At 60.2% G+C, this 455,535-nt stretch carries 435 protein-coding genes and 6 tRNA genes (1 of these 441 only partly in view); 282 read left to right on the top strand and 159 right to left on the bottom strand.

The window, feature by feature from the left end; all coding sequences use genetic code 11:
• The 9 genes from KI611_RS12505 to KI611_RS12465 all read right to left on the bottom strand — a co-directional run.
• Positions 1–638 carry the 5' portion of an XrtA system polysaccharide deacetylase gene (locus KI611_RS12505; protein WP_226415827.1) on the bottom strand. The gene continues 202 nt to the left of window position 1, outside the view, so 638 of the gene's 840 nt are visible here — the first part of the coding sequence; its start codon is at positions 636–638; its stop codon lies beyond the left edge, outside the window.
• Between the two features lie 14 nt (positions 639–652).
• Positions 653–1,819: a non-hydrolyzing UDP-N-acetylglucosamine 2-epimerase gene (wecB, locus tag KI611_RS12500; protein ID WP_226415825.1), complete on the bottom strand. Its 1,167-nt coding sequence runs from the start codon at positions 1,817–1,819 to the stop codon at positions 653–655.
• Positions 1,812–2,912: an XrtA/PEP-CTERM system-associated ATPase gene (locus KI611_RS12495; RefSeq protein ID WP_226415823.1), complete on the bottom strand. Its 1,101-nt coding sequence runs from the start codon at positions 2,910–2,912 to the stop codon at positions 1,812–1,814. Before KI611_RS12495 ends, wecB begins: the two co-directional genes overlap by 8 nt.
• 4 nt (positions 2,913–2,916) lie before the next feature.
• Positions 2,917–4,503 carry a TIGR03016 family PEP-CTERM system-associated outer membrane protein gene (locus tag KI611_RS12490; RefSeq protein WP_226415821.1) on the bottom strand — a complete coding sequence of 529 codons (1,587 nt, stop codon included), beginning with the start codon at positions 4,501–4,503 and terminating at the stop codon, positions 2,917–2,919.
• Complete coding sequence (locus tag KI611_RS12485) at positions 4,493–5,452, bottom strand: XrtA-associated tyrosine autokinase (protein WP_226415818.1); 960 nt, start codon at positions 5,450–5,452, stop codon at positions 4,493–4,495. The genes KI611_RS12490 and KI611_RS12485 overlap by 11 nt, the downstream gene beginning before the upstream one ends.
• Before the next feature lie 9 nt (positions 5,453–5,461).
• The gene (locus tag KI611_RS12480) at positions 5,462–7,021 is read right to left on the bottom strand and encodes an XrtA system polysaccharide chain length determinant (RefSeq protein WP_226415816.1); all 1,560 of its coding nucleotides are present in this window, start codon (positions 7,019–7,021) and stop codon (positions 5,462–5,464) included.
• A 65-nt stretch (positions 7,022–7,086) separates the two neighbouring features.
• A complete protein-coding gene (locus tag KI611_RS12475) occupies positions 7,087–7,707 on the bottom strand; it encodes an XrtA/PEP-CTERM system exopolysaccharide export protein (protein ID WP_226415814.1) in 621 nt (206 codons plus the stop codon).
• Between the two features lie 130 nt (positions 7,708–7,837).
• On the bottom strand, positions 7,838–9,064 hold the full coding sequence (locus KI611_RS12470; RefSeq protein WP_226415802.1) for an ABC transporter permease: 1,227 nt from the start codon (positions 9,062–9,064) through the stop codon (positions 7,838–7,840).
• Positions 9,065–10,294: an ABC transporter permease gene (locus KI611_RS12465; protein WP_226415788.1), complete on the bottom strand. Its 1,230-nt coding sequence runs from the start codon at positions 10,292–10,294 to the stop codon at positions 9,065–9,067.
• Between the two features lie 74 nt (positions 10,295–10,368).
• On the opposite strand from KI611_RS12465, the gene KI611_RS12460 reads away from it, so the two are divergent.
• Together KI611_RS12460 and KI611_RS12455 are read left to right on the top strand one after the other, a co-directional pair.
• Positions 10,369–11,235 carry a ThiF family adenylyltransferase gene (locus KI611_RS12460; protein WP_226415786.1) on the top strand — a complete coding sequence of 289 codons (867 nt, stop codon included), beginning with the start codon at positions 10,369–10,371 and terminating at the stop codon, positions 11,233–11,235.
• Positions 11,236–11,261: 26 nt separating this feature from the next.
• Positions 11,262–12,329, top strand: a complete 1,068-nt coding sequence (locus KI611_RS12455) for a nitroreductase family protein (protein ID WP_226415783.1) — start codon at positions 11,262–11,264, stop codon at positions 12,327–12,329.
• Between the two features lie 306 nt (positions 12,330–12,635).
• Here KI611_RS12455 and pepA read toward each other — a convergent pair whose 3' ends face one another.
• The 3 genes from pepA to KI611_RS12440 all read right to left on the bottom strand — a co-directional run bounded on the left by pepA (position 12,636) and on the right by KI611_RS12440 (position 15,788).
• Positions 12,636–13,472 (bottom strand): flocculation-associated PEP-CTERM protein PepA, encoded by an 837-nt coding sequence (gene pepA / locus KI611_RS12450; protein WP_226415781.1) that lies wholly within the window; start codon positions 13,470–13,472, stop codon positions 12,636–12,638.
• Positions 13,473–13,659: 187 nt separating this feature from the next.
• Positions 13,660–15,006 (bottom strand): DUF1302 family protein, encoded by a 1,347-nt coding sequence (locus tag KI611_RS12445; RefSeq protein ID WP_226415779.1) that lies wholly within the window; start codon positions 15,004–15,006, stop codon positions 13,660–13,662.
• A 20-nt stretch (positions 15,007–15,026) separates the two neighbouring features.
• Positions 15,027–15,788: an ABC transporter ATP-binding protein gene (locus KI611_RS12440; RefSeq protein WP_226415777.1), complete on the bottom strand. Its 762-nt coding sequence runs from the start codon at positions 15,786–15,788 to the stop codon at positions 15,027–15,029.
• A 54-nt stretch (positions 15,789–15,842) separates the two neighbouring features.
• Here KI611_RS12440 and KI611_RS12435 point away from each other — a divergent pair, with 54 nt between their 5' ends.
• Both KI611_RS12435 and KI611_RS12430 read left to right on the top strand, forming a co-directional pair.
• Complete coding sequence (locus KI611_RS12435) at positions 15,843–16,637, top strand: outer membrane lipoprotein-sorting protein (RefSeq protein ID WP_226415774.1); 795 nt, start codon at positions 15,843–15,845, stop codon at positions 16,635–16,637.
• A gap of 96 nt (positions 16,638–16,733) precedes the next feature.
• Entirely contained in the window at positions 16,734–18,173 is a 1,440-nt protein-coding gene (locus KI611_RS12430; RefSeq protein WP_226415772.1) for a mannose-1-phosphate guanylyltransferase/mannose-6-phosphate isomerase, read from the top strand.
• Here the strand turns inward: KI611_RS12430 and KI611_RS12425 are convergent, their stop codons facing one another.
• Complete coding sequence (locus KI611_RS12425; protein ID WP_226415770.1) at positions 18,174–18,545, bottom strand: Mth938-like domain-containing protein; 372 nt, start codon at positions 18,543–18,545, stop codon at positions 18,174–18,176. It abuts the gene before it with no gap.
• 124 nt (positions 18,546–18,669) lie between these two features.
• Here KI611_RS12425 and KI611_RS12420 point away from each other — a divergent pair, with 124 nt between their 5' ends.
• Entirely contained in the window at positions 18,670–19,926 is a 1,257-nt protein-coding gene (locus tag KI611_RS12420) for a pyridoxal phosphate-dependent aminotransferase (RefSeq protein ID WP_226415768.1), read from the top strand.
• Between the two features lie 9 nt (positions 19,927–19,935).
• Complete coding sequence (locus KI611_RS12415) at positions 19,936–21,246, top strand: homoserine dehydrogenase (protein WP_226415766.1); 1,311 nt, start codon at positions 19,936–19,938, stop codon at positions 21,244–21,246.
• Positions 21,247–21,324: 78 nt separating this feature from the next.
• Here the strand turns inward: KI611_RS12415 and KI611_RS12410 are convergent, their stop codons facing one another.
• On the bottom strand, positions 21,325–22,770 hold the full coding sequence (locus KI611_RS12410; RefSeq protein WP_226415764.1) for a PLP-dependent aminotransferase family protein: 1,446 nt from the start codon (positions 22,768–22,770) through the stop codon (positions 21,325–21,327).
• A 187-nt stretch (positions 22,771–22,957) separates the two neighbouring features.
• On the opposite strand from KI611_RS12410, the gene KI611_RS12405 reads away from it, so the two are divergent.
• The 5 genes from KI611_RS12405 to KI611_RS12385 all read left to right on the top strand — a co-directional run bounded on the left by KI611_RS12405 (position 22,958) and on the right by KI611_RS12385 (position 26,911).
• Positions 22,958–23,296: a hypothetical protein gene (locus KI611_RS12405; protein WP_226415762.1), complete on the top strand. Its 339-nt coding sequence runs from the start codon at positions 22,958–22,960 to the stop codon at positions 23,294–23,296.
• 143 nt (positions 23,297–23,439) lie between these two features.
• The gene (locus tag KI611_RS12400; protein WP_226415759.1) at positions 23,440–23,709 is read left to right on the top strand and encodes a DUF2249 domain-containing protein; all 270 of its coding nucleotides are present in this window, start codon (positions 23,440–23,442) and stop codon (positions 23,707–23,709) included.
• Positions 23,710–24,834: a hypothetical protein gene (locus KI611_RS12395; RefSeq protein ID WP_226415757.1), complete on the top strand. Its 1,125-nt coding sequence runs from the start codon at positions 23,710–23,712 to the stop codon at positions 24,832–24,834.
• Positions 24,835–24,866: 32 nt separating this feature from the next.
• Positions 24,867–26,294 carry a threonine synthase gene (gene thrC, locus KI611_RS12390; protein WP_226415755.1) on the top strand — a complete coding sequence of 476 codons (1,428 nt, stop codon included), beginning with the start codon at positions 24,867–24,869 and terminating at the stop codon, positions 26,292–26,294.
• Positions 26,291–26,911: an SAM-dependent methyltransferase gene (locus KI611_RS12385; protein ID WP_226415753.1), complete on the top strand. Its 621-nt coding sequence runs from the start codon at positions 26,291–26,293 to the stop codon at positions 26,909–26,911. The genes thrC and KI611_RS12385 overlap by 4 nt, the downstream gene beginning before the upstream one ends.
• Here KI611_RS12385 and KI611_RS12380 read toward each other — a convergent pair.
• The 15 genes from KI611_RS12380 to KI611_RS12310 all read right to left on the bottom strand — a co-directional run bounded on the left by KI611_RS12380 (position 26,908) and on the right by KI611_RS12310 (position 41,815).
• The gene (locus tag KI611_RS12380; RefSeq protein WP_226415751.1) at positions 26,908–27,045 is read right to left on the bottom strand and encodes a hypothetical protein; all 138 of its coding nucleotides are present in this window, start codon (positions 27,043–27,045) and stop codon (positions 26,908–26,910) included. The genes KI611_RS12385 and KI611_RS12380 overlap by 4 nt on opposite strands.
• 68 nt (positions 27,046–27,113) lie before the next feature.
• Positions 27,114–27,977 (bottom strand): carboxylating nicotinate-nucleotide diphosphorylase, encoded by an 864-nt coding sequence (nadC, locus tag KI611_RS12375; RefSeq protein WP_226415738.1) that lies wholly within the window; start codon positions 27,975–27,977, stop codon positions 27,114–27,116.
• A gap of 64 nt (positions 27,978–28,041) precedes the next feature.
• The gene (locus tag KI611_RS12370; RefSeq protein ID WP_226415736.1) at positions 28,042–29,529 is read right to left on the bottom strand and encodes an NAD(P)H-hydrate dehydratase; all 1,488 of its coding nucleotides are present in this window, start codon (positions 29,527–29,529) and stop codon (positions 28,042–28,044) included.
• Positions 29,526–32,252 carry an ATP-binding protein gene (locus KI611_RS12365; RefSeq protein ID WP_226415733.1) on the bottom strand — a complete coding sequence of 909 codons (2,727 nt, stop codon included), beginning with the start codon at positions 32,250–32,252 and terminating at the stop codon, positions 29,526–29,528. Before KI611_RS12365 ends, KI611_RS12370 begins: the two co-directional genes overlap by 4 nt.
• Before the next feature lie 100 nt (positions 32,253–32,352).
• On the bottom strand, positions 32,353–33,273 hold the full coding sequence (locus tag KI611_RS12360; protein WP_226415731.1) for a histone deacetylase: 921 nt from the start codon (positions 33,271–33,273) through the stop codon (positions 32,353–32,355).
• Positions 33,274–33,296: 23 nt separating this feature from the next.
• Positions 33,297–34,154 (bottom strand): tetratricopeptide repeat protein, encoded by an 858-nt coding sequence (locus KI611_RS12355; RefSeq protein ID WP_226415728.1) that lies wholly within the window; start codon positions 34,152–34,154, stop codon positions 33,297–33,299.
• 17 nt (positions 34,155–34,171) lie between these two features.
• A complete protein-coding gene (locus tag KI611_RS12350) occupies positions 34,172–34,846 on the bottom strand; it encodes a hypothetical protein (protein WP_226415726.1) in 675 nt (224 codons plus the stop codon).
• Positions 34,843–35,925, bottom strand: a complete 1,083-nt coding sequence (locus KI611_RS12345; protein WP_226415724.1) for a beta-ketoacyl synthase N-terminal-like domain-containing protein — start codon at positions 35,923–35,925, stop codon at positions 34,843–34,845. The genes KI611_RS12350 and KI611_RS12345 overlap by 4 nt, the downstream gene beginning before the upstream one ends.
• Positions 35,922–36,191, bottom strand: coding sequence for a phosphopantetheine-binding protein (locus KI611_RS12340; RefSeq protein WP_226415721.1), 270 nt, complete (start codon positions 36,189–36,191; stop codon positions 35,922–35,924). The genes KI611_RS12345 and KI611_RS12340 overlap by 4 nt, the downstream gene beginning before the upstream one ends.
• Positions 36,188–37,420 carry an ABC transporter permease gene (locus KI611_RS12335; RefSeq protein WP_226415718.1) on the bottom strand — a complete coding sequence of 411 codons (1,233 nt, stop codon included), beginning with the start codon at positions 37,418–37,420 and terminating at the stop codon, positions 36,188–36,190. Before KI611_RS12335 ends, KI611_RS12340 begins: the two co-directional genes overlap by 4 nt.
• Positions 37,421–37,423: 3 nt before the next feature.
• Entirely contained in the window at positions 37,424–38,350 is a 927-nt protein-coding gene (locus KI611_RS12330) for an ABC transporter ATP-binding protein (RefSeq protein WP_226415716.1), read from the bottom strand.
• Positions 38,350–39,345: a BtrH N-terminal domain-containing protein gene (locus tag KI611_RS12325; protein WP_226415714.1), complete on the bottom strand. Its 996-nt coding sequence runs from the start codon at positions 39,343–39,345 to the stop codon at positions 38,350–38,352. Before KI611_RS12325 ends, KI611_RS12330 begins: the two co-directional genes overlap by 1 nt.
• A complete protein-coding gene (locus KI611_RS12320; protein ID WP_226415712.1) occupies positions 39,342–39,737 on the bottom strand; it encodes a hypothetical protein in 396 nt (131 codons plus the stop codon). The genes KI611_RS12325 and KI611_RS12320 overlap by 4 nt, the downstream gene beginning before the upstream one ends.
• Positions 39,730–40,881, bottom strand: a complete 1,152-nt coding sequence (locus KI611_RS12315; protein WP_226415710.1) for a beta-ketoacyl-ACP synthase III — start codon at positions 40,879–40,881, stop codon at positions 39,730–39,732. The genes KI611_RS12320 and KI611_RS12315 overlap by 8 nt, the downstream gene beginning before the upstream one ends.
• Positions 40,874–41,815 carry a dialkylrecorsinol condensing enzyme gene (locus tag KI611_RS12310; RefSeq protein ID WP_226415707.1) on the bottom strand — a complete coding sequence of 314 codons (942 nt, stop codon included), beginning with the start codon at positions 41,813–41,815 and terminating at the stop codon, positions 40,874–40,876. Before KI611_RS12310 ends, KI611_RS12315 begins: the two co-directional genes overlap by 8 nt.
• Positions 41,816–41,972: 157 nt before the next feature.
• On the opposite strand from KI611_RS12310, the gene KI611_RS12305 reads away from it, so the two are divergent.
• The 7 genes from KI611_RS12305 to KI611_RS12275 all read left to right on the top strand — a co-directional run bounded on the left by KI611_RS12305 (position 41,973) and on the right by KI611_RS12275 (position 47,529).
• Complete coding sequence (locus KI611_RS12305) at positions 41,973–43,613, top strand: CTP synthase (RefSeq protein WP_226415704.1); 1,641 nt, start codon at positions 41,973–41,975, stop codon at positions 43,611–43,613.
• Positions 43,610–44,446: a 3-deoxy-8-phosphooctulonate synthase gene (gene kdsA, locus KI611_RS12300; RefSeq protein WP_226415702.1), complete on the top strand. Its 837-nt coding sequence runs from the start codon at positions 43,610–43,612 to the stop codon at positions 44,444–44,446. The genes KI611_RS12305 and kdsA overlap by 4 nt, the downstream gene beginning before the upstream one ends.
• An 89-nt stretch (positions 44,447–44,535) precedes the next feature.
• Positions 44,536–45,819: a phosphopyruvate hydratase gene (gene eno / locus KI611_RS12295; protein WP_226415688.1), complete on the top strand. Its 1,284-nt coding sequence runs from the start codon at positions 44,536–44,538 to the stop codon at positions 45,817–45,819.
• A gap of 5 nt (positions 45,820–45,824) precedes the next feature.
• Positions 45,825–46,109 (top strand): cell division protein FtsB, encoded by a 285-nt coding sequence (gene ftsB / locus KI611_RS12290; protein WP_226415685.1) that lies wholly within the window; start codon positions 45,825–45,827, stop codon positions 46,107–46,109.
• Positions 46,110–46,198: 89 nt separating this feature from the next.
• Positions 46,199–46,669: a peroxiredoxin gene (locus tag KI611_RS12285; RefSeq protein WP_226419905.1), complete on the top strand. Its 471-nt coding sequence runs from the start codon at positions 46,199–46,201 to the stop codon at positions 46,667–46,669.
• 2 nt (positions 46,670–46,671) lie between these two features.
• Complete coding sequence (locus KI611_RS12280; protein WP_413463949.1) at positions 46,672–47,166, top strand: FKBP-type peptidyl-prolyl cis-trans isomerase; 495 nt, start codon at positions 46,672–46,674, stop codon at positions 47,164–47,166.
• A gap of 192 nt (positions 47,167–47,358) precedes the next feature.
• Positions 47,359–47,529, top strand: coding sequence for a hypothetical protein (locus KI611_RS12275; protein ID WP_226415669.1), 171 nt, complete (start codon positions 47,359–47,361; stop codon positions 47,527–47,529).
• Between the two features lie 4 nt (positions 47,530–47,533).
• Here the strand turns inward: KI611_RS12275 and KI611_RS12270 are convergent, their stop codons facing one another.
• The 5 genes from KI611_RS12270 to menD all read right to left on the bottom strand — a co-directional run bounded on the left by KI611_RS12270 (position 47,534) and on the right by menD (position 53,796).
• Entirely contained in the window at positions 47,534–48,217 is a 684-nt protein-coding gene (locus KI611_RS12270) for a hypothetical protein (protein ID WP_226415667.1), read from the bottom strand.
• Positions 48,214–48,537: a thioredoxin family protein gene (locus KI611_RS12265; RefSeq protein WP_226415665.1), complete on the bottom strand. Its 324-nt coding sequence runs from the start codon at positions 48,535–48,537 to the stop codon at positions 48,214–48,216. The genes KI611_RS12270 and KI611_RS12265 overlap by 4 nt, the downstream gene beginning before the upstream one ends.
• 10 nt (positions 48,538–48,547) lie before the next feature.
• Complete coding sequence (locus KI611_RS12260) at positions 48,548–49,468, bottom strand: metallophosphoesterase (RefSeq protein ID WP_226415663.1); 921 nt, start codon at positions 49,466–49,468, stop codon at positions 48,548–48,550.
• Positions 49,465–52,032, bottom strand: coding sequence for a DNA mismatch repair protein MutS (gene mutS, locus KI611_RS12255; RefSeq protein WP_226419904.1), 2,568 nt, complete (start codon positions 52,030–52,032; stop codon positions 49,465–49,467). The genes KI611_RS12260 and mutS overlap by 4 nt, the downstream gene beginning before the upstream one ends.
• A 150-nt stretch (positions 52,033–52,182) precedes the next feature.
• Positions 52,183–53,796 carry a 2-succinyl-5-enolpyruvyl-6-hydroxy-3-cyclohexene-1-carboxylic-acid synthase gene (gene menD / locus KI611_RS12250; protein ID WP_226415649.1) on the bottom strand — a complete coding sequence of 538 codons (1,614 nt, stop codon included), beginning with the start codon at positions 53,794–53,796 and terminating at the stop codon, positions 52,183–52,185.
• A 121-nt stretch (positions 53,797–53,917) separates the two neighbouring features.
• Here menD and KI611_RS12245 point away from each other — a divergent pair.
• From KI611_RS12245 to KI611_RS12230, 4 genes are all read left to right on the top strand, one after another.
• A tRNA-Asp gene (locus KI611_RS12245) sits at positions 53,918–53,994 on the top strand.
• A 366-nt stretch (positions 53,995–54,360) separates the two neighbouring features.
• Complete coding sequence (locus KI611_RS12240; RefSeq protein ID WP_226415636.1) at positions 54,361–54,942, top strand: PIN domain-containing protein; 582 nt, start codon at positions 54,361–54,363, stop codon at positions 54,940–54,942.
• Between the two features lie 100 nt (positions 54,943–55,042).
• Positions 55,043–55,432: a TIR domain-containing protein gene (locus tag KI611_RS12235; protein WP_226415633.1), complete on the top strand. Its 390-nt coding sequence runs from the start codon at positions 55,043–55,045 to the stop codon at positions 55,430–55,432.
• Positions 55,433–55,978 carry a hypothetical protein gene (locus KI611_RS12230; protein ID WP_226415631.1) on the top strand — a complete coding sequence of 182 codons (546 nt, stop codon included), beginning with the start codon at positions 55,433–55,435 and terminating at the stop codon, positions 55,976–55,978.
• Positions 55,979–56,000: 22 nt separating this feature from the next.
• Here KI611_RS12230 and KI611_RS12225 read toward each other — a convergent pair whose 3' ends face one another.
• The 10 genes from KI611_RS12225 to KI611_RS12180 all read right to left on the bottom strand — a co-directional run bounded on the left by KI611_RS12225 (position 56,001) and on the right by KI611_RS12180 (position 61,455).
• Positions 56,001–56,330 carry a hypothetical protein gene (locus KI611_RS12225; protein WP_226415629.1) on the bottom strand — a complete coding sequence of 110 codons (330 nt, stop codon included), beginning with the start codon at positions 56,328–56,330 and terminating at the stop codon, positions 56,001–56,003.
• Positions 56,331–56,456: 126 nt separating this feature from the next.
• Positions 56,457–57,452: a hypothetical protein gene (locus tag KI611_RS12220; RefSeq protein ID WP_226415627.1), complete on the bottom strand. Its 996-nt coding sequence runs from the start codon at positions 57,450–57,452 to the stop codon at positions 56,457–56,459.
• A 35-nt stretch (positions 57,453–57,487) separates the two neighbouring features.
• Positions 57,488–57,928: a hypothetical protein gene (locus tag KI611_RS12215; RefSeq protein ID WP_226415625.1), complete on the bottom strand. Its 441-nt coding sequence runs from the start codon at positions 57,926–57,928 to the stop codon at positions 57,488–57,490.
• Positions 57,929–57,954: 26 nt separating this feature from the next.
• The gene (locus KI611_RS12210) at positions 57,955–58,161 is read right to left on the bottom strand and encodes a hypothetical protein (protein WP_226415623.1); all 207 of its coding nucleotides are present in this window, start codon (positions 58,159–58,161) and stop codon (positions 57,955–57,957) included.
• A 5-nt stretch (positions 58,162–58,166) separates the two neighbouring features.
• Entirely contained in the window at positions 58,167–58,838 is a 672-nt protein-coding gene (locus tag KI611_RS12205) for a hypothetical protein (protein ID WP_226415621.1), read from the bottom strand.
• Between the two features lie 416 nt (positions 58,839–59,254).
• Positions 59,255–59,635 (bottom strand): DUF1376 domain-containing protein, encoded by a 381-nt coding sequence (locus KI611_RS12200; protein WP_226415619.1) that lies wholly within the window; start codon positions 59,633–59,635, stop codon positions 59,255–59,257.
• The gene (locus KI611_RS12195) at positions 59,632–59,847 is read right to left on the bottom strand and encodes a hypothetical protein (protein WP_226415617.1); all 216 of its coding nucleotides are present in this window, start codon (positions 59,845–59,847) and stop codon (positions 59,632–59,634) included. The genes KI611_RS12200 and KI611_RS12195 overlap by 4 nt, the downstream gene beginning before the upstream one ends.
• A 168-nt stretch (positions 59,848–60,015) precedes the next feature.
• Positions 60,016–60,303 (bottom strand): hypothetical protein, encoded by a 288-nt coding sequence (locus tag KI611_RS12190; protein WP_226415615.1) that lies wholly within the window; start codon positions 60,301–60,303, stop codon positions 60,016–60,018.
• The gene (locus KI611_RS12185) at positions 60,296–60,685 is read right to left on the bottom strand and encodes a hypothetical protein (protein ID WP_226415613.1); all 390 of its coding nucleotides are present in this window, start codon (positions 60,683–60,685) and stop codon (positions 60,296–60,298) included. The genes KI611_RS12190 and KI611_RS12185 overlap by 8 nt, the downstream gene beginning before the upstream one ends.
• 107 nt (positions 60,686–60,792) lie before the next feature.
• On the bottom strand, positions 60,793–61,455 hold the full coding sequence (locus KI611_RS12180) for a recombinase family protein (RefSeq protein ID WP_226415611.1): 663 nt from the start codon (positions 61,453–61,455) through the stop codon (positions 60,793–60,795).
• A gap of 624 nt (positions 61,456–62,079) precedes the next feature.
• On the opposite strand from KI611_RS12180, the gene KI611_RS12175 reads away from it, so the two are divergent.
• The gene (locus KI611_RS12175; RefSeq protein ID WP_226415609.1) at positions 62,080–63,000 is read left to right on the top strand and encodes a Bpu10I family restriction endonuclease; all 921 of its coding nucleotides are present in this window, start codon (positions 62,080–62,082) and stop codon (positions 62,998–63,000) included.
• On the top strand, positions 63,000–64,709 hold the full coding sequence (locus tag KI611_RS12170; RefSeq protein WP_226415606.1) for a DNA cytosine methyltransferase: 1,710 nt from the start codon (positions 63,000–63,002) through the stop codon (positions 64,707–64,709). The genes KI611_RS12175 and KI611_RS12170 overlap by 1 nt, the downstream gene beginning before the upstream one ends.
• Positions 64,710–64,771: 62 nt before the next feature.
• On the opposite strand, the gene KI611_RS12165 is transcribed toward KI611_RS12170, so the two are convergent.
• Both KI611_RS12165 and KI611_RS12160 read right to left on the bottom strand, forming a co-directional pair.
• Positions 64,772–64,969 carry a hypothetical protein gene (locus KI611_RS12165; protein ID WP_226415604.1) on the bottom strand — a complete coding sequence of 66 codons (198 nt, stop codon included), beginning with the start codon at positions 64,967–64,969 and terminating at the stop codon, positions 64,772–64,774.
• Entirely contained in the window at positions 64,962–66,275 is a 1,314-nt protein-coding gene (locus tag KI611_RS12160; protein WP_226415602.1) for a tyrosine-type recombinase/integrase, read from the bottom strand. The genes KI611_RS12165 and KI611_RS12160 overlap by 8 nt, the downstream gene beginning before the upstream one ends.
• A gap of 324 nt (positions 66,276–66,599) precedes the next feature.
• On the opposite strand from KI611_RS12160, the gene KI611_RS12155 reads away from it, so the two are divergent.
• From KI611_RS12155 to KI611_RS12130, 6 genes are all read left to right on the top strand, one after another.
• The gene (locus tag KI611_RS12155; RefSeq protein ID WP_226415599.1) at positions 66,600–67,892 is read left to right on the top strand and encodes an HD domain-containing phosphohydrolase; all 1,293 of its coding nucleotides are present in this window, start codon (positions 66,600–66,602) and stop codon (positions 67,890–67,892) included.
• Complete coding sequence (locus tag KI611_RS12150; RefSeq protein ID WP_226415597.1) at positions 67,889–68,443, top strand: response regulator; 555 nt, start codon at positions 67,889–67,891, stop codon at positions 68,441–68,443. The genes KI611_RS12155 and KI611_RS12150 overlap by 4 nt, the downstream gene beginning before the upstream one ends.
• A 12-nt stretch (positions 68,444–68,455) precedes the next feature.
• Positions 68,456–69,109: a GTP-binding protein gene (locus KI611_RS12145; protein WP_226415594.1), complete on the top strand. Its 654-nt coding sequence runs from the start codon at positions 68,456–68,458 to the stop codon at positions 69,107–69,109.
• Entirely contained in the window at positions 69,106–70,308 is a 1,203-nt protein-coding gene (locus KI611_RS12140; protein ID WP_226415592.1) for a sensor histidine kinase, read from the top strand. The genes KI611_RS12145 and KI611_RS12140 overlap by 4 nt, the downstream gene beginning before the upstream one ends.
• The gene (locus KI611_RS12135) at positions 70,305–72,545 is read left to right on the top strand and encodes an ATPase, T2SS/T4P/T4SS family (protein WP_226415590.1); all 2,241 of its coding nucleotides are present in this window, start codon (positions 70,305–70,307) and stop codon (positions 72,543–72,545) included. Before KI611_RS12140 ends, KI611_RS12135 begins: the two co-directional genes overlap by 4 nt.
• A 110-nt stretch (positions 72,546–72,655) precedes the next feature.
• On the top strand, positions 72,656–73,075 hold the full coding sequence (locus KI611_RS12130; RefSeq protein ID WP_226415576.1) for an Hpt domain-containing protein: 420 nt from the start codon (positions 72,656–72,658) through the stop codon (positions 73,073–73,075).
• 17 nt (positions 73,076–73,092) lie between these two features.
• Here KI611_RS12130 and KI611_RS12125 read toward each other — a convergent pair whose 3' ends face one another.
• The 5 genes from KI611_RS12125 to smpB all read right to left on the bottom strand — a co-directional run bounded on the left by KI611_RS12125 (position 73,093) and on the right by smpB (position 76,706).
• Positions 73,093–73,728 (bottom strand): response regulator, encoded by a 636-nt coding sequence (locus KI611_RS12125; RefSeq protein WP_226415574.1) that lies wholly within the window; start codon positions 73,726–73,728, stop codon positions 73,093–73,095.
• 99 nt (positions 73,729–73,827) lie between these two features.
• Positions 73,828–74,919 carry an MBL fold metallo-hydrolase gene (locus KI611_RS12120; protein ID WP_226415560.1) on the bottom strand — a complete coding sequence of 364 codons (1,092 nt, stop codon included), beginning with the start codon at positions 74,917–74,919 and terminating at the stop codon, positions 73,828–73,830.
• A complete protein-coding gene (locus KI611_RS12115; protein ID WP_226415558.1) occupies positions 74,919–75,563 on the bottom strand; it encodes a DsbA family oxidoreductase in 645 nt (214 codons plus the stop codon). The genes KI611_RS12120 and KI611_RS12115 overlap by 1 nt, the downstream gene beginning before the upstream one ends.
• 65 nt (positions 75,564–75,628) lie before the next feature.
• On the bottom strand, positions 75,629–76,249 hold the full coding sequence (locus tag KI611_RS12110; protein ID WP_226415556.1) for a trimeric intracellular cation channel family protein: 621 nt from the start codon (positions 76,247–76,249) through the stop codon (positions 75,629–75,631).
• 7 nt (positions 76,250–76,256) lie between these two features.
• Positions 76,257–76,706, bottom strand: coding sequence for an SsrA-binding protein SmpB (smpB, locus tag KI611_RS12105; RefSeq protein WP_226415554.1), 450 nt, complete (start codon positions 76,704–76,706; stop codon positions 76,257–76,259).
• Positions 76,707–76,763: 57 nt separating this feature from the next.
• Between smpB and KI611_RS12100 the strand changes: the two genes are divergently transcribed.
• Together KI611_RS12100 and KI611_RS12095 are read left to right on the top strand one after the other, a co-directional pair.
• Complete coding sequence (locus KI611_RS12100) at positions 76,764–77,207, top strand: type II toxin-antitoxin system RatA family toxin (RefSeq protein WP_226415551.1); 444 nt, start codon at positions 76,764–76,766, stop codon at positions 77,205–77,207.
• Positions 77,200–77,526 carry an RnfH family protein gene (locus KI611_RS12095; protein WP_226415549.1) on the top strand — a complete coding sequence of 109 codons (327 nt, stop codon included), beginning with the start codon at positions 77,200–77,202 and terminating at the stop codon, positions 77,524–77,526. The genes KI611_RS12100 and KI611_RS12095 overlap by 8 nt, the downstream gene beginning before the upstream one ends.
• Before the next feature lie 16 nt (positions 77,527–77,542).
• On the opposite strand, the gene KI611_RS12090 is transcribed toward KI611_RS12095, so the two are convergent.
• Positions 77,543–78,088, bottom strand: coding sequence for a DUF4124 domain-containing protein (locus tag KI611_RS12090; RefSeq protein WP_226415547.1), 546 nt, complete (start codon positions 78,086–78,088; stop codon positions 77,543–77,545).
• Between KI611_RS12090 and guaB the strand changes: the two genes are divergently transcribed.
• From guaB to KI611_RS12055, 7 genes are all read left to right on the top strand, one after another.
• Positions 78,088–79,551 (top strand): IMP dehydrogenase, encoded by a 1,464-nt coding sequence (guaB, locus tag KI611_RS12085; protein WP_226415544.1) that lies wholly within the window; start codon positions 78,088–78,090, stop codon positions 79,549–79,551. The two genes, KI611_RS12090 and guaB, sit on opposite strands and share 1 nt — an antisense overlap.
• Positions 79,552–79,610: 59 nt before the next feature.
• Complete coding sequence (gene guaA / locus KI611_RS12080; protein ID WP_226415542.1) at positions 79,611–81,245, top strand: glutamine-hydrolyzing GMP synthase; 1,635 nt, start codon at positions 79,611–79,613, stop codon at positions 81,243–81,245.
• A gap of 338 nt (positions 81,246–81,583) precedes the next feature.
• The gene (locus tag KI611_RS12075) at positions 81,584–82,810 is read left to right on the top strand and encodes a tyrosine-type recombinase/integrase (RefSeq protein ID WP_226415518.1); all 1,227 of its coding nucleotides are present in this window, start codon (positions 81,584–81,586) and stop codon (positions 82,808–82,810) included.
• Positions 82,811–83,043: 233 nt separating this feature from the next.
• A complete protein-coding gene (locus KI611_RS12070; protein ID WP_226415515.1) occupies positions 83,044–83,307 on the top strand; it encodes a helix-turn-helix domain-containing protein in 264 nt (87 codons plus the stop codon).
• Positions 83,308–83,679: 372 nt separating this feature from the next.
• Complete coding sequence (locus tag KI611_RS22190) at positions 83,680–84,132, top strand: helix-turn-helix transcriptional regulator (protein WP_226415512.1); 453 nt, start codon at positions 83,680–83,682, stop codon at positions 84,130–84,132.
• Positions 84,066–84,434, top strand: a complete 369-nt coding sequence (locus KI611_RS12060) for a hypothetical protein (protein WP_226419967.1) — start codon at positions 84,066–84,068, stop codon at positions 84,432–84,434. Before KI611_RS22190 ends, KI611_RS12060 begins: the two co-directional genes overlap by 67 nt.
• 141 nt (positions 84,435–84,575) lie before the next feature.
• On the top strand, positions 84,576–86,129 hold the full coding sequence (locus KI611_RS12055) for a Fic family protein (protein WP_226415509.1): 1,554 nt from the start codon (positions 84,576–84,578) through the stop codon (positions 86,127–86,129).
• Between the two features lie 184 nt (positions 86,130–86,313).
• On the opposite strand, the gene KI611_RS12050 is transcribed toward KI611_RS12055, so the two are convergent.
• Entirely contained in the window at positions 86,314–87,417 is a 1,104-nt protein-coding gene (locus KI611_RS12050) for a hypothetical protein (protein ID WP_226415504.1), read from the bottom strand.
• Between the two features lie 268 nt (positions 87,418–87,685).
• A complete protein-coding gene (locus KI611_RS12045) occupies positions 87,686–88,087 on the bottom strand; it encodes a 3'-5' exonuclease (protein ID WP_226415501.1) in 402 nt (133 codons plus the stop codon).
• A 358-nt stretch (positions 88,088–88,445) separates the two neighbouring features.
• On the opposite strand from KI611_RS12045, the gene KI611_RS12040 reads away from it, so the two are divergent.
• From KI611_RS12040 to KI611_RS12030, 3 genes are all read left to right on the top strand, one after another.
• On the top strand, positions 88,446–88,637 hold the full coding sequence (locus tag KI611_RS12040; protein WP_226415476.1) for a hypothetical protein: 192 nt from the start codon (positions 88,446–88,448) through the stop codon (positions 88,635–88,637).
• A gap of 906 nt (positions 88,638–89,543) precedes the next feature.
• Positions 89,544–90,005: a tRNA adenosine(34) deaminase TadA gene (gene tadA, locus KI611_RS12035; RefSeq protein ID WP_226415473.1), complete on the top strand. Its 462-nt coding sequence runs from the start codon at positions 89,544–89,546 to the stop codon at positions 90,003–90,005.
• Positions 90,002–90,484 carry a L,D-transpeptidase gene (locus tag KI611_RS12030; protein WP_226415453.1) on the top strand — a complete coding sequence of 161 codons (483 nt, stop codon included), beginning with the start codon at positions 90,002–90,004 and terminating at the stop codon, positions 90,482–90,484. The genes tadA and KI611_RS12030 overlap by 4 nt, the downstream gene beginning before the upstream one ends.
• Here the strand turns inward: KI611_RS12030 and KI611_RS12025 are convergent.
• Together KI611_RS12025 and KI611_RS12020 are read right to left on the bottom strand one after the other, a co-directional pair.
• Positions 90,454–91,203 (bottom strand): NRDE family protein, encoded by a 750-nt coding sequence (locus tag KI611_RS12025; protein WP_226415449.1) that lies wholly within the window; start codon positions 91,201–91,203, stop codon positions 90,454–90,456. The two genes, KI611_RS12030 and KI611_RS12025, sit on opposite strands and share 31 nt — an antisense overlap.
• A 9-nt stretch (positions 91,204–91,212) precedes the next feature.
• Positions 91,213–92,232: a YgfZ/GcvT domain-containing protein gene (locus tag KI611_RS12020; protein ID WP_226415385.1), complete on the bottom strand. Its 1,020-nt coding sequence runs from the start codon at positions 92,230–92,232 to the stop codon at positions 91,213–91,215.
• Positions 92,233–92,322: 90 nt separating this feature from the next.
• Between KI611_RS12020 and mltG the strand changes: the two genes are divergently transcribed.
• From mltG to KI611_RS11985, 7 genes are all read left to right on the top strand, one after another.
• Complete coding sequence (gene mltG / locus KI611_RS12015) at positions 92,323–93,318, top strand: endolytic transglycosylase MltG (protein WP_226415361.1); 996 nt, start codon at positions 92,323–92,325, stop codon at positions 93,316–93,318.
• Positions 93,315–93,929 (top strand): dTMP kinase, encoded by a 615-nt coding sequence (tmk, locus tag KI611_RS12010; RefSeq protein WP_226415358.1) that lies wholly within the window; start codon positions 93,315–93,317, stop codon positions 93,927–93,929. The genes mltG and tmk overlap by 4 nt, the downstream gene beginning before the upstream one ends.
• Positions 93,926–94,945, top strand: a complete 1,020-nt coding sequence (gene holB, locus KI611_RS12005) for a DNA polymerase III subunit delta' (RefSeq protein ID WP_226415355.1) — start codon at positions 93,926–93,928, stop codon at positions 94,943–94,945. The genes tmk and holB overlap by 4 nt, the downstream gene beginning before the upstream one ends.
• A gap of 6 nt (positions 94,946–94,951) precedes the next feature.
• Positions 94,952–95,314: a PilZ domain-containing protein gene (locus KI611_RS12000; protein WP_226415352.1), complete on the top strand. Its 363-nt coding sequence runs from the start codon at positions 94,952–94,954 to the stop codon at positions 95,312–95,314.
• Positions 95,315–95,323: 9 nt separating this feature from the next.
• A complete protein-coding gene (locus KI611_RS11995) occupies positions 95,324–96,097 on the top strand; it encodes a TatD family hydrolase (protein ID WP_226415348.1) in 774 nt (257 codons plus the stop codon).
• Positions 96,098–96,102: 5 nt separating this feature from the next.
• Entirely contained in the window at positions 96,103–96,762 is a 660-nt protein-coding gene (locus tag KI611_RS11990) for an ankyrin repeat domain-containing protein (protein ID WP_226415345.1), read from the top strand.
• A gap of 132 nt (positions 96,763–96,894) precedes the next feature.
• Entirely contained in the window at positions 96,895–97,344 is a 450-nt protein-coding gene (locus tag KI611_RS11985; RefSeq protein WP_226415342.1) for a bacteriohemerythrin, read from the top strand.
• Here the strand turns inward: KI611_RS11985 and KI611_RS11980 are convergent.
• The 8 genes from KI611_RS11980 to KI611_RS11945 form a co-directional block, all read right to left on the bottom strand.
• Positions 97,341–98,117, bottom strand: coding sequence for a hypothetical protein (locus tag KI611_RS11980; protein ID WP_226415318.1), 777 nt, complete (start codon positions 98,115–98,117; stop codon positions 97,341–97,343). The genes KI611_RS11985 and KI611_RS11980 overlap by 4 nt on opposite strands.
• A 23-nt stretch (positions 98,118–98,140) precedes the next feature.
• On the bottom strand, positions 98,141–99,373 hold the full coding sequence (locus KI611_RS11975) for a uracil-xanthine permease family protein (protein ID WP_226415293.1): 1,233 nt from the start codon (positions 99,371–99,373) through the stop codon (positions 98,141–98,143).
• A complete protein-coding gene (upp, locus tag KI611_RS11970; RefSeq protein WP_226415290.1) occupies positions 99,370–100,002 on the bottom strand; it encodes a uracil phosphoribosyltransferase in 633 nt (210 codons plus the stop codon). Before upp ends, KI611_RS11975 begins: the two co-directional genes overlap by 4 nt.
• Positions 100,003–100,123: 121 nt before the next feature.
• Positions 100,124–100,723: a hypothetical protein gene (locus tag KI611_RS11965; protein ID WP_226415287.1), complete on the bottom strand. Its 600-nt coding sequence runs from the start codon at positions 100,721–100,723 to the stop codon at positions 100,124–100,126.
• Between the two features lie 4 nt (positions 100,724–100,727).
• Positions 100,728–101,831, bottom strand: a complete 1,104-nt coding sequence (gene amrS, locus KI611_RS11960) for an AmmeMemoRadiSam system radical SAM enzyme (protein WP_226415284.1) — start codon at positions 101,829–101,831, stop codon at positions 100,728–100,730.
• The gene (amrA, locus tag KI611_RS11955; protein WP_226415281.1) at positions 101,828–102,376 is read right to left on the bottom strand and encodes an AmmeMemoRadiSam system protein A; all 549 of its coding nucleotides are present in this window, start codon (positions 102,374–102,376) and stop codon (positions 101,828–101,830) included. Before amrA ends, amrS begins: the two co-directional genes overlap by 4 nt.
• Positions 102,369–103,166 (bottom strand): AmmeMemoRadiSam system protein B, encoded by a 798-nt coding sequence (amrB, locus tag KI611_RS11950; protein ID WP_226415278.1) that lies wholly within the window; start codon positions 103,164–103,166, stop codon positions 102,369–102,371. Before amrB ends, amrA begins: the two co-directional genes overlap by 8 nt.
• Positions 103,167–103,174: 8 nt before the next feature.
• The gene (locus KI611_RS11945) at positions 103,175–104,431 is read right to left on the bottom strand and encodes an MgtC/SapB family protein (protein WP_226415275.1); all 1,257 of its coding nucleotides are present in this window, start codon (positions 104,429–104,431) and stop codon (positions 103,175–103,177) included.
• A 41-nt stretch (positions 104,432–104,472) separates the two neighbouring features.
• On the opposite strand from KI611_RS11945, the gene ispD reads away from it, so the two are divergent.
• From ispD to KI611_RS11915, 6 genes are all read left to right on the top strand, one after another.
• Positions 104,473–105,159, top strand: a complete 687-nt coding sequence (gene ispD / locus KI611_RS11940) for a 2-C-methyl-D-erythritol 4-phosphate cytidylyltransferase (protein WP_226415249.1) — start codon at positions 104,473–104,475, stop codon at positions 105,157–105,159.
• Entirely contained in the window at positions 105,156–105,638 is a 483-nt protein-coding gene (gene ispF / locus KI611_RS11935) for a 2-C-methyl-D-erythritol 2,4-cyclodiphosphate synthase (protein WP_226415245.1), read from the top strand. The genes ispD and ispF overlap by 4 nt, the downstream gene beginning before the upstream one ends.
• Positions 105,628–106,188 carry an RNA 2',3'-cyclic phosphodiesterase gene (gene thpR, locus KI611_RS11930; RefSeq protein ID WP_226415241.1) on the top strand — a complete coding sequence of 187 codons (561 nt, stop codon included), beginning with the start codon at positions 105,628–105,630 and terminating at the stop codon, positions 106,186–106,188. The genes ispF and thpR overlap by 11 nt, the downstream gene beginning before the upstream one ends.
• A gap of 179 nt (positions 106,189–106,367) precedes the next feature.
• A complete protein-coding gene (locus tag KI611_RS11925; protein WP_226415238.1) occupies positions 106,368–109,310 on the top strand; it encodes a putative bifunctional diguanylate cyclase/phosphodiesterase in 2,943 nt (980 codons plus the stop codon).
• Entirely contained in the window at positions 109,307–109,627 is a 321-nt protein-coding gene (locus KI611_RS11920) for a hypothetical protein (protein WP_226415235.1), read from the top strand. The genes KI611_RS11925 and KI611_RS11920 overlap by 4 nt, the downstream gene beginning before the upstream one ends.
• A complete protein-coding gene (locus tag KI611_RS11915) occupies positions 109,624–110,466 on the top strand; it encodes an HDOD domain-containing protein (protein ID WP_226415231.1) in 843 nt (280 codons plus the stop codon). The genes KI611_RS11920 and KI611_RS11915 overlap by 4 nt, the downstream gene beginning before the upstream one ends.
• On the opposite strand, the gene KI611_RS11910 is transcribed toward KI611_RS11915, so the two are convergent.
• The gene (locus KI611_RS11910; RefSeq protein ID WP_226415227.1) at positions 110,456–111,760 is read right to left on the bottom strand and encodes an ATP-binding protein; all 1,305 of its coding nucleotides are present in this window, start codon (positions 111,758–111,760) and stop codon (positions 110,456–110,458) included. The genes KI611_RS11915 and KI611_RS11910 overlap by 11 nt on opposite strands.
• On the bottom strand, positions 111,757–112,485 hold the full coding sequence (gene ompR, locus KI611_RS11905; protein WP_226415223.1) for a two-component system response regulator OmpR: 729 nt from the start codon (positions 112,483–112,485) through the stop codon (positions 111,757–111,759). The genes KI611_RS11910 and ompR overlap by 4 nt, the downstream gene beginning before the upstream one ends.
• Before the next feature lie 159 nt (positions 112,486–112,644).
• Between ompR and KI611_RS11900 the strand changes: the two genes are divergently transcribed.
• From KI611_RS11900 to KI611_RS11885, 4 genes are read left to right on the top strand one after another with little or no spacing between them, the layout of a single operon-like run.
• Complete coding sequence (locus tag KI611_RS11900) at positions 112,645–112,941, top strand: hypothetical protein (RefSeq protein WP_226415198.1); 297 nt, start codon at positions 112,645–112,647, stop codon at positions 112,939–112,941.
• Between the two features lie 39 nt (positions 112,942–112,980).
• The gene (tsaB, locus tag KI611_RS11895; protein WP_226415194.1) at positions 112,981–113,670 is read left to right on the top strand and encodes a tRNA (adenosine(37)-N6)-threonylcarbamoyltransferase complex dimerization subunit type 1 TsaB; all 690 of its coding nucleotides are present in this window, start codon (positions 112,981–112,983) and stop codon (positions 113,668–113,670) included.
• On the top strand, positions 113,667–114,128 hold the full coding sequence (gene rimI, locus KI611_RS11890) for a ribosomal protein S18-alanine N-acetyltransferase (RefSeq protein ID WP_226415172.1): 462 nt from the start codon (positions 113,667–113,669) through the stop codon (positions 114,126–114,128). Before tsaB ends, rimI begins: the two co-directional genes overlap by 4 nt.
• Entirely contained in the window at positions 114,125–114,895 is a 771-nt protein-coding gene (locus tag KI611_RS11885; RefSeq protein ID WP_226415147.1) for a uracil-DNA glycosylase, read from the top strand. Before rimI ends, KI611_RS11885 begins: the two co-directional genes overlap by 4 nt.
• Positions 114,896–114,901: 6 nt before the next feature.
• Here KI611_RS11885 and lplT read toward each other — a convergent pair whose 3' ends face one another.
• Positions 114,902–116,167 (bottom strand): lysophospholipid transporter LplT, encoded by a 1,266-nt coding sequence (gene lplT, locus KI611_RS11880; protein WP_226415144.1) that lies wholly within the window; start codon positions 116,165–116,167, stop codon positions 114,902–114,904.
• A 280-nt stretch (positions 116,168–116,447) separates the two neighbouring features.
• On the opposite strand from lplT, the gene KI611_RS11875 reads away from it, so the two are divergent.
• The 10 genes from KI611_RS11875 to typA all read left to right on the top strand — a co-directional run bounded on the left by KI611_RS11875 (position 116,448) and on the right by typA (position 130,330).
• Positions 116,448–117,350, top strand: a complete 903-nt coding sequence (locus tag KI611_RS11875) for a LysR family transcriptional regulator (RefSeq protein ID WP_226415141.1) — start codon at positions 116,448–116,450, stop codon at positions 117,348–117,350.
• Positions 117,347–118,441, top strand: a complete 1,095-nt coding sequence (gene alr, locus KI611_RS11870; protein ID WP_226415138.1) for an alanine racemase — start codon at positions 117,347–117,349, stop codon at positions 118,439–118,441. Before KI611_RS11875 ends, alr begins: the two co-directional genes overlap by 4 nt.
• Positions 118,442–119,800 carry a DNA repair protein RadA gene (radA, locus tag KI611_RS11865; RefSeq protein WP_226415134.1) on the top strand — a complete coding sequence of 453 codons (1,359 nt, stop codon included), beginning with the start codon at positions 118,442–118,444 and terminating at the stop codon, positions 119,798–119,800.
• Between the two features lie 27 nt (positions 119,801–119,827).
• Positions 119,828–121,915: a putative bifunctional diguanylate cyclase/phosphodiesterase gene (locus KI611_RS11860; RefSeq protein WP_226415130.1), complete on the top strand. Its 2,088-nt coding sequence runs from the start codon at positions 119,828–119,830 to the stop codon at positions 121,913–121,915.
• Entirely contained in the window at positions 121,912–124,398 is a 2,487-nt protein-coding gene (locus KI611_RS11855; RefSeq protein WP_226415127.1) for an ABC transporter permease, read from the top strand. The genes KI611_RS11860 and KI611_RS11855 overlap by 4 nt, the downstream gene beginning before the upstream one ends.
• Positions 124,399–124,522: 124 nt before the next feature.
• Positions 124,523–124,981 (top strand): FecR domain-containing protein, encoded by a 459-nt coding sequence (locus tag KI611_RS11850; protein ID WP_226415123.1) that lies wholly within the window; start codon positions 124,523–124,525, stop codon positions 124,979–124,981.
• Positions 124,974–125,561, top strand: coding sequence for an OmpA family protein (locus KI611_RS11845; protein ID WP_226415118.1), 588 nt, complete (start codon positions 124,974–124,976; stop codon positions 125,559–125,561). The genes KI611_RS11850 and KI611_RS11845 overlap by 8 nt, the downstream gene beginning before the upstream one ends.
• Before the next feature lie 331 nt (positions 125,562–125,892).
• A complete protein-coding gene (locus tag KI611_RS11840) occupies positions 125,893–127,995 on the top strand; it encodes a YgiQ family radical SAM protein (RefSeq protein ID WP_226419903.1) in 2,103 nt (700 codons plus the stop codon).
• 39 nt (positions 127,996–128,034) lie between these two features.
• On the top strand, positions 128,035–128,421 hold the full coding sequence (locus tag KI611_RS11835) for a group II truncated hemoglobin (RefSeq protein WP_226415115.1): 387 nt from the start codon (positions 128,035–128,037) through the stop codon (positions 128,419–128,421).
• A 70-nt stretch (positions 128,422–128,491) separates the two neighbouring features.
• Positions 128,492–130,330 (top strand): translational GTPase TypA, encoded by a 1,839-nt coding sequence (gene typA, locus KI611_RS11830; RefSeq protein ID WP_226415111.1) that lies wholly within the window; start codon positions 128,492–128,494, stop codon positions 130,328–130,330.
• Between the two features lie 146 nt (positions 130,331–130,476).
• Here the strand turns inward: typA and KI611_RS11825 are convergent, their stop codons facing one another.
• The 6 genes from KI611_RS11825 to KI611_RS11800 form a co-directional block, all read right to left on the bottom strand.
• Positions 130,477–132,300, bottom strand: a complete 1,824-nt coding sequence (locus KI611_RS11825; RefSeq protein ID WP_226415107.1) for a putative bifunctional diguanylate cyclase/phosphodiesterase — start codon at positions 132,298–132,300, stop codon at positions 130,477–130,479.
• 117 nt (positions 132,301–132,417) lie between these two features.
• A complete protein-coding gene (gene moaA / locus KI611_RS11820) occupies positions 132,418–133,437 on the bottom strand; it encodes a GTP 3',8-cyclase MoaA (RefSeq protein WP_226415103.1) in 1,020 nt (339 codons plus the stop codon).
• 181 nt (positions 133,438–133,618) lie between these two features.
• Entirely contained in the window at positions 133,619–134,767 is a 1,149-nt protein-coding gene (locus tag KI611_RS11815) for a GNAT family N-acetyltransferase (protein WP_226415100.1), read from the bottom strand.
• Between the two features lie 81 nt (positions 134,768–134,848).
• Entirely contained in the window at positions 134,849–135,493 is a 645-nt protein-coding gene (locus tag KI611_RS11810) for a HugZ family protein (RefSeq protein ID WP_226415097.1), read from the bottom strand.
• 1 nt (position 135,494) lies between these two features.
• Entirely contained in the window at positions 135,495–135,776 is a 282-nt protein-coding gene (locus KI611_RS11805) for a GIY-YIG nuclease family protein (RefSeq protein ID WP_226415094.1), read from the bottom strand.
• 64 nt (positions 135,777–135,840) lie between these two features.
• Complete coding sequence (locus KI611_RS11800) at positions 135,841–136,698, bottom strand: LysR substrate-binding domain-containing protein (RefSeq protein WP_226415090.1); 858 nt, start codon at positions 136,696–136,698, stop codon at positions 135,841–135,843.
• 99 nt (positions 136,699–136,797) lie between these two features.
• Here KI611_RS11800 and KI611_RS11795 point away from each other — a divergent pair, with 99 nt between their 5' ends.
• The 6 genes from KI611_RS11795 (at position 136,798) to KI611_RS11770 (ending at position 145,219) form a co-directional block, all read left to right on the top strand.
• Complete coding sequence (locus tag KI611_RS11795; protein ID WP_226415087.1) at positions 136,798–138,036, top strand: YbfB/YjiJ family MFS transporter; 1,239 nt, start codon at positions 136,798–136,800, stop codon at positions 138,034–138,036.
• Positions 138,033–138,386, top strand: a complete 354-nt coding sequence (locus KI611_RS11790) for a YkgJ family cysteine cluster protein (protein ID WP_226415084.1) — start codon at positions 138,033–138,035, stop codon at positions 138,384–138,386. The genes KI611_RS11795 and KI611_RS11790 overlap by 4 nt, the downstream gene beginning before the upstream one ends.
• Positions 138,387–138,475: 89 nt before the next feature.
• On the top strand, positions 138,476–139,006 hold the full coding sequence (gene def / locus KI611_RS11785) for a peptide deformylase (protein ID WP_226415081.1): 531 nt from the start codon (positions 138,476–138,478) through the stop codon (positions 139,004–139,006).
• Positions 139,007–139,218: 212 nt separating this feature from the next.
• A complete protein-coding gene (locus KI611_RS11780) occupies positions 139,219–140,700 on the top strand; it encodes an ABC transporter substrate-binding protein (RefSeq protein WP_226415077.1) in 1,482 nt (493 codons plus the stop codon).
• On the top strand, positions 140,700–144,101 hold the full coding sequence (locus KI611_RS11775) for a response regulator (RefSeq protein ID WP_226415074.1): 3,402 nt from the start codon (positions 140,700–140,702) through the stop codon (positions 144,099–144,101). Before KI611_RS11780 ends, KI611_RS11775 begins: the two co-directional genes overlap by 1 nt.
• A complete protein-coding gene (locus tag KI611_RS11770) occupies positions 144,098–145,219 on the top strand; it encodes an HD-GYP domain-containing protein (protein ID WP_226415070.1) in 1,122 nt (373 codons plus the stop codon). Before KI611_RS11775 ends, KI611_RS11770 begins: the two co-directional genes overlap by 4 nt.
• Positions 145,220–145,427: 208 nt before the next feature.
• Here the strand turns inward: KI611_RS11770 and KI611_RS11765 are convergent.
• Positions 145,428–145,503 (bottom strand) — tRNA-Asn (locus KI611_RS11765).
• A gap of 76 nt (positions 145,504–145,579) precedes the next feature.
• Between KI611_RS11765 and KI611_RS11760 the strand changes: the two genes are divergently transcribed.
• Positions 145,580–147,265 carry an AsmA family protein gene (locus KI611_RS11760; protein WP_226415066.1) on the top strand — a complete coding sequence of 562 codons (1,686 nt, stop codon included), beginning with the start codon at positions 145,580–145,582 and terminating at the stop codon, positions 147,263–147,265.
• A gap of 48 nt (positions 147,266–147,313) precedes the next feature.
• Here KI611_RS11760 and KI611_RS11755 read toward each other — a convergent pair whose 3' ends face one another.
• Positions 147,314–148,522, bottom strand: coding sequence for an amino acid aminotransferase (locus KI611_RS11755; RefSeq protein WP_226415062.1), 1,209 nt, complete (start codon positions 148,520–148,522; stop codon positions 147,314–147,316).
• A gap of 75 nt (positions 148,523–148,597) precedes the next feature.
• Here KI611_RS11755 and uvrB point away from each other — a divergent pair, with 75 nt between their 5' ends.
• Both uvrB and KI611_RS11745 read left to right on the top strand, forming a co-directional pair.
• Positions 148,598–150,670 carry an excinuclease ABC subunit UvrB gene (gene uvrB, locus KI611_RS11750; protein WP_226415058.1) on the top strand — a complete coding sequence of 691 codons (2,073 nt, stop codon included), beginning with the start codon at positions 148,598–148,600 and terminating at the stop codon, positions 150,668–150,670.
• Complete coding sequence (locus KI611_RS11745; protein ID WP_226415054.1) at positions 150,667–151,149, top strand: low molecular weight protein-tyrosine-phosphatase; 483 nt, start codon at positions 150,667–150,669, stop codon at positions 151,147–151,149. Before uvrB ends, KI611_RS11745 begins: the two co-directional genes overlap by 4 nt.
• 67 nt (positions 151,150–151,216) lie before the next feature.
• On the opposite strand, the gene KI611_RS11740 is transcribed toward KI611_RS11745, so the two are convergent.
• Positions 151,217–153,904 carry an Rne/Rng family ribonuclease gene (locus KI611_RS11740; protein WP_226415051.1) on the bottom strand — a complete coding sequence of 896 codons (2,688 nt, stop codon included), beginning with the start codon at positions 153,902–153,904 and terminating at the stop codon, positions 151,217–151,219.
• A gap of 397 nt (positions 153,905–154,301) precedes the next feature.
• Here KI611_RS11740 and KI611_RS11735 point away from each other — a divergent pair, with 397 nt between their 5' ends.
• From KI611_RS11735 to KI611_RS11720, 4 genes are read left to right on the top strand one after another with little or no spacing between them, the layout of a single operon-like run.
• The gene (locus KI611_RS11735) at positions 154,302–155,309 is read left to right on the top strand and encodes an RluA family pseudouridine synthase (protein WP_226415047.1); all 1,008 of its coding nucleotides are present in this window, start codon (positions 154,302–154,304) and stop codon (positions 155,307–155,309) included.
• Between the two features lie 5 nt (positions 155,310–155,314).
• Positions 155,315–155,965 carry an HAD-IA family hydrolase gene (locus KI611_RS11730; RefSeq protein WP_226415021.1) on the top strand — a complete coding sequence of 217 codons (651 nt, stop codon included), beginning with the start codon at positions 155,315–155,317 and terminating at the stop codon, positions 155,963–155,965.
• Positions 155,944–156,303, top strand: a complete 360-nt coding sequence (locus KI611_RS11725; RefSeq protein ID WP_226415016.1) for a Rieske (2Fe-2S) protein — start codon at positions 155,944–155,946, stop codon at positions 156,301–156,303. The genes KI611_RS11730 and KI611_RS11725 overlap by 22 nt, the downstream gene beginning before the upstream one ends.
• Entirely contained in the window at positions 156,296–157,258 is a 963-nt protein-coding gene (locus KI611_RS11720) for a S49 family peptidase (protein ID WP_226415012.1), read from the top strand. Before KI611_RS11725 ends, KI611_RS11720 begins: the two co-directional genes overlap by 8 nt.
• Positions 157,259–157,262: 4 nt before the next feature.
• On the opposite strand, the gene KI611_RS11715 is transcribed toward KI611_RS11720, so the two are convergent.
• Both KI611_RS11715 and KI611_RS11710 read right to left on the bottom strand, forming a co-directional pair.
• Positions 157,263–157,970 carry an SAM-dependent methyltransferase gene (locus KI611_RS11715; protein WP_226415008.1) on the bottom strand — a complete coding sequence of 236 codons (708 nt, stop codon included), beginning with the start codon at positions 157,968–157,970 and terminating at the stop codon, positions 157,263–157,265.
• Positions 157,970–158,551 (bottom strand): Maf family nucleotide pyrophosphatase, encoded by a 582-nt coding sequence (locus KI611_RS11710; RefSeq protein WP_226415005.1) that lies wholly within the window; start codon positions 158,549–158,551, stop codon positions 157,970–157,972. Before KI611_RS11710 ends, KI611_RS11715 begins: the two co-directional genes overlap by 1 nt.
• A gap of 273 nt (positions 158,552–158,824) precedes the next feature.
• On the opposite strand from KI611_RS11710, the gene KI611_RS11705 reads away from it, so the two are divergent.
• The 9 genes from KI611_RS11705 to KI611_RS11665 all read left to right on the top strand — a co-directional run bounded on the left by KI611_RS11705 (position 158,825) and on the right by KI611_RS11665 (position 165,160).
• Entirely contained in the window at positions 158,825–159,151 is a 327-nt protein-coding gene (locus KI611_RS11705; protein ID WP_226415001.1) for a YceD family protein, read from the top strand.
• A gap of 18 nt (positions 159,152–159,169) precedes the next feature.
• On the top strand, positions 159,170–159,349 hold the full coding sequence (rpmF, locus tag KI611_RS11700) for a 50S ribosomal protein L32 (protein WP_203466559.1): 180 nt from the start codon (positions 159,170–159,172) through the stop codon (positions 159,347–159,349).
• 55 nt (positions 159,350–159,404) lie between these two features.
• On the top strand, positions 159,405–160,433 hold the full coding sequence (gene plsX / locus KI611_RS11695) for a phosphate acyltransferase PlsX (protein ID WP_226414997.1): 1,029 nt from the start codon (positions 159,405–159,407) through the stop codon (positions 160,431–160,433).
• Positions 160,434–161,393: a beta-ketoacyl-ACP synthase III gene (locus tag KI611_RS11690; RefSeq protein WP_226414994.1), complete on the top strand. Its 960-nt coding sequence runs from the start codon at positions 160,434–160,436 to the stop codon at positions 161,391–161,393. It begins immediately after the preceding gene.
• Positions 161,394–161,411: 18 nt separating this feature from the next.
• The gene (gene fabD / locus KI611_RS11685) at positions 161,412–162,338 is read left to right on the top strand and encodes an ACP S-malonyltransferase (RefSeq protein WP_226414990.1); all 927 of its coding nucleotides are present in this window, start codon (positions 161,412–161,414) and stop codon (positions 162,336–162,338) included.
• A 3-nt stretch (positions 162,339–162,341) separates the two neighbouring features.
• Positions 162,342–163,082: a 3-oxoacyl-ACP reductase FabG gene (gene fabG, locus KI611_RS11680; RefSeq protein ID WP_226414986.1), complete on the top strand. Its 741-nt coding sequence runs from the start codon at positions 162,342–162,344 to the stop codon at positions 163,080–163,082.
• A gap of 73 nt (positions 163,083–163,155) precedes the next feature.
• Positions 163,156–163,392, top strand: coding sequence for an acyl carrier protein (acpP, locus tag KI611_RS11675; RefSeq protein WP_066883607.1), 237 nt, complete (start codon positions 163,156–163,158; stop codon positions 163,390–163,392).
• Between the two features lie 72 nt (positions 163,393–163,464).
• Positions 163,465–164,700: a beta-ketoacyl-ACP synthase II gene (fabF, locus tag KI611_RS11670; RefSeq protein WP_226414983.1), complete on the top strand. Its 1,236-nt coding sequence runs from the start codon at positions 163,465–163,467 to the stop codon at positions 164,698–164,700.
• A 22-nt stretch (positions 164,701–164,722) separates the two neighbouring features.
• Positions 164,723–165,160 carry a protein YgfX gene (locus tag KI611_RS11665; protein WP_226414979.1) on the top strand — a complete coding sequence of 146 codons (438 nt, stop codon included), beginning with the start codon at positions 164,723–164,725 and terminating at the stop codon, positions 165,158–165,160.
• Here KI611_RS11665 and nadB read toward each other — a convergent pair.
• Positions 165,135–166,712, bottom strand: a complete 1,578-nt coding sequence (gene nadB / locus KI611_RS11660; RefSeq protein WP_226414975.1) for an L-aspartate oxidase — start codon at positions 166,710–166,712, stop codon at positions 165,135–165,137. The two genes, KI611_RS11665 and nadB, sit on opposite strands and share 26 nt — an antisense overlap.
• 171 nt (positions 166,713–166,883) lie before the next feature.
• Here nadB and rpoE point away from each other — a divergent pair, with 171 nt between their 5' ends.
• From rpoE to nagZ, 13 genes are read left to right on the top strand one after another with little or no spacing between them, the layout of a single operon-like run.
• Positions 166,884–167,483, top strand: coding sequence for an RNA polymerase sigma factor RpoE (gene rpoE / locus KI611_RS11655; RefSeq protein ID WP_226414972.1), 600 nt, complete (start codon positions 166,884–166,886; stop codon positions 167,481–167,483).
• Positions 167,484–167,486: 3 nt separating this feature from the next.
• Positions 167,487–167,921, top strand: a complete 435-nt coding sequence (locus tag KI611_RS11650; protein ID WP_226414969.1) for a SoxR reducing system RseC family protein — start codon at positions 167,487–167,489, stop codon at positions 167,919–167,921.
• A gap of 23 nt (positions 167,922–167,944) precedes the next feature.
• Positions 167,945–169,369, top strand: coding sequence for a DegQ family serine endoprotease (locus tag KI611_RS11645; protein WP_226414966.1), 1,425 nt, complete (start codon positions 167,945–167,947; stop codon positions 169,367–169,369).
• Positions 169,359–169,604: a glutaredoxin family protein gene (locus KI611_RS11640; RefSeq protein WP_226414962.1), complete on the top strand. Its 246-nt coding sequence runs from the start codon at positions 169,359–169,361 to the stop codon at positions 169,602–169,604. The genes KI611_RS11645 and KI611_RS11640 overlap by 11 nt, the downstream gene beginning before the upstream one ends.
• A 60-nt stretch (positions 169,605–169,664) precedes the next feature.
• The gene (lepA, locus tag KI611_RS11635) at positions 169,665–171,455 is read left to right on the top strand and encodes a translation elongation factor 4 (protein WP_226414958.1); all 1,791 of its coding nucleotides are present in this window, start codon (positions 169,665–169,667) and stop codon (positions 171,453–171,455) included.
• 8 nt (positions 171,456–171,463) lie between these two features.
• Positions 171,464–172,252: a signal peptidase I gene (gene lepB, locus KI611_RS11630; protein ID WP_226414930.1), complete on the top strand. Its 789-nt coding sequence runs from the start codon at positions 171,464–171,466 to the stop codon at positions 172,250–172,252.
• 10 nt (positions 172,253–172,262) lie between these two features.
• Complete coding sequence (locus KI611_RS11625) at positions 172,263–172,613, top strand: DUF4845 domain-containing protein (protein WP_226414927.1); 351 nt, start codon at positions 172,263–172,265, stop codon at positions 172,611–172,613.
• A 6-nt stretch (positions 172,614–172,619) separates the two neighbouring features.
• Positions 172,620–173,288, top strand: a complete 669-nt coding sequence (gene rnc, locus KI611_RS11620) for a ribonuclease III (RefSeq protein WP_226414924.1) — start codon at positions 172,620–172,622, stop codon at positions 173,286–173,288.
• On the top strand, positions 173,285–174,169 hold the full coding sequence (gene era / locus KI611_RS11615) for a GTPase Era (protein WP_226414921.1): 885 nt from the start codon (positions 173,285–173,287) through the stop codon (positions 174,167–174,169). The genes rnc and era overlap by 4 nt, the downstream gene beginning before the upstream one ends.
• Positions 174,166–174,894, top strand: coding sequence for a DNA repair protein RecO (gene recO / locus KI611_RS11610; protein WP_226414918.1), 729 nt, complete (start codon positions 174,166–174,168; stop codon positions 174,892–174,894). The genes era and recO overlap by 4 nt, the downstream gene beginning before the upstream one ends.
• Complete coding sequence (locus KI611_RS11605) at positions 174,891–175,646, top strand: pyridoxine 5'-phosphate synthase (protein WP_226414893.1); 756 nt, start codon at positions 174,891–174,893, stop codon at positions 175,644–175,646. The genes recO and KI611_RS11605 overlap by 4 nt, the downstream gene beginning before the upstream one ends.
• On the top strand, positions 175,643–176,020 hold the full coding sequence (gene acpS, locus KI611_RS11600; protein WP_226414890.1) for a holo-ACP synthase: 378 nt from the start codon (positions 175,643–175,645) through the stop codon (positions 176,018–176,020). The genes KI611_RS11605 and acpS overlap by 4 nt, the downstream gene beginning before the upstream one ends.
• Positions 176,017–177,036, top strand: coding sequence for a beta-N-acetylhexosaminidase (nagZ, locus tag KI611_RS11595; RefSeq protein WP_226414887.1), 1,020 nt, complete (start codon positions 176,017–176,019; stop codon positions 177,034–177,036). Before acpS ends, nagZ begins: the two co-directional genes overlap by 4 nt.
• Before the next feature lie 52 nt (positions 177,037–177,088).
• Here nagZ and efp read toward each other — a convergent pair whose 3' ends face one another.
• Positions 177,089–177,646 (bottom strand): elongation factor P, encoded by a 558-nt coding sequence (gene efp / locus KI611_RS11590; protein WP_226414841.1) that lies wholly within the window; start codon positions 177,644–177,646, stop codon positions 177,089–177,091.
• A 37-nt stretch (positions 177,647–177,683) separates the two neighbouring features.
• The gene (earP, locus tag KI611_RS11585) at positions 177,684–178,766 is read right to left on the bottom strand and encodes an elongation factor P maturation arginine rhamnosyltransferase EarP (RefSeq protein ID WP_226414837.1); all 1,083 of its coding nucleotides are present in this window, start codon (positions 178,764–178,766) and stop codon (positions 177,684–177,686) included.
• On the opposite strand from earP, the gene KI611_RS11580 reads away from it, so the two are divergent.
• From KI611_RS11580 to KI611_RS11440, 29 genes are all read left to right on the top strand, one after another.
• On the top strand, positions 178,662–179,438 hold the full coding sequence (locus KI611_RS11580) for a uracil-DNA glycosylase (protein WP_319002287.1): 777 nt from the start codon (positions 178,662–178,664) through the stop codon (positions 179,436–179,438). The genes earP and KI611_RS11580 overlap by 105 nt on opposite strands.
• Before the next feature lie 12 nt (positions 179,439–179,450).
• Positions 179,451–181,262 (top strand): excinuclease ABC subunit UvrC, encoded by a 1,812-nt coding sequence (gene uvrC / locus KI611_RS11575; protein ID WP_226414808.1) that lies wholly within the window; start codon positions 179,451–179,453, stop codon positions 181,260–181,262.
• A 3-nt stretch (positions 181,263–181,265) separates the two neighbouring features.
• Positions 181,266–181,847: a CDP-diacylglycerol--glycerol-3-phosphate 3-phosphatidyltransferase gene (gene pgsA / locus KI611_RS11570; protein ID WP_226414805.1), complete on the top strand. Its 582-nt coding sequence runs from the start codon at positions 181,266–181,268 to the stop codon at positions 181,845–181,847.
• Positions 181,848–181,897: 50 nt separating this feature from the next.
• Positions 181,898–181,973, top strand: a tRNA-Gly gene (locus KI611_RS11565).
• Positions 181,974–182,030: 57 nt separating this feature from the next.
• Positions 182,031–182,104 (top strand) — tRNA-Cys (locus tag KI611_RS11560).
• 7 nt (positions 182,105–182,111) lie between these two features.
• Positions 182,112–182,187 (top strand) — tRNA-Gly (locus tag KI611_RS11555).
• A gap of 68 nt (positions 182,188–182,255) precedes the next feature.
• Positions 182,256–182,341, top strand: a tRNA-Leu gene (locus tag KI611_RS11550).
• Between the two features lie 207 nt (positions 182,342–182,548).
• Complete coding sequence (locus KI611_RS11545; protein WP_226414801.1) at positions 182,549–183,763, top strand: tyrosine-type recombinase/integrase; 1,215 nt, start codon at positions 182,549–182,551, stop codon at positions 183,761–183,763.
• Positions 183,764–183,813: 50 nt separating this feature from the next.
• Positions 183,814–184,203, top strand: coding sequence for a hypothetical protein (locus KI611_RS11540; RefSeq protein ID WP_226414798.1), 390 nt, complete (start codon positions 183,814–183,816; stop codon positions 184,201–184,203).
• 96 nt (positions 184,204–184,299) lie between these two features.
• A complete protein-coding gene (locus tag KI611_RS11535) occupies positions 184,300–184,542 on the top strand; it encodes a helix-turn-helix transcriptional regulator (RefSeq protein ID WP_226414795.1) in 243 nt (80 codons plus the stop codon).
• A complete protein-coding gene (locus KI611_RS11530) occupies positions 184,539–184,706 on the top strand; it encodes a hypothetical protein (RefSeq protein ID WP_226414791.1) in 168 nt (55 codons plus the stop codon). Before KI611_RS11535 ends, KI611_RS11530 begins: the two co-directional genes overlap by 4 nt.
• A gap of 1 nt (position 184,707) precedes the next feature.
• Positions 184,708–185,445 (top strand): hypothetical protein, encoded by a 738-nt coding sequence (locus KI611_RS11525; RefSeq protein ID WP_226414788.1) that lies wholly within the window; start codon positions 184,708–184,710, stop codon positions 185,443–185,445.
• Positions 185,446–185,447: 2 nt separating this feature from the next.
• Positions 185,448–185,978 carry a hypothetical protein gene (locus KI611_RS11520; RefSeq protein WP_226414785.1) on the top strand — a complete coding sequence of 177 codons (531 nt, stop codon included), beginning with the start codon at positions 185,448–185,450 and terminating at the stop codon, positions 185,976–185,978.
• On the top strand, positions 185,975–186,907 hold the full coding sequence (locus KI611_RS11515; protein WP_226414782.1) for an AAA family ATPase: 933 nt from the start codon (positions 185,975–185,977) through the stop codon (positions 186,905–186,907). Before KI611_RS11520 ends, KI611_RS11515 begins: the two co-directional genes overlap by 4 nt.
• Before the next feature lie 2 nt (positions 186,908–186,909).
• The gene (locus KI611_RS11510; protein ID WP_226414779.1) at positions 186,910–187,203 is read left to right on the top strand and encodes a hypothetical protein; all 294 of its coding nucleotides are present in this window, start codon (positions 186,910–186,912) and stop codon (positions 187,201–187,203) included.
• Entirely contained in the window at positions 187,200–187,634 is a 435-nt protein-coding gene (locus KI611_RS11505) for a hypothetical protein (RefSeq protein WP_226414776.1), read from the top strand. The genes KI611_RS11510 and KI611_RS11505 overlap by 4 nt, the downstream gene beginning before the upstream one ends.
• 2 nt (positions 187,635–187,636) lie before the next feature.
• Positions 187,637–188,839: a hypothetical protein gene (locus tag KI611_RS11500; protein WP_226414773.1), complete on the top strand. Its 1,203-nt coding sequence runs from the start codon at positions 187,637–187,639 to the stop codon at positions 188,837–188,839.
• 5 nt (positions 188,840–188,844) lie between these two features.
• Complete coding sequence (locus KI611_RS11495; protein ID WP_226414770.1) at positions 188,845–190,791, top strand: hypothetical protein; 1,947 nt, start codon at positions 188,845–188,847, stop codon at positions 190,789–190,791.
• A complete protein-coding gene (locus tag KI611_RS11490; protein WP_226414767.1) occupies positions 190,791–191,060 on the top strand; it encodes a hypothetical protein in 270 nt (89 codons plus the stop codon). Before KI611_RS11495 ends, KI611_RS11490 begins: the two co-directional genes overlap by 1 nt.
• Positions 191,057–191,311 (top strand): hypothetical protein, encoded by a 255-nt coding sequence (locus KI611_RS11485; RefSeq protein WP_226414764.1) that lies wholly within the window; start codon positions 191,057–191,059, stop codon positions 191,309–191,311. Before KI611_RS11490 ends, KI611_RS11485 begins: the two co-directional genes overlap by 4 nt.
• On the top strand, positions 191,308–191,592 hold the full coding sequence (locus KI611_RS11480) for a hypothetical protein (RefSeq protein WP_226414761.1): 285 nt from the start codon (positions 191,308–191,310) through the stop codon (positions 191,590–191,592). The genes KI611_RS11485 and KI611_RS11480 overlap by 4 nt, the downstream gene beginning before the upstream one ends.
• A 530-nt stretch (positions 191,593–192,122) precedes the next feature.
• On the top strand, positions 192,123–192,737 hold the full coding sequence (locus KI611_RS11475) for a hypothetical protein (protein ID WP_226414758.1): 615 nt from the start codon (positions 192,123–192,125) through the stop codon (positions 192,735–192,737).
• A gap of 140 nt (positions 192,738–192,877) precedes the next feature.
• On the top strand, positions 192,878–193,207 hold the full coding sequence (locus tag KI611_RS22185; protein WP_413463976.1) for a helix-turn-helix domain-containing protein: 330 nt from the start codon (positions 192,878–192,880) through the stop codon (positions 193,205–193,207).
• Positions 193,208–193,232: 25 nt separating this feature from the next.
• A complete protein-coding gene (locus KI611_RS11465; protein ID WP_226414755.1) occupies positions 193,233–193,457 on the top strand; it encodes a DUF4224 domain-containing protein in 225 nt (74 codons plus the stop codon).
• The gene (locus KI611_RS11460) at positions 193,454–194,455 is read left to right on the top strand and encodes a tyrosine-type recombinase/integrase (protein ID WP_226414752.1); all 1,002 of its coding nucleotides are present in this window, start codon (positions 193,454–193,456) and stop codon (positions 194,453–194,455) included. Before KI611_RS11465 ends, KI611_RS11460 begins: the two co-directional genes overlap by 4 nt.
• Before the next feature lie 199 nt (positions 194,456–194,654).
• Positions 194,655–195,431, top strand: coding sequence for a hypothetical protein (locus tag KI611_RS11455; RefSeq protein WP_226414749.1), 777 nt, complete (start codon positions 194,655–194,657; stop codon positions 195,429–195,431).
• 276 nt (positions 195,432–195,707) lie between these two features.
• Complete coding sequence (locus KI611_RS11450) at positions 195,708–196,166, top strand: DUF1178 family protein (protein WP_226414726.1); 459 nt, start codon at positions 195,708–195,710, stop codon at positions 196,164–196,166.
• Positions 196,167–196,224: 58 nt separating this feature from the next.
• Positions 196,225–197,193, top strand: coding sequence for an FHA domain-containing protein (locus tag KI611_RS11445; RefSeq protein WP_226414722.1), 969 nt, complete (start codon positions 196,225–196,227; stop codon positions 197,191–197,193).
• A 228-nt stretch (positions 197,194–197,421) separates the two neighbouring features.
• The gene (locus KI611_RS11440) at positions 197,422–198,411 is read left to right on the top strand and encodes a DHH family phosphoesterase (RefSeq protein WP_226414719.1); all 990 of its coding nucleotides are present in this window, start codon (positions 197,422–197,424) and stop codon (positions 198,409–198,411) included.
• A gap of 38 nt (positions 198,412–198,449) precedes the next feature.
• Here the strand turns inward: KI611_RS11440 and KI611_RS11435 are convergent, their stop codons facing one another.
• Entirely contained in the window at positions 198,450–198,893 is a 444-nt protein-coding gene (locus KI611_RS11435; RefSeq protein ID WP_226414716.1) for a response regulator transcription factor, read from the bottom strand.
• Positions 198,894–199,399: 506 nt separating this feature from the next.
• Between KI611_RS11435 and KI611_RS11430 the strand changes: the two genes are divergently transcribed.
• Complete coding sequence (locus tag KI611_RS11430; protein ID WP_226414691.1) at positions 199,400–199,804, top strand: DUF3135 domain-containing protein; 405 nt, start codon at positions 199,400–199,402, stop codon at positions 199,802–199,804.
• 29 nt (positions 199,805–199,833) lie between these two features.
• Entirely contained in the window at positions 199,834–202,302 is a 2,469-nt protein-coding gene (locus tag KI611_RS11425) for a Lon protease family protein (RefSeq protein ID WP_226414687.1), read from the top strand.
• A gap of 66 nt (positions 202,303–202,368) precedes the next feature.
• On the opposite strand, the gene KI611_RS11420 is transcribed toward KI611_RS11425, so the two are convergent.
• Complete coding sequence (locus KI611_RS11420) at positions 202,369–202,950, bottom strand: nitroreductase family protein (protein ID WP_226414683.1); 582 nt, start codon at positions 202,948–202,950, stop codon at positions 202,369–202,371.
• A gap of 261 nt (positions 202,951–203,211) precedes the next feature.
• Here KI611_RS11420 and KI611_RS11415 point away from each other — a divergent pair, with 261 nt between their 5' ends.
• Positions 203,212–203,895, top strand: a complete 684-nt coding sequence (locus KI611_RS11415) for a protein-L-isoaspartate(D-aspartate) O-methyltransferase (protein WP_226414680.1) — start codon at positions 203,212–203,214, stop codon at positions 203,893–203,895.
• A 46-nt stretch (positions 203,896–203,941) separates the two neighbouring features.
• Here KI611_RS11415 and KI611_RS11410 read toward each other — a convergent pair whose 3' ends face one another.
• From KI611_RS11410 to KI611_RS11395, 4 genes are all read right to left on the bottom strand, one after another.
• Positions 203,942–204,586, bottom strand: coding sequence for a response regulator (locus tag KI611_RS11410; RefSeq protein ID WP_226414677.1), 645 nt, complete (start codon positions 204,584–204,586; stop codon positions 203,942–203,944).
• Positions 204,558–205,637, bottom strand: coding sequence for a sensor histidine kinase (locus KI611_RS11405; protein WP_226414674.1), 1,080 nt, complete (start codon positions 205,635–205,637; stop codon positions 204,558–204,560). Before KI611_RS11405 ends, KI611_RS11410 begins: the two co-directional genes overlap by 29 nt.
• Before the next feature lie 319 nt (positions 205,638–205,956).
• Entirely contained in the window at positions 205,957–207,075 is a 1,119-nt protein-coding gene (gene ald / locus KI611_RS11400; protein WP_226414670.1) for an alanine dehydrogenase, read from the bottom strand.
• 31 nt (positions 207,076–207,106) lie between these two features.
• Positions 207,107–207,994, bottom strand: coding sequence for an EAL domain-containing protein (locus KI611_RS11395; protein WP_226414666.1), 888 nt, complete (start codon positions 207,992–207,994; stop codon positions 207,107–207,109).
• 214 nt (positions 207,995–208,208) lie between these two features.
• Between KI611_RS11395 and KI611_RS11390 the strand changes: the two genes are divergently transcribed.
• The 4 genes from KI611_RS11390 (at position 208,209) to KI611_RS11375 (ending at position 212,697) form a co-directional block, all read left to right on the top strand.
• Positions 208,209–210,200 (top strand): molybdopterin-dependent oxidoreductase, encoded by a 1,992-nt coding sequence (locus KI611_RS11390; RefSeq protein WP_226414663.1) that lies wholly within the window; start codon positions 208,209–208,211, stop codon positions 210,198–210,200.
• Positions 210,190–211,392, top strand: coding sequence for an MFS transporter (locus KI611_RS11385; protein ID WP_226414660.1), 1,203 nt, complete (start codon positions 210,190–210,192; stop codon positions 211,390–211,392). Before KI611_RS11390 ends, KI611_RS11385 begins: the two co-directional genes overlap by 11 nt.
• On the top strand, positions 211,367–212,365 hold the full coding sequence (locus KI611_RS11380; protein WP_226414657.1) for a DUF3553 domain-containing protein: 999 nt from the start codon (positions 211,367–211,369) through the stop codon (positions 212,363–212,365). The genes KI611_RS11385 and KI611_RS11380 overlap by 26 nt, the downstream gene beginning before the upstream one ends.
• 65 nt (positions 212,366–212,430) lie before the next feature.
• On the top strand, positions 212,431–212,697 hold the full coding sequence (locus KI611_RS11375) for a hypothetical protein (RefSeq protein ID WP_226414653.1): 267 nt from the start codon (positions 212,431–212,433) through the stop codon (positions 212,695–212,697).
• Positions 212,698–212,712: 15 nt separating this feature from the next.
• Here the strand turns inward: KI611_RS11375 and KI611_RS11370 are convergent, their stop codons facing one another.
• The 7 genes from KI611_RS11370 to KI611_RS11340 all read right to left on the bottom strand — a co-directional run bounded on the left by KI611_RS11370 (position 212,713) and on the right by KI611_RS11340 (position 221,904).
• Positions 212,713–215,313, bottom strand: a complete 2,601-nt coding sequence (locus KI611_RS11370) for a response regulator (RefSeq protein WP_226419900.1) — start codon at positions 215,311–215,313, stop codon at positions 212,713–212,715.
• A gap of 347 nt (positions 215,314–215,660) precedes the next feature.
• Entirely contained in the window at positions 215,661–216,905 is a 1,245-nt protein-coding gene (locus tag KI611_RS11365; protein ID WP_226414649.1) for a NupC/NupG family nucleoside CNT transporter, read from the bottom strand.
• Positions 216,902–218,428, bottom strand: a complete 1,527-nt coding sequence (locus KI611_RS11360; protein WP_226414646.1) for a bifunctional metallophosphatase/5'-nucleotidase — start codon at positions 218,426–218,428, stop codon at positions 216,902–216,904. The genes KI611_RS11365 and KI611_RS11360 overlap by 4 nt, the downstream gene beginning before the upstream one ends.
• 72 nt (positions 218,429–218,500) lie before the next feature.
• The gene (locus KI611_RS11355; protein ID WP_226414620.1) at positions 218,501–218,962 is read right to left on the bottom strand and encodes a hypothetical protein; all 462 of its coding nucleotides are present in this window, start codon (positions 218,960–218,962) and stop codon (positions 218,501–218,503) included.
• Positions 218,959–219,681, bottom strand: coding sequence for a flagellar motor protein MotB (locus tag KI611_RS11350; protein WP_226414617.1), 723 nt, complete (start codon positions 219,679–219,681; stop codon positions 218,959–218,961). The genes KI611_RS11355 and KI611_RS11350 overlap by 4 nt, the downstream gene beginning before the upstream one ends.
• The gene (gene zorA / locus KI611_RS11345; protein WP_226414613.1) at positions 219,678–221,252 is read right to left on the bottom strand and encodes an anti-phage ZorAB system protein ZorA; all 1,575 of its coding nucleotides are present in this window, start codon (positions 221,250–221,252) and stop codon (positions 219,678–219,680) included. Before zorA ends, KI611_RS11350 begins: the two co-directional genes overlap by 4 nt.
• A 145-nt stretch (positions 221,253–221,397) precedes the next feature.
• Complete coding sequence (locus KI611_RS11340; protein WP_226414610.1) at positions 221,398–221,904, bottom strand: hypothetical protein; 507 nt, start codon at positions 221,902–221,904, stop codon at positions 221,398–221,400.
• Positions 221,905–222,201: 297 nt separating this feature from the next.
• On the opposite strand from KI611_RS11340, the gene KI611_RS11335 reads away from it, so the two are divergent.
• The 27 genes from KI611_RS11335 to KI611_RS11205 all read left to right on the top strand — a co-directional run bounded on the left by KI611_RS11335 (position 222,202) and on the right by KI611_RS11205 (position 251,171).
• Positions 222,202–223,905, top strand: coding sequence for an ABC transporter ATP-binding protein/permease (locus KI611_RS11335; protein WP_226414607.1), 1,704 nt, complete (start codon positions 222,202–222,204; stop codon positions 223,903–223,905).
• 141 nt (positions 223,906–224,046) lie between these two features.
• A complete protein-coding gene (locus KI611_RS11330; protein WP_226414604.1) occupies positions 224,047–224,253 on the top strand; it encodes a hypothetical protein in 207 nt (68 codons plus the stop codon).
• A 236-nt stretch (positions 224,254–224,489) separates the two neighbouring features.
• A complete protein-coding gene (locus KI611_RS11325) occupies positions 224,490–226,556 on the top strand; it encodes a carbon starvation CstA family protein (protein ID WP_226414601.1) in 2,067 nt (688 codons plus the stop codon).
• A 1-nt stretch (position 226,557) separates the two neighbouring features.
• Positions 226,558–226,761, top strand: a complete 204-nt coding sequence (locus tag KI611_RS11320) for a YbdD/YjiX family protein (protein ID WP_226414598.1) — start codon at positions 226,558–226,560, stop codon at positions 226,759–226,761.
• A gap of 73 nt (positions 226,762–226,834) precedes the next feature.
• A complete protein-coding gene (locus KI611_RS11315; RefSeq protein WP_226414594.1) occupies positions 226,835–227,872 on the top strand; it encodes a CobW family GTP-binding protein in 1,038 nt (345 codons plus the stop codon).
• A gap of 130 nt (positions 227,873–228,002) precedes the next feature.
• Entirely contained in the window at positions 228,003–228,785 is a 783-nt protein-coding gene (locus KI611_RS11310; protein ID WP_226414590.1) for an SGNH/GDSL hydrolase family protein, read from the top strand.
• Between the two features lie 16 nt (positions 228,786–228,801).
• Positions 228,802–229,887 (top strand): hypothetical protein, encoded by a 1,086-nt coding sequence (locus KI611_RS11305; protein WP_226414587.1) that lies wholly within the window; start codon positions 228,802–228,804, stop codon positions 229,885–229,887.
• A 114-nt stretch (positions 229,888–230,001) separates the two neighbouring features.
• The gene (locus tag KI611_RS22180; protein ID WP_413463975.1) at positions 230,002–231,186 is read left to right on the top strand and encodes a patatin-like phospholipase family protein; all 1,185 of its coding nucleotides are present in this window, start codon (positions 230,002–230,004) and stop codon (positions 231,184–231,186) included.
• Positions 231,146–232,129: a patatin-like phospholipase family protein gene (locus tag KI611_RS11295; RefSeq protein ID WP_226414584.1), complete on the top strand. Its 984-nt coding sequence runs from the start codon at positions 231,146–231,148 to the stop codon at positions 232,127–232,129. Before KI611_RS22180 ends, KI611_RS11295 begins: the two co-directional genes overlap by 41 nt.
• A gap of 41 nt (positions 232,130–232,170) precedes the next feature.
• A complete protein-coding gene (locus KI611_RS11290; protein WP_226414581.1) occupies positions 232,171–232,731 on the top strand; it encodes a DNA/RNA non-specific endonuclease in 561 nt (186 codons plus the stop codon).
• Positions 232,732–233,055: 324 nt separating this feature from the next.
• Entirely contained in the window at positions 233,056–235,227 is a 2,172-nt protein-coding gene (locus tag KI611_RS11285; RefSeq protein ID WP_226414578.1) for an ATP-binding protein, read from the top strand.
• Positions 235,224–238,256 (top strand): hypothetical protein, encoded by a 3,033-nt coding sequence (locus tag KI611_RS11280; RefSeq protein WP_226414575.1) that lies wholly within the window; start codon positions 235,224–235,226, stop codon positions 238,254–238,256. Before KI611_RS11285 ends, KI611_RS11280 begins: the two co-directional genes overlap by 4 nt.
• A gap of 10 nt (positions 238,257–238,266) precedes the next feature.
• Positions 238,267–239,118 carry a Pvc16 family protein gene (locus KI611_RS11275; protein ID WP_226414571.1) on the top strand — a complete coding sequence of 284 codons (852 nt, stop codon included), beginning with the start codon at positions 238,267–238,269 and terminating at the stop codon, positions 239,116–239,118.
• Between the two features lie 12 nt (positions 239,119–239,130).
• Positions 239,131–240,297 carry a phage tail sheath family protein gene (locus KI611_RS11270; RefSeq protein WP_226414550.1) on the top strand — a complete coding sequence of 389 codons (1,167 nt, stop codon included), beginning with the start codon at positions 239,131–239,133 and terminating at the stop codon, positions 240,295–240,297.
• 28 nt (positions 240,298–240,325) lie between these two features.
• Entirely contained in the window at positions 240,326–240,751 is a 426-nt protein-coding gene (locus KI611_RS11265; RefSeq protein WP_226414547.1) for a phage tail protein, read from the top strand.
• Positions 240,748–241,119: a hypothetical protein gene (locus tag KI611_RS11260; RefSeq protein ID WP_226414544.1), complete on the top strand. Its 372-nt coding sequence runs from the start codon at positions 240,748–240,750 to the stop codon at positions 241,117–241,119. Before KI611_RS11265 ends, KI611_RS11260 begins: the two co-directional genes overlap by 4 nt.
• 17 nt (positions 241,120–241,136) lie before the next feature.
• On the top strand, positions 241,137–241,277 hold the full coding sequence (locus KI611_RS11255) for a DUF6760 family protein (RefSeq protein WP_226414522.1): 141 nt from the start codon (positions 241,137–241,139) through the stop codon (positions 241,275–241,277).
• Positions 241,278–241,300: 23 nt separating this feature from the next.
• Positions 241,301–242,329, top strand: coding sequence for a hypothetical protein (locus tag KI611_RS11250; RefSeq protein WP_226414519.1), 1,029 nt, complete (start codon positions 241,301–241,303; stop codon positions 242,327–242,329).
• The gene (locus KI611_RS11245; RefSeq protein WP_226414516.1) at positions 242,329–242,955 is read left to right on the top strand and encodes a LysM peptidoglycan-binding domain-containing protein; all 627 of its coding nucleotides are present in this window, start codon (positions 242,329–242,331) and stop codon (positions 242,953–242,955) included. The genes KI611_RS11250 and KI611_RS11245 overlap by 1 nt, the downstream gene beginning before the upstream one ends.
• 2 nt (positions 242,956–242,957) lie before the next feature.
• Positions 242,958–244,025, top strand: coding sequence for a phage late control D family protein (locus KI611_RS11240; RefSeq protein WP_226414513.1), 1,068 nt, complete (start codon positions 242,958–242,960; stop codon positions 244,023–244,025).
• On the top strand, positions 244,022–244,603 hold the full coding sequence (locus KI611_RS11235) for a phage baseplate assembly protein V (RefSeq protein ID WP_226414509.1): 582 nt from the start codon (positions 244,022–244,024) through the stop codon (positions 244,601–244,603). Before KI611_RS11240 ends, KI611_RS11235 begins: the two co-directional genes overlap by 4 nt.
• A 10-nt stretch (positions 244,604–244,613) precedes the next feature.
• Positions 244,614–245,015 (top strand): PAAR domain-containing protein, encoded by a 402-nt coding sequence (locus KI611_RS11230; protein ID WP_226414459.1) that lies wholly within the window; start codon positions 244,614–244,616, stop codon positions 245,013–245,015.
• An 11-nt stretch (positions 245,016–245,026) separates the two neighbouring features.
• Positions 245,027–245,437 (top strand): GPW/gp25 family protein, encoded by a 411-nt coding sequence (locus tag KI611_RS11225; RefSeq protein WP_226414456.1) that lies wholly within the window; start codon positions 245,027–245,029, stop codon positions 245,435–245,437.
• Positions 245,437–247,452: a putative baseplate assembly protein gene (locus KI611_RS11220; RefSeq protein WP_226414453.1), complete on the top strand. Its 2,016-nt coding sequence runs from the start codon at positions 245,437–245,439 to the stop codon at positions 247,450–247,452. Before KI611_RS11225 ends, KI611_RS11220 begins: the two co-directional genes overlap by 1 nt.
• A 16-nt stretch (positions 247,453–247,468) precedes the next feature.
• On the top strand, positions 247,469–248,410 hold the full coding sequence (locus KI611_RS11215; protein WP_226414448.1) for a baseplate J/gp47 family protein: 942 nt from the start codon (positions 247,469–247,471) through the stop codon (positions 248,408–248,410).
• 5 nt (positions 248,411–248,415) lie between these two features.
• Positions 248,416–249,108, top strand: coding sequence for a phage tail protein (locus KI611_RS11210; RefSeq protein ID WP_226414445.1), 693 nt, complete (start codon positions 248,416–248,418; stop codon positions 249,106–249,108).
• A 23-nt stretch (positions 249,109–249,131) separates the two neighbouring features.
• Positions 249,132–251,171, top strand: coding sequence for a tail fiber domain-containing protein (locus tag KI611_RS11205; protein ID WP_226414441.1), 2,040 nt, complete (start codon positions 249,132–249,134; stop codon positions 251,169–251,171).
• Between the two features lie 31 nt (positions 251,172–251,202).
• On the opposite strand, the gene KI611_RS11200 is transcribed toward KI611_RS11205, so the two are convergent.
• From KI611_RS11200 to benA, 5 genes are all read right to left on the bottom strand, one after another.
• A complete protein-coding gene (locus KI611_RS11200; protein WP_226414415.1) occupies positions 251,203–252,168 on the bottom strand; it encodes an AraC family transcriptional regulator in 966 nt (321 codons plus the stop codon).
• Positions 252,169–252,381: 213 nt separating this feature from the next.
• Positions 252,382–253,158: a 1,6-dihydroxycyclohexa-2,4-diene-1-carboxylate dehydrogenase gene (locus tag KI611_RS11195; protein WP_226414411.1), complete on the bottom strand. Its 777-nt coding sequence runs from the start codon at positions 253,156–253,158 to the stop codon at positions 252,382–252,384.
• Between the two features lie 30 nt (positions 253,159–253,188).
• On the bottom strand, positions 253,189–254,196 hold the full coding sequence (benC, locus tag KI611_RS11190) for a benzoate 1,2-dioxygenase electron transfer component BenC (protein ID WP_226414408.1): 1,008 nt from the start codon (positions 254,194–254,196) through the stop codon (positions 253,189–253,191).
• 86 nt (positions 254,197–254,282) lie between these two features.
• Positions 254,283–254,771, bottom strand: coding sequence for a benzoate 1,2-dioxygenase small subunit (gene benB / locus KI611_RS11185; RefSeq protein WP_226414405.1), 489 nt, complete (start codon positions 254,769–254,771; stop codon positions 254,283–254,285).
• 12 nt (positions 254,772–254,783) lie between these two features.
• Positions 254,784–256,124: a benzoate 1,2-dioxygenase large subunit gene (benA, locus tag KI611_RS11180; RefSeq protein ID WP_226414402.1), complete on the bottom strand. Its 1,341-nt coding sequence runs from the start codon at positions 256,122–256,124 to the stop codon at positions 254,784–254,786.
• 370 nt (positions 256,125–256,494) lie between these two features.
• On the opposite strand from benA, the gene KI611_RS11175 reads away from it, so the two are divergent.
• The 9 genes from KI611_RS11175 to KI611_RS22155 all read left to right on the top strand — a co-directional run bounded on the left by KI611_RS11175 (position 256,495) and on the right by KI611_RS22155 (position 264,030).
• Positions 256,495–257,424, top strand: coding sequence for a catechol 2,3-dioxygenase (locus tag KI611_RS11175; protein WP_226414399.1), 930 nt, complete (start codon positions 256,495–256,497; stop codon positions 257,422–257,424).
• Between the two features lie 66 nt (positions 257,425–257,490).
• Positions 257,491–258,666, top strand: a complete 1,176-nt coding sequence (locus KI611_RS11170; RefSeq protein WP_226414396.1) for an ABC transporter substrate-binding protein — start codon at positions 257,491–257,493, stop codon at positions 258,664–258,666.
• 71 nt (positions 258,667–258,737) lie between these two features.
• Positions 258,738–259,604 carry a branched-chain amino acid ABC transporter permease gene (locus tag KI611_RS11165; RefSeq protein WP_226414393.1) on the top strand — a complete coding sequence of 289 codons (867 nt, stop codon included), beginning with the start codon at positions 258,738–258,740 and terminating at the stop codon, positions 259,602–259,604.
• Between the two features lie 3 nt (positions 259,605–259,607).
• Entirely contained in the window at positions 259,608–260,576 is a 969-nt protein-coding gene (locus tag KI611_RS11160) for a branched-chain amino acid ABC transporter permease (protein ID WP_226414390.1), read from the top strand.
• The gene (locus tag KI611_RS11155) at positions 260,569–261,342 is read left to right on the top strand and encodes an ABC transporter ATP-binding protein (protein ID WP_226414386.1); all 774 of its coding nucleotides are present in this window, start codon (positions 260,569–260,571) and stop codon (positions 261,340–261,342) included. The genes KI611_RS11160 and KI611_RS11155 overlap by 8 nt, the downstream gene beginning before the upstream one ends.
• Positions 261,335–262,048, top strand: a complete 714-nt coding sequence (locus tag KI611_RS11150) for an ABC transporter ATP-binding protein (RefSeq protein WP_226414383.1) — start codon at positions 261,335–261,337, stop codon at positions 262,046–262,048. The genes KI611_RS11155 and KI611_RS11150 overlap by 8 nt, the downstream gene beginning before the upstream one ends.
• Before the next feature lie 35 nt (positions 262,049–262,083).
• A complete protein-coding gene (locus KI611_RS11145; RefSeq protein WP_226414357.1) occupies positions 262,084–262,650 on the top strand; it encodes a hemerythrin domain-containing protein in 567 nt (188 codons plus the stop codon).
• A gap of 3 nt (positions 262,651–262,653) precedes the next feature.
• Entirely contained in the window at positions 262,654–263,094 is a 441-nt protein-coding gene (locus KI611_RS11140) for a bacteriohemerythrin (protein ID WP_226414354.1), read from the top strand.
• A 51-nt stretch (positions 263,095–263,145) separates the two neighbouring features.
• Positions 263,146–264,030: a methyl-accepting chemotaxis protein gene (locus tag KI611_RS22155; protein ID WP_319002285.1), complete on the top strand. Its 885-nt coding sequence runs from the start codon at positions 263,146–263,148 to the stop codon at positions 264,028–264,030.
• Between the two features lie 149 nt (positions 264,031–264,179).
• Here the strand turns inward: KI611_RS22155 and KI611_RS11130 are convergent, their stop codons facing one another.
• From KI611_RS11130 to KI611_RS11115, 4 genes are all read right to left on the bottom strand, one after another.
• Positions 264,180–265,025: an EAL domain-containing protein gene (locus KI611_RS11130; protein ID WP_226414350.1), complete on the bottom strand. Its 846-nt coding sequence runs from the start codon at positions 265,023–265,025 to the stop codon at positions 264,180–264,182.
• Positions 265,026–265,276: 251 nt separating this feature from the next.
• Positions 265,277–265,837, bottom strand: a complete 561-nt coding sequence (locus KI611_RS11125; protein ID WP_226414346.1) for a phasin family protein — start codon at positions 265,835–265,837, stop codon at positions 265,277–265,279.
• A 171-nt stretch (positions 265,838–266,008) separates the two neighbouring features.
• Positions 266,009–267,289 (bottom strand): O-acetylhomoserine aminocarboxypropyltransferase/cysteine synthase family protein, encoded by a 1,281-nt coding sequence (locus tag KI611_RS11120; RefSeq protein WP_226414342.1) that lies wholly within the window; start codon positions 267,287–267,289, stop codon positions 266,009–266,011.
• Positions 267,290–267,298: 9 nt separating this feature from the next.
• Positions 267,299–267,769 (bottom strand): CoA-binding protein, encoded by a 471-nt coding sequence (locus KI611_RS11115; RefSeq protein WP_226414339.1) that lies wholly within the window; start codon positions 267,767–267,769, stop codon positions 267,299–267,301.
• Positions 267,770–267,882: 113 nt separating this feature from the next.
• On the opposite strand from KI611_RS11115, the gene KI611_RS11110 reads away from it, so the two are divergent.
• The 11 genes from KI611_RS11110 to cysW all read left to right on the top strand — a co-directional run bounded on the left by KI611_RS11110 (position 267,883) and on the right by cysW (position 278,988).
• On the top strand, positions 267,883–268,641 hold the full coding sequence (locus KI611_RS11110; RefSeq protein ID WP_226414336.1) for a rhodanese-like domain-containing protein: 759 nt from the start codon (positions 267,883–267,885) through the stop codon (positions 268,639–268,641).
• Positions 268,642–268,705: 64 nt separating this feature from the next.
• Positions 268,706–269,200, top strand: a complete 495-nt coding sequence (locus tag KI611_RS11105; protein ID WP_226414332.1) for a DUF6644 family protein — start codon at positions 268,706–268,708, stop codon at positions 269,198–269,200.
• 39 nt (positions 269,201–269,239) lie between these two features.
• On the top strand, positions 269,240–269,713 hold the full coding sequence (locus tag KI611_RS11100) for a DUF6644 family protein (protein WP_226414329.1): 474 nt from the start codon (positions 269,240–269,242) through the stop codon (positions 269,711–269,713).
• Between the two features lie 10 nt (positions 269,714–269,723).
• Positions 269,724–270,296: a hypothetical protein gene (locus tag KI611_RS11095; RefSeq protein WP_226414325.1), complete on the top strand. Its 573-nt coding sequence runs from the start codon at positions 269,724–269,726 to the stop codon at positions 270,294–270,296.
• A gap of 51 nt (positions 270,297–270,347) precedes the next feature.
• Positions 270,348–270,857 carry a GlcG/HbpS family heme-binding protein gene (locus KI611_RS11090; protein ID WP_226414322.1) on the top strand — a complete coding sequence of 170 codons (510 nt, stop codon included), beginning with the start codon at positions 270,348–270,350 and terminating at the stop codon, positions 270,855–270,857.
• Positions 270,858–270,901: 44 nt separating this feature from the next.
• On the top strand, positions 270,902–273,055 hold the full coding sequence (locus KI611_RS11085; RefSeq protein WP_226414319.1) for a protein-disulfide reductase DsbD family protein: 2,154 nt from the start codon (positions 270,902–270,904) through the stop codon (positions 273,053–273,055).
• Positions 273,052–273,702, top strand: a complete 651-nt coding sequence (locus KI611_RS11080; protein ID WP_226414316.1) for a redoxin domain-containing protein — start codon at positions 273,052–273,054, stop codon at positions 273,700–273,702. Before KI611_RS11085 ends, KI611_RS11080 begins: the two co-directional genes overlap by 4 nt.
• A gap of 183 nt (positions 273,703–273,885) precedes the next feature.
• Positions 273,886–274,890, top strand: a complete 1,005-nt coding sequence (locus KI611_RS11075) for a sulfate ABC transporter substrate-binding protein (RefSeq protein ID WP_226414313.1) — start codon at positions 273,886–273,888, stop codon at positions 274,888–274,890.
• Between the two features lie 109 nt (positions 274,891–274,999).
• Positions 275,000–277,084: a TonB-dependent receptor gene (locus KI611_RS11070; RefSeq protein ID WP_226414309.1), complete on the top strand. Its 2,085-nt coding sequence runs from the start codon at positions 275,000–275,002 to the stop codon at positions 277,082–277,084.
• 177 nt (positions 277,085–277,261) lie between these two features.
• Positions 277,262–278,089, top strand: coding sequence for a sulfate ABC transporter permease subunit CysT (cysT, locus tag KI611_RS11065; protein WP_226414305.1), 828 nt, complete (start codon positions 277,262–277,264; stop codon positions 278,087–278,089).
• On the top strand, positions 278,089–278,988 hold the full coding sequence (gene cysW / locus KI611_RS11060; protein ID WP_226414302.1) for a sulfate ABC transporter permease subunit CysW: 900 nt from the start codon (positions 278,089–278,091) through the stop codon (positions 278,986–278,988). Before cysT ends, cysW begins: the two co-directional genes overlap by 1 nt.
• On the opposite strand, the gene KI611_RS11055 is transcribed toward cysW, so the two are convergent.
• A complete protein-coding gene (locus tag KI611_RS11055) occupies positions 278,952–279,350 on the bottom strand; it encodes a hypothetical protein (RefSeq protein ID WP_226414299.1) in 399 nt (132 codons plus the stop codon). The genes cysW and KI611_RS11055 overlap by 37 nt on opposite strands.
• A gap of 101 nt (positions 279,351–279,451) precedes the next feature.
• On the opposite strand from KI611_RS11055, the gene KI611_RS11050 reads away from it, so the two are divergent.
• The 9 genes from KI611_RS11050 (at position 279,452) to KI611_RS11010 (ending at position 290,000) form a co-directional block, all read left to right on the top strand.
• Positions 279,452–282,085: a TonB-dependent receptor gene (locus KI611_RS11050; protein ID WP_226414295.1), complete on the top strand. Its 2,634-nt coding sequence runs from the start codon at positions 279,452–279,454 to the stop codon at positions 282,083–282,085.
• Positions 282,086–282,222: 137 nt separating this feature from the next.
• Positions 282,223–283,215, top strand: a complete 993-nt coding sequence (locus KI611_RS11045; RefSeq protein WP_226414292.1) for an SMP-30/gluconolactonase/LRE family protein — start codon at positions 282,223–282,225, stop codon at positions 283,213–283,215.
• Between the two features lie 41 nt (positions 283,216–283,256).
• Positions 283,257–284,147, top strand: coding sequence for a dienelactone hydrolase family protein (locus KI611_RS11040; RefSeq protein WP_226414289.1), 891 nt, complete (start codon positions 283,257–283,259; stop codon positions 284,145–284,147).
• Between the two features lie 91 nt (positions 284,148–284,238).
• On the top strand, positions 284,239–284,709 hold the full coding sequence (locus tag KI611_RS11035; protein WP_226414286.1) for a c-type cytochrome: 471 nt from the start codon (positions 284,239–284,241) through the stop codon (positions 284,707–284,709).
• A gap of 412 nt (positions 284,710–285,121) precedes the next feature.
• Complete coding sequence (locus KI611_RS11030) at positions 285,122–285,535, top strand: DUF6152 family protein (protein WP_226414282.1); 414 nt, start codon at positions 285,122–285,124, stop codon at positions 285,533–285,535.
• A 126-nt stretch (positions 285,536–285,661) separates the two neighbouring features.
• Positions 285,662–286,438 (top strand): hypothetical protein, encoded by a 777-nt coding sequence (locus KI611_RS11025; protein WP_226414278.1) that lies wholly within the window; start codon positions 285,662–285,664, stop codon positions 286,436–286,438.
• Between the two features lie 32 nt (positions 286,439–286,470).
• Positions 286,471–287,418 carry a hypothetical protein gene (locus KI611_RS11020; protein ID WP_226414275.1) on the top strand — a complete coding sequence of 316 codons (948 nt, stop codon included), beginning with the start codon at positions 286,471–286,473 and terminating at the stop codon, positions 287,416–287,418.
• A 106-nt stretch (positions 287,419–287,524) separates the two neighbouring features.
• On the top strand, positions 287,525–287,917 hold the full coding sequence (locus KI611_RS11015) for a c-type cytochrome (protein ID WP_226414272.1): 393 nt from the start codon (positions 287,525–287,527) through the stop codon (positions 287,915–287,917).
• A gap of 196 nt (positions 287,918–288,113) precedes the next feature.
• Positions 288,114–290,000, top strand: coding sequence for a SurA N-terminal domain-containing protein (locus tag KI611_RS11010; protein ID WP_226414267.1), 1,887 nt, complete (start codon positions 288,114–288,116; stop codon positions 289,998–290,000).
• Positions 290,001–290,135: 135 nt separating this feature from the next.
• On the opposite strand, the gene fabI is transcribed toward KI611_RS11010, so the two are convergent.
• Positions 290,136–290,933, bottom strand: a complete 798-nt coding sequence (gene fabI, locus KI611_RS11005; protein ID WP_226414263.1) for an enoyl-ACP reductase FabI — start codon at positions 290,931–290,933, stop codon at positions 290,136–290,138.
• A gap of 43 nt (positions 290,934–290,976) precedes the next feature.
• Positions 290,977–292,623, bottom strand: coding sequence for an electron transfer flavoprotein-ubiquinone oxidoreductase (locus KI611_RS11000; RefSeq protein ID WP_226414259.1), 1,647 nt, complete (start codon positions 292,621–292,623; stop codon positions 290,977–290,979).
• Between the two features lie 91 nt (positions 292,624–292,714).
• On the opposite strand from KI611_RS11000, the gene KI611_RS10995 reads away from it, so the two are divergent.
• Both KI611_RS10995 and dgt read left to right on the top strand, forming a co-directional pair.
• Positions 292,715–293,125, top strand: a complete 411-nt coding sequence (locus KI611_RS10995) for an acyl-CoA thioesterase (RefSeq protein ID WP_226414254.1) — start codon at positions 292,715–292,717, stop codon at positions 293,123–293,125.
• A gap of 35 nt (positions 293,126–293,160) precedes the next feature.
• Positions 293,161–294,504, top strand: a complete 1,344-nt coding sequence (gene dgt, locus KI611_RS10990) for a dGTP triphosphohydrolase (protein WP_226414249.1) — start codon at positions 293,161–293,163, stop codon at positions 294,502–294,504.
• A 4-nt stretch (positions 294,505–294,508) separates the two neighbouring features.
• Here dgt and KI611_RS10985 read toward each other — a convergent pair whose 3' ends face one another.
• Positions 294,509–294,814, bottom strand: a complete 306-nt coding sequence (locus KI611_RS10985; protein WP_226414246.1) for a hypothetical protein — start codon at positions 294,812–294,814, stop codon at positions 294,509–294,511.
• A gap of 107 nt (positions 294,815–294,921) precedes the next feature.
• On the opposite strand from KI611_RS10985, the gene lexA reads away from it, so the two are divergent.
• The 4 genes from lexA to KI611_RS10965 are packed head-to-tail and all read left to right on the top strand — an operon-like array spanning position 294,922 to position 300,724.
• Positions 294,922–295,527: a transcriptional repressor LexA gene (gene lexA / locus KI611_RS10980; protein ID WP_226414242.1), complete on the top strand. Its 606-nt coding sequence runs from the start codon at positions 294,922–294,924 to the stop codon at positions 295,525–295,527.
• A complete protein-coding gene (gene imuA, locus KI611_RS10975; protein ID WP_226414218.1) occupies positions 295,524–296,237 on the top strand; it encodes a translesion DNA synthesis-associated protein ImuA in 714 nt (237 codons plus the stop codon). The genes lexA and imuA overlap by 4 nt, the downstream gene beginning before the upstream one ends.
• Positions 296,170–297,618, top strand: coding sequence for a Y-family DNA polymerase (locus KI611_RS10970; protein ID WP_226414215.1), 1,449 nt, complete (start codon positions 296,170–296,172; stop codon positions 297,616–297,618). Before imuA ends, KI611_RS10970 begins: the two co-directional genes overlap by 68 nt.
• On the top strand, positions 297,602–300,724 hold the full coding sequence (locus tag KI611_RS10965; protein ID WP_226414212.1) for an error-prone DNA polymerase: 3,123 nt from the start codon (positions 297,602–297,604) through the stop codon (positions 300,722–300,724). Before KI611_RS10970 ends, KI611_RS10965 begins: the two co-directional genes overlap by 17 nt.
• Here KI611_RS10965 and KI611_RS10960 read toward each other — a convergent pair.
• Together KI611_RS10960 and KI611_RS10955 are read right to left on the bottom strand one after the other, a co-directional pair.
• On the bottom strand, positions 300,705–300,965 hold the full coding sequence (locus KI611_RS10960) for a phosphopantetheine-binding protein (protein WP_226414208.1): 261 nt from the start codon (positions 300,963–300,965) through the stop codon (positions 300,705–300,707). The genes KI611_RS10965 and KI611_RS10960 overlap by 20 nt on opposite strands.
• Before the next feature lie 3 nt (positions 300,966–300,968).
• A complete protein-coding gene (locus KI611_RS10955) occupies positions 300,969–302,735 on the bottom strand; it encodes a serine hydrolase domain-containing protein (RefSeq protein ID WP_226414205.1) in 1,767 nt (588 codons plus the stop codon).
• A gap of 142 nt (positions 302,736–302,877) precedes the next feature.
• Between KI611_RS10955 and cysE the strand changes: the two genes are divergently transcribed.
• The 11 genes from cysE to KI611_RS10900 all read left to right on the top strand — a co-directional run bounded on the left by cysE (position 302,878) and on the right by KI611_RS10900 (position 310,739).
• Entirely contained in the window at positions 302,878–303,633 is a 756-nt protein-coding gene (gene cysE / locus KI611_RS10950) for a serine O-acetyltransferase (RefSeq protein WP_226414202.1), read from the top strand.
• Between the two features lie 58 nt (positions 303,634–303,691).
• A complete protein-coding gene (gene iscR, locus KI611_RS10945) occupies positions 303,692–304,198 on the top strand; it encodes a Fe-S cluster assembly transcriptional regulator IscR (protein ID WP_226414196.1) in 507 nt (168 codons plus the stop codon).
• A 7-nt stretch (positions 304,199–304,205) separates the two neighbouring features.
• On the top strand, positions 304,206–305,363 hold the full coding sequence (locus KI611_RS10940; RefSeq protein ID WP_226414172.1) for a cysteine desulfurase family protein: 1,158 nt from the start codon (positions 304,206–304,208) through the stop codon (positions 305,361–305,363).
• A gap of 24 nt (positions 305,364–305,387) precedes the next feature.
• Entirely contained in the window at positions 305,388–306,599 is a 1,212-nt protein-coding gene (locus KI611_RS10935; RefSeq protein WP_226419853.1) for an IscS subfamily cysteine desulfurase, read from the top strand.
• A gap of 87 nt (positions 306,600–306,686) precedes the next feature.
• The gene (iscU, locus tag KI611_RS10930) at positions 306,687–307,070 is read left to right on the top strand and encodes a Fe-S cluster assembly scaffold IscU (RefSeq protein ID WP_226419852.1); all 384 of its coding nucleotides are present in this window, start codon (positions 306,687–306,689) and stop codon (positions 307,068–307,070) included.
• A 2-nt stretch (positions 307,071–307,072) separates the two neighbouring features.
• The gene (gene iscA / locus KI611_RS10925; protein WP_226419851.1) at positions 307,073–307,396 is read left to right on the top strand and encodes an iron-sulfur cluster assembly protein IscA; all 324 of its coding nucleotides are present in this window, start codon (positions 307,073–307,075) and stop codon (positions 307,394–307,396) included.
• Complete coding sequence (gene hscB, locus KI611_RS10920; RefSeq protein ID WP_226419850.1) at positions 307,396–307,923, top strand: Fe-S protein assembly co-chaperone HscB; 528 nt, start codon at positions 307,396–307,398, stop codon at positions 307,921–307,923. The genes iscA and hscB overlap by 1 nt, the downstream gene beginning before the upstream one ends.
• A 2-nt stretch (positions 307,924–307,925) precedes the next feature.
• A complete protein-coding gene (gene hscA, locus KI611_RS10915; RefSeq protein ID WP_226419849.1) occupies positions 307,926–309,815 on the top strand; it encodes a Fe-S protein assembly chaperone HscA in 1,890 nt (629 codons plus the stop codon).
• Positions 309,812–310,156, top strand: a complete 345-nt coding sequence (gene fdx / locus KI611_RS10910; RefSeq protein WP_226419848.1) for an ISC system 2Fe-2S type ferredoxin — start codon at positions 309,812–309,814, stop codon at positions 310,154–310,156. Before hscA ends, fdx begins: the two co-directional genes overlap by 4 nt.
• Positions 310,153–310,347, top strand: coding sequence for a Fe-S cluster assembly protein IscX (gene iscX, locus KI611_RS10905; protein WP_226419847.1), 195 nt, complete (start codon positions 310,153–310,155; stop codon positions 310,345–310,347). The genes fdx and iscX overlap by 4 nt, the downstream gene beginning before the upstream one ends.
• A complete protein-coding gene (locus tag KI611_RS10900) occupies positions 310,344–310,739 on the top strand; it encodes a DUF2237 family protein (RefSeq protein ID WP_226419846.1) in 396 nt (131 codons plus the stop codon). Before iscX ends, KI611_RS10900 begins: the two co-directional genes overlap by 4 nt.
• A 1-nt stretch (position 310,740) precedes the next feature.
• Here KI611_RS10900 and KI611_RS10895 read toward each other — a convergent pair whose 3' ends face one another.
• Entirely contained in the window at positions 310,741–313,293 is a 2,553-nt protein-coding gene (locus KI611_RS10895) for a chemotaxis protein CheW (protein ID WP_226419845.1), read from the bottom strand.
• Between the two features lie 271 nt (positions 313,294–313,564).
• Here KI611_RS10895 and KI611_RS10890 point away from each other — a divergent pair, with 271 nt between their 5' ends.
• The 5 genes from KI611_RS10890 to KI611_RS10870 all read left to right on the top strand — a co-directional run bounded on the left by KI611_RS10890 (position 313,565) and on the right by KI611_RS10870 (position 318,322).
• The gene (locus tag KI611_RS10890; RefSeq protein ID WP_226419844.1) at positions 313,565–313,762 is read left to right on the top strand and encodes a hypothetical protein; all 198 of its coding nucleotides are present in this window, start codon (positions 313,565–313,567) and stop codon (positions 313,760–313,762) included.
• A gap of 19 nt (positions 313,763–313,781) precedes the next feature.
• Positions 313,782–314,036 carry a hypothetical protein gene (locus KI611_RS10885; protein WP_226419843.1) on the top strand — a complete coding sequence of 85 codons (255 nt, stop codon included), beginning with the start codon at positions 313,782–313,784 and terminating at the stop codon, positions 314,034–314,036.
• Between the two features lie 86 nt (positions 314,037–314,122).
• Positions 314,123–315,454 carry a DUF898 family protein gene (locus KI611_RS10880; protein WP_226419842.1) on the top strand — a complete coding sequence of 444 codons (1,332 nt, stop codon included), beginning with the start codon at positions 314,123–314,125 and terminating at the stop codon, positions 315,452–315,454.
• Positions 315,451–316,458 (top strand): M48 family metallopeptidase, encoded by a 1,008-nt coding sequence (locus tag KI611_RS10875; RefSeq protein ID WP_226419841.1) that lies wholly within the window; start codon positions 315,451–315,453, stop codon positions 316,456–316,458. Before KI611_RS10880 ends, KI611_RS10875 begins: the two co-directional genes overlap by 4 nt.
• A gap of 118 nt (positions 316,459–316,576) precedes the next feature.
• Positions 316,577–318,322, top strand: a complete 1,746-nt coding sequence (locus KI611_RS10870; RefSeq protein WP_226419840.1) for a SulP family inorganic anion transporter — start codon at positions 316,577–316,579, stop codon at positions 318,320–318,322.
• Here the strand turns inward: KI611_RS10870 and serB are convergent.
• The 9 genes from serB to KI611_RS10825 all read right to left on the bottom strand — a co-directional run bounded on the left by serB (position 318,306) and on the right by KI611_RS10825 (position 327,390).
• The gene (gene serB / locus KI611_RS10865; RefSeq protein WP_226419839.1) at positions 318,306–319,145 is read right to left on the bottom strand and encodes a phosphoserine phosphatase SerB; all 840 of its coding nucleotides are present in this window, start codon (positions 319,143–319,145) and stop codon (positions 318,306–318,308) included. The two genes, KI611_RS10870 and serB, sit on opposite strands and share 17 nt — an antisense overlap.
• A gap of 9 nt (positions 319,146–319,154) precedes the next feature.
• Complete coding sequence (locus KI611_RS10860) at positions 319,155–319,532, bottom strand: DUF167 domain-containing protein (protein WP_226419838.1); 378 nt, start codon at positions 319,530–319,532, stop codon at positions 319,155–319,157.
• A gap of 24 nt (positions 319,533–319,556) precedes the next feature.
• Positions 319,557–319,760 (bottom strand): 2-hydroxymuconate tautomerase family protein, encoded by a 204-nt coding sequence (locus KI611_RS10855; RefSeq protein WP_226419837.1) that lies wholly within the window; start codon positions 319,758–319,760, stop codon positions 319,557–319,559.
• 100 nt (positions 319,761–319,860) lie between these two features.
• Positions 319,861–320,061: a hypothetical protein gene (locus tag KI611_RS10850; protein WP_226419836.1), complete on the bottom strand. Its 201-nt coding sequence runs from the start codon at positions 320,059–320,061 to the stop codon at positions 319,861–319,863.
• Positions 320,062–320,088: 27 nt separating this feature from the next.
• A complete protein-coding gene (locus tag KI611_RS10845; RefSeq protein WP_226419835.1) occupies positions 320,089–320,691 on the bottom strand; it encodes a hypothetical protein in 603 nt (200 codons plus the stop codon).
• 11 nt (positions 320,692–320,702) lie between these two features.
• Complete coding sequence (locus KI611_RS10840) at positions 320,703–321,023, bottom strand: DUF2442 domain-containing protein (protein WP_226419834.1); 321 nt, start codon at positions 321,021–321,023, stop codon at positions 320,703–320,705.
• A 10-nt stretch (positions 321,024–321,033) separates the two neighbouring features.
• Positions 321,034–322,107 carry a 3-deoxy-7-phosphoheptulonate synthase gene (locus tag KI611_RS10835; RefSeq protein ID WP_226419833.1) on the bottom strand — a complete coding sequence of 358 codons (1,074 nt, stop codon included), beginning with the start codon at positions 322,105–322,107 and terminating at the stop codon, positions 321,034–321,036.
• 2 nt (positions 322,108–322,109) lie between these two features.
• Positions 322,110–325,547, bottom strand: coding sequence for a transcription-repair coupling factor (mfd, locus tag KI611_RS10830; protein WP_226419832.1), 3,438 nt, complete (start codon positions 325,545–325,547; stop codon positions 322,110–322,112).
• An 811-nt stretch (positions 325,548–326,358) separates the two neighbouring features.
• On the bottom strand, positions 326,359–327,390 hold the full coding sequence (locus tag KI611_RS10825) for a DNA-binding protein (RefSeq protein ID WP_226419831.1): 1,032 nt from the start codon (positions 327,388–327,390) through the stop codon (positions 326,359–326,361).
• A gap of 175 nt (positions 327,391–327,565) precedes the next feature.
• Between KI611_RS10825 and KI611_RS10820 the strand changes: the two genes are divergently transcribed.
• The gene (locus KI611_RS10820; protein ID WP_226419830.1) at positions 327,566–328,747 is read left to right on the top strand and encodes a tyrosine-type recombinase/integrase; all 1,182 of its coding nucleotides are present in this window, start codon (positions 327,566–327,568) and stop codon (positions 328,745–328,747) included.
• Positions 328,748–328,837: 90 nt separating this feature from the next.
• On the opposite strand, the gene qatD is transcribed toward KI611_RS10820, so the two are convergent.
• The 6 genes from qatD to KI611_RS10790 form a co-directional block, all read right to left on the bottom strand.
• Positions 328,838–329,599, bottom strand: coding sequence for a Qat anti-phage system TatD family nuclease QatD (qatD, locus tag KI611_RS10815; RefSeq protein WP_226419829.1), 762 nt, complete (start codon positions 329,597–329,599; stop codon positions 328,838–328,840).
• A complete protein-coding gene (gene qatC / locus KI611_RS10810) occupies positions 329,596–330,873 on the bottom strand; it encodes a Qat anti-phage system QueC-like protein QatC (RefSeq protein ID WP_226419828.1) in 1,278 nt (425 codons plus the stop codon). Before qatC ends, qatD begins: the two co-directional genes overlap by 4 nt.
• A complete protein-coding gene (gene qatB, locus KI611_RS10805) occupies positions 330,870–331,475 on the bottom strand; it encodes a Qat anti-phage system associated protein QatB (protein WP_226419827.1) in 606 nt (201 codons plus the stop codon). The genes qatC and qatB overlap by 4 nt, the downstream gene beginning before the upstream one ends.
• Positions 331,476–331,704: 229 nt before the next feature.
• Positions 331,705–333,606: a KAP family NTPase gene (locus tag KI611_RS10800; RefSeq protein ID WP_226419826.1), complete on the bottom strand. Its 1,902-nt coding sequence runs from the start codon at positions 333,604–333,606 to the stop codon at positions 331,705–331,707.
• A 36-nt stretch (positions 333,607–333,642) separates the two neighbouring features.
• Positions 333,643–335,682, bottom strand: coding sequence for a helicase HerA-like domain-containing protein (locus KI611_RS10795; RefSeq protein WP_226419825.1), 2,040 nt, complete (start codon positions 335,680–335,682; stop codon positions 333,643–333,645).
• Positions 335,683–335,765: 83 nt separating this feature from the next.
• The gene (locus KI611_RS10790; protein ID WP_226419824.1) at positions 335,766–337,022 is read right to left on the bottom strand and encodes an SIR2 family NAD-dependent protein deacylase; all 1,257 of its coding nucleotides are present in this window, start codon (positions 337,020–337,022) and stop codon (positions 335,766–335,768) included.
• 189 nt (positions 337,023–337,211) lie between these two features.
• Here KI611_RS10790 and KI611_RS10785 point away from each other — a divergent pair, with 189 nt between their 5' ends.
• Positions 337,212–338,561, top strand: a complete 1,350-nt coding sequence (locus tag KI611_RS10785) for a deoxyguanosinetriphosphate triphosphohydrolase (RefSeq protein WP_226419823.1) — start codon at positions 337,212–337,214, stop codon at positions 338,559–338,561.
• A 125-nt stretch (positions 338,562–338,686) separates the two neighbouring features.
• On the opposite strand, the gene KI611_RS10780 is transcribed toward KI611_RS10785, so the two are convergent.
• Positions 338,687–340,024: an IS5 family transposase gene (locus tag KI611_RS10780; protein WP_226419822.1), complete on the bottom strand. Its 1,338-nt coding sequence runs from the start codon at positions 340,022–340,024 to the stop codon at positions 338,687–338,689.
• A 463-nt stretch (positions 340,025–340,487) separates the two neighbouring features.
• On the opposite strand from KI611_RS10780, the gene KI611_RS10775 reads away from it, so the two are divergent.
• From KI611_RS10775 to KI611_RS10750, 6 genes are all read left to right on the top strand, one after another.
• Entirely contained in the window at positions 340,488–341,747 is a 1,260-nt protein-coding gene (locus tag KI611_RS10775; protein WP_226419821.1) for a hypothetical protein, read from the top strand.
• Positions 341,744–342,553, top strand: a complete 810-nt coding sequence (locus KI611_RS10770) for a hypothetical protein (protein WP_226419820.1) — start codon at positions 341,744–341,746, stop codon at positions 342,551–342,553. The genes KI611_RS10775 and KI611_RS10770 overlap by 4 nt, the downstream gene beginning before the upstream one ends.
• A gap of 13 nt (positions 342,554–342,566) precedes the next feature.
• The gene (locus KI611_RS10765; RefSeq protein ID WP_226419819.1) at positions 342,567–347,117 is read left to right on the top strand and encodes a hypothetical protein; all 4,551 of its coding nucleotides are present in this window, start codon (positions 342,567–342,569) and stop codon (positions 347,115–347,117) included.
• Positions 347,114–348,217 carry a Wadjet anti-phage system protein JetD domain-containing protein gene (locus tag KI611_RS10760; protein ID WP_226419818.1) on the top strand — a complete coding sequence of 368 codons (1,104 nt, stop codon included), beginning with the start codon at positions 347,114–347,116 and terminating at the stop codon, positions 348,215–348,217. The genes KI611_RS10765 and KI611_RS10760 overlap by 4 nt, the downstream gene beginning before the upstream one ends.
• Positions 348,205–348,609, top strand: coding sequence for a transposase family protein (locus KI611_RS22175; protein WP_226419817.1), 405 nt, complete (start codon positions 348,205–348,207; stop codon positions 348,607–348,609). The genes KI611_RS10760 and KI611_RS22175 overlap by 13 nt, the downstream gene beginning before the upstream one ends.
• 327 nt (positions 348,610–348,936) lie before the next feature.
• Entirely contained in the window at positions 348,937–349,545 is a 609-nt protein-coding gene (locus tag KI611_RS10750; RefSeq protein WP_226419816.1) for a M15 family metallopeptidase, read from the top strand.
• Positions 349,546–350,398: 853 nt separating this feature from the next.
• On the opposite strand, the gene KI611_RS10745 is transcribed toward KI611_RS10750, so the two are convergent.
• The 6 genes from KI611_RS10745 to KI611_RS10720 all read right to left on the bottom strand — a co-directional run bounded on the left by KI611_RS10745 (position 350,399) and on the right by KI611_RS10720 (position 355,270).
• Positions 350,399–351,013, bottom strand: coding sequence for a hypothetical protein (locus KI611_RS10745; RefSeq protein ID WP_226419815.1), 615 nt, complete (start codon positions 351,011–351,013; stop codon positions 350,399–350,401).
• A 50-nt stretch (positions 351,014–351,063) separates the two neighbouring features.
• Positions 351,064–351,372, bottom strand: coding sequence for a hypothetical protein (locus KI611_RS10740; protein WP_226419814.1), 309 nt, complete (start codon positions 351,370–351,372; stop codon positions 351,064–351,066).
• 75 nt (positions 351,373–351,447) lie between these two features.
• Complete coding sequence (locus KI611_RS10735) at positions 351,448–351,792, bottom strand: hypothetical protein (RefSeq protein WP_226419813.1); 345 nt, start codon at positions 351,790–351,792, stop codon at positions 351,448–351,450.
• A gap of 12 nt (positions 351,793–351,804) precedes the next feature.
• Positions 351,805–352,368, bottom strand: a complete 564-nt coding sequence (locus KI611_RS10730; protein ID WP_226419812.1) for a hypothetical protein — start codon at positions 352,366–352,368, stop codon at positions 351,805–351,807.
• A gap of 165 nt (positions 352,369–352,533) precedes the next feature.
• Complete coding sequence (locus KI611_RS10725; protein WP_226419811.1) at positions 352,534–354,252, bottom strand: phospholipase D-like domain-containing protein; 1,719 nt, start codon at positions 354,250–354,252, stop codon at positions 352,534–352,536.
• Positions 354,253–354,271: 19 nt separating this feature from the next.
• Positions 354,272–355,270 carry a hypothetical protein gene (locus tag KI611_RS10720; protein WP_226419810.1) on the bottom strand — a complete coding sequence of 333 codons (999 nt, stop codon included), beginning with the start codon at positions 355,268–355,270 and terminating at the stop codon, positions 354,272–354,274.
• A gap of 568 nt (positions 355,271–355,838) precedes the next feature.
• On the opposite strand from KI611_RS10720, the gene KI611_RS10715 reads away from it, so the two are divergent.
• The 6 genes from KI611_RS10715 to KI611_RS10690 all read left to right on the top strand — a co-directional run bounded on the left by KI611_RS10715 (position 355,839) and on the right by KI611_RS10690 (position 364,282).
• The gene (locus KI611_RS10715; protein WP_226419809.1) at positions 355,839–356,498 is read left to right on the top strand and encodes a hypothetical protein; all 660 of its coding nucleotides are present in this window, start codon (positions 355,839–355,841) and stop codon (positions 356,496–356,498) included.
• 329 nt (positions 356,499–356,827) lie between these two features.
• On the top strand, positions 356,828–358,159 hold the full coding sequence (locus KI611_RS10710; RefSeq protein WP_226419808.1) for an SWIM zinc finger family protein: 1,332 nt from the start codon (positions 356,828–356,830) through the stop codon (positions 358,157–358,159).
• The gene (locus tag KI611_RS10705) at positions 358,156–359,706 is read left to right on the top strand and encodes a DUF5691 domain-containing protein (protein WP_226419807.1); all 1,551 of its coding nucleotides are present in this window, start codon (positions 358,156–358,158) and stop codon (positions 359,704–359,706) included. The genes KI611_RS10710 and KI611_RS10705 overlap by 4 nt, the downstream gene beginning before the upstream one ends.
• Before the next feature lie 11 nt (positions 359,707–359,717).
• Entirely contained in the window at positions 359,718–360,797 is a 1,080-nt protein-coding gene (locus KI611_RS10700; protein WP_226419806.1) for an ATP-binding protein, read from the top strand.
• Positions 360,798–360,809: 12 nt separating this feature from the next.
• Positions 360,810–363,107 (top strand): DUF5682 family protein, encoded by a 2,298-nt coding sequence (locus tag KI611_RS10695; protein WP_226419805.1) that lies wholly within the window; start codon positions 360,810–360,812, stop codon positions 363,105–363,107.
• Complete coding sequence (locus KI611_RS10690; RefSeq protein ID WP_226419804.1) at positions 363,104–364,282, top strand: VWA domain-containing protein; 1,179 nt, start codon at positions 363,104–363,106, stop codon at positions 364,280–364,282. Before KI611_RS10695 ends, KI611_RS10690 begins: the two co-directional genes overlap by 4 nt.
• Positions 364,283–364,852: 570 nt before the next feature.
• Here KI611_RS10690 and KI611_RS10685 read toward each other — a convergent pair.
• The 4 genes from KI611_RS10685 to KI611_RS10670 all read right to left on the bottom strand — a co-directional run bounded on the left by KI611_RS10685 (position 364,853) and on the right by KI611_RS10670 (position 378,554).
• Positions 364,853–366,208: an HlyD family type I secretion periplasmic adaptor subunit gene (locus KI611_RS10685; protein ID WP_226419803.1), complete on the bottom strand. Its 1,356-nt coding sequence runs from the start codon at positions 366,206–366,208 to the stop codon at positions 364,853–364,855.
• Between the two features lie 78 nt (positions 366,209–366,286).
• The gene (locus KI611_RS10680) at positions 366,287–375,370 is read right to left on the bottom strand and encodes a beta strand repeat-containing protein (protein ID WP_226419802.1); all 9,084 of its coding nucleotides are present in this window, start codon (positions 375,368–375,370) and stop codon (positions 366,287–366,289) included.
• A 1-nt stretch (position 375,371) separates the two neighbouring features.
• On the bottom strand, positions 375,372–376,355 hold the full coding sequence (locus KI611_RS10675) for a hypothetical protein (RefSeq protein WP_226419801.1): 984 nt from the start codon (positions 376,353–376,355) through the stop codon (positions 375,372–375,374).
• A gap of 33 nt (positions 376,356–376,388) precedes the next feature.
• A complete protein-coding gene (locus KI611_RS10670; RefSeq protein WP_226419800.1) occupies positions 376,389–378,554 on the bottom strand; it encodes a peptidase domain-containing ABC transporter in 2,166 nt (721 codons plus the stop codon).
• A 176-nt stretch (positions 378,555–378,730) separates the two neighbouring features.
• On the opposite strand from KI611_RS10670, the gene KI611_RS10665 reads away from it, so the two are divergent.
• Positions 378,731–379,126, top strand: coding sequence for a hypothetical protein (locus tag KI611_RS10665; protein WP_226419799.1), 396 nt, complete (start codon positions 378,731–378,733; stop codon positions 379,124–379,126).
• Positions 379,127–379,426: 300 nt separating this feature from the next.
• On the opposite strand, the gene KI611_RS10660 is transcribed toward KI611_RS10665, so the two are convergent.
• A complete protein-coding gene (locus tag KI611_RS10660) occupies positions 379,427–379,930 on the bottom strand; it encodes a hypothetical protein (RefSeq protein ID WP_226419798.1) in 504 nt (167 codons plus the stop codon).
• Between the two features lie 35 nt (positions 379,931–379,965).
• Here KI611_RS10660 and KI611_RS10655 point away from each other — a divergent pair, with 35 nt between their 5' ends.
• Positions 379,966–380,283, top strand: a complete 318-nt coding sequence (locus tag KI611_RS10655; RefSeq protein ID WP_226419797.1) for a helix-turn-helix domain-containing protein — start codon at positions 379,966–379,968, stop codon at positions 380,281–380,283.
• Between the two features lie 111 nt (positions 380,284–380,394).
• Here the strand turns inward: KI611_RS10655 and KI611_RS10650 are convergent, their stop codons facing one another.
• The 3 genes from KI611_RS10650 to KI611_RS10640 form a co-directional block, all read right to left on the bottom strand.
• Positions 380,395–381,678, bottom strand: coding sequence for a hypothetical protein (locus KI611_RS10650; protein ID WP_226419796.1), 1,284 nt, complete (start codon positions 381,676–381,678; stop codon positions 380,395–380,397).
• A gap of 452 nt (positions 381,679–382,130) precedes the next feature.
• Positions 382,131–383,162 carry an ATP-binding protein gene (locus KI611_RS10645; protein WP_226419795.1) on the bottom strand — a complete coding sequence of 344 codons (1,032 nt, stop codon included), beginning with the start codon at positions 383,160–383,162 and terminating at the stop codon, positions 382,131–382,133.
• A 22-nt stretch (positions 383,163–383,184) separates the two neighbouring features.
• Positions 383,185–385,221 carry a hypothetical protein gene (locus tag KI611_RS10640; RefSeq protein WP_226419794.1) on the bottom strand — a complete coding sequence of 679 codons (2,037 nt, stop codon included), beginning with the start codon at positions 385,219–385,221 and terminating at the stop codon, positions 383,185–383,187.
• Positions 385,222–385,517: 296 nt separating this feature from the next.
• Here KI611_RS10640 and KI611_RS10635 point away from each other — a divergent pair, with 296 nt between their 5' ends.
• Positions 385,518–387,665 (top strand): carboxy terminal-processing peptidase, encoded by a 2,148-nt coding sequence (locus KI611_RS10635; RefSeq protein WP_226419793.1) that lies wholly within the window; start codon positions 385,518–385,520, stop codon positions 387,663–387,665.
• Positions 387,666–387,985: 320 nt separating this feature from the next.
• Here the strand turns inward: KI611_RS10635 and KI611_RS10630 are convergent, their stop codons facing one another.
• The 3 genes from KI611_RS10630 to KI611_RS10620 all read right to left on the bottom strand — a co-directional run bounded on the left by KI611_RS10630 (position 387,986) and on the right by KI611_RS10620 (position 390,552).
• Complete coding sequence (locus tag KI611_RS10630; protein ID WP_226419792.1) at positions 387,986–388,921, bottom strand: CysB family HTH-type transcriptional regulator; 936 nt, start codon at positions 388,919–388,921, stop codon at positions 387,986–387,988.
• Between the two features lie 11 nt (positions 388,922–388,932).
• Positions 388,933–390,000 carry a sulfate/molybdate ABC transporter ATP-binding protein gene (locus KI611_RS10625; RefSeq protein ID WP_226419791.1) on the bottom strand — a complete coding sequence of 356 codons (1,068 nt, stop codon included), beginning with the start codon at positions 389,998–390,000 and terminating at the stop codon, positions 388,933–388,935.
• A 165-nt stretch (positions 390,001–390,165) separates the two neighbouring features.
• The gene (locus KI611_RS10620) at positions 390,166–390,552 is read right to left on the bottom strand and encodes a hypothetical protein (protein ID WP_226419790.1); all 387 of its coding nucleotides are present in this window, start codon (positions 390,550–390,552) and stop codon (positions 390,166–390,168) included.
• A gap of 291 nt (positions 390,553–390,843) precedes the next feature.
• On the opposite strand from KI611_RS10620, the gene KI611_RS10615 reads away from it, so the two are divergent.
• The 16 genes from KI611_RS10615 (at position 390,844) to KI611_RS10540 (ending at position 405,230) form a co-directional block, all read left to right on the top strand.
• Positions 390,844–391,143, top strand: a complete 300-nt coding sequence (locus tag KI611_RS10615; RefSeq protein ID WP_226419789.1) for a c-type cytochrome — start codon at positions 390,844–390,846, stop codon at positions 391,141–391,143.
• A 12-nt stretch (positions 391,144–391,155) separates the two neighbouring features.
• Positions 391,156–392,457, top strand: coding sequence for an NAD(P)/FAD-dependent oxidoreductase (locus tag KI611_RS10610; protein ID WP_226419788.1), 1,302 nt, complete (start codon positions 391,156–391,158; stop codon positions 392,455–392,457).
• A gap of 205 nt (positions 392,458–392,662) precedes the next feature.
• A complete protein-coding gene (locus KI611_RS10605) occupies positions 392,663–393,685 on the top strand; it encodes an ABC transporter substrate-binding protein (protein WP_226419787.1) in 1,023 nt (340 codons plus the stop codon).
• Entirely contained in the window at positions 393,685–394,470 is a 786-nt protein-coding gene (locus KI611_RS10600; RefSeq protein ID WP_226419786.1) for an ABC transporter ATP-binding protein, read from the top strand. The genes KI611_RS10605 and KI611_RS10600 overlap by 1 nt, the downstream gene beginning before the upstream one ends.
• 11 nt (positions 394,471–394,481) lie before the next feature.
• Positions 394,482–395,318 carry an ABC transporter permease gene (locus KI611_RS10595; protein WP_226419785.1) on the top strand — a complete coding sequence of 279 codons (837 nt, stop codon included), beginning with the start codon at positions 394,482–394,484 and terminating at the stop codon, positions 395,316–395,318.
• A 3-nt stretch (positions 395,319–395,321) separates the two neighbouring features.
• A complete protein-coding gene (locus tag KI611_RS10590) occupies positions 395,322–396,407 on the top strand; it encodes an SCO family protein (RefSeq protein ID WP_226419784.1) in 1,086 nt (361 codons plus the stop codon).
• Between the two features lie 14 nt (positions 396,408–396,421).
• Positions 396,422–397,414 carry a CoA transferase subunit A gene (locus KI611_RS10585; RefSeq protein WP_226419783.1) on the top strand — a complete coding sequence of 331 codons (993 nt, stop codon included), beginning with the start codon at positions 396,422–396,424 and terminating at the stop codon, positions 397,412–397,414.
• Positions 397,411–398,205, top strand: a complete 795-nt coding sequence (locus KI611_RS10580; RefSeq protein WP_226419782.1) for a CoA-transferase subunit beta — start codon at positions 397,411–397,413, stop codon at positions 398,203–398,205. Before KI611_RS10585 ends, KI611_RS10580 begins: the two co-directional genes overlap by 4 nt.
• Before the next feature lie 3 nt (positions 398,206–398,208).
• Complete coding sequence (locus KI611_RS10575) at positions 398,209–398,769, top strand: hypothetical protein (protein ID WP_226419781.1); 561 nt, start codon at positions 398,209–398,211, stop codon at positions 398,767–398,769.
• A gap of 20 nt (positions 398,770–398,789) precedes the next feature.
• Entirely contained in the window at positions 398,790–399,572 is a 783-nt protein-coding gene (locus KI611_RS10570) for an enoyl-CoA hydratase (RefSeq protein WP_226419780.1), read from the top strand.
• A 127-nt stretch (positions 399,573–399,699) separates the two neighbouring features.
• On the top strand, positions 399,700–400,629 hold the full coding sequence (locus tag KI611_RS10565; RefSeq protein ID WP_226419779.1) for an AraC family transcriptional regulator: 930 nt from the start codon (positions 399,700–399,702) through the stop codon (positions 400,627–400,629).
• Between the two features lie 100 nt (positions 400,630–400,729).
• Positions 400,730–401,284, top strand: coding sequence for a carboxymuconolactone decarboxylase family protein (locus KI611_RS10560; RefSeq protein WP_226419778.1), 555 nt, complete (start codon positions 400,730–400,732; stop codon positions 401,282–401,284).
• 2 nt (positions 401,285–401,286) lie between these two features.
• A complete protein-coding gene (locus KI611_RS10555; protein WP_226419777.1) occupies positions 401,287–402,078 on the top strand; it encodes an ABC transporter ATP-binding protein in 792 nt (263 codons plus the stop codon).
• Between the two features lie 8 nt (positions 402,079–402,086).
• Positions 402,087–403,289 (top strand): ABC transporter substrate-binding protein, encoded by a 1,203-nt coding sequence (locus tag KI611_RS10550; RefSeq protein WP_226419776.1) that lies wholly within the window; start codon positions 402,087–402,089, stop codon positions 403,287–403,289.
• Between the two features lie 5 nt (positions 403,290–403,294).
• The gene (locus KI611_RS10545) at positions 403,295–404,077 is read left to right on the top strand and encodes an ABC transporter permease (protein ID WP_226419775.1); all 783 of its coding nucleotides are present in this window, start codon (positions 403,295–403,297) and stop codon (positions 404,075–404,077) included.
• A gap of 22 nt (positions 404,078–404,099) precedes the next feature.
• Complete coding sequence (locus KI611_RS10540) at positions 404,100–405,230, top strand: acyl-CoA dehydrogenase family protein (RefSeq protein WP_226419774.1); 1,131 nt, start codon at positions 404,100–404,102, stop codon at positions 405,228–405,230.
• Positions 405,231–405,278: 48 nt separating this feature from the next.
• Here KI611_RS10540 and KI611_RS10535 read toward each other — a convergent pair whose 3' ends face one another.
• Positions 405,279–405,779: an HPP family protein gene (locus tag KI611_RS10535; protein WP_226419773.1), complete on the bottom strand. Its 501-nt coding sequence runs from the start codon at positions 405,777–405,779 to the stop codon at positions 405,279–405,281.
• Between KI611_RS10535 and KI611_RS10530 the strand changes: the two genes are divergently transcribed.
• From KI611_RS10530 to fdhE, 9 genes are all read left to right on the top strand, one after another.
• Positions 405,778–406,464, top strand: coding sequence for a TetR/AcrR family transcriptional regulator (locus KI611_RS10530; protein ID WP_226419772.1), 687 nt, complete (start codon positions 405,778–405,780; stop codon positions 406,462–406,464). The two genes, KI611_RS10535 and KI611_RS10530, sit on opposite strands and share 2 nt — an antisense overlap.
• A gap of 163 nt (positions 406,465–406,627) precedes the next feature.
• A complete protein-coding gene (locus KI611_RS10525) occupies positions 406,628–407,974 on the top strand; it encodes a phenylacetate--CoA ligase family protein (protein ID WP_226419771.1) in 1,347 nt (448 codons plus the stop codon).
• Positions 407,975–407,976: 2 nt separating this feature from the next.
• Positions 407,977–408,498 carry an RBBP9/YdeN family alpha/beta hydrolase gene (locus tag KI611_RS10520; RefSeq protein WP_226419770.1) on the top strand — a complete coding sequence of 174 codons (522 nt, stop codon included), beginning with the start codon at positions 407,977–407,979 and terminating at the stop codon, positions 408,496–408,498.
• A gap of 96 nt (positions 408,499–408,594) precedes the next feature.
• Positions 408,595–408,951: an ArsR/SmtB family transcription factor gene (locus tag KI611_RS10515; RefSeq protein ID WP_226419769.1), complete on the top strand. Its 357-nt coding sequence runs from the start codon at positions 408,595–408,597 to the stop codon at positions 408,949–408,951.
• Positions 408,952–409,379: 428 nt separating this feature from the next.
• Positions 409,380–412,436, top strand: coding sequence for a formate dehydrogenase-N subunit alpha (gene fdnG, locus KI611_RS10510; protein WP_226419899.1), 3,057 nt, complete (start codon positions 409,380–409,382; stop codon positions 412,434–412,436).
• A 9-nt stretch (positions 412,437–412,445) separates the two neighbouring features.
• On the top strand, positions 412,446–413,333 hold the full coding sequence (gene fdxH, locus KI611_RS10505) for a formate dehydrogenase subunit beta (RefSeq protein WP_226419768.1): 888 nt from the start codon (positions 412,446–412,448) through the stop codon (positions 413,331–413,333).
• The gene (locus tag KI611_RS10500) at positions 413,330–413,950 is read left to right on the top strand and encodes a formate dehydrogenase subunit gamma (RefSeq protein ID WP_226419767.1); all 621 of its coding nucleotides are present in this window, start codon (positions 413,330–413,332) and stop codon (positions 413,948–413,950) included. The genes fdxH and KI611_RS10500 overlap by 4 nt, the downstream gene beginning before the upstream one ends.
• Positions 413,951–414,018: 68 nt before the next feature.
• A complete protein-coding gene (gene fdhD, locus KI611_RS10495; RefSeq protein ID WP_226419766.1) occupies positions 414,019–414,912 on the top strand; it encodes a formate dehydrogenase accessory sulfurtransferase FdhD in 894 nt (297 codons plus the stop codon).
• 29 nt (positions 414,913–414,941) lie between these two features.
• Positions 414,942–415,847 (top strand): formate dehydrogenase accessory protein FdhE, encoded by a 906-nt coding sequence (fdhE, locus tag KI611_RS10490; RefSeq protein ID WP_226419765.1) that lies wholly within the window; start codon positions 414,942–414,944, stop codon positions 415,845–415,847.
• Positions 415,848–415,943: 96 nt separating this feature from the next.
• Here fdhE and KI611_RS10485 read toward each other — a convergent pair whose 3' ends face one another.
• The 6 genes from KI611_RS10485 to KI611_RS10460 form a co-directional block, all read right to left on the bottom strand.
• Positions 415,944–417,794 (bottom strand): family 2A encapsulin nanocompartment cargo protein cysteine desulfurase, encoded by a 1,851-nt coding sequence (locus tag KI611_RS10485; RefSeq protein ID WP_226419764.1) that lies wholly within the window; start codon positions 417,792–417,794, stop codon positions 415,944–415,946.
• On the bottom strand, positions 417,769–418,695 hold the full coding sequence (locus KI611_RS10480) for a family 2A encapsulin nanocompartment shell protein (RefSeq protein WP_226419763.1): 927 nt from the start codon (positions 418,693–418,695) through the stop codon (positions 417,769–417,771). Before KI611_RS10480 ends, KI611_RS10485 begins: the two co-directional genes overlap by 26 nt.
• Before the next feature lie 108 nt (positions 418,696–418,803).
• On the bottom strand, positions 418,804–419,031 hold the full coding sequence (locus KI611_RS10475; protein ID WP_226419762.1) for a helix-turn-helix domain-containing protein: 228 nt from the start codon (positions 419,029–419,031) through the stop codon (positions 418,804–418,806).
• Positions 419,028–419,993 carry a serine O-acetyltransferase EpsC gene (gene epsC / locus KI611_RS10470; protein ID WP_226419761.1) on the bottom strand — a complete coding sequence of 322 codons (966 nt, stop codon included), beginning with the start codon at positions 419,991–419,993 and terminating at the stop codon, positions 419,028–419,030. Before epsC ends, KI611_RS10475 begins: the two co-directional genes overlap by 4 nt.
• Entirely contained in the window at positions 419,990–420,967 is a 978-nt protein-coding gene (cysK, locus tag KI611_RS10465; RefSeq protein ID WP_226419760.1) for a cysteine synthase A, read from the bottom strand. The genes epsC and cysK overlap by 4 nt, the downstream gene beginning before the upstream one ends.
• Positions 420,968–420,994: 27 nt before the next feature.
• Positions 420,995–421,513 carry a rhodanese-like domain-containing protein gene (locus tag KI611_RS10460; protein WP_226419759.1) on the bottom strand — a complete coding sequence of 173 codons (519 nt, stop codon included), beginning with the start codon at positions 421,511–421,513 and terminating at the stop codon, positions 420,995–420,997.
• A 462-nt stretch (positions 421,514–421,975) separates the two neighbouring features.
• On the opposite strand from KI611_RS10460, the gene KI611_RS10455 reads away from it, so the two are divergent.
• Entirely contained in the window at positions 421,976–422,158 is a 183-nt protein-coding gene (locus KI611_RS10455; RefSeq protein ID WP_226419758.1) for a hypothetical protein, read from the top strand.
• A 44-nt stretch (positions 422,159–422,202) separates the two neighbouring features.
• On the opposite strand, the gene KI611_RS10450 is transcribed toward KI611_RS10455, so the two are convergent.
• The 4 genes from KI611_RS10450 to KI611_RS10435 form a co-directional block, all read right to left on the bottom strand.
• Positions 422,203–422,484, bottom strand: coding sequence for a DUF2325 domain-containing protein (locus tag KI611_RS10450; RefSeq protein ID WP_226419757.1), 282 nt, complete (start codon positions 422,482–422,484; stop codon positions 422,203–422,205).
• A 146-nt stretch (positions 422,485–422,630) separates the two neighbouring features.
• Entirely contained in the window at positions 422,631–423,602 is a 972-nt protein-coding gene (locus KI611_RS10445) for an FkbM family methyltransferase (protein WP_226419756.1), read from the bottom strand.
• A gap of 249 nt (positions 423,603–423,851) precedes the next feature.
• Positions 423,852–424,661 (bottom strand): alpha/beta fold hydrolase, encoded by an 810-nt coding sequence (locus KI611_RS10440; RefSeq protein WP_226419755.1) that lies wholly within the window; start codon positions 424,659–424,661, stop codon positions 423,852–423,854.
• Positions 424,662–424,664: 3 nt separating this feature from the next.
• Entirely contained in the window at positions 424,665–425,954 is a 1,290-nt protein-coding gene (locus KI611_RS10435) for an O-acetylhomoserine aminocarboxypropyltransferase (RefSeq protein WP_226419754.1), read from the bottom strand.
• A 313-nt stretch (positions 425,955–426,267) separates the two neighbouring features.
• On the opposite strand from KI611_RS10435, the gene KI611_RS10430 reads away from it, so the two are divergent.
• Positions 426,268–426,876: a TetR/AcrR family transcriptional regulator gene (locus KI611_RS10430; RefSeq protein WP_226419753.1), complete on the top strand. Its 609-nt coding sequence runs from the start codon at positions 426,268–426,270 to the stop codon at positions 426,874–426,876.
• A gap of 47 nt (positions 426,877–426,923) precedes the next feature.
• On the opposite strand, the gene KI611_RS10425 is transcribed toward KI611_RS10430, so the two are convergent.
• Entirely contained in the window at positions 426,924–427,916 is a 993-nt protein-coding gene (locus KI611_RS10425; RefSeq protein ID WP_226419752.1) for a Bug family tripartite tricarboxylate transporter substrate binding protein, read from the bottom strand.
• 234 nt (positions 427,917–428,150) lie between these two features.
• Between KI611_RS10425 and KI611_RS10420 the strand changes: the two genes are divergently transcribed.
• From KI611_RS10420 to KI611_RS10330, 19 genes are all read left to right on the top strand, one after another.
• A complete protein-coding gene (locus tag KI611_RS10420) occupies positions 428,151–428,999 on the top strand; it encodes a TauD/TfdA dioxygenase family protein (protein WP_226419751.1) in 849 nt (282 codons plus the stop codon).
• Positions 429,000–429,237: 238 nt separating this feature from the next.
• On the top strand, positions 429,238–429,702 hold the full coding sequence (locus KI611_RS10415) for a tripartite tricarboxylate transporter TctB family protein (RefSeq protein WP_226419750.1): 465 nt from the start codon (positions 429,238–429,240) through the stop codon (positions 429,700–429,702).
• Positions 429,699–431,204: a tripartite tricarboxylate transporter permease gene (locus KI611_RS10410; protein ID WP_226419749.1), complete on the top strand. Its 1,506-nt coding sequence runs from the start codon at positions 429,699–429,701 to the stop codon at positions 431,202–431,204. The genes KI611_RS10415 and KI611_RS10410 overlap by 4 nt, the downstream gene beginning before the upstream one ends.
• A gap of 35 nt (positions 431,205–431,239) precedes the next feature.
• Positions 431,240–432,271, top strand: coding sequence for an ABC transporter substrate-binding protein (locus KI611_RS10405; protein WP_226419748.1), 1,032 nt, complete (start codon positions 431,240–431,242; stop codon positions 432,269–432,271).
• Positions 432,272–432,299: 28 nt separating this feature from the next.
• Positions 432,300–433,892 carry a GMC family oxidoreductase gene (locus KI611_RS10400; RefSeq protein ID WP_226419747.1) on the top strand — a complete coding sequence of 531 codons (1,593 nt, stop codon included), beginning with the start codon at positions 432,300–432,302 and terminating at the stop codon, positions 433,890–433,892.
• Positions 433,892–435,355, top strand: coding sequence for an NAD-dependent succinate-semialdehyde dehydrogenase (locus tag KI611_RS10395; RefSeq protein ID WP_226419746.1), 1,464 nt, complete (start codon positions 433,892–433,894; stop codon positions 435,353–435,355). Before KI611_RS10400 ends, KI611_RS10395 begins: the two co-directional genes overlap by 1 nt.
• 28 nt (positions 435,356–435,383) lie before the next feature.
• Entirely contained in the window at positions 435,384–436,763 is a 1,380-nt protein-coding gene (locus tag KI611_RS10390; RefSeq protein ID WP_226419745.1) for a phenylacetate--CoA ligase family protein, read from the top strand.
• Between the two features lie 25 nt (positions 436,764–436,788).
• Positions 436,789–437,775 carry a Bug family tripartite tricarboxylate transporter substrate binding protein gene (locus KI611_RS10385; RefSeq protein WP_226419744.1) on the top strand — a complete coding sequence of 329 codons (987 nt, stop codon included), beginning with the start codon at positions 436,789–436,791 and terminating at the stop codon, positions 437,773–437,775.
• Between the two features lie 16 nt (positions 437,776–437,791).
• Positions 437,792–438,961 (top strand): LLM class flavin-dependent oxidoreductase, encoded by a 1,170-nt coding sequence (locus KI611_RS10380; RefSeq protein WP_226419743.1) that lies wholly within the window; start codon positions 437,792–437,794, stop codon positions 438,959–438,961.
• Between the two features lie 14 nt (positions 438,962–438,975).
• Positions 438,976–439,896 (top strand): hypothetical protein, encoded by a 921-nt coding sequence (locus KI611_RS10375; protein ID WP_226419742.1) that lies wholly within the window; start codon positions 438,976–438,978, stop codon positions 439,894–439,896.
• 14 nt (positions 439,897–439,910) lie between these two features.
• Positions 439,911–440,648: an enoyl-CoA hydratase/isomerase family protein gene (locus KI611_RS10370; RefSeq protein ID WP_226419741.1), complete on the top strand. Its 738-nt coding sequence runs from the start codon at positions 439,911–439,913 to the stop codon at positions 440,646–440,648.
• A 27-nt stretch (positions 440,649–440,675) separates the two neighbouring features.
• Complete coding sequence (locus KI611_RS10365) at positions 440,676–441,659, top strand: tripartite tricarboxylate transporter substrate binding protein (RefSeq protein WP_226419740.1); 984 nt, start codon at positions 440,676–440,678, stop codon at positions 441,657–441,659.
• Between the two features lie 10 nt (positions 441,660–441,669).
• Positions 441,670–442,434, top strand: a complete 765-nt coding sequence (locus KI611_RS10360) for a class II aldolase/adducin family protein (protein ID WP_226419739.1) — start codon at positions 441,670–441,672, stop codon at positions 442,432–442,434.
• Positions 442,435–442,437: 3 nt separating this feature from the next.
• On the top strand, positions 442,438–443,412 hold the full coding sequence (locus tag KI611_RS10355; RefSeq protein WP_226419738.1) for a ketopantoate reductase family protein: 975 nt from the start codon (positions 442,438–442,440) through the stop codon (positions 443,410–443,412).
• Positions 443,413–443,439: 27 nt separating this feature from the next.
• The gene (locus KI611_RS10350) at positions 443,440–444,012 is read left to right on the top strand and encodes a cysteine dioxygenase (RefSeq protein ID WP_226419737.1); all 573 of its coding nucleotides are present in this window, start codon (positions 443,440–443,442) and stop codon (positions 444,010–444,012) included.
• A gap of 3 nt (positions 444,013–444,015) precedes the next feature.
• Positions 444,016–445,605 carry a rhodanese homology domain-containing protein gene (locus tag KI611_RS10345; RefSeq protein ID WP_226419736.1) on the top strand — a complete coding sequence of 530 codons (1,590 nt, stop codon included), beginning with the start codon at positions 444,016–444,018 and terminating at the stop codon, positions 445,603–445,605.
• A 342-nt stretch (positions 445,606–445,947) separates the two neighbouring features.
• Positions 445,948–446,979, top strand: a complete 1,032-nt coding sequence (locus KI611_RS10340) for a methionine ABC transporter ATP-binding protein (RefSeq protein WP_226419735.1) — start codon at positions 445,948–445,950, stop codon at positions 446,977–446,979.
• A complete protein-coding gene (locus KI611_RS10335; RefSeq protein ID WP_226419734.1) occupies positions 446,969–447,622 on the top strand; it encodes a methionine ABC transporter permease in 654 nt (217 codons plus the stop codon). The genes KI611_RS10340 and KI611_RS10335 overlap by 11 nt, the downstream gene beginning before the upstream one ends.
• 41 nt (positions 447,623–447,663) lie before the next feature.
• Positions 447,664–448,452 carry a MetQ/NlpA family ABC transporter substrate-binding protein gene (locus KI611_RS10330; RefSeq protein ID WP_226419733.1) on the top strand — a complete coding sequence of 263 codons (789 nt, stop codon included), beginning with the start codon at positions 447,664–447,666 and terminating at the stop codon, positions 448,450–448,452.
• A 52-nt stretch (positions 448,453–448,504) separates the two neighbouring features.
• On the opposite strand, the gene KI611_RS10325 is transcribed toward KI611_RS10330, so the two are convergent.
• From KI611_RS10325 to KI611_RS10310, 4 genes are read right to left on the bottom strand one after another with little or no spacing between them, the layout of a single operon-like run.
• On the bottom strand, positions 448,505–449,689 hold the full coding sequence (locus KI611_RS10325; protein WP_226419732.1) for a trans-sulfuration enzyme family protein: 1,185 nt from the start codon (positions 449,687–449,689) through the stop codon (positions 448,505–448,507).
• Positions 449,686–451,074: a pyridoxal-phosphate dependent enzyme gene (locus KI611_RS10320; RefSeq protein ID WP_226419731.1), complete on the bottom strand. Its 1,389-nt coding sequence runs from the start codon at positions 451,072–451,074 to the stop codon at positions 449,686–449,688. Before KI611_RS10320 ends, KI611_RS10325 begins: the two co-directional genes overlap by 4 nt.
• Positions 451,075–451,108: 34 nt before the next feature.
• On the bottom strand, positions 451,109–452,266 hold the full coding sequence (gene metX, locus KI611_RS10315; RefSeq protein WP_226419730.1) for a homoserine O-acetyltransferase MetX: 1,158 nt from the start codon (positions 452,264–452,266) through the stop codon (positions 451,109–451,111).
• Entirely contained in the window at positions 452,263–453,591 is a 1,329-nt protein-coding gene (locus KI611_RS10310; protein ID WP_226419729.1) for an O-acetylhomoserine aminocarboxypropyltransferase/cysteine synthase family protein, read from the bottom strand. The genes metX and KI611_RS10310 overlap by 4 nt, the downstream gene beginning before the upstream one ends.
• Before the next feature lie 604 nt (positions 453,592–454,195).
• On the opposite strand from KI611_RS10310, the gene KI611_RS10305 reads away from it, so the two are divergent.
• Positions 454,196–455,128 carry an SDR family NAD(P)-dependent oxidoreductase gene (locus KI611_RS10305; RefSeq protein WP_226419728.1) on the top strand — a complete coding sequence of 311 codons (933 nt, stop codon included), beginning with the start codon at positions 454,196–454,198 and terminating at the stop codon, positions 455,126–455,128.
• Positions 455,129–455,535 lie beyond the last annotated feature (407 nt).

Here is a 455,535-nt window from a genome sequence, read left to right as displayed (position 1 = left end):
ACGCGCTGAATCATCCAGCGTGACAGGCCATAAGGCATCAGTCGGAAATATCCGCCGCCGCTGGCCGGCCAGTTGCGGTTGAAAAAACGCAAGGTGGTGGCAGGAATCTCAAGCAGCTCGCCTACCTTGTGCGCATGGCGCGGGGCATTGGGCATTCCATAATGGTCATGCTTGATCGGATAGATGCTGGAACTGTAGTGATAGCCGGCGCGTTCCAAACACTCGAAGGCCCAGAGATTCTTTTCACCGATGGAGAAGCTTGGGGCGCGGTAGCCTTTCACTTCATGTCCGGCAAGATCTTCAAGGATCAGCTTGGCAACCTGAATGTCAGAGAAAAATCCTTCGGGCGTCTGGTCGCTGGCTCGTTCGTGTCCGTAGCCGTGGCTGGCGATTTCATGGCCACCGGCAACGATCCGCCTGACCAGTTCCGGGTAGCGCTCGGCTATCCAACCCAGCGTGAAGAAGGTGGCCTTGGTATTGTGCTCATCCAGCATCGCCAGGATGCAGTCGACATTACGTTCGACGCGGCATTCGCGAATGGGCCATTCGCTACGCGGGATATGTGGTGCGAATGCCGAAACCTGGAAGTAGTCTTCGACATCAATGGTAAGTGCGTTGATGGTGGGCTGAGCGGTCATGGGCGCGAGATGATTCAGTTGGCCGGACCGGGGGGGCGGGCGAGAAGCCAGCTGGCCAAGTCAGCGGCGATGCGCTCGGCGGTGTGGCCGTCCCACAGTTCCGGAACCCGACCGCTCTTGCCGCGACCAGCCAGCGTTTCCGCCGCATGGTGACGAATGGCATCGATGTCCCGGCCAACCATGGTGTTAGTGCCTTGGTCGACGGTGATCGGGCGCTCGGTATTCTCGCGCATGGTAAGACAAGGGACGCCCAGCGCCGTGGTTTCTTCCTGCAGGCCGCCCGAGTCGGTCAATACGATCCGCGCCCCGGCCATCAGGCCGAGCATTTCAAGATAACCCTGCGGCGGCAGCATGATCATGCGCGGCGTATCGATCAAATGCGCCAGCCCAAAGCGCTCGATATTGCCCTTGGTGCGTGGATGGAGAGCAAAAACCAGCGGAATCGAATTGGAAATTTCCCGCAATACGCCGAGAAGGGAGGCGAGAACATCGGCATGGTCGACGTTGGAGGGGCGATGCATGGTGACCACGCCATAACCGTCCTGACCGGAAATCAGCGAAGGATCACCATTTACCGCGCGGATACTGTCAACCGGCGATCGGGCAAATTCGCGGTTGCAGAGCAGCGAGTCGATCATCACATTGCCGACAAAACGCACGCGCTCGGCAGCGATCCCTTCGCGGGCCAGATTGTCGGCGGCACTGCGTTCCGTGGTGTACAGCAGATCGGCGATCTGGTCGGTGAGGACACGATTGATTTCCTCGGGCATGGCGCGATCGTAACTGCGCAGCCCCGCTTCGACGTGTACGACGGGGATACCTTTCTTGACTGCGACAAGGGTGCAGGCGAGGGTCGAGTTGACATCCCCGACAACGAGAACGCAGGACGGCTTTTTCTCATCGAGCACTGGTTCGAAGCGCCGCATCACTTCGGCGGTCTGCACGGCATGCGAGCCGGAGCCGACTTCCAGGTTGATGTCGGGGTGCGGCAGACGCAAATCCTCGAACAGTTTATCGTTCATGTCCCGGTCGTAATGCTGCCCGGTATGCAGGAGCAAGGTCGGGATGGCTGGCTGATGTGCCGCAAAGGCACGCAGGATGGGGGCCATCTTCATGAAATTCGGGCGGGCACCGACCACGCAGATGACCGGGCCGAGGTTGCTGGGCCAGAGTTTAGGCATTTGTTTTTTCGCTTTCGATGGCGGGCTGGGCTATTTGGCTACCATTGCTTACCAGTTGCTGAAGCAGACAGAGCGTTGTGCTGTTGATTTTCTCAAGTTGGAGCAGACTTCGCTCCAGGCGTCCCAGTCGTTCGCCAAACTGCTGGACATTGAGGCTGGCGAGCAGCGCGACAGGGTCACCGGAGAATCCTCCATCAATTCCGGTACCGGCGGTATTCGACTGGGTATAGGGAGAAGGAACTGCCGGAGAAAGTCCGGCACCGACCTGCGTGGTGCTCCCCATTGTTTCTTCATGTATCTCGCGAGCGACTTCTTCGACATCCGGTTCGTCGAATTCCGTTTTGCCACTCAGATAGCCGAATAGCATCAGACGATCGCAAACGGAATTGATTCGCCGCGGAATGCCGCTGCTGGCCTTGAAGATAGCTTCAAATGCCGCCGGACGGATGATTGGCACGCCGGTCGAGCCGGCACATTTCAACCGGTGCTCGATATAGGCACGGGTCTCTTCGACATCAAGCGGTCCAATATGGCAGGCGGCGATGACGCGTTGCCGAAACTGCATCATGTGCGGGCTTTGCAAGATCTGCCGGAATTCGGGTTGGCCGATCAGGAAGCTTTGCAGCAGGGCGTGGTTGCCAAACTGAAAATTTGACAGCATGCGCAGTTCTTCAACGGCCCGTGCGGTAAGGTTCTGCGCTTCGTCGACAATGAGCAGGCAACGCTTGCCTTTACCGGTCGCGCTGATCAGGAAGGCTTCCAGCGACATCAGAACATCGGCCTTCGAAACATCCTTGGTGCGTAGCCCGAAAGCCGCACCAACCAGTCGCAAAGTGTCGTCGGCATCGAGTTGCGTGCTGACCAGATGGGCTGCGACCACCTTTTCCTGATCAAGGCTGTCGAGCATGCCGCGGACGATAGTTGTCTTTCCAGCGCCAACTTCGCCAGTAATGACAATAAATCCCTCGTTTTGATGCATGCCGTATTCCAAGTAGGCAGCAGCACGACGATGCTGTTTGCTTCCGAAATAAAAGGAGGGGTCTGGGTTCAGCTGGAAGGGCTTGCTAGTCAAGCCATAGAATGCTTCGTACATGCGCTCAATAAATGAAGGAAACGGTTCCGATGAGGGCGTTTTCCGTATAGGGGTTAGCGGTACTGTCAAATTCGGAACGGCGGGCGCTCATTGAGCCCGTGGTTTTCGCACCTAGCTTGGTCGAAACATTTACTTGGTAGGTGGTTGTCGTGGCTTTGGTCGTGGCGGCTCCGCTGCCGGTGCTTTCTTGGCGTGATGCAAGGATGTTCAGATTGGATATTTCGCTGAGACGATGCGAAAAGTTTAGGCTGAGTCCGCGTTGACGAACAACATTGCTGTGGGAGAAATCGTCGCTGAGGGTATTGGAAGCCAGCATGGACTGATTTTCGTTCCGGTTTACCAATAGGGTAATTGAGTTGCGAACACCAAACAGAGCGAGGGCTAGTTGCTGACTCCGTTGTACGGTGGCGCGCGAAGACAGGAACCCGCCGGTAACTTGGGTGTTTGGGTTCATTCCGGTTTGCGCCAGCAAGGTGTTGACAAATTTTGCCCGGGTAACCGGGTCGGGAATCAGGCTGGCAAATTGCTCAAAATACAGGTCATATACATTACCTAAGCCGACAGTTGAAAACTGGTTTGGCAGTACAGAAACATCTCGCGTATCGGTAAAGCTGATACTACTCATCGGAAATCGATGATTGAAGCGAAGGTTGTGTCCATCACCGAAGAAACGTTTTTCCTTGAAAGCAGAAATTTGTGTCCGTTCTGTCGGGTTCCAGTCGAAGCCATAGCCGCGCGTGTTGGTACTTTCCTGGTCGAGCGAGGCGTAGTTGTTGGATTCCCTGCCTGCGCTTAGGGAAACGCGAAATTGCGGTAAAAGGCTGTATGTGAAGAATCCCCTGAGCGTTTCCGCTTCGGTTTTTCCACCTCGGCTGTATTCGGTGGTCTGCTGACTGCCGTCAATGGTCCACGATAAACTCTGGAACGATGTGTTGCCTCGTAATTGCCCTACCCATTGCGATATGTCAATGTCGTTAGCGTTGGCCGAATCCGACTGTGTAGTCGATAGGTTATGGCGTAGCGAGTAGTCTACAGTTCCCCCGAGTTGCCCGCGAATATAGGGGGACAGACGATAGCTTGCGGTTTCGGTACTGTTGTTGTTGATGCTGCCACTGCTGGGGGATTGAGCGCCAAACGCCGAAATGGATTGCTGGGCGATAATGCCGCTGAAATCGAGAAACAGCCAGTTGTCGACAGCTTCGAATGTGCCAAAGGTATTCAAGGCATTCTGCGTCCGACTGTAATCCGTCTGGGCGTAGAATTGACCATGCAGCGAATAGTCGAAGTAGCCCTTGAGGCGAGCAGTCCTGGACTCAATGCGAATGCCTGGAGCTAATTCGGAGATCAGGTCACTTTGTTTGCCGTTACCCGTCCGGTTGATATTGACGTTGTCGGTCAGCGTTTCGGTTAGCGCAACGCGCGGTGTGATTGTCCAGGCGCGGCCCTCGGTCGCAGGAGAGCCATCGACTCCAGGCGCAGATAGGCTTGTATTGCTTACGCCAGCAATATCTTGCTGTGCAAGCGTGGTCGCACTAAGACATAACAACAGTACGCCAGAAAGTGCGCGGGGGAACGGAAGTTCAGTTTTCATGTCCGTATCCGTAGCCATACCCGTAGCCATATCCATCGGTGGATGCCTGTCTGGCCTGATTGAGGAGCATCATTTTCACCGGGCACGCGTCAATCGCAGCGATTGCCTGCTTGACGGCAGCCTGGGCAGTGCTTTCGGCATTGACGACTATGATTATCTGTCCCATGTGCGCGGCCAAAGCTCGGGACTCCGTGGTCAGCAGGAGCGGTGGTGAGTCAAAAATAATGATGCGGTCGCTGTAGCGACTGGACATGTCATCGAGCAATCGCACCATCGCATCACTGGCAAGCAGCTCAGTGGCGCGCGGATGCTGGGTTCCGCTGGGCAGGATTGACAGCTTTTCGATATTGGTCCGCAGCAACACCCCGGAAATGTCGACTGAATTCCTGCTTACGACATCAAGCAGCCCCGGCGCCGGCGGCAAGCCCAGCATATTGAGTACGGAGGGGCGTGAAACATCGGCGTCGACGAGCATCACGGTGTTATCGAGCTCCATGGCGATGCTGATCGCCAGATTGATGGCAGTAAAGCTCTTTCCTTCGCCTGGTAACGCGCTGGTCACCATAATCAGGTTGCCATTCTCGATAGGCGTACTTCCTTTGCCCATCGCATTGGCGATCAATGGCCGCTTGATGACGCGATATTCGTCAGCCAACTGGCTGCGTGATGCCTGAGGAACCAATAGACCGGATGCCGAAATCGATTCGAGATTCAATTCCACCCTTTTGCTAGGGGGCGACGGGGCTCTGCTAACAGCCTGTTTTTCCTGTGGTGATGTATCAGACCCGGCGCGTGGTGCCTGAGAGATATCTACGGTGTAAGGATCAGGCGCATTTACGGCAACCGTGGCTTTGGCTGCTGGAGAACGAGCGGTTTGATCTTCCGGTAGTTCGACGCCGGCCTGGCGAAGTTGTTCGAGGCGCTTGGCTGCTTGTTCAATCAGACTCATCGATTAACCTCAGGCAGCACGTTGAGTAAAGAAGGTCAGGGCGGCAATGCCTGCGCCATAGGCGACAACCAGCCCCGCTGTGGCGATCAGGAAGCGCCGTAGGCTGGCGCGCTCCTTGAGGCGCCGGGATTCGTTGGGGATTAGCGACACCGTACCAAGTAGCGGAAGGCCGGTTACGTCGCGCAATGATTTTCCTTCAAAAAATACTGGGCGAATCTGACTGGCTGCAAAGGCGGTAAAGAGACCGGCGGCAAGGGCCAGCAGGAGGCCTGCCGGGAGCAGGATAAGACGATTGGGGGCGGCTGGGGTGGATGAGGCACGCGGTGGGTCGATCAGACGGAAATCCGCCACTGAGCCAGCTGCATCAAGGTCCCCTGTCAGTTCAGCTGACTCGCGTCGACTGACCAGTTGCTCGTAGTTTTTCTTGTTGATGTCGTAGTCGCGGTTGAGTTGTGTGAATTCCGCCTCAAGCTGTGGCTGCGTCCGCAAAATATCAGTGATTCGTTTGTAGCGTGATTCGTATTCGGAGACACGGGCTCGCAGTGAAGCAACATTTGCTTCCGATTCGGCCAGAGCAATCTTCAATTGTTGATAGACCGGGTTGTTACTGACCGACGATCCCGGATTAGCCGCAGCGAATTTTTTGCGTGCCACTAATTCCTGGCGCTTCTGTTCTTCAAGATCCTTGATCAGGCGACGCGTACCGACAACATCCGGGTGCTGGTCAGTATAGCGTTGCATGAGTGTGTCAAGATTGCGCTTTTGGGTGTCGATTCGTCCGTCTATTTCCGGTAACGAGATACCCGAGTCGGCTCCCGGCGATTCCGGCAATAGCACGGGTTCTTCGCCAACAATCTGGCGACGCATCGCATCGCGCGAATTTTCAGCTTCTCTCAAGGCCAGACGAGAGCTATTGAGTACCATTGATATCTCTGAAAGACGATCCGCACTGGTTTTTCCATCGCCGACTTGTAGTTCAACGTTGCGGAGTTTGAAGTCTTTAAGACGGTTTTCGGCTTCCTGGAGCTTTTTTTCATAGTTGTGAATCTGCTCGTCAATAAACTTACGAGCGGAGTCGGAATCTAGTCGTTTATCACCGAGGCTAGATTCAACGAAAATCGATACCAGTGCCTGAACGACACGTTGCGCTTTGGCTGGATCGGTATCTTGATATGACAGCGTATAGAGATTGTCACGTCCGATGCTCTGAATTTTCAGGGTTTTCATCAGGCCTTCAATTAATGCTTCCTGCTGAGTCTTCCCTTTGGTGTTCAAATCTACATCCGCCATACGGATCAGCTTCTCGACATTGGGTCGGCTGATCAATGTACGACTCAACATCATGACTTGCTGTTCAACGTTGGGCTGGATCGCAAGTCCAGACATGAGCGGCTTGAGAATCGACTGGGTATCGACAAAGATTCTTGCCGACGCTTCATATCTGTCAGGTATGCGTAGTATGACGCCGGCAGCAATGGCCCCAACCACCCAAGCAACCAGCATCCCGAGTCGGCGATGCTTCCAGGTTGCACGAAGGACGACCAAGGCCTGGCGGAGAATATCTTCCATCTAGGAATCCAAGCTTGCGACCACGCCGGCTTGAGCAGGCGTGGTGTGCGTTGAGAAATGTGTGATCAGAACCAGCTTTGCGGGATGATGAGGACATCACCCGGTTTCATTTCGACGTTCGCAGAAACGTCACCACGCTTGACCAGATCCTTCAGGCGAACACTGTATTGAACATTGTTCTCGGCGGTACGAAGAATCGTTGCGCCGTTGCCATCTGCAAAATCGGTGATCCCGCCAACGGCGATCATGACGTCAAGCAGCGTCATTTTTTGCTTGTAGGCAAGAATCTGGGGTTTGGCAGCTTGGCCAATTACCCGAATCTGCTCGCTGTAAGGGCCGACAAAGCCGGTAACAATGACGGTAACCACGGGATCACGAATGAACTTGCTGAGTTCCTTCTCGATATCCCGAGCCAGGCTGGTCGAGTCCTTGCCCATGGCGTTGAGGTCGTCAATCAATGGTGCGGAGATCTTACCGTCCGGGCGAACAGGGACGTTCATTGATAGTTCCGGATTGCGCCAGACCACGATGTTGAGGTTGTCGCCGGGGCCAATCTTGTAGCTGTAGTCAGCTGATGCAGCCACGGCAGGCGCGGCCGGATGGTTGCTGGCGCAGCCAGTAAGAATGATCGCTCCAGCTGCAATCATCAGCCATTGGGTGGTGGATCTTATAGTTGAACGAATCATGGGTGTTTTTCCCTCAAACAGGTCGCAGGCCGACCTCGCCGAGCACAATCGTAGGCCATAATCATAACGGAAACAGGCCGAGAATACCTTGGAACCTTGATCTTGCCTGCGTAGTATTTCACATTGGCAATCAGATGCCGTGCCGGAGCGCTTCCACGATCTCGAGTTTTGCCGCACGTTGCGCAGGCATGATGGTGGCAAGCATGGTGGCCACAAATCCGATGGCTCCCGCGGTCAGTACCGATGACGGGACGATGCGGATTAGCGCCGTATAACCCAGATTTGCGTTGGGGGGCGGTGGCATCGGAATGCCTACTGCCGAAATTCCGATTGCTGCCAGGCAACCAAACGCCATACCGATCAGTGCACCCAGTACGCCCAGGCAGAGGCTTTCAAGCATAATCAACTTGAAAACTGTACTCGATCTGTTGCCTACGGCAAGCATGGTTCCGAATTCGCGAGTTCGTTCGAAAAGCGTCATGTTTACGCTGTTCACAACGCTGAGAAGGACCATGATCAGGATTATCAGGCGCAGCACGCCAAACTGTCGGTCATATAGCTCGACAGTTTTTTCATAAAAATCAGATAGTTCTTTCCATGTGGTTACGTTGAAGCCATTTTTCGAGAATCGCAGTTTCAGGACGTTGACTGCTGCAGCGGTGTCCTCTGTGTGCTCCAGTGTGACCACGACAAGGTGGGCGGCTGGCGTATCCATCAGGCTCTTGGCGGCTTCGAGTGGAATGCGTACGGCGCGCGCATCAAACTCCTTAGAGAAACTCTGAAATACTCCGATCACTTCAAAATCAAGTGTATTGACAGCACCTTGCGACAAAGTCATGACCAGATTTATGCGGTCACCAACTTTGAGTCCAAGCGATCTTGCCACACCTTGTCCGATGATGATTCCATCCTGGTCGTTACTTGTCAGTGCTCGACCTTCGATAAACTGGAGGTAGGTTCCCAGTGTGCTTTCGGCATCCGGTTCTATGCCTTCACCAACGATACCAAGGTCTCTCTTACCATTGTTAAGTACGCCACTGAACCCCAGTCTGGCCATAGCCAGCTTGGTTTGGGGGACTGATTGTCGAATCTCGGATTTCAAGGTGTCGGGATTTTCAATCAGGTATTTTTCCGGCGCCCGATTTTTCCCGTCGCTATACCCTTGTCGAGTAAGCTGAATATGCCCCGTTTGAGAATGGATGATCGCTTCACCCAACTGGATGAAAATGTCCTGTACAAATCCTCCTGCAAGTATCAGACCGGCAACGCCAATAGCGATTGCGATCAGCGTCGCTATCGAGCGGGCTCGCTGGCGAATGACGTTTCTCAGTGCGAGTGAAAAAAGACTGTTGGACATTTATTGGTTGCAGCGCAGCGCATCAACGATATTCATGCGGCTTGCTCGCCAGGCGGGCATGATACTGGCGAGCAGGGTGGTCGTCAGTGCCAGAGCGATGGCATCAAGTGCGATTGGTATGCTTATCAGGATCTCACCGGTGTAGCCGTGTGCCATCCCGGGGGGGGCTGGCATCGGTATGCCGACTGCCGATATCAATGTTGCTAAAAGATATCCCAGACCGATGCCAAGAATTCCGCCAGCGAGACCAATCAGCACTCCTTCCAGTAGAAATATTTGCAATATCACTCTATTGCGTAAGCCTATTGCCAGGCTGGTGCCAATCTCTGTGGTGCGCTCCAGGACGCTCATTGTTTGTGTGTTTGAAATTGTCAATATGACAATAAGACCGATGATCAGCTTGACAACCTCCACCTGCCGAGAAAACAGGACAGCAGTCTTGTTATAGAAATCAGCCAGATTGTCCCAGGGTACGATCTCGAATTTTCCCGGTGGCAAGGATGCGGAAAGGTAATCGACAGCCGATTTGGTCTTGCTGGTATCGTCAAGTAAAACGACCCACGAGGTTGCACCATCCACTCGCATCAACTTATGAGCGATATCCAATGGGAGACGCAATGCGTTGTCATCAAACTCTTTGGACGATGTCGAGAATACGCCAGCGACAACGACCTCAACCGCATTGGCGCTGCCGTTGGCTGTCGTGGCGAGTAAAACGACTGTATCCCCAGTTTTTGCCCCGATGCTTTTGGCTAGCCCTTCACCAAGGAGAATTGCACGCTCTTTCCTGTCTCTCAAATCCTGGCCGGCTATGATGTTTATTCGGCTGCTGATTGGCCGTTCAAGTTCGGGATCAATTCCTTCTCCAATAAATGGGACGGTTCCTTCATCCAGGCTGAGAAGTCCACTGAAAGCCAGTCGGGAACTAAGCGTCCGCAAGCCTGGTGTGGTGGCAACGATGGACTGCTCCTGCGCGTTCGATGGCAACAGGAAGCGGTAAGGGTCGGCAATTCCCTTTTCGAAATAATTTGGTCTGACGATCTGGATGTGCCCCAGTTGCGAGTGGATGGTGTCCTCTCGCATGTTCAGCAGAGTCCAGTCAATGAAACCGCCGGCGAGCAGGAAGGCGATAACACCGCCAGATACGGTCAATACGGCTACCAGAGTGCGTTTGGTATTACGACGAAGATTGCGCGTCGCTATCCGGATATCCGACATCAGACTAATCATTGGCGGTTTGATGTGCTTCGCTGTAATGTGCTGGCTATCATCTTAAACGCAGTTTGCGCCGGACGGATACTGTTATGTCTCCATTTAATTATCATGATGCATTCTCCAGAAATATCGGATGGGTGACCGAAAACGAGCAGTTGCGCTTGCGCGATGCGCGCGTTGCTATCGGCGGGTTGGGGGGGGTTGGCGGCGTCCATCTTTTGACTTTGGCCAGGCTTGGAGTGGGGCAGTTCTCGATAGCCGATTTCGATGTCTTTGATATTGTCAATTTCAATCGTCAGGTTGGCGCCAACGTCAGTACCCTGGGGCGCCCAAAAATTGACGTTCTTGTGGAAATGGCACAAGACATCAACCCAGAAATTCAGCTAACGACGTTTCCTGCAGGAATTCAAGCTGACTCACTTGAAGCATTTCTGGATGGTGTTGATGTTTACGTCGATGGGCTTGATTTCTTTGCTTTTGATGCTCGGCGGATGACCTTTGCCGCGTGTGAAAAGAAAGGCATTCCGGTTGTGACTGCGGCCCCGCTTGGGATGGGCACTGCCTTGCTTGTTTTTGGGCCAGGAGGCATGTCCGCCGAAGATTATTTCGGGTTTGAGGGGGGCGATGAAATGGAGATGGCGATTCGGTTCCTGGTTGGGTTGTCGCCGGCCATGCTGCAACGCGGCTATGTCGTGGATATGTCGCGCGTAAATCTTGCCGAGCGCAAGGGGCCGTCAAGCATCGCCGCCTGCCAGTTATGCGCTGGTGTGGCAGCCATAGAAACCCTGAAACTGCTGTTGGGGCGATCAGGCGTCAAGCTGGCGCCCTGGGGCTCGCAATTCGACGCCTATCGTATGCGTTATGTCCGTACCTGGCGGCCTTGGGGGCATCGTAACCCGTTGCAGCGTTTGATGATTGCGTTGGTCAAGGCGCAACTCGGCCGTTCGTCGAACTGAGGTCGGTTGTAGTAAAGGAGAGGGCAATGAGCCGGGACGTGCTGTTAAAAATTCTTGATCTCGCGCGCTGGGCGCCTAGTGGCGACAATACTCAGCCGTGGCGCTTTGAGATAGTCTCCGACAATCACATTGCCGTTCATGGTCACGACACGCGCGACGATGTGATCTACGATTTTGACGGGCATGCCAGTCAGATGGCGCATGGGGCATTGCTCGAAACGCTGCGGCTGGCCGCCAGCCGTTTTGGAATGTCAGCCGAGTGGGTAATCCGTGCCGGACAACCTGATAATGCACCAGTTTATGACATAAGCCTTCGTTCGTCTGGTATCAGCGAGGATGTTCTGGTCCAATTTATCGAGTCTCGATGTGTTCAACGTCGCCCAATGCGTACGACTCCTCTTGGTTTCGAGCAAAGGGCAGCATTGTGTGAGGCGGTGGGCGACGCTTATTACCTGGTTTTTTTTGAATCATTCAAGGATCGCCTTGGCGTTGCCAAACTGCTTTGGCGTAATGCTTATTTGCGCTTGACTTGTCCCGAGGCCTATAAGGTTCATCGTCATATTATCGAATGGGGGGTTCGATTCAGTGCTGACCGCATTCCCGATCAGGCTGTTGGAGTTGATCCGTTAACTGCGAAATTGATGCGTTGGGTTATGCAAAGTTGGGGGCGTGTCAATTTTTTCAATCGTTTCTTGTTCGGCACGATAGCGCCGCGAATTCAACTGGATTTTGTGCCCGCCTTGGCTTGTGCAGCCCATGTTTTGATCAAGCCAAAGAGGGCTCAAACCAGTCTGGAGGATCATGTTCTTGCAGGAATGGCGATGCAACGATTGTGGCTAACTGCCAGTCGCCTTGGGCTTTATCTTCAACCTGAAATGACTCCGGTTATTTTTCGTTGGTATGTTCAGGGTAAGCGGAAAATTTCGCAAAAAGCTTCAATCGACAAGGGGGCAAATTTATTGGCAAAGCGGTTTGAGCATTTGGCTTCGGCGAACTCGCAAGATGGATTCGCATTTTTTTGTCGCATTGGTACTTCCGGGAAGCCAAACTCAAGATCGGTTCGAAAGGAGTTATCTTCTTTGATGGTTCGATAAGGTTTCAAATCGGTGCTTTAGGTGGTTTTGCGGGCGGTCAATTCTTGGACGGCTGCGAACGACCGGGTCGATTCACCAATGTCAATGATGTCTGAATCGCCCAGAAACAAGCCAACCCGCGAGTAATATCCATTCTGGCTACTTCGGTCTGTCGCGACGCTGCTTTCCCCTTGTCACAACAAACCTGCCGCGTACGTGTTAGTTCGGAGCGATTTTGGGCTGCTTCGTATGCAATAAATTGAAATAAAAAAAACCGCTCGGTATTCACGAGCGGTTTTTTCGGGGACGGGCTTAGCAGTGGTGTACTTAAACCGATTTGCGTTTGCGTGACGAGAATCCCACGCCAACTAAACCCAAGCCGAGCAGGGCAATGGCAGACGGCTCTGGAACGGCAAAATAAGCATTTCCTTGGCCGCCGGTCGCGGCAATGGTGCCACCCGGAAGGAAGGCACCGGCAATCCCATCAACGTCAGAGTTGATGTCCAGCTTCATGTGGAAGGGGGATGGAGCTGGCCACAAAGAAGCACCAAAGCCAGCAGAGCGCTCGAAGTCGCTCCAGATGACTTCGAAGCTACCGTTACCGGCATCGTTGTTTCCCAAGTTGGTCAGCACTGCACCACCCGAAAGTACGCTAGCAGCGGTTCCCAAAACGGCATCTGCGTCGAGTTGGGATAAATTCTCACCATTGGGTGCAAAATCGGCATAAGCGGTAAGCGAACCATTTGCTACCGAGACGTTTAGCTGATTGCCATTAATCGTTGCCGTTCCGGTCACAGAGAAAGTAGCCCACAAGCTGTATGCCTGGCCAAGAGCGGAAGAGACAGCAGTCCCTTGCGTGACGCCATCAGGAACATAGCCTGTGTAGTAATTGCTTAACTGGACACGGCCGGTTTCAGTGAAGGTTGCAACGCCATACTGATTGAAGGCGCCTTGAGTAATGGTGGCTTCGTACACCAAAGACATGTTATTGACTGAGAACGTCGTTTGGCGCTGCAATATCGTCGCAAGAGTTGCGACGGTATTCGTGCCGGTTGCGGCATCTACAGCCAACTCATTTACAGTCCAAGGCAGAGCTGGCGCAGCCATGGCAGAAGTTGAGCCAGCAAGGGCAACGAGAACTGCGAGTAAGTTTTTCTTCATCATATTTCTCCACATCAAGAGTTGGGAGCCGATTGCGATTTAGCGATGGTCGGTCACGATGTTAAGTAAGCACTATACGTGCCAATTGCATAACCATTTGATTTTAAAAAATTTATTATGTATTCCTTCGTTTCGTTAGTGAGGTGTGTAAAAAACTCCGACACTCAACGAAAAAATGTATCAGGTGCAATTAAAAGCTGTAACGGATTTCCGAATACACCCGATCTTGTTGATCGTAGCGCCCAAACATGCCGAGGGGAGGGCCTTTGAAGACGTCGGCGCCGACCAGGAGGCGCCAGTTACGTTCGAAACTCCAGGTCAGGCGAGGGCGGAATAGCCAGTCCGGGCGGTTGGTGCTCGATATGAAGAGCGCCTGAGCTTCCCAGTTGTTGAAGAATTTGTTATTGAGCAGCAGGCTGTAGCCGTTCTCGCGCCGGTCGGGGATGATGTCCTCGTTGAAGTTGAAGAACTGGCGTTGGAATAACTGAACATTCAGTCGGGTATCTGCCGGGAGTGTGAAATCCAGTCCGGCTGCCCAGTCGAGCGTGTTCTGCGGGGTTACCCCGTCGGAGTCCATGGCGTTGAGGACCGTAAAGTTTCGGCCGCGCGTATAGACGGCCTCCGCCTTCAATACGACATCACCGAAGTCCTTGGCCAGCGTGCTGCCGAATTGATGGATGCGATCGTGTCGTGCCTGGAAGACGAAGGTCGGCGTCGGAGCAAAGACGATATCGCGATAGAAGGTGGGGTTGGTATCGGTGCTGCGGTAGTAGAACCCTGAGATATCCCAGCCATTTTTGAGCGTGGACAGGCGCAGGCCATAGTTCATGTTTTCGGCATTACGCTCAGGACGTAGTTCCTGTTTGTATTGCGCGGAAAAGTCCTTCGATAGCGGGTATGGGTAGAATTCGGCGCCGGGTTTGCCGATGTTGTCGTAGCTGGCTACCGGAATCCAGAGAAGTTCGGCATGGAAATCGTCGGCGAAATATTCGGCTCGCGCAGCCCATTGCGGAATACGCATCTGGTCGAAGTCGGGCAGGATGAATTCGCGCAAATCACGGGCGGAGACCACGTCAGCGAAGAACATGCCGACCATTTCACCCCAGACAACGTTTTGCTTGCCGAAGCGGAAATCCCAGTTGCCGGCACTGTAGTCGAGATAGTTTTCCCGTAGGGTAGCGTTGAAACGCTGGTTTTTCTCGACGTCGGAATTGTAGAAGTCATTGATGCCATAGACTGCGTCGTAATCGAAGCGGGCGCCCAGTTTCCATTTGAGTCCGTCGCCCAGCTTGCCTTGGCTGCTCAGGTCGGCACGCGTACGCATTTTCGACCAGTGGTCCGGCGTTGCTGTGGTGCGGGCGAGTTCGAACTGGACGAACCCTTTGATACCGGAGCCGCCTGCGGCGGGTTTCGATGGCGCCGTGGGGATGTCGTCACCAAACAGCGAATCTCGATCGTCGGCGGCATGGGCGCCAAAGTTAAAACAGAGCGCGGCTATAAGCGTCAGGCGGGGGAGATGCTGCGGAATTGAAGGCACGGCGGTGATCCTGTGGTGGTTTATTCGGGAATGTTCTCTGCTGCGATATCGGAGAGATTGCGGACGCGGGCGATATTCCAGTTGTTTTTGGGGCCGCGGATGCCAAAGGCTTTGATGGTGCCGTCTTCAACCTTGACCAGGCGGTTGGCGTGGTCGATGACCTTCTGGTCGTGGGTTGAGAAAATGAAGGTTGTGCCGAGATGCTCGTTGATTTTCTTCATCAGTTTCAGGATCTCGATGCCCGTTGCTTTGTCCAAATTGGCGGTGGGTTCATCGGCTAGCACGATGGCCGGTTTCACGACGAGGGCGCGGGCGATGGCGACACGCTGGCGCTGACCACCGCTTAACTGGTTGGGGCGGTTATTGGCGTATTTGCTGAGGCCGACAATGTCGAGAAAATAATCGACGCGCCGCTTGCGGTCTTCCGGCGACACGTCCTTTCGGCGCAGCAAAGGGTATTCGACGTTTTCGGCAGCCGAGAGCACAGGGAGTAGATTGAACGTCTGGAAAATGAAACCAATCGAGCGGGCACGCAGATCGGCCAGTTCGTTGGCAGATTTCTGGGAAACGTTTTCTTCGTTGATGTAGATGTTGCCGCTGCTTGGCCGGTCGATGCAGCCGATCAGGTTGAGCATCGTCGTTTTGCCACTGCCGGAAGGGCCAGAAATGGCAAGGAAAACACCGGGCTCGATGGCCAGTGTTATATCATTGAGCGCCTGTACGATCTGCTCGCCGAGCAGATACTCCTTGAAAACGCGCTCGATCCGGACGACGCTGCTCATGCGGTTCTGGATGCAATGGAGATCACGTTGATGAACATGTGCGAGGAATTGTCTATGTCACGCAATAGCGTCAAGCGGCTGAATTTGTGGGCCTGTCTTCTGACTTCCGGCATTGTGTTGGCGCTCCCGTCGGTAACAGCTTTGGCTCAGCAACCCGGAGCAGACCAGGCTGATGATGCTTATGCCCGCAGTATAGTGGAAAAGGCTGACCTGGTTCGCTTCCCGGCCGAGGGTTTTCAGGTCGATATTGTAATCAATACCAAGCAGTCGGATAGCCAGAGCGATTTGCGCAAATATCGCGTTCTGTCAAAAGGTAACGAAAATACAGTGGTCATGGTTACCGAGCCGGCTTCCGAACGCGGCCAGATCATTCTGATGAAGGGGCGGGACCTCTGGGTATTCATGCCAGAGGTTTCGCAACCGGTTCGCATTTCTCTGGCCCAGCGCCTGACCGGGCAGGTGGCGAATGGTGACTTGGCGCGGGCCAATTTTGCCGGCGACTACCATCCCAAGGTGCTGCGTCACGAAACGATTAACGGTGAAAACTACGTGGTGATGGAGCTGACCGCAGTCGATCGTTCGGTAACCTATCAAAAAGTTGTTTATTGGGTTAATCAGAAGAATGCTTGGCCGCTCAAGGCCGAGTTCTATTCGCTGTCGAACCGCCTGCTGAAAAAGTGCAGTTATGAAGATTTCCGCACGCTCGCCGGCAAATCCCGGCCGACGCGTCTGGTAATGGAGGACGCTTTGCGAAGTGGCGAGAAGTCGGTTCTCGAATATAGCGAAATGAAGCTGCGTGACTTGCCTGACAAGATATTCACCAAGGAATATCTGAAAAAGCTCGACTGAGCAGAATATTTATCCAGGAAACGCTCCTTGCTTTCCGGCTGTCATTCCGATTGAACCGCGAATAACAGATAATTAGGCTTTTTTGCGAAAACGTATATGAACAAGATTCTCCCCGTTGTGCTTTCCGGTGGATCAGGGACGCGTTTGTGGCCGCTTTCCCGGGAAAAATTTCCCAAACAGTTGTTGCCGCTGGTTGGCGATCAGTCGATGTTGCAGGCGACGGTTGCTCGGCTGGATGGCCTTGCCGGCCTTGGCGATCCGCTGCTGGTCTGCAACGAGGAGCATCGCTTTGTCGTCGCCGAGCAGATGCGCGTGCTCGGCAAACAGGGGAAGGCACTGCTTGAGCCGTGCGGGCGCAATACGGCCCCGGCGTTGACGCTGGCCGCGCTGTGGGCGCAACAACAGGGTGGCGATCCAGTGCTGGTCGTGATGCCGGCCGATCATGTAATTCTCGATGGCGCGTTGTTCCGGGAAACGGTGCTCAAGGCCGTCGCGCTTGCCGAAAAAGGCCTGGCCGTGACATTCGGCATTACGCCGGACTGTCCGGAAACCGGCTATGGCTACATCCAGCAGGGAAGCCCGCTGGCTGACGACAGCGGCGCATTCAAACTGGCCCGTTTCGTTGAAAAGCCTGACCATGAGACGGCTCAGGCTTATCTCGATTCTGGCGATTTCCTATGGAATAGCGGCATTTTTGTCATGCGTGCGTCAACCTGGGTTAAAGCGCTCGAATCATGTCGTCCGGATATTTTGACAGCCTGTCGGGATGCCTTGCAAAAGGGTAGCGAGGATGGCGACTTCATTCGGGTCGACCGTGTTACCTTCGAAAACTGTCCCTCGGATTCAATCGACTATGCCGTGATGGAGCGTCTCACGACGAAGCAGGCCGGCTTGCCGGAAGGCGTGGTGATTCCGCTGTCGGCCGGATGGTCGGATGTCGGGGCCTGGGATGCGCTGTGGAAAGTGCTGCCGAAGTGCGATTTGGGCAATTCGGTGCGGGGTGATGTGCTGCTTGAAGGCTGTCGCAACACGCTGGCGATTTCGGAAAGCCGCCTGGTGGCGTGTGTCGGGGTCAGCAATCTGGTCGTGGTCGAGACCGATGACGCGATACTGGTGGCGCATCACGATGCGACTCAGGACGTCAAGAAGATCGTCGATCGGTTGAAAGCGGACAAGCGTTCGATTGCCCAGTGGCATCGCAAGGTCTATCGGCCGTGGGGCTGGTATGACGGGGTCGATTCCGGGGCACGTTTCCAAGTCAAGCGCATCGGTGTCAAGCCGGGCGCAGCACTGTCCCTGCAGATGCATCACCACCGGGCCGAGCACTGGATCGTCGTCAGCGGCACGGCGCGCGTCACCAAAGGCGACGAAGTCTTTCTGGTGAGCGAAAACCAGTCGACCTACATTCCGCTTGGTGTCAGGCACCGTCTGGAAAATCCGGGGATCGTTCCGCTCGAAATGATCGAGGTGCAGTCCGGCAGTTATCTCGGCGAAGACGACATCGTGCGCTTCGAAGATACCTACGGCCGCAACTGATCAGTCGAAGAGCAGGGCCGCGGCAACCTTGCGGCCCTCGGCGGCGAGAATGTTGTAGGTTCGGCAGGCGGCCCGCAGGTCCATCACTTCGAGGCCGATGCCGGCCGGCGCGAAAGGTCGGAGCAGGGCGCCGGACGGGAAGCGCAGGCGCTGGCCGGTGCCGAGCAGGACGATCTCGGTGCCGAGTTCCAGCAGTTTCTGCATGTCGGCTTCGGTCAGCGTTTGCACGGTTGCCGTCGACCATTCGTGAATGATCGATTCCGGCAAGAGAATCAGGTTTTTTTCATGTTTTTCATGGTTGACCGCCACATAGTCGTCGCCGTAGGCGGTGAACATGTTGAGTCCGGCGGTGTTGGAAAGATGAAGTTTCACTGATCGACTGTCCTGAAAAGCCCGCCAAAATTGCGGTGCACCATGCGATAAAGTAGGATTATACCTTTTGGGGCGCAGTAGTCTGGCTGATGGCGGCTGGATACGGCCCGATCGGACAGCGTTCATGAAACAAGTCAAGAAATCCGCCAAGCTCGCCAACGTCTGCTACGACATCCGCGGCCCCGTGCTGCAGATGGCCAAACAGATGGAGGAAGAGGGCCACAAGATCATCAAGCTGAACATCGGCAATCTGGCCGCGTTCGGTTTCGATTCGCCGGAAGAAATCCAGCAGGACATCATTCGCAACCTGCCGAATGCGGCCGGCTATACGGATTCGAAAGGGATTTTCGCGGCGCGCAAGGCGATCATGCACTACACCCAGGAAAAAGGTATCAAGGGTGTGACGCTCGACGATATCTACGTTGGCAACGGCGTGTCCGAACTGATCGTGATGGCGATGAATGCCTTGCTCGATGCCGGCGACGAGGTGCTGGTGCCGGCACCGGACTATCCATTGTGGACGGCCGGGATCAGCCTTTCCGGCGGGACGCCGAAGCATTACCTGTGCGATGAAGAGAACGGCTGGTATCCGGATCTGAACGACATCCGCAGCAAGATCACGGCGAAAACCCGGGCCATCGTCATCATCAACCCGAACAACCCGACCGGCGCCCTGTATCCGGATGATCTGCTGAAGGAGATCGTCGAGATCGCCCGCCAGCACCATCTGATCATCTACGCCGACGAGGTGTACGACAAGGTGCTCTACGATGGGGTGACGCACACCTCGATTGCGGCCTTGTCCGACGACGTGCTGACCATTACCTTCAACGGTCTTTCCAAGAACTACCGGTCCTGCGGCTACCGTGCCGGCTGGCTGGTGGTTTCCGGCGACAAGCGTCACGCCAAGGATTACATCGAAGGCCTCGACATGCTGGCCTCGATGCGTCTGTGCGCCAATGCGCCCGGGCAGCACGGCATCCAGACGGCGCTCGGCGGGTATCAGAGCATTGACGATCTGGTCGGCGACGGTGGGCGGATGCGGCGTCAGCGTGATATCGCCTACGATCTGATCACGGCGATTCCGGGCGTCAGTTGTGTCAAGCCCAAGGCGACCTTGTACATGTTCCCGAAGCTGGACCCGAAGATCTACCCGATCAAGAACGACCAGGCCTTCATCACCGAGTTGCTGCAGGAAGAAAAGGTTCTGCTGGTCCAGGGGACCGGTTTCAACTGGCCGCATCCGGATCATTTCCGGCTGGTTTTCCTGCCGCATGAAGATGACCTGAAGGAAGCGATCGGCCGTATTGCGCGCTTCCTGGAGAACTATCGCAAACGTCACAACACGCAAGCAGTCACCCAAGTTAACCAACCCAAGTAAAGTCAGACCATGAAACCCATTAATGTTGGCCTTATCGGCATCGGCACCGTCGGCGGTGGCACCTGGAATGTCCTGAAGCGCAATGCGGACGAAATCGCCCGCCGCGCCGGCCGGCCGATTCGCATTACGGCCGTGGCCGACAAGAATGTCGAACTGGCGAAGCAAGTGACGGGTGGCGAAGCACGCGTTACCGACGATGCTTTCTCGCTGGTCAACGATCCGGAAATCGACATCATTGTCGAACTGATCGGCGGCTATGGTGTGGCCAAGGAAGTCGTGATGCAGGCGATCGCCAATGGCAAGCATGTGGTGACCGCCAACAAGGCGCTGCTCGCCGTACATGGTACGGAAATCTTCAATGCCGCCCAGCAAAAGGGCGTCATGGTCGCTTTCGAAGCGGCCGTTGCCGGCGGCATCCCGGTCATCAAGGCGCTGCGCGAGGGCCTCAGCGCCAACCGTATCGAGTGGGCGGCCGGCATCATCAATGGCACGACCAATTTCATCCTGTCGGAAATGCGCGACAAGGGTCTGTCCTTCGACACCGTGCTCAAGGAAGCGCAGCGCCTGGGCTATGCCGAAGCCGATCCGACCTTCGATATCGAAGGCGTCGATGCGGCGCATAAGGCCACGCTGATCGCCTCCATCGCCTTCGGCATTCCGGTCCAGTTCGACAAGGCCTACATCGAAGGTATCACCAAGCTCGAAGCCTCCGACATCAAGTATGCCGAACAGCTCGGCTACCGGATCAAGCTGCTCGGCATTGCCAAGCGCCGGAGCAATGGCATCGAACTGCGCGTCCATCCGACCCTGATCCCAAGCAAGCGCCTGATCGCCAATGTCGAAGGCGCCATGAACGCCGTGCTGGTCAAGGGCGATGCGGTCGGCGCCACGATGTACTACGGCAAGGGAGCCGGTGCCGAGCCGACCGCTTCTGCCGTGATTGCCGATCTGGTCGATGTCACCCGTCTGGCTACCGCCGATGCCGCGCACCGCGTGCCGCATCTGGCTTTCCAGCCGGATGCCATGTCCGATCTGCCGGTGTTGCCGATGAGCGAGATCGAAACCGGCTATTACCTGCGCCTGCGCGTCGAAGACAAACCGGGCGTGCTGGCCGATGTGACGCGCATCCTGGCCGATCAGGGTATTTCCATCGACGCCATGCTGCAACGCGAGCCGGAAGAAGGCGAGGGCGAGACCGATATCATCATCCTCACCCACGTTTGCAAGGAAAGCGCCGCCGATGCGGCGATTACCAAGATTGAGGCGCTGGCGGCCCAGAAGGGCAAGGTCAAGCGCATCCGTCTGGAAGAGCTGCAGTAATCTGCCGCGCCGGCTGGTTGGAGAGACGGGAGCTTCGTGCTCCCGTTTTGTTTTTCGGCGCGTCTGAGAGGGGGCCGGTTAGCGATTGGCGGCCGGCTGGCGGCACAGTTCGCCAAGCCGTTGCAGGGCTGAGTCGATGGCTGGCGTGTAGGGAGCGCCGCAGTTCAGGCGGATGAAACCGTCGAAGCGATTGGAATTTGAAAACATCAGGCCCGGGGCGATGAAGATACCCTCGGCCAGCGCCGCATCGAACAGGGCGCGGGATGACAGGCCGTCCGGCAGCTCGACCCAAAGGGCCAGTCCGCCATCCGGGTCGGTAAGTCGGGTGCCGGCTGGGAAATAGCTGGCGATGGCTTCGGCCGTCCGCGCCCGCTGGGCTTTCAGGCAGGCGCGCAGGCGACGCAAATGACGGTCGTAGGCGCTGGATGCCATGAAATCGGTGGCCGCGAGCTGGGCCAGTTCTTCGTTGTAGCGGCTTTGCGCATATTTCAGCATTTCGACCCGCGACTGCCAGCGGCCGGCGTTCATCCAGCCGAGGCGCAGGCCCGGGGCGAGGATTTTGTGCAGCGAGGCGCAGTGGATGACGTTGCCGTCGCGATCCCAGGCTTTCAGCGCCTTGAGCGGCGCATCATCGTTGGTCAGCGCGCTGTAGGTATCGTCCTCTATCAGCGGGATGGCGTACGTCGAACAGAAGTCGACCAGGCGGGCCTTGTGGCTGTCCGGCATGATGCTGCCGAGCGGGTTTTGCAGATGCGGTACGACGACCATGGCCTTGATCGGCTCGCCGCTCTGGATCGCCAGTTCGAGCGCTTCAATGGAAATGCCGCTGAGCGGGCTGGTCGGGATTTCCAAGGCGCGCAGGCCAAGGGTTTCCAGCACCTGCAGCAAACCGTAAAAAGTCGGCGATTCGACTGCGACGATATCGCCCGGCTGGGTGATGGCACGAAGCGCCAGATTGAGGGCCTCGATGCATCCCTGGGTGACGAGGATATCCTCCGGCGCCAGCAGCATGCCGTTGGCCATCGCGCGCTTGGCCAGCAGGCTGCGGAAATTGGTATTGCCGTGGTTGGGCGCCGGCCGGACCAGCAACTCCGGGTCACGGCGCAAGGCGCGGGTGGCGGCGTTCTTCAGGGCCTCACCGGGGTAGAGCGAAGGGGCGCTGCGTGCGCTGGAAAAATTGACCTTGACTGGGCTTTGCCGGCCGCGGGCGATGAACTCCGAAACGCGGGCATGGATGCCGACGTACTGGGCCGGGTCCAGGGCTTGTCCCGGCACCGGTTCGGCCAGCGGGCGGACGGCCAGGCGGCGTGGCTGGCGGACGAAATTGCCGGAGCGCGGGCGGGCTTCGAGCCAGCCATCGCTTTCCAGCTGGCGGCAGAGCTGCAGCGCTGTGGACAGGCTGACTTCATGGCGGCCCATCAGTGAACGCACCGACGGGAAGCGGTCGCCCTGAACCAGGGTGCCGGCTTCGATGGCCTCCCGGTAATGGGCGGCCAGCCTGCGGTAGAGGGGTAGTTGATCCATGGCCCATGTTCTCCTGCGAATGGCCTGGCGGACAGATATAGATTGCCGAAAAATACACCAGAACAGTTCAAGAAAACGACAACTGCTACGCTACAGATAGTCATTTTCTGTGGCTGTTTGCTCGCCGGCGCCCTGGCTACGATCTGTCCACCTCCCGCCCCTCGGGAGTTTGACAGGAGATGGCGCAATGGACGACAGGCGGACGATGAGTATGGACTTGCTGCAGGGCGAACGGCGGCAGGTTTTGCTGGAAGCGGGAAGTACGGTGCTGGTGCTGGCCGGGCGACTCGGTTTGCGCGAACCGATGGATTGGCTGGCCGAACATGTCGTGCCGCGGGAATGCGGACTGGAAGCTGAACAGGCCTGGGTCGCCGAACGCGGCGGCTGGGTCGATCTGGCGGCGCTGGCGACGGTTCGGGTAGTCATTCTGCCTCCTGAGTCGGTGTCTTTCTGGCGCCAGGTCGGGCGTTGTCTGGATTCGCTAATCGGTGCGCTGCCGAGCGCTGGCTTGCGGCAGGAACGGTAAATCTGCGCGACAGCGTCGGCCGGTGATCTCCGGCCGATACCCATAATCGCGGTACGTCTATGGCGATTCGCATCAAGGAAATCATTTCCCGCTCCCGGCACAATCGCCGGCAAATGCCATTCCGGCATGTCTTTCAAGGAGTTATGATGCAACCCATTCATGCCTGTAACCACACCACTCCCGAAGCCCTGTATCCCTTTGATGCCCGCGGCATCGCCAAGCGTTTTCGCCATGCCGCCATTTTTGGCGCACTCGACGCCCTGCAACCCGGTGAAACCATGCGTTTCTGCAATGACCACGATCCTTTGCCGCTGCTCGCCCAACTACAGCAGCGTTACGGTGCGCACGTCAATATCGAGTACCAGCAGCGCGAACCGGGGGCTATCGTGATCGATTTTTCCGTCGTCGGCTGATTGATTTACACCGCCAGCCTGACGCTTCTTTCCTTGCTCGGCAGCGCCATTCTGGCGGTGTCCGGGCTGGGCTCGCGGCTGGCGGTCCTGCACTTGGCCTTCGCGGTCGGCATCGTGCCGCTTATCTTTGCGGCGATGAGTCATTTCGTGCCGGTACTGACCCGCACCGGCGATCCCGGACGCTGGATCGGCCGACTCCCGGCTGTCGCTCAACTGGCCGGGCTGGGCGTCGTCGGTGCCTTGCAGGGGCTGCTGCCGCGTGAGGTGTTGCCGGCTGCGGCAGTGGTCGATCTCATCCTGGCAGCCATTTTGCTCAACTGGATCGCGGGCCGGGCTCGGGCCTGCATCGGCTCGCCCCACCCGGGCTGGCGCTGGTATGGCGCGGCGCTCGGTTGCCTGATGCTGGCCCTGCTGGCCGTCGTCTTGATGGCCTTGTGGCCGCAGCACTGGCATGGGCTGCGCCTGTTTCATCTGCACCTGAATACGATTGGCCTGGTTGGCCTGGCTGCCCTCGGTACCTTGCCGGTTTTGCTGCCAACCGCTTTGGCCCAGCCCGATCCGGAGGCGAGCGGCTGGTTGCGGCGGCGGCTCTGGCTGGTCGCCGGTGGCGCGGTCGTGGTCGCCACCGGAAGCGCCATCCTCTGGCCATTTGCTGTGCCCGGTGCGGCGCTCGTGCTGGTCGCGGCGCTCGGTCTGGTCGGCCAGTGGGTCCGCCGATTCGGTATCCGGTTGTTGCTCAGCGATGGCGTGGCGGCATCGTTGCTGGCGGCGTTGGCCGGCTTGATCCTGGCTTTAGCCACCGGTGTCGCGCACGGTGCGGGATTGATGCCGGGGCGACCCGGCCTGCTGGCCTGGGGGGCCGGCTTTTTGTTGCCGCTGGTAACCGGGGCGCTCAGCCAACTGCTACCGGTCTGGCGCTGGCCGGGGCCGCAAATGCCGGCACGGGCTGAAATGCGCCGCCGACTGGCCGCTACCGGCAACTGGCGGGGCGCCTTGTTCTTCTCCGCGGCAGTCGCCGTGATCAGTGGCTTCGATTGGCTGGCCGCGATGCTGTTGGCCGGCGCCATGCTGCTCTTTATCGGCGGACTGCTGCAAGCCGTGCGTGTATCGCGGTCGACGCGGTAAAATTCCCGCTTTTCGCTTTTCAGGGCTTCGCCATGCGCTATATCTCGACTCGCGGTAACGCCGCGCCCCAGGCTTTCTGCGACATCCTTCTCGGTGGATTGGCGCCGGATGGCGGCCTCTATCTGCCGGAAAGCTATCCGCAGATCAGCCGGGCCGAGCTCGATGCCTGGCGCCAGTTGTCGTATGCCGACCTGGCCTACGCCATCCTGTCGAAGTTCATCACCGACATTCCGCCGGCCGACCTCAAGGCACTGGTCGCCAGGACCTACACCGCCGACGTCTATCGTCACACCCGCAATGGCGGCGATGCGGCGCAGATCACGCCGCTGACCAAACTGGAAGACGGCCTGTACACGCAGGAACTGTCGAACGGCCCGACGCTCGCCTTCAAGGACATGGCGATGCAGCTGCTCGGCAACCTCTTCGAGTACGTGCTCGACAAGCGTGGCGAGTCGATCAACATCCTCGGCGCCACCTCTGGCGACACCGGCTCGGCCGCCGAATACGCGATGCGCGGCAAGCACAACGTCAAGGTCTTCATGCTTTCGCCGGATGGCAAGATGAGCGCCTTCCAGCGCGCCCAGATGTACTCGCTGCAAGACACCAATATCTTCAACATTGCCGTTACCGGCCTGTTCGACGATGCGCAGGACATCGTCAAGGCGGTTTCCAACGATGCCGAGTTCAAGAAGAAATACAAGATCGGCGCCGTCAATTCGATCAACTGGGCGCGCGTCGCGGCGCAGATCGTCTATTACTTCCAGGGCTATTTCCTGGCCACCAAGAGTAACGACGAGCAGGTCGCCTTTGCCGTTCCCTCGGGCAATTTCGGCAATATCTGCGCCGGCCACATCGCCCGCCAGATGGGCCTGCCGATCAAGCAACTGGTGCTCGCCACCAACGAGAACGACGTTCTCGACGAATTCTTCCGTAGCGGCGTCTATCGGCCGCGCAACGCGGCGGAAACCAGCATCACCTCGAGCCCGTCGATGGATATTTCCAAGGCCTCCAACTTCGAGCGCTTCGTCTTCGATCTGGTCGGCCGCGACGCCGCGCTGGTTCGCGAATTGTGGGCCAAGGTCGACAAGGGCCAGGCCTTCGATTTGTCGGCTACGGAGCACTGGTCGAAAATCGGCGATTTCGGTTTCGTTTCCGGCAAGAGTACGCACAGTGACCGCATCAAGACCATCCGCTTCGCGCAGGGCCGGTACAACGTGATGCTCGACACCCACACCGCCGACGGCCTGAAGGTGGCGCTCGAGCACCGCCAGGCGGCGGTGCCGATGATCGTGCTGGAAACCGCCCAGCCGGCGAAGTTCGAGGAAACCATCCGCGAGGCGCTGGGTACCGAGCCGGTGCGTCCGGCCGACCTGGCCGGCATCGAGCAACTGGCGCAGCGGGTCGTGGTCATGGCGCCGGATGTGAACGCCATCAAGCAGTTCCTCGTCGAACGCGTGTGAGTTTCGACCACGAAGCCTTGTGGTCGGCCCGCTACCGGGAAGCGGGCGACGACTACCTGTTCGGTACGGCGCCCAACAAGTTTCTGGCGGCGCAGTCCGACTATTTTGGCGCCGGCGTCAGCGTTCTCTCGGTGGCCGATGGCGAAGGCCGCAATTCGGTCTGGCTGGCCGAGCAGGGCTGTGCCGTAACGGCCGCTGAAATCTCACCGGTGGGGCTCGAGAAGGCGGCCAGGCTGGCGCGCAGTCGGCATGTCGCCGTCGACTTCGTGCAGGCCGATATCCTGAACTGGACGTGGCCGCAGAATGCGTTCGATGCCGTGGTCGGTATTTTCATCCAGTTCGCCGGGCCGGCTGAGCGGCCGCGTCTGCTGGCCGGGATGAAGGAGGCGGTCAAGCCCGGCGGGCTGTTGCTGCTCCAGGGCTATACGCCTGATCAGTTGAAGTTCCGGACCGGTGGTCCGTCAGCCGTGGAAAATCTGTATACCGCTGCGCTGTTGCGTGAAATTTTTGCCGACTGGGAAATTTTGCTGCTGCGCGAGCACGAAGAGGTCATCGAGGAAGGCCGCGCCCATGCCGGACATTCGGCCTTGATCGATCTGCTGGCGCGCAAGCCTTAAAGGTAGATGACGGCGGGGAAAACCGCCACGGCCAGCACGAGGACCAGCCATTCCAGATCGTGGCGGGCGAGAAAGCCCGTGAAATGCAGCACCAGAATGGCAATGGCGAGCACATAGAACAGCGCAAACAGCATTCGAATCCCCCAAGGCAATCGTCATTCGATCAGTTAGCCCGAATTATGACGACAAACAGCCATAAAGCCTAGCCGACGAAGCGCATTGACAGGTCGAGCGCCTTGACGTCCTTGGTCAGGGCGCCGACTGAAATACGGTCGACGCCGGTTTCGGCGATGGCCCGGATGGTTTCCAGGCTGACGTTGCCGGAAGCCTCGAGTATCGCGCGGCCGGCGTTGATGCTGGACGCCTGGCGCAGCATGTCGAGCGGGAAATTATCGAGCAGGATCATCGTCGCGCCGGCGGCGAGCGCCGTCTGTAGCTCTTCAATCGACTCGACTTCGATCTGGATGAATTTGCAGCGCTCGGCCGCCTGTTCGGCAACGCTCCGGGCGGCGGCCAGCGCCTCGGCGATACCGCCGGCGGCGTGAATATGATTTTCCTTGATCAGGATGGCGTCCCACAGGGCCAGACGATGGTTGCCGCCACCGCCGCAGCGGACCGCGAATTTCTGGGCAATCCGCAGGCCGGGCAGGGTTTTCCGGGTATCGACAACCTGCGCTTTGGTGCCGGCGATGGCATCGGCGTAAATGCGGGCCTTGCTGGCGACGGCGGAAAGCAGTTGCAGGAAATTCAGGGCGCTGCGTTCGGCTGAAAGCAGGGCGCGGCCATTGGCTTCGATGGTGCAGAGGATCTGATCCGGGGCAATGCGCTCGCCATCGCTGGCCTGCCATTGCACCTTGGCTTGCGGATCGAGCCGGCAAACGCAGGCGTCGAACCAGGCCGTCCCGCACAGCACGCCCGCCTCGCGCGAGATGACCGTGGCTTTGACCCGACGCTCGCCGGGTACCAGGCTGGCGGTCAGGTCGCCGCTGCCGATGTCCTCGGTCAGCGCAGCATCGACATTACGGGTGATTTCAGGAGCGAGCGGGGTATCGAATTCGATGGTCATGGGAGCAGGGATCGGCGGACGGGGAGGCGAATTGTAACGTTTGGGCCAGCGGGATGCATGGCGCTCAGCGCTCGGCTACCCATTGGTTGAGGAGCTTTCTGGCCGCGTCGACGGTCTCGTGGGCGGTCAGGCCGACCGGCCCGCTGCCGTCGGCGACCAGGCGGTCGGCGGCGGCGCCGTGCAGGTGCACCGCTGCGAGCAGCGCCGGCAGGCCCGGCCAGCCCTGGGCGAGCAGGGCGACGATGATGCCGCTCAGCACGTCGCCCATGCCGGCGGTCGCCATACCCGGGTTGCCGGTGGTGTTGATCCACCAGCGGCCGTCCGCTGCGGTTAGCACGGTGCCGCAGCCTTTCAGCGCGACATGGCAGCGATAACGTTCGGCGATCTGGCGGGCCGCCGTCAGGCGGTCGGCTTGCACCTCGGCCGTGCTGCATTCGAGCAGGCGGGCCGCTTCGGCTGGATGCGGGGTGAGGATGGCCGGACTGCTGCGGCTGGCCAGCGCCACTTGCAGGTTGCCTTCACTCGAGACCAGATTCAGCGCGTCGGCGTCGAGCACCAGCGGCAGATCCAGGCCGATCGCCGTTTCCAGCAGTTCGGAGGCTTCCAGCGAGACGCCCAGACCGGGGCCGCAGGCCAGTGCGGCGAGCGGGGTCTGGAGCAGGGCGGCGGGACGGCGCAGCATCAGTTCGGGTTGGATCGGGTCGACGCCGGGCGCCTGGTGATCGAGCAGGCCAGCATAGACGCGGCCGGCGCCGAGCTTGAGCGCGGCGCGCCCGGCGAGAAAGACGGCGCCGACCATGGACGGCGCGCCACCGAGAATGCCGGCGCTGCCGAAACTGCCTTTATGGCTGTTCTTCAGGCGGGGCTTCAGCTGCTCGGCAAAATCGCGGCGGCTGAGGCGCCGGCCGTCGGCCGACAATTCCGCTTCCGGCGCGAGATCGAGGGTGGCGACGCGAATCTCGCCGCAGTGATCCGGGCCTTCGGCGGTCAGCAGCCCCGGCTTGGCGGCAATGAAGGTCAGCGTGTGGCTGGCGCAGATCGGCGTACCGAGCGCTGCGCCGCTGTCGGCATTGAGACCGCTCGGACAATCGAGAGCGAGCAGCGGGCAGCGGTGGCGTTCGGCCAGTTGGTTGGCGGTCGCGATCCACTCGGCGTAACGGCCTTCCGGGGCGCGGCTCAGGCCGATGCCGAAGAGCCCGTCGACGATCAGCGCCCAGCCTGTTTCGTCCGGTATCTCTGGCGACGTGGTCGCGCCGACCTGGCGGAAGCGCTGGCAAGCAGCGGCGGCATCGGGCGGCAGCCGGGCGCTGTCGCCGGCGAAGACGACGCGGACATCGAAGAACCGCTGATGCAGCAAACGGGCCATTTCGAAGGCGTCGCCACCGTTGTTGCCGGGGCCGGCCAGGACCAGGATGGGCTGGTTGCAATCGCCGGCCAGCTGGGCGGCCCAGTCGGCGGCAGCAGCGCCGGCGCGCTGCATCAGCGGCTGCCCGGCATGGCGGGTTTCGAGCTGGCGCAGGGCAGGGCTGCAATAGAGGGCGGTCGAGGTCATGGCGAAACGCGCGCTGGTCGGGTGTGGGCGAGGATCATGGCGAATAACTGGTCAGGATCGATGGGTTTGGAAATATGGTCCACCATACCCGAACTCAGGCAGGCCGCTTTTTCTTCCGCCAGGGCGTGGGCGGTTTGGCCAATGATCGGCAGGTTGGGCGCCAGCCGACCGATTTCACGCGCCGCGTCGTGGCCGTTCATCACCGGCATCTGGATATCCATCAGCACGACGTCGAAGGCATGCGGAGCGCTCTGGCGAATCTGGTCTACCGCCTGTTGGCCGTTGTCGGCCATGGTCACGGTGGCGCCGACTTCTTCGAGAATCTCCCGCATCACTTCCTGATTGATATCGACGTCTTCAGCCACCAGGATATTCAGGCCGGCCAGCAACTTTGACTGATCGTCGGCATTGTTACCGAGCACTTGTTGGGTGACCGGCTGGGCCGCTGGAAGTGGTCGGTAGGGCAGACGGACCTCGAAGCAGCTGCCGTCGCCCGGGGTGCTTTCCATGCGGATGGTGCCGCCCATCAGCCGAACGATGCGGTTGGTGATGGCGAGACCCAGACCGGTGCCGCCAAAGCGGCGGGTGGTCGAATTGTCGCCCTGTTCGAAGGGATTGAAAATCTTGGCGTTTTGTTCCGGCGTGATACCGATGCCGGTATCGGTCACCCGGAACAGCAACTGGTCGTTGTCCAGCCCGGCCTCCAGCGTGACGCTGCCGGCTGCGGTGAATTTGACGGCGTTGGACAGCAGGTTGAGCAAAATCTGGCGCAGCCGCAAGGGATCGCCGCGACAGCTGGCCGGCAGCTCGGCGGCCGGGCGCAGCGCCAGCATCAAGCCTTTTGCCGTGGCGCGTGGCTGCATCAGTTCGATGCTTTCGTTCAAGGTGCTCCGCAGGTCGACCGCGGTATCCTCGATTTTCAACATGCCGGCGTCCATTTTCGAGAAGTCGAGAATGTCGTTGATGATCCCGAGCAGCAATTTGCCGGAATGGGTGATCTTGCTGAAAGCGTCGTGCGCCTTGCTACCCTCGGCCGACCAGTGCAAGCCGAGGTGGGCCATGCCGATGACGCCGTTGAGCGGGGTGCGGATTTCATGGCTCATGTTGGCCAGGAACTCGCTCTTTGTCTTGGCCAGTCGCTCGGCTTCGGCCCGGGCCAGTTCGAGATCGGCCGTCCGTTCGCTGACCAGTTGTTCCAGATGGTCGCGGTAGCGGATGATTTCGGCCTCCATGGCCTTGGTTTCGCTGATGTCGGCAATGAAACCGTACCAGGTGATGCTGTGATCGCTACCGGCTTCCGGCAGGGCGCTGGTCAGCAGCCATTTGATCCGCCCGTCGGGATGCTTGATCCGATACTCGATGCGCCACGGGGTCAGCGTCCTGGCCGATTCGTTCAGCGACTCGAAAAAACGTGCCGCGTCGTCGGGGTAGAGCATCTGGCGGATCGGTTCGCTACTCTGCGTCAGCGCTTCCGGCGGCACGCCATAGATTTCGTTGATGCCGTCGCTGGCAAACGGAAAGCTGGCCTTCCCCTCGGCGTCGCAGCGGTACTGGAAAACGACGCCGGGAATGTAGGAGACGATCCGGCGCAAGCGCTGGTTGGCGGAATATTCGGCGGCCCGCGCTTCTTCGGCGACGATGACTTCCTGCAGACCGTTGAAGGCGGCGGCCAACTGGCCGATTTCGTCCATTTGGCGAATCGGCAGCGGCTGGCGGGGAATCTTGCCTTCGCGCATCGCCGCCAGCAGTTCGGATGCTTCGCTTAACGGCTGCAATTGCCGGCGCAGCCACCACCAGCTGATCAGGATAGCCAGCCCGGTCAGCCCCAGCGAAATGATCAGCAGATGGCGTTGCATGGCGCGGATCGAGGCGAAAGCCTCATCGGCCGGCAGGACCGACTGCATCAGCCAGCCGGTTGAGGCGATCCGCTTGCTCGACGACAGTTCGACCACACCGCGCGAACTGCGGGCCGTGCCCGAGCCTTCCCTTCCGTTGATGTAACTGTCATAGACCGGGTTGACGCCGGGCGGCGGTCCGGCTTTCATGACCCGCTGCTTGTCGGAGGATGCGACATAGGTACGGGTGCGCGGTGCGGTAACGACAAAGTTGCCGGTCAAACCGTATTTGGCGGCACTGACCTCATCGAAGAAATTGGGTCTGGCCAGGTTGGTGATGCCGATCACGGCGCCGACGGTTTTTCCGGTCGGGTCGGTGATCGCCGTCAGCATGGCGACCAGCGGCTGTTGGCTGTACTGGCTGAACAGCGGATCGGTGACGAACGACCGCTGGCCGGCGAGCGCTTCCGCGACGCCCGGGTAATGGCTGAAATCGACGCCGCGTCGCTTGTGTTCGGCCGGCGTGCTGGCGATCGTGATGCCGTGAGCGTCGACGACGATGATGCCCCAGTTGAAGACGCTTTCGGGAACGTCGCGCTGATCGAGGTAGGTCTGCACCTGGTCGCCGTCGAGCGCAGTGCCGGATAGTTTGTCGGCGATCGAGCCGACCATGCTCAAGCGTTCGCGGATCGAGCGGTCGATTTCGCTGGCGATCAGCGAAATGGTCGAAAACTGCTGGGCCGAAATCGTTGCCTCCATGTCCCGGCGCAGCGTGTGGCTCAGCGACAAGACGCTGAGCCAAAGCACCGTCAGGAAGGCGATCAGCATGCCGACCGCGATCCGCGTGCGCAGTGAACGCCAATTCAGGATCTGACGCAGTGCTTTCATTGTTCCCCCGTGGCAAGCTCCGGCTTCCGGCCGATCGATGGCACTGGCGAGAGACCGCGCATTGTGGCCTGCGCGGCGGTTTGCGGCAACTGGCGCGAACTCAGTCGGGGCATGGCGTTTGCCGATTCGAGAAGGTTTTGGCCAGGCGGATGGTTGTCGTGTGGATGGCCACCGTATCGTCGATCTGACGGGCGTAGCCGCCCGCCATGGCAATCGCCACCGGGATGCCGAGGGTCTGGCAGCGCGCCAAAACGCGCCGGTCACGTTCGGCCAGCCCGGCAAAACTCAGGGCCAGGCGGCCCAGGCGGTCGTCGTGGTAGGGGTCGGCGCCGGCCAGGTAGATGACCAGATCGGGGCGGGCGAGGGCGAAGGCGGTATCCAGGCCGGCCTCGAGGCGAAGGAGATAGGCCTCGTCCGGGCAGTTGTCCGGCAGTTCGATATCGAGATCACTGGTCTCCTTTTCGAACGGGAAATTGCGCGCGCCGTGGATGGAGAAAGTGAAGATGCTGTCGTCGCCGGCCAGGATGCTCGCCGTGCCGTTGCCTTGATGGACGTCGCAATCGACGATCAGGACGCGGCCGGCGCGACCTTCGGCCTGCATGGCGCGGGCGGCGACCGCGGCATCGTTGAAGACGCAGAAGCCTTCGCCATGCCCGCCGAAGGCGTGGTGGGTGCCGCCGGCCAGGTTGGCCGAAATGCCGTGACTGAAGGCCGAGCGGCAGGCGCAGATGGTGGCGCCGGCCGAGCGCCGGGAGCGTTCGACCATGCCGGCGCTCCACGGGAAGCCGATGGCCTTTTGCGCCTTTTCCGGCAGAGTGCCGCTGCAGACCTGGTGGATATAGGCCGGGTCGTGGGCCCGCGCCAGTTCTGCGTCGCTTGCGGCGGGCGGCAGATGAAAATCGGTTTCGGCAAAATCGCCGCTGGCCAGCAGGCTGGCCCGCAGCCGGGAATATTTCTCCATCGGAAAGCGATGGCCGGCGGGCAGCGGCAGCACGAAGACATCGGTGTAAAAGAGCTGCACTGCCGAAGCCTTCGCGCGATGGCTCAGTTCAGCGCAGCCGACATCTTGCGGCGGAATTCGCGGATCAAATCGTCGTATTGCTCGCTGCCGCCGAGCGCTTCGAACAATTGCAGGATCGCCTTGCGGCCGGCGCCTTCGCCAAAAGCCCGGTCGCGGATGACGACTTCCAGCGCCGCTTCAAAGGCCTCACGGAAACGGCTTTGCGCCGCATAGGCGCGGGAAAGGTCGAGGCGGGTGGCGTGATCGGCCGGGTTGGCGGCCAGTTTGGCTTCGAGTTCGGCGGTATCGGCGGCCCCGGCCGCCAGCGCCAGGCGGGCGCGCAGTGCGTTGGCGCGCTCGGCTTCCTGGGCGAATTCGCCGGCCAGCAGTTGCTGTGCTTCGTCGTTGCGGCCGAGTTGCATCAGCACGTCGATGGCGTCGAGCTGGACGGCTTGGTCGTCAGGCTTGGCCTTACTGGCTTCGACCAGCTTGGCCAGGGCTTCTTCGAGCTTGCCTTCAGTGACCAGCGCGGCGGCTTCTTCGCGCAGGTTGCCGCCGGGGCCGGCCGGCAGCGCGATACGATCAAGGAATTCGCGGAGCTGGCCTTCCGGCAGGGCACCATTGAACTCATCAACCAGCTGCCCCTGGAACAGCACCTTGACCGACGGAATGCTGCGCACGCCGAAGTGCTGGGCGAGTTCCGGGTTGGCATCGGAGTCGACCATGGCGAGCAGGAAACGGCCGGCGTATTCCTCGGCCAGCTTTTCGAGCATCGGCTTGAGGACCTTGCACGGCTCGCACCACGGGGCCCAGAAATCGATCACCACCGGCACGTCCTGGGCGGGGGCGAGAACCTTGGTTTCGAAGTCTTCAATGGAAACGTCAAAGGAGAATTGGGACATGGCGTGGCCTGTAAGAATTAGAGTCGGGTGAATTCTACTGCGAGCCGGGGGTTGGCTGGCGACAGCAGATGTTGCGTCGGGCTGGCGGGCTGTTCGAGCCACGCGGCGAGACGGGCGGGAAAGTCCGGCGTGTCGGGCAGGCCGGCGGCTGCATCAGGCTGGCTGAAGTGCAGGCTGGCCGGCGAGTTTTCAAGCGCTTCGTTGCCGACCACCAGCCAGTGGCCGTCGGCCGCTGCCGGGCCGTGGTCGAGGTGGGCGCACAACACCTGGGCGTAGCGCCCTTCGGCCAGCCAGTTGCCGGCCAGCGCCAGCAGCAGCGACCAGTTGGCCAACCCGGCGGTATCGAGCGGGATGTGCATGGCCGAGCGCAGGCCGGGCAGAAAGGGCTGGATCTGGGCGGCGGCAATCGCCGGCTGGGTGGCGAGAAAATCGTAGGGCATCGGCTCGCCACCCCCGGTGCAGGTTTCGTCGAGCAGGGTCAGCGTTTCCTGGCGCGGGCCGCTGGTCGATTGCCAGAGCAGGGCGGTCGGCAAGGCGCGGCGCCCGGCGGGAAGGCAGGCCAGCGCGCCGAGCAGGGCAAGCTGGGTCAGGCCGGCGGCGCGGCGCAGCGGTTTGCCGAGGGCGGCCCGGACGGCAGCCGGCAGCGTATCCGGGGTGTTGTGCTGATTGACGATGGCGTGGAGATGGATCATCGCTGGCGCTCGATGATCATCGTCGCCAGACCGCCGCCGAAGCCGACTAGATTGAGCAGCGCCCGCTCGATGTGGGCGCTGCTGCGGTCAACCAGCGGAAACAGCGCGATTTCCGGATCGACCTTGGTGAACCCGGCGGTCGCCGGGATCTTGTCGGCATCGAGGCAGCCGAGCAGGGCGGCCAGTTCGACGATGCCGCTGGCGCCCAGCGTATGGCCGAGCATCGGTTTCAGCGACAGCAGGGGCGGCACCCGGTTGCCGAAAACCTGGCGTAGCGCATTGGCTTCGGCGAGGTCGCTGCCCGGCGAGCCGGCGGCCTGCAGCTTGATCAGCTCGATGTCGGCTGGCTGGAGATCGGCCTCGTTCAGGCAATCGCGCATGACTGCGGCGATCGGTCCGCCCGCTGGGTCGGGGCCGGTTGTCGACCAGGCGTCGATGCCAGTGCGCAGGCCGCTGATCCGCCAGCGCTGGGGCGTTGCGGAAAGGCGGACGGCGGCCACCGCTTCACCCAGCACCAGGCCGTCACGGCGGACGTCGAAGGGCCGGCAAGCGGCGGGCGACAGCAGTTCCATTGCGGCAAAGCCGGCCAGCGTGCTGCGGTTGGCGAATTCAATGCCGACGACGATGGCTTCGTCGATCTGGCCGCCGGCAATCAGGCTGCGCGCCGCATCGAGGGCGGAGAAGCCGGAGATGCAGGCGTTCGAGAAACTGTAGCGCGGGCCGTCGAGCTGCAGCCACCCAGCCAGCGTGGTGCTGAACGAGGCGGCGGCCAGCGGTATGGCGAACGGCGCGCCGAGTTGCTCGAAGTGGCCGATCTGGAACGACGAAGAGGCGATGAACAGCGGCGTGTCCGGTGCGGTCGGAGCCAGCTGGGCGGCGACCTTGCCAACCGCCGTTGCGGCGCGGCTCAGCCAGTCGGTGGCGGCGAGCGGCAGGCTGAAGTAGGGGAATTGGCGTTCGCCCAGGCGGGCCGTGCCGTTGCTGCATTCGCCGTCCCACAGCGCTGCCGCCACGCGGCCGGGCGAGTCACCGCGGGCGCAGAGCAGGCCGCTGCCGGCGAGGTAAACCGCTCGCTTCATGGCTGGCTGGCGCGCCAGGCGGCGAGATGCTCGGCCAGGTTGCCGACGCTCGACAGGATGCGGCGGGTTTCCTTGCTGTCCGGCAGGCGCAGTCCGTACTTTTTCTTGATCGCCATCGAAACCTGGAGGGCGTCGAGCGAGTCGAGCTGCAGCGGCGCTTCCGGGCCGAACAGCAGTTCGTCGTCGGTGATGCTGGCCGGGTCGCAATCCTTGTCGCAGGCTTCGATGATCAGGGTTTTCAGTTCGAGGATCAGGGCGGTATTCATGAGCGGGCAGCGAGGGCGCGGTGATTGAGCCAGACGGCAAGGGTGAGCGAGAGGCCGGCAAAGAGCAGCAGTTGGGCCAGGCTGGGCAGCAGGTCGGCAAAGCTGCCGTGGCGCAGCATCACGACATGGAAGCCTTCCAGCCCCCAGGCCATCGGCGACAGGGCCGCCAGTTTCTGCATGGTGGCCGGCATGATGAATTTCGGGACCATGATGCCGCCAATGGCGCCCATCAGGATGTTGCCGACGCCGCCGACGATGGTCGCCTGTTCGGCTGTCCTGGCAAGGCTGGCGATGAGCAGCGCCCAGGCCACCGCGGCGAGGCTGACGGCGGCCGAAACGATCCACCAGTTGAGGAGCTGCGGCAGGCTGCCCGGTAGTTCGAGCGCCTCGCTGCCGAACAGCGGCACGACGAACATGCCGACCAGCACCATCATCACCGCCTGGAGCTGATTGACCACGAAGAAGGGCAGCAGCTTGCCGCTGAGGATCAGGTGAAAAGGCAGGCCGATGGCGCGCAGGCGTTGCAGCGTGCCCTGCTGGCGTTCGATGATGAAGATCGAGGAGACCGGAATGACCACGAAGAACATCGCGAAGATCAGCCAGGCGGGCACGTTTTGCTGCACCGACGAGGGCAGTCCGGCGCTTTGATCACTGCGCACGGCGATGCTGCGGATTTCGTCGGGCCAGTCTTTTTCGACCGAGCCGCCGGGGGCGACGGGCAGCCCGAACAGCTTGCCGGCGCGTTGCGTCAGTTCGTCGGCCCGCACCGCGCCGAGGGCGGCCATCACCTGGTTGCGGAAGGCGAGTTGCAGGGCCGGGCTGAGGGCGGGGTCGATCAACAGTTGCAGGGCTGCGCTCGGCTGGCCGTCGGCGCCGGCCGGGATCAGCAGGCGTTGGCCGAAGCCTTTCGGCAGGACCAGCGCCAGCGCCTGGCGCCTGGCCAGTATTCCCTGGCGCGCCGCATCGGCATCGCCGCCATTGTCCAGCCGGCGGAAGGCGGCGCCTTTGTCGAGACGTTTGACCAGCGCCTGCGAATGGGGGCTTTGATCGAGATCGACCACGACGTAGGCGGCATCGATCGTGGCGCCCGGCGTAAAGGTGTCGCGCAGCGCCATGGTCATCACCAGGATGAAAATGGTCGGCATGATGAACAGCGCCAGCAGGCCGTGCCGGTCGCGGATCAGTGCGATGGTTTCCTTGAGCCAGAGGGCGAGCAGGCGCGGCGACATGGTTCAGTCCCGCAGCGAGCGCTTGGTCAGGCGCATGAAAACCTGTTCCAGATCGTGCTGGCCGAGGTTGAGATCGAGCACTTCGCAGCCGGCCGCGGCCAGTTCGTCGAGCAGGCGGGGCAGTGCAGCAGCCCAGGAGGCATTGCCGTGCGGCGGTTTCAGCAGATAGTGCAGCGGTGCCGTGGCGACCGCCTGATGGCGGCTGGCCAGGGCGTCCGGCAGTGGCTGGGCGAGATGCAGTTCAAGCAACGGCTCGGCGCTGTGCAGGATGTCGGCCAGCGAGCCCGCGGCCAGCACGGAGCCTTGGTCGATGATGGCGATCTGCTGGCAGATCGCCTCGACCTCTTCCATGTAATGGCTGGTGTAAATCACCGTCGTGCCGGCGGCAGGCAGGGCGGCAATCGAATCGAGCAGGAAATGCCGCGATTGCGGATCGACGCCGACCGTCGGCTCGTCGAGCAGCAGCAGTTGCGGCCGGCCAAGCAGGCCGATGGCCAGATTCAGCCGGCGGCGCAGGCCGCCGGAAAGTTGTTCGGCCCGCTTGTCGGTGACCTGTTCCAGGCGGGCGAAGGCGATGGCGGCGGCACACTGGCTGAGCAGTTCCTTGTCCTTCAGGCCAAGCGCGCCAGCAAAGAAACGCAGGTTCTCGCCGACGCTGAGCATCGGGTAGAAGGCGTAATCCTGGGGTACCAGCGCTATGGCCCGCGGGTTGGCGGCGCGGACGGCGGCCAGCGGCTGGCCGCGCACCGCAATCCGGCCGTCGGTGGCGCTCAGCAGGCCGGCGAGCAGCGAAATCAACGTCGTCTTGCCGGCCCCGTTCGGGCCCAGCAGGCCATACACGCCACCGGCCGGAATGTTCAGCGAAACGCCCTGGAGGGCCGGTGTGGCGGCTGAACGATAACAGTAGGAGACGCTGTCGATGGACAGCATCAGGCGGCGCGGCGCAGGTCGCGGAAAAAAGTCTGTTCGTGGTCGGCGATCCGGCGCAACTGGTCGGCCAGTTTGGCCGGCACCAGGGGTTCGCGGTCGCGGATCATGCGGGCGGCCGACAGCGCGAATTCTCGCCACTCGTCACCGACCTCGACCAGGGCGTCGGCGAGTTCGTTGAGGCGCGGCCGGCCGAGCAGGTCGGCCGCTTCCTGCAGGAAAGAGGCATAGATAAAGCGGAAACCGCCGCCGCCGGTGCCGATTTCTTCCTGCATGCGCACCACCTGGCCGATGAACATCTTGGCCCGGGCCGGATCGTTCTGCCCGGCCAGCCGTTCGACGGCATTGGCCAGCCGGCGGATGCCGCGCACGCCGATGATCGGCAGCGGCGCGTCGAGCATGATGCGCGTCGTTTTCTTGATGGCCTGCGGAATCACTATCGCCCAATCGGGCTGCGAGGGCTTGCCGGTGGCGTAATAGAGCAGACCTTTCGGGGCAAGCACGCCTTTGGCGAAGCGCGCTTTTTGCAGCGCCTCGCCCGGGCAACTGACCGGCGCTTCAAAGACCGGGTCGGACAGCTGGTAGTCGCCGCTCGCTGTGTCGCGGCCAAAGGCCAGCACGTTGTGGGCATTGAAATGAAAGCGCAGGTCTTCCGGCATGTAGGGTAGCCAGAATACCGAGGTCTGCATGCCGACCACTTCGCCGGCTGCCAACAGTTCGTCGAGGCGGCGGGTGCCGGCGGCCGGGTTGCGGAAGGTCTCGAAGCGCATCTTCAGGCCGAGCGGTTTCTGCAGGCCCTTGATGATGAATTTCGGCGGCATCCGGTAGGAAACCAGCGGCAGGCCGTTGATTTTGACGATCGGCAGGTAGGCGAAGGACATCGCCGACGACAGGCCGAAGGCCATCGGCTCGGAAATCGGCAGGCCCTGATGACGCAACATCGTCGACATGACGCCGCTCTCGCAATGGGAGGCCTGGCTATGCTGGAATTCCATCATTCGACCTTGGTCAACTGGGCGACGGTGAGGCCCATCGCGTCGGCGTAGCGCGCCAGCAGCGAAGGCGAAAGGTGAGCAAACAAATCGGGGCGGAAATGGCGGCGGATGCGCCATTGCCAGAGGCCGGTAACCTGCGCCAGCAGCGGCACATCCATCCGCGCCTTGTGCATGTGGTATTCGAGGGCCGAGGTCTGCCCGGCGGCGACCCGTTGGCGGGCTTCGTCGGCCAGCCGGTTCAGGTCATCGACGGCCTGGCGGGTAACGATTTCCTCGACTTCCCAACCGGTCGACTGGACGATATGCATCTTTCCGTCGGCGCCACGGGCGTAGAGCGCCTTGCGATGGCCGCCGAGGGTGACGTTGCCTTCCTGCGGCACTTCGCTGTCAAGCATGCTCGACCGCCGTCAGGTACATCAGCGAGCCGGTGAACCGGCCGCTTTCCGGGATGAAGCAGAGCAGCCGGTCGCCGGCCTTGAGCCGACCGCTTTTCAGCAGCTCGTCGACCATGATGTAGATTGAGGCCGAGCCGGTGTTGCCCTTGGTATGCAGGTTGGTGAACCACTTTTCCTGCGGCACGGCGAAACCGACGGCCGCCATGCAGTCGGCCATCGGCTGGCGGAAATACTCAGAAGACATGTGGGGCAGGTACCAGTCGACGTCGCTCGCCTTGAGGCCGCGCGTCGCCATGACTTTTTCCAGCGGTTTGCCGGCCGTCAGGTAAACGACGTTCTCGTTGAGCAGACGAACGTCCTGCTTGACGGAAAAGACCGAGCGGCTGGCCCATTGGCTGGGCGGAAAGGCGCTCCAGCTTTTCAGCGAGCCATCGGCCTGCTTTTCGCCGCCGGAGTACATGCAGACGTCGGCGCTGTGGGCCTGCGAGAGGATTTCCATCCATTCGATGCGCAGCGACAGGCCATCGCGGCGCGGGGTGTCCTGCAGCAGAAAGGCGCCGGCACCATCGGAGAGCATCCAGCGCAGGAAATCCTTTTCAAAAGCGATTTCCGGGTTGGCTTCCAGTTCGGCAACGCGATGTTCGGATTCCGCTTCAAAATTGCGCGCATGCAGCACCGCCGAGGCCAGTTCGGAACCGGTCGCCACGGCGTTTCTGGCCTGCCCGCAGAGGACGCTCATATAGGCATATTTGAGCGCCGTGATGCCGGAAACGCAGATGCCGGCGGTCGATACCACTTCACAGGCCGGAATGCCCAGTTCGCCATGCACCATCACGCCGTGGTTGGGCATCAGCTGGTCGGGCATCGAGGTGCCGGTGGCCAGGCAGTCGATGCCCTCGATGGGGCCGAGGCCACGCACCGCTTCGGCGGTCAGCTGGGCGTTGCTATGGGTAGTCCGGCCGGTCGCCGGGTCAATCGCATAGTGGCGTTGGCGGATGCCGTTGTTGCGCAGCACGACGCGGCGGGCGCGCGAAGGCTTGCTGCCGATCATGCCGAGGACGTTTTCGATCCCGTCGTTGTCGACCGGGGCATTGGGCAGGAACGCCGAAGTGCCGGTGATGTAAACCTTGCCGCTACTATTCATATTCTTTCAGATTGAAATCCTGCGAGCCGGAAGGCAGTTCAAGTTCGGCGCGCAGTCGGTCAAGGCGCGGTTTGAGCAGGGGGGAAAGTAGCCATTGTAACAATAGGCTCAATGGAACGACGGTTAACACCATGGCGATCAGATACAAGGCGAAAACGAGCAGCATCGGTCGCCGCCGCCATTGGCCGCGGCGACCGCAGGCGCGGATCAGTCTGGACCAGACCTTGAAGGCCCGGCGTCCGGCCCGTTCGCTCAGCGCCAGCCGGGGATTGACGGTGCAGGCGCGGAGGCCGGTCAGCATCGGCGCTCCGGTTGTTTCGGCGTCGTGGTCGAGTGCATCGGCCAGCGCCCGGCCAAACCGGCCGGCCTTATGGATTTCCTCCGGTGCCACGCCGGCCGGCGGCAGGCCGAGCCAGCGGTCGCGCCGGCCGGTCAGAACCCAGCGCGGCGTCGTCAGGAAGGTGGCCAGCGCCGGCCCCTGATCGGTAAATGCCAGGTGGTCGCGCAACTCGCCGCCGGCCTCGGCGATCAGACGCCGCATCGTTTCCTGGGCCGACAGCCACATGTTGCGGCAGGCGACCAGCGTGATCACCGGCTTGCCGGCGATCAGCCGGCGGCCTGCCGGGCTTTGCAGGAAGGCGGTCATCGGCAGGGCGGGGGACAGGTACCACACCTGATAGCTGAGAATGACCAGATCGAAGTCGCGATCCGCCGGAATGCTCAATGGTTCCAGCGGCGGCGCATCGAGTTGCACGCATTCGGGAAAGGCATCGACAAAATCGACGATCGGCCACGGCCACGGGAAGGCGGTGACCGGAACCAGGGTTTCAACATGCACTAGATGTCCCGCCGCCCGCAACGGGGCGACCACCTGGGCTGTGATCTCGGCCAGTTGCCCGGTTTGCGAATAATTGATGACGAGAACGGTTTTCACGCTGTTTTCTGCTGGCTGGGTAACCCTCGATTCTAACAAATCGCGTGGTAATTACGGTGTACCGGGCGACGGCGCGAGATTCGCAGGATTGCTCGGAGGGCTTGGGATTTTTCCACCTTTTCGGCTATCATTCGCATTTCCCGCAGCCTGTCTTTCCATGACCAAATACGTTTTCGTTACAGGCGGTGTCGTGTCCTCATTGGGCAAGGGCATCTCCGCCGCATCGCTCGGGGCCATTCTGGAATCCCGCGGCATCAAAGTTACCCACCTCAAGCTTGACCCCTACATCAACGTCGACCCCGGCACGATGAGTCCTTTCCAGCATGGAGAGGTTTTCGTCACCGAGGATGGCGCCGAGACCGATCTCGATCTCGGACACTACGAGCGCTTCACCAGCGCCAAGATGGGCAAGCGCAACAACTTCACGACCGGCCAGATCTACGACACCGTGCTCAAAAAAGAGCGCCGTGGTGAATATCTCGGCAAGACGGTACAGGTCATCCCGCACATCACCGACGAGATCAAGTTCAAGATCAAGGCCGGCGCCGAAGGCGCCGATGTGGCCATCGTCGAGGTCGGCGGCACGGTCGGCGACATCGAATCGCTGCCGTTCCTCGAAGCGATCCGCCAAATGGGCATCGAGGAAGGTCGCAACAACGTCTGCTACATGCACCTGACGCTGCTGCCCTATATCCCGACGGCCGGCGAACTGAAGACCAAGCCGACCCAGCATTCGGTCAAGGAGCTGCGTCAGATCGGTATCCAGCCGGATATCCTGTTGTGCCGTGCCGACCGTTCCGTTCCGGTCGAGGAACGGCGCAAGATCGCGCTGTTCTGTAACGTCATGCCGGAAGCCGTGATCGAGTGTCTCGACGCCGATTCGATCTACAAGATCCCCGGCATGCTGCATGAACAGATGCTCGATGAGATCGTCTGCCACAAGCTTGGCATTCTCGCCAAGGCCGCCGATCTGTCGGTCTGGATCAAGCTGGTCGACGCGATGGATCACCCGCAGCATGAGTTGAGGATCGCCTTCGTCGGCAAGTACGTCGATCTGACCGAGTCCTACAAGTCCCTGATCGAAGCGATCAAGCATGCCGGCATTCATACCCGCAGCAAGGTCAATATCGAATACATCGATTCCGAGAATATCGAGAAGGACGGTTGCGGCGTGCTCAAGGGCGTCGATGCCATCCTGGTGCCCGGCGGCTTTGGTCGGCGCGGTACCGAAGGCAAGATCGCCGCGATCCGCTATGCCCGCGAAAACAAGGTGCCTTACCTTGGCATCTGCCTCGGCATGCAACTGGCCGTCGTCGAGTTCGCCCGCGATGTGGCCGGTATGGCCGGTGCACATTCCACCGAATTCGTGCAGGACACGCCGTATCCGGTCATCGGCCTGATTACCGAATGGCTGGATGCCTCCGGTAAGCTCGAGAAGCGTGACGAGGACTCCGACCTTGGCGGCAGCATGCGCCTCGGCGCCCAGGTCTGCAAATTGGGCGAAGGCTCGCTGGCCCGTGACATCTACGGCGCTGCCGAGATCACCGAGCGCCATCGCCATCGTTACGAAGTCAACAACACCTTGCTCGCCCAGCTTGAAGAAAAGGGCTTGAAGGTTTCCGGTCGCGCGCCGGGCACCGATCTCTGCGAAATGATCGAATTGCCGGCCGACGTGCATCCGTGGTTTGTCGGCTGCCAGTTCCATCCGGAGTTTACGTCCAACCCGCGTCAGGGCCATCCGCTCTTCACCTCGTTCGTGAAGGCGGCACTGGGCAGGCAAAAGGTCAAAGGCAAATGAAGCTCTGCGGCTTCGAGGCTGGTCTCGATCAGCCTTTATTCCTGATCGCCGGCCCCTGCACGGCGGAGTCGGAGCAGCTTTGCCTCGATGTCGCCGGCCATATGAAGGAAGTCTGCGCCCGTCTCGGCATCAACTACATTTTCAAGGCGTCCTACGACAAGGCCAATCGCAGTTCCGGCAAATCGGTGCGCGGCCTCGGTCTTGACGAAGGTCTGCGGATCTTCGCCGAAGTTCAGCGGCAGATCGGCGTGCCGGTGCTGACCGACGTCCATGGCATCGACCAGATCGCCGCGGTCGCCAGCGTTGTCGACGTGCTGCAGACGCCGGCCTTTCTCTGTCGCCAGACCGATTTCATCCACGCTGTCGCATCCTGCGGCAAGCCGGTGAATATCAAGAAGGGCCAGTTCCTGGCGCCGGGTGACATGAAGAACGTCGTCGACAAGGCGCGCGAAGTGAATGATGGCGCCGACAACATCATGGTCTGCGAACGCGGCGCTTCCTTCGGCTACAACAACCTGGTGTCCGACATGCGCAGCCTGGCGATCATGCGCGAAACCGGTTGCCCGGTCGTCTTCGATGCGACGCACAGCGTGCAGTTGCCGGGCGGCCAGGGTACGACGTCGGGTGGCCAGCGCGAGTTCGTCCCGGTGTTGGCACGGGCGGCGGTCGCCGTCGGCATTTCCGGGCTGTTCATGGAAACCCATCCGTGCCCGGAAAAAGCATGGTCGGATGGGCCGAACAGCTGGCCGCTGGCGCGCATGGAATCGCTGTTGACGACGCTGCTGGCACTCGACAAAGCCGTCAAGACGGCCGGTTTCGAAGAACTGAAATAAGGCGGCCGGAAACGAATGGGACATTCATTTCCGGCGTCGGTGATCTAATTTAAGTAGTTCTTTCAATTTATCGTTAATAAGGAAGAAATATGAGCTCAATTGTTGACGTCGTGGCACGCGAGATTCTCGATTCCCGCGGCAATCCCACCGTTGAAGCCGATGTGTTGCTGGAAAGTGGCGTCATGGGCCGGGCGGCTGTGCCGTCGGGCGCTTCGACCGGTTCCCGCGAAGCCATCGAACTGCGCGATGGCGATGCCAGCCGTTACCTCGGCAAAGGCGTGATGCAGGCCGTTGAGAACATCAACACGGAAATCTCCGAAGCCATCATCGGTCTCGATGCCCAGGAGCAGGCTTTCATCGATCAGACGATGATCGACCTCGACGGAACCGACAACAAGTCCCGCCTTGGCGCCAATGCCATCCTCGCCGTCTCGATGGCCGTTGCCAAGGCCGCTGCCGAAGAGTCCGGCCTGCCGCTCTACCGCTATTTCGGCGGCATGAGCCCGATGCAGATGCCGGTGCCGATGATGAACATCATCAATGGCGGCGAGCACGCCAACAATAGCCTGGATATCCAGGAATTCATGATCATGCCGGTCGGCGCGGTCAATTTCCGCGAAGCCCTGCGTTGTGGCGCCGAAATTTTCCATTCGCTGAAGAAGTTGCTCGACAAGAAAGGTCATTCGACCGCCGTCGGCGACGAAGGCGGCTTTGCCCCGAATCTGGGTAGCCACGCCGAAGCGCTGCAGATCATCATGCAAGCCATCGAGGCCGCCGGTTACGTGCCGGGTCAGGATGTGCTGCTGGCGCTGGATTGTGCCGCTTCCGAATTCTACAAGGATGGCAAGTACCACCTGGCCGGTGAGGGCCTGCAACTGACCTCCGCCCAGTTCACCGACTATCTGGCCAATCTGGCCGACCAGTTCCCGATCGTTTCGATCGAAGACGGCATGTCGGAAGCCGACTGGGATGGCTGGAAGCTGCTCACCGATCGTCTGGGCAAGACCGTGCAGATCGTTGGCGACGACGTGTTCGTTACCAACACCAAGATCTTCAAGGAAGGCATCAAGCAGGGTATCGGCAATTCCATCCTGATCAAGATCAACCAGATCGGCACCTTGTCCGAAACCTTTGCCGCCGTCGAGATGGCCAAGCGCGCCGGTTACACCGCAGTGATCTCGCATCGTTCCGGCGAAACCGAAGACAGCACCATCGCCGACATCGCCGTCGGCCTGAACGCCGGTCAGATCAAGACCGGTTCGCTGTCGCGTTCCGACCGTATCGCCAAGTACAACCAGCTGCTGCGCATTGAGGAAGATCTCGGCGATACCTCTTCCTACCCGGGCCGCGAAACCTTCTACAACCTGCGTTAAGGTTTATGCGCTGGCTGACGGTCGGCCTCCTTGCAGCCATTGGCCTGCTCCAGTACCCCCTCTGGGTGGGTAAGGGCGGCTGGCTGAAGGTTTGGGAGTACGACCGTCAATTGCAGCAACAGAAGGAAGTAACCAAGAAGCTGGAAATCAGGAATGCCGGTCTCGATGCCGAAGTTCGCGACCTGAAGCAAGGTTACGAGGCGATCGAAGAGCGTGCCCGTTTCGAATTGGGCATGGTCAAGCAGGATGAAACCTTCGTTCAAATCCCGGAAAAAGTTCCTGGAAAATAAGTGAAATAAAGGCGTCGACCGCAGTAGGCGGCTCCGCTAGAATCGTTCGCAGCAGTCCCTCACGCAGAGCGCTTCAGGAGAACAACATGCTGCTCAAGGTTGGCGAGCGAGCCCCGACGTTTTTGTTGCCCGATGCCGATATGGAGACTATCGATCTGGCGAACTTTCAGGGACAAAAGCACATCGTGCTTTTCTTTTACGCGAAGGATGGGACCCCCTGTTGCACCAAGGAGGCGACCGATTTTTCGGATCACGAAGGGGACTTCCATAAACAGGATTGCCTCCTGTTCGGCATCAGCCGTGACGATTGCCTGAAGCACGCGGAGTTTCGCGACAAGGAAGGCATCGGACTCGAACTGCTGTCGGACACTGAGGGTGTCGTCTGCAAGCAGTACGGCGTCTGGCAGGCCAGAGAGGTGGATGGCCACAAAAAATACGGCGTCGTCCGTTCCACCTTCATCATCGATCGCACGGGTATCATTCGCCATGCGCTCTACAACGTCAATTACAAGGGCCACGCACTGGAAGTGCTGCGCCTCGTCAAGGAACTGAATTCATGAACATGCTGGTTGCCAAAGGTAACGTCATCAATCTCGAATACCACGTCACCGATCCGGATGGCGAAGTCGTCGACGAAGGCCGTGAGCCGCTCATCTATCTGCATGGCGGCTACGAAGATATTTTCCCGAAAATCGAAGAGGCGCTGCACGGCAAGAAGATCGGCGAATCGGTGCAGGTCAAGCTGCAGCCGGACGAAGCCTTTGGCGACTACGATGCCGAACTGGTGCAGATCGAGCCGCGCAAGGACTTTCCCAAGGAACTGCAGGTCGGCATGCAGTTCGAAGGCGGCCCGGAAGAAGGCAGCGAGGACGATTTCGTCATCTATCGCGTTACCGATATTGCCGACGACAAGGTTGTGCTTGACGGCAACCACCCGCTGGCCGGCATGGCCCTGATCTTCACCTGCACCGTGACGTCGATTCGTCCGGCCAGTGCCGAAGAGCTCGAACACGGTCACGTCCATAATCCAGACGACGACGAGGAAACCTGCCACTAAACCTGGAATGCACCCGCCCAGACGGGAATCCAGCGTTTTGTCCAATGCCCGTTTTGACGGGCATTGGCATTTCTGGAGCGACTTTTATCGAATACTGTACATACATACAGTATTCGGATAATCTACGCCTGACCGTACGCCAAACAGAGTGCGTGCCGATTCATCAACCGATGGCTGTCAGGAGTATTCGCTATGAAACGATTTCAGAAATGGTTTGAGCAGATTGCCGGCGTATCTCAGGACGAGATTGAGCGTCTGGCGCGCGCCCGTGAAATTTTTGCGCCGGGCGGCATCGATGTGTCCAGTTTGAAGAAGCCGGCTTGCTGGCGCCGCAAGGCTCGTGTTCAGAGCCGCGGCGCCTGAAGGCTCAGTACCGCGCGTCGATCATCCGCATGGAAATCGTGTAGGTGTGGGCAATCTGTGCATCGCAATAGCGATGTTCGGTGCCGACCGGGCAACTGACGCGGGCCAGACAGGTCGCACGGCAGGCGGAGGCCGGCTGTTTCCGGTAGGCGATGCATTTGTTCAGGTCGAACGCATCACCTGACAGGGCACCGGCCGGGCAACTGGCAAGGCATGGCTGGTCCGGACATTGTGTGCAGGGCGACGCCGTGGTTTGCCGGATGCTCGGCGCAAAATCCGTGTCGCTCAGCACGACGACGCGGTAAGCGTACCAGCTGCCCCAGGTTTCGTTGATGCCGACCATGAAGGGCGAAGCATGGTGCCAGCCGGCCAGCTTTCCCAGCGCCTGCAGGCCAAGCGAATCCCTGGCCGGGTAGATGATGGTATGGCGATGCGCCGCCAACCACTGGCGCACCATCGCGCTACTGAAATCGTCGATCGGATTTTCCGATGTAATGCCCGAGTCCTTGAGCGCGGCCCACAAGCGCTTTCCGCCATGGCCGATCAGGATCAGTTGGCGATAGCGGCTTTCCGGATCGAAGCGCTGGCGGATTTCGCCAGCCAGTTCGGCCGGTAGATCAGCGATGTTGAAAATCGCTTGCAGGTTCAGGCCGGCGGCGTTGAGCGACGTGAAATCGGCTTGCGTCATGGCGCGGCGATGGCGGCGATGGCGTCGGCAATGCTTGCTGCGTCGCCGGGCCGGACAAGGCGGCTGATTTCCTGGCCGTGGTTGATGAAAACCAGGGTCGGCCAGAGTTTGATGCGGAATGATCGACCTAGTCGCAGGCCCGGGCCATCCTGAATCTTCAGGTGCTTGATCGGCGAATCGACAGGAAAGGCGGCTTCGATAAGGGCCTGGGCGGCCTGGCAATGGCCGCACCAGGGGGCGCCGAACTCGATCAGGATGGGGCCGGTCAGGGCGTCTATTTCGGCGCGGCTTGGTTCTGTTTCGGCGTAGGTTCTGTTCATCGGCATGGCCTCAGTTGCCCTTGTCTGGCCAGGCATGGGGTTCGAAACGGAAGAGCGACGCGGCGGCGGTATCGATGGTGCCCTGCGTCCAGCCCATCAGCGGGTAGCCGAAAGTCTCGACCCGGGTAAAGTTGCCGAGCCGCTTGCCTTGACGGTCGCGTAGCGGCTGGTCGATGCGGCTGGCATGGGTGTCGCCGTGCACGACGACGACCTGGCCGGGGAAATTCAGCGTTTCGGCTTGCAGCTGTTCGAGAAACTCCCGGTAGCCGCGGTGGGCGATGCCTTGCGCAAAGTGCTTGAAGCCCGGATTGGCCTGGAAGAGCAGGACGATGCCGGCCAGTTTTTCACGCCGGGCCAGGGCGAAGTTTTCGCTCAGCCAGGCCAGCACGACGGGGTTGCGTGCCCGGTATTCGGCACGCGCCTGGTCGGTCTCGCCGAAGTTGTTGTTGCCGCCCGGCAGGTTGAGAGTGACGAACAAGACCGGGCCGAGCCGGAAGCGGGCGTGCTCCGGATAGCCGCCGGCTTGACGGTCTTGGGGCAGCTTTTTCTGGCCCAGCGAAAAGCGGTCTTGCCAGAACAGGCTGCGCAGCTTGCCGAGTCTTTCGAGCGGCGCATAGCCGCCATTCGACAGGCGCTCGCAATCGGTCCATTCGTTGTCGCCCGGGACGAAGACGAAAGGTACGCTGCTGGAGTTGAACAGCCCGTGGCGATCGGCGAACAGGCTGTCGTCGCAACGCTCCTGGCCATTTTTGATGTCGCCGATATGGGCGATGAAATCGACCTGGCTGGCGGCGATGCTCGCCAGCATGTGCGGAAGTTCGCGGCGCTCGTTAGCCGAATAGGGTACATCGCCGATCAGCCCGAAATGCCAGGTTTCACCGCTGGCCAGCGTTGCCCAGCCGAGCAGGAGGGCGGCCAGCCAGCGGTTCATTGGAGTAGACCCTTCAGCGCATACAGGGCATCGAGCGCCTCGCGCGGCGTCAGGCTGTCCGGGTCGAGCGTCGCCAGCTGTTCAAGGGCCGGATGCGGCTCCGCTTCGGCCGGTTCCTGTTCGCCCTGGGTGAACAGATCGGGTTGCAGCGGATCCACCGCGGCGCGCTGCTCGAATTCCCGCAATTGCTTGCGGGCGGCGCGTACCACGGCACCTGGAATGCCGGCCAGGGCGGCGACCTGGATACCGTAGCTCTGGTTGGCCGGGCCTTCCTCGACGGCATGCAGGAAGACGATGCGGTCGTTGTGCTCGACCGCATCGAGATGGACGTTGGCCAGTTCCGAATATTCGTGCGACAGCCGGGTCAGTTCAAAGTAGTGGGTGGCGAACAGTGTCAGGCAGCGGTTCTTGTCGATCAGGTGACGGAGGATCGAAAAAGCCAGGGCCATGCCGTCGAAGGTCGAGGTGCCGCGGCCGATTTCGTCCATCAGCACCAGGCTGTTCGGCGTCGCGTGGTGGAGGATGGCGGCGGCCTCGGTCATTTCGACCATGAAGGTCGACCGGCCGGAGGCGAGGTCGTCGGAGGCGCCGATGCGGGTGAAGATGCGGTCGAGCGGACCGAGTACCACCCGGTCGGCCGGCACGTAGCAGCCGATGTGGGCGAGCAGGGCGATCAACGCGGTTTGCCGCATGTAGGTCGATTTACCGCCCATGTTCGGGCCGGTGATCAACAGCAGACGGCGGTTTTCGGCGAGCAGGCAGTCATTGGCGATGAAGGTTTCGGCCCCGTTGGACATTTCCCCTTCGACCACCGGATGACGGCCGCCGGCGATGGCCAGCCCGATTTCCGCGGCGAACTCTGGCTTGCTCCAGTTGCGCTTCAGCGCCGTGTCGGCGAAGCCGGCCAGCAGGTCGAGCTGGGCGACGGCGCGGGCGATCGTCTGCAAGGTCGGAACGGCCGGCAGCAACTCGTCGAGGATCGCCTCGTAAAGCAGTTTTTCGCGGGTCAGCGAGCGTTCCTGGGCGGACAACGCCTTGTCCTCGAAGGCCTTCAATTCCGGGGTGAGGTAGCGCTCGGCATTCTTCAGCGTCTGGCGCCGGCGGTAATCGTCGGGAATCTTGGCGGTGTGGGCGTGCGTCACCTCGATATAGAAACCATGCACCTTGTTGAATTCGACCTTGAGGCTGGCGATGCCGGTGCGCTCGCGCTCGCGCACCTCCATGTCGACCAGGTAGGCGCCGCAGTTGTCGTTCAGCGAGCGCAGTTCGTCGAGCTCGCCATCGTAACCGGGGGCGATGGCCCCGCCGTCGCGGATCTGGGCCGACGGTTCGGCGGCGATCGAACGGATCAGCAGGTCGAGCGTCGCCGCCGGCGTTGCCAGATCAAGTTCCAGTTGGCCGAGCAGCGGTGCGGTGTTGCCGGCCAGTGGGGCGCGCAGACCAGCCAGTCCGGCCAGCGATTCGCGGAGGCTGGCCAGGTCGCGCGGCCGGGCGTTACGCAGGGCAATGCGGCCGGCAATGCGTTCGATATCGGCCATCCCTTTCAATTCGCGGCGCACGTCGCCGGCCATCCGGCCGTAATCTTCGAGCAGCGCCTCGACCGCGCCGTGGCGGGCGGCCGGAATGGCGCGCTCGCGCAGCGGGTGGTGCAGCGTGTGGCGGAGCAGGCGCGAGCCCATGCTGGTCACGCAGTTGTCGAGCAGCGAGAACAGCGTCGGCGACGGCTGGCCGCGCAGGGTTTCGGTCAATTCAAGATTGCGCCGGGTGGCCAGGTCGAGGCCGAGGTAGGCGCCTTCCAGTTCGACGGTCAAGGCCCGCAAATGCGGCAAACTACCCGATTGCGTTGCCTGGGCGTACTGCAGCAGGGCGCCCGCCGCGGCGACAGCCGGGCGCAGACCTTCGGCCCCGAAGCCGGAGAGCGAGGCGACCTTGAACTGCTCGCAGAGCAAGCGCTTGGCCGAATCGAATTCGAAATACCAGTCCGGTTGGCGGGTCCGCGCCATATCCAGCGGGAAGTCCGGTTGCCAGGATTCCGGATAAAGGATTTCGGCCGGCCGGATGCGCTCCAGCGTGGCGGAAATCTGCTCGCTCGGCACCTCGGTCAAAATGAATTCGCCGCTGGCCAGATTCAGGCGGGCCAGGCCGGCCGTGTTGCGGGTGGTGGTCAGCGCCAGTAACCAGATGTCCTGCTTGTCGTCGATCAACGCCGCGTCGGTTAGTGTGCCAGGCGTGACGATGCGCGCCACGGCCCGCTCGACCGGCCCCTTGCTGGTCGCCGGATCGCCGATCTGTTCGCAGATCACCACCGATTCGCCGAGCTTGACCAGGCGCGCCAGATACGGCTCCAGCGAATGGAAGGGAATGCCGCACATCTTGATCGGCACCCCGGCCGACTGGCCACGCGTCGTCAGCGTGATGTCGAGCAGACGTGCGGCCTTCTCGGCATCCTCATAGAACAGCTCGTAGAAATCGCCCATCCGGTAGAACAGCAAGGTGCTCGGATGGTTCGCTTTGAGCGCCAGGTACTGGCGCATCATTGGCGTGTGTTTTTCGAGGCCGGGCATCGTGCCGGCAGCGGGTGCGGGAGATTCTTTTTTCAAGGTGTGTCTGGCTTTTCTGAGGGCAGCGATGTCGCTCAAAAACGAGGGCGATGGTCGGGGCCGCCATTCTCCTACATCCGGTCAAAACCTGAAATCGACACCGGGTTTTGAGTCTTACTCGAGAACCAGTTCAACCAGCCACGGACCACCGGTTTGGAAAGCATGGTCCAGCGCTGCGGCGAAGGTCGGGGTGCTGCCGGCGTTGGCGTAGCCCAGCCCGAAAGTCCGTGCGGCGTGCTCGAAGCTGATCTGCTGCGGCGTGCGCCAGCCGTGCTCGAATTCCGGCAATTGGGCCTGTGGCAGCGCTGCGAAAATGCCGCCGCCCCCGTTGTTGACCACCACGATGACGACATCGCGCCCCTGGGCCATGGCCAGTCCGCCAAGATCGTGCTGACAGGTGAGATCGCCGAGCAATGCCGCGACCCGGCCATGCACAGCGGCGATTCCGATGGCGCTCGAGATGTTGCCGTCGATGCCGCTGGCGCCCCGGTTGGCGAAAAACTGACGAGGCCGGTCGCTGCTGCCTGAGTGGCTGTCGAGTTGGCGGATGGCCAGCGAATTGCCAACGAAGAGCGGCGTGCCCTCCGGCAGGGCGTCAAGCAGGGCGGCGATATGTGCCGCCGCCTCGCCATCGATCACTGCACCATCCCTCGTGGCGAAGGCACTCATCCAGCCGGCCGGGGTCGGTGCCGGTGCGCAAGCGAGCAGGGCTTGGCAGGCGGCGAGCGGATCGGCGCGCAGCAGGTGAGTCAGTTTGTCGGACGGATCCGTCCACCGCGGCCAGGGCTCGATCTGCACCAGGGCAAGCGCAGCGCCGGCCAGGCAGTTCTGCAGCTGGCGACCGACCGGCCAGGCTCCGAAGTGCAGGACCCACTCGGGCCGATGGGCATCGACGAATTCGCGATCATTCAGCCAATGGTTGTAACGAACGCAGAGTCGCTCCCGGTCGTGTGGCCCGAAGCGCAGATTCGACAGCGGTTCGGCGAGAACCGGGCAATCCAGGCGCGCGGCGAGGGCCGTCACAGCCTGGGCAAAGCCCGCAGCAGCGGGCTGCTCGCTGCAGACGATCAGGCCGGGGCGGCCGGAAATGAGTTCGGCGATCTCGTCGATGGCGGCCAGGTCCGGCTGCAGCGTCGGCGGCGCCACGCGGATTCTCGCCGGCAAGTTGCTGGTCACCGTCGCACCGGTCGGCACCAGCGGCTCACGAAACGGCTGGTTGATATGGACCGGCCCAGGGTGCGGCCAGCTTGCCTGCTCGACAATGCGGGCCGTCAGCCGGTGCAGATAGGCCGGTGCGAAGCCGGCCTCGGGCGTCCCCAGGGCATGGCAGGCCCGGACATGCGTTCCGAACAGGCGGATCTGATCCACCGTCTGGTTGGCGCCGCAGTCCTGCAGTTCCGGCGGGCGATCGGCCGATAGCAGGATCAGTGGCACGCCGGCCTGGCTGGCCTCGATCACTGCCGGCAGCCAGTTGGCCGGCGCCGTGCCGGAGGTGGCGAGGAGCAGCACCGGGCGCTGGCTGGCCTTGGCGATGCCGAGGGCGAAAAATCCGGCACTGCGTTCGTCGATCACCATCTCGCAACGCAATCCGGGCTGGCGCAACATCGCCAGTGCGAGCGGCGTCGAGCGCGAGCCGGGCGAAATGACGGCATCGGCAACGCCGGCCGCGACAAAGCCGGCGACCATGGTTTGCGACCAGTGAAAATTCAGCGATCCGGTGTCGATCATTTTTGGGTGTGTGGACGGGGAGTCGCGAATTGTAGTCGCTATAAAGCTGGCGGCCCCGCGGGAGCGTGCTATTATCCGCCCCGTTCGAAGTTGCCCGGCCTGTTCAGCGGCAACCCAACGCGGAGTGGTAGTTCAGTTGGTTAGAATACCGGCCTGTCACGCCGGGGGTCGCGGGTTCGAGTCCCGTCCACTCCGCCAACAATTTTAGACGCCTGATTTCTGAATCCAATCAATGGGTTACGAGATCGGGCGTTTTTCATTTACCACACGCCTTTACCACACGTTTTGGCGGTGGATTTTCCTCGAAATTATTTTCGAGAAGCTTCGTGACTCGCCCCCACTTCCTTTGTGCGAAGTATCACCATCTCATGCACCGCTTAGATGGATTGAGGCATGAAGAATAGTCGAGCCTCCGTTGTCCCAAAGCCTCACTCTGCCGTGCAACTTAGTCCAATGCATGTAGCGCACAGCACACCGCTGTCATCGTCCTCGTATTATCATTGAGTAAAAAATGCTGGGGTACTTAAGTAGCGGTCAGGGTTTAACTTCCACGTCGAGGTGAGATTGGGTCATAAATTATTGCTTGTGGATTTTGAGAATGTTCAACAAGTCGACTTGACTCGTCTTGAAGATAATTTTCATGTCGTAATTTTTGTTGGTTCCGGCCAAAAGAGCGTGCCTATCGATCTTGTGGCAAGCGCTCAAAAGCTGGGTAGTCGAGTTGAATGGCAGCGTGTCGAGGGGAATGGAAGTAACGCCCTCGATTTTTACATTGCCTGCCAACTTGGGCGCGTGATTGAAAAGTCGCCGGCCCTTCACTGCATAGTCCTATCCAAAGACAAAGGGTTTGATCCCTTGCTTCGGCACCTGAATAAGCAGGGGTTAAAGTGCAAACGCATAAATAGCTTACTTGAGCTTGAGCCAAAGTCCGCCACTAGCGAAGAACCCAACTACAAACGCGTGTTTGAACTACTGAGTAAATCGGAAAAAAAGTCGCGACCACGCAAGCGTGCAACCTTGTCGCAGCACATCTCATCTATGTTCCAGAAGAACATTGCCCAAAGCGACATTGACAGAATTATTGACATTTTATTTGCCAACAAGATGATCTCAGAAAGCAACAACACGATCACTTATGAGTTTTGAATTCCCGAGACGCTAGCCAACCAAGGCTATGCAGAGTGTACTTTTTCGGCAATTTTGAGCTTTTTCAATTCGTATAAAATCAACATTTAGGGGAAGGTGCATGGCTAATAAGCGCGTATTCATTAGCTTCGACTACGACAATGATGAGGGGCAAAAGCATCTGCTAGTAGGTCAATCAAAGCTTGCCGACTCCCCTTTCGATCTTGCTGACTGGTCTTCAAAGGAGCATCTTTCTGGCGACTGGAAAGCAAAAATCAAAGCCAAGCTTGCATACGTAGACATCGTTTGTGTCCTCTGCGGTCGTAACATGGCATCTGCAACAGGTGTTGCCCATGAACTCGCGATGGCAAAGGAGCTGGGCAAAGACTATTTCCTTCTTGCCGCTTACTCTGAGGGAAACATGACCAAACCAACTACAGCCTCTTCGACAGACAAAATTTATAAGTGGACTTGGCCGAATCTGAAATTGCTAATTGGTGGTGGTCGATAAATGTCAGACCCGGAAGTTGATAAGAGCGGTCTCTTTAACGAGATCAGTGATGGGCAGGTCTACCCTCACAACGAAAAGTGGTACTCCCACCTTCTTGATCAATACAAACTTTACGTGGAGATGGCAGACCGGATTAGCAGTCGCCGGGTGTCCGCGAACTCCTATTTTCTTAGCGTCAACTCCGCCATCCTTGCTTTTGTTGGCTACCTCTCAGCCAAGGAAACCGGTGAATACATGTGGATGCTGGCACTAGGGGGCATTGCGCTGTCCGTGCTTTGGGAGGCGCTAATAACATCCTATCGAAATCTGAATACCGCTAAGTTTGCAGTGATTCATAAAATCGAGAAAAGATTACCGATCAGTCCCTATGAAGCCGAGTGGGATGCAATGGATCGCGGCAAGAATCCGAAACTGTATCGCCCGATTAGTCACATTGAACAAGGGGTTCCTTATGTTTTCATGGGACTCCATGCCATCGTCTTTATCAAAACATTCCCCTGGCACTGGATTACTTTTGATTTGCCCACATGGCTTGGGTGTAAGTAATCAGTAGAACAACGAGGCTCCATTACGGCTTGACCCGCCCCGTTGCCACAGCATCCAGATAGCCGGTCAGGTGTTCTTCCATCGCACTCAGGCGGTCAGCACTCGGGTTGATCTGGAACATTGCCAATGCTTCCTCAAGTTGGCGGCGATACCATGCGGAAAAGGTCTTGGCATTCCGCAGAGGCTCGGGGAGGCGCTTACAAATGGTCAGGCCATCGGCAACAGCCTTCTGATACTCGCTCAGTGCCATCAGCATTGCTGCTCTAGCTTCCTTGCTGGGGCAGTTCTGGAATTGGGACAGGTGCCCACTCATACGGCCATACCAGTAGTAGGCATTTTGTTTGTCTTGCATTGCTTTCCTTGGCGGCCACAGGGGGCCGGTAAATGATTGGGTAAGGGGTTCGTTAACCCAGACGTACGAAAGCCCCGCTAGGGCCTCGGGGAGACCGTTACGGGGCTTTCTGTGGGTGCTTTCTGCTTAGATCAGACCAGCCCGAGCAGCAGCTTCCGGGGTCATCCAATTGCCATTCAGGTTGAACACGGTATTTCCAGCCGTGTCCTGACGAACATTGAAACCACCACGCTTCAGGGCCTCCACAGTCGGGGGCACTTCGCGGAAGTAGGAATCAACCAGCGACCGAAGAGGCGCGGTGTTCCGGGTGAAGGCCAGCTGACGACGAGCATCAGCAAACTTTTCACCCTGTTCAGTCTTCGCCCACTCCCAGACCTCTGCCGGGGTCTCGATACCTTGGGCCTTGGCGATCTGATCAGCTTGCATGGTGAATGCCTGAACGACGAACTCAGCACGTTGCTGGGCTTCTGCTGGGGACATACCAGACAGAGCGGCAATCTCGTTGATGTTGATCGACTCCAGACCACCTTCCAATACCCGGGCAATCGACTGGTCGTAAATCGCCTGTGGCACCGGATCAATGGCATTGGCAAAAGCTGACTCAACTTCTGCCGGGAAAGCCTCAAGACCATCCGGGCTGTTCTGTTGCTGGGCTTGCGGCTGTTGCTGTGGCTGGTTGCCAGCTTGTTGATTACTGGCCGGGGTGGCTGTCTCGTAACCGGTGGCGGTGCGCTTCACTTCCCCCAGAGCCTCCAAGGTCGCCAGATCAACTTCCATGCCTTGGAAGGTCACGACGCTGGACGGCTGAAGATTGCCACGGGCCGGAATGCCACTGTTTCGAGCGGTGCCGAGGAAATCACTGTGGCCTCCAACGAGATCAGCAGTGTTGAAGGTGGAGACAGCCGGGGCCGAATGGGTTTGACCGCTCATCGTGGTCGTCACACCACCCAGACCAGATTGAACGCTGGCACCCCGGGGGGCATCCATCAGTTGGCCTTGATTGGCAGCTGGTGACACGTTGTATTCGACCACACCACCCGGGCGGGACATGCTTGAACCACTTCGGTTGCCTTGCGGATCACCGGAGAACTGGAAGGTTTGGACGTTTTCGTAATCGGACATGATTTACTTTCTTGGATTGAATTGTTGGGGGTTGGTTATTCGCGCATGAACGACAGGGCGAGGCTGGCAGCAGTCTGGGCAGACATGGCAGATGCCAAGGTCAGCTGGGCCTTCACATAGCGCATGGATGGGAGACCGGTCAGAGCTACTTCTGCCGCACTGGTGTTGGTGCTTGCGATGCCACCGACAGAACCACCGTTGAACAGCGGGGCCGAATACCAAAGGGTGCCATTCGGTGAGACCAGAATTTTCAAGGTGTCAGCTGCCGGGGTATTGACCAGTTTCTGAGCTACCAGACGGTCACACTTGGGGGAGACCACATTCAGATCGAACACCGGGGATTCGATGACATCAGCCACAGCAGCGGCACTGAAAAGAGCTTTCAAATCCCATGAGTAAAACGGGACGATGTCAGCACCGGGGCCGGTGATTGCTAGTGCGGAGGATTGGGCGGGAGTAATGGTCAAAGTTGCCATGATTTATTTCCTTGGAATGATTTGGATTAGAGGGTGTGTTGCTTGATCAGCTGCTTTGCCATGCCAACGGGGATGCCCCATTGATTGGCGACAGCATTGGGAATGGCATGAATGCCGCCCGTCCTGATCTCCTGAACAATTCGCTTGATGTCCGATGGGTGGAGAACTTCAGAGGGGCGGTCAGCACGGTGCTTGATGCGTTGTTGGCTGGTTCTGGTTTGGTCAATGCTCATGGTGGTTACTCAAAGGGGATAGATAGGGAGGTTCTGAAGTCCTTGGCTTTCTCTGCCTTGGCCTCCAGCGACTTCACGACGTTGATCAGGAACAGCGCGAGGGTTTGCCGGATACGTTCTCCGACTCCTCGAAGCTCCAAAGCCGTGGGGTACTTGGTGGATTTGGTCTTGGTGATGCCGTACTTGGCCTTCTCGAAGGTGGCGAGTCGGGCAACATTCCGGGCCAGTGCGTAGGTCAGACGGTTGTCATCAGGAAGGCTCTGGGGGAAACGCTGGGCATAGACCCAGACAGCGGCAACTTCAGCGAGGATGTCGAGGGCTGAGATGTCCCGGCCCTGAATCCGCTTCACATGGATACGACCAAAAATGTAGTTACCAGCCGGGGCTTCCCCGTTGGAGGCGACCTCAATCCAGTCATCAATCCAGCGGAGGACTGAGACCAACCCGGGGTGATCTTTGTGGCCTTGGAACATCTCAAGAACTTCATTGAGTTCCTTCTGGTATTCCGCCCGGGGGATGGTGTGGCCTTGCGGGTGGCCGTAACGAATCGACTTGATTGAATGGGCATTGCAGTACTGATTCACTCCCAGACGGTTACGGGTGCAACCGGGGATGGAACAAAGCTCTTTCGATAGACGTGCGTTGGCCTCCTTAAACTTGCGTAAGGATCGGGGCATTACTTTGCTTTCTTAATGGTTGATGGGTATTGGTTGCCTGAGTGCCTCGATAGAGGTTCAGACGGTGTCAGGCGGGATGCTCTGACGGGGAGTGGCGGGGTGCCATGGATTTAGTGAAAGCCCAATACACCCGACGGCAGGGAGATGGACGAGAACAGGAATAAATCACCCCATACCGGACTCTGACGATGTCAAGGATTACCCGACGGCCTTCAGATTCACTGTATGGGGCTGATAAGGAATAGACATCACCAATAGTCGCCACCAATAAGGATGGTCTCTATCTGGTTTGGTCTATTTGTTTGTTTCCTTTCTCTCTTTCTCTTTAGCATTACACCGGCAGTGCCACTGGTATGCACCGGCATTGCACCGGGAGTGCAGTGGCTATGCAGCGGCATAACACCGGCATCGCTAGATCAAAAATCCTCGTCGTAGGATGCTGCTTGCGGTGACTTCGCCGGAGATTTGTTGAATCGGCTACGTGCCTTGTCTGACTGCATCTGACTATGTGCCATGTTCTCGGCCAGCTGCTGATCCAATCCCGCATGATTGCCAGCGGGGAAGAACTCGGCGAGTAATTCCTGAAGCACCGTTTCATCCTCGGGAGTGGCAATCATCAGCTTTCGCTTCAATTGCAGCGGGTCGCTGGGTAGCTGATTGCCGGATGTCCAATAGAGAATCATTAGGCGGGTGTAAATGCCGACATGGCAATGGGACAGGCCCACAATGTCATTCAGCAAAACCCCAGCATCCGTCTTGTACCAAGGATACCGGTCAGACTTCCTGCGGACGGTCACTGACTCGCCCCCGAGGCATCAAGGGGGAAGCGTTCCCGGTGTTCTGTCAGGATCAGTGACAGCGCCTGAGAGTTCGTCACGATGGTGCCAAGCTGCTTTTCATAGGCGGTACGACAAGCCCGGAAATGCTCGAAGTCTTCCGTCCTGATTGAGAATTGGCGGATGACTGTTGCATCAGGAACATCAGCCAGTATTTCAGATTGTGTTTTCATGGATTTGGTTGCTTTGGTTGTTGTCCGAGAGGTTGAATAGGACCCGCCCTAGTTCTCAGACAGGGATCAGGACGGGTCATGCTGGGTTGGTATTGGTGAAGCTGGCGAGTGCCTTGGATGGCTTCGCTGTGGCCTTGCCGGGGAGTCTCCCGAGGCCGGTTCGCCGGGTTAATTCAGCGAGTCATTGCCGGGGAATGTCGGGAGGAAAGGAACACCCAGCCCGGACAATTCATCAAGGGACTTGGCAACATCCTTGGCTGCCCCCAGACTCTTGGTCACGTTGTTGTCACGGAGGAAGGCGCGAATCTCAGCGATCATGGAAGCACGGCGCTTGTCTGCCGGTGTGTCGAGCAAATAATCCATGAGGGCCTTACACAGAACCCGGTGGAGGTCTTCCAATTGTTCCCGGGTGGCCTTCTTTGGGGCTTCTGCCTTCTCGGTGGTCTGATTACTCATGGTTTGTCACCGGGGCAGCAGGGAGGCCGGGAAGGACTATTCCGAAGGCGTGATGAATTGCTTTCGCATTCCTTATCTTGCGGCGTTCAGCCAATACCTTGGAGAAGGGACGGCCATCAAAACGGGGCGAAGTTGTCCAGGGGGATTTATCTCCGTCGGTGTGGGCCTTCAATCGCATCAATTCAAGGCTGATCTTTTCATCGCTCTTCATGGTTTTCTCAACTTGCTCAAGATAGACCACCAATGCGCGGCGGATGATGACCGAATTAGAAGGACTCTCTCCGTGGGCAGAGAAGAAGGACTTCAGCCAGCGGAAACGATCAAGTCCCAGCGGGTCAATTCGGAATTCAACGCTGGGGATTTTGTTGTTAGTGGTTCGCATAGTTCATGGGTGTTCCTGTAGGAATGACAACGGGGGCACTAACGCCCCCGCTGATCGAAAAAAGGTGTGTAATGGAATCGAGTAGGCTCTATTCCTAGAGGTGCCACTTATGCCAGACGCTGGATAACCCTCTGCAATTGCATCCTTGACCACTGACCGCCTCTCGGGGTGGTGATGCCCAATTCATTCAGATTCTCGACCTGCTGAACTTGGGTGAGGCCAGCCACTTTGAAGCCTTCGAGGATAGACCGCAGCTTCTCGGCAAATGCTGTGGCTTGCTCCTTGCGCTCATCGAGGTTCCGCTTGAGGTTGGCGGGGCCAGCACTCCCCAGCTTCGTCCCACGGGCCTTGGAAGCGGCCAGAGCAGCCTTGGTGCGTTCGCTGATTCGCTTGGCTTCATGTTCAGCAAATGCCGCCATGATGTGAATGGTCAGGTCGTTGGCCTCTGGGATGTCGATAGCGACAAACTTGACCTTGGATTCCATCAGGCCGGACACGAAATGGACATTACGGGCCAGCCGGTCAAGTTTGGCGATCAACAGCTTTGCCTTGGCTTTCTTGCATTGGGCCAGTGCTGCTTTCAGCTGGGGGCGTTTGTCGAGTGCATCCGATCCCTTGCCGGTCTCAACCTCGATGTACTCCCCGACGAGTTCCCAAGAGCCACCATTGAGGTACTGGCGAACAGCTTCCTGCTGCGCCTCAAGTCCAAGGCCAGACTGTCCCTGCTTGGCTGTCGAGACTCGGTAATAAGCGATGAATTTGCCTTGCATGGCTGGCCTCATGGTTCAGTGCAACATCAAAAGACGAAGGTTTAATGTGTTGCATTGTAGTCGATTAGCATCCGAAAGTGGAGACCCTTCCACCAGCGCAAGCCTTACGGCAAACCCGTTACATAAAGGGGAAATACTGGCTACTGTGGCGACACTTCAACTCACCACGGACTCTCAGCATGTACTCAATCAAGATCGGCAGCTTCTCGGTAGCTCTGGAACTCCACAAGGACGGCACCTTCATCAAGGCAGGGAAGCGTGAGTGGTGGTGGAGCCGGTAAGCCCAGCCAGCCGGAAGCCTACGGGGTCGCCTTACGCGGCCCTTTTTGTTGCCTGCGGGGGCGGGTCAGGTTGCCAGCGGAGAGGCTTCGAGGGGGGGGGCTACGGGGGGTTCTGGGGCCGTCCGGTATCGAGAGGAGGTCTCAGAAATTTTCAAAAAAAGATAAGCAAGAGTGGATTGTTACGCCCTTACTCTCTGTTGTGCAGTCAATCGGGTATCTATTTTACAATGGCGTCTGACACCGTTACGTTGCGCCGCCACAGGCCTTGAGATCATCCAAACAGTGGATGACAAATGCTTCATCTGTATGGCCAAGCACACAAAAAATAAGGACACTCGATAGCATGATTAAGGGACCAACTCCGCATGGCGGAATACTTTCGGCATTAGCTAGAAATCCTAAGCTTCCCCCACAAGACCATGCAAAAGTTGAAGAAACGTTGGAGAGGTATGCGGCTTGGAAGGACGGCCTAAGCAAGCTGAAATCAAGTGGTGCTGAATTTCTTAAAGACATGGTCGAAGCAACCAATCAGTACAAAAAGTGGGTGGACTTTGATCTTGTATTTAAATCAAAGAATGATTTTCTGTACCGACAAGCAGGGCAGCTCAAGTTAAACAGCACTATCCTCGAAGAGTTTTTGCCCCATTTAGTAGACGAACGAATTGTGCCCGGAATAAGGAACATTGAAAACATTACTGTCGGGCCACAATCCTGTTACGCCGGTATGTTTATTGGCCCCGTACATGCCCCGATTGACGAGGGTGGAATTTACATAAAAACAAAAAATCAAGATTTCACAGTTGGTAGGAAGCTATTCCTGAAAGCCTGCTCTAAAGGTGACTTCGACGCGTGTCTAGACATGAGTTTCAACGTTGCCTATTTTGTTTCAGAGTTAAAAACGAATTTAGATAAGACGATGTTCCAAGAAGCAGCAGCAACAGCACGCGAGCTAAAGGGGTCTGTTGGCGATGCAGTTTATGTTCTGTTGTGCGAATGGCTGGACATGCCTCCGATCGACACCCGAGTGACAGAGATTGACGAAGTAATCATTCTTCGGAAGGCCAAGCGGCTTGGCTCAGGTGTCAGAGCAAATTTCTCTGAAGCTTCAAGTCGAGCAGCGTATGCAGCGACCTATGAGAAACATCTTGATGACAACCCACTGAGCTTGGACGCATTCGTACGACTTGTAGACAAACTAAACAGTTCTTTCCCTGAACAGGTATCACTTTCGGAATCAGAAGTTCTCAAACGTGGTTACTTCTGATGGCAAAGTTTCTCGATTTATTTGCAGGATGCGGTGGGTTTTCTGTAGGTTTAAAAAAGGCTGGTCTTTCCTCTGTTGGTGAGGTTGAGCTAGATGCGTGGGCCGCAGATAGCCTTCGCTCGAATTTCCCGGAAAGCCGAATTTTGGAAGGGGATGTAAGGGAATTTGATGACGAAGTTATTCGCTCGTTTATTGGCGTCGATGTAATTGTGGGGGGGCCTCCCTGCCAAGGTTTCTCCGTAGCTGGAGCGAGCCAATTTGGTATAGACGACCCAAGGAATGAGCTTCCACATTGGTTTCTTCATTGGGTGAGCATTCTTTGCCCAAAAATCGCCATTATCGAAAACGTACCGAACATCTTAACCAAATCAGATGGGACGACCAGCGTTTTAGAGGTGATCAAAGGTGAGTTTGAAAGGCTTGGGTACTTAGTTGTATACAAGGTTTTGAACGCTGCAGATTATGGAACACCTCAACAAAGACGTAGGGCTTTCATAGTCGCAACGGCTCCGGGCGTTTATTTTCAATTTCCTGAGCCTACCCATGTTGTAAATACCAATTCAAACCATGATCTCTTTGGCAATCTGCATCCCTACGTAACAGTCGGCGAGGCCTTGTCAGACTTACCTCCAATTGAGGCAGGCGAGGGAACTGACGATCAAATTCCGTACGCAACATCCCCCATGAACGATTACCAAAAGGAAATGCGCAAAGGTAGTGATGGTGTAAAAAACCACATTGCCATGAGACATACTAGCCGTCTTATAGAACGCTTCAAGGTAATCGGACCGGGACAGTCTCTTAAAGATGTTCCATCAGAACATGGGCAGATTGCAAAAATAACCGGGGATGCCGTTAAAAAACCTTTCAAGTCTAATAACTACCGTTTAGACCCTAGCAAGCCCTCCTTGGCTATTCCTGCATCGTTTCAATCATTATTCCTGCATCCAAAATTACACCGTAATCTGACGGCCCGAGAAGCTGCGCGAATCATGGGTTTCCCAGATAACTATGAGTTTAAGGGTAGACGAACAACAATGAGTTGGGAGAAGAATCTCTCTCAGTACAATCAAATAGGTAATGCTGTTTGCCCTCCGGTTGCCACGGCACTAGGACGCTCAATACTTCACGCTTTGGAGAACGCAACGTCATCACTGCCTTCAGGCTCAGTCGCATCAGTTGCTGGCCCTAGAGCAACGACACTAACAAGGTCTGCTCCACTCCCTCGCATCACTTCATTAGTTGATACGGAAATCGAGTCCGAACTCACAAGTTTAGGAACCAAAATTTTAGGTGGGGACAACACGACCTTTAGCCGCCAGGGATTTTCTGTGCCCAATGCGACTCTTCCTGCTGCATTAATTTTTGCCGCAAGCAAAGCCTGTCCAGTTTGCTCTTCAGAGAAAGCCCCTTTTGGTGTGCATGCTGGAGAAATTCCATTTCTAATCAGCAAAGAAAATCTTCACAGCCTTCAAGAGAATGGCCAAGACCATGGCCTTGACTACCATCTGCGTGCGCTATTCAACATTCCGCATCAAGTTGGTCACTTGGTCGGCGAACAGTTGGCGGAACTCGGTCTTGTTGAACTTGTAACAGTTGTGAATCAACGAACAGGGCGTCGAGTTCGTGGAATGAGGTTGAGGAAGGTTGATGTTATTCCTGCTTCATTGTCGGAAGCGCTCCTTGGTAAGATCGCCTTGTCCAGCTGAGAATGATGGATGCATTTGAAGTTGCAGGACCATCCTTTGTTTACAGCTTGTGATGACCCTCGTCAGCTTTTGGTTGTTTCTTGAGCTTCTGGTGAAAAAAGATAGGGGAATCCGCTCTGGTGTTCGAGGCGTTCTATCCTCTTGTAGGCCATGCCGGCACTTTTAGCCCACTCCTTGGCATCCTCTTCGCTGAAGAATGGGCCAATCAGGGGACCGTCTGTGACCAAAATGTAGGTGTGACAAATGGGAACATCACTCATGGCCTTGCTCCTTCTCGTTGAATGGGTATTGGAGTCGTTCGACGGCTTCCCGCTTGACCGCCATGCTTGCACCGCCTGAATACAGGCCATAGGTAATCCGGGGCTTCTCATGGCCGACGATGTCAGCAGCGAGGTTTTCACTGACATCAGAGTTTTCCAGCTGGGTAATCACTGTGGCCCGGAAGCTGTGGAAGGTGTGGCTAGCGTCAAACCCTAGCGACTCTTTCAGCCGTCCGAATCGCTTGCCGATTGCGTTAGAGCGATCACCAAACTTGTTGAAGGTCAGGCCAGAGAGCAAGTAACCATCTGTGGAGGCATCCTTCAGGGACTTTACGAGTGCCTTCAGTTCGCTATGGATTGGCACTTCTCGAATCCCTGCTGCTGTTTTCGATTCCCCAATGTAGAAAGCATCTTTCTTGATGCTGGAAACCTTCAGGGAACACAGTTCTTCAATTCGTGCCCCGGTGTAAGCACCCAGCTTGATCAGTGCGGCCAACTCAAGGTCAGGTGAAGGTCTCGCACCCCAGCCAGCCTCTGCAGACTTGTAGAGCCTGACAACCTCTTTGGGTTCATACGGGAGGTTGGCAACCTTGCCACGCTTCTTGGCCTTGGTCTCGGCGGTCTTGGTGAGGTCGAGAACACCTTTGAACGGTGTCAGTTCGACGGGCACGACATCATGCGACTGAAGGTATTTCCAGTAGTTACGAGCAGAACACAGGATTCTGTCGAGGGTAGCCACAGACTTCCCCTGTGAGCGGAGATCATCAAGCCACTTCTTGACCGAGCTTTTGCTGATTTCCTCAAGGGAGGTGAAACGAGCGATCAGCAGGGGAAGGTCTTTCTCCATTTGATCCTTCGTCTTCGGGGTGGCTTGCAGCTGCGCCTTCCATTCCGTTTCATAGGCACCTGTGGTGGTGAGCTTGCCGGTAATGACTCCGTGGAAAGTGTCAGCGACTGCCGCCCCCTTGGTCTTCGCTAGGGTCTCTGTGCGCTCTCGGAGCAAATCGTGAAGCTCAAGGGCACCAGTGCCAAACTCGTCACCACGTTCTTCATCGACGCTGGTCTGTCGAAGCAGGTGCTTTTTCCACCGGTTGGCCTCTTCGGTGAGTGCGTTGGTTGCACCTCTGGCCTCCCTGATTTCGGCCTTCCATTTGGCTAGCAAAGGGGCGGCGAGTATCATCGCTTCTGCTTTGTCAGGCGTACCAAGGGACTGAACGAAGCGGAGCTTGTCGAGCTTGCCCCGGACATCTTCAGGGATGGTCAGGAGTGCATACCAGAGGTTTCGTCTTCGTTCGATGTAGGCCATGATGAATGAGTGTGGTTTGTTTGCTTAGAAAAACCGAATTTACCACACACATTTACCACACACCACCCCTTGATAAGCCACGAAGTACCGTGCTTTAAGGCTTTTTTCTGGTGAAGGGTTCGAGTCCCGTCCACTCCGCCAAGTATTTAAAGTGCCAGTTTCATCAATCGGTTGATCGGTTGCTGAAACTGGCATTTTTCGTTTACCCGGCCGCTTTGTCGTGCGCCGATGGTCTCCCGATGTGCCCGAAACTCTGGGCTGGAAGGACGCTTTCGAGGTATTCTGAGCCAAGGCAGCTCATGCCACTTGATAGGGTGATTCTGAATGGGCGATAACGATAATCTGACACTGCTGTTCGTTGATGACGAACCGAGCATCCTTTCTGCCTTGCGCCGTCTGTTCCGGCCGCATGGTTATCGGATCATGATGGCCGAGAGCGGTGCGGCCGGCCTGGAAATCCTCGAACGCGAGGTGGTCGATCTGGTGATTTCCGACATGCGCATGCCGGAAATGGACGGAGCGACTTTTCTGAAGCATGTCCGTCAACGCTGGCCGGAGGTGATGCGCATCCTGCTCACCGGCTATGCCGACATCACCTCAACGGTCGCGGCGATCAACGAAGGCGAGATCTACCGCTATATCTCCAAACCCTGGGACGACAACGAAATCGTGCTCGTTGTCCGGGAAGCGCTCGAGCGTCGGCGTCTGGAAGAGGAGAACCGTCGGCTCAGCGCCTTGACCCTGCGTCAGAACGAGGAGCTCAAGGAACTCAATGCCGGCTTGGAGCAGAAGGTCAGCGAGCGAACCGCCGAGGTTCGGGCGGCGCTCAACGAACTGAAGAAAACCTTTATTACCACCGTCCAGGTTTTTTCCGGCATGGTCGAATTGCGGGCCGGACCGGTGGGCGCCCAACTGGCCGGGCACGGCCGGCGTGTCGCCGATCATGCCCGCAGTCTGGCCAAGCGTCTTGATCTTAGCGATGCCGAGGTGCAGACGGTGATGCTGGCCGGCCTGCTGCACGATATCGGCAAGATCGGCCTGCCCGATGGCTTGCTCGACAAACCCTACAACAACCTGTCGGCGGATCATCGTGCCCTGGTCATGAAGCATCCGGTGGTCGGCCAGAACATCCTGATGTCGGTCGAGAAGCTGCGCGATTGTGCGCTGCTCGTCCGCCATCACCACGAGCTCTACGATGGCAGCGGCTTTCCCGACCGTCTATCCGCCATGGCCATTCCGCTCGGCAGCCGCATTCTGGCCGTGGCCAACGACTATGATGCGCTACAGATCGGTACGCTGGTCCAGCGGCCGCTCCGGGCCGACGAAGCGCTGACTTTCCTGATCGACAATCGCGGCAAGCGTTACGATCCGCAGGTCGTCGATTGCTTTGCCCAGTTGCTGGCCGAGACCGGCAAGAAGGCGGTTACCGAGTTGCCGATCCGCTGCCTGCAGTTGCGGCCGGGTTCGGTGCTGTCGCGCGATCTGAATCATCGCGACGGTTATTTGTTGCTGTCGCGCGGCAGCGTGCTGACCAAGGAAATCATCAGTCAACTGGTCAAGCTGGAATCGACCGAACAGCAGCCGTACACGCTCTACATCAAGCAGGAGGAAGTATGAGCCGAGTCATGCTCGTCGATGACGAGGAAGGCATTCTCAAGGCCTTGAAACGCCTGCTGCGGGTTGCTCCCTGTACGCTGGGCAACAAGTCCTTCAGTCTCGAGATCGAGAGCTTTTCCTCGCCGGTACAGGCGCTGGAACGGGCCAGGCATGAGCCATTCGATCTCTTCATCAGCGATTTTCGGATGCCGGAAATGGATGGCATTGAGTTCCTCAAGGCCGTCAAGGAAGTGCAACCCGATGCGGCCCGCCTGATTCTCTCCGGCTATGCCGATCTCAATGCCCTGGTCCGGGCGGTCAATGAAGTCGGTATTGATCGGTTTATCGGCAAGCCCTGGAACGATTACGAGCTGCTGTCGGCGATCGCCCAGTCGCTGGCCCATCGCGACCTGATGCTGGAGAACCGGCAACTGGCCAATCTGGTTCGCATGGAAATGGGCGAGAAAACGCCTGAAGCAATCGAAGCCGAGCGTCTTGAAGCGATGGAGCCGGGCATCACCCAGGTCAACTGGGGGCCGGACGGCTCGGTGTTGCTCGATCCGGATCGCTGATCCCGCCCTGAAATGCCGGATAGCGAAGCGGGACGGCTTTCCTTCAAACTGGTCTATTACGGGCCGGCGCAAAGCGGCAAGACGACCAATTTGCTGCGCCTGCACGACCAGCTTTCGCCGGAACTGAAAGGCGAAATGATGACTCTGGAAACGCAGGACGATCGCACCCTGTTCTTCGATCTGCTGCCGCTCGGCTTTCGCGCCCCTTCCGGGCTGCTCATCAAGTTTCGCCTGTTCACCGTTCCCGGCCAGGTGGCCCATGATGGAACGCGGAAAGCGGTGTTGTCGCGGGCCGATGGCGTGGTTTTCGTCGCCGACTCCGACCGGGCGCAAGAGACCAATAACGCCGAATCGTTCCAGACCCTGGCTGGGAACTGTTCGCGGGTCGGTCTCGATTTCGAACGTTTGCCGCTGGTCGTCCAGTTCAACAAACGCGATCTGCCGAGCGCGGTGCCCGAGGCGGAAATCCGTGAACGCTGGTCGGCTGCGCCGTGGCCGCTGGTGTTTGCCTCGGCGCTGCGCGGTGAGGGGGTCGCGGCAAGTTTCGAGGCCTTGCTGCGCTCGACCTATCGCCGCTTCAATGAAAGCTGCGAGCTGGCCAGCCGCCACGTACTTGATGAAGACGCCCTGGTCGCCGGCGCTTTCGGGAAGTCAGCTGGTCGATGAACAGCAACTTCGATCGCGAATGGCGAATTGAGGAACTGCTTGATCAAGGCATGATGCAACGCGTCGGCCCGGCGCTGAACGTCTTGCTCGGCGGCGATGCGGCGATTGTCGACGCGGATGGTCACGTCCTGTGGGGAATTGCCGTCGCCGAAGCCCGGCGTGAACCGCTGGTTCTCGAACTTGAACCGGTCGCCTATCTGGCCAGTCAATCGGCCGATCAGAAGGCACTGGCCGGTGCCCGGACATTGCTCGAACTACTGCTGCGCACTCAGGTGCGCTACAAGATGGCTTCCAACCTGCACCTTGAGGCGGTGGCCGAGGATTTTGAGAGCCTGCGCCTCGAGCATGCCCGTTTGCAGGAATCCGAGGCGCGTTACAAGGCGCTGTCCGGCGAACTCGAAGCCCGCGTCAGGGCCCAGGTGCTCCAGCTGGAAGAGCGTCAGCAGATGCTCTACTCGGCCGAAAAGCTGGCTTCGGTCGGCCAGTTGGCGGCCGGTGTGGCGCATGAGGTGAATAATCCGCTCGGCTTCGTGCGCAGCAATCTGGCGACCTTCCAGCATTACCTCGGCCAATTTGGCGGTCTCAAGGCGCGCCTGGGCGAGGGCGAGGTTGCCTGGCAGGCACTCGATCTCGATTTCGTCCTTGAAGACGGTGGCGATTTGCTGGCCGAAAGCCTCAAAGGCATCGACCGCATTGCCAAGATCGTCAGCGAGTTGAAGAGTTTTTCCAATGTCGACCGTGCCAGTGAGGAATTCCTCGATCTCAACGACTGCTTGCGGCAAGCCGCCAGCGTCATCGAAGGGCAACTGCCGCCGGGCGTCAGCCTGCGCCTGGAGCTGTTGCCCTTGCCCGGCCTGGTTTGCCTGCCGGGCCATATCAACCAGATGTTGCTCGGTCTTTTGCGCAATGCCGGACAGGCAATTTCCGAAGCCGGTCGCCCCGGCGAAATTGGCGTTTCCAGCGCGGCCGACGAGCAAGGGATCACCATCCACATTCGCGATAACGGTGTCGGCATGACGGCCGAGCAGTTGGCCCGCGCTTTCGAGCCGTTCTATACGACGCGGCCGGTCGGCGCCGGGGCCGGGCTCGGTTTGACGACCGCCCGCAACATCGTCCTGGCTCATAGCGGCCGTATCGATCTGGTCAGCTATCGTGATGTCGGGACGACCGTAACGCTGTTTTTTCCCCTGCCCAAATGACCGATTACAGTTCGCTCTTCACCGGCAAATCGGCGGCGCCGCAAGCCCCGGCCAGCCACCTGACGCCGCCGCGCTACCGCCTGCTTTTTGTCGACGACGAGCCGGGTATCCTCAAGGCCTTGATTCGGGTCTTCCGCCAGGAAAACTACGAGGTGGTAACCGCCGGTAGCGGCGGTGAAGCGCTTGATCGTTTGGCCGAGGCACCGACGCATCTGGTGATCAGCGATTTCATGATGCCGGTGATGACCGGCGCGGAGTTCCTGAGCGAAGTGAAACGGCGCTCGCCGGACACGATCCGCATCATGCTGACCGGCCATGCCAATACCGATGCGGTGATGGGGGCGATCAACGAGGGGGCGGTCTATAAATTCATCCTGAAACCGTGGAACGACGACGATCTGCGCGTCACCGTCGCCCTGGCCCTGGAGCAATCCGACCTGATCGCCCGCAATCGGGTACTGAAGAGCGAAAACGACAAGAAAACGAAGGAGATTTCAGCCCTCTCCAAACTGGCGGCAACGCATCGCAGCCGGCTCGGCATCACCTTGCACAAGAAGGGTTTGCTGTCGTCGGCCCAGTTGCAGGAACTGACCATGTTGCAGGAGCGTCGCAAGGAACCGCTGATCAGCCTGCTTCTGGAAAAGGACTGGATAGCTGAGCGGCGCATTCGAGAGGTTCTCAAGACAGATCTGCTGATCGAAGAGGTTCAACTGCCGGAGTTTCGTATCGATGCCGTGCTGGTCGACCTGATTCCGCACAGCTTCTGCGCTCGGCAACTGGTGGTTCCGCTCAAGCTCGACGGCAAGCGCCTGTTGCTGGCGATGGCCGATCCGCTCGACGAAGGTTTGATCGACGAGGTGCGCTTTACTGCCGGGCTGGATATCAAGGTGGTCAGCGCCGATGTTGCGGCGATCAGGAAGAAGATCGACGAGCTGTACAGTGGCGGCAGCTCGCTCGACTTCAAGGACATGGAAACCCTGGTGTCCGGCCCCGACCCGTACGAGGGCATCGAGATCGTCATCGAGGACGAGGGTGTCGCGGCACTGGAAGACCTGCTCCGCGATACCGAGGCGCCACCGGCCATTCGGCTGGCCAACGCGATCATTATCGAAGCCATCCGCCTCGGCGCATCCGATATCCACATTCAGCCGCGCACCAGCAGCGTGGTGGTCCGTTATCGCATCGATGGCGTGCTGGCCGACAAGATCCATATTCCGAATCATCTGTACCCATCCCTCGTCTCGCGCCTGAAGATCATGTCGGAGCTCGATATTTCGGAGCGGCGGCGGCCGCAGGACGGGCGCATCACGGTCAAGACGCCGATGCGCATGGTCGATCTGCGGATCTCGACGCTGCCGACGATCAATGGCGAAAAAGTGGTGATGCGTATTCTCGATCGCAATTCCGCCGTGCACAGCCTGGAAAATCTCGGCTTTCCGGAGAGCGAACTGGCGCGCATTCGCGATATGGTCGCCCGGCCGCAGGGCATCATTCTCGCCACAGGGCCGACCGGCAGTGGCAAGACGACGACCTTGTATTCGCTCGTGCAGCACAATGCGACGCCGGAGAAAAATTACGTCACCATCGAAGATCCCGTCGAGTACTACCTTGATATGGCCGGTCAGGTCCTGGTTCGCGAGAAAATCGGCCTGACCTTTCCCACCATCCTGCGCGCCTTGCTTCGCCAGGATCCGGATGTCATTCTGCTTGGCGAGATTCGCGATTTCGATACCGCCGAGGTCGCTTTTCACGCCGCGCTGACCGGCCATCTGGTCTATTCGACGCTGCACACCAATTCGGCCGTGGCCACCATTGCCCGGCTGTTCGATCTCGGTCTCAAACCCTTTGTCGTAGCCACCGCGCTCGAGGGCATCTTCGCCCAGCGTCTGGTGCGCCGCATCTGCCAGGCTTGCCGTGAACCGGCGACGGCGGTAAACGAGCTTTGTCAGCGTCTCGGGCCGCAGTTCAATCCGGCACTGCCGGCCTATCGCGGCAAGGGTTGCCCGGAGTGCAATGGTGCCGGCTACAAGGGCCGGGTCGGCCTCTATGAAATCCTGACCTTCGACGATGAATTGCGCGATCGCATCGGCAGTGGCGCGAGCATCCTTGAAATTCGTAAACTGGTGCGCCAGAAGGGCCTGCGCAGCATGGCCTGGCATGCGGCAGAACTGGTTGCCGCCGGGCAGACGACATTGGAAGAAATATTGCGCGTGCTCGGGCCGCAATCGGGAGCGTAGAAGGCGAAGGCCTCTATCGGGGAGGCTGCGCCCTAGGGTAAGACCCTGTTCACTAGGCAGTCAGCGGGTTTTAAGCTATGACCAAACAGAAAAGAAATAAGGGTCAGGCTATGAATAACAAAAACAATGTACAAACGGAGGGAAGTTGTTGCAGTCTTGATTACCTGTTGAACAATCTGGGGCGTAATGAGGCTGCGGCAAAGAGGCTGGCGAGCCTCTTTGTTGAACATTTTCCCAATCTCGTCCAACGACTCGACGAGTCGGTCAAGGCACCAGACCTGCATGCCTTGCAGCAAGCGGTGCACGACATTCGCGGCAACTGCGTACTGTTTTCGGCCCACGAGTGTCTCGAGCATGCGCGTCGCATAGAAACCGGCTTGCATGATTATTTCGCCGACAACCTGCGCGGCGAAACCGCTATCGATTGGTTCGCCGAGGCGCTTGCGCTGCGTCAGTCTCTGGAGAGAATGGTCGGCGAACTGAAGGGTTTTCTCGACGAAGACCAGGCGTCAGCCGGAAAAATGCCCTGAGTAGTGCCGCCGGGCGCTCAGGAAACGATGCCGGCCTGGATGGCGAAGCGAGTCAGGGCGGTCACATCATGAACGTTCAGTTTTCCCATTAACTGCGCTCGATGAAATTCGACGGTTTTGGGGCTGATCCCGAGTTCGCGGGCAATTTCCTTGGTGGTCCTGCCGGAGGCCACCAGGCGGAGAATTTCGGTTTGCCTGGCAGTTAGGCCGGCGGTATGTCCACTTTCTCCATCGAGATGATGCTGATCCAATGTTTGCTGGATTTTCGGCGATAGAAAACGTTTGCCGTCCATCACTGCGGTGAGGGCCTGGTGGAGTTCGCCAAGGATGAAATCCTTCAGCAAATAGCCATTGACGCCCGCCGCAAGCGCCTGTTCGACCGATTCGTGGCGGTCGATGCTGGAAAGAATCAGGATTTTGATCTTCGGGTCGCTTTGGCGAATGGCTTTGCTGACCTCGATTCCGGAAAGGAACGGCATGGCGATGTCGAGCAAGGCGATATCTGGTTGTTGTCGGCGGATCTGGTCTATGGCTTCCAGGCCATCGGCACATTCGGCATCAACCTGGTAATCGGGCAATGCTTCAAGCAGCGCCCGGATGCCGGCACGGACCAGTAACTGGTCGTCAGCGAGGACAATATGTATTTTTTTCATGCAACTCGGGAGGATATGCGAAAACGCCAAATGTCTGTCGAAGTGATTGGTCTGGGCAAATTTCCCTTCCTGTCGTCTACAAGCAGTAAAGCATGATTTTCAGTTGGTCGTCAGCCCCCGTGTTTCACCGTGTTTGAATAACCACATGCGATTGGCTGCCAGTCCATGTTGCTGCAATGCGATGGCCAAGTCCTTGGGCGGCTGGTCGAAAGCTTCCTGCGTCAGTTCGAAGGTGCCCCAATGGACACCGAGCGCCTGCCGGGCATCGAGGTCGAGCATGATCTTCACCGCATCGTCGGGGTTGGCGTGTTGCGGCGCCATGAAGTCGCGCGGCAGGTAGGCGCCGACCGGGACGGCGAGAAAATCGATCGGCCCCAGCCGCCGGCGGATTTCCTTGAAGTCCTGCGAGTAACCGGTATCGCCGGTGTAGAGAAAACGCCATGGCGTGGTGCCCGGTCGCTCAATGGCGAAGCCGCCCCACAGCGTGGTATTGGTGTCAAAGGGCGTGCGCTTGCTCCAGTGCTGGGCCGGCGTGAAGTGAATCCGGAGCTTGCCTTCCTGGCGGTTATCCCACCAGTCCATCTCGCTCACCTTGGTAATGCCCAGGTCGTCGAACCAGCTTTTCAGGCCAAGCGGCACCAGGAATCTGGGTTTCTGCCCGGCGGCGAGCAGCGCCTGGATGGTCGCCTTGTCGAGATGGTCGTAATGGTTGTGCGAGATCAGGACCAGATCGATGGGCGGCAGTTGCGCCGGCAGGATTGGGGCTGGCACTCGACGGGCCGCCGAAAGAAAGGGGTAGGGGCCGGCGTGGCCGGAAAGTTGAGGGTCGATCAGAATGTTTTGCCCGTCGATCTGCAAGAGCAGTGAAGCGTGGCCCAGCCACGTGATGCGGGGCTGCTCGGCCGGTGCGGACAGGCGTTCGATGTCGAGCGGCATGCGCCAGTCGGCGATGAATTTTTCGTAGCCACCGGCCGGTGGCTGGGTCGGCTGGAAATCGCCGCGTAGCCGCCGCAGCAATATCTCATACCAGGGAAAAGTGCCGATCTGTTGCGTCGGGTCGCTATTGACGAAGCCGTCCGGACGATGGTGTGCCTTGCGCGCATCGTAGTGTGGATTGATCACCGAGCAGGCGGTGCCGAGAGCCATTGTGCTCAGCGCCAGAAGAACCTTCTTCAGCCAAGCTGGGTGCATCAGCGAGCATCAAGTGATTGCAGCATGGCCGTCGCCAGAACCGTCGGATCTTCAGCCCCGACGATGATCTGTTCGCCGTCGAGGATGAAGCTTGGCACCATGCGGATCCCCATGGCCCGGATCCGCTGTGCGTCTTCACTGACGGTATCGCTGTCTTCGTTCGAATAGAGATAAGCTTCGAGCTCGTTGGCCGGGTAGCCGCAGTCCACCGCAATCTTGATCAAGGTGACGCGGTCGCCGACATGTTCGCCCCGCTGGAACTGGGCTACGAACAGCCGTTCGATCAAGGCGTCGGCATTGCCGCGTTGCTGGGCCCAGTAAAGCAGGCGATGGGCCTGCAGCGTATTGGCCCGCAATTCGATTCTTTCGAAGGCGTAATCGATGTCATAGGCGCGGCCAGCAGCCCGGACGCGCTCGAACAGCGCCTCGACCGGCGCCCGTCCACCAAATTTTTGTTCGAGGAAAGGCAGGTATGGCTCGCCTTCCGGGGGCGTATCCGGATTGAGGAAAAAGGGGCGCCAGCGCGTTTCGTAGCTGAATTCCGGCACGTTCCGGCGAACCATGGCAATTGCTGTTTCAAGGCGGCGTTTGCCGATGAAGCACCACGGGCAGACGATGTCGGCAACGATGTCGATTTTGATCATGGAGTCCAGGCAAAGGGCGGAGAAGGTTGTAGAGACTGAATCCGGCGGCAATCGTTCCGGCTATTTCAAGGCGTGCGTTGTGGTCGGAAAGCCGGCAGGGTGATGTGGTAGTGCATGGCCAGCAGACGGAGCATCAGCACGATGCCCATGGCCAGCCAGCTCGCCGTGACCGAGGGCAGGCCGCTTTCCTGCAGGGCGATCAGCGCCAGCGCCCCAACCCAGGCGGCGGTGGCATAAAGCTCGCCCTTGAGAAAAACCAGGGGTACGTCGTTGCATAGAATATCCCGCAGCACGCCGCCGACGATGCCGGTGATCACGCCCATCAGACTGGCGACCAGCCAGGGTGCATGCCACTGCAACGAAACCTGGGTGCCGACGATGGTGAACAGCGCCAGGCCGATCGCGTCGGGAATCAGAAACAGGCGCGGCGGAAGAGGCAGCGAGCGGGCGATGAAGAAAGTCGCGAGGCCGGTCCCGAGGGCGGCAATCAGGTAAGTCTGATCGACTACCCAGAAAACGTTGCGGTCAAGGAGCAGATCGCGAATCGTGCCGCCGCCAAGCGCCGTCGCAATGCCGACGAGAAGCGCGCCGATCAGGTCCATCTGTTTTCGGCTGGAGTCGAGGACGCCAGTCAGCGCGCTGACCGCAACGGCCGCCATGCCAACCCAGTAGAGCAAGGCGTCCATGCTCACCTTAGCGGTTATGTTCCTTCATGGCGCGGGCCGCCTCACGCTTGCCGGATTTTTCCTGCTCATCCAGGCGTTTGTCGTACTGCTTCTTGCCCTTGGCCAGGCCAACCTCAAGTTTGATCCGGCCGCGAGTGAAGTGCAGATCGATCGGCACCAGCGCGTAACCGGCACGTTCCACCTTACCGATCAGTTTCATGATCTCCTTGCCATGCAGGAGCAGCTTGCGGGTGCGGACCGGGTCGTGGGCGTTATGGCTCGAGGCGGTGGTCAGCGGGGAGATGTGCATGCCGATCAGGAAAATCTCGCCACTCTTGATAATGACGTAGGATTCCTTGATATTCATCCGGCCGGCACGAATGGCCTTGACCTCCCAACCCTGGAGGGCAATACCGGCCTCAAACTTCTCTTCGACGGAGAAGTCGTGAAAGGCTTTTTTGTTAACCGTGATGCTCATGCCGCGAGTGATCCATTAAAATCGTCATTTTACAGGATACAGGACTGCAGCCGACGCATGGCCCAGGTTGAAAAAACAGTATTGATCGAGCAGTCCGCCCAGCGCATGTTTGAACTAGTCGATCGCTGCGAGGATTACCCCGCATTTCTGCCCTGGTGCAGCCAGACCGAGGTCAAGTTCCGCGATGCCGCGAAAACGGTCGCAACGCTGCATATCAATTACCACTCGGTTAAATCAGCTTTCACCACGGAAAACGACAAGGAATATCCGACGCTGATGAAAATCCGCCTGGTTGATGGCCCGTTTCGCCGGTTGGAGGGTTCTTGGCACTTTCGGGCCCTGGCCGAAAATGCCTGCAAGATCGAGTTCAGGCTGCATTACGAGTTTTCCAGCAAGCTGTTCGAGAAGGTCATCGGGCCTGTGTTCAATCACATTGCCAGTACCTTTGTTGATGCCTTTGTGCGCCGCGCGGCGCAGGTTTACGGAGCCAGCCATGGCTGAATTAATGACAATCGAGGTTTGCTACGCCCTGTCAACAAAACAGGAGCTGGTCAGTGTCAAGCTGCCCGCCGGGGCGACCCTGGCGCAGGCTCTTGAAGCGTCGGGGCTGTTACAGAAATACCCGGAAATCGATCTGAAAAAAAACAAATTCGGTATTTACGCCAAGCTGTCCAAGGCGGATGCGCTGTTGCGCGACCGCGATCGCGTTGAAATCTACCGGCCGCTCATCGCCGATCCGAAGGAAGTCCGCAAGCAGCGTGCTGCCGAAGGCAAGGTCATGAAAAAGGGCGCCGGTGATACCGACGCCCCCGAGGCCTGATTCCCGGGTATCCCGCCTACTTGCAGGATTCCGTGATGAACTGCCGGGCGCGCTCCATTTCCTGATTGCGCTGGTTGCTATCCATCCGCTGGGCTTCGCCTTTCTCATCCAGGGTAGCCATCGGCTGGTCGGCTTCTAGGGCTGCGAGGTTGCGGCGGGCACGTTCGCAGTTGTCCCTCTTGTCGGCAGCGGCTTTCTGTTCCTTGGCGTCTTTCTCGGTTTTTTCCCTGGCTTCCTGCTGGCGTTTCTTGAAATCCAGGTCTTTTTCAGCCGTCGATTTCGGTGCCTCGGCTGCTTTTTCCACCTGTTTTTCCTCTTTGGCAAAAGCCGGTTGCCGTCCGCCGATGGCGCGTGCTTCCTTGGCTGCCACGCCCGGCGGCGGGGTGTCGGAAATCACGGTGCGGCCGCTGCTGTCCTTCCACTGGTAGGTTTGGGCATGAGCCGTGACGAATGCGGTAGTCAGCGTGATTCCGAGGGTAAAAATGAGAGCGGTTTTCATGGTTATCGGGCTTTTTGAAGGTTTTCTGTATAATACGATTTTGTGACCTTGGATTAAAGGCAATGCGACTTTTGCAAAAAGCCCTTACCTTCGACGACGTTCTGCTCGTCCCCGCCCACTCCCAGATTTTGCCCCGCGATGTCAACCTGTCGACCCGGCTGACCCGCAACATTACTCTGAACTTGCCGCTGCTATCTGCCGCCATGGATACCGTGACGGAAGGCCGTCTCGCCATCGCCCTGGCGCAGGAAGGTGGCATCGGTATCGTCCACAAGAACCTGTCGCCCAAGGCCCAGGCGGCCGAAGTGGCGAAGGTCAAGCGATTCGAATCCGGCATCCTGCGCGATCCGATTACTGTGTCGCCGCTGATGACGGTGCGCGATGTGATCGAAATTACTCGTCAGCACAAGATTTCCGGCCTGCCGGTAATCGACAAGGCGGGCAAGGTGGTTGGTATCGTGACCAATCGCGACCTGCGCTTTGAAACCAATCTCGACCAGCAGGTCCGGTTGATCATGACGCCGCGCAAGCGCCTGGTTACCGTAAGCGAGGAAGCCAGCGTCGAGGATGCCAAGGAACTGATCCGCAAGCACCGCCTGGAGCGCGTGCTGGTTATCGACGATGAATACCATCTGCGTGGCCTGATTACCGTCAAGGATATTCTCAAATCGACCGAGCATCCGTTGGCGAACAAGGATCTCACCGGCCGCTTGCGTGCCGGTGCGGCGGTTGGCGTCGGTGCCGGTACCGAGGAACGCGTTGAGTTGCTTGCTGAGGCCGGCGTCGATGTCATCGTCGTCGATACGGCACATGGTCATTCGCAAGGCGTGCTCGACCGCGTGAACTGGGTCAAGAAGAATTTTCCGCAGATCGAAGTCATCGGCGGCAATATTGCGACGGCCGACGCGGCGCGGGCGCTGCTCGATCAGGGCGCCGATGGCGTCAAGGTCGGTATCGGTCCTGGCTCCATTTGTACGACGCGTATCGTGGCCGGTGTCGGGGTGCCGCAAATCACCGCCATCCAGAACGTTTCCGAAGCGCTCAAGGGGACCGGTGTGCCGATGATCGCCGACGGCGGCATTCGTTACTCGGGCGATATCGCCAAGGCGATCGCTGCTGGTGCCGATACGGTGATGTTGGGCGGTCTGTTTGCCGGTACTGAAGAGGCGCCGGGCGAAGTTGAATTGTTCCAGGGGCGTTCCTACAAGTCCTATCGCGGCATGGGCTCCCTGGGCGCGATGCAGGCCGGTTCCTCCGATCGCTACTTCCAGGAAACCACTTCGAACGTGGACAAGTTCGTGCCGGAAGGTATCGAAGGTCGTGTGCCGTACAAGGGCTCGGTGCTCGCCGTCATTCACCAGTTGATGGGTGGTCTGCGCTCCTCGATGGGTTATCTCGGCAGTCCGACGATCGCGCACATGCATGACAACGCCTGCTTCGTCGAGATCACCTCGGCCGGCATCCGTGAGTCTCACGTCCACGACGTGCAGATCACCAAGGAAGCGCCGAACTACCATCTCGACTGATCGTTCCCGTGTCCCAAAGGGCGGCTCCGGTAGCCGCCTTTTTCATTGAAGGTTTTGCAATGGCTCACCAGAAAATCCTCATTCTCGATTTTGGCTCCCAGGTCACCCAGCTGATCGCCCGCCGCGTGCGGGAGGCCAAGGTCTTCTGCGAAATCCACCCCTACGACGTTTCGGACGACTTCATCCGCAACTATGGCGCCAAGGGCATCATTCTGTCCGGCGGGCCGAGTTCGGTGACGGACGGCGATACGCCGCGCGCTCCGGAGGCTGTCTTCCAGCTGGGCGTGCCGGTACTGGGTATCTGTTACGGTATGCAAACGATGGCGCAGCAATTGGGCGGCCAGGTAATGACCGCCGAAGCGGCCGGTAAGGCCCGTGAATTCGGTTACTCCGAGGTTCGTGCCCACGGCCACACCGCCTTGTTGAAAGACATTGCCGATTTCACGACGGCCGAAGGCCACGGCATGCTGAAAGTCTGGATGAGCCACGGCGACTCCGTCATGGAACTGCCGCCCGGCTTCAAGACCATGGCGTCGACGCCGTCCTGCCCGATTGCCGGGATGGCCGACGAAGACCGCAAGTTCTACGCCGTGCAGTTCCATCCGGAAGTGACGCATACCGTGCAGGGCCGCGCCATTCTCGAAAGCTTCGTGCATGGCATCTGCGGCTGCGGCACCGACTGGGTGATGGGCGACTACATTGCCGAAGCCGTTGCCTCGATCCGCGCTCAGGTCGGCACCGATGAGGTCATCCTCGGCCTGTCCGGCGGCGTCGATTCGAGCGTTGCCGCAGCGCTTATCCATCGCGCCATCGGCGATCAGCTGACCTGCGTTTTTGTCGATCACGGCCTGCTCCGCCTCAACGAAGGCGACATGGTGATGGACATGTTTGCCCGCAACCTCGGGGTCAAGGTCATTCGCGTCGATGCGGTCGACGACTTCATGGGCAAGCTGGCCGGTGTTTCCGATCCGGAAGCCAAGCGCAAGATCATCGGCAAGGAGTTCGTCGAGGTCTTTCAGGCCGAGTCGAAGAAGCTTCCGTCGGCCAAATGGCTGGCCCAGGGCACTATCTACCCCGACGTGATCGAGTCGGCCGGCAAGAACAAGAAGGGCGCCCACACCATCAAGAGCCACCACAATGTCGGTGGCCTGCCGGAAGACATGCACCTCAAGCTGCTCGAGCCGCTGCGCGAGCTGTTCAAGGACGAAGTCCGCGAACTGGGGGTGGCTCTCGGCCTGCCGCGCGAGATGGTCTATCGCCATCCGTTCCCGGGGCCGGGGCTGGGCGTGCGCATCCTTGGTGAAGTCACGCTGAAGGCGGCGCATCTGCTGCAGCGCGCCGATGCGATTTTCATCGACGAATTGCGCGCCACCGTGGCTACCGAGCGCGACGTGGCGGCCGGCGCCTGTACCGAAGCCGATCTCGGCAAGACCTGGTACGACCTGACCAGTCAGGCGTTTGCCGTCTTCCTGCCGGTCAAGAGCGTTGGCGTGATGGGTGATGGCCGCACCTATGAAAACGTCGTCGCGCTGCGGGCCGTGGTGACTAGCGACTTCATGACCGCTCACTGGGCTCACCTGCCGTACGAACTGCTCGGTCGCGTTTCCAATCGCATCATTAACGAAGTTCGCGGCCTGAACCGGGTCGTCTATGACGTCTCGGGCAAACCGCCGGCGACGATCGAGTGGGAGTAGGAATTAGTTGTTTTTCTATATAAATCAATGCCTTGCATAAATACGCAAAGATAATTCACTGGCAATTGAGTCCTCATAAGCTGTTGATTTAAATTGTTTTCTTATCTGAGGCTCTTACGCTTCAGGCGTTGCCAGGCGACGAATTTGACGGTATCGCTGACGGTACGAATGAGTTCTTTGCGCTAGGCCGCGTTGAGGCAGGGTTTGGCTGTCACAGAAATACCGTCTGTGACGGTAGAAATGGATTCCTGAAGCTAGGTTTCATGAAGGTTCGCGGGCATCTGTATGCCTCTTGATTGGTGACGGCAATTTGCCGTCTCGATCAGGAGAAAAATTAGATGCTCACAGACCTTGCCCTTCGAAACCTCAAGCCTCGCGCGACCCTTTACAAAGTTGCTGACCGCGATGGCATGTACGTGGCCATTCTGCCGACGGGTTCCATTTCCTTCAGGTACGACTACCGTATCAATGGCCAGCGCGAGACGCTGATCATTGGTCGCTACGGTTTTGGCGGCATCTCGCTCGCCGCGGCGCGGGAAAAGTTGTTGGATGCCAGGCAATTGGTGCGCGACGGCATTTCACCAGCCCTGCAGAAGCGGCGAGAGAAGGCTCGCGGTCCTGAAACCAAGACTTTCAGTGACCATGCGATCCAGTGGCTTTACGGGGCCACCATGGCTGATTCGACGCGGTCGATGCGTAAGAGCGTGTTGGACCGCGACATCCTGCCGATCTTCAGCAAACGCCTTTTGAGAGAGGTTCGTGTAGAGGATCTGCGCGCACTGTGCATGCGTGTGAAAGAGCGAGGGGCTCCAGCGACGGCGATTCATGTTCGGGACATCGTCAAGCAGATCTATGGTTACGCTAACCTGCACGGGGAGAAGGTGAGCAATCCTGCCGACGAACTTGGTCCAGGATCCATCGCTACGTTCGTGCCCAAAGATCGGGTGCTATCTCAGCTGGAAATCCAGTTGATGCATCAGCAGTTGGATCGTGTACCGACCTATCCTGCCATTCGGCTCGCGTTGCGTTTGATCCTGCTGACGCTGGTGCGCAAGAGCGAACTGATTGAGGCGACTTGGAACGAGGTTGATTTCGAGGCGGCCGTATGGACTATCCCGAAGGCTCGCATGAAAGGGAGGAGGGCGCACAATGTGTACCTCTCTTCCCAGGCGCTCGACATCATGATCGCACTGCGCACATGCGCCGCCGGATCAAGGTATGTATTGCCCTCGCGCTACGACGCGGATCGATGCATGTCGAAGGCCACGCTGAACCGTGTCACGCAGCTAATCGCAGAACGGGCGAAGGAGGCAGGATTGCCGTTGGAGCCATTCACCGTCCATGATTTGAGGCGAACGGGCTCCACGTTGCTCAACGAAGCTGGTTTCAATGGTGACTGGATCGAAAAGTGCCTTGCGCACGAAAGCGGACGGTCTTCGCGGTCGATCTACAACAAGGCAGAGTATGCTGAGCCGCGCCGTCACATGCTCGAAGAGTGGGCGAACATGGTCGGTGCATGGGCGGCCAGCGAAACGTACACGCCCATGCTGACTGTGCACCCATGACGGCAGTTTCGGTTTGGGCAAAAAAGTCTTGCGGGGATGATTCCCAAGGAGCGGATGAAAGCTAGTCAGCTTCACAAGGTCAAATCCGTGAATTTGGGGCAAGCACATAGTGCGCTGTGTTGTGAGCTGGGAAAGTGAGGGCTCCTGATTTATCGGATTGCTCACTTGAATTATTGTGTCCCAAGGGCCACATTAATGGCAATTCGATGCTATTTGGATGCCCGAGGGCTACAGTGACAACACTTTCTGATGTTGCCGAGATGATCAAGAGTGCTCGCCGCGAAGTGCGGCTGAGTCAGGGGGAACTCGCCCAGCGGGCAGGTGTTTCGCGTACAACCGTGGCGCGCATGGAAACCCTGGCCAAAGGCGACATGAGCGTGTCCGCGCTGGTACGCCTGCTCGAAGTTTCCGGCTACGACTTGAAGCTGGTGAAGCGGGGGCATGTGCGCACGCTCGAGGACATTCTGGCCGAGCAGCGCCAAGGTGACCTGCCATGAAGCTCGACGTCCAGTTCAGTGGTAAGACCATTGCCCGGCTCTACCAAGTAGTCTAGCCGGCGCGTATGGTAAGGGTGGAAATTCCACGGCCCCGGTTTGAATCTTTCACATGCCGCCTCTTAGTGTCCGAAATATATCTACAATTTTCGGACATTTCTTCTTGCTAAGTGTGGAGTCCCGTTAAGACCTTGTTCGCCGGTTTGCAGGGCTAGGAAAATATCTGAACCGAGGGCCGCAAGGTTGGGCAAGTGGTCTTGCTCAGTGAAGATCTGAAGCGCCGTTTTGCACATATGAGTCGAGCTTGATCTGTGTTGGCCAAATTTGGTGAGTACATTCACCATTTTTCAGTGTTTTGGTTAAAATTTTGATCAAATGAGCACTTCAGAAATCAGCGCTATTCTGGAACGCCAGTTATTGCTTCAACCGGGCGACCGGCTTACGCGCCTGCGGAAAGCACTGGGAGTTGGCACGGTCGAAATGGCGGCGCGCGCGGGGATCACTCGCAATACCCTGCGAGCAGTCGAAGCCGGTGATCCTGCACCATCTATCGGAACCTACCTTCGCATCATGTCTGTCTTGGTCTTGGGCCTCAGTGGCGAACTGGCTCTACTCGCTGGAGATACCCTGCAACCGCCGCCGGCAGGTTCTGCTGCAGCACGGGCCCGGCGTGCAGCGCCGGTCGTGCAGGTGCGTGTTTCAACGGACAATAAAAACATCAGCTTCAGGACCTGCAAAGTCTGGCGCTCCACGAAGAAGCTGTGCGGCTTGCCAAGGCCAACCCGGCGCTGGTGCAGCTGGCCCTGGATGCCGCCAAGCGTTGGCTGAGCACCGGCGATTCTCGTTCCACAAGCCTATGGCGGGAGTGGCAGGCTAGCCTGGAGGCCGGTTCATGGCGCAAAGCGCTTGGCCGCACGTGGCATGCCCAGCAACTTAGGCAGGCTTCACCGCTCGTCACCGTTCTTCCCGAAGAGGTACGCCAGCGCATCTTGAAGGATGTGAGAGACCTCAATAAAGGGGTCGTGATCGACGGTATGGATATCTACCCACTCCAAGCTCCCGAAGTCGAAGACCCTGCTGTGGATATTCAGGTCATTTCTGCCCGTCCTTTGAAGAAGATTGGAGGGTGAGTTAATTTGCTTCATAATCGCTTTTGAGCAACGATCATCGAATTAAATTGATTTGACGCAGCCTTAACCTAGTCGATGCCAACTCTTTGCTTACGTCGTCGTTTTTGAGCAAATGAAAGCTGTATTCCTTGGAGAGGTTGCATGACCGGACTACCGACACAACTGATTGGTTCTGCCTGGCTGGCGCAGACCTACGGAGTGACGCTGCTGGGGAGGCCGCCTGTGGTCAGTCAGATTGGGGGGCGGCGCGCGACCCAAGTCGACAACGGCTTCCGTTCGGAGGTCTATACGGAGGCCATGCGGCCAGCTGTGGAGCCGGCGGCACACCTACAGTTTCACCTTCGGCACGAGGTACCCCATCTGGAATTCCTCGCTCGCCTCTTCGAGCGAAGCGGTCCGGATTTCGTTCAAGCCTGGGTCATGGCCGAACCGACCGGGCAGTATGCCCGTCGGGCCGCCTTCCTGTACGAGTGGCTAACGGGAGAGACGCTGGCGGTGCCGGAGCGCCTGGGGGGTAATTACATTGATGCCATTGACGACGCCAAACTGGTGGCGGCATCGCCCGACCGGGTCGTCAAAGTGCAGCGCTGGCGGGTGAATGACAACCTGCCGGGTGCTCGGAGTTTTTGCCCCATGGTGGTCAAGACCGATGCGGTGAATCGGGCTGCCAGTCTGGACATTCCGCGCCTGTTTGGGGAACTGGCCGCCGAGTTTGGCGAAGACCTGTTAATGCGGGCAGCAGTCTGGATGACGCTGCGGGAGAGCAAAGCAAGCTTTGCCATCGAAGGTGAAGCCGATCGGGCAGGGCGGGTGCAGCGTTTTGCGGATGTGATGGCGCGGCGCACCGGTCAGGGAGATTTACCGTTCAGCGATGCCGCGCTGGCCGAGTTGCAGCGGGAAATCCTGGGTGATCGGACAACGATTACCCATTTCGGGATGCGCCGGTCTCCCGTGTTCGTCGGCGAGACGGTGCGCTACCAGGAGGTCGTGCACTACGTGGCGCCACCAGCTGACGAGATCGCCGCGATGCTGGACGGGCTGCAGACATTCCTCGAAAGAACGCAAGGTCAGTCGTCCACGATGCGTAGCGCAGTCGCTGCATTCGGCTTTGTCTACATCCACCCGCTGGCCGATGGAAATGGCCGTGTGCATCGGTTCCTGGTCAACGACGTCTTGCGTCGTGATGGCGTGATCCCGGAGCCTGTGATTCTGCCAGTATCCGCCGTCATCACGGACGATGCCGGGGAGCGGCGCGGCTATGACCGGGTGCTGGATGAGGTGTCCAAGCCCCTGATACAGGCCGTGCGAGAGCTGATCGTGTTCGAGCCAGTGCGGACTTCCTACCAGGATGGCGTGGTGTCGAATTTCGCCTTCCACGGTGCCGAACAGGCCAGGCCGCTGTGGCGTTATCCCGATCTGGGGCCTCATGTGGTGTTCCTGTCCAACATCATCGGGCGGACACTGACCGAACAGATGCGCGAAGAGTCTCGTTACCTGCGCAGTCATGCACGGGCACGCGCTGCACTCAAGGAAGTGGTCGAGATGCCGGATCAACAAGCGGATAGGGTGCTGCGCTCGCTAGAGCAGAACCGTGGCGAACTCAGCAAGGTGCTTGCCAGGGAAATGCCAGTGTTGCAAAAGCCCGGTGTGTGGGCGGAAATCGTCGAAGCTGTCACCCAAGCGTTTCAGGACTAAGTAGGATAAATCGGGACAAGGCTACGTTGCGGCAGCGGCTAGGCGAGGTGATGGGATGATGAGAGGCGATGTTCTGCACCTTGGTGGCTATTTTGGCAGGAGGAATTCGTGTCGCAGGCTCCTAAACCTGCGGTAATGGCTGCAATGATTAAATGCTCAAAGTGCAAATTACAGCATCGCTAGACTAGGTATGTCTATCAAGCAGGGAGTTCAACGCTTCCAGGCTGTTAGCAAATTCATAAAACGAAAAATAATGACCTTGTCGAGACAAGGCGACCAGACTTGAAATCCATCGGTCGATCACAGCAAATGACCCCGAATAGGACAAGGCATAAATTAATAATTCACGATCAAAAAAATCATTGGGTGAGTTCTTTCGCGTGATGTCCAAGCCACTAATGGTTTGTACTTCAACAAGGGCAGCGAGCGCAGGGGTAAAGCGAAGCAGGTGTTCAATAGCGCTTCCATACCGTCGACTCCTGGGCAGTGCGTCGATCTTCGACGTTATTCGGAGCCGCTCCGATATCGTCATGTCGGCCTGCATCTTTTTAAGACGAGGAAGAACATGTTCTCTGGCAATAAATTCGGTTTCGATGCGGCGGGCCAGGTCTACGGAATTGCCAGCCAACTCTCGGCGTTGTCTGGACGTAGACAAGGGGTCGTACTTTGACGACAAGGGAGGGCTGGACTTGTCGCCTAGCCACTTCGCCAAGGTTGTGAGTCTCATCGATGAGACTGATTGATGGAGATGAGCATTTCCTTGCTGCGTTAGTGACATCTTGGCTTTGGTTAGTCGGTAGCCCGGAGCGAGATAGCTCAATAAGGGACCGAAGCGTTGATTCAGAGAGAGCGGTTTGAAATTTCCCGTTATTAAATAGCTCAGAAAGGATTCAATTTCACTATCGAAGATCTGTTCGTGCGAGCGAAAAGTCACGTTTTCACTCAATTCTTCCATGAGTTCAGCCATGCGTGTCAGGGACGCTCCTGTCTGTTTGCGCAACTCCCATATGGTTGGAGGGGCAAGCGGACAGATGATTTTTTCTGCATCTTTAAGACGTATTAGTCTGTCTGCGATCCGAGCGGCCAGTTCATCGTTCCTGTCCGCCAGACGAATCCAGACGCTGGTATCCAAAAGAAGAATGTGTCGGCGTGAGAGCGTGGCGACAAGGTGGGGGTCAAGTTCGAATGCGTGGTCGTACTGTTCACTATCAATAGCTAGTTCAAACCGAGGTAATGATGAGGTCGATACATTTGGTATTGGGCTTCTCTGGGGAGGTTCGATATCCATGGCTTTGATTGTTAGCCGTTGCAAGTGCTGATCCCGTTCGTAGGTGGATGGCGGTTGGTGTTGATGCTACCCATGTGATGCAATTTCACTAAATATCGAGAAATGGTGTGGCATAACTTAGGAATTCGGCATGAGGCGTTCTGTTTTCCTGCCACCGGCGGGGATTGGATGGTGGAGTGTCTCGGCGCTCGCATACCGTCAATATCAACCTTCTTTTGGCACGCGAGATGCCGACAAAATAAGCGCAACGCTCGGCATCTTCTTCTCCCTAGAAGGTTTGGTTCTCGACACCGAGAACGATGACAGAATCGAATTCGAGTCCTTTACTCTTGTGAATGGTCAGAAGGCGGCCTGCCTGATCGTTGGAGAAATGCGCCAGAGCCTTAAGCAAATCAGGTTCCAACTTCAGCAATTCGTCGTTGTGACTTTTGGTGTCATTGACGATTTCTTTGAGCCGCGCTCGCGACTCGTAATCCGGTGAAAGCGCAGACAGGGTCTCGATCTCGACCTTGTTCAGAAATGACCGGACGAAGTCCCATAAGCCCGTAAACGAATCTCCCAGAGCTGTGGCCAAAGCAGCATTTCTTCGTTGGTCAGCAATTAAGCGATGGAAATCCTGCCGGATGCCAGACTGTATATCTTCGTCGGCGAAAGGAGTGATCCGCGCCATCGACCGGATCCAGGCATTGGGTTCAGGCTGTCCATAGAGGCAAGACAGATAATCGACGACCAGACTGGCGGCTGGGGATTTGGCGCGACACTCTGGATACGGGGAGTGCGAACATGGTGTTCCTCTTTAGAAATGAATGGGAACACCCGTCCCTGGCGCGGAACTTGGTTCGCCCGGGCAGCCTATGTCAGATAGTAAAAGGCGCGAAGATGCTTGCGGCAGTGGCCGCTCGGACCAGCATGGAAAAATCGGTGTGAATTTGGCTGACCAGCCCAATGGCTCTGTAAGTAACCCTTGAAACGCGATATGCACATGAGATTCTCAATTCGTGTCGTTATTGAATTGAAAGGAATCAATCATGTTAAAGACGTGGAATGTGATTTGTGAAGGTCGCCATATCGGTACCGTGCAGGAAGAAAATGAGGTGCTTGCAAGGTGTGCGGCGCTCTCCAAATTTGGCGTGTCCGAAGAGGAGTTCGCGGAAATGGAGTCGCATGAGAGGAGCTTCAGTATCCCTCCCTGGGCGGATTTCGATGTCGTTCTGGCCTGATGGTGCATCAGCTTAAATTACTAGCGCTGTGTTGGGGCGATCTTGGTTGGCAGGCTGTGCAAGATGGCTCGCAGATGAGCGACCAGTGCCCAGTGCCTATTCTTCTGTGGCAAATCGAGGTGCTCGATTGATATCTGGCTAGAGTGACATGCCACCTATTCCGCTGGTATTTCAGACTGACTGAAACAGTATGGGCCTGAATACTAGCGCTTGAGGTTGTTCGGTTACGTGGGCGAATGGAATCGCTAAGGCTCAATCCTTCGGGACGTCCAGGTTCATTTGAGGCCTTAATAATTCCTCCTAGCCTAGAACTCCCTAAGTGGAGTGACACTGATGGGCGGTTGTTGGTGTAGGTCATGGCACAACGAACATGGAGCGTGCGCATGTGGACTAGTGCAGGTCGACGGGTCGAGCGAATCGCTCGCACGTTACGCTGAGGTGTTACCAGAATAGGATCTGGGGGCACGAAGGCGAATCGGGGTTACCGCATTCTGTGGCTTCGGTACTATCATGATGTTCATCGCCTTTCCCGAGAGCGGCGGTGCATTCATGCTCGACCATCCTATCATCAAGCTTTTCTGCTAGGGTGATTTGTCTGTATGCGAAATGGATTTAAGGCATAACATCCATGCGAGGTCGAGAGGTGCTCCGTCGCATCGCGGTAGTAGATATCGAACGAAGCTGTGGCATCATTTGATGCGTGGGGCATAGGTAAGTGCGCGTGGTTCATACGATATCTGAGATATTCACCATCTAGGCGTATCATGTTGTGCCACTTTGGCTCACTGGTTTTGACGGTATCTCTGACGGTATGAAGGATTTTATGGATCGCTGCACCATAGGAAACACAAGCTCATGGCGGTCCAATGAATAATCGAGTGGGGAATAACCACGGAAAACGTCGTCGTGCTCGGCGATGAGTTCTTCATGCGCGAAGCCATGTCGCTGGCGCGCGCTGCCGAGTGTCTGGGCGAAGTGCCTGTCGGGGCCGTCGTGGTGCAAAACGGCGTGATCGTCGGTCGCGGCTTCAATTCGCCGATCGGCGAGAGCGACCCGACGGCGCACGCCGAAATTGCCGCTTTGCGCGATGCGGCACGGGTGTTGGGCAACTACCGACTGCCGGGGTGCGAGCTTTTCGTTACCCTGGAGCCCTGTGCGATGTGCGCCGGGGCCATCATGCATGCCCGGATTAGCCGCGTCATCTATGGTGCCCGTGATCCGAAAACCGGCGTGCATGGCAGTGTTGTCGACCTGTTTGGCGTCGAGCGTCTGAATCACCATGCCACCGTCGATGGCGGTGTGCTGGCCGATGAATGCAGCCAGATGCTGTCGCAGTTCTTTGCCGGCCGGCGCAAGAAAACACAATGAAACTGCTCGTTTCGGTGGCGCGCCAGATGCTGACCGTGTTCGACGATCACGGAGTCGTTCTCCGCGAGTACCCGGTTTCCACGGCCAAGGCCGGCGTCGGTGAAATTTCCGGCAGTTACCAGACGCCGCGTGGCCGCCATCTGATTCGGGCCAAAATCGGCGCCGGGCAGCCGGAAAACACCGTTTTTGTTCGTCGCCGTCCGACCGGCGAGCTATGGACGCCGGAACTTGCCGCGCAGTTCCCCGGCCGGGACTGGATACTGACCCGCATACTCTGGCTCTCCGGTTGCGAGTCGGGGCGCAATCGCCTTGGCTGCGTCGATACCATGCGCCGCTATGTCTATATTCACGGCAGCCCCGATGCCGTCGAGATGGGCTCTCCCGGGTCGCATGGCTGTATTCGCATGCGCAATGCCGATATTGTCGAACTGTTCGACAGTGTGCCGTGCTATAGCGAAGTGGAAATCACCGAAGACTGAAGTGCCTGGCCGTTGGGGCCGAAGCTTTGCTCGTGCAACCGGACCGTGCCGTCCGAATGCTGCCAGGCAAGCGTCGAGGCGCGCGTTCCGTAGCTTTCCGATTTGACGAAAACGGCAGACAGTAGCCGTTCCCATTCGAGCGGAACGCCGGTCTTTGGCAGGTCGGCATCGGCGACGATGGTTTGATCGCCCAGCAGGGCAAAGAAACCGGCTTCGTCGGGCAACTGCTGGAGCGCCGTAGCAAACTGTCGGCGAGCCTGGAGTAACTTGGGCCAAGGGCTGTCCAGCAGATGATTCGACAACCCGTAAATGCCTGGCGGTAGAGCACGCGGCTGACCGTCGCGGTTCGAACAATAGATCAATTCTTCGCCATCGCTGAGCAGTAGATTGAAGCCGGAATAGCGGCTGCCATCGACCCGGTTGGCGTAGTCGCCGGCAGGAGATGCCGAAAGCAGGAAATTCCGCGTCAATTCGCCGCGCGAGTGCGCGCCTTTCGCCATGGCCGGTTCGCGGACATTGGTCACCGCCGCAAAACGTCCGGTCGTACTGATGCCCAGCCAGGTGCCGCCGGCTTCAAGATCGATGCCGCCGATGACGTTGGGGACATCAGGCCAGCGCGCGGCGTCTGCCGTTGGCCGGGCGTAATACTCGTCGCGGTTGGCGGCAACCACCAGTGGATAATCGGGGTGGCTACGCCAGCCGACGACGATCAGGCACATTTTTGCCGTCTATGCCGGGTTTACTGCGGCCGCCTGTAGCAGCGGCCCTTCGCGCGAGCCGAGGTGGACATTGTTCGAGAAATTGGATTGCACCACCGCGAGGGCCTCGTAGCCGCCAGTTGGCGAGGGTGCCGCGGTCATCACCTTGCCGCAGGCTTGGTCCGGGTTGTCTGGCGAGTGCAGTTCGTCACCGGCCTTGAGCGCCTGTTGGCTGTTCAGGCGAAACAGGTGGCGCTTGACCTTGCCGAGGTACTGCGTGCGCGCGACGATTTCCTGGCCCGGGTAGCAGCCCTTGTGGAAGCTGACGCCGCCGATTTTTTCGAAGTCGGCCATTTGCGGCACGAATTCTTCCTTGGTGGCCAATGTGACCAGCGGGAAAGCGGCCTGGATATCAAGCCAGCGCCAGGCCGGAACGCCGGCCGGCCGGGCCTTGACGGTGAGCTTCTGCCACAGTTCGGCCTTGGCCGATTCCGGGGCGGCAATGATGAAGCGGCTGGCATCAAGCCGGATCACCGTGACGGCATCGGATTGCGCGGTCGTCATCGGCTCTGCCGGGCAGGGCAGTGCGGCATCGACCAGCGCTTCGCCGGCCTGTGGTCCGGACAGGCCGAGCAGGATGGTGTTGTCAGTCAGCGACGTCAATTTGACCTTGGCGCGCAGGACGAACATCTGCAGGCGTTTTTGCGTCGCTTCCTGAAGGTCGCCGGCCAGCGCCAATTGGTAGCTGTCGCCCGAGCGCCAAGTAAGAAAACTTGCCTGCATACGCCCCTTGGCGCTACACCAGCCGGAGTGCTGGGCCTGGCTGCCAGCCAGGTGGTTGATGTCGCTGGTGAACTGGCTGTGCAGGAAAGCCTTTGCCTCTTCGCCGCTGGCCTCGATCAACCCGAGGTGGGTGAGCGGGACCAGCACGGTTTGCCGGCTGGCTACCAGTAGCTCCGCGGCGGCATCGCCAAAGTTGAGAAGTTCGGAGGTCTCGCCGTCGAAGACGCCGTCGGCAGACTCCAGAAAGCTGCGCCAGTTGGGGTTCATGGGGGCTCCTGTAGGGGGTTTGGGATATTATATCGTCCCTTATAACGTGCTCGTTCCCGACGGGCAAGACCCGCTTGCCAACGAGTTCTCGTGCGCCCCTTACTTAAAGCCCTTTTCCTGATTTGTCTTGTCTCTGGCGCGCTTGGCGGCGGCGTCTGGTGGTGGGCCAAACAACCGCTGACGCTGCGCGCTTCACCGCTCGATTTCCGGATTGTCGCCGGCAGCAGTCTGCGCTCGGCGATTGTCCAGATGCAGGAGGCCGGGATCGAGATAAGGCCGTCGCTGCTGACCTTGCTGGCCCGGTTTCACCGCGCTGAAACCGGTATCAAGGCCGGTAGCTATGCCGTGCATCAGGGCGTAACGCCGCTACAGCTACTCGAGAAATTGACCTTGGGCAAAGTGTCGCAGGGCGATCTGACGCTGGTCGAAGGCTGGACTTTCCGGCAATGGCGAGCCCGGCTGGATAGCCATCCGGATCTGCTGCACGAGACCAGCGGGCTTAGCGAGGCGCAGATCATCGAGCGTCTCGGGTTGAGTGTTGCGCGCCTCGAAGGCTGGTTGTTTCCTGATACCTATCTGTTCGACAAGCAATCCAGCGATCTGGAGTTGCTGGCCCGCGCCATCCGTGCCATGCAGCGCCGGCTGGATGAGGAATGGGCCGGGCGGGCGGACAACCTGCCTTACCGGTCGCCGCACGATGCGCTGGTGATGGCCTCGATCATCGAAAAGGAAACCGGCCGGGAGTCGGATCGGACGCAGGTTGCCGCGGTGTTCGTCAATCGGCTGCGCAAGGGCATGGCATTGCAGACCGATCCGACGGTGATTTACGGCGTCGGCGAAAGTTTCGACGGCAACTTGCGCAAACGGGATCTGCAGACCGACACGCCGTACAATACTTACACGCGGGCCGGCTTGCCGCCGACGCCGATTGCCATGCCGGGTCTGGCTTCGCTGCGCGCCGCGCTGCACCCGGCCGCTTCCGATGCGCTGTATTTCGTCGCCCGGGGCGATGGCAGTAGCGAATTTTCACGCACGCTAGACGAGCACAATAGTGCAGTTAATAAATTTCAAAAGGGGGGGAAGTGAAAGGTAAATTCATCACTTTCGAAGGCATCGATGGTGCCGGCAAGAGCAGTCATGTCGAATGGCTGGCCGAAAGCCTGCGGGCGCGTGGTTTGGTGGTTCATGTGACGCGCGAACCGGGCGGAACTGAACTCGGCGAGAAATTGCGGGCGCTGCTGCTGAACGAACCGATGCACCTCGAAACCGAAACCTTGCTGATGTTTGCCGCCCGGCGCGAGCATCTGGCCCGGCTTATCGAGCCGGCGCTGGCGCGTGGCGAATGGGTGGTCTGCGACCGGTTCAGCGATGCCACCTACGCCTACCAAGGTGGCGGACGCGGACTCGATCGGGCCAAGTTCCTGGCGCTGGAGCACTGGGTGCATGAACATCTGCAGCCGAATCTGACGCTGCTCTTCGACTTGCCGCTGGATGTCGCCCGGGAGCGGATTGCCGTGGCCAGTCGCGTGCTGGATCGCTTTGAGCAGGAACGAGCCGATTTTCATGAGCGCGTTCGGCAGGCCTATCTGGAAAGAGCGCATGCCAATCCGCAGCGCATTCGGGTGGTTGATGCCAACAAGACGCTGGAATCAATTCGTAAAACACTTGAACAAATCGTCATAACGACTTGTTTATGAATGTAATAACACTTCACGGAAAAGTCTGGGCTGGCCTTCAGGAACGACGCAAGCAACTGCCGCATTCATTGTTGCTGATCGGTCAGAAAGGGCTGGGAAAGTTCGCGCTGGCCAGGCAATTTGCCGCCAGTCTGCTCTGTGAGGCGCCGCAAGCGGATGGCAAGGCCTGCGGTAAATGCCTCGCCTGCAATTGGTATGCGCAGGGCAACCATCCGGATTTTCGCCTGCTGCAACCGGATGCGCTGAACGACGAAGCCGAGGCGGAAGATGGCAAGAAAAAGGCAAGTCAGCAGATCACCATCGATCAGGTGCGGGGCCTCGACGAATTCCTGAACGTCGGCACGCATCGCGGTGGATTGCGGATCGTCGTGGTCTATCCGACCGAAGCGATGAATCGCAACACCGCGAACGCACTTCTTAAAACACTTGAAGAACCTGCCCCAAGTACATTGTTTTTATTGGTTTCAAGCGAGCCAATGCGCCTGCTTCCGACGATACGCAGTCGGTGTCAGGTCGTGCCGATTCCGCTGCCCAACGCACAACAGGCCGAACAGGTCCTGGCTGACGAAGGGGTTGCCGAAGCCCGGCGCTGGCTGGCGCTGGCCGGTGGGGCGCCGGGGTTGGCTCTGGAGCTGGCGGCATCCGGACAACTGGCCTGGCTGGAAATTCTGATCAGGCGTTTGTCGGCCGGAAAAAATGTCGATCCGCTGGGGCTTGCGGCGGAACTCGAAAAGGCCGTCAAGGACAGCAAGGGAAAGCTGTTGCTGAAGAACGTCGTTGAAGCCATCCAGAAATGGCTGGTCGACCTGACGCTGGCCGGGAGTGGCATGCCTGTTCGCTATTTTCTGCCGCAGGCGGCCACAATAGCGAGTCTGGCTGATATGATTCCAGCCGCACGCTTGATCCATTCCTATCGCGACATGATTTCGCACCGCCGGGAAGCCGAGCAACCATTGAATGCACGCCTTTTCCTGGAAGGTCTTTTCCTGGACTACCGAGCCCTGTTTGCCAATTGATACACAATGAGTGAAGTCAAACCTGCGCCCCAGCGCCCTAGCGTTCTCTCGCTGAATATCAATTCGAAATCCGCGCTGTACGCCGCGTTCATGCCGCATCTGCGGGCCGGGGGCATCTTCATCCCGACGACGCGCAGTTACAGCATTGGCGACGAGGTGTTCATGCTGCTGTCGCTGATGGATGATCCGGCAAAATTGCCGATCGCCGGGGCGGTCGTCTGGATTACCCCGGCCGGGGCACAAAACGGCCGGGCACAGGGCATCGGTGTACATTTCAACAATGACGAAAGCGGCCAGGAAGCACGGCGCAAGATCGAAGCCCTGCTGGGCGGCGTCATCCAGTCGTCGCGGCCCACCCACACGCTCTGATCGATCGCCATGCTGGTCGATTCGCACTGCCATCTCGATTTTCCCGATCTCGCCAATCGTTTGCCCGAGGTTCTGCAGCGTATGCAGGAAAATGATGTTGGCGCGGCGCTGTGCATTGCCGTCAATCTCGAAGATTTTCCCCAAGTACTGGCCCTGGCCGAGACCGATAGCCGCCTGTTTGCCAGCGTCGGCGTTCATCCAGAGTACACCGACGTCGAAGAACCCAGCGTTGAGCAACTGTTGGCCCTGGCCGCCCATCCGAAGGTTGTCGCGATCGGCGAAACCGGACTCGATTACTATTGGCAGAAGGACAAGCCGGAATGGCAGCGCGAGCGATTTCGCGCGCACATCCGGGCGGCACGGCAATGTGGCAAGCCGCTGGTCGTGCATACCCGCGAGTCGGCCGTCGATACCTTGCGCCTGCTGAAGGAAGAGGGGGCCGAGACGGTCGGTGGCGTCATGCACTGTTTTACCGAAAACTGGGAAATCGCCCAGCAGGCGCTCGATCTGGGTTTCTATCTCTCTTTTTCAGGAATCGTTACCTTCAAGAACGCGACCATCGTCAAGGAGGTCGCCGAGCGCTGCCCGCTCGACCGCCTGCTGGTCGAGACGGATTCGCCGTACCTCGCACCGGTGCCCTATCGCGGCAAACCAAACGAGCCGGCCCACGTCCGTTACGTTGCCGAAGAAATCGCCCGCCTGCGTTCAGTTTCTCTGGAAACTGTCGTCGTGGCGACGACCGACAACTTCTTCACGTTGTTCAATCACGCTACACGGCCTTGAGAATCATGAAAAAAAGACTGTTGACCGCAGTAATCGCTGCCGTTCTTCCGCTGTTTGTCGCTGCCGCCACTTACGACGACCTGATCGGCTCGGCCAAGCTTGGCGATACCGCAGAGGTTGCCCAACTCGTCAATAAGGGTGCCTCGATCGATACGACCGATATCGATGGCAATACCCTGTTGATGCTGGCGGCGCGCGACGGGCATGCGGATCTGGTGGCTTTCCTGATCAAGCAGCGGGCCAAGTTGAATGCACGAAACTCGGCCGGTGATACGGCGCTGCGCCTGGCAGCCTTTCGCGGTCATCTGAAAGTTGCCGAGCTGCTCGTGGCGGGGGGCGCTGCGGTCAATATGCCGGGCTGGACGCCGTTGGCTTACGCCGCCTTCGCCGGTCATCTCGATATCGCCAGGCTCTTGCTGAAGGCGGGAGCGGAGGTCGACTCGCCGAGCGAAAATGGCACGACGCCGCTGATCGCCGCGTCACGCGGCGGCCATGCCGAGCTTGTCCGATTGTTGCTGGCAAGCCAGGCCGATCCCAATAAAAAGCTGGAAACCGGTGAAACCGCACTGGATATCGCATTGAAGAATGCCAACACCGATATCGGTGATTTGCTGCGCAAAGCGGGTGGCAAGTCGGGAAAGACCGTGACGATCGAACTGCGGTAATTTGCGGCCAGGAGCGGCAGAAAGCGGTCTGGCCAGACAAGTCGAACTGGATTTATCGCCTGAGCGTTCTATAGTGAAAAGCTCAGGGAAAGTTTTGTTGCCGAAAACTGGCTTCTCAGGAGGTGCACTGCAATGAACGATCAGATTGCCGTCTTTTTGCCTGATTCGCTGGTGGTCAACGTACCTGAGATCGACGAGCAGCATGCCGAATTGTTTGCTCGCCTTGCCAGTTTGAAATCCCTCTGCATCGAAGCCAATTGTCTCCCATCAGATCAGGCGGAGGCTTTGCTTGAAGCATTGCGCATTCATTGTTCCACCGAGGAGGCCTTCGCTGAACGGGCGGGTCTGGATTTCACGGTGCACGCGAACAAGCATCGGACAATGCTGAAAGGTATCGAGAAGACGCTCGCCCAGGTGCGTCAGGAGCGGATGGATATCTATAGCCTGATCCGTTACATCGAGTACTGGTTCGAGCGACACATCCGGGAAGAAGACATCGATCTCGGAGCGGAATTGCAGCAAAGAATTTTTCCGACACGCGAACAAGCATTTCCGGCACAGCTCGGCTGCGCCGAGATTTAGCCTTTACCGGCCAGCAAGCCAATCTCTCTTGCCGTTGCCGGTCCGATCACGGTGTCGGAAAGGCTGGCCGGGATTTCGGCCTGATGTTCGTCGATCGGCGTACGGCCCCCCATGATTTCACCCAGGCGCTGCGGCAGGCGGGGTTCCCGTTCCGGCTCGGCATAGCCTTGGGGGTAGAGCGGTTGCAGCGTCGCGAGATCGTATTTGTCGGTGGCGCCGAAGGTATGCAGCAGTTCGTGCGCAATGATCACGGCGTTTTGTTTTCGTTGCTGGCGGCTGGCATAAACGTGGATGACCCCGATCTGGCCCTTGCTCAGGCCGGTCGAATGGGGCACGGCGCCGGTGCGTTCAGGATCATGGAAAAGAACGAATAGGCGGACCTGCGGCTGCGGCCCGCTGATCGCGTCGTGCTGCGTGGCCCACCAGCGCAGTTTCAGGCTCCACACGATGCTATCGAAGGCGCCCGGGTGACTTGGCGGCGGTGGTGGCCGATCACTGACCAGTGGCCCGAGCCGGATGGAAGCCGGTTGCAGGACCGAATGCCCGTATTTGTCGCTTTGCCCTTGCAGCCATTGCCCGATGTCCGTAAAGCTCTCGCTGTCCAGTTGTCCGATGAAACTGGCGGTGGTCGGCGAATCATCGGCCGCAACCGGATAGAGGGCGACATGGACAGTGTGCTGCCAGGCGGTCAGCCGGGCATTGGCCCGCCACGTGCCAAGCCCGACGGTGGCGAGAACGAGGAGCAGAATCACGATGCGGAATTTGCGGAACATGACGAAGCTTTTTGAAGGAGGAATCAGGGGTGCTTGGCCGGCTCCTGCGGCAGCGTCAGGTTGAGCAGCACGGCAAGAATGCCGCACAAGCTGATGCCTTGCAAAGAGAAGCTGCCGATCTGGACGGCCAGGCCACCGATGCCGGTGACCAGCGTCACCGAGACGATGCACAGATTGCGCGCGCTCGACAGGTTCACCCTGGCGTCCATCAGTGTTTTCAGGCCGATACCGGCGATCGAGCCGAAAAGCAGGACCATGATGCCGCCCATCACTGGTAGCGGGATGGTTTGCAGCAGGGCGCCGAACTTGCCGACGAAGGCCATCAGGATGGCGAAGCCGGCCGCCCAGGTCATCACCACCGGGTTGTAGTTGTGGGTCAGCATCACGGCGCCGGTGACTTCACCGTAGGTCGTCACCGGCGGGCCGCCGAACAGGCCGACGACATTGACCGCCAGGCCGTCGCCGAGCAGCGTGCGGTGCAGGCCGGGGTTTTCGGTGTAGTCCTTGCCACTGACCGAGCCGATGGCAAGGATGCCTCCGACGTGTTCGACAATCGGCGCGATGGCGACCGGGATCATGAACAGGATGGCGGCGAGGTTGAACTCGGGGTGGCCGAATTCCGGCAGGGCGAGCCAGGCCGCGTCATGCACTCGCGTGAAATCGACGATACCGACGAACAGCGAGATGACATAGCCAACGGCGACGCCGACCAGGATGGGCACCAGCTTGAGCAAACCCTTGGCGCGGATAGCCGTGAGCATCGTCGCCAGCAGCGCAATCGCGGCAATGCCGATGGCCGTCTGGTAGGGGACGACCTGCTGGTCGCCGGCCTTGCCGGTGGCCATGCCGACCGCGACCTGGGCCAGGCCGAGACCGATGACCATGACGACCGGGCCGATGACGACCGGCGGCAGCAGTTTGTGGATGAAGCCGACGCCGCGCCATTTCACCAGACCGGCGGCGACGTAATAAAAAAAGCTGGCCGAGGCCAGCGCGCCGAGCGTCGCCGGCATGCCCCAGGTTTGCACCGAGTAGATCACCGGGGCGATGAAGGCGAAGCTCGAGCCGAGGTAAATCGGTACCTGGCGCTTGGTGCAGATCTGGAAGATCAGCGTGCCGACGCCGGCGCCGAGCAGCGCCAGACTGGGATTGAGGCCGGTGAGCAGCGGTACCAGCACGGTGGCGCCGAAGGCGACGAAGAGGATTTGCGCGCCGGACAGCGCGGTGCGCCAGACGGGTTCGTGCGGCGCGTTCATGCTTCCTTGGTCCCGAAAATCTTGTCGCCGGCGTCGCCGAGGCCGGGAATGATGTAGCCGTGTTCGTTGAGATGGCTGTCGATGGCGGCGGTGTAGCACTGCACGTCGGGGTGCGCTGCCTGCAGCGCGGCGATGCCTTCCGGCGCGGCGACCAGCACCAGCGCCTTGACATGTCGACAGCCCTTGCGCTTCAACATGTCGATGGTGGCGATCAGCGAGCCGCCGGTGGCCAGCATCGGATCGATGATCAACGCCAGGCGCTCGTCGAGCTGGCCGACGAAGCGCTCGAAATAGGATTCGGGCATCAGCGTCTCGTGGTTGCGGGCGATGCCGACGACACTGACCTTGGCATTCGGGATCAGGTCGAGCACGCCGTCCAGCATGCCGATACCGGCGCGCAGGATGGGCACGACGGTGACCTTCTTGCCCTTGATCTGCTCGATGGCGACCGGCCCGGCCCAGCCTTCGATGCTGACCGTTTCCAGTTCGAAATCGCGGCATGCCTCGTAGGTCAGCAGGCGAGCCAACTCGGCCGCCAGCTCGCGGAACTTCTTAGTGCTGATCTCGGCTTCGCGCATCAGGCCGACCTTGTGCTTGACCAAAGGGTGGTGGACTTCAATCACCGGCATGGGGGATTCCTTACGGACGAATGGATGATGGACGAAGGGTATTCCATTCGCGCAGCGCCGCCCATACGGGAAATCACATACACGGCATCGGGAACGACCGAAATGGCCGGTTTCGTCGCCGTTACGCGGCGCGGTCGAGATGGATCGACAACCAGCCGGCGACCCGCAGCATTGGGTCTTCCTCGGCATCGAGGACGTGCGTTTCGTAGAGTCCGGCAAGATGCGTGGCGGCCCGCTGGAAGGCCGCGCGGCCGATCGTGTCAGCGGTGTCGAACAGCATCAGCAGCGGTGCCTCGAGCAGCTTCAGTGCCTCCAGGCCCGCTCGGTCGACAATGCCGCCATAACAGGCCAGCAGCTTGACCTGGGTGTCGCGCCGGGCGGCGGCGCGGATTGCCGCCGGCGTGGTGTCGCCGCTGGCGAAGATGGCTAGCGGGAGATCCTGCATGTCGCCATCGTTGCGGATCAGTTCGAGGATGTCGAGCAGGCGCTGGGTGAGTCGCGGCACGTTCTGCGTTGCATCGGCGAAATGCGCTTCCTGGGCCGACAGCAGTTGCATGCTCAGGACGCCGTAGCCGCGGCCGGTGAGATTGTCGGTGATGAGAATGTCGAGCGGTGTGTGCTGCGAGCGGGCAAGCAGAACGAGGCCGCGCGGGTGGTCGGGCAGTTCAAGCTGACCGTGGAGCAGGCCATGCGTGGTGTGAAGGCTGATGCTGCGGTTCATGAAGTTACAAGGCAAGACGGACGGGAATGCGGCGTGCTCCGAAGGCGCTGCCGTTGTGGCCGAGTTGCGGCCCGAAGCGGCCGGCCAGCGACGTTGCGCAGTGCGGACAATGGCCGCTGGCCGTCAGGTCGTAGCGGCGGATGTCGTACCAGTCGCGGACGATCAGCGCGGCATGGCAGTTCGGGCAGAAGGTGGTGCCGCCCTCGCTGTCATGCACATTGCCGGTATAGACGTGGTGCAGCCCGGCGTCGAGCGCGATGCGGCGGGCCTGGACCAGTGTGGCGAGCGGCGTCTCCGGCCGGTCGGTCATTTTCCAGTCGGGGTGGAAGGCGGTGAAATGCAGCGGCACATCCGGGCCGAGTTCGCGCGCTACCCAGGTGGCGAGTTCGTTGATTTCAGCCGGGCTGTCGTTCTCGCCGGGGATGAGCAGCGTGGTGATTTCCAGCCAGCACGCGGATTCGTGGTGGATGTAGGCCAGCGTGTCGAGCACCGGTCCGAGGTGGCCGACGCACAGCTTGTGATAGAACGTTTCGGTGAAGGCCTTGAGGTCGACGTTGGCGGCGTCCATCACGGCGAAGAACTCGCGACGGGGCGCCGGGTGGATGTAGCCGGCAGTGACGGCGACATTGCGGATGCCTTGCTCGCGGCAGGCGAGTGCGGTGTCGATGGCGTATTCGGCGAAAACCACCGGGTCGTTGTAGGTGTAGGCGACGGCATCGGCCCCGTTCCGCCGGGCAGCTGCGGCAATGGCCTGCGGGCTGGCCTGGTCCATCAGGCGATCCATGTCCTTCGATTTGGAGATGTCCCAGTTCTGGCAGAAGCGGCAGGCGAGGTTGCAGCCGGCTGTGCCGAAAGAGAGGATGCTGCTGCCGGGATAGAAGTGGTTGAGCGGTTTCTTTTCGATGGGGTCGATGCAGAAGCCGGAAGAGCGGCCATAGGTGGTCAGTTGCATCGCGTCATTGACGCGCTGGCGAACGAAGCAGGCGCCGCGCTGGCCTTCATGCAGTTGGCAGTCGCGCGGGCAGAGGTCGCATTGCACGCGGCCATCGGGCAGGGTATGCCACCAGCGGCCGGGGTAGAGGGTGTCAACGGTTGCCGGCTGGCTCATGGTGCGGCCTCCTTCCATTTATTGACGCGGTAGCGTTCGAGCTGAACATTCACTCCCCAGTATGCGGCAGGCAGTCCGGCCTTCTGTTTCAGGTGGGCCATGAACTCGGCTGGTTCGGGCAACTGCTCCCAGACCTGTGGCAGAAAAGTCGAGCGGTACTGGCCGACGGTCAGGATCACGCCGTCGATATTCGGCCGGAGCTGGGCGAGGGCGTCGGCCTCGTCGCGGAAATGCATCAATTCGGCCGGACTCAGTAGCGAGACTTCGATCCGGGTGATCGGCAGTTCCGCCTCGCGCAAGGGGTTGAAGCGCGGGTCGCGGAAGGCCGCGGCACAGGCGTTTTCCTGGACGTCGGTGAGCAGCGGGCGCCAGGCTTCCAGACTGCCGATGCAGCCGCGCAGCTCGCCGCGCTGGGTCAGGGTGACAAAGGTGGCGCCCTTTCGGTGCAATTCGGGCAGGTCGGCAGAAGCCGGCGCGGTTTCGCCGAAACGCGCGGCGATGGCGGCACGGGCTAGCTGGAGCAGGGTAGGACCGAGTTCAGGCATGATTTTCGTCAAACGAAAAAGCGGCGTAACCGACGACACGCTGCTTGTCGCCGGCCGTATCGCCGGAGTTGCAATGATCGATCAGATGCGGCGTCAGGCCGCGCTGGCCAGCGACGAGCAGCAGACCATTGAGCGGAAAGGCGCCACAGGCCTGTTCCGGGCGGATATGGGTGTCGAGTTGCAGGATGTGCTCGCAGGTAGTGCGATCGACCTGGTTGGCGGCAGCATAGGGCAGGTAGTGCGACAGGTCGGAACTGATGATGATCAGCGTTTCCGGTCCGCCCCACAGCAGGTCGAGCACCTCGGCGACGGCTTGCGGCGTGGCGTGGCCGACCGCCAGCGGGACCAGCGTGAAGTCGTCGAGCACCTGTTGCAGGAAAGGCAGATGGACCTCCAGCGAATGCTCCTCGGCATGGACGTGGTCGCTGAAAACAACCTGCGGCAAGGCTGCCAGTTGGTCCATGGCCTGCGCATCGAGCCGGACATGGCCAAGCGGCGTGGCGAAGGCTTCGCTATTGGGCAAGGCTAGACCGTCGACCGCAACGCGATGGGTCGGGCCGAGCAGAATGACACGGTGGATCGTCGAACGCCACGGCGCCAGCCTGGCATAGGCCCGGGCCGCAGTTGCCCCGGAGTAAATATAGCCGGCGTGCGGCACGATCAGGGCCTTGGGTTGAGTGGCCGGCGCTGCCGGCGCTTTGTTCAGCAGCTGGTCGACAGTGGCGGCCAGCGTGCTGGCGCTGCCCGGATAGAACATCCCGGCGACGGCGGGAGGGCGGGTAATGGTCATGGGGCACCTCAAATCAGCAATAACCCAGCGGCCAGGCCGCCGCCGATGGCGAGCAGGCCCGGCAGGGCGTGGCGGGCCAGCTTGCTGCCGCCGATGCTGAGGACCAGTCCGATCTTGAACACCAGATTGGCGATCAGGGCCAGCGTTACCGCTATGACCGCCTCGCTGCTCGATAGTTTTTGCAGATTGAACAAGCGCAGCGTCGACAACACGCTGGCGTCGGCATCGGTCAGGCCGGAAGCGAGGGCGACGATGTAGAGGCCCTTGTTGCCGGCAATGTCCTGCAGCCAGGCTGAAGCGAGTACCACGAGGGCGTAGAGCAGGCCGAAGGAGATGGCGGTTTTCAGTTCGGTCGGATTCTTCACCTCGGGCATCGGCAGTTCGCCGGCCGCGCTGAGCGCTTTCCAGCCGTAGAGCGCCACGATGATGCCGGGCACGATGCCGCAGGCGAAGACGATGGCAATCGGCGTGATCAGCGTCGGGGCGACCATGCCGGAGACCAGGCCAAGACGGATCATCACCATGACGTTGGCGATCAGGATGACGGTCGCCGCCATCCGCACCAGATGACCCAGTTCATGGGCGTGGCGGGAGAACATCAGGGTGGTCGCGGTGCTCGACGCCAGTCCGCCGAAAATGCCGAGCAGGGCCGCCCCGTGGCGCGCCCCGACGATGCGCAGGGCGAGGTAGCCGGCGAGGGCGAGGCCGGAAATCAGGACGACCATCCACCAGATCTGGCGGGGGTTCAGTGCATTGTAGGGGCCGAAGTCCTGGTTCGGCAGGATGGGCAGGATGACCAGCGAGAGGACGGCGAATTGCAGGATCGAGTTGATGTCCTTCGGTGTCATCCGTTCGCTGACCTGGCGCATCTCGGCCTTGAAATAAAGCAGCACGGTGGTCGTGATGGCCAGCATCACGGCCAGCGTTGCGTAGCCGTACCAGATCGCCGCGCCCAGGCCATAGGTGACGATGATCGCGGCCTCCGAGGTAAAGCCGCGATACTGCTCTTCCTGCTGGGCTGAAAAGTTGGAGGCAACCATCGACGCCGCGATGACCAGCAGCCCGACGGCGAGCATCCAGGGGCCGCCGGCTTTTTCGCCGAGCAGGGCGAACAGACAGCCCAACATTGATGTCAGCGCGAAGGTGCGCAGGCCGGCCGCGGAGTCGGGACGCCGTTCGCGCTCCATGCCGATCAGCAGACCGATCCCCAAAGCGGTGGCGAAAGCCTCGAGCGGGGTAGCCAGTTCCGGAACAATGAAGCTCATGCGGTTCCTCTTTTATCGTCGTTATTCAGTAAAATTAAGCCATGCCACGTTATTTCGCAATTGTTCCCGCTGCCGGCAGCGGTTCGCGCTTCGGCGCCGAGAAACCAAAACAGTATTTGAACCTGCTCGGCCGGCCGCTGATTTACCACACGCTGGCAGCTCTGGTTGCCTGCCCGGAGATCGAGCGGGTCTGGGTGGTACTGTCGCCAGACGATCCGTACTGGCCGCAGCATGACTGGTCCGAACTTGGCGCCAAGCTGGAAACCGTGCGCTGCGGCGGAGCGACGCGGGCGGCGAGTGTGGCGAACGGATTGCAGGCGGCGGCCATGGTGGCGTCCGACGACGACTGGGTGCTGGTGCACGATGCGGCTCGGCCATGTCTGAGTGCCGCAATGCTCGCCGGACTGTTCGAGGAGCTGGCCAACGACGCGGTGGGTGGCATTCTCGCCGTGCCGGTCGCCGATACCCTGAAACGTGCCGATGCCGGCCAGCGCGTTGCCGCCACCGAACCGCGCGACGGCTTGTGGCAGGCGCAAACGCCGCAGATGTTCCGCTACGGTCGGCTGTGCGAGGCGCTGGAAAAGTGTCGCGCTGTCACCGACGAAGCCAGCGCCATCGAAGCGCTCGGTCTCAAGCCGAAGCTGGTGCGCGGCGATGCGACCAATCTGAAAGTGACTTTTCCGGCCGATCTGGCCTTGGCGGCGATGATACTGAGGGGGCGCAAATGAATTTCCGGGTAGGTCAGGGATACGATGTGCACAAGCTGGTCGAAGGTCGCAAACTGATCCTCGGCGGCGTCGAGATTCCCCATGCCACGGGCCTGCTGGGCCACTCCGATGCCGATGCCCTGTTGCATGCGATCACCGATGCGCTGCTCGGCGGCGCGGCGCTGGGCGATATCGGTCGCCACTTTCCCGATACCGATCCGCGCTACCAGGGGGCGGACAGCCGCGTGCTGCTGCGGGCGGCCGTTGCCTTGCTGGCCGACAAGGGCTGGCGTCCGGTCAATGTCGATGCGACGCTGATCGCCCAGCAGCCCAAACTGGCGCCGCATGCCGCAGCGATGGTGGCGAATGTCGCGGCGGATCTCGGTATTTCGACCGATGCCGTGAATATCAAGGGCAAGACCAACGAACGCCTGGGTTATCTCGGGCGTGAACAAGCCATCGAGGCGCAGGCCGTGGTGCTGCTCGAGCGTGCAAGCTGAAGGACCGACCAGACCGGCCACGGCCCGCGTTTTCTTTGCCCTGTGGCCGCCTCCGGCGCTCGCCGGAAAATTGGCCGGGATTGCCGTTGCGGCAGCCGGCCAGCTCGGTGGTAGACCGACCCGGCGCGACACCATTCATCTGACGCTGGCTTTTCTCGGTGACGTGGCCGAGGCTCGTTTGCCATCGCTGTGCGCCAGCGCCAGCCGCGTCGTCGCTAGGTCCTTCGACTTGACGGTTGACCGGCTCGGTTTCTGGCGTCACAACCATCTGTTGTGGGCAGGCTGCCGCGCCGCACCGCCGGCCTTGCCGGCGTTGGTCGCCGAGTTGTCGGCCGGGTTGGACCAGGCCGGATTCGCCATCGCCGACCGGGAACGCCAATTTGCCCCGCACGTCACCTTGCTGCGCAAGGTTCCGGCTGACGATTGCCAGCCGCTGCCGGCAATCGATCCCTTGTACTGGCCGTGTCCGGGTTTCGTTCTGGTCCGTTCCCGGCGGTCGTCGGCCGGTTCGGCGTATCAGACGCTCGCCGAATTTCCGCTGCTTTCTTGAGCGCGACCGGCTGATTTTGTTTTGCCGCCGTGTCAGGTCTGCTACGATTGTTGAAGAACTGTGACAGGCTAACCGAGCTCGGAAAGCCTGTTGGCTTATGATTTGTCATGACAAATGTCGTACTGAATGCCGCTGTAATTTTATTGCCGGGGCGTTCGAGAAGCGGCTAAGGGGGATGTTTGGGCGACTTGGGACCGGCGGCTGAAAACACGGCAATTCTGCGCGTCCTGCTGATTGATGCCAGTCCCCGTGACGGCCAGCGCTTGCTCGAGGCCTTGCGGGGGGGCGGACATGTCGTCTATTCCCGGCAACTGTCCCGGCGTGCCGAGGTCGAGGCTGTTTTGCGCGATGAAACCTGGGACGTCGCCCTGGTCAGTTGCTCGTTGCCCGACCTGCCACCGGCCGAGGTCGTCGACCTGCTGCAGGAATTGGCCTTGAGCCTTCCGGTGATTCTGACGGTGGATCGCGGCAGCAAGGAATTCCCGATCGAGCTGCTCGAGAATGGTGCCCGCGACTTCGTTTTCAAGAGCAATCCCAGCCGCCTGCTGGCGGTCGTCGAACGGGAATGCGCCAAGGCATTGTTGCAGCGCCAAAACCAGCCGGCGCTGATGACGCCCGAAATGAGCGGCAATATCGACGAAGGCGAGGCCCGCTTCTTCCAGTTGGCGAGCAATATTCCCGAATGTTACTGGCTGCTCGATGCCGAGACCCAGCGGGTGACCTATGTCAGCGAAGGGTATGAGCAAATCTGGGGGCGCTACGTCGAGGCGCTTTATGCCGACAATCGCGACTGGCTGAAATACGTTCACATCGATGATCGCGATCGGCTGGTCGACAACATGAGCGTGCATCGGGTCGGCGGGCTGGACGTCAAGTTCCGCGTGATGCGGCCGGGCGATGGCCTGCGCTGGCTGCATGCGCGCAACTTCCCGGTACATAACGAAAACGGCCGTATCGTCAGCGTCGGAGGCGTGGCCACCGATATCACCAGCCTGCTCACCGAGCAGCGGAAGCTGCCGTATTTTGCCCATTTCGATGCGCTGACCGCGTTGCCCAACCAGTTGATGTTTTACGACCAGGTGCGCCGGTTGATCGCACTGGCCAAGCGCAAGAACATGCCGCTCGGCCTGATGGTCATCGACATCGATCGTTTCCGGGAAGTCAATCAGGCGCTCGGTCACACCTTCGGCGACGAATTGTTGCGCCAGGTCGCCGGGCGGTTGTCCGGCTCCCTGCGCGAGTCCGATATCCTCGGACGGCTGGGCGGCGACGTCTTCGCCGTGCTCCTGCCGGAAGTGGCCGATGCCCAGCAGGCCGGCATCGTGGCGCGGCGGATCATCGATACCCTGATCATGCCGGTGCGGGTCGATGGTCGGGATGTGTTCGCCACGGCCAGCATCGGCGGCGTGTTTTTCCCGCGCGATGGGCACGATGCCCACGAACTGGTGTGCAATGCCGAAATGGCCGTGCGCAACGCGAAGAGCCAAGGGCGCAACAATTACCTGTTCTACTCGGAAGAGATGCACGATGGCATCCGCGATCGCCTCTTTCTCGAAACCGACTTGCGCAACGCGACGCTACGCAACGAGTTCGTGCTGCACTACCAACCCAAGGTAAGTTGCGCCAACGGACGGATTACCGGCACCGAGGCGCTGATTCGCTGGCAGCATCCGCGCCAGGGCCTGGTGCCGCCCGACCAGTTCATCCCGATGCTCGAAGAGACCGGCCTGATCGTTCCGGTTGGCCGCTGGGTGATCGAAAGCGCCTGCCGGCAGGCGGTCGAATGGCAGCAGGCGGGGCTCGACATTCCCTCGGTCTCGGTCAATCTTTCGGCCCGGCAACTGCAGTCGGATACCTTGCTCGACGATGTCGCGGCAACGCTGGCCAACACCGGTCTGAAACCGGCCTGCCTCGACCTCGAGATCACCGAAAGCATGCTGATGCAGAATACCGAATCGGCAATCCGCACGCTGACGGCGCTCAAGGCAACCGGTGTGACGATATCGCTCGATGACTTTGGCACCGGCTATTCCAGCCTGGCCTACCTGAAGCGCTTTCCGCTCGATGCGGTCAAGGTGGACCGCTCCTTCGTCCAGGATATCGCGGCCGATTCGGACGATGCGTCGATCACCCGCGCCGTCATTACCATGGCCCACCACCTGAAGCTGAAAGTGGTGGCGGAAGGCGTTGAAACGGCCGAGCAGCTGGCGCTGCTGATTTCCCACCAGTGCGACATCATCCAGGGGTATTTCTTCTCGCGGCCACTGCCGGCCGCGGCGATGACCGAACTGCTGGTGGCGGACAAGCGGCTGCCGACCAACCTGCTGCGTTCGGGGACGCGCAAACCGATGGCCTTGTTCGTCGCGGTCGAGGGCTTCGACGAGGCGATTTCGACGCTGGTCCGCGACGGACATCGGGTGTGCACGGCTTCCGATTTCGATGCGGCGATGCAGTGGTTTGCCGGCAATCTGGTTGACGTCCTGGTTTGCGGCTCGCCGCGCAAGGATTTCGATGTCGCCGGGGTGATTCGTCAGGCGGCCCTGAGCCAGCCGCAATGCGAGCGCATCCTGCTGGCCGACAGCCGCCAGTGGAACCGGAAACTGGTCGGCGAACTGAGCGGTTCCGGCCTGGTCCATCGGGTGATCCACCTGCCGGCCGAAGCCGTGGCTTTCCGGCAGACGGTCGAAGAGGCGCTGAATCGCCGGCATATTTCCGATGAATACAGCCGGTTGTCGCACGAAGTCGAAGTCGCCGAGCGGGAACTGGTCCGGGTCGAGGAAGATCGCCGGCGCCTGGCGGCGGAGAACAAGGCTTTGCAGGAGCAGGAGAGCCAGGGTTATCGCATCCTTCAGGAAGTGGTTGGCGAACTGCCATGGCCGGTCTTGGGGATGGACGATGAAGGCATGCTGGCCCTGATCAATGAAGCAGCCTACGCGTGTTTCAGCGCGCGCGGGCTGGCCCCCGGAACTTCCCTGACCAGTCTGTTGCCTGAACTGGCAAGCCTTGGCGAACATGCTTCGGTAGCGATCGATGGTCGCGATTATTTGTGTCGCTGGCGACCGGTCAATCTGGGTGGTTCGGTCAGCGGGCGCCTGCTGTTGCTTGAGGAAAAAAAGAAATGAAAACAGTTGAAACCGTGGCGATTGGTGACGTACGTCCCGGTATGCGCCTTGCCGAAGCCTTGCTCGACGAGTCGGGGCGAGTGCTGGTTCCGGGGGGCTGCGAACTGACCGACAGCATGGTGCACGGCCTGATGCGGCGCGACATCGCCGAACTGACCATCGAGCGCGAGATCGAGGAAGATCCGGCAACGCGGGCGGCGCGCGAGGCGCGGGTGATCGCCCAGCTCGACCGGCTGTTCCGCAAGGCTGGCGATGGTCTGGAAACCCGCCAGCTATACCGGGCCATTCTCGATTTTCGGATGGCAGACCAGGCATGACGACGCTCGATCGCGACCAGGTCCTTGCCCACCTCAAACAGTTGCCCTCGCTGCCGGTCGCCGTTGCCGACCTGCTGGCTTCCTTTGCCAACGAGGATGTCGATGTCACCAGCATCGCCCATCAGATTGCCCGCGATCAGGGGCTGACGGCGCGCGTCCTGCGCGTTGCCAATTCGTCCTTTTACGGTTTGCAGCACAAGGTCGGCACCATCAACGAGGCAGTCGTCGTCCTCGGCTTCCGGGCGGTGCGCAGCATGGTGATGGCGGTCGGGATCAATGGCGTATTTCGCGTCGATCAATGTCGCGGCTTCGATGCCCAGGCTTACCTCCGGCACTGCGTCGCGGTCGGCCTCGGCGCCCGCGCGCTGGCTGAGGAAACCGGCCACAATCCGGAACTTGCCTTCACCGGCGGCATCCTGCACGACATCGGCGAGCTGGTGCTGGCCGCCAATTTTTCGCAGCAATATGCCGAAGTGCTGGCCTATCGCAAGCAACATGATTGCTTTCTGGTCGTCGCCGAGCGCGACATCCTCGGCATGGACCACTGTGAAGTGGGCAGCCTGCTCGCCGAAACCTGGCGCTTTCCGTCGGTGTTGCAGGTGGCGGTCGCCGAACACCATGCGCCGGCCAGCGCCGTGGCCGGTTCGCTGGCCGATCTGATGCATGTCGCCAATGCCATCGCACATGGCCTGGGATTCGGCCAGAGTCCCGAGGAAATGGTCATGCCGGTTGAACGCACGGCGTGGCAGCGTCTCGGACTCGATGCCGGGAAAATCAGCCGGGTGCTGCCCTTGATCGTTTCCGGGGTCGATGAGACCTGCCAGGCCTTCAGTGCCTGATTGGTAGCACCAGGCGGGCGAGCAGCCCGCCTTCCGGGTTGGCCAGCAGGTCGAGCCGGCCGCCGTGCAAACGGGCGATGCGCTCGACGATGGCCAGCCCGAGGCCGGTTCCTCCGGCGTTGGTGCGGGCCGACTCGTAGCGCGTGAATGGACGCTTCAGGCGCTCGACCTCGGCGGCCGGAATGCCGGGGCCGCGGTCGCTGATTTCGATCCATATTTCGCGGTCTACCGCGGCGACTTTGAGCTGGACGTCGCCGCCACCGTATTTCCAGGCATTGTCGATCAGGTTAGTCACCGCGCGGCTGATCGCCTTCGGGCGCAACAAGGTTTCCGGCAAGCTTCCGATCTCGCTGTGCAAGACGTGGCCGATGCAGCCCTGACGTTCGACGATGCTGCCGAGCAGGGTGGCCAGGTCGGTTTTCTCGGCGGTCTCGCCGGATTCGGCACGGGCGTAATCCATGAACTGGGAGATCACCGCTTCCATCTGTTCGATGTCGGCGACCACCGCCTGGCGCGCGCCTTCGTCGGCAACGCTCAGTTCCGCTTCGAGGCGCAGGCGGGTGAGCGGCGTGCGCAGGTCGTGCGAGATGCCGGCCAGCACTTCGGAGCGGTCCTTGTCGTGGCGCACCAGGTCGGCGGCCATGGTATTGAAGGCGCTGGCCAGTTGGCGCAGTTCTTCGGCTCCGTCCTCCGGCAAGGGGTCGGGTATCTGGCCGCGACCGACCGTTTCGGCCGATTTCGCCATGGCTTTCAGCGGCCGGCTGATCCGCGAGGCGATCAACCAGGCCATGGCCAGCGCCAGGATGATGGCGAGCAGCCCCCAGGTCAGCCAGTGCGTGGCAAAACTGCGGGCAGCTCGTTCCCGTGGCAGGATCAGCCAGTATTCTTCATCGTCGTGGTCGTCGAGACGAAAACTGACCCAGAAGCCGGGCGCCTCGTTGACCCGGGCGGCGATCCGGGTATGCGCGCCGAGGCGGGCCGTCAGTTCGCGGTAAAGCAGGCGTTGAAAACGGCTGTCGGGCATGGCTTCGATAACATCGTCCGGTTCGGCCGGCAGCAGGCGGATGCCTTCCCGCGTTGAAAACTCGTTGAACAGGCCGAGTCGCTTTTTCGGTGCCGCCGCGAATAGCGAGGCACGGATCAGGTTGACCGCAGAGGCTGCCAGTTGCGCCGTTTCGCGGGCGCGCGGTTCGGCATCGATGTAGCGGAAAAGGCTGAGCCAGGCCGCTGTGGTCAGCAGAACCAGCACAGCGAGCAACAGGAAAGTGCGCGCCAGCAGCGTGCGCGGCATCATGCGTCGCGCGCAGTGCCGTCCGGAACGAAGACGTAGCCGAAGCCCCAGACGGTCTGCAGGTAGCGCGGCTGGGCCGGATCGGTTTCGATCAGCTTGCGCAGCCGGGAAATCTGGACGTCGATGGCGCGGTCGAACGGCCCCTGTTCGCGACCACGGGCCAGCGTCATCAGCTTGTCGCGTGACAGCGGTTGTCCTTGATGTTGCAGCAGCACTTTGAGGACGGCGAATTCACCGGTGGTCAGCGGCAGCAGTTCGTCGCCGCGGCGCAGCGCGCGGGCTGCGAAATCGACCTCGATGTTACCGAAGTGGATGGTTTGCGTTTCTTCTTCCGGGGCGCCGGGCGGCTTGTTGCCCTGGCGGCGGAGCACGGCATGGATGCGGGCGAGCAGTTCGCGCGGGTTGAACGGTTTGGGCAGGTAGTCGTCGGCGCCCATTTCGAGTCCGACGATGCGATCGACCTCGTCGCCCTTGGCGGTGAGCATGATGACCGGTGTCTGGTCGCCGGTACCGCGCAAGCGCCGGCAGATGGTCAGGCCATCTTCGCCCGGCATCATCAGGTCGAGGACAATCAGGTGAAAATGCTCGCGACTGCGCAGCTTGTCCATTTGCTTGCCGTCGGCGACTGACTTGACGTCGAAACCCTGTTCGCCAAGGTAGCGGGTGAGCAGGTCGCGCAGGCGGGCATCGTCGTCGACGACCAGAAGGTGATGTTTATGTTCGTTCATGCAGGCAAGGATAATGGCTGACGGTGAATGAAGCGCAGTAAATGGTAACAAGTAATTGCCCGGGGCAGCCGGGAAACATTTAATTACACTTGCTCCGGCTTGCCGGCGCCGGGCGGATGGACAATGATGGCTACCAAAACGAGTCCTGCATCGATTGCCATGAAACGCCTGCTTCTCTCCCTGCTGTTGTTGTCCAGCCTCTGCGGGCTGAGCGGGGGCGTGTCGGCGCAGCCATCGTGGCGCGACCTGCCGCCGGACGAACGGCGGCAGATGCGCCAGCAGATGCGCGAACACTGGCAGCAGGATCGCGAGCTGCGGCGGAATGATGACGGCGAGCGGCGCTGGCGGGATGTGCCGGCCGAGGATCGCCGGCAGATGCGCGAGGAAATCCGTGAGCAGCGCGGCCGGTCGGAACGTGATGACGGGCGTGGCGGGCGGGGTGGCCGGCAAGATTGACCCCCCGGCCGGGAAGCGCCTCCGGTAAAATTCCGGCCCATGTTGATTCTCGCTCTCGAAACCTCCACCGAACTTGGCTCCTGCGCGCTCTGGCGCGACGGCGAAGTCGTCGAGCGCCTCTGCCCAAGCGGACGGTCGCATTCGGAAACCCTGTTGCCGCTGGTCCGCGAACTGCTCGCCGAGGCTGGCTGCCAGATCGGACAGCTGGACGCCATAGCCTTCGGCGTCGGCCCCGGTGCCTTCACCGGCTTGCGGATCGCCTGTGGCGCCGCGCAGGGGCTGGCGGTGGCGGGCAGCATACCGCTGCTGCCGGTGACCAGCCTGGAGGCCATGGCGGCGCTGAGCGGTGGCGAACGGGTCGTTGCTGTGCTCGATGCGCGGATGGGCGAGGTTTATTCCGGCCATTACCTGCGTTCGGCGGATGGCTATCAACTGCAAGGCGAGATTCGCGTTTCGGCGCCGGCCGACGTGCTGCTTCCGTCCGGCGCTGGCTGGCTGGCCTGCGGCAATGCCATCGCGGCCTATCCGGTTTTGCAGCAGCGCCTGGCGCTGGCTGGTGTAGCGCAGTTGCCCGGCATCCTGCCGACCGCAGCGGCACTGGCCAGGCTGGCGGCGCCGCGCGCGGCGCGGGGGGCCGGCATCGATGCGGCGCTTGCCGCGCCGCTGTACATTCGCGACAAGGTGGCGAAGACCGTCGCCGAGCGCCTCAGCGAAGGGGGCAGGGCGTGACTGCCGTGCCGATCGCCGCCGAGTTTTTTCCGATGAACGAGCGCGATCTCGATACGGTGGCGGCGCTTGAAGCCACCCTGCAGGTCTTTCCCTGGTCGCGCGGCAATTTCGCCGATTCGTTAAGTGCCGGTTACAGCACTTGGGTATTGCGCTTGGGCGGCGATCTGATCGGTTTTTCAGTCGTCATGGCGGTGCTCGACGAGGCGCACCTGCTCAATATCGGTATCGCTCAGCGCTACCAGGGGCAGGGCTATGGCGCACGGATGCTCCGGCATGCGATGGAATGCGCGCGGCTGCATGGCGCGACAAAATTGTTTCTCGAAGTCCGCCCATCGAACGACAAGGCGGTCGAGCTGTATCGTCATTTCGGCTTTCGCCAGATCGGCTTGCGCAAGGGCTACTACCCGGCCGTCGATGGGCGGGAAGACGGATTGATTTTTGACAAGGAACTGGCATGAGCCTGAGCCGCGAGCAAATGCTGGTCGAGATGGGGATTTCGCCGATCTGGGTCGTCCGGGAAAAGGGTGTTGAGCCGGCGGTTGCGCCCGCGCCCCAGTCGGCTGGCGAAGCGCCACCATCGGCCGTGGTCGCCGTACCGCAACCGGCACCGCTGTGCGAAAGCGTGGCCGGGCCAGCGGCGGCGGTTGATGCGATGAACTGGCCGGAATTGACCCGGGCGGTGGCCGAATGCAAAGCCTGCCCGCTCTGCCAGCAGCGCAAACAGGCGGTACTCGGCGTCGGCGACCTCAGTCCCGACTGGCTGTTCATCGGCGAGGGGCCGGGGGCGGACGAGGATGTGCAGGGCGAGCCCTTTGTCGGCCAGGCCGGCAAGCTGCTCGACAACATGCTGGCCTCGCTTGATATTTCGCGGGGCAACAAGGTCTACATCGGCAATGCGGTGAAATGCCGGCCGCCCGGCAACCGGACGCCGGAGGCAGCCGAAATGGCCGCCTGCCGGCCTTACCTGGAGCGCCAGATCGCGCTGCTCAAGCCGAAGATCATTGTGCTGCTCGGCAAGGCTGCCGTGCATAGCGTGCTGCACGACGACAAGTCGCTGGCGTCGCTGCGCGGCAAGCGTTTCGAGTACGCCGGCATTCCGGTGGTGGTGACCTATCACCCGGCCTACCTGCTGCGCAATCTGCCCGACAAGTCGAAGGCCTGGGAAGACCTGCTGTTCGCCCGTCGCCTGCTCAACGCCCTGGCAACGCCCGAGCTGCCCTTCTAGACCGGGTTAGTGGTGGGCTGAATCGTCCAGGTGCTGGACGTCGTCCTGGGCCGCCTGGTTGGCGAGGTGACGCTGGCGGATCAAATACATCAGGCCGCTGACGAACAGGCCGAATAGCGTGACCACCCAATAGATCGACAGGTCGATCTTGATCATCAGGTAATAGAGCCCGGTCATGATCAGGATGGAAATGTTCTCGTTGAAGTTCTGCACGGCAATCGAGTGGCCGGCTCCCATCAGGATGTGGCCGCGATGCTGGAGCAGGGCATTCATCGGTACGACGAAGAAGCCGGACAGGCCGCCGATCAGAATGAGCAGCGGAACGGCCAGCCACAGGCTGGTGACGAAATTCATCACCAGCACGATCAGGCCCATGGCGATACCGAGCGGGATGACCCGAACCGACTTGCGCAGGGTGATGAATTTGGCCGCGACGATCGCGCCGACGGCGACGCCAATCGCCACCACGCCCTGCAGCATCGACGATTTGGAGAGGTCGAGATTGAGCGCCACTTCCGACCACTTGATCACGATGAACTGCAAGGTCGCCCCGGCGCCCCAGAACAGCGTGGTTACCGCCAGCGAGATCTGGCCCAGTTTGTCGCGCCAGAGCAGGGTCAGGCAGTGGCTGAATTCGTGGATCAGGAAGAAGGGGTTTTTCTTCAGTTGCTTGTGATCGACGCCGGTGTCCGGAACGTACAGATTGAAAATCGAGGCAATGACATAAAGTACGGCGACGATAGACAGGGCCATTTCGCCCGTCGTATTGACGCCGGTATCGATCAGCGGGAAATCGAAGGCGAGCAGGTTTTGGGCGATTTCCGGGCGGATCAGCGTGCCGCCGATGACCACGCCGAGAATGATCGCGCCAACGGTCAATCCTTCGATCCAGCCATTGGCGACGACGAGCAGGCGATGCGGCAGGTATTCGGTGAGGATGCCGTACTTGGCCGGCGAGTAGGCGGCGGCGCCAAGACCGACGACGGCGTAGGCGAGCAGCGGGTGGGCGCCAAAGAACATCATGCTGCAGCCGACGATCTTGATCGTGTTGCTGATGAACATCACCCGCCACTTGGGCATCGAATCGGCAAAGGCGCCGACAAAGGCGGCGAGCAGTACGTAGGAGAGCGTGAAGAATGTCTTGAGCAGCGGCTCGTATTCGGACGGCGCCTGCATCTCGCGCAAGGCGGCGATCGCGGCTATCAGCAGGGCGTTGTCGGCCAGTGCGGAAAAAAACTGCGCAGCCATGATGATGTAGAAGCCAAAGGGCACTTGGGTGTTTCTCTTGTCTCTTATATAACTTTGGTCGAGGGTTATACCACGCTTTGCAAGCAGTGCAAGGCTTGTGGAAAGCTGCTGCTTGTGTATAGGTCAGCGGGCATCGGGCGGCGCGATCAGGAAAATGGAAGCTACCGGCCGGAGGTTAAAGTTGCATGACAACTTGCCGCATGTGGCGGTCGACGGGCAATTTTAAGCAAAATTGCGGCGAGGCGGCCGAATACCCGGCGGAATGTGATTGAATATTGCCCGCACACCCTAGGAGAGAAACATCATGGCTGACCGGCGTCTGCAGGTCTTTCATGCCGTAGCCAAAAATCTGAGCTTTACCCGCGCCGCCGACGCCTTGTTCATGACCCAGCCGGCGGTCACTTTTCAGATCAAGCAACTGGAAGAGCAATACGGTACGCGGCTGTTCGAACGGCGGCACGGCAGCATTTCGCTGACCCCGGCCGGCGAACTGGTGCTTTCCTATGCTCAGCGGATACTCGCGCTATCCGACGAAATGGAAACCCGCCTCGGCGAAATGACCGGCGAAATGCGCGGGCCGCTGCTGGTCGGCGCCAGCACGACGATTGCCGAGTTCATGCTGCCGCGCATCCTCGGCGAGTTCAATGCCCTTTATCCCCAGGTCCGGGCGCGGCTGATCGTCGCCAATTCCGAAAGTATCGAAGGCCGGGTCGCCGAACACTCCCTCGATGTCGGGCTGATCGAGGCGCCGGCCAAGATTTCCGGGCTGCACAGCCAGATTTGCTGCACCGATGAATTGCAGGTGATCTGCACGCCGGACTACCCGCTGGCCGGCATGAGCTCGGTAACGCCCAAGGCGCTGGTCGATTACGAATTCATTTCGCGCGAGCCGGGTTCCGGCACCCGCGAAATTACCGATGCCTATTTCCGCGCCCACCAGGTCGCCCCGGAAAACCTCAAGACGCAGATGGAACTGGGTAGTCCGGAGGCATTGAAAGGCGTCGTATCGACCGGCCTGGGCTTTGCCATCGTCTCGCGCGCCGTCGTCGACAAGGAAATCCGGCTCGGCGCCCTGGTCGCCATTTCCTTGAAACCGCCGCTGAAGCGCAGCCTCTATCTGGTCTATCCGCAGGACCGTTTCCAGTCGCGCCTGACCGCGACCTTCATCGAATTTACTCAACGCAAGCTGAAAGAACTCGCCTCATGAAAATCTCCCGCCCCATCCGGGCGCGCATTGCGCCGGCGGCCATTCTGCATAACTACCGGCTGGCCAAGCGCCACGCCCCGAACGCCAAGGCGTGGGCGGTCATCAAGGCCAACGCCTACGGCCACGGCCAATGGCGGGCGGCCGAGGCGCTGCGCGGCGAAGCCGACGGTTTTGCCATGCTCGAAGCCGAGAATGCCGTTGCCTTGCGCGAAGCCGGCATCGACCAGCCGATCCTGCTGCTCGAAGGGATTTTCAGCGCCCGCGATGTGCGGGCCGTGATCGAGCACCGGCTGACCACGGTGATCCATTGCCTCGAGCAACTTGAATTGCTGCTCGGCAGCGGGCGCCTGGATAAACCGCTGGCGATCTGTTTGAAGCTCAATACCGGTATGAACCGCCTCGGCTTTACCGCGCAGACCCTGGCCAAGGCCTGGGAAATCCTGCGCCAGTGGCCGCAAATCGACGTCACCCTGATGAGTCATTTCGCCGAAGCGGATGGCGAGCGGGGCATCGACTGGCAACTCGAGCGTTTTCAGGGGCTGGCCGGCGACTGGCGCGGCCCGGTCTGCCTGGCCAACTCGGCGGCCATTCTCCGCCATCCGGCGGCGCATCGCGACTGGGTGCGGCCCGGCATCATGCTCTATGGCGCCAGCCCGTTTGCCGAGCAAAGTGCCGCTGAACTCGGCCTGCGCCCGGCGATGACGCTGGAAAGCCGGATCATCGGCGTGCAGGAGCTGGCGCCCGGCGAGCGGGTCGGTTACGGTGGGACATTCACCGCCGACCGGCCGATGCGCGTTGGCGTCGTCGCCTGCGGTTATGCCGACGGTTATCCCCGGCATGCTCCGAGCGGCACGCCGATTGCCGTGCTAGGCCGGCGCACGCGGACCATCGGCCGGGTTTCGATGGACATGCTGGCCTGCGATCTGAGCGATATTCCGGAAGCCGGTATCGATGCGCCGGTCACGTTGTGGGGGCGGGGCATTGCCGGCGACGTGCCGGCCGACGAGGTGGCGAGCGCCGCCGGGACGATTGCCTATGAACTGTTCTGCGCGCTGGCGCCGCGCGTGCCGGTCGAAGTCGGGGACATCTGAGTGGCCAAGGTCAAGTCGATATACAGCTGTACCGAATGCGGGGCGAGCAGCCCGAAGTGGCAGGGCCAGTGTCCGGGCTGCGGCGAGTGGAATACGCTGGTCGAAAGCGTTGCCGAAAAAGCTACCGGCCATCGTTTCGAATCGCTGGCGCCGACCGCCAAGTTGCAAACGCTGTCGGAAATCGAGGCGCGCGAAGTGGACCGCGTGGCGACCGGCATCGGCGAATTCGACCGGGCGCTGGGCGGCGGTCTGGTGGCCGGCGGTGTCGTGCTGATCGGCGGCGATCCGGGGATCGGCAAAAGTACCTTGCTGCTGCAGGCGCTGGCCCATCTCTCGGTCAATCACAAGGCGCTCTACGTCAGCGGCGAGGAATCCGGCCAGCAGGTCGCCCTGCGCGCCCGCCGGCTGAGCCTCGATACGCGCAGCCTGCAGCTGATGGCCGAGATCAACCTGGAACGTATCCTGGCCACCCTGCAGGCGGAAAAGCCGCAGTTCGCCGTCATCGACTCGATCCAGACGCTATGGTCGGATCAATTGTCGAGCGCACCGGGATCGGTGGCCCAGGTCCGCGAATGCGCGGCGCAACTGACGCGGATGGCCAAGCAGACCGGCATCACCGTCCTGCTCGTCGGCCACGTGACCAAGGAAGGCGCGCTGGCCGGACCGCGCGTGCTCGAACATATCGTCGATACCGTGCTCTATTTCGAGGGCGACACCCACTCCAGCTTCCGCCTGGTGCGGGCGGTCAAGAACCGCTTCGGCGCGGTCAACGAGCTCGGCGTCTTTGCGATGACCGACAAGGGGCTGAAGGGGGTCAACAACCCGTCGGCCTTGTTCCTGTCGCAGCATGGGCAGGATGTTGCCGGTTCCTGCGTGATGGTCACCCAGGAAGGAACCCGCCCGTTGCTGGTGGAAATCCAGGCGCTGGTCGATACTGCCCACGGCAATCCGCGCCGCCTCACCGTCGGCTTGGATGCCCAGCGTCTGGCGATGTTGCTGGCGGTGCTGCATCGCCATGCCGGTATCGTCTGTTTCGATCAGGATGTCTTCGTCAATGCCGTCGGTGGCGTCAAGATTACCGAGCCGGCAGCCGATCTGGCCGTGCTGCTGTCGATAAGCTCGTCGCTGAAAAACAGGCCGTTGCCGTCAAAGCTGATCGTCTTCGGCGAGGTTGGCCTGGCCGGCGAGATCCGTCCGGCGCCGCGCGGCCAGGAGCGCCTGAAGGAGGCGGCCAAGCTCGGCTTCACGCGCGCCCTGATTCCGGAAGCCAACCGGCCGAAACAGGCCATCGCCGGCATGGAGGTGATTGCCGTCAAGCGCGTCGAGGAGGCGGTGGCGCGGATCAGGGAGTTGGAATAAGCTGACGGAATGCTGCATCCGGCCCCCATGTTCAATCTCTCGCGCTATTTCTCGACCGTCAGTTTCATCCTCATCGTGCTGGCGGCCGGGGTTCTCGGACCGCTTTACCGGCAGCTTTCGCTGCAGCAGATCACCGAGCTGGCGGAGAGTCGTAACGTGGCCATGGCCCAGGTTTTCGAGAATTCGCTGTACCTGCCGCTGGATGCCCTGATGACTGCCTCGATCGGCCGGGACGGCGTTTTCCTCAGGCAATCGCCGGAACTGGCCAACTTGCAGCAGAGCGTTGTCGGGCTGATGCGCAACACTGCAGTGATCAAGGTCAAGATCTATAACCGTCTCGGCACCACGGTGTTTTCGACCGATGCCAGCCAGATCGGCGAAAACCGACTGGGCAACCCGGCGTTCAGGTTGGCGATGAACGGCACGGTGCTCAGCGAACTGGCCCATCGCAACACGATGGATAGCTTCGAAGGCCGGCTGGCCGAAACCGATGTCCTGTCCAGCTACATTCCGATCGTCGGCAAGGACAAGTCGATCGAAGGCGTTTTCGAGCTTTACCAGGATGTGACGCCTTTCCTGACCCAGTTGCGGCAAAGCCTGTGGTGGGTCACGGCGGGAGTTTTTCTGGTCTTCGCCGCGCTCTATCTGATGCAGTTCCTGGTTGTGCGCCGCGCCCAGCGCATTCTCGAAGAGCAGGAGGGGCGCATCAAGGCGGCGCGCGATACGCTGGAGATCCAGGTCGAGGCGCGGACCGAGCAACTGAAACTGGCCAACCGGCAGCTCGAGGGCGAGATCTCCGAACGGCGCCAGGCCGAAAGCAAGCTGAATTATCTGGCTTACCACGATCCGTTGACCGGGTTGGCCAACCGCCGCTGCTTCATCGAACGTCTGCAGGAAAGCCTGCGCGACGCGGCACACCACGACCAGCAGCTGGCGGTCCTGTTCATCGACCTCGACCAGTTCAAGCAGGTCAACGATTCGCTCGGGCATGGCGTCGGGGACGAGTTGCTGGTCTCGGTCGCCTCCCGTCTTTCCGAACACGTCCGCCTGATCGACATGCTGTCGCGGCTTGGCGGCGATGAATTCATCTGCCTGATGGAAGGCTTGCGCAGTGCCGAGGAGGTCGAAGTACTGGCCCGTGAAATCATCGGCGCCTTCGATTATCCGTTCCGGCTTGGTGATAATGAACTGTTCCTCTCGGCCTCGATCGGGATCAGCCTGTTCCCGGCCGACGGTGCGAGCGTCGATGACCTGATGCGCAACGCCGACAGCGCGATGTACCGCGCCAAGGCGATCGGTCGCGGCCAGTATCATTTCTACACGCCCGAAATGACCCGCGATGCGAAAGAGCGTATCCGCATGGAAAACCTGTTGCGCCGGGCTCTCGATCATGGCGAGCTGGTGGTGCATCTGCAACCCCAGGTCGACACGCTGACTGGCCAGCTGGTCGGCGCCGAAGCGCTGGTCCGCTGGCACAGTCCGGAGCTCGGGCTGGTCATGCCGTCCAGTTTCATTCCGCTGGCCGAAGATTCGGGCATCATCATCGCGCTCGGCAACTGGGTGCTGTGGGAAACCTGCCGGCAGGTCATGCAGTGGCGGAACAGCGGTTTCGATCTGCCGATGGTCTCGGTCAATCTGTCGGTCAAGCAGCTCGAACGACCGGAGTTCTTCGATACCCTGGCCGGCATTCTCGACGAAACCGGCATGGACGCGGCGAGCCTGAAGCTCGAACTGACCGAGTCGGTGGTTATGGCCGTTGGCGATGCCTTCACGCTGCTGCAGCGCTTGCGCGATCTGGGTATCAGTCTGGCGCTGGACGATTTCGGTACCGGCTATTCCTCGCTCAGCTACTTGAAGATGCTGCCGGTGCAGCAACTGAAAATCGACCGTTCCTTCGTCATGGGGATCGGCCGGAATCCGGGTGACGAGGCGATCATCCGCACGGTGATGGAGCTGGCCAAGAGCCTCGGTTTCGAGGTCGTCGCCGAAGGGGTCGAAACCACCGAGCAGGCCGCCTTCCTGGCCGATCTCGGGTGTCAGCAGTTGCAGGGCTTTCTGCACGGCAAGGCGGTTGCTCCGGCCGAGTTTCGCGCTCGCTGGTCGGTCCAGCCATGATCGCGCTGGCCTGGCGGCTGCTTGGCCGGGAGCTCCGCTCCGGCGAGCTGCGCCTGCTCTTTGCGGCGCTGGCCATCGCGGTCGCCGCGGTGACCGCAGTCGGCTTTTTTGCCGACCGGGTGCGCCTCGCCCTGGAGCGCGAAGCGCAACAGTTGATGGGCGGCGACCTGGTGCTGATCTCCGATCACCCGCTGCCCGAGAGTTACAGCGCCGAAGCGCGCCGGCGCGGTCTGCAGATTGCCGAAACGCTGATTTTCCCGAGCATGGTGCTCGGCGGCGAGCAGGCACAATTGGCTGACATCAAGGCGGTCTGCACCAACTATCCATTGCGTGGCCACTTGTCCACGACGCTGCGCCAGGGCGAAGCGGGGCAGCCGGCGGCCGGCGGCCCGCCACCGGGTTCGGTATGGCTCGATGAACGACTGGCAACGACGCTGCAGTCGGGGCCGGGCTCTTTCGTCACGGTTGGCCGACAACGCCTGCCCGTGGCGGCGATCCTGACGCTGGAGCCGGATCGCGGCATCAATTTTTTCAGTCTGGCACCACGGCTGATGATGCATCTCGACGACATTCCGGCCAGCGGCCTGGTCCAGTTCGGTTCGCGGCTGCGCTACCGGCTGTTGCTGGCCGGTGACGAAAAAGCGGTGGGCAGCTTCAAGAAATGGCTGGCGCCTCGCCTGGAGCGGGGCGAACGACTGGAGGATGCGCAGAATGCCCGGCCGGAAATTCGCAATGCGCTGGATCGGGCACAACGCTTCCTGGGGCTGGCGACGCTGTTGACCGTGGTCCTGTCGGCGGTTGCCGTGGTGCTTGCGGCGCGGCGTTACATGCAGCGCCATTTCGATGCCTGTGCCGTGATGCGCTGCCTGGGCATGACCCAGGGCCGCCTGATCGGCCTGCACGCCCTGCAGTTCTTCTGGCTGGCCGTCTTCTCGGCGCTGGCCGGTTGCACGCTCGGCTTCGTCGCCCATTTCGTGCTGGTCGGCTGGCTCTCCAATTTGCTCGCCGTCAGCTTGCCCTTGCCCGGCTGGCAGCCGCTGGCGCAGGGCGGGGCGGTGGCCGGCGTGCTGCTCTTTGGATTCGCCTTGCCGCCTTTGCTGCAGCTCGCCAGGGTGCCGACGCTGCGCGTCATGCGCCGGGAGATGGGGCCGCCGCAGCCGTTCCTGCTGGGTGGCTATGGCCTCGGTTTTGCCCTGCTGGCCGGCTTGATTCTTGTCGTGGCGGGCGATCTCAAACTCGGTGGGCTGGCCATCGGCGGGTTTGCCGCGGCGCTCGGCGGTTTCTGGCTGCTGGCCAGACTAGCCGTCTTGGCGATCGGCCTGTTGCGCGGTAATGGTGGCTTCGGCTGGCGTCAGGGCCTGGCCAATCTGGCCCGGCATGCGCCATCCAGCGCCTTGCAGATCGTCGCGCTGGCGATCGGCCTGATGGCCATGTTGTTGCTGACCGTCACCCAGGCCCGCTTGCTCGATGCCTGGCAGAAGGGCATGCCGGCCGATGCGCCGAATCGCTTCATCATCAATATCCAGCCGGAGCAACGCCAGGCCGTCGCGGAAATGCTCGCCAGCCTGGGCGTTACGGCCGAGCTGGCGCCAATGGTGCGGGCGCGTTTGCTGCGTATCGGCGAGCGCCCGGTCAGCGCCGAAAGCTATCCCGAGGATGAGCGGGCCCAGCGGCTGATCGAGCGCGAATTCAATCTGTCGTGGCGGAATACGCTGCCGCCGGGCAACCGGGTGACCAAGGGCAGCTGGTTCGCGCCGCAGGACGCCGGGCAAGGCCTGGCATCGGTCGAGGAGGGGCTGGCGACAACGCTCGGTATCAAGGTTGGCGACGAACTGCTTTTTTCGGTGGCCGGCGTCGAAAAGCGCGTGCGCGTCAGCAATCTGCGCAAGCTCGAGTGGGACTCGATGCGCGTCAATTTCTTCGTGCTCACCCCGTCCGGCGTGATCGAGGACGTGCCGGCCAGCTACATCACCAGCTTTCATCTGCCGGCGACGGCTACCGGCGGTGGCACGCAGCTGGTGGCACGCTTTCCGAATCTGACGGTAATCGATATCGGCGTCGTGATCGAGCAGTTTCAAACGGTGATGGCGCAGGTCTCCAATGCGGTCCGCTTTATTTTCATCTTTACCTTGCTGGCCGGTGCCATCGTTCTCTATTCGGCATTGCTCACCGCCTTCGACGAGCGGCGCTACGAACTGGCGGTGATGCGGGCGCTCGGCGCGCATCGTGCCCAGTTGCGCCAGGCCATGCTGGTTGAACTCGCCGTCGTCGGCGGGATCGCCGGACTGATTGCGGCAGCCGGAGCGATGCTGCTCGGCCAGTTGATTGCCCGGCAGGTCTTTCAACTGGAGATGGCGCTCGATCCGTGGTTGCCCGTCGTGTCGGCGCTCGGCGGTGCCGTGCTGGCCATCTCGATCGGCTGGTGGGCGATGCGCCGGCTGCTGCTGACGCCGCCCTTGCTGGCCTTGCGGGCCGGCGCTTGAAGTAGTTTTTCTGTCCGGCTGTAGGTGCGTTTGCCAATTGCTGCGTCTTTAAGGTGATTTTTGCCGCATCCAAGGGCTGATCTTTCCGTAAAATGGACGGTCACCGTATTTTTTGGATCGCGCCATGAGCAAAATGCATTGGCTGCCTGCTTTTTTCCTGTTCGTTTCACTGCTCGATGTTTCGGCCCAAGCGGCCGAGCCGGCGGGCATGATCAAGACCAGTCAGGGGCCGGTCAGTATCGAGCGGGCCGACAAGAAGTTGCTGGCCGTGGTCGGCACGCCGCTGCAGCAGGGCGACAAGGTGCGGACCGGCAGCAACGGCGCGGTCGGCTTCACCTTGCGTGACAATACGCTGCTCTCGGCCGGGCCGAACTCGCTGATCGTGATCGACAGGTTTGCCTTCGACAGCACGACCCTGGCTGGCGACATGTCGATCGGTATTCGCCAGGGCACGCTGTCGGTGGTCACCGGCAAGATGGCCAAAAACAAGCCGGATACGGTGGAGTTCCGCACGCCGACGTCGGTGCTCGGGGTGCGCGGGACCGAGTTTGTCGTCGAGGTCGGAGGCGGACGCGATGAATAAGACCAAACTTCTGCTTGGCCTTGCTGCGGCGATGTCGTTGGCCGGTTGTGTCAGCGAACGGGTGATCCTGCTGCCCTCGGCCGATGGTCAGGCTTCGGCCCTGGTGCTGCGTGATGAGCGCGGCGAATTGCTGCTCAACCAGCCTTATGCGGCGGCACAACGGCGGGGCGGCGCCAGCAGCCTCTATCAGGCCTCGTCGGAAGAGGTTCAGGAACATTTTGCGGCGGCACTGGCCGCCATGCCGGCGCGGCCGAGCAGTTATCTGCTGTACTTCGAGCCGGGCAGCAATACGCTGACCCCGGTATCGCAGGCCGCATTCGTCAAAATGCGCCGGGAAATTTCCGAGCGTACGGCACTCGAGGTCAGGGTGATCGGCCATACCGACCGGGTCGGTAGCCGGCAGGCCAATGATGCGCTGTCAAAAAACCGCGCTGAAGCGATACGCGATCAACTGATTGCCTCGGGGGTTCCGGCCGACAGTCTGGAAACGGTAGGGCGGGGCGAGCGCGATCTGCTGGTGCCGACCGAGGACGAAGTCGACGAGCCGCGCAATCGGCGGGTCGAAATCAATTTGCGCTAAGCGTTGCGGCAAGCCGGTGCCGGTCGATATTCGCCGGCGCCGGCGGACATGCGCCAGGCATTTTGCCGGTTCGGCTGGCCAGCCTTAGTGAACTCTTTGTTCCTTGGATGGTCTATGCGACCGCCGATCGAGAGGATCGGAACAGCCGGTGGTTCGCGGTCAGAAAATTTATCATCGCCAGGCCAGGTGCCTGACGATACGGCAGGTTCGCCATGGTCGCCAGAGCGCTCATGTAAAATATTTCATGGATTCAAATAAACAAATGACTCACCCGCTTTTCGGCTATCGCAAATTCTGGGCCCACCGCTTCGGTCCGGCGCCTTTCCTGCCCATGTCGCGCAGCGAGATGGATGCGTTGGGCTGGGATTCCTGCGACATCATCCTGATCACCGGCGATGCCTACATCGATCATCCCAGCTTCGGCATGGCGCTGATCGGCCGTCTGCTCGAAGGGCAGGGCTTTCGCGTTGGCATCATCTGCCAGCCGGACTGGAATTCGGCCGCCGATTTCAAGCGTCTCGGCAAACCCAATCTGTACTTTGGCGTTACCGCCGGCAACATGGACTCCATGGTCAATCGCTACACCTCTGACCGCAAGAGTCGTTCCGATGATGCCTACACAGCCAATGCCGAACCCAACAAGCGCCCGGATCGGGCGGTCACGGTCTATGCCCAGCGTTGCCGCGAGGCTTTTCCCGGCAGCAATGTCGTCATCGGCTCGATCGAAGCCAGCCTGCGCCGCATCGCCCATTACGATTACTGGTCGGACAAGGTGCGCCGTTCGGTGTTGCCCGATTCGAAGGCCGATTTGCTGCTCTTCGGCAACGCCGAACGGGCGCTGGTCGAACTGACGCATCGCCTGGCCAAGGGCGAAAAGATCGGCGACATCCGTGACCTGCGCGGCACGGCCTTCATGGTGCCGAGCGGCTGGGTGCCGGACGAAAGCTGGGATGCCGTGGACTCGACCCAGGTCGATACGCCGGGACCGCTGATCCAGCATGCCGATCCCTACGCCATGGAAATGCCGACGGACAAGACCGCCGCCGCTGGTCAACCCGGCGAGCACACGGTGCGCATCGTGTCCAAGCAGGAACGGCTGGCGGCGCTGCGCGAAAAGCGGGCCCATACCGTCGTTCGCCTGCCGTCCTACGAGCAGGTCAAGGACGATCCGGTACTCTACGCGCACGCGTCGCGCACCTTCCATCTTGAATCCAATCCGGGCAATGCCCGGGCGCTGGTCCAGGCGCACGGCGAGCGCGACGTCTGGCTGAATCCGCCGCCGATTCCGTTGACCACCGAGGAACTCGACCAGGTTTACGAACTGCCCTATGCCCGCCGGCCGCATCCGTCCTACGGCGATGCCAAGATTCCGGCCTGGGAGATGATCCGCTTCTCGGTCAATATCATGCGCGGCTGTTTCGGTGGCTGTACCTTCTGTTCGATCACCGAGCACGAGGGGCGCATTATCCAGAGCCGTTCGGAAGATTCGGTGCTCCGCGAAATCGAGGAAATGCGCGACAAGACGCCAGGTTTCACCGGTATCGTCTCCGACCTCGGCGGCCCGACCGCCAACATGTACCACCTCAAATGCAAGGACGAAAAGATCGAATCGGCCTGCCGCCGCCTGTCCTGCGTTTATCCCGATATCTGCGAGAACTTGGGGACCGACCACTCGCAACTGATTTCGCTGTACCGCAAGGCGCGGAGCCTGAAGGGCGTCAAGAAAGTGTTGATCGGCTCGGGTTTGCGCTACGACCTGGCAGTGCGCTCGCCGGAGTACATCAAGGAACTGGTTACCCACCACGTCGGCGGCTACCTGAAGATCGCCCCCGAACATACCGAGGAAGGCCCGCTGTCGAAGATGATGAAGCCGGGCATGGGCGCCTACGACCGCTTCAAGCAGCTGTTCGATCGCTTCTCGCGCGAGGCCGGCAAGGAGCAATACCTGATTCCCTATTTCATCGCCGCCCACCCCGGGACCGGCGATGAGGATATGTTGAACCTGGCGCTCTGGCTGAAGAAAAACAATTTCCGTCTGGATCAGGTGCAGACCTTCCTGCCGACGCCGATGGCCCTGGCGACCACCATGTATCACAGCGAGCGCAATCCGCTGAAGAAGGTGACGCGGGGCAGCGAGCCGGTTCATACCGTGCGCAACGGCCGGCAGCGCAAACTGCACAAGGCGTTCCTGCGCTACCACGATCCGGCCAACTGGCCGCTCCTGCGCGATGCGCTGAAGGAAATGGGGCGGGCCGACCTGATCGGCAACGGCAAGAAGCAGCTGATTCCGGCCTGGCAGCCGGCCGGCTTTGCCGTTCCGCCGGAAAAAACCACCCGCCTGCACATGACCCCGCCCGGACCGCGGATCGCGCCACGACCCGGGGTCAGGCCTCTCGCCGCGGCGCGCAACCGTCCGCCGAAACGCAAGGCCTGACGGCCCCGTCAAAATTCTCAGCGATACAAATAAATATTCATGGAAAAAATTTCAACGTACGAAAAAATCGGTGGCGATGTCACCGTCGGCAAACTGGCCGACCGCTTCTATCAGTTGATGGACAGCACCCCGCAATTTGCCGAGCTGCGCGGCATGCATCCGGAAAGCCTGCAGGGTTCCCGCGAAAAGCTCTACATGTTCCTGTCCGGCTGGCTGGGCGGGCCGGATCTGTTCGTCGAAAAATTCGGGCATCCCCGCTTGCGGGGTCGTCACATGCCTTTTTCGATCGGCGTCAAGGAGCGCGACCAGTGGGTCGCCTGCATGGTTCTGGCGATGGAAGATGTCGGTATCGAGCCGGGTATCCGCGCTAAACTGCTGGAGAATTTCTTCAATACCGCTGATTTCATGCGCAATAAAGAAGGTTAAAAGCAGCTTGGGGATGTTGCGGCGCAGCACGGGGTGGTAGAATCACGCCTTTGATTTTTCAGGTCTTCCCATGTCCGCTCGTCCGATTCGCAACATCGCCATCATCGCCCACGTTGACCACGGTAAAACTACCCTGGTCGACCAGCTGCTCCGCCAGTCCGGTACTTTTGCCGCTCACCAACAGCTGGTCGAGTGCGTCATGGACTCCAACGACCTGGAAAAAGAGCGTGGCATCACGATTCTTTCCAAGAACACCTCGGTCCAGTACGAAGGCGTTCACATCAACATCGTCGATACCCCGGGTCACGCGGACTTCGGTGGTGAAGTCGAGCGTGTGCTCGGCATGGTCGATGGTGTGGTCCTGCTGGTCGATGCCGCTGAAGGCCCGATGCCGCAAACCCGTTTCGTCACCAAGAAGGCCCTGGCCCTTGGCCTGCGCCCGATCGTTCTGGTCAACAAGGTTGACCGCGACGGTGCCGATCCCGATCAAGCCGTCAATCTGACCTTCGACCTGTTCGACAAGCTGGGTGCGACCGACGAGCAGCTCGATTTCCCGATCGTCTATGCTTCCGGCCTCAATGGCTGGGCGGCGATGGAGCTGGATCAGCCGCGCGAAAACATGAAGCCGCTGTTCGACACGATTCTGCGCCATGTGCCGGCCCCGGATACCGATATCGAAGCACCGCTGCAACTGCAGATCACCGCCCTCGATTATTCCTCCTATGTCGGTCGCATCGGCGTTGGCAAGATCAATCGCGGCAAGGTCAAGACCGGCCAGAACGTGCTGGTCATGTTCGGTACCGAAGAAGAAGCGGCCGAACACGAGCGTAGCCCGATCAAGGCCAAGATCGGCCAGGTTTTTGGTTACCAGGGCCTGAACAAGGTCGAGCTGGTTGAAGGTCATGCCGGCGACATCGTGCAGATCACCGGTATCGAAGACCTGGTTCTCGGTTGTACCGTGACCGATCCAGAACAGCCGGAATCCCTGCCGCTGCTGAAGATCGACGAGCCGACCCTGTCCATGCAGTTCATGGTCAATACCAGCCCGCTGGCCGGTACCGAAGGCAAGTTCGTCACCAGCCGCCAGCTGCGTGACCGTCTGCACAAGGAACTGCTGACCAATATGGCGCTGCGCGTGCATGACACCGCCAACGGTGACGTCTTCGACGTCGCCGGCCGTGGCGAACTGCACCTCGGCATCCTGCTCGAGAACATGCGTCGCGAAGGCTTCGAGCTGGCCGTCGGTCGTCCGCGCGTCGTCAAGAAGACGATCAACGGTGTCGAGTGCGAACCGTATGAGCTGCTCACCGTCGACGTCGAAGAAGATACCCAGGGCGGCGTCATGGAAAGCCTCGGTCAACGCAAGGGCGACCTGCAGGACATGGTGCCGGACGGTCGCGGTCGCGTCCGTATCGAATACCGCATCCCGGCTCGTGGCCTGATCGGCTTCCAGGGCGAATTCATGAACCTGACGCGCGGCAACGGCCTGATGAGCCACGTCTTCGACGAATACGCCCCGCTTCGGGACGGCAATGTGGCCGAGCGCCGCAACGGCGTGCTGATCTCCCAGGATAACGGCGAAGCCGTTGCCTACGCGCTGTGGAAGCTGCAGGATCGCGGCCGCATGTTCGTCGTGCCGGGCGACAAGCTGTACGAAGGCATGATCATCGGTATTCACAGCCGTGAAAACGACCTCGTTGTGAACCCGATCAAGGGCAAGCAGCTGACCAACGTCCGTGCTTCCGGTACTGACGAAGCGGTTCGCCTGGTGCCGGCCGTCCAACTCAGCCTGGAAGCCGCTGTCGAGTTCATCGAAGAAGACGAACTGGTGGAACTGACGCCGAAGTCGATTCGTCTGCGCAAGCGTTACCTGACCGAAATCGAACGGAAGCGCGCCCAGCGTAACTGATCAGCCTCCGCCGGCACCCTTTGGGTGCGGGTACTGCGTCACAGAAAGGCGACCCGTTGGGTCGCCTTTTTATTGGCTGCGTCGATCTTTTTTACTTTGCTTGGCGCGATCTCGAAGCCGATCTGTGCAATCGGCTTCTGCCGGATTTATCCCTGAGGGCCGTATTCAAGGGATGTATTCACCTTGCTGCGGTGGACGAGGAATTTGGCAGCAAATTCAGCCGCCGGTAACGGACGACTGATCAGATAGCCCTGCAAAACATCACAGCCGAGGGTCTTCAGGCGGCGATGCTGGGGCACCGTTTCGACGCCTTCGGCAACTACCCGGAGAGACAGGCTTTTTGCCATGGCAATGATGGCCCGGACCAGCGGGTCACTGCCTGCCGAGCCATCGTCGAGAACCAAGTCATTAATGAAGGAACGGTCGATCTTCAGTGTGCCGATGGGTAGGCGTTGCAGATAGGAGAGCGACGAATAACCGGTGCCGAAGTCATCCAGCGCAATCGTGATACCCGCCGCACGCAGGTGGCGCAACTGTTCGATGGAGCCTCCTTCCGCATCGAGCAGGACCGACTCGGTGATTTCCACCTCGAGCGCACTGCTGGGCAAGCCTGCTGCCTGAAGTTTTTCCAGAATGAATTGGGATACCGAAGGGCGCCAGAACTGGCGCGGCGACAGGTTGATGGCAATCGGCGGAATCTCGCCAAACTGTTCTCGCCACGCGTTGATCTGGGCGACCGCCTGCTCGATGACCCAATCGCCGATCGGTACGATCAAGCCGCATTCTTCGGCAACCGGAATGAAGTGATCGGGCGGAATCTGGCTCTCGCCGTCGTGCCAACGAAGCAAAGCTTCGGCGCCGACGAGCTGGCCGGTCTGGGTATCAACCTGGGGTTGGAAATAAAGCTCGAGTTGTTGCTCCTGCAAGGCACGACGCAGGCGCGTTTCGAGAGACATACGGAAGGTTACCCGCTGGTTCATCAGCGGGGTATGCGAGCGTATGGCATTCCCGCCCGCCGCCTTCGCCTCGTACATCGCGGTATCGGCATGCCGAAGCAGCGTCTCCCCATCGCCGGCATCTTCAGGAAAGATGCTGATGCCGATGCTGGCGCTGGTAAAAAAATCGGTTTCACCGCAGAGAAAGGGCGCCGTGATCTGTTCCTTGAATATCAAAGCCGTGTCGACCGCTACGTTGGCATCGCTGATCGGATTTATCAGGACGATGAACTCGTCGCCGCCCTGGCGATAGAGGCAGCAATTGGCCGGCATCTCCTGCTTGAGACGCAGTGCAACAAGCTGCAGCAACTGGTCGCCGGCGCGATGACCCAGCGTGTCGTTGATATTCTTGAAGCGATCCAGATCGATGAAGAGGACGGCGAGTTTGCAACTGCGCTCCTTGGCCTTCACGATGGCGTTGTGCAACTGTTGAGAAAAAAGGAGGCGATTGGGCAGGCCGGTCAGTACGTCGTGTTGGGCGAGAAACTCCATTTCCTCCTGGTGCGTACGGCGCTCGGTGATGTCGGTCACCGAGCCGACCATCTGATAAGCCTTGCCATGCCGGTCGCGCACCGCCAAACCACGCGAGGCGATCCAGCGGTAAGTGCCGTCTTTCGCCAGCACCCGGTATTCGCAGTAGAAAAAAACTGTTTTCCCTTTGAGGTGTTCGGCCACTGCGCTGTTGTAGGCGGCACGATCATCGGGATGGACCAGCTTCAGCCAGCCATCGGTGTCCGCCAGAAAGTCCTCGTCATAACCGAGAATTTCCAGCAGCCGGGTGCCGACATGCAGCGCCTTGGTGACCGGATCCCATTCCCAGAATCCATCATGGGCCGCCAGCATGGCCATGTCGTACGCGCGGCTGATCGAGCGAAATTCGCGCCATTCCACATAAGCGAGCCAGGCAGCAGCGCTACCGGCGATGAGCAACAGCGCGATAAACGGTATACCCGGTACGAGCAGTGTGCCGGCCAAGCCAATAATCAGCGCGATGAGGATCGCAATGCTTTGAGGTCTACGGCTTTTTCGGCGGTGCTGACGCGAGGAAGACCGGGCGAGTTGTGATAAGCCGAAGCTTGGCACAGGTGTTGGTCAGCCGCCGGTCATCGACATGAAGCGCACGACCTGCGGTGCGTCCATCTGCTTTGTGAAGTCGTGACCGTAGGGTTTAATGCCCATGCTGTCGACAATCGCCTGGCGCAAGGCAGCGTTGTCGTTGTCGGTGCGGAGCACCGGCAGAAGGTGTGCGGCATCGTTCTGGCCAAGGCAGGGGTAGAGCTCGCCCTTGGCGGTGATTCGCACGCGGTTGCAGGAGTCGCAGAAATTGTGGCTGTGCGGTGAAATGAAGCCGATCCGTGACTCCGAGCCGGGTGTGCGCCAGTAACGCGCCGGGCCGCCCGAGTTTTCGGTCGACGGAATCAGCTCGAAGCGCCGAGCCAACTGCTCGCGGGTTTCTTCCGAGGAAATGTAGGTGGTGTTGCGGCCATGAATTTCGCCGAGCGGCATTTCCTCGATGAAGGAAATGTCCAGTTCGTTATCGAGCGCAAATTGAACCAGATCGACGAACTCGTCGTCATTGGTGCCGCGCATCATCACCACATTCAGTTTGGTCCGACGAAAACCGGCGCTGCGGGCGGCTTCTATGCCTTTCAGGACCTTGTTCAGGTCGCCGATCCGGGTGATTTTCCGGAAACGCTCGGCGTTGAGCGTGTCGAGGCTGATGTTGATGCGCTTGACGCCGGCTTGGCGCAGCGGACGAGCGAAACGGTCGAGTTGCGAACCGTTGGTGGTCAGCACCAGATTATCGAGGCCGGGCAGGGCGCCCAGGCGCTCGATCAGCCACATCGCGTCCTTGCGCACCAGCGGCTCGCCGCCGGTAATGCGCAGCTTGTTGACGCCCAGTCCGACGAAAACCGTGGCGACGCGCAGGCACTCTTCCAGGCTCATCACTTCATTGCGCGGCAGAAACGTCATTTCCTCGGCCATGCAGTAGGTGCACCGGAAGTCGCAGCGATCGGTAATCGACAGCCGGACGTAGCTGATCCGTCGCCCGTACTTGTCGACCAGCGTGCCTTCCGGGTGCTTTTGCCCAGCCGGGTCGATGACCGGCATGAAGTTCGCCAACCCGGTGGGTGTTGATTCTGGCCTGAGTGTCTCGTTCTGCATGGTTGGCGCTTTCGCTTCGCGGCCTAAGAAATGGTTTGTGGCTTCTGGCTGCGGATTATCTGTATTGGGCCCGAAGCATACAAGTGGAGAGATCAAAAATCCAAAAGGTTCCCCACGCTTGGCGCCATCATGGCTCGGTGCGATACGGCAGGTGACTGGCTGCTTCCTCGGCATAGGCGAGAACCGCGGATTTCTGTCGCGCCAGGTGTTGGCCGATCAGGTGGCGCATCCGCTCGTCCTCTATCCAGTGGCACGAGCGGACCAGCGTCGGTTCGAAGCCGCGTGCCACCTTGTGCTCGCCGCCGGCGCCGGGCTCGAAGGTCGATAGTCCATGGTCCAGGCAATAGGCAATGCCCTGGTAAAAACACAGTTCAAAGTGCAGGCTGTGGTAATTGCCCAGGGTGCCCCAGTAGCGGCCGTACAGCGTGTCGTCGCTGCGGAAGCAAATCGAAATGGCGACTGGCACCGCCCCTTCGCGCGCGATGAAGACGACCATCCGGCGGCCTAGTGTGGCCGCCAGCTCAGCAAAGCAGGACGGGGAAAAGGCTGCGTAATTGCCGAACTTGTCGAACGTCGTGGCATAGAGTTGGTGGAGGGCGGGCCACTCGGCGGGATCGATTTCATCGCCGTGCCGGACTTCGATGCGCAGACCGCTGTCGACGATCCGCCGGCGTTCCGCCTTGACCTTGCGGCGGCGCGCCGAGGCAAAGGCGCCGAGGAACTCGTCGAAATCACCGAACCCGCGATTTCGCCAATGGAACTGGACATCGTGACTGACCAGCAGGCCTTGCGAAACGAGCAGATCGACGTCGGTGTCGGCCGGCAAGGCGATGTGCCAGGAGGACAATCCGTTGGCCGAGACGCGGTGTCTGGCGGCCTCGACCAGGCTTGTGCGAAGCCCATCGGCATCGTTCCCCGAACCGACCAGCAGGCGTGGGCCGCGTGCCGGGGTGTGCGGCAGGCCGCTCAGCAGTTTCGGGAAATAGACCTTGCCCAGTTGCTCGTAGGCGGCTGCCCAGGACCAGTCGCGGATGAAGTCGCCATGCGAGTTGCGCTTGAGGTAGCTCGGCAGGATGCCGACCACCATGCCGTCGCGGCCTTTGGCGATCAGGTGATTGGCCTGCCAGCCACAGGGCGGGCCAGCCGTCTCGTGGCGTTCGAGAATGTCGAGAAAATCGGCATTGAGAAAGGGGTGGCCGGGCGGGGCAAGACGCTCCCAGGCGGCGCGTCCGATTTCCCGGGCGGTGGTGACGGTGCTGATGGCGATGGGTGGCATGACTCGCAGAGGACAAATTGACCGGGGTCAGAGTCTTCTTGCCGCCTTCAGTTCAGTCAGACTGTAGCGGTCTTCACGGATTTACAGGCGGCGGACAAGGTCGGGCAGCGCTTTGGCCAATTCATCCGCCGATAGCGCCGCCTCAAAGCACCGCCGTTGCCGGTTGCCGGCCGACAGATAGTCGACGCCGTAGCAGTCAATACCGAGCAAGCGGATGCCCGGGGCGGCGAGTGCAGCGGCGGCTGCCAGCAGTTCTTCCTCGTGCTCGGCGGTAATGCTGTTCGGCTGGTCCCAGTCGGCTGAATCCAGCCAGCCCATTTTGCCGATGCCGCCGATAAACCTCGCCCGTTTGACCTGCATCCGGAAGAACATGAAATCGAGCTGCAGATATTGCCCGGCATCCGGCTGAAAGCGCAGATAGCGGGCGACGGTCGCCGCGGTCGGCTCGCATCGCGCGAAGTCGCCGAGCAGCGTGATGCGCGCCGCGTTCTGGATATTTGCCGGTGCGGTCTCGCTGACGGCGAGGCTCGCCCGGCCATCGGCCAGCAGATTCTTCGTGTGTTCCGCCAGGCTGCTGATCAGCAGCAGCGGTCGCTGCGCTTCGTCAACGACCAGCGGCACGGCCGTGGCATACGGGTAACCGGGCAACTGCGTCGAGTGGGCAGCGAGCACCGCGTGGGGTGTCGCGTGCAACAGGTGAATGGCGGAGGCGATGGCGATTTGCATGTTAGGGCAGGGTGATTTCCGGGAGCATCAGCGTACCGGCAAAGCGGCGTTTTTCGGTGGCGCTCAGCCGCTTGACGCGGTATTCGGCTTGTGACGCCGTTGACCGGTCGGGGTGGACTTCAAATCCGAGCAGTCTGGCCGGGACGTGCGAACGCGTGTAGCGCGCTCCGCTGCCGTTCCGGTGGGCGGCGTAGCGGGCCTCGACGTCGACGGTGATGCCGGTGTAGATGCTGCCGTCCACGCATTCGATCAAATACAGATACCAGGGTTTTGGATTGCTCATCGCTTGGCAAAACTCGTCAGCATTTCAGTCTCGAACAGCCATTTTTCAGGGCCGGGATGATACGTCAGTTTTTCGGGCGGGCTGCGGCGGCCACGGCTTCGGCCAGGGTGTTCAGAACGTTCATCGGCGGCGCATCGCGCAGGTAGATCATGCCGGTCGGCACCTGAGCGATGTCGTCGGGCAGCGTTTCGATGACGAGGTCGGCGGCATGCGGAGATTGCTCGACTACCCGGCGTGGCATCAAGGTCCAGCCGAGGCCGACCGATACGCAACCGAGAATGCCTTCCAGGGTGCCGAACTCCATCGCATCGGCCACGGCGTGGCCCATCGCTCGTTGCCAGGCGAGGGCGCGGGCGCGGTAGGCGCAGCCTTCGCGGAAGAGGATCAGCGGTTGCACTACCGGGTTGGCCCCGATGGCGCAGATCTGGACCAACTCTTCGATCACCAGCAACTCGAACTGCAAGGCCGGATGCACGACCGGCCCGGCGATGAAGGCGCAATCGAGCTTGTGGGCCAGCACCCGCTCGGCAAGCGCGGCGCTGGTGTCGGTGACGACCCGCAGTTCGACCCGCGGATGCGTCGCGCGCACCGCCTTGAGCGCCTTCGGCAGGTGCAGTGCGGCAAAGGTTTCCATCGCCCCGATGCGCAGTTCGCCGGCGCTTTCGCCGACCTGCTTGACGGCGGCGCTGGTCTGCCGTTCAAGCAGTAGCATGCGCCGCGCGTAATCGAGCAAGACGCGACCGGACGGGGCCAGTTCCAGGCCGCGCCCCTTGCGGAAAAACAACTCGGCGCCGAGTTCCTCTTCCAGTCGGCGGATGCGGCTGGTGACGTTGGACTGCACGGTATTCAGCTTGCGCGAGGCGGCGAGGATGCCGCCTTCCTCGACGACCGTGCGGAAGGTGTGCAGGGCGATCAATTCCATAACGTATCTCCAATAACGAACGGTTCGTTCTGAACAATTCAATTGTACGGATATGTTACAGCGGATATCGTGGTGCCGACAAACCATAAGGAAGCTCCAATGAGCCCACAGAGAGAACGCATCAAGGTGCTCGGCGCCGGTATCTTCAGCCTGATTCTGGTGCTTGGCGTCGCCCGTTTTTCCTACACGCCGCTGCTGCCGCTGATGCAGCAGCAGGCAGGGCTGGGCGTCGCTGCCGCCGGCTGGCTGGCGGCGCTGAACTACGCCGGTTATCTGAGCGGCGCCTTGCTCGCCTCGCTGATCAGCGATCTGGTACTGAAGGATCGCCTGTACCGGATTGGCATGGTGCTGGCGGTGCTCAGCACGGTTGTCATGGGCCTGACCGATAACGTCATCGTCTGGGCGCTGTCCCGTTTCCTCGCCGGTTTGAGCAGTGCGGCCGGGATGTTGTTCGGCACCGGCCTGATCCTCAACTGGCTGATCCGCCACAATCATCGCAGCGAACTGGGCATCCATTTTTCCGGTATCGGCATCGGCATCGCCGGCTGCGCGGCGGCGGTCGGCCTGATGAGCCACTGGCTGGACTGGCGCGAGCAATGGTTCGCCTTCTCGGCGATCGGCTGTCTGCTGCTCGTTCCGGCGCTGCGCTGGCTGCCGGCGCCGGACCGCAGTCCGCTGACCAAGAGCGGGCAAAAGATGGAAGACAATCCGCCCAGCCCGACTTTCATGCGTCTATTCATGGCCGCCTATTTTTGCGCCGGTTTCGGCTATGTGGTCAGCGCGACCTTCATCGTCGCCATCATCAATCAACTGCCGGGGCTGGCCGGGCAGGGCAATCTTGTCTTTCTCGCCATCGGTATCGGGGCGGCGCCAGCCTGCATCAATTGGGATTTCATCGCCCGGCGAACCGGCGATCTCAATGCGCTGATCCTCGCCGCCGTGCTGCAGATCATCGGCATCCTGCTACCGGTCATGCTCGGCGGCCTGCTGGCTTCGCTGTTCGGCGCACTGCTCTTCGGCGGCACCTTCATCGGCATGGTCAGTCTGGTCTTGAGCATGGCCGGTCGCTACTATCCGACGCGCCCGGCCAAGATGATGGGCAAGATGACCCTTTCCTACGGGGCCGCCCAGATCATCGGGCCGGCCTTCACCGGCTGGCTCGCTGTGCGTCTGGGCAGTTACGCGGTCGGCCTCTACGTCGCGGCGGCGGTGATGGTGGTCGGTACTGCGCTGCTGTTGCTGCTGAAGCTTGTCGAAAAGAGCGAAGCGGCCGAAAGCGCTGCTATTCTTGCGGTGTGCCCCGAGAACATGGGGATCTCCGCGCAAGGTAATCAGTGACCACAGACAGCCAGAAGATCAGGTTTTTCCGCCGACATATTCCGTCGTTCGCCTGCCTGCCGGGGTGTCACGATTGCTGTGGGCCGGTGACCACCTCCAGCGAAGAGATGGCCCGCTTGCCGGTCAAGAGCCGTGCCGTTCATGAGGCGGCGCTGGCCGATCTGAGCTGTCCGCACCTGGGCGAAGAGGGCTGCCAGGTTTATGCGGAACGCCCGCTGATCTGCCGGCTGTTTGGCACCACCCCCGGGCTGCCTTGTCCGCATGGCCGAAGGCCGGAGGTGATGACCGATCGTCGAATCGAACAGCAGATTCACCATTTTTTCGCCGCCACGCGCCAAGTGCTGGTCTGATCGCCCGCCGTCAGCAGAAATTTTGCCTTGCCCCGGCGTTATTGACGCAAAATTGGCGGTTTCCAGCTAAGCGTAACGAGGTTTTTGCGATGACCGTCCGAGCCATTCTCCGCATGGGAGATCCTATCCTGACGCAACTGGCCGCCCCGGTGTTGCGTTTCGATACGCCGGAGCTTCGCCAGTTGCTCGACGACATGTTCGAGACCATGCGTGCGGCTGACGGCGTTGGCCTCGCCGCGCCGCAAATCGGCGTCGGCTTGCAGGTGGTGATTTTCGGTTTCGAGACGAGCGAACGTTACCCGGATGCCGAGTCGGTTCCGCAAACCGTTCTGATCAACCCGGTGATCACGCCGCTCGGCGCCGAGGAAGAGCTGGGCTGGGAAGGCTGTCTGTCGGTGCCCGGTCTGCGCGGCGAGGTCCCCCGTCACGGCCGCATTCGTTACCAGGGTTTCGATCCGTTCGGCCAGGCGATCGACCGGACGGTCAGTGGTTTTCATGCGCGGGTGGCGCAGCACGAATGCGACCATCTGATCGGTCGGCTTTACCCCTCGCGCATCCGCGATTTCTCACGCTTTGGTTTTACCGACGTGCTGTTCCCGGAAGCTTCCGGCGAGGACTGATCGCTGTGCTGCGGTTTGGGTTTGCCGGCAAAATGTCAATCGATTGTTGATTTTTCCACTTTGCTCAAATCAACGGTTGATTTTCCACCGACCGAAGTATCAAATATACAAGTCTATTGCGTCACCCGCGGCGATCAGGGCGATCCGGATCGTTCGCCTTGCCATAAAAAGCCGTTTGGCATATTTGTAGCTCTCGTGGGGAGGGAGTCAGCATGAAACGAATCAGCATCTGCCTTGTCGTCCTTGCCGCCTTGTTTGGTTGTGGCGAGAAACCAGGCGAAGCGCCGACCAAGCCGTTGGCGCGACCTTTCGAAGGGCAATCGATTTCGCTGATTGTGCCCAAACTCGATGCCCGTCTGATTCGCGGGCCGATTCTCGATGAAGTCGAGAATTTCCAGGAGAAGACCGGTGCCAAGGTCCGGGTGCTGACGCCGGGCTGGAACGAGACTATCGAGAAAATCGATGAGTCGCTGAAGTCGGCGGATGCTAATTTCGACATCTACGTCGTCATTTCGATGTGGAGCGGCACGCTTCTCAGTGGTGGGTATGTCGAGCCGGTTCCTGAAGCGATCAAGCGGAAGATCGACTGGGACGATGTGCTGCCGATCTACCGCAATACGGTCTTGTCATGGAATAACGTCGCCTACGGCTTGCCTTATGATGGCGATTGCATAAATCTCTATTACCGCAAGGATATTTTCGCCAACCCGGAGTTTCAGGCGCGATTCAAGAAAAAGTACAAATATGACCTGGCGCCACCCGCAACGTGGAAAGCCTATCGCGACATTGCCGAGTTTTTCACCGGCTGGGACTGGAATGGCAATGGCAAGCCGGGCTATGGCGTTGCCGGCAACCGGGTCAAGGGCGATATCTCGATGCTCCAGTTCTTTGCCCAGGCGGCGGCTTTTGCCAAGCATCCCGACGATCCTGCCTACTACTTCGACCCCGATACCTTAAAGCCGCGGATCAACAATCCTGGATTCGTCCGGGCTTTGCAGGTGTGGGTCGACACGCTGAAATATGGCCCGCCGGGCATGGTCAATTTTGCCGGCCACGACGTCCGCAACAGTTTCGTTTCCGGGCAGACGGTGATGGCTATCGATTGGGCCGACATGGGCGTGCATGCGGTCAACTCGCCGGCCTCGGTGGTCAAGGACAAGATCGGCTACAGCCAGATTCCGGGCAGTGGCGAAGTTTTCAACGCGATAAGCGGCCACTGGGACGAGCGGCCGAATCAGGTCTCTTCGATCAGCGGCAACTGGACTTTCTTCGTCAGCAAGGCTTCGAAGAACAAAGCCCTGGCCTTTGAGTTTGCCGCCCACATGACCTCGAAAGCACTGACCAAAAAACTGACGGCGATCAGCGGAACCGCGGTCAACCCGTCGCGTCGCTCGCATTTTGAAGATCCCGCCTCGTGGAATCAGTCAGGATTTTCGACCGAGTCGGCCAAAGCCTATCTTGAGGAAATCACCCAGTCGCTATCGAACGCGAATGTCGTCTACGACATAACCATTCCCGGTGCCGGGGAGTATTACCGTGTCGCCGACGAGTTCGTCGCCAAGGCGGTCAACCGCGAGATGAAGCCGAAAGAGGCGCTCGACCGGGCGGCCGAGGAATGGGAGAAGATTACCGAGCGGCTTGGCCGGGACAAGCAGATTGCCTACTACAAGGCCTCGCTGAACGTGAATCGATAATGGCAGGTCAGGTTGTGATCAAAAACCCACGAAGCATCCGGAATATCTCGCTGTATGGGTTCGCCGTGCTCATCCTCGGGGCGCTGCTGAGCGGGGTGGCGGTCGCCTATTTGGCTTTCGATTACAGCGCGGTCGTCGCCCGCCAGCGCGCCGTGGAGGACGCCTATAAATCCGTCCTGGCCTTGAAGTACCACACGGAGCGCCTGCTATCGACGCCGGAACTGATCAAGCAGCGCAAGAGCTGGGAAGCCTCGGTGAACGATTTCGACCGGCTGCTTGACGGGGTGGCCAGGGAAGCGCCGACCCAGGCGGATGCCATTGCCGGTAGTTGGCAGCTGATCCGGCGGGAAATCGATGGCATCAAGGGGCAGTTGGCCAATCCGGCTTTCAGCGAAAGCAGTCTGCAGGAGAAATCCTTGCTGCGCCGCTTCGGTGAAGGCCTGAATGTCAGCGAGGGCGGCGAATACTATGTCGCGGTGCGGACGCTGGTGAACGCCATCGATTTTCTCCAGCAACGTCAGGATTTTCTGCTCGATGATCTCAAAACGCTGAATGACCACATTCGTGAAGACGGTGATGTGCAGTTGCAGCGCACCAAGCGCTTGCTGGTTCTGGTGCCGCTGATTACCGCCATTACCCTGGTTGCCTTTGCCGCCGTGATGTTCACCCTGACCGGGCGCGTCGAGTTGGAACTGCTCCAGATCCACAGCAATCTGCAGAAAACGCTCTCGGAACTCGAATTCGAACGGACGCGTCTGCAAACGCTGTTTGCAACGATTCCGGCATTGGTCTGGCTCAAGGATCCGAACGGGGTCTATCTGGCCTGTAACCCGCCTTTCGAGCGATTTTTCGGTGCCGCCCAAGCGGCCGTCATTGGCCGGACCGATTACGACTTCGTCGATCGCGAGCAGGCTGATTTCTTCCGCAGCAAGGACCGACTGGCGGCCAGCTCGAACCACTCTTCGGTCAATGAAGAGTGGCTGACCTTCAAGGCCGATGGCTACCGCGGTCTTTTTGAGACGACCAAGACGCCGATGCGGGCGGCGGATGGCACGCTGATCGGGGTGCTCGGCGTCGCCTACGACATAACCGAGCATCGCAGCGCGCAAAACGAGTTGATCCGCCACCGCGACCATCTCGAAGAGATGATCCGCGACCGGACCTCCGAACTGGCCGAGGCCAAGGAGATTGCCGAGACGGCCAATGCAGCCAAGAGTGCATTCCTGGCCAACATGAGCCATGAGATCCGGACGCCGCTCAACGCGATCATCGGTTTCACCCATCTGCTTCGGCGCGAGGCGGTGCTGCCGCGGCAGATCGAACAGCTCGACAAGGTTACCGATGCCGCCAAGCACTTGCTGAGCATCATCAACGACATTCTCGATTTTTCGAAGATCGAGGCCGGCAAATTGAGCCTGGAGAGCGTCGAGTTCAAGCTGGACGAGCTCTTCAAGAACATCGCCAATCTGGTTGGCGAGGCGGTCGCCGCAAAAGGGATCGAGCTCGTCGTGCGCATCGATCCGGAGCTGCCGTTCGTGCTGCGGGGCGACAGCGTCCGCCTGCAGCAGATTCTGGTCAATTTCGCGAGCAACGCCGTCAAATTTACCCACACGGGGAGCGTCGTCTTCAGGGCTAAAGCGGTCAGCCGCTCGGCCAGTCAGTTGCACGTCCGCTTCGAGGTCTGCGATACCGGCATCGGTCTGACTGCTGAGCAGCAATCGCGGATATTCCAAGCGTTCGAACAAGCCGATAGTTCGACCACCCGCCAGTTTGGCGGCACCGGACTGGGGCTGGCCATCAGCCGGCGCCTGGCGGAATTGCTGGGCGGGGCCGTGGGGGTCGTCAGCGAACCCGGCAAGGGGAGTACTTTCTGGGTCGAGGTGCCCTTGCTGATGCTCAATGGCCAAGGCGTCCCGGATATCCCGAAGATCGGCATGGCCGAACCGCGGGCCTTGGTGGTGGACGATCTGCCGGAGGCTCGTGAAGCGATCATGCAGACCCTGGCCCGATTCGGCCTCGAGGTTTCTGCGGCGGCCCGCGGTTCCGATGCGGTGCGCGAGGTGGTCGAGGCGGCGCGTTCAGACCGGCATTTTGGCTTGGTCCTGATCGATGCCGAAATGCCCGGGATGGATGGTATCGAGACCGCGCGCAAGCTGCGTCAGGCCTGTCCGGCAGAGCACCCGAGCATCATTCTGATGACGGTGCCGGGGCGCGATTACCTGGCCAGGGTAGCCGCGAGTCGCGATATCGACGGAATACTCAGCAAGCCCGCCACCCCCTCCAGCTTGTTTGATGCGATCGCGCGTACTCAGCCCGGCTATTTGCTCAAACCGACAAGCCCGGAGATCAGCATTGTCGATGTCCGCAGCAAGTTGCAGGGTCGTCGCATTCTGTTGGCCGAGGACAATCGGGTGAATCAGGAAGTGGCGCTTGAACTGCTGCACGACTCCGGCGTCTCGGTCGATCTGGCCGAGGATGGCCAGATGGCCGTCGATATGGCGCGCGCCAATGCCTATGAACTGATCCTGATGGATATTCAGATGCCGCGCATGGATGGTCTGGAAGCTTGCCGGCGGATTCGCGCCTTGCCCGGCCGCTCCGAACTGCCGATTCTGGCGATGACCGCCAATGCTTTTGCCGAGGATCGTCAGTTATGCCTGGAGGCGGGCATGAACGATCATGTCGCCAAGCCGATCGACCCGAAGGCGCTGATCGATGCGCTGCTTCACTGGCTCCCGCGCCGTGAAGAAAGTGTGCCGGAAGACGATGTTTTGCCCCGCGCCGAGATGCCCCAGGACAGTAATCCGTTGTTGGAGGCGAGGCTGAGAGACATTGAAGGTCTCGATGTCGATGCCGGACTGAACATCGTTCGCGGCAAAATTTCCTCCTATTTGCGGATCTTGCAACTGTTTGCCGATGGCCATCGCGATGACGTGGAGAAATTACGTGACCACCTCGCGCAACAGCACATTCGCGAGGCCGAGTCCTGCGCCCATTCCCTGAAGGGGGGAGCTGGCGGCATCGGGGCGGCCGCTATTCAACGGCTTGCCACCGAACTGGAAAGGTCGCTCAAGGATCCCGTTCTGCAAGCTGCCCAGGTTCACCTGGACCAGTTGGCCGAGGAACTGCCCCGTTTGATCAACGACATCGTGGCGCTCCTCGCTACGCCGGAGGCCATCGTTCCTCCGGCGCTCGCATTGCCCGATCCGGTCAGTCCGCGGCGCCTGCTGGCCCGGCTCAAGGTGTTGCTGGCGGCCGACGATATCGCTGCACGGCACTATTTCGAGGAAAACCGGAGCGTCCTGGCCGGGGTGCTGGAGCCGGTCGTCCTGGAGCGTCTGGGACAACAAATTTCACGCTTCGCTTATGATGAAGCACTGAGCACCCTGGAAACAGCATGAACAAGCACCTACAAACCATTCTCCTGGTCGACGATCAGCCGGAAAATCTGGAGATTCTCGGTGCGGTGCTGGCCCCTTTCTATCAGGTCAAAGTCGCTACCGGCGGCCAGCGCGCGCTGCGCTCGGCACTTTCCGAACCGCGCCCGGACCTGATTCTGCTCGACGTCATGATGCCGGAAATGGATGGCTACTCGGTTCTCGAACATCTGCGCGAAAACATCGTAACCCGCGACATTCCGGTCATCTTCGTGACCGCCAAGGATTCGGCCATGGACGAAGAGCGTGGCCTCGAACTTGGCGCCGCGGATTACATTGCCAAGCCGGTCAAGCCGGCCGTCGTTTTGGCACGGGTTCATACTCAACTCGAAAACAAACGGGCCAAGGAGTGGCTCAGGGATCAGAACGCCTTTCTCGACGCCGAAGTCAAACGGCGCATGCGTGACAACGAGGTGATCCAGAGCGCCAGCCTGCATGCCCTGGCGATTCTTGCCGAAACGCGCGACAGTGACACCGGAAACCACATTCATCGAACCCAGTCCTACGTCGAGGCGCTGGTTCACGCCATTCGAAGGCACCCGGAGCGCTTCGGCAATCTGCTTGAGGAAGAACTCACTTCTATCGTCAAGGCGGCGCCTCTGCACGATATCGGCAAGGTCGGCATTCCCGACAGCGTCCTGTATAAACCTGGGCGCTTCTCGGACGACGAATTTGAAATAATGAAAAAGCATAGCCAGATCGGTGCCGATGCCATTGCCCAGGCCATGCAGCGGGTCAAGGATGCAAGTCCCGCCATCGCCGGCGACGGCAGCCCGGCTCTGGCCTTCCTCGAAGTGGCGCGGCAGATTGCCCGTTGGCATCATGAGCGCTGGGACGGCCGTGGTTATCCGGACCTGCTGCAGGGCGAGGAAATTCCGCTGGCCGCCCGTTTAATGGCCATCGCCGACGTCTTCGATGCACTGGTCAGCAAGCGCGTATACAAAGAAGCATTGCCGATAGACGAGGCGATCAACGTCATTCGTGCCGACAGCGGGAAGCATTTCGATCCCCGGCTGGTCGATCTGTTTCTTGAAATTCAGGCCGAATTCGCGGAAATCGCTTATCGCTTTGCCGATGTGTGAGTTTCAAAGGGCGAATAATCGTTGCCCAAGCGGCTTTCGGTTGGGTCAAGCATTGTTTGAGCAAGCAAACGCCGGTTATCATCTGGCGTTGAATTTTCGACCATTCAGCGGGGAGGGGGCGGTAATGGAATGCAACTGTGCCGTGGCTGAACTTGGGCCGGAAAGCAAAAAGCCCAATCTTGATGATTGGGCTAAATGTGGTTTTCTCTGGCTCCCCGACCTGGGCTCGAACCAGGGACCTACGGATTAACAGTCCGGCGCTCTACCAACTGAGCTATCGAGGAACAGAGGAGCGCATTATAGGTATCGAACCCGCTTGCGTCAAGCGTCTTGTGGCTTTTAGAAGAAAAAAACTTACGTATGGATCCTAAGCTTGTTTATGCAAAAACGCCGATGGGGGACGAGGCGGTTCGGCAAAGTACGCGGGTTGTACAGCGTAACCTTCGCATGGTCCTGGTTCAGGTTGATGGAAAACTGACCATCGAGGAGCTGTCGGTAAAGATGGAAAATCCGCGCATGGTCGAGAGCGCGCTTCGTGAGCTGGAGGAGGGCGGGTTTATCGCCCCGAGGCTCGAAGCGGCCTCGGTTTGGGCGGAAAGCGGGCTGCCGAGCCACAAAGAACAGGTTTCGGCCCTTTCCCAATTTTCGACTTTCGGCCCAAAATCCCTTTCCCCTCCTGACCGTCCCGGGGGCGACAGTAGGGGCGGAAAATTTTCTTTTTTCGGCAAACCGATTCTTCCTTCGCCACGCAATAAGAGCGCCGTATCGTCCGAGACAGTGGCGATCTCGCCGCGTAAGCCAGTTCCCGATGAACATGATGACGACGGCAAGAGAATTCCGTTGCTGAAGTGGGGGCTGCTCGGACTTGCCGGTGCCGTTCTTTTACTGCTCGGATTGGTGCTGTTTTACCCCTACGCTGATTTCAAGCCGGCGATCGAGGCGGCGGCGAGCCGTTTGTTGCAAACACCGGTCAAGGTCGGTCACGTTGGCATGACGCTCTTGCCGCAGCCGCAATTGAACCTGGCGGATGTTCGGATTGGCGAAGCTGGCGATTCGCGAATCGAGACAATCCACATTGCGTCCCCATTTGCTCTGCTGGGGAGCGGGCCGCAGCGGATTTCCCGTGTCGATGTCGTCGGTGCCGTGCTTTCAGCCAATCGTCTGGTCGCTTTGCCGATGTTTGGCGCGGCGCGGGGGGCGGCGGCTGACGAGGTGGTGATTCGGCGCCTTCGCATCGAGCGCAGCGCAGTAACGGTGCGCGATATTGCGCTACGCGATATCGCTGGGGAAATTATTTTCAAGGCCGATGGCAGTGTTGAAAAAGCCGCTTTTCAGGCCGTCGATCGCAGCATCAGGCTGGCTGTGGTGCCTACCCCCCAGGGGCTGTTGCTCAACATCGAAGGCTTGGCCTGGAAGCCCGCCGGCATGCCGGTTTCTTTCGACTCGCTGCAAGCCAAGGGGCTGCTGCAAAAAAACAAGCTGCTGATTCAGAGCATCGATACCACCTTCCTTGGCGGCATCCTGAAAGGCAACTGGTTGCTCGACTGGAGTAATGGTCTGGTGATGGCCGGTGATGCCAGCCTGCACCGAATCGACTGTCGTCAACTAAGCGCGGCGTTCGTGCCAACGCTGAAGCTGGAGGGCGATCTGGGTGGCACATTGCGCCTGAGAGCCGGCGGGAACGATTGGGCGAGCATGTGGAATAGTCTCGAAGGCATGCTTGATGCGGATATTACCCGGGGTGTTTTGTATGGGGTCGATCTCGGGGAAGTGGCCAGGCGCGGCGGCGGTTCCGCGGTGCGCTCCGGCGCGACAAAATTCGATCGTTTGCGCACCAACATCACGATCAATCCCGGGCAGGTCAGCGGCCGCGACATTCGGCTCGACGCCGGCATGATGACGGCGACCGGTCAGTTCCTGGCCCGTCGCGATCGGCCGATTGATGCCACGTTGAGCATCGGTATCCAGACTTCCGTGTCGAGTCGGCACGTGCCTGTCCATGTCTCGGGGATGCTGCCGGATCTCACAGCTTCCGGTAGCAAATAAAAAAGGGCGAGACCGCGGTCTCGCCCTTTTTGCTCAGCCTTGAAAAAATCAGGCTTTGGTCACGGCGGCGATGGCCTTGGCGACATATTCCAGATTCTTGGTGTTCAGCGCCGCCAGGCAGATACGTCCGGTCGACACGGCGTAGATGCCGAATTCGTCCTTCATCCGTTCGACCTGAGCAGCGGTCAAACCGGTGTAGGAGAACATGCCGCGTTGTTGAACGACGAAGGAGAAATCCTGAGCGACGCCCTGTGCCTTGATGGCATCGACCAAGCCGGTGCGCATGGCACGGATGCGGTCGCGCATGCCGGACAGTTCGGTTTCCCACATCTGACGCAACTCCGGCGTCGCGAGGACGGCGGCAACCAGGGCACCACCGTGAATCGGCGGGTTGGAGTAGTTGGTGCGGATCACCCGCTTGACCTGCGACAGGACGCGAGCGGACTCTTCCTTGCTGGCGGTGATGACGGACAGCGCACCAACGCGTTCGCCGTAAAGCGAGAAGCTCTTCGAGAAGGAACTGGAGACGAAGAACTGTAGGCCGGACGCAGAGAAGGCACGGACGGCGACCGCATCGGCGTCGATGCCGTCGGCAAAGCCCTGGTAGGCCATGTCGAGGAAGGGCACCAGGCCACGCTCGCGGCAGACGTCGACGACTTCCTGCCATTGGGCATCCGAGAGATCGGCGCCGGTCGGGTTGTGGCAGCAGGCGTGCAGGATGATGACGGAACCGGCGGCCAGGCTGTTCAGGCAGGCCTTCATGCCAGTGAAATTGACGCCCCGGGTGGCGGCATCGTAGTACGGATAGTTTTCGACAACGAAACCGGCCGACTCGAACAGCGCACGGTGATTTTCCCAGGAGGGATCGCTGATATAGACTTTGGCGTTCGGGTTCAGGCGTTTCAGGTAATCGGCACCAACCTTCAGCGCGCCGGTGCCGCCCAGGCACTGGGCGGTGATGACCTGGCCGTTGGCGATCAGTTCGGATTCCTTGCCGAGCAACAGGTTCTGCACGGCCTGGTTGTAGGCCGGAGAGCCTTCGATCGGTTGATAACCGCGCGGTAATGCAGCCTTGACGCGTGCGTCTTCGGCCGACTTGACGGCTGCGAGCAGGGGGATTTTGCCGTTGTCGTCGAAGTAAACACCGACGCCAAGGTTGACCTTGGTGCCGCGGGTGTCGGCGTTGAATGATTCGTTCAGGCCGAGGATGGGATCACGCGGGGCCATCTCTACCGCAGCAAAGATCGAAGAGGACATAAGGTCTCCATGGAATAATAGGAACACTGTCCGCGCAGCGCCTTTGCCGCGCGAGGAAAACCGAAGAATTTTAGCATGAGCGAAACCAAGACCAGTATCCCGGTTGTCTGTTTTGAAGGCAGCCCGTATCGATTGCATCAACCGTTTCCACCGGCTGGCGACCAGCCCGAGGCGATTCGCCTGTTGGTCGAAGGCCTGGAGGATGGGTTGTCCTATCAAACGCTGCTCGGTGTGACCGGCTCGGGGAAAACCTACACGATGGCCAATGTCATCGCCCGGACCGGCCGTCCGGCGCTGGTCCTCGCCCCGAACAAGACGCTGGCCGCCCAGCTCTATTCGGAGTTCAAGGAGTTCTTCCCGGAAAACGCCGTCGAGTATTTCGTCTCCTACTACGACTACTACCAGCCGGAAGCCTATGTGCCTTCGCGCGACCTTTTCATTGAGAAGGACAGCTCGATCAACGACCACATCGAGCAGATGCGCCTGTCGGCCACCAAGAGCCTGATCGAGCGGCGCGACGTAGTGATCGTCGCGACCGTCTCCTGCATCTACGGTCTCGGCGACCGTGACGAGTACCACAACATGATCCTGACCATGCGTGTCGGGGATCGCCTGGATCAGCGGGCCATCGTCAAGCGCCTGATCGACATGCAGTACGAACGCAACGATGTCGATTTCCATCGCGGCATTTTCCGCGTGCGTGGCGACATCATCGATATTTTTCCTGCCGAGCATGCCGAGCATGCCATCCGTGTCTCGCTGTTCGACGACGAAATCGAAAGCCTGCAGTTCTTCGATCCGCTGACCGGCCATTTGCTGCACAAGGCGCTGCGGTTTACCGTTTTCCCGGCTTCGCATTACGTGACGCCCCGGGCCACGGTTGTTCGTGCCATCGAGGCGATCAAGGATGAATTGCGCGAACGTATCGATTTCTTCACCCGGAACAACAAGCTGGTCGAAGCTCAGCGCATCGAGCAACGCACCAAATTTGACCTCGAATTGCTCGACCAGATCGGTTTCTGCAAAGGGATCGAAAATTACTCGCGGCATTTTTCCGGGCGCAAGCCGGGCGAATCGCCGCCGACCCTGATCGACTACCTGCCTTCGGATGCCTTGATGTTCATCGACGAATCGCATGTCTCGATCGGCCAGGTTGGTGCGATGTACAAAGGTGACCGATCGCGCAAGGAAAATCTGGTCGATTACGGCTTCCGCCTGCCGTCGGCGCTCGACAACCGGCCATTGAAGTTCAGCGAGTTCGAGGCGCATTTGCGGCAGACCATTTTCGTTTCCGCGACGCCTGCCGATTACGAAAATGAGCATGCCGGGCAGGTCGTTGAGCAGGTGGCCCGGCCGACCGGGTTGGTTGATCCGGAGGTGTTGGTGCGTTCGGCATCGACACAGGTCGACGATTTGCTGGCCGAGAGCAAAAAACGTATCGCACTCGGCGAACGAGTTCTGGTGACGACGTTGACCAAACGCATGGCTGAGGATCTGACCGATTTCCTGGCCGATAATGGCATCAAGGTCCGCTATCTGCACTCAGACATCGATACCGTCGAGCGCGTGGAAATCATCCGTGATCTGCGTCTGGGTGAGTTCGACGTGCTGGTCGGCATCAATCTGCTGCGCGAAGGGCTGGATATTCCCGAGGTATCCCTGGTTGCTATTCTGGATGCCGACAAGGAAGGCTTTTTGCGTTCAGAGCGCTCGCTGATTCAAACCATGGGCCGCGCCGCGCGCCATCTCAATGGCACGGCAATCCTTTATGCTGATACGATTACAAAATCCATGCAGCGTGCGATTGCCGAAACCGAGCGGCGGCGGGAAAAACAGATTACTTTCAATGCGGAGCACGGCATTACGCCGCGCGGGGTGTCCAAGAAAATCAAGGACATCATCGACGGCGTTTATGATGCGGAATCCGCCCAGACCGAATTGAAGGCAGCTCAGCAGCAGGCCGTATATGAGGCAATGGATGAGAAGACAGTAGCCAGGGAGATCAAACGGCTCGAGAAATTGATGTTGGAGTGCGCGAGAAACCTGGAATTCGAAAAAGCGGCGGCAGCCCGCGATGATCTGTTCCGGCTCAGGGAGCGGGTATTCGGCGCGGCGCAGCACGACCCTGACGGAGATGAGACAAAATGAGCTTTCGCGTGCTGCTCGTCTGTATGGGCAACATCTGTCGTTCCCCAACGGCGGAAGGGGTCCTCAGGCAGTATATAAAAAATAATAAATTAGGTGATAGGGTCGAAGTCGACTCTGCGGGAACCCACGGTTACCACGTCGGTGAAGCTCCCGATGCGCGGACGCAGCGCGCCGCCGCCGCCCGTGGCTACAACCTTACCCAGTTTCGTGCCCGCAAGGTCGCCCGGCAGGATCTCGACTATTTCGACCTGATCCTGGCGATGGACAGGAGCAATCTTGAAAACCTGCTTCGCATGGCAACGCCGGAGCAAAAGACACGCATCAAACTGTTCATGGAGTTTGCCAAGAACTTTGATGATGAGGAGGTTCCTGATCCGTATTACGGTCTCGGTCACGGCTTCGATCTGGTGCTCGATATGGTCGAAGACGGCGCCCAGGGGCTGATCGATGAAATCAGGGGAAGACTCGGTAAGCCATAGCGATCTCGTGCGATAGACAAAAAGAAGGGGCACCCATGGGCGCCCCTTCTTTTTTAGTGCAGGCGTTTTACTTGCCTGTTTCAACCATCACCAGCGGTGCTGCCTCGGCCTGTTCGCCAGCCGGCTTCTGCTTGCGCGGACGACCAAGCTTGACCGGCGGTTCCTGGGCGATAACTGCCGGTGCCGTGGTCTGGACCAATACCAGGCCGCTTTCGACCAGGGATTTTTCCAGATCGACTGTCGCAACGACTACGGTCGGTGCCGGTGGGGCTGCAACTTCAACGGTTTCCACAATCTCAACTGCGACAGCTTCAACCGGTGCAGCAACAACGGGGGCGGGTTCAATAGCAACCGATGCGATTTCAGCGACGACCGGTGCAGGTTTTTCCTCGACTGGCGGGACTTCCGCAACGACTTCAGGCTGCGCTGCCGGGGCAGACGCTTCGACCGGAGCAGGAGCTTCGGCTTCGGCGGCCGGGATTACGACAACCAGTGGCTCCTGGCTGACCGGCGGAGCAATGGCTTCGTCGGCCATCGAGCTGTTGTCCTGGGCAACCGGTGCCGCGGTGGCGCTGTCGGTTTCGTTGCGACGTTCGCTACGACCACGGCCGCCACGGCGACCACGGCGACGGGCGCCTTGTTCTTCTCCGTTGCCGCTTTCCTGACCTTCGGGGGCGTTGATCGCCGCATTGTTCGCCGTAACCTCGGCAGCTGCAACTTCAGGCGTCAACTTGTTTTCGACGACTTCCGGTTGCTGGCGCTCGCGGCGCTCCTTGCGTTCACCACGCGGACGGCGTTCCTGACGTTCCGGGCGTTCGCCGGTGGCTGCGGTCGACTCCTCGCGCGGAGCCTTTTCGGCGTTGCGTTCGTTGCGATTGCCTCGTTCCGGACGCTCACTGCGCTCGCCGCGCTCCTGATTGCCGTTGCGGCCACCGCGGCGATTATCGCCACGCCCTTCACCGCGCTCACGACGACCATCGTTACGGCCCTCGCGGGCTTTTTTCGCCGGAGCGGGCGCCGGAGCCGGTTCAACCGCCTTCGGCGGGGTGCGGAACCAGGACATGATCTTGGAGATCAAGCCGCTATCGCTCTGGGCTGGAGTCGTTGAGGCGACTTCAACAATTCTTTCGGCCATCATCGGGGCCGGCTGATCCGGAGAGATGCCCTTGACGACCGCTTCCTGACGGGGTTTGGCGGCTTCCATCTGGGTCGCTTGCTTGATGGCTTCCTCCAGCGGCATGTCGACCATCTTGTAGGACGGCTCGCGGATTTCCTCGTTGTTCAGGTCATCGTGGCGCAGGCGGGTAATCGTGTGCGCCGGGGTTTCGAGATGAACGTTTGGAATCAGCAGGATGGTGACCTTGTGGCGCAGCTCGACGGCCTGGATATCCGGGCGCTTTTCGTTGAGCAGGAAGGTAGCGACATCGACCGGGACTTGGACATGCACGGCACCGGTGTTTTCCTTCATCGCCTCTTCCTCCAGGATGCGCAGGATGTGCAACGCAGCGGATTCGGTGGAGCGGATGTGGCCGGTGCCTGTACAGCGCGGGCAGGAGATGTAGCTGGTTTCCGCCAGGGCAGGGCGCAGGCGCTGACGGGACAGTTCCATCAGGCCGAAGCGGCTGATCTTGCCCATCTGAACACGGGCCCGGTCGAAACGCAGCGCATCGCGCAGGCGGTTTTCGACCTCGCGCTGGTTGCGCTGGTTTTCCATGTCGATGAAGTCGATGACGATCAGGCCGCCAAGGTCGCGCAGGCGCAACTGGCGGGCCAGCTCTTCAGCCGCTTCCAGATTGGTCTTGAAGGCGGTTTCCTCGATGTCGGCACCCTTGGTGGCGCGACCTGAGTTGACGTCGACCGCAACCAGTGCTTCGGTATGGTCAATGACGATGGCGCCACCGGACGGCAGGTTGACCTGACGGACAAACGCCGTTTCGATCTGGTGCTCGATCTGGAAGCGTGAGAACAGGGGAACATCGTCGCGATAGCGCTTGACGCGATTGATGTTGGCCGGCATCACCGTACCCATGAAGGCGCGAGCCTGGTCATAGACTTCGTCGGTGTCGATGAGGATTTCGCCGATTTCCGAATGGAAGTAGTCGCGAATGGCACGAATGACCAAGCTACCTTCTAGGTAAATCAGGAAGGCGCCGTTTTGCTGCTTGGCGGCACCTTCGATGGCGGTCCAAAGTTGCAGCAGGTAGTTCAAGTCCCACTGCAATTCTTCGGATTGGCGGCCGATGGCAGCGGTGCGGGCGATCAGGCTCATGCCGTTGGGGACTTCAAGCTGATCCATGACTTCGCGCAGTTCGGTGCGCTCGTCGCCGTCAACGCGACGGGAAACGCCGCCGCCGCGCGGATTGTTCGGCATCAGGACCAGATATCGGCCGGCCAGCGAAACGTAGGTGGTCAGGGCGGCGCCCTTGTTGCCACGCTCGTCCTTGTCGACCTGAACGATCAGTTCCTGGCCTTCTTTCAGCGCTTCGTTGATCTTGGCGCGACTTACCTCGACGCCGGGTTGGAAGTAGGCGCGAGAAATTTCCTTGAATGGGAGAAAACCATGGCGATCGGCACCGTAGTCGACGAAGCACGCTTCGAGGCTGGGTTCGATGCGGGTAATGACACCCTTGTAAATGTTGCTCTTGCGTTGCTCTTTGGCGGCGGACTCAATGTCGAGATCAATCAGTTTCTGACCATCGACAATGGCGACACGGAGTTCTTCCGCCTGTGTCGCATTGAATAGCATGCGTTTCATTGTATTGGGGCTCCAGCGCGCTTGGGCACGCTGCAACGGAACACCCGTACAGGCAGCGACAGTTTCAGTTATCGGGTTGCGTCATGGGTAAATGGCAAAGGCGATGATGAAAGTGCTGATCAACAAACGGTCGCGTGTTTTTTATTGAAATGCGCAACCTGAAAATTCCTGCAACGGGCAATCCGTGCGTGCTTACGGCGGGCTAATCCATTAACATCACTACTTTTGGTGAGTGAACTTAACCAGTCGTTTTACGTTGGTCTGGCTTGTACAAGTCGCACAAGTGAGGCTTCGGAGCCTGCCGCGTGGCAGTCGCGCTTTATGCACGAGGCAAACGGTCTGACGGTTCTGAATCTCTTGCAAACTGAGACGTAAAACGTGGGCAGTATATTAGAAAATGAACAGCGCTGGTAACTATTCAGTCACCCATCTGGTGATCGACGAAGAGCAGCAGGGCCAGCGATTGGATAACTTCCTGATCCGGCATTGCAAGGGTGTTCCAAAAAGCCATCTTTACCGCATTCTGCGTAGTGGCGAGGTGCGGGTAAATAGCGGCCGGGTCGATGCGACCTACCGCCTGTGCGCCGGCGATAAACTGCGCGTTCCACCTATTCGCATTGCCGAACGGCCGCAGAATGAGGTCGACGAAGCCGCCAAGCAACGGGTCGATCTGCCGATCATTTACGAAGATGAATCCATGCTGGTGATCGACAAACCGGAAGGGATTGCGGTGCACGGCGGTAGCGGGGTCAGTTTTGGCGTTATTGAGGCACTGCGTCGGCAACGGCCGCAAGCCAAGTTCCTTGAGTTGGCCCACCGCCTCGACCGTGAAACCTCGGGTGTGCTGCTGGTCGGCAAGAAGCGGCTGGCATTGACGGCGCTCCACGACATGTTCCGTGAGCACGGGGCCGGGGCGGACAAGCGTTACCTGGTTCTGGTCAAGGGGCGCTGGATGAACACGACCCAACACGTCAAGTTGCCGCTGTATAAATATCTGACGGACAGTGGTGAGCGCCGCGTCTCGGTGAACCCTGAGGGCAAGCCATCGCATACGGTGTTTCGCCTGCTGGCGCGCTGGCCGGAGATGAGCTTGCTTGAAGCCCAGCTAAAAACCGGACGGACCCATCAAATTCGTGTCCATCTGGCGCACCTTGGTTTTCCCATTCTCGGTGACGAAAAATATGGTGATTTCGCTCTGAATCGAGAGAGCAAGCGTAACGGCCTCAAACGCATGGCGCTGCACGCTTGGCGCATGGCGTTTCGACATCCGCTTTCGGCGGCGCTGCTGGAGTGCGTCGCGCCTCTGCCGGACGGCATAAGGAGCTACATCGCGGTGGTCGACCAGCAAAATGTACGAGAATTCACCGCCGAGAATCTGGCGGATATTTTGGCGAAGGGTTGTTGAAGTCAATGAAATACGAACTGGTCGTTTTTGATTGGGATGGCACCTTGCTCGATTCGGCGGGGGCCATTGTTAACGCCATACAGTCGGCCTGTCGCGACCTTGGTCTGGCGATTCCGGATGATACGCGCGCCCGCCATGTGATCGGGCTTGGCTTGTCTGATGCCTTGCGCCATGCGGTTCCCGATCTGCCGCTTGAGCGCTATCAGGAAATGATCGAGCGTTATCGCTTTCATTACCTGTCAAGCGATCACGAGTTGAATCTGTTTGTCGGGGTGCGTGAAATGCTGGCTCGCCTGCAGGCCGCCGGGCATGTCCTGGCGGTCGCGACGGGAAAAGGTCGTCCTGGTCTTGACCGGACGCTTGATCATTCCGGGTTGCGTCCGCTGTTTCAGACTTCGCGCTGCGCCGACGAATGTCATTCCAAGCCGCATCCACAGATGCTGGAAGAGCTGATGGCGGAATGCGGGATTGCTGCCGGGGCGACGATAATGATCGGCGATACCTCGCACGACCTGTTGATGGCCAGCAATGCCGGTGTCGATAGTCTGGCGGTGACCTATGGTGCGCATCCCCATGACCACTTGCTGGAGTGCAAACCGCTGGCTTGTCTGCATACGGTTCAGGAGCTTGATCTGTGGCTGAAGAACTTCGCCTGATCTGCGCCAGTCATGAAGTGGTCGAGGCGGGCAAGGGGGTCAGGTTCACGATAAGGCGTCATCAACAGGATGTGCCAGCCTTCGTCATTCGCTACAAGGGTGGTGTTTATGCCTATTTGAATGAATGTGCACATGTTCCGGCGGAGCTTGATTGGCAACCAGGGGAGTTCTTTGATAATTCCAAGCTATACTTGATTTGCTCGATTCATGGCGCACTTTATGCTCCGGAATCCGGCAGATGTCTCGGTGGACGCTGCCAGGGAAAAGGTTTGAAACCTCTAAGGGTCCGCGAAATTGCAGGACTCATATATTTGGATCAACAGAATAATCATGGATAACCCCCAAACACCCAACAATGCACCTGGCTGGGAACGCCAGGCGCTGGAAAAACTGGCCTTCTCGGCGCTGCAAGAGCAGCGCTTGCGGCGGCGCTGGGGAATATTTTTCAAGTTTCTTGGCTTTGCCTACCTGCTTGTCGTCATGGTTGCGGTTGTCGATTGGGGGGCTGATGCCGAACATTTGGAGCGCCACACGGCACTGGTCAATCTGAATGGCGTCATCCAGGCCAAGGGTGAGGCCAACGGAGAAGATCTGATCGCGGCACTCAACGGTGCTTTCGAGGCCAAGAATGCGGTCGGAGTAATCTTGCGCATCAATAGCCCGGGCGGTAGTCCGGTTCAGGCCGGGATTGTCAATGACGAGATCCGGCGCTTGCGCGGCAAGTATCCGGACAAGCAGTTATACGCAGTCGTCGAGGATATGTGTGCTTCGGGTGGTTACTACGTGGCCGCTGCGGCTGACAAGATTTATGTAGACAAGGCCAGCATCGTTGGTTCGATTGGCGTGCTGATGGATGGCTTTGGTTTTACCGGCACGATGGACAAGTTGGGCGTCGAGCGCCGCTTGCTGACGGCCGGTGCAAACAAGGGCTTCCTCGACCCGTTTTCACCTCAGGCTCCGCAGCACAAGGAGCATGCGCAGCTTTTGCTCAACGATATTCATCAGCAATTCATCGATGTCGTAAAGGCTGGTCGCGGCAAGCGGCTGAAAGAATCCCCGGAGATGTTCTCGGGCTTGATGTGGACGGGCGCGCAAAGCGTCGAGCTTGGCCTTGCCGATGGTTTTGGCAGCGTGGATTCAGTGGCGCGCGATGTCATCAAGGCGGAAAAAGTCCTTGATTACTCGGTCAAGGACAATATCGCTGAACGCTTTGCCAAGCGATTGGGGGCAAGCACCTTTGCCGGATTCTGGAATGGCTTTTCGGAAAGCGCTCAGGGCGTTCGTTTTCAGTAGCGGCTTAGGCGAGCAGAAGGAAAACTGACGGACGCCGCTCGATTTCGGGCGGCGTTTGTTTTTTCCATTGCTGGATTGTTCGCGTCAGTACCGATTCGCCGGGTAGCGTGAGGTCGGTTGCGACAGCCAGGCGAGTTCCCGGTTGGCAGGCTTGCAGGATGCTGTCGAACATTTGCCGGTTGCGATATGGCGTCTCGATGAAAATCTGCGTTTGCTGCCGCTTTCTGGATTCGCTTTCGAGCTCTTTCAGGGCTTTGCTTCGGTCGGCTTCCTTGGCCGGCAGGTAGCCTTGAAAGGCAAAACGCTGACCATTCAAGCCTGAGGCCATTAGGGCGAGCAGTAGCGACGAGGGGCCGATGAGCGGAACGACGCGGATGTTTTCCTTTTGCGCCAGTCCCACCAGATTTGCCCCGGGGTCGGCGACAGCGGGGCAGCCGGCCTCGGAGAGCAGGCCGACGTCGTGGCCGGTACGCAAGGGAGCGAGCAGAAGGTCGAGCTCGTTCGTCTTGGTGTGCTCGTTAAGCTCCACCAGTGTCAATTCCTGCAGGGGGGTATCGGTCCCCGCTGCCTTGAGAAAGGCGCGGGCTGTCTTGGCCTGTTCGACGACGAAATGTGTCAATGGCTTGATTGTCGCCAATACATTGGCTGGCAAGGATTCCGCTGGAGCCGTCGGTCCCAGTGGTACGGGTATCAGGTAGAGTGTGCCCGGCATCAAAGTATCGCCATGCCCTGGCGACGCAGCATGTCGCATAGCGCAATCAGTGGCAAACCAACCAGGGCGTTGGGATCTTCCCCCTTCATGCTGCTCAGCAGGGCGATGCCAAGGCCCTCGGATTTGGCCGAGCCGGCACAGTTGTAGGCGGGCTCGCGGCGGAGGTAGTTCTCAATTTCCGTGTCGCGCAGTTGGCGAAAAGTTACCAGTGTCGGAACGCCATGCACATCGGCTTCGCCGGTCCTTGAGTTGAACAGGCAGAGGCCAGTGAAAAAATTAACGGTTTTCCCCGACAAGGCTCGCAGTTGCTCGACGGCGCGCTCGTGGGTGCCGGGCTTGCCATAAATTTCACCATCGACGGTAGCGACTTGGTCGCTACCGATGATCAGGGCATCCGGATATGCTTCGGCAACTGCTCGTGCCTTGGCTTCAGACAGGCGCAAAGCCATGGCCTCAGGTGTTTCACCGGCGAGGGGGCTTTCATCGGTTTGCGGATTGGCGACTTCAAAAGGCAGCCCGAGACGGCCCAGCAACTCCCGCCGGTAGGGCGAGGTTGACGCGAGAATTAGTTTTGGTGGCATGAAAGGCTCGTTACAACAAGGTGTTGCGATTACTTCTTGAAGCAGCACTTTGTTTTGACTTGGAAAGCCAAAAATAATATCATCTAGGGTTTAAGTCGTAACAGCTCAACATTGAAAAGAATTTCAGACGCTTTTGTTTTTGCTAGGGAAGGCCGTGTTCTTGAGGGAACGCTGCCAGTCTCTGTCCTTGAGCGTCTGCATGATCTGCTGACCGAGGTGGAGGGAGAGGTATCTTTCCGCCTTCAGGGGTCTCAGGGGGCGCGCGGAGAGTGCATGCTGCATCTGGAGGTTTCGGGAGTTATCCCGCTGGCCTGTCAGCGCTGCCTGAACGCCGTTCCTCATGAACTCGATGTCGACAGCTTGCTGGAACTCGTTCCTGAAGGCGCCGACTTGTCGCAAGATGAGCTGGAAGACGACACCCGGGATTTCCTGCCGGTGGCACGCGAACTGGATGTGGTTGAGTTGGTGGAGGATGAAATTCTCCTGGCTCTGCCAGTCGCGCCGCGGCACGAAAAATGTGGTTTGCCTGGCGCAGCCGATGCCGGCGAACGGGTTCATCCGTTCGCAACATTGGCCGGGCTTAAAGGCAAGCCGAACTGATTTTTTTGGAGTATCAACATGGCCGTTCAACAGAACAAAAAATCCCCTTCCAAGCGTGGTATGCATCGCGCTCACGATTTCCTCGTCGCACCGCCGCTGGCTGTCGAGCCGACCACGGGCGAGACGCATCTGCGTCACCACATTTCTCCCAACGGGTTTTACCGTGGCAAGAAAGTCCTGAAGGCAAAGGGCGAGTAATCGTTCATTGAAGGGGCAGGCGGTTCGTTTCGGACCGCCTGCCTTTTCTTTTGTTATGACAACCCGCATTGCTATTGATTGCATGGGGGGTGACCACGGGCCGTCTGTAACGGTTCCGGCGGCTATCCAGTTTCTTGCGGAGCAAACGGCAGCAAATCTCATCCTGGTGGGTCAGGAGGAGGTTTTGCGCCCCTTGCTTGGCAGCCATGCCCAAAATCCTCGTCTACGTCTGGTCCATGCCTCGGAAGTGGTTGGTATGGACGAGTCGCCATCGCTCGCCCTGCGCGGCAAGAAAGACTCGTCCATGCGCGTCGCCGTCAACCTGGTCAAGGCCGGGGAGGCTGACGCCTGCGTTTCTGCGGGCAATACCGGGGCGCTGATGGCAATTTCCCGGTTCGTGCTGAAAATGCTGCCCGGCATCGATCGCCCCGCCATCTGCGCGCCACTGCCGACAATCAACGGTCATACGCACATGCTCGACTTGGGCGCCAACGTCGACTGTGGGCCGGAACATTTGCTGCAGTTCGGCATCATGGGGGCCATGCTGGTGGCCGCCATGGAGCACAAGGATCGGCCGACTGTCGGCATCCTCAATATCGGTGAGGAGGAGATCAAGGGCAACGAGGTTGTCAAAGCGGCGGCCGAACTGTTGCGTAGATCCGATCTCAACTTTGTCGGTAATGTCGAGGGTGACGGAATTTTCAAAGGCGAAGCCGATGTGATCGTTTGCGACGGCTTTGTCGGTAATGTTGCTTTGAAGACTTCCGAAGGTCTGGCGCAGATGTTGGCCTCTTCGTTGCGTAGCGAGTTCAAACGTAACTGGTTAACAAAAATTGCCGCATTGATTGCCATTTCCGTCCTCAATAACTTCAAGAAGCGTTTTGACCATCGACGTTACAACGGGGCCATTCTTCTCGGACTCAAGGGGATTTCAGTCAAGAGCCACGGTTCGGCTGATGTGATGGCCTTCGGTAACGCGATTTCGCGCGCCTTCGATGCTGCGGAAAATCGTGTTCTGGAACGTATTACCGGGCGTATGGCCCAGATGGCTGCGGTTAAAGCCGTCGCTGTGGAGAGTGTCTGAATGTATGCACGTCTGATCGGTACGGGCAGCTGCCTTCCCGGAAACCCCGTAAGTAACCACGATCTGGCTGCGCGTGGCATCGATACCAATGATGAATGGATCGTCACGCGTACCGGTATTCGCAGTCGCTACCTTGCTGCTCCGGGCACTACCTCCAGCGAACTGGGTTTGGTGGCGGCGCAGCGTGCTCTGGAAATGGCCGGTGTTGCAGCCAGCGAAATTGATCTGATCATTGTCGCTACCTCGACGCCGGACTTTATTTTCCCCAGTACCGCCTGTCTGATTCAAGGGCAGTTAGGTAACAAAGGGGCGGCGGCTTTTGATGTACAGGCGGTTTGCAGCGGTTTTACCTATGCACTGGGGATTGCCGACAAATTTATTCGCTCCGGTAGTCACAAAAAAGCGCTGATCATCGGTGCCGAGGTCTTTTCACGGATCCTCGACTGGACCGATCGCGGCACCTGCGTGCTATTCGGTGACGGTGCCGGTGCTGTCGTGCTTGAAGCCTCAGATGCGCCTGGAATTCTCGCTACGGCGATGCATGCCGACGGTAGCCAGAATGGCATTTTGAATGTTCCCGGCCAGATTAGCGGCGGACAGGTAACTGGTGATCCATTCCTGCGTATGGATGGTCCTGCCGTCTTCAAGTTTGCTGTCCGGGTGCTGGCGGATGTTGCCGAAGAAGTCTGTCACTCGGCTGGCATTCAGACCGGTGACGTTGACTGGCTGATTCCGCATCAGGCCAATATTCGCATCATCGATGCGACGGGGAAAAAACTAGGTATCGATCGTAGCAAGGTCATCGTGACTGTTGATCGTCACGGCAATACCTCGGCAGCCTCGGTGCCACTGGCACTCGATGAGGCGGTGCGTGACGGACGCATCCAGCGCGGCCAGAAAGTGCTGCTGGAGGGCGTTGGCGGAGGCTTTACCTGGGGCGCTGCCCTGCTCGAATTCTGATTCAGGAGACGGACAAACATGTCTTTTGCTTTCGTATTTCCCGGCCAAGGCTCGCAGAGCGTTGGCATGATGGCTGCCTACGGCGATTCCGCCGTGGTGCGCGCCACCTTTGATGAAGCTTCGGCCGCTCTCGGTGATGACCTTTGGGCGATGGTTGCCGAAGGGCCGGCCGACGTGCTGACTCAGACGGTTAATACCCAGCCGGTGATGTTGACGGCAGGCATCGCTGCCTGGCGCCTGTGGCTGGAAAAGGGCGGGCGCAAGCCCGTCGTTCTGGCCGGTCACAGCCTGGGCGAATACTCGGCGCTGGTCGCTGCCAACGTCCTTGAGCTCAAGGAGGCCGTACCGCTGGTTCGCTTGCGTGCTGCCGCCATGCAGGCCGCCGTGCCGCTTGGAACAGGAGGTATGGCGGCGGTGCTGGGGCTGGACAACGCCCGTATTGCTGAAGCCTGCGTCGAAGCGGCTCAAGGTGAAGTTGTTGAGCCAGTCAATTTCAATGCCCAGGGGCAGACCGTGATTGCCGGTCACAAGGCTGCCGTCGAGCGTGCCATGGAAGCCTGCAAGGCTCGCGGCGCCAAGATGGTCAAGGCCTTGCCGGTATCGGCACCTTTCCACTCCTCGTTGATTCGTCCTGCCGCCGACAAACTGGCGGCGCGCCTGGCTGAGTTGACGCTGCGTGTGCCGGCGACTCCGGTAATCAACAACGTGGATGTGACCATCGAAAGCGATCCGGTTCGTATCAAGGATGCGTTGGTCCGCCAGGCCTACAATCCGGTTCGCTGGGTTGAGACGATTCAGTCGATGGCCGCAATGGGGGTCACGACGATCGCCGAATGCGGTCCGGGCAAGGTGCTGGCTGGTCTGAGCAAGCGCTGTGCTGACGGCGTGACCGGCGTTGCCCTGGCCGATATCCTAGCTATCGATGCCAACCTCGGTCTGGAGTAGTTGATGCTGAATGACAAGATTGCGCTGGTTACCGGTGCCACACGCGGCATCGGTCGTGCCATTGCGCTGGAACTCGGCAAGCGTGGCGCTACCGTTATCGGCACGGCCACTAGCGATGATGGAGCGGCAAAGATTTCTGCCTTTCTTGCCGAAGCTGGCCTGAAAGGGAAGGGCGTGGCTCTCAATGTATGCGATGCGGCCCAGACCGACTCGGTACTTGGTGATATCGTCGCGGATTTCGGTGCCATAACGATTCTCGTCAATAATGCTGGGATTACTCGTGACAATCTGGCCATGCGCATGGGCGACGACGAGTGGGATGCCGTAATCGACACTAATCTCAAGGCGGTTTTCCGCATGTCGCGCGGCGTCATGCGGGGCATGATGAAGGCGCGTTTCGGTCGTATCGTCAATGTCACGTCGGTCGTTGGCTATTCCGGAAATGCCGGACAGGCCAATTATTGCGCCGCCAAGGCCGGCGTTGCGGGAATGTCCCGTTCGCTGGCTCGCGAACTGGGTAGCCGTAACATCACTGTTAATTGTGTTGCGCCGGGCTTTATTGCCACCGACATGACACATGCACTGACCGAAGAGCAAAAGAAGGCTATGCTTGCCTCAATTCCTCTTGGTCGAGCTGGAACGCCGGAAGATATCGCCGGTGCTGTCAGTTTTCTCGTATCCCCGACCGCCGCCTACATCACGGGCACGACAGTGCATGTGAATGGCGGCATGTTTATGGATTAATTCCCGGAAGCCTCGGCTTTTGGTAAACTTGCAACGTTTTTTTTCGTACCCCTGAGGGGAAGGAGTTTTTCTAATGGATAACATCGTAGAGCGCGTCAAGAAGATCGTCGCCGAACAACTGGGCGTGAACGAAGCGGACATCAAGAATGAGTCCTCCTTTGTGGACGATCTGGGCGCGGATTCCCTGGACACCGTCGAACTGGTCATGGCGCTGGAAGAAGAATTCGAGTGCGAAATCCCTGACGACCAGGCTGAGAAGATCACCACGGTCCAGCAGGCTGTCGATTTCATCCTCGCCAACAAAAAATAAACCAATTCTGGTTGCCCTAGGTAAGGCCGGCCTCCATGGCCGGCCTTGCCACATTTGCTTTCGGAGTGAACCTTGGCACGTCGCAGAGTCGTAATTACCGGACTGGGTATCGTTAGCCCGGTCGGAAACACCGTCGAAGAGGCTTGGCAGAATATTCTGGCCGGCCGCTCCGGCATCGCCCATGTCACTAAGTTCGATGCATCTACCTTTCCGGTTCAGATTGCCGGCGAGGTCAAGAATTTTGATATCGCCAGCTATATCTCGGCTAAGGATGCCCGTCGAATGGATACTTTCATTCATTTCGGCATGGCGGCCGGCATTCAGGCTGTGCGTGATGCAGGCCTGGATCAGGAAAACGTGGCCGATCTCGAGCGCGTTGGCGTCGCCATTGGTTCAGGAATTGGTGGTCTGCCACTGATCGAAGCGACCAAGGAGGAGTACATCGCCGGCGGTGTCCGTAAGGTTTCGCCGTTCTTCGTGCCGGGATCAATCATCAACATGATTTCCGGCAACCTGTCCATCATGTATGGCTTCAAGGGGCCGAATATCGCCCTCGTTTCAGCCTGTACCACGGGGACGCACTCCATTGGCGACGCTGCCCGCATCATCGAGTACGGCGATGCCGACGTGATGGTTGCTGGTGGTGCCGAGTCTACGGTGTCGCCGCTCGGTATGGGGGGGTTCTGTGCCGCTCGCGCGCTGTCCACCCGCAATGACGATCCGGCAACCGCCAGTCGTCCGTGGGACAAGGATCGCGATGGATTCGTCTTGGGCGAGGGGGCTGGGGTCATGGTTCTTGAGGAGTATGAGCATGCCAAGGCCCGTGGCGCCAAGATCTATGCCGAGCTAACCGGCTTTGGCATGAGTGCTGATGCCCACCACATTACGGCTCCGGATACCGATGGCCCACGGCGTAGCATGCTGAACGCCCTGAAAAATGCCGGCGTTGGGCCGTCTGATGTGCAGTATCTGAATGCCCACGGTACTTCGACCCCCCTCGGCGACAAAAACGAAACGGCGGCCATCAAGCTGGCGTTTGGTGATAGTGCCTACAAGGTGGTGGTCAATTCGACCAAGTCGATGACTGGGCATTTGTTGGGTGGTGCTGGCGGGATCGAGTCGTTATTTACGGTCCTTGCCATTCATCATCAGATCTCGCCGCCAACCATCAATATTTTCAATCAGGATCCGGAATGCGATCTTGATTACTGCGCCAATACGGCACGAAAAATGAAAATTGATATTGCGCTGAAGAATAATTTCGGCTTCGGCGGCACCAACGGTTCGCTGGTATTCCAGCGCGTCTGATCCGGCGTGTCAGGTAAAAACGATGCAGTTTCCGATTACCATCGGACTGCACCGTTCTCGTTTTCTGGACGCGGTTTTGCTTCTTGCCGCTTTCTCGGCAACCGCTGCGGCGCTGGCTTTTCGACAATCGCCCCTAGTTCAGCTGGCGTTTGTGATGGCGACCTGGCTACTTTTTGGACTAGCCTGGCGGCAGATGTCGCCGAAGCTTTCAGCAATTCGTCTCGAGCGTGCCGGGCAGGTTTCCATTCGTGGCATTCGTGAAAGTGATTTCCTGGCGACCCGCTTGCTGCCGGGGGCAACGGTTCATCCGTGGTTGACCATCATCAGGTTGGTAGCCGACAACGGACAGTGTCATACGCTGATTGTTACCGTCGATTCGCTGAAACGACAGGATTTTCGACGCCTTCGGGTGTTTCTCCGCTGGCAGGCTGATTTCAACGTGCCGGACGACGACGCTTGAGAACCGTGTTTTTCGCCTTTTTCAGCATTTCAGGATAGTCGCGGGAAAAGTGCAGGCCACGACTTTCCTTGCGCTGCATGGCACAGCGCACAATCAAATCGGCCGTAACGACGAGATTGCGTAGTTCAATCAGGTCATGGCTGACCCGGAATGTCGAGTAAAACTCATGGATTTCGCGTGTCAGCAAGCCAATGCGATGTTTGGCCCGTTTCAGGCGTTTGGTGGTGCGAACGATTCCGACGTAATCCCACATGAAGCGGCGCAACTCATCCCAGTTGTGCGAAATGACCACTTCTTCGTCGGTATCGGTGACGCGGCTTTCATCCCAAAGTGGCAGCTCCGGTAGGGCCTCTGTTTTTCTGCTGAGAATGTCCTTGACTGCCGCTTCCGAGAAAATCAAGCACTCAAGCAGCGAATTCGAGGCCAGTCGGTTGGCGCCGTGCAGGCCGGTACAGGAAGCCTCACCCGCGACGTAGAGATTGGCGACATCTGTTTGTCCATTGAGGTCGCTGACGATGCCGCCGCAGGTGTAATGCGCGGCGGGAACCACTGGAATCGGCTCGCGTGCGATATCGATGCCAAGTTCGAGGCAGCGGGCGTGGATGTTGGGGAAGTGATTGAGGATGAAATCCTCGCCCTTGTGCGAGATGTCGAGGAAAACACAATCGAGGCCGCGTTTCTTCATCTCGAAATCGATCGCCCGGGCGACGATGTCGCGTGGGGCGAGTTCAGCCCGTTCATCGTGTTCCGGCATGAAGCGCGTCCCGTCGGGCAGACGGAGCAGGCCGCCTTCGCCACGAACCGCTTCGGAAATCAGGAAAGATTTTGCCTGTGGATGATAAAGGCAGGTCGGATGGAACTGGATGAACTCCATGTTCGAAACCCGGCAGCCGGCGCGATAAGCCATGGCAATGCCGTCGCCGGTCGAGGTGTCGGGGTTGGTCGTGTAGAGATAAACCTTGCCTGCGCCACCGGTCGCCAGTAGCGTGTTTGGGGCGCCTATCGTGATTACTTCACCATTGCGACTATCCAGAACATACGCGCCGAAACAGCGGTTTTCTCCGGTTCCCAGTTTTTCACCGGTAATCAGGTCAATGGCGATGTGGCTTTCGAGTACCGTGATATTCGGATTGGCGCGGACTTTTTTGGTCAGCGTATTTTGGACGGCTAGGCCGGTAGCGTCGGCGACGTGAATAACGCGACGGGCGCTGTGGCCGCCTTCGCGGGTCAGGTGATAGCCCGCTTCGTCCTTGGTGAAGGGGACGCCCTGTTCGATCAACCATTCAATGGCGCGGCGACCGTTTTCAACCACGAAGCGGGTGGCCGGTTCATCATTGAGCCAAGCACCTGCGATCAGGGTGTCCTGAATGTGCGCCTCGATCGAGTCCTGGCTGTCGAGAACTGCTGCAATACCGCCTTGAGCCCACCCGGATGCCGAGTCTTCCAAGCTCCGTTTGCTGACCAGCGCCACACGGCAATGCTCGGCTAGCCTGAGGGCGGCCGACTGTCCGGCCAACCCGCTGCCGATGATAAGGACATCAAAATTCTGCACGGCTGTTCTCTAGGGGGATTATTTTGACTGAAATATAGCACGTGGAAAACCCATCTTCCCGTTACAGACAGTCACAATTAAGGATAATCCCCTATCTACTGCTCAAAAAATGCTGAGCTATACTCCGATTCATAAACATACTAACGACTACCCCCAGGGAAAACGAGAGCCATGAGTGAGCGCGAGATCGATCAGGCACTGGTCGAGCGGGCGCAAGGCGGAGATCAGCGCGCCTTCGACCAGTTGGTAAGCAAATACCAGCGCAAGTTGGGCCGTCTGCTTTCGCGCTTTATTCGCGATCCAGCGGAAGTGGAGGATGTTTCACAAGAGGCATTCATCAAGGCTTATCGCGCCTTGCCGTCCTTTCGGGGAGATAGTGCCTTCTACACTTGGCTTTATCGCATTGGCATCAATACCGCCAAAAATTATCTGGTTTCGCAAGGTCGGCGTGCTCCAACGTCTACTGAGTACGACGCCGAGGAGGCGGAGGGCTTTGAAGATGCGAGTCAGTTACGCGACATCAATACCCCCGAGAGTCTGCTTCTCTCGAAGCAGATCGGCCAGACCGTAAATTCGGCAATGGAAGCCTTGCCAGAGGAATTGCGGACGGCCATCGTATTGCGCGAAATAGATGGGATGTCATACGAAGAAATTGCCGGAATCATGGCCTGTCCGATTGGAACCGTACGTTCCAGAATTTTCCGGGCGCGCGAAGCGGTTGCGGCTAAATTACGTCCGCTGCTGGATATCGCACCCGATCGACGTTGGTGAAATATGAATGAAGAAAATAGCACTATCCAGGCGGTCGTCCGCTCAGTGGATGGCGATCAGGCACTGGTTGAAGTCGAGCAGGGCGGCTGCGGCCGTTGTCACGAAAAGGGTGGCTGTGGTGGTCAGCATTTGACGCAGATGTTTTGCAGCGGACCGAAGACTTACCGTGTGGACAATCTCGTTGCTGCCTCGGTCGGCGAGCGTGTGACTGTTGCGATCGCTGCTGGCAGTGTGCGACGCACGGCCAATCTGGCCTACGGCGTGCCGCTCCTGTCCATGCTTGTCGGAGCAGCGCTCGGTACGCAAATCGGTGGTGATTTGGGAGCGGTGTTGGGGGCCGGTGGGGGACTTGTTCTTTCGGTTTTTTACGTTCGCTTTCGTTCTCGAGATGGCTCTGGAAATTTCACCGAACGTCCCCACATCATTTCCCGATCCTAGTTGAATCAGGAGGTATGCTGCCAATGAATCGTCTTATTACTGCTTTTTCGCTAATTTTTTTCTGCTCATTAGTTAATGCTCAGGCGCGCGGTCTGCCGGATTTTTCTGAGCTTGCCGAGAAGCAAGGGCCTGCCGTGGTGAATATCAGCACCACACAGGTTACGCGTGGCCAAAACCAGATGATGCCGTTTCCGTTCGATGAGAACGACCCGGCCTTTGAATTTTTCAAGCGCTTCATTCCGCGCCCACCCAGCGGTGCGACGCCGCGTGAGTTCGAGAACAAATCGCTCGGCTCCGGTTTCATCATCAGCAGCGATGGCTACATACTGACCAATGCCCACGTGGTGGATAGCGCCGATGAGGTTACCGTGCGCTTGACGGACAAGCGCGAATTCAAGGCCAAGACTATCGGATCGGACAAGCGGACCGATGTGGCGTTAATCAAGATCGAGGCCACCGGTCTGCCGGCTGTCAAATTGGCGGACACCGCGCAGTTGAAAGTGGGGGAGTGGGTGGTCGCCATCGGATCGCCATTCGGCTTCGATAATTCGGTCACCGCAGGGATCGTTTCGGCCAAGGGCCGCTCGTTGCCGCAGGAAAATTACGTTCCTTTCATCCAGACCGATGTCGCGATCAATCCGGGTAATTCGGGCGGGCCGCTGTTCAATATGCGCGGCGAGGTGGTTGGCATAAATTCCCAGATTTACAGTCGCAGCGGCGGCTATATGGGACTTTCCTTTGCCATTCCCATCGATGTGGCAATGGAGGTGCAAAGTCAGTTGCGTGCATCCGGCAAAGTGAGTCGCGGTCGTCTTGGCGTGGTCATACAGGAGGTCAGCAAGGAGTTGGCCGACTCGCTGGGCTTGAGTAGGCCGATTGGGGCTGTGGTCAATGCCGTTGAAAAAGGTGGCCCGGCTGAAAAGGCTGGCCTGGAGGCCGGTGATGTGATCTTGAAGTTCGATGGCAAGACTATCAACAACTCGGCCGATTTGCCGCGCATGGTCGGGGTTGTCCGGCCGGGAAGCCGCGCGGTGCTGCAGGTCTGGCGCAAAGGGGCGACCCGTGATATTGCCGTTACGGTCGGCGAAATGGTCGACGAAAAACAAGCCAGCGCTCGTCAGTCCAGGGGGGGCAAGCCGCCTGAGCAGGCCGCCAACCGTCTCGGTCTGGTCGTCAATGAACTGACTGCCGAACAAAAGCGCGAGCTGAAAATGAACTCGGGGCTGCTCATCGAAGAGATTCGTGGCTCCGGTGCACGTGCCGACCTGCGGCCGGGTGACATTGTCATCGCGGTCATCAGCAAGGGGGCGACTACCGAAGTCAAGACTGTTGATCAGTTCAATAAACTGCTTGCCCAGTTCGAGAAGGGCAGCAATGTTACGCTGTTGATCCGCCGTGGTGACATGCAGACTTTCGTCACAATCAAGGGTTTGAACGGTGGGGGTTGAACTGACCCTGCTTAGCCGCAGCTACTGCCACCTCTGTCACGACATGGAGATGGCTTTGGCGCCGTTGGCTGCCGAGTTTTCGGCCGTGGTCACCGTGGTTGATGTCGATGCCGACCCGGTGCTCGAAGCGAAGTACGACGAAATGGTGCCGGTTTTGCTGCATGGCGAAACAGAGCTTTGTCATTACTTCCTCGATGAGGCTAAAACCCGTGAATATTTGGCCGAAATCCGCTAAAATTCAGGGTCTTCTGAACAGGGAAGGGCGCTGGAAAAGCGCCCTTTTTTACTAGCATCAATGGATCACATCCGTAATTTCTCTATCATTGCCCATATCGACCACGGCAAATCAACGCTGGCCGATCGCATCATCCATCTTTGTGGCGGTCTTTCCGACCGTGAAATGGAAGCGCAGGTACTCGACTCGATGGATATCGAGCGCGAACGCGGCATTACCATCAAGGCCCAGACTGCTTCGCTGCAGTACAAGGCACGTGATGGCAAGATCTACAATCTGAACCTGATCGATACCCCGGGGCACGTCGATTTTTCGTACGAGGTTTCCCGTTCGCTGTCGGCCTGCGAAGGTGCGCTACTGGTTGTTGATGCCTCGCAGGGAGTTGAAGCGCAGACCGTGGCTAACTGTTACACCGCCATCGAGCTGGATGTCGAAGTTGTGCCGGTTTTGAACAAGATTGATCTGCCGTCGGCTGACCCGGATAGCGCCCGTCAGGAAATCGAGGATGTGATCGGTATTGACGCCACTGATGCGGTATTGGCTTCGGCCAAGACCGGTCTTGGTGTCGAGGATATTCTTGAAGCCGTTGTAGCCCGTGTGCCGGCTCCCAAGGGTGATCCATCGGCACCGCTCAAGGCGCTGATCATTGATTCATGGTTCGATAATTATGTCGGCGTGGTGATGCTGGTTCGTGTCGTTGATGGCGTGCTTCGTCCGAAGGACAAGCTGCTGTTCATGGCGACCGGTGCTATCCAGTTGTGTGAGCAGGTCGGCGTTTTTTCACCGAAATCGGTTCCGCGCGATGCGTTGCGGGCTGGCGAAGTGGGTTTCGTCATTTCCGGCATCAAGGAACTGAAAGCGGCGAAGGTCGGCGATACGATCACTACGGTCGACCGCAAGGCCGCTTCGGCCTTGCCCGGCTTCAAGGAGATCAAGCCGCAGGTGTTTGCCGGTTTGTATCCCGTGGAATCCAATCAGTACGACTCGCTGCGTGAAGCGCTGGAAAAGCTCAAGCTCAATGACGCATCATTGCAGTATGAGCCGGAAGTCTCGCAAGCCCTTGGCTTCGGCTTCCGTTGCGGTTTTCTTGGCCTGCTGCATATGGAAATCGTGCAGGAGCGCCTTGAGCGCGAGTTCGATCAGGACCTGATCACCACTGCCCCGACGGTTGTCTACGAGGTCGTGCTGCGTGACGGAACGCTGGTTCAGATCGAAAATCCGGCCAAATTGCCTGAACTCAGCAAGATTGAAGAAATACGCGAGCCGATCATTTCGGCGACGATCTTTGTGCCACAGGATTATCTCGGTAACGTAATTACGCTGTGCAACCAGAAGCGCGGCAATCAGGTCGATATGCATTACCACGGCCGGCAGGTGAAGCTGGTCTATGAGATGCCGATGGCTGAAGTGGTGATGGATTTCTTCGACAAGCTGAAGTCCTGTTCAAAAGGCTATGCCTCGCTGGACTACGACTTCAAGGAATATCGTGCGGCCGATGTCGTCAAGCTCGATATCCTGATCAACACCGAGAAAGTCGATGCGCTGTCGTTGATCGTGCACCGAGCCAATTCGCAATATCGCGGCCGGGAACTCGCTTCCAAGATGCGCGAACTGATTCCTCGTCAAATGTATGACGTAGCGATCCAGGCTGCCATTGGGTCGCACATCATCGCCCGTGAAAACGTCAAGGCGATGCGCAAGGACGTGCTGGCCAAGTGTTACGGCGGCGACATTTCGCGCAAGAAAAAACTGCTGGAAAAGCAGAAGGCAGGCAAGAAGCGGATGAAGCAGGTGGGCAGTGTGGAAATTCCGCAGGAAGCCTTCCTCGCAGTGCTTCGTGTCGATAATTGAGAATAGCGATGAACTTTGCCCTGATTCTTTTTGTGCTGCTGGTGATTACCGGCGTGCTTTATGCGGTTGATATTCTGAAATTCCGCAAGCTTCGTGTAAAAATTGGGCCGGAACCCCTTTGGGTCGAGTGGGGAGCCAGCTTCTTCCCGGTCATCCTGATCGTCTTCGTGCTCCGCTCCTTTCTGTTCGAGCCTTTCAAGATTCCCTCCGGCTCGATGATCCCGACGTTGTTGGTTGGTGATTTTATTTTGGTGAACAAATTCACCTATGGCATCCGCCTGCCGGTGATCAACAAGAAAATCATTAGCATCAACGAACCGCAACGTGGCGATGTGATGGTTTTTCGTTATCCGGAAGATCCGTCGCTCGACTACATTAAGCGCGTTGTCGGATTGCCGGGCGACACCGTGGCCTACCAAAACAAGCGTTTGACCATCAATGGCCAGCCGGTTGAAATGACCAAAACGGCTGACTATCTGCACCCGGAACGTCTTTACTATTCGGAACAGTATCTTGCCAAGATGGGCGAGGTTCAGCATAACCTGCTCAACGATACCGATGCGCCGGCTTTTGTGCCCGATGCCGGGCGTTTTCCCTATCGCGAAAATTGTTCTTACAATGCTGCTGGCGTTACCTGCAAGGTGCCGGCCGGGCATTATTTCATGATGGGTGATAACCGCGATAACAGCCGGGATAGCCGGGCTTGGGGTTTCGTGCCCGAAGAAAACATAGTCGGCAAGGCGTTCTTTATCTGGCTTAACCTCAGCGATCTCAGCCGGATCGGTTCCTTCAAGTAAGGGGATATCAATGAAATATCAACGTGGCGTGGCGCTCTCTGGTCTGATTTTCTGGGGCATTGTCCTTGTTCTGGTGGCTGTGCTCGGTATGAAAGTGGCTCCGACCGCCATCGAGTACTTCAAGATTTTGAAGGACTCCAAAGCTGTCGTCGCTCAGGTTGGCCCCGATGCCACGGTTGCCGATGTCCGCAAGTCGTTCGACAAGTTCGCTGAAATCGACATGCTCGAGTTTTACGGCAACCAACTCGATATATCGAAGGATGGCGGCAAAATCGTCATCGAATTTGCCTATGAAAAGCGTATTCATCTTTTCTGGAATGTCAGCCTGCTGATTGACTACAAAGGGTCGACCGCTGAGTAATATGGCATGACCGCGCAGTCCGTTGCCAATACTCTCGGCCACTGTTTTTCTGACCAGACTCTTCTCCGGACGGCGCTGACGCACCGTAGTTTTGGTACGCCGAATAATGAGCGGCTGGAATTTCTCGGCGATGGCATTCTTGATTGTGTTATCGCTGCGGCCTTGTTTCATCGCTTTCCGGATTTTCCGGAGGGCGATCTGTCCCGTTTGCGTGCCAACCTGGTTCGCCAGGACGCCTTGCATCGCCTGGCCTTAAGCCTCGATATCGGCGGCTGCCTGCGCCTGGGTGAGGGCGAACTAAAAAGCGGTGGTGCCCAACGCCCTTCGATTCTGGCCGATGCGCTCGAGGCCTTGTTTGGCGCGATCTATCTCGATGCCGGTTTCGATGCTGCCTACGCGGTCATCATCAAGCTGTATACCCCTCTGCTGGATGAGCTGCGACCAGGACAGGTGCAGAAGGATGCCAAAACCAGCTTGCAGGAGTGGCTGCAAGGGCGCAAGAAACCGTTGCCCCGTTACCAGCTTCTTGAAGCGACCGGCGCTGCCCACGAGCAGCGTTTCAAGGTGGCTTGTGAAATTGACCATCCGTCCGTGCGTACCGTCGGTTACGGACCTAGCCGCCGTATTGCGGAGCAGATCGCCGCCGAACAGGCATTGAAAGAATTGAAGGCATGAAAAAAATCCGTTCCGGTTACATCGCTATCGTGGGCCGACCCAATGTTGGCAAGTCGACGCTGCTCAACCGTCTGGTTGGGGAAAAAATCAGTATTGTTTCGCGCAAGGCGCAAACGACTCGCCACCGGATTACCGGCATCGTGACCAAGGAGGATGCGCAATTCGTCTTCGTTGACACCCCCGGTTTTCAGACCAAGTTTTCCAATGCCTTGAACCGGGCAATGAATCGCGGCGTCACCCAGACGCTGAGCGATGTTGATCTGGTGCTCTTCGTTGTTGAAGCCGGTCGTTATGATGCCAAGGATCAGGCGGTCGTCAGGTTGTTGCCGAAAGACCGTCCGGTGATTCTGGTTGTCAACAAGACCGATCAGTTCAAGGAACGCAACGCCTTGTTGCCTTTCCTGGCCCAGGTTTCCGCCGAGCACGATTATGCAGCGGTGGTCCCGATCAGCGCGACCAAAGGTCGCCAGACCGAAGATCTACTGGCCGAAGCCCGCAAGCACCTGCCCAACGAAGGGCTGATGTTCCCGGAAGACGATCTGACCGACAAAAGCGAACGTTTTCTTGCGGCCGAGTACATCCGAGAAAAAGTCTTCCGCCTGCTTGGCGATGAATTGCCTTACGCGACGACGGTGGAAATCGAAAGATTCGAAATCGAAGGCAATCTGCGCCGGATTTTCGCGGCAATCGTTGTCGACCGCGAAGGCCACAAGCCCATTGTGATCGGCAAAGGTGGCGAGTCGCTCAAGCGCATCGCCAGCGAAGCACGCCAGGACATGGAGCGCCTGTTCGACGGCAAGGTTTATCTCGAGATCTGGGTCAAGGTCAAATCGGGCTGGAACGATGACGAACGCCTGCTGAAGAGCCTCGGTTACGAATGAACCTGCGCAGCAAAGTCGATGGCCAGCCGGCCTACGTCTTGCATACGTACCCGTTCCGGGAAACCAGTCTTATTGTCGAAGTATTTTCCCGCGATTTCGGGCGCATGGCTTTGTTGGCGCGCGGCGCCCGCCGCCCCCGTTCGGCGATACGCGGCTTGCTGATGGCCTTCCAGCCGATCGAGATCGGCTGGGCCGGCAAAGGGGAAGTTCTCACCCTGATGAAAGCCGAATGGCTGGGCGGCCAACCCTTGCTGGTCGGCGATGCCCTGTTCTGCGGCTATTACCTCAATGAATTGCTGATGCACCTGCTGCCGCGCGAGGATGCGCACGAACACCTTTTCGTGCGTTATGCCGAAATGCTCGCCCGGCTGGCCGTCGATCCGAGTGGCAAGGTGCGTGAGCCCGATCTGCGCAGCTTTGAGAAAGCGCTGCTACAGGAGCTTGGTTATGGCCTGACACTGAGCCATGACAGCGCCGGTGAGGCGATCATTCCGGCGGCGTATTACACCTACCGCATGGAGCAGGGGCCGGTGCGTGTCGAGCATGCCGACGCGGCGGCGCAAGTCGTCAGGGGTACGACACTGCTCGACCTTGAGGCTGAAGATTTTTCCGACTCGCGTTCCCGTTTGGAAGCCAAGCAGTTGATGCGGACCTTGATGGCTTATTATCTGGCTGGCAAGGAATTGGAAACCCGTAAAATATTCAAGGAGTTGCAAGAGCTATGATCGAACTTGGCGTCAATATCGACCACATCGCCACGCTGCGTCAGGCCCGCCGTACCTATGAACCGGATCCGGTCTGGGGGGCTGTTGAGGCCCATCTCGGCGGGGCTGACGGGATTACCGTGCATCTGCGCGAAGATCGCCGCCACATCCAGGATGCCGACGTGCGGCGTTTGCGCGAACTGACTCAGGTCAAACTTAATCTGGAAATGGCGGCAACTGACGAAATGGTCGGCATCGCCTGTGGGCTGAAGCCGGAAATGGCAATGCTGGTGCCGGAAGGACGGCATGAAGTGACGACGGAAGGTGGACTTGACGTTCTGTCCCAGGAAGGACGCCTGAAGGATGTCATCGCCCGCTTGGCCGGTGCCGGTATCGTTACCAGCGTCTTCATCGATGCCGAACTGCCGCAAATTGAAGCGGCGGCCCGTATCGGTGCCAGCGTCTGTGAAATCCATACCGGACCCTACGCACACGCCTTTCATGCCCGTGGCCGCGATGCCGAAGCCCCGGCGGTGATCGCCGAACTGGCGAAGATCCGTCTGGCCGGCCAGCGCATCCGCGAACTCGGCATGCGCTTCAATGCCGGGCATGCGCTCAATTATTACAACGTGCAGCCGATGGCCCGTTTGGTGGGAATTCGAGAGTTGCACATCGGTCACGCCATTGTCAGCCGATCGATTTTCGTCGGCTTGCGCGAAGCTGTTCGCGAAATGAAGCAATTGATGCGTGAAGCGGCCGAGCGCAGCGAATGATCTACGGTATCGGCACCGATATCGTCGCGGTCGAACGCCTGCAGCAAATGTGGGAACGCCATGGCGACCGGGCGCTCAGCAGGTTGTTGGCACCCCAGGAAATTGAGGAGTTTGCCAAGGCTGCCAGCAAGGGGCGTTTTCTTGCCAAACGTTTTGCTGCCAAGGAAGCCTTCAGCAAGGCACTCGGCACCGGCGTACGGCCGCCTGCTGTGTTGTCGGCCATTGCCGTCAATCACGATGAGCTGGGCAAGCCGACCCTGGTTTTCTGTGGCGAACTGGCTGAGTTGATCGAAAACCGGGGCCTCAAAGCCCATCTTTCCTTGAGCGATGAAGCTGATTACGCCATCGCCTACGTCATTCTGGAACACGCATGATTTACCAAGCTCTCGGCCCGCTGATGATTGACATCGCCGGCACGCAGCTCACCGAAGTCGATCGCGACCGCCTTCGTCATCAGTTGGTTGGCGGCATCATTCTGTTCAGTCGCAATTACACCACCCCGGAACAGCTCGCCGCTCTGACCCGGGAAATTCATGCCCTGCGTAGGCCGGCCCTGCTGATTGCCGTCGATCACGAAGGGGGCAGGGTGCAGCGTTTCCGCGACGGTTTTACCCGCTTGCCGCCGATGGCTGTCTTGGGGCGGTTATGGGATGAGCGGCCGGAAGCAGGGCTCGAAGCCGCCCGTCAGGTCGGCTTCGTCTTGGCCGCCGAATTGCGCTCACGGGGTGTCGATTATTCCTTTACCCCGGTTCTCGATCTCGACTATGGTCCATCGCGGGTCATCGGCGACCGGGCTTTTCATCGGCAACCCGAAGCAGTAGTGGCGCTGGCCAATGCCCTGTCGGCCGGTTTGCGCGATGGCGGCATGGCTTCCTGTGGAAAGCATTTTCCCGGTCATGGCTATGTCATCCCGGATTCGCACGTCGAGTTGCCGGTCGATGGGCGCAGCCTGGAAGCCATGCAGGAGGACCTGCTGCCGTACCGCGAGCTGGCCCTGGATGCGGTCATGGCGGCGCATGTGATTTATGAATGTATGGATTGCAATACTGCTGTATTTTCAAATAAATGGATCGATTATTTGAGAAATAACATTAAGTTTAATGGGGTGGTTTTTACCGACGATCTCTCAATGGCCGGGGCCGGTGTCGTGGGCGACATGCTGAGCCGGGTCGATACCGCCTATCGCGCCGGTTGCGACATGTTGCTGGTTTGTAATTCACCTGCTGCCGTGGGTGAGGTACTCGCCGACTGGCATCCGGAAGTCGATCCACTGCGCGGCAAGCGCGTTGAAGCCTTGTTGCCCGGCTTGCCGGCCAAGGATTGGGCGGCGCTACAGGTCGATTCGCGCTATCAGGCTGCCCGGGAAAACATTGCCCGATTGATGGCCTGAAATGAAATCGGGCAGCCGAAGCTGCCCGATTGGCGTACCGTGAATCTCGTGATTACTTGACGCGATTCTTGTATTCGTCGGTGCGAGTGTCGATTTCGATCTTGTCGCCGATATTGACGAAAGCCGGCACCGGCAGCTCAAAGCCGGAGGACAGCTTGGCAGGCTTCAGAACCTTGCCGGACGTGTCGCCCTTGACAGCAGGTTCGGTGTAGATCACTTCGCGGACCACGCTGTTCGGCAGTTCAACGGAGATTGCCTTGCCGTTGTAAAAAACGACTTCGCAAGCCAGGCCGTCTTCCAGATATTTGAGCGCGTCGACCATGTTCTCGGCCTCGACTTCAAACTGGTTGTATTCGCCGTCCATGAATACATACATCGGGTCGGCGAAGTAGGAATAAGTCACTTCCTTCTTGTCGAGCTGAACCACTTCGAACTTGTCGTCAGCCTTGTAGACGGCTTCGGAAGCGGCGCCGGACAGCAGATTCTTGAGCTTCATCTTGACCACAGCAGAGTTGCGGCCGGACTTGTTGTATTCGGTCTTCTGGACGACGAGCGGGTCGGCACCAACCATAATTACGTTGCCAGAGCGTAGTTCCTGTGCGGTCTTCATTCGGGATTCCCAAAAAGCTGAAAAATAAAGCGGCGGATTATACCTTGGCGGCGCAGAACTTGACGAGAGTCTCGGCAAGATTCTCGTTTTTCGCCAGTTGATTCGCCCAGCGATGGTTGTGTCGATCGAGTTCCGAGCGGATGGCGATGAAGTCGGCCCAGGCCTGGCGCAAGTCGCCGGTTGAATTCCATACCCGAAAAAGCTGACTCACAGCCGTTGCGCCGACCGCGCTCAACCCGGCGGTGTAACGGTCGAGAAAAGCTTCAAGCTTGATCAGGTGAGCGTCTTCCTCTTGCCGATAGATTTGCCAGACAAAAGGCTTGCCGGCCCATTGCGCCCGGACGAACGAATCCTCGCCCCGGACGAAATTGATGTCGCACCGCCAAAGCAGCCGGTCGTAGTCGTCTTGCGGCAGAAAGGCAAAAGGCTGGACACGCAGGCGCCCGTGCTGCCACGGTCCGTTGCTGCCAAAGTGTGCCGCGACGGCTGCCAACGGCTTGCCGGGCGCCACATGAAGGCGAGTTTCGATAGAGGATTCGGCGAGCGTTTCGATAAGTGCGGAAATCGGGGCCGTGTCATAGCTGAACAGACTGATATCCAGCCCATGATGGCCGGTGGCCTGGGCGATTGTTTCGTCGCGCTCGGCAAACAGTCCTTGTTCGCGCAACAGGCCGCCCGTCGTCGTCGAAAATCCTGGAAAGTAGAAATATTTGGTCAGCGGTAGCGAAGGGTGGGGCGATGCCATGCCATGGCAACTTTCCGCCCAGGCTTCCGCGGTCAGGTATTCGAGATTGATCCAGCAGGGTGTTGGCGTGGTCCGGGCCATCGCTTCCAGGTAGGCGACCGGCAACTCGCAGGCAAAAGCTTCGATAGCGACCTCGCCAACGCGGTCTATCCGAGGGTTTTCGGTCCAATGGATGATTTCGACAGCCGAGCAAGACTGCCGAGCCCGTGCTGGGTCGATGGCTGGGCACAGGGGCTGCAGGCTGTTCAGGTCGTCGAGCCACAAACGAACATGTTTGCCGTGCTCGTTCGCCAACTGCCGGGCGAGTCGCCAGCACACGCCGATGTCGCCGTAGTTGTCGATAACGCGGCAGAAGATGTCCCAATGAAGCTGCATGGGCGACATGCTAACATCGCCGCCATGCCTGCATTTAACGACCCCCAAGACTGCACCACTTGCCCGCGCCTGGCCGAACACCTGGCGACCATTCGCCAGCGCGACCCGGACTGGCACGCCTTGCCTGTTCCCGCCTTCGGTCCGCTCGACTCCGAACTGCTCGTCGTCGGCCTTGGTCCCGGTGAGAAAGGTGCGAATCGCACCGGCCGGCCGTTCACTGGCGACGTCGCCGGTGAGTTGCTTTATCCCGCGCTGTATCGCTTTGGCTTTGCCAGCGCCGCCGAACCGTTGGGGCTGGATAAATGGGCAAATCCCCTCATGCAATTGAGTAATTGCCGCATCACCAACGCCGTTCGCTGCCTGCCGCCGGCCAATAAACCGACAACGGCCGAAATTCGCCAGTGCAATGGGCATCTCAAGGCCGAGTTGGCGGCCATGCCGCGTCTGAAAGTAATTGTCGCCCTGGGGGCTGTCGCACATCAGGCGCTGCTCTGGAGCTATGGTTTGAAGGTCAAGGATTTTGTCTTCGGCCACAATGTCACGCATTCGCTACCGGATGGCCGGTTACTCGTCGATAGTTATCACTGTAGCGGCTATAACTGGCGGACCGGGCGCTTGTCGCGGGAGAGCTTCGAGGCTGTTTTCGCCGGCGTCAAAGCGCACCTCGGGTAAGTTGCTGAGCGTATGAGTTTCGATGCCAAGGCTTTCCTGGCCTCGCTGACCGAGTTGCCCGGTGTTTACCGGATGCTCGATGTCGGAGGTGCCGTCCTCTATGTCGGCAAGGCCAAGAATCTGAAGAAGCGGGTTGCGTCCTATTTCCGCGAAAATGTCTCCAGTCCGCGCATTGCGCACATGGTCAGCCAGATCGCCACCATTGAAACTACCTCGACCCGCACCGAGGCGGAGGCGCTATTACTCGAAAACAATCTGATCAAGTCGCTATCGCCGCGCTACAACATTCTCTTTCGCGACGACAAGTCCTACCCCTACATCGTCCTCAGCAAAAGCGAGTTTCCCCGGCTCGGATTCTTTCGTGGAAACCCGGACCGCAAGGCCGAGTATTTTGGCCCCTATCCCTCGTCCTGGGCTGTGCGGGACAGTATCCACCTGCTTCAGAAGATGTTCCGTCTGCGCACTTGCGAAGACACGGTTTTCGCCAATCGCTCGCGGCCCTGCCTGCTCTATCAGATCAAACGCTGCAGCGGGCCGTGTGTTGCTCACATTGGAGCGGAAGACTATGCCGCCGACGTTCAGTTGGCCTCGATGTTCCTGCTCGGCAAGCAGCAGGAAGTCACCAAGCGACTGACCCGCTCGATGGAGGAAGCTTCCGCCCGTCTGGCCTTCGAGCAGGCGGCGATTTATCGCGACCAGATCCAGTCGCTGCATCAGATCCAGGAAAAGCAATTTGTTTCCAGCAGCAAGGGTGAGGACGTCGATATCATTGCGGCGCTCAAGGATGCCGGGCAGCTCTGCGTCAATCTGGCGATGGTTCGCGGCGGTCGGCATCTCGGCGACCGTCCGTTATTCCCGAGCAATGCCGGTGAATCTTCGCTCGCCGACGCAGTAGCGGCATTCATTCATCAACACTATGCCGCCCATCCGGCGCCGGCGCGGGTTCTCGTCTGTCCGCTTCCGGTTGAAGATGAGCGCGTGGAAAGCGAAGCGATGCTGGCGGAGATCGCCGGGCGCCCGGTGCCGATTCAGGAAGCACGCTCAGTTGTCCATAAGGCCTGGGTGGACATGGCCCTGCAAAATGCTCGATTGGCGATATTCGCCCGCAATCAGGCAACCGCCCAGCAAGAGCAACGACTCGCCGCCCTGCAGGAAGCGCTGCAGTTTCCCGAGGCGATTTCCCGCATCGAATGTTTCGATATCAGTCATACCATGGGCGAGGCCACCGTTGCCTCCTGCGTGGTTTATCACGGCAACGGCATGAAAAAGTCCGATTACCGCCGTTTCAACATCAAGGACATTCAGGGCGGCGACGACTATGCGGCGATGCGCCAGGCGGTAACCCGGCGTTATGGCAGCATCGCGGCCGGGGAAGGCGTGGCACCCGATCTGATCCTGATTGACGGTGGCAAAGGCCAGGTAAGTTCAGCCTATAGCGCATTGGCCGACCTCGGTCTGGCGCACCTGCCGATGCTTGGCGTCGCCAAGGGGGAAGAGCGAAAGCCTGGCCTTGAAACGCTGATTTTCGCGAACGGGCGCGAGCCGCTACAATTGCCGCCGGAACATCCGGCACTGCACCTGATTCAGGAAATCCGCGACGAAGCTCACCGTTTCGCCATCACCGGCCATCGTGCCCGGCGGGGCAAGGCGAGGAAAACGTCTACGCTCGACAGTCTGCCTGGTGTTGGCCCGGCGAGACGAAAGGCGCTGGTTTCCCGTTTTGGCGGTCTGCCTGGCGTTCTTGCGGCCAGCCCCGAACAGCTGGCTGAAGTCCCCGGCATCAGTCGGGAAATGGCCGACAAAATTTATTCTGCATTACACTGACGCATGCCTTTCAACCTCCCCATCCTGCTGACCTGGCTTCGTATCGTGGCGATCCCGCTACTGATCACGGTCTATTTCCTGCCGGCGGGCTGGGCAACGCCGCACGAACGCGATCTGGCGGCCACTCTAATATTTGTCGCGGCGGCATTTACCGACTGGGCTGATGGCTATCTGGCGCGAAAACTCGACCAGACCTCGGCCTTTGGGGCCTTTCTCGACCCGGTTGCCGACAAGTTGATGGTGGCTGCCGCGCTGATTATCCTGGTTCAATTGGGGCGGGCCGATGCCATTGTCGCGTCGATCATCATCGGCCGGGAGATCACCATCTCGGCGCTGCGCGAATGGATGGCCAAGATTGGCGCGGCCAAGAGCGTCGCCGTATCCATGCTCGGCAAAGTCAAGACGGCTGCCCAGATGGTCGCCATCCCGCTGCTCCTTTATTACGCGCCGCTGTTCGGCCTCGATATACGCTTGATCGGCAATGTGCTGATCTGGGTTGCCGCGCTGCTGACGCTGTGGTCGATGGGATACTATCTGCGCATGGCGTGGCCGGAAATCGTCAAGCGTAGCGCGGAAAAAGCGTAGTTGATGTTGACAAACCCGTTGGGGCGTCTATAATGCGCGCTCTGTTTGACGCGGCAGTAGCTCAGTTGGTAGAGCGCAACCTTGCCAAGGTTGAGGTCGAGAGTTCGAGACTCTTCTGCCGCTCCAGTTTTTCTGAAAGAAACGTAGTCTTCTTTCTGGTTGTATCGCATAATTTGTAGGCACGGCGCGATAGCAAAGCGGTTATGCACCGGATTGCAAATCCGTGTAGGTCGGTTCGACTCCGGCTCGCGCCTCCAAGAATTTGCGGCAGTAGCTCAGTTGGTAGAGCGCAACCTTGCCAAGGTTGAGGTCGAGAGTTCGAGACTCTTCTGCCGCTCCAATATACGAAGGGAAAGCGCTGAGCGCTTTCCCTTTTTCGTATCGGGACACCGATATAATCAACAATCCGCCCGGGTGGTGAAATTGGTAGACACAAGAGACTTAAAATCTCTCGGCTTATGGCTGTACGGGTTCGATTCCCGTCCCGGGCACCATCTAAGCGTTTCAAGTCATATCACGAAGCATCAATAACCCGCCTAAGTGCGGGTTTTTTATTTGTTTTGTGTTTCTCTACGTGTAATATCGTCTCACAACATCCCAAGCTTGGTGGGGGTAACTGTGGGGGTAGTTGCATAGCTCCATGAGGTTGTTACCCCCGGCAAGGTGGGTTTTGACCTGATGCGCGGACGGAGTTACCCCCTATGCCCCTGACTGATACCACTATCCGAACAGCCAAACCAGGCGAGAAGCCCTACAAGTTGGCTGACGAAAAAGGGTTGTTCCTCCTGATCAATCCAAAAGGGTCGAAATGGTGGCGCCTGAAGTACCGCGTAGCCGGTAAAGAAAAACTTTTGTCGTTTGGCACCTATCCCGAGGTTGGGCTGAAGGAAGCCAGAAGCAAGCGGGACGATGCGCGGAAGCTCCTGGCCGATGGTGTTGATCCCAGCGAAAACCGAAAGGCTCAGAAATCCGCTCAAGGAGAGCAGGCCGCCAACAGCTTTGAGGTCATCGCCAGGGAGTGGCTGGAAGGTCAAAAGACCATCGTCTCACCCGGCCAATATGACAAGACTATGGCCCGTCTTCAAAGCGATGTCTTTCCTTGGATTGGCGCTCGGCCAATTTCAGAAATTACGGCGCCCGAAATACTGTCGGTGCTACGTCGAATTGATGCACGGGGTGCTCGCTATACCGCGCACCGCTCGCGCGGTCAGATCAGCCAGGTGATGCGCTATGCAATCGCAACGGGGAGGGCAGAGCGCGATCCGTGTCCGGATCTGAAGGGAGCCATACCGTCGCCGCGATCGACCAACTTTGCCAGCATCACCGAACCGGCCAAAGTTGGTGAAATGCTCCGTTCGTTTGACGCGTTCAGCGGCACGTTCGTTGTGAAGTGCGCATTGGAGATTGCCCCCCGGGTGTTTGTCCGTCCCGGCGAACTGCGAAAGGCAGAGTGGGCGCAGATTGATTTCGACAAGGCCGAATGGCGCTACTTCGTCACCAAGACGAAGACTGAACACATTGTGCCGCTGGCTTCGCAAGTGGTCGCAACGCTACGAGAGTTACACGACCTCACCGGGCACGGGCGGTATGTTTATCCCGGACGCGATCCACAGAAGCCGATGAGCGAGGCCGCCATTAATGCAGCATTACGCCGCCTGGGCTACGACACGAGAACCGAAATTACCGGGCACGGTTTCCGGGCAATGGCTCGAACGATTCTGCATGAGGAATTGCACCTGAAGCCGGAGGTGATCGAACACCAGCTCGCGCACACTGTGCCTGATGCACTCGGAACAGCCTACAACCGTACCAAGTTCATCAAGGAACGTAGGGCAATGATGCAGCTATGGGCGGACTACCTGGACAAGTTGAAGGCCGGCGCGAATATCATTCCGCTTCATGGGAATGCAGCATAGCGACGTAACCGAGTACGCCGCCCCCAACGAAGGGCGCAGAAGGAGCGCTGATGAAAACGCTTGATGCATTTCAAGCTGAATTTGAATCCCCGCCGTCTGATTGGGGGCTTGAAGAATGGCGAGAAGTTGCCATTCGTCTAGCCGCGGCTCTCGATGCGCAATCGCACCCGAAAAAAGGGCGAGGAAGGCCAAGAGGTGGTCGTAACCCCGGCAACATTCCGGCTCTATCGTTTTGGGCTGAGCAAGAAACGGAAAGAGCATTGCGCGAGGATGGCGAGACGATAACTATCAAAGAGTCGATTCGACGCGTGATGTTGCAATCGGCTCAGCGCAATACCGCAGCAGGCATTCCGACCGGCGATTACAAAGTCGACGCACTCCTTGATTCGGCAGTAAAACAAGTTCGAACTTTTCGGGCGAGCCAAGAAAACCGGAATTAAATTCGCGCTGTATTTTGTTCCGCTGTTGAGGGGAAAAAATGTTTTCCATGCACACCGTGCCATGTCGGCGCGTGGCATATCTCAAGGAGATATCGCATGGAACAATCAACCAGCCAGGGCGCAATTCCCGATGCGCTCAAAAACTTTGACTCTCTCCCTGATTCTGCAAACGTCCGTCAGCCCGTAGTACAGGCCCTGATCGGGTGTTCTGCCGCAACTGTCTGGCGCATGGTAAAGCGTGGCGCGCTACCCGCACCCCGCAAGCTATCGGAGCGCGTTACCGCCTGGAACGTGGGCGACCTCCGCAAAATGCTGGCCCCGGATTTGGAGGCTGCATGAAAACGCGCAATCGTCGCTCGCCACGACCGAAGCCGAAACGTAGGTGCTGCGAAAATGGCTTTGCGCTCTATGAGTCGTTGAAGGCGTCACTCACCGCAACTGCAACCACCTCGGCCGAATACGAAGCTGCGTGCCGCCAGGCCGCAAAGCTGGCCGGGGTGTGACATGGCTCGATCGCGCAACATTAAGCCCGGCTTCTTCCGAAACGCCGATTTGGCAGAACTGTCCTTTGAGGCTCGACTGTTGTTCATTGGCGTTTGGACGCTTGCCGATCGAGAGGGCAGGCTTGAAGACCGTCCAAAGCAGATCAAGATGGAAATCTTCCCAGCCGACAATCTCGATTGTGATGGGGTGCTGAATGATCTTGCAGACACTGGGATGATTGTCCGCTACCAGGTCGACGGTAAGCGTTACCTGCAAGTCACCAACTTCTGCAAGCACCAAAACCCGCACAAAGACGAGAAGCAAAGCACCATACCTGCACAGGGTTTGCATAGTGCCAGTACGGTGCAAGCACCGTGCAAAGATGATGCAAGCACCATGGGAATCCTGCTGATTCCTGATTCCCTCTTACTGATTCCTGAAGAAACCCCTTGCTCACCTTCGGCGAGCGAGTCGGCAGATGATGGCTTCACCAATTTCTGGCAGCAGTACCCGAAGAAGGTAGCCAAGCCCCAAGCCCTGAAGGCATGGCGCAAGATCAAACCGACCGGCCAGACGCTTGCCGACCTGATGGCCGGGCTTGAATCTCAGAAGGCCGGCGAGCAATGGCGCAAAGACGGCGGCCTGTTCATCCCGCACCCGGCAAGTTGGCTCAATGGCCGGCGCTGGGAAGATGAGGCGCCCGCTGCTGGCCAGTCTGCACCATTGGCCCGTAACCCGATCTTTGCGGGGGCTATCTGATCATGGCCGCCCAACTTCCCTACGGCGCTGCCGAGATTGTCGCCCTGCGCACCGCCGGCAAGCGGCCGGCCGACCTGCTGCTGATTTCCCTCATCGGACCATTGAGCGAAACCAACCCGGTGATCATTGCCCAGCCATCGCGCAGCTACGACTGGCGTTTCGTAGTAGCGCTGCCGGTCCTGATCGTGGCGACGACTGAAACGCCGCACCTCTCCGGCATCGTCAAGGCGATCGATACGGCAGCACCTGCCGCCCTGTCGGTTTGGTTTGCTGATCAGCAGGATGGAGTCAACTTGCTGGTCGATGGCTACCGCCCCCGGACAAAGACCGGCCGGCGAATGAGCGCAGTGCAGCGGGCGACGCTTGCGGGCCTGGGCTCGGCCGGATCGGCCAGCGATTGCCTGCTGCAGATTGCCGGCCAGGTGAAGCGCCGGGCCATGGAGAACGCCGAGCACTTCGACGCTGCGCTGATCGATATGGCTACGGCGGGCTTTCGGCGCATCTTCGGTGCAGCCTGGGGGGCGGCGTCATGAACGTGATCGAAGACAGCATCGATTTCGACGCCTATCTGCGGGGCCCTGATGAAGCGGCCAGCATCCGGCCGGCGGCCTCCTGGGCTGACGAGGTAATCTCATCCTTCGAGCGCCCGCCCTCTCTGGCCGGCGCCAGCCTGCCCTGGGGCAAAACCAGCGAGATTGTCCGACTGCGCCGCGGTGAGCTTTCGATCTGGCCCGGCATGAGCGGTCACGGCAAATCCATGATCGTCGGCCAGGTTGGGCTGCATCTCATGGCTCAGGGCGAAAAGCTCTGCATTGCCAGCATGGAGATGAAGCCGGCGGCGACGATGCAGCGCATGTGCCGGCAAGCTTTCGGATGCAATGCGCCGGGACGGCGGGAGATTCACGACCTGCACGCCTGGACGAATAACCGGCTGTGGATCTACGACCAGCAGGGCCAAGTCAGCCCCGAGCGGATTCTCGCCGTGGGCCGCTATTGCCACGAACAACTCGGTGTCACCCATTTCGTGGTCGACAACCTGCTGAGTTGCGGGATTGCGGAGGACGGCTACGACGCCCAAAAACAGTTTGTTTTGGCACTGGCCACCCATGCCCACGATACCGGCCAGGCGGTTCATCTGCTCGCCCATAGCCGCAAGGTCAAGGACGAACTGACCCCACCCGGAAAGTTCGACGTGCGCGGCTCGGCATCGATTACCGACTTGGCCGACAACGTGTTCAGTGTCTGGCGCAACCGCGGCAAGGAGTTGGCGATCGAGAATGGTGACCACAGCAAGAACGACGAAGCGGACGCGCTGCTGACCGTCTGCAAGCACCGCCACGGCGAATGGGAGGGGCGAATTCAACTCTGGTTCGATCGCCGTAGCCAGAGCTACCTGCAAGGCCCAAACGATCAACCCAAGGCCATGGCGTTGATGGCTGCAAATGACCACGTGGAGTTCTGAGCATGGCAACCGTGACCAGACAGTTCAAGGACGATTTCGACACATGGGCGGCTGCTCGCCTCAATAGCGGCGACTGGACACCGGCAGAGATGGAGGAATTCAAGGACATGCTGCGCCGGGATCTGGCGCCAGGCCCTGACCTTCAGCGTCAAGGGCTGACCGTCAGCATTGCGCCCGGTGTCGAGGTGTCAGCGGCAATCGATGACCACGAACAACGCTACCGCCTGTGGGCGGACTACTTCGCCACCGAAGCCGAGGCAGTCAGAACCCTCGGCTTCCGGGAGGCTCGGCGATGAAGGCCGTTTTATCCAAAAGCGAGAAGGCAAGACAAGCGGGGCAGCGCGGGGCACGGTCGAAGCACTCCGCGGCCAAGGCGCAACGGGAGGCAGATGAAGCCATGCAGGCCGTGGAGGGCAAATCAGCCCGAGCCATCCGACCGGCGAAGCGATCCGCCCCCGGCGACGTGCCGCCTTACTGCTACCGACTGCCAGGCATGTCTGCAGAAGAGGGCGCCGTGGTCGCCGTGAAGATTTTACGCATTGCCTATGCCTGCGATGCGCTGGCAATCCTCTGGGAGCTACGGCGCGACATGCTGGATGGTCAAACGGATGGCGAGGAATATCCGTGCGCCTGTGGTGAGAGAAAAACGCAGCAGCGGCCACTTGCGCATGTTTTGAGTTCGGTTTTAACCACCGCGGCCGATGCCGCAACAGAAAGGAAGGTGTAGCCATGCTACAGAGCATTGAAAATGGGCAACGCATGGGGCGCGTCAGTCTGGCCGACCTGGCCGGCTGGGAGCGCGCTTTACGTGGGGCAGGAACCCAAGGGGAACTTGACCAGGGGCCGCCCACGATGTCATTGCGCGATATGGTTTCCCAGCCGGAACAGCAGGGGAACTACATGCGCAACAACACGACCGGCGCGGTGGTGAATTTCGACAGCCAGCCGCAAGGGCAGGGCCAGCTGCCGGATTACGCGCAGCCGATTGAAATTGCCGGATATGGCAAAGGCTACCGGTCCAAGACTGACCCTTTCGCCGTCATTCTGGCCGACGGCCGAACCGTGCAAACGAATGTGGATCGCGATGCAACGATGGCCCGGCAGCGTCAGGTGCTGGATATGGACTACAGGCGCCAACAGTTGCAAGGCGCTCAGGCCGACACGGAAGGCCGGATGCTGCAAAACAAGGTGATGCTTGCTCAATTGCGCGACCTTCAAGGCGAAGCGGAATCAGATGCACCGAATGGGCTACTGGCAAATCAGCTTGGCGTTCCAGCAGCTCCCGCCGATCCTTTGCGCGGCCTGTCTCGAAAGGCACGCGAGAAGTTTCAAACCACGATGTACCAAGCGGGTGACAAGCAGGTTTCCGGCATCGAACAGGAGGCCCGCGACGCGCAGCAGTTTGAGCAGGATGCAAAGCGCTTCCAAGACCTGAACGCCAAGACAAGCACCGGCCCCGTTGTTGGCAGTGCTCCCATGGCATGGGCCAGAAAAATAGGTGACGCCGACCTTCAGGAAATGGACGCTATCGCCAGCAAGATAGTGCCGAAGATGCGCCAGCCAGGTAGTGGGGCCACGTCCGACTTTGATGCCAAAATGTTTTCCAAGGGAACAATTGGCATCGACAAGGACAAGAAAGCCAACGACTCCATAGCGCTCGGGATGATAGCCAAGTCGAAGCAAGAGCGAGATCGCGCCGAGTTCATGCGCTCCTACATCGAAGGCAACGGAACGCTACGGGGCGCCGATCAGGCGTGGCTGAAATACGCCAACGCCAATCCGATATTCGACCCAGCCAGCCCCGACACACCGAAGATCAACGAGAAGCGGGCGCATTGGCGCCAGTTCTTCAGCGGCGGCCAAGCTGACACGCAACAACCCGCGAGTCCGTCCGGCCAGAACCGCCCACCGCTCTCCTCCTTTGAAAGGTAATCGCTATGGCTTTCGATATTCAAGCAGCAAGGCAGGCTGGATACTCTGACAGCGAGATTTCCGACCACCTGGCCAAAGGCTCAAACTTCAATCTGGCGCAGGCCCGCAACGCTGGCTATTCGGATGGGGAAATCATTGACCACCTGAGCAAACGCCAGTCGGCGCAGCCGAAGGAAGCAGGAATGCTCGACAGCGCCGGCAACTTGGCAATGGGTGTGGCTCGTGGCGCCAAGGATGTAATCGACACCGGGGCGCAGTGGTTGGCCAGTGGTTTCGACAAGCTGGCCGGCACCAACGAGGGGCTGCGCGTCAAGGCTATGAACGAGGCCGGTAAGTCTGACTTTGAAAAGCAGTACGGCGAGAGCTCGGCGGCATCCGTCGGCCGGTTCGGCGGCCAAGTGCTGGCCACCTTGCCGGTAGGCGGCGCAATCGCCGCACCGGTCAAAGCGCTGGCAAGTGCTGGTGTGGCCTCCCGAGCGCTCGCTCCGCTGGCCGATGCTATCGCAACCGGAGGCATGAGGGCGGAAGGACTGGCAGGGGCGGCCGGTTTGGCCGCTCGCTCTGCCGGTGGCGCAGTAACCGGTGGCGCTACCGCTGCCATGGTCAACCCCGAAGATGCCGGCGCGGGGGCGGCAATCGGTGCTGTGATGCCTGGCGCCCTGAAATTGGCGGGGGCGGCTGGTAACGCTGCATTGGGTGCCGTGCGACCCTTCTTCAAATCAGGTCAAGAGCGCCTCGTTTCCGACATCCTGAAGCAGTACGCCAACGACCCGCAGCGAGCGCTGGCCGAAATCCAGGCGTTGAAGCAGGTTGTGCCTGGCTCACTGCCGACCACCGCGGCAGCCGCCGGTGACGTTGGCTTGTCAGGGCTGCAGCGCACCATGCAGAACTCAAGCCCGGAATTTGCGGCAGAACTGACCAACCGCATAACCGGCCAGAACACAGCACGCACCGCAGCACTGGAAGGCATCGCCGGGACGGCCGGCAAGATTGCCACCGCGAAGGCTGAGCGCAATGCGGCAACGGATGCCATGCGCGAAAGCGTACTGGGCCGGGCCGGCAACATCGATGCGCAAGGTTTGCTATCGGGAGTCGACAACCTCCTGGCCGATCCGAACAACGCCGGGCGAATATCTCAGGCTGCGCTATCGAGTGTCAGGGATCAATTGTCGGGGGCTATTGGAAACGGCGGCACGATAGACGCCCGTGCCCTGTATGCGCTTCGCAAGGACATCAACGACGTACTGAGCGGCAAGCTGCAAGGTGAAGCCGGAAATCTGCGCTACGCATCTGGCCAGCTCAACGCCGTGAAAGGAATGTTCGACGATGCGATCGATAGTGCCAGCCGCAGAGCAGTGCCAGCCGAAGGCGCAGGCATCGTGCCATCGTGGAAGGACTACCTGATCACCTACACCGAGCAGAGCAAGCCCATCAATCAGATGGAGGTGCTGCAGGATGTGCTGAAGCGGATGCAGACCGGCGCGACCGATACGGCCGGCAATTTGATGCTGTCGCCAGCGAAGTTGAACCAGATCTTGAAGAATGATGGCGCCGACCTGGCGAAGCGACTCAGCCCCGAGCAGTTGCAGATTCTGCGCAATGTCGCGGCCGACATGAACGCTGGGCAACTGGCGATGAATGCAGGAAAGGCAACCGGCAGCAACACGGTGCAGAACATCGCCCAAGACCAACTGCTGCGCCAGGCGCTCGGCAATTCTCTCGGCGGATCTACGCCGGTCAGGATGGTGTTGGGGAACCTGTTGCGCATTCCGTACGGCCGGGCCAATCAGGAAATCCAACAAAGGATTGGGAGTGCGATGCTGAACCCCGAAGAGGCGGCCAGGCTTCTGGAGTCTGGTACCCAACCCGGAACGTTGGCCCAGTTCGCACGCAGGGCCAGGCCGGTAGCTTACCGATCGGCGCCAATCCTTGCTGCCGATCCGCGTGATTGATGGCCCGCACGAAAAAAACGGCGGAAGGTGGCGCGCTTTCTGGTGAGCTGCTGCCACCTACCCCCCGAATTAATCTCGCCAATCCGGAGTGCATCCGCCAGGAGATGGCGAGGGTGTATCGGGAGGCCAGGGGCAAGGTCATCAATACCGCAGAAGCCAGTCGGCTGGTCTTCATGCTGTCCCAGATCGCCAAGGCCTACGAACTGAGCATCATTGAAAAACGCCTCACCGACCTCGAGGCAACTACTGAAAAAAGGAAATCACGATGAGTGTATTGCTGAAAAGGATTGAGAAGCTGGAAGCTGCGAACCGCCCGCCGCTGGAGCTGGAGCCGATGAGGATTATTCGGATGATTGTTGATCCGAAGGCCGGACCAACATCTGCACTTTGTGGCGGGCAGCAGATCAACCGCCAAGCCGGCGAGACTGATTCAGCATTCAGGGAAAGGGCCAGCCGGGAGTTCAACCGCGCATTCAATGGCCCGTGTGTCGAGTCTGTCGATGGTGATGAGAAAATATGATGCAAGCGCTCTCAGAATTGGCCGACGACACCCCCATGACACCACGCACCATTGCCGAGTCGGCGGCCAGGTTGCAGCAACTCGGGGTTTTGCCTGAAGCAGATGGGTACCGGGAGGATGGAACGCCGGTATTCACTACGGCCAGTATCGTGGGGCGGCTCGACGTTCCTCTGCTGTGGGTTGATCCCGAAGCCCGCAAGATGATCGAAAACATGTTTTCCCTCGGGATGATTGTTGATCCCGAAGACTTGAGGGGTGACGTCATTCATTGGAAGCAGTAGGGCAGTGAAGTACGACAATCTGCCGACAGTTCAACGCCTTTGCCTTCTCGCCCTGGAGCGATTCAAGTGGGATGCAAAGGCTGCTGCCATCTATCTCGGGATACCGGCCCGGTCGGTGGTTAAATTCGCCGAGGAGGGGCGTTCGACCCTGGAGGGCGGCAAGGTTACGGCAAGGGTAGTGACGGGGAGGTAACGGGGAGGGGCGCGACCATCAACCGATGATCAGCGCCCCGGATTGGCTGCGGTGGCTCGAGGCCGATTTGGTGATGGGTATTGACCGTGCATTCATCCTGACGCTATCCTGTTTGCAATGCTGAAACAACAGCAGGCGGGCTTGGCGGCCCGGATTCTATGGCGGACAACCGCCGAGCGCGGTTTTTTTACGTCCGTCGCATGGCTGCGCCCAATGGGCGGGCCGTGTGGGAGGGGGAAACCCCTGCCAGCCCATAGACTGGTCCGCCAACCTGCACGGCCTGCTCACCCTCTTGGCGGGGGGCGAGCGGGGAAATCCGCTTTCTATGGAGTGCAACATGCAAACCCTTACCTATACCCCTGTCCCTGCCGTCTGTAATGGTCCCCGCAACATCAACACGATGAAGCACCTCATCAACGAGGTAGGCCAGTGGGCCAGGGCGAACAACCTGCCCGAACTGGACAACGTAATGCGGGACGCCTACGGCCTCGCTGTTACTTGCTGGACTGAATTCGATGAAGGGCTTCAGCAGTTGAGCCAAGCCATTCGCCAGATCGAGCGCGGCGAGCCGAAAGAAGCCATCGAAAGCATCCGGTGGGCGATGAAGTACATGCACCGTTGGCAGGATCGGGATGGCGCCGTCGGGAACGCCGAGTGTGTGACCGAGGAGGAGCTGACCGGGCTGACTCTTGACGATGGCCGCGCCGTACCGGCTTCATTCGCCAGCGCCAAGATTGACCACCTGGACGACCTGGAGAACTTGGTGAAGGGGCTGCGGCTCGTGAAGAGCGTCTTCGGCCTGGAAGCCAAACTAATCATCAGCCCCAAGGTATTGGACAGCCAAGCATTGCGGGAGGTCTGGCCGCAGCTTTTGGAACGTCTGCTCGCACCTTGCCCTGGCGCCATCGAATCCAAGCCTTTCGACTGGAAGGCTTCCGGTATTCTGCCATAACGGCCAATCGCTAGGCCCCTGCAGTCTCCCATCCCGAGCCTTCGGCATATTCCAGGCTCGGGGTGCCAGAAACGAGGGAAAGCAATAAGCTATGTCCTGGGGCGACCGCAGAAAATGGCGGGCTAGGAGGTGTTCGAGTGATGTTCCTGACCAATTACCTGATGAAGACCCTCGACCTCACTGCCGCTGCAGCATTACTTCACATGAGCGAAGACGCGCTCATGCGGAAGACTCGTGCCGGCATAATCCCCGGCTGCAAGCCTGGGCGGCAGTGGGTGTTCATTGAGGCAGATCTTATAGAGTGGATGAGGGCCCAATACAGCCAGACCTCTAAAACGATGCCGAAGCACTGGTCCCCGACAAGCGCGGGTCGATCTGGCACATCGACATCCGCCACAAATGACGCCAAATTAAGCGATCTACTGAAACAAGTATCGAGAAACAGGCCGGGAAGATGCAGGACCGCATGAAGATTAACCGGGAAGTGCTGAAGTGATGTTCCTGACCAAGGAAGAGGTCCGGGAACTGACCGGATATGTGCGCTCAGCCGATCAGTGCCGTTGGCTGGAAAAGCGTGGATGGAAGTTCGAGCGCAACGCCATTACCGGGCGCCCTGTGGTACTCAGAAAGCACGTCGAGGAAATGCTTTCCCTTGATGTTCCCAACAGAGATACGGCGCCCCCTGAGCCGAAATTGAATATGAACTGGGGAAAGAAATGAAAGCCGCAATAGGTCGTCAGCGCCAGAACAACCTCGATTTTCCACCTCGTATGCACCTTAAGTGCGGGACGTTTTACTACGTCACGACGAGAATTCCTCGTAAGTGGATCGGCCTAGGCAAAGAGATCAACGAAGCGCGCCGGCGGTGGGCTGAGATCGAAGCTGTTCCAGACAGTCGAAATGAAAACGGGCTTGCATCGCTGGTCGACGACTGGATGGCATGCGAAACATTTGCCAAACTATCAGATAACACCCGGAAGCAGTACAAGGCTGTGGCCAAACAGTTGAAATTGGCATTCCAAGAATTCACGTCAGTAGCTGAAATCAAGCCGCATCACGTTGCTGGGTGGCAGGACGGGCACAACTCGAAGGTGATGGCCAACACCGGAAAGTCAATCCTTACCACGGTCCTAAACATTGCTATTCGCCGCGGAATCATCGATAGAAATCCGGCAAAGGAAGTAGAAAACCTGACTGTCGCCCGGCGCAAGCGCTACATCACCGATGAAGAATTTATCGCCATTCGTGAGAAGGCGACCCCTGTTCTTCGCGCAGCAATGGACCTTTCGTATGTTACTGGTGCAAGAATCGGAGACATTCTCGATATTCACTTGAGCCAGATCACCACGGAAGGCCTGACCATCCGCCAGGAGAAAACCGAAAAGCTGCAACTGTTCAAGCGCAATGCCGCCCTCGACCTGGCTATCGAGAACGCGAAGGCCATCAAGCGCCCGGTGCGCGGCCTTTTCTTGCTCTGCACGATGCGCGGCCAGCAGTACGACTATCAGCAGCTGAACCAATGGTGGATAAAGGCCCGAAATGAAGCCGGCATCGAAGATGTGCATTTCCACGATATTCGCGGCAAGTCAGCAACCGACGCAAAGCGGGCCGGGATCGATTACCAGGCGCTGCTCGGACACACTACAAAGGCCATGTCGGATAGCTACATCAAGCTTGACGATGCTCAAATTGTCGAGCCGCTAAATAGGTCTCTATGAGCCTTTGACTAGGGGCGCTTGGCGAATAACTGAAAGGGAAGAACGCAAACCTTGGAGCGTCCATGATGCCGGCAAGCGCTCGCAGGTAGCGGGCTGTGTTTCTGAGAAAACTTGCTGATTTGAAACGAGGTTCGCGGGGGCGGACGCTGAACACTACTTCGCCCCATGATTGCTATTTGACCTGTGAAGGATTCTTGGCATGAGTCAGCCAAAATGCAGCTTTTCTAATGGTGCTCCGGTTGGGATACGGGTTTCAAGAGGAGTTACTCCTCGTATCCCCGTGGGGGGGATGGTCATTAACTATGACCAGGACGGCGTTTCGGGAGGCTCTGTCCGCCTCGAATTGCAATTGGATACTTGCATCCACTGGCTAGAGATCGCAATGGAAAATCTCGCCAAAGCAAAGCTTGCACACGAAAAATCGGCGGCTGGCGAGTTTGAAAATGATTCTGAGCTCGACCTGCTGATTGATCAAGAATTCAAGGCCTCCGTCCAGGCTTCAGTTGCTGCGGCAACGTTCTTTGAGTCTCTGTATGCGGCTACTTTGGAGAGGATGCCTATCAAGCCAGCAGCGCATACTCCGAATACACGGAAAAAGCAGGCAAGGTTTGCGAAAGTCGCAGAACAGTTGCGCGTGTCCTTCGGGCTAAAAAGGCAAGGTATCGCGAATCTACGATCGGTTTTGGGCGAGTTGTACAGATTTAGGGATGAAGCAGTTCACCCATCTTCGAAGTTTGGGGATCCGGTTTTGCATCCGATACTGCAGGTCGGTGTCGAAAGGCGGTATGTCATGTTCAGTTATCCGAATGCCCGTCAGTTGGTGCGTGCTGCGTTGGCGTATTCAAAAATGCTCCCACTTCGTGACCTAACAAAAAAGCCAAAAGCAATTCAAGATTTCGCCGCATATTTGCGTACGGTTACTGAACCACTCTATCCATCGTGGGAGCAAATGCACGGCCCGCTATTTGATGTGTAAGGGGCGCGCTATCAGGAAAATCAGGCACGGTCCTACTCGATCAGTGTGTTCTTTCGGGAGGGAATAGTCCAAATGGCTATATCCCTCAACGCGGCAGCGACACGTTGATGGGCAAGGGTGGGGTGGTATGATTCGCGCCCTTACAAAATACAGGTGCCAGCAACGTTTCGATGGGGGTATATTTGGGGGTAACTCGAAAACAACGATTTTCGATTTCACCTGATAGCAATCCGTTCAGCGGTTTGTTGCATTCCCGTCCCGGCACCAGGACTCTCAATGATCATCTACGACTTAAGCTGCGACAACAATCACCGGTTTGAAGGGTGGTTTCAAAGTGCTGATGATTTTGAGTCGCAACAGGAACGTCACATGGTTTGCTGCCCGCAATGCGATAGCCACATCGTCCGGCGTGTGCCATCCGCAGTAGCCATTGGTTCCCATCATTCCAAGGAAGCGGTTGAGGAGTCGTCGTCAACATCAATCGGCGGCAGCACGGCGATGATGCCGGCGGGTACCCACGTGCTGGCCCTCTATCGGCAACTGGTACAGGCGATGGCCAACAACTGCGAGGACGTTGGCAAATCGTTCGCCGAAGAGGCGCGCAAAATTCATTACAACGAAGCACCCGAACGTCCGATTCGTGGCGATGCCTCGGAAGAGGAGTGTGAAGCCTTGCAGGAAGAGGGAATCGCGATCCTGCGTCTATCCAGTATCAAGGAAGAGGATCTGAACTGATCCTGGCGCATGGGTCTGCCGACCCATTACCGGTATTTGCCTATCGCGAATAAGGCAAATGCCGTATTTCCTGACGTGTGGCGGACTCCTACGATCGAAGCGTGAATTTAGATCAAGAGTGCGACGGTGCGGCATGGCGACGAGTGGTGGTGCATTGTCCGTTCTGACGGTGGATGTCAGTGATGCAGAGGGGCTGGCCAACAGCCTTGATCGGCAGGAAGTGCAATACGTACTCGGACGTTGCGAAAAGCGGATCAGGCAAACACTGGTCCGCCATGGCGGCAGAGTGGTATACCGGGCCGGCGGCAATCTGACCGCCTTCTTTGCCGACGGCGGAGAAGCTTTGCAGTCGGCCATCGAGATGCAGCAGCGGGTGGCGGAAATGCCGCGCTATGCCAGTCTGCCCCTGGTGATGCGAGTCGGCATTTGCTCAGGTCACCGGATCGGCGAAGCGCATTATTTTTCCGGGAATGGTCCGAATCCGGCCTCAAGCCTTGCCGCGCTGGCCGACCCGGCGCATATCCTGCTCAGCTTGCCGCGCCGCCTGAATGTCTTTCCACACTTGCTGTCGGCGGTTGATGGCGCGCTTAACTGGCCACTCAGTTGCGGCAAACGGCGACTGGATATCTGCCAGATTGCCTGGCAGGGGAGTCACCCGGCGGCTGCGCAGGCGGCCCTTTCGGCTCTGGGCCTGGAGGGCGGTTGGCTCGACCTGCACTATCGCGGGGCAACGCAGCGCATCGACGCGCTGCGCCCATCGCTCAGCCTTGGCCGCCAGCCCGGCTCGGGCATTACCCTGCTGGATCCGCGCTGTTCTCGGGAACATGGAAGCATAGAGCGCCGTTTTGACCGGTTTTTTTATGTCGATCACAGCACCAATGGCTCATACCTTGTTCTGGACGATCAAGTCGAGCTGTTCGTTCATCGCAACGAACAAGCCTTGTTCGGCCAGGGCCGGATCTATCTTGGCGCACCGTCTTCTGCCGAAAATGTCGAATCGATCCAGTTTCAGGTTGCACCGCTTTGATCGGGTAGTCGCCATCTCCCGCGGGCAACAGCTCATCGATTCGCGGTAATGAGACTACCCGGAAGTCGGGATAGCCCCTACCGTTGCCGAGCCGCAGAATCGGAACATGGCAACGGATGGCCGGTGCCAGTGTCATCAAGTCCGCCGTGAGGTATTGCGTGCCATGAACAGCGATAGCCCCGAGATCAGCGTCGCGAACGAGATGCCGGTTGTGTCGTTGAAGCGCCAGTGGGGTTCGATACCGGTGGCCAGGGCAGCATCGTGAAAGCGCCGCGGCACACCCACTTCGATGTTTTCAATGGCGATGCCGACGGCCTGTGTTCCCTGCAACAGCTACGGCTTGCCGAGCCGCGGGAGTCGGTGCTGATTACCGGTGCCAAACGCGAGCACGGGCTCCTTGCCCGGGTCATGGCCTGTCCGGGAGACTCGGTGACGGTGCTCGACATTCCAGTCGGTGCGAACGAAGAGGCGCTCTTCAAGCTGCTCAACGTCGGCGTCAGCGTCGAATATTTCGACCATCACCATGCTCCCCGGACACCCGAACATACGCTGCTGCGCTTGACCCTTGATCCGGCGGCCAAGGTGTGTACCAGCCTGCTGGTTGACCGCTATCTGGCGGGACGTTTTCGTGAGTGGGCAGTGGTTGGTGCATTTGGCGACAACTTGTCGGCCATGGCCGAGGAGATGGCCCGATCGATCGGGCTTGATCAGGAAAAGATCAAACAGCTCAAAGCCCTGGGCGAGTGCCTGAATTACAACGCCTACGGCGAAAGCGAGGCCGATCTGACTATCCCGCCGGTGCAGTTGCGCCGGGCCATGGCCCCCTTTGCCGACCCCTTGGCGTTCATGCGCAAGGACGATGCCTTTGTCACCATTGCTCGGCGGCGGGTTCAGGATATGCAACTGGCCCGCGCGGTTCCGCCGCTTCTCGAGACGGATCGGCTGATCGCCATTTTATTGCCGAATGCGGCCTGGGCTCGGCGTGTCATCGGCCTCCATGCCAATCATCTGGCGAACCGAGATGTCCGGCGCTTTTGTGCCGTGTTCGTGCCAAACGGTCGAGACAGCCTGAGCGTTAGCCTGCGTGCGCCTGAAGATTGGGATATTTCAGCAGACCAAGTGGCCCGGCGGCATGGCGGCGATGGTCGGGCAATCGCCGCCGGCATCAATGATCTGCCGATCGAGCGCGTTGCGCTCTTGCTCCGGGACCTGCAATGAACCGGCGGCCGGGGTGTTTTTGCCCGCTCAGCCCCAATCTACGGGCTGTCGGGCAGCATGTGCCGGACCAGATCGGACACGTCGTTGATACACAGGTCGGGGCTGAAGTAGATCTTGTTCCGGGCGACGCTGAGAATCGCCGCCGGGAGCTGGTTGGCAATGTCGATTTTGGTCACGTAAGCCCGAGCTCCGGCATTGATTACGCCGGCCACCTTGAACAACTCGGTATCGGCCGACATGGCAATGATTTTCAGCGCCGGGTCAGCCGCCAGGAGTTGCTGTACAGTTTCCGACGTGCTCGGTCCGGGCATGTTGAGATCGAGGCAAACCACCTCCGGCCGGCTCAGCGCGGCGGCCGCGACGACCCCCTGGCCATCCTGCGCCTCGGCAACAATCGTTATTTCCGGGTGCATTTCGAGGGTCATGCGCAGTGCCTGACGAAACAGCAGGTGGTCGTCGGCCAGTAGTATGCGACAGCTCATGCCGGGCTACTTTCGACGGCTTGCGCACTGATTCGTTCGACCACACCGATATTGCGAAAGTGCTGGAGATGCCGATTGTGCATAGGAAAACATTCTCACTGGCTGACAGCTGATTCAGGTCTCACACCTGAGTCGATTATGACTTGGCTTTTACTTCGTGGCGCAATCGCCAACGGTGTTTTTCAGTGCCGAAGATTGTTTCGCTTGGCGGTGACTGCGTGCGGCGGTGAGCGTCCTGCCGAAACAGCCCGGCGGAAGATCAGGAAAGTCGGCGGATACCCTGCATTCGGTAGCCCCAATACGGGTATCGACGTATGTACTTGCCGGTGTTTCAATCGTAAATTGACTGCATGCCTAGGCCCTGAAGCCAGCCATTCCAAACGTAAATCGTATCAGTCAGGCGGCGCTTGGTGGCTATGATCGTGGGGCTTGCGCCGGCCGTTCGATCAATCTCTTTCAGCCTCGCTAGCGGGGCGGCAAATGAGCGAGCACGGGAAGGAGCCACGATGAGCAACGATCGACCGTTGGTGCTTCCCAGCCATGAAGTTCTCGCCCGGCTGGCACGTGAAGACCCCGAGGCGCTTGAGAACCTGCGCCGCCAACTGATCGACAGCTATATCAGCAGCGCGCCGGAGCGCATGCAACTTCGGCTTCGCCAGCTCCAGTTCCGGATAGACGGCATCCGGATCACCTGCCGTTCGCCTTGGGCGGTTAACCGGAAAATTCATGCTTTGATGCAGGAGTTCCTGTTCCGGCTGAAGGACAAATTGCAGCAGTTCGGCGAGCTGACCCAGGGCAATTCCGCGCTGGCCGCTTCCCGGCCGGATAGCCAGGACGCCCCGGTACGGAGCGCCCGTGTTATTCCCCTTGCACCCCGCAGTACTGATTCGAGGCATACTGGCCGTCTTTGATTCTTTCCGAGAATTGGAAGCGAAGCACAATGCCAGCCAGGTTTCTTGAGCCCAACCAGCTTTATACGCCGAGCTCGCTCGACGATTTGTCTTTCACCAGTACCTCCGAACTGAGCGATCTCGACGAAACCTTCTGCCAAGCACGTGCCGTCGAGGCGCTGCGCTTCGGTCTCGGCATGCGCCATGGCGGGTTCAATCTTTTTGTCCTCGGCGAGATCGGCAGCAGTCGGCATGAGCTGGTTCGTCGTCTGGTGGAGGAAGTGCGGCAAAAGGACGTGGCGCAGTTCGATTACTGCTACGTCAATAATTTTCAGGCGACCGATACGCCGCGCCTGCTGCTCTTGCCGGCGGGTCGTGGCAGCCGGTTGCGCGATGACATGCAACAAATGGCGGCAAATCTCGGACCGGCCATCGCCGCCGCTTTTGAAAGCGAGGAATACCGGGCGCGGACCGCAGCGCTCGAGGAAAGCTTCAAGCTCCGCCAGGAGCGTGCCCTGAGCGAACTGGGCGACGAATTGCTGGGGCGGGGTGTCGCGCTGATGCGGATGCCCGAGGGATTTGCCCTGACGCCGGTCAAGGAGGGGACCAAGGAAACGCTCTCCAAGGAAGAATTTGAGCAACTGCCGGATGAGCGCAAACACGAACTGGCGCACATCATCAAGGAATGCCAGGTGCCGCTGGGCCAGCTGCTCGGCCAGTTCCCGCGCTGGCGGCGCGAACAGCACGAAGCCTTCAAGGAGATTGGCCGGGAGGCCATCCGCAGCGCCGCCGGGCACCTGTTCGAAGATATCAGGGCAGCCTATCTCGATCTGCCGGATGTGCTGGCTTTTCTCGCGACCGTCGAAGCCGATGTCATCGAGACCGGCGATCCGCTGAGCGACGGCCGGCCGGAGGATCCGGATAGCGATACGCTGCGCTTCACCAGCACCATTTCCGTTCAGCGCTATCAGGTCAACCTGCTCGTCGACAACGCGGGCAGCAAGGGCCAGCCGGTCGTTTTCGAAAATCTGCCGACCTTCCCCAATCTGGTCGGCCGGGTCGAGCACGAGGCGCACATGGGGGCGCTGTTTTCCAACTTCACACTGATCCGGGCCGGCGCCTTGCACCGCGCCAATGGCGGCTATCTCGTGCTCGACGCCAGCAAGCTGCTCAGCCAACCCTATGCCTGGGAAGGCCTGAAGCGCGCGCTGCAGACCGGGCAGGTCGCCATCGAGTCGATTGGCGACATCTATGGCGTGATTAGCACGCTACGACTCCAGCCCGAACCCATTCCGCTCAAGGTGAAAGTCGTGCTGATCGGCGAGCCGATCCTCTATTACCTGCTGGCCGAACTGGATCCGGAGTTTGCCGGCTTGTTCAAGGTCGCCGCTGATTTTGAAGTGCATATACCGCGCAGCGCAGCGAACAGTAGCCTGCTGGCCCGGCACCTCGCCACCCAGGCCCGGCAGAGCGGCCTCAAGCCGCTGACCAGGGCAGCGCTGGAACGGGTGATCGAACATGCCGCACGCCTCACCGAGGATGCCGAGCGACTGAGTGTACTGACCAGCGAACTGCTCGACTTGATGCAGGAAGCCGATTTCCACGCCGGCAATGCCGAGTTGCTGGACCGCACGCATGTCGAGCAGGCATTGGCCGCCCGGACGCGCCGTGCCGACCGGCTGCGCGAGCATGTGTACGAAGCGATCCAGCGCGACATCCTGCTCATTGCCACTACCGGCGGGTTGGTCGGCCAGATCAATGGACTGGCGACCGTCATGCTGGCCGGCTTCCTGTTCGCCCATCCGGTCCGTCTGTCGGCTGCCGTTTGCATTGGCGATGGCGAAATGATCGACATCGAACGGGAAATCGAGATGGGCGGCCCGATCCATTCTAAGGGCGTGATGATCCTGGCCGGCTTCTTCTCCGCCCGTTTTGGCCGGGGCATGCCGCTTTCGTTCAATGCCAGCATCGTTTTTGAACAGACCTATGGCGAGGTCGAAGGCGATAGCGCTTCGCTGGCCGAATTGTGCGCCTTGCTTTCGGCGATCAGCGCCGTGCCGATCCGCCAAAACTGGGCGGTGACCGGTTCGGTCAACCAGTACGGCGCAGTCCAGCCGATTGGTGCGGTTAACGAGAAAATTGAGGGCTTTTTCGACATCTGCGCCGCCCGCGGTCTGACCGGCGAGCAGGGCGTGATCATCCCGGCCAGCAACGTCAAGGATCTGATGCTCAAGCCGGCCGTGGTCGAAGCCGTGGCGGCCAGGCGCTTCCGCGTGGCGGCCGTCGATCATGTCGATCAGGCCATCGAACTGCTGACCGGCTTGCCAGCAGGCGATGCCGATGCCAAGGGAGTGATTCCCGAGGGCAGCATGAATTACCTGGTGGCGACCCATCTCCTCGAATTGCACTCACTGAAGCACCTGCCGAGCGAAGAGGAAGAAAAGAGCAAACCGAAACGGACGCTGCACCCGAAGAAAGCGGCGCTCAAGCCGCCCCCGAAAGGCAAGAAAAAACCGTAACGCTGGCGGGAAATGAGGCATCGACCGGCTCGGCATTTGCCGCAAGCTACCGTGCTCAGCCCCGGCCTATTTCCAGCTGAGTATCTGCGGCTCTTTTCTTGGCGAGCGTTTGGTCACTTCATCGGGCACGCCGACAATGATCGGCGCGACGACCTGCAGGTATTCCGGGATATCGAGCTCCGCCTTGACCTGCGGGGCGTTCAGCGCATCGGTTGCCGAACCGATCACGCAACTGCCGAGCCCCATCGCACAGGCAGCCAGCATCAGGTTCTCGGCGGCCAGCCAGCAGTCGGCGGCGGCCAGGGGGTTCGTGGTCTTGCCGCAAATGAGGATCAGGGTCCCGGCGTTGTAAAAGATATTGAAATCCGGGCTCTCGAAAAAACGCAGCGCGTCGCTGTCGAAATGGGCGTGGTGCATTTCTGCGACAAAGTGCGGTTTGGCGCGATCCGACAGGCTTTTCAGCAATTGGCGGTCCTGAATCACGGCAAATGCCCACGGTTCCTGATGCATCGCTGTCGGGGCACGCACTGCGGCGGCCAGCAGATGGTGCACCGTTTCGCGTGAAATGCCATTGCCGCGGAACGAGCGCACCGAGCAGCGCTGATTGATGGCATCAAGCGTGTTAAGCGGTTCGAGTGTGTGAGCCATCGTCAGGTCCTCCATAAATCCCGGTAGCAACAGCGCCGATGGTGAACGACCGGTGTGCTCGCAGGAATACCCAAATTTGATTATTTTGACCCGGCAACGGCTTGGCGATATCCGGCAAGGGCCGCCGGTGGATTTCGCTGCTCCCTTTGCGCCGGCGAAATGGGGCAGGGCATTGCGCTGCTGTTGAATACTTGAGCCTTGGTATTTTGCCTAACGGCGTTTGCGTATATTTTTCCCAAGGTCATTCTTGTGGAACGGCAGATGCAAACGAATCCCGATGTGAACCTCGAACACCTGCTTGGCGAGATCCGCGAGGAGGTGCGGGCGACCGCCGGCTATACCGGCCGCGCCGAACTAGCCGAGCGGGTGATCGCGGCAATGCGCAAGGTGCCGCGGCATGCCTTCGTTCCGGACGAGTTGCAGCCCGGCGCCTATCGCAATGCCCCTTTGCCGATTGGTCACGGTCAAACCATTTCGCAACCTTATATCGTCGCCTTGATGACTGATCTGATTCAGCCGCAGGCCGATGACGTGGTTCTCGAAATTGGCACCGGATCGGGCTATCAGGCCGCCGTACTGGCCTTGCTGGTCAAGCAGGTCTACTCGCTGGAAATTGTCGAGAGTCTTGCCTGCGCGGCGCGCCAGCGTCTGCAGCAGCTGGGCTATGGGAATGTCGAGGTGCAAAGCGGGAACGGCTGTTTCGGTTGGGTCGAGCACGCTCCTTACGACGCGGTAATCGTCACGGCCGGCGCGCCGCAGATCCCGGCGGCGCTAGTCGAGCAGCTCAAGCCGGGCGGCAGACTGATCATGCCGGTCGGCGATCGATATTTCGGGCAGGAATTGCTTTTGTTGAAGAAAGACGCAAACGGCAGGTTGGAGCAACGTTGTGTGCTGCCGGTCCTGTTCGTCCCGTTGACCGGGACGGCCCAATGTTCGTGGGTCTAGCGATCCATCATCGCAGCGCAGTGTCGGCCAATGCCGGGAAGGCGCTTCAGGAGGACGTCAGGCCATTGCGGATTGCGTATTTGGTCAGCTCGGCGATGCTGTGCAGTTCCAGCTTGCGCATGATGTTCCGGCGATGTACTTCGACTGTGCTGGTGGCGATATGCAGTTTTTTGCCGATAGTCGGCGAGGTATGGCCTTCCGCCAGCAATTGCAGGACTTCGCGCTCGCGTTTGCCCAGGCGTTCGCTGGCAAAAGGTTCGCCCAGGCTCCTGGCGCGCACGCTATCGACCAGAACGGCCGAGGCATCGGGGCAGAGATAGATCCGGCCGTGTGAAACGGCGCGAATGCCCCGCAGCAACTCGTCGCGCCCGGCCGACTTGACGATATAGCCGCGCGCCCCGGCATCCAGCATTTGCAGCACGATACGTCGATCGGAGTAGGTCGACAGGGCGATCACCTTGAGTTCGGGTTGCTCGGCGAGCAGGGTACGGGCGGCTTCTATGCCGCCCATGACTGGCATCCCGATGTCCATCAAAACGATATCGGGATGGACTTCCCGGGTCAGCTTGATGGTTTCGGCGCCGTCGTTTGCCTCGCCGACCAGCGCAATGTCGTGCTCGCGTTCGAGGATTCCTTTCAAGGCCTCGCGCAGTATTTTGTGGTCATCCGCCAACAATATCCGAATCGCCATTTCGCCCTTCCTCCGCCAGCTCATTTCCACTTTTGACCGGAAATGTTATGGAGATTGTCGTCCCATAGCCCTGCATGGTGTCCACGGACATTTCTCCGCCAATGAATTCTATCCGTTCCGCGATGCCGATCAGGCCGAATCCGGAATCCTTGGCCGGTTTGGTCAGTGCCTCGTGATAGTCGAAACCCTCGCCCTGATCGATCACCGATACAGAAAAACGACCATCGTCAGTCAGGTGGCAAAGGACTTGGGCGGCATTCGTATTGGCGTGCTTGGCGACATTGATCAACAATTCCCGGATGGCGCGAAAGATCGTCGTTCGCGCCGGCTCCTCAACGGCCGGCAATGCACCGTCGCAGTCGAGGCGAACGACCAGGCCGTAAAGGCGTTCCATTTCCTCGGCCAGCCATTCCAGCGCGGCGACCAGGCCAAGCGCCTGGAGAATTGGCGGGCTCAGTTGCTGCATCATCGAGCGCACCGAACGATTCGCTTGATCGACCAGTTCTTCTATCTGTTTCAACGAAGTCTTCAGCGCTCCGCGCCGTTCACAGCCTTCCAGCGAGGTGAGCTTGATTTTGACGATGGCGAGTACCTGGCCAAGATCGTCATGCAGATCGCGCGCCAGCGTCCGCCGCTCGCGTTCCCCGGTCAGCGTCAGTTCGGCGATCAGCGTTCGCAACTGGGCCGTGCGCTTGCGCACGCGCTGTTCCACCTTGTCTTCGGCAAGTACGACGTCTTCGAAAACGACCAGGAACAAGGGCTGCCCATCGCCGCTGTCGGGCGCCGGAACGACGCTGAAGCGAACCGGGTGAAAGCTGTTCCGGCGCTTGACCCGGGCGTCCTCGACCAGCACCGTGGCGCGACTGGCGATGGCCTGCTGCAAGGCGCTACGCAAGCGCGAACCGAGCCCTTCCCGGGCGACGCCGGGCAAGTCCTTGGTCGGCCCGGGGCGCGGCAGTTCCAGATAATTTTCGGTCGGGCCGGAGCAATGCAGGATTTCAAAGGCCTGGTTGGTCAGTACCGCGGCCGGCGCAAAAGACGCCAGAATCATTTGCTGGCTCAATCGAGCCCATTGCGCCTGGCGTGCGGCGCTCGCCGTACCGACGCAGGCGATGGGCGCCGGTGGTATTGCGGCAGGCGCTGCTTGCTCGGTATCGCTTGGCTTGTCAGGTGGCATTGGCGTGACTTTTCCGGTCAAAGTCGGTATCCCTTGCAAACAGTCAGCCGGCGGCCGGTGACGCGAAAGATTGATTTTGCTGAAGCTTGCCTGCGATTCGACGTGCGAACTTTTGCAAGAGTACAACGCCGCCCGCGCCAGGCAAAGAAGGCGCGGATCGGTCAAACAGCCAATATCCGGGTGGCTGGCGGATCTAGATTTTCAGGGCGTCCTGCGCGTCGAGGGTTGCGATCCCCAAGGCCTCGCCGACCGGGGCGCAGGTGATCTTTCCCTGGTGGACGTTGAGACCGCTGCACAGATGCGGGTCGTCCAGCAAGGCCCGGCGATAGCCATGCTCGGCCAGAGCCAGGACAAAGGGCAGGGTGGCGTTGTTCAGGGCGAAGGTCGAGGTCCGGGCGACGGCGCCCGGCATGTTGGCAACGCAGTAATGGACGATGTCGTCGACCAGATAGGTCGGGTCGGTATGGGTGGTCGGCCGGCTGGTTTCGAAACAGCCCCCCTGATCGATCGAGACATCGACCAGCACCGATCCCGGGCGCAGGCTCTTCAGTTGTTCGCGGCGGATCAGGTGGGGCGTCGATGCGCCGGGGATGAGCACGGCGCCAATGGTCAGGTCGGCCCCGACGACAGAGGTGGCGATGCTCTCGCCGGTTGCATACAAGGTGCGAATCCGGTTGCCGAACTGATTGTCCAGCCAGCGCAACCGGTCGAGCGAGCGATCGATGATGGTGACGTCGGCCCCGAAGCCGACGGCGATCCGCGCCGCGTTGTAGCCGACCACGCCACCGCCGAGAATGGCGACTTTGCCGGGCGCTACGCCGGGAACGCCGCCGAGCAATATGCCGGCGCCGCCTTTCGATTTCTCCAGGCAGGCCGCTCCGGCCTGGATCGCCATCCGGCCGGCTACTTCGCTCATCGGCGCGAGCAGGGGCAGGCCGCCGGTTGCATCGGTCACTGTTTCATAGGCGATGGCCGTAACACCGGAGGCGAGCAGCAATTCGGTCTGCTGCCGGTCCGGGGCGAGGTGCAGGTAGGTGAACAACACCTGGCCGGCCCGGAGCTGTCGGCATTCGCCGGGCTGCGGTTCCTTGACCTTGACGATCAGTTCGGCCCGGGTAAAAACCTCCTCGGCGCTGGCCACCAGCTGGGCGCCGGCGGCAAGATATTTTTCGTCGGCCAGGCCGATCGCCGCGCCGGCATTCTTCTCGACGATGACCCGATGGCCGCGCGTGACGAGTTCCTGGACGCTGGCCGGGGTAAGTCCGACACGGTATTCGTGGTTCTTTATTTCCTTGGGGACGCCGACGAGCATGGGATTCTCCGGACTGACGCGGTGGTTGGACTCACTCCGGTACGAGGCACCGGAACGTTTCTGTTACCAGTTGGGGGCGGACGGGCTGGCCAAGTACGGGTCGGGTGGCCCGGCTGATCAGCTCCGGGGCCGGCATGGCGTAATAATAGCCCTGAACCAGATCGGCGCCGGCATCGATGGCCAAGGCGTGTTGCTCGGGCGTTTCGACGCCCTCGCAGACGACCTGGGCGCCCAGTTCATGGATGATCTCGATGATCTTGGGCAGGATCCGCCGCGCCCGCTCGTTGCTCGTGCCCTGAAGGATCAGCGAGCGGTCGAGCTTGACAATATCCGGAGTCAGGCGCCACAGGCGGTCGAAATTCGAATGTTCGCAGCCGAAATCATCGATGGCGACCCGATAGCCGCGTTCGCGATAGGCGGCCACCGCTTCGTTGAGCCGGGAAATGTCGTCGACCTTGGCTTCGAGCACTTCGAGGATGATCTGCCGGGGTTTGAGTCCGCACATGTGCAGCAGGCGTTCAAAGATTTCGCCATGCCCCCGATTGGTCACGCCGAGCAGGTGGCGTCCGCTGACATTGACGAAAAGTTCGCTCCCCGAGGGCGCCTGGCGGACGAAGTTGACCGCATGCATGATGCGACACAGGCGGTCGAAATACACCACCTCGTCGGTGCTGGCCGGGATGGCGAAGGCGGCAGCGGGCGACAGCGAGTTGCCCGTTTCGTCATGGACGCGGAGCAGTGCCTCATGCGCCCGCGCCTTCAGCGTGGCGGCATCGAACAAGGGTTGAAAGACGGTCGATAGGTGCAGCCCGCGATAATGCCCGGACGCGCCGTTGTCGCTGATCTGGAGGTGTGTTTCTGGTTCCGAACTGGTTTTGTCACGCTCGACAAAGTAATCCAGAAGATCTTCTATGGGCATCGTTTCCTCGGTTTGCGGTGCAGCACCGAGACCTTAGTCATTCGCGCTGCGCCGCGGAACGATAAAAACCTTCTATGCAAATAACAAAGGCGTTTGGCGGCAGGCCGGAGCAAGAGCGACAATCCGTTTCATCAAATTTTCCGGCCGCCCCATGTCTTCGCAATTTCGACCCAGCGTTTGTCCTCACGATTGCCCCAGTGTCTGTGCGCTGGATGTGGAAATCACGGCGGATGGCCGGGTCGGCCGCTTGCGGGGCGCCGGGCAGCCTTACACCGAGGGCGTGATTTGCGCCAAGGTGGCCCGCTATGCCGAGCGGACAAACCATCCGCAGCGGCTGACCCAGCCCCTGCGGCGGGTCGGGGCAAAAGGCAGCGGGCAGTTTGCGCCGATCGGCTGGGACGACGCACTCGATCTGCTGGCCGAGCGGCTGCAACAGGCCACCAGCCGCCACGGCCCGGAAACCGTCTGGCCCTATCACTATGCCGGTACGATGGGTTTCGTCCAGCGCGGCGCGATTCGCCGGCTGGGCCATCTGGCCGGCTGGTCGCGGCAGCGCGAGACCTTTTGTGTCGCCTTGGCCGATGCCGGCTGGCTGGCCGGAGCGGGGGCCAAGCACGGGGTCGATCCGCGCGAGATGCTCGATTCGGAGCTGATCGTCATCTGGGGCGGCAATCCGGTGCATACCCAGGTCAATTTCATGCATTGGGTGCAGAAAGCCCGGCGCGGACGGCAGGTTCCGCTGGTCGTCGTCGATCCCTACCGGACGGCGACGGCCGCCAAGGCCGATCTCCACCTGGCGCTGAAACCCGGCACCGACGGCGCGCTGGCCTGCGCCGTCATGCATGTCCTGTTGGCGGAAAACCTGGTCGACCGCAGCTATCTGGCGCGCCTGACCGATTTCTCGCCGGCGCTCGAAGCGCATCTGGCCAGCCGCACGCCGGCCTGGGCGGCCGGGATAACCGGCCTGTCGGTCGATGACATTAGCCGTTTTGCCCGGCTGTATGGTTCCACCGGACGCAGTTATCTGCGCCTCGGCTATGGCTTTACCCGCCAGCGCAACGGTTCGGCCGCGATGCATGCGGTCAGTTGCCTGCCGGCCCTGACCGGCGCCTGGCAGCATCGCGGCGGCGGGGCGCTGTACAGCAACGGCGGGCTTTATGGTCTGAACACGCGCTTCCTCTACGGTCTGGATGCCAATCCACCGCTCGCTCGCCAGCTCGACATGGGCCGGCTCGGTGCCGTGCTGGCCGGCGATCGGCGCGACATCGGCGATGGCCCGCCGGTCACCGCCTTGCTCATCCAGAGCACCAACCCGGCCGTTGTCGCCCCCGACAGCCTGAGCGTGCGCCAGGGCTTGCTGCGCGACGACGTCTTCGTCTGCGTCCACGAGCAGTTCATGACCGATACGGCGCAACTCGCCGATCTGGTTCTGCCGGCGACCACTTTTCTCGAACACGACGACCTCTACCAGGCTTCCGGCCACACCTTTCTGCAGGCTTCCCGGGCGCTTGTGCCGGCGCTCGGCGAATGCCGCTCGAACCATGACTTCATCGGCCAACTGGCCGGCCGCCTGGGCATCGAACATCCGGCCTTCGGTCTGAGCGAGTGGCAATTGGTCGATGCGGTGCTGCAAGCCTCCGGCAAGCCGGGGGCCGACGATCTGCTCGCCGCCGGCTGGCTCGATTCCGCCCTGCCTTTTGAAAAAGCCCATTTTCTCGATGGTTTCGGGCATCCGGACGGGCGCTTCCGCTTTGCGCCGGACTGGACGCAGCGCGGCGAAGGCCATGCCGCCATGCCGGCTTTTCCCGATCACCAGCCGGTCATCGATGTGCCGACGCCGGACAAGCCTTTCCGGCTGGTCGCCGCGCCGGCCCGCCATTTCCTGAACACCACCTTTACCGAGACAGCGAGCTCGCGCCACGGCGAAGGGCGGCCAACCGTGCTGATCCATCGCGATGTCTGTGCCCGGCTGGGCATCGGCGAAGGCGATGTGGTGCGTCTCGGCAACGCGCAAGGGCAGGTCGCGTTGTACGCCAGGCCGGCGGCCGGCCTGCAGCCGGACACCGTGGTGGTCGAAAGCCAGTGGCCGAACGCGGCGTTCATCGACGGGGTCGGCATCAATGCCCTGGTCAGCGCCGAGCCGGGCTGGCCGGCGGCCGGCGTGGCTTATCACGACACTGCGGTGTGGCTGGAACGTGTCGGCTAGCTGGCCGCAGGTTCTCGCCCTCGGTGTCGCGCAGACGGTTGCCTGGGCTTCGTCCACCTATCTGGCGGCGGTGCTCGCCAAGCCGCTGGCCGCCGAACTCGAGATCAATTCTTCGCTGGTCTTCGCCGCCTTTTCCTGTTCGCTGCTGTTGATGGCCGTGCTCGGGCCGTTGGTCGGGCGTTACATCGACCGCCACGGCGGGCAGCGGGTGTTGTGTCTTTCCAGCCTGATCCTGGCGGCTGGCCTGGTGGCGCTGGGCATGGCCGGCGGCGTTGTTGGGCTGTTCGCTGCCTGGGCCCTGATCGGCGTCGGCATGGCCCTTGGCCTTTATGACGCGGCTTTTGCCGCGCTGGTCAGGGAACACGGCGTTGCGGCGCGGGCGCCGATCACCGGCATCACACTGCTCGGCGGCTTTGCCAGCACCATCGGCTGGCCGCTGACGGCCTGGCTGGTTGCCCAGGGGGACTGGCGAAGCGCCTGCTTTTTTTGGGCAGCGACCAATTTGTTGCTGGCCCTGCCGCTGTATTTCCGGTTTGTTCCTGCCGCCCGGCATCTTGCCGGGCAGGTGACGGGCGCGGTCGGTGGCGAGCCGTCAGATGGCAAACGGCATGGCCCATCGGATGGCCGGCGGCGAAACTTCCTGGCGCTGGTCGTCTTCGGCGCCGCGACGGCATTCGTCACTTCGGCGATGGCGGCGCATCTGCCCGGTCTGTTGCTGGTCAGCGGCCTGCCGGTTGCCGTGGCGATCGGCGCCGCCGCGCTGGTCGGCCCGGCGCAGGTGGCGGCCCGGCTGGCCGAGTTCGTTGCCGCCCATAAGTTCCGCACCAATCCGCTGGCGACGGCGCGCCTTGCCACGGTGCTGCACCCGCTGGGCGGCATCGGCTTGCTGTTGATCGGCGGTCCGGCCGGTGCGGCGGCCTTTGCCTTGTTGCATGGCGCCGGCAACGGAATGATCACCATTGCCCGGGGTACGCTGCCCTTGTTCCTCTTCGGGCCGCTTGGTTACGGGCTGCTGCAGGGCAAGCTGGCCGTGGCCCAGCGCATGACGCAAGCCGCGGCGCCTTTCCTGTTCGCCCTGCTGCTGGAGTCGGGCGGCGCTTTCTGGGGCATCGCGGCATCTTTTTCGCTGTCGCTGCTCGGGTTGGCTGCCTTGTTTGTCATTCGGGATGGGGCGCAGCCTCCGCAGCGATGAGCGGTTTTGTCAATTTCAAAGCCATGGGCTGATTCGCCAGCCCGGCAAGGTCCGTATTTCCGAGCGCGTGTTAAAATTGGCCGCTTTTTTTCCGGAAACGGCGGAGAGCAAGATGAGCAACCTCACCCAAGGCGATCGTGTATTTCACCCCAACCAGAAGGGCTGGGGGCTCGGGAAAGTGCTCAATGTAACCCCCGACAATATTGACGTTTTCTTTGTCGGCACAGGCGCCAAGCGTCTTTCAAGGTCGTTTGTCCAGCTCGAGACAGCCGAGGGGGCCGCGGCAAAACATCGCCTCCTGGACAATCTGATCGAAACGTCACAAATCGGCAGCACGGACTATGTCACGACCGAGATGGCCATCGCCCGCTTCCTGGCGATCCACCCGGACGGCTTTTCAGCACCGCGTTTCCTCAAGGACGAGCGGGATGCCAGCGTGCGGGCGCATCAGCTCTGCATTCAGTTACTCGGTGAAACGGAGATTTCCGGGCTCATCGCGGAGCGTCGCTATCAGGATGTCTGCGACCGGGCCCGGCATATCGAATCGGTGACCAATCTGCTGACCAAGAGCGAAAAGACGGCTTTCTATAGCGCCCTGGAGACGCCCCTGAGCCAGAAGACCTTCTCGGAGGCCTTGGCCAATCTGCTTTACGGAACGGATTCGGACGAAGATCGCTTCAAGGGCTTTGTTCGTGCCCTTGATCTGCTCGGGATCAGTCGCTGGCCCTATGCCACACTCTTTGGATTCATCCGCTTCCCGCAGGAAAAGGTCTTCATCAAGCCGACCGTCATTCAGAATGTGACCAAGGCTTTTTGCTGGCGAATCAACTACAAGGTCGAGCCGAACTGGCGAACCTACACGGCCGTGCTGCGACTCTACAACTACCTGCGCACGAGTCTCGTTGAGGAAGGCCTGATGCCCAAGGACATGATCGATGTGCAGTCGTTTATCTGGTCAACCGGCCAAAAATAATTCAGAACCGCCTCGCACCGGTGCCGGACACCTGCGTGCGGGCCCATTATTCGCAAAGGAAAGATATGAACGCGCAAGCATTAGCTGAAAAACTCAACAAACTCGGTTTCACCCCTGTCGCCCTGAGCGAACCGTCGAAAAAGGAAGACGGGATGATCGTCATTACCAAGGGCGTCCATGTGCAAGTTCCGCTGCATGGCGATGAACCCAACGTGGTGCGTGAGATCAGCAAGGGCGACTATGAGTTTTACGATGCGCACAAATCCATCGATCGCCTGATCGACGATCTGAAGGCCGCGCTGCAAGATGAAAAGGCGATGAAATCGAGTTGATGTCGGAGGCTGGCGTCAGGCTTGGTCCTGACTAAGCCATTTGACCAGAATCGCATACAGCCGCTCAGGGTCGAATGGCTTGCTCAGGAAGTCATTCATGCCGGCCGCAAAACAGCGTTCCCGGTCCTCGGTATAGGCATTGGCGGTCATGGCAATGATCGGGGTGCGCCGATAGGCCGGGGATGCCCGTAGTTGCCGGGTCGCTTCAAGCCCATCGATCTCGGGCATTTGCATGTCCATCAGGATCAGCGCGTAGTTCGCTTCCCTAGCCTTGGCGATGGCTTCCGTACCATTTTCGGCGGTATCGATCAGCAAGCCCGTGTCTTCCAAAAGCTCTTGAGCGACTTCCCGGTTGATCGGCTCGTCGTCGACGATGAGTACGCTGAATCCGGCGTACTCATTCCGCAGCACGCTTTCGGGGTCGGCCACCGCCAGCGGTTTGGCTTCGGCTTTTGCCAACCCGATGTGTAGTCTTGCGGAGAACCAGAAGGTGCTGCCGATTCCGACGGTACTCTCGACACCCGCTTCGCCCCCCATGAATTTGGCCAGCTTCCGGGTAATGGCCAGGCCCAGGCCGGTGCCGCCATATTGTCTCGTCGTCGAGTTGTCGGCTTGCTCAAAGGCTTGAAAGAGCCGGGGGATGGTTTCGGCCGGAATACCGATGCCGGTATCCTCGACTTCAAAGCGCAGCAACACACTGTCGCCGTCATTGGCCAGCATTCTGGTACGTAGCGTGACGGTGCCGGCAGCGGTGAACTTGATCGCATTGGTTGCGTAGTTCAACAATCCTTGCTGGAGTCGCGCCGGGTCGCCGAGCAGCGGGCCGGGCAAGGGGGCATTGTCGATCACCAACTTGATATTTTTGGCTTGGGCCCGTTCGGCAAGAATGGAGCGGACATTGGCGGTGATGCTCTGAACGTTGACGTTGATTGCCTCGATGGCGAACTTGCCGGCTTCGATCTTGGAGATGTCGAGGATGTCGTTGATCAGTTCGAGAAGGTGTTGGCTCGCAATATCGATCTTTTCCAGTCTTGCCAACTGCTGCGGCGCTACCCCTGACCGTCGTATCAATTGCGCCATGCCATTGATCGCGTTCAGCGGCGTTCTGATTTCGTGACTCATGTTGGCGATGAAGGCGCTCTTGGCACGATTTGCCGTTTCGGCCTGCTGCATGGCAATGACCAGCGAGCGGTTTGAAATTTCCAGGTCGGCCGTGCGTTCGGCAATCCTTGCTTCCAGGGTGGCGTTAAGGTCCTTGATCGCCTGCTCGGCCGCCTTGGCCTCGGTAATGTCCCGTGCCGTGACGACGGCGCCAACGATGCGGTTGTTCCGGTCGCGAATCGGTGCGAAATTGAAACTGCTGATCCAGGTTGCACCAGTGTCCCGTCGGCGCAATGTGCGTTCGACGTTTATTGCCCTTTCGCCGCGCAGTGCTCTGGTCGTACCCCATTCCTCCTGGGGTACCGACTCGCCGGTCGGCAAGAAGATCTCGATGTCCCGGTACGAATCAGCCAACGATGCGAAACATTCCTCCCGCTTGTTAAAGCGGAAAAAACTGAAGAAGGCATCGTTGAAGTGGATATAGCGCCCCTCGGTATCGATGATCAATACCGCTTCGTTCATGCTGGACAGCGCCGCTTCGAGAGTTGTCTTGGCTTCCCCGACCAGTTGTTCCCGTTCGGCCAGCGCATCGACGAGGCGATTGAATCCGGCAATCAGCGTCCCGACTTCGTCGTTCCGGACGACGGGCAAGTGTTGCGGAGCCTCGGCCGAGGCGGCCATCGCATTGATTTTCTGGGCGGCGCTGACCAAGGGCGTCAATTGCCGTCGCATCGCCCACCAGGTCAGGCATGTCGCGAACAAAGTAAGGAGCAGCGTGCCGCCGAGCATGTGTCGCTGCATGGTGGCCACCGGGGCAAAGGCTTCGACTGTTGGCAAGGTAACGGCGACGTACCAACCGGCGACGGACACTCGTTTGACGGCAACCAGGACTTCGACCCCGAGCGGGTTGATCAAGACCGAATAGCCTTCGTCGCCGGCGATGTAACGGTCAATTGCCGGACTGACGCCGCGGGCGGGAAGCCTCTCGAAAATACGTTCGTTTTTGGAGCTCGTGACAATCGTGCGGGACTGTGGGGAGACCAGCAAAACCTCGCCAGTCTTGCCGTAAACGGCTTCGCTGACCTGGTCGAGAAAGGTCGGAAGGCCCAGATTGACAATGCCACCGATTGCGCCGATGACCTTGCCCTGGCTGTCGAAAATGGGGCTGACCAGACTGAATACCGGCTTTTTCAGGATCGGTCCGATCAGCGGCTGGCTGACGCCGCCTTTTCCTTCGCGGAGTGCGCGACCGACGGTTGGTTTGTCGTGCAAATCGAGGCCTAGGCGGCCCGCCGAGCGCGGATAGTCAGCGATGATGATGCCGTCCCGGCCAACGATATAACTGCCGGCGTTGAACAATGTCGGGAATATCAGGCGCTGATCCAGCAATTTCTGCAGCCGATGCGGGTCGTCCATCATCGCCGGGGTGACCGTGCTGGCGACTTTGTCCAGCGCTTCCAGGCGGACCGTCAATTCCTCATTGACGTCACGGGCTATCGACGAGGCCACGCCCATTTGCTGCTCGCTCAGCAAGACCTCGAGCTCAGTGCGAAGCGTTTTGCCGAGGTAAAACGATAGCGTCCACAAGCCGATGATGAAAATTGTCAGGACGGTCAGCGCGATTCGGCTAGTCAGCGACTGATGCGCGATATTCGAGCTAGCCATGTCTGTCTCCATTGCGATTGACCACCCTGTTTGCGGGAGGATTAGGAGTGCCGTACCTTGACCATTGTGAAGGAGGCCGGGCGCCTGAGCAATCGGATATTTATGATGAAAGAATTTTGCGAATTTTTCCCGGGAGTTGGGGCGCTGTTGCGCCGGCCTGAAGCAATCGGCGTTTCGGGCCGTGGCGCCGTCTGGCGTTAATAGAGCATGCCGACGATACAGCCGCAGGACAGCGTGGCGAGGGTGCCGGCGACCAGCGTGCGCGGGCCAAGATCGAGGATTTCCCGGCGTCGCTCGGGCACCATCGTGGTCAGGCCGCCGATCATGATGCCGAGGCTGCCCAGGTTGGCGAAGCCGCATAGCGCGTAAGTCATGATCACGCGGCTGCGCGCCGAGAGCGCTTCAGGCGGCAGCGCCGCCAGTTCGAGATAGGCGATCAGTTCGTTGAGGATGGTCTTGGTGCCGAGCAGGGCGCCGGCGGTCGCTGCCTCTTGCCATTCGATTCCGGCCAGCCAGGCGAGCGGGGCCATCAGGTAGCCGAACAAGCGTTGCAGCGACCACGGGCTTCCGGCGTGGGGCAGCAGGGCCAGAACCTCGTTGGCCAACGCCACCAGAGCGACCAGTACGACCAGCATGGCGACGACGTTGAGCAGCAGTTGCAGGCCTTCCGAGGTGCCGCGGGTGACGGCATCCATCGTGCTGCCATCGAGCCGGGGCAGGTCCACGTCGCGGCCGGTCGGCGGGCCTTCGGGCGGCACCATCAGCACGGCAAAGACGATGGCGGCTGGAGCGCTGATGAACGAAGCCGCCAGGATATGGCCGAGGGCATCCGGGACGCGCGGGCCGACGATTCCGGCATAGAGCCCCATCACCGTGCCGGCGACGCCGGCCATGCCGGCCGACAGAATGATGAACAATTCGCCGCGCGAGACGCGGGTCAGATAGGGTTTGACCAGCAGCGGCGCCTCGACCATCCCGACAAAGACGTTGGCCGCCGTCGACACCCCGACGGCACCGCCGACGCCGAGGCTTCTTTCGAGCAGCCAGGACATGGCGCGCACCAGGCGCGGCAGGATCCGCCAGTGGAAGAGCAGGGCCGACAGGGCGCTCATCACCAGGACGATGGGCAGCGCCTGGAAGGCGAGCACGAAACTCAGGCCGGCGGCCGATTCGCTATAGGGCAGCGGGGCGCCGCCGAGGTAGCCGAAAACCATCGAGGTGCCGGCACGCGTCGCCCGCTCGAGCGCCAGCAGGCCGTCGTTGAGCGCCGTGAAGCCGGCTTTTGCGCCGGGCAGCTTGAGGATGGTGACGGCGAGGACGATCTGCAGAACGATGCCGCCGGCCACCGTCCGCCAGGGCACGGCCTTCCGTTTTTCAGAAAGCAGCCAGGCGATGGCGATGAACGCGGCGTAGCCGAGCAAGGACTGGAGCAGTGGATTCATGGCGCGACCTTCAATCGGCCGTCCAGGCTTGGCGCCAGATGCTGGGTGCGTTGCATGGCCTGGATCAGGACTTCGGTATCGCTCGGCGAGCCTTCGGCCGGGCGCAGCACCGGCAGTTGCTTGAGCAGCGGATAGCCGTCGCCGCCCTCGGCCAGGTAGCTGGAGGTGGCCAGGGTGTAGCTTTTGTCGGCCTGAACAGGCTCGCCGGCGATCAGCAATTCGATGATGCGCTGGCCCTTGGGCTGTTTCGGCGCATAACTCAGGCGCACCCCGCCAATATGCGGCAAGGCGCCGCTCTGACCCTTGGCGACGCGCCGGTCGAGTCCGTGTTCGAGTACTTCGCGCAGTTGCGCGCCGGTGATCGACAGCAGGACGAGCGGATTCTCGAAGGGTAGCAGGGCCAGGATATCGCGCCGGGTCAGCGGGCCGGGGCCGAGCAGCCGGTCGCTGCGGAAGCCGCCACCATTAAGCAGCGCAATATCGCTGCGCATGGCTTCGCGCACCGCATCGGCGGCAAAGTTGCCGATATTGCTCTCGCCCCGCCGCATGGTTTCGCCGCGGGCGTCAAGAGCGACCGCAGTCTCGGCAATCGGCTCGCCAAGCAGCTGGCTGACCTGTTGCTCGAATTCGGCAGCCAGACTCAGCACCGCCGGATCTTCGGCCTGCCGTCCATCGAGCGGCAGGATGTCCCAGGCCATGCCGGCCAGGTGATGCCCGGTGCGGTCCGACGCAAAACGCAAGCGGATGTGGATGGCGTCGCGCGCATCCGAACCGGCCTTGAAGATCGGCGTGCGGCCGACCTGCTCGGTAACCAGGTGATGGTCATGGCCGCCGAGGATCAGGTCGAATAAACCGCTCGCCGCCAGCAGGCGATCTTCCGCCAGCGTGCAATGGGTCAGACCGACGATGACTTCGGCCCCCTGGCTGCGCAAAGCGGCTACTTCCCATGCGGCCGCTGCCAGCAATTCCGCGAAACGGATATTCGGCCCCGGCTTCGACAGCGTCGCGGTATCGGGCGTCAGCAAGCCGAGCAGGCCGACGCGGACGCCGTTGATCACCCGCAATTCGGAGGGTTTGATGGCCGGCAGCGGCGGCTCGGCGAGCAGATTGGCGGCGAGCCACGGAAAGCGGGATTCGGCGAGCCGGTCGCGCAATACCGATTCGCCAAAATCGAATTCGTGGTTGCCGGGCACCGCGATATCGACGCCCAGCGCATTCCACGCGGCCATCATTTGCCGGCCCTTGAACAGGCCGGACTCGACGCTCGGGGAAAGGGTGTCGCCGCCAAAGATGAAGAGGGTGGCAGGGTCTTGCTGGCGGATGGCTTTGACCAGCGAGGCCAGGCGCGCCAGACCGCCGCGCGGCGCCTGCGGATCAATCGGCGCGATCTGGTAGATGTCGTTTACGTGGATCAGTCCGACCTGGATCATCCCAGCCGGCTGGGCGAAACCCGTTGCCGAGGCGAGCAGCAGTGCGGCAAGGAACAGGCTGCCGAGCAGATGGGGCAATGAACGGCTGGTCATGGAGGGGAGCGGGAGTCTCATGCGATCAGACCGGTAATGCCGCGCCTCGGCCCGGCGGAGGAGGGATTGCCATCATCGCGTCTCGCCCATTTCCTGCAGGAAGTTGCGTAATCGGGTCAGGCCAGCTTGCTGCGGCGAGGCGGTTTGATCGATCGCACTGGCCACGGCTGCCTGCAGACCCCGGCAGCACGCGGCGCGCGGCCGGCCGTGCTGGGTGCGCACCGTCGCCAGCAGCAGCTCCAGCTGGCGCGGTTCGACGAGCAGGACGCGGCCTTCCCAGTCCATCGGCCTTGCCACTCCGTAACAGGCGTACTTCAGCTCGGGGTAGGCGGTGTTCGCGCCGGCAATGCGAAAAGCCATGACGCCCTGGGCGATGCGGGCATCGGAAAAGCGGCCGCGCGGCGCGGCCAGGCCCTGGCGGGCCGCACTCAGGCGGGCGAGCAGGGCCGGTTCGGTCTGGGCCAGCGAGGTCGACGAGCGGACGGCGACGAAACGGCGGCGCAATTGCTCGCGCAATTTTTCGAGGTCGTTCACGGGCGATCCAGCGGGCAACGCAGGTCCGCATCGACCGAAGTGTCGGTCCGTTGAACGGCGGCTTCATCCGGTTCGCGGAATTCCAGGCGCAGTTCGATGCGGCGGCTTTCCTCCGGGCTGTTTTTCAGGGCGTTGAACGAGGCGCCACTGACCAGGAAAAGTTCGCGCACCATGCGCCGATCAGCCTCGGCGAGCGCCTCTGGACCGCTGGCCGGGAGCAGCAGGGCGCACAACACGCGCTCGGAGCGTCGCAGGCTGAGGTCAAGGTTGTGCAGATAGCCGCCGCGAGCATCGGCAAAGCCCTCGACCACTACCCGCTTCAACCATTTTTCGCCGAGCGGATCGCGGGCGAGTTCGAGAACGGCCGGCACGAAGCTGCGCAGCAAGGCGGCCTGGCTATCGCTCAGCCGGTGGCTATTGGTTTCAAAACGCGCCCGGTCGCCAAAATCGATGACGCTGCCGCGCAGTTTGACGCCGGGAAAATTCTGAATCTGCGCCTGGAGGCGAGCGAGAAAAGCGGAAATTTCCTGTTCCTGCTCGGTTTTTCGGTGCTCCGTTTCGGAGATTTCGTGGGTGATGGCGAGCAGGGCGACGGTCAGTGCCACCAGGAAGAGCACCATCAGCGCCGTCATCAGGTCGGAAAACGAGATCCAGAACGGCTTTTCGCCGTCTTCCCGATTGCCGCGCCGGCTGGCGGCCCGCGGTCGGACCAGGCTCACCGGCGCACCGGTTCCTGAGCCAGCGCGTCAGCCAGTTCTTCGATGGCGCCTTTGAGCGCTTCGACGGCCCCGGTCACATGCTGCTGGAACTGGCCGTTGCCACGGGCCAGCGTGCGCTCGACATTCTCGGCAAAGGCGGCATGCGCCTGGGCCAGTACATCGGAAATCCCTTGCAGATAGGTGTCGGCGTCATGTCCGGCCCGGCCCAGGGTGGCCGCTGCGCCCTCCATCCGGCCGACCAGTTCGCCGGTCAGCGCCGCTTCGCGCCGGGCGTGTTCGATGGTCGCCCGCAAATCGCCCACCATCAGGGCGATCGAGGCGGTGAGCTGGCGCTGATCGCTGAGCGATTGGCCGACGCTGTTCGCCGCCTGCGACATCGCCGCTGCCGAGGCCGCCATGTCGCCGCTGCTCAGCGCGAAGAATTCGGCAGCCTCGCCAACGCCCCGGCCGGCATTGTCCAGCCGCCCGGCGGCTGATTCGACCGCGCCGCGCCCGGCCAGCTCAAGGCGCCCGGCCACCTTGCCGAGTTCGCCGACGGTCGCTTCGAGGGCATTCGCCGTCCGCTGCAGCAGGCTTTCCAGGCCGTCCTGGCGCTGCCCGAAGGTGTCGTCGAGGCGGCCGCTGAACTGGTTCAGGGCTTTTTCCAGGGCGCCACCGACGGCTTGGCCCTGGCCGGCCCCCAAGCGCTCGACCGCCGTCGTCATGCGCGCCAGCGGTTCATGTAGCGCGCTGGCCACGGTTTTCGCTACCGCATCGGCCACTTTGCTGGCCAGCGCCTCCTGATGCTGCAAGGTCGCCTGTTGCTGCTGGGCGAGCATGGCCGCCATGCCCTGGCGCAGTTCGCCGACGATGGCCTGCTGCAGCCGTCCGGCCTGCACGGCCGAAGCTTCCGATGCGCGCACCAGGCGGGCCAGATATTCCTCGCCGACGCCCGCGTCGAACAGGCTGTCGATGCGTTGAACCAGGGTTTCGACCTGCCGGTAGCGGCGCGTGACGATCGATTTCTCGATCCAGGTGACCAGCATGGCCAGGGTGATCGCCGCCGCCGACACCTCGAAGGCCTGGCCGACGCCCTGAATCAGCGAACGCAGGCTGGTGCGTACCAGTTCGGCATTGCTCGACACCTCGAAATGGTTAAGGCCGGCAATCAGGCCGGTAAAGGTGCCGATAATGCCGATGCCGGTCAGAATGCCGGGCAGGTGCTTGTAGAAATCGGTCTTGAGCGGCGTATCGACCAGCGCCCGCTCGGTGAGAAAGTCCTCGGCCATCGCCGTTGCCCGCCAGGCGGCTACCGCTTTGGGGGTGGCCGGATCGGCAATGGCGTGCAGGGTTTGCGTGTATTCCCGCCACAGGTGGCGCAGCCGGGGTGAGTCCATGACTTCCCGGCCAATCCGCTCGGGATCGGCCGGCAGCGATTGCGCGGCGAGGCCCTTGATGGCCTTTGCCAGTTCCTGTCCGAGCACCAGGGCAGGGAGCACGAAACGCAGCAGAAAACCCAGCGTGATGGCAAGCAGCACCGCAGCGACGATCCAGCCGCTCCAGACATGCCAAAATTGCAGCAGACTCGCCATTTTCCGGCCTTGCGTAAGGTTTCAGGGCGACGGATTGTAGCAGCCGTGGCCGGCTGCAAATTGAAACGGTCTATCTAAACTTGATAATCCGGTACCGTGCGCACCGGAAATTCGCCCCTCGGAAATCAGGCCCGAGGGGCGCCGCTCACGAGAATTTCTTCTCGTGCGCCTGAACTGCCTTCATCCGAGCCAGGAACAAGCGGAGCTTGACGGCATCGGAGATGCCCTGGTTCTCGTCCTCCTGATCCTGATCGGCCACCTCGATCAGCTTGGGGCGGCTGAAGGAGCGATGAAGATCGAGATCGGCGACACCGGGGGCGGCATCCTCGTCATTGAAAAAATCGATCAGCGACGAATTGTTCGGCCTGGACGCCAACAACACCATCTGGTGGCGTTCCGTACGCGACAGCAATAGCGTCGGCAGGCTCTTTTTCTTGGCCACCTTGATCTTTTTTGCTGCCTTCAAAACCGGGGCCGTATTCACATCCTTGAGCATCTCGACCACCGGGGGCGGCATCGGGATCGGCGTCACGGTAACCGCCATCTCCTGGGCTGCAAGGTCTGCGGCCAGACTCTCGACTGTGGCTGGCTCCGAGGCGAAAATACCCCATGAAGACAGCGTAATCACTACTGCGACAATTAACCTGCGCACTTCGACTTCCTATCAAATATCAACTGCAATGCCTGACTAACGCGCCAAGAGCGTTTTGGTTGTCACGACAGACATAAAAATTTTGCTGCCGCTTCATTGGCCAAAAGCGATGGCAATGACTTGGCGCCTCGCCGTATCCAGGATGTCTCCAGATCGCCGATATTGTCACGCCGAGGCTGCTTGACCGCAAGGCGAGGCGAGGAGTAAAAGAACTTCACCATGCTTTATTTGCCGACCTTGTATCGGTATTCACCTACGGTGCCCACCCCAACGGCGCATTGACCACTTAGAAAAATAATGAAAACGGCTGACCGCTACCTCTGGAAGCGCTACTGGGCTCTTGCCTCGCCCTACTGGCAGCATGAGGAAAAATGGAAAGCGCGGGGTCTGATTGCCCTGTTGGTGATCCTGTTGCTCGGCCAGACGCAATTTGCCGTGCTCTTCAACGAGCAGACCGGCGAATTCACCTCGGCCTTGGCGGCGCGCGACGAAGATCGCTTCTGGACTTCGATCAAGCTGTGCCTCGGCCTGCTGATCGCGGCAGTGCCGATCTACGCTCTCTATTACTTTGTCCGCGACAAGCTGGGTATCCACTGGCGGCGCTGGCTGACCAACCGTTTCCTCGACAGCTATTTCAGCTTTCGGCATTTCTACGAGTTGAATGCCAACAATCGTATTGACAATCCGGACCAACGGATCGCCGAGGACATCGCCACCTTCACCCAGCGCTCGCTGTACTTTCTGCTGGTCATCATCAGCTCAACCTTGCAGTTGGTCGCTTTCAGCAGCGTGCTGTGGTCGATTTCGCACGAACTGGTCTATTTCCTTGTTATCTATTCCCTGGCCGGCACGCTGATCGTCGTGTTCGTCTTCGGCCAACGCCTGTTGGGGCTCAACTACAATCAGCTGCGGCGCGAAGCGGATTTCCGTTTCAGCCTGGTCCGGGTTCGTGAAAATGCCGAATCCATTGCCTTCTACCGTGGCGAAGCCCAGGAGTTGAAGCAGGTTAAACGGCGTTTCACCGAGGCATTCAATAATTTCAACCGGCTTATTCGCAGCCAGTTTTCGCTGAATCTTTTTCAGCACTCCTACTTCCTGCTGACCCTGATCATCCCCAGCGCGATCATCGCCGGGCGGGTGCTTTCCGGGGAACTGGAGGTCGGGCGGGCGGTTCAGGCGGCGGGTGCCTTTGCCGCGGTACTCAGCGCGATATCGCTGATCATCGAGAATTTCGAAGGCCTGAGCCGTTTCGCGGCCGGCGTCGATCGCCTCGATACCCTGGCGAAATGCCTCCCCGCGCAACCTACCGGACCGAATGACCCGGACAGCGTCATCCGCTCGGTCGAAGCGTCGCACCTGAGGCTGGACGACGTTACGCTGCATACGCCGAACCGCGAGCGGATACTGATCCGGAATCTTTCGGTCACCATCAAGCAGGGCGAAGGGCTGATGATCGTCGGCGAAAGCGGCAGCGGCAAGAGCTCGCTGCTGCGCGCCATTGCCGGCTTGTGGCGTTCGGGCAGCGGTACCATTTTCCGGCCGGGCAGTGACGACATGCTCTTCCTTCCCCAGCAGCCGTACATGCTGCTGGGCACTTTGCGCAGCCAGTTGCTCTACCCGCACAGGGAGTATTCGTGCACCGACGAAGAGCTGTTAGGTTTGCTGGAGAAAGTGAATTTGCCGGATCTGGCCAGCCGTTTCGGTGGCCTGGACGTCGAGATGGATTGGCACAAGGTACTCTCGATCGGCGAGCAGCAACGCCTGGCCTTTGCCCGCTTGCTGCTGACCCGCCCCCGCTTTGCCATTCTCGACGAAGCGACCAGCGCGCTGGATGTCACCAACGAGGCCAACCTCTACCGGCAACTGGCCGATACACAAACGACGTTGATCAGCGTCGCCCATCGCTCGACCATCCTGAAATTCCATACCCAGGTGCTGGAACTGACCGGCGATGCCGACTGGCAGTCGCATTCGGCGGCCAACTACCACTTCAATCATTAATCCAAGCTGGCAATGCCCATTGTCCGGGCGAGCGCATCGCTAGCAGGCGGCAAACTGCAATTTGAACGGCGCAGCATTTCATTTACGGTGCCTGATCTATACACTGCCTTCTTTATTTCGCGACAACTTGGAGAACGAAGCATGCAAGGTTTGTTTGATTACAAGCTCAACGGTAACGGTGACGCTCTTGCCTTGGGCATCGATTTGGACTCGACCAGCGCCAAAGCCCTTGCTCGACTCGATCGTTATATCAACTGGGAAGATGTGCTGAAACTGACGGAGAACGATCCGGAAGCGGCAAAAGCCGCGGAACGCCTGCATACCGTTTTGCAGCATCTGGGTCAGTAAGATCGCCGTGAGCGATCTTTGCTTGAGGCAATAAGCAAACCAACGGAAACAGGAGCCGGGGCTTGCCTCTCTCCTGTTTCGTTGAAGCGCCAGCGGCAAAGCATTGCCAGCGCGGCGTCCGACGGTCTTCCGCCGGAACGGTCCGGAGTCCTGGTACCTCTCTTCTAAGGGATATCACTTAGGGACAATCTCGCCGGCGACGATAAACTTCACTTTTTCGTCTCGGAATAACAAAAATGCAAAAAATCCAACGTCACCTGGTCTGGGGACTGGTGGCCCTCCTGGGGGCATCGGCCCTCGGCGTCGTCGGCCTGCATCGCGGTGAAACGATCAATGCGCTGTGGCTGGTCATTGCCGCGGTGTGCACCTATTTGATTGCCTACCGCTACTACAGCCTGTTTATTGCCGACCGTGTCATGGAACTCGACGCGACGCGGATGACCCCGGCGATTCGCCATAACGACGGTCTCGATTACGTACCGACCAACAAGTACGTGCTGTTCGGCCACCATTTCGCCGCCATCGCCGGCGCCGGGCCGCTGGTCGGGCCGGTGCTCGCCGCCCAGATGGGCTACCTGCCGGGCATGCTGTGGATCCTGGCCGGCGTCGTGTTTGCCGGGGCGGTGCAGGACTTCATCGTGCTGTTCATTTCCACCCGCCGCGACGGCCGCTCGCTCGGCGATCTGGTCAAGTCGGAGCTGGGCGCCGTGCCTGGGGTGATCGCGCTGTTCGGTACCTTCATGATCATGGTGATCATCCTTGCCGTGCTTTCGCTGATCGTCGTCAAGGCCCTGGCCGGTTCCCCGTGGGGCACCTTCACCGTCATGGCGACCATTCCCATTGCGCTGCTGATGGGCGTTTACAGCCGTTACCTGCGGCCTGGCCGGATCGGCGAAATGTCGGTGATCGGCTTCGTCCTGCTGATGGCCTCCATCGTCTATGGCGGCGATGTCGCTGCCAGCCCGGTATGGGGCCCGCTGTTTACCTTCGACGGCAAGGCACTGACCTGGATGCTGGTAGGCTACGGTTTCGTCGCCTCGGTTCTGCCGGTCTGGCTGTTGCTGGCGCCGCGCGACTATCTGTCCACCTTCCTTAAGATCGGCACCATCGTCGGTCTGGCCGTCGGCATTGCGATTGTTGCGCCTGACCTGCAGATGCCGGCGCTGACCAAGTTCATCGACGGCAGTGGTCCGGTCTGGTCGGGCAGCCTGTTCCCCTTCCTGTTCATCACCATCGCCTGCGGCGCGGTTTCCGGCTTCCATGCGCTGATTTCCTCCGGCACCACGCCGAAGATGCTGGACAACGAAAAGAATGCCCGTCTGATCGGTTACGGCGGCATGCTGATGGAGTCCTTCGTCGCAATGATGGCGCTGGTCGCCGCTTCGGTTATCGATCCGGGCGTCTATTTCGCCATGAACAGCCCGGCCGCCATCATCGGCACGACCGCCGAGCAGGCCGCCCAGGTCATCTCGCAGTGGGGCTTCGTGGTCACTCCGGAAATGCTGCTGCAAACGGCCAAGGATGTCGGTGAAAACACCATTATCTCGCGCGCCGGCGGCGCCCCGACTCTGGCTGTCGGCATGGCCCACATCCTGTCCGGCTTCATTGGCGGCAAGGGCATGATGGCCTTCTGGTACCACTTTGCCATCCTCTTCGAAGCGCTGTTCATCCTGACCGCCGTCGATGCCGGTACGCGCGCTGGTCGTTTCATGTTGCAGGATCTGATGGGCCACTTCGTGCCGTCGATGCGCAAGATGGATTCGATCGTTGCCAGCCTGGTCGCCACCGCGCTGTGCGTCGCCGCCTGGGGCTACTTCCTTTATCAGGGCGTGGTCGATCCGCTGGGCGGCATCAACACCCTGTGGCCGTTGTTCGGTATCGCCAACCAGATGCTGGCCGGCGTAGCCCTGATGCTGGCCACCGTGGTGCTGTTCAAGATGAAGCGCCAGCGCTTCGCCTGGGTCACCATCGTGCCGACCATCTGGCTGCTGCTGTGCACGCTGACTGCCGGCTGGCAGAAGGTGTTCCACGAAAATCCGAAGATCGGCTTCCTGGCTGCGGCCGACAAGTATCAGACGGCGCTGGACAAGGGTGAGTTGCTGGCACCGGCCAAGAACATCGGGCAGATGCAGCAGATCATCCTGAACAACCAGATCGATGCCGGCATGGCCGCACTGTTCATCTTCCTGGTGATCAGCATCCTGGCCTTCACCATCCCGGCCTGCCGCAAGGCGTATATCGCCAAGAAGCGGAGCGATCAGGAAACGCCGTTCGCGCCGATTCCGGAAGGCTTCCGCGTCTAACATGTTCTCGGACATCGCCCGCGTCGGCAAGTATCTGGGGCAGGCCGCCCGCCTGATGGTGGGCGTGCCGGACTACGATACCTACGTCCAGCACATGCGCCTGACGCACCCCGACTTGCCGATCATGACGTACGAGGCGTTCTTCCGGGAACGCCAGGAGGCCCGCTACGGCGGCGGCGACGGGCGCCCCGGGCGCTGCTGCTAATTTCTCGTTCCAGCGCATTACCACTGGCCGGCCGACTGATAGTCTGGTCGGCCAGTTACTTTTTGGGATCACCATGACTAGCCAAGCTCTTTCGCCCATTCCCGTCACCATCCTCAGCGGCTTTCTCGGGGCCGGCAAGACGACCTTGCTCAACCGTCTGCTGGCCAGTTCCGGCAAGCAGCGCATCGCCGTCGTCGAAAATGAATTTGGTGCCGTCGGCATCGATGGCGGGCTGATCAGCGACAACCGGAATCCGGCCATCACCGTGGTCGAACTGGCCAATGGCTGCGTCTGCTGCAGCGTGCGCGGCGAAATGAGCCGCGCCCTGGCCGATCTCGCCGACCGTCGCGCCGCCGGGACCCTGGCTTTCGACCGGCTGCTGCTGGAAACCACCGGCCTGGCCGATCCGGCGCCGGTCGCCCAGGCGTTTTTCGTCGATGAAGGCGTGCGCGAGCGCTATGTCCTCGACGGCATCCTGACCCTGGTCGATGCCGTGCATGCCGGCGAGCAGCTCGACCAGCATCGGGTGGCCGCTGCCCAGGTCGGCCTCGCCGACCGCCTGCTGCTGACCAAGACCGATCTGGTCGACACCGCCCGCGTCGAGGAATTGACAGCCCGGTTGCGGCGCATCAACGTCCGTGCGCCGATCATCCCTTCGCCAATCGCAACGGAAGCAGTGGCCGGTCTTCTCGATCTGCATGCCTTTCACCTGGATGACGTGCTCGAACTCGATCCGGCCTTTCTCGCCGGCCACCGTCCCTCCGGCCATGCCCGGGGCGGCTCGCCGGCCGCCTGCCCGCAAGGACCGTGGGATGACGATGTTTCCTCGCTGGTCCTGCGCCATCCCGGCGTGGTCGACCTCGACCGGATCGGCGCTTTTGTCGAAGAGCTGCTGGCCAGCCAGGGTAACGACATGCTCCGTTACAAGGGCGTACTGGCCATCGCGGACAAGCCCGAGCGGCTGATTTTCCAGGGCGTGCACCGCATTACCGGTTTCGATTATGGCCGGGTGTGGGAAGCAGGCGAGGTTCGGGAGAGCGTCATTGTGATAATCGGCCGGCGTCTCGCTACAGCGGCCATCACCGAGGCATTCCTGGCCGCCTGTAGCTGAGCGCGTTTGCCGCGGCGGCGCCAGATCCGATCATCCGTTTGGATGATGCCAAGCAAATATGATGGAGAGTAGTCTCCAATTCAAACGGCTGGATCAACGCTGACGGAAATCGCATTCAGGAGGGCTGACAATGAATGTCTATTGGGATGAAGCGGGCTTGAAGTTTGCCCACGTGACGCCAAGCATCCTGGCGATCGGAGATTCCTGGTTCTGGTATCCATTTCCGGGCGGCAGTCTGGTCAGTCATCTGGGGCCGGTGGTCGAGAGAAAAGAACACACCATTCTCGCCAAGGGCATGAATGGGGCGGAGGCATTCGATTATGTCGACGGCAAGTACAAGGACGAGGTCACCCGGGCGTTGCGCTTGTACGGGAGCAGCTTGTCGGCAGTCTTCATCAGCGGCGGCGGAAACGATTTCGCCGGCTTCAACGACATGCGTCCGTTGCTCCGTCTGGATTGCTCGACTGCCAGTACCGCCGCTGACTGTTTCCGATCGGGCGATGGCGGACTCAGTGTTTTCCTTGAGCGGATGGATCAGTATTACCGGCGCTTGGTCGGGCTGATCTATACCCATACCTCGCTGAGTTGTCTGATCGTAATGCATTCCTATGACTACGCGATCCCGGATGGGCGCGGGGTGTTCGGCGGTGCCGGTTGGCTTAAGCCTGCCTTGGTAGCGGCAGGCGTGCCGGATCAACTGCAGCGGGACTGCGTCCGCTATTTGATCGACCAGTTCCATCAAATGCTGACGACGATCGCCTCCGGCGATCCCGAGCACCTGCTGGTCGTGGACAGTCGCGGTGCGCTTGCCGAGAGCGATTGGGCGAACGAACTCCACCCCAAAGGGAGTGGTTTCAGAAAAATTGCCAAGGAATGCTGGAAGCCCTTGCTGGAACAGGCTGAGTTGGCCTGATCGAGGAGGTAGTGCAATGGACATTCTCGTATCGCTCGACGTTCTGTTGGGCCTGTCGGTGGTCTATCTGGTCTTTTCGCTGGCCGTCACGTCCTTGAACGAGTTTATCGCCGCGGTGTTGAGCAGCCGCGCCAAATGGCTGCGGCGCGGAATCGGCAGTTTGCTGTCGGAGAAGCCAGATTCGCTCGACGATGTCGGGGCTGGCAAAGTCCTCGCTTCCCCCTTCGTTACTTATCTTGGGACATCGGGTATTTCCAATACCTTCAAGGCAAGCTACATCGCGGCATGGCCTCTGATGCAAGGCGTTCTATCGTCGGTCTCAGGATTCAAGGAAGATGCCTTCGCCAAGGTAAGCGATATACGCGCTTTGGCCGGGGAATTGCCTGCGAACAGTCCGATCCGGAAAATCCTGATCGATATTTGCGCTCGCGCCGGCGATGATCTCGTGAAGTTCCGGGAGATGCTTGATGCCTGGTTCAAGACCTTTGAGGAGCAATTGACGGCTTGGTATCGGCAGAAAACCCAGTACGTGCTTGTCGTGCTGTCGAGCATCGTGGTGGGTTCGATGAACGTGGACACGGTTGCCCTGATCCATCAGTTGTCGGTAGATCCGGCCGTTCGCAAGGCGGTTTCCGAGCAGGCAATAACTGCGGCGAAGACGAAAGACTTGGCTGAATACCTTGATGTCAAGGCGAGGGACCAAGCCAGGAACGCATGGAGTTCCGCCGTGGAGGAGCGCAAGAAGGCCGAAGACGCCTGTCGGCTCCAGACACCGATCGTGCCAGATTGTGCGAAAAGCGATAGCTTGATCAAAGCAAGCCAAGCTGAAAGGGTTGCCGAGGAAAAACTCCTTGAAGAACAGGGCAAAGTGGATCAAGTGATCATTGACCGCGCGAATGCCCTTCGGGTTTCCGGGCTCAAGCTGGGTTGGGAAGGGGATCAATTCAGTTGGCAAAAGCTCGTCGGTCTGTTGCTTTCGGTTTTCGCCGTATCACTTGGTGCGCCTTTCTGGTTCGGGGCATTGAAATCGCTGGCTTCAATTCGATCGGTGGGCGCAAACGTCCTGGAGAGGGATGCGGCAAAGAAGGGAAATGTCGCTTAGCTTCCTGACAAGCTTGGCGACATCAACTTGATGCTGCCAAGCGTTGCCGGAATTGCCCAAGGGTGAGATGCATCGTGCCAGGAAAGGCCTGGACAAGGGAGAGAACAGATGGTCATGACCCCAGCCGACAGCGCACCGGGACTTGGCGAAGGCGAGATGTTGCAGTGCGATCTGATCATGAAAGGTGGAATTACCAGCGGTGTCGTCTACCCGCGACTTATTGCGCGCCTTGCCGAAAAATACCGCTTCCGGAACATCGGCGGCACATCGGCTGGAGCAATCGCGGCGGCTGGCTGTGCCGCAGCGGAATACGGTCGGCAACACAATAATCATGGCGCCTTTGACCGGCTGCGCGAGTTGCCTGACGATCTCCAGCAGTCCATGGGATCCCCGCAGGCATCGATGTTGTTCCACCTCTTTCAGCCGGCACCAGAAGTCACGAAACATTTCGCAGTTCTTGTCAGCATGCTCAACCTCGGTCCGCTGCACGCCGTGGGTTCCGCCTTGCTAACGATGCTGCGTCAATTCCGGGGATTTGCGTTGCTGGGTTTGGTGCTGGCATTGCTCCTGATCGTACCGATTGTCAGCGTCACCGGCCCCTATCCGGATACCGGGGGAGCCATTTTTGTATCCCTTGTGATCCTGGCGGGTTGGGCTCTATGGAGTTACTTCGGACTGCGCAGACTGCGCAACCTGTCCGCGGGGACGTTCCTGCTCTGGCTTGTTGCGGCAATTGCATTCACCGCATTGGTTCTAGTGTTACTGGGCGGAGCTCCCCTGGATTGGCGCTTGCCGTTTCTGGTTGGCGCGGTGGCCATCGCAGCGGTGCTTTCGGCTGCTGTTGCATTGGGTATCGCCGGTGCGAAGTTTGTGAAGACCTTGCTAGCGGGGATACACAAGAATTTCTACGGAATATGTACCGGTCGCACGATGAACAAGGAGCAGATTGGGCCCAAAGGACTCACGGACTGGCTGATGGCTTACTTCAACGAGCTCGCCGGACTCAAATTGGAGGATCGAGTCCTGACTTTCGGTGACCTATGGGGGGCCAACGAGGCCAGCAAGACGAATGGCGCGGCGCGCGACATCAATCTGGAGGTGATGACGACAGCCATCAGCCAGCAGATGTGCTACAGCATTCCCTTCCGGGATGGCTGCCCTCCGTTCTACTACGATGAAGACGAATGGAGCCGGCTGTTCCCCGCCGAGGCCATGCGCGCGCTACGGGAGCCGTATCGCGCAGAAGGTGCCAAGGACGATGATCGGCGTGATCCAGACGAACCGGAAGCACGTTGCTAACGCCGCCGGCAAACGCCTGCGCCGACTACCCAGGAACCAATATTTGCCGGTCGTCGTCGCCGTACGAATGAGCCTCAGCTTTCCGATTTTGTTGTCGGCGGTTTCGTTGTATTCGGTCGATTGGAGTTTGAAGGCCAACTCGAAAGCAAAAGAGCAGGCGAGTTCCGGTTCAACGACCGTAGCTGGCCGCGCCCCGGGTGTATTGACCGCGACCCGGGTCTGGTTTTCCGATGGCGGCATCGGAAGCAACATGCCTCTTCACTTTTTCGATGCCCCATTGCCCGGTCATCCGACATTTGCCGTGAACCTGAAGGAACCGCACCCCGATCATCCAATCGACGAAGGAGGGCGCATCTATCTTCCGGACAGCAACATCGGCGGCAGGATTCGCTACTGGCCGGAGCCCCAAGACGCCAAGCCCATGAGTGGCTTGGTTGGATTCCTGTTGGCAATCATCAACACGATGCAAAACTGGCGCGACGAGATCCAGTTTCCCTACCCGGGTTATCGAGATCGAATTGTTCAAATCAGTCAACGCAAGGACGAAGGGGGATTGAATCTGAATATGCCGGAGCAGAACATTCGAGCCCTGAGTGAAGCGGGCGAGATGGCTGCGGAAGCACTGATTACCAGATTTCACCCGAGTGGTGCGCAGGCTGGCGAGGGCTGGGCGAACCATGAGGAGGTGCGGCTAACGACGTTCATGGGGCTGCTTGAACGCATGGGCGTATCACTCAACGCCCGCTTGCACAGCGGAACATGGAGCAGCGTTACGCAGCGTGTCGTCACCGGCAGGCGATATACGATCAGCGATGGAAAGGCTGCCACGGATTACCTGGCGCGCCTGCAGGATATGGGCGATACGATGATCGCAAACGGTTCAAAGCTGCAGGGAAAAGCGCTGAAGCCTCATGCTGACCTGCGTATTTCCCCGAAAATTTGAGCATGGGCAGCTGATTTTTCTGGGTTGGAGGCGACGCGGCGATGGATTTGCCGACTGTCTTCGCAACGATCGGATCGACGCTTCCGTCAGCGTTGGTCAACTGGGACGATGCGGTCGAAGACTTCATTGCCTGCTACGAGGAGCGTTTTGGCCCATCGGAGGTCTCGACGATCAACGTCGATTCCGCCTTCTTTCTCTTCGATCACGGATTCGAACGGGTGGTTCTCGCCTATGCGCTATCAACAGAGCAATTGACGAAACGGGATAGTGCACGGATGCGCGGCTTTCCCAACGTCAACTCATCGGTCCGGCGGGTACTTGGCGACAAGGCATTTGTGGCAGATAAAGGTCATTTCCTTGGACACGCCAGTGGCGGCATTCTCGACATCAATCTTTTTCCGCAGCGCAGGGAACTGAACCGAGGCTGGTCGGGAGAGGGGAAGCGGTTCCGAAGCATGGAACGCCACGTTGCCGAGCACCCAGGTACGTTCTTCTATCATCGCCCGATCTACGACGATGACACTTGGATTCCATCGAAACTTGAGTATGCGGTACTCAGGGGGGGCTCCTCATGGTGGAAGGACATGTTCTTCAACAAGTAGCAATTCGCTGCCGGTGCTGATTTTGCTTGGCAGATGGCGCTATATCGCACTTCTCAGCAATATCCGAAGGCTCTCTAACATCAACTGGATTCGCTGTCATCATTGCTTTGGATGATGCAAAACGGATATCCCGGCGGGTAGGATCAATGCAATAAGCATGGTTTTGACTGGCAGGTTGGTTGAGGTGTTCGGGTTGCTGCTCCTGAAGTTCATGCACATCTTCTTGAGCGCCACCTTGCCGCCTTGGATTCTCGAAATATTGTCCGGCGATCAGCAGGCCAACAGATCATTCGCACATAGCCCGATTTGATTAGAGAACCGACAATGGCATCCGCCACAAAGATCCAGAATGTCGAAAGCCCGCCTGTTTGTCCGGCTCCTCGCGAACTGGTCGGGGTGGTGGCGGAGCTTCACGGTGCCTTGCGAGGTCTCGACTGTCTTTTGTCGTCGGCCCTGGATGCCTTCGATGCCAGCCTGGGATCGGCCAGCCAGGAAAAATATCGTGGTTTGTACATCGCGCCAGAGCAGGTAAACCTCTTGCTGAACCGCCAGCCCGGGCAGCCGTCATTCGTGATTGACCGTGCATCCGGCCTGGCCTTGTGGCCCCCGACGGAAGGCAGCTTTGCCCGAAGGATGGCCGATAGCTATGGTCTTTCGGGGTTTGAGCTGGACGTTCTGCTGATCGCCCTGGCACCGGAATATGACCTTCGCTACGAACGCCTCTATGCCTACCTGCAGGACGACGTCACGCGCAAACGGCCGACTGTCGACTTGATCCTGGCCTTGTTGTGTCCGTCCGGGATCGAGCGCATGCAGCATCGCCCGGTGTTCAGCGCCGATGCGCCGCTGGTGCGCCAGGGCATCGTTCACCTCGTTGCCGACCCGCAGCAGACCGATCCGCCGCTGCTCGCCCGGTACGTCAAGCCCGACGAGCAGATCGTCCATCATCTTCTTGGCGATACCGGGCTCGACAGCCGTTTGGCGCCTTTTGTCCGGCCTTCGGCTGGCGAGGCTTCACTGGCGGATCTCCACGTTGCCGACGAGACCCGGGCGCACCTGATCCGTGTTGCCGAAGTGATGGCCGAGGGCCGTTTGCACGTCTGGCTGCATGGCCCCGCCGGCATCGGCAAGCGCCAGGCGGCGGCAGCTGTTGCCCGGCATGCCGGGTATGCCCTGCTGACTATCGACGTCACCGGTATCGCTGCCGACGAGATCGGCCCGACCGTCACGCTGGCCATGCGCCAAGCCTGGTTGCGGGGGGCAATCCTGTGCCTGGGCGGCATCCACGGCTGGCTCGATTCGCCCATAGCCACCGAGGCGGTGGCTGCCTTGCTGACGGAATCACCCTGCCACATCATCTTTGCCAGCGAACGGGAGATGCCCTCGGCGCTACGCCAGCACGTCGCTGATGTTCACCTTCCGCTGCCTGATGCCGCCCTGCGCGCCACATGCTGGCAATCCGCCCTGGGCGAACTCGGCCGCAAGGCGGACGAACGCCGCTTGGCAACGCTGGCCAATCTGTTCCGGCTCACTCCGGGGCAAATCGAAGCCGCTGCCGCTGAGGCCGTGCGGCAGGCGCGCCTGCATGCGAAACAGCGGGACGGCATCGGCGCCTTGCCGTTTGCCTCGATGGATGACTGTATAGCCGCTGCCCGTGGCCAATCGGCTGGTCGGCTCGACGGCTTGGCCGGCAAGATCGACAGCCGTGCCACCTGGAGCGACATCGTGTTGCCCGACGATGCGCTTTCGCAATTGCATGAGCTATGTCAGCGCGTCGAACATCGTGGCAAGGTCCTCGACGAGTGGGGCTTCGCCGAGCGCAGCGTGCGCGGGCAGGGCTGTTCCGTGCTGTTTGCCGGGCCGTCGGGAACCGGCAAGACGATGGCCGCCGAGGTCATCGCCAACGATCTCGGGCTCGACCTCTATTGCATCGATCTGGCCGGGGTGGTCAGCAAATACATCGGCGAGACCGAGAAGAACCTCGACCGGATCTTTAGCGCAGCCGAGAGCGCCAACGCCATCCTGTTCTTCGACGAAGCCGACGCTTTGTTCGGCAAACGTTCCGAGGTCAAGGACTCGCACGACCGCTACGCCAACCTGGAAATCAGCTATCTGCTGCAGAAGATGGAGCGCTACGAGGGGGTCACCATCCTCGCCACCAACTTGCGGCAAAACCTCGACGAGGCCTTCATGCGGCGGCTCGCCTTCATCGTCCACTTCCCGTTCCCGGACGAAGAACAGCGGCGGCGTATCTGGAGCGGGGTGTGGCCGGCCGGCGTGCCGCTCGCCGAGGATATCGATCCGGGGGTCTTGGCCGGGCAGTTGAAATTCAGCGGCGGCCATATCAGGAACGTCGCGTTGGCCGCGGCATTTCTTGCTGCCGGCGACGGACAGCCAGTTGGCCAGGCGCACGTGTTGCGTGCGGCGCAACGCGAGTTGCAGAAAATCGGCAAGAGCCTGACGCCAGGCGAACAGCCGTCGAGGGCGACGGCATGAACCGGGCATACGTCGCGCGGGAGACCTCGCCAGCCGTCAGTACGCGGCGTCCGAAACCGGCGCCGAGCGCGCAACGCCCGGCCAACACCGGCACGCCGATGTACTTGCAGCGGACGGTAGGCAATCAGCGGGCCCAGTCGATGCTGACGGCCGATCGCCCGAATTCTCCGGTTGCCGGCACGACACCGGAAAAGGCGGCCGTCAGACTGGTGCCGCTCGCCCCGGAAACGCGCGCCGAGATCGACGCCGATATCGATTACATTGTCCGCATCCTGAAAAAAGGCACTCCTGATACGGGCGATCAGACGCTGATCCTAGAGAAGATCCGTGGCTGGGCGAAAAAGGACGATAGCCGGTCGACCGAGCAACGCGGCATCAGCCGCACGCCGATGCTCGACCACTTCCTCGCCCGCCTGAAGTCGCGCTCCTTCTCGCGCAGCAGCTTCCGCTCGCTCTGGCAGGACCAGTACGCCATCGCCTACGATGCGCTGTGGTACATGCTGCGCGGCTACTGGCTCGAAGAGTTCAAGCGCACGGTCAAGCTAAGCGAGACGCAGCGGACCGATGCCCCGGAGGGCGCCGACACCGAGAGTGGCGTTGCGCTGATTGCCCGGCAGGAGGCGATGGGGCTATGGGGCATGCTCAAGGGCATGGGCACCGGCCTGGTCGGCCTCGCCGGCCCCAAGGCGGCGCAAGCGATGGCCGAGCAATTCGACGAGACGGCGCACATTCTCTTCGGCCGCGAGTGGGATTCGTCGGAAAGCCTGCTGCTCGGCATGAACGCCGCGCAGATCGGCACCGCCGGCGGCGATGTCATCTGGCAGCTGGTCAACCTGTCGCGTGCCCTGGGGGCCAAAGGCGGCAAGCTGATGCAGCTGGCCCAGAACCTGGAAAAGCTCAAGAAGGCCAACCAGGCGCTCGGTGTGCTTGGCGGACTGCAGGGCGTCGGCATGGCTGCCCAGGGGATCGCCCGAGTGATCGAAGCCCGGCAGAAGGCCGGCAAGTCGACCGCCTTGGTCGATCTGTTGAACGACAACGACTTTATCGATCAGGTCGTCATGCTCGCCTCCAGCCTGATCGGCACAGCGATGGCCGCCAAAAGTGCATCGTCGACCAGCCAGCAGGTGACCCGGGCGCGCGTCGGCGTGCTGCTCGGGATGTTGCAGACCACGACCTCGCTCAAGCGTCTGGCGGATATCGCCGCCTCGGCCGACAGCCCGAAGGACAAGGAAATGGCCTATGGCGAGGTGCTCGCCGGCCTGATCCCGCAGCTGATGTCTTTGGCCATCGACACCCATGGACATGCCCAGGCAAGGCGCGAGGCAGCCGCCGAGAAGCCCGTCAAAGCCGCCTCGCCAGCCGACGTTGCGGCAGGCAGCAAGAGCATGGCCGGGCGGGCCGAGCCGCAGCCGTCGCCGAAGCTTGTACTCAGCGAGAAGCGGGAGGCGGTGGCCGATTCGCATCAACTGGCCATGGCCGAGGAGGTCAAGGCGCGCCTGGGGCCGCGCGATGCGCCCAAGACGCCGCCCGAGGTGGCAAGCGGCCGGCGCAAGCCGCGCTACGCAGCGTCGGCCAAGGGTGGCAGCGTCACCATCGGCAAACCGCACGGTTCGCTCGAAGCGGCCCGTACGCTCTACGACCGGGTGATTGCCGAAACCGGCGGGCTGCACGAAGTGGGCATCTGGCAGCATCCGGACACCGGCGAGTACGTCGTCCGTCTCGGCCAGACGACCGAGGTGCACCCGCCACAGGACGATAATGCATGGCGGGCTGTTCAGCACTTCCACACCAATACCGCCGACGTGCCGCTGTGGCGCATGCCGGCCCAGGCCGATGTCGCCGAACTGGCGCACCGGGTCGCCGGCCAGGGGCGGACGATGACCGAAATCGTCGAGTTTCCGCTGCCCGGCGGCAAGCGCGGCCGCTCGGCCTACACGGTGACCAAGGAAGGTGGATTGGTGATCGAAACGGTCAATGCCGATGGCAAAAGGATCACCAAGAATTTCAGCCGCGTTGCCGATTTCGACAGTTACCACGAGAGCCGGGCTATTTTCGACAATCCGGTGGCGCGCGCCGATACTGACCGCTGGCTTGAGCAACGGCGCAAGGGAAAACTCGACAACGAAGGCGCGGTGGGCGGCAAAACCAATTTCGGCACGGCGGCGAAAGGGCCGGGAAAAGATGTCGCCCAGCCGGCGCTGCGCAAACGCAGTGTGCCGCCCGCCGATTATCAGTCACGCCAGATCCGGACCGACGATCTGCAGACGGCGGCCGGGGCGGGGCGGCCGGTGGTCACCGTCGGCCTCAACGAGGTGCTCGAATTCGTCGATCGCCGCGGCCAAGTCGTCGCGCGGGCCTGGATGAAGGCCGACCCGGATCGTCCAGGGCATTTCAACACCATCGCCGAAGGCTATCTGCGCAAGGGGAACGAACGCCCGCCGACCGACATGCCGACGCGAGGCGAGATGTCGCAGAGTTTCCGGGACAAGAATCCGTCCTCGGAAATATTGCATCTGTCAGGCCCGCTCAGCGTCGAACTCAATTTCGGAGCGCCCGTTGGATTGGCCCGTGGGCCGGGCAACCTGGGGCTTCCGGTCAAATACGACGTGTACAACCAGCTGATCGAGGGGCAGGGGGTCGAAAGCTTCTTGCGGCGCATGCGCGGCAAGCTGGGTGGGTCGAATTCGGAGGTCCGGATGGTGGCCGAAAATGCCGTAAGCCATGCCAAGGATGCCGGGCATGCGCTGGTCTATCGCCGCTACTCGGTGTTCGTTCAGCAACCCGGCAAAGGCGAAAAACTGTTCTTCTCGTTGCGGGTCAATGTCGGGGCCCGACCGGATCTGGTGGAGCCCGTCCGGCTCAAGGAATTCAACGGGCGGGTGGTGGTGGACGACATGTTCGTCAGCCCCGAGCCGTGGGCGATCGGCCTGCTCGACGACCTGGCCATCAAGCGATCATCCGGCAATCCGCTCCAGGATGCCTTTGGCGAAGCGCTGAAGACGTGGCTGGAACGCAAGACAACGAAGTGAGGAACGGGCCATGTTTCATGATCTCGATTTGTCGTTGAGAGCCATCCTCGAGGCGGCCAGCGCGCCGACCATCGTGCGCGATGCCGAGGTCGTGTTCGATCGTCCTGCGGAGTCGTTCAATCCCGACAAGACCGTCATCAACCTGTTCCTCTACGACGTTCGCGAGAATGCCGAGTTGCGGAACAACGAACCGGTGGTCGAAAGGCAGAACGGCGTGGTCACGATACGCCGGCCGCCGCTCCGGGTGGCCTGCTCCTATCTGGTCACCGCCTGGATCGAGGCAGGGGTGACCGGCGAGGCGAACATTCTCGGCCAGCACCAGTTGCTCGGCGAAGTGTTGCGCCTTTTTTCCCGCCTGCCGGCGATTCCGGCGAATCTCCTGCAAGGCGAACTGGCCAGCCAGCGCAACCCGGTTCCGCTCCTCGCCGCGCAAGGCGAATTGGTCCGCAACCCGGCGGAGTTCTGGTCGGCGCTGGGCGGCAAGTTGCGCCCGTCGATTACGCTGAGCGCGACCATCGCGATGGATCAGGCCGGCGAGCCGGTCGAAGCCCCCGAGGTTTCGACCAAGGAGATGGTCATCCACGAGACGAGCCTGGGGATCGCCGAGCCGCTCTTCCATTTTGCCGGTACCGTGCGGCGCGCCAATACCTGGGAGGCGATCGGCGGCGCCGAACTGACGCTGGTCGAACTCGGCCTGCGCACGACGAGCGATGCGGATGGGCGCTACAGTTTTTCCACGATCGCCGCCGGCCATTACCAGATCAGCGCCAGCCGGCAGGGGTATGTCGCCACCACCGTGTCCGTGGCGGTTCCCGGCACCAGTCCCGGTGCTTTTGACCTCACTTTAACCGACGCAATCTGAAGGAGAAGTGCAATGCCCAATCCTTACCTGTCCCCCGGGGTCTACGTCGAAGACGTGCCGCCCTCGTCCAAGCCCATTGCCGGTGTCGGTACGAGCACGGCCGGGTTCCTCGGCGTGGTGCCGAACAACATCACCATGCCGGCCAAACCGGATGGCTCGGGCAGCAAATACCCTGTCGCCACGGCCAGCAAGCCGTACCTGGTCACCTGCTGGAACGATTTCGTCACGCAGTTCGGGGAGATCCAGAGCGGCAACGCCTTCCTGGCGCATGCGGTATTCGGCTTCTTCCACAACGGCGGCACGCGCTGCTGGGTGGTCAGGGTAGCAGCCGAGGCCGATCTGAGCACCGGTGTCGACGAACTCAGCGATCTGGCCGCCATCGACGAAATCGCCATCGTCGCCGCCCCTGGCGTCACCAGCCAGACGGTTCAGCAGGCGCTGCTCGACCATTGCAAGAATACCGGCGACCGGGTTGCCGTCCTCGATGGGGTGAAGACCCCGGCGACCATCACCGCGACCGACATCAGCCTGACCGCCAGAAGCGAGACGGGCAGCCATGGCGCCATCTACTTCCCGTGGATCGAGGTCAACGACCCGACCTCGGCGACCGGCGGCACCGTCATCGTTCCACCCAGCGGCCACGTTGCCGGCATCTATGCGCGCAACGATGCGACGCGCGGCGTACACAAGGCGCCGGCCAATGAAGTGGTGCAGGGGGCGCTCGGCTTGGGCTATCGGATCAGCAAGGCCCAGCAGGACGGGTTGAATCCGGAAGGCATCAACGTCATCCGCGAGTTCAATGGCGCCCTGAAAGTCTGGGGCGGCCGGACGCGGGCCGACGAGGCGCATTCCGAGTACCGCTATATCAGTACCCGGCGCTACATGAACTATCTGCGCGAGTCGATCGACGAGGGTACCCAATGGGTGGTCTTCGAGCCCAATACGTCCTCCTTGTGGAAGCGGATTGTCCGTACCCTGACCGATTTTCTGACCAACGAGTGGCGCGCCGGCGCCCTGTTCGGCGAAACGCCGAAAGAGGCCTTTTACGTGAAATGCGACGCCGACACCAATCCGGCCGATGTCCGGGAACTTGGCCGGGTAGTCACCGAGATCGGCGTCGCCATCGTCAAGCCGGCGGAGTTCGTGATTTTCCGCATCCAGCAGACGACAGGCAGTTGAGACCCTTTTCCGGCATTAGGAGAACGATATGGCAAGAGTTGATCCGTACAAGAACTTCCGTTTCCTGCTCGAAATCGACGGCATCACGCAGGCGGGCTTTTCCGACTGCAGCGGTTTCGGTTCGAACGTCGAGGTCATCGAATACCGCGAAGGCGGCGATGCGGCGACGGTGCGCAAGCTACCCGGCAAGAACAGCTATCCGGACATCACCCTGAAGTGGGGCGTCACCGATTCGCGCGAACTCTACGACTGGCACCGCACGGCGCTCAACGGCAAGGTCGAGCGCCGGAACGGCTCGATCATCCTGCTTGACGATGTCGGCCAGGAGAAGGTCCGCTGGAACTTCTTCACCGCTTGGCCGAGCAAGTACGATGCGCCGGACTTCAGCGGCAAGGGCAATGACGTGGCAATCGATACGCTGACCATCAGTTGCGAACGACTGGAGCGCGCGTGAACGACTTCGCCACCGAATTCGAGTTCGTGCTGCCCAGGGGCTATGTCGATAGCGCCGGCAATATCCACCGGGAAGGGACGATGCGCCTGGCCACCGCCGCCGACGAGATCCTGCCGCAAAAGGACCCGCGCGTGCAGGGCAACCCGGCCTATCTGGTGGTGATCCTGTTGGCCCGTGTCGTGGTCCGGCTGGGGGTGCTCGAGGTCATCAATCCCAAGGTCATCGAGGGCTTGTTCGCTTCCGATCTGGCATACCTGCAGGACTTCTACAACCGCATCAACAGCTCGCAAAGCAGCAAGCTGGCGGTGACTTGTCCGCATTGCCAGAACGCATTCGAGATGGAGACGGCACCGGTGGGGGAATCCTAGGCTACCCCCTCGACCGGTTGTACGAGGAGGTAGCCTTCATCGCCTTTCACTTTCACTGGTCGGTCGCCGAATTGATGAACATGGAGCATGGCGAGCGCCGCCGTTGGGTTGCGGAGATTTCGCGCATCAACGAGGCACTGGACAAACCGCAGCAGTAACAAACGATGATCGGCAAGGGGCAATGAAAGACCACATGCAAGCAGACGGCACCTTGGTTCCGGTAGCCAGCCGCCAGACCTGGATACCGCCGGCACTTGGCGCCGGCCGGCAGCTTCTGGCGCATCTGGCGTCGCGCCAGAGCGTTGCGGTCAACCGCCGTCTCCAGCTGACGCTCGCTTCTTCGGGGCAGGAACAAGTGGATGGCGCGGCGTTCGCCCCTTCGGCACCGGAACTGAAGTTTTTCCGGCCGGCGTGGACGGTTCTGGCGCCGATCAGCCTGCAGATTCGCTTCGGGCGGCAATCTATCTACCAGCAGTCGAGCGTGGTGTACAACGCGTCGCACCCGGTTGTGGCCGTCGGGCGCCAGGGCGGGGCAGCGAACGGTTTTGGGCCTATCCTTGAGGAAAAAACGCCGCCCATGCTGCCGGTTGCCCGAGGTGCGGTTCCTTCGCTGTCGGGCCCGGCGGAGGGTTCGGTTGGGGCCAGCATGGCTCCACTGACCCTGGCCACGCCCTGGCGACCGGCCAGCGTCGCCAAACCGGTCAATCTACTCAGCCCGCAGCGGACGGACCACAGGGCGCTGCCCGTACCAAGCTCCACGAAGCAGGGCTATCCGCAGGATTCGAGTGGCGGTCGCCGCGCCGCGCCACCGCAAAGCCAGGCGCCGGGTGCCACCGCTGGCGATGGGCGCCTGGTGTTTGCGCATCGAGGCCCGGAATTCCGGGTGGCGGCGGCTGCCGCGCCGATCCGCCAAGCGGCGCCGATGGCCCCTTCGGCCCTAGTCGACGCCTTGTTCGAACAGGCTCGTCACAACCGGGGGCTGGCCGGAATGGACATGCGCCTGCTGCCGGCCGCTCCCGCGGAACAGGCGAAGCCGGAGCAGTCGGTGGCGGCCGGGCAAATGCACGCTGCCGCCGACACATCCGCGCCGCAAACTCCAAGCCTGCCGGCCCGCTTGAGCCGGGCGGATATCGGCCAGGTGGCAGAGCAGGTGGCACGGGTCCTCAAACAACAGGCGCGTCTTGAGCGCGAACGCGGGGGAGGCTACTGATGGCGCTCACCAAGGCTGTAATCGTCAACCTCGACGTCCCCGGATCGCCGCCGATCCCCGCCATGTTCAACCCGCCCAAGTACGAGTTGTCCAAGACCAACCAGTTCGCCGAACTCAAGATCCCGGGCCTGCCGTCATCGGTACTGCAGTTCGTCAATGGCAACGCCAAGAGCCTGAGCATGGAGTTGTTCTTCGACACCACCAACAGCGGCGTCGATGTGCGCACGGCGACCGCCGCCATCGCCAATCTCACCGAGCCGGCCACGGTCACCCGGGCGCCGCCACGCCTGCTGCTGCTCTGGGGATCGCTGGCATTTCCCTGTTTCCTGGTCAGCGTCAGGCAGGAGTTCGATTACTTCAACGCCGCCGGCATGCCGCTGCGCGCCCATCTGACGGTCGAATTCAAGGGCCACGACAGCCTGGAAAGCCTGATCGCCGCCGTTCCCGTGGCCCAGGTCGAGCAGGTGACGGCCTATGTCGCCAAGGCGGGCGATACGCTGCAGGCCATAGCCGCAGCGGTCTACGACGATCCGGCCCAGTGGCGACTGATTGCCGCTTCCAACAACGTCGACGACCCGCGCGGACTGTCCGCCGGGGCGCATCTCCAGATTCCGCGGCTGGGCTGAGCATGGACCTGACGCAAAACTTCGCTTTGCCAGTGCCAGGCATCATGGTTCCCGCCTACGCCCTGACCATCGAAGGGGCTGCGCTGCCGGCGCCGCTGCTGCGGGCCATCCTGTCGGTCGGCGTGACGCAGGTGGCCAACAAACCGGCCTCGTTCTCGCTCCAGATCAACGATCCCACCTTGACGCTGGTGGACGCCGTCGACGGGTTATTTGCCGAGGGGCGCAAGGTGGGGATCGCCATGGGCTATGTCGGCAAGTTGCAGCCGGTTATCGCGGGCGAAATTACCTCGATATCGGTCGAGCTCGGCGAGAGCGGTGGTCTGACCCTGGGCGTCGAGGGCTTCGACGGGCTGCATGCCGGCTCGCGGGGCACCCGCTATCGCGAGTTTCGCGAAGGGCTGACCGACAGCGCCATCGTCCAGCAAATTGCCGGCGACCTGCAGCTTGGCGCCACGGTCGATCCGACCGGACCGCGCAGCGACCGGCGGGTCCAGTCCAACGTCAGCGATCTCGATTACCTGCAGGAATTGACGGCGGCCAACGACTACCAGCTGTGGGTCGAAAACGGCATCCTCTTTTTCAAACGGGTGCGTTCGGCCCCGCAGGTCACCGTTGCTCGCGGCCGCGATCTGGTTTCGTTCTCGGCCCGCCTGAATACGGCCGGCCATGTCAGCGCGGTGGAGGTGCGCGGCTGGGATGCCGGCCAGAAGCAGGCATTTTCAGCGCGGGCCAGCATCAGTCAGGCGCAGGATTACGTATCCAGGCTTTCACTGACCGGCCAGGCGCAGATCGTCGGGGCTGCGAATTCGGCCCGGGTGATCTACGCCGACGGCACGGTGCGGACCATCGACGAAGCGCAGCGCCTGGCCGACGCGAGCCTGGCCGAGCAACGCCGCAACCAGCTCAGCGCCGAAGGCTGCGCGGTGGGAAATCCGGATATCCGCGTCGGCAGTACGCTGCTGCTCGCCAACCTCGGACGCTTCAGCAGCCGTTACATCGTCGAGCGCGCGCAGCACACCATCGACCAGGGCGGCTACCGCACTTCCTTCGAAATGAGGCAGCAGCCATGAACTGGGACAAGAGCGGGGTGTACGTGGCGATCGTCAAGGACAACAAGCTGGATGACCAGGGACGGATCGCCATTGCGATCGAAGGCTTCTCCGACCAGGCCGGTTCCTACCCGGCGCGCGTGATGTCGTTCATGGCGGGCGACGATCGCGGCGCGCTGTTCTTGCCGGAGGTCGGCGACCAGGTGCTGGTGGCTTTCGTCAACGGTTCGCCGAACGAGGCGGTGGTCATCGGCAGCCTGTGGAGCAGCATCGACCAGCCGCCGGCCAGCAACGCCGACGGCAACAACGATATCAAGGTGTTGAAAACGCGCAGCGGCCACCAGATCCGGCTGATCGACCAGGCCGACGGTGAGCGTATCGAGATCGTCGACAAGACGGGAAAGAACCGGATCCTGATCGACTCGAAGAATAATGTCGTCAGCATCGAAGCGCCAGATGGCGACCTCGTGCTGCGCGGCAAGACGATCAGCATCACCGCGCAGAATGCCCTGAAGATCGAATCCACCGATGCCACGGTGGACGTTAAGGCCAGGGGCAATACGACGATCAAGGGCCAAATCGTGGACCTCAACCCTTAAGGGAGACGACATGGGCAAGGCAGCGGCCAAAAGCGGCGACAAGATCAAAGGTAACGATACCCATACCGTGGTGCTGAGCAGTAACGGTGTCAGCGAGCCGCGCAGCTTCTCATTCTCCGGCAGCATTGCCAGCGGCTTGAGCGGCAACGTCCGGATCAATAGCCAGTTCGCGGCAGTGGTGGGCAGCGGTGCAGACAATGTCCCGGCCCACAATGCCGGTTCCGACAGTTTTGCCGTGCCACCTTCAAACAAGGGCTCGGTCTTTTCCGGAAGCGCCACCGTGAAAATAAACAGCAAAGCCGCCGCCCGGCACGGCGACCAGGCAACGACCTGCAGCGAGCCGCCGATACCGGGCAATGGTCAGGTCGAGGTCGCCAATGCAACGACCGCCACGGTCTGTCTCGGCGGTTGAGGAGGCCAGACATGAACAACAACTCGAGCAATGGCGACGAAGTCCTCGGCCGCGGCATCGCCTTTCCGCTACGCCTGGCTGGCGGGGCGATTGCCATGAATGCCTACGAAACTCAGGTGGAACAGTCGATCCGCCTGATTCTGCGGACCGCCCAGGGCGAACGGGTGATGCGGCCGAAATACGGGGCTGGCGCCGACCAGCTGGCTTTCGAGCCGATGACTGGCGTGACCGCCGCGCTGGTCCAGCACCGGATCGCGGAGGCCCTGATGCAGTACGAGCCGCGCATCGAGATCAGGAATATCGCCGTCGTCGCCTTGCCGGAAATGGGCGAACTGCGGGCCGAGATTGCCTACCGGGTGAAGCGCACCGACTCGGTCTTCAACCTCGTCTATCCCTTCTACCTCGAACGCGGAGAAGCCTGATGACGCTCAAACCGCCGCTGATCGACGGCCGCACATCGACCGATATCGCCGAGCAGACCCGCCGGCTGCTTTGCCATTATCTTTCCGGCGCCCCGCATTACTGGCGCCCCGGCGATGACGGCGGCGAGGCCGGGCGCGCCCTGACCGGCGTGTTCGCGCACTACTGCGGGCTGGTCATCGACCGCGTCAACCGGGCTGCCGAAAAGAACTTCCTGGCATTTCTCGATCTGCTCGGCAACGTCCCCGTGCCGCCGCTGCCTGCCCAGGTGCCGCTGAGCTTTTTCGTGGAGGGGACGGCCAGCGAAGGATTCTCGATCGCCGCCGGAACACGTGCCCAGGCCGAGCCGCCGGCCGGCAGCAGCGAACCCCTGGTGTTCGAAACGACCAGCGATCTCTGGGTGACCACCCTCGAACTCAGCGCCTTCGACAAAACACCGAACAACGGCCTGCCGGCTCGCGATGTGACCCGGCTGATCCTCAACGCATCGGGCGCTGAAGAAAGGGCCGACAAGCAGGAGGGCATCTTCGACCAGGCCGAGACCTTCCATTTCGGACTGGATCTGGCGAAGGGCCGGGCGTTTCCCGAGAACCGACCGGTTTCGCTCTTTTTCTTCATCAGCAATGCGAAATACGATTCGACCGGGGAGGTCGTCGGTCCCGGGCCGGCAACCCGCGTGGTGTGGGAATACAGCGCCGGCGCCACAACCTGGAAGCCGCTCCTGGTCGAGGACGAAAGCGAATCGCTGACGCGGAGCGGCGGCGTGCAGTTCCTGGTGCCAGCCGATTTCACCCGCCAGCAAAGGCATCTGTTCGAGCGGAAGTTGTTCTGGGTCCGCGCCCGCCTGGAGGGGCCGGTCAATCCGGCGATCTACCGGCCGGCACCGCGGCTGAAGGGGGTGGCGCTGAATACGGTATTCGCGCAACAAGCCATGTCGATGCGGAACGAAGTGCTGGGGTCGAGCAACGGCAACGCCGGGCAAAGCTTCATGGCTTTTCGCAAGCCGGTCCTTCCCGGGCAGCGGCTTGAAGTGCTCGAACGACAGGCCGCGGCCGGTGCCGCCGAGGAAGCATGGAGTCTCTGGCAGGAGGTCCCGAATTTCTACGGTTCGACACCGCAAGATCGCCATTACATCGTCGATCGCAGCACCGGCGAGATCCGCTTCGGCGATGGCAAGCTGGGCATGATCCCGCCCTCGGGTACGCGCAACGTCCGGCTCGGCCACTATCAGACCGGCGGCGGGGCGGCGGGTAATATCGCCGTCGGGCAACTGAAAACGCTGGTCGCCGGTCATCGTTTGATCCGCAAAGTCAGCAATCATGTCGCGGCGGCTGGCGGCGCCGCCGGCGAAACTACCGATTCGGTCCTCGATCGGGCGCCCAGGGCCTTGCGCCATCGCGGTCGCGCCGTCACCAGCGAGGATTACGAAGATCTCGCCCGGCTCGCTTCCGGCGACGTTGCCCGGGCCTTGTGCGTGCCGCTCATCGACCTGGCAGCGCAGCCATGCCAGGTAATCTCCACGGTGGCCGACGAAGAGCAGGGCGCCGGCCAGGTCAGCGTCATCGTCGTGCCGCAAACCTCCGACAGCAAGCCATTGCCGAGCCGCGCCCTGATCGAGCGCGTTGGCGAATACCTGCGCAAGAACAGCCTGTCCACCACTTCGCTGTCGGTCGTCGGGCCGCTGTATCTGCGGGTCAATATCGAGGTCCACCTGCATCTCGCATCGCTGCGTTTCGACGATCGGGTCAAGCGCGAACTCGGCGCGGCGTTCGCTGCCTACCTCCACCCGCTTGCCGGTCGGGGCGGCTTGGGTTGGCCGTTCGGGCGTCGGCCGCACGATTCCGACATCCACCGCCTGATTCGTTCGGTTGCCGGGATCGACCATGTTTCCTATCTCAGTATTTCGCTTTCCGCCGACGAAAGGCCTTTCGGATGTACCGGCGATCCCGTCGAAGCGATCGAGGCCACCGAGCGTTTCCTGATCTGTTCCGGCCAGCACCGCGTGATCACTTCCTGAGTTCCATGGAGCGCCAATGAGTATTCCACTGCCCAATTTGGACGACCGCCGTTTCGCGGATCTCCTTGACGAAGGGAAGCGCCTGATTCCCGGCCTGGCGCCTTCATGGACCGACCACAATCCGTCCGACCCCGGCATTACGCTGATCGAGATGTTCGCCTACCTCGCCGAGATGCTGATCTACCGGGCCAACCGGGTGAGCGAGGCGAACCAGCGGGCATTCGTCAGGCTGTTGCGCGGCCCGGAATACACCCTAACCAGGCCGATCGATGAGGAAATTCGCTTGGCGGTAGTTGACCAGCGCGAGGAACTGCGGGCGATCACCGCCGAAGATTTTGAAATCCGGGCCGGAATGGTCGACGGCGTTGCCCGCGCCCGCGCCCTGCCGCGCCTCAATGTCGAGGCGCCATCGCCCTATGCCGATGCGCCGGCCCACGTCAGCCTGGCAATCGTTCCCCTGCGGTCGCCGCCCGGTCAGCAGCCGGCAGCGACCGACGAACTGCGGCAAACGGTGATGGCGGCGTTAGCGCCGCGTTGCCTGCTGACGACCCGGTTGCATGTCGTCCCGGCGCGCTTCCTGCCGATCTCGGTGCGCATCGAAGCACATGTTTTCGTCGACCAGGACGAAAGGGTGATCAAGGCGCTGATCGGCCAGCGCATCCGCGACTATTTCTCGGCGCAGGTCGGCGGTGCGGCAGGCAAGGGCTGGCCTTTCGGGCAGGCGGTCTATGTTTCCGAGCTTTACGCCATGCTGGATTCGCTGGACGGCATCGATTACGTCTGCCCGGTCAGAACGCAGAGCGGCAACCAGCCGGTCATCCGGACAACGATCCAGGGGCGCAACATCAATGAAAACGGTCACGAGGTTGGTTTGTGGCTGCAGCCCGACGAACTGCTCTGGGTCAGCCGGCTGGAGATCAGCGTGCTCCGGCAGACCCAGATGGTGGCGGAAGGGTAGATCACATGGACAACCAACTACTGCAATACCTGCCCGAGGTGTTTCGGGAGGATACGGCCATGGAGCCCTTCCTGAGGGCCTTCGAGAAGTTGCTGCTGGGCCGCGCCGACGACGTCAGCAGCGTGCTGGGCAGCAATCCGCGGGCCATCGAACAGACCGTCAACGACCTGGCCCGCCATTTCACACCCGGCAACAATGCCGACGACGGTGCGCCGGACGAATTCCTGCCCTGGCTGAGCCATTGGCTGGCCTTGTCCTTGCGCTCCGACATAACGCAGGTGGCCGCTACCGACAACGCCATCCGGCGCAAATTCATCGCCCGGATGGCACAGCTTTACCGTTATCGCGGCACCAAGCAAAGCATGGCGGAACTGCTGGCCATCTTCACCTCGAGGGATGTCATCATCCGCGACCAGATCGACGGCAAACCGCATTATTTCGAGGTCTTGCTCAATCTCGAGACGATCAAAACCGGTGACAGTCAGGAAGCCTTCGATCGTGCCAAGGAACTCGCCCATTCGGTGATCCGTCTGGAGAAACCGGCGCATACCCGCTATCTGCTCATTCCGGCAGTCACCACCATGCGCATCGGGCAAAAGCAGGCGCCGCCGCCGGCGCCGAGCAACGTCACCTTGCCGACCAGCTATTCCGTCCAAGTCGGTGTCAATACCCGGCTCGGGGCGACCCCGAGATCATGAACACGTTTCCTTAGGAGCCCACCATGGCAGGCGATCCGATCAAAAGACTGAGATATTTTACCGGCCAGTTTCTCGAAGCCCTCGATTTCAAGGCCGAGCAGGACTACCACGTCGGCATGCGGCGGCGGGGCAATCAGGCCATCTACGGCGCGGGGATTGTCGACAACGGGTTTCAGGTCACGCCAGCGCCGGGCGATACGACCAGGATCGCCATTTCGCCCGGCCTCGGCGTCGACGGGCAGGGTCGGGAGATCGTGGTCGCTGCCCCGCTGATCGTCAGTCTTCCGCCCGGCGGCGCGAGCAGCCTGACCTATGTCGTCACGCTGCAGTACGGCGAGGCCGAAGTCGACCAGCAAACCCCCGATGCCGATGTCAGCGACAACACCCGCATCGAGGAGTCGGTGACGGTCAAGTTCGTTCTGGACGAAGGCAGCATCGACCGGAGCGTCGCCTTGCCCATCGCCAAACTCAACGTAGCGACCAACGGCCGGGTCAGCGGCGCCATCGACCCGTCGGTCCGGCAGTACGCCGAGGCGCGCTTTCAGGGCCTGACGGTAAGCCGTGATCCGGGGGCCGACAACAGACCTTCCCTGAGCAAGCTGGGCCTGAGCAATCGCGGCGCGGGCGGCGCTTCCGTCAGCTGGAACCTGTATACCGCCGCGGTCGGCGGTGGCTGGGGCGTGACGCCGAATGCGTTCGAGATATGGAGCTATGAACCGGCGACCAAGCAGTTCGAACTGCGCCGCGACGGTACGACGCTGCTGGCGCCGAGCGGGGGCAACGTCGGGATCGGCACCGCCGCGCCGGGTAGCGCCCTGCATGTCAACGCCAAGGCGGCGACAACGCCGGTCAGCGCCATGACGGTCGACGTGCAGTCATTCGGAACCCCGGCCAATGCCGCGGCAAGCCATTTCGCCAGGTTTCGCGATAGCGGCGCCGGCAACCTGACGCATTTCATCTTGCGCGGCGACGGCAAGGTCGGCATCGGCAACGGCAATCCAGCGGCCAAGCTCCATGTCACCGGCAATGGTGCCTTGCTTAATCTGGAGGGCGGCGATCACGGCTATATCCAGTGGTATCCGAAAGGCATGACGGCCGGACGCAAAGCGTGGATCGGCTTCGGCGATGCCAGCAGCGATGTCCTGAGCATTCAGAACGACGTCGGGCGCGTCAATATCCACGGCAACGAAGCGCTGTTCCTGCTCAATCGGCAGGGCGTCACGGTCAGCAAGCTGAGCGGCGGAAACGGCAACCTGACGGTCGAGGGAGAGCTTCAGGTCAAGGCCAAGCTGCAGGTTTCCGGCGCGGCCATCATGCCGGCCGCCGGGAATAGCGAAAATGCCGGAATCCTCTTCCCCAGGGATGTTTTTGGTGGCACCGGCGATGCCGCCTCGATACGTTATTACGCGAGGAGCGGCGAGGCCACGACCCTTGAATTCAGAACAGCCAACGATGCCGACGATCACATCGCGCTGATGCCGTCGGGTAGCGTCGGAATCGGCACGAACGCTCCGGTCGCCAAGCTGCAGGTTGTCGGAAATGCCCGCATCGATGGCAATCTCGAAGTCACCGGTACGCTCGGCAAGCTGGAGGTGGCGGAGGGCGATACCTTTGCCCACGTCCGGGTCCATGACTTCTGTATCGGGAATAGCGTCCGCCACAACGGTTCGCCTTGGCAGGGACGGGCGCTGGTCGATAACACCAATACGCTGGTCATCAATTACGGATCCGACTGGGCGAACGTCGAAATCCGTGGCCGGGTTTCAACGCCGTCGTCGCGGGCGCTCAAGGACGACATCAAGCCGCTGCCCGGCGCCGTGGCGGCAGATATCATCGGCGCGATGGAGCCGGTGAGCTTCCGCTTCAAGAACGATCCCGGTCAGGTCGAATGTCTGGGATTCATCGCCGAGGACGTGCCGCCCGCGGTTGCGACGGAAGGTCGCGACGGCATTTTGCCCAACCACATCATTGCCGCCCTGGTTCGCGTCGTCAAAGACCAGCAGCAGGCGATCTCGACACTGGAGGCCCGATTGTCCCAACTCGAGGCGGCGGGCAAGGCCTAGCATCGGCTCGCGCCGCTGGCCGGCGCGATGCTCAGTGGCGGGCCTGGCGCTGGCGCAGGGAATCAGACGGCAGGAGGCCGAAGGTGCTCTTGTAACACTCGGAAAAACGCCCGAGGTGAGTAAAGCCATATTCCATGGCGACCGCCGTGATGTTGGCGATCTTGCTCGCCGGGTCCATCAGCGCCGCGTAGACGCGTTCGAGCTTTTTCTGGCGAATGAAATTCTTGGGTGTCGTGCTGGCGTATTTCTCGAACAGCAGGTAGAGCGAACGCAGGCTGAGCTGAGCGTAGCGGGCCAGTTCCTCGACGCTGATATCCCGCTTGATGTTGTCTTCGACGTATTGTTCGAGACGTTCAAATGAAACGCATTGATGCGACGGTGTGGCAAGCGCTACGTTGTGCTTGAGCATGGTCAGCAGCTTGGTTGCCACGATGCGGTTGTAGTGCCCATGGACCTGCGGCGTTCCTTCTCCGGATTCGGCTTCCTGACAGATCAGCGTCGTCAGGTAGAGCAGGCTTTCGATTTCGTGGAAATAGTAGGGGAGCGGCGAGAATTTGATGCCGGTTGCCGGTTTGCACCAGTGATGTTCCTGGCAAGCCTCATCGAACAGCATGTTCGGAATCTTGAGGATGAACTTCTCGCAATCCTCCGAATAGGTCAGGTCGATCGGATCGTCCGGATTGATCAGGAACAACTGGCCGGCCGAGAAGTCGGTGGTGTGGCCGGCGATTTCGTAGCGACACAGCCCTTTCAGGATGATTTGCATGTGGTAGAAATCGGAGAGTCCGTCCGATTTGACATGCGCTTCGCTCCCGTAGGTGATTCGGCAAAGATCGACCCGGCCCAGTTTGCGATGATTGAGAACGGCGCCGTCTTGTCCTTTGCGCATCAGACGAAGGTTGTGCGATCCGACATGTTGATTGACGTAGTTCGAGACCTCGTATGGGTCCGCGCTTGAATAGACCAGACTTTTCTTGTCCAGAAAATGGAAAGACATGGTCGGCGCTCCTTTCTATCGTTAAGACAGCATCGGGCAGTTCCGGAACGGATGACTGCGGATATTATCGATAATTCGCAACAATCTCGATTTTACGACATGGTGAATCTATTTACCTAAAAAATATTATCGGGTGAAAACGAAGGCGGATGCGAAACGTGCCAATCGGCAGTCAGCCGATTGGCACGTCGGGGTGTCGAAATGTTGCGGCGGCTAGCCGAGGTCGCCACCGCCAACCGGCAGGACCGTCCCGGTGATGTAGGAAGACTCGTCAGAAGCGAGGAAGAGGATTGCCGCCGTTTGCTCGTCCAGCGTGCCGTACCGCTTCATCAGGCTGCTGTTCACCGACTGATCGACGATCTGCTGATACCAGATCTTTTCCTGCTCGCTTTGCGGGTTGGCGTTGCGGGGAACGCGGCGCGGCGGGGCTTCGGTTCCGCCCGGCGCGGTAGCGTTGACGCGGATGCCGCGTTCACCGTTTTCGAAGGCGAGGCAGCCCGTCAGGGCGTTGACGCCGCCTTTGGCGGCACCGTAAGGAACGCGGTTGACGCCGCGGGTAGCGATCGACGAGACATTGACGATGCTTCCCTTACCATGTTCGAGCATGTAAGGAAGGGCGGCCCGGCAGCACCACAGGGTTGGGAAGAGTGAGCGCCGGACTTCCGCTTCGATCTCCTCTTCGGCGTAGTGCTCGTAGGGTTTGGCCCAAATGGTGCCGCCGACATTGTTGATCAGGATGTCGAGGCGACCGTAAGCTTGCTTGGCGGCGTCCATGACGCGCTGGCAATCGGCGAATTTTTCCAGATCGGCGGTCAGCGAAATGACCTCGGTCTGTTTTTTCAGTTCCTCGGCGACTTCATGGACGATCTCGGCCCGGTCGACCAGAACGAGCCGGCCCCGTTCGGCGGCCATCCGTTCGGCGACCCGGCGACCGATGCCCTGTCCGGCGCCGGTGATCACGGCAACCTGGTTTTCAAAACGATTTTGCATGCTGTCTTCCTTTGCCTGGCTGACCGCCATTCAGGCGGCAGCGAATTTTTCGTAGTGGAAGCTGGCCGGATGGATGGCCCGCTCGCGCATGGTTTGCGTCACCGCTTCGACCATCGGCGGCGGACCGCACAGGTAGATGTCGACATCGCCGTCGTTGAGCTGCGCCGCGTCGATGTGCTGCGTGACGTAGCCTTTTCTCGGCCGGGTGCTGTCCGGGCTGACCACCACCAGCGCGTAGGTGAAGTTGGGCAGCGCATCGGCAAAGGCAGCAAGTTTGTCGACCTCGACCAGGTCGGTATCGCTATTGACCCCGTAGATCAGGTGGATGGGATGGGCACTGCCGCCTGCGGCGACGACCTTGGCGAGCATGGCGAGGAAGGGCGCCAGGCCGGTGCCGCCGGCCAGCATCAGCACCGGCCGGCGGATGTCGCGCAGGTAGAAGGAGCCGAGCGGCCCGGCCAGGACCATGCTGTCGCCGACTTGGGCGCGCTCGCGCAGGAAGCCGCTCATCAGACCGCCGGGAACATTGCGGATGAGGAAGGAAACGCTGCCGTCCCGCGGCATCGAGCTGAAGGAATAGGCCCGGTGCTGGTCGCTGCCCGGCACCTGGAGGTTAGCGTACTGGCCGGGCAGGAAAGCCAGCTTGTTGAGCGCTTCGCCGTGCAGCGTCAACGAGAGCGTGCTGGCGGAGAGTTGGCGAACTTCGCTGATGGTGGCGCTGAAATTGGCCTGTCTGGTCTTGCACACTTCGGAAGAGGCCGGAATGCGGAGCACGCAGTCGCTCTTCGGGTACATCTGGCAGCTCAATGCATAGCCCTCGGCCGCAGCGGCCTGGCTGAGGGCGTCCTCGATGTATTCGCCCATGGTGAATTCGCCGGCTTCGACGAAGCATGTGCAGGTGCCGCAGGCCCCGTCGCGGCAATCGATCGGAACGTTGATGCTCTGGCGGTAGGCGGCATCGGCCACCGTCTCCGTCGGCTTGCAGTCGATGAAACGGGTGACGCCATCTTCGAAATTGAGGGCGATCTGGTGGGTCATGGGTGTCTCCGTTGTTGTCGGCGGCGCAGGGGGCATTCATGCTTCCCCCGCGAGGCCTTCCCCGCAAAGGGGGAGGCCGCCTGTTATCAGAGGTGGTAAACGTCGATGACGTGACGAATATAGTCAGTCTTCAGAACCACCTTCTTTTCCTTGATGAGCGGGCTGCTGCCGGAAACATCGAGGGTGTAGAAACTGGTGCCGCAGAAATGATCGGTGCAGTTATAGCGCACGCTCATGGTGTGCCAGTTGAAGCGCAACCGGCAGATGCCGTCGGCCTGCTCGATGATTTCGATATTGCTCAGATGATGCGAGGTTCGGGTGTCCGGAATGGTCGCGCTCGAGCGTTCCGTGCGGATGCGGAAGACGCGGTCTTCGAGGCCGGCGCGGCGGCCGTACCAGATCAGCGAAATCTCGGATTGCGGATCGGTGGTCAGTTCGCCGTCGTCGTCCCATGACGGCACCCAGAACGAGGCGGTTTCCGCGTACAGGGCAAGCCAGCTGTCCCAGTCGCGGTCGTCGAGATAGCGGGCTTCACGGTAGAGGAAGGCGCAAACGTTTTCGTAGGAAATACTCATGCTGTTGTCTCCTTATGCTTGTTCTTCGGCCGCCCGGGCCTTCTGCATCTGCTCCAGCCAATAGCTGTGCTGGACGACATAAAGTCCTTCATCCTCGACCTTGACCCCGCTGAGCAGCGGCTTCAGGCCGATCGTGTCGGCTTCGGCATCGGGCCCCTTGACCCAGTGCGCGGCGCCCCGGGAGATGTCGTTCCATTCGTAGGAACGGCCCATGAAGCCTTCCTGGCAGGCGCGAAACTCTTCCAGATCGTCCGGCGTCGCCATGCCTGAGGCGTTGAAGAAATCCTCGTACTGGCGGATGCGGTGGGCGCGAGCCTCGGGCGCTTCGCCCTTGGGGGCGATGCAGTAGATGGTGACTTCGGTGCGATCGACCGACAGCGGGCGGAAGACGCGGATCTGCGAACTGAACTGGTCCATCAGATAGACGTTGGGGTACAGGCAGAGATTGCGCGAGTTGTTGATCATCCAGTTGGCGCGGGCTTCACCGTACTTGCCGACGAGTTCGTCGCGGACATGGTGCAGCGGACGGTCTTCCGGATTGTCCCAGCGCGTCCACAGCAACAAGTGGCCGTTTTCGAAGGAATAGGAGCCGCCGCCCTTTTTCGCCCAGCCGCCGGCACTCATCGCACGGATGTCGTCGCCGCAGTCTTTTTCCTTGCGCTGGCCCTGGGTGGCTGCGTAATTCCAGTGGGTGGCGGTGACGTGATAGCCGTCCGCACCATTCTCGGCTTGCAGCTTCCAGTTGCCTTCGTAAACGTAGGTCGAGGCGCCGCGCAGCACTTCCAGGCCGTCCGGCGACTGGTCGACAATCATGTCGATGATCTTGGTCGATTCGCCGAGGAATTCGGTCAGCGGCTGCACATCGGCCTTCAGGCTGCCGAACAGGAAGCCCTTGTAGGACTCGAAGCGCGCCAGTTTCTTCAGATCGTGCGAGCCGTCGCAATTGAAGGCGGCAGGGTAGCCGGTGTCGGTCGGGTCCTTGATCTTCAGCAGCTTGCCGGAATTGTTGAATGTCCAGCCGTGGAACGGGCAGGTGAAGCTGCCCTTGTTGCCGCGCTTGTAGCGGGCGAGCGTGGCCCCGCGGTGGGCGCAGGCGTTGATGAAGGCATTGAGCTGGCCGTCCTTGTTGCGGGTGATGAAGACCGGCTGCCGGCCGATTTTCGTCGTGTAGTAGTCGTTGACCTTGGGCAGCTGACTGTCGTGGGCCAGATAAATCCAGTTGCCCTCGAAGATGTGCTTCATCTCGAGTTCGAACAGTTCCTCATTGGTAAACATTTCCCGCTTGCAGCGGAACAGGCCCTTTGCCTCGTCCTTCTCGACGAGGGCGTCCAGATAATCCTTGGTAATACTCATGACCGGAGTCTCCTTTGTTATTTGCACGGAGATCGCATGGTAGGGAGCGGAGAGCGGGCGAAATATCCAGTTTGTGCAGTATCTGTATCCGGATTCTGCATTAGTTAATCAATTGCATAAAACGGATAGAAGTCCTGCAGAAACCGGATATTGCAGGGGCGGTATCGCCACTAATCTACGCTCCATATTCTTCCCGGGGGCTCACCCGCCCGGCCCGGGCAGGCACAAAATTCATAAACCAACGGAGACTCGCGGGTATGTCAGCAGCAAAAGACAGCGCCGGAAGTTCACTCCGGCCACCGGCCGGCCTAATCCCCGGAGGAATCCGAAGCGATACGGCAATCCCGACATTCAAACGAGGAGCAAACGAATGGCAACAACCGGTGTAATGCGCCCCGGCCACGTGCAAGTGCGCGTGCTGGACATGGACGAAAGCATCCATTTCTACGGAAATGTCCTGGGCTTGGTCGAAACCGGCCGTGACGCCGCCGGGCGGGTCTATTTCAAGGCCTGGGACGAGCACGATCACCACAGCGTCATCCTGCGTCAGGCCGAGAGCGCCGGCATGGATTTCATCGGTTTCAAGGTGCGTGACCGGGCGACGCTGGAAAAGCTCGATGCCGATCTGCAGGCTTATGGCGTCAAGACCGAGCGCATGGCGGCCGGCGATCTGCTGGAAACCGGCGAACGCGTGCGCTTCGTGATTCCGACCGGCCACACTGTCGAGCTGTATGCCGAGAAAACCTGTGTCGGCAACAGCCAATCCGACACCAATCCCGATCCGTGGACGGCCGAGGCCGAACACGGCATGGCGCCGATCCGCTTCGACCATGCGCTGCTCTATGGGCCGGACATCGACGGCAATCTCAAGCTATTTACCGAAGTTCTTGGTTTCTACCTGGTCGAACGCGTCTTGCTCGAAGACGGCGAATCGCTGCTGGCGATCTTCATCTCGTGCGGTCACAAGGCGCATGACCTGGCCTTTGTTCGGCATCCGGAACCGAACAAGCTGCATCACATTTCCTTCCTGCTGCAAAGCTGGGAGAAGGTGCTGCGCGCCGCCGACCTGATGTCGATGAACCGCGTGCCCATCGACATCGGCCCGACCCGCCACGGCATTACCCGCGGCGCGACGATCTATGCCTTCGACCCCTCTGGCAACCGCTTCGAGACGTTTGCCCAGGGCTATGAAACCTATCCCGATTACCCGACCAAGACGTGGACCTTCGCGGAGGTCGGCACCGGAATTTTCTATCACGACCGCCAGCTCAACGAACGCTTCCTGAGCGTCGTCACCTGAGAGGGACGCGTCGGCGGCCGTTTCATCTGATTTTCTGCAGAACCCATTAGAACAAGGACGAGACAAATGACATACAAGATCAATGCGCTAGGCAAGCTGATTCTCGGTGTGGCCCTGGCGACCGCCGGCCTGGCGGCGCAGGCCGCTCCGGAAGGCAAGGTCAAGATCGGCTTCATGCTGCCCTATACCGGTACCTACGCCGCGCTGGGCAATGCCATCACCAACGGATTCAAGCAATATGTCGCGGAAAACGGCGGCAAGCTGGCCGGCCGTGAAATCGAGTACTACACGGTGGACGACGAATCCGACCCGGCCAAGGCGACCGAAAACGCCAACAAGCTGGTCAAGCGCGACAAGGTCGATGTTCTGGTCGGCACCGTGCATTCCGGCGTCGCCCTGGCCATGGCCAAGGTTGCCCGCGAGAACAAGACCCTGCTCATCGTGCCGAATGCCGGGGCCGATGAAATCACCGGCCCGCTCTGCGCTGCCAACGTCTTTCGCTCTTCCTTTTCCGCCTGGCAGCCGGCCTACGCCATGGGGCAGGTGGTGGCGCAGAAGGGGATGAAAAAAGTGGTCACCGTTACCTGGAAGTATTCCTTCGGGTTGCAATCCGTCGAGGGCTTCAAGGAGGCCTTCGAAAAGGGCGGCGGCAAGGTCGTCAAGGACATGACCTTGCCCTTCCCGAACGTCGAGTTCCAGCCTTTTCTGACGGAAATCGCCGCGCTGAAACCGGATGCCGTGTTCGTCTTTTTCGCCGGGGCCGGCGCCGCCAAGTTCGTCAAGGATTACACCGCCGCCGGCTTGAAGAACAGCATTCCGCTCTACGGTCCCGGCTTCCTGACCGATGGCAACCTCGATGCGATGGGTGAGGCCGGCAAGGGGGTGCAGACCACGCTGCATTACGCCGACGGCCTCGACAACAAGAAGGATTCCGCCTTCCGGCTCGGCTACGTGAAGGCCTACAAGATGCAGCCGGATGTCTATGCCGTGCAGGGTTACGACGCCGCCCAGCTCTACCAGGCCGGCTTGAGCGCCGCGGCTGGCGACGCCGCGAAGCAGGATGTGGTGATCAAGGGCATGGAGGCGGCCCGGATCGACAGCCCGCGCGGCGCATTCACCTTGTCGCGGGCGCACAACCCGGTGCAGGACATCTATCTGCGCGAAGTGCAGGGGGGACAGAACAAGGTGCTCAGTACCGCCGTCAAGGCACTGGCCGATCCGGCACGCGGCTGCAAGATCTGAGCTTGCCGGCCTTTTCCCTTTTCGGTTATTAGCAGTCCGGCAGGCCAAGGCCTGCCGGATCGGGGACTCACATGGATTTCGCTTCCTTCCTGATCCAGACGTTGAACTCGCTGCAGTACGGATTGCTCCTGTTCCTGGTGGCAAGCGGTCTGACGCTGGTTTTCGGCATCATGGGCATCATCAATCTGGCGCACGGCAGTTTCTACATGATCGGCGCCTACCTCGCTTTCGTCCTGGCCAGTTCCACCGGTAGCCTGTTCTCGGCCATCCTGCTCGGTATTCCGCTGGCGCTGCTCTTCGGCGCCTTTCTCGAATGGGCGCTGTTCGCCCATCTTTACAAACGTGATCACCTCGAACAGGTGCTGCTGACCTACGGTCTGATTCTGGTCTTCGAGGAAGTGCGCAGCCTGCTGGTCGGCGACGAAGTTCATGGCGTCGAAATCCCGGCGATGTTCGGCGGGTCGATTCCGCTGACCGAGGTGCTGAACTATCCGGTGTACCGCCTGGTCATCTCGGCCGTCTGCATTGTCCTGGCCATCGCCCTTTACCTGGTCATCCAGCGCACCCGGCTGGGCATGATGATTCGCGCCGGCAATCACGACCGGACCATGGTCGAGGCGCTCGGCATCAATATCAACATGATCTACCGCGTCGTCTTCGCGCTCGGCGTCGCGCTGGCCGCGCTGGCCGGCATGTTGGCCTCGCCGATTTCCTCGGTCTTTCCGAACATGGGCAATCACGTGCTGATCATCTCCTTCGTCATCGTCGTCATCGGCGGCATCGGTTCGGTTTGGGGAGCCCTGGCGGCGGCGCTCATCGTCGGCTTCGCCGACACCTTCGGCAAGGTTCTGCTGCCCGAACTGTCCGGCATGGTCGTCTATCTGGTGATGGCCGCCGTGCTGCTGTGGCGCCCCGAAGGCATCTTCAAGAAAGGCTGAGAAATGAATGCTCAAGCTTCCCTGATTCTCAAGCTGCTCGTCCTGGCGATTCTCGCCGGCGTGCCGCTGACCGGCGAATCCTTCTATGTCGAGTTGATCGCCAAGACGCTGGTTCTGGCAATCTTCGCGATGAGCCTCGATCTGCTGGTCGGGTTTACCGGCCTGGTCAGTTTCGGTCATGCCGCCTATTTCGGCGTGGCGGCTTATGCCGTCGCCCAATTGAGTCCGAAGTACGAAGCGGCCAGCCTGTGGCTGGTCTTTCCGGCATCGGTCCTGCTATCGGCGCTGGTGGCGCTGTTCGTCGGTCTATTCGTGCTGCGCACCCGGGGCATCTACTTCATCATGGTGACCCTGGCCTTCGCCCAGCTGGCCTTCTTCGTCTTCCACGACACACCGCTCGGCGGCGGCTCCGACGGTATCTATCTCAATGTCAAGCCGAGCGCCGAAATTGCCGGCTGGATGCCGTTCGATCTGGATAACCCGACGCACCTTTATTACTTCATCCTGGGCACCTTGGTGGCGGTCTACCTGTTCCTCGTCCGTATCCTGCAATCGCCGTTCGGTCGCGTCCTGGTCGGCATCAAGAGCAACGAACACCGCATGCAGTCGATGGGCTACCGGACCTTTCGCTACAAGCTGGCGGCGTTCGCCCTGGCCGGCGGTCTCGGTGGCATCGCCGGCTTCCTCTATGCCGTCGTTTTCGGCTTCGTGACGCCCGAACTGCTGTCCTGGCATCAGTCGGGCAACGTGCTGCTGATGGTGATCCTGGGCGGCATGGGCAATCTTCCTGGCGCCATTGCCGGGGCCTTCGTATTCACCGGCATGCAGGAGGTGTTCGGAAACTGGACCAAGCATTGGCAATTGTTGATGGGGAGCACCATCGTTGCCGCCGTTCTGTTCCTGCCGGGCGGACTTGCCGCCATTCCGGGTCGCATCAGGCGGGCCGTGCAAGGAGGAGGCGCCAATGAGTAACGTCGAAAACGAGGCGCTGCTGGTCGCCCGGAAGATCACGTGTCGCTTCGGCGGCCTGGTCGCCAATCAGGATGTCTGCGTCGATCTGTTGCGCGGCAAGGTGCATGTCCTGCTCGGGCCGAACGGGGCAGGGAAGTCGACGTGCATCAACATGCTCTCCGGCGATCTGCCACCGAGCGAGGGCCAGATTCTGTTTATGGGCAAGGACATCACCGGCTTGAGTGCCGCCCAGCGCTCCCTGGTCGGTATCGGTCGCAGCTACCAGCGCACCAATATTTTCCCCGCCTTCACGGTCCTCGAAAACGTTCGGCTCGCCGCCCAGTCGCGGAATCAGCAGCCGTGGCGCCTTTTCAGCAAGGCGATGGAGCAGTGCTGGGCCCTCGACAAGGCAATCGCTTGCATCGAGGAGGCGGGTTTGGGCCAGCGGGTGGAACGGATTTCCGGCGGCCTGAGCCATGGCGAACAGCGTCAGCTGGAAATCGCCATGGTGCTGGCCACCGATGCGGTGGTGATGTTGCTCGACGAACCGCTGGCCGGCATGGGTTCCGATGAGTCGGCCAAGATGGTCGAGGTGCTCAAGCGCTTACGGCAGAACCGCGCCATCCTGCTCGTCGAACACGACATGGACGCCGTTTTTGCGGTGGCCGACACCATTACCGTGATGGTCAACGGCCAGGTGCTGGAATCCGGGCCGCCGGCCCAGATCAAGGCCAGCGTTGCCGTTCAGGAAGCCTATCTGGGTCAGGAGGACAGTTTCCATGTCTAACATGCTGCTCGAAGCCAAGGAAGTACACAGCTATTACGGGGCCAGCCACATCCTGCACGGTATCGATTTCCATATCCGCCAGGGCGAGGGCATCGCGCTGATGGGCCGCAACGGCATGGGCAAATCGACGCTGATCAAGAGCATGCTCGGCATCGTCCGTCCCCGGCACGGCCGGGTACTGGTGCGCGGCGATGATTTTTCCCGGGCACCGACCTACCGGACGGCCCAGCGCGGCATCGCCTATGTACCGGAAGGGCGGGGCATCTTCCCCAACCTGTCGGTCCGCGAGAACCTGCAGATGTCGGCCCGTTGCGGCATCGATGGCCAGCGCAACTGGACTTTCGACCGCGTGATGGAAACCTTCCCGCGCCTCGGCGAGCGGATCAACAACGGCGGTTGGCAATTGTCCGGTGGCGAGCAGCAGATGCTGACCATCGGCCGCGCCCTGATGACCAATCCCGACCTGCTGATTCTCGACGAAGCGACCGAAGGGCTGGCGCCGCTGATCGCCATGGAAATCTGGCGCATCGTCAAGGAAATCCGCAAGACCGGCATCGCCACGGTGATCGTCGACAAGAACCACGGGGCGGTCACCAGCATTTGCGACCGGGCGATGATCCTGGTCAAGGGCGAGGTGGTTTTCGACGGCAGCAGTCAGGAAGTTCGCGACCAACCCGAATTGATCCGGCGACACCTCGGCGTCTGAGCGGATCGGCTATTTTTTGCAAGGAAATGATTGCCATGACCAAATCCATCGACATTATTCACGACGAGCATCGCGCCCTGGCCGCCATGCTCAGCGGTATCCGGACCATCGCCATGGGTATCGAAGCAGGGCGCCTGAAGCCCGATTTCGAATTGCTCTCGGCGATGATCGAGTACATCGACAAGGTGCCGGAGAAGGTGCATCACCCGAAGGAAGATCAGTACCTGTTTGCCAAGCTGCGCTTGCGCAGCACCGAGGCGCTGCCGATCATCGAGCATCTGGAAGAGGAGCATCGCCAGGGCGAGGCGCGCATCAACGCCCTGCGTGCCTCGCTGGCGGCCTATCGCGAAGCCGGGACGGCGGGTTTCGCAGCCTTCTACGAGACGCTGCAAACCTACCTCGACCAAGAGTGGCAGCATATGAATACCGAGGAGAAACAGATATTCCCGCTGGCCAGGGCGTGTCTGACGGCCGAAGACTGGGCGGAAATCGACGCGGCCTTTCTCGCCAACGACAACCCCTGGCAAGGGGCGGCGGGTCAGTACGCCGGCCTGTTCTCGAAGATCGTCAACATGGCGCCGGCGCCGGTCGGGCTGGGGTAGTCCATGAACGAAGCTGAGACTTTCGCCTGGGACGATCGCTATCTGCTGGGCCATGCGGCGATGGACGACACCCACCGGGAATTCGTCGAACGGGTCGATGCCCTGCTGACGGCGGACGACGCAGCTCTGCCGGAGGCACTAGACGCCTTCGCCCGGCATGCCGAAGCGCATTTCGCGCAGGAAAACACCTGGATGGAAGCGCATGGCTTTCCCGCCCGCGAGTGCCACATCGACGAACACAACAAGGTCCTGGCATCGGTGTACGCGGTGCAACAACAGCTTGTGGATGGTGATGTCGGGCTTTGTCGGGAACTGGCGTCAGCCCTGATGGCGTGGTTTCCCGGTCATGCCGACTACCTGGATTCGGCGCTGGCCGGCTGGCTGGTCAAACGAGCCCATGGCGGCGCGCCACTGGTCCTGAGACGAGCGCACGCTAAAGCCTGATGTGGCGGACTCGATTTTTATTCTTCATAGTGGTTGGAAGTGACAGCTCATATGCATGAAAGCGTTTTCACGGTTCTGGCGATCACCTGCGGATCGTTACTGATTGCCAGCGTAGTTTTTGGGGCCTGGTGGCGAAAAAAGGATAAGCAGCAGCGTTCAGCATTGGAACTGGCGCTGGCCGAGAGCCGGCAAGTAGTTGCCGGCCTCGAAAGGCAACTGGCCGAGCTGGAGCAGTCGTTTGAGGTCGAGCGCCATCTGCTTGCCGATACTTCGGCTTCCGACAGGCCGGCGCTCAAGCTGGCGCTCGACAGCGCCCATCAACTGACCGACGAGCTGATCGCAGTCGTCGATCAGGCCCTGACCGACATGGTGACCGCCAATACCCTGGCCAAGGCGAGTGGTGAAAGGGTGGGCAGCGGATTCGTGTTGATGCACCGGGCCAGCGCCGAAATCGACAAGCTGGATGTCGGCTTGAAAAGGGCGCAGGAAGATCTGCAATTGCTGGCCCAGCAGTCGAGCCACATCACCGGCTTTGTTGCCTCGATCACGCAGATTTCCGAACAGACCAATCTGTTGGCCTTGAATGCGGCGATCGAAGCGGCACGCGCCGGCGATGCCGGTCGCGGGTTCGCCGTGGTCGCCGACGAGGTGCGCAAGCTGGCCGAGCAGGCCCGGGCCGCCAGCGAACAGATCGGCAAGATCGCCAACGATCTGAATTCGACCTCCCGCGATGCCTCGGCAGCCGTCAGGGAGACCGATGCCGCAGTCACTACCGGACGCGGCGTGACGTCCAGTGCGCAGGAAGCGATGGCTGACATTCAGGCTGGCGCGCAGCGGCGGCTCGAAGTCGTCACCCAGATTACCCAGGCAATCCAGAAACAGCGGGCTATCGGCAGTCAGCTGGCCGAGTTCTTGATCCAGGCCAGGCAGCAATGAGTTGGGGCTCAGTAATGTCGAAAATGCTTTAAATATTTGGGCTGCCAGCAGCCACTTGATCTGTCTATGTTACTTGTCGCTAAATCGTGAGTGCTGGCACGCATACCATCCGTTTGCCGCAAGCCATGAAAATCCTTGCCCGGCAATGGCTAGGCTGCACTTCGGGTGCCATCCCACGCCTTTGCCGCCAGCGAAGGAACGGCGTGCAGTAAGCGACGAGCTGGCACATTGGCCTGCACCAGGTCGATTTCGGCGGCGATTTCTATCCGGCGCAGCGTGTTGGTGTCTTTTCCCTCGATCATGACCCGGCTGGGGAGTTGGTGCAGGCAATCGACAATGCGCTTTAGCGGACGGGCCGAGGAGAGCAGGAAGTGGTCGAGCTTGATGATATCCGGCTGCAGTTCGCGGAGCAGTCCAAAATCAAGCTTGCTGCGGCCAAACTGGCCGATCGCGATACCGTAGCCGCGCGAGCGATAGCTGGTGACGGCACGAATCAGGTGATCGGTTTCCAGAATTCCGTCCGTATCGATTTCCAGCGTGACCTGCTCCGGGAACAGGCCGCACGGCCTGAGTATTTCCTCGAAGGCCAGTCCGTGATGGGCCGGAATGCTGAGCACATGGCGCGAGTGGACTTTGAGCAGCAAGTTGCCGCGGGCCGGTTTGGTCAGATAATTCAACGCATGCAGCGTGCGCACCAGGCGGTCGAGGTAGACAAACTCTTCATCGTCGGTCGGCAATACGAATACGGCTTCCGGCGCCATCTGTATCTTGTTGGAAAGACCAAAGGCCTGAAGCGAGGCGGCGTGACCATGGAGTTTTCCCGTCGCGGTGTCCACAATCGGCAGAAACTTGGATTCCAGGCGAATGTTCGCATAGTGTAGGAAGACGCTGCCATTCGCTGCAACGAACGGCTGGTCGAGTCCGGAGCGCGAGTAATGTTTGGGAAATCCGCCGGTGGGCGCGTTGAGTGTGCGGATCAGATCACTGAGGGGCATTGGGCTCTCCTTTGGCCATTTGTCGGCAGGTGCTGCCTGCGCAATAGCCGCCTTCTAGTGTGGAAAATCAGTACGAATGCTGACTGTATCGGCTATGACCGGTCCACAAAACTAAGATGTTTGTCGCTTCTTATTTGGCGCGCCCAATATCCTTATATTGGCTGCATCGTTCGTCGAATGCCTTGTCGGAGCGGGCGGAAGCTCGAAGCATTGCAACAATGCCCTGGTTTCCGCCAAGGCATTGTTGTTCGTTAGGCAGCTTTTTTTCGCGGCTGGCTGGTTGCACCTACGGCCCGGGCGGTGGCGCTGGTGGCCGCGCTGACGCTGGCTTCGGCGATCTCGGCGACCTGACGGGCGCCCTTGTTGATATTCTCGTAAGCCGAGTTGGCTGCCGAAATGGCCGATTTTACGGCGGCGACGGCAATGTCGGAATTGGCGGCAGATTTGCCATACCAGTCGAGCGCACCGGCAATCGACTTGTTCAATTCGGCATGCTTGCCTTCGAGCAGCTTGACCAGCTCGTGCTGGGTCTGCGCGGAAATTTCATAGAGGCTGCGCGAATAGGCGATCAGTTTTTCCAGTTGTGGTTGAACCAGCGCGCTTTGTACGGCCAAAGCCTGGTGCGGGTCGCGGCTGGCTAACAGCTCGCTGGAGCTGTCGACCTGGGCTTCAAGGGCGCTGCGCGCGGTCGACAGATTAAGGTTGGAGATTTTTTCGACGCTATTCAATGAGGTGTTGATGGCCGACAAAAACGTATCGACTACGGCCTTGTTGGCGGCGACGATTTGCTCACGGGATACTGGAAAGGGCATGGGATTCTCCGGGGTAGTGGCTGGAAGGAAGTGGGCTTTGTCAGGCAGCGAAGGTATTGCTGCCGGGCAATGCACGACCCCATTATTCCGAGCGCTTTTCGGGAGCCAACCAATTTGTTTTTATATGAATCCAAGTGATGCCCTTGGATTCATATCAGCAAATTCGACCAATCAGGATTTGGCCAGCGCCTGGTCGATATCCCAGAGAATGTCATCAAGCGTTTCCAGGCCGACCGACAAGCGGATCAGGTCAGGCGGCACGCCGGCGGCGATCTGTTGCGCTTCGGACAACTGACGGTGCGTGGTCGACGCCGGGTGGATGACCAGGGTCTTGGCGTCGCCGATATTGGCCAGGTGCGACAGGAACTCGACGCTGTCGATGAACTTCTGCCCGGCGACGGCGCCACCCCGGATGCCAAAGCTCAGTACGGCTCCGGCTCCCTTGGGCAGGTATTTTTGCCCGAGGTCGTAATAGCGGTTGTCTTTGAGTCCCGGGTAATTGACCCACGCCACCTTCGGATGGTCCTGCAGGAAACGGGCGACGGCCAGCGCGTTCGAGCAGTGGCGTTCCATGCGCAGCGGCAAGGTTTCGACGCCTTGCAACAGCAGAAAGGCGTTGAACGGGGAGAGGGCGGGGCCGAAGGTGCGCAGTCCTTCCATGCGGCATTTCATCGTGAAGCCAAAATCGCCGAAAGTCTCGAAGAAACGCACGCCGTGGTAGCCCGGCGACGGCTCGGTCATCGTCGCGAACTTGCCGTTGTCCCACGGGAACTTGCCGGATTCGACGATGACGCCGCCCATCGTCGTGCCGTGGCCGCCGATGAACTTGGTGGCCGAATGGACGCTGATTGCCGCGCCCCACTTGAACGGCTGGCACAGGTAGGGGCTGGCGAAGGTGTTGTCGATGAACAGCGGCAGGCCGGCCTGGTTGGCGATTTTTGCGACGGCTTCGATGTCGAGCACGTTGAGCGACGGGTTGCCGAGCGTTTCGGCATACAGCACCTTGGTCTTCGGCGTGATGGCGCGGGCGAAATTCTCCGGGGCGTCCGAGTCGACGAAGATGGTGTTGATGCCGAGCTTGCGGAAATTGACGTCGAGCTGGGTATGGGTACCGCCGTACAGCGTGCGCGCCGCGACGATCTCGTCGCCGGCCTCGCAGATGTTGAGCAGGGCGATCATCTGCGCCGCCATGCCGCTGCCGACGGCGACCGCGGCGCGGCCGTCTTCGAGTGCCGCGATGCGTTCCTCGAGGACGGCGACAGTCGGGTTGGAGAGGCGGGAGTAGACGTTGCCGAAGGTCTGCAAATTGAACAGGCTGGCCGCGTGTTCCGGGCTGTCGAAGACGTAGGAGGTGGTCTGGTAGATGGGCACGGCGCGGCTGCCGGTGGCGGCATCGGGAATCTGGCCGGCGTGCAGGCAGAGGGTGTCGAATCCGTAATTGTGATCAGCCATCGGTAACTTTCAGTGGGGCAGCCAGGTCGGCCGGCGGGAGGAAATCAGCCGGGTATTGACCCCGAACCAGTTGAGTCCGCCGAACAGGCGGGCGTATTCGATCTTGACGCAACGATCCATGACCACGGTCAGACCAGCTGCTTCGGCGATCTGTACGGCCTCGTCGTTGATCACGCCGATCTGCAGCCACAGGGTCTTCGCGCCGATGGCCACCGCTTGGCGGGCGATGGCCGGGGCGTCGGCCGGCTTCCTGAAGACGTCGACCAGATCGACCGGCTCGGGAATGGCCGCCAGCTCGGGGTAGCACTTCTCGCCGAGAATCTCGTCGTATTTCGGGTTCACCGGAATGATCCGGTAACTGTGCGCCTGCATGTATTTGGCAGCGAAGTTGGACGGGCGGAACCAGTCGGCGGAGAGTCCGACGATGGCCAATGTACGGCTTTCGCGCAGCACGCGGCGCAGGGTGTTGATATCGCTCATGGGCACATGGTAGCGAGCCGGGCCGATGCGGCAAACGATGAAAAAAATCGAAGCATATGTCGAAATTGTTCTAGTTGATGGTCCGGCCGGGGCTTCTCCGTCAGGGGGTGTTGTTGGCGAAGCATCGGCCTGTTTTTGGGTGCTGCCAATTCAGCAACCGATTGTTGGTTGGCGGCCTGCCGGCAGAATCATGTTTCCCCAATGGCAAGGTACGCGGTCAAATAAAAGACATTGTTATCAGTTGCTTGTTTGGTTTTTTAAACCTCCTTGCCTTGCCCGATCCGGTTGTTTTCCTGGGTGGCACGATAGCTGCACTCACCCCAGCCAGGCTGGCAATTATTGGCCAGACGAAACTCAAGTCACTTCATTCGACGATTGGCGCCGGGTGTGCAAGTGATTCAACCGAAACAGTGGAGAACATCATGAAAAAATTTCTTAATCTTCTGGTCATGGCGGCGCTGGCAGCTAGCAGTTCGTTTGTTTCCGCCCAGCAGGCGGGTGGCGGTGCGGTTCCGACGTACAAGGCCAAGTCGCCCAAGCTCAATCGGGCGCAGTTCGACGCCTTGCTGGCCAAGCCCGATCAGTTGGTCGTCATCGATGTGCGTCGTCCTGACGAGCTGATTAATAACGGTGGATTCCCTGTCTATCTGAGCATTCAGGCCAAGGATCTGGAAAAGAGTCTTGCCTTCATCCCGAAGGATCGTAGCGTGGTGACGGTTTCCAATCATGCAGGCCGTGCCGGTCGCTCGGCTGATTTGCTGGCTGAAAAAGGCTTCAAGGTTGCTGGCGCGGTCGGTGCGCAGGATTACGAAGCCGAGGGCGGCACGCTGACCAAGATTGCCCCGCCCCAACCGAAACAGGCCGCGAACTAATCCTGAAAATGAGCTGCGCCAGCCGGGGCGGTGAGGTCACGGCTGGCCAATAGGAGAATTCATCATGTCACTCATTCTTGAGCTTGCCCAAGCCTTGCAGTCGTCGGCACCGGGTGTGGCGCTTGCCGAATCGGCGTATGCCTTTCCGCTGATCGAGGCCATTCATTTGATCGGTTTGTCCGTGTCGGTCGGGCTTATCTTCCTGATTGACCTCCGACTGGTCGGGGTCATCCTGAAGAACGTTCCGATTCCCGATCTGCTGCATCAGCTACGCGGCCTTGTTATCGGCGGCTTTGTGGTGATCTTCATTTCCGGCTTCCTGCTTTTCTGGTCCGAGGCGGCGACCGTCATAGTCAGTCCGGCTTTTCCCGTGAAGTTCCTGTTCATCGCGATTGCCGGAGTCAATGCACTGTATTTCGAGTTGAGACTGGCGCGGCAGCCCCCGGTGCTCGAGAACCATGCCGTGTTGCCGGCCAATATCCGCTATGCCGGTCTGGCCTCGCTGTTTTCGTGGGGGGCTGTGATTATTGCCGGTCGCCTCATTCCCTACCTTCCCTGAGCCTGGCGAGTCGGGTTATTCAATTTTCGGAGAAATTCCATGTCAACCTTAGAAGTGCTTACCGCATTGCAGAATAGCCCCCTGGGCTATGCGATCGGCAAGACGGACCATCTGGTCGGTGCTGCGGCCCAAGTTTTTCATGTCTTGGGGTTCGTCTTCCTGCTGGCTTCCGTCATTCTCATCAACCTGCGTCTAAGCGGCTTTGCCCTGACTGGGCTATCCATTCCGCAGGTCGCCAAGGAACCGACGCGGCTGATCTGGGCAGGCCTCGCCTTTGCCGTTATCAGCGGAATTCTGATGTTCCTTTCGGCGCCGCTCCTTTACTACACCAATCCGGCATTTGTCGCGAAGATCTGGCTGCTGGCTGCTGCCGTGCTCCTGCAGGTCACCCTGTATCGCCGGGTGACTACCCGCGAGAACCCGAATCCGGTGCTGGCCAAGGCGAGCGTCGTGCTCTCCATCCTTCTCTGGTTCGGTGTCGGCGTGACCGGTCGCGCTATTGGCTTCATTTAAGGACATCGCGATGAGTACTTTGACCCGGCGCCTGCTGCTGTCGGCTTTTCTGCTTGGGGGGCTGGCTGCTTGCGACAAGCCGGCATCGCCACCTGAGATCGCTGTCCCGGCATTCAAAACGACGGCTACCGTTCAGGATCTGATGGTATCCATCGTCGATCCAGCGGCCGACGGGGTGTGGGAGGCGGTGGGCACGGAGTTGAGCAAGGATGGCCTGGTGGAGAAACAACCGCGTACCGATGAGGAATGGCTGGCAGTTCGCAAACAGGCCATTACGCTCCTCGAGTCGGCCAACCTGCTGTTGATTCCGGGGCGTGCCGTGGTCGCTGCCGGAGGCAAGGTGGAGGATGCCCATGTGCCGGGCATCCTCTCGGCCGAAGAGTCGCAACAGGCAATCCGCAAGGATCAGGCCGGCTTTGCCGGGGAGGCGAATCGTTTTCACGACGTCGCCGAACTTGCCTTGAAGGCGATTGATGCGAAGAGCGTGGCCGGACTGCTGGAGGCCGGCAGCCGGATTCAGCAAGCCTGCGAAAGCTGCCACGTGAAATTCTGGTACCCGAATGCCAAGAAGCCACCGGCTTGATCGGCGGCCGTGGCAATGCATTTCAACGATCTGACCTGGAGAAATCGAAGTATGAAAAAGAACCAACTGCTCGCCTGCGCCGCGTTGCTGTGCGCCGCGTCGAGCGTGTTTGCCCAAACCGCTCCGGCCACTCCCGCGCCGCCAGCCCGCGGCCCATCATTTGAACTGGCGCTTGAAGCCGCCCAAGCGGCTATCGACTCCTGCAAGGCACGTGACCAGAAGGCTGCGGTCAGTGTTGTCGATTCCGCCGGTGTCCTGCGGGTGCTGCTGGCTACCGACGGTGCCTCGCCACGCGGTGTCAGTTCCAGTACCAACAAGGCGGTGACGGCGCTGACTTTCAAAGCGCCGACCAGCCAATTGGCTGAGCGGGTCAAGACCGACAAGGAACTCGCCGACAAGATTGCTGCCAACACTAACTTCAATGCCCGTGCCGGTGGTGTGCTGTTGTCGGTGGGCGGTGAAGTCGTTGGTGCCGTCGGTGTCGGTGGTGCTCGCGGCAGCAATGTCGATGAAGAGTGTGGCCTGGTCGGCGTGCAGAAGATTCAAGGACGCCTGCGCTGATCGGTATTTTCGGTTCAACTCGGCAAGTGATCATGGTCAGGGTGATGCAATTTGTTTCACGATTCCTGCGGCGTCGCACCGGCTGGCTGGTGCTGGCCGGGCTGGCCATGAGCGGTGCCGAAGCGGCCGGTACACCGCCGGTTTCGGTGGCTACGCCACATGTCCGGGCCACGCTGGTCGCATCGCTCGATGCGGTGCAGCCGGGATCTGAAATCCTGCTCGGCGTTCAGCAGCAGATCATTCCGCATTGGCATACCTACTGGCGCAATCCGGGCGACTCCGGGGTGCCCACCCGCATCGACTGGGTGTTACCGAAGGGGGCTGAAGCCGGGGAAATCGAATGGCCGGTACCGGGACGCATTGCCATGGGGCCGGTGACCAATTATGGCTACGAGGGCGAAGTAACGCTGCTGAGCCGGCTCAAAGTGCCTGCCGATATTCCTGTCGGCGGGCATTTTGTCCTGCGGGCCACGGTCAACTGGCTGGTTTGTCAGGAAGAGTGCATTCCCGAGGAGGTCGAACTCGGCCTCGCTCTGCCGGTAGTAGCCAGCAATCCCCAAAGTGGGGCGGGCAGCCCGGTTATCTCGCGGGCGGTCGGTCGTTTGCCGCTGGCCGCGCCGGGCGAGAGCAGTTTTGTCCGGACCGAGGACGGCTCGTTGCAACTTCGGTTGGACAGCGAGCGCATCGCCCAGGCGAAAATTAGCAGTGCCTGGTTCTATCCCGAACAGTGGGGCACGATCAACCACAGCGCAGGACAGCACTTTGCCGTCGACGGCCGGGTGCTCAGGCTAAATTTGCCGGCCACTAACGATTCATCAGCGCTGGGCGAAACGCTGCGCGGTGTGCTGGTCATCGGCGAGGCGATGCCGGATGGCGAACGCCTGATCGGTTTCGAGCTGGTCGCGCCGAAGGCTTCTGCCGCCGGCCAGGGGGACCTTGGTGTCGCGGCGGCCATGCTGTTCGCCTTTCTCGGCGGCATCGTCCTCAACCTGATGCCCTGCGTCTTCCCGGTGCTGTCGATCAAGGCGCTGTCCTTGCTGAAACACGCCGAATATTCGCCGCTGCAGAAACGCTTGCAGGGCCTGGCCTACACGGCCGGGGTGTTGTTCAGCTTCGCCTTGCTGGCCGGCGTACTGATCCTGCTCAAGGCTGGCGGCCTGGCAATTGGCTGGGGCTTTCAATACCAGTCGCCAATTTTCGTCCTCATCGTCGCTTATCTGATGTTCGGTGTCGGCCTCAATCTGTCCGGCTTGTTCACCATCGGCGCTTCGACCGTCGGTGTCGGCTCCTCGCTGGCCGCACGCGGCGGTTACAGCGGCAGTTTCTTCACCGGCGGGCTGGCAACCATCGTCGCCACGCCATGTACTGCGCCGTTCATGGGCGCCGCCATCGGCTACGCGCTGAGCCAGTCGGCGCCGGGGCTGCTGGCGATTTTCCTCAGTCTCGGGCTGGGACTGGCTTTTCCGTATTTGTTGTTGACCACCTGGCCACGTTTGCAGCGTCTGTTGCCAAGGCCCGGTGTCTGGATGGAGCGGGTCAAGGAGGCGCTGGCTTTCCCGATGTACGGTGCGGCGGTCTGGCTGGTCTGGGTGCTGGCCCAGCAGGGCGGGCCGAATGCCGTTCTGGTCGCGCTTGGGGGCATGGTGCTGATTGGGTTGGCCGGCTGGTTGTATGCGGTGACACGTCGGGGAAGTTCATGGACCCGGCACGGCGGCGCGGGCTTTGCGGCACTGGCTGTTTTCGTCGCGCTGGTCGGTGGCGGTTTCGGTGTCGATGCCGTGGCTGTACTCTCTGGATCGCCTGTCGCCAGCGAGGCCAGCGAAAAACACTGGCAGCCATATTCGGCAGAACGGTTACGCGAATTGCGTCAGGCAGGGAAGCCGGCATTCGTGAACATGACCGCTGCCTGGTGCATCAGCTGTCTGGTCAACGAGCGGGTAGCCCTGAGCGATAGCTCGGTAATCGAGGCTTTCAAGGCCAGCGGCATCGTCTACCTGAAAGGCGACTGGACCAATCAGGACCGGCAAATCACGGCCTATCTCGGTGAGTTCGGGCGAAGCGGCGTGCCGCTCTATGTCTATTACCCGCCGGGGGCCGACAGCAAGCCGGTCGTGCTACCACAGTTGCTGACCCCCGACACGGTCCGTCAAACCTTGCTTCCCGTTTTATCCCCAACTATCCAGAAGGAGTCTTCATGAAACTCAACCCTTTTTTGGGGGCGACCGCGCCCCAAAGAAAATCCGTTTGGGCCATAGCCGCCGGCCTTTCCTTTGCGCTCGTCACGAGTTCTGCCTGTGCCGTGGCCAATCTCGACCAGCCGGCACCGACTTTCAGTGCGCCGGCCGCCAGCGGCGGCACGATCAGCCTTGAGCAGTATCGTGGCAAGACCGTGGTGCTGGAATGGACCAACCATGATTGTCCGTTCGTCAAGAAGCATTACGAGAGCGGCAATATTCCATCCTTGCAGAAGGATGCCGTCGGCAAGGGCATCGTCTGGCTGCAGGTGATTTCCTCGGCGCCGGGCAAGCAGGGACATGTCGACGGCGCGACCGCGCTCAAGCTCAACGTTGATCGCGGCGCGGCCCCGACCGGCACGGTTCTCGATCCCGACGGCAAGGTCGGTCGGCTCTACGAAGCGGTCACGACGCCGCATATCTTCATCGTCAATCCGGACGGTAAGCTGGTTTACAAGGGCGGTATCGACAGTGTCGCTTCCATCAAGAAGGACGATATCGCCAAGGCCGACAATTATGTCAAGCTGGCGCTGAACGATCTGGCCGGCGGCAAGAAGCCTGCCCATGCCAGCACCCAGCCTTACGGGTGCACCGTCAAATACGCCAATTGACGGTTGGGGACATGCCCCGACTCGAGAACAAAACGGGCACCTAAGAGTGCCCGTTTTTTGTCTTCGCCGCCGATCAAGAAGCGTATTCGGCTGCCTTGTATAAACAAATAAAAATAACATCGTTTTACTGTCGGATGGCCTTCCGTAAATTGAAGGTTCCATAACTAGACAGGGAATTCGCAAATGCAGTTCAACAACACCCGCCGCGGCCTGATTGCACTGGCTCTTGGCCTTGCCTTCGGCGGCAACGCCTTCGCTGACGTCAATCTGCTCAACGTCTCCTACGATCCGACGCGCGAACTCTATCAGGAATACAACGCTGCCTTTGCCAAACACTGGAAAGCCAAGACCGGCGAAACGGTGACCATCAAGGCCGCCCATGGTGGTTCCGGCAAGCAGGCCCGCGCTGTCATCGACGGTCTGGATGCCGATGTTGTCACGCTGGCTTTGGGCGGTGATATCGATGCAGTGGCCAATGCCAATCTGCTGGCCAAGGACTGGCAGAAGAAGTTTCCGCTGAACGCCTCGCCGTATACCTCGACCATCGTCCTCCTCGTCCGCAAGGGCAACCCGAAGGGCATCAAGGACTGGGGCGATCTGGTCAAACCGGGTATTGAGGTTGTTACCCCTAATCCGAAGACATCCGGCGGCGCCCGCTGGAATTATCTGGCTGCCTGGGCTTATGCCAAGCAACTGCCGGGGGGCAGCGATGCCACTGCCAAGGAATTCGTCAAGAAGCTCTATGGCAACGTGAAGGTGCTCGACTCCGGCGCACGTGGCTCGACGACCACCTTCGTCGAAAGGAACATCGGCGACGTGCTGATTGCCTGGGAGAACGAAGCCTACCTGTCCGTCAAGGAACTCGGTCCGGACAAGTTTGAGATCGTCACCCCGTCTGTCTCCATCCTGGCTGAGCCGCCGGTCGCCGTGGTCGACAAGATCGTCGACAAGAAGGGCACCCGCAAGGTCGCAACCGAATACCTGAACTACCTGTATTCCGCAGAAGGTCAGGACATCGCCGGCAAGAACTTCTACCGTCCGACCGATGCCAAGGTTGCTGCCAAGTATGCCAAGCAGTTCGCCAAGCTGAAGCTGGTGACCATCGACAAGGAATTCGGCGGCTGGACCAAGGTGCAGAAGGACCACTTCGACGATGGTGGCGTCTTCGACCAGATCTACATCAAGTAAATTTTGTTGCGGGATGGGCGGCACTTGAGGGTGCTGTCCGGAAAGCCCCGATTGGCCAGTCGATGGCCGAGCCGGGGCTTCGTTTTTTCAAGTTGATCACGTAAAAATTATGCGATGCAAACCTTTCCTTCTCGCCATGCTGTCGGCTATTGCCGCACCGGTCATCGCAGCGGGAATTCCAACGCTACAGGAAGTCAGCGTCAGTACCGTGGGCCAGAGTCTGGCCGGCGTGGCAGATTCGGCCAGCGAAGGCACGATCACAGCCAGGCAACTGGCCAATCGTCCGTTATTGCGCCCAGCCGAGGTCATGGAAGCGGTACCCGGCATGATCGTCACGCAGCACTCCGGGGACGGCAAGGCCAATCAGTATTTTCTGCGCGGCTTCAATCTCGATCATGGCAGCGACTTCGCAACACATCTGATGGGCATGCCCGTCAACATGGTCAGCCACGCCCATGGCCAGGGTTACATGGACCTCAACTTCCTGATTCCTGAACTGGTCGGTAGCATCAAATACCGCAAGGGTGTCTATGCTGCCGAGGAAGGCGATCTGGCGGTGACCGGCAGCGGGAGCATCGATTACTTGCGAAAACTTGACAAGAGCTTCGTTGATATCGGCCTCGGGCAGCACAACTACCGGCGCCTTGTGGCAGCAGGCAGCCACCAGCTTGGTGAGCTCAGCCTGCTTGGGGCGGTCGAGGTGGCCGGTAACGATGGCCCGTGGGATCAGCCGGAAAAGCTGGGCAAGAACAATGTCGTACTACGCCTGAGTTCGGGTTCGACCAGCAACGGCTTTGCGCTCACCGGCATGGCTTATCAGGCCGATTGGACGGCAACCGAACACGTGCCGGAACGGGCCATGGCCAGCGGCGAAATCAGCCGCTACGGCGCCCTTTCTGCGACTGATGGCGGCAAGACGCATCGTTACAGTCTGTCCGGTGAATTGGCAAAAACCACCGAGTCGGGCGCCAGCAAGGCCAATCTGTATGTGATCGACTACGCTCTCAACCTGTATTCAGCCCCCTCCGGCTTCATCAACGGCGAGCAGGGCGACCAGCACGAGCAGGCTGATGAGCGCACGGTCTGGGGCGGGCAGGGCAGCCACACCTGGTTTCTCGGAGCTGACTGGAGGGATACGGAGCTGATGGCGGGCGTTCAGCTACGCCATGACCGCATCGGCAAAGTCGGGTTGTACACCACGGAGAACCGCCAGCGAACCGGCACGGTCCGTGAAGAACGCATCGAGGAAACTGCCGTGGCCGCGCTTTTCGAGGCGCGGACGCAATGGACCGACTGGCTGCGGAGCAGCCTCGGCCTGCGCCATGATCAGGTTTCAGCCAAGGCGACAGCGCTCGGCGGCCTGTTCAACATGGACAACGGTGGCAACGCCAGCGCCGGCCAGACCAGCCCCAAGCTAGCCATCACCCTGGGCCCCTTCGACCTGCTCGGCAAGACCGAGTTCTACGCCAACTGGGGCCATGGTTTTCACAGCAACGATGCGCGTGGCGCGACGGCGCGAACCAATCCGCAGGATGGCAGCGCAGTGACGGCCGTCCCGCTGATCGTCAAGGCCAAAGGCAGCGAAATTGGCCTGCGCGCTGCGCCATTGCCTGGCTGGAATAGCAGCTTGGCACTGTGGCAGATGGAATTGGATTCGGAGTTGGTCTTCATCGGCGACGAAGGCGTGACCGAGCCAAAGGGCGCCTCGCGCCGGCATGGCGTCGAGTGGTCGAATTACATCACACCAGCCGATGGCTGGATCGTCGATGCAGATCTCGCCTGGTCGCAGGCCCGCTTCAAGGAGCCCAACCCGGACAACGGCGGTCGCCATGTGCCAAATGCCATTCCGCTGACTGCATCGATTGGCATCAGCGCCGATAATGGCGGGGCCTGGTTTGGCGGCGTGCGCCTGCGCCATCTCGGCGCCTACGCCTTGGAAGAATCGGCGACCCACAAATCGACAGCCTTCTGGATGACCAACCTCAAGGCCGGCTACCGCATCAGCCCGAACCTGCAAGTGAGCCTCGATGTGCTCAACCTGTTCGACAAGAAGGCCAACGACATCGAGTACTGGGGCGGCGCTTGTACGCGCAGCGAGACGCTGGCCGGTACTTGCGGCGGCGGTATCGATGGACGGCTGGTTCATCCGTTGGAGCCGCGCACCCTGCGGGTCGGCCTGCGGGCCAGTTTTTGAGTCTGGAACGGCCGGTTCTGGTGAGTATTGCAGCAATCGGAATAAGCAAAGACGAATAAATTGGTTATCGATCTTGTCAGCGCTCTCTAAGCTTTCGGCCTATCAACAGAGTTTCGGAGTTCTCATGATTGCAAGGTTTCGACGAAATATCACGGGCGCTAGCAGCGAGGTGGCGCGATGAGCAATCGCAATGCCTTGCCCGGGTTCAATCTATCCCTGGGCTACACGCTGACCTGGCTGTCGCTGATTGTCCTGATCCCGCTGGCTGCGGTGTTCATCAAGACGGCCGAGCTGACACTGGAGCAGTTCTGGTTCGTGGTCACGACGCCACGCGTCATGGCCTCGTACAAATTGACTTTCGGCGCCTCGCTGGCCGCCGCGGCAATCAATGCCGTGTTTGGCATGCTGCTGGCGTGGAGTCTGGTGCGCTACACCTTTCCCGGCAAGAAAATTGTCGATTCGCTGGTCGATCTGCCATTTGCGCTGCCGACGGCCGTGGCCGGCATTGCGTTGACCGCGCTGTGGGCTGGCAACGGCTGGATCGGCCGCCTCATCGAACCGCTCGGCATCAAGGTCGCGTTCACGCCGCTCGGTGTCTTGCTGGCTCTGGTTTTCATCGGTTTGCCTTTCGTCGTGCGAACGGTTCAGCCGGTGCTGGAAGATCTCGAAGTCGAAATCGAGGAGGCGGCAACCAGCCTCGGGGCCAATCGCTGGCAGACCATCAGCAAGGTGATCTTCCCGACACTGTTTCCCGCGCTGCTTACCGGCTTCGCACTGGCCTTCGCGCGGGCGGTCGGCGAGTATGGCTCGGTCATTTTCATCGCCGGCAATATTCCGCTGGTTTCCGAAATCACGCCGCTGATGATCATCACCAAGCTGGAACAGTATGACTATCGTGGCGCGACGGCCATTGCCGCCGTCATGCTGGTCGTTTCCTTCATCCTGCTCATTACCATCAACAGCCTCCAGACATGGACGGCGAAACGTACCGGAAAGTCCAAATAATGGCTGGCGCAATTTCCCTCCATCTCAGTCAGGCCCACGCCGAACGGTACGAGAGCAATCCGGCGACGCGGGAAAGCAACTGGGTCAAATGGACCATCATCGGCATTTCGCTGACCTTCTTCGTCCTCTTCCTGCTGCTGCCCTTGATCGTTGTCTTCTACGAGGCACTGCGCAAGGGCTGGGATGCCTATCTGGCCGCGTTGATCGAACCGGATGCGCTGAGCGCGATCAGGCTGACCCTGATCGCCGCCCTTATCTCGGTACCGCTCAATCTGGTTTTCGGTGTCGCGGCAGCCTGGTTGATCGCCAAGTTCGATTTCCCCGGGAAATCCTTCCTGATTACCCTGATCGACCTGCCGTTCTCTGTCTCGCCGGTCGTTGCTGGTCTGATCTTCGTCCTCGTCTTCGGGCGGACCGGCTGGCTGGGGTCGTGGTTTATCGACAACGACATGAAGGTCGTTTTCGCCGTTCCCGGGATCGTACTGGCCACCATCTTCGTGACTTTTCCATTTGTCGCGCGGGAATTGATTCCGCTGATGGAGGCGCAAGGCAAGGATGAGGAAGAGGCTTCGACGGTACTCGGCGCCTCCGGTTGGCAGACCTTCTGGCATGTCACCATTCCCAACGTGAAGTGGGGCCTGCTCTATGGCGTGATTCTCTGCAATGCCCGGGCCATGGGCGAATTTGGCGCGGTATCGGTGGTCTCCGGGCATATCCGTGGGGAGACCAACACCATGCCGCTGCATATCGAGATCATCTACAGCGAGTACAAATTCGCTGCCGCTTTCGCCGTGGCCTCGCTGCTGGCGATCCTTGCCTTGCTGACGCTGGTGATCAAGAGTTTCATCGAGTGGCGGGCCGCTCAGGGAAGTAAGGAGGACGTGCCGGCCGAGACTTGATGGCGTCGCCGTGGTTTGGCGCGGAGTTCAAAAAAGCCGCTCTTCGATACGTTTTCGAAGGGCGGCTTTTTTTCGCCGGCGATCCCGTTGGCGGCTGCTGCCAGCGCAGCATGTTGATCGTATCGCTGTGGCCGGAGCAGCAGCACCGGCTGGAACAGGGCTGATGCTGGTCGATGCAGGGCCTTGCCAAGCGACTTTGTTGTTTTATGAAATATTCTATAAATCAAATGATTGGATTGGTTTTTTGATTTTTCCGGGCAGCCGTAATGGCGCCTCCTGAAGCAGGCACAGTCGTTGCGAAAGGGGTTGTTACGTAACGTTTTGTGACCTTCAGAGAGGATCGGTAATGTCAGTAACAACATCGTCCATCTCGCTGTCTTCGAGAAAGCGGGTGGGGTATTCAGGGGGGGCCGGGAGCGAGCTTTGGCCAAGCTTCAAAGTGCGCGCGAGCACGCTTGCCGTGATGGCGGGACTCGCATTTCTCGGGTCGGGGCAGGCTTATGCGGCCGACGATGGCAAGGCACTGACGGAGCTGCAGGCCGAAAACCTCCGCCTGAAGAAAGAAATCGAGGCCCTGAAACAACGCGCCAATGGTGCCGCGGCGGTTGGCGTGCCGGCAACGGTCGTTTCCGGTGGGGACGCCACCTCCGCTGTTACCAAGCCGAATGTACCGGTACAGGCCGGCGATGACGGCGTAGTCGCATTCGACAAGGTCATCGTCACCTCACGCAACCGCGAGGAAATTGCTCAGGACGTGCCTTTGCCGGTGACGGTTTTGGGCGGGGATCGGCTCGACCGCGAAGACATCAAGTCGATCTATGACTTGCCGTCCAAAGTGCCGAATCTGCAGCTCAACAATCCGGGTGAAAATGCCCGCAAGGTCAGCCCATCGATTCGCGGTTTGGGCCGGGGCGGGGCGAATGATTCGATGGAGCAAAGCGTCGGCGTCATTGTCGACGGCGTCACGCTGTACTACTCGGGTCAGGCCTGGGCTGATTACGTCGACCTCGATCGCATCGAAGTCCTGAACGGACCGCAGGGCACGCTGATGGGAAAGAATACCTCGCTCGGCGCGATCAATATCCTGACCAAGGCGCCGAGCTTCAGGAAAGCATCGACGTTTGAACTGTTTACCGGCGATCAGAACACCCTGAGCGGGAAATTTTCGTCGACCGGCGCGCTGGTCGACGGCTTGCTGGCTTATCGGGCCAACTTCGTGGCCGACCGCAGCGATGGGATTTATACCAATACCTATCAATCGATGGGCCACTCAAAGGAAACCTGGCGTGAAAGCAACAAGCTGGCAGGTCGTTTCCAGGTGTTGTGGACGCCGAGCGAGGATCTGACGGGGCGCTTCATCTTCGACAAACTTCGTTCCGATGAGCGGGTGAATACCGGCAATACGCTGGTCTCGAACGGTCCGACGACTTACGCCGACGGTTCGGCCCGGCCGACGGTGACGCCATTCAGTTATGCACCGACCGGCAGCTATGCGAACTATGGCTATCTCGGCCAGTTTGCCCGCAAGGCGGCCTGGTTCCACAATGCCAACGGCAGCGTCTATCAGCCGCCGCTGAATACGACGGATATCCAGAATTCCGAAGCACGCCCACAGATTACCAATCAGTGGGGGCTCGCCGGTACGTTTGACTGGCGTGTCGCCGACCATACGCTGACCTCAATCACCGCTTACCGCTATCAGGATTTCGATATCAAGAATGGCGGCCAGTATGGTCAGTTCTACGTCAGCAACAGTGGTCAGCAACTTTGGAACGAGCAGTTTTCACAGGAGTTGCGTTTCTCTTCGACGCCCAGCCCGGCGAAGAAGCTCGACTATCAGGCCGGCCTGTATTACCTGAAAGCCCGTGTCTATAGCGATGACCCAAGTTACTACGGGCAGGATGCCGGGGCTTGGTATGCCAAGGACAATCAGTTCACCAGCCTGATGGGAAGCGCCGCCGGCCGCGCCTTGCTCCAGGCATCGCTGAACGGTGTCTATCAATCCCGCGTGACGGATGCCCGGGTCGAAAGTCTCGCCGCTTACGGTCAGGCCGACTGGCACCTGACCGAGAAGGCAACGCTGACCTTCGGTGTCCGCCAAACCGAGGAAACCAAGGAAAACCGGGTTTCCCACCAGATCGATCGGCCCGGCGAAAACCTGGCGGCGCTTGGTACCTCACTCGGCCTTGCTGCCAACAGCCCGCTCATTACAACAGCCCAGGCAATTCGCGATGGCCAAGTGTATTCCGCGTTCGACTGGCGCAACGGTAACCCGATCAAGGCGTCTTTGACGGCATGGAATGTTGGGCCAAGCTACAAAGTTAACGACGATGTGCTGCTCTATTCGTCATACGGCAAGGGCGTCAAGTCCGGCTTCATCTTCTTCGGCACCGATGGCGCGGCAGATGAAACCCAGATCAAGCCAGAGGAGACCTATGACCTGGAATTGGGTTTCAAGAGCTTGTTGCTGAATCGCAAGCTGATGTTGAATGCCAATGCCTATTACACCACCATCAAGAACTACCAGGCTTCCTGGCGCCGCGAGAATCCGGCCTCACCGGGTTCCTTTGTCAGCGGTTGGGGCAACGTCGAGAAGATCGGAGCCAAGGGGTTGGAACTGCAAACGGCCTATCAGTACAACAGCCGTCTGTCGCTTGATTTCAATGCCGCGTACAACATTGCGAAGTATGAAACCGAGTGGTTGGCGCAGGTTCCGGAAATCTCGGCGACCAAGTATTTCGACCTGAAGGGCGAGCAGGTGACCAATGTGCCGAAGCTGTCCCTGAGCTACGGTTTCAACTACCAGGCGCCGGTTGCCGGTTATCTCGGGCGGTTCAGCTTGAGCAACAGCTATCGCTCGGGTGCTTACCTCAACGACAACCACGCTTCCTTCTCCTATCAGGAGGCCTATACCGTGACCAACCTCGGCATTGGTCTGGGCGCGCTTGATCGAAGCTGGGAAGTCTCGGTGCTTGGCCGCAACGTGCTCGACAAGGAGTACTACACCAGTGCCAGCACCTGGTCGAGTACGGCAGCCCAGACGGTTACCTGGGGATCTCCGCGGACCTGGATGCTGGTCTTCAAATCGAAAATTTGATCGGCCGCATTTGTTGCCCCCCGATTCCGCGTCGGGGGGCAAACGGGTGACGCGTCCGGTAATTGCCATGCCGAGACTGCTCGCCTGACATGTCATTTGCTGCCATTTGATAGCAGCTGCATTGGGACCCATAGTTCATGAATATTGAAAATCAGCAAAAAGCCGATGGCGACTGCGGTATTCGACCGAAACATAGCCGGCCGTTGTTTGCCGCCCTGTTGCTTTGTGCCGGCGCCATCCAGGCCCAAGAGGCCGTTCCGACAGCCATCCCCGGTGTTGTCGAGGCAGGAACCAGGATTGAATTCATCAGGGATGGATTCAAGGGCACCGAAGGGCCGGTAAGGCTGCCGGATGGTAGCGTCATCTTTACCGAAACCCAGGATAGCCGGATTACCCGTATCGCTGCCGATGGCAGCGTTTCGACCTATCTCGAAAACAGTAACGGCTCAAACGGCCTGGGCTTCAGTGCCTATGGCGAGTTGGTTTCCGTCCAGAATCGCGAACCGCGGGTCGGCGTCATCGCTCCGGCCGACAAGGTACGGACACTGGCCGACAGCTACGAGGGCGTTTCCTTCGGCCGGCCGAACGATATCGTCGTTGGCCGGCGGGCCGGTATCTTCTTTACCGATTCCGGGGCGGCCCAGAAGCCCGATCAGCCGCCCGTCGGCAAGCCGGCGGTCTATCAGATTACGCCGGGAGGAGCGCTGAAACGCATTGCCAACGATATCGAACGGCCCAACGGTGTCCAGTTGAGCCCGGATGAAAAGGTGCTCTACGTCGCCAATACACCCGGCGAATACATCATTGCCTACGACCTCGGCAACGATGGCAGCATCGGCCAGCGGCGTAACTTCGCCAAACTGGCCGGCTACACGAAGACCGATAACGGCTATTCCAGCGGTGCCGATGGCCTCGCTGTCGACGAGAAGGGGCGACTGTACGCCACCTCGAACGCCGGCATCGAGGTGTTTTCAGCGAAGGGCGACGCACTGGGCATCATCCCGACGCCGAAGAAACCGCAGAACATCGCCTTTGCCGGCAAGGACAAGAAGACGCTGTATGTCGTCGGCCGCGGCTCGGCCTACAGGATTGCGCTCCTGACGCCGGGTTTTGCCGGCCGGGCCAAGTAATCCAGATCCAGTCACCATTACCCATCGCAGGAGATTCATCCATGCCCCGTCAGACAGCCAAGGACTTCCATCCCGAAGTCCTTCAGCTTTTCGATAAATTTGTGCACGGCCTCATTCCTCGTCGTGAATTCCTTAAATCAGCCGGTAAATATGCGGTCGCCGGCCTGACCGCCGAAGGCCTGCTCAATGCCCTGAATCCGCGCTTTGCCGAGGCGCAGCAGGTCAAGCCGACGGATGCCAGGATCAAGGGCGCTTACGTCGAGTATCCGTCGCCCCAGGGCAATGGGACGATCCGCGGCTATCTTGTCCAGCCGGCGCAGGCCAAGGGGAAGTTGCCGGTCGTGCTGGTCGTCCATGAAAACCGCGGCCTGAATCCGCATATCGAGGACATCGCCCGTCGCCTGGCGCTCGACAACTTCATTGCCTTTGCGCCGGATGGTCTGTTTCCCCTGGGTGGTTACCCTGGCGACGAGGACAAGGCGCGCGAGCTCTTTCCGAAGCTCGACCAGGGCAAGGCGCGGGAAGACGTCATCGCGGCATTCGGTCACCTGAAGCAATTGCTCGAAGGCAATGGCAAGGTCGGTGTCGTCGGCTTCTGCTACGGCGGCAGCATTGCCAACGTGCTGGCGACCAGGATTCCTGACCTGGCCGCCGCCGTACCGTTCTATGGCGCACAGCCGGCGGCTGAAGATGCGGCAAGAATCAAGGCGCCGCTGCTCATCCACTATGCCGGTGAGGACACCCGGATCAACGCTGGTTGGCCTAAATACGAAGAGGCGCTGAAGGCGGCCGGCGTCAAGTACACGGCCCACATTTACCCGGGCGTTCAGCATGGCTTCAACAACGATACAACGCCGCGTTTCGACGAAGCGGCTGCCAAGCTGGCCTGGCAGCGAACGGTTGGCTTTTTCAATACGCATCTGGGTAGTTAGGGAATAAAGCGGGGCTTTCATTCCCGCCCTGGCGGGCCTCACGTTTTCAGGCCTTGCCTGACCTGCTTTTCATTCAATTCAAGGAGTATCAATGAAGTACGTTATCAGTTCGCTGCTTGCTGCGCTGTTGTTGTCCTGTTCGGCCGGGGCATTTGCCCAGCAGGCCGGTGCCAAGCCCGAGCAGTTGATCAAGTGGCGCCAGTCGGTCTATCAGGTCCTGGGCTGGAACAGTGGCCGGATCAAGGCAAATGTCGACGGGCAATTCAACAAGGAAGAGGTCGTTCGCTCGGCCAATACCATTGCTGCGTTGGCCAACAGCGGTATCGGCGCACTCTTTGCGCCGGGTACGGAAACCGGCAAGGGGTGGAAGGAAACCGCCACCAAGCCCGAGTTTTTCAAGAATCAGCAAAAGGTTGGCGAACTGGCCGGCAACTTCAATCGCGAAGCCAACGAACTGGCCAAAGTTGCAGCCAGTGGCGACAGTGCGGCTATCAAGGCCCAGTTCGGCAAATTGAGCCAGACCTGCAAGGCCTGTCACGACGATTTCAAGGTCAAGGACTGATTCGGCACTGCAAATTTTTTTCCTCGAAAGCCCCGTCACCTTCACCGGTGTGCGGGGCTTTTTTTGGCCTGGTGCCGGCAATTTTCTGCTGGTTCCCGGAATTGCCGGTGTTTCGGGAGAAGCACCCGGCTCGCCGGGCTGCTGCGTCCGCATCAGTTATTGCTTTGGAATTTCTTTGAAGAATTGGCCCGGGCAGCTTCCGTTGTGGAGAATTTCTAAAAAACATCAATAAATTCATATTGTTAAATGTTTTTTTCGACGAGGAGCGGACGGCGCTTCAGCGTGGCACACGCCTTGCGATGAAGGTGGCAGCTTGCTGCGGCAACGAGCGACGGGCCTGATTGATCCGTCAACAACCGGTACTGGAATCGCAGCAATGTACATCGATCATTTTTTGACTTGGAGAAACATCATGAAAAAACAACTTGGCATTCTCGCAATGATTGGCGCGGGCCTGTTTGCCGGTAGTTCGGCGGTTTATGCCCATCATGCCTTTGCCGCCGAATTCGACGGCGAGGCGCCGGTTGAAATCAAGGGTAACGTTACCAAGGGGCAGTGGGTTAATCCGCACAGCTGGCTGTATGTCGACGTCAAAAATGCCGATGGAACGGTAACCAATTGGGGCTTTGAATTCGGTTCGCCGTATGCCCTGCAGCAACGCGGTCTGGATAAGAGCGTCCTGCAGCCGGGCGTCGAAGTGACGGTCAACGGCTTCCGTTCGAAGAGTGGCAAACCGTATGCCTACGCGGTGACGATCAAGACGGCTGACGGCAAGGTGTTCAAGACCGGTGGCGCTCAGGATGCGCCGGCCCCGGCGGGCACCTGATACGCATTTGACCGTTGATCACAGGATCCCGTGGAGAACAATCCCTTGAATACAAAGCACCAGGCCGCCAGCGGCCTTTTAACTAATTGCGACCGGAAATGCCGTACCGGATGGTCGAAATACTTCTTGGCCGTGGCCTTGGTGGCGAGTCTTTCCGCCCTGTCCGTGGTCAGCGGTGGTGAGGCATTTGCTGCGCCATCGGGCAAGATCCCACGTCTCGCCAATGGCAAGCCGGACTTTTCCGGCATCTGGCAGACGACCAGTGCCGCCGACTACGACCTCGAACCCCATTCGGCACGCCGTGATGGAACGCAACCCGTGCCGTCCGGACCGGGCGTCGTTGAGGGCGGCGAGATTCCCTATCTGCCGAACGCACTTGAGCAGAAGAAAAAAAACTTCGCCGAGCGGGAACGCGCCGATCCACGCAACAAGTGCTACACGCTCAGCGTGCCGCGCAGCGTCTATTACCCGGAGCCATTCCAGATCTTCCAGCGGGCCCGCGATCTGACCATCCATCATCAGTTCGGCCATTCGGTGCGCACCGTGCATACCAACAACACCGAGCATCCGGCTGACCCGAACGACTGGTGGCTGGGCGACTCACGCGGCAAGTGGGAAGGCGATACGCTGGTTGTGGACGTCAAGCATTTCAATGACCAAACCTGGCTCGACCGCGCCGGCAACTACCACAGCGATGCGCTGCATGTGGTCGAACGCTGGAAGTACCTCGATCCCAATACTGTCGAGTACAAGGCCACCATCGAAGACAAGAACGTATTCAGTCGTCCCTGGGATATCTCCGTGATCCTGCATCGCCATCGCGAGAAGAACTTCCAACTGGTCGAGAACTACTGCTTCACGCTCGATTACGACAAATACTATCCGGTGCCTGTCGAGCAATGACGGCTGCGAACTATCGAACAGGTGAGAAACTTATGAACACTATCGTTAATTTCCGGAGTTTGCGGATTCCTGCGCTGGTCGCCGCACTCTTCATCGCCGCGCCAGTTGTGGCCAGCGCTGCCGAGGAGCCGTTGCCCAAGTTCCAGCGTGAAAAAACCGTTTTCAAGGTCGACGAGGGCAAGTGGAAAGGCCCGCACCTGCCTGACGGACAGCCCGATGTGCAGGGTGCCTGGTCGAATACCATCGGCAACCACTCCGATCTGACCCAGTCTGGTTCCTACACCGAGCGAAATCGCCGCGAAGGGGAAGCCCCTGCCAGGCAGGTGGTCAGAGCGCCGAGCCGGATCAGCGATCCGGCCGACGGCAAGGTGCCATTCCAGCCCTGGGCAAGGGAAAAGGCCGATGAGTTCGCCAAGCATCTGCTCGATCCGACCAAGCCGGAATATATCGAGCCGCTGGCCCGTTGCGCCCCGGCCGGTCCGTCCAAGTCCTTCATGTGGCATGGCTTCGATATCCGCCAGTACAAGGATTACGTTGTTTTCCTGTTCGACTCCGGGACACGGGTGATCCATCTCGACAACAAGCCGCATCTGCATCAGAAGGTCAAGCTGTGGAATGGCGACTCACGCGGTCACTGGGAAGGCAACACGCTGGTCGTCGATGTCGCCAACAACAACGGCAAAGGACGTTTCGGGCGGTCCGGCGAATTCTTCAGCGAAAACGCCAAGATCACCGAGCGCTACGTCTTCGACAGCGATCGGCAGAAATTCCTCTACCACGCGACCTACGATGATCCGACGGTATTCACCCGTCCGTTCACCATCACCATTCCCATCCGCCGGGTCGAGAACTTCGCTCACGACAACTGGAACAACATCCTCTTCCCGGCCAAGCATGCCGGCAAGGAGAAGATTCTGGAACGCTACGAGCAGATATGTACCGAGAACAACGGCGGCCACGGCAATGGCGGCGTCCGTTGATCTGAACCTGCGCTGACCTCCGGAACGGGAAGAGGCTCGGCCTGCTGTGCTGGCATTCATCTGCTGGTACAGCGGGCCTTTTGTTGTTTGGTGAATCGAGTAAAAGATGGCTTCGCCACCACCGGGCTTATTGATCGCCGCTCTGTTATCAGGCCTCCTGTCTGCATCTGCCGCGGAGGAGAACAGGCCGGGGGCCGAGATTTATCAAGGCAGCTGTATCATCTGCCATAGCGCTGGCAAACATGATGCACCCCGTTTTGGTGAGCATGAGGCTTGGCAGCATCGGGCGGAGCAGGGGCTGGACACGCTCGTTCCATCAGCCATGGCCGGCCTGCGCAAAATGCCGCCGATGGGCGCCAACCCCGCATTGAGCGACATCGAGCTGGCCCGCGCGGTGATCTACATGCTGAATGCGGTCGGCAGCCAATTTGGCGAGCCGACTTCGGCTGAACTGAAGGTGTGGCGGGGAATTGCCGATGATCGGCGAAAACGACGCTGATCCTCTCGTCGGAGTATGCGGAACGATGCAGCTGCAAGTTGGTGTGAGTTAGGTTTGCAGGCTGTCTCGTCATCGGACTTTACGGCTGGTCGCTTGACGGCGGCAAATGAGGGTAGGCCAAACTACGGTATCATTCACCCTTTTTGGGCAGGCAGTGCCTTGCCTTTTTGAACGACTCTGAAGGATTTTTCTCCTTATGTTCGATGCAGTCCGCAACAGTAAAAGAATCGTCCAGGTATTCCTCGCGCTGATCATCCTGCCCTTTGCATTTTTCGGCGTTGATTCCTATCTGGGCGGTGTGAATTCCGGCGACGACGTGGCCAAAATCGGTGACGTCAAGATCACCCAGCAACAGTTCCAGCAGGCACTGCGCGATCAGAGCGAACGCCTGCGCACCCAGCTTGGCGAGCAATTCGATGCAAAATTGCTCGATGCGCCGGAAGCGCGCACGGCTATCATCGATGACCTGGTCAACCAGCGCCTGTTGATGATCGAGGCCAACAAGAAGGGCCTGTTCGTCGGTAACGATGCCATTCGCCAGACGATCGGTTCAATCGACGCATTCAAGATCGACGGCAAGTTCTCCAGCGAACGTTACGAGGCGGCCCTGCGCGCCCAGGGCATGACCCCGGCCAGTTTCGAAGCCCAGTTGCGGCAGGACCTGACGTTGCAGCAACTGGCCGGTGCCATTGGCCAGTCCGGCGTGCTGGCCCATACGGTCAGCGACCGCATGCTGGCGCTGCAGACGGAAAAGCGCGAAGTGATGGAGCTTCGCCTCGGCCTTGACAGCTATCTCGACAAGGTCAAGCTGGCCGATGGTGCGGCCCGCAAGTTCTACGACGAGAACAGCAAGCAGTTCGAACTGCCCGAGCAGGCCAGGGCCGAATATGTGGTGCTGTCGATGGAAACCATCGGCGCTCAGCTGGCGGTTACCGAAGCCGAAATCAAGAGCTGGTATGACGGCCACAAGGCGCAGTTCCAGCAGGCCGAAGAGCGGCGCGCCAGCCATATCCTGATTGCCTCGGAAAAGCTCGGCAAGGACAAGGCAAAAGTCCGGGCCGAGGAAGTGCTCAAGGAAGTCCGGAAGAACCCGGCAGATTTCGCCGATCTGGCCAAAAAGAATTCGGATGACCCGGGTTCCGCCTCGAAGGGCGGCGATCTTGGTTTCTTCGGTCACGGCATGATGGTCAAGCCGTTTGAAGATGCCACCCTGGCGCTCAAGGAAGGCGAGATTTCCGGCGTCGTCGAATCCGATTTCGGCTTCCACATCATCAAGCTGACCGGCATTCATGCCGCCAAGGAAAAGCCGCTGTCCGAAGTCCGCGGCCAGATCGAGGAAGAGCTGAAAAAGGCCGCCGCTTCGCGCAAGTTCGCCGAAGCAGCCGAAGCATTCAGCAATACCGTATATGAACAACCCGACAGCCTGAAACCGGTGGCCGAGAAGTTCAATCTGAGCGTCAAGCAGTCCGACTGGCTGGCTCGTCAGGCCAATCCGGCCAATGGTCCGCTCGGTAACGCCAAGCTGCTGGCGGCCTTGTTCTCGGATGATTCGATCAAGAACAAGCGCAATACCGAGGCCGTCGAGATCGCGGCGAATACGCTGGTTGCAGGTCGCCTGATCGACTACAAGCCGGCCGCGCTGCAGCCCTTCGACGGGGTCAAGAGCACCATCGAGACCATGCTCAAGCGCCAGGAAGCCCAGGCGCTGGCCAAAAAGGATGGCGAGGCCCGCCTCGAAGCCTTGAAGAAGGGTGAAGACAAACTGTCCTGGAGCGCTGCCAAAAGCGTTTCCCGGATCGATTCACGCCTGATTCCGCCAGCTGCCGTGCCGGCCGTTTTCCGGATGGATGCCGCCAAGCTGCCAGCCTATGCCGGCGTCGAATTGCCCGGTTCCGGCTATGCCCTGTTCAAGCTGAGCAAGGTCAATGCCGGCGAGAAGATTGACGATGCCAAGCAGCGGGCCATGCTCGATCAACTCGGCAAGATGGGCGCCCAGGAAGATGTCCGGCTTTATCTGGCCGCGCTGCGTGGCCGCTACAAGGTCGAAATCAACAAGGCCGCACTGGAAACCAAGGAAAAGTAAGCAATGAAACGGGCCGGCAACGGCCCGTTTTTTCGGAAGATTTCCGGCAATGAAAAACGCCGACCGGTGCAAACCAGGTCGGCGTTTTGTTTGCCGCTTGAGGCGTCCCGAAGGAATGCTCCGGGGACTGGAAAATCAGGCGGGTAGCGGGTCAGCGTTACCGAGCGCCGTGGTATTCATGCCACCATCGACGTAGAGGATTTCGCCGGTGATGCCGCTGGCCAGGTCGGAGAGCATGAAGGCAGCGGCGTTGCCGACTTCATCGATGCTCACGTTGCGACGCAGCGGAGCATTGTGCGAATTGTAGGAAAGTAGCTTGCCGAAGTTGCCGATACCGGAGGCAGCGAGCGTCTTGATCGGGCCGGCCGAAATGGCGTTGGCACGGATGCCTTCGGGGCCGAGGCAGAAGGCCAGGTAGCGGGTAGCCGCTTCCAGGCTGGCTTTGGCCAGGCCCATGGTGTTGTAGTTCGGCATGGTGCGCTCGGCGCCGAGGTAGGAGAGGGCGAGAGCGGCGCTCTTGCGACCCTGCATCATCGGACGGGCGGCCTTGACCAGCGCCGGGTAGCTGTAGGCGGAAATGTCGTGGGCGATGCGGAAGGCTTCGCGCGAGATGCCATTCAGGAAATCGCCTTCGATGGCTTCGGTCGGGGCGTAGGCGATGGCGTGCACCAGGCCGTCCAGGCCATCCCAGTGCTTGCCGAGTTCCGCGAACAGGCTGGTGATTTGTTCGTCGCTAGCGACATCCAACGGGAAAACCAGCGTGCTGTCGAATTCGGCGGCGAATTTGGTGATGCGATCGAGAAAGCGCTCGTTCTGGTACGAAAAAGCCAGTTCGGCCCCTTCGCGATGGCAGGCCTTGGCAATGCCATAGGCAATGGAATGCTTGGACAGCAGACCGGTGATCAGAATCTTCTTGTTGGCGAGAAAGCCCATGTGTTGTTCTCCCTTAGGGGTTTAGCCGCCGAATTATAAAGCATCACATGTTCGGATAGGTTGGTCCTTCGCCGCCTTGCGGGACTACCCAGTTGATATTTTGCGTCGGATCCTTGATGTCGCAGGTTTTGCAATGTACGCAGTTCTGGGCGTTAATTTGCAGACGCGGATTGTTGCCTTGCTCGTCGCGCAGAATTTCGTAAACGCCGGCCGGGCAGAAGCGCTGTTCGGGCGCATCGTACTGCGCCAGATTGACGCTGATCGGAATCGCGGCGTCCTTCAGTTGCAGGTGGCAGGGCTGATCTTCCTCGTGATTGGTGCTCGACAGGAAGACTGACGACAAGCGGTCGAAACTGAGCACGCCGTCCGGTTTCGGGTAGGCGATCGGGGTGCATTCGGCGGCCGGCTTCAGCTTGGCATGGTCGGGGACCGTGTTGTGCAGGGTCCACGGCGCCTTGCCACCGAAAACCAGCTGGTCGATACCGAACATCAGCGAGCCGAGTTTCAGACCCTTGTTCATCCAGGGCTTGAAGTTGCGCGCCTGATGTAATTCTTCGTGCAGCCAGCTGTTCTTGAACGCTTCCGGATAGGCGCTCAGCTCGTCGCGCTGGCGTTCGTCGGCCAACGCGGCAAAGCATGATTCGGCGGCCAGCATGCCGGACTTGATGGCGCAGTGCGAACCCTTGATACGCGCCGCATTCAAGAAGCCCGCATCGTCGCCGACCAGCACGCCGCCCGGGAAAATCAGCTTGGGCAGTGCCTGCAGGCCGCCGGCGCTCAGTGCCCGGGCGCCATAGGCGATGCGCTTGCCGCCTTCGAGGAAGCTGCGGATATTGGCGTGCGTCTTAAAACGCTGGAACTCCTCGAACGGCGACAGGTGAGGGTTGCTGTAGCCGAGCCCGACGACGAAGCCGACGGCCACCTGGTTGTTTTCCAGGTGGTAAAGAAAACCGCCGCCATAAGTGTCCGGCGCCATCGGCCAGCCACCGCTATGGACGACCAGACCCAGTTGGTGTTTTTCCGGCTTGATTTCCCAGAGTTCCTTGAGACCGATGCCGTAAGTCTGCGGATCGGCGCCGTCGCGCAGATTGAATTGCGCTTCGAGCTGCTTGCCGAGATGGCCGCGACAGCCTTCGGCGAAGAAAGTGTATTTGGCGTGCAGTTCCATGCCGGACTGGAAGTTCGGACCTTCGGAACCGTCGCGCAGGCGGCCCATGTCACCAGTCGCGACGCCCTTGACCGCGCCGTTTTCATCGAACAGCACTTCCGAGCCGGCAAAGCCCGGGTAAATCTCGACGCCGAGCGCTTCGGCCTGTTCGCCGAGCCAGCGACAGAGATTGCCCAGCGAGATGACGTAATTGCCTTCGTTATGGAAACACTTGGGGAGCAGGCTATTCGGTATTCTGGTGGCGCCATCTTCGGAGAGGATGAAGAAGCGGTCCTCGGAGACCGGCGCATTGAGCGGGGCGCCATCGGCCTGCCAGTTGGGCAGCAATTCGGTCAGGGCGCGCGGGTCCATGACGGCGCCGGAAAGAATATGGGCGCCGATTTCGGCGCCTTTCTCGATCAGGCAAACGGCAATCTCCGTGCCTTTTTCCGCCGCCAGTTGTTTCAGCCGAATGGCCGAGGCCAGGCCGGCCGGGCCGCCGCCGACGATGACGACGTCGAATTCCATGGCTTCGCGTTCCATGATGTCTCCTCGATTTGATTTATTGTGACGCTATTGACAATACGGTACAGTATGGAAACGCATTGATCAACCCCTCGCGCTTTTCAGGAATATGGAAGAGAAAAAGAAACTTATTCACGTGTGCAAGATGCCCATTCGCTGGGGCGACATGGATGCTTACGGCCATGTCAACAATACGGTCTATTTTCGCTACATGGAGCAGGCACGCGTCGAGTGGATCGAGGCGATGAATATTCTGGTGCGCCCGGGCGGGGCCGGGCCGGTCATCATCAATGCCAGCTGCACCTTCCTGATTCCGATGAGCTACCCCGGCCGTGTTGAGGTCCGCACTTTTACCGGCCCGCCCGGCCGTTCCAGCGTGCAGACTTATGTGGAAATGTATATCGAGGGCGACGAGCGCCTGTATGCCGAGGGTGCGGCCAAGGTGGTGTGGATGGATACGCAGACCGGAAAGTCCGTTCCACTGCCGGATCACGTGCGGGCAATGCTCGAAGCAGAGTAAACTCGCAGCCCATCCTGTCGCCAACTTCGAACCACATGGGCCAACGAAAAATCTGGGAAAAACTGCTGTCGGCGGATCGTCCGGGGGCCGGCAAGGCGCCGGGCACGCCGGAGCGGACGGCCTTCCAGCAGGACTACGACCGTATCGTCTTCACCTCGGCCTTTCGGCGCCTGAAGGACAAGACGCAGGTTTTTCCGCTATCCAAGAGCGATTACGTGCGCACCCGCCTGACGCACAGCCTGGAAGCAAGCTGCGTCGGCCGTTCGCTGGGCGCCGTGGTCGGCCGCGAAATCATTGCCCGGCATGGTTTGCAGCATGTCGAATCCGGCGATTTCGGGGCGATTGTCGCGGCGGCCTGCCTGGCCCACGACATCGGCAACCCGCCCTTCGGCCATGCCGGCGAGGATGCGATCCGCGAGTGGTTTCGTCAGTCCGGCCTGCTCGATCGTCATCCCTTCACCCCTGCCCAGCGCGCCGACTTCGAGCGTTACGAGGGCAATGCCCAGGGTTTCCGCATCGTCACCCGGCTGCAAAGCCCGGCCAATCCCGGTTTGCAGCTGACCAGCGCGGTGCTCGCCACGTTTACCAAGTATCCGCGGCCGTCGCATCTCGAGGCCGAGCTGGACGGCAAAAGCAGCAAGAAATTCGGCTTTTTTCAGCAGGATGCCGAGGCTTTTCGGCGCGTCGCGCAGTCGACCGGGCTGGTCGAACGCCTTCCCGGCACCGCCTGGCGCCGCCATCCGCTGGCCTTTCTGGTCGAGGTGGCGGACGACACCTGCTATCTGATCGTCGATCTGGAAGATGCCGCCAAGCTCGGTTTTGTGCCCTATCGCGATGCCGAACTGTTGCTTGCCGATCTGGCCGGCAATACGGTTAACGGCGGCCGGCTGGATCGCCTGCACGATCCGAAGGAGCGGCTCGAATATCTGCGCGCCAAGGCCATCGGCCGCTTGCTGGAAAGTGCCGCTGCAGTATTTCTGGAAAACGAGGATGCCATCCTCAAGGGCGAGTTCGATGACGAATTGCTGACCCAGTCGCCGGCCTTCTTTCCCTTGCAGGCGGTTTTGAAGCTGGCCAAGGAGACGATCTACACGGCCCGTCCGGCGCTGGAAATCGAAACCGCCGGTTTCGAGGTGCTGGGTGCACTGCTCGGCCTGTTTACCCAGGCGGTCGAGGCCGGGGCAGGGCATGCCCGGTTCACCACCCGCGAACGCATGTTGCTCAAATTGCTGCCGGCCCAGTTCCTCGGTCATGGCGGCGAGCCGGATGCCGACCCGTATATTCGCCTGCTGCAGGTGGCCGACTTCGTCGCCGGGATGACCGATTCCTACGCGGTCGATATGTACCGCAAGCTCAAGGGTGTCGATCTGCCGACTTGAGCGGCTACTGCAGGGCCGCCAGGAAGCGGGCGCGGGCTTCTTCCAGTGCCGGTCTGGACGCTGCATCGACCAGGCGGGTAGAGGTCCGGTAGAAGGTATCGAAGGCCGAGAGGACAAGGCTTTCGCTCAGCTTGCCGCGCCCGGCGGAAGTTTGTTCCGGGGCCGGAGGGTCGAGCGCTTTGAGGGTCGCGGAGCGGGGAATGATCTGCTGTCCGCCGTTTTCCGAGCGGGCGGTCAGCGGCCCGGTTTTGACGAAGACCCGGCCCTGGTATTCGAAGCGGGCGCCGTTGGGGAGTTGCTGCAATTTCATGCGGTGATTTCCAATCCGGAGGATGACCGGATATTAGCCCATTCTCCGCTTGCCAAAAACCGGATACTGTACAAAAATACAGCCATAGGTTTTTAGCGGAGCAGACCATGAAACTCACGCCACGTCAGCAGGAAATTCTCGACTTCATCCGGAGCACGCTGGAAGTGCTCGGTGCGCCACCGACGCGCATGGAGATTTCCCACGCCTTCGGCTTCGCTTCACCCAACGCTGCGGAAGATCACCTCAAGGCGCTCGCCAAGAAGGGAGCCATCGTCCTCGAACCCGGTTCGGCGCGCGGCATCCGGCTGGTCGAGCAGCTTGGCTTGCCGTTGATCGGCATGGTGGCGGCCGGTTCGCCGATTCTTGCGGTGGAAAATGTACAGGGCCGCTATGCGCTCGATGCCCAGTTGTTCAGCCCGCGCGCCGATTACCTGCTCAAGGTGCGTGGCCTGTCGATGATCGATGCCGGCATCTTCGATGGCGATCTGCTCGCCGTGCATAAAACCGCCGAGGCGCGCGACGGCCAGATCGTCATCGCCCGGGTGGCCGAGGATGTCACCGTCAAGCGCCTGAAGCGGCGTAACGGCCTGATCGAATTGATTGCCGAAAACCCGGATTACGAGCCGATCATCGTCAATCCGGCCGAGGTCGATTTCGCCATCGAAGGCGTTGCCGTCGGCTTGATTCGCGGGGCGATCAGCAGCTTGTCATGAGCGCAGTGGCGTTACCGGCCACGTTGGCGGAGGTCCTGGCCAGAGGCGATATCTGGCGCGGCGACACCCTGGCCAGCCTGCCGACCAGCGCCATCCCGAGTGGTCATGCCGAACTCGATGCCGAATTGCCGGGTGGCGGTTGGCCACGTGGCAACCTTACGGAAATCCTGATCGACCGCAGCGGTCTCGGCGAAATGAGTTTGCTGTTGCCGGCTCTGGCGCGGCTATCGGCCGAAGGCGGCTGGCTGGCTCTGGTTGCCCCGCCGTGGTTGCCGCATGCACCGGCCTGGGCGGCGGCCGGGCTGGCTCTCGATCGGCTGGTCGTCGTCCAGGCCGGCAAGCAGGCCGCCTGGTGCTGCGAACAACTGCTCGCCTGTGGCGGCTTTGCCGGCCTGCTGGTCTGGCCGGAAGCCGGTATCGGCGCCCAGGCGCTGCGGCGTTTGCAGGTCGCTGCCGAAGGTCAGGCCACTTTTACCTGCCTGTGGCGGCCGCTGACACAGGCCGCAGTCCCGTCGCCGGCGCCTTTGCGCCTGACTTTGGCGACGAGTGAAAACGGTTTGTCGGTGCAGATCCTCAAGCGGCGCGGCCGACCCGCGGCGCGCCCGCTCAATTTGTCTTTGCCCCGTCCCGGGAGATCGTCACGTGCTCTGGCTGGCCCTTCACTTTCCCTTGCTACCGCTCGAGGCCCTGCCGCTGCGGCAGTCGCCTAGCGCGGTCGTCAGTCGCGGACGGGTGCTGGCCTGCGACCGGCAGGCAGCAGAGGCAGGGGTCAAGAGCGGGCAAAAGCTGTCGACGGCGCTCGGCCTGCAGCCCGGCCTGGCCGTTTTCGAGCGGGAAGCGGTGCGCGAAAACGGCGCACTGGAAAGCCTTGCCTGCTGGGCCGGGCGATTCACGCCGACACTCAGTCTGGCGCCACCGAATACCTTGCTGCTGGAAATCGGTGGCTGCCTGCGCCTGTTCGGCGGCGTGGAACCGATCGTCGACGCGGTCCTTGCCGGTTGTGCCGAACAGTGTTATTCGCCCACCTGGGCGGTGGCGCCGACCGCGCTCGGCGGGCGCTGGCTGGCACAGGCCGGAGCCGGCGCCATTTATCGCGAGCCGGCGGCCATGCAGGCGGCGCTGGCCGGCTTGCCATGCGCCGTTCCCGGCTGGCCGGCCGAGGCACAGAGTCGGCTGGCCTCTTTTGGCCTGAAACATCTCGGCGATCTGCAGGCCTTGCCCGCCGCCGGTTTGCGGCGGCGGATCGGCAGCGAGCCGGTCGACGATCTGTTGCGGGCGAGGGGCGAGCTGCCGGACCCGCAACAGCCTTTCGTTTTTCCCGAAAGCTTTGCCATTGAAATCGAGCTGCCGGCCCGCGTCGAGCGTGCCGAGGCGCTGGCCTTCGCCGGACAGCGACTGTTCGCCGCGCTGGCCGGCTGGCTGCATGGCCGGCAGCTGTTGGTCCGCGCCTGTACGCTGCAACTGAAGCACGATGATGGCTCGCTCACTGCGCTGGTTCTGCGCTTTGCCGAACCGGCGGCTGACGAGGGGCGTTTTCTCCGTCTGCTGCGCGAGCAGCTTGCCCGGCTGCACTTGGCCGCGCCGGTTGAGGTCTTGCGGCTGCTCGCCGATGAAGTCGAGAACAAGCCGGGAGCCAGCGCCCATCTGTTCGACGCGGCACCGGTCGGCGAGGGCGCGTTGGCTTGCCTTGAGCGTCTGCGGGCGCGGCTTGGCGAAGCAGCCGTCCAGATGCTCGGCGAGAAAGCGGATTACCGGCCGGAGTGCGCCAGTGTGCACCGCGATGCCGCAGCGGATGTTGCCCAGCCCAAGCCGTCGCCACCGCCGGCCGCCGCCATGCCGCCCCGGCGCCCGCTGTGGCTGCTGCCGGCCCCGCAGTCGCTGGCCGAACGGGCCGGTCAGCCGCATTGGCATGGTCCGCTGAAGCTGCTGTCGCGCGCCGAGCGGCTGGAAAGCGGCTGGTGGGACGAAGGGGAAGCCGCCGCGGCCGGCGATGTGCGGCGCGACTATTTCGTGGCTCGCAACCCGCAGGGGCAATGGGCCTGGGTGTTTCGCGATGCGCAAGGATGGTACCTGCATGGCCTGTTCAGCTGAACAACTCCCCGACTACGCCGAACTGCACTGCCTCTCCAATTTCACCTTCCTGCGCGGCGCTTCGCATCCGGATGAGTTGGCGAAAAAGGCGCTGGCCCAAGGCTATCAGGCACTGGCGCTGACCGACGAGTGTTCGCTGGCCGGCGTCGTGCGGGCGCATCTGGCGGCGCAAGCGGCCGGCCTGAAATTCATTATCGGCAGCGAGATGACGACTTCGGATGGCCTGAAGCTGGTCTTTCTGGCTGGCAACCGCCATGGCTACGGCAACCTGTCGGCGCTCATTACGCTGGCCCGGCGGCGCGCGGAAAAGGGCGCCTATACCCTGCAGCGCAACGATCTGGAGGCCATTTCGCCGAGCGGTGCGTTGCCCGATTGTCTGGTGCTCTGGGTTCCAGGGGCTGCGCCTTCGCTCGACGATGGGCGCTGGCTGGCGGCGCGCTTTCCCGGGCGGGCCTGGCTGGCCGTCGAACTCCACGCCGGCCCGGATGATGCGGCCCGATTGGAATGCCTGCAGGACCTCGGTGCAGCGAGCGGCCTGCCGCTGGTGGCGGCGGGCGACGTGCATATGCATGGGCGTTCCCGGCGCCCGGTACAGGATGTGCTGACTGCGCTCCGACTGAAAACGACGGTCTTTGAGGCCGGTTACGCGCTTTATCCGAATGGCGAGCGGCATTTGCGCTCGCGCTTGCGCCTGGCCCGTCTCTATCCGCCCGAGCTGCTCGCCGAAACGCTGAAAATCGCCGCCCGATGCACCTTTTCGCTCGACGAACTGCGCTACGAATACCCGGAAGAAATCATTCCGGCCGGCGAAACACCGGCTTCCTGGCTGCGCGCCGAAACCGAGCGCGGCCTGGGGCGGCGTTATCCGGATGGCGTGCCGGACAGCGTGCGCGAACGCGTCGAGCACGAGCTGACCCTGATCGGCGAAATGAACTACGAAGCCTATTTCCTGACCGTCTACGACATCGTCTGCTTTGCCCGCAGCCAGCACATCCTCTGCCAGGGGCGGGGCTCGGCGGCCAATTCGGCGGTCTGTTACGCGCTCGGCGTCACTGAGGTCGACCCGGCCCGCTCGGCCTTGCTGTTCGAGCGCTTCGTTTCCAAAGAGCGCGGCGAACCACCGGATATCGACGTCGATTTCGAGCACGAGCGGCGCGAGGAGGTCATCCAGTACATCTACGGCAAATACGGCCGCGATCGGGCGGCGCTGGCTGCCGCGCTGATCACCTACCGGACCAAGGGCGCCTTGCGCGATGCGGGCCGGGCGCTCGGCTTCGGCATCGCCCAGATCAATGCGCTGACCGCCTCCCTGGCCTGGTGGGACCAGCGCGAACAATTGCCGGAGCGCTTCGCCGAACTCGGCCTTGACCCGACGGCGCCGCGGGTCGAGAAATGGCTGGCCATTGCCGCCGCCCTGCGCGGTTTTCCCCGCCACTTGACGCAGCATGTCGGCGGCTTCGTCATTTCGCGCGGGCCGTTGTCGCGGCTGGTGCCGGTCGAAAATGCGGCAATGGAAGCGCGCAGCGTCATCCAGTGGGATAAGGATGACCTCGATGCGATGGGTCTGATGAAGGTCGATGTCCTGGCCCTCGGCATGTTGTCGGCGATTCGCCGGACGCTCGACATGGTCGGCGAGCGCCGCGGCCGGCCGTTCGCACTGCAGGCCATTCCGCCGGAAGACCCGGCCACCTACGAAATGCTTTGCCACGCCGACAGCATGGGCGTCTTCCAGGTCGAGTCGCGGGCCCAGATGGCCATGCTGCCGCGTCTGCAACCACGCAACTTCTACGATCTGGTGGTCGAAGTGGCGCTGGTCCGGCCGGGGCCGATTCAGGGCGACATGGTGCATCCCTATCTGAAACGGCGGCAGGGCAAGGAAAAAATTGAGCAGATTTCGCCGGCCGTCGATGCCGTGCTGGCCCGCACATATGGCGTGCCGATCTTTCAGGAACAGGTCATGCAACTGGCGGTCGTTGCCGCCGATTTCACGCCCGGCGAAGCCGATCAGTTGCGCCGGGCGATGGCCGCCTGGAAGCGCAAGGGCGGGCTCGAGCCTTTCGAGCAGAAACTGCTGGCCGGCATGGCGGCCAATGGCCTGCCGGAAAGCTTTGCCCGGCGGATCATCGCCCAGATCCAGGGGTTCGGCGAATACGGTTTTCCCGAGTCGCACGCCGCCAGTTTTGCCTTGCTGGTCTATGCTTCGGCCTGGCTGAAGCGCCATGAACCGGCGGCCTTCCTGTGCGGTTTGTTGAACAGCCAGCCGATGGGTTTCTATTCGCCATCGATGCTGATCCAGGATGCCCGGCGGCATGGGGTCACGGTGCTGCCGCCGGACGTCGCGACCAGCGACTGGGACAGCCGGCTCGACGAAAATGGCGCGGTGCGTCTCGGTCTGCGCGAGATCGGCGGATTTTCCCAAACGGCCGCCCAACGCATTGCCGCGGCAGATCGCCGGCAACAGCCTTTTGCCAGTGTCGCCGACCTGGCGGCGCGGGCCGCTCTGTCCCGGCGCGATCTCGACCTGCTCGCCGCGGCCGATGCCCTGGCCAGCCTGGCCGGCCACCGCCGGCAGGCCGCCTGGGCAGCGAGCGTCGAAAGAACGGCGCCACCCAATAAAGGATGTCTTCAGGGCGATCTGTTCGACGGCTTGCCGGTACGCGAAAGCACGGCCGAACTGGCGGCGCCGAATGCCGGGGAAAATCTGGTGGCCGATTACCGCAGCCTCGGCCTGACGCTGCGCGAGCATCCGCTGACGCTGCTCCGCGAGCATCTCACGGCGCGCCGCTTCGTCATGGCTGCCAGCTTGCGCACGGCTGGCCAGCGGGCCTTGATCCGCACCGCCGGCATCGTGGTTGGCCGACAGCGACCGGGAACCGCGACCGGCATCGTCTTTGTCACGCTGGAAGACGAAAGCGGGCTGGTCAATGTCGTCGTCCATCCGCAACTCGTCGACAAGCAGCGGCGCGAGCTGCTCGGCTCAGCCTTGCTCGGCGTCTATGGACAGTTGCAGAAGGAGGGCGAAGTGGTGCATCTGGTGGCCAAGCGGCTGGTCGACCTTTCCGCCTGGCTCGGTCGGCTGGAAACGGTCAGCCGCGACTTTCACTGATCAGTGCTGCCAGCGTCGCCACCGACCGCAGGTGCTCGCGGGCGCCTGCGTCCTTGGCTTCGAGCACGATTCCATACTTTTTCTTCAGGGCCAGCACCAGTTCGAGAGCGTCGATCGAATCCAGCCCGAGGCCATCCTCGGCGAAGAGCACCGTGTCATTGCCGATCTCGGCCGGCGTGATGTCTTCGAGATTCATCGTTTCGATGATGAAAGCCTTGAGTTCCGCGTGCAGTGTTTCCATGTCTCAGTTCAGTTTCTTGCGTAGCTGGAAGCCGGAAAAACCCAGCCGTTCTTCGTTCTCTTCATTGATCAGGCGCAGCGTGTCGCCGCGTCCGCTGCCCAGGCCGGCGGTCACCGCCTCGTTCTCGGAAACCGGCTGAAAGCCGATGCGCAACAGCAGTTCGGGTTTCTCCGGGAAGCGCATTTCGCCGACCAGCAGGCCGTCGTCTTCCTTGAGGATGATATGGTCGGGGGCCGGGCCATCGATCTTGTCGATGATTTCGTAGCGCCCGATCAGCTGCAGGAATTTTTCCGGAATGGCGCTTGGTGTCAGCTTCTCGCCGAACATCAGCGATTCGCCGCCGATGCGCCCGACGACGATCTGCCGTCCGTTAACCGTGGCAATCGACAGGCGGATATCCTCAAAAGCCCCGACCCGCACCGGCACCATGCCGAAGACCTTGTACTTGAGCGTGAGCAAGCCGTCTTCGTGCGGCACCAGCTGGAAATGATGGCCGACCGCATCGGCATCGATCTTGCCGGATGCGGTGGAAACCTTGGCCAGTCCGACCAGCGTATCGAAATGGCCGTTGAAGAATTGCAGTTCCTCGCTGTTCGGGGCGCGCTCGGGGGAACGGACCACTGGGGTCGGCGCCGGGCGGATGCCGGTCTTGGCTTCGAGCATCAGGCGCAGCGCTTCGGTGGCGATTTTCGAAACGGAAACCGCCGAGGTCGCCGAGTTGGAGAGCACGACGACGCCCAGCTTATGCTCCGGCAGCAGCGCCATCATGCTGTGCGAATCGGGCAGCGAGCCGCCATGGCTGGCGACCGGGCCGCCGCCTGGCACTTCGATGCCGCTCATCATCCAGCCGAGGCCGACGTATTGCTGAAAAGTCAGCGGCAAATCCTTGTTCTGGACGCGGAACATCTCGCGCACCGTGGCGCCGGACAATACCTGCCGGTCGCCGGCCTTGCCGTCGGCGAACTGCATCTTGATGAACTGGCCGAGATCGACGACATTGCTCAGCAGGTTGGCGGCCGGCATGTCGCGCAACGAGAAGACTTCAACTTCCTGGTTGTGATCGTAGGCCTTGGCAATCGCCCGCGAGGCGAAGCTGCTCTGGGTCATGCCCAGCGGCTGAAAGAAATGGCGTTCCATGTAATCGTTGAACGGTTCGCCGCTGACTTTCTGGACCGTCGCGCCGAGCAGCGCCATGCCGACGTTGGAATAGGAAAAGACGAAATTGGGCGGGAAGGTCAGGTGTTCGTCGCGCAGTTCGTCGACCACCGTTTCAAAACGCCCCGGCTCGCGGACGAACATGCCGCGCAGGAAATTGGAAGGCAACCCGGAATGATGGCTCATCACGTTGCGCGGTGTGACCGGCCCGGCATTGGGAAAGCGGGTTTTGATGGCAAACTCGGGCAGGGCGGCGGCCAGCGGCTGGTCGATGTTGATCTTGCCCTGTTCGGCCAACTGCATGGTGGCGGCGGCGGTAAATACCTTGGCAATCGAGCCGGCGCGATAAACCGTCTCCGGCGTCGCCGCAATATCGTTTTCGCGATCGGCGAAACCGAAACCCTTTTGCCAGACGATCCGCTGATCATCGACCAGCGCGATACTGATGCCGGTGATCTCGTTGGCCGCCATCTCGCGGTCGATCAACCAGGAAAGATAGTTTTGCGTGTGCCGATAATCGCCGCGGCTGCTGCCTTCCGAAACCGGCGGCGGCGTGGCGCAGGCAGCGAGCAGCAGCAGAGTGCTGGCGACGAGCGGAAGAAGGCGGCTGGACATGGAAAAAAGCTCTCACGGTGGGTTGGCGACGCGGCGCGCGATTATAAATCAGATACCTAGGCTCGCCGCAGGGGAAAATAGCTGACAAATTCAGTCGAGTATTTTAAAATTCGCCCTCGTTTGAAAAGGGAGATTTGGCTTCATGTTCCGGTATCTGCGTGAGGATATCCGTGCGGTTTTTGACCGCGATCCGGCAGCCCGCTCGTTCTGGGAGGTGCTCACCTGCTATCCGGGCATCCATGCCCTGATCCTGCATCGCCTGGCGCACTGGCTGTGGGGCCACCGGCTGCGCTGGCTGGCACGTTTTACGGCACATCTGGCCCGCTTCTTCACCGGCATCGAAATCCACCCGGGAGCCACCATCGGCCGGCGCTTCTTCATCGACCACGGCATGGGCGTGGTGATCGGCGAAACAGCCGAAATCCACGACGACGTGACGCTCTACCACGGCGTTACGCTGGGCGGCACCTCGTGGCACAAGGGCAAGCGTCACCCGACGCTGGAAAATGGCGTGGTGGTCGGGGCCGGCGCCAAAGTGCTCGGGCCGATCACGATCGCCGCCGGCGCCAAGATTGGCTCCAATGCCGTCGTCACCAAACCGATGCCGGCCGGCGCCACAGCGGTCGGCAATCCGGCGCGGATTCTCGACAACTCGGAGCAAAGCCGGCAACGCCAGGCGCAAGCCGAAAAAATGGGTTTCTCCGCCTATGCCGTCGGGCGCGATCAGGACGATCCGCTGGCCAAGGCCGTTCATGCGCTGCTCGACCACGCGGCCGAGACCGACCGTCGCCTGACCTCGCTGCTCAAGGAGCTGGCAGAGCAGGGCGTCAAGTGCGACAACGAAGTGCTGGCGGCCGATCGCTTCGATCCCAATTACCTGAGTAAAATAGTTGACTAATTTGCTGCGGCTTCGTTATAGTTGACCATAATACTAGGTTATTAGCGGGAGAGCAGCAATGCGTTTGACCACCAAAGGGCGTTTCGCCGTTACTGCCATGATCGATCTGGCCTTGCGCGGCGAAGGCGGGCCGGTAGCGCTGGCCAGCGTCAGCGAGCGGCAGAAGATTTCCTTGTCCTATCTCGAGCAGCTGTTCGGCAAGCTGCGCCGCTATCGACTGGTTGACAGCGTGCGTGGTCCGGGTGGCGGTTACTGCATCGCCCGGCCGCTCAACCTGGTAACCGTGGCCGACATCATCCGCGCTGTCGACGAGCAGCTCGATGCGACGCAATGCGGCGGCCGCGAAAACTGTCACGATGAACATCGCTGCATGACGCACGACCTGTGGTCCACGCTCAACTCGAAAATGTACGACTACCTGTCTTCGGTGACGCTGGCCGAACTGGTCGATCGCCAGAAGCTCAAGCTGGCCGGGGTTGCTCCGAGCGTGCTCGAAGACAAGCGGCGCTCGAGCCCGCCGGTGCGGGCCAAAGCCGGTCGCGAAAAGACGGCTGCGGTCATCTGAGAACGCCATGTTCCGGCCTGCCTACCTCGACCACAACGCCACGACACCGCTCGATCCCGCGGTGCTGGCGGCCATGCTGCCCTGGCTGGAAAGCCAGTACGGCAATGCGTCGAGCCGGCACGAATTCGGCCGGGCGGCACGGCGGGCGATCGATGCGGCGCGCCAACAGGTAGCCGCAGCGGTCAACGCCCACCCGACCGAGGTGGTCTTTACCAGTGGCGGCAGCGAAACCAACAACCTGTTCATCAAGGGCGCCGCCGCTTCGCTGAAGCCCGGCCTGCTGGCGGTCAGCGCCATCGAACACCCCTGCGTGCTCAAGCCGGCCGCGCAATTGGCAAGGCAGGGCTGGCAGGTACGAACGCTGGCGGTGGATGGTTCCGGCCGGCTCGATTTGGCAGACTATGCGGCCGCCTTGCTGGCCCAACCGAAACTGATTTCGGTGATGCTGGCCAATAACGAAACCGGTGTCGTGCAGGATATCGCGGCCTTGGCGGCGACCGCCAAGGCCGGTGGCGCCTGGTTCCACAGCGATGCGGCACAGGCGCTGGGCAAGCTGGCGATAGATTTTCGGGCGCTGAACGCGGCCGGTGTTCATGCCCTGACGCTGTCGGCGCACAAGGCTTGCGGCCCGAAAGGCGCGGCGGCACTGGTGCTCGACAAGCGGGTCGAACTGCAGCCGCTGATTGCTGGCGGCGGCCATGAACGCGGCCTGCGTTCCGGTACGGAAAACGTGCCGGCGATTGTCGGATTCGGTGTCGCAGCGGAACTTGCGGCGCAAGCTGTTGCCGAACTACCCGCTCGCTTGCGGGCCATGCAGGCGAAACTGGAGGCCGGACTGGTGGGGCTGGGTGCGCGGATTTTTGCAACGGACGCGAAACGTTTGCCGAATACCAGTTATTTCGCCTTTTCCGATATCGATGGCGAAACCCTGGTCGGCAAACTGGATCGGGCGGGATTCGCCGTAGCCAGTGGCGCCGCCTGTTCCAGCGCCAACCCGGAACCGTCGCATGTCTTGCGGGCGATGGGCGTGGCACCGGAAATCGCCCGTGGTGCGGTGCGCGTCAGTCTTGGCGCGAGCAACACTGATCTGGAAATCGAACAATTCATCAACGCCTTGCAGGTTACCGTCGGACGCCTGCAGGGACTGACAGCGATGGCTGTCTGAACAACCCGACTTAGCGAGAATACGATGAAACTTCCTATTTACCTGGATTACTCGGCGACCACCCCGGTCGACCCACGCGTGGCGGAAAAAATGATTCCTTACCTGTGCGAGCATTTTGGCAACCCGGCCTCGCGTTCGCACAGCTTTGGCTGGGTGGCGGAAGCTGCCGTCGAGGAAGCGCGCGAACAGGTCGCCGCGCTGGTCGGGGCCGATCCGAAGGAAATCATCTGGACCTCCGGCGCAACCGAATCGAACAATCTCGCCATCAAGGGAGCCGCCAATTTCTACGCCAGCACCAAGGGCAAGCACATCATCACCGTGAAGACCGAACACAAGGCAGTGCTCGATACCGTGCGCGAGATGGAGCGCCAGGGTTTCGAGGCGACCTATCTCGATGTCCAGGAAAACGGCCTGCTCGACCTGGAAGTCTTCAAGGCGGCGATTCGTCCGGATACCGTGCTGGTCTCGGTGATGTACGTCAATAACGAAGTCGGCGTCATCCAGCCGATTGCCGAACTGGGCGAAATCTGCCGCGACAAGGGCATCATCTTCCACGTCGATGCCGCCCAGGCGACCGGCAAGGTCGATATCGACCTGAGCAAGCTGAAGGTCGATCTGATGAGTTTCTGCGCCCACAAGACCTATGGTCCGAAGGGCATCGGCGCGCTGTACGTCCGGCGCAAGCCGCGCATTCGCCTCGAAGCGCAGATGCATGGCGGCGGTCACGAGCGCGGTTTCCGTTCCGGCACGCTGCCGACGCATCAGATCGTCGGCATGGGCGAATGTTTCCGTTTGGCCAAGGAAGAAATGGCCGAAGAAAACAAGCGCGTCGGCGCCTTGCGCGACCGTCTGCTCAAGGGCCTGCAGGACATGGAAGCGACTTTCGTCAATGGCGACCTCGAGCAGCGCGTCGCCCACAACCTGAACATCAGTTTCGCCTATGTCGAAGGCGAGTCGATGATCATGGCGATCAAGGATCTCGCGGTCTCATCCGGCTCGGCTTGCACCTCGGCCAGTCTGGAACCGTCCTATGTTTTGCGCGCCCTCGGTCGCGACGACGAACTGGCTCATAGCTCGATCCGTTTCAGTATCGGCCGCTTCACAACGGAAGAAGAAATAGACTATGCAATCAACTTGTTGAAAGCGAAAGTTGGGAAGTTACGCGAACTTTCGCCGCTGTGGGAAATGTTCAAGGACGGTGTTGATCTGAGCACCGTTCAGTGGGCAGCGCATTGAGTTGCTAGTCGGTAGTCGCTAGTTATCAGCAAGCTTTTGCTAGCGACTAATAACTAACAACGAATAACTGATTTTAGGAGAAACAACATGAGCTATAGCGTCAAAGTCATTGATCATTATGAGAATCCGCGCAACGTCGGTTCCTTTGCCAAGGAAGACGACGGGGTCGGTACCGGCATGGTCGGCGCGCCGGCCTGCGGCGACGTGATGAAGCTGCAAATCAAGGTCAACAAGGCCGGGGTGATCGAGGACGCCAAGTTCAAGACCTACGGTTGCGGCTCGGCGATCGCCTCGTCGTCGCTGGTCACCGAATGGGTCAAGGGCAAGACGGTCGATCAGGCCCTGGCCATCAAAAACACCGAAATTGCTGAAGAACTGGCCCTGCCGCCGGTTAAAATCCACTGTTCGATTCTGGCCGAGGATGCCATCAAGGCAGCCGTGGCCGATTACAAGAAAAAGCACGGAGAATAAGCATGGCAGTCACCTTGAGCGACAAGGCGGCGCAGCACGTCGCCAATTACCTGACCAAACGGGGCAAGGGCATCGGCCTGCGTCTCGGCGTGCGGACCAGCGGCTGTTCCGGCATGGCCTACAAGCTGGAATTTGTCGACGAGGTTGATCCCGAGGATCTGGTATTCGAAAGCAATGGCGTCAAGGTCTTCGTCGACGCCAAGAGCATGCCTTATCTCGAGGGAATGGAACTCGACTTCGCCCGCGAAGGCCTGAACGAAGGGTTCAAGTTCAACAACCCGAACGTCAAGGATCAGTGCGGTTGCGGCGAATCATTTAACGTCTGATGGATTTTCGCGCCGACCACTTCGCCCTGTTCGGATTGAGCCGGAGTTTCCGGCTCGATCTGTCCGACCTCGATTCCCGCTATCGCGACATTCAGGCCCAGGTCCATCCGGACCGTTTCGCCAACGCCGGCGATGCCGAGCGACGGATGTCGATGCAGTGGGCGACGCATGCCAACGAGGCTTACCAGACGTTGAAAAAGCCGCTGGAACGGGCCAAGTACCTGCTGCATCTGACCGGCCACGACATCCAGGCGGAGAGCAATACCGCGATGCCGACCGATTTCCTGATGGAGCAGATGGAGTGGCGCGAAGCGGTGATGGATGCCCGCAACGGCGGCGATCATCACGAACTGGAACATCTGCATAACCGCCTGCACGCCGACATCAAGCAGCGTTATGAAGAACTCGGCGAACTGCTCGACGGTAATGACGATTACGCGCTGGCCACCGACCGTGTGCGCCGGCTGATGTTTCTGGAAAAACTGTTGTACGAAATCGACGACGCGTTGGCGTCGCTGGAAGAATAAAAATGGCCCTGTTTCAAATTGCCGAGCCTGGTGAGTCGGCCGCCCCGCATGAGCACAAACTGGCTGTCGGCATCGACCTCGGCACGACCAACTCACTGGTCGCCACCGTGCGCAGCGGCATCTCGATCTGCCTGAGCGACGAGCATGGGCGTACCTTGCTGCCCTCCGTGGTGCGTTATCACGCCGACCACACGACCGAAGTCGGTTACGACGCCCAGACCCACCAGGCGGTCGATCCGCGCAATACCGTGGTTTCGGTCAAGCGCTTCATGGGGCGCGGGCTGAAGGATATTTCGCACGTCGAATCGATGCCCTACGACTTCGTCGAAGCGCCGGGCATGGTCAAGGTCAAGACGATCGCCGGCATCAAGAGTCCGGTCGAAGTCTCGGCGGAAATCCTGAAAACCCTCAAGGAACGGGCCGAGACTGCGCTGGGCGGCGATCTGGTCGGCGCCGTGATCACCGTGCCGGCCTATTTCGACGATGCCCAGCGTCAGGCGACCAAGGATGCCGCCCGTCTGGCCGGCCTCAATGTGCTGCGCCTGCTCAACGAACCGACCGCTGCCGCCATTGCCTACGGGCTGGATAACGGCGCAGAGGGGGTCTATGCGGTTTACGACCTGGGCGGCGGCACCTTCGATATTTCCATCCTCAAGCTGACCAAGGGCGTCTTCGAAGTGATGTCCACCGGCGGCGATTCGGCGCTGGGCGGCGACGATTTCGACCACCGTATCTTCTGCTGGGTGATTGAGCAGGCCAAGCTGCAGCCGCTGTCGCCGGAAGACGGGCGGCTGTTGATGATGCGCTGCCGCGAAGGCAAGGAATTCCTGACCCTGAACGCTGAAGCACCGATTTCGGCGCGCCTGTCGACCGGTGAAATGGTCGATTTGAAGCTCAATGTGGCGACCTTTGCCGAGATCACCCAGACGCTGATCTCGAAGACGCTGCAACCGGTCAAAAAAGCGCTGCGCGATGCCGGTCTGCGCGCCGAAGATATCAAGGGCGTGGTGATGGTCGGCGGCGCGACGCGCATGCCGCAGATCCAGAAAGCGGTCGGCGATTTCTTCCGCCAGGAACCGCTGACCAATCTCGATCCGGACAAGGTCGTCGCGCTCGGCGCCGCGACCCAGGCCAATCTGCTGGTCGGCAACAAGACCGGCAAGGACGACTGGCTGCTGCTCGACGTCATTCCGCTGTCGCTCGGCCTGGAAACCATGGGCGGCCTGACCGAGAAGGTGATCCCGCGCAATGCCACCATCCCGACGGCGCGCGCCCAGGAATTCACCACTTTCAAGGACGGCCAGACGGCGATGGCCATCCATGTCGTCCAGGGCGAGCGCGAGCTGGTCTCCGACTGCCGCTCGCTGGCCCGCTTCGAGTTGCGTGGCATTCCGCCGATGGTGGCCGGTGCGGCGCGCATCCGTGTCACCTTCCAGGTCGATGCCGATGGCCTGCTGTCGGTGGCGGCGCGCGAACAGACGACCGGCGTCGAGGCGAGCGTCATCGTCAAGCCGTCCTACGGTTTGTCCGACGATGAAATCACCGGCATGCTCAAGGATTCGATGGAGCATGCCAAGGACGATGCGATCAACCGGGCGCTCAAGGAAGCGCAGGTCGAAGGGCAACGGATGATCGAGGCGACCGAAGCCGCGCTGAAGGAAGACCCGCATCTGCTTAACGAGTCCGAAACGGCCAAGATACAGAACAGCATCGCCAAGCTGCGCGAAACGATGAACGGCGAGAATCGCCGCCTGATCAACATCGCGATGGACGATCTCGGCTTTGAAACGCAGGAATTCGCTCACCGCCGGATGGATCAAAGCATCAAGAAAGTCCTCTCGGGCCGCAAGGTCGATGACATCAAGCTTGGTGAAGAAGGAGAAGTTGTATGACCCAAGTCGTCGTATTGCCGCACCCCGAGAACTGTCCGGACGGCGCCGTCATCGAGGCGGAAGAGGGCAAATCGATCTGCGAGAACCTGTTGGAAAACGGTATCGAGCTCGACCACGCCTGCGAAATGTCCTGTGCCTGCACGACCTGTCACGTCATCGTCCGCGAGGGTTTCGATTCGCTCGAAGCCGCCGAAGAGGAAGAGGAAGACCTGCTGGACAAGGCCTGGGGTCTGGAACCCAACTCCCGCCTCGGCTGCCAGGCGATCGTCCGGACGACGCCGCTGGTCGTCGAGATTCCGAAATACAGCATCAACATGGCGAAGGAAGGACACCGCAAATGAAATGGACCGACATCAACGATATCGCCATCGAACTGAGCGAAGCGCATCCGGACATCGACCCGCTGAAAATCAACTTTGTCGATCTGCGCAACTGGGTCATGGCCTTGCCCAAATTCAACGACGATCCGAAGCACAGCGGCGAAAAGGTTCTCGAAGCCATCCAGCAGGCCTGGATCGACGAGGTGGCGTGAAAACCCGTGATTTCCCGGGCCGCGGCAACCAGCTGAATGTGCTCGGCGGGCCTTTGCTGCCCTGCAGCGAGCGGCCGGTCACCGGCTTCTTCCGGGATGGTTGCTGCAATACCTCGGAAGAAGATTTCGGCAGTCACACGGTTTGTGTCGTTCTGACCGCCGAATTTCTCGCCTACTCGAAAGCTGCCGGCAACGACCTGTCGACGCCGCATCCGGAATTCGGTTTTCCCGGCCTGCAACCCGGCCAGCGCTGGTGCCTGTGCGCCGCTCGCTGGCTGCAGGCATACGCGGCCGGCAAGGCGCCACAGGTCGCGGTCAACGCGACCAACCAGGCCGCCCTCGAAATCGTGCCGCTGGCGGCGCTGAAAGAGCACGCCGTCGACCTGCACTGAATCAGGCGGCGAGCGGCGCCGCTGACAGGCTGCCGCGCAGATGCTGGCTCATGCTGGCAACGGAGAGCAGGACCAGCATCGACGAGCCGTCCTTGGCCGGCGTCTTGACCACCGATGCCAGCACCGAGGCGACCCCGACATAGATGTTCGACAAATCGTCGATGTCGCTGACCGCGGCTTCCATGATCTCGCCCAGCCGGTCCACCAGAATCCCGAAATTGACGCCGTTTTCGCCGCGCACCACGACCACCTGCCGGCTGCCCGCGGTTTCCGCCGGCACCGCCAGGCCGAGCGCCGCATCGAGGTTGTAGATCGGCAAGGCTTCGTTGCGATGGAGCAGGGCGCCATAAACCTGTTTCGGGGCATTGGCCAGGCAGGCGGCACCGCTCAATTCGATGGCCTCCTCGACCGCCGTGACCGGCAGCCCCAGCCAGTGATCGCCAAGGTGGAAGGTGGCGATTTCGCAGACCGGAACGTCGGCGGCAATGCTTGAGCGACGGCTGGCGACATCACCGCTCGGCTTGGTCAGGCTTGCCTGCGCGTCGTAAACCCCGAGCGGAATGAAGACCAGCGCTGTGATTTCGTTCCGATAGGTATCCTCGCTGCCTTTGTATTCGCGGTAGCCGGTCGATAGTCGGGCGCCGACCGCCATCGCCTGGCCGTTCACGACGATCAGCCGGGAACAGCCGCCGGCTGGCGGCTTGAGCAGATCGGGCGGGATTTCAAGTTGCTGGCCGGGCTGGTAGGCGGGATCGCTCGCCGCGATGATCTTTCCCTCGGCATCGAGGAAGACGGCGAAGCTGCCGGCCACCGGTTCGCCGGAAGCCTCGCGGGGCAGGGCGTCGTAAAGCATCGCGGCAAACTGCGGCGCGCTGTCGAAGACGATGGCGATGCCGCCGACCACCCGGGCATCGTCCGGCGCGCGCAGGGCTGCCAGATAGACATAGGTCGGCCGTGCCGCGTAGAGCGGGCTGCCGGCGAAACGGGAAACTGCGTAGGACTGGCTGCTGGCCAGGGCCAGGCATTCATCGACCCAGGGTTCGTCGAGCGGCTGGCCGACCAGTTTGGCGTGCTCCGGGTTGGCCGCTGCGATGACCTTGCCGGTCGTGTCGAACAGCAGGATGTCGTCGTACACGGTGTACAGGCTGTTGATATAGCCGATTACCTTTTCCAGCCCGGCTTGCCGGCCGTTGTCGTCAGCCGTCGCCATCAGCCGGCGAATCGTCGAGTCGAGCGCCCACCAGCGACAGTCGTTGGCCCGTTCGTACAGATTGCGGTCCATGATGTCGACGGCCAGCGCGGCGAAGAACTGGCTATCGGCGAGCAGCGACGACAGGACGGTAGTCTGCAGATTGCCGATCGAGCGGGAAAAAACTTCGCGCATGCTCATGCCGACGCGGCTGATCTCCCGCAGCAGAATCTTCGAAAAATTGCTCGAGGCGGACGTTGCGCCTTGTCGCACCGTACCGTTCCACACCGCCCGGCTGAGATCGCGCTGAATGGCCTCGGCCTGCTGCGGGATGGCCCGCAACGTCGCGGAAAAGGCCCGGCCGCCGGACATCACCGAAGCCAGCAGGCTGGGCTCGATTGCCGCCAGCTGGTCGTCGTCGTGCATGTCGAAGGCCTGATCGACAGGCATCATCACCAAACCCCGCCAGCCCGGCCCCAGGTAGCCTTGGTAGCCTTTGGTATCGCTGGCAAAGGCGAGATAACTGCGCCCGGCGAAGCGCAGGCGCTGCAAGCGGCCGGAGGCCAGCTGCAATTCCGCGCCGACCGGCACCTGCCACGGGTCGCTACTGGCGATGACCTGGCCACCAGCGTCGAGCAGGGCCATCACGCCGGGATCGTCGGCCTGCGCCAGGCCGCGGAAAATCCGCGTCATCTCATCGGCAAAGCGGAAACACAGGGCCAGTACGCCGAGCGTTTCGCCTTGCGCCGAGCTGACCCGGTAGGCGTAGATCAGCGCGCGCGGCTGCTCGGGAAACAGCCCGGAATGCCCATAGACCTCGACATAGGCGGCCGTAGTAGCCGCGGCCTGGCGGACCCAGCCGTCGCCGATGGCAAGGACCCGCGCCTCCGGCACCAGCCGGGCGAGAATGCCGCCGTTGCAATCAAGCAGGACGACATCCTCGTACACCGAATACTTGCGGACGTATTCCTGGAAACGCTGCTGCAGCGCCCGTGGTTCGCCCGGCTCGGCGGCAAAGCGGCGAATCGCGTCGTCGGTGGTGAGAAAACCGATGTCGGCCGTGCGCTCGAACAGGTTGCGGATCAGGATATCGATCACCACCTGCGATTTGGCCTTCATTTCCTGTTCGCGCTTGGCCAGCGTTTGCTCGGCCAGATTGTTCAACAGTTCGCTGGTCAGGCTGGCGAACGCTTCGCGCGTCTGGCCGATTTCGGCCGTCGTGCCGGACATCTGGCCGAGCAGGTTGAGGTTGTCCCAGACCGCCTGCAGCGATTGCAGCACTTCCCGGTATTCCTCGATCAGTGGCATGTGTGGCAACAACTGACGCACGCCATCCTTCACTTCGATGCCTTTGTATCTCGCCACGCAAATCTCCAGTTGCCAACATGTATATCTGACGAAGCAATTGATGTGCCCGTCAAAACGCCCAGTAGAAGCGGCTTTCGGGCATTTAGCAGCACTAAAACAGGCGCTTTTTCCAAGCGACGCACCGGCGTGGTGCCAGGCTGTTTTTGCTGGCGTGCGCCACCTGTTGCAGCCGCATGGACCGCAGCGCAGGCGGCGTGGGACAATGCCGGCCGACAACAGTATTGAAAACGGGCGATTTTTTGCCCATCACGACAAAGTGCGAGCAAAAATGACCTACGAAGAGCATCTCGACGAAGTAACCACGCTGATTACCGAGAAATACGACATCGCCGACGCCGCCGCCATCGAGATGGTGATGCGCGCCCAGGCCGACGATTTCTTTGTCGGCCATGACGACGATCCGTCGATCTGCACGCTGGATCGCGCCCATCTCGACGCCAAGGCCATTTTCAAGAAGTACAAGTAAGACTTTCAGGGAGATAGCGATGCGCTCGACTCGTGCAACAGCGGCGGTGGCTCGGCTCAATGAGCGGAGTGAAGGGCGGCACTATCTGATGGTGATCACCGGCAGTGGCCAGTTTTTGCTGCGCGAACGGGTCGAGGGCGGCGACCAGGCCGTTTCGGAAGCGCTGTCGCTCGACGATTTCGTGCGCTTCGTCAATGCGCAGGGGCCGCAGAAAGTGCCGCGCATCACCAAGAACGACGCGGCCTTTGCCAAGCAACTGATCCGAAAAACCTGATACGCCCACTTATTTGTCATCATCCTGCTGTGCCAAATGGATAAAATGGCCTGATTCAGGCAATGCCGACAATCACTGGGGAAAAGATGCAAGCGCTTGCGGCCACTTACTACGACGTACTCGGCATCGGTCCGGAGGCCACGCTGGCCGACATCAAGGCAGCCTACGCCCGGCAACTGGGTGCTTTCCGGGAAAAGATGAAAACGCCGGAGAAGCCGGCGGCGGAAAGCCTCGATGCCTTGCGCCAGGCGTTCACGATCCTCGGCGATCCGCTGTCCAGAGAGAGCTATGACGCTTCCCTGAACGGCGCGGCGAACCAGTCCGTCGTCCAGGAACCGCAAGCCGAACCGGCCATTCCGACACACACGCCGGCCGCAACGGCCGAACCCGCCGAGCCGCGCGAAGAGAACTTCCGGTTTACCGGCGAAGGTGGCGAGTATTTCCGCATCTGGATCGTCAATATCCTGCTCAGCATCGTTACCCTCGGCATTTATTCGGCCTGGGCCAAGGTGCGGCGCGAGCAGTATTTTCATCGCAACCTGATGCTCGACGGCTCGGGCTTCGACTATCACGGTCAGCCGATGGCTATCCTCAAGGGGCGGATCGTCGCCGTTGTGCTGCTGTTCGGCCTGTCCGCCGCCCAGCGTTTCAGCCCGCTGGCCTACGGGATCGCCATCCTCTGCCTGCTGCCGCTGGTTCCCTGGCTGGCCGTCAAGGCCTTTCGCTTCCGTGCCCACAACACCAGCTATCGCGGCCTGCGTTTCTCCTTCCACGGTAGCTACGGGCAGGCGTTCAAGGTCTTCGTCGGCTACGGGCTGCTGGTGCCGTTCACGTTGTGGCTGGCCTTCCCGGTTTTCTATCGGCAGTTGCGCAAGTTCGTGCTCGACAACATCCGTTTCGGGACCACCGCCTTTGAATGCGCCGTCACCACCGGCACCATCTACAAGATATTCCTGCTGCCCGGCCTGGTGTTCATCGCCCTGTTCGTCGGAATCGTGGTCACCGCCGTCGTGGCGGCCAGCGGGAAGGGCGGCAAGGAAGCCCTGGTTGCCCTCGGCTTCCTGTTCATGCTGATCCCGCTGATCTTCGTGGCGGTACAGGCCGTCGTCGTGCCCTATGTCACGGCGCGCACCAACAATGCGGTATGGAGCAGCACCCGCCTCGGCGAGCACCACTTCCGCAGCCGCTTGCCGGTCGGCGGCTATATCGGCCTGACGGTGGTGAACTGGCTGGCCACCGTATTCACGCTCGGCCTGTTCATTCCCTGGGCGCGGGTTCGCGTCGCCCGCTTCCGGGCCGAGTATCTGGCCCTGGCGGTCAGCGGCAGCCTCGACGACTTCGTGGCCGGCGAGGCCGGTAGCGCCACGGCGATTGGCGACGAAGCGGCCGAAATGTTCGATCTGGACATCGGCCTGTGACGGGTATCGCCGCCAGCTACTACGACGGGCGCACGCCGCTCCGTCAGCCGGCGGAACTATTGGCGGTCGGCGATGAAATCGTCGCCCGCGGCCCGTTCGGCGAGCGGCGGGCCCGCCGGGCCGAGGTCGAGATTTCGGAAGCGATGGGGCGTTCGCCGCGCATCGTCCGTTTTGCCGATGGCGCGCTGCTTGAAGTGGCCGATCTGGAAGAGTTTGCACGCTGGCTGAAGGTGGCCGGCTTTGCCGAGTCGCCGGTCGTCCGCCTGCAGAAGCGCTGGTCCTGGGCGCTCGGCTCGCTGCTCGGGACGGTCCTGTTGATTGCGGCGATCTATTTCTGGGGCCTGCCGGCGCTCACCAAGGTACTCGCCCCGCGCATCCCGGCAACACTCGTCCAGTCGCTGTCGCAGCAAACCCTGGCCTTCCTCGACCAGAAGGTGCTGACGCCGTCAAACCTCAGTGCAGCGCGGCGCGCCGAACTGACGGCGTACGCCGACCGGATTTTGCAGGCCGGTGCCGAGCACCCCGGCTATCGCCTGCATTTCCGCTCGTCGGCGATGGGGCCCAATGCTTTCGCGCTGCCCAGCGGCGATGTCGTGATTTTCGACCAACTGGTCGAACTGGCCGGGAACGACGACGAAGTGGCCGGCGTCGTCGCCCACGAGCTAGGCCATGTCGCCTACCGGCACGGCATGCGCCAGCTGATCCAGTCATCGGTGGTGTCCTTCGTCGTCGGCATCTACCTCGGCGACGTTTCGTCGATAGCCGCCAGCCTCGGCGCCCTGGCGCTCGAATCGCGCTATTCGCGTGATTTTGAACGCGAAGCCGATGCCTATGCGGCGCGGACCATGCTGGCCGCAGGGCGGGGCACCGAACCGTTGGCCGCGATGCTGGAGCGCATGGAAAAAGCCCATGACGCGAAGGGCAGGGCAGGCTCGGCATGGGACGGCCTGTCCAGTCACCCCGACACCGCCGAACGCATCGCCCGCCTGCGCGCCATGCGCTAGTTTTTACGGGCGGCGGCAGGCTCTCCCGGCCGCCACATGCACCGGCCGCCGATTGACGGAGCGCCGCCCGGCGCCGATACTGCCGGCACTTTTCGTCATTGACCGCATCACGCCAGCAATGTCCGCTTTCCCCAGCCTTCTCCCCGCCTGGCTCAGGCATTACCCCAGAGAAAAACTGGGCACGGATATCGTCGCCGGCCTGATCGTCACCATCCTGGTCATTCCGCAGAGCCTTGCCTACGCGCTGCTGGCCGGTTTGCCGCCGCAACTGGGGCTGTACGTCAGCATTCTGCCGGTCATCGCCTATGCCTGGCTGGGCAGCAGCATGGTGCAGGCAGTCGGGCCGGTCGCCGTCACGGCGATCATGACCTATGCCGTACTGAGCCCGATCGCCGCACCCGGCTCGCCCGAATACATCGCGCTGGCGGCCGCCCTGTCACTGATTTCCGGCCTCATGTTGCTGGCCTGCGGCGTGCTGCGCCTAGGCTTCCTGTCGCAATTACTGAGCCGGCCGGTGATCAGCGGCTTCATTTCCGGTTCGGCGGTGTTGATCATCATCAGCCAGTTGAAATACCTGCTCGGCGTCACGCCGCACGGCAGCAGCAGCGGCGAAGTCGTGCTCGACGTGCTGGGCAAGCTGCCGCACAGCCATCTGCCGACGCTGGGCATCGGTCTGGCGGCGTTGGGCGTGCTGTTTATCGTTCGTTACGCGCTGGCCGGCTGGCTGATCAAGGCTCGCCTCAGCAAGAACCAGGCGGCCTTCGTCGTTCGGCTGATGCCGCTGGTTGTCGTGCTGATCGGCACGCTGGCGGTTAGCGAATTCGATCTCGATCGCAGCCACGGCGTCGCCGTGGTTGGCGCGGTGGCTGCCGGGATGCCGGCTTTCAACTTTTTTCTGCCCGGCCTTGGTACAACGCGCAGCCTGATCGTTCCGGCCTTCCTGATGATGCTGATCGGCATGGTGCAGAGCATCACCATGGCCCAGGCCCTGGCCATCAAGCGGCGCGAGCGGATCGATGCCAATGCCGAACTGGTTGGGCTGGGCGCGGCCAACGTCGTCGCTGCCTTTTCCGGCGGCATGCCGGTCGGCGGCGGCCTGTCGCGCTCCGCTGTCAATGTTGCAGCCGGTGCCCAGACGCCGCTCGCCAGCATCGTTGCCGCCCTCGCCATGGTCGGCGTGGTGGCTGGCGCCGCCGGTTGGTTCGAGCGCCTGCCGCTGGCCGTGCTGTCGGCCAGCATCATCATGGCCGCCATTTCGATGATCGACATCACCGCCCTCCGGCAGGCCTGGAACTACGACCGGGCCGATGCCCTGGCCTTGCTCGGCACGGCCGGCGGGGTGCTGTTGATCGGCCTGGAAGCCGGCATCGGGCTGGGTATCGTGCTCTCGATGGCGACCCTGCTGTACCGGGTCAGCACACCGCACATTGCCGTCGTCGGCCGGATTGCCGGCAGCGAACATTTCCGCAATGTCGAGCGCTACGCCGTTGAGACGATCCCCAGCGTGCTTTTCGTCCGCATCGACGAGCGGCTGTTCTTCGGCAATCTCGGCGCCGTCGAAAGCCGCCTGAAGCAGGAGCTGGAGCGTGTGCCGGACGCCCACGACCTGGTGCTGGTGATGAGCGCCGTCAATCTGATGGATGCGACGGCCGTCGAGGTGTTCACCGAACTCAACCAGGATCTTGCCGATCAGGGCATCCGGCTGCACCTGGCCGAGGTCAAGGGGCCGGTCCAGGATCGCTTGCTGAATTCGGCGCTGTGGTCAGCGCTGAGCGGCGAGGTCTTCCTGTCGGCCAATGCCGCCTTCGAGAAACTGGCCGGCCTGCCGCAGACCGGAGCCGCGCCGCTCAGTCAAACAGGTTAAGCAGCGAATCCAGACCGCCGAAGTTGATCGCCACATCGGCCTTGGCCCGCGTTGCCGGCTTGGCGCGGAAGGCCACCGAAAGGCCGGACTGCGCCATCATCTGCAAGTCATTGGCGCCGTCGCCGCAGGCGATGACCTGTTCCTTCCGCAAGCCCAGTTCATCGGTCAGGCGCGCCAAGTGATGCGCCTTGGCCGCGGCATCGACGATGTCGCCGACGACCCGGCCGGTCAGCTTGCCGCCGGAGATTTCCAGTTCGTTTGAGGTGGCGAAATCGAAGCCCAGTTCGATGCGCAGCCGCTCGGTGAAGTAGGTGAAGCCGCCGGACAGGATTGCCGTGCGCAGCCCGGCATCCTGGGCTGCCGCCAGCAGTTCGCGGGCGCCCGGCGAGAGCAGCAGGCGTTCGCCATAAACGCGCGCCAGCACCCGGGCATCCAGCCCGGCTAGCAAGGCAAGGCGGCGGCGCAGGCTTTCCCGGTAATCGATCTCGCCGCGCATCGCGGCCTCGGTCACCGCCGACACCTCGGCCTTCTTGCCGGCAAAGTCGGCCAGTTCGTCGATGCATTCGATGGTGATCAGCGTCGAATCCATGTCGAAGCAGATCAGGCCGAAATCGGCCAGCTTCTTGCCGGTCTCGACAAAGGCCCAATCGAGTTTTTCTGCTTCGATCAGCGGAATCAGCGCCGCAAATTCCGGCGTGCGCACCGCACCGAGCAGCCGGACGACCTGCGGCGGGCGCGGTTCGACGGCACGGGCGCCGGTCGCGGCAACGATGCGTTCGAGCAGAAAAGTCGGAAGGGCGCCGCCCTGGATGATGAGGTTCATGGTGTTCTGTCAGAGTTCAAGTTGTAGTGGTTGCTGCGCCAGATGTTTGGCGACGACGGCAGGGAGGTTTTGCGGCGCGCGGATGCGCAACTGCTTGTTGATATTGAAGCGGCCAAACACCACCGTGACGGCCGCAGGCGACACGGCAAACTCGCCGGCCAGAAAGCGCACCATGTGATCGGTCGCCCGACCGGCCACCGGCGCCGCCGTCACGCTGACCTGGAGCTGCTTGCCTTTCGGCTTGCCAATGGCGTCCCGGTTGGCATTCGGTTGGCCGAGGATGTTGAGCACCAGCGTCTCGCCGTCCCAGGCGCAGAACGAGTCCATCGCCGGGACATCCGGGCTGCTCGCGGCGGCATGGCGTGGTTTGGAGCGCTTGGCCTTCATCGGGGGAAACGAGCCAAGTAAAGCCTACTCGCCCCGCGCCCGGCGAACGGTAATCGATTCCCCGCCGACTCCCCAGTTGTCGGTATCGACCTCGTCGATGACGACGACAGTCGTTTTCGGGTTCTTGCCAAGCACATCGACCAGAAGCTGGGTGACGCCCTGGATGAGGCGAGCCTTCTGCTCGGGGGTTGCACCTTCTTTGGTGATTTTGATGTTTACGTAGGGCATGTTTGTTCCTTAACCAAATGAGTAGAAGTATCAGGACGATACAACAGAGATCAAATGCCTCTTGATTAGTTGCCCGCTAGGCATGGATTTCGGACTGTGCTCAATTTTTTATCAGCCCATTGGCATAGGAAAAATAGAAAAATGCGATAAACGTAGCGGCAATAGTGGATAGCAAACCAACTGAAATTCGAAGTTGCCAAGGACGAGTCATTTTTTTTCTTATGCCGATGAAGAAAACCAAAAACATGATGAACTCAAACTGTAAGGCTCGAATAAAAAGCAGGGCGGTGTCTTTTTCCATTTTTGATAGCGGACTGGAATGTAAAACCTAAGCGAGGACACTAGTAATTGCGCCGTAGATTGCCAAGAGAACGCCGAAAGCCTGAACCTTGAAGCCACCAATAGTTACCTTCTCAACTCGCTCAGAGAGAGACGCTATCTTTCCGTCGGTCGCTTGAATCAAATCCGAAAGCTCAGTTTTGCTTGCTTCGACTCGCATCGCGAGATTGGTGATCTTCGTACTCAATTCCGCGCGAAGCTCCTGAAGCAGTAGTTCCAACTCGGCAACACGCTCTTCAAGAGACGTCGGCGTTTTCCGACCCACAGACACCACTGCTGCGCTGCCAGATGCGTTTGCCATGCCGTTCGTCGCTAGTATTAGGTGGTGGTTCGTTGTGGGGAAGTCTCGCAACCAGGCCATGAATGTTCCCGCCAGGCTCGTCTTGCGAAACAAGCCAAGGTTGTCGTTTACTGACCAAAGTACCAGAAGGCCGCCCAGCAATTGCAGGGACAGGCCGATTATCTTGTGTACCCATGTCGCTTGGCCTTGGAAGGCGTTTAGTGCAACAGCATGAACAGCGAAGAACGGAACCAATGCAAGAAGTGGCCACGCTCTTAGGAGCCACGCGGGGAGTTTGCGCCAAGCAATCATTCGTAGGCAGGCTAAAAGGGAACAGACCACGTTTTATCGGATGCCAGACTCTCGTGCAGCCAGGCGGGATCAATGTCTCTGCCATTCGGCCAAGTGAGAATGCCTAGTTCGATTTTTACCTGGCCAAAGAAATCGATGTCGACCAGCGGAGCGTAGATACCGGGGTTGGCGGTTGTTCCGATTGCCGAAAAATCGGCAACCCCAATCAGGACGTCACGAAAGATCGGGGCGAGCCGGTGATTTGGCAGGACCGAGACAGCCTGAATTCGCCAGGGGGCCGCCGGAGTTACTCCAGCGGCGGTATTTCCTTGCAGTGGCGGCTGGCTAGGCATTCAAACAAGTTCAGGAAAGCCGTTCCGGCAACACGTCCCGCAGCAGTACCGCGGCATCGCGAATCATCTTTTCCGTGGTCGCCCAATCGACGCAGCCGTCGGTCACCGAGCAGCCGTATTTCAGTTGGCTGAGGTCGGCCGGGATCGACTGGTTGCCGGCTTCGATGTTGGATTCGATCATCACGCCGACCAGCGATTTGTTGCCGAGGCGGACTTGGTTGACCACGTCGGCCATGACCAGCGGTTGCAGTTCCGGTTTCTTGAAGCTGTTGGCGTGCGAGCAATCGACGACGATGTTGTGCGGCAGTTTGGCCTTGGTCAGCGCCTGTTCGACCATGGCGACCGAAACGGTGTCGTAGTTCGGGCGGCCGTCGCCGCCGCGCAGCACGATGTGGCCGTAGCCGTTGCCCTTTGTGCGGACGACGGCGACGCGGCCCTGGTTGGTCAGGCCGAGGAAGGAGTGCGGCTTGGAGGCGGAGAGGATGGCGTTGATGGCCACGCTGAGGTCGCCGCTGGTGCCGTTCTTGAAGCCGACCGGGGTGGACAGGCCGGAGGACATTTCGCGGTGGGTTTGCGATTCGGTGGTGCGGGCGCCGATGGCAGTCCAGGTGATGAGATCGCCGTAGTATTGCGGCGCATTCGGGTCGAGCGCTTCGGTACCGGTCGGCAGGCCGATTTCGGCGACCTGGAGCAGGAATTCGCGGGCCTTGGCCATGCCGACGTCGATGCGGAAGCTGTCGTCCATGAACGGGTCGTTGATGTAGCCCTTCCAGCCGATGGTGGTGCGCGGCTTTTCGAAGTAGACGCGCATGATCAGTTGCAGCGTGTCGCCGACTTCTTCGGAGAGCTTTTTCAGGCGGCGGGCGTAATCGAGGCCGGCGACCGGGTCGTGGATGGAGCAGGGGCCGACGACGACAAACAGCCGATGATCCTTGCGGTCGAGGATGTTGTGCAGCAGGTGGCGACCGTGGGTGACCGTCCTGGCCGCTTTGTCGGACAGCGGCAGGCGGGCGTGGATTTCCTCCGGCGTCGGCATGTCGTCGAAGGCGGTCACGTTGATGTCGTCGATATTTTTTGTGGTCATGGTCAGTTGCTCAGCTGGCGAATCATGTCTTTCACCGCGGTAACCTTGTCGCTCAAGGTCGGGCAGTGGCGTAAAAGGGAAAGTTTATCCTGTCCGGCCAGCTTATAGCTGCGGTTTTTCTGAATCAAATTGATTATCTTGATCGGTTCGATCGGCGGATTTTTGCTGAATTCCGGGCTGAACTGGATGGTGATCTGGTCGTTGGTGGCATCGAGTTTCTGGATCAGCAGCGGCTTGACCAGCAGGCGCAGGCGGTGCGTGGCGAGCAGCGACTGGCCCTGCAGCGGCAGTTCGCCGAAGCGGTCGATCAGCTCTTCCTGCAGGGCGTCGATGTCCTCGGCCTCTTCGCAGTTGGCCAGGCGCTTGTACAGCGTCAGGCGCTCATGGACGTCGGGGCAATAGGCGTCGGGTAGCAGGGCAGGGGTGCGCAGGTTGATTTCGGTGCCGATGCCGAGCGGCTGGGTCAGGTCGACCGCCGCCAGGTGCTTGCCTTGCTTGAGCGCCGCCACCGCCCGGTTGAGCATGTCGGCATACATGTTGAAGCCGACTTCCTGCATTTCGCCGGACTGGTTGTCGCCAAGTACTTCGCCGGCGCCGCGGATTTCCAGGTCGTGCATGGCGAGGAAGAAGCCGGAACCGAGTTCTTCCATGGCCTGGATGGCTTCGAGGCGCATCCGGGCCTGCTTGGTCATGGCCTTTTCGTCCTGTACCAGCAGGTAGGCGTAGGCCTGGTGATGCGACCGGCCGACCCGGCCGCGCAGCTGGTGCAGCTGGGCGAGGCCGAATTTCTCGGAGCGATTGATCAGGATGGTGTTGGCGTGTGGGTTGTCGATGCCGGTTTCGATGATGGTCGTGCACAGCAACACGTTGGCGCGCTGGCCCGTGAAGTCGCGCATCACCCGTTCCAGCTCGCGCTCGTTCATCTGGCCGTGGCCGATGACGATGCGCGCTTCGGGCACCAGCTTTTCCAGCTTCTCGCGCATGTTGTCGATGGTGTCGACTTCGTTGTGCAGGAAGTACACCTGGCCGCCGCGCTTCAGTTCGCGCAGCACTGCTTCGCGGATGATGCCGTCGGAGAAGGTGCTGACGAAGGTCTTGATGGCCAGGCGCTTTTGCGGCGCGGTGGCGATCACCGAGAAGTCGCGCAGGCCTTCCATGCTCATCGCCAGCGTGCGCGGGATGGGCGTCGCGGTCAGCGTCAGCACGTCCACTTCGGCGCGCATCGCTTTCAGGGTTTCCTTCTGACGGACGCCGAAACGGTGTTCTTCGTCGATGATGACCAGGCCGAGCTGGCTAAACCTGACGTCCTTGCCGATCAGCTTGTGCGTGCCAATGATGATGTCGATCTTGCCCTCGGCCAGCTCCTGCAGGGTTTGCGTCGTTTCCTTGGCGGTCTTGAAGCGGGAGATTTCGGCGATCTTGACCGGCCAGTCGGCGAAGCGGTCGCGGAAGGTCTGGTAATGCTGTTCGCAGAGCAGGGTGGTCGGGCAGAGCACGGCCACCTGCTTGCCACCGGCGACGGCGCAGAAGGCGGCGCGCAGCGCCACTTCGGTCTTGCCGAAGCCGACGTCGCCACAGACCAGGCGGTCCATCGGCTTGCCGGAACGCATGTCGTTGATCACCGCGACGATGGCTTCGGCCTGATCGTTGGTTTCCTCGAAGCCGAAACCGTCGGCAAAGGCTTCGTAATCGGATTCCTTGAAGGCGAAGGCGTGGCCCTCGCGGGCGGCGCGGGCGGCGTAGAGCGAGAGCAGTTCGGCGGCGGTGTCATGCGCCTGTTCGGCGGCCTTGCGCTTGGCCTTTTCCCACTGGCCGGAGCCGAGCGTGTGGAGCGGGGCGCTTTCCGGGTCGGCGCCGGAGTAACGGGAAATCACATGCAACTGCGCCACCGGAACGAACAGCTTGGCTTCGTTGGCGTAATGCAGTTCGAGGAATTCCTGCTCGCCGAGGCCGAGGTCCATCCGGACCAGGCCGCAATAACGGCCGATGCCGTGGCTTTCGTGGACCACGGGGTCGCCGACCTTCAGTTCGGTCAGATCCTTCAGCCAGTTGTCGAAACTGGCCTTGCGCTGTGCTTCGCGCCGGGTGCGGCGCGGCGAGCCGGCGAACAGCTCGGTTTCGGTAATGAAGGCCAGCTTGTCCAGCGCAAAACCGGCCTGCAGCGGACCGATGCCGAGGGCCAGTTTGGCGTCACCGGACAGGAAACCGGACAGGTCGGCACTCGGCGCAACGGTCAGCCCGTGCTCGGCGAACATCGCGGCCAGCGTTTCTCGGCGGCCGGCTGTTTCGGCAACCAGCAGGACGCAGCCCTTGAAGCTGGCCAGGTAGTTTTTCAAGGCGCCTAGCGGATCGTCGCTGCGGCGGTCGACGGCGATATTGGGCAGTTTTCCGGCATCGGCATTCTTGCCGTCGAGGGCCAGCCGCCCGTAGGATTTCGCCGCGCTGAAGAAAGCTTCGTCGGACAGGAACAGTTGTTCCGGCGGCATCAACGGCCGGGCCTTGTCGCCCTGCAGCAGGTTGTAGCGCGAGCGGGTGTCGTTCCAGAAAGCGGCGATGGCGGCCAGTGCATCGCCATGCGTGACGAAAATTGCATCTTTCGGCAGGTAGTCGAAAATGCTCGCCGTTTCGTCGAAGAACAACGGCAGATAATACTCGATGCCGGCGCTGGCGATACCGCTCGAGATGTCCTTGTAGATGCCCGACTTGGCCGGATCACCCTCGAATTTCTCGCGGAAGGCCTGGCGGAAATGCGTGCGGCCCTTGTCGTCCATCGGGAATTCGCGAGCCGGCAGCAGACGGATTTCCGGCACCGGATAGACAGTGCGCTGGGTATCCACATCGAAGGTCTTGATGCTCTCGATTTCGTCGTCGAACAGGTCGAGCCGGTAAGGCAACTGAGAACCCATCGGGAACAGGTCAATCAGGCCGCCACGGATCGAATACTCGCCGGGCGATACAACCTGCGTCACATGTGCGTAGCCGGCCAGCGTCACCTGGCTGCGAAATTTTTCGGCATCGAGCTTCTGGCCTTTGCGGAACTCGAAGGTGTAAGCCGCCATGAATTCCGGCGGTGCCAGCCGGTTGACGGCGGTCGACGCCGGAACGAGCAGGATTTCCACGTCGCCTTGCATGGCCGCCCACAAGGTTGCCAGCCGTTCGGAAACGAGATCCTGGTGCGGCGAGAAATGGTCGTACGGCAGGGTTTCCCAATCCGGCAACAGACGTACCTTGAGGCCGGGCGCAAACCACGGAATTTCATCGAGCAGACGCTGCGCGTCAGCTGCGCTGGCGGTAACGACCGCCAACAGGCGTCCCTTGCTTTGCGCCGCCAGCTCAGCCAGCGCCAGGGCATCCGCAGAACCGGCGAACAGCGGCAAATCGATACGAGCACCGGGCTTGGGAGGAACCGGCAGGGAAAGCAGCTGTTTGGGAGCGGACACTAAGGGGCGATTTGCTGTGTTGTGGGGACTTCGAATTATAACGCCTTGGGTGAAGCGGACTCTTCTATGATTACGCATAATTTGTATTATGTAAAATTATAAATAGAGATCATAGTCAGCCCGAACGGTGCACGTCCATTTTCATAAATCTGTTGCTACTTCTAACAATAATTTGTGTCCTATCCAGCATGCGGACAGAAATTGGTACTCGGGTGTCACAAATAAGCCCCCTGGTAGTCGGGTGACACAATTCTGTCCCTCAGAATCGACAATTTCTGTCCGCAAACCAGCCCCTTACCACCACAAACTAGCCACGCATGCCGAAAAACGGACGATGTAAATAGCAAGTTTGTTACAAACATACCCCGTGACCAAATCTATTTGGTTTGAACGCCTTTTGGCCGCAATTCTGCCCCTTGGTAGGCTTCAAACTAGCCCCCTATTGTTGCGAGCTCTATAGTTACTCAGTTTGCTAATGGAGTCGAACAGTAAAAAATGCACCTGGCCATTCAGCGGATATGATTTTTTTTGGTCAATTAATGTCTTCATCCCGAATCTGGGGCAGTTGCACGACGTTGATGCCTTTATCGCATAACGCTTCACATCAGAACTGCACGCCCAATAATGTATCGCCTATTAATCGGGCAATCTGCACCAATTTTAGTGATTCCTATTTTTGATTCAGCCTTCTGCACTGGCGTTACACAATTTGATCTTCAATCCGTTGGCCGACTCAGGCGACACAATCCTGTCCCGTAGGTGAACACAATTTGCCGAATGCATCCATTTTGAGCAGAGACCAATTTAAGGTTTAGACCTTCCTGTTTCGCCGTGGCACTTTCGGTATCGCTGACTTTGAAGCAATACTTTCCTGAAGTTGTTTTGAGGCGGTCTGCGCGAGTTCAATTTCTCGTTGCAACAACGCCAATTGTGTATCTTGCCTGGCCAGAGTCAGGCGGAACGCCGCCAGTTCTTCGATTTGCGTCTTATTTGTGGCCCTAAGCTCATCCTGTTTGCCATCTGCAACGCCTAACTTCTGTCTTGTATCGGCTAACTCAGCGTTGCTGTCAGCTAGTTCAATTCGCAACTGCGCCTCATTTTCAAGACTACTATTCCGGAGCAGTTGAAGCTCGCGTTGCGCTTTCATCGTCATTTGACGTTCGTGATCAATTTCCATCAAGGCGCGTTTCTCATTGGCTGCAAGACGCTCCTCGGTTCGTCGAAGTTCTAACCGGGATTTTTCGAGTTCGGCCGAATAATCTTTTCTGGCTTCGGCTAGCGCCGCCTCAAGAGCAATTTGCTGACGACCGGCGGCATCAAGCTGTTGTTCCAAGGACTGTGTTCGGGCGCTTTCAGCTGCCAGATTCCGTTCAAGCTGCAGTATCCGTTCTTCGGCCTCTCGAAGGGCTTCTCGGGTCTGATTCATTTCAGTTTGAACCGCGACCCGTGCCTGGTCAGCAGCCTCACAGGACTGTTGGGAATTGGTGACCCGCTCTTGAGCCTCCTGACGAAAGACAGCGAGGCCTTCCTGGGCGCCCGCCTGGGCTTGCGACCACAGTGACGCGACCAACTCCCCTGCGGCAGCCTTTAAGCCATCAGGTAGATCGGGATGCTCAATTCGCACCCGACTTTTCTCACGCAAGTCAGACCAGAATCTGGCCAGCGCTTCGGCCGGTGCGGACATGCTCCCTTTTCGGACGTATTGATAAAGCTTGTTGGCGGTAGGCGTAATGCCGTATCGGAAAAACAGGATGGTGCAGACCTCGCGATACAGATCCTGTGTATCGAGATCATTGACCTTGAGCGCTTCAATCTCCGCAATGATTCTGGCTTCTGTGCTCATGTTCTTGCTCCTATAGCCGCCAATCCGGTTGTGTTTCCGATCCATGAATAAATAATACAACGTATAACATTGTGAATATAACGACGAATCCATTTAATTTGACATTACGACTATACTGTCGAATTATGTCGGCGCTACAATGGCTGCAAAGTAGCCAGACCAGCGGAGTCCATAAATGAGCGATTTAATCCCCGTGGCAGCCATTGCGCCGCTGGAGTTGGTTCGTTTGCCGGATCACCTCGATGGCCGGACCGGCAGCAATCGCTCAACGCTGGGCCATGCCCAGATCGCCGCGCAAACTGACATTGATGCCATGAAGGCCTGGCTGGCCCGCTTTCTCGATACGCACACCACGTTTGATAGTTATCGCAAGGAATCCGAACGACTGTTGCTCTGGGCTACCTTGGAACTCGGAAAGCCTTTGTCCTCACTGACCCACGAGGACTTGCTGGTGTATCAGCGCTTTTTGGCCGATCCCCAACCGGCTGAGCGCTGGGTGATGAAGGCGGGACGAAAATGGTCGCGCTTTGATCCGGATTGGCGCCCGTTTGCTGGCCCTCTCGCCCCAACCAGTCAGCGCCAAGCGATCATTATTCTGAACACGATGTTCTCTTGGTTGGTGAATGCAGGCTATTTGGCCGGTAATCCATTGTCGTTATCCCGTCAGCGGCACCGTAAAGCCAAGCCGCGGATTACCCGATTTCTCGACGATGAACTTTGGCTCGAGGTCAAAACAACAATTGAAACCATGCCGCGCGAGACCGATCGCGAGCGAGAGCATTCTCATCGCGTCCGTTGGCTGTTTTCCCTGCTCTACATCTGTGGCCTACGCATTTCCGAGGTTATTGAGAACAGCATGGGCGCATTATTTTGCCGGCGCGATTCGGAAGGCGAAGATCGGTGGTGGCTGGAAATTACCGGTAAGGGCGACAAGACGCGCCTAGTGCCGGCAACGGCGGAACTGATGGTGGAACTGACACGCTATCGTCGTGAAAATAGCCTGTCGCCCTTCCCTATTCCCGGCGAGCCCACTCCCCTCCTCCTACCCATTGGTGGAAAACAACGCCCGCTGACGCGAAGTGCCGTACATCTGATCGTCAAAGAGGTATTTGCTCGAACCGCAACGCGCATTCGCGCTCGTGGGGCTGAGTTTGAACGCTTGGCCAAACTGGTCGAAGATGCCTCGGCGCATTGGATGCGGCATACCGCAGGCTCCAACATGGCCGATGCGATGGATCTTCGGAATGTTCGCGATAACCTTGGGCATAGTTCTATTTCGACGACGAACACCTATTTGCATACGGAAGATGATCAACGTCATAAAGAGACCGAAGCGAAACATCGACTCGGTTGGTGACCACTCAAAATTGATTTCCGGTTACCCGCGGGTGAGCCTGTGATCAATGTACCCGGCCAGTCCAAAGCCCCCGGAATATCAACGATCACCTCAGTTCGGGCTTGTGTCTGCCTGCCCTACCGTACCTAGTTCCACCAAGCGTCGCAGGTTCGAATGTAGAAGTTGTTCCGCTTCAGATACTGACGTTCCCCAAATCTCCGCCAATCTGACCGTTGCTTTGTATGCATCCCATGGCACAGCGCTTTTGCCATTGATTTGAGCAAACGGCCCATCGGTCTCAGTCAGCACACGGTCTCGTGGCATGTTGCGAACCAAGTCACACGCCTTCTCTGCGACCAGCATCGCTGGGCCGACACTGAACCAGCAGCCTCGTGCAATCGCGCGCCGCAGGTCTCGCTTACTTCCCGAGAACCAGTGAAGCACTGGGGTGCCAGCATCTGGGAATGCTTCGAGCCGATCGAGCACGGTAGGTGCAGCCCGACGGCTATGGATCGACATGATCCGGCCGCCGGCAGAACCGCAGGCATTCAGGATATGGTCGAAGATCGCTATTTGCGTTTCCCAGTGCTGCTTGAACTCCGGTGCACCGTCGAGGCCAATCTCTCCAACATACATAGATTCATGCAGATAGGCATCAAACAATTGAAGCTCACTAACGCGCAGATGCGCGAGTTGGGGGTGTAGTCCCAGTGCCGTCCGAATGCGTGAGCCTGGCGTGACAAGCGCTGAAGTACCCTTCCATGCACTCGGAGTCGTAGTGACCGACAGGACGTACATTCCCCGCGCAGCGACCTCTCGAACAATCATCCCGGGATCAGGATAGAGATCTAGATGCGCGTGAAAATCGATCACCGGACACCCAGCGCAAGCATCAACGATTCGATTTCGCCGAGGCCTCGTTCAACAGTGTTTGCAAGCTCCGGCTTGTTCATCACGCGGTTGGAGCTCAATGTCGCACCAAGCCATCTGGCGGTCCCCACTTCGCGACGTTCCCCGATGCCGATCAGTGCTGACCGAACGTCATCAAAGCCCGCATGCTCGTCATCATCCAATGCCAAATTTGAATAGACGTACTCTGTGCGATCCTCGCCTCGCCATGCATGAAAGGAAGCGCGCCGAACCAAACAGGGCACGCATCGTCCGCAGTGCTTGTACCCGAACTGCTTGAAGCGGCCACAACTGGTCGTCTGGTACGCATATGCGCTAAGAAGATCCTGATTTAGGCACTCTCGTAGCATTTCGCCCTTGGTCTTAAACCGGTAAGGATTGACAATCCGAACTCGCAGGCCGGCCGCATCCAGCACTTGCTGGAGCAATGACAAGACAACAGGATGTGTGGTTCTTGTGCTCAGACTTCCGAGCCGGCCCCCAGTCAATGGTGGATTTAGTGCGATGAAGCCGTTCTCGCACACGTAGAGTGTCACCTCTTCGCCGGCATGATAACGGGCCAGCGTCGTCGCCATAAGAACGCCATAGGCGAGAAATATGATCGAGCGCGCCCGCTGCGACGGTGGATTCTCTTGGTCTGGAACATCGGCATTGTGGTTGGCTTGGAAGTGCCGAAGCCCGCCACCAATCTCTGCCGCGAATGCAACCTGCTTCTCACCATCGCCCCGCACCATCTGGCTGACGGCAAGCGGCTGCTTGCCCTGTCCGACCAAATCAATCGCCCCAATGTAGCTATCAAGCCCACCCGAGAGCAACACGATACAATCCTCACGGGGATGCTCGGGTTGCCGATCGGGTTGCGGAAGAATACCTCCTTCGACAAACCGCAAGCGCCAACGATCCGTACTCAAGTACGCGAAAAGTCGTTGAAGCGTATCGACGTTGGCATTCCAGAACGGCGCATCAACCACTGAAACCGTTAGTTCAAACTCCCTCGTCCAGCCATCAGGGCTCCTTTCCCGATGACCGGCAAGATCAGATGACACGACAGCGAGCGCAAGCGAGAGCAAATCCCAAGCGCGCGCGGCCGGCGCGACCTTCTCCCGCATAATTGCCTGTTTCAAAGCGGCTCCGGCTGATCCGTGCATCGGGTCGCCCGAGTTGCCATAGAGGACTACATCCAAGTCACTTGGCGTTCCGCCAAAGTCGAAATCCGAGAGGGCACAGGTAATTTTCACTCGACATACCCCTCGAACACTTGGAACGTTTCGCGAATGGCGCTCTGTACAATCTGCGTAATTCTCCCGGCAGCCAGTCGCTGCCCAGCCGAACGTAGGTGCCGAAACGAAGCCGATACAGTCTGCCGGACATACTCGCGAACCTCTTTGAGGCGCCCCAAACCTATAACGGCGTTCGGCGCCTTTTCTCGAATGGTTCGCCCTATGTCCAAGTCGATTCTGCGAAACACATCGGCAGCGACAAACTGTTCAACGGCTAGCTCGCGGTGCTCTGGTTGAAGATTCAGCAGGTCGGCATCAGGGAATTGATTCAAGACTTCAGCCAGTGCATCCTTGATCGAAGTCCGGCTTGCTTCAGCGTCTTGCGTGCCATCGACCGGTCGCACCGCCTCAACAACTGCATCCATCACCTCATCTGCTGATCGGCCGGCGGTCAGCGCGGGATCAAGCGTATTTCCTGGTACGCCAGAGGTATTGCCCGGCCCACTGGAAAGTGCTGAATACAGTGCTTCCGCGGTTTGCGCCGTGCCGCCCATGCGCCGGGTCGCAGTCGCACTTCCGCCGTATCCCTTTTTAACGTAATGCCCAAGGCCACGGTGCATGCTTGCGCCATCGCCACTACGAGCATAGTCTCCGAGATTTCTATTGGCCCCAAGAAATCGGCCCCTAGGCGCAACTGGAATCGGTTGGCGAGGCTCACTGCCTGAGGCCGGTGCCGGTGTTTCCCCTTGCTCCGGTTCTGCACCAGGCGGAGCTCCTTCAGCGGGGTGTACCGGAAGCGGGATATCGGGTACCCAAGGAGGAACCATTGGCACCCCCGACGGGGAGCCGCTACTTGACTGAGACGTTCCCATTTCCCCTCCTCGCCTTTATCGCGCTCTTCACTGGTTTGGCGATGTCTTCGTCATCACTCCAAGCATCGAATACATTCTTCGACCACAGTTCGTCACCGATCTTGGGGACGATGCTCGCCTTGATTTGCACCGCAGGACGCTCTCTCAAGAACCCCGCCAAGCGCTGCCCCTGTGGGGCATCCGCGGCAGACACCGCCATGCAGGCATCCAAGATCGGAGGTGTTCCCCATTCCTGCTCTTGCCCAGCGCGACCAAGCAAACGATCCATGATCACTGACATTTCTGATCGCGGCAGTGCTACAAGTCGATCCTTGATGCTGTTGGCCATGTCGGGATGTTCCAGAAGCCCTTCCAACAAATCGGCGGCTTCCGCTGATAGTCGATCCTCCGGCGTGATCAGAGGCGCATGCTCGCGGCTGACATAGAGCGCGCCGCGCAGGTCACGCCCGCCTAATTGCGGCGGCAGGCGCAGCCATTGGGTGATAAACGAGTCATCCCATGGCGCCTTGTGTTGAACGGCATCCCCCGCAATGGCCTTTTGCTCCCATTCGACAAGGAATGCGGGGTTTCCGTCGGCGCTCTCGGTTACCGATTTGATCAGCTCCAGATATGCCTTGGGGTCACCGCACCGCTCGAAAAGAAGTACTTTGGCGAGTTCGGATTCATCAACTCCGACACCTTGGGCACGAGACATCGACATGCGAATCGACAATGCGTTGAGGAAGCGCTTTATCAGACGAGGATTGCCTGCGATGCCGGTAGCGCTGGTCATTAATGGTGCAAGCCGGTCCGCAGCGTCGAGGCGTGCGATCAAATCATCCGGCAACTTGTCGTTCAAACCTCTGAGGAACTTGAGATCGACGCGTTTGCCTTGCCAAGTTCGACTCAACTGCGAGCACACCTCCGCCCGAAGTCGTTCCTTTTCCTTGGGATCAAGGCTGCTATTCTCGACAAACAGCAGCATCATGTAGGCACGGACCTCTTGCGTCCCCAACGGCGGGACGCGAATCGGCACTTGGATGAGCTTGTCGAAATAATTGATGACAAGATCGTCGTCAACGCCTTGAAAGTGCCTCTTGACGGCGTGTTTGATCATCTGATCGTCGGCAGCGATGACGAAAGCCGTGTGCTCCAGAAACAGAAGGAGGCGAATCGCCTCCAGCGTCGAGATCGTGGTTTCGGGAAGACACCGATCCAGATCGTCGATCAGCACCACCAATGTGACACCCATCTCTTTCAGCACATCTTCGAAACTCTTGCGAAGAGCTTCAATTTCCTTTGGAGGGGAAGTGGTCTTTTTTGGCTTGACCAAGCCTGCCGCCGACTCCCCGGCTTTTCCTGCGGCCGACTTGGCTGCGTCGACTGCCTCTTGATCGACCTGACCCGCAACCACGCTCTTGCCGAATCCCCAGAGCTCTCCTAGCAGGCCTGTCGGCGGTAAGCCCAATGCAAGCGAGACCGCAGAACTGGCCGACAGCTTAATCGCGCGAAACCAGTTAACCCTTTCGAGCAAATCCTTTGCTTGGTCAATCCCAGTCTTTCGTTCTTCAGCTTCCTTTGCCAAAGTCGAAGCAACTACTTCTATCAACGCTGCGCGTGCGTCGTCATATCCTTGATAGAGCCACGCATTGAACTCGACGAAGATGAATCTGCTCGGCTTCTCCGCATCACTCGTACCAGGGCCTACACATTTCTCTGCATGCCGAGCCGACAGCTCGGTACGGATCAGCTTGATCATCGAAGACTTGCCGACACCCCACGCACCCGAAACACCTATAGAGATAGGCCGTGATTGAGCCTGCTCGACGATCTCAGCAACAGTCTTAGCAATGCCGCCGAAATTCAGAAAATCCTGCGCAGTCTCGTTGTCTGTCCACATTGTCACGGCCTCCCTATTTCGAATTTTCGTGCTGACTCAAACACGTGAGCACGGATAGGCAGGCTTGATATAGGCGTGCATGAACTTGCCTTTCGAGTCCGATTCCATGAGTTGCTGGTAGATCGGCTCGGGAACGTTGTAGTACTGATAGACACCGCTCTTAAACTCGACTTCAAGCGTGCTACTGCTCGGCTCGTAGCCGATGGAAACCACTGTCGACGAAGCCACCGTTTCTCTATCCATGCTCTCTATCTCCTTTTGGGTAAACGGGGTGCGCAGCACGCGCAATGTGGTCCAAATTGGATTCTGGGCACGCCAAGCTGCAGCAACCCGTTCATAGCTCTCGGGCAACCTGGCACCTTGCCAGCGCTTGGCCACGGCAGGGTCTTCACTATTTGGTCGGTTCTTCTCGTCTGGCAGCGTGATGCGACAACGAATCGGCAGCCTGGCAGCTTCTCCGGTGATAATGGCTTCCCCCACGCGTAGCACGGGCAGGCTATCAACCACGCCCGCAAGGTTGTCCGGCAACGAAGCCTGTACCTTTGCGCGATCAGCTGAATTCGAGAGCCGTAGCGCGATAAACGTACCGCACTGCGACAAGATGGTCTCATCGACCTCGGAGGGCCGTTGGCTGACGATCATTGCGCCAATGCCGAACTTACGACCTTCCTTTACGATCCGCTGAACCATAGCCCGCGCTGGCCCGTCGGCCTCTTTTGAGAGATATCGGTGAGCCTCTTCCATCACTACGAGCAACGGCCTTGCGATACCTCCTTCGCTTTTTTCTCTGCCCCAGAACAGCCCTTCATAAATGATCTTGAGAATTGCACCGATCAGACGGGCAACCACCGTGCTGGGGATGCCGGACAGATCAAGGATGGTGACTGGCTTGTCGTGTCCGAGCCATGCTTGCAACAGTTCGGGTAAGTCCTTGTCCGAGTTGCCATTCAGATCAGGCTCCCATGATCCTGGATGCAAGAGAAAATCGTATTGCCGATCCAGCAGGCGGGATCGCATCTGATCTAACGGGCGGCGGATGCCGAGCACGCCGAGCTGATTGATGAAGGGCGCTGAAGACCCGGCACCGTGAGGCTTATAACGCGGCGCTTTCAGCGTCGCGGCATCGCCGGCTTCGTCCAACGCCGGCGTTGTTCGTGGCTGATCAGCCCAAGTCTTGATCTCCGGCTCCAACAGTTCGAACCAGAGCTTCTTCAGGCTAAACGGCACCGGGCTATCGGCCGTCATTGAGTTCAGGTCGAGACCGGCAACCGACGTTTCGCTCACTAGCTTGGTCTTGTAGTCGAGCACGCGATCGAGAATCTGTGACAGCGGCTTGTCGTCGAGTTTGCCCATGAGGAAGGTGAGCAAATCAGCCGGATCGAGCGCCCAGAATGGGATGTGCAGTGGCTGCTCGTCAGCACTCGGATTTACGCGAAACACAGTCGAGACGGACTTCAGCGCACGGCCGTATTCGCCGTGGATATCCAACAGCAAGATCCGCGCACTCGGGAAACCCGTACTGCCTTCCATGCTTCCACCCAACGCGATCGATCGCAATAGGCTGGCGACCGTGGTTGACTTGCCAGCACCCGTCGAGCCCAGCACCGCACTATGGCGGGTCACGAGCTTATCGAGATCGATTCGCACGGGAATTCCTTCGGCGCTCGCCAGCCGTCCGATCATCACCTGTCCACCATCCTGGGTGCCGTAGATGACCGCAAGGTCTTCTTCCGTCACGAGGTGGACTTCGTCTCTGACGTTCGGGTACTGGCTGATGCCGCGCTCAAACGACGCGCCAACGATCTCCCCCACAAGTTGAATCGTCATCCAGCGGTCACCGCGATCGTTCAGCTCGCGGGCGGCCTCTGGCGTGGCGTCCGCACCGACCTCAGCTACGATGCCATACAGATCGTGATAGCCTTGGGGAATACGCACGAAGCTGCCCACCTGTCCAATGCGGTAGCTCTTGCCGCCGATGATGGCTATGCCGGATGCAACGCTTGGCGACTGTCGAACGCTGACTGCTGCGCCGGTCACTGCACCTACATGCCCCAGTAATGTCGGCTTCGAGTTCATGCCGCTCCAACCGCAGGGTTAGCGGGGTAATCGGGCAGGGGCCGCAAATCGCCCGAAAGGCACTCTGATACGTTCATTTAAAATCAATCACTTAAGAGGAGTGCCTTGAGAGCCGCAGGCACCACCACATCTTCTTGCGGAACGGGAACCCCGGTCGTCTCCGCAACTGCCGCCACCTGTGCCGCAGGAGGAAAGTGCTGTGCAGCCCGTGACGATGCGAAGAATCGGGCGAGTCGGTCGAAGCGGCCGAGTTGAAATTGCGCGGCCCCGCTCTTCTCATCGATGCCCCAATAAGTGGATCGAATTCCACCCCAGTCACGTGTCGGCAGGTCTCCTGGCATCCACGGTGCCGCTATGCCATTGATCATTGCCTTGTCTGGGGAATACAGGCTCATGTTGGCACGGCGCCCTGCGATGTCGCAGGCATGGATTTCTTGTTCGAGCGGTTTGAATTGGAACGCGAACACGCTGCCCGCCGGATTGGCAGCTAGGCATTCATCGATCCGCGCAGAAATGTGGGCATCGGCAAAGGAAAACCCGGTCGCGATCAACAACGTGTCGGGCGTCATCAGGAATGCACGCAGCCTGTCAAAGAGTGCAGCGTATGGTGCCTTTTGTGTCTGGTCATACTTGAGATGTTCGGGAAACACCAGATGTGTCGCATTGGCCCGACCAGTGCGTATCACCTCGCCGCGAGCATTTGCGGCCCAGCCGAGCGAGCCATGCAGTTTCCACAAGCGCGTCCAGCGCGCCGGTAGGTCATTGCTCGCAACGGATGAGGGATCGAAAAACGGCTCACTGGCACCACTGAAACCATCGAAAAACGGAATGCGCGTGCGTTCCAGCGCTTGCTCGAACAGCAAGTCATAGTTGGTGGTGAAAATCTCAACCGGATGTTCGCGTCCCGTGCCACTAATCCACGTCACGAACTCGGTGTATGGCGAAGGACCGTCATGAAGAGGCTTGTTAACGATGGTCCCAATCTGTTCGCAGATTGCTTCGCTCAGTTTCTTATATCCATCCCCATCGAGGTCATGAACTTTTGTCTTACCAATGACGCCCGCCAAGCTGCGCGCCCGCGATAGGATCGTTTCAATGTTCGGAGAATCAAGTTCAGACCGTACTGCGTCCAGTGTCTTGCCGTAATCAGCGTTCAGCGCTTCCATCACCATGTCGGTGAGGCCTGCTACGGCAGGTATCAGTGGCTTGTCGCTACCTGGAGGGAAGATGCCGGCCGGCGCCCCCGCTCCAACCAAGAGACCGATCCGCTTGCGTCCCTGCGCAATGATCTGCCGAAGACTGGCCATATATTGGTCTGGATTATGGACACTGACACTCATCTTCACCCCTTGCATATTGCAAAAGCGATCTCAATTTTTAAATTTTTTTCGCATATTAAGCTATATAACCACGATGCAAACCGATTTTTGCAGGTTCCGATGTGCGCGCGCCTAACACCGCGTTTGATTGGCTATTCAGCGCGTTATTATGTTGCATATGCTTGCGTGCGCGCATCGAGGAAAATATCTATGAATAAGATGAACTGGGAACGCCTGCTCTCCGGTAAACGGCTAGGGAAGCTTAATCAGCCGGTAGAGTTTGGCGGGGCGAGAACTCCTTTTCAACGGGATTTCGACCGAATTTTGTTCTCCTCGGCCTTTCGGCGTCTTCAGGACAAGACTCAGGTCTTTCCTCTCGCCAAAGACGATTACGTTAGAACGCGACTGACGCACAGCTTGGAGGTTTCCTCTGTAGGCCGCTCATTGGGGGTAATGGTTGGCGATGAAATCATCAAGCGAAACTCAGACCTGAAAAACATAGGTATTACCGCAGCAGACTTTGGAACCGTAGTCGCGGCAGCAGGCCTTGCTCACGATATTGGCAATCCACCGTTTGGCCATGCTGGTGAGTCAGCAATTCAGTACTGGTTCCGAAGTCCCCCTGCGGACAAATTTCTGTCCGGCAGAGGGCTGGATGATGTTCGCAGAGCCGATTTGCAATGCTTTGAGGGTAACGCCCAAGGATTTCGCCTTTTAACGAAAACGGAAACGCCTGACCAACCAGGTGGAATGCAGTTGACCGCTGCCGTATTAGGCAGCTTCGTTAAATACCCACGGTTGTCTATTGCCTCAGAGAATGCATCAACAGGGGTTAGCGGAAAGAAATTCGGATTTGTGGCCGAAGATTTCCCGCGCTTTGAAGAAATTGCGAAAAAGCTTGGACTGATTCAAAAATCTGAGAATGCATGGTATCGGCATCCATTGGCCTTTTTGATGGAGGCCGCAGACGATATTTGTTATCGAGTAATGGACGTTGAAGATGGGTTCCGTACAGGAAATTTATCTTTCAGCGAGGTCCAGCCACTGTTTGCCAACATCCTGATTGAAAAGGATATGGCTAGGGCCGAAACAATTCCATTGGAGAAACATCGGATTGAGTTTTTCAGGGCTAAAGCGATACATATTGCTATTGAAGAGGTGGTTGTCGCTTTTCTGGAAAGGGAAGGCAGCATTCTTAGCGGAAGCTTTGATGATGACCTGATGAATCACATCTCCCATGCCCATGCGTACAAGGAATTTCAGACCCTCGCTCGGAAAAAAGTGTACTCGGCTGCTCCTGTCGTTGAAATCGAGGCATGCGGTTTCAAAGTTATAGGTGGCTTGTTGGATGTCTTCTTAACTGCAATTGATGACTATGCCAGCCTTGGTCGTGGATGCAGTTCTATGTCTACAACCATTCTGAAGCTGATGCCGGAGTTGCCCTGTGAAGGCATGGATTATTATTCGCGAGTATTGGCTGTTACGGATTTTGTTTCTGGTATGGCTGACTCCTATGCTCTTCGAACCTATCAACGAATTCACGGTATTAGCCTTCCTTAAATAGTCGGGTAACCCCAGCGTTGCTGCCCGAGTGCGGCCAGAGACCCACGGTCGGCGTTGGCCGACGAACGAAAGTTGGACTAGATCCCCTGCTCTACTAACTAGTCCGTCCTGAATAACGCATTTCAAATCACGGCGAAGCGAGGGAATTCCGGGCGCGATGATGGCCGACGACCGGCGCCGGCTATTGCGAAGCACAACATCCAGACGTAAAAAAGCCGGATGGCTCTCAGGATCCCGGCGCCGCAAAGCACAGCATTCAAGGCATCACCGAGACTGCCCTTGAGCCAGTTCCGTCGCAGCTTGCCATCGTTTTTCATGTGCCCAATCGCAGGTTCAACGGCACTTCTTCGATGAATTGCTTTCCGGATTGAAGGGGTGACGCCGCGCTTCTGTCCATTGCGCCAGATGGTCACGCCATCGACACTGATGCCCCGATAGCCCTTGTCGACAAACACGGCCTTTGGCTTTTGCGCAGTGAGAATGCTCACCTGCTCAATGGCTTCCGGCAGCGTATGACCATCGTAGGGGTTGCCAGGCAAACTGCGCATGCCAACCACCAGACCTTCCTTGTGCGTGGTGGCGACGGTGACTTTGACCCCAAATTCATACGGCTGGCGCGCCTTGCCTTTGGAAATGCACTCAACCTCCGGGGCGTGCAGGCTGTAAAGCTTGTTTTTGTTCTTGGGCTTTTGTTCCAGCAGTCGTTTGACACGCGCCAGGATGCTGGCTGCCTTTGCGCGCTCTACGTCATCCCGCTGATCCAGTTTGCGGTCAATGTCGCGCCAGACTCGCCCGACGATGGTCCGCAAGGATTTCAGCGTGGCTTTCATGCGCCGGTATTGTTTGGCATGGGCGTAACGTCCGACCTGTGTAGCCAGCCTGGGCGCTTCGCGGTTGTAGTTCTGGCGCAGGGTGATGCCCAGGGCACCAGCCAGTTTCACCAGATGCTGCCGGCCGCGTTCGAGCAGGCGACTATCCGTCGGGTAAGCCACGGCCTTTTCCATCACCGTAGTGTCGATGATGATCTTCTCGAAACTCTTTGCCTTGACGACCTTGCCTCGGCGGGCGGCTTCGATGGTTTCGGTCAGCAACCACTCAACACCTTCTTCACCGACCCGCTGGCGCCAGCGCGTCATTGAAGAAGGGGCAATCGGCGGCTCATGCTGGAAGTAGGTTTCGCCGCAGAAGTGTTGCCAGTAGGGGTTCTCGACCCATGTCCAGATCAGATCCTCATCCGAACAGGCAAAGGTGTGTTGCAGGTAGAGCAAACCCGCGATCAGGCGCGGCGAACTGGCTGGGCGCCCTGTACGCGAAGGAAAGAATTCCGCCCAGCGGGTTTCGAATACGGACCAGTCGATCAACTCGGCCAATTTCACCAGCGGGTGCTTGAGATTGATCAGTTCCACCAGGGGCTGCTGAAACAAGTCGCCAGTCGAGGGATGTTTGCCTTTGGGACGCATCGAAAACTCACGAAAATTTGCAAGGAATCAAGGCATTATTATCTCATTTCCGGCAAATTGCCTCCCGAGAAACCGCGAAATTAATCAATTAAATCATCGACTTGTATATTATTCAGGACGGACTAACTATCCACCCTATACCAAGATTCTGCCCTTTGCCGTTGAACGATAGTCGCACCGGTTAAAGGCCTAACGCGGAACTCGAATGCCCTCTCTGTCGTGATGTTTAACGAACAGCACGATTTCAAAAATCGTATTTCATGATTGACACTGACGAGGATGCCCGTTAAGTTCAGAGGATGACATTCGGGAGTTTTTCCTCCAGATGAGCCGCCCTTCGACATCCTCCTCAATACCCCACGATGTTCGTCTCGTGGCTGCCATATCGCGGCTCGTAGACCTGCATCAGAGCCGCCGAGAGACCGGAGTTTATGTTCCCGAGACGCAGGAACGGTCTGGGCACATGCTCGCCCTTGCTCTCCTTCTACTGGACACGCTACGCGAGATTGAGATGGATCGCGGACCTTCGTTCGTCCCTGTCGGAGAGGTTCTCTCTGCAATGCGGAAGCGGGTCTCGACGGTAATTAATGAGGACTTGGATTTCGTTATCGATTCGTTGGCCCACGAACGGGAAATCAGATATGGAATCGAGGATGGCGAAGGCGGAATCACCTTCGGCTTGACCAAGGAGTCGACTCCTCTTGTCGAGAAGGCGAGAGGTTTTGCCCAAGTCCAACTCACGGAAAACGGACGACTACTTCTTCGCATTTCGGCGATGAAGGAAAGTTGGCTTTACAGCGATATCGATGCCGAAAAGTTGGTCAAGGCTATCGAGCGAGGGCAGTTCTCCGACATCCCCCGCTTCTGCAAGATGATGGTTCTCGAAATCGCCTCGAAGAACAAGCAACTCTCCTCTGCTTTGGAACGACCAACGCTTGCCGAACTTCGCGACATGCTCATCTATGACGGTCCTGGCATCGCCGGCGCTTTGCGGGATGCCACGGAGGTCGTAAAACAGGCTTGCTCCAAGATTTTCGATGCGGGAACAAGGGAGGCGTTCGAAATGTGGAAGTCGAGGAATCCCGTTTCCTACTCCATAGGCAACCTGCAAACCGAAATCGAGTTGGTGATGCAGAACGTCGAGGCTCTGTCCCGCCGTTTCGTCGGATTCCTCGAAACCGCGCAACGGGCAAGGTCGACGGGTGGCGAAGGTATCCCCTTCCTGTCCATCGTCGATTCAATGACCGTTCCGTCCACCGTTCCCGACTTGCGAAGGCTGGAAGCCATCCTCGCCGAACTGATGCCTTGGGGAACGGGTTCGAACTTCTTCCATCCTTCCTTGATGGTTGGTTCCGTGGATTTCACCACTTTGGATGAGGGCGAGAAACATATTCCCGTTTCCACCTTCAATCTTGAACCCGACCGTGTCGCAAGCCATAGCCGGCTCATGGATTTCATCCTGCGGAATCGGGCGATGGTGATTGACAGGCTGAAGGCTAGTCCAACGACCTTCTCCGAAATGATTTCCGATGTCGGTTTCTCGCTGGAAGCCGACGAGACCCCTGCCGATTTCTTCGGCGTCTATTCCGCTCCTGAACACCTCGACGGCGAAGGCTTCCGCATCGTCGTAGGTATCACGGGAGAAACATTCGACACACGCATTGCGGGTTTGCATTTCACAGGCTCCGACCCGTTGATGTTCCTCACGGAGGAAAACCTATGAACCCGACCGAAATCGGCATCGTCTTTGCCTACTTGCTCCGCTGGAGAGAAATTTCAGGCAATCCGCCTGGTCGCAATTTGCGGGATGGCGAACGAGAGGTCGCGAGAATCCTCGCCAATTGCAATTCTTCAGCCCTGAACGACTTCGAGGACTTCCTGAACGCACAGGGCTTCTCTCTCGTCGATAGGGATGGCGTCGAGTTCGGCATACCTCCGAAAGCGGGAACCCCGAACACGATTTGGGTTTTGACTCGCAAGCGTGGCGAAGATGTAGCCCCTTATGTCGATAACCGCTGGTATATCGAAGCGATGCGGGATGGTCGCGGCGGCGACAGGGAAGCCAAGAAGCACGAGACGATTTTCTGGACAGCCCGTCTCTGGCTGACGCTGCAATGGTTCTTCTACGAAAAGATTGACCGCTTGCCGTCCGAAGTCAGCCGCTATTCCGAAGCGTTCGTCTCCAAGCGTCTTTTCGTCGAGGAACTCTCCTCGGGCATTGAGAAGATGGGGAACTCAGGAAGACCCGAAGGCGAAGCAGGCGTCGTTTGGGATCATTTCTGGAAGGACAAGGGGAAAATTTCCACTTGGGCGGCACGCTTCCTGAATGTCATGGAGCAATCGGGAATGATTGAGGCAACGGGGAACAAGGATGAATGGCGACAAACCGTCCTTGCGGCAATCGAGATGGCAGACAACTCCTCTCAAGAGGTGTCCTATCTCTTGCCGCCCAAACAATCTTTGGCGAGCCGTGAAACGGCTGCATTGCTGCTCGGCGAGACCGTGGCAGACCAAAACGAACAACAATAAAACGGAGGGACAGATGCCGCTCATAAACAAAATCGAGGTTTCCAACTTCATGAACAGCAGGCGGGAAGACCCTTGGCGTCCCGACTGGACTTTCCAAGTCTTCGACCTCAAAAGCGAGAACACGGCAATCAACATGCCGAACGGTCGAGGCAAAAGCACACTCGTTCTTACCATCCTCGCACTGCTTGCACACGACAAGAGCATTCACGAACTTCGCAAGAACCATTTTGCTCCGCAATCTACAGGGCATTACACCCACATCCGAATCGAGACCTACATTTGGGTTGAAGACGACTCCCCCGTCGACTTGGTTGTTCAATCGGGTGGCGATGCAGGCGGGACACCGGTGGTCTTTGGCTTGTATGGAAATGCTGGAGAGAGCGGGTCATTCAAGGTCTACGCCTATCGCGGAACCTTGGATGATTGCCCAATCGGTAGACGTGAAGGAAACAGGATTACGCTGACAGGAAATCAGGATTTCCTCGACAAGTTGTCGGTCATGCCTGGTCGTTTCCCTGCAACGCAACGGGAGGACACCCGCGTTAATTGGCGGGAGCATGTCTCGGGTATCTTCGACATGCCAAGCATCGAACAGCAGCTTGTCTATCAGAAGGCGAAGGGAGCCGAAGGCAGCAGCGGATATTTCGATGTCAATCCGCCTCGTGGCAAGCAATTCTCGGAAGCTGTCTTTTATGAACGGCTGGCTCCCGAACTTCTCGTCGACATGATGGGCAGCGTCGAGGAATATGCCGACGAACGAGGCATCGAGGATGTCATTCATCAGAAGGTTCAAGGAATCATCAAGGCGAAGGTTCGCACCGCGAAGACCGCTGACGACTTGGAGAAGACAAAACGAGTCCTCGAAGAACTTGAGCGGGTCAAGACGAAGGCTGATGCCGTCGTAGAGGCAAAAGAGACAACGGAACGCAAGGTCGCCGAATTTTCGCTTCAACATGCAGCATTGAAGGCTGTCGTGGTAGACGACCCAATTCCTGGGCTATTGCGTCAGCCTCCCGAAGAGGCTCCCATCCTCATTCGTTCTATGGTAATGCAGGGTGGAAACTGGTTTTTGCCTGATAGAGCATTCGAACTGTTTACAGGTGAAAAACCAAGTAATGTGAATGATAGAGACGGCATGGATAAGACTTTAACCACCCCCGCCGACAATTCTCAACTTATTGATTTTAATGTCTATAGTTTTTCGAAAGAGGCTGCTACTACATCGCAGAGAGGTCCGGCAACAACCCTATATGACCTCAACGCCGCGATGTCTTGGTTAGCGGCAACGACCAACTTCAAAAATTCATTTACGAGGGCATCGGCAAGCCAACTCGTAAAAGATGCTTTCGATTGGGTTGAGGCATACGGGGACACGAATCCCGCAAGAATCGAACATCGCCAACTGACGGAAAAAATTAACACGCTCAATGGTCAACGAACTGTTCTTTCTGAACGGAGAAACGCTCTGCATCAGGAATCCGTCAACCTGAAAAACGAGCAACAGCAAATCGGATTGCAACAAGCCGAATACCGTCGCATGACCGATAGTGCTCTTTTCTCCGAGGAAGAACTTCGTTCACCGTTCCAGACAGGGCAAAAGGCGGAAAAGGAGTTTTCCACTGCCGACTTGACCCTCTCGGCACACCGACAAAACGTCGCCTTGAATAAGAACAGCTTCGAGGAATGGCAGGCGTTCGTGGCGAAACATGGGGAAGATGCCGACCCTTTGGAGTATGCCGAAGCGTTAGAAGAGGTAAAGGGCAACGCCGAAGTGGAATTGAACGCCAACAGGGAAAAGTTGGCGGCTGCTACCGATAATGCCAAGAATGCCAAGGGCAAAGCCGAGACGGACAAGAAGGCTTTCGAGACATTGACTGCAAAAGCGGAAAACATCGAGAAGTTGCGTCCCCGTGTTCAGGCTTTTGCAAACAGATTTGGGAACGAGAACCCCGAAGGTTTGCTTGGTCGGGTCAAGAAAGAACTTGCTGATGCAGATAGGCGAGTTTCAACCATTACCGCTGAACGGGCATCAATGGCGGATGTCTTGTCCTCGCTGCAAACCTTTGCAGAGGCGTATGGCAAGGATGAAGACCCGAAAGCGTGGTTGGAGAAGCGTTCGCAGGAACGGACTGCTCTCTCGACGGAAATAGCCAATCTTGGCGATCACATTAAAGACATGAAAGCTCGCAGAGCGGATCTCGATAAGGCTGCGGTCGCACCAGGCAAGGTAGCCCGTGAGGTCCTCGACCTAGCGGGAACGGATGCGAAGCCCCTGCACGCATTCATCGATGAAATCGGTTTGCAGCAGGACAGAAAAGAGCGTGTCCTGTCGATGTTCTCGGCTCTTCTGTTCTCTCCTGTCTATGGAGCCGCCGAACGGGCGGCTGAAGTCGCTTCCATGCTTGCGACAAAGGGGATTGAGTCTCCCGTCTTCGTCTCGTCCGAACTTGCCGAATTCTGCCGCAGCACGACCATTGCCTATGACGGCTCCGTGGCAAGAACATGGTTGGTTGGCGTCAGAACTCGTCCTGTCGATTGCCTGTTAGACCCGACCTTGGTCGAGCGGGAAAAGGAAGCTCTTGATACCCAAATCAATCAGGCAACCGAGACCCTTGGAGAAAAGCAAGAGCGATTTAAGGAACTCGACCCCGAAGGACAGGAAGCAATCGTTGCTCGCAAGGCTCGGGAGGCTATCGAGAAGGGCTTCCCTGCCAAGGATGGAGCTTTGCAGGAAGAAGCGTCGCAACTCGAAGAAGCCTTGCCGCGTTTGAGAGACAGGGCATCGGAAGAAGCCGGCGATTCCATTCGAGCCGCAATCGAATATCGCGGCTTGATGGGCAATACATCGGAAGACGAACTCGCCGAAGCACTCGCCACAGCGGAAGAGAAAGCAAGGTTGTCGGGTGAATTGCACTCCCGTTATGAAGCGGATGCCCAGTCGCTCACAGAGAAGCGGGAAGCCCTGCAAACGGCTTTTAGAACTGCGAGCGAAAAAGCAACGGAAATTCCCAAACTAAAGAGCATTGGAAGGTTTATCGATGCGGGCGGTCCCGCTTTCATGAAAACTGCCGCAACCAAGGAAACGCAATACCTTGACGCGAAACAGGCTGCCGAGAAACGCAAGGGATTTAGGTTCGAGCTTGCGGAATCATTCATCAAGTCGGGAGACAAGCGTCCACAGGAAATCGAGACTCGACTTGCGGTCATCACGCCTGAATTGAATGACATCATTGAGAAACGCATCCCCGCTTTGGAAGAGTCCAAATCGATAATGGAAGCGAGCGGTCTCAAACTCCTTTCGGCAATCGCCGATATCGATAACTTCATCCGTGAGTTGCGGAAGAAATGTAAGGAAGTGGCGACGGCAGAGGTTATCCCTGCTCCCATTTCGTCGGAGCGATTGGAGGAACATCCGTTATCTATTGCCGCTCAAGAGGTTCGGCTTGCCACATCGGTCGGCGATATGGTGAAAGCCATTCTCTCGATGAGAAGCCCTCTCGATGAAATCGAGGCTGCGACCATGAAACATGAGGTCAACACGGCTAGAAACACATTGAAGTCGGCAAGGAGTCTTCTTGCCAGCGAAATAGACCGCGTCAAGGGGGATTCAACCATCGCCCTGAGCGAGCAGATGCGAATTGGTCTGGAAGGCTCCAAGGAAGATATCGGCGAATTGGTTCGTATGATTGATGCGACAACCGAAAACTTCAACAAGAGTCGGATAGCAAACGAAACTGCAAGCACTCACCTTGAAGAGGAGTGGAGAGACATCGGCTCGTGGCTAGAAAATTTCACTCGCCGCCTGCCAACCAATTTCGAGGCAATGAGGTCTGTCTTCAAGCCTGTCCGCGATTCCGCCTCTGGCGAAATCATCTCCGCCGGCTTCGATATTGAAGCGAGAGTGGCGGACATGGGTGATGTCCGAACAGTCCTGACGGGCATTGTCGACAAGGTCGAGAAGAGTGAGAAGAACAGCGAAAATCTCGGCAACGATGAAGCCCTTCGCTCCCGCTATACGAAAAACATGAGGAAGGAAATCCGCGAGGAGTTCTATAAGAATGTCATCCTCGAACCGACGATTCGCGTATGTATTCCATCCATCAGCCACAAATCTCTGAAACTTGAAAAGAACATGGTTTCTTCTGGTCAGGGAGTCGCGATGTCCCTGCTCTGGATCGTGAAGATGGCGGACTACGTGACGGAGCGGGAACTTCAACGGCAGAACGTCAGTACGGCCGCTCGCAAGCGCGTCCGCAGCATGAGGACGCAGTTCGTCATCATCGACGGCGCCTTCTCACACCTCTCCGACAAGCGTCTCATCACGGATGCTTTGGATAGCGTCAAAGGCAAGAGAGGCAAGTTCCAACTCATCATCACGGGGCACGAACCTAACTACAAGAACGACTTTGCCTATTTCCCCTCCTATATCGTTGCTCGAGAAATCGGCGGAAACCTCATGTATGCGGAAAGCGAAACCAGACGCCTGCTTGCCCCCGAGGAGGTTGGTTCTCGTCTGGGAGCGATGGAAGTTTCTTCATTCCATAAACTGACGGACGCGGCATGAACATAGAGGAAAAGGTCATCTCAGCCCTTTGGACTCTGATGGGCGGGCGGGACTTCCTGCAAGGCAAGGGGTTGGTCGGACGCGTTGCGAAAATGGCTGGTATCGACCCGTTGGAAGCCAAGATGACCTTGGGCAAGTTGGCACGCAAAGGAATCACCGAAGGTGTTTCGGAACACGGAGAAGCCTTTGGAAGGGTATCCCTGACGATTGAAGCCCCCAAACGCGAGGAGCCTGTCTCGCTCATCAGATGGCGAGAGGCTCTTAGTGCGATAAAAATGGACGAGAGCGAAGCGGCGATGCTTGCTCCCTGTCATGACAGGTTGGAGGGCTTTTCGGATGCCGACATGCGAGACCTTGCAAGCGGTCTGATAGGTCTCAAATCGGCTCAAGAAACGGAAAAGAACACGCCTCGCTTCGTCGTCTCGGCGAAGTATCTCCTTGGTTCATCTAAAATGCTCGGCAGCCTTCCTACCTCCTCCTTGAAAGCCTTCGGTATCGATATCAGCGCCTTCCCCGATGCCATTCCTCAAGTGGTTGTCGCCGGTTCTGAAAATCCAGAAGCGGTCTTGCTCATCGAGAACCCGCATTCATTCGAAGAAGCCATTGCCGCAGGGTGTTCCCACAAAATCGCCCTTGTCGTCACATACGGGTATGGGCTTTCCCGTTCAGGAGAGTCATACGGCAACAGCCTGACGGAAGCGGTCGCCCAAGCAGACAGACTTGTTCCTCTGATTAGAAAGGGCAATCCACCATCTCTGAAAACGCTCCTTGGACACCCCAAAATCCTGTTTTGGGGCGATTTGGATAGAGAGGGGCTACGCATCTACGCCAGCCTTCGTAAGAGGCTTCCAGCACTTCGGGTGAGTGCCCTATACCTCCCGATGCAGGAAGCGATGGAAAGAGGGATATCGCATCCATACACCAAGGCGACAGCCAAGGAAAAACAAGGAACGACGGAGCGTGTCCCCGAGGACGCAATGCCCTTGGCTTCCATCTGCTCGGATAGAGGCATCGACCAGGAAGCGGTTAGCCGCGAGGAAATCGCAAGGCTTGCCTCCATGTCCCTCGACGAGGTGGGGCAAGGGAAATGCCAACGATAGCAAAGGGAAAGACCGAGGAAGGCGACAAAACCATTCTCCATGTCGAGATAACGGGAGAACCATCGCCTTGCCCATCCTGTGGCTCCTCGGTGGTCGTGGGTTTCGGGAAACGAACCCAATCGGTCGCGGATATTCCCGAGAACGGAAAGCCCGTGGTGTTGCAGGTCATCACACGCCGCTTCCGTTGCAAGGATTGCGGACGCTCCTTCTATGAGAGCGTCGAAGGCATTGCAGGCAATCGGCGAATGACCGACAGGCTTGTCCAATGGATTAGGAACGAGGCTCCTTCACGGCGATTCACCAAAATCGCTGCGGAAAGCGGTCTTTCGGAAGGCACTATCAGAGCATTGCTTCGAGCCAGCGGGGATTACGAACGCCGGAAGCGAGAATGACCCGATTAGAGGACCATTTGAAGGGAATAGCAAATGAGTTCGCCGCCCTACTCCGTTTGACATTATCGCCCTGATGTCCGGAGTTCGGTGCGGATTTATGTCCTCACAGCCTCAAGCCGGCCACAACCGCTCATTTAGAATGATCGCTCCATAGCGAACACTGGCTCTGTCCGTACGATTAATAGGTTGATAAAGACAAACGGATGGAATAATCTTTATGTCATCCAAAATACTTTCGCGAAATTATGCCTTGTTCAGTTTTTTGATAACAATCTCGGCGTTTCTTCGCCTGAATATCCGTTATCACACCAATACCTAGAGACACCCATGCGTATTGAAGAAATAATTGAAGCAGTTCAGCAAGTACTCGGAATCGATATTGATGGCAAGGCGGGTCCGCAAACCTGGAACGCTATCTACGAGCGCTTAGTCGAGAAAAAGATAAATGCTCAGAATCCATCGGATTCCATTTCTCCAGTGGATAGTCGTAGCGAAAAGGTAATCGCCACACTATTGCCTCAGGTGCAGCCGATTGCCCGTGCGCTCGTGCAGAAGGCCTCATTAGCTGGAGTTACAATCAAAATCATCAGTGGCTTGCGAACCTATGCGGAACAAGATGCTCTGTATGATCAAGGACGGACAACCCCGGGGAGTGTCGTAACGAATGCGCGAGGTGGATACTCCAATCACAACTTTGGTATTGCGTTTGATGTTGGAGTTTTCGAAGGGGCCAAGTACTTGCCTGACTCGCCCAAGTACAAAGCTGTCGGTGCGTTGGGAGTAGATTTGGGTCTTGATTGGGGCGGTAACTGGAAAACAATCGTTGATCAGCCCCACTTTCAGCTAAGACCAACGTGGGCGGCTGATATTACCGAGAAGCAGATGCTCGCCGAACTGCGTTCAAGGCTGGGCGACGGAAGAGCTGTCTACGCTTAGTGAGTTTCATCTGAGTCCCATATTTAACAGTAACAGTGGCACGGATATCGCCCGAATAAGCGTCCTAGACTTTGTCTTATGGAAGCCTGTTATTGAAGCAGCCGTTCAATATTGACTTGCTGGTGGGGTTGTTTCATTTTGTGATCGGAGGGGTGCCAAGCGTAAAATATACCAGGTGCCCCCCGATGCATAGATAGATGAGAATTGCGCTTACAACGAAAGTTAAGGCGTGGGGCAACGCCACATGCGGCATCAGCCAAGCATGCGAGTACCAAATATTTTTCTGTTTGGGCAGTATTACCTCGGTGTGCTGTGAATCCACGTCGCCGGCAAGAATGCACTTAGCCGTGTGCCATGATCAGTCTATGCGTGGCGCAGACTTTGGTCGATCACTTTCTGACTCTCTAAGGTAGTTATTTAGCTCGATCTCACGCATTCGGACATAGTGCCGCATCTGGTGCCTGCGGCTTGCGTGTTCGACGATCCAGAATGCCAAGCTGCTTATCGCCGCAACGACAAAGAAGCCATACGCACGGTATTGAAATCCAAGCCCGAGCGCAACGAGGCTAAGTGTCACCCCCCAACTCTTCATTGTGAGCAAGCGCTGATCTGAGTCAGCAATTGTCTTTACTAAAGCGAAGTATTCTTCCTTTTCAAATTCTATTGACATAACCACTCCATTGGACGCTTAACGGCCATGCAGGAATACAAAATTCATTTCCTGGACGATTACGCACCTTACGGCAGCCCTCAACCGGCTTGAAAAGAGCTCACCCATACAGATTTCCCATTGGTGCCAGTACGGTTGGTTTGGCTGTTCTGATCTCCGGTTGAAGATAGGGCTCTCACCACGTCACCACCGAATTGAAAGCAATTTTATTTTAGTGACTGCGTCCAGCAACTCTTCACGAGTCTTTTTATCAAGAGGTTTCTCCTCCTTAGAGTCGGCTAATCGCTGAACAGCGACAGACATTTCCGGCATAACTTCGGCGATTATCTTTTCGAAAGGATCGTCTAGCTTTTCCCGTTGAAGCACAAACATCAAAGCAGGGACTGATACTGCTTTGAATCGAGCCTCTGCCGGTGCGTAAGGTTCCTGCCCAAAAAATACAGCCCGTACGTAGACTCCGTCACGTCCTGTCGCCGTTGTATCCTTAAGTATCTCGCGCATTATAAAGAAGCGGTAACCCAACTCCAGCGATGCCTCTTCACGCAATTGCACACGTTCAACTTGCTTGTTTTCGTTCGACACCCACCTTTGGTACTGCCAGGATATTGCTCCAAGGACAACACTGGAGAGCAAGAAGATTGCAAATGATGAGTTCAGGAGTTTCCAAACACGTGACTGCCATTTCGTAGATTCCCTTTCGCAGAGGCTTGCGCGAATTTCGTCACGGAATATTTCCTCCGCACGTATACGTGAACGATCCTCGTCATTCAGGTTCGTAATGGATTGTTGAGATTCCAATTTGAACTCGCGACTGGTTATCAAAAAAATGAGAGTGTTAACGTTTCTCCTCAGCCGCCAACGACATGTGTGTTCGCCAATATCTGCGAATAGCCAGATATAGAATGATCCTGAACGCGTAGTGCCATTTCACGTCGGAGGGTTTTGCTACCCGTTGGGATATACGAGGGTTTTCGCGTTGAGTCCTGTTGCAGTGCCTGGACCTGTGGATGCTCGAAAAAGGCATGAACTGTAACTTGGGCCAAGACAAAGCCACGGAGCTGGGTATCCCACTCCGTTATCGCGCTTGCGATCAAACTCAACACAAAATATACCAGCACCAACCCGATCAGGGCATTGAGCATACCTAATGCTTCCATGACACCTCCCCTATTGGATAATTTCCTAGCGCGCTCGAACAAACTCGATGATGATCTAGGGAACTGCCCAAGGCGTTACAACACGGCCGCTAACACCGCACTGAACGCTTCCTTTAGGACCTTGACTATAGCGTTGAGTGCCTTTTGTACAGCGATTAGCGTTAGATGCGTTACCGCCACAAAGACAGATTCGCAAGCAGTTCGCTGCATTCGGAAAAGAATCTTGCCGGTCGCAGGACTGTAACCCTCATTTGAATTGATTTGATACTGTGCAATATTTTCCGCAATACTCTCTAGCTGAACTGCCATCTTCTTGAACTCAGCAGGCGCATAACCTTTTACGGCTGCCCAACCGTCCTTGAATGCCCCCTCAGCTGCATCTGATATCTTCGCAAATATTTCGTCTGCGCTAATTGCCATGATTGCGTCCCCTTATTGAGATTTCTTAGCGGCTTCAACAACTGAAACTGCAGTTATTGACTGATTGGTGATCGCCATTGCGTCTTTAGCAGTCGCCGCTCTGATACACGAAATGCCTTTGCATTTGTCACTATCCTTGTGGATTTCACGAATACTTGATAATTGCTCCTTAACTAGTATCAAAAGGCGGGCGTTACATGCACTTTCCGTAGAGGCTGTTGCGTCGGAACCTTGGAGGAGATCCAGAGGAGCCTTGGATTTCAGTATCACAGATATTTTTTGGAACACTCTGGTTTCGAGCTTACAAGCGTTTCCTTCTGACGCAGCCGAGGCTCGAGCTATCAAGATGTCTAATTTTGAATCAAGAGCGTTATACGTTCTAAATGTGGCGTCATACGTCCCTTCTTGTTTGCCACCTAACTCAGCCATATTCTTCATGTGAGTATTGAATTGTTCTGAGAATTCAGTAATTCCCTTGTCGACCACCTCGTCATAGTCGCTCACAAGTTTTATGTTTGCGCAACCCACCAGCAACGTGGTTGTAACCACAGCTAGCGTCGCAATGCCTCTCTTCATGTTTGCCCCCATGGTTTCCGAAGTATCTAGTGCGCCCTAATTGCATGAATTATGTGAATGTTGCCGTTAATGCCATCACTCCAAATGAGAGGGTGGCTAAACAATTTGCCTCGTTTGTCTGCCGGGGAAGATCGTTCGTTTGCATCAAGTAAATGACGACAGACTCTAGGCAAACAGCTTCCTGTCCTTGATCTTCCTCGGGTCGTTGTAGTAGTCGGCCCACCACGGCTCTTCACCTTCCTTTCGAGGTGGGCGGCGCAGCGCAAGGTCTTTGCCCGCACCCTTGGCTCGTGCCGATGAAATGCGGAACTGGTAGTGATCAAAGAGGCGCAGTGCTTCGACAACGTACGCGGTCACTACTCGCGGATGGCGGAATACCAGCAGGTTCTCACCGTTCGCGCCGTCGGCGGGGATGGAGAAGTTGTAGGACCCAGTGTACACCCGCGCATTAGGCGTGCCGAAGTCCATCACGATGAACTTGTGGTGCATCCGGATGCCCTTGCCGCCGGTCGGCTCGGATTTGAAAGGCTCGGGCACGCCCTTGCCAAGTTCCTCAGGCCTGACCACGATGACATTTCCGCTGGGCTCAAGCACATCCAAACCGCCGACCTCCTGGTCTGACATGCCGTACATGAAGATGTCGTTGTCTGCGGTGAGTTTCAGGATGGCATTTTTCATCGCGCCTTTCGTCTGGTACAGGAACGCGAGTGAAAAGAACAGATTTGACGTGGTGTGGTCACGGATGTCGTTGGCGATCTCATTGAGAAAGCCGTGACCTGAGTTATGCGGCGAAAAGGTAACTTGCGCATCGACCGACGGCAAACCAAGGTCGTGCCACTGCGACGCCGAGACCGACTGCTCGAACCCGGACACGCTGTTCTTCCAATATTCTTCGAAGGCAGCGCCAAAGACTGCAACCGCCTTTTTCCCGCGCAGCACGACCGCGTTGTTGGCCTGCACGTAGAAGGCTCGCCAGCTGAAATTCGTCGAACCGCACGCCACCGACTGGGACTTGCTGCCGTCAACCACGATAGTCTTATTGTGTTGCAGGCCCTGCATGTGCTGCCGCTGGACTTGATCGCGGCCGGCCGAAGCCACCAGGCGAAGCTCCGACTCGTTTTCGGCCGAGCCGGCCTTTGAATGGTCCGGGCTGTTGTCGATGATGATGCGCAGCCGCGGCCCCAGCGCGACCAGGCGATTGACGACCTCGGGTTCGTTCAGGTCATAGGCAACGACGCGCACCGTGGCACTCGCGTCGTGCAGCGCTTCGTCGAGCAGGCTCAGCAGCGCTTCGCGGGCCTCGAAGCCCATCCACTCCAGGGCCTTCTGGGCGTTTGCGTGTTGGGGCTGGAAGTGCAGGCCCTCATCTGCCTTGCGTGGCAGCAGAGTCGCCATCTCGGCGGCGGTCTTCGCGTATCTTTCGACGAAAGCCTGCGACGACACGAAGCCCCGCGTGAAGGCCACGTTCAGCTCACCTTCGATGGTGACCCGCCCGAGTTCGAGGGATGCTTCCTGGTAATCGCCGTAGCTCAGCCTGTCGTCATCGGCCATGAAGACCGGACTGACCCGGTAGGTGAACGCGCCGCCGAGCTCGGCATTGCGCGGGAAATGCACCCAGCGGAATTTCTGCAGCGGCGACTCCTTCGTCGACAGCGTCCTGCCGTCGACCGCGCCCTGGGCCGTGCGAAATCCGAGTCGATTGTTCAGCGCGAAATAGCGATCACCCTGGGGTTCCTTGTATTCGATGGCGAAGCCGACGAAGTCGTTCGGCGGCTGCGGTTCCTTCCAGTCCATCGCCAGCAACACCATGCTTTCGCCGCGGTGGATCCTGAGCGTGAATTTCGCCCGGGGATTATTGCCTTCTACGTGCCATTCGTTCGCCATCTTGCCCTCCGCTGCGCAGTCAATCGAATCCAATGTCGATGATCGCCCCGGCGGCGATCGGGAACGGACCCCAGGGACCGAGGACGGTGGCCTTGCCGTTGCGCACCGTCTCCACCGTGAAGGTGTAGCTCAGGCCGCCAAGCACGGGGAACCCGCCACTGGTCGGAAACCGCCCCTTGTCGCGAACGAAATAGCGCAGCCAGGCGAAGCGGGGCGAGCTGCCGTCGATGATGCCGATGACCTGCTCTGTAGCATTGGCAACCGTATCGGTCTTCATCATCACGCGCGCCGGCACCTCCGGCTTCTGACCGAGCCGAACCGAGATCCACGCCTCGGTTGGCTTCGGCCTGGCTACCACCGACTCCGGTGTCCGCATGGACCGGAAACCTAGTGCCACCAACAGCGTGTTGATGCCCGAGCTTCCGCCCGCGAACATCAGCGCCGAAAGTACGGTGCCGACTAATCCCAGGTCCGGGTCCTGCGGCGGTTCAAACATGGCCCCCACCAGCTTGCTGAAGACATCCAGCCGCGGCTCTATCAACACCAGCAGCAAGGAAACTGCGAACGCCACCACGGTCCGCGTGCCGCGGACGAAGGTCTGGACGAAGGGCCGCCAATTGAATATCGCCGCCAGCGCAGACTCAAGGAACAGTGCAATCGTGAATGCGACGAACAACACCTTTGCGGCCTTGTCGTAGCTGCCGGGGGGTTTTTCCGGCGAAGACTGCCCCGTGCCGCTGCCTTCCTTGGCCGTTGTCTCGTTCTTCGTTGCGCCACTGGGGGCCTGCGCCCTGGCCGGCGTCGACGCGTCCTTCACTGGCGTCGACGGGCCCGAGTCTTTCTTGGCTGTTGTCTCGTTCTTCGTTGCGCCACTGGGGGCCTGCGCCTCGGCCGGCGTCGACGCTTCCTTCACTGGCATCGACGGGCCCGAGTCTTTCTTGGTGACCGGAGAGCCGTTGTCACACGCCGCTTCGGGCACACCGATGAACACATTTAGTGCCACTATCAGCGCTACCATGCCACACATTCGTCGCATCAAAATTTCCTCCTTGGTCCTGCGTACCTATATGTGTAATGGATAACATTTTGGTGCAATGGCCATCAAGTTCTAGAAAATCGTATTCTTGCCGTTGTCGTCCTCTGATATGTGGTTTTCTGTCGTTTTAGAGTTCCATAGGGAAACGTAAGGCAATCAATACACACGCCTTATTCTCAACATCGCATCTACGTGAAAACTACTTCCGCAACAAAAAGATCCAACAGCCCACGCTTCATTTGACATTACTGCCCTACAGTAATGCACCGCTCTAAAATAGTTGAGTTAAAGACTACTCTTTGTCATAGTCCATGTGCATCATCCACATGGATGATGGTCGTGCATTGAAGGGAATCGTGGGGACGATGAATCATCAGCGTCGTTAGGCGCGGGGGGACGGAACATTGATCAGAGAGGCAACGGGCTAACATCCGACGAAGCATCATTAGATGGCACCGACAAGGGGGGGGCGAATCACTCCCCAACTTGTCGTGGCATTCGATCGAATTGTGCTCTAGGAGCGAATCAGGAACCCCTGTGTGCAGACTGTATGTTTCTGCATGAGCGGCATTTTGAGGCGCCAACTGAACTGGACTTTCTTCAGCATTGTCGTGTCATCCGCCAGTATATTGACCAAGGCACAACCGCCCTCTTCTCTCCGTATGTGGCCGCTTTTCTGATTTCTAGAACAGGCCGAATCCTTGATATAGATGAACGTTCAACCACATTCCTGCGCTTGGGGGCCGTGCTTGGAATTCACCACAACAAAATCTGGTCGCCGGAACCCAATTTCAATGCATTGTTATCCAGCGCGATTGAACGGGTAGCACGCCTCGGCAAAGCAGAAACTTTGATTTGCGAGTGCGAACCGGCAGGAAAAACGCGCTATATGATACTTCTGCAACCGAACGCTGGAGCAGGAAAAATCCAGACTGAGCCATCACAAAATGTGGCTTGCATGGTGTTCCCGCTTGGGCGTCGCCGAATTGCCAGCGCAAGGCAACTAATGTTGTTGTTCGGACTTTCGGCAGCTGAGGCTAGATTAGCGCGTGCCTTGTGCCATGGCGAAACGTTAGAGGAGTACGCAGGTTCTCAAGGCGTCAAATTACCAACAATAAAGACGCAATTGCGAGCTGTCTTTGCGAAAACCAAAACGGATAGGCAGGTAACCTTGGTCAGCCTTATCTCCGGAATCCCGCCTCTGCGTTGAGTCGAAAGCAGAAATGCAACGAAACACCGCGCGATTCGACCGAGGGCAATAGCTGATGCCCACTGCAACGGTATATTTCTCCGACGATAATATCCCCAAGATGGCCGGATCTCGGCCAAAGCTGACCTTTGGCCGAACCGCGCCTCTAAAGGGAATCTTCGATGACGCAGAAGGGACACCGGGCTCGAAAGTCCATCTGGCCTTCGACACGAAAATTAGAAGGTTGCCATACCAAGTAAGAATTTGGCCGAATCACCTCGCAAACTGTGCTTGTCTGAACCAATGCCATCCGCCTAAAATTCCCGCTTATCCTGAGGGAAGGCCATTTGATGATGCAGCTGAGCGCCGGCGAAATCCTGCAGCTTTCGCCCGACGAGGCTTCGGCCAAAGCGGCCAAGAGCTTGGTCATTCGCGGTAAATGGCCGCGTCTTGAATTCGACGAACAGGCGATCTGGGGCGAGTGCCAGGGTAGCGGTAGCAAACCTTATCAGGTGCAGGTCGACAAATCCGGCCCGGCCTTCCGGTGCTCTTGCCCGAGTCGCAAATTTCCCTGCAAGCATGGCTTGGCGCTCTTGCTGCTGATGGCGCAAAACCCCGCGAATTTTTCTGCGGCGCCCGCCCCAGCCTGGGTCAGTGAATGGCTGGCGTCGCGCCAGCAGCGGGCTGAAAAGCAGGAGACCAGGATCGCCGAAAAGCGCGAAGCGCCGGCCGATCCACAAGCGATAGCACGCCGCGAAGGGACTCGCCTGCAACGCATGGGCGGTGGCCTGGAAGAACTCGAGCGCTGGCTGAACGACCGCCTGCGCCAGGGCCTGGCGCAATTGCCCGGGCAAACAGCGATCTGGGAGGAACTGGCAAGGCGCATGATTGACGCCCAATTGCCGGGCTTGGCCTTCCGGCTGCGTCGTATCGGCAGCCGGGTCGGCAAGACCGAAGACTGGCCGGGCCACGTGCTGGGCAGCCTGGGCCAGTTACGGCTGCTGATCGACGCCTTTCGGCGTCTCGACAACCTGCCGCCCGCCGTACAACAGGATGTGCGCGCCGCCCTCGGCATGACCATCGAGCGCGAGAGCGTGCTGGCCAGCGGCGAGCGGCTAAGCGACGACTGGTGGGTACTCGGCCAGGCCATCGACGAGGAAGGGGCTCTGTGGATGCGCCGGGTCTGGCTACAGGGTCGGCAATCGGGACGCCTGGCCATGCTGCTCGACTTCGCCCACGGCAGCCGCCGCTTTGCCCAGAGCTATGTCACGGCAAGTAACGTGAATGCCGAGCTGGCTTTTTTTCCCGGCAACCTGCCGCTGCGGGCGATTGCAGTGGACGATGCACGACTGCAACCGGTCAAGCCGCTCCCGGTCGCCGACAGCGTCGATGTGGCCCTTGAGACACTCACCCGGGCTGTTGCTGCTAATCCCTGGCAATCGCCACATCCACTGCTGGTCGGTGACGGCGTACCGTGCTCCGGCGCCTGGGGCTGGTCGCTCCATGGCCCCGGCCAGCGCCGCCTGCCTTTGCAAGTGCGCGAAGAGGACGGCTGGCAGCTGCTCGCGGCGAGCGGCGGCACGCCGCTCGCTGTGTTCGGCGAATGGGATGGCGAAGCCCTGCGACCACTCAGCGCCTGGCGAGAGCAAGTGCTCTGGCAGGAAGAAACGGAGATGGCATGAAGCTCCTGCACGAACTGGCCACCCAGGTCTTGCTCGGCAGCGAACGCCGCCCTCCCTGCTTGCCCCAGTTGTCGGGTGCTCTCGGCGAATTACTGCTGGCTGCCTGCCCACCCGAAGACAGCAACGAAGTGCGCGTTCTGCGTTACGCCGGCAGCCTGGCTGTTTGCGCCGCAGCCGGCTATGTGCCGGCCCTTGCTGAGGACGCGCTGCCCGAGGCATGCCTGGCGGAAGAACGGCTTACGGTAGACCACCCAGTACTTGGGGCGACGCTGCAACAAATACTCGCGGATGGCCCCGATCCATTGCGCCGTGAGGCCTTCGGCCGACTGGCGAGCACCGGTCGTTGCTTGCCGCCGGGCTTGCTGCCGCGAGCCCTGACCTTGGGCCAGAAAACCCCCGATTTGCGGCCGGCGCTCCTCGCTGTACTGGGTCGGCGCGGCCAATGGCTGGCGCCGCTCAATCCAGCCTGGACCTGGGCCGTAGGCGGCGCCGACCCGATAGCTGACCCGACCCTTTGGGATCATGGCAGCCCGGAACAACGCAAGCTGCTGCTCGACAAAGTGCGCAAGAACGATCCGGGCCAGGCCCGTGCGCTGTTGCAGGATGGATTTTCCCAGCTCGAAGCGCGCGAGCGGGCCAGTCTACTGGAGTCGATGGGGTGCGGATTGGCTAGCGCCGACGAGGACTTCCTCGAAACGCTGCTTGCCGACCGCAGCAAGGAAGTACGCCAGCGCGCCGCCAACCTGCTGGCCTGCCTGCCAGGTAGCCGCTACAGCACGCGCATGACCGGGCGCATGGCGGCCTGCCTTGGCGAGGAACGCAAACTGTTCCGCACCGTGCGCACCCTGGAAGCGCCGACTTCTTTCGGCGCGGGCTGGAAGGACGATGCCCTGGAAGAAGGCCGCGCGAAGGGCGAAAGTCTGGGCGAACGAGCCTGGTGGCTCTACCAGATTGCCCGCGCCTTGCCCCTGGCCTGGTGGTTGGAAACGACGGGCCTGTCGCCAGCCGAGTTGATCAAGTGGGTCCGTGGCACGGACTGGAGCGAAGCCATGCTGCGAGCCTGGAGCGAAGCCTTGCAGCGCCAGCCGGACGCACGCTGGGCCGCGGAATTCTTGGTCAACGCCGAATCCCTCAACCTGCCACTCAATATTTTCGAACTGCTGGCCGGCCTGCCGGTGCGGGAACGCGAACAGCACTGGCTGGTGCTTTTGCAGACCGGGCTGCGCCACTTCAGCCAAGGTGACCTGCTGGCTCGCCTGGTCGAGAATTTTTCCGCGAGCGGCGAAGAAATGTCCGAAGAATTTTCTCGCCGCGTCCTGGCCGAGGTCCGCCAACTGGTGAACCAACCCACCAATATCAACAGCGGGATATACCGGATCTGCCAAGTCCTGCCCGAACTGGTCTGCCTGATTCCGTCGGGCTGTTTCGCCGATGCCGCGGAAGGCTGGCCGGTCGGCCGCCCGGAAACAGAGTACTTCAGCAAGACTTTGGCCCGCATCCTGGCCATCCTCGAACAACGAAAAATCCTCCACCAAATTCTCAGATAGCGGACACCTTCATGAGCCAAATCCTGCGCCAGCATGCCGAACAACAATTTGCCGAGGAACTCGAAGAACTGAAAAAGGCCGATAGCCGCGAGCGGCCGGAAAACTGGATGCTTTCGCCATGGGCGGTGGCCGAATACCTGATGGGTGGCAAGCTGGCCAATGGCTTCCAGGTCAGTGCCAAGTACATCGGCAACCGGCGCTTGATGGAGACCGCCATCGCCACGCTGGCCACTGACCGCGCACTGCTGCTGTTTGGCGTGCCGGGCACCGCCAAGTCCTGGGTCTCGGAACATTTGGCGGCGGCCGTCAGCGGTGATTCGACCATGCTCATCCAGGGCACCGCCGGGACCAGCGAAGAACAGCTGCGCTACGGCTGGAACTACGCTGAACTACTGGCCAAGGGGCCTTCGAAAGCGGCCTTGGTGCCGAGCCCGCTGATGCGCGCCATGGAACAGGGCAAGACAGCCCGCGTCGAAGAGCTGACACGGATCCCGGCCGATGTGCAGGACACCCTGATTACCATCCTTTCCGAAAAATCGCTGCCGGTACCCGAGTTGGGGATCGAGGCGCAGGCGGTGCGCGGCTTCAATGTCATCGCCACCGCCAACAATCGCGACAAAGGTATCAACGAACTGTCCAGCGCGCTGAAACGGCGCTTCAATACGGTCATCCTGCCGGTGCCGGCCAGCGAGGCAGAGGAAGTCAGTATCGTCACCAAACGCGTTGCCGAACTTGGCCGGGCTCTGCAACTGCCGGGCGAACCGCCAGCCTTGAAGGAAGTGCGCCGAGTCGTGCAGATATTCCGCGAATTGCGCAACGGCCAGACCGAAGATGGCAAGACCAAGCTCAAAGCCTCGAGCGCCACCCTGAGCACGGCCGAGGCGATTTCGGTGATCAACAGCGGCATGGCACTGGCCGGGCATTTCGGCGACGGCGTGCTGCGCGCCGGCGACATCGCGGCCAGCCTGGTCGGCGCCATCGTCAAGGACCCGGTTCAGGACACCGTGGTCTGGCGCGAATACCAGGAAACGGTCATGAAGGAACGCAGCGACTGGAAGGATCTCTACCGCGCCTGCCGGGAACAGGACTAGGCACCCCAATCCATGGCCGATTACGCTGTTACGCCCTTCCACCTGTTCGGCGTCCGCCACCACGGACCGGGTTGCGCCCGCAGCCTGCTGCGCGCCCTCGAGGAACTCCAACCCGATTGTCTGTTGGTTGAAGGCCCGCCCGACGGCGAGGATATGCTGGCGCTACTGCTGGCCGACGGGCTAGTGCCGCCGGTCGCCCTGCTCGTCTATAACCCGGACGATGCGCGGGAAGCGGCCTTCTATCCCTTCGCCGCCTTCTCCCCGGAATGGAATGCCTTGCGCTTTGCGCTGGAACGGCAGATTCCGGCCCGCTTCATCGATCTGCCCGCCGGCAACCGATTCGCGCTGGAGCGCCCGGCCGAGGAAGAAAACGGCGCAGGCAGGGCCGAGCTGGCTGGATACGAAGTACCGCCCGCAGACTCGGCAGAAGCGGTTGCCGAAGATGCCGGGCCGAGCGGCGATCCGCTGGACTGGCTGGGCCGGGCCGCCGGTTACGGCGATGGCGAGGCGTGGTGGAACCACATGGTCGAGGAGCGCGGCGACAGCCTGGAACTCTTCGCCGCAATCCGCGAGGCAATGAGCAGCGTGCGCCGCGAGGCACCGGCCCGCGTCCGCACGGCCAATGACGAACACCGCGAAGCGCTACGCGAGGCACACATGCGCAAATGCCTGCGCCAGGCGCAAAAAGATGGTTTCCAGCGCATTGCCGTGGTCTGCGGTGCGTGGCACGTGCCGGCGCTGGTCGACATGCCGCCGGCCAAGATTGACAACGAGCGCCTCAAGGGCCTGCCAAAAATCAAGGTGACCGCCACCTGGGTGCCCTGGTCCTACCACAACCTCAGTTTCGCCAGCGGCTACGGCGCCGGCGTCGCCTCGCCCGGCTGGTATGAACATCTCTGGCAAAGCCCCGGCGGCGATCGAGCGATCGGCTGGTTGGCACGGGCGGCCCGGCTATTCCGCGACAACGGGCTGGATTGCTCGTCGGCCCACATCATCGAAGCGGTCCGTCTGGCCGAAGCCTTGGCTGCCCTACGTGAACGCCCGCAAGCGGGCCTCGATGAACTCACCGAAGCACTGCGCACCGTCGTCTGCATGGGTGACGAGGCGCCAATGCAACTGATCCGCCGCCAATTGATCGTCGGCGACCGCCTCGGCAGCATCCCCGAAGCGGCCCCGGCCATGCCTCTGCAGCGCGATCTGGCGCAGCAGCAGAAAAGCCTGCGCCTGAAGGCGGAAGCAACGCAAAAGCCGCTCGACCTTGACCTGCGCCAGAGCAACGACCTGGCGCGTAGCCACTTGCTGCACCGGCTCAAGCTGCTCGATATCGGCTGGGGCGCCCTGAACCGGGCCGGGCGTAGTGCTAAGGGCAGCTTCCACGAAGTGTGGAACCTCCAGTGGGAGCCGGAATTGGCGCTTGCCGTGATCAATGCCAGCCGTTGGGGCAACAGCGTGCACGAAGCCGCCGTCGCCCGAGCGATTGACAAGGCGCAGTCGGCAACCAGCCTGCCGGAACTCTCCGAGCTGGTGAACCGGGTCCTGCTGGCCGACCTGGAAGCAGCCATCATCCCGGCCTCCCGAGCCCTGGAAGATCTAGCCGCAGTGGTCAGCGATGTTCAGCAACTGCTGGCCACCGTGCCGCCACTGGCCAATATTGCGCGCTACGGCAATGTTCGGCAGACCGATGCTGGCATGGTCGAACATCTTCTCGACAGCCTCGTCCCACGCGCCGCCATCGGCTTGCCCGGAGCCTGTTCGACGCTCGACGACGAGGCCGCTCAAGCCATGCGCGAGCACCTGGTCGCGACACATCAGGCGCTGCGCCTACTGGCCCGTCCAAACCTGCAGGAGGCATGGCAGCAGGCGCTGAACCGCCTCGCCCAACTCGGCAGTTGCCACGGCCTGATCTGCGGTCTGGCCAGCCGCCTGCTTTTCGACGAACAGGTGGCCAGCCCGGAGCAAACGGCGCAGCGCATGAGCCAGGCCCTGTCGGTCGGCAACGATCCGGGACCGGCCGCCGCCTGGCTTGAAGGCTTTCTCAACCAGAGCGGCATGGTGCTGTTGCACGACCCGCAACTGTGGGCCATGGTCGATAGCTGGCTCGGCACGCTGGGCGACGACAACTTTACCCGCGAGCTGCCCTTGCTGCGTCGCGCTTTTGCCGCCTTCAGCATGCCGGAGCGCCGGCAACTCGGCGAGCGGGCCGGCCGTTCGCCCACTACCGTGCTCAAGGCCCCACTGCCGGATTGGGATGCGGCACGTGCCGAGCAGGCCTTGCCTTTGTTGCGTCTGTTGTTGGGAGTCGAGGCATGAGTGAAATCGCGATAACGGATGACGAACGCAAGCGGCGCTGGCGTCTGGTCCTCGGCGAGCCAGCCGAAGCGTCGTGCGGCGGCATGCTCGCCGGCGAAGACCTGCGCATCGACGAAGCGCTGAGCGCGCTTTACGACGCCGACGAACCCGGAGGCTTGCGCGGCGGCAGCGGCGCCTCCTCGCCACGTGTCGCCCGCTGGCTGGGCGACATCCGCCAGTATTTCCCGGCTTCCGTGGTGCAGGTGATGCAGAAGGACGCCTTCGAGCGCCTTGATCTGAAAAGCATGCTCTTCCAGCCGGAAATGCTTGAAGCTGTGCAGCCGGACGTGCATCTGGTCGCCACGTTAATGTCGCTGCGCGGCATCATCCCGGCCAAAACGCGGGATACAGCACGCGCTGTGGTCAGCAAGGTGGTCGATGCGCTGATGAAGAAGCTTGAGGAGCCGATGCGCAGTGCTGTCACCGGCGCCCTCAATCGAGCTGTCCGCAACCGGCGACCGCGGCATGCCGAAATCGACTGGAACCGTACGATCCGCGCCAATCTCCGACACTGGCAGGAAGCCTACCACAGCATCATCCCGGAAAGTCTGATCGGCTACGGCCGAAAGGCCCGCCGTACCCAGCGCGAAGTCATCCTGTGCATCGACCAGAGCGGCTCGATGGCCGCCTCCGTCGTCTATTCGAGCATTTTCGGCGCCGTCATGGCCTCCCTCCCGGCCGTCAAGACGCACATGGTGGTTTTCGACACCGCCGTCGTCGATCTCACCGAGCAATTGAACGATCCCGTCGAAGTGCTGTTCGGCGTGCAACTCGGCGGCGGCACCGACATCAATCGGGCCGTCGGCTACTGCCAGTCGCTAGTCCGCGATCCGCGCAACACCATCATGATGCTGATTTCCGATCTCTACGAAGGCGGCGTCGAGCGGAATCTGCTGCAACGAGCCAGCGAACTGGTCCAATCCGGCGTCCAGGTGATCACCCTGCTTGCGCTCAGCGATGAAGGCGCTCCGGCCTACGACCATCGCCTGGCCGCCAAGCTGGCCGCGCTGGGCGTGCCCTCCTTCGCCTGCACGCCGGACCAGTTTCCCGGCCTGATGGCCGCCGCCATTCGCCGTGAGGACGTCGGCCTGTGGGCAGCCCAGCAGGGAATCGTGACGGCGCGGGCAGAACGTTGAAACGTTTACGTCTCGGGTTGTATGCAGGACGTGCCGTCCTGCGGCTAAACATAGGGTCATTACCGAAACAAAAATTATCCTTTCCGACCCGACCGCCCTGGGCATCTTCGGCCTGTCGATTGTCACCTTCGTCGCCGCATCCCAAAAACTGGACTGGACTACCGGGGCGATCTATCTCGTTCCGTGGGCGCGGTTTCTCGGCTCCATCGGGCTCGACCATCGACTTCAAGAAGAACAATTATCTCGGCTCTATCGTACTTGGGGGTATGGCCTGTTCTGGGCTGCTGTTGCGATGCACAGGGCGATCAGTTGCGTATTTTGATGAAAACTGACACTCCTTCCAATCTAATGTCGGCCACTAATTCCGATCACTTCCCCCCAGTCGATATCTGCATATCTGTAACAATACCGATACTGGATTGATGGCAGATCGAAGCGGTTTTTGTTACTTCCTCACCCAGATAAGGGGTTTTCTTGATAAAAACAATCTGGGTTCGGATTGGCGAAGCCGTACGAGCCAGAAGGCAAGCGCAGCGCGGCATGTGGCTTCTATCGGAAATGAGCGGGCTGTTACCGCTCCCGTCCCGCCTCATGCCACGCCTTCCTGACCGGAGACAACAGATACTCCATCACCGTCCGGTCGCCCAGTCGGATCTCCGCATTGGTTTGCATCCCGGCCGAGAGCAGAAAACGTTCGCCATCCATCGCCAAATTCATCTGCTTGAGTGCGACCAGCGCCTTGTAAACCAGCGGCTGATTCTTCCTGGCCGGATCGGTCTGGGTGTTGCCATTGCCGGTGTTGTTATCCGAAGCGTCAGCGCTGACATGCTCAACTATTCCTTCGACCATGCCGTATTTCTGGAATGGAAAAGCCGCAAACTTAAGTTTGACCGGCTGCCCCTGGCGCACAAAGCCGATGTCTTCATTGCTGACCCATACTTCGGCCCGGAGGATTTCATCCTGCGGCACGAGAGTGAGCAATACGGTGCCGGGTTGGACGACCGTCCCCGCGGTATGGGTGGCCAGATCTTTGATTACCCCGTCCTGCGACGCTTTGAGTTCGAGCAGTTCCTGCTTGTGCGCCTGTTTGGTCGCCTCCTGGGCTAGTTTGTCAAACTGCCCTTGAATGTCATTGCGTTCGACATGCAGTTGCCGGCGATAGTCGGAATCGATCTGGGCCAGTTTCTTCTCGGATTGGAGCAGGCTGGCTCTGGCCGATTCGATGACGAAGGCTTGGGTTTGCAGTTCCTGCTCTTTTTCGACCCGTTCGCGTTTCTTGTCGCTACCCATTAGTGAACCGGCAAAGCCATCCTTGACGAGCTTTTCGTAGGCTTTGTCCTGCTCCCGATAATGCGGCAAGGTTTCTTCGAGTTTGCGTTTGATCTGCTCGGCAGCGGCCAACTCCTGTTTGGCCTTGCTCAGCCGGGAGCGTTCTTCGGCGAGTGCCGCTTCGAAGGACGTACGATTGGCGCGGTATTGGGCATTGATCTCTTGGGCAAGCCCTGTTGGGTCACTGGCCTCCGTTTTGAACGGGGCGCCTGACAATTCAGCCTGTATCCGACGTAGCGCCAAGCGCTTGCGCTGGTAGTCAGCATCAATGGATTTGGTATCGGCTTCGCTGATCAGCGTATCCATCCGCATCAATACCTGGCCTGCTTTGACGCTTTGTCCTTCCCGGACCAGGATGTCCTTGACGATACCCGACTCGGAAGGCTGGACGATCTTGACGTAACTTTCGGGGATGAGCTTGCCTTCGGCGACTGCAACGATGTCGAGGCGACCGAGAATGGCCCAGAGCAACAAGGCCGCTAAAAGGCTGAGCAGCAGCCAGAGTACCTTGCGGCCGAGAGGATTGGGCGGCGCATCCTGCAGACGCAGCAGAGGTGGTGAGAAATCGAGGGGATCGACTTCATTCGTGGGGAACATCGATTTCATCGGATGTGTTTCAAGAGAATGAAAAAAACAAGGGCGGCGCTACCGCCGCCCTTGTCGTAGGCAGAGGTCTTAAGACAGACGCACCGAGCCGGTCTGCAACCCCGCCAGCGGCGTCAGGGTTTGTGCCGTCGTACCTAGATTGGTATCAGACAAGGTGGCCAGTGCGGGCGTCACCCCGATCCCAGCCAGCGTGCCGTTCTTGCCGTACTGATAGGCCAGATCGCCGCCCAGCGCTGCGTTGTCCGAACCGGCCAACTGGAAGCTGGTCAGAGCGTTGGTCAGTTCCCAGCTAGTCAAGCCAGTATTGGCGGCTCGTGCGGCATCGAAGGCACCTGCCAAGCCGGCAAAGTTGAAGTTCTCCACCTTTTGGTCCTTGAGCGGGTCGGCCCCGCCGGCGGCGAAGTCGGCCATGGCTTCTGCGATCATCTGCAACTTGGCGACAGGCTTGGACGGTGTGCCTATATACCAGTCCTTGAAGGTGATCTGGTCGGTCGCCCCGATCTTGAGGACGAGATCGTTGGTCGCCTTGGTGAAGACCAGATCGGCATAGGTAATGCCGCCGCCCAATGAAATGACGTCACTACCGGTTCCACCCGTGGCAAAGGTGTCCTGACCATCGCCTTTATTGAACAGGATGGTGTCGTTGCCCGCCGCCGTGGTGTAGGTATCGTTGCCCAATCCACCTAGGAAGACTTCGGCACTGGCGCCACCGGTGAGGGTGTCGGCACCTGAGCCGCCGTTGAACAGAGCAGTGCCCGCGGTGTCGGTCAGGATGTCGTTACCATCACCGCCTTCGAGGATGTCATTGCCGGTTCCGCCATTGAGTGTATTGATCGCCGTATTGCCTCGGACCAGATTGCTCAAGGTGTTGCCGGTGCCGTTGATGGCCGTCGTTCCGGTGAGAACTAGGTTCTCGACATTGCTGGTCAGCGTCAGGGTGACCGCCGACTGAATGGTGTCGTTGCCGGCACTGGCTGCTTCAGTCACGACATCAGTGCTGACATTGACGACATAGACGTCGTCGCCCAGCCCACCGACCATGGTGTCGTTGCCGGTGCCGCCATCGAGGGTGTCGTTGCCATCACCACCGGTCAGCGTATTGTTGGCGCTATTGCCGGTCAACACGTTGTCCAAGACATTGCCGGTTCCATTGATGGCCGTGGTGCCGGTCAGGGTCAGGTTCTCGACGTTGGCGGCCAGCGTCAGGGTCACGCCGGACTGAACGGTGTCGTTGCCAGCACCCGCTGCTTCGGTCACGACATCGGTACTGACGTTGACAACATAGGTGTCGTTACCCAGACCGCCGACCATGGTGTCATTGCCGGTGCCGCCATCAAGGGTGTCGTTGCCATCGCCGCCGGTCAGTGTGTTGTTGGCGCTGTTGCCGGTCAGCAGGTTGTCCAGGGCATTGCCGGTGCCGTTGATGGCGGTTGTGCCAGTCAGGGTCAGGTTCTCGACGTTGGCCGACAGCGTGGTGGTGACGCTCGACTGGACGAGGTCAGTGCCTTCGTTGAGGTTCTCCGTCACAACATCGCCGGTGCTGTCGACGACATAGGTATCGTTGCCGGCGCCGCCGATCATCGTGTCCGCTCCGGTACCGCCGGACAGCGTGTTAGCGGCGCTGTTACCTGTCAGCACGTTGTTCAGCGTGTTACCCGTACCGTTGATTGCGCTCGTTCCCGTCAGCACCAGATTCTCGACGTTGCTCGCCAGAGTCAGGGTGACGCTCGATTGAACGGTATCGTTCCCCGCGCTGGCCGCCTCGGTGACGACATCGGTGCTGACATTGACGACATAGACATCGTCGCCCAGGCCACCGACCATGGTGTCGTTGCCGGTGCCGCCATCGAGCGTGTCGTTACCGTTACCACCGGTCAGCGTGTTGTTGGCGCTGTTGCCGGTCAGCACGTTATCCAGGGCATTACCTGTTCCGTTGATGGCCGTTGTGCCGGTCAGGGTCAGGTTCTCGACGTTGGCAGCCAGCGTGTAGGTGACGCTGGTCTGGACCAGGTCAGTCCCTTCATTGAGTGCTTCAGTCACCACATCGGTGGCGCTGTCGACGACGTAAGTGTCGTTACCGGAAGCGCCGACCATCGTATCGTTGCCGGTGCCGCCGTTCAGGATGTCATTGCCTGCTGCGCCGTTGAGGGTGTCATTGCCGGCCTGGCCATTGAGCGTGTCGTTGCCGGCACCGCCGTTCAAGGTGTCGGCGCCGGTGGTGCCATTCAACGTCAGGTTCTGGACGCTGACCGTAATGTCGAAGATGTCGGAAGCACTCAGATTGCCCGCATCCTTGGCCGTCACCTTGACGCTGACGGTGCCGAGGGCGCTGGGCGAGCCGCCGAAGGAGCGCGTCGCAGCATTGAATGTCAGCCAGGAAGGCAGAGCACTGCCATCGGACAGCGTCGCGGTGTACGACAAGGAATCACCATCTGGATCGGTGAAAGCGCTTGTGGGTACGGTATAGCTGAAGGTGCCCCCCTGGGCTGCTGCCTGATCTGCCAAAGCCGTCGCCAGGGTCGGCGTCCGGTTCGGGGCACCGATGGTCATGTTGACGTATTCGCCGGCCGAGTAGTTGTAGTTGTCCGTGCCCCACAGGATGAACAGCAGGGTGCCGACATCACCGCTTGTCGGCATTCCGGACATGATGCCGGTGGCCGAGTCGAACTGAAGCCAGGCCGGCACCGCTGAGCCATCAGGCATCTTGATGCTATAGGTGATTGAATCCCAGACGTCCGGATCAGTGATGGTGCTAGCCGGTACCGTATAGCTGAAGGTTGTACCAGCCCTTGCCTGCAAGGTGGGCAAGTAGCTGTTCACCGTCGGCGAATGATTGTTGTTGGCCCGGTCGACGACGGTCTGGATCATGGCCTGATCCCAGACGACGCCATTGGCAAACTCAATCTGGTCAACCATGTGGTCGGCACTGACGCCATCAATCGTTGTCGTACCACCGTAGTAATCGATGAAGCCGATCTGGTCGTTCGTCCCCTTGACCTTGAGGAACATGTTGCTGCCGTACTGGAAGGCTAGCACATCGTTATCCGTGATCCCGGCACCGAAGTGCAGCGTGTCGGTGGCATCCAGAACATCCGTGGTGTCAATGGAGTCCTGGCCATCGCCCCGATTGAAAACGTAAACGTCGTCACCCTGATCGCCATAGAGATAGTCGTTGCCGGTACCACCAGTCAGGGTATTGTTGCCCAGATTGCCCCACAAGCCATTGTCCAGAGCGTTGCCCGTCACCGTGAGGTCAGTATCGCCATCGACCGCGAGGCGTTCGAGATTGGCACCCAAGGTCCAACTGACCGTGGAACGGACAAAGTCGTCGCCTTCGCTTACATTTTCTACAATCACATCATCGGCGTCGTCGATTTCGTAGTAGTCATCACCGGCACCGCCGATCAGGGTGTCCTGACCGACATCGCCGAATAGCGCATCGGCACCGCCGCCACCGACCAGGGTATCGTTGCCTGCCATGCCCCAGAGGTTGTTGTCAGCATCGTTGCCGGTGATGACGTTGTCGAGTTCGTTGCCGTTGCCGCGATAGATGGTGCTGCTCAGGGTTAGATTCTCGACACCGCCGGCCAGCAGGTAGGTAGTTTCAAAGCTGCGGATTTCGGTGTCGATGCCTTCGTTAAAGGATTCTTCAATCTGGTCGTTTTGAGCGTCAGTGTAGTAGGTATCGTTACCCGTGCCACCTGACATCCAGTCATCGCCTAGCCCACCGTCGAGCCGGTTGTCGCCGGAATTGCCGATGAGGTCGTTGTCACCGCTATCACCTGTGGCGTCGATATTGCTGGACCCGGTCAGATGGATATTTTCAATATTGTTTCCGGCCGAGTAACTGGTCCCGACTTCAACCATATCAATACCGCCATTGGCCAATTCAACAACCTGATCCCCCATATTGTCCAGAACGTAAATATCATTTCCGTCACCACCGGTCATTACGTCAGCACCCAGCCCGCCATCCAGGCGATTGCTACCAGTACTCCCAATCAATTCGTTGTTTAGCGCGTTACCCGTTGCATTCGTATCGAAGCTCCCTGTAAGTGTCAGGTTTTCCAGATTTTCGCCAAGAACGTAGGATACTGAGCTCTGTACCGTATCCGTTCCTTCATTCGCGGTCTCTGTGATGCTATCGGCGACGTCATCTACCTCGTAGGTGTCATCGCCAACTCCGCCTGTCATAGCGTCTACCCCGAGACCACCAATCAAGCGGTCACTGCCGGCACCGCCGATCAGTACATCGTTGTCGCCGGCTCCATTCAAAACGTTGTCCTGCGCATTTCCGACAATGGTGTTTGCCTGATCGTTGCCCGTGCCGGCAAGCGCAAGGCCCGACAGTGTGAGGGCTTCGATATTGGCACTCAGAACATAGTCCGCGCTCGCCAGGACCGTGTCGTTACCATCCGCCGAGAGCTCAGTGATCGAGTCGCCCGAGGCGTCGACCATATAGGTATCGTTGCCGCTGCCGCCAACCAGTGTGTCCGTGCCTGTGCCGCCATCCAGCAGGTCGTTACCCGCAGCGCCAATCAGATAATCGTCCCCTGCCAGACCCAGCAGGGTATTATCGTTAGCATTACCGGTTAGTGAATTGGCTAATTCATTTCCGGTTCCCTCCAAGGCGGTAGGATCATTTTCAAGAACGAGCGCTTCGACGTTCGCGCTCAGGGTAAAGCTCTTCATGCTGCGTACCGTGTCGTAGCCCTCGGCTGCCATTTCCGTGACCTGATCGGCAAGATCGTCAACAAGGTAACTATCATCACCGGCGCCGCCTGCCATCTGGTCTGCTCCCGTGCCTCCATCGAGAAAATCGGTGCCTCCGCCACCATTCAGGACATCGTTCCCCAACCCAGCGTTCAGCGAGTCGTCACCGAAGGCACCAGACAGGGTATCGTCTCCGCTGCCACCGGCAAGGAGGTCGTTGCCGTCTCCGCCATCCAGCGCATCGTTGTCTGCGCCACCATCGAGCGTGTCGTTGCCAGCATCCCCATACAGCGTATCCATACCGGCACCACCGCTTACCGAGTCATTGCCAGCTCCGCCATAAATGGTGTCTTCACCGTCATCTCCCGTTACCAGATCGTTGCCATCGCCGGCATCGGCCATATCATTGCCAGCCCCCAATCCAACCTGATCGTCACCAGCACCTGCACTGACGGTATCGTCCCCGGCAAGGGCATCAATGTTGTCTCGGCCGGAAGTGCCTTGAACCGTATCAGCATCAGGTGTCGTCGGCAGATCAATGCCCACGGCCGCGATGACGTCGGCGACGCTCATCGTCTGACCATTTGAGAACTGAATCGAACTGATTGGGGATGTTCCTGCGAGGTTGTCGTAATCTACCCCGTCCAGATGGATTTCATCGCCGGCAACACCGGTGCTGATTTTGAGGGAACCCAGCCCTAGGTGAATCATGTTCAGGTTGATTCCCCCTTGGAGAATCAGCATGTTCGAACCAGCGCTATCCAGAATGTGTTTCGCGCCACTTCCCAAGTCAATGACGTAAATATCGTTACCTTCACCACCATCTAGCGTGTCATTACCTTTGCCGGAACTCAAGAAGTCGTTGCCTGAACCACCGACAAGGACATCGTCTCCATCTCCGCCATATAGATTGTCGTTACCGTCACCTCCGTCAAGAACGTCGTTGCCCGCATAGCCATTCAGAACATCGTTGCCGGCGCCACCATCAAGAATGTCATTTCCCTGGAATTCCAGTGGTGTATCCGAGGAGTCACCATGCAACTGGTCATCACCGTCGCCGCCGTATAGCTTGTCGCTGCCACCCGCCCCAACTAGCAGATCGTTTCCAAGGCCCCCGTCAAGGTAATCGTTACCGAGTTTCGATGTCGGCGTTGTTTGATTGTCACCATACAATTGATCGTTGCCGTCACCACCGAACAACGTATCGACACCGCCTCCGCCAGCCAACGTGTCATCGCCCTCGCCACCATCCAAATAATCGTCCCCTTGAACACTTTCCGGAGTGTCATCGGCCTCGCCAAAAAGTTGATCGACGCCGGCTCCTCCGACAAGCGTATCGCTACCCCCAGCCCCTACCAGAATGTCATTGCCATCCCCGCCATCCAGATAGTCATCCCCCTGCTTACTTGTTGGAGTATTGGAATCATCTCCATCTAGTCGATCGTCACCGGCACCGCCATACAAGGTATCGCTGCCTCCTGCACCATCTAGAGTGTCATTTCCACCTTCACCATCCAAGTAATCGTCACCCAACAAGTCTTCTAAGGTATCGCCGTTGTCCCCAAACAGTTGATCATTGCCGGCTCCGCCATAAATCGTATCCTCTCCACCGCCAGCAAACAGCAGATCATCCCCGTCCTCGCCATCCAGATAGTCATTGCCATCTGCCGTGTCACCGCTGTCGCCGCTTACCGTGTCGTCGCCCGCACCACCGTACAGAACATCATTGCCACCATCTCCGTATATTGAGTCCTTGCCTTCGCCACCATCGAGGAAGTCGTCTCCATGCAACGCTCCGTCGAGATATGAGGCGTCTCCGGAAATGATGTCATCACCTGCGCCCCCCAGGATATTATCGTTGCCGGATTCGCCAATAAGCTTGTCGTTGCCATCTTCACCAAAAACCAGATCATCACCTGCCCCTGCCCACACGCGGTCGTCACCCGCGCCAGCATGAATAAGGTCAGCTCCGCCACCCGATGGCTCCACTTCCCCTTCAACAGGGGAGAACACGCGGGTATTTCCTTCATCGGTATAACCCCAAGCGTGGGTTTGCTCATTGGCGTGATACCAGTTGGTGCCATTCAGGTTGAAGCGCCATTGGCTATCCCACAGTTGTTGCACCGAGTAATCCGCATCGCCCAGAATATTGTCATCGCCTGCTCCGGCCACCAAAACATCCTGCCCTGCACCTCCAGTAAGAATGTCATTGTCGGCACCGGAGACAAGGATGTCGTTGCCCTCATTGCCTGAAAGCCATGAACCCTTCTGCCCACTTCCGCTCTGAGTATTCCCGTTCTCAATGGCAATCGCGGTCTCTATACGATTGTCGCTATACAGCATGTCGTCACCGGCGTCGCCGCTGAGAATATCGCTGTCAGCCTCTCCTTCGAGCAGATCATTACCATCTGCGCCATTGATATAGTCTCGTCCCGAACCGCCGCTGATCCAGTCATTCCCTCCAAGTCCATTGACGTCGTCATCGAGTTCGCCGGGCAAAATCCGGTCATTGCCGGAACTGCCAAACAGAATATCCTCATACGCGCCCGCTTCGCCCAGCGGGTTGTAGTATGCATCTCCCTCCGCCTGAATGCCCTCTTTGGATAGATTGGTATCAGTCGGCACAATGTCGCCGGAAATCGTGGTATTCGTTTCCGGGGATTGTGCTTCATCGATTGCGTCGAAGTTGATGGTCATGTCGTTGGATGCTGTCTGGCTTCCGTCCGCGAGCGTTAATGCGGCAGAGAGCGTAAGCACGGCATCGGTATCGACATCCCCTGTGCTCAAAAAGGCAAAGGAAATCTCGGTTTGCCCTTCCACAAGTTCCAGGGTAATTTCCCCTTCGGAAAAACTGATTACATCATCGCCGGTGACACAAGAGAACATTCCCCCGTCCCCACCGGCAAGACTCAGTTTGAGTATGTCTCCGAGTTTTGCTGGGGCATTAAGGAAGCATTTAATGCCCTTACCCAGACCTTCAGCCAGATCAGAAACATTAGTTTGTGATTGGTGGCCGACTTCGCTAAATGGTTTTGAGCCGCCAGAAGTAACTAACTCGACGAGGGATTTTTGTTCAAGTTTTAGACCGAGGTAGCCGCTTCCATTGCTTTGCGTAATGTCAAAGTGGTCAATGATGATCTGCCCGTCACCTAATGCACTACCCTTGAGTGTCAAGGCTTTGGTGTTGGGGTCGTAGAGATAAGTAACGGTGCCATCGGCCGACTCCCAAATCTGCTTATTGCCATCAAGGCTGTATTTATTTGAGGCCGCTCCGGTAAACTCTTGGCCTCCGACAATGATCCGGCCTACGCCATCAATGTCGTCAATAATGTCTTTGCCCTGACCAGAACTGAAGATATAACTATCAAGGCCGGAACCGCCTTGTAGAGAGTCGTTACCGAGGCCGCCGATAAGGAAATCGTCGCCTTGCCCTGCTTTGAGAGAATCCGCCTGATCAAGTCCAATCAGAAGGTCGTTTTTGTTACTGTAATAGGATTCGAATGCTGAAGCATCAATAGTTCCGCCACGATTGGCATCGGTAGTATTAGCAGGATTGAGGTAGATATTTGAGGCGTTGACATTGGCAAGTTGTGCCGATAGATTTGGATAGAGTGCCGCTAGGTCAGCAATCATCCTATCTTTTGCCAAACCCAATCCTTCGGGGTCATTTAAGGCAGGAACAGTGAGTCCATATGTTGTTGCGGCGGACGCAATTCTTGCGACATTCGTTTGATCATAGGAAAGTATTTCCTTTCGATGAGAACCGAGCATTCGGAAGATGTTTTTAGCCTCATTCTCGGTAACAGTACCGCTCTCATAAAGACCAAAGTAAGCTGACTCGGCGTAACGCCGATTGATGATGCCACCACCACCAGCTGCAGACCCATACCGTATCTGATACCAAACCTCCGCACGATTGCCATCGATCAGAGCTTGCGTCATGTTGGTTATCGCACCACTCCTACTTCGGAAATAGGCTGGAGTTTGATACCACATAGATATTAAAACGGCGCGCTCGCGGGAATCGCCAAGCGTAATTCCATTTCGCGCCATGAACAGGTTGAATGCTACTTCACGAGTGGCAATTGCGATGTCTAGCAAACTGGTAGCAGTTGCTTCACTTGGCAGAACCAATCCAGCAAGATCAGCAGGGATTCCAGTAGTAGTGTCGGATAGCGCACCAAGAGCAGTACGCTGAGCTTGAGTAAGCACGACACCAGCTGCTGTCAAATTATTGATAGCTGTATTCCCACGGTTTGCCACAAGGTCGTATCCGTAGCCAATCACTGGACGATTAACTGAGTCGGTCGTGATACTCAGATTTGAAGCATTGGTTGGATTGAGGCGCAGTGGATTGTTCTCAGCCACCTTTAAGAAAAAGCGCAGGTCACTTTGGTATGAGCCATAGAGAAAATTGGTGTGAAGCACATTGAGTGGCATTTCAATTCCCTTCAGATACAGTGTTGTTATTCAGCATGATCATTCGGATGCGACATACGCTCTCGGTATTCGCCGTTTCGATAATTTGGCCTTCGAGACGCTTGCCACCCGCCAAAACGCGCAGGATGTTCATGTATTCACGGTCGGGATATAGCTGATATGGAGGATGTTTTTTTGGAGATAAATTTTTGTCGTCCAACACGATTTGATATGCTGAAAGGTAGGTTTTCCCCTTATAAGCAAAGGGGCGGAGTTGCAGGGCGACTTTCAGATCAAGTAATCTTGGTTGGCGACCAGACTTCTGTCCGTGGACGAGTTGCTTAAGTGTCAAGGGCATTGTTAAATCAAGCCCGTCTTTTGGAAATAGAGCTAACCCATCCTCGCCAGAGTAATCTTCGTCGCCTGCATCAGAGACGAATTTTGTGGGAATCTTGAACATGAACGAATGCTTCACCACCCACTCTTTATGCCCATCGTTGTCAATATCGATTTCAGCGACCAACATGGGGTGCGGATGGCAAATATCCTCGTTACCCCCCTCCGGGTAGCAAACCATCCCTTCCTTCCATTTCACAGCATCAAACTCTGGTGAAGATGGGAACTTTGACAGCAGCATCTCGTAGGTCGACTCCCTGTCGAAACCAACTTCGGGAAGCCGCTCAAATATTTGGTCATACGGTTTGCCGAAGACAGTCGGATTCGCCCCCTCCGCTCCAACGCCCCTATCCCAAGGGGCCTTAAAATTCTGGTTGAAGACTTGGGTCATATGCACACACAGACTCCTGTCTTTACTTTCCTCTAAGCGGTATTTATACAACTCGGTCTGGGTATAGCCTGCTCCTGTCAAACCGTAGAAGAGTGAAACAACAGCCAGAGCTTGATTCCTGATATATCGGCAGAGGCCTGAACCACTTTTCACTGGTGACTGCTGAGCATTAAAGAGCGGCAGCGACATTTTTCGTTTCCGTTTAATGGCTTTTGCCATTTCGACTCCCTTTCAAATCTCGATTGCCATTTCTCATGTCGTCAAATTTACCGAGAACGAATTATTTATCTCTTCTTCCACGACTTCCATTTGTCGTGTCGAGTTTGTTCCAAGCTCAATCACTTCATCCACCGCCAGCCCTCGTGGAATCTGATGCGTAATAAACAGCATGGTCACCTTCCCCTTGAGCTTGTTGATCGTCCTCGCAAAGTGTTCCGCCGTCTGCTGATCCAGATTCGACACCGCCTCATCGAAGACTAGGATCTTCGGCCGTTTGAGCAGCGCCCGGGCAATGGCAATTCTTTGACGTTGGCCGCCGGATAACCCGGTCCCGCGCTCGCCGATTTCGGTCTGGTAGCCGTCGTTGAGGGTTTCGATGACCTCATGAATCTCCGCCGCCTTACAAGCCTGGATCACGTCCTCGAAGCTGGCATGTGGGTGGGCCATGACCAGGTTGTCGTAGAGGGTGCCGGCAAAGAGCACGGTTTCCTGGGGCACGACGCCGAAGGTTTGGCGCAGTTCGTTGGCGGCGAGGTGGCGGATATCTTTGCCATCCAGGGCGATCAGCCCTTCGTTTGGCTGGTAGAAGCCGAGCAGCAGTTTGGCCAGCGTGCTCTTGCCGCAGCCGGAGGGCCCCATCAGCACCGTTAGATGACCGGGCTTCAGCGTCAGGCTGAGGTTGCGGTAGAGCCAGGGCTGGTGTTCGACATAGCGGAAGGCGAGGTGGCGCAGGTCGATGCGGCCGGGACCGTTGTTCTCCCGGGTCGGGGTCAGGGTATGCGGTTCCTGCGGCATGTCGAGAATGTCGCCGAGACGTTTGACGGCGATGTTGGCTTGCTGGAATTCCTGCCATAGGCCGACAAGGCGCAGGAGTGGCTGGCTCATCCGGCCGGCGAACATCTGGAAGGCAACCAGCATGCCGACGGTGAAGCCGTCGTTCTGCATGACCAGCAAGGCGCCGACGATCAGGATGGCCAGGGTCATGACTTGTTCGAGGCCGTTACTGATGACGTTGTAGGTATTGCCAACCTGCTTGGTGGAGAAACCGGCGGCCAGGTATTGGGCCAGGAAGTCACCGTACTTCTTGTCGATATCGGCCTCCATCTGCAAAGATTTGACGGTAGCCATGCCGGCGACGTATTCGGTCAGAAAGGCCTGGTTTCTCGCCCCGAGCATGAACTGTTGATTCAGCCTGTCACGGAAGACCGGGGCGACAAGAAAACTGATGGCGGCGATGGCACCCAACAAGCCGACGGCGATCAGTGACAGCTGCCAGCTATAGGCAAACATCACGGCGAGGAAGATGAACAAGAAGGGAAGATCGAGTACCAAGGTGACAGCCGCACCGGAAACGAATTCCCGTATCGTCTCTACACCGTGCAGCCGGGCAACCAGCGTGCCGGTCGGACGATTCTCGAAGTACGGCAAGGGCAACCTGAGCATGTGGCGGAAGACCTGGCTACCAAGGACCGCATCGATACGATTGCCGGTATGGAGCACCAAGTATTGCCGTAGCCAAGACATGCCGCTGGTGAAGAGCATGAACATGACCAGCGCGACGCCAAGGACGATCAGGGTGCTGTGGGTTTGGTGGACGACGACCTTGTCAATAATAACCTGGGTAAAGAGCGGAGTGGCCAGGCCGACGAGCTGAATGGCCAGGCTGGCGAGTAGCACGTCCCGCCAGATCGTTTTGTGTTTGACGAGTTCGGGGATGAACCAGCGGAAGCCGAATTCCTTGGTTTCGGTTTCGAATCCGGGAATGTCGCCTTCCTTGTTGGTGCCGCTGGCTTCGCGCGAGGCAAGGATGAGGCCGGGTTCGAACTGGCTGGCGGCTTCGTCGACGGTGAGGGTTTCCGGGGCTTGTGAACCGCAACGAAAGTAAAGCAGTTTGTGGCCATCGGTCTTGAGGATGAGGACCGGGATGGTGGGGATGGCTTCGTCGGCGTTCGTTTCCGGGATGGCGCGCAGGAAGGCGATGGCCGGCAGGGGGAGCTTTTGCCAGTCGGCTGGATGGGCGCTATGGCCAGTCTTGAAGCCCAAGGCGTGGGCGGCTTCGTGAAAGGTAGCGAGACTATGCGGTGGCGGGAAGTCCTGCTCGATCAGCTTGGGGTCGAAGGGAATGCGATAGAGACTGCACAGGCTGCCGAGCAGCCACAGCACGTCCTGATACCCCAGCCCTCCCTCTGAAGTTTCCATCGCCAGCTTAATTTTATGAAGATTGGGCATTCTGGGTGGCCCTAAATGCCAAGTCAATACCACCAAAGACTTAACTGACTGCGGTTTGCTGCTAGAAACCAGGGGGATTGTTTCAGCTCGCCAGTACTAGATATGCATTGGGCACTTCTGCCTGTTTCAAGGAGAGCCAGGGTGCAATGAACATCATGTGCGAGCACACATCGGCACATCTGTGGCACTGGCCTCAAATTGCCGGATGTCTCGACTTTGGGCGTGCTGTGGATGGTGTCGCGCGACAACGAGGCGAAGACACTGGCGGATTTCAAGGGCAAAGAAATTGCCATGCCTTTCGCGCCGACATGCCGGACATCGTTTTCGACCTGATTGCAGAAAAGCAGGGGCTGGAAGCCAAGAAGAATTTCAAGCTGCGCTACGTCGGTTCGTCTCTCGATGCCATGCAGCTACTGGTCAGTCGCCGCGTCGACCATGCCCTGCTGGCTGAACCGGCGGTATCGATGGCGTTGCGTAAGACCAAATCCTTCCCGGTCAGTATCATTGCACCCGATCTTTATCGGAGTGCCGGTCCGCAGTAGAAGTTGGGCCGCCTATTTCGCAGCGAGTGTTTGCCGGCCAGCCTCTGTGTTTTCCTGGCGGTTTTGGATTTGGCCATCCAGAGCGTTGGCTATGGCGACGGGCAGCGAACAGGAAATCGAGGAGGAACGACGACTCCTCTATGTCGCCATGACCCGGGCCATGAATCCCTCTGATCGGTGAATTCACAGTCGAAGAAAAGGCGCGTGACCATTGTGCAATTTCATGCCATCAATGCTAAATCGTTTCTTTAGTACACGAAAACCGGCAGCTTCAGTAGCCGATGCATTGAAACGAATGCGTCAATCAACGTCGGGCGGAGAAAATTGAACGAGTTGCGTCAAATTCTTCAATGCCCGCCAGTCTCCAGGATTAGGGGCATCAACGTAGCGTCGCCCATCTTGGAGTATATAAACATGGATATAAAAGCCGCTGTCCTTGAAGCGCCCGCGCCAAACTTCGGCGAGAAGTTCCATCTGCCAGTGTTTTGTCCGATTGAGTCGAGGCGGACTGACGAGGAGCAACTGATCTACCTGGATGATGCTGTCGGTCTGAATCAGAAATTCAGCCACTTGGTCTGGTTTAGTGAGGAATTCAGTTCCCTCGACACCGATCTTTGCTCCATGTCGCCTGGAATAGGACAAACAATACCAAGGAAAATCCACGGTCAGTGTGATGTGGGTCCAGACATCACAACCATGTCCGGCAATGGCAGATTTGATGGGATGACGATCTGAAGGAGTAGTAAGAAACATCGAGTCAGCGATATAAATGAACACTATAGATTGTAGTTCAATAGTGTTCATTTTGGGTTCATTGGGGCATGACTCCAGAACCCAAAATGAATCTACACGACGCCCTGGCCATCGCCATCAAAGCGATCAGGAAAAACCGGAATCTGACCCAAGAGGACTTTGGACTCGTATCCAGCAGGACCTACTTGAGCACGCTCGAACGGGGTCTAAAAAGCCCTACCCTCGACAAACTTGATGAGATCGCCCGCGTCATGGCCATTCATCCAGCCTCTCTGGTCTTGTTGGCTTACAGCATTTTGTCCAGCAATAGCCATCCAAACGCTGATGCGGTGGAAATTGTCTGCCAGGAAACCAAACGCTTGCTTTCACAATTCACCGATAACACCGGAACAAAACTGCAGTAGTTCGTTAGTGCGGCCTGGGTACTTTCTGATTGAGCAGGCCAGACAAGCGATTTGACATTAGTCCCCTTACAAACGGTTCGGAATCACGATCAACGATATAGTCGATGTTGTTCATCGCGATTGGATTTCTCGAACGTCGTATCCCGCTGGGCACCGCCTCACTCTTGGCCAAACCATGAAATATGCCTTTTGGTCTTCAAGAAATAGATTTCCATTGGATGCAGTCATTAGGGGGAAATTGTACGGCGCCCTCCCTTCTCTAATACTTTCAAGCCAGAGATAGGTATCCTCGACATCAGCAGACGCTTCGTAGTACAGCAAGAGTTCGAGTAACTCTCTCACGTCTGATCCAATCGAAAACTTAACTAGAGGTTGAATTCGATTGGACATGTAAATGGTGGCATCATCCAGCAGGTGTTTCCGAAGGGGCTCAACGATACCTTTTTTGTGCAGTATATTTGCCCATTCATGGTATTCATACCATTCGTTCTGAATTTTGGTATTGGAAGAATCTTCCTCGAAAAAATCTATCCATTTTTCTCGAAGCCGGCGAATCAAATACTTATTAGATTTGACTATTTGCCAATATGGCCAGCCATTTGGATCAATCTGTATCCAGCCAACATTCCGAAGCCAACCCCAACTGGTTTTCCTGGGTGTTTCATGCTTCACTAATTTTTTGACAGCATCAACAACGAGTTGCCGGGCTGGAGGAGTTTCCTTGTTGAGAATAAAGGTCTTGCGAAAGAAGTTCGATAACGAATCGTAATCGATAATGTTAAGGATATCTTTTAGGTGACGTGCCGCTTTGACGCCACATTCCGTGATCGCTGGTTCCTGTCGAAGCGGCTGTTCTTTAAATATTTTACTCAACCGATTCGGTAGTGGATGACTCCACTCAAGGCGTCCAAGGAGCGCCCCGAGATCCCTATCCGTGTAACCTTCACCATAAATCGAAATCACATTCATCGCCATACATCTATTTGCGTATAAATGTACCGATTGCAGCCAATCGTGAAATTCTCGGAACATTGAAGAAGCTAACAAGCTCGCAACCCTAGATGAATCGCAAATGCTCAACCATTTTTCGGTGCCTCGATCGAAAATATTCCAGAGTTCCTTACCATATGCATCAAAAACTGGGACGCCGTAGGGTTGATTGATGTTGCAATGGACAAGATCGACACGATGAATAGGACACTGCGCCAACCACCATACATCATGAAACGATGCATGGTACCCAAACTTCCGGCACTCTGGGCAATATGAAACCTGACCATCCCATTGTCTTTTTTGATATGCAAATGAAAATGTTCCATAACATATAGGTAGAGTTAAAGTTCCTCCTGCCAGCGAATTTACAGTCGACTCTGGCTCGTCAAGCAGTCGTGCCACTCCCCTTATTGCTTCACCAAAAAAACCCGTAGCCCACCAATCATGTAACCCCGTTAGCTGAGAAAAGAATTTTCGACATTCCCTACCCGATATGTCGTTTAGGACACAAAATCTTGCTGAAAATGCTTCTAGCGACTCATAAGGCAGTAATCGGCCTCGCCCCCAATTTATTCTAGGTCGAATAGTTGACTCGCGAAGTTCACTTTCTATTTTTCCGATTTAATAACTCCGAAGTTTCGCGACCCACTTCATATTGATGTCGCCCCTTTTAAAAGGGCTAACAGGGTACCTTGACAACTTGAATTTTTGAAGATTATTGTAGAGGCCTGTAGTAACAATCACCTTATTTCGTTTCTGCTGAGGGAATAGAACCACTTCACATTGACCATCATCCGCTAGTCGCTGCAATAGCTTTCAGTGCTATGTGCTGACAATGTGAGACACGTCTGGGATCACGATGATTTTTTATGGGGATCCAAAACTGGCGGCAATAGCCTTCTGAGAAAGTCGGTAAACTTCGACCTGGCAATGGTATTGAGTAGATAACGCTTCTCCATCACGCTATCCCAATCCTTGCCCGCCGCCAGGTCTTTTAGGATCGACTCAACAGCCACCGCTACGTGCATCATCGGCAACTCAAACGGGATACGGGCCCTTTTGCCTTCTTTCAGCTCAGGCGGCCTGAGTTCCCAAAAAGCTTCCCAAAAATTAGAAGCATGATTAGAAAGGCGGCGTCCTACGGTGAAGGCTTCTGGGGCAAAGAACTTTAAGAACGAAATCCCGCTTTCCTTGGGCCACTCAGAATCGATGTCATACCCGTTGAGTACATACTTAAGTTCATCAACGCTACGAATGCCGTGAAATGCCGCATCCTGCGCAAAAAAGCGAGCGGTAACATGAGCGTAGCCCGTTCGCGCCAGGTAATCGGGCACGTAACCAAGTACATGAGATCCGACCTGCACCGTCGTCATACGAATCCCTTGGTCGTCGAGTTCGTTCTGGACCCCCATGAGCCACGTCAATTCGTTGGTGCTGACACGCTGTGCTTCGTCGATGATAAGTACCACATAGTTGCGGCGACTCGAGCGGGCCAGGGTCTGTAGATGCTCGGAAAACAGGAATCGGGCAACTGACTTCTTCTTCGGTTTAAGCGGGTCGATGAACTCAAATTTTGCGGCGAGCAGTAGCATGTTCCAAAACTCGGCTTCACCCATCACCTGCGTGTCCTTTCGGATCCAAACGATGAGGGGCAGCTTTTCTTTAAATCGCGCTTCGAGTTCAGTCCGAATGAACCACTTCACGGTTCGCGACTTACCGAAGCGCGAGGGACCGTAAATATAACCGCCGGTCACACGTTGATCGATCCAGTTACCGATGGTACCAATCATTGCATCCATAGGCGGCGTGTAGACAGCATACTCTTGGGTGACAATCGGGTGGTCGTCAGCGGAGGTGGCTAAAGAATGCTGCCTAGTGGCGCCCATCGAATTATGTCCTCTAATGCCGTTACTTGGTTGCAGCTTTCCGGCGCGAAGGAAGGTTAGGCACCTGATCGGGCACCAGCAAGGGCTGGCCTGAAGGTTCCTTTGTTCGCTTTGCAGAATCAGTAGATGGCTGCTCGGCCCCGCCCTCCGCTTCCGCCAAAGCCGCGTCTAGCACCGAAGCTCCAACGTCAGCCTCCGCATACATTGCCAAGACCCGTAGCGACTCCAGATAGGCTGGATGAACGGGCAGCTTCCCTTGATATTCCTCGCAGTACCTATGAAACGCTTGAATAGCGTCACCGAGCGCAAGCGTACTAATCCGTTTCCGTCTAAAAAACGCTGTGATTCCAGAGCGCACCTCCAGGCTATGCGGTGTCTTGTGCCAAGGAGGGGCTGCCCGAAGGACACCAAGCGACTCTCCCTCCACCGTATAGGCTAGCGCAACACGCGCATCATATTCAATGTGGTTTTCTACCCAGATTTTCTTGCCGACAAGGTCAAATCTTTGCTGCAATGCGTCACCGTGGTGGCTGGCTCCGGCAAAGTTAACGTAAGGTCGCCTTCCTATCGCGAGGTTGCCCAGAACTGTGCAAAGCTTTCTATAGCTCAAGATGCGCTGAACTTCACTGGAGTCCGCGTACCGAAGGTCAGGTGCTCCAGGTCGAGAACTAAGGAAATCGAGGTATTCAAGAGGTGATCGGCCACCGAGACTCGGGTGTTCGGTCGCGTTGTAATTCGCGATCAGGATGTCGAGCATGTCTTCGGCGTATTCAACCTGAAAGCGACTATTGACGGCGACAGCCTCGGGGTCGCGCCCCTTCTTGCCCTTCGGGTTACCGCCAGTTGTATTGGTAAGGCGTTGGAACCCCCCTGCCCCCAAGCGCCTGAAGAAAGTCTCGACGAACGGCCTGTCATCCATGCTACGCCGCACAGCAAAGCTGGTCTTAGGATCAAGGAGCCTTGAGCCCACTATGTCGTCGAGGACCTGGCGCACATGAATCGAGGTTTCGGCCAGCGCCCCATCGACACTGGTTTCGTCCCAGCACATACCGATATATCGATCGTTATGGCCAGAAGGCAGCGCTGCTTCCTCATAGTACGCCTCGTCACCAAAAGCAATGCTGCGGCGTTGCCATTTGGTCAGTGCTCTTTTAATGGCGCGAAGGACGTCATCCTTCGAAACCTCGTACCGAAAGCTAAGGTAGTAACCGAGCACCGCGCGAGAGACAACTTCCAGCAGCACAATTACCCAAAGGCGGTGAACAATCTTAGCGGCATAGCTTCCGTCACCCCGTGGAAACAGTACGCAGAACCGTCCATCGGTCTTGTGAGCGTCCATTTCGACCCGCTGTAAGAGGTGCTCAACCGGACGCTCGACGCCGTCACTGGATTTCAGTTTCTTTTGTGCGTCCTTTCCTCCCTCAATCATTGCCCCCTGGGTAGGGTTAGCAGCCAAGACAGCTTTGACGTAACGACAAACAGAGACGTAGCCCATGTTTTCGGTGTTGAACGGCCACTCATGCCTAATTTCGTAGCCCTTCTTTCTCAGTTCCCCTAGTAACCACCTCCAGTGAGCAGTCCGGTTGCGCTTCTCTTCAAGTTTGTCGTCACTTGGTGCTTTAAGAATTCGCTTGTTGAACCTCTCTCCAAGATCTCCTTCAAGTGCTAGGACTGTCGTCAGCGCTCCAGCAGCCCCTTTACCGGCGCCATTTACCGTGATTACTTTGGTCCGTGTGTAGGGTTCTTGGCGTGCATAGGGAACCAAGCCGCGCCAACCGTAGATTTGCCCATCATGATGCGCTTCGAGACATCGGCGAATAAGGCGATAGACTCCTTTCATGCCTATCCCGTACTGCCGCTTCAAACTGGCATCTGAAGCTCCGCTGAGGTACTCAATAACGGCACGCTTGCGCTTTAGATACCGGGAGACATTGGTTCCAAGTGCCGGTTCGAATACTGTTGGCCAAGTCCGCAAGTCCTCATGGGCAGTACCCGACATGCCCTTAATCCGTCTCGCCACGGGAAATGGATAGCTAAGCGTTGCCGAATCCTCCGTCATGGATGCTCCTGAGACGGCTTAAATCATTTGTTCAGCATAGATACTTTTCTTAGAAAACCAAATCACCAAGCTCATCACTTCATCAATTTGTTGTTTACTTCTGCTGTGGATGCATTGTTATGTAGTGTTTTTAAACACAAAATTGTTGCTATGTAGCTCTTAACGCTGGTGCTGTCAGGTGAACCTTTGATACACATTTATGTAACTAAACGGTGCAACCTATTTGTAGTCAGATGTAAATCCGCCTGTGCGTCCGTTTCAACGTTTAATATGGCTGGAAACCCCGGAGTGTCTGCATGAGAAAAAATTTCTACTGGTTGTTGCTTGCCCTGTCGATGAGTGCCCAGGCAGTGGAGCTGAGCCCATCGCCCCAACAGGCGCAGGCGGCCTATCTAACGCAGGAACTGCTGAACCGTTTCCATTACCAGGCGCCCGCTCTCGACGACGCCTTGTCGGAAAAAATACTCGAGCGCTACCTCTCGTCGCTCGATACCGAAAAGTATTTCTTCATTCAGACTGACATTGATCAACTGGCCGGCATTCGCACCCGGCTAGACGACGCGATCATCAGTGGCAAGCTCGAATTGCCCTTTGCGATCTTCAATCTTTATGCGACTCGGGTGATCGAACGCTTCTCCTACGCCCGCAGCCTCCTTCCCGAGGGATTCGATTTTCAGCAGAACGAAACCTTTCAATACCGCCGGGAAAAAGAGCCATGGCCAAAATCCGACGCGGAAGCGCGCGAGTTATGGCGTAAACGCGTCAAAAACGACTGGCTGCGCCTGAAACTGGCGGAAAAAGCCGATAAAAGCATCATCGAAACGCTTGATAAACGCTACGAAGCCTCGATCAAACGGATTGAAAAACTGAAGAGCGAGGATGCGTTCCAGATTTTCATGAACGCCTACACGACCGCCATCGACCCCCATACCAATTACCTCGGTCCCCGTGCCTCGGAAAATTTCGGCATCTCGATGAAGCTGTCCCTGGTCGGCATCGGCGCCGTGCTGGAAGAAAAAGACGAGTACACGACAATCCGTGAGCTCATGGCGGGCGGGCCGGCCGCGGTCTCCGGCAAGCTCAAGGTCGGCGACCGCATCGTCGGTGTCGGTCAGGGCGAAAGCGGTTCGCTGACCGATGTCCTGGGGTGGCGACTGGACGACACCGTTGGCCTGATTCGTGGCGAGGCCAATTCGGTCGTTCTCCTTGATATCCTTCCCGCCGATGCAGGCCCCGATGGCAGCCACAAACGGATATCCCTGATTCGCAAGAAAATCACCCTGGCCGAGCAGGCCGCGAAGAAATCCGTGCTGCCAGTGACCAGCGGTCGGACTGCCCGGAAAATCGGGATCATCTCCCTGCCCTCTTTCTATCAGGATTTCGACGCCAGACAAAAAGGCGATCCGAATTACAAGAGCGCCACCCGCGACGTCGCCCGGCTGCTTACTGAATTGAAGAAGGAAAAGGTCGATAGCATCCTGATCGACCTGCGCGACAACGGCGGTGGCTCGCTGTCCGAAGCGGTCGAACTGACTGGGCTATTTATCGACACCGGGCCAGTGGTCCAGCAACGCGACGCCCGTGGCCGAATTTCAGTCGAAAGCGACACCCAGGCCGGCGCCGCCTGGAACGGTCCGCTGGGCGTGCTGATCAACGGCCAATCCGCTTCCGCCTCGGAGATTTTCGCGGCGGCGATCCAGGATTACGGGCGCGGACTGATCATCGGCGAGCCCAGTTTCGGTAAGGGAACCGTGCAATCCCTGCTCAACCTCGACCGCATGGCACGCAGCGACAAGCAGCAATACGGGGAACTGAAAATGACGATAGCTCAGTTCTTCCGGATTGACGGCGGAACCACCCAGCTACGCGGCGTAACCCCCGATATTGGCTTCCCGACCTTGATCGATAGCGAAAATCATGGCGAAGCCAGTTTTACCAACGCCCTGCCCTGGGGGCAAATCGCCGCAGTCGACTACGTGTCGGCCCGGGCTATCGGAAACGAACTGCCCGCCTTGCTGGCCCGCCACGAAAGCCGGATAAAGGATGACAAGGAATTCAAATACTTGCGCGACGATCTGGCCGAGATCAACAACCTGCGCAAGAAAAACCAGATTTCACTGAACGAGGCGGATCGACGGCAGGAACGCGAGACCCGCGAGGCAGCCCTGGCCAGCCGGGAAACAGGCAAGAACCATGGCAAGGAAAATGCTCGAAAGATCAGTGATACGCAGCGCGACGACGGTCTTCAAGCCAGCGAACGATCGCTCAGCAGTGAGCTGGCGGCGGTCAAGGAACGGAAGAAGGCCAAGGACATCCTCCTGACCGAAGCGGTCCGGATTCTCGGTGATGAACTTGAGTTGCAGACAGTCGCGGTGCGGCCCAGCCAACCCGCTACGAAGCCGGCGGCGAAGATCCCGGGCGACAAACGAGCCGACAGCCGATAACGGCTTAAGCGTAAAGAAAGACTGTGATACAAAATAATGTTGCAGTGCACAAACGATAGGAGGAGAATAAGACCTTGTCTCCTCCATCTCCTCCAAGAAATGGATTTATGCCCGCCTCGTGCGGGCATTTTTTTGTCTGTCACCGCCTGCAGGCGATAGCAACATATAGGTTTATGTTGCCCCTGAAATAACAAAGCCCGTCTAGCGCGGGCTTTTGTATTTTTTTGTCTCCTCCACCTCAATTCGTTTGAGCTGGACTTCAGTTCCAGCTGCAATCATACATCAGTTAATTAATTTCGATTGGTGTAACTTGAGAATACTTATTCAGCCCCGTTCTGCGTCTTGAGGGCGGCCTTGATCAGATCTTCGCCGATGTCAGGGCAGACTTTCTCGATGAAGGCGTGCGCGTAGCTGCGCAGGTAGGTTCCCCGCCGCACCGCGAGGCGTGTCGTATTGGCGGGAAACAAGTGAGGGACCGGGATCAGTTCCAGGCTTCGATCCTGCTCGACGTCATAGGCCACCGAGGCCACCACGCCGACGCCCAGGCCGAGACCGACATAGGTCTTGATCACGTCGGCATCAATGGCGGAGAGGACGATGTCGGGCACGATCCCGGCATCGGCGAAGGCCTGGTCGACATGGGAGCGACCGGTAAAGCCTTCGTGGTAGGTGATGATCGGGTACTCGCTCAGCGTCTCCAGCGTGATTTCGCCGACGTTGAGCAAGGGGTGTCCTTTCGGCACGATGATCGCATGGTGCCAGGAATAGAACGGGAAGGAGGCCAGCTCGGGAACCTTGTCGAGGCTTTCCGTGGCGATGCCGACATCGGCCTGCCCGGAGGCCAGCAAGTCGGCGATTTCCCGCGGGCTTCCCTGCAACAGCGACAAATGCACTTTCGGGTAGTCGGCCTTGAACCACTGAATGATCTTCGGCAACGCATAGCGGGCTTGGGTGTGGGTCGTGGCGACAACGAAATGTCCGGTTTCGCGGCTGGCGAACTGGTCGGCGATGCGGCGTAGGTTCTGGGTGTCGAGCAGGATACGCTCGACCACTTCGACCAGTTCCTTGCCCGGCTCGGTCAGCCCGAGCAGGCGTTTGCCGCGGCGAATGAAGATCTCGATGCCCAACTCGTCTTCAAGATCCTTGATGTGTTTGCTGACGCCAGGCTGCGAGGTATAGAGCGCGTTGGCCACTTCGGTCAGGTTGAAATCCTGGCGAACCGTCTCGCGGACGATTCTGAGTTGCTGAAAATTCATGGTTTTTCCTCTTATGCCGCCAGGCGGTTGTTCTGGAATACGCGAATGGCCCGCGGCCGCAGTGCGACATCGTCACCTTCGCGCAGGCCCGACGCAGCGAGCACTTCGCGCAACACCGACACCTCGACCAATTCGCCATCCGGCCGGCTCAGTTCGACCTGGGCCAGCGGACCAATGGCGATCACTCGCAGGATTCTTGCCGGCAGCCCGCCCTCCGGGGCATTGGCTGGCAGCAGATCGAATTCGTGCGGCCGGACATAACCGACCGCCTGCTCGCTCGGCTCGTGACCGTGGCCAAGTGTCAGGGCGTGCTCGCCGACATGCAGATGGCCATCTTCGACCCGGCCGTGGAACAGATTGACCGAGCCCAGGAAGCTGGCGACGAAGGATGTGGCCGGATGGTCGTATACCTGATCCGGCGCACCGATCTGTTCGACCTTGCCCTTGTTCATCAGTACGACGCGGTCGGACACCTCGAGCGCCTCTTCCTGGTCGTGCGTCACGAAAACGCTGGTGACGTGAATTTCATCGTGCAACTGCCGCAGCCAGCGGCGCAATTCCTTGCGTACCTTGGCATCGAGCGCGCCGAACGGCTCGTCGAGCAGCAACACCTTCGGCTCAACGGCGAGCGCCCGGGCCAGGGCTATCCGCTGGCGCTGGCCGCCGGACAGCTGCGAGGGGAAGCGGTCGGCCAGCCAGCCCAACTGAACCAGATCGAGCAGGCGCGTCACGCGTTTTTTGATTTCGGCTTCGGCCGGCCGGAATTTTCTCGGCCGGACACGCAGGCCGAACGCCACGTTGTCGAACACCGTCATATGGCGGAACAGGGCGTAATGCTGGAAAACGAAACCGACCTGGCGCTCGCGCACATGGCGGTCGGAGGCGTCGTCACCTTCGAGCAGGATCTGGCCCCGATCGGCATACTCCAGGCCGGCGATGATGCGCAGCAGTGTCGTCTTGCCGCAGCCGGAAGGTCCGAGCAGCGCCACCAGTTCGCCGGAAGGAATGTCGATGGAGACGTCATCCAGCGCCTGAAAGGCTCCGAACTGCTTGCTGATGTTGCGAATGGCGATACTCATGTTCAACCTCCGAGGCATTGTCGATCTGGCTATCCACCGCGGTTAGCAGAATCAACACGATGAGCGGAAGTCTAAGGAAAGTTACTTATAAGCAGAAATAACATAAACGAAGAAGCTAATCCGTTTTTTGCATAAGCAACCGGCCGACTAGCATCAGGGGCGTTGCTAGCGCGCCTTCCGCTGGCTGGCTGGCGCCGCCTTTTGCTGCACCTCGTAACCATGGGTGCGCAACAGCCGCAGGGCCATCTCGATGGTCCGGCGGGTCTTCTTCGGAACATCCGACGGCACGCCCACCGTCGGCGGCGGCAAAGGCAATTGATGGCCATGGGCTTTCAGCCAGTCGGCAATCGCGCTCAGCCCTTTGGCACCGATTCCCTCGGCTTGCTGCAGGCGCCGGTAGCCAAGGGCAGCCACTTCTTCCGGCGTGAATTGCGGACGATCGAATATCTTGCGTAGCGCATTCCGCTGCAAGGTCGGTAATTCGTTCATCGCAGCCGGTGCAGTTGCCACCGGGCGTTCATCGGGTTTGCTGCCCGGCGGGCAGTCACTCATTTCGTCAGCCATAGGCAGGCACATCCAGAATGGATACTTCTCCAGGATTGGTTTTGGACGAAGCGTAGTGAGCTCGATGCCGGCGGAAAACGACATATTTCTGATATCGATATGCCCGAATGATCAGCAACCGGCAATCTACCGCCCTCACCCGCCCGGCGCGTTCTAAGCTTATGCAAAAAAACTCCTTTGCATTCGCGATCCGCTGACGCACATTCGCGCCTGTTTGAATGCCCGGTAAACGCAGTCCAGTTGCGGACCTCCGGCCTTTTCCGAAGAACAGGACAACCCATGAAAAGATTCCTTCCGCTGCTCGGGCTGCTTGCAGCTTCGGTCGCGTCGGCGAGCGACAGGCCGCCCGTGGCCCCCTTCCCCTACTTCGTCGGCAATTGCTTCAACTGCCACGGCACTGAAGGCAAGGCCAACTCGGCCATTCCGATGATTGCCGGGCGCGACAAGGCCTATCTCGAAGAAGCGCTGAAGGCCTTCAAGGGCGGGACCAAGCAGGCGACGATCATGCATCAGCTGGCCAAAGGCTACACGGACGAAGAAATCGCCGTGCTGGCGGATTACTTCTCCCGTCAGAAATAAGGAGCGCTAAATATGTCTCAGATCAACAACGATCGCCGGCGCCTGCTCCAGGCCTTTGGCGCTTCCGCCACACTGGCCGGCGCCGCCCTGTTGCCAGGTGGGGCGTTCGCCGCACCGCAAAAGAACCGGAAACTCGGCCGCGTCGTCGTTATCGGCGGCGGCTTCGGCGGCGCCACCGCGGCCAAATACCTGCGCAAATGGAGCAATGGCGCCATCGAGGTCGTCCTCATCGAACGCAACAAGGAATTCATCTCCTGCCCGACCTCCAACGAGGTACTGGCCGGCAATCGCGACTACGCCTCACTCGTCCACAGCTACGATGCCCTGAAGAAGAACTGGGGCATCAAGGTGGTACACGCCGAGGTCAGCGCCATCGATCCGGAAAAACGGCAAGTCAGGACCAGTCACGGCGAGCAATTCGGCTACGACCGGCTGGTGATTTCGCCGGGTATCGAATTCAATTTCGGCGCCGTCGCCGGCTACGACGAGAAGGCGCAGCAGAAGATCCTGCACGCCTGGAAGGCCGGTCCGCAAACCATTGCCCTGCGCCAGCAACTGGTCGATCTGGCGGATGGCGGTACGTTCGTGCTGAGCATTCCGAAAGCGCCCTATCGCTGCCCGCCCGGTCCTTATGAGCGGGCCAGCCAGATCGCCCATTATTTCAAGACGCACAAGCCGAACTCGAAGGTCCTGGTTCTCGATGGCAACGACAAGATCATTTCCAAGACCAAGCTGTTTGCCGATGTCTGGGCCAACGACTACAAGGGCATCATCGAGTACCGGCCGAACTGGAATACCACCGAGATCGATGCCGCAACGCAGACCGTCACCAGCGAGATCGGCGACAAGGAGCGTGGCGACATCATCAACCTGATTCCGCCGCAGGCCGCTGGCAAGCTGGCCCGCGATGCCGGGGTGATCAATGCCAACAACCGCTGGGCCACCGTGGACTGGGTGACGCTCGAATCGACCGCGGTCAGCAACGTGCATGTGCTGGGCGATGCCACGCTGTCATCGCCGCTGATGCCGAAATCGGGCCACATGGCCAACCAGCACGGCAAGGCGGCAGCCGCAGCAATCGTCGAGATCCTCTCCGGTCGCCCGGCGCAGCCGATGCTGATGGCCAACACCTGCTACTCGCTCGTCGACGCTCGGCGCGGCATTCACGTCGATTCGGTGCACCGCTACGACCCGGAGAAGAAACAGTTGCTGGTGGTCGAAGGTTCGGGCGGCGTCTCGAAGGAACCCTCGGTCGAAGAAGGCCTGTTCGCCAGAGCCTGGGCCAGGAACATCTGGTCCGACACGCTGAGCTGAGGCACCGGCCCGCCACTGGCCGCCGCACCGCCCACCAGCCGGGCGTGCGGCGGCTTTTTACTGGGCGGCAACTTGAGTCGGGGCGCGCCATTCCGGCGTATATATGTCGAAAGATATAAACAGCGAAGAATTCCATCGTTCAGTTGTGCGCTACCAGCCGGCAAACTTGGTTCAGATCAATTCCACCCTGAACCAGGAGAACTCCATGCAACAGAAGTATTCCATCAAGGCTCTGGTCGCCGCGCTTGCCCTGGCCGGCGGCCTTTCCAGCGCCCTCGCCGACACGCTGAAAGTCGGTTATCTGCCGGTCACCGGCCACGGCAAGTTTTTCGTTGCCAAGGAACAAGGCCTGTTCGCCAAGGAAGGCCTCGACGTCGAACTGATCGAGTTCCAGAACTCGGCCGACGGCCTCAATGCCATCATCGCCGGCAAGCTCGATGTCGGTGCCTTCGGTACCACCGCGCCGGTCGCCCACCTCTCCAAGGGCGCCAAGATCAAGATCATCGGCGGCATCATGGGCGGTGACGCGGCATTGATCGCGACCCCGGCCAACGCCGGCAAGATCGCCGGGATCGCCGACCTCAAGGGCAAGAAGATCGCCACGGTGCGCATGGCTTCCGGCGATGCGGTGCTGCGCGGCGCGCTCAAGGACAAGGGCATCAACTGGAAGACCGATGTCCAGATATTCGAACTGAAGAACCCGCCCGCCGTCATCGAAGCCGTCAAGTCCGGCCAGGTCGATGCTGGCCTGGTATGGGGGCCGCATGACCTGCGCGCCGAAGACCAGGGTCTGAAAATCGTTATCCACTCGACCGACCTGCAACCGGCGCACCCGTGCTGCCGCCTGGTGGTTACCGAAGCCAGCCTGAAGAACGAAGCGACCTGGGAAAAGTTCGTCCGGGCCATTCTGAAGGCCGAGAAATTCGCCGCCGAGAACAAGAAGGAAACCATCGAGTCGATCGCCAAGTACATCAAGCTCGACCAGCAATTGCTCTGGCGCGGTTATTACTCGCAGTATCTTGACCAGTCGAGCGACCCCAACGTCAAGGGCGTCAAGCGCTTCGCCGACGTCATGGTCAATAGCGAGTTCATCACCAGCAAGCCGGACTTGAACGCCGCCATCGATGCCCGCATCTACGAAAAGGCGCTCAACCAGCTGGCCCGGGAAAACCCGGCCGATCCTTTCTGGAAAAAACTCCAGAAGGAATTCAAGCAGAAGGACGCGTAATGAGCCACGGCCTCGTTCTCGATGGCGTCGATTTTTCCTACGACGCCACCCGGATTCTCGACGGGATCAAGCTGTCGATCCCGACCGGACAGTTCGTCACGCTGCTCGGCGCTAGCGGCTCGGGTAAATCGACCCTGCTGCGCCTGATCGCCGGTCTGCAGTTTCCCGAACGGGGCCGCCTGGCCTGGAAAGGCAGCGCCATTGCCGGTCCGGGACTGGAACGTGGCGTGGTCTTTCAGGACTACGCCCTGTTCCCCTGGATGTCGGTCGTCGACAACATCGCCATCGCCATCGGCAAGGCTCGCCCGGAAACCCGCAAGGCGGACCGCCAGGCCGAAGCCGCCGATTATCTGAAGAAGGTCGGACTGGAAAGCGCCATCGGCAAATACCCGTTCGAGCTTTCCGGCGGCATGCGCCAGCGCGCCGCCATCGCCCGTGCCCTCGCTCTCGGTTCGCCGCTATTGCTGATGGACGAACCGTTCGGCGCCCTTGACCCGGTCAACCGCGCCAAATTGCAGGACTTGCTGCTGGAAATCTGGGAAGCCGCGACGCCGAAGAAAACCATCGTCTTCGTCACACACGATGTCGACGAGGCGCTCTATCTCGGCGACCGCGTGGTGATCCTCGGTTCGACGCCGGGCCGCGTGATTGCCGACCTGCCGGTCGAGTTTCCCCGGCACCGCGACCGCCGCACGCTGTTCGACAGCGATGCCTTCCATACCCTGCGCGAATCGATCGCCGAAACGCTGGCCGCCGATACGCTGCGTCAGCTGATTGCGGCGTAAAGGAGAATTCCATGCCCGAAACACTCACCCTCGAATCCCGCGAGGTCTCGGTGACGCCGACGCCACAAGTCATCGACGGACCGGCCGAAACGCCCTTGAGCGCACGCCTGGCCAACGTTGTCGAAGCCTCGCTGATCTGGATCGTCCTGTTCGGCGGCTGGTTCCTGGCCGCCGAATACACCCCGCTCGGCGACAACCCGCTGATTCCCGGCCCGCTCGTCACCGCCCGCGCCTTGTGGGAAGCGCTGCCCGAGCTCTGGCAGGGAACGATCTCGTCCTTCACCATCCTGGTCCCCGGCTTCCTGCTCGCCGCCCTGCTCGGCATCGTCTCCGGCCTGGGCATCGGCACCTCGCCGCGTCTGCAGCGGGCCTTCTTTCCCTTTGCCCGGGTCGTCGCCCCAGTGCCGCCGACCGTCTATATCCCTTACGCCATCGCCATTCTGCCGACCTTCAAGTTGTCGGCCATTTTCGTCGTCTTCATCGGCGCCTTCTGGCCGATCTTCCAGAATGCCGCCGCCGGCGCCCATGCCCTGGAAGAGCGCTACCGCGACAACGCCCGGACGCTTGGCCTCACCGGCTTTGAATACCACTGGCGCGTCGTCTTTCCGGCCGCCCTGCCCCACATCTTTTCCGGCATGGCGGTCGGCCTCGGCTTTTCCTTCATCCTGCTGACGGTTGCCGAGCTGTTCGGGGCCAATGCCGGGCTGGGGCGTTTCGTCCAGTATTACGCCGACTTTGCCGACTATCCGAAGATGGTGGCCGGCATTTTGTACACCGGGCTGGTGACTTTCCTGGCGATGACCGGGCTGGAAAAACTGAAGCGCCGCGCGCTGTTCTGGCAGCGTTGAGTCATGGGTTATCGCTTGTCGTACCAGCGGGTGCTGGGCTTGGCTCTTGCCCTGCTGGCCCTCGGCACGCCGGCCGGCCCGGCCAACGCCGCACTGTTTGCCCGGACAACGACCGACCTGCAGGCCGAAGTGCGGGCCGCCGCAGCCGAAGGCAAGCAGCTGGCGGTCTTCCTGACCCTGCCCGACTGCCCGGGCTGTCTGGAAATGGAACGGCAGGTACACGCCGTTCCGGCCATCGAGAAAGCCTTCAAGCGGAAGTTTCGCACGGTCAGCATCGACATTTCGACGAGCGACAGCCTGGTCGATCCGGCCGGCCGGCCATCGACCCCGGCCGCCTTTGCCCAGCGCCTGCGGGCTGTCGCCACGCCGTCCTACGCTTTTTTCAATCGCGACGGACAGGTGCTTTACCGGTTTACCGGCACGCTCGACCAGAACGGTTTCCGCCAACTGGCCGACTACGTGAGCAGTGCGCGCTATGAGCAACGTCCCTTCGTCGCCCCGGCCCGCCAGGCGGCCCATGCCACCAACTTGCGCCTGAATGCCGAGCCGCCGACCGCTACCGTGCCGCTGCACCCCGAGTTCAAGCTTGCCGCGACGGATGGTCAGACTCATCGCCTGGCCGACTTTCGCGGTCTCGGCGTCGCGCTGGCCGTCGGTTATACCCAGTGCCCGGATGTCTGCCCGACCACGCTGGCCGAGCTGAAGGCGGCCGTCGAAGCGCTGCCGCCGGCCCTCAAATCGCAAGTCCAGGTGCTGTTCGCAACGCTCGACCCCGAGCGCGATGCGATTCCCCTGCTCAAGGACTACGCAACGGCCTTCCGGCCGGACGGCGGCAGGCCGATTCTCGGCCTGCGTGGCGACGCGGCCGAGACGAAAAACCTGATCCGCCAATTGCAACTGGTGGCCGACAAGCAGCCTTCGGCATCGATGGGGTACACGCTGGATCACACCGCAGGCATCTTCCTCTTTGACGCCGACGGCCGTCTGCTCGGCCTGTCGCCCTACGGCCAGCCGCTCAAGCAACTGGCTGCCGATCTTGCCAGCATCGCGGCCGACGCCAGCCGTCGCCGTCAACTCGCTCAACACTAACCGGAAACACCGAAATGCCCAGCAACAAACTGCTGCCTCTGGCCGAAGCTGTCCGTCGCTATACCTGGGACGGCATGCAGTACGCCAGCGGCGCCGCCCTCCCCGTCGGCTCCGACGCCATCGCCTTCGGCCGTGAATTGGTGCGCCAGAAACGCCGCGACCTGCACGCCATCTTTCACTGCAATACCCAGCAACTGAATCTGTTGGCCGGCGCCGGCGCAGTCAGCAAGGCCGAGTGCGGCTTTTCCGGGCTGGAGGTCTTCGGCTTCGCCAACGGCCTGCGCCGGGCGGTCGAATCCGGCCAACTGGCGCTGGAGGATTACTCCAACCTGGCCATGGCCGTTCGCCTGCTCGGCGGCGCGATGAACTGGCCGTTCGTGCCGGCGACGGTGAATATCGGCTCCGACATCCAGGACCGCAGCGCCTTCGCACCCGATGAATACCCGGCAAAGCACAAGATCCCGACCGTCACCGATCCGTTCTCCGGCCGCGAAATCGGTGCCTTCAGCCCGCTCAAGCCGGATCTCGCCGCCATCCATGTCTCGCTGGCCGACCCCCTCGGCAACGCCATCATGCTCGGCACCGAATGGAGCCGCTTCGAGCTGTCGCGCGCCGCCAGGAAAGTCATCCTGATTGCCGATGCCATCGTCGATACCGATTGCATGCGGCAGTTCCCGAACCTCGTGCGCATCCCCGACATCATCGTCGAAGCCGTGGTTTATCACCCCTTCGCCGCCTGGCCGCAGTCATCACCCGGGCTTTACGACGTCGATGAGGCGCACATGAAATTGATGAACAAGGCGTTGGCCACCGAACAAGGTACCGCCGACTATGTCCGCGACTTCGTCGACAGCTATGGCGATATCGACGGTTATCTCGACCTGATCGGCCGCGACAACATCGCCCGCTTGAGCGACAGCGCCACCAGCTTCCTTCTCGATCCGTTCCGGCAGTGGATCAAGACGCCCGAGGAAATCGCGGCACTGACGGCGGAGGTGGCAGCATGAGCGAGAATCTGCCCTACAGCCGCCAGGAAATGATGGCGATCGCCACCGGCCGCGAACTGCACGACGGCGAGTTGGCAATTTTCGGCGTCGGCCTCTCGATGCTCGCCGGCTACTTTGCCCAGGCCTGCCACGCGCCGAACATCCGCGCTATGACCGAAGGCGGCGTCTATGGCGCCACGCCGGTCGGCGGCCTGCCCTGGGGCATCGAGTGCAACCGTATCTCGGCCAATGCCACCAGTTTCACCAACGCCATCGACGCCATCGGCTTTCTCGTCGCCTCCGGCCGCTGCGATGTCGGCATCATCGGCGCGGCGCAGGTCGACAAGTTCGGCAACGTCAACACCACCGGCATCTGGGAAGGCGAGATCGGCGACCGCTACCGCCTGCCGAAAACCCGCCTGACCGGCGCCGGCGGGGCCAACGACATCGCCTGCGGCGCCGGCCGCGTCGTCATCATGGTTACCCATGAAGCCAAGCGCTTTGCCGACAAGGTCAGCTACATCAGCTCGCCGGGCTACCTGGAAGGCGGCAACGCCCGCGAACGCTACGGTTTCGTCGGCAAGGGACCGTCCGCCATCATCACCACGCTCGGCATCCTGCGCCCGGACCCGGTCAGCAAGGAATTCATCCTCGAGGCCTATTACGCCTTCTCCAGCGTCGAGGAAATCCTCGCTAACACCGGTTGGGATCTGAAGGTTTCGCCCAGTGTTCATGTCGTGCCCGAGCCGACGGCCGAAGAGCTGGCCGCGCTGCGCCGCGTCGATCAGACCGGTGCGCTGCGCAAGGCCTGAGGCATGAGCGAAAAAGGCGTCGATGCCAATTACCGCTTCATCGCTGCCTATCAGGAGGTCAATTCACGCATCGTCCAGCGTCACCAGGCGCTGACGCTCTACGTGACCTTGACCGCCAGCCTGCTGGCCGGCCTGTTCGCCCTGCACCCAGGCGAATCGAGCCGGCACTTGCCGGTCGAATGGCTGGTCTTTGCCTTCCCGGTGACCACCGTTTGCCTGGCCTTCCTCAATTACAAGACCGAACGCGCCATCACCAATCTGCGCTCCTTTCTGGCCAGCCTGGAGCGCATCGCCAATGCCCATCACCAGTTGCCCAGCTACAACACCGATCCGCGCTGGGCGAGCGGCGTCAACAAGGTCCGCCGTTTTCACGACTATGCGGCGGCCGTGCTGGCCAGCGGCGCCAACGCCATCGGTATCGGTGTCGTCATCCGGCTCTACCCGGAACACCTGGCCGAGCGCCCGCTGCTCACCGGCGGGCTGATTGTCGCCGCCCTTCTTTCGATCCTGGCTTTGCTGATCATCCCGCGCTGGAGTTACCGGCCGCCAGCCGAAGCCGCTTAATCCACCTTTCCGGAGTCACCATGTCCGAATCCCTCTACCTGCGCCACGACGATAACGGCGTCACCACCCTGACCCTGAACCGGCCGCAGGCCCGCAACGCGCTGTCGCAAGGCATGCTGCGCGCCCTGCTCGACGCCTTTGCGGCGCTTGCCGCCGACGACAGCGTGCGCGTCGTCATCCTCGCCGGCGCCGGCCCGGCCTTCTGCGCCGGTCACGATCTCAAGGAACTGCGCGCCGCCGAATATGCCAGCAACTACACCGAACAGCTGTTTGCCGACTGTGCCGAGCTGATGCAGGCCATCGTCAAGCTACCCAAGCCGGTGATCGCCCGCGTCCATGGCATCGCTACCGCCGCCGGCGCCCAGCTGGTGGCCAGTTGCGATCTCGCCGTGGCCGCCGACGATGCCCGCTTTGCCACGCCCGGCGTCAATATCGGCCTGTTCTGCTCGACCCCGATGGTGGCGCTGTCGCGCAATGTCGCCCCGAAACACGCGATGCAGATGCTGCTCGGTGGCGACCTGATCGATGCCACCACCGCCTGGCGTTTCGGCCTGGTCAACGAACTGGTCCCGACGGCGGAGCTGGAAAGCCATACCCTGGCCCTGGCCCGCAAGCTGGCCAGCAAGTCGCCGCTGACCCTGGCCATCGGCAAGGAGGCCTTCTATCGCCAGGCCGAACTGCCGCTGGCCGAGGCCTATGCCTATACGAAGGACGTCATGGTCGCCAACCTGCAGGCGCAGGATGCGCAGGAGGGGATCAACGCCTTCATCGACAAGCGCGTTCCGACCTGGTGCGGCCGCTGAATACGGGCGCTCTCGAAAAGCCGGGCCGCCAACCCAGGCAATCCGAATATCCTTATCGTGAATTCTTCGTTGGGTTGGGCCCGGCACCTTCCTATGATCGGCGGACACAAGTAATCAAGAGGTCCGCATGTCTTCTCGCCACGATCGCCTGATTCACTGGCTGCTCGGCAGCCTGGAACTGGAAACCACGCTTTTTCACCTGGGGCAGTATTGCGGCTCGTGGAAAGCCTCGACCAGCGGGCTGGCACGCTCGGGTTTCCATCTGGTGTTGAATGGCGACTGCTGGCTGCACCTGCCGAATGAAGGCAGCGTTCACCCGTTGCGGGCCGGCGACGCGGTGATATTCCTGCGCGACGTTGTCCATTATCTCAGCCCGCTGGCCGACCCGGTGGTTGCCGCCCAGGCGCCACGCAGCAGCATGACGGCCCTTGATCTGGTCGTTCCCGAAAGTGTTGCGCTGGCCTGCGGCTTTTTTGGTTTTAGCTCCAGCCTGAACAGTGTCTTTCTCGGTTCCTTCCCCGACTACGTGGTGATTTCGAAAGATGGCGAATACCTCCGCGAAGCCCGTCCGCTCTTCGAGCTGATCCTGGCCGAAGCCATGGCTAGCGGCGAGGAGCCATCGCCGCTGATCAGCCGTCTGGTTGACCTGCTCTTCTTCTACGTCATCCGCCACCTGTGCCAGCGGCGCGAAGTTACGGCCGGGCTGTGGGCCATGCTCGGTCGGCCGGAATTCGCGCCGCTGCTCGAGGCCATTATCGAAGAGCCGGGCAAGGACTGGACGGCGGAAGCCATGGCCGATCTTGCTCACATGTCGCGCGCCACTTTCTTCAAGCGTTTCGCCCAGACCTGCGGCGCTTCGCCGAGCCACTTCCTTTTGCAAATCCGCATGAAGCTGGCCACCCAGATGATCGAGGATGGCGTGAGTCTGGCCCGCGCCGCCGAGAAGGTCGGCTACCAGTCCGACGCGGCTTTCTCGCGGGCCTTCAAGAAAGCCACCGGCGTGCTGCCCGGCGCCTACCGGCGCTCCCGCCAGCCGGCCCCGGGGCCGGTTGCCTAGGCGGAGCGAGACGAACGAACAAAAGAACGCGACGTTTGCACATTGAGGGTGGACGGCAGCCACCGGACAATCCAGTCAGCCCATTTCGCACGGAGTTTTCATGTCACGCATCGCCATCCAGACCCTGGAATCAGCCCCCGAAGCCAGTCAACCCTATCTCGCCAAAGCCAAGGCCAAGAACGGCTTCATCCCCAATCTGCTGGGCGTGCTGGCCAATGCACCGACCGCCATCGAAACCTATCTGACGGTGACCGAGATCAACAGCCGCAGCAGCTTCACGCTGGCCGAGCGCGAAGTGGTACAGATCACCGCCGCCACCAACCACGGCTGCACCTTCTGCGTTGCTGGCCACACGGCGATCGCCTACAAGCAGGGCAACCTGCCGACCGAACTGGTCGAAGGCCTGCGCCAGCAGACCACCTTGCCCGATGCCAAACTCGAAGCGCTGGCCGCCTTCACCCGCGCCATCATCCGCAGCAAGGGTGTGGTCAGCGATGCCGAACTGGCTGCCTTCAAGGCCGCCGGTTACGGCGAGCAGCAGGTCATCGAAGTCATACTCGGCGTCGCCCTGGCCACCCTGTGCAATTTCAGCAACTCGCTGGCCGGCACCGAACTCAATCCCGAGCTCGCTGCCTACCGCTGGCAGAAAGCCTGAGCGTGACGACTGAAAACGTCCTGCTGGCCGCCCGCCAACTGGCGTTTTCCTATGGTGGCGCCCCGGTCTTTGCCGGCGTCGACCTGAACATCGGCCGGCGTGAGATCGTTTGCCTGATCGGCGCCTCCGGGTGCGGCAAGTCCACCTTGCTGCGCCTGCTTGCCGGGCTGGCCGAGCCGAGCGCCGGCGACGTATCGGTCGACGGTGAAAATGGTGCAAAAAGGGCCGCCAAGGCCAGCGTCGTCTTCCAGTCGCCGGCCCTGCTGCCCTGGCTGACGGTGGCCGACAACGTGGCATTTGGCCTCGATTTCGCCTGCCGCCCGACGAGCAGCCGCAGCGAGCGGCAACAGCACATCGAACGCGTGCTGGCCCAGGTTGGCCTCAGCGAACACGCGAAAAAGAAGCCGCCAGCGCTGTCCGGCGGCATGGCGCAACGCGTCGCCCTGGCCCGCGCCCTGGCGCGCAACCCGGAAATCGTCTACCTCGACGAACCGTTTTCGGCGCTCGACGCAATCACCCGCGAATCGATGCAGGATCTGCTGCTCGCCCTGGCGCACCAGCAGCAGAGCGCCGCCCTGCTGGTCACGCACGACATCGACGAGGCGCTGCGCATCGGCGATCGCGTGTTGCTTTTGGCCGGCGGCCAGGACGGCGGGCCGGCCCGCATCGTCGGCGAATGGCGACCGGGCGGCAAGGCGCCGCGCCAGCATCGCTCGCCGGCCCTCAACGCGATGCGCGAAGAAATTCTCGATTCACTTTCCAACCCGGGCACAGCCTGGTTTCCCGACCTTTAGGAGTTGCCATGAACGACGATCTGCTTGCCAACCTGAGCGACGACCTGCCGCTCTCCCGCCGCGACTTTTTGCGCCTTTCCGCCCTGTTGACCGGCAGCCTTGCCCTGCCGCAACTGGCGCGCGCCGCCAACCCGAACGACCCGGTGCGCATCGGCTACCTGCCGATCACCGATGCCTCGCCGCTGCTCGTCGCGCACAGCAAGAAGCTGTTCGAAGCGCAGGGCCTGGAAGTCGAAGCGCCCAAGCTGTTCCGCTCCTGGGCGCAGATCGTCGAGGCCTTCATGGCCGGCCAGGTCAATGTCGTGCATCTGCTCTCGCCGATGACCGTCTGGGCGCGCTACGGCAGCAACTTCCCGGCCAAGGTCGTGGCCTGGAACCACATGTCCGGCTCGGCGCTGACCGTCGCGCCCAACATCCAGAACGTCAAGGACCTGGGCGGCAAGAAGGTCGCCGTGCCCTTCTGGTACTCGGTGCATAACGTCGTGCTGCAGCACCTGCTGCGCGAAAACGGCCTGACCGTCGTCACCAAGCCGGCCGGCGAACTCAAGGCCAACGAAGTCGCCCTGTCGATCATGGCCCCGCCCGACATGGGGCCGGCCCTGGCCAACGGCGCCATCGCCGGCTTCATCGTCGCCGAACCGTTCAACGCCGCCGCCGAAACCAACGGCATCGGCCGCGTGCTGCGCTTCACCGGCGATGTCTGGCGCGAACACGCGTGCTGCGTCGTCACCATGCACGAGCGCGACCTGAAGGAGCGCCCGGAATGGTCGCAGAAGGTGGTCAATGGCATCGTCAATGCCCAGCACTGGCTGCGTGACAACCGCAAGGAAGGCGCCCAACTGCTGTCGAAGGACGCGCCGGGCAAATACACCCCCTTCCCGCCGGCCGTGCTGGAGCGCGTGCTGGTGCCGAACGCCGAGCGCCAACAGCAGTACGTCAAGGAAGGCGCCATCCGCCACCCGGAATGGAAGGACGAGCGCATCGAATATCAGCCCTACCCCTTCCCGTCCTACACCGAGCAACTGGTCAAGCTGTTGAAGAACACCCAGGTCGAAGGCGACAACAAGTTCCTGGCTGCTCTCGATCCGGCTTTCGTCGCCAAGGATCTGGTCGACGACCGCTTCGTCAGGAAGTCGATCGCCGCGCTCGGCGGACTGAAGGCCTTCGGCCTGCCGGAGAAATTCACGCGCAGCGAAACGCTTGTTGCCTGACGACCATGCCCGTCTCCTCACGCCCCAATTCATTGCGCGCAACCGTCGGCCACGTCGCCTGGCCGCTTTGCGGCCTGCTGCTGGCCGTTGGCCTGTGGTGGCTGGCGATCCACGGCCAGGGGCGTGACTCCCTGATGGCGGCGCGCTTTTCGCCGGAAAAGACCTGGCTGGCGATGCTTGAACTGGCCAGCGGCCAGGACATCTGGCGGCATGCGCTGGCCAGCCTGCAACGGGTCGGATTCGGCCTGCTCATCGCCTTGCTGATCGGTGTGCCGCTTGGCCTGCTCGCCGGCAGTTGCGCCACCTTCAACCGCCTGACCTCGACCACCTTCCAGTTCCTGCGCATGATCTCGCCGCTGTCTTGGATGCCGCTTGCCGTGATGACGCTCGGCGTTGGCGAGGCGCCGGTCGTCTTCCTGATCGCTTTTGCCGCAGTCTGGCCGATCGTCCTCAATGTCGCTTCCGGCATCAAGGCCATCGACCCGCTCTGGCTGACCCTCGCCGCCAGCCTCGGCGCCAATGCCGGCGAACGGCTCTGGCACGTCACCGCGCCGGCCATCGCGGCCCACCTTCTGACCGGCATCCGGCTCGCCATCGGCCTGATCTGGGTGGTGCTGGTGCCGGCCGAGATGCTCGGCGTCAATGCCGGTCTCGGCTATTTCATCCTCGACACCCGCGACCGCATGGCCTATGGCGAACTGATGGCCTGCGTGCTGTTCATCGGCCTGCTCGGCTTCGCGCTCGACTGGCTGACCCGCCTCGCCCACCAGCGCTGGAGCGGCGCGTGAGCCAACTGACAAGGAAACAAACATGACTGCAGTCGAAACCCGTCTGGCTGAATCGGCCACCCTCGACGCCCTGATCGCCCGCGCCCTGGCGCCGCACGTCACCGCCATCGATCTCGCCGGCGAATACCCCGAAGCCTTCCTGCGCGCCGCCGGCCAGCTCGGCGTCTTTGCCGGCGTCATTGCGCCCGAATACGGCGGCAACGGCAAGGGGATCGCCGACACCATCGCGCAGATGGCCAATATCGGCGAGACCTGCCTGTCGACGGCCTTCACCCACTGGTGCCAGACCGCCTGCGCCCGTTACATCCAGCTTTCCGACAACGCCGCGGCCAAGGCCGAATTCCTGCCCGGTCTGGCCAGCGGTCGCCAACTAGGTGGCACCGGCCTGTCCAACACCCTGAAGTCGTGCTGCGAGATCGAACGCTTCCTGCTCACCGCCCGGCGCGTCGATGGGGGGTATGAAATCAACGGCACCCTGCCCTGGGTCTCCAACCTTGGCGCCGATCATATCTTCGTCACCGGCTGCCCGGTCGATGGTGATGGCCGGCTGGTTTTCTTCATCGTCAAATGCGACCAGCCGGGTTTCCGACTGGTCGAAGGCGCCCATTTCACGGCACTCGAAGGTACCCGCACGCTGGCCTGCCAGTTCCGCAACGTGCGCATCGACGATGCACGGGTCCTCGCCCAACCGGCGCAGGCCGCCGACTACCTGCCGCGCATCCAGCCCGGCATGATCCTGGCGCAGCTCGGCATGGGCATCGGCCTGATCCGCGACTGTATCCGGCTGGTCGAGAGTACCGAGCGGACGCACCAGCACATCAACTGCTTCGAGGACGACCAGGCCGACGATCTGCGGGCGGCGCTGGCCGGCGCCGAGGCCGAGGTCTTCCGACTGGCGGCCCGCCTCGATGCCGGCGTCGCGCCGGCCGAGGTACCCGAGCTGCTGCTCGACGTCCTGCGCATCCGCCTGGCCGGTGGCGAACTGTCGCTGCGAGCCGCCAATGCGGCGATGCTGCATCAGGGCGCGCGCGGCTACCTGCGCACCGCCGCAGCCCAGCGCCGCCTGCGCGAAGCCTATTTCGTCGCCATCGTGACGCCGTCGCTGAAACATCTGCGGCGCGAGATTGCGCGGCGGGAGGCCGGCGCAAATTAAACGCAGTGCTGTGCAATAACCAATGGTTATTGCACAGCGCTCGGGCGCCTAAATCCAGTAGCGCGGATAGCTGCCGCGGTCACGGAGATTGTTCATGCCATAGGCGACGCCGACAATCACCAGCGCACCTGCAAGAACCGGCGTCAGCAGGAAGCCGAAGCCGGGATGCGTCGCCATCACCAGTAGCGGATTGGCCCCCGCCGGCGCGTGAACCGTCCGGGTCTGCTGCATGACGGCCAGCGCCAGCCCGACAGCCAAGGCCTCGGACCACCAGAAATCGCCGATAAATTGCAGGACGACAAGACCGACCAGGGTGGTGACCAGGTGGCCGCCGATGATGCTGCGCGGCTGGGCGAGCGGCGAATCCGGCAGACCGAAGGCCAGAACGCAACTGGCACCGAAGGGCGCCATCAGCCACGCCGCACCTGACACCTGGGAAAGCCAGGCGGTAAGCGCGATGGCAAGAAAAGCGCCGAGCAGCGAAATCGACGTGAAGCGTAACGGCGGCGCCGGTGGCGCCCCCGACGAGAGCGGAAGACGGGGAAGCATGAATGACTCCTTGAATGAAAACGCAGGCAAGGATACTGATCGGTATCCTTGTTTGTCAACAGATCGGTATACTTGTTGCGTTTTCAGGAGAAATGACGAGATGGACACTGCCGAGAAAATCCTCAATGCCGCATTGGCCGAGTTTTATCAGAACGGCTTTCATGCTTCGGGCGTCGACCAGCTGAGCAGCAAGGCCGGCGTCACCAAACGCACGCTGTACCGCCACTTTCCGAGCAAGGAATGCCTGATCGACGGTGTGCTGCAACTGCGCGACGAGCAATTCATGGAACGCCTGCAGGCGTTTGTGGACGCTGCGCCACGGCCGCAGCGACCGATGGCCTATCTCGATTTTCTTGAATCGTGGGGAAAGGAAGCCGACTTTCACGGATGCATGTTCATCAATGCCGCGGCCGAATATTCGGCCCCCACCGATCCCCCGCACCTCGCCGCCATCGCCCACAAGGAACGCGTTCTGTCTTATCTCGGGCGAATTTGCGAGGAAGCGGAGCTGGCCGATGCCGGATCGCTGGCCGGACAACTTTTTGTAATCGGTGAAGGGTTGATCGTCGTCATGCAGGTCATGGGGCACTCTCCCCTGCTGATTTCTTCGACTCGCCAGGTTTTTACGCAGCTGATTGAGACGGCAAGAACAGCCTCGCCAAGCGAATGCCAACTTCCGCCTTGATTGAAAGCTCCTGTGCGAGCGGTTGAATGGCGCGAAGCAAATCGCTCAGCCAGAACATCGGATCCAATCACCGGCAAATCCTATAAGCACATAACAATAACGTCGTTCCCCGCCGTCGCCGCTGCCGTGAAAATTGCTGAAAACAACCGAAGGACAGCATTTCATGGCAACTACCCAAACCACCACGGTCGACCGCCCTTATTGGGACGAAAAGCTTGAAACCCAGTCGCGGGCCGACTGGGATGCGCTCAAGCTCGATCTGCTGAAGAAGCACCTGCACCACGCCTACGCCAACTCGCCCTACTACAAGGCCAGTTTCGACGCGGCCGGGGTGCATCCCGATCAGGTCAAATCGCTGGCCGACATTCGCCGCTTTCCCTTCATCGAAAAGAAGGTACTGCGCGAGCGCCAGGAAGCCTTGCCGCCGTTCGGCGATCTGGTCGCCGTGCCCGAGCGCGACATCGTCTACATCTCGGCCTCCAGCGGCTCGACCGGCGTGCCGACCGCCTCGCCGTTCACCGCCCAGGATTTCGACGACTGGATGGACTACGAGGCCCGCCAGTTCTGGTCTTCCGGTCTGCGTCCGGACGACCGCTACTGCCATTCGCTGAATTTCTCGCTGTTCGTCGGCGGCCCCTGCGTGCTCGGCGCCCAGAAGCTCGGCGCGCTGTCCATCCACGCCGGTACCGTGCCCTCCGAGCGCCTGCTGGCCATCGCTCAACAGTTTCAGGCCACCGCCATCTGGACGACGCCGTCCTATGCCTGGTATCTCGGCGAAACGGCGATCAAGGAAAACATCGATCCGAAAAAGGATCTCGCCATCAAACGCATTTTCGTCGCTGGCGAACCGGGCGGCTCGATCCCCGAAACCCGCCAGCGCATCGAGGCGCTATGGGGCGCCAAGGTCTACGATTACTACGGCCTGTCGGACATCTTCGGCTCCTGCGCCGGCATGTGCGAAGAGCAGCACGGTCTGCACTGGGCGGAAGACCATATCCTGGTCGAAGTCCTCGACCCGGAGACCCGGGAACCGGTCGCCGAAGGCGAGCGCGGCGAATTGGTGCTGACCACGCTGAAGAAGAGCGCCCGACCGATGATCCGCTTCCGCACCGGCGACATCGTCTCGTTCACCAGCGAGCCGTGCGGCTGCGGCCGGACCTCGCAGCGCATGCTCGGTACGCATGGCCGGCTCGACGATATGCTGATCATCAAGGGCGTCAATATCTTCCCCAGCGATGTCGAAGCGATCGCCCGCAAGGACCATGACCTGACCGGCGAATACCGGCTGATCATCGAGCGCGAAAACCATCTCGACCGGCTGACCGTGGAAATCGAACGGGCCGCCACCGACACCGCGCGCGATGCCGAACTGGCCGCCCGTTTTGCCGGCCATCTCAAGTCGATTACCGGCGTCACGGCACAAATCGTCATCCTGCCGCCCGACACCCTGCCCCGCGCCACGCACAAGGCCAAGCGGGTCGAGGATAGACGCCAGCACGTGTGGAGCTAAGCATGGCCAAAACGCTGATCGTCCCAGGCTTGCGCAACAGCGGCCCGACCCACTGGCAAAGCTGGTTCGAGACGCAATTGCCCGATACCCATCGCGTCGAACAGGCGGACTGGGAAACCACCTGCCTGTCCGACTGGGCCGCCCGCGTGCGTCAGGAAATCGACGCCATCGACGAAGCGGTCTGGATCGTCGCCCACAGCTTCGGCTGCCTGGCCAGCGTGACGGCCGGCTTCGTCCGGCCCGGGCAGATTCTCGGCGCGCTGCTGGTCGCCCCGGCTGATCCGCAGCGCTTCGGCGAGCCGACTGCGCTCCTTGAAGAAAAACTGCAATTCCCCAGCCTCGTCGTCGCCAGCAGCAACGACCCGTGGGTCAAGGCCAGCGCCGCGGAATACTGGGCCGGACTGTGGGGCAGCGGCTATCTGAACATCGGGCAGGCCGGCCATATCAATGTCGACTCCGGGCATGGCCCCTGGCCGGAAGGATTTCGGCTGTTCGAACAGCTTCGGGCAAGCAAAGGCCTATAGATCGAATAGCGATAAGTATCGAGCAATTCGGTCTTTTTGCTTTTTAAACAGATGCCTAGACTGCGCGCATCGATCTTTTCGTCAGGAATGCTTGCGATGGACAAATCAGTTCCCCTTTCGGCTTCGCCCGTAGCCGTCGCCTCGCCTGAATGGAAAAGCATGGTCGAACACTGGAGCGACAAGGAAATCGAGCTGATCGCCAGTCGGATCAAGGCCGTTGCCCACCCGCTGCGTCTGGCGATGGTCTGCCTGCTCGGCGATCGGGAACTTACGGTTAACGAGATTTGCCAGGCCATCGGCACAACCCAGCCTAATGTCTCCCAACATCTGTCCCTGCTGCACGACCAGCACCTGCTGACCTCGCGCAAGGAGGCCAACCGCGTCTATTACTCGATCGGCGACCAGCGCCTGGGCGAAATCATCGGCATGCTGCAGGGCATTTATTGCGCCTGATGCCGACCCCTGAGCCGACTGTCGGCCATTCAAGGGGCGATGGGAAAGCGTTGCGCAACCCAAGATAGGCAAGCGACCGGGACAAAGTGTCCCGCCGACGGTCACTTTGTCGCAGTCGATAACGGCCCCCGTCATTAACTGCTTGATTCATCGCCAAAGCAAACCTGGTGCAATTCGTGCTTATTCCTGCGTGCTTTGATAGGTCCTATTAAGCAAGCTTCCCTAAAAGTGGCGCATTTTAATTGGTTATCAAAGCCGGAACTGCCTCTGTCGATCGGCCCCACCGATTTTCAGAAGGTAATGAAGGCCGGATTGATGATCAGCGCCCCAAGTGCTCCTGACATTGATCGCGGCGGCCATAAAAAGTTCCGTTCTCGAAGATCAATCTGGAGACTTTCATGGAAAGCAAGGAAAACCCCGCATCAGGGGTGAAGATCAGCCGGCGGCAGTTCTTCAAAATCTCGGCAGCGGGATTAGGAACCTCCAGCCTTGCGGTAATGGGCATTGCGCCAACCGCAGCACAGGCTGAAGTACGCCAATACAAACTGGCCCGCGCCCGGGAAATCCGCAACATCTGCACCTACTGCTCGGTCGGCTGCGGCCTGCTGATGTACAGCCTCGGTTCCGGCAGCAAGAACGCCAAAGCGGAGATCATCCATATCGAGGGCGACCCCGATCATCCGGTCAGCCGCGGCGCGCTCTGCCCCAAGGGCTCCGGCCTGCTCGACTTCATCCACAGCCCGAATCGCCTGAAATTCCCGGAAGTCCGCGAAGCCGGCAGCACCGAATGGAAGCGCATCGACTGGCACGAGGCCATCCAGCGTATCGCCAAACACATGAAGGCCGACCGCGACGCCAACATCGTCGCCAAAAATGCCGATGGCGTGCCGGTTAACCGCTGGCCAACCACCGGCATGTTGACCTGCTCCGCCGCATCGAACGAGACCGGCATCCTGACCCAGAAGATCATTCGCTCGCTGGGCATCGTCGCCACCGACACCCAGGCCCGCATCTGTCACGCCCCAACGGTAACCGCGCTGGCTTCGTCATTTGGCCGCGGGGCGATGACCAACAGCTGGGTCGATATCAGGAACGCCGATTTTGTTCTGGTGATGGGCGGCAATGCCGCCGAAGCCCATCCGGTGGGTTTCCGCTGGACCATCGAGGCGATGAAACAGCGCGGTGCCAAGCTGGCCGTCGTCGATCCGCGCTTCAATCGCACGGCAGCCGTCGCCGACCATTACGTGCCGATCCGCTCCGGGTCCGATATTGCTTTCCTCGGCGGCGTGATCAACTGGCTGATCGCCAACGACAAGATTCAATGGGAATACGTCAAGGCCTACACCAACGCCAGCGCCATCATCGGCGAAGGTTACGGCTTTGAAGACGGACTTTTTTCCGGCTTCGACAAGGAAAAAGGGCGTTACGACCGGACGAGCTGGAACTACGAACTGGATGCCAAGGGCAACATCAAGACCGACCCGACGCTGGAGCACCCGCGCTGCGTCTGGAACCTGCTGAAGGCGCACTATGCCCGCTACACGCCGGATGTGGTGACCAATCTGACGGGCAGCCCGAAAGAAGGCTTCCTCAAGGTTTGCGAACTGCTCGGCGAGACTTCGGCCCCCAACAAGGTCGGGACTGTGCTCTATGCGCTGGGCTGGACGGAACATACGGTCGGCGCCCAAAACATCCGCACCATGGCCATGATTCAGCTGCTGCTGGGCAACATCGGCATGCCGGGCGGCGGCGTCAACGCCTTGCGCGGCCACGCCAACGTTCAGGGACTCTCGGACCTTGGCCTGCTGTCCACTGCCTTGCCCGGTTACATTCCCCTGCCGAACGAAACCAACCATCCGACCTTTAACGACTACGTCACCAAGGTTACGCCCAAGGCCCTGCGCGAAAATCAACTGAATTTCTGGTCGAACACACCGAAATTCTTCGTCAGCCTGCTGAAATGGTTCTGGGGCGACAAGGCGACCAAGGAGAACAACTGGGGTTACGACTGGCTACCCAAGTGGGACAAGCTTTACGACACGCTGTACGTGACCGAGCAGATGCAGCAGGGAAAAATGAACGGCCTGATCGTTCAGGGTTTCAATCCCATCGGTTCGTTTCCGGACGCCAACCGGGTCATCGAGGCTTTCTCCAAACTGAAGTACCTGGTGGTGATCGATCCCATTGCAACCGAAACGGCGAGCTTCTGGCAAAACCACGGCGAGTCGAACAACGTTGATTCATCGAAGATCCAGACCGAAGTTTTCCGGCTGCCTTCGACCTGTTTCGCCGAGGAGGACGGCTCGACGGTCAGTTCGGCGCGCTGGATGCAGTGGCACTTCAAGGGTGCGGAAGCGCCGGGCGAAGCTAAGGCCGACCCGGAAATTCTCGCCGAGTTGTTCATTACGTTGCGCGACATGTATCAAAAGGACGGCGGCAACGTTGCCGAACCGATCCTCAATCTTTCCTGGCCGTACAAGGATCCGTTGTCGCCCGATCCGACCGAACTGGCGAAGGAAATGAACGGCCGCGCCCTGGCTGATCTGCTCGACCCGAAGGACCCGACCAAGGTACTGGTCAAAAAAGGCGAGCAGCTACCCAACTTCGCGGTCTTGCGGGACGACGGCAGCACGCTGTGCGCCACCTGGATCTATGCCGGCAGCTGGACTCAGGCCGGCAACATGATGGCGCGCCGCGACAATACGGATAGCGGACTGGGCAATACGCCGAACTGGGCTTTTGCTTGGCCGGCCAACCGCCGCATCCTCTATAACCGGGCATCCTGCGACCCGTCCGGCAAGCCCTGGGATCCAAAACGCAAGCTGATCGGCTGGAATGGCGAGCGCTGGGGCGGATCCGACGTGCCCGACTTCAAGGCCGACGCGGCACCGGACAGTGGCATGGACCCTTTCATCATGACACCGGAAGGCTTGGGACGGCTTTTCTCGGTCGACAAGATGACCGATGGCCCTTTCCCGGAACATTACGAACCGATGGAGTCGCCGCTCGGGACCAATCCGCTGCATCCGAACCAGATTACCAGCCCGGCCGTGCGCATTTTCAAGGGCGACAAGGAACGCCTTGGCACCCACAAGGAATTCCCCTATGTCGGCACCACTTACCGCCTGACCGAGCACTTCCAGTTCTGGACCAAGCAGGTGCGCCTGAACGCCATTGCCCAGCCCGAGCAATTCGTCGAAATCAACGAAGGTCTGGCCAAGGAAAAAGGCATCCAGCAAGGCGACATGGTCAAGGTCAGCTCCAAGCGTGGCTTCATCAAGGCCAAGGCAGTGGTGACCAAGCGCATCAAGGCGCTGACGGTCAACCAGCAGACGGTGCACCACATCGGCATTCCGGTGCACTGGGGATGGGAGAGCGTCGCGAAGAAAGGTTTCCTGACCAATGTCCTGACGCCGGCCGTGGGCGAGTGCAATACGCAGTGCCCGGAATTCAAGGCCTTCCTGGTCAACATCGAGAAGGTATAAGGAGAAATCATGGCTCTGCAATCGCTCGACATCCAGCGCCGCTCGGCGACGACGACACCTAGTACGCAGGTGCGCACCACCGTCGAAGTGGCCAAACTGATCGACGTCACCACCTGCATCGGCTGCAAGGCTTGCCAGGTGTCCTGTTCCGAATGGAACGATATCCGTGCCGACGTCGGCAGCAACATCGGGGTTTACGACAACCCGACCGACCTCGACGCCAAGGCGTGGACGGTGATGCGCTTCAGCGAAACCGAAGAAAACGGCAAGCTGGAATGGCTGATCCGCAAGGACGGCTGCATGCACTGCGCCGACCCGGGCTGCCTGAAATCCTGCCCATCGCCCGGCGCCATCATTCAGTACAAGAATGGCATCGTCGATTTCCATCAGGAAAACTGCATCGGCTGCGGCTACTGCGTCACCGGCTGCCCGTTCAACGTGCCGCGCATCTCGAAGGACGACGGCAAGGCCTACAAGTGCTCGTTGTGTTCCGACCGCGTCGCCGTCGGCCAGGAACCTTCCTGCGTCAAGACCTGCCCGACCGGAGCGATCAGCTTCGGCAGCAAGGAAGACATGAAGGACGTCGCCGCGACGCGCGTCGCCAACCTTCAGAAACGCGGCTATGCCAACGCCGGACTCTATGATCCGCCAGGCGTCGGCGGCACGCACGTGATGTACGTGCTGCACCATGCCGACAAGCCCGAGCTGTACGCCGGCCTGCCGAGGGATCCGCACATCAGCCCGCTGGTCGGCCTGTGGAAGGGCTTTGCCAAGCCGTTGGCGACGCTGGCCCTGGCCGGTGTCGCGCTGGGCAGCCTGTTCCATTACGTGACCAAGGGTCCGAACGAGGTCTCGAAAGAGATCGAGGATGAAATCGAGAAGGAGGATGCAAAATGATCCGCGACCCGAAAGACCTGAAACGTTACGAGGCCTCGGAACGGGCCAATCACTGGATCGTCGGCATCAGCTTCATCCTGCTCGCGCTCTCCGGTCTGGCCTTCTTCCATCCGGCTTTCTTCCCGCTCACCCAGCTGTTCGGCGGCCCGGTCTGGGCCCGCATCATCCACCCCTACATCGGGGCGTTGATGGCGATCGCCTTCCTGATCATCTTTTTCCGCTTCAAGCATCTGAACAAGATGACGCCGGCGGACAAGGAATGGTTGGCGAAGGCGAAGCAGATGGTGGACGGCGACGACCACAACATGCCGGAACAGGGCAAGTACAACGGCGGCCAGAAGGTGATGTTCTGGGCGCTCGCCGTGTGCATGCTGCTGATGACGGTATCGGGCATTTTCATCTGGCGCGCCTGGTTCGGCTTCGACATCACGCTCGTCCGGATCGGCGCCGTGGTCCATGCCGCCGCGGCAGCGGTGATGATCGGCCTGATCATGGTGCACGTCTATGCCGCCATCTGGGTCAAGGGCACCATCCGCGCCATGTGGTACGGCACGGTGACTCGTGGCTGGGCCAAGCAGCATCACCGTGGCTGGTACCGTCAGGTGACCGGCAAGTAGGGCTGTAATGGGGTGCGCCGCAAGGCATCGCGGCGGCTCCTTTCTAACGATCATTCTGGAATCAGACCATGACTAGCTCGACGCATGACTATCAGAACGTCCCGTCCTATGACGACGTTGTCCTGCCGCCGCCCAGTTCGGTTCGCAATGTACTTCGTGTCCAGCGCGGATGCTCCAGCACGGCCGAAGATGAAATCATCGAGGAAGTGCCGATTGCCCTGGTTTACAACGGTATTTCCCACGCCGTCATGCTGGCCTCTCCGACCGACCTGGAGGACTTCGCCCTCGGTTTCAGCCTCAGCGAAGGCATCCTGGCGCATCGCCGCGAACTTTACGACCTGGAACTGCGCAACGGCTGCGACGGCATTTCCATTGAAATGGATATTGCGCCGGCCCGCTTCATGGCGCTCAAGGAGCGGCGGCGCAGTCTGGCCGGACGAACCGGCTGCGGCCTGTGCGGCGTCGACAGCCTGGCCGGCGTAACGCGGATGCCGGCCAGCCCGCTTGCCTCACCGACGTGGAGGCTTTCGGTCGAGGCCATCGGCGAAGGCCTGCGCCAGCTGCCCCACTGGCAGACGCTGCGCCAGCAAACCGGTTCGGCGCATGGTGCCGCCTGGGTCGACCGGCAGGGCAACATCCGTTGCCTGCGTGAAGATGTCGGCCGCCACAATGCCCTCGACAAACTGGTCGGTGCGCTGGCCGGCCAGGGCGAACCGGCCCACGACGGTTTCGCGCTGGTGACCAGCCGGGCTTCCTACGAAATGGTGCAAAAGGCAGCCAGCGCCGGCATCTCGACACTGGTTGCCGTCTCCGCCCCAACGGCCCTGGCGATTCGTCAGGCCGAGGCAGCCGGCATCCTGCTTATCGGTTTCGCCCGCGCCAACCAGCTGGTGGCCTACAGTTGCACCGAGCGGCTCGGCTTCGATGCCACGGAAAATGCCGGCAACCAGTCCATCATGTAACCCCGCCCCAGACCCTTTAGCGAAACTCAATGACCCTCCCCGAACAAACCCTGCCTTCAGCCGTCGCCCCAGCCACCCTGCTCTCGCCCAAGGCCGACCTGTTCGCCGCCCGGGCGATGCGCCTGCGCCATCTGGCCCACGAGCACAGCCTCGGTCCCTGGCTGAACTGGCTGGCCGACCTCTGTGCCGCCCAGCAAAAGGCCCTGGATGCCCTCCCCGTCCCCGGCCGGCGCCCGGTCGCGACGATCGATCCGGTCCAGCCGCTGCTGGCGCCGGAATACCCTGCCTTGCAAAACGCATGGCCGGGCATCTACGACCAGTTGAAAGCTGCCGCAACCGATTTTGCGGCGGGCAACCGCGCCGCCCCGCACCCGGTCCTACCCGAGTACACCACCGAAGCGCTGGAACTGAAGGCCAGCGGTTGCCGGCAGCTGGCCGCCGGTGAAACGGTGTTGGCCGAACGCGATATCGCCGATTTTCTGGTGGCAGCGGCGCTGCAGGTGGCGTGGACCGCGGCGGCCCGGCAACTGGCGTTGCCCGAGCTGACTTCCTTGCCCAACCAGGATGCCTGCCCCTGCTGCGGCAGCCTGCCGCTCGGCAGCATCGTGATGGCCGGCGACGGCAAGTCGGGCTTGCGCTATCTCGAGTGTAGCCTGTGCGCAACGCGCTGGAATGCCGTGCGGGCGCGTTGCACGCTGTGCGCCGACGGCAGCGTGGTCAACTACCTGAGTCTCGCTGGTGGCAATGAAGCGGTTCAGGCAGAAACTTGCGATCACTGCCATGGCTACATCAAGACCTTTTTCCAGGGCAAGGATATGCAGGTCGATCCGCTGGCTGACGATCTGGCATCGCTGGCGCTGGACGTACTGGTCGGTGAACAGGGCTACGCCCGGGGTACGCCCAATCTTTTCCTGAGCGACGGCGAAGTGGTTTGAGCGGCAGGGCCGAACCTGGAATGGCGCACTGAAGCAGCGCAAAAAAAAGCGGACCCAGATCATGGGTCCGCTTTGTTTACTGCGCGTCGCCTCGAATCAGGCGGCGATTTTCCCTTTGCCCCGCGCCAGACGCCGCACCACGGCCAACATCCGGTCGATTTCCTCGCAGGTGTTGTAGAACGCCAGCGAAGGCCGCACCGTGGCCTCGACGCCGAAACGCCGCAGGATCGGCTGGGCACAGTGGTGGCCGGAGCGCACCGCGATGCCTTCCTCGTTGAGCCCCCGGCCAACTTCCTCGGTTGAGTAGCCGGCCAGCACGAAGGACGCGACGCTCGCCTTGTCCGCCGCCGTGCCGATCAGCCGCACGCCGGGAATCGAGGACAGGCCGCGCGTCGCATAGACCAGCAGGTCGTGCTCGTAGCGGGCGATGTTCTCGAGGCCGATGCGTTCGACGTAATCGAGCGCCGCACCCAGGCCCACCGCGTCGGCGATGTTGCCGGTACCGGCTTCGAATTTGTTCGGGGCCGGCTGGAACAGCGTCTTCTCGAAGGTGACGTCGGCAATCATGTTGCCGCCGCCCTGCCAGGGCGGCATCTGCTCGAGCAGCGCTTTCTTGCCGTAGACCACGCCGATGCCGGTCGGACCGAAGATTTTGTGGCCGGAAAAGACGAAGAAATCGGCATCGAGCGCCTGTACATTGACCCGCAGGTGGGACACCGATTGCGCGCCATCGACCAGCACCTTGGCGCCGGCCGCGTGGGCCATGTCGATCACCTGCTTGATCGGCGTCACCGTGCCCAGCGCGTTCGAGACCTGGGTCACCGAAACGAGCTTGGTCTTCGGGTTGAGCAGCTTCTGCAGTTCGTCGAGCTTCAACTGGCCGCTGTCGTCGACCGGGATGACGCGGATCTTCGCCCCGGTTTGCTGGGCAAGCTGCTGCCACGGCACGATATTGGCGTGGTGTTCGAGCAAGGACACGACAATTTCATCGCCTTCGCCGATGTTCTGGACGCCCCAGGTCTTGGCGACCAGGTTGATGGCTTCCGTCGCACCGCGCACGAAGATGATCTCGTCGGCCGAGCCGGCGCCGAGGAAACGCTGCACCTTCTGCCGCGCCGCCTCGTAGGCGTCGGTGGCCCGCGCCGCCAGTTCATGCGCCGCACGGTGAATGTTGGAATTCTCGTGAGCGTAGAAATAGGCCAGACGGTCGATCACCGATTGCGGCTTCTGCGTCGTCGCGGCGTTGTCGAACCAGACCAGTGGCTTGCCGTTGACGCGTTCGTTGAGGATCGGGAAATCGCGACGCACGGCATTGACGTCGAAAGCCGGCCGCGCACTCGGCGCGATCTCCGGTTCGCGCGCCGCATCCAGGAAATAGAAATTGCCCGGATTCTGCGGTTGACCGGAAATATCAGCCGATTTGCGGTCGTGGCCGATGTCCGCCAGCAAGGCCAGCAATTCGCCCTGCCCCGGCAGGCCGAAGCTCTGCGCGACGATACGGTTCTCCGGCTTGGCCGGCACGCCGCCCGACTGGGCATACGGGCTGGCTTCGCCGATGAAGTAGTACGGCGAACCGGGCGGCGAAACCGGCAAGGCCTCGCTGAAGGCGCTTGGCGGTTGCGGCGGCGTGACGCTGGGTAGCGAGGCGGCATAGGCCTCCGGCACGCCGAACTCGGCGCCGCCGGAACCCAGCGGATCGACGACGTCCGGCGCCACCGGTTGCGGCAGGATGCTCGGGCCGGACTGGGCCAGGCTCAGTTCCGGGGCTGGCGCACTGCCGGCGCCGAGCGAAGTCGGCACCTCGTCGAACGACGGCAAAGCGGCGCCCGGCAAGGCCTGAAAGAAGGCCGATGCGAGCCGGCCAAGCGTGGCCTCATCGGGCAGTCCGGATGGCGCGCCGCCACCCAGCCCGTCGACGCCATTACTTGTAGGTGTCGGGATAGTCATGGTACTTGCCGATTTCCACATCTTCGAGGACTGCAATCGCATCCGGCACTAGCACGGCCAGCGAGCAATACAGTGAAATCAGGTAGGACGCGATGGCGTTGCGGTTGATGCCCATGAAGCGCACCGACAGGCCCGGGCTTTGTTCGCCGGCCAGACCGGGCTGGAACAGACCGACCACGCCCTGACGCTTTTCGCCGACGCGCAGCAAGATGATGCTGGTCTTGCCGCCATCGACCGGGATCTTGTCCGACGGGATCAGCGGAATGCCGCGCCAGGTAAGGAACTGGGCGCCGAACAGCGAGACGGTCGGCGGCGGTACGCCACGCCGGGTGCATTCGCGGCCGAAGGCGGCGATGGCCAGCGGATGGGCCAGGAAGAAGGCGGGTTCCTTCCAGACCTTGGTCAGCAGGTCGTCGAGGTCGTCCGGGGTCGGCGCGCCGGTCAGCGTCGAGATGCGCTGCTCGTCGGCGATATTGGCCAGCAGGCCGTAATCCGGATTGTTGATCAGTTCGGATTCCTGACGTTCCTTGATGGTCTCGATGGTCAGGCGGAGCTGTTCCTTGATCTGGTCGTGCGGGCTGCTGTACAGATCGGAAATGCGGGTATGCACGTCGAGAATGGTGGTGACGGCATTTAGGAAATACTCGCGCGGCGCTTCGTCGTAATCGACGTAGGTCTGCGGCAGTTCCGACTCGTCACGCTGCGAACATGCGACGCGCACATCACGCGGGTTCTTGACGGTGTTCAGGCGGTAGATACCGGCTTCGACCGGCAGCCATTGCAGCAGATGCACCAGCCAGCGCGGGCTGATGGTGGACAGCTGGGCGGTGGTCTTGGTCGCATTGGCTAGTTGCCGGGCGGCAACATCGCTCAGGGCGGTCGCTTCGGGGTGTTGTGCCATGTGGAACTCTCCTTAGATCAGGAATGAAAATGTTTATAAGAAATCTGGATAAGCATTGTCGAAAGACGGCACCCCGGCTTCAACATGCTATAGCCATCAAATTGCCGTTCAGGCCGCCTGCTGCTCGCAATGGGCGAGCAATCCGGAGAGAGGGATTTCCAGCGCGCCGGCCAGCTTGGCGGCGGTGGCCAGGGACGGGATGACCCGGCCCCGCTCGACCTCGCCCAGGTATGAGCGATTCAGATCGGCCTTTTCCGCCAGCAATTCCTGCGACCAGCCGTTCGTCTCGCGAAAATGCCGGACGGCAATGCCAAAGTCCTGAATCAGGGCGCTCATTGCGTCACCCGGCCGGCGCCGCCCAACTCGTGCTGCAACGTTGCCTGGGAAACATGGCTGGCCGGCGGAATGCTTTTGGTCAGCCAGACGTTGCCGCCGATGCTCGAGCCGCGGCCGATGGTGATGCGCCCGAGAATGGTTGCCCCGGCATAGACGACCACTTCATCTTCGAGAATGGGATGGCGCGGCGCGCCCTTTTCCAAGGCACCGCTTTCATCCTGGGTGAAGCGTTTGGCGCCCAGCGTAACCGCCTGGTAGAGCCGCACACGCTGGCCGATGATGGTGGTTTCGCCAATCACGACGCCGGTCCCGTGGTCGATGAAGAAACCGGGGCCGATCTGCGCCCCGGGGTGGATATCGATGCCGGTGATCGAATGGGCGATTTCCGAAATGATCCGGGCGACCAGCTGAGCGCCCAGCGCGTACAAGGCATGCGCCAGACGGTAATGGATCACCGCCAGGATGCCCGGATAGCACAGCAGCACCTCATCGACGCTGCGCGCCGCCGGGTCGCCGAGATAGGCCGCCTCGACATCGGCATCGAGCAGGCCGCGCAAGGCCGGTAACTGCTGGGCAAAGGCCTTGACGATCTCGGCGGCCTGAGCCTCGACATCGTTTTTCTCCTCGCACTGCAGCCGCCGGTTGTAGCCGAGCTCCAGCTCGACCTGCTGGAACAGCGCGTTGAGCGCCGTATCCAGCGTATGGCCGACGTAGAAGTCTTCGCCTTCCTGATGCAGATCGGTCGGCCCGAGCCGCATCGGAAACAACACGCCGCACAGCGACTCGGCAATTTCCTTCAATGCCTCGCGCGACGGGAATTCGCGCACCGCGAATTCGAGACTGCGGTGCTGCGCCGCCCGCCAGCGATCGCGTGCCGCATGCAACTCGCTGACGATATCCTTGACGCCCCAGCCGCCAACCTGCTCGTAGGCGAGGGACGAGTTGGCGACTGGATGCCTCATGCCGGCAACCCGGCTTCGTTGAACAGGCCTTCGAACAACACCGAACTCAGGTAACGCTCACCGGAGTCGGGCAGGATGACGACGATGGTCTTGCCGGCGTTTTCCGGCTGCTGGGCCAGACGGGCCGCGGCCGCGACGGCGGCGCCGCTCGAAATGCCGGAGATGATGCCCTCCTCCTTGGCCAGGCGACGGGCATAGAGTACGGCGTCTTCGTTGCTCACCTGCTCGATGCTGTCTACCAGCGACAGATCGAGTACGGCCGGCACGAAACCGGCACCGATCCCCTGAATCTTGTGCGGCCCCGGTTTGATCGGCTCGCCGGCCCGCGCCTGGGTAAGCACCGGGCTGGCCGTCGGTTCAACGGCCACCGACTGGATCGCCTTGCCCTTGGTGTTCTTGATGAAGCGCGAGACACCGGTAATCGTGCCGCCGGTGCCGACGCCGGAAACCAGGATATCGACGGCACCGTCGGTGTCGTCCCAGATTTCCGGACCGGTCGTCAGTTCATGGATCGCCGGGTTGGCCGGGTTCTTGAACTGTTGCAGCAGCACGTACTTGCCCGGCTCGGATGCGGCAATTTCCTCGGCCTTGGCGATGGCACCACCCATGCCCTTGGCGCCTTCAGTCAGCACCAGCTTGGCGCCGAAGGCGGTGAGCAGTTTGCGCCGCTCGATACTCATCGTTTCCGGCATGGTCAGCGTCAGCGGAATGCCTTTTGCCGCGGCGACGAAAGCCAGTGCGATACCGGTATTGCCGCTGGTCGGTTCGACCAGTTCCTTGCCCGGCCCGAGCAGGCCCCGCTTTTCGGCGTCGTTGATGAGGGCGGCACCGATTCGGCACTTGACCGAATAAGCCGGGTTGCGGCCTTCGATCTTGGCCAGCACGGTGGCCTTGCCGCCATCGAGTACGCGATTGAGCTTGATCAGCGGGGTACGGCCGATCGACTGCGAATTATCTGCAAACCATTTGGACATCTGTTGTTCTCCCTAGCGATTGATGAATCAGTCCTGAACCCACGGCAGACCGGCATTGCGCCAGCCATTGAAGGCGCCGCGCCGCTGCTGCTCGTCGAGATCACCCTCGAAACCTTCGAGGATGTTGAATACGTTCTTGAAACCGGCCTTGGCAGCGGCCTCGGCGGCGGCCGCCGAGCGCTTGCCGCTGCGACAGAGCAGCAAAACGACGTCGTCCTTGCCCGCCTTGCCTTCCAGTTCCCGGGTAAACCGCGGGTTGCGCGACAGCGACAGGCCGGTCATCCAGGCGACATGCCTGGTTTCCGGCACATGACCAACGAACTTGCGCTCCTCGGCGGTCCGCACATCGATCAGCACCGCTTCGCCACTGCTAACCAAGGCCCAGGCATCCTGAGGCGAGACGCTGCCGGCATAGGGCAACTGCTCTTCGGCGGCGCGCTGGCGGGCCTTCTCGAGAATGGGCGAGGCAGCGGCGGCAAAGCCTTTCTCGGCAAAGACGGCGTTCGCATAGGAAGGCTGCTGCACATCAATCACGACATCAGACATGGGAAATTCCTTTCGCATCTTGGCGACCAGCAGCTCGGCTTCTAAGCCACTGGTCCCGGTTGGGATTGGCGCCGCCAGAAACTCTGCGGTGACGTCTGTAGCCGCCAATTTATGCCCCGCCACTGATGCACAGAACGACTAAAAATTCAGATCGATATAACAATTCGCGTAATAAGCTTGTCGGCTATAGCCACCCGACCAGGGCCGACACGACCAGCCTAAGCAAACCCGGGTCGCCCGCCAACGACGCGCTGCGTCGATCGATATGGGCCGCTGGCGACATATCGAAATAGCCAGAAATTCTTTGTGGGCAGCGGGCAAGCACCGGACAATGGCCCGACTCCGCCGGATTTAATCGATAACTTGCCAGGGCGGCTGACAAATACTGGCTAAAGCGTCGCTCGCTCCAGTACTCCCCGGGAGCCGGCCTCGCCGGACTCATAGGGGAGCAAGGAGTTGAAAATGGTACTGACCCTCGAACTGCCGATCCGCCCGATTACCATCGACCTGTTTGCCAGCTACGAAAGCCGCTTCGGCGCCCTGCCCGGCTGGCTCGACGAAATCCCGCCCAGCGAAGCACCGGCGCTGCTGCGCCAGGCCTTGCGGCGGGGCGCGCCGCTCGTACCGGCCGACTATCTGTCTTGAAGGAAACGCCCTCCCGGTTCCGGGAGGGCTTCAGGCCACTCCGTTCAGGCGGCGACGCAGGCCAGGGCACTGCTCAACTGGCCGACGCTGCGCCGGCTGAACACCACCGGCACAGCCATCTCGTCGGCCGCCCGGCGAATCTTCTTGGCCAGACCATGATTGACCTGATCGACCATAACCACGACCACCCGGGTATCGATCGGTATCGTCCGGTGGCACTCGCTTTGATTGCGCCCGGTCCAGTGGCGCACCGGCACGTAGCCCTGCTGCACCAGATAGTCCTTGAAATTCCCGACCCGGTCACCGCCAACAATCAATGCCGCCATGCTGCGCTCCCAAAAGTTTTGACAGGGTCAATCTAGCGGTGGCACCACGGCAATCGAACGACTTTAATCTGCAATCGACATAAGGCGATTTGTCATATGCATCTATCGGTTTGCCGCTTTCGCGGTGGCCGGGCGGCGACGCTGCGTCAGTTGAGGATTTCGGCCGAGAACCGGGAGAAGACAACGTCGGTCTGCTGGGTCGGCAAGGACTGAAGGCGTTGCGGCGGAGCGACTCGAGGTGCCCGAATATAGTAATTCGGGTCGTAGGAGTTCTCCAGCTTGTAGGGCGTGAATCGGGCCGCCCTGAAGATGGCGAACACCTCTTCGAGTTCTCCTTCCGAATAGGCGGATGGGGTTATTTCGATAACCACCTCAGCATCGTCGGCCAGCGAATCGAGCAGTGCGCGCATGCCGACGACGACCGAATATTCCGCGCCTTCCACGTCGATCTTGATCAGTTTGATCGAGCGGATTTCCTGCGCCGTCAACAAGCTCGGCAAAGCCTTGCCGGGAACGATCAACGGTTCTCCGCCGAATTTCCCGGCCAGCGACGTGGTCGCACCTTCATTGCCTAAACCGGCATGAAACATCGGAATATCCCGATCGCCATCGGTAACGGCCCAGGGTAGCAGCCGAATATTGTCAAAACCGTTCAGCCTGACGTTCGCTTCCAGTTTCTTGAAAATGCTCGGGAACGCCTCGATGGCGACGACCGATCCCTTATCCAGATGGCTCGCGGCAAGCAGGGAAAAATACCCGACATTAGCGCCGACATCGACAAAAGTCCGCTCCGGGTGCTCCTTCAGCCGCGAGCTGACGAAGGCCGACAGATTCGGCTCCCAGACGCCAAAATAGTAGATGAAGCCCTGTACCAGATCGGCCGATCGACCGGCCATCCGCACGCCGGATTTCGTGCGTACCGTGTAATTGGAATCCCGCCATCCGAAGCGTTTGAAGAGAAACGACTTGCCGGTCGAAAAAGGCATGTAGCGGATGTAAAACCGGGCTATCGGCAGCGCCATCTGCCCCACCCGTTTCCTGAGACCTTTAACCATTTGCAGACCCTCGCCAAAACGATTAGAAATCCCCCCGCCATTCCATTGACCGCCGGTATGCATCCTTTTTGGTCAACGGCTGGCGGCTGATTTATAACACATCGAAGTATGGTAATCGCATAGCCGGCTGGCGACCGGCTTTCCGAAAAAGCCTAATCTTCAAGTGGCGCCAGCAACTAGACCTCGAAATCTGGTTCTGGTTGCGATGCCTGTGACGTGCTGGAGTTTCATCCGCGGGTTATGGAACTGCCGGTCAGGCCGCGCCAGCACGAACAACTGGAACGCGCCGCCTTCGGCGACGCGGTCTAGGGCTTAACCGCCGGCAATAAAACCACGCAGCGTATCGAGCACCGCATCCGGCCGTTCGGCCATCAGGGCATGGCCGCTACCTTCGATGCTGACCAGGCGGGCGCCGGGGATGAAGCCGAGCAGCGCTTTGGCCGCCTTGGGCGAGGTCATCCGGTCCTGGCTGCCGGCGACGATGAGCAGCGGCGTGGCGATTTCCTTCAGGCTGTCCGGACTGCGCGCATAGGCGTTGCAGGCATTCATGTCGGTATGAAAGACGCCCTTTTTCTGACGTTCCATCAGCCGCTGGTTCATGCCGAGCAACCACAGGCCGGGCACCGTATTGCCGCCGATCTGGCCGGTCGCCGAGTAGGAGAAGGCATTGATCATCGCAACCGCCTTCGGCTCGTTGTCGCGTGTCGCATCGAGCAAGGCCTGCGACACCGGCATCGGCAGCGAGGTGCCGATCAGCGCGGTTTGGCTGACCCGGCCGGCGTGGCGGGCGGTGGCTTCGAGGGCGACCAGCGAACCCATGCTGTGGCCGATCAGGCTTGCTTTTTCAACCCCGAGGGCATCGAGCAAGGCGACGATCCAGTCGGCCAGCGCCTTGACCGAAGGCAATGCATCGCCGGCGCTGCGGCCGTGCCCGGGCAGGTCGGGCACCAGCACCGAAAAGCCGTGATGGGCGAACCAGCGGCTCTGCAACACCCAGCAGGAATGATCCTGCTGCGCCCCATGGATGAAGACGACAACCGGTTGCTGCCGGACGGCATCCGCCGTCAGTTTCTTGCCGCCGTTGTAGATATAGGCCGACTGGCCGAGCACGTTGATTTCCATGGTTCAGGCCTTGGCTGCTGCGGCCAGGCCGCGGTTGAGGTCTTCGATCAGATCGTCTGGATCTTCCAGGCCGATCGACAGGCGGATCGTGCCGGGGTGGATGCCGGCGGCGACCAGCGCCGCATCGGACATGCGGAAATGCGTGGTCGACGCCGGGTGGATGACCAGCGACTTGGCGTCGCCGACATTGGCCAGGTGCGAGAACACCTTGAGGGCCTCGATGAACTTGCGACCAGCCGCCCGGCCGCCGCTCAGATTGAAGGTAAAGACCGAACTGCTGCCGCGCGGCAACATTTTTTGCGCCAATTGGTGGTCGGGATGTTCCGGCAGATCGGGATGGACCACCGCCTGCACGGCGCCGCCGACCAGCGTCGACAGATGCGCCACCACCTTGCGGGTATTCTCGATATGGCGGGCCATGCGCAGCGGCAGCGTTTCCAGCCCCTGCAATATCTGGAAGGCCGACAGCGGGCTGAGACAGGCGCCGAAATCGCGCAACCCTTCGCGCCGGGCGCGCAGCAGGAAAGCGGCGACCGTCGACTCTTCGGTAAACACCATGTCGTGGAAGCCTTCATACGGCTCGGCCAGGGTCGGAAACTTGCCGCTGGCCGCCCAGTCGAAGGCGCCGGAATCGACCACCACGCCGCCGATCACCGTGCCATGACCGGACAGGAACTTGGTAGCGGAATGGAAAACGAGATCGGCCCCATGCTCGAAGGGTTTCAGCAGATAAGGCGTGGTGAAGGTCGAATCGACCAGCAGCGGCAGGCCATTCTCGTGGGCCAGCGCCGAGACTTTGGCGATATCGAGCACATCGAGACCCGGATTGCCTAGCGTTTCGCCGAACAGCAGCCGGGTTTCCGGGCGGATCGCCGCCTGCCAGGCATCGAGGTCGCGCGGATCGACGAAGGTGGTGGTGATGCCGAAACGCGGCAAGGTGTATTCGAGCAGGTTGTGCGAACCGCCGTAGAGCGAACGGCTGGCGACGATATGCCCGCCGGCCCCCATCAGCGTGGTGATCGCCAGATGCATGGCAGCCTGCCCGGAAGCCACGGCAACACCGCCCACTCCGCCCTCGAGCGCCGCCATGCGCTCCTCGAAAACCGCGTTGGTCGGGTTGGAAATGCGTGAATAGACATGGCCGCCGCGCTCCATGTTGAACAGCGAGGCGGCCTGCTCGGCATCCTTGAAGACGAACGAGGACGTCAGGTAGATCGGCTGCGCCCGGGCGCCGTACTGGCTATCCGGCACCTGGCCGGCATGCAGGGAAAGGGTGTCGAATTTGTAGGTCATTGCCCTGATTGCTGGGAGTTGAAAAGGGGCATGATGCTATGGAATCCGCCGGTCACGGTGAAATCACATTTTTTTCTTTCGATATAAGCATTCCATCCACCGCGCAATGCTGATTAGCTAATCAGCTATCGATATTTGTCGCCCGGCCAGTGCCTTGTTAGCCTTGCGGGCTTGCCTGGCAGCTCAGGCGCAGACAGCGGCGCAGCGCCTCCGGCCGGATATCAGGCAGCCGCCCTAAACCAGACAACTATCGATGAGAGAACACTTGCCCCGTCCCCGGCCAGGCAGACCGCCGCGCCAGCACCATGACGGCATGGATACGCGGGACGCCCTGGTGCGTTGCGGCATGGAAATCCTGACGGAAAAGAGCTTCGCCTCGACCGGTATCGAAGACATCCTGAAATGCCTGAATGTCCCGAAAGGCTCGTTCTATCACTATTTCGACAGCAAGGAAGCCTTCGGCTGCGCGGTGATCGACAGCTATGCGGCCTATTTCGCCCGCAAGCTCGACCGCCTGTTGCTCGACCCGAGCTGCTCCCCCCTGCAGCGGGTTGCCAATTTTATCGCCGATGCCTGTCAGGGGATGGAACGCCACCATTTCCAGCGCGGCTGCCTGATCGGCAACCTCGGACAGGAAATGAACTCCTTGCCGGAAGCCTTTCGCGTCAAGCTGGAAGCCGCCTTCCTCGACTGGCAAGACAGGCTGGCGGCCTGCCTCAGGCTTGCCCGCTCGACCGGCGAACTGACCGAGGCCGCCGATTGCGAACAGCTTTCGGTCTATTTCTGGATCGCCTGGGAGGGCGCCGTGCTCCGCGCCAAACTGATCCGCGACAGCAGCCCGCTGCTCATCTTCGCCCGTGGCTATTTCTCCGGCCTGCCCTATGCCCCCGGGCATTCCGGGCTGATTGTGCCGCTCTCCTGAAGTGGCCTGCCCGGCCGTTCGTGGCCCGGCAGGCCGGCTGAAAACGCTCAGGCCTGTTCCAGCGACTTCTTGAAACTCTGCCGCTCGGCAAGATCCGCATGGATGCGCGCCGTGGCCTCCTTGCCGCTCAGGAACAGAACATGGTTGCCGTTACCCTCGGCCACCCGCTTGAAGGCCTCGCCGCGCACCGCTTGCTCCAGGGACTTGGTCAACCGGGCAACGACGGCCGACGGCGTGCCGGCCGGGGCGAACAAGCCGTTCCAGACGGTGAAATCCGGCTCGCGGATGCCGAGCTCGAACGAGGTCGGGATATTCGGCAATTCGGGCAGGCGCCGCCGACCGATCACCAGCAACGGCACCAGCCGGCCGGTCGCCTGCAGGCCATTGACGGCAGGCAGGTCGGAAGTGCCGATCTGGGTATGTCCGGCAAGCAGATCGGCGACCTGGGGTGCGGTTCCCTTGTAGGGTACTTTCAGCAGGTTGAGCTTGTAACGCCGGGCCAGCTGCTCGACCGACAGTTCAGAAATGGCGCCGTTGCCGGTGGTACCGAAGGCCAGTGGCGGCTTCTTGCCATCCCTCGCCAGAGCGAGGAACTCGTCGAAGTTCTTGACCTGCAACGAGGGATGCGCCCACAAGACGTAAGCCGTTTCGACGAACAGGCCGATCGGCACGAAATCCTTCAGCGGGTCGAACTGCGCCACCTCCGGCGACGACACCACGTTGCCGATGAACGAGGTGGTATTGGCGGCCAGCAAGGTGTAGCCGTCCGCCTCGCTGCGGGCGACGAAACGGGTGGCGATGGCGCCGGTTGCGCCCGCCTTGTTCTCGACGATGACCGGCTGCCCGAGCGAGGTCGACAACTCGCTGGCCAGAACCCGTCCGAAGATATCGGTCGGCCCGCCGGCCGGCCAGGGCACGACATACTTGATCGGCCGTGCCGGCCAGCCGTCGGCGACGGCGTAGCGCCCGGGCAAGGCGGCCAGCGCGGCGCTGCCGGCCAGTTTCAGGAAACTTCTTCGATTGCGATGGGCAAATGCCATGTCCGACTCCAGATCATCATAAAAGCCGGCCAAATGCCGGCATGGAATCGGAAACTATCAGGCGCGGACAATCCGACAAAAACGATTAATTGATATTCTCAGAAACGAAAATAAAAATATAAATAACCGGTGCGCCGATATACATATAAAAACAGAATATTTGGCAGTTATTAACTGGCGGACAAATATCGTCGGATCAAAAACAGATTTCCCGACCGCCTCGCCCAAAATATCATGCCGACTTCCATCCATTCGCCCTTGACTCGCTTCCGGGCCGAGCCTTACAGCCCGAATATCGGCGCCATCATTCATGGCCTCGACCTGACCAAAACACAGGACGAGACGACGCAGGATCAACTGCGCGCCGCGCTGGCCCGCTTCGAAGTCCTGTTCTTCCGCAACCAGCCGATCGACGCCGCCCAGCACATCGAAGTCGCCGGCATTTTCGGCAACCCCGACGGCGCCAAGGCCTACTTTCCGCAATCGGACGCGAATCCGCTGATCGAGGTGATCGAAACCAAGGCCGGCGGACCGCGCTACACCACCGACCAATGGCATGTCGACGTCAGCTACCTGGCCGCCCCGCCGGCGGGCGCCGTGCTGCATGCCCAGGTCTTGCCGGAAAGCGGCGGCGACACACTGTGGTCGAGCGGCCGGCGCGTCTATGCGGCACTTGATCCCGGGCTGGCCGCCCGCCTGGAAGGGCTGACCGCGACCCATAGCATCGAACGCAGCGCCTGGCCCGAAATCATCCGCAGCCAGGAAAACGGCGAAGAGCGCTTCCGCCAGATCAGGGCCGAACGGGTTCCGGTCAGCCACCCGGTTATCCGCAGCCATCCGGTAACCGGCGAGAAGCTGGTGTTCGTCAATCCGAAATACGTGGACCGCATCGATGGCCTGTCGCGCAAGGACAGCGACAACCTGCTCGAGCACCTGTTCGGCCAGTTCGAGCGCCCCGAATTTCAGGCCCGTCTGCGCTGGGAGAAGGACACCGTCGCCGTCTGGGACAACCTCAGCACCGTCCATTACGCCGTTGCCGACTACCTCCCGGCCTACCGCCGGATGCACCGCGTCACCTTCTGACGAAGCCGCCCTTCAGGCGCGGCCGGATGCACATAGACGCATTGCTGATAAGGAATTCAGATCTAAGTATTTAGCCATCAACACTCCCGTTTTTAGAATAAGCGTCAAGTAATCGGCCTTGTTTTAACAAACCGGTTGCATCGGTAATAACTATCGGCTCACGCCGATTATTTTTCCAAATATATAGACAACCGGTCTAATTCATTTCCGGTTGCCCCATTCTTACTGGAGCAAAATAATGAAGCTTCGCCTGATCAAACACCGCGACTTCGTTGCCGGCCTGTTTTTCTGCATTACCGGCCTGGCCTCTGCCTATGGCTCAACCGCCTATTCGCTGGGCACCGCAATGCGCATGGGGCCGGGGTATTTCCCGTTGGTCCTCGGCGTGCTGCTCACCGGCCTCGGCCTCGTGCTGGCGGCGCACAGCCTGAAACTCGACATCTCGAGCGACGAATCCCGCCAGATCGAGAAACCTTGCCTGCGTTCGCTGTCGCTGATCGGGGCCGGCATGCTGCTCTTTGCCTTTTCGCTGAGTGGCGCCGGGCTTCTGCTCTCCACCATCGGTCTGGTCGTCATCAGCGGCCTCGCCTATCGCCAGTTCCGCTGGCATGAGCTCGGCCTGCTCAGCAGCGGCCTGGCGATTTTCGCCGTCGCCGTGTTCGTCTACGGCCTCGGCCTGCCCTTCCAGGTTCTGCCGGCATGACCGAGCTGGGCGGACAATTGCTGCAGGGCTTCGATGCGGCCCTGACCGTCGGCAATGTTCTCTATTGCCTGCTCGGCGTCACGCTCGGCACGCTGATCGGCGTTTTGCCCGGCATCGGGCCGGTGGCCACGATCGCCATGCTGCTGCCGACGACCTACGGCCTGCCGCCGCTGACCGCGCTGATCATGCTGGCCGGCATCTATTACGGCGCCCAGTACGGCGGTTCGACCTCGGCGATCCTGGTCAATCTGCCCGGCGAATCCTCCTCCGTCGTCACCTGCCTGGACGGCTACGCCATGGCCCGCCGTGGCCGCGCCGGCGCGGCACTCGGCATCGCCGCCCTCGGTTCCTTCTTCGCCGGCTCGGTGGCGACCTTGATCATCGCCGTGCTGGCGGCGCCGCTCGCCGCCCTGGCCCTCAAGTTCGGGCCGGCCGAATATTTCTCGCTGATGGTCCTCGGTCTGATCGCCGCCATCGTGCTGGCCAACGGTTCGGTGATCAAGGCCATCGCCATGATCGCCCTCGGCCTGCTGCTCGGCCTGGTCGGCACCGACGTCAATTCCGGCGTCGAGCGCTTCAGCTTCGGCATTCCAGAACTGTCCGACGGCTTCGGTTTCGTCGTCGTCTCGATGGGCATTTTCGGCATTGCCGAGATCATCCATAACCTCGAAAAGAACGAACAGCGCGACATCTTCGCGACCACCGTCGGCCGCCTGCTGCCCACCCGCGACGACTTCCGGCAATCCTGGAAGCCCGTGCTGCGCGGCACCTTCCTCGGTTCCCTGCTCGGCATCCTGCCCGGCGGCGGCGCCATTCTCAGCTCCTTCGCCTCCTACACGCTGGAAAAGAAACTCGCCAGGGACCCGAGCCGCTTCGGCCAGGGTGCCATCGAAGGTGTCGCCGGGCCGGAATCGGCCAACAACGCCGGCGCCCAGACCTCGTTCATTCCGCTGCTCACCCTGGGCATCCCGCCCAACGCCGTGATGGCGCTGATGGTCGGGGCGATGATGATCCACGGCATCGTGCCCGGCCCGCAGGTGATGACCGAACGCCCGGAACTGTTCTGGGGGTTGATCGCCAGCATGTGGATCGGTAACGCCCTGCTGGTCCTCCTCAACCTGCCGCTGATCGGCCTCTGGATCCGCCTGCTCAAGGTGCCTTATCGCCTGCTCTACCCGGCCATCCTGCTGTTCTGCTGCGTCGGTATCTACAGCGTCAACCAGAGCGCCCTGGAACTGGCTTTCGCCGTCGGTTTCGGCCTGCTCGGCTACGTCTTCATCAAGCTCGACTGCGAACCGGCCCCGCTGCTGCTCGGTTTCGTCCTCGGCCCGCTGATGGAGGAAAACCTGCGTCGGGCGCTGCTGCTCGCCCGGGGCGACGCGCTCGTCTTCCTCAGCCGCCCGCTCAGCGCCTTCCTGCTCTTCCTCGCCCTGCTGCTAGTCCTGGCGCTGGTCATTCCGAATATCCGCAAGACCCGCGACCAGGCCTTCCAGGACAGCTGATCCACCCCGAATTCCTTCCCCTCAGGAGCTTTTCAATGTTTTTCTCTCACCTCCGCCAGCATGGCAAGCAGTTGGCCGTCGCCGCCACGCTGGCGCTCAGCCTCGGCCAGGCCACCGCCGAATCGCTGAAGATCGGCTTCCTGCCGATCAGCACCCACGCCAAGTTCATGGTCGCCAAGGAAGCGGGGTTCTACGCCCAGGAAGGTTTTGACGCCGAACTGATCGAGTTCATCAACTCGGCCGACGGCCTCAATGCCCTCAACGCCCACAAGATCGACGTCGGCGCCTTCGGCACCTCGGCACCGCTGATCCATATCGCCAAGGGCAGCAAGATCAAGGTCATCGGCGGCATCGTCAGCGGCGGCTCGTCCTTCATCATCCGCCCGGAAAACGCTGCACTGATCAAGTCGCCGGCCGACTTCAAGGGCAAGAAGATCGCCACGGTACGCCTGTCCACGGTCGATGCCATTCTGCGCGCCGCACTCAAGGATGCCGGACTTGACTGGAAGAAGGACGTCCAGATCTTCGAACTGAAGAGCGCCCCGGCCGTCACCGAGGCGGTCAAGAGCGGCCAGGCCGACATCGGCGCGACCTGGGGCCCGCACGACCTGCGGGCCGAGGAACAGGGTTTGAAAGTGCTCTTCCACTCGACCGATCTGTACCCGGCCCACGTCTGCTGCCGTCTGGTGGTCAACGAAGACGGCAAGTCGGCCGAGATCTGGCAACGCTTCCTGCGCGCCATGCTGCGCGCCGAAAAGTTCGTCGCCGAAAACCACAAGGAAACGATCGACATCGTCAGCAAGTACGTCAAGCTCGACAAGGGCCTGCTCGACCGTGACCTCTACAACGTCTGGGTCGACCAAAGCACCGATCCCTACCTGAATGGCGTGCGCAAGTTCTGGGACACCATGCAGCACAGCGAATTCATTCCGCCCAAGGGCGACATCACGCCGTCCGTCGATCTCAAGCTCTATGACCGGGCGCTGACCAGCCTGGCCCGCGAGAACCCGAAGGATCCGTACTGGCAGAAGCTGATCAAGGACTTCAAGACGAAGAACAAGGCCTGATCGGGCGGCCGTTTTTCCGGAAACCACCATGTCTGAATTCGACTACATCATCATCGGAGCCGGCAGCGCCGGTTGCGTGCTGGCCAATCGGCTGAGCGCCGACGGCCGCCACCGGGTCGCCCTGGTCGAGGCCGGAGGCGCCGGGCGCCATCCCTCCTTCCACCTGCCGGTCGGCTATGTCTGGAACCGCGCCCATCCGCGCGGCAACTGGCTCTACCGTACCGAGCCGGAAGCCTCGAGCGGCCAGCGCCGCATCCTGTGGCCGCGCGGCAAGGTGCTCGGCGGTTCGTCGGCAATCAACGGCCTGCTTTACATTCGCGGCCAGGCCCGCGATTACGACGAATGGCGCGACCTGGGCAACACCGGCTGGGGCTGGGACGACGTCCTGCCCTACTTCCGGCGCGCCGAGGACCAGGCCCGCGGGGCCGACGAATTCCATGGCGCCGGCGGCCCGCTCGGCGTTTCCGACCCGAGCGTCCGCCACCCGCTGTCCGAAGCCTTCATCGCTGCCGCCGGCGAAGCCGGTTTTCCGGCGCGCGACGATTTCAACCGCGACCAGCAGGAAGGTGTCGGCTATTTCCAGGTCACCGTGCGCAACGGCGTGCGCAGCAGCACCGCCAACGCCTATCTGAAGCCGGCCCGCAAGCGCCGCAACCTGCAGGTATTCACCGGCGCCCAGGTCAGCCGGATCGTGTTCGACGGGCGGCGGGCCGCCGGCATCGAATTGCTGATCGACGGTCAGCGCCGGCAATTCACCGCCCGCCGGGAAGTCCTGCTCAGTGCCGGCGCGGTCGCCAGCCCGGCCCTGCTGCAACACTCCGGCATCGGCGACGAGGCGCATCTGCGCTCGCTCGGCATCCAGCCGGTCGCCGACCTGCCCGGCGTCGGCGAGAACCTGCAGGATCACTACATGGTCAGCCTGACCTACCGCATCCGCGGCCTGACCACCTTCAACGAAACCGCCCGCGGCTGGCGCCTGCTCCGCGAGATCGCCCGCTACGGGCTGTCGCGGCGCGGCCTGCTGGCGATGAGCGCGTCGCACATCAACGCCTTCCTGCCGACCAGCGACAACCCGCTGCACCCGGACATCCAGTTCCATGTGATGCCCGGCACCTTCAATTTTGAAACCGGTCAGGTAGACAAGACGCCGGGCATGACCTGCGGCGTCTGCCAGTTGCGCCCGGAAAGCCGCGGCAGCATCCGCATCGACAATGCCGATCCGCTCGTCGCGCCGCGCATCCGCCCCAACTACCTGGCCAGCGAAAAGGACCGCCGGGCGCTGCTCGACGGCCTGCGCCACGCCCGCCACATCGCCGCCCAGCCGTCGCTGGCCCGCCATATCGCGGCGGAAAACCTGCCCGGCCAACAGGCCGAATCGGATGAAGCCCTGCTCGAATTCGCCCGGCAGACCGGCAAGACGCTTTACCACCCGGTCGGCACCTGCCGCATGGGCCGCGACCGCCTGGCGGTCGTCGACGAACAGCTGCGCGTCCATGGCCTCGACGGCCTGCGCGTCATCGATGCCTCGGTGATGCCGACGCTGATCTCCGGCAACACCAACGCGCCGACCATCATGATCGCCGAGCGCGCCGCCGACCTGATCCTCGGGAGGATGGCCTGATGACTACCGCCTTCCAGGCGCTGCGCGACCCAGCCCTGCTGCGCCGGCATCTCTACATCGACGGTCAGTGGGTGGCCGGCGACGGCGCACCGCTGGCGGTGCACAACCCGGCCAGCGGCGAACTGCTCGGCACGGTGTCTACCGCCAGCGCCGACCTCGTCGACCGTGCCATCGGCGCCGCCGCGGCGGCCCTGCCGGCCTGGCGGGCCAAACCGGCCAAACAGCGTGCCGCCATCCTGCGCCGCTGGTACGAACTGATCCTCGAACACGCCGACGACCTGGCCCGCATCATGACCGTGGAACAGGGCAAGCCGCTCGCCGAGGCGCGCGGTGAAATTCTCTTCGGCGCCTCCTTCGTCGAGTGGTTTGCCGAGGAAGGCAAGCGCGTCTACGGCGAGATCGTCCCGCCGCCGAACGGCGACCGCCGCCTGCTCGTCTTCCGCGAACCGGTCGGCGTCTGCGCCGCCATCACGCCATGGAATTTCCCCAGCGCCATGCTGGCGCGCAAGGCCGCACCGGCCCTCGCCGCCGGCTGCACGCTAGTCGTCAAGCCGGCCGAAGCGACGCCCCATTCGGCGCTGGCGCTGGCCGAACTGGCCGAGCGGGCCGGCCTGCCGCCCGGTGTGCTCAACATCGTGCTCGGCGATCCGCAGCGCATCGGCGAACAGCTGACCGGGCATCCGGCCGTGCGCAAGCTGTCGTTTACCGGCTCGACCCGGGTCGGCCGGCTGCTGCTCGCCCAGGCTGCGGCCAACGTGCAGAAGGTCAGCCTCGAACTGGGCGGCAACGCGCCCTTCATCGTCTTTGCCGACGCCGACCTCGAGCAGGCGGTGGCCGGTGCCATCGCCGCCAAGTATCGCAATGCCGGGCAGGTCTGCGTCGCGGTGAACCGGATCTTCGTCCATGCCGCGCTCTACGACCGTTTCGTTGCCGATTTCGTCGCGGCGACCCGTCGCCTGGTGGTCGGCGACGGCCTCGATCCGGCCAGCCAGGTCGGGCCGCTGATCAACGCCACCGCGCTGGCCCGGGTCGAAACGCTGATCGGCGAAGCCGTCGCCCACGGCGCCCAGGTGGCCGCCGGCGGCCGGCGCCATGCGGCGGGTGAACTGTTCTTCGAGCCGACCGTATTGACCGATGTCGGCCCCGATGCGCGCGTCGTACGCGAGGAAATCTTCGGGCCGGTGGTCAGCATCCACCGCTTCACCGACGACCAAGCCGTGCTCGCCCAGGCCAACGCCACCGAATACGGCCTGGCCTCCTACTTCTACACCCGCGATATCGGCCGCCTGTTCCGCATCGCCGAGGGCCTGCAATTCGGCATGGTCGCCGTCAATACCCCGGCCATCTCAAGCGAGGCCTCGCCCTTCGGCGGCATCAAGGCCTCCGGCCAGGGGCGCGAAGGTTCGCGCCACGGCATCGACGATTACCTCGAATACAAAACCGTCTGGATCGCCGGACTCTGATTTCAACCCTTTGATTGCTACTTATCCCATGAACGCCAGCCTCCATCACCTCGCCCACATCACCACCCGCGACCCCGCCGAATACCAGGCGGCGCTCGGCGTCCATCGCTGGGCCAAGCTGCAGCAGCAGATCCGCTATGTCTGGGGCAACGAGGATTATTTCCGGCTGCGCTTCAAGGCCGCCGGCATCGATTCGCCGGACGACATCCGCAGCCTCGACGATTTCCGCCGCCTGCCCGCCTTCATGGACAAGGCCAGCCATCGCCAGTCGCAGGAAGATTCGCTGGCCCGCTACAACCATCCTTTCGGCCTGCACCTGACGGCGCCGCTCGACAAGGTGGTGCATCTGGCCGGCACCTCGGGCACGACCGGCCAGCCGACCTTCTACGCCTTCACCCAGCGCGACCTCGACATCTCGCACCAGACCCTCGGTCGCCTCTTTGCCTTCGCCGGCATCCGGCCGGGCGACACCACCTTCCACGCCTTCGGCCTGTCGCTCTGGCTGGCCGGTATCACCTACGTCCAGGCCCTCGAAGCCTACGGCGCCCGTCCGGTCGCCCTGGGCGCCGAAGCGGGCGTGCCGAAGATCCTCCGCTACATCGAATTCACCCGGCCGCGCGCCCTGTTCGCCACGCCGTCGATGGTCAACCAGCTGATCGAGCGCGCCCCGCAGGAAATCGGCAAACCGGTCGGCGCCCTCGGCATCAAGCTGGTGCTCTGTGCCGGCGAGCCCGGTGCCGGGCTGCCCGCCTTCCGCCAGCGCGTCCGCGAGCACTTCGGCGCCGAGGTCCATGACTTCATGGGCGGGGCCTGGCACAACGCGCTGATTTCCTGCGCCAGCCACGATTACCACGGCATGCACTACCTGACCGACGACAGCTGCTTCCGCTACGACCTGGTCGATCCGACGACCAAGGAGCCGCTGCTGCTGACTGACGGTGCCGTCGGCGAAGCCCTTCACACCGCCCTCGATTACCAGGCGGCGCCGGCCTTCCGCTACGCCACCGGCGACATCGTCAAGATCCACGTCGGCGAATGCCCGGGCTGCGGCACCTTCGGCACGCGGATGGAAATCGTCGGCCGGGCCGACGACATCCTGATGATCAAGGGCGTCAAGGTTTATCCGGCGGCGATCCAGAGCGTCGTGCTGCAGTTCCAGCCGGAAATCTCCGGCGAGCTGCGCATCCGCCTCGATGGCCCGCCGCCGCGCGTCGAGCCGCCACTGCGCCTGGCTATCGAAGCCGCGCCGGATACCGGCGAAGCGGCCTGGCCGGAACTCGCCCGCCGCATCGAACAGCGCATCCGCGAGCTGCTCACTTTCCGCCCGGAAGTCACGATCCTGCCCTACGGCAGCCTGCCGCGCACCGGCGCCAAGACCAAGCTGATCGAAATCGCCCAGCCCGCCTAAGCAAGCCGCAATCAAGGAAAACCACATGTCCCGCGTTTCGCCATACCGCCGCCGTACCCTGCTGCTCGCCGCCACCCTCGCCCTCGGCACCTCCTTCACCGCCCAGGCCGACAACTGGCCGAGCAAGCCGATCAAGCTGGTCGTCCCCTACCCGCCGGGCGGCGCCGCCGACACGGTCGGCCGCATCTTTGCCGAAAAGCTGTCGGAAAGCCTGAAACAGTCGGTGGTGGTGGACAACCGACCGGGCGCCGGCACCGCCATCGCGGCGGAATATGTCGCCAAGTCGGCGGCGGACGGCTACACGCTGTCCCTGGTGCCGACCGGCCAGCTGACCATCCTGCCGCACCTCGCCAAGGAACCGCGTTTCGACCCATTCACCAGCTTCACGCCGATTTCGCAGCTGGCCTACACCTCGGTGGTCATCGCGGCCTCGCCCGAGCTGCCGGTAACCAACCTCAAGGAAGCCGTCGCGCTGGCCAAGGCCAAACCCGGCCGGCTGAGCTATTCGTCGAGCGGCAGCGCCACCATCATCCATCTGGCCGGCGAGTATTTCGCCTCGGTCGCCGGCATCGAGCTGCTGCACGTACCCTTCAAAGGCAGCGCGCCGGCCGTCACCGCGCTGCTCGGCAACGAGGTGAACCTGGCCTTCGACACCCTGACCATCCTGGCGCCGCAGATCAAGGCCGGCAAGATCAAGGGCCTGGCGATCGCCGCCCGCGAACGCTCGCCGCTGCTGCCCAACGTGCCGACGGTGATCGAGGCGGGCTATGCCGATTTCGAGGTGCCGTCGTGGTTCGGCCTGGTCGCCCCGGCCGGTACGCCGAAGGAGATTGTGCAACGCCTCAATGCCGAGATCACCGCCATCGCCAAACAGCCGGCGACGCGGGAAAAGCTGGCCGCGCAGGGCCTGGAGCCGTGGCCGTCGACGCCGGAACAGTTCGCCCAGCGCATCAAGGCCGATCACGCCAAGTACGGACAGATCGTCAAGAAAGCCAGGATCACTTTCGATTGAGCCGGAGCACGCCATCATGAGCATCGAATTCATCGGTTTTCTCGCCCACCAGGAGGCCAGCGAATCGGTCGTGCCGCACGGCCCGCTGGTCAATCCCGAGTTCGTCGGCGCCTACGCCCGGACGCAGGAGTGCGGCGGTTTCGACAAGGCGCTGATCGCCTACCACAGCGCCGCGCCGGACGGCTTCCAGGTGGCCGCCTACGCCGCCCGGGAAACCAGCCGCCTCGGCCTGCTGATCGCGCATCGGCCGGGCGTCGTGGCGCCGACCGTGGCCGCCCGCCAGTTCGCCACGCTTGATCACTTCAGCCAAGGGCGGGCGGCGGTGAACATCATCACCGGCGGCAACGATGCCGAGCAGCAGCGCGACGGCGATTTTCTCGGCCATGACGAACGCTACGAACGCACCGACGAGTACCTGAGCCTGATCAAGCAGGCCTGGCAAAGCCCCGAACCCTTCGATTTCGACGGCCGGCACTACAAGGTGCGCGGCCATTTCGCCCAGGTCCGCCCGCTGCAACGCGGGCCGGCCGGCCCGCAGATTCCGGTCTATTTCTCCGGCTCGTCGCCGGCCGCCGTCGCGGTAGCCGGCAAGCACGCCGACGTCTTCATGATGTGGGGCGAACCGCTGGCCGGCATCGCCGAACAGATCGCTGCCGTCCGCGCCTCGGCGGCCCGCTACGGCCGGGCCGACAAGCTGCGTTTCAGCCTGTCGATCCGCCCCATCCTCGGCGCCACCGAGGACGAGGCCTGGGCACGGGCCGAACGCATCCTCGACGCCACTCGCGGCAAGCTGGAGAAAGCCGCCGGCCCCGGTGGGCTGCACCGGATCGCCCCGGGCCAGCCGCAGAACGTCGGTTCGCAGCGTCTGGCCGCCTTCGCCGCCCAGTGGACGGTGCTCGACAAGCGCCTGTGGACGGGCATCGCCGCCCTGACCGGGGCGGTCGCCGGGACCGCCGCGACGACCGGGATCGGCGGCAATTCGACCGCCCTGGTCGGGACGCCGGAACAGGTCGCCGAAGCGCTGCTCGATTACCACGACCTCGGCGTCGGCACCTTCCTGATCCGCGGCTTCGATCCGCTGCTCGATGCCGTGCTGTACGGTCGGGAACTGATTCCCGAGGTACGTCGCCAACTCGCGCTGCGCCAGCATCCCGGTCAGGCGCGCCGGGCGGCTGCCGGCCTGTGAGCAGTCGCCAGACCATGACCGCCGGCCAGCCGCCCATCGCCTACATGGCCCGGACACGGGCCTATTACCTCGCCCTCGGCTACGCCAACCCGTATGCCTGGGCGCATTACGACGCCGTACCGTTCACCCCGCTCGGCCAGGCGCTGGCCGCCACCCGCCTGACGCTGGTCACCACGGCGGCCCCGTTCCAGCCCGGCAAGGGCGAGCAGGGGCCGGGTGCGCCGTACAACGCCGCCGCCAAGTTCTACCAGGTCTATTCCGGCGACACGGCGGCGGAGCACGACCTGCGCATCGCCCATGTCGCCATCGACCGCCAGCACACGACGATGACCGATAGCGGCGCCTGGTTTCCGCTGCCCCGCCTGCGAGCCCTGGCCGAACAGGGCGAATTCCTGCTGGCCGGGCGCTTTCACGGCTTCCCGACCAACCGCAGCCAGCGCCAGACGCTGGCCGTCGATGCGCCGGAACTGCTCGCCCGTTGCCGGGCCGATGGCGTCCAGGCGGCCCTGCTCGTCGCCAATTGCCCGGTCTGCCACCAGAGCCTGGCGCTGGCCGCCCGCCATCTCGAGGCCAACGGCATCGCCACGGTCGTTCTCGGTTGCGCCCGCGATATCGTCGAGCATTGCGGCGTGCCGCGCTTCCTGTTCAGCGACTTCCCGCTCGGCAATGCCGCCGGCCGGCCGCATGACCCCGAGGCCCAGCAACAGACGCTGCGCCTGGCGCTCGATCTGCTGCTTCAGGCGACGGCGCCGCGCACCACCTGGCAGTCGCCGCTGGCCTGGCCCGGTTCGCCCGACTGGAAGCTCGATTACGCCAATCCCGAACGCCTCGACCCGGCCGCCCTCGCCGGCCTGCGCCAGGAAGCCGAAGCCGCCCGGCTGACCGCCCGCCAATTGCGCGACGACAGCCTGGCCCCCACTTTTTGCAGCCTTTAAAACAGAAAGCCACCATGTCCGAAGTCCTCTACGAATCCCGCGACAGCATTGCCGAAATCACCATCAACCGGCCGGAAAAATACAACGTCCTGACCCACGAAGTCGTCGTCGGCTTGCGCGCTGCCTGGGAACGCTTCAATGCCAGCGACGACCGCGTCGCCATCCTGGCCGGGGCCGGTGAAAAAGCCTTCACAGCCGGCGCCAACCTGCGCGACATCCCGCATGACCTGTGGCGCGCCATCCCCGGCGCCGGCATCGCCGTCGACAAGCCAATCATCGCCGCCACCGCTGGCCTGGTGGTCGGCGGCGGCCTGGTCCTGGTGCAGTTCGCCGATCTCGCCATCGCCGCCGACAACACGGTGTTTTCCTACCCGGAAGCCAAAGTCGGCTTCTCCGGCGGGCTGATCAGTTCGCTGGCGGCGCGCATCCCGCACAAGGTAGCGATGGAATTGCTGCTGGTCGGTGGCCGGATCGACGCCAGCCGGGCCTACGAGGTCGGCCTGGTCAACCGCGTCGTGCCACTCGGCCAGGAACTGGCGGCAGCCCGCGAGCTGGCAGCGCAGATCGCCGCCAACGCGCCGCTCGTCGTCCAGTTGCTGAAACGTTTCGTCGGCCAGGTGATCGCCAAAGGGCCGACCGAGGTGGCCGCCATTGCCCGCGCCGAGATCGAAAAGATCAACACCTCCGGCGACTTCCACGAAGGCATCGCCGCTTTCGTCGAAAAACGCCCGCCGCTCTTCAACGGCAACTAAACCGATTTACTTTCAGGAGCCCTCCCCATGTCGAATAACGCAGGCAAACGCCTTCTTTCCGTCTTGCTCGGCGCCAGCGCCCTGCTCGCCGCTCCCCTGGCCCAAGCCGACAACTGGCCGAGCAAGCCGCTCAAGCTGATCGTCGCCTTCCCGCCGGGCGGTGCCTCAGACGCAGTCGGCCGGATCTACGCCGAAAAGCTGTCCGAAGCGTTCAAGCAACCCGTGCTGGTCGACAACAAGCCGGGCGCCGGCACCGCTATTGCCGCCGAAGCCGCCGCCAAGGCCGCCCCGGACGGCTACACGCTGTCGCTGGCGCCAGCCGGCCAGCTCACCGTGCTGCCGCACCTCAACAAGAAGCTGCCTTACGACCCGATCCGCGATTTCGCGCCGGTTTCCATCGTCGCCTCGGTGCCCTACGTGCTGGCCGCCAGCCCCAACGTCCACGCGGCCAACAGCAAGGAACTGATTGCCGCCGCCAAAAAGGAACCGGGCAAGCTGACCTATTCCTCGTGTGGCAACGGCACGCTCTGCCACCTGAGCGGCGAACTGTTCAAGAGCCTGACCGGCACCGACCTGCTGCATATCCCGTTCAAGGGCAGCGCGCCGGCCGTCACCGCACTGCTCGGCGGCGAAGTCGACCTCTCCTTCGACACGCTGACCATCCTCGCCCCGCAGATCAAGGCCGGCAAGATCAAGGGCCTGATCGTTTCGAGCAAGGAACGTTCGCCCTTGATCCCCAACGTGCCGACCGCCGCCGAAGTCGGCCTGCCCCAGTTCGACGTCAGCTCGTGGTTCGGCATCGTCGTCCCGGCGGCGACACCGAAGGAGATCGTGCACCGCCTGAACCAGGAACTGGTCCGCATCGCCAAGCTGCCTGACGTCCGGGAACGCTTGCTGGCCCAGGGGCTCGACGCCAGCCACACGACGCCGGAAGCGTTCGCCAAGTCGATCAAGGACGACTCGGCGCGCTGGGGCAAGATCGTCCAGTCCTCCGGCGCCAAGCTGGATTAAGGGGGAACCGATGAACGCACCGGAAAAACATCTGGCCAGCGACCTCCGCCAGGCCCGCATCGACCTCGCCGCGGCTTGCCGCCTGGTCGCCCTGTTCGGCTGGACCGACCTGCTGGCGACGCATATCTCGCTGCGCGTCCCGGGCCGCCACGACCGCTACCTGGTCAATCCCTTCGGCCTGCTGTTCGAGGAGGTCACCGCCTCGTCGATCCTCGAAGTCGACCTCGACGGCAAGATCATTGCCGGCGACGGCGACCTCAACCCGGCCGGCACGGTGATCCACGGCGCCATCCATGGCGCCGTCGAACAGGCCGCCGCCGTCGTCCACCTGCACAGCCGGGAAGGCGTCGCGGTTTCCTGCCAGGAACAGGGCCTGCTACCGTTGAACCAGATGGCGCTGATGGTCTATGGCGACATCGCCTATCACGACTTCCAGGGCGTTGTCCTCGATGATGCCGAACGCAGCAGCCTGCTCGCCAACATGGGCGACAAGACCCTGCTCATCCTGCGCAATCACGGCACGCTGGCGGTCGGCCGCAGCATGGCCGAAGCCTTCGCCCGCATCTGGCGGCTGGAGCGGGCCTGCCGCTTCCAGCTTGCCGCGCAGTCGGCCGGCGTGCCTTTGCGCCAACTGCCGGCGGAGGTAATCGCCCGAACGCTGGAACAGGCCAAGGTGCTTTACGGCCCCCAAGCCAGCTTCATGCCCTCCGGCAAACGCGAGTGGGCGGCCTTGCTGCGCCGGCTCGACCGCGAAGCGCCGGGCTACCGGAACTAAGCGATGGGCCAGCCCTCGATCGCCATCTTCGGTGCCGGCGCCATCGGCATCTACCTGGCCAGCCAGTTCGCGGCGGCCGGGATCGCGGCCAGCCTGATCACCCGGCCGGGGAAAGCCCTGCCGGCGCCGCTGATCGTCGAGGACGACCAGGGCCGGCGGAGCGCCCCGGCAATTGCCCAGGTGCCGGCCGACCAGCCGGTGCCGCACGATATCGTGATCGTCACCGTCAAGGCCCACCAGCTCGCCGCAGCCCTGCCCGAAATCCGCTCCTGGCTGGCCGTCCAGGGCCAACTGGTGCTCGCCCAGAACGGCCTGCCCTGGTGGTATTTCCAGGGCCTGGCCGGCGCACACGGCGGGCGGCGGTTGCAGGCCGCCGACCCGGACGGCAGCCTGCTGCAGGGCATCGACCTGCAGCGGACAATCGCCTGCGTCATCCACAAATCGGTCGACCGCCCCGAACCCGGGCGCATCCTGGCCTTCTCGGCCGCCGGCGACCGTTTCATCTTCGGCCGGCCGCTCGGCGGCCTCGACCCAGCCTTGCTGCGCCTGATCGACACCTTTCACCTCGCCGGGCTGCCGGCCGAAGCCTCGGCCGACATCCGCAGCGACCTGTGGGACAAGCTGCTCGGCAACGTCGTGCTGAACCCCTTGAGCGCATCGACCGGCCGCGATCTCGCCGCCCTGCTCGACGATACCGAGACGCACGCCCGGATCACGGCCGGCATGCAGGAGGCACGGGCGGTTGCCGGTTCCTTCGGAATTGCGGCCGGGCGCTCGATCGCCGAACGCCTGGAACGTACCGTCGCGATCGCCCGCCGGGGCAGTTTCCGCACCTCGATGCTGCAGGACCGCCAGGCCGGCAAGCCGCTGGAACTTGACCCGATCGTCGGCGCGGTGATCGAGCTGGCCCGCCTGAACGCCATCGCAACACCAACGCTGGATCGCCTCTATGCCGAGGCCCGCGCCATCTCTCTCTGAATTTTTCGATCGACCAGGAGTATCACCATGAGCAATCAGAAACTGCTTGATTTCGTCCAGGGCATCACCCGCCTGCTGGACACCAATCCGAACGAGGAAATCATCCTCACCCACGGCCAGAAGCTGCTTGCCGAACTGGTCGCCAGCGACGACTGGCTGCCCGAACAGTTCGCCCAGCCGCATCCGCAGTATTACCAGCAGTACCTGCTTTATGCCGACCCGCTGGATCGTCTGTCGATCGTCAGCTTCGTCTGGGGGCCGGGCCAGAAGACGCCGGTGCACGACCACCTGACCTGGGGTCTGGTCGGCGGCCTGCGCGGCCGCGAACGCGAAACGACCTACGAGAAACAGGCCGACGGCAGCTACCTGGCGACCGGCACTGGCGTACTGCAGCCCGGCGAAACGACCGCCGTCTCGCCGGCCATCGGCGACGTGCATGAGGTCGCCAACGATCTGGCCGACCAGCCGTCGATCAGCATCCACGTCTATGGGCGCAACATCGGCCGGGTCGATCGCCACGTTTTCGACCCGCTCAGCGGCGCGGCAAAGTCCTTCGTCTCGGGCTATGCCAGCACCGTCGTGCCCAATCTGTGGAGCTGATGGATGAGCGCCGCCATTCGCCGCAGTACCTATGCCGAAGTCCGGGCCGCCCTGCTCGCCCGCCGCGAAATCGCCCTGCTCGACGTCCGCGAGGAAGACCCGCACGCCCAGGCGCATCCGCTGTTTGCCGCCAACTTCCCGCTGTCGCGCATTGCCACCAACGCCTACGCCAAACTGCCCCGCCGCTCGGTGCCGATCGTCGTCCTCGATGACGGCGAAGGCGACGCCGAACGCGCCGCCGCCAAGTTGAGCGAACTCGGCTACAGCGACGTCGCCGTGCTGGCCGGCGGCGTTGCCGGCTGGGCAGCGGCCGGCGGCGAACTGTTCCGCGACGTCAATGTGCCGAGCAAGGCGTTTGGCGAACTGGTCGAAGCCACCCGCCACACCCCGTCGTTCTCGGCCGAAGAGGTGCAGGCGCTGATCGACGCTAATGCCGATGTGGTCATCGTCGACGCCCGTCGTTTCGACGAATACCAGACGATGAGCATTCCCACCGCGACCAGCGTGCCCGGCGCCGAACTGGTGCTGCGCGTCCCGGCCCTGGCGCCGGCCGCGAACACCCAGGTCATCGTCAATTGCGCCGGCCGCACGCGCAGCATCATCGGCACCCAGTCGCTGATCAACGCCGGCCTGCCCAACCCGGTGGCGGCCCTGCGCAATGGCACCATCGGCTGGACGCTGGCCGGGCAAACCCTGGAGCGCGGGCAAAGCCGGCGCTTCGGTGAGGTCGACGAGGACACCCGGCAAAGTGCCGGCGAGGCCGCCCGGCAGGTTGCCGAGCGGGCCGGCGTCGGGCGCATCGGCCGCGATACGTTGGCTTCATGGCAAAAGCAGGACGGTCGCAGCACCTATTTCTTCGACGTGCGCCCGCCGGAAGAGTACGAAGCCGGCCACCTGCCGGGCTTTCGCAACGTCCCCGGCGGCCAGTTGGTGCAGGAGACCGAAATGGTCGCCCCGGTCCGCGGCGCCCGTCTGGTGCTGGCCGACGATGCCGGCGTGCGCGCCGACATGAGCGCCTCATGGCTGGCCCAGATGGGCTGGGAAGTTTATGTGCTGGACGACGTCGGTCCAGCCGACTTCACCGAAAGCGGCCCGTGGCAGCCGCCGCTGCCGGCGCTGCCCGCGGTCAACTTCATTTCGCCGGCCGAATTGGCCCGCCACCAGCGGGAAACCGGCGATATCGCGGTCCTCGACCTGACGACCAGTGCCAACTACCTGCGCGGCCATGTGCCGGGCGCCTGGTTCGTCCAGCCCTCGCGGCTCGCCGCCGCGCTCGACCGGATTCCGCCGGCTAGCCTGTATGTGCTGACCTGCGCCACCAGCCAGCTTGCGCTGTTCTTCGCCGCCGAACTGGAAGAACTGCTGGCCAGCCCGGTCCGCGTTCTGGCCGGCGGAACGCAGGGCTGGCGCGCCGCCGGCCAGCCGCTCGAAACCGAGCCCACCCGGCTGGCCTCGCCGCCGATCGACCGCTACCGCCGCCCCTACGAAGGCACCGACAACCCGCGCGAAGCCATGCAAGGTTATCTCGACTGGGAATTCGGACTGGTCGACCAACTGGCGCGGGACGGCACGCACGGCTTCTTCGTCATTTGAAAAATTCGCGGGGCCGTAACTTGAGCCCCCAAAAAAACAGCCCGTCACAGTCAAGTGACGGGCTCAAACGCAAATTGCGTGATGGAGAGAGAGACTTGCATGACCGCCTGACGCGGCCACGCAACGGAATTTAGCGCCCGGACCGGCGATTCCCAACAATTTGCTTCGTATAAGCACAGAAGTACCGACGTTTTGTCTTTATCCACCGGCCACGTGCCAGCAAAGCGCATTTTTTTGGCATAAGCAACGCAGAAATACGTCGTTCGCCCAGCTCGGGTGTGTCACTAGCATCCAAATCCTGCGCCCAGCCTGTCAGGCTCGCCCTCCATCATCGACCAGCCCATGATCCAACTCGACAACATCGTCAAACACTACAGCGGCGCCCAAGGTCCGGTCGAAGCCCTGAGCGGCATCGACCTCGGCATCAAGCCAGGGGAAATTTTCGGCATCATCGGCCGCAGCGGCGCCGGAAAAAGCACGCTGATCCGTTGCATCAACCTGCTCGAACGCCCGACCGGCGGCCGGGTCCGCGTTGCCGGGCGGGAGCTGACCGCGCTCGGCAAGACGGAACTACGCGCCGCGCGGCAGGAGATCGGCATGATCTTCCAGCATTTCAACCTGCTCTCCTCGCGCACCGTCTTTGCCAATGTCGCGCTGCCCCTGGAAGTAGCCGGTCTGGCGCGCGCCGACATCGAGACGCGGATTGCGCCCCTCCTCGAACTGGTTGGACTCAGCGAACACCGGGAGCGCTATCCGGCCCAGCTTTCCGGCGGCCAGAAACAGCGCGTCGGCATTGCCCGGGCGCTGGCCAGCCACCCCAAGGTCCTGCTCTGCGACGAGGCTACCTCGGCCCTCGATCCGGAAACCACCCGTTCGATTCTGGCGCTGCTCAAGGACATCAACCAGCGCCTCGGCCTGACCATCGTCGTCATCACCCATGAAATGCAGGTCATCAAGGCGCTTTGCGACCGCGTCGCCGTCCTCGACAGTGGCCGCATCGTCGAGCAAGGCGAAGTCTTCAGCGTATTCACCCAACCCGAGCACCCGGTCACCCGGACCATGATCCGCGACGTTCTCGGCCAGGACATTCCGCCCGGGCTGCTCGAGCGCCTGAGCCAGTCGCATCTGGCACGGGGTGGGCGGCTGTTCCGCTTTTCGCTGACCAGCGAGGAAACCGATGCGCCGCTGATCTCGCAGCTCAGCCGCAATTACCACCTCGACATCAACATCCTGCACGGCCAGATCGACGAGATCCAGGGCCGCCCCTACGGCAGTTTCCTGGTTCTCGTCGAGGGCACCGCCGAGCAACAGGAGGCGGCCTGGACCTGGGCGCGGCAAAACGGGATCCGGGTGGAGTGCGCCGATGTCCATTGAGTTGCTTCGCCTGTTCTCCGAGTCGTTCCTGGAAACCCTGGGCATGGTCGGCATCGCCGGCGGCATTGCCGCCCTCTTCGGCATTCCGCTCGGCCTGCTGCTGACCGTCACCAGCCCCGGCCACATCCTCCCCCGCCCGCTGTTCAACCGCGCCCTCGGCATCACGGTCAACGCCGTGCGCTCGACGCCCTTCATCATTCTGATGGTGGCGATCATCCCGCTGACCCGTCTGCTCACCGGCACCTCGATCGGGACCGCCGCAGCGGTCGTGCCGCTCGCCATCGCCGCCATCCCATTTGTCGGTCGCCTGGTCGAAGGCGCCCTGCGCGAGGTCGATGGCGGCTTGATCGAGGCCGCCGAAGCGATCGGTGCCACGCCGCTGCAAATCATCCGCAAGGTGCTGGTACCGGAAGCCCTGCCCGGCATCGTCAACGGCCTGACCATTACCTTCGTCAGCCTGATCGGCTATTCGGCGATGGCCGGCGCCGTCGGTGGCGGCGGCCTGGGCGACCTGGGTATTCGTTATGGCTACCAGCGCTTCATGCCCGAGGTGATGCTGCTGGTCGTCGCCGTCCTGATCGTTTTCGTGCAACTGATCCAGTCCCTCGGCGATCACCTGTCACGCCGCCTCAACCACCGTTGATTTCAAGCCACGCCATTACCCACTCTCCCGGAGGAATCACCATGACTTTCCGTTTCAGCCGTCTCCTGGCCGTATTACTCGCCAGCGTCGCCCTCTCGGCCGGCGCCGACGACAAGGTTTACAAAATCGGCGTCACCGGCGGCCCGCACGCCCAGATCCTCGAACAGGTCAAGAAACTGGCAGAGAAGGATGGCCTGAAGATCCAGGTCGTCGAATTCTCCGATTACGTCCAGCCGAATGCCGCCCTGGTCGCCGGCGACCTGGCCGCCAACAGCTTTCAGCACCAACCCTATCTCGACAACCAGGTGAAGGATCGCGGCTACAAGCTGGTCTCGGTGGCGACGACCGTTACCTTCCCGATGGGCCTCTACTCGAAAAAGCTGAAGTCGCTGGCCGATCTGCCGAACGGCGCCCAGGTCGCGATCCCGAACGACCCGACCAACGGCGGTCGCGCCCTGCTCCTGCTGGAAAGGAAAGGGATTCTCAAGCTCAAGCCGCAGGCCGGCCTGAAGGCGACGCCGCTCGACATCGTCGACAATCCGAAGAAGCTGAAGATCAAGGAAATCGATGCCGCCCAGTTGCCGCGCACGCTGGACGATGTCGAGGCCGCCGCGATCAACACCAATTACGCCTTGCCGGCCGGCCTCGATCCGAAGAAGGACGCCATTGCCATCGAAGAAGCCCGCTCGCCCTACGTGAACGTGATCGCCGTGCGCGAGCAGGACCGCGATGCGGCATGGCTGAAGACGCTGATCAAGCACTACCACAGCCCGGCGATCAAGAAATTCATCGCCGACGAGTTCAAGGGATCGATCGTCGCCTCCTGGTAAGGCGCGGCCCTAGCGGCCGAGACGAATCTGCCGTCTCGGCCATTCCAGGCGCTCAGCCAATACGGTCGAGCGCCGCCTGCAGATCAAGGCGCAGATCGTCGACATCCTCGATACCGACCGACAGGCGCACCAGCGAATCGCTGATTCCCAGGCGGGCTCTTTGCTCGGGCGGAATGGTGGCGTGCGTCATGATCGCCGGATGCTCGATCAGGCTTTCGACGCCGCCCAGGCTTTCGGCCAGCGAAAAGAGCTCGAATCCTTCGAGAAAACGCCGCGTCCCGGCCAGGTCGGTTGCCAGGTCGAGGGCGATCATGCCGCCGAAGCCGCGCATCTGGCGCCGGGCGAGTTGATGCTGCGGGTGCGATGCCAGGCCCGGATAACGGACCTGCCGCACTTCCGGACGCCGCTCCAGCCAGTTGGCCAACTCCTCGGCATTTTCGCAATGCCGTTGCATGCGCACATTGAGGGTTTTGACGCCGCGCAGCGCCAGGAAGCTGTCGAAAGGCCCGGCAATGGCGCCGACCGAGTTCTGCAGGAATCTCAGGCGTTCGAGATTTTCGGCATTGCGCTGGTCGCCGCTGACCACGGCGACACCGCCGATCGCATCCGAGTGACCATTCAGGTACTTGGTCGTCGAATGGACGACGATGTCGAAGCCCAGTTCGAGCGGGCGCTGTATCCACGGGCTGGCGAAGGTGTTGTCGGCGACCGTGATGATCTGGTGGGCGCGGGCGATCTTGGCCAGGGCCGCCAGATCGACCAGCCGCAGCAGCGGATTGGTCGGCGTTTCGACCAGCAGCATCCGGGTTTCCGGGCGAATCGCCGCGCGCAAGGCCGCCGGATCGCTCAGATCGACAAAGCTGACCGACAGGCCAGCGCTCCGCTTGCGGACCCGCTCGAGCAGGCGATAGGTGCCGCCGTAGAGATCGTCGCCGGCGATGATGTGGGAGCCGGCATCGAGCAGTTCGAGCACGGTGGCAATGGCCGCCAGGCCGGAGGCGAAGGCAAAGGCGGCGCCGCCGCTCTCGAGATCGGCCAGGCAACGCTCGAAGGCCCAGCGCGTCGGATTGTGCGAGCGCCCGTAATCGAGGCCTTTGTGCACACCCGGACTGTCCTGGACGTAGGTCGAATTGGCGTAGATCGGCGGCATGATCGCCCCGGTCGACGGGTCCGGATGCTGTCCGGCATGGATGACGCGGGTACCGAAACCGTGGTTCGCCAATTTGTGGTCGCTCATGCAATTTTCTTTCGCAAGTAATTGAGGAGATCGAAGTGGGTAATCAGGCCGTGGAAGCCTTGCTCGTCGGCAACGATCGCCACCAGGCCGCGATCCAGGATGCGTTGCAGGGCTTCCAGCGAGGCGTCCGGGCGCAGCGTTTCGAGCGCTTCGGTCATCGCGCTGGCGACCGTCCCCTGGAAACTGCGCTGATCGGCCTGAACCCGTAGCAGCAGGTCGGATTCATCGATCAGGCCGACGATCCGGCCTTTCTCGATAACCGGCAGTTGCGAGATTTCGGCATAGCGCATTCGCTGAAAGGCGGTCTGCAGGTTGTCGTCGAGCGCCACGCTGATGACCGAGCCTTCTTCAAAACGGCGGGCGATGATGTCGCGCAGATCGCCGTAGGCCGGCCGGCTGATCAGGCCCTGATCGATCAGCCAGTTGTCGTTATAGACCTTGGACAGGTAGCGGGTGCCGGTGTCGCAGACGAAGGAAACCACCCGCTTCGGCGTCGTCTGGGCGCGGCAATAGCGCAGCGCGGCGGCGAGCAGGGTTCCGGTCGATGAGCCGCCGAGAATCCCTTCGCTCCGCAACAGTTCGCGGGCGGTGGCGAAGCTTTCCTTGTCGGAGATCGCATAGGCATGTTTGACGCCGGAGAGATCGGCGATCGGCGGCACGAAATCCTCGCCTATGCCCTCCACGGCCCACGAGCCGGCCTCGCCGAAGCGGCCGGTGGTGACATAGTCGGTGGTGACATAGTCGGTGAGGATCGAGCCGACCGGGTCGGCCAGGACAAATTCCGTATTCGGGCTGGCCCGCCGGAAGAAATTGGTCAGCCCGGTAATGGTCCCGGCCGAACCGACGCCGACCACGATGGCGTCGACGGCGTGCGCGGTCTGCGCCCAGATCTCCGGGGCGGTCGATTGCTCGTGCGCCGCCGGATTGGCCGGGTTGTTGAACTGGTCGGCAAAAAACGAGCCGGGAATTTCGGCGGCCAGCCGCGCCGCGTAATCCTGGTAATACGCCGGATGGCCCTTGCCGACATCGGAACGGGTGATATGCACCTCGGCGCCCAGCGCCTTGAGGTGCAGGATCTTTTCGGTGGACATCTTGTCCGGCACCACCAGAATGATGCGATAGCCTTTGGCCTGCGCCACCAGCGCCAACCCCAGGCCGGTATTGCCGGCGGTGGCTTCGATGATCGTGCCGCCCGGCTTGAGCCGGCCATCGCGTTCGGCCACTTCGATCATCGACAGGCCAACCCGGTCCTTGATCGAACCGCCGGGGTTCTGCGATTCGAGTTTGAGAAAGAGCTGACAGGGCCCCGTATCGAGACGGGTCACTTCGATCAGCGGCGTATTGCCGATCAGGCCGAGTACGGCCGGCCGTGGAACTTCTGACATAGTGTTATCGCAATGCAAAAAACATAAAAGAAAATCACCAGGCGAACTTCAGGCTGGCGGCGGAAGCCAAGGGCTGTTCGGCCGCTGGCTTCTCGGTCGGGCCGGAGGAGCCGGCACAACCGGGCAGGCGATCGACGAAACGGCGGACGCGCACCTCGTAGTTCGCCGCATCGATCAGGAAGCCGTCGTGGCCGTGTTCCGAATCGATCTCGAACAGTTCCCCGCGCGGCAGCAAGAAGGCCAGATTCTGCTGGTCGCCCGGCACATAAAGGGCGTCGGTGATGACCGATCCGACCAGCACCGGCTGGCTGATCTGGGTCAGCGCATTTTCATAGACGCCGCGGTTGCGCCCGAGGTCGTGGGTATCCATCGCCTCGAGCAGGCACAGATAGCTGTTGGCATCGAACCGCCGGGTAAGCGCCTGCCCGTGGTGGCGCAACCAGTTGCGCACGGCGAATTCCTCCGGCGCATGGGCCTGTTCGGCAAATACCTGACGCCCGGAGGCGCGGCCGAAACGCACCGCAAGCGAGGCCGGGCTGCGGTAGGTCACCATCGCCACGGCGCGCGCCGCGGCCAGACCGCCATGCGGTGGATCGGCCGGGTCGTAGTGACCGTTGCGGAATTTGGGATCGGCGGCCAGCGCCAGCCGCTGCGCTTCGCTCCACGCGGCGCACCAGGCCGAATGACGGCCGGTGGCGGCAATGCTGACCACCGCCCCGACCCGCTGCGGATCGAGGGCCGCCCACTCCAGCGCCTGCAAGCCGCCCATCGAACCGCCGATGACGAAACGGATGGCGCGGATGCCGAGATGATCGGCCAGCAGCATCTGCAGACGCACCTGGTCGCGCACCGTGACCCGCGGGAAACGCGCGCCCCACGGCTGGCCGTCCGGCGCCGGGCTGGCCGGGCCGGTGGTGCCGTAGCAGCCGCCCAGCACATTGGCGCAGACGATGAATTGCTTTTCCGGATCGAGCGTCTTGCCGGCGCCGAACAGATCGCCCCACCAGTCGTCGGCATCGGCCGAGCCGGTCAGCGCGTGGCAGACGATAACGGCGTTGTCACCGGCCGCCGACAACTGGCCCCAGGTTCGATAGGCCACTTCGACGCCGGCCAGTGGCTCGCCGGACTCGAGGACAAATGGCTGGCCGAGGGCCAGCCATTCTGTCTTTTCCGAAATACGGAAAGCGGTCATGCCGCCGCGTTGAGGGCCGAGCGACGCAAGGCGTGATCGAAGTCGGCCTTGATGTCCTCGATGTGCTCGATGCCCACCGAAACGCGGATCAGGTCCGGGCGCACCCCGGCCGTTTTCTGCTCGGCATCGGAAAGCTGCTGGTGCGTCGTCGAGGCCGGGTTGATGACCAGCGTCTTGGCATCGCCGACGTTGGCCAGGTGGCTGGCCAGTTCGACGTTGTCGATGAAGGTCTGAGCCGCGTTGGCGCCGCCCTTGATGCCGAAATTGAGCACCGCGCCGAAACCGTTGCGCAGGTATTTCTGGGCCTTGGCATGGTACGGGCTGTCTTCCAGGCCGTTGTATTCGACCCACGCGACCTGCGGATGCGCCTTCAGCCACTGGGCCAGTTCGAGGGCGTTATCGACATGGCGCTGGACGCGCAGCGACAGCGTTTCGAGACCCTGGATCAGCTGGAAGGCATTGAACGGCGACAGGCTGGGGCCGAGGTCGCGCAGGCCTTCGACCCGGGCGCGAATGGCGAAGGCGATATTGCCGAACGGGCCGCCAGTACCGAACACTTCCCAGAAATTCAGCCCGTGATAGCCGGGTGCCGGATCGGTGAACAGCGGGAACTTGCCGTTGCCCCAGTTGAACTTGCCGGAATCGATGACCACCCCGCCGACCGACGTGCCGTGCCCGCCGATCCACTTGGTCGCCGATTCGACGACGATGTCGGCGCCGTGATCGATCGGCCGGGCGATGTAGCCGCCGGCGCCGAAAGTGTTGTCGACGACCAGCGGGATACCGTTGTCGTGGGCAATCTTGCTGATCGCCTCGAAATCGGGCACCGAGAAGCTCGGATTGCCGATGGTTTCGACGTAAATGGCCTTGGTGTTCACATCAATGGCGGCGCGGAAGGCTTCCGGGTTGTCGCCATCGACGAACTTGACCTTGATGCCGAGGCGCGGCAGCGTGACCTTGAACTGGTTGTAGGTGCCGCCGTAGAGATGGCTGCTGGCGACGATGTTGTCGCCGGCTTGGGCGATCGTGGTGATCGCCAGGAATTGCGCCGCCTGGCCGGAACTGGTGGCGACCGCCGCGACACCGCCTTCGAGCGCGGCAATGCGCTGCTCGAAGACGTCGGTCGTCGGATTCATGATCCGCGTGTAGATGTTGCCGAATTCCTTCAGGGCGAACAGCTTGGCGCCGTGATCGGCACTGTTGAAGGTGTAGGACGTCGTCTGGTAGATCGGCACGGCGCGGGCATTGGTGCCCGGTGCCGGCTGCTGGCCGGCATGGACCTGCAGCGTTTCGAAGCGGTATTCACGTTTGATGTTGTCGCTCACGGTATTGCTCCCTTGGTTTGTAGCCGGTTCCGTTGTCTTTTGACGAACCGAGGCCTTGATTGAAGAAATCAGTTTCTGGACGAGCCCCATTTGTCTGCTCCTTGGTAATCAAGCTTGCGAAAGCGGGCACAGCTCACCCGGTGCGACACACCTTAGCCAGAGGCCGGGAAATTTCTAACGAAGAAAATGGCAAATGCTTATTCAGAGGTTGCTGCATAAGCACAAAAGAACTCTGTAGTTCGCGGGCTTTATTGCCTGCCGAAGACTTTGCCTCTCCCTCAACTAATCAAGGGCTCTTGGGGGCTTGTGCCCGGGCTCGCCGAAAAGCGCTGGCGGAAAAACCGTATGCCCGACTATTTATCTAGCTGACGAATCCGAGTCCGGTCCCATCGGGCGAAAACCCCTTGGACAGTCGGCATCCAGTCCTCACTGCTGTTCCTCCCCAGTGAATAACCGAGAATGGCCAACGACATATTCTGCTGTAGTATCTCCATATTCCATTTGGCCATCGCCCGTTGTTTTACTTGGATCTGAAAAACAAGGACATGGTGGGTGCGCAGTTGTCAATTGGACGTTATTCCCTAACTACTTCGTGGGGGGTGAAATGTTTAAGAATATCTGGAGACACCTCAAGAAAGATCGAAAGATTCAATTCGGTCCCTTAGCTCTTGCTTTCAAATTCGAACGTTCAGTTAGTGTTACTCGAAATAAAAAAGCGCATTTCAAATACGCCTCGGTTCGGCATCAAGACTGGATCAACAATCGTGACGAAACCGTCCGAATCGAATTAAATGAGCAGATGGGCAATTCGTCATTGACCCCTGCGGCAGGTTCCGAGTTAGCCCTAATCGTTGGCGTCGGTCCGGGCTTTGGTTACGCTCTGGCAAGAAAGCTGGCGAAAGAAGGAATTGCCGTGGTATTGGCATCGCGAAATGCCAAACGGCTTGATGATTTAGTTTCCGAAATCCAGAGTGCCGGTGGATTTGCTTGCGCTTATGGATGCGATGCCACGAGCGAGGCGTCAGTGGTTGACCTGTTCACCAAAGTTAGTGCTACCCACGGAGTACCCCAACTGGTCGTTTATTCGCTCCAGAGTTTTGGACCCGGTACGGTAATGGATATCGAACTTCCGGCATTCGAAGAGGGCTGGAAACACAACTGCCTTGGATCATTTTTGGTAGCTAGAAGCGCTGCACGTTTGATGCACCGAGCGGGGCGAGGATCGATAATATTGGTCGGATCCACGTCGTCTATTTTGGGTCGAGCGGGGCATTTAAATTTGGCGGTTGGAAAATTCGGGCAACGTGCCCTCGCTCAAGTCTTGGCCAGAGAACTTTGGCCTGCGGGGGTGCATGTCGCCCATCTCTTGATCGACGCAGATATTCGGGAGGACAATACCGATGACGAGGCAGGAACATCATCTGATCCTCAACAGATTGCGGAAACCGTATTTACCCTTCATCGGCAGCCAAAAACTGCATGGTCCAGCGAAATGGATATTCGTCCATGGAATGAGCAATTCTGGGAGCATTGTTAGCCGGATGGAGAATAGCGGTCCGGGGATCACCAACCAGCACCCTGTTTCAGTGTTTTGGGCATATCAGCCAAAATATGCGAAAGCCACCTTCCAAGTGGCTTTTTTGTTGGCCTGATCTTGCGAATACTTTCCTGATAAGCACCAGTGCCCTGCTCTTGGTTGATATTTAATAACGTATTCGGCGATATCAATGGGCAACCAGATGTCTTCGCATAATTTCAGTGCAACTTCCCGGTGGATCATGTTGTCTTTGACACGCAATGGGGTCGGCGAAATGCCGGTGCGTGCTTGGCATTGGGCTGTGAAACTTCGGACGACACCGCGAAAATCCTATATTTTCCCGAACTGTGTTGAGTGATTTCGGTATCATCGCAGCCATGGAAAAGCACCAAATTCGTCAGGATTTG

This window comes from Dechloromonas denitrificans, from assembly GCF_020510685.1.
In the GTDB taxonomy this organism is placed as follows: Bacteria; Pseudomonadota; Gammaproteobacteria; order Burkholderiales; family Rhodocyclaceae; genus Azonexus; species Azonexus denitrificans_A.
The sequence above is the reverse complement of the archived record's forward strand: the minus strand, read 5'-3'. Positions and strand labels throughout refer to the sequence as shown.

Excerpts from the sequence above, each read along its gene's own strand:
- KI611_RS11855 (WP_226415127.1), top strand. The coding sequence starts at position 121,912 with ATGATCGCGCTGGCCTGGCGGCTGCTTGGCCGGGAGCTCCGCTCCGGC.
- KI611_RS11280 (WP_226414575.1), top strand. The coding sequence starts at position 235,224 with ATGAACCGGGCATACGTCGCGCGGGAGACCTCGCCAGCCGTCAGTACG.
- KI611_RS12330 (WP_226415716.1), bottom strand. The coding sequence starts at position 38,350 with ATGCTGTCCATCGACAGCGTCTCCTACTGTTATCGTTCAGCCGCCACA.
- KI611_RS10305 (WP_226419728.1), top strand. The coding sequence starts at position 454,196 with ATGTTTAAGAATATCTGGAGACACCTCAAGAAAGATCGAAAGATTCAA.
- KI611_RS10355 (WP_226419738.1), top strand. The coding sequence starts at position 442,438 with ATGGGCCAGCCCTCGATCGCCATCTTCGGTGCCGGCGCCATCGGCATC.
- KI611_RS10415 (WP_226419750.1), top strand. The coding sequence starts at position 429,238 with ATGAAGCTTCGCCTGATCAAACACCGCGACTTCGTTGCCGGCCTGTTT.
- KI611_RS10540 (WP_226419774.1), top strand. The coding sequence starts at position 404,100 with ATGACTGCAGTCGAAACCCGTCTGGCTGAATCGGCCACCCTCGACGCC.
- KI611_RS11100 (WP_226414329.1), top strand. The coding sequence starts at position 269,240 with ATGTCAACCTTAGAAGTGCTTACCGCATTGCAGAATAGCCCCCTGGGC.
- KI611_RS11420 (WP_226414683.1), bottom strand. The coding sequence starts at position 202,950 with ATGGCTCACACACTCGAACCGCTTAACACGCTTGATGCCATCAATCAG.
- KI611_RS10795 (WP_226419825.1), bottom strand. The coding sequence starts at position 335,682 with ATGAACTCGAAGCCGACATTACTGGGGCATGTAGGTGCAGTGACCGGC.
- KI611_RS10785 (WP_226419823.1), top strand. The coding sequence starts at position 337,212 with ATGAATAAGATGAACTGGGAACGCCTGCTCTCCGGTAAACGGCTAGGG.
- fdx (WP_226419848.1), top strand. The coding sequence starts at position 309,812 with ATGACCCAAGTCGTCGTATTGCCGCACCCCGAGAACTGTCCGGACGGC.
- KI611_RS11515 (WP_226414782.1), top strand. The coding sequence starts at position 185,975 with ATGAACGTGATCGAAGACAGCATCGATTTCGACGCCTATCTGCGGGGC.
- KI611_RS11690 (WP_226414994.1), top strand. The coding sequence starts at position 160,434 with ATGTATGCACGTCTGATCGGTACGGGCAGCTGCCTTCCCGGAAACCCC.
- KI611_RS11315 (WP_226414594.1), top strand. The coding sequence starts at position 226,835 with ATGACTAGCCAAGCTCTTTCGCCCATTCCCGTCACCATCCTCAGCGGC.
- KI611_RS12470 (WP_226415802.1), bottom strand. The coding sequence starts at position 9,064 with ATGTCCAACAGTCTTTTTTCACTCGCACTGAGAAACGTCATTCGCCAG.
- KI611_RS12460 (WP_226415786.1), top strand. The coding sequence starts at position 10,369 with ATGTCTCCATTTAATTATCATGATGCATTCTCCAGAAATATCGGATGG.
- KI611_RS11910 (WP_226415227.1), bottom strand. The coding sequence starts at position 111,760 with ATGATGCCGCGCACGCTGCTGGCGCGCACTTTCCTGTTGCTCGCTGTG.
- ispD (WP_226415249.1), top strand. The coding sequence starts at position 104,473 with ATGCCACGTTATTTCGCAATTGTTCCCGCTGCCGGCAGCGGTTCGCGC.
- KI611_RS12180 (WP_226415611.1), bottom strand. The coding sequence starts at position 61,455 with ATGCAAGGCAAATTCATCGCTTATTACCGAGTCTCGACAGCCAAGCAG.
- KI611_RS10625 (WP_226419791.1), bottom strand. The coding sequence starts at position 390,000 with ATGAGTATCGCCATTCGCAACATCAGCAAGCAGTTCGGAGCCTTTCAG.
- KI611_RS10710 (WP_226419808.1), top strand. The coding sequence starts at position 356,828 with ATGATGCAGCTGAGCGCCGGCGAAATCCTGCAGCTTTCGCCCGACGAG.
- KI611_RS11115 (WP_226414339.1), bottom strand. The coding sequence starts at position 267,769 with ATGAGCGATATCAACACCCTGCGCCGCGTGCTGCGCGAAAGCCGTACA.
- recO (WP_226414918.1), top strand. The coding sequence starts at position 174,166 with ATGAACCTGCGCAGCAAAGTCGATGGCCAGCCGGCCTACGTCTTGCAT.
- KI611_RS11465 (WP_226414755.1), top strand. The coding sequence starts at position 193,233 with ATGTTCCTGACCAAGGAAGAGGTCCGGGAACTGACCGGATATGTGCGC.
- KI611_RS12320 (WP_226415712.1), bottom strand. The coding sequence starts at position 39,737 with ATGCTTGACAGCGAAGTGCCGCAGGAAGGCAACGTCACCCTCGGCGGC.
- KI611_RS10390 (WP_226419745.1), top strand. The coding sequence starts at position 435,384 with ATGAACGCCAGCCTCCATCACCTCGCCCACATCACCACCCGCGACCCC.
- KI611_RS11480 (WP_226414761.1), top strand. The coding sequence starts at position 191,308 with ATGATGCAAGCGCTCTCAGAATTGGCCGACGACACCCCCATGACACCA.
- KI611_RS10605 (WP_226419787.1), top strand. The coding sequence starts at position 392,663 with ATGCAACAGAAGTATTCCATCAAGGCTCTGGTCGCCGCGCTTGCCCTG.
- KI611_RS12205 (WP_226415621.1), bottom strand. The coding sequence starts at position 58,838 with ATGCCCCGATCCTTACGCAAGTTTAAGGAGGCCAACGCACGTCTATCG.
- KI611_RS10550 (WP_226419776.1), top strand. The coding sequence starts at position 402,087 with ATGAACGACGATCTGCTTGCCAACCTGAGCGACGACCTGCCGCTCTCC.
- KI611_RS11430 (WP_226414691.1), top strand. The coding sequence starts at position 199,400 with ATGAGCAACGATCGACCGTTGGTGCTTCCCAGCCATGAAGTTCTCGCC.
- KI611_RS12220 (WP_226415627.1), bottom strand. The coding sequence starts at position 57,452 with ATGTCCGATTACGAAAACGTCCAAACCTTCCAGTTCTCCGGTGATCCG.
- KI611_RS11075 (WP_226414313.1), top strand. The coding sequence starts at position 273,886 with ATGCAGTTCAACAACACCCGCCGCGGCCTGATTGCACTGGCTCTTGGC.
- KI611_RS11120 (WP_226414342.1), bottom strand. The coding sequence starts at position 267,289 with ATGGCTGATCACAATTACGGATTCGACACCCTCTGCCTGCACGCCGGC.
- KI611_RS11920 (WP_226415235.1), top strand. The coding sequence starts at position 109,307 with ATGAAAACAGTTGAAACCGTGGCGATTGGTGACGTACGTCCCGGTATG.
- KI611_RS11415 (WP_226414680.1), top strand. The coding sequence starts at position 203,212 with ATGCAAACGAATCCCGATGTGAACCTCGAACACCTGCTTGGCGAGATC.
- rpoE (WP_226414972.1), top strand. The coding sequence starts at position 166,884 with ATGAGTGAGCGCGAGATCGATCAGGCACTGGTCGAGCGGGCGCAAGGC.
- fabI (WP_226414263.1), bottom strand. The coding sequence starts at position 290,933 with ATGGGCTTTCTCGCCAACAAGAAGATTCTGATCACCGGTCTGCTGTCC.
- KI611_RS11325 (WP_226414601.1), top strand. The coding sequence starts at position 224,490 with ATGCAAAAAATCCAACGTCACCTGGTCTGGGGACTGGTGGCCCTCCTG.
- KI611_RS11275 (WP_226414571.1), top strand. The coding sequence starts at position 238,267 with ATGTTTCATGATCTCGATTTGTCGTTGAGAGCCATCCTCGAGGCGGCC.
- KI611_RS11535 (WP_226414795.1), top strand. The coding sequence starts at position 184,300 with ATGGAACAATCAACCAGCCAGGGCGCAATTCCCGATGCGCTCAAAAAC.
- KI611_RS11885 (WP_226415147.1), top strand. The coding sequence starts at position 114,125 with ATGAGCCTGAGCCGCGAGCAAATGCTGGTCGAGATGGGGATTTCGCCG.
- KI611_RS12210 (WP_226415623.1), bottom strand. The coding sequence starts at position 58,161 with ATGAGCATTGACCAAACCAGAACCAGCCAACAACGCATCAAGCACCGT.
- KI611_RS11010 (WP_226414267.1), top strand. The coding sequence starts at position 288,114 with ATGTTCGATGCAGTCCGCAACAGTAAAAGAATCGTCCAGGTATTCCTC.
- cysT (WP_226414305.1), top strand. The coding sequence starts at position 277,262 with ATGAGCAATCGCAATGCCTTGCCCGGGTTCAATCTATCCCTGGGCTAC.
- KI611_RS11235 (WP_226414509.1), top strand. The coding sequence starts at position 244,022 with ATGAACTGGGACAAGAGCGGGGTGTACGTGGCGATCGTCAAGGACAAC.
- ald (WP_226414670.1), bottom strand. The coding sequence starts at position 207,075 with ATGCTCGTCGGCGTCCCCAAGGAAATAAAGAACCACGAATACCGTGTC.
- rnc (WP_226414924.1), top strand. The coding sequence starts at position 172,620 with ATGACCGCGCAGTCCGTTGCCAATACTCTCGGCCACTGTTTTTCTGAC.
- KI611_RS10960 (WP_226414208.1), bottom strand. The coding sequence starts at position 300,965 with ATGGAAACACTGCACGCGGAACTCAAGGCTTTCATCATCGAAACGATG.
- KI611_RS10565 (WP_226419779.1), top strand. The coding sequence starts at position 399,700 with ATGTCTTCTCGCCACGATCGCCTGATTCACTGGCTGCTCGGCAGCCTG.
- KI611_RS10485 (WP_226419764.1), bottom strand. The coding sequence starts at position 417,794 with ATGACTATCCCGACACCTACAAGTAATGGCGTCGACGGGCTGGGTGGC.
- KI611_RS11775 (WP_226415074.1), top strand. The coding sequence starts at position 140,700 with ATGGCAGGTCAGGTTGTGATCAAAAACCCACGAAGCATCCGGAATATC.
- KI611_RS10690 (WP_226419804.1), top strand. The coding sequence starts at position 363,104 with ATGAGTGAAATCGCGATAACGGATGACGAACGCAAGCGGCGCTGGCGT.
- KI611_RS10435 (WP_226419754.1), bottom strand. The coding sequence starts at position 425,954 with ATGACCTACAAATTCGACACCCTTTCCCTGCATGCCGGCCAGGTGCCG.
- KI611_RS11240 (WP_226414513.1), top strand. The coding sequence starts at position 242,958 with ATGGACCTGACGCAAAACTTCGCTTTGCCAGTGCCAGGCATCATGGTT.
- KI611_RS11745 (WP_226415054.1), top strand. The coding sequence starts at position 150,667 with ATGAGCTTTCGCGTGCTGCTCGTCTGTATGGGCAACATCTGTCGTTCC.
- rpmF (WP_203466559.1), top strand. The coding sequence starts at position 159,170 with ATGGCCGTTCAACAGAACAAAAAATCCCCTTCCAAGCGTGGTATGCAT.
- KI611_RS11900 (WP_226415198.1), top strand. The coding sequence starts at position 112,645 with ATGAAACGCCTGCTTCTCTCCCTGCTGTTGTTGTCCAGCCTCTGCGGG.
- holB (WP_226415355.1), top strand. The coding sequence starts at position 93,926 with ATGAATGTAATAACACTTCACGGAAAAGTCTGGGCTGGCCTTCAGGAA.
- KI611_RS11130 (WP_226414350.1), bottom strand. The coding sequence starts at position 265,025 with ATGCCCCTCAGTGATCTGATCCGCACACTCAACGCGCCCACCGGCGGA.
- KI611_RS22185 (WP_413463976.1), top strand. The coding sequence starts at position 192,878 with ATGTTCCTGACCAATTACCTGATGAAGACCCTCGACCTCACTGCCGCT.
- KI611_RS11850 (WP_226415123.1), top strand. The coding sequence starts at position 124,523 with ATGAGCAAAATGCATTGGCTGCCTGCTTTTTTCCTGTTCGTTTCACTG.
- hscA (WP_226419849.1), top strand. The coding sequence starts at position 307,926 with ATGGCCCTGTTTCAAATTGCCGAGCCTGGTGAGTCGGCCGCCCCGCAT.
- kdsA (WP_226415702.1), top strand. The coding sequence starts at position 43,610 with ATGAAGCTCTGCGGCTTCGAGGCTGGTCTCGATCAGCCTTTATTCCTG.
- KI611_RS11985 (WP_226415342.1), top strand. The coding sequence starts at position 96,895 with ATGAACGATCAGATTGCCGTCTTTTTGCCTGATTCGCTGGTGGTCAAC.
- KI611_RS10670 (WP_226419800.1), bottom strand. The coding sequence starts at position 378,554 with ATGGAAACTTCAGAGGGAGGGCTGGGGTATCAGGACGTGCTGTGGCTG.
- amrS (WP_226415284.1), bottom strand. The coding sequence starts at position 101,831 with ATGAGCCAGCCGGCAACCGTTGACACCCTCTACCCCGGCCGCTGGTGG.
- KI611_RS10575 (WP_226419781.1), top strand. The coding sequence starts at position 398,209 with ATGAGCGAAAAAGGCGTCGATGCCAATTACCGCTTCATCGCTGCCTAT.
- KI611_RS12155 (WP_226415599.1), top strand. The coding sequence starts at position 66,600 with ATGGGCGATAACGATAATCTGACACTGCTGTTCGTTGATGACGAACCG.
- KI611_RS11150 (WP_226414383.1), top strand. The coding sequence starts at position 261,335 with ATGTCTAACATGCTGCTCGAAGCCAAGGAAGTACACAGCTATTACGGG.
- zorA (WP_226414613.1), bottom strand. The coding sequence starts at position 221,252 with ATGGCGAGTCTGCTGCAATTTTGGCATGTCTGGAGCGGCTGGATCGTC.
- KI611_RS12195 (WP_226415617.1), bottom strand. The coding sequence starts at position 59,847 with ATGAAAACACAATCTGAAATACTGGCTGATGTTCCTGATGCAACAGTC.
- KI611_RS10325 (WP_226419732.1), bottom strand. The coding sequence starts at position 449,689 with ATGAGCGACCACAAATTGGCGAACCACGGTTTCGGTACCCGCGTCATC.
- KI611_RS12025 (WP_226415449.1), bottom strand. The coding sequence starts at position 91,203 with ATGTGCCTGATCGTCGTCGGCTGGCGTAGCCACCCCGATTATCCACTG.
- KI611_RS10420 (WP_226419751.1), top strand. The coding sequence starts at position 428,151 with ATGCCGACTTCCATCCATTCGCCCTTGACTCGCTTCCGGGCCGAGCCT.
- iscR (WP_226414196.1), top strand. The coding sequence starts at position 303,692 with ATGCGTTTGACCACCAAAGGGCGTTTCGCCGTTACTGCCATGATCGAT.
- KI611_RS12325 (WP_226415714.1), bottom strand. The coding sequence starts at position 39,345 with ATGATGGAATTCCAGCATAGCCAGGCCTCCCATTGCGAGAGCGGCGTC.
- KI611_RS10675 (WP_226419801.1), bottom strand. The coding sequence starts at position 376,355 with ATGGCAAAAGCCATTAAACGGAAACGAAAAATGTCGCTGCCGCTCTTT.
- KI611_RS11090 (WP_226414322.1), top strand. The coding sequence starts at position 270,348 with ATGAAAAAGAACCAACTGCTCGCCTGCGCCGCGTTGCTGTGCGCCGCG.
- KI611_RS10845 (WP_226419835.1), bottom strand. The coding sequence starts at position 320,691 with ATGATTGCTTGGCGCAAACTCCCCGCGTGGCTCCTAAGAGCGTGGCCA.
- KI611_RS12135 (WP_226415590.1), top strand. The coding sequence starts at position 70,305 with ATGACCGATTACAGTTCGCTCTTCACCGGCAAATCGGCGGCGCCGCAA.
- KI611_RS10780 (WP_226419822.1), bottom strand. The coding sequence starts at position 340,024 with ATGCGTCCCAAAGGCAAACATCCCTCGACTGGCGACTTGTTTCAGCAG.
- KI611_RS11070 (WP_226414309.1), top strand. The coding sequence starts at position 275,000 with ATGCGATGCAAACCTTTCCTTCTCGCCATGCTGTCGGCTATTGCCGCA.
- KI611_RS10995 (WP_226414254.1), top strand. The coding sequence starts at position 292,715 with ATGGAAGAGAAAAAGAAACTTATTCACGTGTGCAAGATGCCCATTCGC.
- KI611_RS12230 (WP_226415631.1), top strand. The coding sequence starts at position 55,433 with ATGTCAGACCCGGAAGTTGATAAGAGCGGTCTCTTTAACGAGATCAGT.
- KI611_RS12280 (WP_413463949.1), top strand. The coding sequence starts at position 46,672 with ATGCTGGTTGCCAAAGGTAACGTCATCAATCTCGAATACCACGTCACC.
- KI611_RS10370 (WP_226419741.1), top strand. The coding sequence starts at position 439,911 with ATGTCCGAAGTCCTCTACGAATCCCGCGACAGCATTGCCGAAATCACC.
- KI611_RS11500 (WP_226414773.1), top strand. The coding sequence starts at position 187,637 with ATGCTACAGAGCATTGAAAATGGGCAACGCATGGGGCGCGTCAGTCTG.
- KI611_RS10515 (WP_226419769.1), top strand. The coding sequence starts at position 408,595 with ATGGACAAATCAGTTCCCCTTTCGGCTTCGCCCGTAGCCGTCGCCTCG.
- lepB (WP_226414930.1), top strand. The coding sequence starts at position 171,464 with ATGAACTTTGCCCTGATTCTTTTTGTGCTGCTGGTGATTACCGGCGTG.
- KI611_RS11755 (WP_226415062.1), bottom strand. The coding sequence starts at position 148,522 with ATGTCCTCTTCGATCTTTGCTGCGGTAGAGATGGCCCCGCGTGATCCC.
- KI611_RS11445 (WP_226414722.1), top strand. The coding sequence starts at position 196,225 with ATGCCGTATTTCCTGACGTGTGGCGGACTCCTACGATCGAAGCGTGAA.
- KI611_RS12340 (WP_226415721.1), bottom strand. The coding sequence starts at position 36,191 with ATGAATACCGCCCTGATCCTCGAACTGAAAACCCTGATCATCGAAGCC.
- KI611_RS11505 (WP_226414776.1), top strand. The coding sequence starts at position 187,200 with ATGAAGGCCGTTTTATCCAAAAGCGAGAAGGCAAGACAAGCGGGGCAG.
- KI611_RS11360 (WP_226414646.1), bottom strand. The coding sequence starts at position 218,428 with ATGACCAGCCGTTCATTGCCCCATCTGCTCGGCAGCCTGTTCCTTGCC.
- KI611_RS10750 (WP_226419816.1), top strand. The coding sequence starts at position 348,937 with ATGCGTATTGAAGAAATAATTGAAGCAGTTCAGCAAGTACTCGGAATC.
- KI611_RS10400 (WP_226419747.1), top strand. The coding sequence starts at position 432,300 with ATGTCTGAATTCGACTACATCATCATCGGAGCCGGCAGCGCCGGTTGC.
- KI611_RS10730 (WP_226419812.1), bottom strand. The coding sequence starts at position 352,368 with ATGAAGAGAGGCATTGCGACGCTAGCTGTGGTTACAACCACGTTGCTG.
- KI611_RS10760 (WP_226419818.1), top strand. The coding sequence starts at position 347,114 with ATGAACATAGAGGAAAAGGTCATCTCAGCCCTTTGGACTCTGATGGGC.
- KI611_RS12120 (WP_226415560.1), bottom strand. The coding sequence starts at position 74,919 with ATGCACCCAGCTTGGCTGAAGAAGGTTCTTCTGGCGCTGAGCACAATG.
- ispF (WP_226415245.1), top strand. The coding sequence starts at position 105,156 with ATGAATTTCCGGGTAGGTCAGGGATACGATGTGCACAAGCTGGTCGAA.
- fdxH (WP_226419768.1), top strand. The coding sequence starts at position 412,446 with ATGGCTCTGCAATCGCTCGACATCCAGCGCCGCTCGGCGACGACGACA.
- KI611_RS11705 (WP_226415001.1), top strand. The coding sequence starts at position 158,825 with ATGCTGCATCTGGAGGTTTCGGGAGTTATCCCGCTGGCCTGTCAGCGC.
- KI611_RS10685 (WP_226419803.1), bottom strand. The coding sequence starts at position 366,208 with ATGTTCCCCACGAATGAAGTCGATCCCCTCGATTTCTCACCACCTCTG.
- KI611_RS10790 (WP_226419824.1), bottom strand. The coding sequence starts at position 337,022 with ATGAGTGTCAGTGTCCATAATCCAGACCAATATATGGCCAGTCTTCGG.
- KI611_RS10395 (WP_226419746.1), top strand. The coding sequence starts at position 433,892 with ATGACTACCGCCTTCCAGGCGCTGCGCGACCCAGCCCTGCTGCGCCGG.
- KI611_RS11265 (WP_226414547.1), top strand. The coding sequence starts at position 240,326 with ATGGCAAGAGTTGATCCGTACAAGAACTTCCGTTTCCTGCTCGAAATC.
- KI611_RS10890 (WP_226419844.1), top strand. The coding sequence starts at position 313,565 with ATGACCTACGAAGAGCATCTCGACGAAGTAACCACGCTGATTACCGAG.
- KI611_RS10635 (WP_226419793.1), top strand. The coding sequence starts at position 385,518 with ATGAGAAAAAATTTCTACTGGTTGTTGCTTGCCCTGTCGATGAGTGCC.
- KI611_RS12415 (WP_226415766.1), top strand. The coding sequence starts at position 19,936 with ATGAAACCCATTAATGTTGGCCTTATCGGCATCGGCACCGTCGGCGGT.
- KI611_RS12160 (WP_226415602.1), bottom strand. The coding sequence starts at position 66,275 with ATGGCCTACATCGAACGAAGACGAAACCTCTGGTATGCACTCCTGACC.
- guaB (WP_226415544.1), top strand. The coding sequence starts at position 78,088 with ATGCGACTTTTGCAAAAAGCCCTTACCTTCGACGACGTTCTGCTCGTC.
- KI611_RS11860 (WP_226415130.1), top strand. The coding sequence starts at position 119,828 with ATGTTCAATCTCTCGCGCTATTTCTCGACCGTCAGTTTCATCCTCATC.
- KI611_RS12495 (WP_226415823.1), bottom strand. The coding sequence starts at position 2,912 with ATGTACGAAGCATTCTATGGCTTGACTAGCAAGCCCTTCCAGCTGAAC.
- KI611_RS11665 (WP_226414979.1), top strand. The coding sequence starts at position 164,723 with ATGCAGTTTCCGATTACCATCGGACTGCACCGTTCTCGTTTTCTGGAC.
- cysW (WP_226414302.1), top strand. The coding sequence starts at position 278,089 with ATGGCTGGCGCAATTTCCCTCCATCTCAGTCAGGCCCACGCCGAACGG.
- KI611_RS11225 (WP_226414456.1), top strand. The coding sequence starts at position 245,027 with ATGAACAACAACTCGAGCAATGGCGACGAAGTCCTCGGCCGCGGCATC.
- KI611_RS10545 (WP_226419775.1), top strand. The coding sequence starts at position 403,295 with ATGCCCGTCTCCTCACGCCCCAATTCATTGCGCGCAACCGTCGGCCAC.
- KI611_RS10340 (WP_226419735.1), top strand. The coding sequence starts at position 445,948 with ATGATCCAACTCGACAACATCGTCAAACACTACAGCGGCGCCCAAGGT.
- KI611_RS12350 (WP_226415726.1), bottom strand. The coding sequence starts at position 34,846 with ATGATCCATCTCCACGCCATCGTCAATCAGCACAACACCCCGGATACG.
- KI611_RS11450 (WP_226414726.1), top strand. The coding sequence starts at position 195,708 with ATGATCATCTACGACTTAAGCTGCGACAACAATCACCGGTTTGAAGGG.
- pepA (WP_226415781.1), bottom strand. The coding sequence starts at position 13,472 with ATGATGAAGAAAAACTTACTCGCAGTTCTCGTTGCCCTTGCTGGCTCA.
- KI611_RS11295 (WP_226414584.1), top strand. The coding sequence starts at position 231,146 with ATGATCGGCGTGATCCAGACGAACCGGAAGCACGTTGCTAACGCCGCC.
- typA (WP_226415111.1), top strand. The coding sequence starts at position 128,492 with ATGTCCGCTCGTCCGATTCGCAACATCGCCATCATCGCCCACGTTGAC.
- KI611_RS11800 (WP_226415090.1), bottom strand. The coding sequence starts at position 136,698 with ATGGAATTGATCGCCCTGCACACCTTCCGCACGGTCGTCGAGGAAGGC.
- KI611_RS12050 (WP_226415504.1), bottom strand. The coding sequence starts at position 87,417 with ATGGATATCGAACCTCCCCAGAGAAGCCCAATACCAAATGTATCGACC.
- KI611_RS10450 (WP_226419757.1), bottom strand. The coding sequence starts at position 422,484 with ATGGCGGCATTGATTGTTGGCGGTGACCGGGTCGGGAATTTCAAGGAC.
- thrC (WP_226415755.1), top strand. The coding sequence starts at position 24,867 with ATGCGCTATATCTCGACTCGCGGTAACGCCGCGCCCCAGGCTTTCTGC.
- cysK (WP_226419760.1), bottom strand. The coding sequence starts at position 420,967 with ATGTCCAAATGGTTTGCAGATAATTCGCAGTCGATCGGCCGTACCCCG.
- KI611_RS11795 (WP_226415087.1), top strand. The coding sequence starts at position 136,798 with ATGAGCCCACAGAGAGAACGCATCAAGGTGCTCGGCGCCGGTATCTTC.
- KI611_RS11580 (WP_319002287.1), top strand. The coding sequence starts at position 178,662 with ATGTTTGCCGTGCTCGTTCGCCAACTGCCGGGCGAGTCGCCAGCACAC.
- KI611_RS10385 (WP_226419744.1), top strand. The coding sequence starts at position 436,789 with ATGTCCCGCGTTTCGCCATACCGCCGCCGTACCCTGCTGCTCGCCGCC.
- KI611_RS11175 (WP_226414399.1), top strand. The coding sequence starts at position 256,495 with ATGGCAACAACCGGTGTAATGCGCCCCGGCCACGTGCAAGTGCGCGTG.
- KI611_RS11085 (WP_226414319.1), top strand. The coding sequence starts at position 270,902 with ATGCAATTTGTTTCACGATTCCTGCGGCGTCGCACCGGCTGGCTGGTG.
- KI611_RS11510 (WP_226414779.1), top strand. The coding sequence starts at position 186,910 with ATGGCAACCGTGACCAGACAGTTCAAGGACGATTTCGACACATGGGCG.
- KI611_RS11215 (WP_226414448.1), top strand. The coding sequence starts at position 247,469 with ATGAGTATTCCACTGCCCAATTTGGACGACCGCCGTTTCGCGGATCTC.
- KI611_RS11395 (WP_226414666.1), bottom strand. The coding sequence starts at position 207,994 with ATGCCCATAGAAGATCTTCTGGATTACTTTGTCGAGCGTGACAAAACC.
- KI611_RS11815 (WP_226415100.1), bottom strand. The coding sequence starts at position 134,767 with ATGCCACCCATCGCCATCAGCACCGTCACCACCGCCCGGGAAATCGGA.
- KI611_RS12170 (WP_226415606.1), top strand. The coding sequence starts at position 63,000 with ATGGCAAAGTTTCTCGATTTATTTGCAGGATGCGGTGGGTTTTCTGTA.
- KI611_RS12235 (WP_226415633.1), top strand. The coding sequence starts at position 55,043 with ATGGCTAATAAGCGCGTATTCATTAGCTTCGACTACGACAATGATGAG.
- KI611_RS11605 (WP_226414893.1), top strand. The coding sequence starts at position 174,891 with ATGATCGAACTTGGCGTCAATATCGACCACATCGCCACGCTGCGTCAG.
- KI611_RS10585 (WP_226419783.1), top strand. The coding sequence starts at position 396,422 with ATGCCCAGCAACAAACTGCTGCCTCTGGCCGAAGCTGTCCGTCGCTAT.
- KI611_RS11000 (WP_226414259.1), bottom strand. The coding sequence starts at position 292,623 with ATGGAACGCGAAGCCATGGAATTCGACGTCGTCATCGTCGGCGGCGGC.
- KI611_RS12075 (WP_226415518.1), top strand. The coding sequence starts at position 81,584 with ATGCTCACAGACCTTGCCCTTCGAAACCTCAAGCCTCGCGCGACCCTT.
- KI611_RS12265 (WP_226415665.1), bottom strand. The coding sequence starts at position 48,537 with ATGAACAGAACCTACGCCGAAACAGAACCAAGCCGCGCCGAAATAGAC.
- KI611_RS11645 (WP_226414966.1), top strand. The coding sequence starts at position 167,945 with ATGAATCGTCTTATTACTGCTTTTTCGCTAATTTTTTTCTGCTCATTA.
- KI611_RS12215 (WP_226415625.1), bottom strand. The coding sequence starts at position 57,928 with ATGGCAACTTTGACCATTACTCCCGCCCAATCCTCCGCACTAGCAATC.
- KI611_RS12040 (WP_226415476.1), top strand. The coding sequence starts at position 88,446 with ATGTTAAAGACGTGGAATGTGATTTGTGAAGGTCGCCATATCGGTACC.
- KI611_RS12190 (WP_226415615.1), bottom strand. The coding sequence starts at position 60,303 with ATGAGTAATCAGACCACCGAGAAGGCAGAAGCCCCAAAGAAGGCCACC.
- KI611_RS11455 (WP_226414749.1), top strand. The coding sequence starts at position 194,655 with ATGAGTCAGCCAAAATGCAGCTTTTCTAATGGTGCTCCGGTTGGGATA.
- KI611_RS10880 (WP_226419842.1), top strand. The coding sequence starts at position 314,123 with ATGCAAGCGCTTGCGGCCACTTACTACGACGTACTCGGCATCGGTCCG.
- KI611_RS10345 (WP_226419736.1), top strand. The coding sequence starts at position 444,016 with ATGAGCGCCGCCATTCGCCGCAGTACCTATGCCGAAGTCCGGGCCGCC.
- KI611_RS11375 (WP_226414653.1), top strand. The coding sequence starts at position 212,431 with ATGAACGCGCAAGCATTAGCTGAAAAACTCAACAAACTCGGTTTCACC.
- KI611_RS10885 (WP_226419843.1), top strand. The coding sequence starts at position 313,782 with ATGCGCTCGACTCGTGCAACAGCGGCGGTGGCTCGGCTCAATGAGCGG.
- KI611_RS11425 (WP_226414687.1), top strand. The coding sequence starts at position 199,834 with ATGCCAGCCAGGTTTCTTGAGCCCAACCAGCTTTATACGCCGAGCTCG.
- KI611_RS10535 (WP_226419773.1), bottom strand. The coding sequence starts at position 405,779 with ATGCTTCCCCGTCTTCCGCTCTCGTCGGGGGCGCCACCGGCGCCGCCG.
- KI611_RS10445 (WP_226419756.1), bottom strand. The coding sequence starts at position 423,602 with ATGCATACCGGCGGTCAATGGAATGGCGGGGGGATTTCTAATCGTTTT.
- KI611_RS11875 (WP_226415141.1), top strand. The coding sequence starts at position 116,448 with ATGGCTGACCGGCGTCTGCAGGTCTTTCATGCCGTAGCCAAAAATCTG.
- KI611_RS12030 (WP_226415453.1), top strand. The coding sequence starts at position 90,002 with ATGAAACTGCTCGTTTCGGTGGCGCGCCAGATGCTGACCGTGTTCGAC.
- eno (WP_226415688.1), top strand. The coding sequence starts at position 44,536 with ATGAGCTCAATTGTTGACGTCGTGGCACGCGAGATTCTCGATTCCCGC.
- lepA (WP_226414958.1), top strand. The coding sequence starts at position 169,665 with ATGGATCACATCCGTAATTTCTCTATCATTGCCCATATCGACCACGGC.
- KI611_RS11145 (WP_226414357.1), top strand. The coding sequence starts at position 262,084 with ATGACCAAATCCATCGACATTATTCACGACGAGCATCGCGCCCTGGCC.
- hscB (WP_226419850.1), top strand. The coding sequence starts at position 307,396 with ATGGATTTTCGCGCCGACCACTTCGCCCTGTTCGGATTGAGCCGGAGT.
- KI611_RS10460 (WP_226419759.1), bottom strand. The coding sequence starts at position 421,513 with ATGTCTGATGTCGTGATTGATGTGCAGCAGCCTTCCTATGCGAACGCC.
- KI611_RS11710 (WP_226415005.1), bottom strand. The coding sequence starts at position 158,551 with ATGCCACCAAAACTAATTCTCGCGTCAACCTCGCCCTACCGGCGGGAG.
- KI611_RS11080 (WP_226414316.1), top strand. The coding sequence starts at position 273,052 with ATGAAACTCAACCCTTTTTTGGGGGCGACCGCGCCCCAAAGAAAATCC.
- KI611_RS10835 (WP_226419833.1), bottom strand. The coding sequence starts at position 322,107 with ATGACCACAAAAAATATCGACGACATCAACGTGACCGCCTTCGACGAC.
- KI611_RS11495 (WP_226414770.1), top strand. The coding sequence starts at position 188,845 with ATGGCTTTCGATATTCAAGCAGCAAGGCAGGCTGGATACTCTGACAGC.
- KI611_RS11410 (WP_226414677.1), bottom strand. The coding sequence starts at position 204,586 with ATGGCGATTCGGATATTGTTGGCGGATGACCACAAAATACTGCGCGAG.
- KI611_RS11780 (WP_226415077.1), top strand. The coding sequence starts at position 139,219 with ATGAAACGAATCAGCATCTGCCTTGTCGTCCTTGCCGCCTTGTTTGGT.
- KI611_RS10455 (WP_226419758.1), top strand. The coding sequence starts at position 421,976 with ATGGTACTGACCCTCGAACTGCCGATCCGCCCGATTACCATCGACCTG.
- imuA (WP_226414218.1), top strand. The coding sequence starts at position 295,524 with ATGAGCGCAGTGGCGTTACCGGCCACGTTGGCGGAGGTCCTGGCCAGA.
- KI611_RS10335 (WP_226419734.1), top strand. The coding sequence starts at position 446,969 with ATGTCCATTGAGTTGCTTCGCCTGTTCTCCGAGTCGTTCCTGGAAACC.
- benC (WP_226414408.1), bottom strand. The coding sequence starts at position 254,196 with ATGACCCACCAGATCGCCCTCAATTTCGAAGATGGCGTCACCCGTTTC.
- KI611_RS10725 (WP_226419811.1), bottom strand. The coding sequence starts at position 354,252 with ATGGCGAACGAATGGCACGTAGAAGGCAATAATCCCCGGGCGAAATTC.
- KI611_RS11520 (WP_226414785.1), top strand. The coding sequence starts at position 185,448 with ATGGCCGCCCAACTTCCCTACGGCGCTGCCGAGATTGTCGCCCTGCGC.
- KI611_RS11040 (WP_226414289.1), top strand. The coding sequence starts at position 283,257 with ATGCCCCGTCAGACAGCCAAGGACTTCCATCCCGAAGTCCTTCAGCTT.
- KI611_RS10665 (WP_226419799.1), top strand. The coding sequence starts at position 378,731 with ATGAACATCATGTGCGAGCACACATCGGCACATCTGTGGCACTGGCCT.
- KI611_RS10630 (WP_226419792.1), bottom strand. The coding sequence starts at position 388,921 with ATGAATTTTCAGCAACTCAGAATCGTCCGCGAGACGGTTCGCCAGGAT.
- KI611_RS11310 (WP_226414590.1), top strand. The coding sequence starts at position 228,003 with ATGAATGTCTATTGGGATGAAGCGGGCTTGAAGTTTGCCCACGTGACG.
- KI611_RS22190 (WP_226415512.1), top strand. The coding sequence starts at position 83,680 with ATGAGCACTTCAGAAATCAGCGCTATTCTGGAACGCCAGTTATTGCTT.
- era (WP_226414921.1), top strand. The coding sequence starts at position 173,285 with ATGAAAAAAATCCGTTCCGGTTACATCGCTATCGTGGGCCGACCCAAT.
- amrB (WP_226415278.1), bottom strand. The coding sequence starts at position 103,166 with ATGACCATTACCCGCCCTCCCGCCGTCGCCGGGATGTTCTATCCGGGC.
- KI611_RS22180 (WP_413463975.1), top strand. The coding sequence starts at position 230,002 with ATGACCCCAGCCGACAGCGCACCGGGACTTGGCGAAGGCGAGATGTTG.
- menD (WP_226415649.1), bottom strand. The coding sequence starts at position 53,796 with ATGATCGACACCGGATCGCTGAATTTTCACTGGTCGCAAACCATGGTC.
- KI611_RS10570 (WP_226419780.1), top strand. The coding sequence starts at position 398,790 with ATGTCCGAATCCCTCTACCTGCGCCACGACGATAACGGCGTCACCACC.
- KI611_RS11020 (WP_226414275.1), top strand. The coding sequence starts at position 286,471 with ATGAACACTATCGTTAATTTCCGGAGTTTGCGGATTCCTGCGCTGGTC.
- KI611_RS11945 (WP_226415275.1), bottom strand. The coding sequence starts at position 104,431 with ATGAGCTTCATTGTTCCGGAACTGGCTACCCCGCTCGAGGCTTTCGCC.
- KI611_RS12125 (WP_226415574.1), bottom strand. The coding sequence starts at position 73,728 with ATGAAAAAAATACATATTGTCCTCGCTGACGACCAGTTACTGGTCCGT.
- KI611_RS11270 (WP_226414550.1), top strand. The coding sequence starts at position 239,131 with ATGCCCAATCCTTACCTGTCCCCCGGGGTCTACGTCGAAGACGTGCCG.
- KI611_RS12400 (WP_226415759.1), top strand. The coding sequence starts at position 23,440 with ATGATGCAACCCATTCATGCCTGTAACCACACCACTCCCGAAGCCCTG.
- KI611_RS10940 (WP_226414172.1), top strand. The coding sequence starts at position 304,206 with ATGTTCCGGCCTGCCTACCTCGACCACAACGCCACGACACCGCTCGAT.
- KI611_RS12430 (WP_226415772.1), top strand. The coding sequence starts at position 16,734 with ATGAACAAGATTCTCCCCGTTGTGCTTTCCGGTGGATCAGGGACGCGT.
- KI611_RS10705 (WP_226419807.1), top strand. The coding sequence starts at position 358,156 with ATGAAGCTCCTGCACGAACTGGCCACCCAGGTCTTGCTCGGCAGCGAA.
- KI611_RS12410 (WP_226415764.1), bottom strand. The coding sequence starts at position 22,770 with ATGGATCAACTACCCCTCTACCGCAGGCTGGCCGCCCATTACCGGGAG.
- KI611_RS10985 (WP_226414246.1), bottom strand. The coding sequence starts at position 294,814 with ATGAAATTGCAGCAACTCCCCAACGGCGCCCGCTTCGAATACCAGGGC.
- acpP (WP_066883607.1), top strand. The coding sequence starts at position 163,156 with ATGGATAACATCGTAGAGCGCGTCAAGAAGATCGTCGCCGAACAACTG.
- KI611_RS11290 (WP_226414581.1), top strand. The coding sequence starts at position 232,171 with ATGGATTTGCCGACTGTCTTCGCAACGATCGGATCGACGCTTCCGTCA.
- KI611_RS10430 (WP_226419753.1), top strand. The coding sequence starts at position 426,268 with ATGGATACGCGGGACGCCCTGGTGCGTTGCGGCATGGAAATCCTGACG.
- KI611_RS10525 (WP_226419771.1), top strand. The coding sequence starts at position 406,628 with ATGGCAACTACCCAAACCACCACGGTCGACCGCCCTTATTGGGACGAA.
- ftsB (WP_226415685.1), top strand. The coding sequence starts at position 45,825 with ATGCGCTGGCTGACGGTCGGCCTCCTTGCAGCCATTGGCCTGCTCCAG.
- iscX (WP_226419847.1), top strand. The coding sequence starts at position 310,153 with ATGAAATGGACCGACATCAACGATATCGCCATCGAACTGAGCGAAGCG.
- KI611_RS11805 (WP_226415094.1), bottom strand. The coding sequence starts at position 135,776 with ATGAGCAATCCAAAACCCTGGTATCTGTATTTGATCGAATGCGTGGAC.
- efp (WP_226414841.1), bottom strand. The coding sequence starts at position 177,646 with ATGAAGACCGCACAGGAACTACGCTCTGGCAACGTAATTATGGTTGGT.
- KI611_RS11650 (WP_226414969.1), top strand. The coding sequence starts at position 167,487 with ATGAATGAAGAAAATAGCACTATCCAGGCGGTCGTCCGCTCAGTGGAT.
- KI611_RS10410 (WP_226419749.1), top strand. The coding sequence starts at position 429,699 with ATGACCGAGCTGGGCGGACAATTGCTGCAGGGCTTCGATGCGGCCCTG.
- KI611_RS12435 (WP_226415774.1), top strand. The coding sequence starts at position 15,843 with ATGTCACGCAATAGCGTCAAGCGGCTGAATTTGTGGGCCTGTCTTCTG.
- serB (WP_226419839.1), bottom strand. The coding sequence starts at position 319,145 with ATGAACCTCATCATCCAGGGCGGCGCCCTTCCGACTTTTCTGCTCGAA.
- smpB (WP_226415554.1), bottom strand. The coding sequence starts at position 76,706 with ATGAGCATCACGGTTAACAAAAAAGCCTTTCACGACTTCTCCGTCGAA.
- KI611_RS10695 (WP_226419805.1), top strand. The coding sequence starts at position 360,810 with ATGGCCGATTACGCTGTTACGCCCTTCCACCTGTTCGGCGTCCGCCAC.
- def (WP_226415081.1), top strand. The coding sequence starts at position 138,476 with ATGACCGTCCGAGCCATTCTCCGCATGGGAGATCCTATCCTGACGCAA.
- KI611_RS11490 (WP_226414767.1), top strand. The coding sequence starts at position 190,791 with ATGGCCCGCACGAAAAAAACGGCGGAAGGTGGCGCGCTTTCTGGTGAG.
- fabD (WP_226414990.1), top strand. The coding sequence starts at position 161,412 with ATGTCTTTTGCTTTCGTATTTCCCGGCCAAGGCTCGCAGAGCGTTGGC.
- metX (WP_226419730.1), bottom strand. The coding sequence starts at position 452,266 with ATGACCGCTTTCCGTATTTCGGAAAAGACAGAATGGCTGGCCCTCGGC.
- KI611_RS12355 (WP_226415728.1), bottom strand. The coding sequence starts at position 34,154 with ATGTCCCAATTCTCCTTTGACGTTTCCATTGAAGACTTCGAAACCAAG.
- KI611_RS11035 (WP_226414286.1), top strand. The coding sequence starts at position 284,239 with ATGAAGTACGTTATCAGTTCGCTGCTTGCTGCGCTGTTGTTGTCCTGT.
- KI611_RS12110 (WP_226415556.1), bottom strand. The coding sequence starts at position 76,249 with ATGGACGCCTTGCTCTACTGGGTTGGCATGGCGGCCGTTGCGGTCAGC.
- KI611_RS10870 (WP_226419840.1), top strand. The coding sequence starts at position 316,577 with ATGTCCGCTTTCCCCAGCCTTCTCCCCGCCTGGCTCAGGCATTACCCC.
- KI611_RS10720 (WP_226419810.1), bottom strand. The coding sequence starts at position 355,270 with ATGGTAGCGCTGATAGTGGCACTAAATGTGTTCATCGGTGTGCCCGAA.
- KI611_RS11335 (WP_226414607.1), top strand. The coding sequence starts at position 222,202 with ATGAAAACGGCTGACCGCTACCTCTGGAAGCGCTACTGGGCTCTTGCC.
- KI611_RS12315 (WP_226415710.1), bottom strand. The coding sequence starts at position 40,881 with ATGAATAGTAGCGGCAAGGTTTACATCACCGGCACTTCGGCGTTCCTG.
- KI611_RS10375 (WP_226419742.1), top strand. The coding sequence starts at position 438,976 with ATGACCGCCGGCCAGCCGCCCATCGCCTACATGGCCCGGACACGGGCC.
- KI611_RS10680 (WP_226419802.1), bottom strand. The coding sequence starts at position 375,370 with ATGCCACTCAATGTGCTTCACACCAATTTTCTCTATGGCTCATACCAA.
- KI611_RS11055 (WP_226414299.1), bottom strand. The coding sequence starts at position 279,350 with ATGTTGTTACTGACATTACCGATCCTCTCTGAAGGTCACAAAACGTTA.
- KI611_RS11195 (WP_226414411.1), bottom strand. The coding sequence starts at position 253,158 with ATGCAAAATCGTTTTGAAAACCAGGTTGCCGTGATCACCGGCGCCGGA.
- KI611_RS11965 (WP_226415287.1), bottom strand. The coding sequence starts at position 100,723 with ATGAACCGCAGCATCAGCCTTCACACCACGCATGGCCTGCTCCACGGT.
- KI611_RS11460 (WP_226414752.1), top strand. The coding sequence starts at position 193,454 with ATGAAAGCCGCAATAGGTCGTCAGCGCCAGAACAACCTCGATTTTCCA.
- KI611_RS11330 (WP_226414604.1), top strand. The coding sequence starts at position 224,047 with ATGCAAGGTTTGTTTGATTACAAGCTCAACGGTAACGGTGACGCTCTT.
- KI611_RS11320 (WP_226414598.1), top strand. The coding sequence starts at position 226,558 with ATGTTCTCGGACATCGCCCGCGTCGGCAAGTATCTGGGGCAGGCCGCC.
- KI611_RS11995 (WP_226415348.1), top strand. The coding sequence starts at position 95,324 with ATGCTGGTCGATTCGCACTGCCATCTCGATTTTCCCGATCTCGCCAAT.
- KI611_RS12145 (WP_226415594.1), top strand. The coding sequence starts at position 68,456 with ATGCCGGATAGCGAAGCGGGACGGCTTTCCTTCAAACTGGTCTATTAC.
- KI611_RS12020 (WP_226415385.1), bottom strand. The coding sequence starts at position 92,232 with ATGAACCCCAACTGGCGCAGCTTTCTGGAGTCTGCCGACGGCGTCTTC.
- ompR (WP_226415223.1), bottom strand. The coding sequence starts at position 112,485 with ATGAACGAACATAAACATCACCTTCTGGTCGTCGACGACGATGCCCGC.
- uvrC (WP_226414808.1), top strand. The coding sequence starts at position 179,451 with ATGAGTTTCGATGCCAAGGCTTTCCTGGCCTCGCTGACCGAGTTGCCC.
- KI611_RS11155 (WP_226414386.1), top strand. The coding sequence starts at position 260,569 with ATGAGTAACGTCGAAAACGAGGCGCTGCTGGTCGCCCGGAAGATCACG.
- KI611_RS11380 (WP_226414657.1), top strand. The coding sequence starts at position 211,367 with ATGGGGCGCAGCCTCCGCAGCGATGAGCGGTTTTGTCAATTTCAAAGC.
- KI611_RS11210 (WP_226414445.1), top strand. The coding sequence starts at position 248,416 with ATGGACAACCAACTACTGCAATACCTGCCCGAGGTGTTTCGGGAGGAT.
- qatB (WP_226419827.1), bottom strand. The coding sequence starts at position 331,475 with ATGCACCGTGGCCTTGGGCATTACGTTAAAAAGGGATACGGCGGAAGT.
- KI611_RS12380 (WP_226415751.1), bottom strand. The coding sequence starts at position 27,045 with ATGCTGTTTGCGCTGTTCTATGTGCTCGCCATTGCCATTCTGGTGCTG.
- KI611_RS10320 (WP_226419731.1), bottom strand. The coding sequence starts at position 451,074 with ATGTCAGAAGTTCCACGGCCGGCCGTACTCGGCCTGATCGGCAATACG.
- KI611_RS12275 (WP_226415669.1), top strand. The coding sequence starts at position 47,359 with ATGAAACGATTTCAGAAATGGTTTGAGCAGATTGCCGGCGTATCTCAG.
- KI611_RS10590 (WP_226419784.1), top strand. The coding sequence starts at position 395,322 with ATGGGTTATCGCTTGTCGTACCAGCGGGTGCTGGGCTTGGCTCTTGCC.
- iscU (WP_226419852.1), top strand. The coding sequence starts at position 306,687 with ATGAGCTATAGCGTCAAAGTCATTGATCATTATGAGAATCCGCGCAAC.
- KI611_RS12475 (WP_226415814.1), bottom strand. The coding sequence starts at position 7,707 with ATGATTCGTTCAACTATAAGATCCACCACCCAATGGCTGATGATTGCA.
- KI611_RS11715 (WP_226415008.1), bottom strand. The coding sequence starts at position 157,970 with ATGCCGGGCACACTCTACCTGATACCCGTACCACTGGGACCGACGGCT.
- KI611_RS12100 (WP_226415551.1), top strand. The coding sequence starts at position 76,764 with ATGGCCCAGGTTGAAAAAACAGTATTGATCGAGCAGTCCGCCCAGCGC.
- KI611_RS11810 (WP_226415097.1), bottom strand. The coding sequence starts at position 135,493 with ATGCAAATCGCCATCGCCTCCGCCATTCACCTGTTGCACGCGACACCC.
- KI611_RS10615 (WP_226419789.1), top strand. The coding sequence starts at position 390,844 with ATGAAAAGATTCCTTCCGCTGCTCGGGCTGCTTGCAGCTTCGGTCGCG.
- KI611_RS11845 (WP_226415118.1), top strand. The coding sequence starts at position 124,974 with ATGAATAAGACCAAACTTCTGCTTGGCCTTGCTGCGGCGATGTCGTTG.
- KI611_RS11435 (WP_226414716.1), bottom strand. The coding sequence starts at position 198,893 with ATGAGCTGTCGCATACTACTGGCCGACGACCACCTGCTGTTTCGTCAG.
- fabG (WP_226414986.1), top strand. The coding sequence starts at position 162,342 with ATGCTGAATGACAAGATTGCGCTGGTTACCGGTGCCACACGCGGCATC.
- KI611_RS10600 (WP_226419786.1), top strand. The coding sequence starts at position 393,685 with ATGAGCCACGGCCTCGTTCTCGATGGCGTCGATTTTTCCTACGACGCC.
- KI611_RS12095 (WP_226415549.1), top strand. The coding sequence starts at position 77,200 with ATGGCTGAATTAATGACAATCGAGGTTTGCTACGCCCTGTCAACAAAA.
- KI611_RS11485 (WP_226414764.1), top strand. The coding sequence starts at position 191,057 with ATGAGTGTATTGCTGAAAAGGATTGAGAAGCTGGAAGCTGCGAACCGC.
- KI611_RS10800 (WP_226419826.1), bottom strand. The coding sequence starts at position 333,606 with ATGTGGACAGACAACGAGACTGCGCAGGATTTTCTGAATTTCGGCGGC.
- KI611_RS10715 (WP_226419809.1), top strand. The coding sequence starts at position 355,839 with ATGTTTCTGCATGAGCGGCATTTTGAGGCGCCAACTGAACTGGACTTT.
- KI611_RS10520 (WP_226419770.1), top strand. The coding sequence starts at position 407,977 with ATGGCCAAAACGCTGATCGTCCCAGGCTTGCGCAACAGCGGCCCGACC.
- KI611_RS12150 (WP_226415597.1), top strand. The coding sequence starts at position 67,889 with ATGAGCCGAGTCATGCTCGTCGATGACGAGGAAGGCATTCTCAAGGCC.
- KI611_RS11730 (WP_226415021.1), top strand. The coding sequence starts at position 155,315 with ATGAAATACGAACTGGTCGTTTTTGATTGGGATGGCACCTTGCTCGAT.
- KI611_RS10580 (WP_226419782.1), top strand. The coding sequence starts at position 397,411 with ATGAGCGAGAATCTGCCCTACAGCCGCCAGGAAATGATGGCGATCGCC.
- KI611_RS12305 (WP_226415704.1), top strand. The coding sequence starts at position 41,973 with ATGACCAAATACGTTTTCGTTACAGGCGGTGTCGTGTCCTCATTGGGC.
- KI611_RS11625 (WP_226414927.1), top strand. The coding sequence starts at position 172,263 with ATGAAATATCAACGTGGCGTGGCGCTCTCTGGTCTGATTTTCTGGGGC.
- epsC (WP_226419761.1), bottom strand. The coding sequence starts at position 419,993 with ATGAGGCATCCAGTCGCCAACTCGTCCCTCGCCTACGAGCAGGTTGGC.
- KI611_RS11525 (WP_226414788.1), top strand. The coding sequence starts at position 184,708 with ATGGCTCGATCGCGCAACATTAAGCCCGGCTTCTTCCGAAACGCCGAT.
- KI611_RS12000 (WP_226415352.1), top strand. The coding sequence starts at position 94,952 with ATGAGTGAAGTCAAACCTGCGCCCCAGCGCCCTAGCGTTCTCTCGCTG.
- KI611_RS12465 (WP_226415788.1), bottom strand. The coding sequence starts at position 10,294 with ATGATTAGTCTGATGTCGGATATCCGGATAGCGACGCGCAATCTTCGT.
- KI611_RS10825 (WP_226419831.1), bottom strand. The coding sequence starts at position 327,390 with ATGAGCACAGAAGCCAGAATCATTGCGGAGATTGAAGCGCTCAAGGTC.
- KI611_RS11740 (WP_226415051.1), bottom strand. The coding sequence starts at position 153,904 with ATGAAACGCATGCTATTCAATGCGACACAGGCGGAAGAACTCCGTGTC.
- KI611_RS12130 (WP_226415576.1), top strand. The coding sequence starts at position 72,656 with ATGAATAACAAAAACAATGTACAAACGGAGGGAAGTTGTTGCAGTCTT.
- KI611_RS10775 (WP_226419821.1), top strand. The coding sequence starts at position 340,488 with ATGCTCGCCCTTGCTCTCCTTCTACTGGACACGCTACGCGAGATTGAG.
- KI611_RS11170 (WP_226414396.1), top strand. The coding sequence starts at position 257,491 with ATGACATACAAGATCAATGCGCTAGGCAAGCTGATTCTCGGTGTGGCC.
- KI611_RS10360 (WP_226419739.1), top strand. The coding sequence starts at position 441,670 with ATGAACGCACCGGAAAAACATCTGGCCAGCGACCTCCGCCAGGCCCGC.
- acpS (WP_226414890.1), top strand. The coding sequence starts at position 175,643 with ATGATCTACGGTATCGGCACCGATATCGTCGCGGTCGAACGCCTGCAG.
- KI611_RS11230 (WP_226414459.1), top strand. The coding sequence starts at position 244,614 with ATGGGCAAGGCAGCGGCCAAAAGCGGCGACAAGATCAAAGGTAACGAT.
- amrA (WP_226415281.1), bottom strand. The coding sequence starts at position 102,376 with ATGCCTGAACTCGGTCCTACCCTGCTCCAGCTAGCCCGTGCCGCCATC.
- KI611_RS10350 (WP_226419737.1), top strand. The coding sequence starts at position 443,440 with ATGAGCAATCAGAAACTGCTTGATTTCGTCCAGGGCATCACCCGCCTG.
- KI611_RS11735 (WP_226415047.1), top strand. The coding sequence starts at position 154,302 with ATGAACAGCGCTGGTAACTATTCAGTCACCCATCTGGTGATCGACGAA.
- KI611_RS11220 (WP_226414453.1), top strand. The coding sequence starts at position 245,437 with ATGACGCTCAAACCGCCGCTGATCGACGGCCGCACATCGACCGATATC.
- KI611_RS11915 (WP_226415231.1), top strand. The coding sequence starts at position 109,624 with ATGACGACGCTCGATCGCGACCAGGTCCTTGCCCACCTCAAACAGTTG.
- KI611_RS12055 (WP_226415509.1), top strand. The coding sequence starts at position 84,576 with ATGACCGGACTACCGACACAACTGATTGGTTCTGCCTGGCTGGCGCAG.
- KI611_RS12115 (WP_226415558.1), bottom strand. The coding sequence starts at position 75,563 with ATGATCAAAATCGACATCGTTGCCGACATCGTCTGCCCGTGGTGCTTC.
- KI611_RS10765 (WP_226419819.1), top strand. The coding sequence starts at position 342,567 with ATGCCGCTCATAAACAAAATCGAGGTTTCCAACTTCATGAACAGCAGG.
- upp (WP_226415290.1), bottom strand. The coding sequence starts at position 100,002 with ATGCCGGTGATTGAAGTCCACCACCCTTTGGTCAAGCACAAGGTCGGC.
- iscA (WP_226419851.1), top strand. The coding sequence starts at position 307,073 with ATGGCAGTCACCTTGAGCGACAAGGCGGCGCAGCACGTCGCCAATTAC.
- benB (WP_226414405.1), bottom strand. The coding sequence starts at position 254,771 with ATGAGTATTTCCTACGAAAACGTTTGCGCCTTCCTCTACCGTGAAGCC.
- KI611_RS12140 (WP_226415592.1), top strand. The coding sequence starts at position 69,106 with ATGAACAGCAACTTCGATCGCGAATGGCGAATTGAGGAACTGCTTGAT.
- KI611_RS10610 (WP_226419788.1), top strand. The coding sequence starts at position 391,156 with ATGTCTCAGATCAACAACGATCGCCGGCGCCTGCTCCAGGCCTTTGGC.
- KI611_RS22155 (WP_319002285.1), top strand. The coding sequence starts at position 263,146 with ATGCATGAAAGCGTTTTCACGGTTCTGGCGATCACCTGCGGATCGTTA.
- KI611_RS22175 (WP_226419817.1), top strand. The coding sequence starts at position 348,205 with ATGCCAACGATAGCAAAGGGAAAGACCGAGGAAGGCGACAAAACCATT.
- KI611_RS11200 (WP_226414415.1), bottom strand. The coding sequence starts at position 252,168 with ATGTCTTTCCATTTTCTGGACAAGAAAAGTCTGGTCTATTCAAGCGCG.
- KI611_RS12175 (WP_226415609.1), top strand. The coding sequence starts at position 62,080 with ATGATTAAGGGACCAACTCCGCATGGCGGAATACTTTCGGCATTAGCT.
- KI611_RS11980 (WP_226415318.1), bottom strand. The coding sequence starts at position 98,117 with ATGTTCCGCAAATTCCGCATCGTGATTCTGCTCCTCGTTCTCGCCACC.
- KI611_RS10440 (WP_226419755.1), bottom strand. The coding sequence starts at position 424,661 with ATGGAAATCAACGTGCTCGGCCAGTCGGCCTATATCTACAACGGCGGC.
- KI611_RS11770 (WP_226415070.1), top strand. The coding sequence starts at position 144,098 with ATGAACAAGCACCTACAAACCATTCTCCTGGTCGACGATCAGCCGGAA.
- KI611_RS11530 (WP_226414791.1), top strand. The coding sequence starts at position 184,539 with ATGAAAACGCGCAATCGTCGCTCGCCACGACCGAAGCCGAAACGTAGG.
- nagZ (WP_226414887.1), top strand. The coding sequence starts at position 176,017 with ATGATTTACCAAGCTCTCGGCCCGCTGATGATTGACATCGCCGGCACG.
- KI611_RS12370 (WP_226415736.1), bottom strand. The coding sequence starts at position 29,529 with ATGACCTCGACCGCCCTCTATTGCAGCCCTGCCCTGCGCCAGCTCGAA.
- KI611_RS11140 (WP_226414354.1), top strand. The coding sequence starts at position 262,654 with ATGAACGAAGCTGAGACTTTCGCCTGGGACGATCGCTATCTGCTGGGC.
- KI611_RS11125 (WP_226414346.1), bottom strand. The coding sequence starts at position 265,837 with ATGCCCTTTCCAGTATCCCGTGAGCAAATCGTCGCCGCCAACAAGGCC.
- KI611_RS12490 (WP_226415821.1), bottom strand. The coding sequence starts at position 4,503 with ATGAAAACTGAACTTCCGTTCCCCCGCGCACTTTCTGGCGTACTGTTG.
- KI611_RS10500 (WP_226419767.1), top strand. The coding sequence starts at position 413,330 with ATGATCCGCGACCCGAAAGACCTGAAACGTTACGAGGCCTCGGAACGG.
- KI611_RS12455 (WP_226415783.1), top strand. The coding sequence starts at position 11,262 with ATGAGCCGGGACGTGCTGTTAAAAATTCTTGATCTCGCGCGCTGGGCG.
- KI611_RS10330 (WP_226419733.1), top strand. The coding sequence starts at position 447,664 with ATGACTTTCCGTTTCAGCCGTCTCCTGGCCGTATTACTCGCCAGCGTC.
- KI611_RS10735 (WP_226419813.1), bottom strand. The coding sequence starts at position 351,792 with ATGGCAATTAGCGCAGACGAAATATTTGCGAAGATATCAGATGCAGCT.
- KI611_RS10770 (WP_226419820.1), top strand. The coding sequence starts at position 341,744 with ATGAACCCGACCGAAATCGGCATCGTCTTTGCCTACTTGCTCCGCTGG.
- KI611_RS12365 (WP_226415733.1), bottom strand. The coding sequence starts at position 32,252 with ATGAAAGCACTGCGTCAGATCCTGAATTGGCGTTCACTGCGCACGCGG.
- KI611_RS12225 (WP_226415629.1), bottom strand. The coding sequence starts at position 56,330 with ATGCAAGACAAACAAAATGCCTACTACTGGTATGGCCGTATGAGTGGG.
- cysE (WP_226414202.1), top strand. The coding sequence starts at position 302,878 with ATGTTCCGGTATCTGCGTGAGGATATCCGTGCGGTTTTTGACCGCGAT.
- KI611_RS10700 (WP_226419806.1), top strand. The coding sequence starts at position 359,718 with ATGAGCCAAATCCTGCGCCAGCATGCCGAACAACAATTTGCCGAGGAA.
- KI611_RS10820 (WP_226419830.1), top strand. The coding sequence starts at position 327,566 with ATGAGCGATTTAATCCCCGTGGCAGCCATTGCGCCGCTGGAGTTGGTT.
- KI611_RS12335 (WP_226415718.1), bottom strand. The coding sequence starts at position 37,420 with ATGTCGCCGCGCCTGCTCGCCCTCTGGCTCAAGGAAACCATCGCACTG.
- KI611_RS10850 (WP_226419836.1), bottom strand. The coding sequence starts at position 320,061 with ATGGAAAAAGACACCGCCCTGCTTTTTATTCGAGCCTTACAGTTTGAG.
- KI611_RS11165 (WP_226414393.1), top strand. The coding sequence starts at position 258,738 with ATGGATTTCGCTTCCTTCCTGATCCAGACGTTGAACTCGCTGCAGTAC.
- KI611_RS12045 (WP_226415501.1), bottom strand. The coding sequence starts at position 88,087 with ATGGCGCGGATCACTCCTTTCGCCGACGAAGATATACAGTCTGGCATC.
- KI611_RS10840 (WP_226419834.1), bottom strand. The coding sequence starts at position 321,023 with ATGCCTAGCCAGCCGCCACTGCAAGGAAATACCGCCGCTGGAGTAACT.
- KI611_RS11840 (WP_226419903.1), top strand. The coding sequence starts at position 125,893 with ATGTCGCGCAGCGAGATGGATGCGTTGGGCTGGGATTCCTGCGACATC.
- KI611_RS10425 (WP_226419752.1), bottom strand. The coding sequence starts at position 427,916 with ATGGCATTTGCCCATCGCAATCGAAGAAGTTTCCTGAAACTGGCCGGC.
- KI611_RS11370 (WP_226419900.1), bottom strand. The coding sequence starts at position 215,313 with ATGGGCGTGGCCTCGTCGATAGCCCGTGACGTCAATGAGGAATTGACG.
- earP (WP_226414837.1), bottom strand. The coding sequence starts at position 178,766 with ATGCAGCTTCATTGGGACATCTTCTGCCGCGTTATCGACAACTACGGC.
- KI611_RS10660 (WP_226419798.1), bottom strand. The coding sequence starts at position 379,930 with ATGAACACTATTGAACTACAATCTATAGTGTTCATTTATATCGCTGAC.
- KI611_RS11835 (WP_226415115.1), top strand. The coding sequence starts at position 128,035 with ATGGAAAAAATTTCAACGTACGAAAAAATCGGTGGCGATGTCACCGTC.
- nadC (WP_226415738.1), bottom strand. The coding sequence starts at position 27,977 with ATGACCATCGAATTCGATACCCCGCTCGCTCCTGAAATCACCCGTAAT.
- benA (WP_226414402.1), bottom strand. The coding sequence starts at position 256,124 with ATGAGTATTACCAAGGATTATCTGGACGCCCTCGTCGAGAAGGACGAG.
- KI611_RS10935 (WP_226419853.1), top strand. The coding sequence starts at position 305,388 with ATGAAACTTCCTATTTACCTGGATTACTCGGCGACCACCCCGGTCGAC.
- KI611_RS10365 (WP_226419740.1), top strand. The coding sequence starts at position 440,676 with ATGTCGAATAACGCAGGCAAACGCCTTCTTTCCGTCTTGCTCGGCGCC.
- KI611_RS12485 (WP_226415818.1), bottom strand. The coding sequence starts at position 5,452 with ATGAGTCTGATTGAACAAGCAGCCAAGCGCCTCGAACAACTTCGCCAG.
- KI611_RS12260 (WP_226415663.1), bottom strand. The coding sequence starts at position 49,468 with ATGAACCGCTGGCTGGCCGCCCTCCTGCTCGGCTGGGCAACGCTGGCC.
- KI611_RS11105 (WP_226414332.1), top strand. The coding sequence starts at position 268,706 with ATGTCACTCATTCTTGAGCTTGCCCAAGCCTTGCAGTCGTCGGCACCG.
- KI611_RS11975 (WP_226415293.1), bottom strand. The coding sequence starts at position 99,373 with ATGAACGCGCCGCACGAACCCGTCTGGCGCACCGCGCTGTCCGGCGCG.
- KI611_RS11540 (WP_226414798.1), top strand. The coding sequence starts at position 183,814 with ATGAAAACGCTTGATGCATTTCAAGCTGAATTTGAATCCCCGCCGTCT.
- KI611_RS10955 (WP_226414205.1), bottom strand. The coding sequence starts at position 302,735 with ATGTCCAGCCGCCTTCTTCCGCTCGTCGCCAGCACTCTGCTGCTGCTC.
- fdhE (WP_226419765.1), top strand. The coding sequence starts at position 414,942 with ATGACCCTCCCCGAACAAACCCTGCCTTCAGCCGTCGCCCCAGCCACC.
- KI611_RS10965 (WP_226414212.1), top strand. The coding sequence starts at position 297,602 with ATGGCCTGTTCAGCTGAACAACTCCCCGACTACGCCGAACTGCACTGC.
- KI611_RS11990 (WP_226415345.1), top strand. The coding sequence starts at position 96,103 with ATGAAAAAAAGACTGTTGACCGCAGTAATCGCTGCCGTTCTTCCGCTG.
- KI611_RS11250 (WP_226414519.1), top strand. The coding sequence starts at position 241,301 with ATGAAAGACCACATGCAAGCAGACGGCACCTTGGTTCCGGTAGCCAGC.
- guaA (WP_226415542.1), top strand. The coding sequence starts at position 79,611 with ATGGCTCACCAGAAAATCCTCATTCTCGATTTTGGCTCCCAGGTCACC.
- KI611_RS10380 (WP_226419743.1), top strand. The coding sequence starts at position 437,792 with ATGAGCATCGAATTCATCGGTTTTCTCGCCCACCAGGAGGCCAGCGAA.
- KI611_RS10530 (WP_226419772.1), top strand. The coding sequence starts at position 405,778 with ATGAATGACTCCTTGAATGAAAACGCAGGCAAGGATACTGATCGGTAT.
- KI611_RS10405 (WP_226419748.1), top strand. The coding sequence starts at position 431,240 with ATGTTTTTCTCTCACCTCCGCCAGCATGGCAAGCAGTTGGCCGTCGCC.
- pgsA (WP_226414805.1), top strand. The coding sequence starts at position 181,266 with ATGCCTTTCAACCTCCCCATCCTGCTGACCTGGCTTCGTATCGTGGCG.
- uvrB (WP_226415058.1), top strand. The coding sequence starts at position 148,598 with ATGAGCGAAACCAAGACCAGTATCCCGGTTGTCTGTTTTGAAGGCAGC.
- KI611_RS10740 (WP_226419814.1), bottom strand. The coding sequence starts at position 351,372 with ATGGAAGCATTAGGTATGCTCAATGCCCTGATCGGGTTGGTGCTGGTA.
- alr (WP_226415138.1), top strand. The coding sequence starts at position 117,347 with ATGAAAATCTCCCGCCCCATCCGGGCGCGCATTGCGCCGGCGGCCATT.
- KI611_RS10655 (WP_226419797.1), top strand. The coding sequence starts at position 379,966 with ATGAATCTACACGACGCCCTGGCCATCGCCATCAAAGCGATCAGGAAA.
- KI611_RS11245 (WP_226414516.1), top strand. The coding sequence starts at position 242,329 with ATGGCGCTCACCAAGGCTGTAATCGTCAACCTCGACGTCCCCGGATCG.
- KI611_RS11015 (WP_226414272.1), top strand. The coding sequence starts at position 287,525 with ATGGCTTCGCCACCACCGGGCTTATTGATCGCCGCTCTGTTATCAGGC.
- KI611_RS12185 (WP_226415613.1), bottom strand. The coding sequence starts at position 60,685 with ATGCGAACCACTAACAACAAAATCCCCAGCGTTGAATTCCGAATTGAC.
- wecB (WP_226415825.1), bottom strand. The coding sequence starts at position 1,819 with ATGCCTAAACTCTGGCCCAGCAACCTCGGCCCGGTCATCTGCGTGGTC.
- KI611_RS11205 (WP_226414441.1), top strand. The coding sequence starts at position 249,132 with ATGGCAGGCGATCCGATCAAAAGACTGAGATATTTTACCGGCCAGTTT.
- KI611_RS11405 (WP_226414674.1), bottom strand. The coding sequence starts at position 205,637 with ATGATTCTGGCGTCTTTTGCGCCGGCCGCGGTACTGACCAACCAGGCC.
- KI611_RS11045 (WP_226414292.1), top strand. The coding sequence starts at position 282,223 with ATGAATATTGAAAATCAGCAAAAAGCCGATGGCGACTGCGGTATTCGA.
- KI611_RS12480 (WP_226415816.1), bottom strand. The coding sequence starts at position 7,021 with ATGGAAGATATTCTCCGCCAGGCCTTGGTCGTCCTTCGTGCAACCTGG.
- mutS (WP_226419904.1), bottom strand. The coding sequence starts at position 52,032 with ATGCCCGGCCTCGAAAAACACACGCCAATGATGCGCCAGTACCTGGCG.
- KI611_RS11720 (WP_226415012.1), top strand. The coding sequence starts at position 156,296 with ATGGATAACCCCCAAACACCCAACAATGCACCTGGCTGGGAACGCCAG.
- KI611_RS10860 (WP_226419838.1), bottom strand. The coding sequence starts at position 319,532 with ATGAAGGCCAAGCGCTCCAAACCACGCCATGCCGCCGCGAGCAGCCCG.
- KI611_RS11285 (WP_226414578.1), top strand. The coding sequence starts at position 233,056 with ATGGCATCCGCCACAAAGATCCAGAATGTCGAAAGCCCGCCTGTTTGT.
- KI611_RS11365 (WP_226414649.1), bottom strand. The coding sequence starts at position 216,905 with ATGAATCCACTGCTCCAGTCCTTGCTCGGCTACGCCGCGTTCATCGCC.
- KI611_RS10475 (WP_226419762.1), bottom strand. The coding sequence starts at position 419,031 with ATGAGCGCCCTGATTCAGGACTTTGGCATTGCCGTCCGGCATTTTCGC.
- KI611_RS11095 (WP_226414325.1), top strand. The coding sequence starts at position 269,724 with ATGAGTACTTTGACCCGGCGCCTGCTGCTGTCGGCTTTTCTGCTTGGG.
- KI611_RS12270 (WP_226415667.1), bottom strand. The coding sequence starts at position 48,217 with ATGACGCAAGCCGATTTCACGTCGCTCAACGCCGCCGGCCTGAACCTG.
- KI611_RS10640 (WP_226419794.1), bottom strand. The coding sequence starts at position 385,221 with ATGACGGAGGATTCGGCAACGCTTAGCTATCCATTTCCCGTGGCGAGA.
- KI611_RS11475 (WP_226414758.1), top strand. The coding sequence starts at position 192,123 with ATGCAAACCCTTACCTATACCCCTGTCCCTGCCGTCTGTAATGGTCCC.
- KI611_RS12440 (WP_226415777.1), bottom strand. The coding sequence starts at position 15,788 with ATGAGCAGCGTCGTCCGGATCGAGCGCGTTTTCAAGGAGTATCTGCTC.
- KI611_RS12165 (WP_226415604.1), bottom strand. The coding sequence starts at position 64,969 with ATGAGTGATGTTCCCATTTGTCACACCTACATTTTGGTCACAGACGGT.
- KI611_RS11160 (WP_226414390.1), top strand. The coding sequence starts at position 259,608 with ATGAATGCTCAAGCTTCCCTGATTCTCAAGCTGCTCGTCCTGGCGATT.
- KI611_RS12420 (WP_226415768.1), top strand. The coding sequence starts at position 18,670 with ATGAAACAAGTCAAGAAATCCGCCAAGCTCGCCAACGTCTGCTACGAC.
- KI611_RS11305 (WP_226414587.1), top strand. The coding sequence starts at position 228,802 with ATGGACATTCTCGTATCGCTCGACGTTCTGTTGGGCCTGTCGGTGGTC.
- plsX (WP_226414997.1), top strand. The coding sequence starts at position 159,405 with ATGACAACCCGCATTGCTATTGATTGCATGGGGGGTGACCACGGGCCG.
- KI611_RS10480 (WP_226419763.1), bottom strand. The coding sequence starts at position 418,695 with ATGGCACAACACCCCGAAGCGACCGCCCTGAGCGATGTTGCCGCCCGG.
- KI611_RS12345 (WP_226415724.1), bottom strand. The coding sequence starts at position 35,925 with ATGAAGCGAGCGGTTTACCTCGCCGGCAGCGGCCTGCTCTGCGCCCGC.
- KI611_RS11760 (WP_226415066.1), top strand. The coding sequence starts at position 145,580 with ATGGATCCTAAGCTTGTTTATGCAAAAACGCCGATGGGGGACGAGGCG.
- KI611_RS10855 (WP_226419837.1), bottom strand. The coding sequence starts at position 319,760 with ATGCCCTACGTAAACATCAAAATCACCAAAGAAGGTGCAACCCCCGAG.
- KI611_RS11030 (WP_226414282.1), top strand. The coding sequence starts at position 285,122 with ATGAAAAAACAACTTGGCATTCTCGCAATGATTGGCGCGGGCCTGTTT.
- KI611_RS11545 (WP_226414801.1), top strand. The coding sequence starts at position 182,549 with ATGCCCCTGACTGATACCACTATCCGAACAGCCAAACCAGGCGAGAAG.
- moaA (WP_226415103.1), bottom strand. The coding sequence starts at position 133,437 with ATGCCGGTCATCGACCCGGCTGGGCAAAAGCACCCGGAAGGCACGCTG.
- fdhD (WP_226419766.1), top strand. The coding sequence starts at position 414,019 with ATGACTAGCTCGACGCATGACTATCAGAACGTCCCGTCCTATGACGAC.
- KI611_RS10620 (WP_226419790.1), bottom strand. The coding sequence starts at position 390,552 with ATGAGTGACTGCCCGCCGGGCAGCAAACCCGATGAACGCCCGGTGGCA.
- tsaB (WP_226415194.1), top strand. The coding sequence starts at position 112,981 with ATGTTGATTCTCGCTCTCGAAACCTCCACCGAACTTGGCTCCTGCGCG.
- KI611_RS10560 (WP_226419778.1), top strand. The coding sequence starts at position 400,730 with ATGTCACGCATCGCCATCCAGACCCTGGAATCAGCCCCCGAAGCCAGT.
- KI611_RS12405 (WP_226415762.1), top strand. The coding sequence starts at position 22,958 with ATGGACGACAGGCGGACGATGAGTATGGACTTGCTGCAGGGCGAACGG.
- KI611_RS11050 (WP_226414295.1), top strand. The coding sequence starts at position 279,452 with ATGGCGGGACTCGCATTTCTCGGGTCGGGGCAGGCTTATGCGGCCGAC.
- KI611_RS10645 (WP_226419795.1), bottom strand. The coding sequence starts at position 383,162 with ATGGGCGCCACTAGGCAGCATTCTTTAGCCACCTCCGCTGACGACCAC.
- dgt (WP_226414249.1), top strand. The coding sequence starts at position 293,161 with ATGGGCCAACGAAAAATCTGGGAAAAACTGCTGTCGGCGGATCGTCCG.
- lexA (WP_226414242.1), top strand. The coding sequence starts at position 294,922 with ATGAAACTCACGCCACGTCAGCAGGAAATTCTCGACTTCATCCGGAGC.
- KI611_RS10595 (WP_226419785.1), top strand. The coding sequence starts at position 394,482 with ATGCCCGAAACACTCACCCTCGAATCCCGCGAGGTCTCGGTGACGCCG.